The organism is Paraburkholderia caffeinilytica, from assembly GCF_003368325.1.
GTDB classification, from domain to species: Bacteria; Pseudomonadota; Gammaproteobacteria; order Burkholderiales; family Burkholderiaceae; genus Paraburkholderia; species Paraburkholderia caffeinilytica.
In genome coordinates, this window is the sequence record NZ_CP031467.1 from 864,188 (window position 1) to 1,322,981 (window position 458,794).

Annotated in this window: 410 protein-coding genes, 15 tRNA genes, 1 other RNA gene and 3 pseudogenes; 189 read left to right on the top strand and 240 right to left on the bottom strand. The window is 62.9% G+C overall.

Annotated elements, in window-relative coordinates; translation table 11 throughout:
• Positions 1-18: 18 nt before the first annotated feature.
• The 6 genes from DSC91_RS19815 to DSC91_RS19840 form a co-directional block, all read right to left on the bottom strand.
• A tRNA-Val gene (locus DSC91_RS19815) sits at positions 19-95 on the bottom strand.
• 138 nt (positions 96-233) lie between these two features.
• The gene (locus DSC91_RS19820; RefSeq protein ID WP_115780507.1) at positions 234-2,477 is read right to left on the bottom strand and encodes a RelA/SpoT family protein; all 2,244 of its coding nucleotides are present in this window, start codon (positions 2,475-2,477) and stop codon (positions 234-236) included.
• Positions 2,478-2,542: 65 nt separating this feature from the next.
• Entirely contained in the window at positions 2,543-2,896 is a 354-nt protein-coding gene (locus DSC91_RS19825) for a RidA family protein (protein ID WP_115780508.1), read from the bottom strand.
• Positions 2,897-2,990: 94 nt separating this feature from the next.
• Positions 2,991-3,902, bottom strand: a complete 912-nt coding sequence (locus tag DSC91_RS19830) for an alpha/beta fold hydrolase (protein ID WP_115780509.1) — start codon at positions 3,900-3,902, stop codon at positions 2,991-2,993.
• A gap of 356 nt (positions 3,903-4,258) precedes the next feature.
• Entirely contained in the window at positions 4,259-4,900 is a 642-nt protein-coding gene (locus tag DSC91_RS19835) for a CoA transferase subunit B (protein WP_115780510.1), read from the bottom strand.
• A gap of 2 nt (positions 4,901-4,902) precedes the next feature.
• A complete protein-coding gene (locus DSC91_RS19840; RefSeq protein ID WP_115780511.1) occupies positions 4,903-5,607 on the bottom strand; it encodes a CoA transferase subunit A in 705 nt (234 codons plus the stop codon).
• A 273-nt stretch (positions 5,608-5,880) separates the two neighbouring features.
• Between DSC91_RS19840 and DSC91_RS19845 the strand changes: the two genes are divergently transcribed.
• Complete coding sequence (locus DSC91_RS19845; protein ID WP_097389914.1) at positions 5,881-6,426, top strand: LuxR C-terminal-related transcriptional regulator; 546 nt, start codon at positions 5,881-5,883, stop codon at positions 6,424-6,426.
• Between the two features lie 100 nt (positions 6,427-6,526).
• Here the strand turns inward: DSC91_RS19845 and DSC91_RS19850 are convergent, their stop codons facing one another.
• Positions 6,527-6,958, bottom strand: a complete 432-nt coding sequence (locus tag DSC91_RS19850; RefSeq protein WP_115780512.1) for an acyl-CoA thioesterase — start codon at positions 6,956-6,958, stop codon at positions 6,527-6,529.
• 95 nt (positions 6,959-7,053) lie between these two features.
• Complete coding sequence (locus DSC91_RS19855; protein WP_115780513.1) at positions 7,054-7,830, bottom strand: SDR family oxidoreductase; 777 nt, start codon at positions 7,828-7,830, stop codon at positions 7,054-7,056.
• 191 nt (positions 7,831-8,021) lie between these two features.
• Here DSC91_RS19855 and DSC91_RS19860 point away from each other — a divergent pair, with 191 nt between their 5' ends.
• Positions 8,022-9,695: an electron transfer flavoprotein-ubiquinone oxidoreductase gene (locus DSC91_RS19860; protein ID WP_115780514.1), complete on the top strand. Its 1,674-nt coding sequence runs from the start codon at positions 8,022-8,024 to the stop codon at positions 9,693-9,695.
• A 136-nt stretch (positions 9,696-9,831) separates the two neighbouring features.
• Here DSC91_RS19860 and DSC91_RS19865 read toward each other — a convergent pair whose 3' ends face one another.
• From DSC91_RS19865 to DSC91_RS19880, 4 genes are all read right to left on the bottom strand, one after another.
• Positions 9,832-11,307, bottom strand: coding sequence for a tetratricopeptide repeat protein (locus tag DSC91_RS19865; RefSeq protein ID WP_115780515.1), 1,476 nt, complete (start codon positions 11,305-11,307; stop codon positions 9,832-9,834).
• Positions 11,308-11,352: 45 nt separating this feature from the next.
• Positions 11,353-12,453 carry a chorismate synthase gene (gene aroC / locus DSC91_RS19870; RefSeq protein WP_115780516.1) on the bottom strand — a complete coding sequence of 367 codons (1,101 nt, stop codon included), beginning with the start codon at positions 12,451-12,453 and terminating at the stop codon, positions 11,353-11,355.
• Positions 12,454-12,684: 231 nt separating this feature from the next.
• Entirely contained in the window at positions 12,685-14,622 is a 1,938-nt protein-coding gene (locus DSC91_RS19875) for an MFS transporter (RefSeq protein WP_115780517.1), read from the bottom strand.
• A gap of 141 nt (positions 14,623-14,763) precedes the next feature.
• Positions 14,764-15,228, bottom strand: a complete 465-nt coding sequence (locus DSC91_RS19880; protein WP_115780518.1) for a CBS domain-containing protein — start codon at positions 15,226-15,228, stop codon at positions 14,764-14,766.
• Between the two features lie 250 nt (positions 15,229-15,478).
• Here DSC91_RS19880 and DSC91_RS19885 point away from each other — a divergent pair, with 250 nt between their 5' ends.
• The 3 genes from DSC91_RS19885 to DSC91_RS19895 all read left to right on the top strand — a co-directional run bounded on the left by DSC91_RS19885 (position 15,479) and on the right by DSC91_RS19895 (position 18,271).
• Positions 15,479-16,909: an O-acetylhomoserine aminocarboxypropyltransferase gene (locus DSC91_RS19885; RefSeq protein WP_115780519.1), complete on the top strand. Its 1,431-nt coding sequence runs from the start codon at positions 15,479-15,481 to the stop codon at positions 16,907-16,909.
• Entirely contained in the window at positions 16,906-17,751 is an 846-nt protein-coding gene (locus DSC91_RS19890; RefSeq protein ID WP_115780520.1) for an alpha/beta fold hydrolase, read from the top strand. Before DSC91_RS19885 ends, DSC91_RS19890 begins: the two co-directional genes overlap by 4 nt.
• A gap of 199 nt (positions 17,752-17,950) precedes the next feature.
• A complete protein-coding gene (locus tag DSC91_RS19895; RefSeq protein ID WP_012433756.1) occupies positions 17,951-18,271 on the top strand; it encodes an Mpo1-like protein in 321 nt (106 codons plus the stop codon).
• A 182-nt stretch (positions 18,272-18,453) separates the two neighbouring features.
• Here the strand turns inward: DSC91_RS19895 and DSC91_RS19900 are convergent, their stop codons facing one another.
• A complete protein-coding gene (locus DSC91_RS19900) occupies positions 18,454-19,770 on the bottom strand; it encodes a YihY family inner membrane protein (RefSeq protein WP_115783361.1) in 1,317 nt (438 codons plus the stop codon).
• Positions 19,771-19,898: 128 nt separating this feature from the next.
• On the opposite strand from DSC91_RS19900, the gene wrbA reads away from it, so the two are divergent.
• From wrbA to DSC91_RS19930, 5 genes are all read left to right on the top strand, one after another.
• Entirely contained in the window at positions 19,899-20,501 is a 603-nt protein-coding gene (wrbA, locus tag DSC91_RS19905) for an NAD(P)H:quinone oxidoreductase (RefSeq protein ID WP_115780521.1), read from the top strand.
• The gene (locus DSC91_RS19910; RefSeq protein ID WP_115780522.1) at positions 20,498-20,935 is read left to right on the top strand and encodes a DUF2069 domain-containing protein; all 438 of its coding nucleotides are present in this window, start codon (positions 20,498-20,500) and stop codon (positions 20,933-20,935) included. Before wrbA ends, DSC91_RS19910 begins: the two co-directional genes overlap by 4 nt.
• Positions 20,936-21,036: 101 nt before the next feature.
• On the top strand, positions 21,037-22,455 hold the full coding sequence (locus tag DSC91_RS19915) for an FAD-binding oxidoreductase (RefSeq protein ID WP_115780523.1): 1,419 nt from the start codon (positions 21,037-21,039) through the stop codon (positions 22,453-22,455).
• A 48-nt stretch (positions 22,456-22,503) separates the two neighbouring features.
• A complete protein-coding gene (locus DSC91_RS19920; protein ID WP_115783363.1) occupies positions 22,504-23,310 on the top strand; it encodes a metallophosphoesterase in 807 nt (268 codons plus the stop codon).
• 272 nt (positions 23,311-23,582) lie between these two features.
• On the top strand, positions 23,583-24,302 hold the full coding sequence (locus tag DSC91_RS19930) for an SOS response-associated peptidase (protein ID WP_115780525.1): 720 nt from the start codon (positions 23,583-23,585) through the stop codon (positions 24,300-24,302).
• 159 nt (positions 24,303-24,461) lie between these two features.
• On the opposite strand, the gene DSC91_RS37885 is transcribed toward DSC91_RS19930, so the two are convergent.
• Positions 24,462-24,620, bottom strand: coding sequence for a hypothetical protein (locus DSC91_RS37885; protein WP_167470516.1), 159 nt, complete (start codon positions 24,618-24,620; stop codon positions 24,462-24,464).
• A gap of 219 nt (positions 24,621-24,839) precedes the next feature.
• On the bottom strand, positions 24,840-25,778 hold the full coding sequence (locus DSC91_RS19935; RefSeq protein ID WP_115780526.1) for a LysR family transcriptional regulator: 939 nt from the start codon (positions 25,776-25,778) through the stop codon (positions 24,840-24,842).
• A gap of 262 nt (positions 25,779-26,040) precedes the next feature.
• Between DSC91_RS19935 and DSC91_RS19940 the strand changes: the two genes are divergently transcribed.
• The 4 genes from DSC91_RS19940 to DSC91_RS19955 are packed head-to-tail and all read left to right on the top strand — an operon-like array spanning position 26,041 to position 31,054.
• Positions 26,041-27,768: an efflux transporter outer membrane subunit gene (locus DSC91_RS19940; protein WP_115783365.1), complete on the top strand. Its 1,728-nt coding sequence runs from the start codon at positions 26,041-26,043 to the stop codon at positions 27,766-27,768.
• Between the two features lie 11 nt (positions 27,769-27,779).
• A complete protein-coding gene (locus DSC91_RS19945) occupies positions 27,780-29,990 on the top strand; it encodes an FUSC family protein (protein ID WP_115780527.1) in 2,211 nt (736 codons plus the stop codon).
• On the top strand, positions 29,980-30,180 hold the full coding sequence (locus tag DSC91_RS19950) for a DUF1656 domain-containing protein (RefSeq protein WP_106286390.1): 201 nt from the start codon (positions 29,980-29,982) through the stop codon (positions 30,178-30,180). Before DSC91_RS19945 ends, DSC91_RS19950 begins: the two co-directional genes overlap by 11 nt.
• 13 nt (positions 30,181-30,193) lie before the next feature.
• Entirely contained in the window at positions 30,194-31,054 is an 861-nt protein-coding gene (locus DSC91_RS19955) for an efflux RND transporter periplasmic adaptor subunit (protein ID WP_115780528.1), read from the top strand.
• 358 nt (positions 31,055-31,412) lie between these two features.
• Here the strand turns inward: DSC91_RS19955 and DSC91_RS19960 are convergent, their stop codons facing one another.
• The gene (locus DSC91_RS19960; RefSeq protein WP_115780529.1) at positions 31,413-33,092 is read right to left on the bottom strand and encodes a methyl-accepting chemotaxis protein; all 1,680 of its coding nucleotides are present in this window, start codon (positions 33,090-33,092) and stop codon (positions 31,413-31,415) included.
• A 511-nt stretch (positions 33,093-33,603) separates the two neighbouring features.
• Between DSC91_RS19960 and DSC91_RS19965 the strand changes: the two genes are divergently transcribed.
• Positions 33,604-34,863, top strand: coding sequence for an MFS transporter (locus DSC91_RS19965; protein ID WP_115780530.1), 1,260 nt, complete (start codon positions 33,604-33,606; stop codon positions 34,861-34,863).
• A gap of 198 nt (positions 34,864-35,061) precedes the next feature.
• On the top strand, positions 35,062-36,966 hold the full coding sequence (locus DSC91_RS19970) for a propionate--CoA ligase (RefSeq protein WP_115780531.1): 1,905 nt from the start codon (positions 35,062-35,064) through the stop codon (positions 36,964-36,966).
• 25 nt (positions 36,967-36,991) lie between these two features.
• On the opposite strand, the gene DSC91_RS19975 is transcribed toward DSC91_RS19970, so the two are convergent.
• Positions 36,992-37,783 carry a 5'-methylthioadenosine/adenosylhomocysteine nucleosidase gene (locus DSC91_RS19975; RefSeq protein ID WP_115783366.1) on the bottom strand — a complete coding sequence of 264 codons (792 nt, stop codon included), beginning with the start codon at positions 37,781-37,783 and terminating at the stop codon, positions 36,992-36,994.
• An 11-nt stretch (positions 37,784-37,794) separates the two neighbouring features.
• Entirely contained in the window at positions 37,795-40,146 is a 2,352-nt protein-coding gene (locus tag DSC91_RS19980; protein ID WP_115783368.1) for a UvrD-helicase domain-containing protein, read from the bottom strand.
• A 1,118-nt stretch (positions 40,147-41,264) separates the two neighbouring features.
• On the opposite strand from DSC91_RS19980, the gene DSC91_RS19985 reads away from it, so the two are divergent.
• Together DSC91_RS19985 and galU are read left to right on the top strand one after the other, a co-directional pair.
• Positions 41,265-44,144: a valine--tRNA ligase gene (locus DSC91_RS19985; protein ID WP_115780532.1), complete on the top strand. Its 2,880-nt coding sequence runs from the start codon at positions 41,265-41,267 to the stop codon at positions 44,142-44,144.
• A gap of 73 nt (positions 44,145-44,217) precedes the next feature.
• On the top strand, positions 44,218-45,099 hold the full coding sequence (galU, locus tag DSC91_RS19990; protein WP_115780533.1) for a UTP--glucose-1-phosphate uridylyltransferase GalU: 882 nt from the start codon (positions 44,218-44,220) through the stop codon (positions 45,097-45,099).
• 134 nt (positions 45,100-45,233) lie between these two features.
• On the opposite strand, the gene DSC91_RS19995 is transcribed toward galU, so the two are convergent.
• The 4 genes from DSC91_RS19995 to DSC91_RS20010 all read right to left on the bottom strand — a co-directional run bounded on the left by DSC91_RS19995 (position 45,234) and on the right by DSC91_RS20010 (position 48,537).
• The gene (locus DSC91_RS19995; protein WP_025600552.1) at positions 45,234-45,461 is read right to left on the bottom strand and encodes a sulfurtransferase TusA family protein; all 228 of its coding nucleotides are present in this window, start codon (positions 45,459-45,461) and stop codon (positions 45,234-45,236) included.
• A gap of 136 nt (positions 45,462-45,597) precedes the next feature.
• Positions 45,598-46,647 carry a Gfo/Idh/MocA family oxidoreductase gene (locus DSC91_RS20000; protein ID WP_115780534.1) on the bottom strand — a complete coding sequence of 350 codons (1,050 nt, stop codon included), beginning with the start codon at positions 46,645-46,647 and terminating at the stop codon, positions 45,598-45,600.
• The gene (iolG, locus tag DSC91_RS20005) at positions 46,647-47,663 is read right to left on the bottom strand and encodes an inositol 2-dehydrogenase (RefSeq protein WP_115780535.1); all 1,017 of its coding nucleotides are present in this window, start codon (positions 47,661-47,663) and stop codon (positions 46,647-46,649) included. Before iolG ends, DSC91_RS20000 begins: the two co-directional genes overlap by 1 nt.
• A complete protein-coding gene (locus tag DSC91_RS20010) occupies positions 47,656-48,537 on the bottom strand; it encodes a MurR/RpiR family transcriptional regulator (RefSeq protein ID WP_093647639.1) in 882 nt (293 codons plus the stop codon). The genes iolG and DSC91_RS20010 overlap by 8 nt, the downstream gene beginning before the upstream one ends.
• Before the next feature lie 277 nt (positions 48,538-48,814).
• Here DSC91_RS20010 and DSC91_RS20015 point away from each other — a divergent pair, with 277 nt between their 5' ends.
• The 7 genes from DSC91_RS20015 to iolB all read left to right on the top strand — a co-directional run bounded on the left by DSC91_RS20015 (position 48,815) and on the right by iolB (position 57,855).
• Positions 48,815-49,861: a sugar ABC transporter substrate-binding protein gene (locus tag DSC91_RS20015; RefSeq protein WP_115780536.1), complete on the top strand. Its 1,047-nt coding sequence runs from the start codon at positions 48,815-48,817 to the stop codon at positions 49,859-49,861.
• Between the two features lie 179 nt (positions 49,862-50,040).
• A complete protein-coding gene (locus DSC91_RS20020) occupies positions 50,041-51,216 on the top strand; it encodes an ABC transporter permease (protein ID WP_115780537.1) in 1,176 nt (391 codons plus the stop codon).
• 13 nt (positions 51,217-51,229) lie between these two features.
• The gene (locus DSC91_RS20025; RefSeq protein WP_115780538.1) at positions 51,230-52,060 is read left to right on the top strand and encodes an ATP-binding cassette domain-containing protein; all 831 of its coding nucleotides are present in this window, start codon (positions 51,230-51,232) and stop codon (positions 52,058-52,060) included.
• Positions 52,061-52,126: 66 nt separating this feature from the next.
• On the top strand, positions 52,127-54,160 hold the full coding sequence (locus DSC91_RS20030; protein ID WP_115780539.1) for a bifunctional 5-dehydro-2-deoxygluconokinase/5-dehydro-2-deoxyphosphogluconate aldolase: 2,034 nt from the start codon (positions 52,127-52,129) through the stop codon (positions 54,158-54,160).
• On the top strand, positions 54,157-56,121 hold the full coding sequence (gene iolD / locus DSC91_RS20035; protein ID WP_115780540.1) for a 3D-(3,5/4)-trihydroxycyclohexane-1,2-dione acylhydrolase (decyclizing): 1,965 nt from the start codon (positions 54,157-54,159) through the stop codon (positions 56,119-56,121). The genes DSC91_RS20030 and iolD overlap by 4 nt, the downstream gene beginning before the upstream one ends.
• 10 nt (positions 56,122-56,131) lie before the next feature.
• Entirely contained in the window at positions 56,132-57,058 is a 927-nt protein-coding gene (iolE, locus tag DSC91_RS20040) for a myo-inosose-2 dehydratase (protein ID WP_115780541.1), read from the top strand.
• A complete protein-coding gene (iolB, locus tag DSC91_RS20045) occupies positions 57,055-57,855 on the top strand; it encodes a 5-deoxy-glucuronate isomerase (protein ID WP_115780542.1) in 801 nt (266 codons plus the stop codon). The genes iolE and iolB overlap by 4 nt, the downstream gene beginning before the upstream one ends.
• Before the next feature lie 839 nt (positions 57,856-58,694).
• Here the strand turns inward: iolB and DSC91_RS20050 are convergent.
• The 9 genes from DSC91_RS20050 to DSC91_RS20090 all read right to left on the bottom strand — a co-directional run bounded on the left by DSC91_RS20050 (position 58,695) and on the right by DSC91_RS20090 (position 69,214).
• Positions 58,695-60,977 (bottom strand): hypothetical protein, encoded by a 2,283-nt coding sequence (locus DSC91_RS20050; protein WP_115780543.1) that lies wholly within the window; start codon positions 60,975-60,977, stop codon positions 58,695-58,697.
• Between the two features lie 560 nt (positions 60,978-61,537).
• Positions 61,538-62,251 carry an ABC transporter ATP-binding protein gene (locus tag DSC91_RS20055; protein ID WP_115780544.1) on the bottom strand — a complete coding sequence of 238 codons (714 nt, stop codon included), beginning with the start codon at positions 62,249-62,251 and terminating at the stop codon, positions 61,538-61,540.
• On the bottom strand, positions 62,248-63,000 hold the full coding sequence (locus DSC91_RS20060; protein ID WP_115780545.1) for an ABC transporter ATP-binding protein: 753 nt from the start codon (positions 62,998-63,000) through the stop codon (positions 62,248-62,250). The genes DSC91_RS20055 and DSC91_RS20060 overlap by 4 nt, the downstream gene beginning before the upstream one ends.
• Positions 62,997-64,286 carry a branched-chain amino acid ABC transporter permease gene (locus DSC91_RS20065; RefSeq protein ID WP_115780546.1) on the bottom strand — a complete coding sequence of 430 codons (1,290 nt, stop codon included), beginning with the start codon at positions 64,284-64,286 and terminating at the stop codon, positions 62,997-62,999. The genes DSC91_RS20060 and DSC91_RS20065 overlap by 4 nt, the downstream gene beginning before the upstream one ends.
• Positions 64,279-65,217, bottom strand: a complete 939-nt coding sequence (locus tag DSC91_RS20070; RefSeq protein ID WP_115780547.1) for a branched-chain amino acid ABC transporter permease — start codon at positions 65,215-65,217, stop codon at positions 64,279-64,281. Before DSC91_RS20070 ends, DSC91_RS20065 begins: the two co-directional genes overlap by 8 nt.
• Positions 65,218-65,221: 4 nt before the next feature.
• Positions 65,222-65,671, bottom strand: a complete 450-nt coding sequence (locus tag DSC91_RS20075) for an acyl-CoA thioesterase (RefSeq protein ID WP_115780548.1) — start codon at positions 65,669-65,671, stop codon at positions 65,222-65,224.
• 3 nt (positions 65,672-65,674) lie between these two features.
• Entirely contained in the window at positions 65,675-66,205 is a 531-nt protein-coding gene (locus DSC91_RS20080) for an NUDIX domain-containing protein (RefSeq protein WP_115780549.1), read from the bottom strand.
• Between the two features lie 282 nt (positions 66,206-66,487).
• Positions 66,488-67,519 carry a threonine aldolase family protein gene (locus tag DSC91_RS20085; RefSeq protein WP_115783370.1) on the bottom strand — a complete coding sequence of 344 codons (1,032 nt, stop codon included), beginning with the start codon at positions 67,517-67,519 and terminating at the stop codon, positions 66,488-66,490.
• A 234-nt stretch (positions 67,520-67,753) separates the two neighbouring features.
• A complete protein-coding gene (locus tag DSC91_RS20090; protein WP_115780550.1) occupies positions 67,754-69,214 on the bottom strand; it encodes a YbfB/YjiJ family MFS transporter in 1,461 nt (486 codons plus the stop codon).
• A 118-nt stretch (positions 69,215-69,332) separates the two neighbouring features.
• On the opposite strand from DSC91_RS20090, the gene DSC91_RS20095 reads away from it, so the two are divergent.
• Positions 69,333-70,244 (top strand): LysR family transcriptional regulator, encoded by a 912-nt coding sequence (locus tag DSC91_RS20095; RefSeq protein ID WP_115780551.1) that lies wholly within the window; start codon positions 69,333-69,335, stop codon positions 70,242-70,244.
• 239 nt (positions 70,245-70,483) lie between these two features.
• Here DSC91_RS20095 and alaS read toward each other — a convergent pair whose 3' ends face one another.
• Positions 70,484-73,108: an alanine--tRNA ligase gene (gene alaS / locus DSC91_RS20100; RefSeq protein ID WP_115780552.1), complete on the bottom strand. Its 2,625-nt coding sequence runs from the start codon at positions 73,106-73,108 to the stop codon at positions 70,484-70,486.
• A 556-nt stretch (positions 73,109-73,664) separates the two neighbouring features.
• Between alaS and DSC91_RS20110 the strand changes: the two genes are divergently transcribed.
• Complete coding sequence (locus tag DSC91_RS20110) at positions 73,665-74,885, top strand: CaiB/BaiF CoA transferase family protein (protein ID WP_115780553.1); 1,221 nt, start codon at positions 73,665-73,667, stop codon at positions 74,883-74,885.
• Between the two features lie 198 nt (positions 74,886-75,083).
• On the opposite strand, the gene DSC91_RS20115 is transcribed toward DSC91_RS20110, so the two are convergent.
• Entirely contained in the window at positions 75,084-75,644 is a 561-nt protein-coding gene (locus DSC91_RS20115) for an RBBP9/YdeN family alpha/beta hydrolase (protein ID WP_115783373.1), read from the bottom strand.
• Between the two features lie 170 nt (positions 75,645-75,814).
• Complete coding sequence (gene ggt, locus DSC91_RS20120) at positions 75,815-77,569, bottom strand: gamma-glutamyltransferase (RefSeq protein ID WP_115780554.1); 1,755 nt, start codon at positions 77,567-77,569, stop codon at positions 75,815-75,817.
• Positions 77,570-78,064: 495 nt separating this feature from the next.
• Here ggt and DSC91_RS20125 point away from each other — a divergent pair, with 495 nt between their 5' ends.
• Entirely contained in the window at positions 78,065-79,774 is a 1,710-nt protein-coding gene (locus DSC91_RS20125) for a glutamine--tRNA ligase/YqeY domain fusion protein (RefSeq protein ID WP_115780555.1), read from the top strand.
• 267 nt (positions 79,775-80,041) lie between these two features.
• Complete coding sequence (locus DSC91_RS20130; RefSeq protein WP_115780556.1) at positions 80,042-80,935, top strand: transporter substrate-binding domain-containing protein; 894 nt, start codon at positions 80,042-80,044, stop codon at positions 80,933-80,935.
• A gap of 75 nt (positions 80,936-81,010) precedes the next feature.
• Here DSC91_RS20130 and DSC91_RS20135 read toward each other — a convergent pair whose 3' ends face one another.
• Positions 81,011-81,460: an NUDIX hydrolase gene (locus DSC91_RS20135; RefSeq protein ID WP_115780557.1), complete on the bottom strand. Its 450-nt coding sequence runs from the start codon at positions 81,458-81,460 to the stop codon at positions 81,011-81,013.
• Positions 81,461-81,542: 82 nt separating this feature from the next.
• On the bottom strand, positions 81,543-81,932 hold the full coding sequence (locus DSC91_RS20140) for a hypothetical protein (protein WP_115780558.1): 390 nt from the start codon (positions 81,930-81,932) through the stop codon (positions 81,543-81,545).
• A 279-nt stretch (positions 81,933-82,211) separates the two neighbouring features.
• Here DSC91_RS20140 and DSC91_RS20145 point away from each other — a divergent pair, with 279 nt between their 5' ends.
• Positions 82,212-82,451, top strand: coding sequence for a hypothetical protein (locus DSC91_RS20145; RefSeq protein ID WP_115780559.1), 240 nt, complete (start codon positions 82,212-82,214; stop codon positions 82,449-82,451).
• A gap of 54 nt (positions 82,452-82,505) precedes the next feature.
• On the opposite strand, the gene DSC91_RS20150 is transcribed toward DSC91_RS20145, so the two are convergent.
• Positions 82,506-83,801, bottom strand: coding sequence for a cytochrome-c peroxidase (locus tag DSC91_RS20150; RefSeq protein WP_229758047.1), 1,296 nt, complete (start codon positions 83,799-83,801; stop codon positions 82,506-82,508).
• A 321-nt stretch (positions 83,802-84,122) separates the two neighbouring features.
• Here DSC91_RS20150 and DSC91_RS20155 point away from each other — a divergent pair, with 321 nt between their 5' ends.
• From DSC91_RS20155 to DSC91_RS20205, 11 genes are all read left to right on the top strand, one after another.
• A complete protein-coding gene (locus DSC91_RS20155) occupies positions 84,123-85,703 on the top strand; it encodes an acid phosphatase (RefSeq protein WP_115780561.1) in 1,581 nt (526 codons plus the stop codon).
• Positions 85,704-86,088: 385 nt separating this feature from the next.
• A complete protein-coding gene (locus DSC91_RS20160) occupies positions 86,089-86,472 on the top strand; it encodes a DUF427 domain-containing protein (RefSeq protein ID WP_115780562.1) in 384 nt (127 codons plus the stop codon).
• Between the two features lie 287 nt (positions 86,473-86,759).
• Complete coding sequence (locus DSC91_RS20165; protein WP_115780563.1) at positions 86,760-88,172, top strand: tyrosine-type recombinase/integrase; 1,413 nt, start codon at positions 86,760-86,762, stop codon at positions 88,170-88,172.
• Positions 88,173-88,318: 146 nt separating this feature from the next.
• Positions 88,319-89,161: a hypothetical protein gene (locus DSC91_RS37555; protein ID WP_162831442.1), complete on the top strand. Its 843-nt coding sequence runs from the start codon at positions 88,319-88,321 to the stop codon at positions 89,159-89,161.
• A 199-nt stretch (positions 89,162-89,360) separates the two neighbouring features.
• Entirely contained in the window at positions 89,361-89,570 is a 210-nt protein-coding gene (locus tag DSC91_RS20175; protein ID WP_115780565.1) for a DNA-binding protein, read from the top strand.
• Positions 89,570-90,034 (top strand): hypothetical protein, encoded by a 465-nt coding sequence (locus tag DSC91_RS20180; RefSeq protein ID WP_115780566.1) that lies wholly within the window; start codon positions 89,570-89,572, stop codon positions 90,032-90,034. Before DSC91_RS20175 ends, DSC91_RS20180 begins: the two co-directional genes overlap by 1 nt.
• 206 nt (positions 90,035-90,240) lie before the next feature.
• The gene (locus DSC91_RS38265; RefSeq protein WP_425272046.1) at positions 90,241-90,840 is read left to right on the top strand and encodes a DUF7146 domain-containing protein; all 600 of its coding nucleotides are present in this window, start codon (positions 90,241-90,243) and stop codon (positions 90,838-90,840) included.
• Positions 90,830-91,945, top strand: coding sequence for a helicase RepA family protein (locus DSC91_RS20190; RefSeq protein WP_115780568.1), 1,116 nt, complete (start codon positions 90,830-90,832; stop codon positions 91,943-91,945). The genes DSC91_RS38265 and DSC91_RS20190 overlap by 11 nt, the downstream gene beginning before the upstream one ends.
• A 158-nt stretch (positions 91,946-92,103) precedes the next feature.
• Positions 92,104-92,508: a single stranded DNA-binding domain-containing protein gene (locus DSC91_RS20195; RefSeq protein WP_115780569.1), complete on the top strand. Its 405-nt coding sequence runs from the start codon at positions 92,104-92,106 to the stop codon at positions 92,506-92,508.
• A 265-nt stretch (positions 92,509-92,773) separates the two neighbouring features.
• Entirely contained in the window at positions 92,774-93,475 is a 702-nt protein-coding gene (locus DSC91_RS20200; protein ID WP_115780570.1) for a hypothetical protein, read from the top strand.
• Between the two features lie 313 nt (positions 93,476-93,788).
• Positions 93,789-94,244: a phage terminase small subunit P27 family gene (locus DSC91_RS20205; RefSeq protein ID WP_115780571.1), complete on the top strand. Its 456-nt coding sequence runs from the start codon at positions 93,789-93,791 to the stop codon at positions 94,242-94,244.
• Positions 94,245-94,619: 375 nt separating this feature from the next.
• On the opposite strand, the gene DSC91_RS37560 is transcribed toward DSC91_RS20205, so the two are convergent.
• The 5 genes from DSC91_RS37560 to DSC91_RS20225 all read right to left on the bottom strand — a co-directional run bounded on the left by DSC91_RS37560 (position 94,620) and on the right by DSC91_RS20225 (position 99,961).
• The gene (locus tag DSC91_RS37560) at positions 94,620-95,222 is read right to left on the bottom strand and encodes a hypothetical protein (protein ID WP_162831443.1); all 603 of its coding nucleotides are present in this window, start codon (positions 95,220-95,222) and stop codon (positions 94,620-94,622) included.
• A gap of 603 nt (positions 95,223-95,825) precedes the next feature.
• Entirely contained in the window at positions 95,826-96,920 is a 1,095-nt protein-coding gene (leuB, locus tag DSC91_RS20210; protein WP_115780572.1) for a 3-isopropylmalate dehydrogenase, read from the bottom strand.
• Between the two features lie 232 nt (positions 96,921-97,152).
• Complete coding sequence (locus tag DSC91_RS20215; RefSeq protein ID WP_115780573.1) at positions 97,153-97,737, bottom strand: hypothetical protein; 585 nt, start codon at positions 97,735-97,737, stop codon at positions 97,153-97,155.
• A gap of 267 nt (positions 97,738-98,004) precedes the next feature.
• On the bottom strand, positions 98,005-98,880 hold the full coding sequence (locus DSC91_RS20220; RefSeq protein WP_162831444.1) for a hypothetical protein: 876 nt from the start codon (positions 98,878-98,880) through the stop codon (positions 98,005-98,007).
• Between the two features lie 253 nt (positions 98,881-99,133).
• A complete protein-coding gene (locus DSC91_RS20225; protein ID WP_115780575.1) occupies positions 99,134-99,961 on the bottom strand; it encodes a hypothetical protein in 828 nt (275 codons plus the stop codon).
• A 340-nt stretch (positions 99,962-100,301) separates the two neighbouring features.
• Here DSC91_RS20225 and DSC91_RS20230 point away from each other — a divergent pair, with 340 nt between their 5' ends.
• From DSC91_RS20230 to DSC91_RS20240, 3 genes are all read left to right on the top strand, one after another.
• Positions 100,302-100,904 carry a hypothetical protein gene (locus tag DSC91_RS20230; RefSeq protein WP_115780576.1) on the top strand — a complete coding sequence of 201 codons (603 nt, stop codon included), beginning with the start codon at positions 100,302-100,304 and terminating at the stop codon, positions 100,902-100,904.
• A 6-nt stretch (positions 100,905-100,910) separates the two neighbouring features.
• Positions 100,911-101,789 (top strand): RES domain-containing protein, encoded by an 879-nt coding sequence (locus tag DSC91_RS20235; protein WP_115780577.1) that lies wholly within the window; start codon positions 100,911-100,913, stop codon positions 101,787-101,789.
• Positions 101,790-101,941: 152 nt separating this feature from the next.
• Entirely contained in the window at positions 101,942-102,439 is a 498-nt protein-coding gene (locus DSC91_RS20240; RefSeq protein WP_115780578.1) for a hypothetical protein, read from the top strand.
• A 1,081-nt stretch (positions 102,440-103,520) separates the two neighbouring features.
• On the opposite strand, the gene DSC91_RS20250 is transcribed toward DSC91_RS20240, so the two are convergent.
• The 3 genes from DSC91_RS20250 to DSC91_RS37565 form a co-directional block, all read right to left on the bottom strand.
• A tRNA-Arg gene (locus tag DSC91_RS20250) sits at positions 103,521-103,597 on the bottom strand.
• Between the two features lie 310 nt (positions 103,598-103,907).
• Complete coding sequence (locus DSC91_RS20255; protein WP_115780580.1) at positions 103,908-104,738, bottom strand: undecaprenyl-diphosphate phosphatase; 831 nt, start codon at positions 104,736-104,738, stop codon at positions 103,908-103,910.
• Between the two features lie 298 nt (positions 104,739-105,036).
• The gene (locus DSC91_RS37565) at positions 105,037-105,438 is read right to left on the bottom strand and encodes a hypothetical protein (RefSeq protein ID WP_162831419.1); all 402 of its coding nucleotides are present in this window, start codon (positions 105,436-105,438) and stop codon (positions 105,037-105,039) included.
• On the opposite strand from DSC91_RS37565, the gene DSC91_RS20260 reads away from it, so the two are divergent.
• The 3 genes from DSC91_RS20260 to DSC91_RS20270 all read left to right on the top strand — a co-directional run bounded on the left by DSC91_RS20260 (position 105,437) and on the right by DSC91_RS20270 (position 107,708).
• Positions 105,437-106,345 carry an aldose epimerase family protein gene (locus DSC91_RS20260; protein WP_115780581.1) on the top strand — a complete coding sequence of 303 codons (909 nt, stop codon included), beginning with the start codon at positions 105,437-105,439 and terminating at the stop codon, positions 106,343-106,345. The genes DSC91_RS37565 and DSC91_RS20260 overlap by 2 nt on opposite strands.
• Before the next feature lie 183 nt (positions 106,346-106,528).
• Entirely contained in the window at positions 106,529-107,254 is a 726-nt protein-coding gene (locus DSC91_RS20265; protein WP_115780582.1) for a peptidoglycan DD-metalloendopeptidase family protein, read from the top strand.
• 127 nt (positions 107,255-107,381) lie between these two features.
• Positions 107,382-107,708, top strand: coding sequence for a hypothetical protein (locus DSC91_RS20270; RefSeq protein WP_115780583.1), 327 nt, complete (start codon positions 107,382-107,384; stop codon positions 107,706-107,708).
• A 728-nt stretch (positions 107,709-108,436) separates the two neighbouring features.
• On the opposite strand, the gene DSC91_RS20275 is transcribed toward DSC91_RS20270, so the two are convergent.
• Positions 108,437-109,165: a pentapeptide repeat-containing protein gene (locus DSC91_RS20275; RefSeq protein WP_115780584.1), complete on the bottom strand. Its 729-nt coding sequence runs from the start codon at positions 109,163-109,165 to the stop codon at positions 108,437-108,439.
• 112 nt (positions 109,166-109,277) lie between these two features.
• Here DSC91_RS20275 and DSC91_RS20280 point away from each other — a divergent pair, with 112 nt between their 5' ends.
• Together DSC91_RS20280 and DSC91_RS20285 are read left to right on the top strand one after the other, a co-directional pair.
• Positions 109,278-109,586 carry a DUF2288 domain-containing protein gene (locus DSC91_RS20280; RefSeq protein WP_115780585.1) on the top strand — a complete coding sequence of 103 codons (309 nt, stop codon included), beginning with the start codon at positions 109,278-109,280 and terminating at the stop codon, positions 109,584-109,586.
• Between the two features lie 32 nt (positions 109,587-109,618).
• Positions 109,619-110,974 carry an MATE family efflux transporter gene (locus DSC91_RS20285; RefSeq protein WP_115783375.1) on the top strand — a complete coding sequence of 452 codons (1,356 nt, stop codon included), beginning with the start codon at positions 109,619-109,621 and terminating at the stop codon, positions 110,972-110,974.
• Between the two features lie 221 nt (positions 110,975-111,195).
• On the opposite strand, the gene DSC91_RS37570 is transcribed toward DSC91_RS20285, so the two are convergent.
• Positions 111,196-111,525 carry a hypothetical protein gene (locus DSC91_RS37570; RefSeq protein ID WP_162831420.1) on the bottom strand — a complete coding sequence of 110 codons (330 nt, stop codon included), beginning with the start codon at positions 111,523-111,525 and terminating at the stop codon, positions 111,196-111,198.
• Here DSC91_RS37570 and DSC91_RS37890 point away from each other — a divergent pair.
• The 4 genes from DSC91_RS37890 to DSC91_RS20300 all read left to right on the top strand — a co-directional run bounded on the left by DSC91_RS37890 (position 111,524) and on the right by DSC91_RS20300 (position 113,873).
• The gene (locus tag DSC91_RS37890) at positions 111,524-111,697 is read left to right on the top strand and encodes a hypothetical protein (RefSeq protein WP_167470517.1); all 174 of its coding nucleotides are present in this window, start codon (positions 111,524-111,526) and stop codon (positions 111,695-111,697) included. The genes DSC91_RS37570 and DSC91_RS37890 overlap by 2 nt on opposite strands.
• A gap of 227 nt (positions 111,698-111,924) precedes the next feature.
• Positions 111,925-112,001: transfer RNA gene (locus tag DSC91_RS20290), tRNA-Pro, on the top strand.
• 348 nt (positions 112,002-112,349) lie between these two features.
• Complete coding sequence (gene sixA / locus DSC91_RS20295; RefSeq protein ID WP_115780586.1) at positions 112,350-112,808, top strand: phosphohistidine phosphatase SixA; 459 nt, start codon at positions 112,350-112,352, stop codon at positions 112,806-112,808.
• A 252-nt stretch (positions 112,809-113,060) separates the two neighbouring features.
• The gene (locus tag DSC91_RS20300) at positions 113,061-113,873 is read left to right on the top strand and encodes a GNAT family N-acetyltransferase (protein ID WP_115780587.1); all 813 of its coding nucleotides are present in this window, start codon (positions 113,061-113,063) and stop codon (positions 113,871-113,873) included.
• Between the two features lie 99 nt (positions 113,874-113,972).
• On the opposite strand, the gene ppx is transcribed toward DSC91_RS20300, so the two are convergent.
• On the bottom strand, positions 113,973-115,598 hold the full coding sequence (gene ppx, locus DSC91_RS20305) for an exopolyphosphatase (RefSeq protein WP_115780588.1): 1,626 nt from the start codon (positions 115,596-115,598) through the stop codon (positions 113,973-113,975).
• A 203-nt stretch (positions 115,599-115,801) separates the two neighbouring features.
• Here ppx and ppk1 point away from each other — a divergent pair, with 203 nt between their 5' ends.
• Positions 115,802-117,865 carry a polyphosphate kinase 1 gene (gene ppk1 / locus DSC91_RS20310; RefSeq protein WP_115780589.1) on the top strand — a complete coding sequence of 688 codons (2,064 nt, stop codon included), beginning with the start codon at positions 115,802-115,804 and terminating at the stop codon, positions 117,863-117,865.
• A 98-nt stretch (positions 117,866-117,963) separates the two neighbouring features.
• Here the strand turns inward: ppk1 and phoR are convergent, their stop codons facing one another.
• The 11 genes from phoR to DSC91_RS20370 all read right to left on the bottom strand — a co-directional run bounded on the left by phoR (position 117,964) and on the right by DSC91_RS20370 (position 130,287).
• Positions 117,964-119,277 (bottom strand): phosphate regulon sensor histidine kinase PhoR, encoded by a 1,314-nt coding sequence (phoR, locus tag DSC91_RS20315; RefSeq protein ID WP_115780590.1) that lies wholly within the window; start codon positions 119,275-119,277, stop codon positions 117,964-117,966.
• Positions 119,278-119,426: 149 nt separating this feature from the next.
• Positions 119,427-120,128, bottom strand: coding sequence for a phosphate regulon transcriptional regulator PhoB (gene phoB / locus DSC91_RS20320; protein WP_028199153.1), 702 nt, complete (start codon positions 120,126-120,128; stop codon positions 119,427-119,429).
• A gap of 26 nt (positions 120,129-120,154) precedes the next feature.
• Complete coding sequence (gene phoU, locus DSC91_RS20325; protein ID WP_054036271.1) at positions 120,155-120,859, bottom strand: phosphate signaling complex protein PhoU; 705 nt, start codon at positions 120,857-120,859, stop codon at positions 120,155-120,157.
• Positions 120,860-120,887: 28 nt separating this feature from the next.
• Entirely contained in the window at positions 120,888-121,736 is an 849-nt protein-coding gene (gene pstB, locus DSC91_RS20330) for a phosphate ABC transporter ATP-binding protein PstB (protein ID WP_054036269.1), read from the bottom strand.
• A 17-nt stretch (positions 121,737-121,753) separates the two neighbouring features.
• Positions 121,754-122,650 carry a phosphate ABC transporter permease PstA gene (pstA, locus tag DSC91_RS20335; RefSeq protein WP_115780591.1) on the bottom strand — a complete coding sequence of 299 codons (897 nt, stop codon included), beginning with the start codon at positions 122,648-122,650 and terminating at the stop codon, positions 121,754-121,756.
• Positions 122,647-123,648 (bottom strand): phosphate ABC transporter permease PstC, encoded by a 1,002-nt coding sequence (gene pstC, locus DSC91_RS20340; protein ID WP_115780592.1) that lies wholly within the window; start codon positions 123,646-123,648, stop codon positions 122,647-122,649. Before pstC ends, pstA begins: the two co-directional genes overlap by 4 nt.
• Positions 123,649-123,807: 159 nt before the next feature.
• Positions 123,808-124,839, bottom strand: a complete 1,032-nt coding sequence (pstS, locus tag DSC91_RS20345) for a phosphate ABC transporter substrate-binding protein PstS (RefSeq protein ID WP_115780593.1) — start codon at positions 124,837-124,839, stop codon at positions 123,808-123,810.
• Between the two features lie 337 nt (positions 124,840-125,176).
• Positions 125,177-126,535, bottom strand: coding sequence for a phosphoglucosamine mutase (glmM, locus tag DSC91_RS20355; protein ID WP_115780594.1), 1,359 nt, complete (start codon positions 126,533-126,535; stop codon positions 125,177-125,179).
• Between the two features lie 28 nt (positions 126,536-126,563).
• Positions 126,564-127,463 carry a dihydropteroate synthase gene (gene folP, locus DSC91_RS20360; RefSeq protein ID WP_115783377.1) on the bottom strand — a complete coding sequence of 300 codons (900 nt, stop codon included), beginning with the start codon at positions 127,461-127,463 and terminating at the stop codon, positions 126,564-126,566.
• An 83-nt stretch (positions 127,464-127,546) separates the two neighbouring features.
• Positions 127,547-129,436 (bottom strand): ATP-dependent zinc metalloprotease FtsH, encoded by a 1,890-nt coding sequence (gene ftsH, locus DSC91_RS20365; protein ID WP_115780595.1) that lies wholly within the window; start codon positions 129,434-129,436, stop codon positions 127,547-127,549.
• 188 nt (positions 129,437-129,624) lie between these two features.
• Positions 129,625-130,287, bottom strand: coding sequence for an RlmE family RNA methyltransferase (locus tag DSC91_RS20370; RefSeq protein ID WP_115780596.1), 663 nt, complete (start codon positions 130,285-130,287; stop codon positions 129,625-129,627).
• Positions 130,288-130,469: 182 nt separating this feature from the next.
• On the opposite strand from DSC91_RS20370, the gene DSC91_RS20375 reads away from it, so the two are divergent.
• Positions 130,470-131,000, top strand: a complete 531-nt coding sequence (locus DSC91_RS20375; RefSeq protein ID WP_115780597.1) for a YhbY family RNA-binding protein — start codon at positions 130,470-130,472, stop codon at positions 130,998-131,000.
• A 177-nt stretch (positions 131,001-131,177) separates the two neighbouring features.
• On the opposite strand, the gene DSC91_RS20380 is transcribed toward DSC91_RS20375, so the two are convergent.
• From DSC91_RS20380 to gloB, 7 genes are all read right to left on the bottom strand, one after another.
• A complete protein-coding gene (locus DSC91_RS20380) occupies positions 131,178-131,687 on the bottom strand; it encodes a DUF4149 domain-containing protein (RefSeq protein WP_115780598.1) in 510 nt (169 codons plus the stop codon).
• 20 nt (positions 131,688-131,707) lie between these two features.
• On the bottom strand, positions 131,708-132,184 hold the full coding sequence (gene greA, locus DSC91_RS20385) for a transcription elongation factor GreA (protein ID WP_115780599.1): 477 nt from the start codon (positions 132,182-132,184) through the stop codon (positions 131,708-131,710).
• A 150-nt stretch (positions 132,185-132,334) separates the two neighbouring features.
• Complete coding sequence (gene carB / locus DSC91_RS20390; protein ID WP_115780600.1) at positions 132,335-135,589, bottom strand: carbamoyl-phosphate synthase large subunit; 3,255 nt, start codon at positions 135,587-135,589, stop codon at positions 132,335-132,337.
• 188 nt (positions 135,590-135,777) lie between these two features.
• Positions 135,778-136,932: a glutamine-hydrolyzing carbamoyl-phosphate synthase small subunit gene (carA, locus tag DSC91_RS20395; protein ID WP_115780601.1), complete on the bottom strand. Its 1,155-nt coding sequence runs from the start codon at positions 136,930-136,932 to the stop codon at positions 135,778-135,780.
• Positions 136,933-137,360: 428 nt separating this feature from the next.
• Positions 137,361-138,602: an MFS transporter gene (locus DSC91_RS20400; RefSeq protein WP_115783384.1), complete on the bottom strand. Its 1,242-nt coding sequence runs from the start codon at positions 138,600-138,602 to the stop codon at positions 137,361-137,363.
• Positions 138,603-138,803: 201 nt separating this feature from the next.
• Positions 138,804-140,498, bottom strand: a complete 1,695-nt coding sequence (locus DSC91_RS20405; protein ID WP_115780602.1) for a transglycosylase SLT domain-containing protein — start codon at positions 140,496-140,498, stop codon at positions 138,804-138,806.
• Positions 140,499-140,654: 156 nt separating this feature from the next.
• Positions 140,655-141,446 (bottom strand): hydroxyacylglutathione hydrolase, encoded by a 792-nt coding sequence (gene gloB, locus DSC91_RS20410; protein ID WP_115780603.1) that lies wholly within the window; start codon positions 141,444-141,446, stop codon positions 140,655-140,657.
• Positions 141,447-141,465: 19 nt separating this feature from the next.
• Between gloB and DSC91_RS20415 the strand changes: the two genes are divergently transcribed.
• The 5 genes from DSC91_RS20415 to DSC91_RS20435 all read left to right on the top strand — a co-directional run bounded on the left by DSC91_RS20415 (position 141,466) and on the right by DSC91_RS20435 (position 146,097).
• Positions 141,466-142,329, top strand: coding sequence for a class I SAM-dependent methyltransferase (locus DSC91_RS20415; protein WP_115780604.1), 864 nt, complete (start codon positions 141,466-141,468; stop codon positions 142,327-142,329).
• Positions 142,326-142,772: a ribonuclease HI gene (gene rnhA, locus DSC91_RS20420; protein WP_115780605.1), complete on the top strand. Its 447-nt coding sequence runs from the start codon at positions 142,326-142,328 to the stop codon at positions 142,770-142,772. Before DSC91_RS20415 ends, rnhA begins: the two co-directional genes overlap by 4 nt.
• Before the next feature lie 62 nt (positions 142,773-142,834).
• Entirely contained in the window at positions 142,835-143,569 is a 735-nt protein-coding gene (gene dnaQ / locus DSC91_RS20425) for a DNA polymerase III subunit epsilon (protein WP_115780606.1), read from the top strand.
• Between the two features lie 48 nt (positions 143,570-143,617).
• A tRNA-Val gene (locus DSC91_RS20430) sits at positions 143,618-143,692 on the top strand.
• Between the two features lie 527 nt (positions 143,693-144,219).
• Entirely contained in the window at positions 144,220-146,097 is a 1,878-nt protein-coding gene (locus DSC91_RS20435) for an ABC transporter ATP-binding protein (protein WP_115780607.1), read from the top strand.
• A gap of 193 nt (positions 146,098-146,290) precedes the next feature.
• On the opposite strand, the gene DSC91_RS20440 is transcribed toward DSC91_RS20435, so the two are convergent.
• The 3 genes from DSC91_RS20440 to DSC91_RS20450 all read right to left on the bottom strand — a co-directional run bounded on the left by DSC91_RS20440 (position 146,291) and on the right by DSC91_RS20450 (position 149,120).
• On the bottom strand, positions 146,291-146,755 hold the full coding sequence (locus DSC91_RS20440) for a DUF2214 family protein (RefSeq protein ID WP_115780608.1): 465 nt from the start codon (positions 146,753-146,755) through the stop codon (positions 146,291-146,293).
• A gap of 159 nt (positions 146,756-146,914) precedes the next feature.
• On the bottom strand, positions 146,915-147,769 hold the full coding sequence (locus DSC91_RS20445) for a hypothetical protein (RefSeq protein ID WP_115783386.1): 855 nt from the start codon (positions 147,767-147,769) through the stop codon (positions 146,915-146,917).
• A gap of 286 nt (positions 147,770-148,055) precedes the next feature.
• Entirely contained in the window at positions 148,056-149,120 is a 1,065-nt protein-coding gene (locus DSC91_RS20450; protein WP_115780609.1) for a glycosyltransferase family 4 protein, read from the bottom strand.
• A gap of 692 nt (positions 149,121-149,812) precedes the next feature.
• Between DSC91_RS20450 and DSC91_RS20455 the strand changes: the two genes are divergently transcribed.
• Positions 149,813-151,648: an ABC transporter ATP-binding protein gene (locus DSC91_RS20455; protein ID WP_115783388.1), complete on the top strand. Its 1,836-nt coding sequence runs from the start codon at positions 149,813-149,815 to the stop codon at positions 151,646-151,648.
• A gap of 161 nt (positions 151,649-151,809) precedes the next feature.
• On the opposite strand, the gene otsA is transcribed toward DSC91_RS20455, so the two are convergent.
• From otsA to DSC91_RS20470, 3 genes are all read right to left on the bottom strand, one after another.
• On the bottom strand, positions 151,810-153,270 hold the full coding sequence (gene otsA / locus DSC91_RS20460) for an alpha,alpha-trehalose-phosphate synthase (UDP-forming) (protein WP_115783389.1): 1,461 nt from the start codon (positions 153,268-153,270) through the stop codon (positions 151,810-151,812).
• A gap of 67 nt (positions 153,271-153,337) precedes the next feature.
• Complete coding sequence (gene otsB / locus DSC91_RS20465) at positions 153,338-154,087, bottom strand: trehalose-phosphatase (protein ID WP_115780610.1); 750 nt, start codon at positions 154,085-154,087, stop codon at positions 153,338-153,340.
• 108 nt (positions 154,088-154,195) lie between these two features.
• Positions 154,196-154,486 (bottom strand): hypothetical protein, encoded by a 291-nt coding sequence (locus DSC91_RS20470; RefSeq protein ID WP_162831445.1) that lies wholly within the window; start codon positions 154,484-154,486, stop codon positions 154,196-154,198.
• 28 nt (positions 154,487-154,514) lie between these two features.
• Between DSC91_RS20470 and DSC91_RS20475 the strand changes: the two genes are divergently transcribed.
• Genes DSC91_RS20475 through DSC91_RS20485 form a run of 3 tightly spaced genes read left to right on the top strand, consistent with a single transcriptional unit; the run spans position 154,515 to position 156,506 of the window.
• A complete protein-coding gene (locus DSC91_RS20475) occupies positions 154,515-155,132 on the top strand; it encodes an SCO family protein (protein WP_373291783.1) in 618 nt (205 codons plus the stop codon).
• Positions 155,133-155,150: 18 nt separating this feature from the next.
• Complete coding sequence (locus tag DSC91_RS20480; protein WP_115780612.1) at positions 155,151-155,612, top strand: copper chaperone PCu(A)C; 462 nt, start codon at positions 155,151-155,153, stop codon at positions 155,610-155,612.
• A gap of 9 nt (positions 155,613-155,621) precedes the next feature.
• Positions 155,622-156,506 (top strand): cytochrome c oxidase assembly protein, encoded by an 885-nt coding sequence (locus DSC91_RS20485; protein WP_115780613.1) that lies wholly within the window; start codon positions 155,622-155,624, stop codon positions 156,504-156,506.
• A 159-nt stretch (positions 156,507-156,665) separates the two neighbouring features.
• On the opposite strand, the gene DSC91_RS20490 is transcribed toward DSC91_RS20485, so the two are convergent.
• The 8 genes from DSC91_RS20490 to uvrC all read right to left on the bottom strand — a co-directional run bounded on the left by DSC91_RS20490 (position 156,666) and on the right by uvrC (position 162,442).
• On the bottom strand, positions 156,666-157,160 hold the full coding sequence (locus DSC91_RS20490; protein WP_115780614.1) for a GNAT family N-acetyltransferase: 495 nt from the start codon (positions 157,158-157,160) through the stop codon (positions 156,666-156,668).
• A 228-nt stretch (positions 157,161-157,388) separates the two neighbouring features.
• Positions 157,389-158,147: a TraB/GumN family protein gene (locus tag DSC91_RS20495; protein WP_115780615.1), complete on the bottom strand. Its 759-nt coding sequence runs from the start codon at positions 158,145-158,147 to the stop codon at positions 157,389-157,391.
• A gap of 94 nt (positions 158,148-158,241) precedes the next feature.
• A complete protein-coding gene (locus DSC91_RS38270; protein WP_244218033.1) occupies positions 158,242-158,595 on the bottom strand; it encodes a hypothetical protein in 354 nt (117 codons plus the stop codon).
• Positions 158,596-158,776: 181 nt separating this feature from the next.
• Positions 158,777-158,850: transfer RNA gene (locus DSC91_RS20505), tRNA-Cys, on the bottom strand.
• Between the two features lie 104 nt (positions 158,851-158,954).
• A tRNA-Gly gene (locus tag DSC91_RS20510) sits at positions 158,955-159,030 on the bottom strand.
• A 62-nt stretch (positions 159,031-159,092) separates the two neighbouring features.
• Positions 159,093-159,168: transfer RNA gene (locus tag DSC91_RS20515), tRNA-Gly, on the bottom strand.
• A gap of 227 nt (positions 159,169-159,395) precedes the next feature.
• A complete protein-coding gene (pgsA, locus tag DSC91_RS20520; protein WP_028199185.1) occupies positions 159,396-159,989 on the bottom strand; it encodes a CDP-diacylglycerol--glycerol-3-phosphate 3-phosphatidyltransferase in 594 nt (197 codons plus the stop codon).
• A 254-nt stretch (positions 159,990-160,243) separates the two neighbouring features.
• The gene (gene uvrC, locus DSC91_RS20525) at positions 160,244-162,442 is read right to left on the bottom strand and encodes an excinuclease ABC subunit UvrC (protein ID WP_115780616.1); all 2,199 of its coding nucleotides are present in this window, start codon (positions 162,440-162,442) and stop codon (positions 160,244-160,246) included.
• Between the two features lie 267 nt (positions 162,443-162,709).
• Between uvrC and earP the strand changes: the two genes are divergently transcribed.
• The 4 genes and pseudogenes from earP (at position 162,710) to DSC91_RS20550 (ending at position 166,893) form a co-directional block, all read left to right on the top strand.
• Complete coding sequence (earP, locus tag DSC91_RS20530) at positions 162,710-163,903, top strand: elongation factor P maturation arginine rhamnosyltransferase EarP (protein ID WP_115780617.1); 1,194 nt, start codon at positions 162,710-162,712, stop codon at positions 163,901-163,903.
• 253 nt (positions 163,904-164,156) lie between these two features.
• A complete protein-coding gene (gene efp, locus DSC91_RS20535) occupies positions 164,157-164,714 on the top strand; it encodes an elongation factor P (RefSeq protein ID WP_054036233.1) in 558 nt (185 codons plus the stop codon).
• Between the two features lie 281 nt (positions 164,715-164,995).
• A pseudogene (locus DSC91_RS20540) lies at positions 164,996-165,202 on the top strand (CsbD family protein).
• A gap of 308 nt (positions 165,203-165,510) precedes the next feature.
• On the top strand, positions 165,511-166,893 hold the full coding sequence (locus DSC91_RS20550) for a sigma-54-dependent transcriptional regulator (protein WP_115780619.1): 1,383 nt from the start codon (positions 165,511-165,513) through the stop codon (positions 166,891-166,893).
• A gap of 150 nt (positions 166,894-167,043) precedes the next feature.
• On the opposite strand, the gene nagZ is transcribed toward DSC91_RS20550, so the two are convergent.
• From nagZ to DSC91_RS20665, 22 genes are all read right to left on the bottom strand, one after another.
• Positions 167,044-168,072 carry a beta-N-acetylhexosaminidase gene (nagZ, locus tag DSC91_RS20555; RefSeq protein WP_115780620.1) on the bottom strand — a complete coding sequence of 343 codons (1,029 nt, stop codon included), beginning with the start codon at positions 168,070-168,072 and terminating at the stop codon, positions 167,044-167,046.
• A gap of 70 nt (positions 168,073-168,142) precedes the next feature.
• A complete protein-coding gene (gene acpS, locus DSC91_RS20560) occupies positions 168,143-168,586 on the bottom strand; it encodes a holo-ACP synthase (RefSeq protein WP_115780621.1) in 444 nt (147 codons plus the stop codon).
• 16 nt (positions 168,587-168,602) lie between these two features.
• Positions 168,603-169,367: a pyridoxine 5'-phosphate synthase gene (gene pdxJ, locus DSC91_RS20565; RefSeq protein ID WP_115780622.1), complete on the bottom strand. Its 765-nt coding sequence runs from the start codon at positions 169,365-169,367 to the stop codon at positions 168,603-168,605.
• Positions 169,364-170,296, bottom strand: coding sequence for a DNA repair protein RecO (recO, locus tag DSC91_RS20570; protein ID WP_115780623.1), 933 nt, complete (start codon positions 170,294-170,296; stop codon positions 169,364-169,366). The genes pdxJ and recO overlap by 4 nt, the downstream gene beginning before the upstream one ends.
• On the bottom strand, positions 170,283-171,182 hold the full coding sequence (gene era / locus DSC91_RS20575; RefSeq protein ID WP_115780624.1) for a GTPase Era: 900 nt from the start codon (positions 171,180-171,182) through the stop codon (positions 170,283-170,285). Before era ends, recO begins: the two co-directional genes overlap by 14 nt.
• 55 nt (positions 171,183-171,237) lie before the next feature.
• Positions 171,238-172,539, bottom strand: a complete 1,302-nt coding sequence (gene rnc, locus DSC91_RS20580) for a ribonuclease III (protein WP_115780625.1) — start codon at positions 172,537-172,539, stop codon at positions 171,238-171,240.
• Positions 172,540-172,713: 174 nt separating this feature from the next.
• On the bottom strand, positions 172,714-173,607 hold the full coding sequence (lepB, locus tag DSC91_RS20585; RefSeq protein WP_115780626.1) for a signal peptidase I: 894 nt from the start codon (positions 173,605-173,607) through the stop codon (positions 172,714-172,716).
• Positions 173,608-173,625: 18 nt separating this feature from the next.
• Positions 173,626-175,419, bottom strand: a complete 1,794-nt coding sequence (lepA, locus tag DSC91_RS20590) for a translation elongation factor 4 (RefSeq protein WP_115780627.1) — start codon at positions 175,417-175,419, stop codon at positions 173,626-173,628.
• Positions 175,420-175,670: 251 nt separating this feature from the next.
• Positions 175,671-175,946 carry a glutaredoxin family protein gene (locus DSC91_RS20595; protein ID WP_115780628.1) on the bottom strand — a complete coding sequence of 92 codons (276 nt, stop codon included), beginning with the start codon at positions 175,944-175,946 and terminating at the stop codon, positions 175,671-175,673.
• Complete coding sequence (locus DSC91_RS20600; protein ID WP_115780629.1) at positions 175,943-177,460, bottom strand: DegQ family serine endoprotease; 1,518 nt, start codon at positions 177,458-177,460, stop codon at positions 175,943-175,945. Before DSC91_RS20600 ends, DSC91_RS20595 begins: the two co-directional genes overlap by 4 nt.
• A 37-nt stretch (positions 177,461-177,497) precedes the next feature.
• A complete protein-coding gene (locus DSC91_RS20605) occupies positions 177,498-178,541 on the bottom strand; it encodes a MucB/RseB C-terminal domain-containing protein (protein ID WP_115783393.1) in 1,044 nt (347 codons plus the stop codon).
• Between the two features lie 4 nt (positions 178,542-178,545).
• On the bottom strand, positions 178,546-179,172 hold the full coding sequence (locus DSC91_RS20610) for a sigma-E factor negative regulatory protein (protein ID WP_115783395.1): 627 nt from the start codon (positions 179,170-179,172) through the stop codon (positions 178,546-178,548).
• A gap of 82 nt (positions 179,173-179,254) precedes the next feature.
• Positions 179,255-179,854: an RNA polymerase sigma factor RpoE gene (rpoE, locus tag DSC91_RS20615; RefSeq protein WP_006051939.1), complete on the bottom strand. Its 600-nt coding sequence runs from the start codon at positions 179,852-179,854 to the stop codon at positions 179,255-179,257.
• A 101-nt stretch (positions 179,855-179,955) separates the two neighbouring features.
• Positions 179,956-180,339, bottom strand: a complete 384-nt coding sequence (locus DSC91_RS20620) for a protein YgfX (RefSeq protein WP_115783397.1) — start codon at positions 180,337-180,339, stop codon at positions 179,956-179,958.
• 117 nt (positions 180,340-180,456) lie between these two features.
• Positions 180,457-181,695: a beta-ketoacyl-ACP synthase II gene (gene fabF, locus DSC91_RS20625; RefSeq protein WP_115780630.1), complete on the bottom strand. Its 1,239-nt coding sequence runs from the start codon at positions 181,693-181,695 to the stop codon at positions 180,457-180,459.
• Positions 181,696-182,024: 329 nt separating this feature from the next.
• Entirely contained in the window at positions 182,025-182,264 is a 240-nt protein-coding gene (gene acpP / locus DSC91_RS20630) for an acyl carrier protein (RefSeq protein ID WP_004197638.1), read from the bottom strand.
• A 151-nt stretch (positions 182,265-182,415) separates the two neighbouring features.
• On the bottom strand, positions 182,416-183,165 hold the full coding sequence (gene fabG, locus DSC91_RS20635; protein WP_115780631.1) for a 3-oxoacyl-ACP reductase FabG: 750 nt from the start codon (positions 183,163-183,165) through the stop codon (positions 182,416-182,418).
• A gap of 84 nt (positions 183,166-183,249) precedes the next feature.
• On the bottom strand, positions 183,250-184,185 hold the full coding sequence (fabD, locus tag DSC91_RS20640) for an ACP S-malonyltransferase (protein WP_115780632.1): 936 nt from the start codon (positions 184,183-184,185) through the stop codon (positions 183,250-183,252).
• Between the two features lie 111 nt (positions 184,186-184,296).
• Positions 184,297-185,286, bottom strand: coding sequence for a beta-ketoacyl-ACP synthase III (locus DSC91_RS20645; protein WP_115780633.1), 990 nt, complete (start codon positions 185,284-185,286; stop codon positions 184,297-184,299).
• The gene (gene plsX / locus DSC91_RS20650; protein ID WP_115780634.1) at positions 185,286-186,392 is read right to left on the bottom strand and encodes a phosphate acyltransferase PlsX; all 1,107 of its coding nucleotides are present in this window, start codon (positions 186,390-186,392) and stop codon (positions 185,286-185,288) included. Before plsX ends, DSC91_RS20645 begins: the two co-directional genes overlap by 1 nt.
• Before the next feature lie 172 nt (positions 186,393-186,564).
• A complete protein-coding gene (rpmF, locus tag DSC91_RS20660; RefSeq protein WP_006051932.1) occupies positions 186,565-186,744 on the bottom strand; it encodes a 50S ribosomal protein L32 in 180 nt (59 codons plus the stop codon).
• A gap of 101 nt (positions 186,745-186,845) precedes the next feature.
• Positions 186,846-187,490, bottom strand: coding sequence for a DUF177 domain-containing protein (locus DSC91_RS20665; RefSeq protein WP_115780636.1), 645 nt, complete (start codon positions 187,488-187,490; stop codon positions 186,846-186,848).
• A 333-nt stretch (positions 187,491-187,823) separates the two neighbouring features.
• On the opposite strand from DSC91_RS20665, the gene DSC91_RS20670 reads away from it, so the two are divergent.
• Together DSC91_RS20670 and DSC91_RS20675 are read left to right on the top strand one after the other, a co-directional pair.
• The gene (locus DSC91_RS20670; protein ID WP_115780637.1) at positions 187,824-188,441 is read left to right on the top strand and encodes a Maf-like protein; all 618 of its coding nucleotides are present in this window, start codon (positions 187,824-187,826) and stop codon (positions 188,439-188,441) included.
• Positions 188,438-189,157: an SAM-dependent methyltransferase gene (locus DSC91_RS20675; RefSeq protein ID WP_115780638.1), complete on the top strand. Its 720-nt coding sequence runs from the start codon at positions 188,438-188,440 to the stop codon at positions 189,155-189,157. Before DSC91_RS20670 ends, DSC91_RS20675 begins: the two co-directional genes overlap by 4 nt.
• A 121-nt stretch (positions 189,158-189,278) precedes the next feature.
• On the opposite strand, the gene DSC91_RS20680 is transcribed toward DSC91_RS20675, so the two are convergent.
• Genes DSC91_RS20680 through DSC91_RS20695 form a run of 4 tightly spaced genes read right to left on the bottom strand, consistent with a single transcriptional unit; the run spans position 189,279 to position 192,404 of the window.
• Positions 189,279-190,283 (bottom strand): S49 family peptidase, encoded by a 1,005-nt coding sequence (locus tag DSC91_RS20680; RefSeq protein ID WP_115780639.1) that lies wholly within the window; start codon positions 190,281-190,283, stop codon positions 189,279-189,281.
• Between the two features lie 33 nt (positions 190,284-190,316).
• The gene (locus DSC91_RS20685; protein ID WP_115780640.1) at positions 190,317-190,721 is read right to left on the bottom strand and encodes a Rieske (2Fe-2S) protein; all 405 of its coding nucleotides are present in this window, start codon (positions 190,719-190,721) and stop codon (positions 190,317-190,319) included.
• Positions 190,718-191,377, bottom strand: coding sequence for an HAD-IA family hydrolase (locus DSC91_RS20690; protein WP_115780641.1), 660 nt, complete (start codon positions 191,375-191,377; stop codon positions 190,718-190,720). The genes DSC91_RS20685 and DSC91_RS20690 overlap by 4 nt, the downstream gene beginning before the upstream one ends.
• A complete protein-coding gene (locus DSC91_RS20695) occupies positions 191,370-192,404 on the bottom strand; it encodes an RluA family pseudouridine synthase (protein WP_115780642.1) in 1,035 nt (344 codons plus the stop codon). Before DSC91_RS20695 ends, DSC91_RS20690 begins: the two co-directional genes overlap by 8 nt.
• A gap of 731 nt (positions 192,405-193,135) precedes the next feature.
• On the opposite strand from DSC91_RS20695, the gene DSC91_RS20700 reads away from it, so the two are divergent.
• The 5 genes from DSC91_RS20700 to DSC91_RS20720 all read left to right on the top strand — a co-directional run bounded on the left by DSC91_RS20700 (position 193,136) and on the right by DSC91_RS20720 (position 200,270).
• Positions 193,136-196,462 (top strand): Rne/Rng family ribonuclease, encoded by a 3,327-nt coding sequence (locus DSC91_RS20700; protein WP_115780643.1) that lies wholly within the window; start codon positions 193,136-193,138, stop codon positions 196,460-196,462.
• A gap of 309 nt (positions 196,463-196,771) precedes the next feature.
• Positions 196,772-197,881, top strand: a complete 1,110-nt coding sequence (gene moaA, locus DSC91_RS20705) for a GTP 3',8-cyclase MoaA (RefSeq protein WP_115780644.1) — start codon at positions 196,772-196,774, stop codon at positions 197,879-197,881.
• A gap of 12 nt (positions 197,882-197,893) precedes the next feature.
• Positions 197,894-198,508 carry a molybdenum cofactor guanylyltransferase MobA gene (mobA, locus tag DSC91_RS20710; protein WP_115780645.1) on the top strand — a complete coding sequence of 205 codons (615 nt, stop codon included), beginning with the start codon at positions 197,894-197,896 and terminating at the stop codon, positions 198,506-198,508.
• Between the two features lie 73 nt (positions 198,509-198,581).
• A complete protein-coding gene (gene moeA / locus DSC91_RS20715) occupies positions 198,582-199,883 on the top strand; it encodes a molybdopterin molybdotransferase MoeA (protein ID WP_115780646.1) in 1,302 nt (433 codons plus the stop codon).
• A gap of 111 nt (positions 199,884-199,994) precedes the next feature.
• Positions 199,995-200,270, top strand: coding sequence for a hypothetical protein (locus DSC91_RS20720; RefSeq protein WP_054036190.1), 276 nt, complete (start codon positions 199,995-199,997; stop codon positions 200,268-200,270).
• 235 nt (positions 200,271-200,505) lie between these two features.
• Here the strand turns inward: DSC91_RS20720 and DSC91_RS20730 are convergent, their stop codons facing one another.
• From DSC91_RS20730 to pncB, 5 genes are all read right to left on the bottom strand, one after another.
• Positions 200,506-201,948: a DNA recombination protein RmuC gene (locus tag DSC91_RS20730; protein ID WP_115780647.1), complete on the bottom strand. Its 1,443-nt coding sequence runs from the start codon at positions 201,946-201,948 to the stop codon at positions 200,506-200,508.
• Positions 201,945-202,934, bottom strand: coding sequence for a 2-hydroxyacid dehydrogenase (locus tag DSC91_RS20735; RefSeq protein ID WP_115780648.1), 990 nt, complete (start codon positions 202,932-202,934; stop codon positions 201,945-201,947). The genes DSC91_RS20730 and DSC91_RS20735 overlap by 4 nt, the downstream gene beginning before the upstream one ends.
• Before the next feature lie 66 nt (positions 202,935-203,000).
• Entirely contained in the window at positions 203,001-204,428 is a 1,428-nt protein-coding gene (locus DSC91_RS20740; protein WP_115783399.1) for a sodium:proton antiporter, read from the bottom strand.
• Positions 204,429-204,495: 67 nt separating this feature from the next.
• The gene (locus DSC91_RS20745) at positions 204,496-205,158 is read right to left on the bottom strand and encodes a LutC/YkgG family protein (RefSeq protein ID WP_115780649.1); all 663 of its coding nucleotides are present in this window, start codon (positions 205,156-205,158) and stop codon (positions 204,496-204,498) included.
• Positions 205,159-205,362: 204 nt separating this feature from the next.
• The gene (gene pncB / locus DSC91_RS20750) at positions 205,363-206,562 is read right to left on the bottom strand and encodes a nicotinate phosphoribosyltransferase (protein WP_115780650.1); all 1,200 of its coding nucleotides are present in this window, start codon (positions 206,560-206,562) and stop codon (positions 205,363-205,365) included.
• A 281-nt stretch (positions 206,563-206,843) separates the two neighbouring features.
• Between pncB and fdxA the strand changes: the two genes are divergently transcribed.
• The 8 genes and pseudogenes from fdxA (at position 206,844) to DSC91_RS20795 (ending at position 211,699) form a co-directional block, all read left to right on the top strand.
• Positions 206,844-207,167: a ferredoxin FdxA gene (gene fdxA, locus DSC91_RS20760; protein WP_020069367.1), complete on the top strand. Its 324-nt coding sequence runs from the start codon at positions 206,844-206,846 to the stop codon at positions 207,165-207,167.
• Positions 207,168-207,282: 115 nt separating this feature from the next.
• A tRNA-Asn gene (locus DSC91_RS20765) sits at positions 207,283-207,358 on the top strand.
• 62 nt (positions 207,359-207,420) lie between these two features.
• Positions 207,421-207,496 (top strand) — tRNA-Asn (locus DSC91_RS20770).
• Positions 207,497-207,734: 238 nt separating this feature from the next.
• Positions 207,735-208,211, top strand: a complete 477-nt coding sequence (locus DSC91_RS20775) for a CreA family protein (protein ID WP_115780651.1) — start codon at positions 207,735-207,737, stop codon at positions 208,209-208,211.
• Positions 208,212-208,345: 134 nt separating this feature from the next.
• Positions 208,346-209,173 (top strand): helix-turn-helix transcriptional regulator, encoded by an 828-nt coding sequence (locus DSC91_RS20780; RefSeq protein ID WP_115780652.1) that lies wholly within the window; start codon positions 208,346-208,348, stop codon positions 209,171-209,173.
• Positions 209,174-209,346: 173 nt separating this feature from the next.
• Positions 209,347-210,102: pseudogene (locus tag DSC91_RS20785) on the top strand (AzlC family ABC transporter permease); the annotation flags it as partial.
• A gap of 164 nt (positions 210,103-210,266) precedes the next feature.
• Positions 210,267-210,590, top strand: coding sequence for an AzlD domain-containing protein (locus DSC91_RS20790; RefSeq protein ID WP_115780653.1), 324 nt, complete (start codon positions 210,267-210,269; stop codon positions 210,588-210,590).
• Positions 210,591-210,931: 341 nt separating this feature from the next.
• Positions 210,932-211,699 carry a DUF4088 family protein gene (locus DSC91_RS20795; protein ID WP_115780654.1) on the top strand — a complete coding sequence of 256 codons (768 nt, stop codon included), beginning with the start codon at positions 210,932-210,934 and terminating at the stop codon, positions 211,697-211,699.
• A 7-nt stretch (positions 211,700-211,706) separates the two neighbouring features.
• Here the strand turns inward: DSC91_RS20795 and DSC91_RS20800 are convergent, their stop codons facing one another.
• Positions 211,707-213,911: an ATP-dependent helicase gene (locus tag DSC91_RS20800; RefSeq protein WP_115780655.1), complete on the bottom strand. Its 2,205-nt coding sequence runs from the start codon at positions 213,909-213,911 to the stop codon at positions 211,707-211,709.
• A 142-nt stretch (positions 213,912-214,053) separates the two neighbouring features.
• Between DSC91_RS20800 and DSC91_RS20805 the strand changes: the two genes are divergently transcribed.
• The 4 genes from DSC91_RS20805 to fumC all read left to right on the top strand — a co-directional run bounded on the left by DSC91_RS20805 (position 214,054) and on the right by fumC (position 219,469).
• Positions 214,054-214,272, top strand: coding sequence for an RNA-binding S4 domain-containing protein (locus DSC91_RS20805; protein WP_011489423.1), 219 nt, complete (start codon positions 214,054-214,056; stop codon positions 214,270-214,272).
• A gap of 361 nt (positions 214,273-214,633) precedes the next feature.
• A complete protein-coding gene (locus DSC91_RS20810) occupies positions 214,634-216,046 on the top strand; it encodes an MATE family efflux transporter (protein ID WP_115780656.1) in 1,413 nt (470 codons plus the stop codon).
• A 431-nt stretch (positions 216,047-216,477) separates the two neighbouring features.
• On the top strand, positions 216,478-218,052 hold the full coding sequence (locus DSC91_RS20815) for a phospholipase D family protein (protein WP_115783400.1): 1,575 nt from the start codon (positions 216,478-216,480) through the stop codon (positions 218,050-218,052).
• Positions 218,053-218,068: 16 nt separating this feature from the next.
• Positions 218,069-219,469 carry a class II fumarate hydratase gene (gene fumC / locus DSC91_RS20820; protein ID WP_115780657.1) on the top strand — a complete coding sequence of 467 codons (1,401 nt, stop codon included), beginning with the start codon at positions 218,069-218,071 and terminating at the stop codon, positions 219,467-219,469.
• Positions 219,470-219,651: 182 nt separating this feature from the next.
• On the opposite strand, the gene DSC91_RS20825 is transcribed toward fumC, so the two are convergent.
• The 4 genes from DSC91_RS20825 to DSC91_RS37895 all read right to left on the bottom strand — a co-directional run bounded on the left by DSC91_RS20825 (position 219,652) and on the right by DSC91_RS37895 (position 223,113).
• Entirely contained in the window at positions 219,652-220,158 is a 507-nt protein-coding gene (locus DSC91_RS20825) for an acyl-CoA thioesterase (protein ID WP_097390047.1), read from the bottom strand.
• A 239-nt stretch (positions 220,159-220,397) separates the two neighbouring features.
• Positions 220,398-221,540 carry a GlxA family transcriptional regulator gene (locus tag DSC91_RS20830; protein WP_115780658.1) on the bottom strand — a complete coding sequence of 381 codons (1,143 nt, stop codon included), beginning with the start codon at positions 221,538-221,540 and terminating at the stop codon, positions 220,398-220,400.
• Positions 221,540-222,832 carry an MFS transporter gene (locus tag DSC91_RS20835; RefSeq protein WP_115780659.1) on the bottom strand — a complete coding sequence of 431 codons (1,293 nt, stop codon included), beginning with the start codon at positions 222,830-222,832 and terminating at the stop codon, positions 221,540-221,542. Before DSC91_RS20835 ends, DSC91_RS20830 begins: the two co-directional genes overlap by 1 nt.
• Positions 222,833-222,969: 137 nt before the next feature.
• Entirely contained in the window at positions 222,970-223,113 is a 144-nt protein-coding gene (locus DSC91_RS37895) for a hypothetical protein (RefSeq protein ID WP_167470518.1), read from the bottom strand.
• A 257-nt stretch (positions 223,114-223,370) separates the two neighbouring features.
• Between DSC91_RS37895 and DSC91_RS20840 the strand changes: the two genes are divergently transcribed.
• Positions 223,371-224,084, top strand: coding sequence for an ArsR/SmtB family transcription factor (locus DSC91_RS20840; RefSeq protein ID WP_115780660.1), 714 nt, complete (start codon positions 223,371-223,373; stop codon positions 224,082-224,084).
• 194 nt (positions 224,085-224,278) lie between these two features.
• Entirely contained in the window at positions 224,279-226,939 is a 2,661-nt protein-coding gene (locus DSC91_RS20845) for a DUF6600 domain-containing protein (RefSeq protein WP_115780661.1), read from the top strand.
• Between the two features lie 141 nt (positions 226,940-227,080).
• Here the strand turns inward: DSC91_RS20845 and DSC91_RS20850 are convergent, their stop codons facing one another.
• Positions 227,081-228,052 carry a thymidylate synthase gene (locus tag DSC91_RS20850; RefSeq protein ID WP_115780662.1) on the bottom strand — a complete coding sequence of 324 codons (972 nt, stop codon included), beginning with the start codon at positions 228,050-228,052 and terminating at the stop codon, positions 227,081-227,083.
• Between the two features lie 141 nt (positions 228,053-228,193).
• A complete protein-coding gene (locus DSC91_RS20855) occupies positions 228,194-229,588 on the bottom strand; it encodes a sigma-54 dependent transcriptional regulator (protein ID WP_115780663.1) in 1,395 nt (464 codons plus the stop codon).
• A gap of 536 nt (positions 229,589-230,124) precedes the next feature.
• Between DSC91_RS20855 and DSC91_RS20860 the strand changes: the two genes are divergently transcribed.
• The 9 genes from DSC91_RS20860 (at position 230,125) to DSC91_RS20900 (ending at position 238,762) form a co-directional block, all read left to right on the top strand.
• A complete protein-coding gene (locus DSC91_RS20860) occupies positions 230,125-230,694 on the top strand; it encodes a hypothetical protein (protein WP_115780664.1) in 570 nt (189 codons plus the stop codon).
• Positions 230,695-230,756: 62 nt separating this feature from the next.
• A complete protein-coding gene (locus DSC91_RS20865) occupies positions 230,757-231,245 on the top strand; it encodes a hypothetical protein (protein ID WP_115780665.1) in 489 nt (162 codons plus the stop codon).
• A complete protein-coding gene (locus DSC91_RS20870; RefSeq protein ID WP_115780666.1) occupies positions 231,242-231,889 on the top strand; it encodes a hypothetical protein in 648 nt (215 codons plus the stop codon). The genes DSC91_RS20865 and DSC91_RS20870 overlap by 4 nt, the downstream gene beginning before the upstream one ends.
• 29 nt (positions 231,890-231,918) lie before the next feature.
• Positions 231,919-233,322 carry a hypothetical protein gene (locus DSC91_RS20875; protein WP_115780667.1) on the top strand — a complete coding sequence of 468 codons (1,404 nt, stop codon included), beginning with the start codon at positions 231,919-231,921 and terminating at the stop codon, positions 233,320-233,322.
• Between the two features lie 74 nt (positions 233,323-233,396).
• On the top strand, positions 233,397-234,107 hold the full coding sequence (locus DSC91_RS20880) for a C39 family peptidase (RefSeq protein WP_115780668.1): 711 nt from the start codon (positions 233,397-233,399) through the stop codon (positions 234,105-234,107).
• 6 nt (positions 234,108-234,113) lie between these two features.
• Positions 234,114-234,914, top strand: a complete 801-nt coding sequence (locus DSC91_RS20885; protein ID WP_115780669.1) for a peptidase C39 — start codon at positions 234,114-234,116, stop codon at positions 234,912-234,914.
• A 102-nt stretch (positions 234,915-235,016) separates the two neighbouring features.
• Positions 235,017-236,456 carry a hypothetical protein gene (locus DSC91_RS20890; protein WP_115780670.1) on the top strand — a complete coding sequence of 480 codons (1,440 nt, stop codon included), beginning with the start codon at positions 235,017-235,019 and terminating at the stop codon, positions 236,454-236,456.
• Between the two features lie 24 nt (positions 236,457-236,480).
• Positions 236,481-238,088: a sigma-54 dependent transcriptional regulator gene (locus DSC91_RS20895; RefSeq protein WP_229758042.1), complete on the top strand. Its 1,608-nt coding sequence runs from the start codon at positions 236,481-236,483 to the stop codon at positions 238,086-238,088.
• A 173-nt stretch (positions 238,089-238,261) separates the two neighbouring features.
• Positions 238,262-238,762: a dihydrofolate reductase gene (locus DSC91_RS20900; protein WP_115780671.1), complete on the top strand. Its 501-nt coding sequence runs from the start codon at positions 238,262-238,264 to the stop codon at positions 238,760-238,762.
• A gap of 234 nt (positions 238,763-238,996) precedes the next feature.
• Here DSC91_RS20900 and pmbA read toward each other — a convergent pair whose 3' ends face one another.
• Positions 238,997-240,367, bottom strand: coding sequence for a metalloprotease PmbA (gene pmbA / locus DSC91_RS20905; protein ID WP_115780672.1), 1,371 nt, complete (start codon positions 240,365-240,367; stop codon positions 238,997-238,999).
• 343 nt (positions 240,368-240,710) lie between these two features.
• Here pmbA and yjgA point away from each other — a divergent pair, with 343 nt between their 5' ends.
• The gene (yjgA, locus tag DSC91_RS20910; RefSeq protein WP_115783404.1) at positions 240,711-241,322 is read left to right on the top strand and encodes a ribosome biogenesis factor YjgA; all 612 of its coding nucleotides are present in this window, start codon (positions 240,711-240,713) and stop codon (positions 241,320-241,322) included.
• A complete protein-coding gene (gene mog, locus DSC91_RS20915; RefSeq protein ID WP_115780673.1) occupies positions 241,303-241,947 on the top strand; it encodes a molybdopterin adenylyltransferase in 645 nt (214 codons plus the stop codon). The genes yjgA and mog overlap by 20 nt, the downstream gene beginning before the upstream one ends.
• A 103-nt stretch (positions 241,948-242,050) precedes the next feature.
• On the opposite strand, the gene orn is transcribed toward mog, so the two are convergent.
• Complete coding sequence (gene orn / locus DSC91_RS20920; protein ID WP_115780674.1) at positions 242,051-242,665, bottom strand: oligoribonuclease; 615 nt, start codon at positions 242,663-242,665, stop codon at positions 242,051-242,053.
• 190 nt (positions 242,666-242,855) lie between these two features.
• On the opposite strand from orn, the gene DSC91_RS20925 reads away from it, so the two are divergent.
• Genes DSC91_RS20925 through DSC91_RS20935 form a run of 3 tightly spaced genes read left to right on the top strand, consistent with a single transcriptional unit; the run spans position 242,856 to position 245,404 of the window.
• A complete protein-coding gene (locus DSC91_RS20925; protein ID WP_115780675.1) occupies positions 242,856-244,115 on the top strand; it encodes a M48 family metallopeptidase in 1,260 nt (419 codons plus the stop codon).
• Positions 244,112-245,053 carry a ribosome small subunit-dependent GTPase A gene (gene rsgA / locus DSC91_RS20930; protein ID WP_115780676.1) on the top strand — a complete coding sequence of 314 codons (942 nt, stop codon included), beginning with the start codon at positions 244,112-244,114 and terminating at the stop codon, positions 245,051-245,053. Before DSC91_RS20925 ends, rsgA begins: the two co-directional genes overlap by 4 nt.
• A 30-nt stretch (positions 245,054-245,083) precedes the next feature.
• Positions 245,084-245,404: a putative signal transducing protein gene (locus tag DSC91_RS20935; protein WP_115780677.1), complete on the top strand. Its 321-nt coding sequence runs from the start codon at positions 245,084-245,086 to the stop codon at positions 245,402-245,404.
• A 180-nt stretch (positions 245,405-245,584) separates the two neighbouring features.
• On the opposite strand, the gene DSC91_RS20940 is transcribed toward DSC91_RS20935, so the two are convergent.
• The 6 genes from DSC91_RS20940 to rpsP all read right to left on the bottom strand — a co-directional run bounded on the left by DSC91_RS20940 (position 245,585) and on the right by rpsP (position 249,881).
• Complete coding sequence (locus tag DSC91_RS20940) at positions 245,585-246,523, bottom strand: CobD/CbiB family protein (protein ID WP_115780678.1); 939 nt, start codon at positions 246,521-246,523, stop codon at positions 245,585-245,587.
• Positions 246,524-246,638: 115 nt separating this feature from the next.
• Entirely contained in the window at positions 246,639-247,355 is a 717-nt protein-coding gene (locus tag DSC91_RS20945; protein ID WP_115780679.1) for a CoA pyrophosphatase, read from the bottom strand.
• Between the two features lie 93 nt (positions 247,356-247,448).
• On the bottom strand, positions 247,449-247,838 hold the full coding sequence (rplS, locus tag DSC91_RS20950) for a 50S ribosomal protein L19 (protein ID WP_012433948.1): 390 nt from the start codon (positions 247,836-247,838) through the stop codon (positions 247,449-247,451).
• 144 nt (positions 247,839-247,982) lie between these two features.
• Positions 247,983-248,750, bottom strand: a complete 768-nt coding sequence (gene trmD, locus DSC91_RS20955) for a tRNA (guanosine(37)-N1)-methyltransferase TrmD (RefSeq protein ID WP_115780680.1) — start codon at positions 248,748-248,750, stop codon at positions 247,983-247,985.
• A gap of 24 nt (positions 248,751-248,774) precedes the next feature.
• Positions 248,775-249,509 carry a ribosome maturation factor RimM gene (gene rimM, locus DSC91_RS20960; RefSeq protein WP_115780681.1) on the bottom strand — a complete coding sequence of 245 codons (735 nt, stop codon included), beginning with the start codon at positions 249,507-249,509 and terminating at the stop codon, positions 248,775-248,777.
• A gap of 117 nt (positions 249,510-249,626) precedes the next feature.
• Positions 249,627-249,881, bottom strand: coding sequence for a 30S ribosomal protein S16 (rpsP, locus tag DSC91_RS20965; protein WP_006476550.1), 255 nt, complete (start codon positions 249,879-249,881; stop codon positions 249,627-249,629).
• 247 nt (positions 249,882-250,128) lie between these two features.
• On the opposite strand from rpsP, the gene DSC91_RS20970 reads away from it, so the two are divergent.
• Positions 250,129-251,256 carry a PQQ-dependent sugar dehydrogenase gene (locus DSC91_RS20970; protein WP_425272057.1) on the top strand — a complete coding sequence of 376 codons (1,128 nt, stop codon included), beginning with the start codon at positions 250,129-250,131 and terminating at the stop codon, positions 251,254-251,256.
• Positions 251,257-251,552: 296 nt separating this feature from the next.
• Complete coding sequence (locus DSC91_RS20975; RefSeq protein ID WP_115780683.1) at positions 251,553-252,020, top strand: NINE protein; 468 nt, start codon at positions 251,553-251,555, stop codon at positions 252,018-252,020.
• A gap of 16 nt (positions 252,021-252,036) precedes the next feature.
• Here DSC91_RS20975 and DSC91_RS20980 read toward each other — a convergent pair whose 3' ends face one another.
• Positions 252,037-253,182, bottom strand: a complete 1,146-nt coding sequence (locus DSC91_RS20980) for a PA0069 family radical SAM protein (RefSeq protein WP_115780684.1) — start codon at positions 253,180-253,182, stop codon at positions 252,037-252,039.
• A 108-nt stretch (positions 253,183-253,290) separates the two neighbouring features.
• Positions 253,291-253,779 carry an Lrp/AsnC ligand binding domain-containing protein gene (locus DSC91_RS20985; protein WP_054036112.1) on the bottom strand — a complete coding sequence of 163 codons (489 nt, stop codon included), beginning with the start codon at positions 253,777-253,779 and terminating at the stop codon, positions 253,291-253,293.
• A gap of 169 nt (positions 253,780-253,948) precedes the next feature.
• On the opposite strand from DSC91_RS20985, the gene DSC91_RS20990 reads away from it, so the two are divergent.
• A complete protein-coding gene (locus DSC91_RS20990) occupies positions 253,949-255,235 on the top strand; it encodes a D-amino acid dehydrogenase (protein WP_115780685.1) in 1,287 nt (428 codons plus the stop codon).
• Between the two features lie 169 nt (positions 255,236-255,404).
• Here DSC91_RS20990 and DSC91_RS20995 read toward each other — a convergent pair whose 3' ends face one another.
• The 6 genes from DSC91_RS20995 to DSC91_RS21020 all read right to left on the bottom strand — a co-directional run bounded on the left by DSC91_RS20995 (position 255,405) and on the right by DSC91_RS21020 (position 261,793).
• Complete coding sequence (locus DSC91_RS20995) at positions 255,405-257,195, bottom strand: acyl-CoA dehydrogenase (RefSeq protein ID WP_115780686.1); 1,791 nt, start codon at positions 257,193-257,195, stop codon at positions 255,405-255,407.
• A 105-nt stretch (positions 257,196-257,300) separates the two neighbouring features.
• Positions 257,301-258,236 carry an electron transfer flavoprotein subunit alpha/FixB family protein gene (locus DSC91_RS21000; RefSeq protein WP_115783406.1) on the bottom strand — a complete coding sequence of 312 codons (936 nt, stop codon included), beginning with the start codon at positions 258,234-258,236 and terminating at the stop codon, positions 257,301-257,303.
• 31 nt (positions 258,237-258,267) lie between these two features.
• Positions 258,268-259,017 (bottom strand): electron transfer flavoprotein subunit beta/FixA family protein, encoded by a 750-nt coding sequence (locus DSC91_RS21005; protein WP_115780687.1) that lies wholly within the window; start codon positions 259,015-259,017, stop codon positions 258,268-258,270.
• Positions 259,018-259,267: 250 nt separating this feature from the next.
• Complete coding sequence (locus DSC91_RS21010; protein WP_115780688.1) at positions 259,268-260,068, bottom strand: MetQ/NlpA family ABC transporter substrate-binding protein; 801 nt, start codon at positions 260,066-260,068, stop codon at positions 259,268-259,270.
• Between the two features lie 47 nt (positions 260,069-260,115).
• Positions 260,116-260,769, bottom strand: a complete 654-nt coding sequence (locus DSC91_RS21015) for a methionine ABC transporter permease (protein WP_054037200.1) — start codon at positions 260,767-260,769, stop codon at positions 260,116-260,118.
• Positions 260,759-261,793, bottom strand: a complete 1,035-nt coding sequence (locus DSC91_RS21020) for a methionine ABC transporter ATP-binding protein (protein ID WP_115780689.1) — start codon at positions 261,791-261,793, stop codon at positions 260,759-260,761. The genes DSC91_RS21015 and DSC91_RS21020 overlap by 11 nt, the downstream gene beginning before the upstream one ends.
• Before the next feature lie 251 nt (positions 261,794-262,044).
• Here DSC91_RS21020 and DSC91_RS21025 point away from each other — a divergent pair, with 251 nt between their 5' ends.
• Complete coding sequence (locus DSC91_RS21025; protein ID WP_115780690.1) at positions 262,045-262,959, top strand: alpha/beta hydrolase; 915 nt, start codon at positions 262,045-262,047, stop codon at positions 262,957-262,959.
• A gap of 147 nt (positions 262,960-263,106) precedes the next feature.
• Here the strand turns inward: DSC91_RS21025 and DSC91_RS21030 are convergent, their stop codons facing one another.
• Both DSC91_RS21030 and DSC91_RS21035 read right to left on the bottom strand, forming a co-directional pair.
• Positions 263,107-263,907: an enoyl-CoA hydratase gene (locus tag DSC91_RS21030; RefSeq protein WP_115780691.1), complete on the bottom strand. Its 801-nt coding sequence runs from the start codon at positions 263,905-263,907 to the stop codon at positions 263,107-263,109.
• 63 nt (positions 263,908-263,970) lie between these two features.
• Entirely contained in the window at positions 263,971-264,894 is a 924-nt protein-coding gene (locus tag DSC91_RS21035; RefSeq protein ID WP_115780692.1) for a histone deacetylase family protein, read from the bottom strand.
• A 243-nt stretch (positions 264,895-265,137) separates the two neighbouring features.
• On the opposite strand from DSC91_RS21035, the gene mltB reads away from it, so the two are divergent.
• Positions 265,138-266,322, top strand: coding sequence for a lytic murein transglycosylase B (mltB, locus tag DSC91_RS21040; protein WP_229758040.1), 1,185 nt, complete (start codon positions 265,138-265,140; stop codon positions 266,320-266,322).
• Between the two features lie 146 nt (positions 266,323-266,468).
• Here mltB and cysM read toward each other — a convergent pair whose 3' ends face one another.
• From cysM to gyrA, 17 genes are all read right to left on the bottom strand, one after another.
• Positions 266,469-267,371, bottom strand: coding sequence for a cysteine synthase CysM (cysM, locus tag DSC91_RS21045; protein ID WP_007180896.1), 903 nt, complete (start codon positions 267,369-267,371; stop codon positions 266,469-266,471).
• A 335-nt stretch (positions 267,372-267,706) separates the two neighbouring features.
• Positions 267,707-268,090: a ComEA family DNA-binding protein gene (locus DSC91_RS21050; RefSeq protein ID WP_115780694.1), complete on the bottom strand. Its 384-nt coding sequence runs from the start codon at positions 268,088-268,090 to the stop codon at positions 267,707-267,709.
• Positions 268,091-268,167: 77 nt separating this feature from the next.
• Positions 268,168-269,160 (bottom strand): ADP-glyceromanno-heptose 6-epimerase, encoded by a 993-nt coding sequence (rfaD, locus tag DSC91_RS21055; RefSeq protein ID WP_115780695.1) that lies wholly within the window; start codon positions 269,158-269,160, stop codon positions 268,168-268,170.
• Between the two features lie 98 nt (positions 269,161-269,258).
• On the bottom strand, positions 269,259-270,266 hold the full coding sequence (rfaE1, locus tag DSC91_RS21060) for a D-glycero-beta-D-manno-heptose-7-phosphate kinase (protein WP_115780696.1): 1,008 nt from the start codon (positions 270,264-270,266) through the stop codon (positions 269,259-269,261).
• Positions 270,220-271,635: a UDP-glucose dehydrogenase family protein gene (locus tag DSC91_RS21065; protein WP_115780697.1), complete on the bottom strand. Its 1,416-nt coding sequence runs from the start codon at positions 271,633-271,635 to the stop codon at positions 270,220-270,222. Before DSC91_RS21065 ends, rfaE1 begins: the two co-directional genes overlap by 47 nt.
• A 126-nt stretch (positions 271,636-271,761) precedes the next feature.
• Positions 271,762-272,937, bottom strand: a complete 1,176-nt coding sequence (gene lapB / locus DSC91_RS21070; protein WP_115780698.1) for a lipopolysaccharide assembly protein LapB — start codon at positions 272,935-272,937, stop codon at positions 271,762-271,764.
• Positions 272,938-273,006: 69 nt separating this feature from the next.
• The gene (locus tag DSC91_RS21075) at positions 273,007-273,300 is read right to left on the bottom strand and encodes a LapA family protein (RefSeq protein ID WP_115780699.1); all 294 of its coding nucleotides are present in this window, start codon (positions 273,298-273,300) and stop codon (positions 273,007-273,009) included.
• A 277-nt stretch (positions 273,301-273,577) separates the two neighbouring features.
• Entirely contained in the window at positions 273,578-273,904 is a 327-nt protein-coding gene (locus tag DSC91_RS21080; RefSeq protein ID WP_028200079.1) for an integration host factor subunit beta, read from the bottom strand.
• A 22-nt stretch (positions 273,905-273,926) separates the two neighbouring features.
• Positions 273,927-275,660 carry a 30S ribosomal protein S1 gene (rpsA, locus tag DSC91_RS21085; RefSeq protein ID WP_028200080.1) on the bottom strand — a complete coding sequence of 578 codons (1,734 nt, stop codon included), beginning with the start codon at positions 275,658-275,660 and terminating at the stop codon, positions 273,927-273,929.
• 148 nt (positions 275,661-275,808) lie between these two features.
• Complete coding sequence (gene cmk, locus DSC91_RS21090; protein ID WP_115780700.1) at positions 275,809-276,495, bottom strand: (d)CMP kinase; 687 nt, start codon at positions 276,493-276,495, stop codon at positions 275,809-275,811.
• Positions 276,496-276,530: 35 nt separating this feature from the next.
• The gene (gene aroA / locus DSC91_RS21095) at positions 276,531-277,835 is read right to left on the bottom strand and encodes a 3-phosphoshikimate 1-carboxyvinyltransferase (protein ID WP_115780701.1); all 1,305 of its coding nucleotides are present in this window, start codon (positions 277,833-277,835) and stop codon (positions 276,531-276,533) included.
• An 18-nt stretch (positions 277,836-277,853) separates the two neighbouring features.
• Complete coding sequence (locus DSC91_RS21100) at positions 277,854-278,804, bottom strand: prephenate dehydrogenase (RefSeq protein WP_115780702.1); 951 nt, start codon at positions 278,802-278,804, stop codon at positions 277,854-277,856.
• A gap of 51 nt (positions 278,805-278,855) precedes the next feature.
• Complete coding sequence (gene hisC, locus DSC91_RS21105; RefSeq protein ID WP_115780703.1) at positions 278,856-279,968, bottom strand: histidinol-phosphate transaminase; 1,113 nt, start codon at positions 279,966-279,968, stop codon at positions 278,856-278,858.
• Between the two features lie 81 nt (positions 279,969-280,049).
• Positions 280,050-281,132, bottom strand: coding sequence for a prephenate dehydratase (gene pheA, locus DSC91_RS21110; RefSeq protein WP_115780704.1), 1,083 nt, complete (start codon positions 281,130-281,132; stop codon positions 280,050-280,052).
• A 78-nt stretch (positions 281,133-281,210) separates the two neighbouring features.
• Complete coding sequence (gene serC, locus DSC91_RS21115; protein WP_115780705.1) at positions 281,211-282,293, bottom strand: 3-phosphoserine/phosphohydroxythreonine transaminase; 1,083 nt, start codon at positions 282,291-282,293, stop codon at positions 281,211-281,213.
• Positions 282,294-282,634: 341 nt separating this feature from the next.
• Positions 282,635-283,243: a DUF2059 domain-containing protein gene (locus DSC91_RS21120; RefSeq protein WP_115780706.1), complete on the bottom strand. Its 609-nt coding sequence runs from the start codon at positions 283,241-283,243 to the stop codon at positions 282,635-282,637.
• A gap of 123 nt (positions 283,244-283,366) precedes the next feature.
• The gene (gene gyrA, locus DSC91_RS21125) at positions 283,367-286,003 is read right to left on the bottom strand and encodes a DNA gyrase subunit A (RefSeq protein ID WP_115780707.1); all 2,637 of its coding nucleotides are present in this window, start codon (positions 286,001-286,003) and stop codon (positions 283,367-283,369) included.
• 498 nt (positions 286,004-286,501) lie between these two features.
• On the opposite strand from gyrA, the gene ompA reads away from it, so the two are divergent.
• The 5 genes from ompA to DSC91_RS21150 all read left to right on the top strand — a co-directional run bounded on the left by ompA (position 286,502) and on the right by DSC91_RS21150 (position 289,992).
• On the top strand, positions 286,502-287,152 hold the full coding sequence (gene ompA, locus DSC91_RS21130; RefSeq protein WP_115780708.1) for an outer membrane protein OmpA: 651 nt from the start codon (positions 286,502-286,504) through the stop codon (positions 287,150-287,152).
• A 219-nt stretch (positions 287,153-287,371) separates the two neighbouring features.
• Positions 287,372-288,070 (top strand): bifunctional 2-polyprenyl-6-hydroxyphenol methylase/3-demethylubiquinol 3-O-methyltransferase UbiG, encoded by a 699-nt coding sequence (ubiG, locus tag DSC91_RS21135; protein ID WP_115780709.1) that lies wholly within the window; start codon positions 287,372-287,374, stop codon positions 288,068-288,070.
• A gap of 32 nt (positions 288,071-288,102) precedes the next feature.
• Positions 288,103-288,816 carry an HAD-IA family hydrolase gene (locus tag DSC91_RS21140; protein ID WP_115780710.1) on the top strand — a complete coding sequence of 238 codons (714 nt, stop codon included), beginning with the start codon at positions 288,103-288,105 and terminating at the stop codon, positions 288,814-288,816.
• 207 nt (positions 288,817-289,023) lie between these two features.
• Positions 289,024-289,393: a transfer-messenger RNA gene (gene ssrA / locus DSC91_RS21145) on the top strand.
• Between the two features lie 230 nt (positions 289,394-289,623).
• Complete coding sequence (locus tag DSC91_RS21150; RefSeq protein ID WP_115780711.1) at positions 289,624-289,992, top strand: COG4315 family predicted lipoprotein; 369 nt, start codon at positions 289,624-289,626, stop codon at positions 289,990-289,992.
• Between the two features lie 120 nt (positions 289,993-290,112).
• Here the strand turns inward: DSC91_RS21150 and DSC91_RS21155 are convergent, their stop codons facing one another.
• Entirely contained in the window at positions 290,113-290,379 is a 267-nt protein-coding gene (locus tag DSC91_RS21155) for a hypothetical protein (RefSeq protein ID WP_115783407.1), read from the bottom strand.
• A gap of 109 nt (positions 290,380-290,488) precedes the next feature.
• On the bottom strand, positions 290,489-291,568 hold the full coding sequence (locus DSC91_RS21160; protein WP_115780712.1) for a substrate-binding domain-containing protein: 1,080 nt from the start codon (positions 291,566-291,568) through the stop codon (positions 290,489-290,491).
• A 134-nt stretch (positions 291,569-291,702) separates the two neighbouring features.
• Between DSC91_RS21160 and DSC91_RS21165 the strand changes: the two genes are divergently transcribed.
• From DSC91_RS21165 to DSC91_RS21180, 4 genes are read left to right on the top strand one after another with little or no spacing between them, the layout of a single operon-like run.
• Entirely contained in the window at positions 291,703-292,188 is a 486-nt protein-coding gene (locus DSC91_RS21165; protein ID WP_115780713.1) for an NAD(P)H-dependent oxidoreductase subunit E, read from the top strand.
• On the top strand, positions 292,185-293,756 hold the full coding sequence (locus tag DSC91_RS21170; RefSeq protein WP_115780714.1) for a formate dehydrogenase beta subunit: 1,572 nt from the start codon (positions 292,185-292,187) through the stop codon (positions 293,754-293,756). Before DSC91_RS21165 ends, DSC91_RS21170 begins: the two co-directional genes overlap by 4 nt.
• Before the next feature lie 14 nt (positions 293,757-293,770).
• Entirely contained in the window at positions 293,771-296,743 is a 2,973-nt protein-coding gene (fdhF, locus tag DSC91_RS21175) for a formate dehydrogenase subunit alpha (RefSeq protein ID WP_115780715.1), read from the top strand.
• An 8-nt stretch (positions 296,744-296,751) separates the two neighbouring features.
• Entirely contained in the window at positions 296,752-297,003 is a 252-nt protein-coding gene (locus DSC91_RS21180) for a formate dehydrogenase subunit delta (protein WP_115780716.1), read from the top strand.
• 49 nt (positions 297,004-297,052) lie between these two features.
• On the opposite strand, the gene DSC91_RS21185 is transcribed toward DSC91_RS21180, so the two are convergent.
• The 3 genes from DSC91_RS21185 to DSC91_RS21195 form a co-directional block, all read right to left on the bottom strand.
• Complete coding sequence (locus DSC91_RS21185) at positions 297,053-298,777, bottom strand: FAD-dependent monooxygenase (RefSeq protein ID WP_115780717.1); 1,725 nt, start codon at positions 298,775-298,777, stop codon at positions 297,053-297,055.
• Positions 298,778-298,845: 68 nt separating this feature from the next.
• Positions 298,846-300,063 (bottom strand): cation diffusion facilitator family transporter, encoded by a 1,218-nt coding sequence (locus DSC91_RS21190; RefSeq protein ID WP_229758039.1) that lies wholly within the window; start codon positions 300,061-300,063, stop codon positions 298,846-298,848.
• Entirely contained in the window at positions 300,060-300,407 is a 348-nt protein-coding gene (locus DSC91_RS21195; RefSeq protein ID WP_115780718.1) for an ArsR/SmtB family transcription factor, read from the bottom strand. The genes DSC91_RS21190 and DSC91_RS21195 overlap by 4 nt, the downstream gene beginning before the upstream one ends.
• 138 nt (positions 300,408-300,545) lie before the next feature.
• On the opposite strand from DSC91_RS21195, the gene DSC91_RS21200 reads away from it, so the two are divergent.
• Positions 300,546-302,393 carry a tetratricopeptide repeat protein gene (locus DSC91_RS21200; protein ID WP_115780719.1) on the top strand — a complete coding sequence of 616 codons (1,848 nt, stop codon included), beginning with the start codon at positions 300,546-300,548 and terminating at the stop codon, positions 302,391-302,393.
• Positions 302,394-302,552: 159 nt separating this feature from the next.
• Here the strand turns inward: DSC91_RS21200 and tcuC are convergent, their stop codons facing one another.
• Complete coding sequence (gene tcuC / locus DSC91_RS21205) at positions 302,553-303,854, bottom strand: MFS transporter (protein WP_115780720.1); 1,302 nt, start codon at positions 303,852-303,854, stop codon at positions 302,553-302,555.
• Positions 303,855-304,161: 307 nt separating this feature from the next.
• Between tcuC and DSC91_RS21210 the strand changes: the two genes are divergently transcribed.
• On the top strand, positions 304,162-304,686 hold the full coding sequence (locus tag DSC91_RS21210) for a GNAT family N-acetyltransferase (protein ID WP_115780721.1): 525 nt from the start codon (positions 304,162-304,164) through the stop codon (positions 304,684-304,686).
• 926 nt (positions 304,687-305,612) lie between these two features.
• Here DSC91_RS21210 and DSC91_RS21220 read toward each other — a convergent pair.
• The 4 genes from DSC91_RS21220 to DSC91_RS21235 all read right to left on the bottom strand — a co-directional run bounded on the left by DSC91_RS21220 (position 305,613) and on the right by DSC91_RS21235 (position 311,034).
• Positions 305,613-306,158 (bottom strand): hypothetical protein, encoded by a 546-nt coding sequence (locus tag DSC91_RS21220; protein ID WP_162831446.1) that lies wholly within the window; start codon positions 306,156-306,158, stop codon positions 305,613-305,615.
• A gap of 205 nt (positions 306,159-306,363) precedes the next feature.
• Positions 306,364-307,080, bottom strand: a complete 717-nt coding sequence (locus DSC91_RS21225) for a DUF2968 domain-containing protein (RefSeq protein WP_115780723.1) — start codon at positions 307,078-307,080, stop codon at positions 306,364-306,366.
• A gap of 533 nt (positions 307,081-307,613) precedes the next feature.
• The gene (locus tag DSC91_RS21230) at positions 307,614-309,149 is read right to left on the bottom strand and encodes a gamma-glutamyl-gamma-aminobutyrate hydrolase family protein (RefSeq protein WP_115780724.1); all 1,536 of its coding nucleotides are present in this window, start codon (positions 309,147-309,149) and stop codon (positions 307,614-307,616) included.
• A 127-nt stretch (positions 309,150-309,276) separates the two neighbouring features.
• Complete coding sequence (locus tag DSC91_RS21235) at positions 309,277-311,034, bottom strand: cation:proton antiporter (RefSeq protein WP_115780725.1); 1,758 nt, start codon at positions 311,032-311,034, stop codon at positions 309,277-309,279.
• A gap of 209 nt (positions 311,035-311,243) precedes the next feature.
• Between DSC91_RS21235 and DSC91_RS21240 the strand changes: the two genes are divergently transcribed.
• From DSC91_RS21240 to guaD, 10 genes are all read left to right on the top strand, one after another.
• Positions 311,244-311,933, top strand: a complete 690-nt coding sequence (locus DSC91_RS21240) for a DUF2848 domain-containing protein (RefSeq protein ID WP_115780726.1) — start codon at positions 311,244-311,246, stop codon at positions 311,931-311,933.
• 7 nt (positions 311,934-311,940) lie between these two features.
• Entirely contained in the window at positions 311,941-313,293 is a 1,353-nt protein-coding gene (locus DSC91_RS21245) for an MFS transporter (protein WP_115780727.1), read from the top strand.
• 139 nt (positions 313,294-313,432) lie between these two features.
• Positions 313,433-314,113, top strand: a complete 681-nt coding sequence (locus tag DSC91_RS21250; RefSeq protein ID WP_115780728.1) for a GntR family transcriptional regulator — start codon at positions 313,433-313,435, stop codon at positions 314,111-314,113.
• A 102-nt stretch (positions 314,114-314,215) separates the two neighbouring features.
• Positions 314,216-315,595 (top strand): amidase, encoded by a 1,380-nt coding sequence (locus DSC91_RS21255; RefSeq protein ID WP_115780729.1) that lies wholly within the window; start codon positions 314,216-314,218, stop codon positions 315,593-315,595.
• Positions 315,596-315,759: 164 nt separating this feature from the next.
• Positions 315,760-316,269 carry a disulfide bond formation protein B gene (locus DSC91_RS21260; RefSeq protein WP_115780730.1) on the top strand — a complete coding sequence of 170 codons (510 nt, stop codon included), beginning with the start codon at positions 315,760-315,762 and terminating at the stop codon, positions 316,267-316,269.
• A 412-nt stretch (positions 316,270-316,681) separates the two neighbouring features.
• A complete protein-coding gene (gene xdhA / locus DSC91_RS21265; protein WP_175172035.1) occupies positions 316,682-318,229 on the top strand; it encodes a xanthine dehydrogenase small subunit in 1,548 nt (515 codons plus the stop codon).
• Positions 318,229-320,676, top strand: a complete 2,448-nt coding sequence (xdhB, locus tag DSC91_RS21270; protein WP_115780732.1) for a xanthine dehydrogenase molybdopterin binding subunit — start codon at positions 318,229-318,231, stop codon at positions 320,674-320,676. Before xdhA ends, xdhB begins: the two co-directional genes overlap by 1 nt.
• Before the next feature lie 127 nt (positions 320,677-320,803).
• Entirely contained in the window at positions 320,804-321,817 is a 1,014-nt protein-coding gene (gene xdhC, locus DSC91_RS21275) for a xanthine dehydrogenase accessory protein XdhC (RefSeq protein WP_115780733.1), read from the top strand.
• Positions 321,818-321,913: 96 nt separating this feature from the next.
• Positions 321,914-322,966: an adenosine deaminase gene (locus DSC91_RS21280; RefSeq protein ID WP_115780734.1), complete on the top strand. Its 1,053-nt coding sequence runs from the start codon at positions 321,914-321,916 to the stop codon at positions 322,964-322,966.
• A gap of 101 nt (positions 322,967-323,067) precedes the next feature.
• Positions 323,068-324,414 (top strand): guanine deaminase, encoded by a 1,347-nt coding sequence (gene guaD, locus DSC91_RS21285; RefSeq protein WP_115780735.1) that lies wholly within the window; start codon positions 323,068-323,070, stop codon positions 324,412-324,414.
• Position 324,415: 1 nt separating this feature from the next.
• Here guaD and DSC91_RS21290 read toward each other — a convergent pair whose 3' ends face one another.
• Positions 324,416-325,669: an NAD(P)/FAD-dependent oxidoreductase gene (locus DSC91_RS21290; protein ID WP_115783409.1), complete on the bottom strand. Its 1,254-nt coding sequence runs from the start codon at positions 325,667-325,669 to the stop codon at positions 324,416-324,418.
• A gap of 106 nt (positions 325,670-325,775) precedes the next feature.
• On the opposite strand from DSC91_RS21290, the gene DSC91_RS21295 reads away from it, so the two are divergent.
• Positions 325,776-326,504 carry a class I SAM-dependent methyltransferase gene (locus tag DSC91_RS21295; protein ID WP_115780736.1) on the top strand — a complete coding sequence of 243 codons (729 nt, stop codon included), beginning with the start codon at positions 325,776-325,778 and terminating at the stop codon, positions 326,502-326,504.
• Positions 326,505-326,609: 105 nt separating this feature from the next.
• Here the strand turns inward: DSC91_RS21295 and DSC91_RS21300 are convergent, their stop codons facing one another.
• The 19 genes from DSC91_RS21300 to DSC91_RS21390 all read right to left on the bottom strand — a co-directional run bounded on the left by DSC91_RS21300 (position 326,610) and on the right by DSC91_RS21390 (position 345,501).
• Entirely contained in the window at positions 326,610-327,053 is a 444-nt protein-coding gene (locus tag DSC91_RS21300; RefSeq protein WP_115780737.1) for an excinuclease ABC subunit A, read from the bottom strand.
• Between the two features lie 63 nt (positions 327,054-327,116).
• Positions 327,117-327,539: a signal peptidase gene (locus DSC91_RS21305; protein WP_115780738.1), complete on the bottom strand. Its 423-nt coding sequence runs from the start codon at positions 327,537-327,539 to the stop codon at positions 327,117-327,119.
• Between the two features lie 36 nt (positions 327,540-327,575).
• Positions 327,576-328,829 (bottom strand): beta-ketoacyl-[acyl-carrier-protein] synthase family protein, encoded by a 1,254-nt coding sequence (locus DSC91_RS21310; RefSeq protein ID WP_115780739.1) that lies wholly within the window; start codon positions 328,827-328,829, stop codon positions 327,576-327,578.
• A complete protein-coding gene (locus DSC91_RS21315) occupies positions 328,826-330,052 on the bottom strand; it encodes a beta-ketoacyl-ACP synthase (RefSeq protein WP_115780740.1) in 1,227 nt (408 codons plus the stop codon). Before DSC91_RS21315 ends, DSC91_RS21310 begins: the two co-directional genes overlap by 4 nt.
• Positions 330,052-330,777, bottom strand: coding sequence for a 3-ketoacyl-ACP reductase FabG2 (locus tag DSC91_RS21320; RefSeq protein ID WP_115780741.1), 726 nt, complete (start codon positions 330,775-330,777; stop codon positions 330,052-330,054). The genes DSC91_RS21315 and DSC91_RS21320 overlap by 1 nt, the downstream gene beginning before the upstream one ends.
• The gene (locus DSC91_RS21325) at positions 330,774-331,259 is read right to left on the bottom strand and encodes a hotdog family protein (protein WP_115783411.1); all 486 of its coding nucleotides are present in this window, start codon (positions 331,257-331,259) and stop codon (positions 330,774-330,776) included. The genes DSC91_RS21320 and DSC91_RS21325 overlap by 4 nt, the downstream gene beginning before the upstream one ends.
• An 8-nt stretch (positions 331,260-331,267) precedes the next feature.
• Positions 331,268-332,452, bottom strand: coding sequence for a beta-ketoacyl-[acyl-carrier-protein] synthase family protein (locus tag DSC91_RS21330; RefSeq protein WP_115780742.1), 1,185 nt, complete (start codon positions 332,450-332,452; stop codon positions 331,268-331,270).
• Positions 332,449-335,133 carry an MMPL family transporter gene (locus DSC91_RS21335; RefSeq protein WP_115780743.1) on the bottom strand — a complete coding sequence of 895 codons (2,685 nt, stop codon included), beginning with the start codon at positions 335,131-335,133 and terminating at the stop codon, positions 332,449-332,451. Before DSC91_RS21335 ends, DSC91_RS21330 begins: the two co-directional genes overlap by 4 nt.
• Positions 335,133-335,825 (bottom strand): LolA family protein, encoded by a 693-nt coding sequence (locus DSC91_RS21340; RefSeq protein ID WP_115780744.1) that lies wholly within the window; start codon positions 335,823-335,825, stop codon positions 335,133-335,135. Before DSC91_RS21340 ends, DSC91_RS21335 begins: the two co-directional genes overlap by 1 nt.
• Positions 335,813-336,244, bottom strand: a complete 432-nt coding sequence (locus tag DSC91_RS21345) for an acyl-CoA thioesterase (RefSeq protein ID WP_115780745.1) — start codon at positions 336,242-336,244, stop codon at positions 335,813-335,815. Before DSC91_RS21345 ends, DSC91_RS21340 begins: the two co-directional genes overlap by 13 nt.
• Positions 336,241-337,848, bottom strand: coding sequence for an HAL/PAL/TAL family ammonia-lyase (locus tag DSC91_RS21350; protein ID WP_115780746.1), 1,608 nt, complete (start codon positions 337,846-337,848; stop codon positions 336,241-336,243). Before DSC91_RS21350 ends, DSC91_RS21345 begins: the two co-directional genes overlap by 4 nt.
• Entirely contained in the window at positions 337,835-339,649 is a 1,815-nt protein-coding gene (locus DSC91_RS21355; protein ID WP_115780747.1) for a glycosyltransferase family 2 protein, read from the bottom strand. The genes DSC91_RS21350 and DSC91_RS21355 overlap by 14 nt, the downstream gene beginning before the upstream one ends.
• Positions 339,649-341,355: an ApeI family dehydratase gene (locus tag DSC91_RS21360; protein WP_115780748.1), complete on the bottom strand. Its 1,707-nt coding sequence runs from the start codon at positions 341,353-341,355 to the stop codon at positions 339,649-339,651. The genes DSC91_RS21355 and DSC91_RS21360 overlap by 1 nt, the downstream gene beginning before the upstream one ends.
• The gene (locus DSC91_RS21365; protein WP_115780749.1) at positions 341,352-342,014 is read right to left on the bottom strand and encodes a COG4648 family protein; all 663 of its coding nucleotides are present in this window, start codon (positions 342,012-342,014) and stop codon (positions 341,352-341,354) included. The genes DSC91_RS21360 and DSC91_RS21365 overlap by 4 nt, the downstream gene beginning before the upstream one ends.
• Complete coding sequence (locus tag DSC91_RS21370; protein WP_020069032.1) at positions 342,014-342,265, bottom strand: acyl carrier protein; 252 nt, start codon at positions 342,263-342,265, stop codon at positions 342,014-342,016. The genes DSC91_RS21365 and DSC91_RS21370 overlap by 1 nt, the downstream gene beginning before the upstream one ends.
• Before the next feature lie 2 nt (positions 342,266-342,267).
• A complete protein-coding gene (locus DSC91_RS21375; protein ID WP_054037294.1) occupies positions 342,268-342,567 on the bottom strand; it encodes a phosphopantetheine-binding protein in 300 nt (99 codons plus the stop codon).
• Positions 342,542-343,336 (bottom strand): lysophospholipid acyltransferase family protein, encoded by a 795-nt coding sequence (locus tag DSC91_RS21380; RefSeq protein WP_115780750.1) that lies wholly within the window; start codon positions 343,334-343,336, stop codon positions 342,542-342,544. Before DSC91_RS21380 ends, DSC91_RS21375 begins: the two co-directional genes overlap by 26 nt.
• A complete protein-coding gene (locus tag DSC91_RS21385; RefSeq protein ID WP_115780751.1) occupies positions 343,320-344,075 on the bottom strand; it encodes a beta-ketoacyl synthase chain length factor in 756 nt (251 codons plus the stop codon). The genes DSC91_RS21380 and DSC91_RS21385 overlap by 17 nt, the downstream gene beginning before the upstream one ends.
• A 721-nt stretch (positions 344,076-344,796) precedes the next feature.
• A complete protein-coding gene (locus DSC91_RS21390) occupies positions 344,797-345,501 on the bottom strand; it encodes a DUF4136 domain-containing protein (RefSeq protein WP_115780752.1) in 705 nt (234 codons plus the stop codon).
• Between DSC91_RS21390 and DSC91_RS37575 the strand changes: the two genes are divergently transcribed.
• From DSC91_RS37575 to DSC91_RS21420, 6 genes are all read left to right on the top strand, one after another.
• Positions 345,500-345,688, top strand: a complete 189-nt coding sequence (locus DSC91_RS37575; RefSeq protein WP_162831447.1) for a hypothetical protein — start codon at positions 345,500-345,502, stop codon at positions 345,686-345,688. The genes DSC91_RS21390 and DSC91_RS37575 overlap by 2 nt on opposite strands.
• A gap of 29 nt (positions 345,689-345,717) precedes the next feature.
• Positions 345,718-348,414 (top strand): aminopeptidase N, encoded by a 2,697-nt coding sequence (gene pepN, locus DSC91_RS21400; protein WP_115780754.1) that lies wholly within the window; start codon positions 345,718-345,720, stop codon positions 348,412-348,414.
• Between the two features lie 195 nt (positions 348,415-348,609).
• On the top strand, positions 348,610-348,891 hold the full coding sequence (locus DSC91_RS21405) for a type II toxin-antitoxin system RelE/ParE family toxin (RefSeq protein ID WP_115780755.1): 282 nt from the start codon (positions 348,610-348,612) through the stop codon (positions 348,889-348,891).
• 16 nt (positions 348,892-348,907) lie between these two features.
• Positions 348,908-349,363 carry a HigA family addiction module antitoxin gene (locus DSC91_RS21410; protein ID WP_115780756.1) on the top strand — a complete coding sequence of 152 codons (456 nt, stop codon included), beginning with the start codon at positions 348,908-348,910 and terminating at the stop codon, positions 349,361-349,363.
• A 122-nt stretch (positions 349,364-349,485) separates the two neighbouring features.
• Positions 349,486-350,502 carry a class 1 fructose-bisphosphatase gene (locus DSC91_RS21415; protein ID WP_115780757.1) on the top strand — a complete coding sequence of 339 codons (1,017 nt, stop codon included), beginning with the start codon at positions 349,486-349,488 and terminating at the stop codon, positions 350,500-350,502.
• 55 nt (positions 350,503-350,557) lie between these two features.
• Positions 350,558-350,633 (top strand) — tRNA-Thr (locus DSC91_RS21420).
• A gap of 187 nt (positions 350,634-350,820) precedes the next feature.
• On the opposite strand, the gene DSC91_RS21425 is transcribed toward DSC91_RS21420, so the two are convergent.
• Positions 350,821-351,021, bottom strand: a complete 201-nt coding sequence (locus tag DSC91_RS21425; protein ID WP_115780758.1) for a hypothetical protein — start codon at positions 351,019-351,021, stop codon at positions 350,821-350,823.
• 312 nt (positions 351,022-351,333) lie between these two features.
• Positions 351,334-352,245, bottom strand: coding sequence for a LysR family transcriptional regulator (locus tag DSC91_RS21430; protein ID WP_175172033.1), 912 nt, complete (start codon positions 352,243-352,245; stop codon positions 351,334-351,336).
• A 128-nt stretch (positions 352,246-352,373) separates the two neighbouring features.
• On the opposite strand from DSC91_RS21430, the gene DSC91_RS21435 reads away from it, so the two are divergent.
• From DSC91_RS21435 to DSC91_RS21440, 3 genes are all read left to right on the top strand, one after another.
• The gene (locus tag DSC91_RS21435; RefSeq protein WP_115780759.1) at positions 352,374-353,489 is read left to right on the top strand and encodes an aldo/keto reductase; all 1,116 of its coding nucleotides are present in this window, start codon (positions 352,374-352,376) and stop codon (positions 353,487-353,489) included.
• 513 nt (positions 353,490-354,002) lie between these two features.
• Entirely contained in the window at positions 354,003-354,152 is a 150-nt protein-coding gene (locus DSC91_RS37900) for a hypothetical protein (RefSeq protein ID WP_167470519.1), read from the top strand.
• 285 nt (positions 354,153-354,437) lie between these two features.
• On the top strand, positions 354,438-355,034 hold the full coding sequence (locus tag DSC91_RS21440; RefSeq protein ID WP_115780760.1) for a chorismate mutase: 597 nt from the start codon (positions 354,438-354,440) through the stop codon (positions 355,032-355,034).
• A 108-nt stretch (positions 355,035-355,142) separates the two neighbouring features.
• On the opposite strand, the gene DSC91_RS21445 is transcribed toward DSC91_RS21440, so the two are convergent.
• On the bottom strand, positions 355,143-356,297 hold the full coding sequence (locus DSC91_RS21445) for an exonuclease domain-containing protein (RefSeq protein ID WP_115780761.1): 1,155 nt from the start codon (positions 356,295-356,297) through the stop codon (positions 355,143-355,145).
• 363 nt (positions 356,298-356,660) lie between these two features.
• A complete protein-coding gene (locus tag DSC91_RS21450; protein ID WP_115780762.1) occupies positions 356,661-356,864 on the bottom strand; it encodes a cold-shock protein in 204 nt (67 codons plus the stop codon).
• A 444-nt stretch (positions 356,865-357,308) separates the two neighbouring features.
• Here DSC91_RS21450 and DSC91_RS21455 point away from each other — a divergent pair, with 444 nt between their 5' ends.
• A complete protein-coding gene (locus DSC91_RS21455; RefSeq protein ID WP_115780763.1) occupies positions 357,309-357,557 on the top strand; it encodes a hypothetical protein in 249 nt (82 codons plus the stop codon).
• Positions 357,558-358,086: 529 nt separating this feature from the next.
• Positions 358,087-359,217, top strand: coding sequence for a porin (locus DSC91_RS21460; protein WP_115780764.1), 1,131 nt, complete (start codon positions 358,087-358,089; stop codon positions 359,215-359,217).
• Between the two features lie 51 nt (positions 359,218-359,268).
• Here the strand turns inward: DSC91_RS21460 and greB are convergent, their stop codons facing one another.
• Positions 359,269-359,847 (bottom strand): transcription elongation factor GreB, encoded by a 579-nt coding sequence (greB, locus tag DSC91_RS21465; protein ID WP_115780765.1) that lies wholly within the window; start codon positions 359,845-359,847, stop codon positions 359,269-359,271.
• A 120-nt stretch (positions 359,848-359,967) separates the two neighbouring features.
• On the opposite strand from greB, the gene DSC91_RS21470 reads away from it, so the two are divergent.
• Positions 359,968-360,044: transfer RNA gene (locus DSC91_RS21470), tRNA-Arg, on the top strand.
• A gap of 89 nt (positions 360,045-360,133) precedes the next feature.
• Positions 360,134-360,210 (top strand) — tRNA-Arg (locus DSC91_RS21475).
• Positions 360,211-360,332: 122 nt separating this feature from the next.
• On the opposite strand, the gene DSC91_RS21480 is transcribed toward DSC91_RS21475, so the two are convergent.
• The 5 genes from DSC91_RS21480 to DSC91_RS21500 form a co-directional block, all read right to left on the bottom strand.
• Entirely contained in the window at positions 360,333-360,821 is a 489-nt protein-coding gene (locus tag DSC91_RS21480) for a phage protein NinX family protein (RefSeq protein WP_115780766.1), read from the bottom strand.
• A 134-nt stretch (positions 360,822-360,955) separates the two neighbouring features.
• Entirely contained in the window at positions 360,956-363,310 is a 2,355-nt protein-coding gene (locus tag DSC91_RS21485; protein ID WP_115780767.1) for a RelA/SpoT family protein, read from the bottom strand.
• Positions 363,311-363,445: 135 nt separating this feature from the next.
• Positions 363,446-363,649, bottom strand: coding sequence for a DNA-directed RNA polymerase subunit omega (gene rpoZ, locus DSC91_RS21490; protein ID WP_006025620.1), 204 nt, complete (start codon positions 363,647-363,649; stop codon positions 363,446-363,448).
• Between the two features lie 141 nt (positions 363,650-363,790).
• Positions 363,791-364,471, bottom strand: coding sequence for a guanylate kinase (gmk, locus tag DSC91_RS21495; RefSeq protein WP_115780768.1), 681 nt, complete (start codon positions 364,469-364,471; stop codon positions 363,791-363,793).
• A gap of 18 nt (positions 364,472-364,489) precedes the next feature.
• Entirely contained in the window at positions 364,490-365,413 is a 924-nt protein-coding gene (locus DSC91_RS21500; RefSeq protein WP_115780769.1) for a YicC/YloC family endoribonuclease, read from the bottom strand.
• 269 nt (positions 365,414-365,682) lie between these two features.
• Between DSC91_RS21500 and rph the strand changes: the two genes are divergently transcribed.
• From rph to DSC91_RS21530, 6 genes are all read left to right on the top strand, one after another.
• Complete coding sequence (rph, locus tag DSC91_RS21505; protein ID WP_115783414.1) at positions 365,683-366,423, top strand: ribonuclease PH; 741 nt, start codon at positions 365,683-365,685, stop codon at positions 366,421-366,423.
• Positions 366,416-367,063 carry an RdgB/HAM1 family non-canonical purine NTP pyrophosphatase gene (gene rdgB / locus DSC91_RS21510; protein ID WP_115780770.1) on the top strand — a complete coding sequence of 216 codons (648 nt, stop codon included), beginning with the start codon at positions 366,416-366,418 and terminating at the stop codon, positions 367,061-367,063. Before rph ends, rdgB begins: the two co-directional genes overlap by 8 nt.
• Entirely contained in the window at positions 367,060-368,289 is a 1,230-nt protein-coding gene (gene hemW / locus DSC91_RS21515; RefSeq protein WP_115780771.1) for a radical SAM family heme chaperone HemW, read from the top strand. Before rdgB ends, hemW begins: the two co-directional genes overlap by 4 nt.
• Positions 368,290-368,344: 55 nt before the next feature.
• A tRNA-Ser gene (locus DSC91_RS21520) sits at positions 368,345-368,434 on the top strand.
• 203 nt (positions 368,435-368,637) lie between these two features.
• On the top strand, positions 368,638-368,817 hold the full coding sequence (locus tag DSC91_RS38280; RefSeq protein WP_115783415.1) for a hypothetical protein: 180 nt from the start codon (positions 368,638-368,640) through the stop codon (positions 368,815-368,817).
• A gap of 145 nt (positions 368,818-368,962) precedes the next feature.
• Positions 368,963-369,427 carry a hypothetical protein gene (locus DSC91_RS21530; RefSeq protein WP_115780772.1) on the top strand — a complete coding sequence of 155 codons (465 nt, stop codon included), beginning with the start codon at positions 368,963-368,965 and terminating at the stop codon, positions 369,425-369,427.
• Positions 369,428-369,451: 24 nt separating this feature from the next.
• On the opposite strand, the gene DSC91_RS21535 is transcribed toward DSC91_RS21530, so the two are convergent.
• From DSC91_RS21535 to DSC91_RS21545, 3 genes are all read right to left on the bottom strand, one after another.
• Positions 369,452-369,856 carry a RidA family protein gene (locus DSC91_RS21535; protein ID WP_115780773.1) on the bottom strand — a complete coding sequence of 135 codons (405 nt, stop codon included), beginning with the start codon at positions 369,854-369,856 and terminating at the stop codon, positions 369,452-369,454.
• Positions 369,857-369,946: 90 nt separating this feature from the next.
• Positions 369,947-370,177 (bottom strand): hypothetical protein, encoded by a 231-nt coding sequence (locus tag DSC91_RS21540; protein WP_054037416.1) that lies wholly within the window; start codon positions 370,175-370,177, stop codon positions 369,947-369,949.
• A gap of 199 nt (positions 370,178-370,376) precedes the next feature.
• Complete coding sequence (locus tag DSC91_RS21545) at positions 370,377-371,597, bottom strand: Bcr/CflA family multidrug efflux MFS transporter (RefSeq protein WP_115780774.1); 1,221 nt, start codon at positions 371,595-371,597, stop codon at positions 370,377-370,379.
• A 247-nt stretch (positions 371,598-371,844) separates the two neighbouring features.
• Here DSC91_RS21545 and DSC91_RS21550 point away from each other — a divergent pair, with 247 nt between their 5' ends.
• From DSC91_RS21550 to DSC91_RS21580, 7 genes are all read left to right on the top strand, one after another.
• On the top strand, positions 371,845-372,336 hold the full coding sequence (locus DSC91_RS21550) for a hypothetical protein (RefSeq protein WP_115780775.1): 492 nt from the start codon (positions 371,845-371,847) through the stop codon (positions 372,334-372,336).
• 98 nt (positions 372,337-372,434) lie between these two features.
• On the top strand, positions 372,435-373,718 hold the full coding sequence (gene hemL / locus DSC91_RS21555; RefSeq protein WP_115780776.1) for a glutamate-1-semialdehyde 2,1-aminomutase: 1,284 nt from the start codon (positions 372,435-372,437) through the stop codon (positions 373,716-373,718).
• 73 nt (positions 373,719-373,791) lie between these two features.
• The gene (ribD, locus tag DSC91_RS21560; protein ID WP_115780777.1) at positions 373,792-374,961 is read left to right on the top strand and encodes a bifunctional diaminohydroxyphosphoribosylaminopyrimidine deaminase/5-amino-6-(5-phosphoribosylamino)uracil reductase RibD; all 1,170 of its coding nucleotides are present in this window, start codon (positions 373,792-373,794) and stop codon (positions 374,959-374,961) included.
• A gap of 15 nt (positions 374,962-374,976) precedes the next feature.
• A complete protein-coding gene (locus DSC91_RS21565) occupies positions 374,977-375,612 on the top strand; it encodes a riboflavin synthase (protein ID WP_115780778.1) in 636 nt (211 codons plus the stop codon).
• 265 nt (positions 375,613-375,877) lie between these two features.
• Positions 375,878-376,321, top strand: a complete 444-nt coding sequence (locus DSC91_RS21570; RefSeq protein WP_115780779.1) for an Rrf2 family transcriptional regulator — start codon at positions 375,878-375,880, stop codon at positions 376,319-376,321.
• Positions 376,322-376,472: 151 nt separating this feature from the next.
• Positions 376,473-377,120, top strand: a complete 648-nt coding sequence (locus DSC91_RS21575; protein WP_115780780.1) for an NADPH-dependent F420 reductase — start codon at positions 376,473-376,475, stop codon at positions 377,118-377,120.
• 345 nt (positions 377,121-377,465) lie between these two features.
• Positions 377,466-378,227 carry a bestrophin-like domain gene (locus DSC91_RS21580; RefSeq protein WP_115780781.1) on the top strand — a complete coding sequence of 254 codons (762 nt, stop codon included), beginning with the start codon at positions 377,466-377,468 and terminating at the stop codon, positions 378,225-378,227.
• Positions 378,228-378,353: 126 nt separating this feature from the next.
• Here DSC91_RS21580 and DSC91_RS21585 read toward each other — a convergent pair whose 3' ends face one another.
• Together DSC91_RS21585 and DSC91_RS21590 are read right to left on the bottom strand one after the other, a co-directional pair.
• A complete protein-coding gene (locus tag DSC91_RS21585; protein WP_115780782.1) occupies positions 378,354-378,926 on the bottom strand; it encodes a nuclear transport factor 2 family protein in 573 nt (190 codons plus the stop codon).
• 91 nt (positions 378,927-379,017) lie between these two features.
• On the bottom strand, positions 379,018-379,887 hold the full coding sequence (locus DSC91_RS21590; protein WP_115780783.1) for an SDR family NAD(P)-dependent oxidoreductase: 870 nt from the start codon (positions 379,885-379,887) through the stop codon (positions 379,018-379,020).
• 110 nt (positions 379,888-379,997) lie between these two features.
• Here DSC91_RS21590 and DSC91_RS21595 point away from each other — a divergent pair, with 110 nt between their 5' ends.
• Complete coding sequence (locus DSC91_RS21595; RefSeq protein ID WP_115783417.1) at positions 379,998-380,861, top strand: LysR family transcriptional regulator; 864 nt, start codon at positions 379,998-380,000, stop codon at positions 380,859-380,861.
• Positions 380,862-381,289: 428 nt separating this feature from the next.
• Here the strand turns inward: DSC91_RS21595 and ilvD are convergent, their stop codons facing one another.
• Positions 381,290-383,152 (bottom strand): dihydroxy-acid dehydratase, encoded by a 1,863-nt coding sequence (gene ilvD / locus DSC91_RS21600; RefSeq protein ID WP_115780784.1) that lies wholly within the window; start codon positions 383,150-383,152, stop codon positions 381,290-381,292.
• A 202-nt stretch (positions 383,153-383,354) separates the two neighbouring features.
• On the opposite strand from ilvD, the gene ribBA reads away from it, so the two are divergent.
• The 4 genes from ribBA to DSC91_RS21620 all read left to right on the top strand — a co-directional run bounded on the left by ribBA (position 383,355) and on the right by DSC91_RS21620 (position 386,941).
• On the top strand, positions 383,355-384,491 hold the full coding sequence (ribBA, locus tag DSC91_RS21605) for a bifunctional 3,4-dihydroxy-2-butanone-4-phosphate synthase/GTP cyclohydrolase II (protein ID WP_115780785.1): 1,137 nt from the start codon (positions 383,355-383,357) through the stop codon (positions 384,489-384,491).
• A gap of 51 nt (positions 384,492-384,542) precedes the next feature.
• Complete coding sequence (gene ribH / locus DSC91_RS21610) at positions 384,543-385,049, top strand: 6,7-dimethyl-8-ribityllumazine synthase (RefSeq protein WP_006050161.1); 507 nt, start codon at positions 384,543-384,545, stop codon at positions 385,047-385,049.
• On the top strand, positions 385,046-385,480 hold the full coding sequence (gene nusB / locus DSC91_RS21615) for a transcription antitermination factor NusB (protein ID WP_115780786.1): 435 nt from the start codon (positions 385,046-385,048) through the stop codon (positions 385,478-385,480). The genes ribH and nusB overlap by 4 nt, the downstream gene beginning before the upstream one ends.
• Before the next feature lie 264 nt (positions 385,481-385,744).
• Positions 385,745-386,941 carry a pyridoxal phosphate-dependent aminotransferase gene (locus DSC91_RS21620; RefSeq protein ID WP_115780787.1) on the top strand — a complete coding sequence of 399 codons (1,197 nt, stop codon included), beginning with the start codon at positions 385,745-385,747 and terminating at the stop codon, positions 386,939-386,941.
• Positions 386,942-387,149: 208 nt separating this feature from the next.
• Here DSC91_RS21620 and DSC91_RS21625 read toward each other — a convergent pair whose 3' ends face one another.
• On the bottom strand, positions 387,150-388,325 hold the full coding sequence (locus DSC91_RS21625) for a lytic transglycosylase domain-containing protein (RefSeq protein WP_115780788.1): 1,176 nt from the start codon (positions 388,323-388,325) through the stop codon (positions 387,150-387,152).
• Between the two features lie 605 nt (positions 388,326-388,930).
• On the opposite strand from DSC91_RS21625, the gene DSC91_RS21630 reads away from it, so the two are divergent.
• Both DSC91_RS21630 and DSC91_RS21635 read left to right on the top strand, forming a co-directional pair.
• Complete coding sequence (locus DSC91_RS21630) at positions 388,931-390,499, top strand: UbiD family decarboxylase (protein WP_115780789.1); 1,569 nt, start codon at positions 388,931-388,933, stop codon at positions 390,497-390,499.
• Between the two features lie 125 nt (positions 390,500-390,624).
• A complete protein-coding gene (locus DSC91_RS21635) occupies positions 390,625-391,302 on the top strand; it encodes a LysE family translocator (protein ID WP_115780790.1) in 678 nt (225 codons plus the stop codon).
• Positions 391,303-391,383: 81 nt separating this feature from the next.
• Here the strand turns inward: DSC91_RS21635 and DSC91_RS21640 are convergent, their stop codons facing one another.
• From DSC91_RS21640 to DSC91_RS37905, 3 genes are all read right to left on the bottom strand, one after another.
• Positions 391,384-392,349 (bottom strand): threo-3-hydroxy-L-aspartate ammonia-lyase, encoded by a 966-nt coding sequence (locus DSC91_RS21640; protein WP_115780791.1) that lies wholly within the window; start codon positions 392,347-392,349, stop codon positions 391,384-391,386.
• A 157-nt stretch (positions 392,350-392,506) separates the two neighbouring features.
• Positions 392,507-392,803 carry a hypothetical protein gene (locus tag DSC91_RS21645; protein ID WP_115780792.1) on the bottom strand — a complete coding sequence of 99 codons (297 nt, stop codon included), beginning with the start codon at positions 392,801-392,803 and terminating at the stop codon, positions 392,507-392,509.
• Between the two features lie 363 nt (positions 392,804-393,166).
• Positions 393,167-393,328, bottom strand: coding sequence for a hypothetical protein (locus DSC91_RS37905; RefSeq protein ID WP_167470520.1), 162 nt, complete (start codon positions 393,326-393,328; stop codon positions 393,167-393,169).
• A 242-nt stretch (positions 393,329-393,570) separates the two neighbouring features.
• On the opposite strand from DSC91_RS37905, the gene DSC91_RS21650 reads away from it, so the two are divergent.
• The 5 genes from DSC91_RS21650 to trmB all read left to right on the top strand — a co-directional run bounded on the left by DSC91_RS21650 (position 393,571) and on the right by trmB (position 396,844).
• Positions 393,571-394,509, top strand: coding sequence for a Rossmann-like and DUF2520 domain-containing protein (locus DSC91_RS21650; RefSeq protein WP_115780793.1), 939 nt, complete (start codon positions 393,571-393,573; stop codon positions 394,507-394,509).
• Between the two features lie 77 nt (positions 394,510-394,586).
• The gene (locus DSC91_RS21655) at positions 394,587-394,907 is read left to right on the top strand and encodes an EthD family reductase (RefSeq protein ID WP_115780794.1); all 321 of its coding nucleotides are present in this window, start codon (positions 394,587-394,589) and stop codon (positions 394,905-394,907) included.
• A 219-nt stretch (positions 394,908-395,126) separates the two neighbouring features.
• Entirely contained in the window at positions 395,127-395,690 is a 564-nt protein-coding gene (locus tag DSC91_RS21660; RefSeq protein WP_115780795.1) for a YggT family protein, read from the top strand.
• Positions 395,691-395,775: 85 nt separating this feature from the next.
• Positions 395,776-395,849, top strand: a tRNA-Gly gene (locus DSC91_RS21665).
• A 200-nt stretch (positions 395,850-396,049) separates the two neighbouring features.
• A complete protein-coding gene (gene trmB / locus DSC91_RS21670) occupies positions 396,050-396,844 on the top strand; it encodes a tRNA (guanosine(46)-N7)-methyltransferase TrmB (RefSeq protein ID WP_115780796.1) in 795 nt (264 codons plus the stop codon).
• Positions 396,845-396,928: 84 nt separating this feature from the next.
• On the opposite strand, the gene DSC91_RS21675 is transcribed toward trmB, so the two are convergent.
• The 3 genes from DSC91_RS21675 to DSC91_RS21685 form a co-directional block, all read right to left on the bottom strand.
• A complete protein-coding gene (locus tag DSC91_RS21675) occupies positions 396,929-397,765 on the bottom strand; it encodes an undecaprenyl-diphosphate phosphatase (protein WP_115780797.1) in 837 nt (278 codons plus the stop codon).
• 81 nt (positions 397,766-397,846) lie between these two features.
• Entirely contained in the window at positions 397,847-398,440 is a 594-nt protein-coding gene (locus tag DSC91_RS21680) for a DUF1439 domain-containing protein (protein WP_115780798.1), read from the bottom strand.
• A gap of 89 nt (positions 398,441-398,529) precedes the next feature.
• Positions 398,530-398,859 (bottom strand): YkgJ family cysteine cluster protein, encoded by a 330-nt coding sequence (locus tag DSC91_RS21685; RefSeq protein WP_115780799.1) that lies wholly within the window; start codon positions 398,857-398,859, stop codon positions 398,530-398,532.
• Positions 398,860-399,091: 232 nt separating this feature from the next.
• Here DSC91_RS21685 and hemN point away from each other — a divergent pair, with 232 nt between their 5' ends.
• Together hemN and DSC91_RS21695 are read left to right on the top strand one after the other, a co-directional pair.
• Positions 399,092-400,477: an oxygen-independent coproporphyrinogen III oxidase gene (hemN, locus tag DSC91_RS21690; RefSeq protein WP_115780800.1), complete on the top strand. Its 1,386-nt coding sequence runs from the start codon at positions 399,092-399,094 to the stop codon at positions 400,475-400,477.
• 106 nt (positions 400,478-400,583) lie between these two features.
• Positions 400,584-400,668: transfer RNA gene (locus tag DSC91_RS21695), tRNA-Leu, on the top strand.
• 333 nt (positions 400,669-401,001) lie between these two features.
• Here DSC91_RS21695 and DSC91_RS21705 read toward each other — a convergent pair.
• Together DSC91_RS21705 and DSC91_RS21710 are read right to left on the bottom strand one after the other, a co-directional pair.
• A complete protein-coding gene (locus DSC91_RS21705) occupies positions 401,002-401,502 on the bottom strand; it encodes a DUF2244 domain-containing protein (protein ID WP_115780801.1) in 501 nt (166 codons plus the stop codon).
• Between the two features lie 112 nt (positions 401,503-401,614).
• The gene (locus tag DSC91_RS21710; protein ID WP_208645769.1) at positions 401,615-402,136 is read right to left on the bottom strand and encodes a hypothetical protein; all 522 of its coding nucleotides are present in this window, start codon (positions 402,134-402,136) and stop codon (positions 401,615-401,617) included.
• Positions 402,137-402,811: 675 nt separating this feature from the next.
• Here DSC91_RS21710 and DSC91_RS21715 point away from each other — a divergent pair.
• Positions 402,812-403,369, top strand: a complete 558-nt coding sequence (locus DSC91_RS21715) for a glycine zipper domain-containing protein (RefSeq protein WP_115780803.1) — start codon at positions 402,812-402,814, stop codon at positions 403,367-403,369.
• A gap of 130 nt (positions 403,370-403,499) precedes the next feature.
• On the opposite strand, the gene DSC91_RS21720 is transcribed toward DSC91_RS21715, so the two are convergent.
• The 6 genes from DSC91_RS21720 to DSC91_RS21745 form a co-directional block, all read right to left on the bottom strand.
• Entirely contained in the window at positions 403,500-403,841 is a 342-nt protein-coding gene (locus DSC91_RS21720) for a cytochrome C oxidase subunit IV family protein (protein ID WP_115780804.1), read from the bottom strand.
• Positions 403,842-403,849: 8 nt separating this feature from the next.
• Positions 403,850-404,557 (bottom strand): heme-copper oxidase subunit III family protein, encoded by a 708-nt coding sequence (locus tag DSC91_RS21725; RefSeq protein ID WP_115780805.1) that lies wholly within the window; start codon positions 404,555-404,557, stop codon positions 403,850-403,852.
• Entirely contained in the window at positions 404,554-405,165 is a 612-nt protein-coding gene (locus DSC91_RS21730; protein ID WP_115780806.1) for a cytochrome c oxidase subunit 3, read from the bottom strand. The genes DSC91_RS21725 and DSC91_RS21730 overlap by 4 nt, the downstream gene beginning before the upstream one ends.
• On the bottom strand, positions 405,162-406,919 hold the full coding sequence (ctaD, locus tag DSC91_RS21735) for a cytochrome c oxidase subunit I (RefSeq protein ID WP_115780807.1): 1,758 nt from the start codon (positions 406,917-406,919) through the stop codon (positions 405,162-405,164). The genes DSC91_RS21730 and ctaD overlap by 4 nt, the downstream gene beginning before the upstream one ends.
• 13 nt (positions 406,920-406,932) lie before the next feature.
• A complete protein-coding gene (locus tag DSC91_RS21740; protein WP_115780808.1) occupies positions 406,933-408,081 on the bottom strand; it encodes a c-type cytochrome in 1,149 nt (382 codons plus the stop codon).
• Positions 408,082-408,593: 512 nt separating this feature from the next.
• Positions 408,594-409,979 carry an amino acid permease gene (locus DSC91_RS21745; protein ID WP_115783419.1) on the bottom strand — a complete coding sequence of 462 codons (1,386 nt, stop codon included), beginning with the start codon at positions 409,977-409,979 and terminating at the stop codon, positions 408,594-408,596.
• 214 nt (positions 409,980-410,193) lie between these two features.
• Between DSC91_RS21745 and DSC91_RS21750 the strand changes: the two genes are divergently transcribed.
• Positions 410,194-411,159: an alpha/beta fold hydrolase gene (locus tag DSC91_RS21750; protein WP_115780809.1), complete on the top strand. Its 966-nt coding sequence runs from the start codon at positions 410,194-410,196 to the stop codon at positions 411,157-411,159.
• Positions 411,160-411,343: 184 nt separating this feature from the next.
• Here the strand turns inward: DSC91_RS21750 and DSC91_RS21760 are convergent, their stop codons facing one another.
• From DSC91_RS21760 to DSC91_RS21795, 8 genes are all read right to left on the bottom strand, one after another.
• Positions 411,344-412,177 (bottom strand): M55 family metallopeptidase, encoded by an 834-nt coding sequence (locus DSC91_RS21760; RefSeq protein WP_115780811.1) that lies wholly within the window; start codon positions 412,175-412,177, stop codon positions 411,344-411,346.
• Positions 412,177-413,340, bottom strand: coding sequence for a DmpA family aminopeptidase (locus DSC91_RS21765; RefSeq protein ID WP_115780812.1), 1,164 nt, complete (start codon positions 413,338-413,340; stop codon positions 412,177-412,179). Before DSC91_RS21765 ends, DSC91_RS21760 begins: the two co-directional genes overlap by 1 nt.
• Complete coding sequence (gsiD, locus tag DSC91_RS21770) at positions 413,337-414,242, bottom strand: glutathione ABC transporter permease GsiD (protein ID WP_115780813.1); 906 nt, start codon at positions 414,240-414,242, stop codon at positions 413,337-413,339. The genes DSC91_RS21765 and gsiD overlap by 4 nt, the downstream gene beginning before the upstream one ends.
• Positions 414,243-414,249: 7 nt before the next feature.
• Positions 414,250-415,170 carry a glutathione ABC transporter permease GsiC gene (gene gsiC / locus DSC91_RS21775; protein WP_115780814.1) on the bottom strand — a complete coding sequence of 307 codons (921 nt, stop codon included), beginning with the start codon at positions 415,168-415,170 and terminating at the stop codon, positions 414,250-414,252.
• 108 nt (positions 415,171-415,278) lie between these two features.
• Complete coding sequence (gene gsiB / locus DSC91_RS21780) at positions 415,279-416,841, bottom strand: glutathione ABC transporter substrate-binding protein GsiB (RefSeq protein WP_115780815.1); 1,563 nt, start codon at positions 416,839-416,841, stop codon at positions 415,279-415,281.
• A gap of 121 nt (positions 416,842-416,962) precedes the next feature.
• A complete protein-coding gene (locus DSC91_RS21785) occupies positions 416,963-418,885 on the bottom strand; it encodes a dipeptide ABC transporter ATP-binding protein (RefSeq protein WP_115780816.1) in 1,923 nt (640 codons plus the stop codon).
• Positions 418,886-418,984: 99 nt separating this feature from the next.
• Positions 418,985-419,977 carry an isoaspartyl peptidase/L-asparaginase family protein gene (locus DSC91_RS21790; protein WP_115780817.1) on the bottom strand — a complete coding sequence of 331 codons (993 nt, stop codon included), beginning with the start codon at positions 419,975-419,977 and terminating at the stop codon, positions 418,985-418,987.
• Positions 419,974-420,939, bottom strand: coding sequence for a MurR/RpiR family transcriptional regulator (locus tag DSC91_RS21795; protein WP_373291772.1), 966 nt, complete (start codon positions 420,937-420,939; stop codon positions 419,974-419,976). The genes DSC91_RS21790 and DSC91_RS21795 overlap by 4 nt, the downstream gene beginning before the upstream one ends.
• A gap of 156 nt (positions 420,940-421,095) precedes the next feature.
• On the opposite strand from DSC91_RS21795, the gene DSC91_RS21800 reads away from it, so the two are divergent.
• Both DSC91_RS21800 and DSC91_RS21805 read left to right on the top strand, forming a co-directional pair.
• The gene (locus DSC91_RS21800) at positions 421,096-421,806 is read left to right on the top strand and encodes a pseudouridine synthase (protein WP_115780818.1); all 711 of its coding nucleotides are present in this window, start codon (positions 421,096-421,098) and stop codon (positions 421,804-421,806) included.
• A gap of 168 nt (positions 421,807-421,974) precedes the next feature.
• Positions 421,975-422,163 carry a hypothetical protein gene (locus tag DSC91_RS21805; RefSeq protein WP_115780819.1) on the top strand — a complete coding sequence of 63 codons (189 nt, stop codon included), beginning with the start codon at positions 421,975-421,977 and terminating at the stop codon, positions 422,161-422,163.
• Positions 422,164-422,290: 127 nt separating this feature from the next.
• On the opposite strand, the gene DSC91_RS21810 is transcribed toward DSC91_RS21805, so the two are convergent.
• Entirely contained in the window at positions 422,291-423,367 is a 1,077-nt protein-coding gene (locus DSC91_RS21810) for a Rossmann-fold NAD(P)-binding domain-containing protein (protein ID WP_115780820.1), read from the bottom strand.
• Between the two features lie 94 nt (positions 423,368-423,461).
• Between DSC91_RS21810 and DSC91_RS21815 the strand changes: the two genes are divergently transcribed.
• The gene (locus DSC91_RS21815; protein WP_115780821.1) at positions 423,462-424,493 is read left to right on the top strand and encodes a CDP-6-deoxy-delta-3,4-glucoseen reductase; all 1,032 of its coding nucleotides are present in this window, start codon (positions 423,462-423,464) and stop codon (positions 424,491-424,493) included.
• On the opposite strand, the gene DSC91_RS21820 is transcribed toward DSC91_RS21815, so the two are convergent.
• A complete protein-coding gene (locus DSC91_RS21820) occupies positions 424,459-425,235 on the bottom strand; it encodes a hypothetical protein (protein WP_175172031.1) in 777 nt (258 codons plus the stop codon). The two genes, DSC91_RS21815 and DSC91_RS21820, sit on opposite strands and share 35 nt — an antisense overlap.
• Before the next feature lie 459 nt (positions 425,236-425,694).
• Here DSC91_RS21820 and DSC91_RS21825 point away from each other — a divergent pair.
• A pseudogene (locus DSC91_RS21825) lies at positions 425,695-427,124 on the top strand (acetylornithine transaminase).
• Positions 427,125-427,142: 18 nt separating this feature from the next.
• Positions 427,143-427,607: a GNAT family acetyltransferase gene (locus DSC91_RS21830; RefSeq protein ID WP_115780823.1), complete on the top strand. Its 465-nt coding sequence runs from the start codon at positions 427,143-427,145 to the stop codon at positions 427,605-427,607.
• A 127-nt stretch (positions 427,608-427,734) separates the two neighbouring features.
• On the opposite strand, the gene DSC91_RS21835 is transcribed toward DSC91_RS21830, so the two are convergent.
• From DSC91_RS21835 to DSC91_RS21865, 7 genes are all read right to left on the bottom strand, one after another.
• Positions 427,735-428,439 (bottom strand): ABC transporter ATP-binding protein, encoded by a 705-nt coding sequence (locus DSC91_RS21835; RefSeq protein ID WP_115783422.1) that lies wholly within the window; start codon positions 428,437-428,439, stop codon positions 427,735-427,737.
• 17 nt (positions 428,440-428,456) lie between these two features.
• Complete coding sequence (locus DSC91_RS21840) at positions 428,457-429,230, bottom strand: ABC transporter ATP-binding protein (protein WP_115780824.1); 774 nt, start codon at positions 429,228-429,230, stop codon at positions 428,457-428,459.
• A 79-nt stretch (positions 429,231-429,309) separates the two neighbouring features.
• Positions 429,310-430,479 carry an ABC transporter permease subunit gene (locus DSC91_RS21845; RefSeq protein ID WP_115780825.1) on the bottom strand — a complete coding sequence of 390 codons (1,170 nt, stop codon included), beginning with the start codon at positions 430,477-430,479 and terminating at the stop codon, positions 429,310-429,312.
• A 26-nt stretch (positions 430,480-430,505) separates the two neighbouring features.
• Complete coding sequence (locus DSC91_RS21850) at positions 430,506-431,456, bottom strand: branched-chain amino acid ABC transporter permease (RefSeq protein ID WP_115780826.1); 951 nt, start codon at positions 431,454-431,456, stop codon at positions 430,506-430,508.
• A 227-nt stretch (positions 431,457-431,683) separates the two neighbouring features.
• Positions 431,684-432,883, bottom strand: a complete 1,200-nt coding sequence (locus DSC91_RS21855; RefSeq protein WP_115780827.1) for a branched-chain amino acid ABC transporter substrate-binding protein — start codon at positions 432,881-432,883, stop codon at positions 431,684-431,686.
• Between the two features lie 541 nt (positions 432,884-433,424).
• Positions 433,425-434,384: a 4-hydroxy-3-methylbut-2-enyl diphosphate reductase gene (gene ispH / locus DSC91_RS21860; RefSeq protein ID WP_115780828.1), complete on the bottom strand. Its 960-nt coding sequence runs from the start codon at positions 434,382-434,384 to the stop codon at positions 433,425-433,427.
• A gap of 2 nt (positions 434,385-434,386) precedes the next feature.
• On the bottom strand, positions 434,387-434,842 hold the full coding sequence (locus DSC91_RS21865; RefSeq protein ID WP_042321518.1) for an FKBP-type peptidyl-prolyl cis-trans isomerase: 456 nt from the start codon (positions 434,840-434,842) through the stop codon (positions 434,387-434,389).
• A 219-nt stretch (positions 434,843-435,061) separates the two neighbouring features.
• On the opposite strand from DSC91_RS21865, the gene radC reads away from it, so the two are divergent.
• From radC to nadB, 4 genes are all read left to right on the top strand, one after another.
• Complete coding sequence (radC, locus tag DSC91_RS21870) at positions 435,062-435,925, top strand: RadC family protein (RefSeq protein WP_229758071.1); 864 nt, start codon at positions 435,062-435,064, stop codon at positions 435,923-435,925.
• Between the two features lie 242 nt (positions 435,926-436,167).
• Positions 436,168-436,401, top strand: coding sequence for a 50S ribosomal protein L28 (rpmB, locus tag DSC91_RS21875; RefSeq protein WP_007180631.1), 234 nt, complete (start codon positions 436,168-436,170; stop codon positions 436,399-436,401).
• Positions 436,402-436,411: 10 nt separating this feature from the next.
• Positions 436,412-436,579 (top strand): 50S ribosomal protein L33, encoded by a 168-nt coding sequence (gene rpmG / locus DSC91_RS21880; protein WP_007180630.1) that lies wholly within the window; start codon positions 436,412-436,414, stop codon positions 436,577-436,579.
• 238 nt (positions 436,580-436,817) lie between these two features.
• Entirely contained in the window at positions 436,818-438,416 is a 1,599-nt protein-coding gene (gene nadB / locus DSC91_RS21885) for an L-aspartate oxidase (RefSeq protein WP_115783426.1), read from the top strand.
• Positions 438,417-438,506: 90 nt separating this feature from the next.
• Here the strand turns inward: nadB and nadC are convergent, their stop codons facing one another.
• The 6 genes from nadC to purN form a co-directional block, all read right to left on the bottom strand.
• Positions 438,507-439,406, bottom strand: coding sequence for a carboxylating nicotinate-nucleotide diphosphorylase (gene nadC, locus DSC91_RS21890; protein WP_115780829.1), 900 nt, complete (start codon positions 439,404-439,406; stop codon positions 438,507-438,509).
• The gene (gene nadA / locus DSC91_RS21895) at positions 439,406-440,545 is read right to left on the bottom strand and encodes a quinolinate synthase NadA (RefSeq protein WP_115780830.1); all 1,140 of its coding nucleotides are present in this window, start codon (positions 440,543-440,545) and stop codon (positions 439,406-439,408) included. Before nadA ends, nadC begins: the two co-directional genes overlap by 1 nt.
• A 142-nt stretch (positions 440,546-440,687) precedes the next feature.
• Entirely contained in the window at positions 440,688-441,884 is a 1,197-nt protein-coding gene (locus DSC91_RS21900) for a DesA family fatty acid desaturase (protein WP_115780831.1), read from the bottom strand.
• A gap of 203 nt (positions 441,885-442,087) precedes the next feature.
• Positions 442,088-443,443: a mechanosensitive ion channel family protein gene (locus DSC91_RS21905; RefSeq protein ID WP_115780832.1), complete on the bottom strand. Its 1,356-nt coding sequence runs from the start codon at positions 443,441-443,443 to the stop codon at positions 442,088-442,090.
• A 73-nt stretch (positions 443,444-443,516) separates the two neighbouring features.
• Positions 443,517-444,776 carry an RsmB/NOP family class I SAM-dependent RNA methyltransferase gene (locus tag DSC91_RS21910; RefSeq protein ID WP_115780833.1) on the bottom strand — a complete coding sequence of 420 codons (1,260 nt, stop codon included), beginning with the start codon at positions 444,774-444,776 and terminating at the stop codon, positions 443,517-443,519.
• On the bottom strand, positions 444,773-445,426 hold the full coding sequence (gene purN / locus DSC91_RS21915) for a phosphoribosylglycinamide formyltransferase (RefSeq protein ID WP_115780834.1): 654 nt from the start codon (positions 445,424-445,426) through the stop codon (positions 444,773-444,775). Before purN ends, DSC91_RS21910 begins: the two co-directional genes overlap by 4 nt.
• A 118-nt stretch (positions 445,427-445,544) precedes the next feature.
• Between purN and DSC91_RS21920 the strand changes: the two genes are divergently transcribed.
• The 6 genes from DSC91_RS21920 to dut all read left to right on the top strand — a co-directional run bounded on the left by DSC91_RS21920 (position 445,545) and on the right by dut (position 452,861).
• A complete protein-coding gene (locus tag DSC91_RS21920; protein WP_115780835.1) occupies positions 445,545-446,540 on the top strand; it encodes a bifunctional riboflavin kinase/FAD synthetase in 996 nt (331 codons plus the stop codon).
• A 169-nt stretch (positions 446,541-446,709) separates the two neighbouring features.
• A complete protein-coding gene (gene ileS, locus DSC91_RS21925; RefSeq protein ID WP_115780836.1) occupies positions 446,710-449,547 on the top strand; it encodes an isoleucine--tRNA ligase in 2,838 nt (945 codons plus the stop codon).
• Positions 449,547-450,053: a signal peptidase II gene (gene lspA / locus DSC91_RS21930; RefSeq protein ID WP_115780837.1), complete on the top strand. Its 507-nt coding sequence runs from the start codon at positions 449,547-449,549 to the stop codon at positions 450,051-450,053. The genes ileS and lspA overlap by 1 nt, the downstream gene beginning before the upstream one ends.
• A gap of 37 nt (positions 450,054-450,090) precedes the next feature.
• Positions 450,091-451,305: a bifunctional phosphopantothenoylcysteine decarboxylase/phosphopantothenate--cysteine ligase CoaBC gene (gene coaBC / locus DSC91_RS21935; protein WP_115780838.1), complete on the top strand. Its 1,215-nt coding sequence runs from the start codon at positions 450,091-450,093 to the stop codon at positions 451,303-451,305.
• Between the two features lie 75 nt (positions 451,306-451,380).
• Positions 451,381-452,400, top strand: coding sequence for an LLM class flavin-dependent oxidoreductase (locus DSC91_RS21940; protein ID WP_115783427.1), 1,020 nt, complete (start codon positions 451,381-451,383; stop codon positions 452,398-452,400).
• Positions 452,401-452,414: 14 nt separating this feature from the next.
• The gene (gene dut, locus DSC91_RS21945; RefSeq protein ID WP_115780839.1) at positions 452,415-452,861 is read left to right on the top strand and encodes a dUTP diphosphatase; all 447 of its coding nucleotides are present in this window, start codon (positions 452,415-452,417) and stop codon (positions 452,859-452,861) included.
• 137 nt (positions 452,862-452,998) lie between these two features.
• Here the strand turns inward: dut and clpA are convergent, their stop codons facing one another.
• Entirely contained in the window at positions 452,999-455,296 is a 2,298-nt protein-coding gene (clpA, locus tag DSC91_RS21950; RefSeq protein WP_074765373.1) for an ATP-dependent Clp protease ATP-binding subunit ClpA, read from the bottom strand.
• A complete protein-coding gene (gene clpS / locus DSC91_RS21955) occupies positions 455,293-455,607 on the bottom strand; it encodes an ATP-dependent Clp protease adapter ClpS (RefSeq protein ID WP_006050100.1) in 315 nt (104 codons plus the stop codon). Before clpS ends, clpA begins: the two co-directional genes overlap by 4 nt.
• 554 nt (positions 455,608-456,161) lie before the next feature.
• On the opposite strand from clpS, the gene DSC91_RS21960 reads away from it, so the two are divergent.
• Complete coding sequence (locus DSC91_RS21960) at positions 456,162-456,368, top strand: cold-shock protein (protein WP_007180614.1); 207 nt, start codon at positions 456,162-456,164, stop codon at positions 456,366-456,368.
• A 257-nt stretch (positions 456,369-456,625) separates the two neighbouring features.
• On the opposite strand, the gene icd is transcribed toward DSC91_RS21960, so the two are convergent.
• Entirely contained in the window at positions 456,626-457,882 is a 1,257-nt protein-coding gene (gene icd, locus DSC91_RS21965; protein ID WP_115780840.1) for an NADP-dependent isocitrate dehydrogenase, read from the bottom strand.
• 333 nt (positions 457,883-458,215) lie between these two features.
• Between icd and DSC91_RS21970 the strand changes: the two genes are divergently transcribed.
• Positions 458,216-458,785, top strand: coding sequence for a pseudouridine synthase (locus DSC91_RS21970; protein ID WP_115780841.1), 570 nt, complete (start codon positions 458,216-458,218; stop codon positions 458,783-458,785).
• The last annotated feature ends 9 nt before the right edge of the window (positions 458,786-458,794 follow it).

Below are 458,794 nucleotides of genomic sequence, written 5' to 3' on the forward strand. Positions count from 1 at the left end.
CCGGAATTTCTCTTTCGTTGGTAGGCTCGATTGGACTCGAACCAACGACCCCCACCATGTCAAGGTGGTGCTCTAACCAGCTGAGCTACGAGCCTGAAGAAACGAGATTATATGGAGCGCCACACCGCTTGGCAAGTACTTTTATGCACCGACTTTAAATTTCTACTCGCATGCTCGAGCGCATCGAAGCGATGCCCGCGACGCCCGCCGGCGCCGGCCAACTCGCCCGTGCGTCAATTCTTGCGTGAAGCGCGCATCACGCCCGTTACTTCGCCGAGCAGCGTGCAGGCGCGCTGAATCTGCGCGGCGTTCGACACCTCGACCGTGAATTGCATGAACGCGGCGTTACGACGCGACTGCGTCTTCACGCCGATCACATTCATCTTCTCGCGCGCGAAAACCTCGGAGATATCGCGCAGCAGACCTTGCCGATCCGTGGCCTCGATGCTGAGGTCGACCGGATAGACCGATTGTCCGCGGCCGCTCATGACATCCGCCGACCATGCCGTTTGCAACACGCGCTCAGGCGCGCGATCGGCCATGCGCAGGAAGGTCGGGCAATCGCTGCGGTGAATCGACATGCCCTTGCCGCGCGTGACGAAGCCGCTGATGTCGTCCGGCGGCGCGGGACGGCAACAGCGCGCGAGTTGCGTGAGCAAGGCATCGACGCCGACCACCAGCACACCCGTGGAGGCCCCACGCGCGACGCTCGCGCCGCTGCTGCGCTTCTCGAACTGTTCCGGCGCTTCGACGACGGGCTCGGGCGGCGGCGCATCGTGCAACGCCTGCTCGACAAGCCGCAGGCTGAATTCTTCCTTGCCGACCACCGAGAACAGATCGTCAGTGGTCTTGAAGCCGAGCTTGGCGGCGAGCTGATCGAGATTGACCGACGTCTTGCCCTCGCGCTGCAGGGTTTTTTCGACCATCGCGCGACCGCTCGCGATGTGCTCCTGCACCTCGACCGCGTTGAACCACGCACGCACTTTCTGCCGTGCCCGATGGCTCTGCAGATACCCGAGTTGCGGGTTGAGCCAGTCACGCGACGGACCGCCCTCTTTCACCGCGACAATCTCGACGGTCTGACCGTTCTGCAGTGGCGTGTTCAACGGCACCATCGCGCCATCGACGCGCGCGCCGCGGCAGCGATGCCCCAGTTCGCTATGCAGGTGATACGCGAAGTCAACCGGTGTCGCGCCGTGCGGCAGCGGAATCACGCGTGCTTGCGGCGTGAGCACATAGATGTGATCGTCGTCGAGCGTGGCCTGGCGCAGTTGCTCCCACGGCTGCGCGGCGCGCTTCTCGCCGTGCTCGCCTTCGGAGACTTCGTCTTTCCACGCGAGCAGTTGCCGCAACCACGCAATCTTCTCGTCGTATTTCTCGTTGGCGCTGAACTGGCCGCCGTAACCCCGCGTACCCGCTTCCTTGTAGCGCCAATGCGCGGCCACGCCGTACTCGGCGAACTGATGCATTTCCTGCGTGCGGATCTGCACCTCGAACGCGCGGCCGTCGTCGCCGATTACGACCGTATGCAACGATTTATAGCCGTTTGGCTTGGGTCGCGAGATGTAATCGTCGAACTCTTTCGGCACCGGCTGCCACAGGTTGTGCACGATGCCGAGCACGGTATAGCAATCCTTGATGTCCGGCACGATCACACGAAACGCGCGCACGTCGTACAGTTCGGCGAAATCGAGCTCCTTGCCGCGCATCTTGCGCCAGATGCTGTAGATGTGTTTCGGCCGCCCGCTGACTTCGGCCTGCACTTGCGCCGCGGCCAGTTCCCGCTGCAGGCGTTCGATTGCCTGCGCAACATAGCTCTCGCGCTCAACGCGCTTCTCGTCGAGCAGCTTGGCGATGCGCTTGTACGTGACCGGCTCTTCGAAGCGAAGCGCGAGATCCTCGAGCTCCCACTTCAGTTGCCAGATGCCGAGGCGGTTGGCGAGCGGCGCGTAAATATCGAGCGTTTCACGCGCGACGTCGGGCGACGGCGTGATTTTCGCCGCCGCGTAATAACGCAGCGATTGCAAGCGCGACGCGAGCCGTATCAGCACGACGCGAATGTCCTGTGCGAAAGCAAGCAGCATCTTGCGCAGCGCCTCGACCTGCGCGCGGCGCGCGGCCTGCGCATCGCGCCCGGCTTCGGGCATCGCATTCTGCGCAGCGCGCAAGCTCACCGTACCGAGGCGCAGCAGCTTGCGCACGTCGCCGACCAGTTGCGCGACTTCTTCGCCGAAGTTATCGGCGATCACGCGCTCCGGGTCTTGCAAATGCGGCGTCAGCGCAAACAAGGCCGCCGCCAGGACCGCCGGCGGATCGACGTTGAGCCTGCGCATGATCGACGCCGTACCCGCCGCATGTTCCGCCAGCAACTCGCCCGATGAGAGCCGCACTTCGCCCGCATGTTCGCGCACGAACGCCATCGCTTCGTCGAAGGAAGGGGTAGGTGTAGGCGTGCTCGTAACGATTTCGGTAGTCATGGTGCGACGGCCCAACGGGTCAGACGGATCAACGGAATTTCAACGACAACTGTGCGGCCGGGGCGTTAAGCGCGCTGCGCCGCGACCACGACGATTTCGACGAGGCACTTCGGGTTCGCGAGCCTGGCTTCGACGGTGGCGCGCGGCGGCGTGTCGCCTTGTGCGACCCACTCGTCCCACACCGCGTTCATGCCGGCGAAGTGCACCATATCCGAGATGTAGATCTGCACGGACAGCAACTGCGACTTGTCGCTATTCACTTCGCCCAGCAGACGGTCGATATGGCCCAGCACTTCGCGCGTCTGACCCGTGATGTCCTGATCATCGTCTTCGGCAATCTGGCCCGCGAGGTACACGGTGCCGTTGTGCACGGCGATTTCCGAGAGGCGCTTGCCGACGTGGTGACGAATGACTGCCATGAAAAGTCCTGAGGTTGGTTGAAAATCGATCGAAGATGCGTTCCGCATTGCGCCTGCTCGATCAAGGATTAAGGACGCCGCGCGGAACTCTATATTATGACGCGTCAGCGGCCGGCCCGATAAAGAACTGCTTCGCGAGGCCGATCTGATCGGCCGACAGAAACGCCGGCGCATGCCCAACGCCCGCGATTTCCGCACTCGACACAGCCCGCCCGGTCTCGACCATCTTCGCGACGGTCTCACGCGAGAGCAGATCCGATTGCTCGCCACGCACCACCAGCACCGGCCCCTGGAACGCAGCCAGCGAATGCCACAGCGCGGCCTCGCCGAGCTTGGCCGCCTCTTCGGTCGTGGCGGTAAACGGCTGTGCGATGCGCGGGTCGTAGCGAAGCAACCATGCGCCGTCCTGCTCGTGCAAAAGCGGCGTATTGATTTCGCGCCACTCCTCTGGCGTGAGCGGACCGAAGGTTTGCGCAAGCAACGCGGCGTAATCGACGCCCTGCTGGAGCGTGTCGAAACGCACGGGCTTGCCGAGGTAATCGCCGATGCGCTGCACGGCCACCGGCTCCAGATGCGGCCCGACGTCGTTCAACAGCATTTTACGAATCGGCGTTTCCGGCAGGCCGGCCAGCGCGAGCCCGATCAGACCGCCCATCGACGTACCGAACCAGTCGACCGTTTCGACGTTCAGGCGCGCGATCAGCGTGACCATGTCGGCAACGTACTGCGGCACGCCATAGAAGTTGGGGTTCGCGAGCCACGAAGACAAGCCCCGCCCCGCTACATCCGGACACACCACGCGGTAAGTGCCGGCAAATTCCGCCGCGAGGCGGTCGAAATCGCGCCCTGAGCGCGTCAACCCGTGCACACACAACAGCACGCGTGGATTGGCGGGGTCGCCCCACTCGGTGTAGGCGATCCGGTGCAGGCCACCGGGGCTCGCGCATTGCACATAACGTTGGCGCGGCGCGGGCCGCCCGGCGGAGGAAGCGGACGTCTCGGTCATCTGGGTTCCTTGCAAAAGCGCCATGGGCTCGGCACGGACCAAGCGGCGGAAAATGAACGTCGAATCTTCAAACGATTGTAAACCGCTTTGCCGCGCGGCAAGGATCGACCAAACGGCCTAAGACTGACTAGGATGCGCCTGGGCAGAAGCCGCAGTGCAGGCACCCCGACGCGGGCAGTACAAACGGCGCAAGAAGACGGCACCAAAAAGAAAGCGGGCGAGACTCGCGCCTCGCCCGCTCATAACTCGCTTCAACTTACTTCGACTCACTTCGCAAGCCGCCCGCGCCCCACAAGGCGACCTGCGCTACCGCCAGCCGCCGTCAGATAGATCGAGGCAGCGGCTCACAAGACCATTCAGTTCACCGCGCTGACATCCAGCGGCGCACCCGTCTTCGCCTTGATTTCCTCGACGCTGACGCCCGGCGCCAACTCAGTGACCTTCAGGCCGTCTTCCGTCACTTCGATCACGCCGAGATCGGTAATGATCTGATCGACCACGCCCACGCCCGTCAGCGGCAACGTGCATTCTTCGAGGATCTTGTGCTGGTCGCCCTTCGCAACGTGTTCCATCAGCACGACCACGCGCTTGACGCCCGCGACGAGATCCATCGCGCCGCCCATGCCCTTGATCATCTTGCCGGGGATCATCCAGTTGGCCAGATCGCCCTTCTTGCTGATCTGCATCGCACCCAGAATCGCCAGGTTGATGTGGCCGCCGCGAATCATCGCGAACGAATCGGCCGAAGAGAAAATCGACGAACCCGGCAACGTGGTCACCGTCTGCTTACCGGCGTTGATCAGGTCGGCATCCACTTCCTCTTCGGTCGGCGACGGGCCGATGCCGAGCAGGCCGTTCTCCGACTGCAGCCACACTTCGACGCCCGCCGGCACGTGGTTCGCCACCAGCGTGGGCAAACCGATGCCGAGGTTCACGTAGAAACCGTCCTGCAATTCCTTCGCCGCGCGTGCGGCCATTTCGTCACGAGTCCATGCCATGATCAGTCTCCTTTCGCGCGGACGACGCGTTGTTCAATGCGTTTTTCCGGATTCGCATTGAGCACAATGCGCTGCACGAAAATGCCCGGCGTGTGGATCGCGTCTGGATCGAGTTCGCCCACTTCAACGATTTCCTCGACTTCCGCGACCGTGATCCTACCGGCCATCGCGCACATCGGGTTGAAGTTGCGCGCGGTGCGGCGATAGATCAGGTTGCCCGATTTGTCGGCCTTCCATGCCTTGACCAACGCGACGTCGGCCGTCAGCGAATGTTCGAGCACGTAATGGTTTTCGCCGAACTGGCGGGTTTCCTTGCCTTCGGCGATCAGCGTGCCGTAGCCGGTGTTCGTGAAGAAGGCGGGAATGCCCGAGCCGCCGGCACGCAGCTTCTCGGCGAGTGTGCCTTGCGGCGTGAATTCGAGCTCGAGTTCGCCGGCCAGATACTGGCGCTCGAACTCCTTGTTCTCGCCCACGTACGACGAAATCATCTTCTTGATCTGGCGCGTTTCGAGCAACAAGCCAAGGCCGAAACCGTCGACGCCCGCATTGTTGCTGATGCAGGTAATGCCCTGCACCTTCGAATCGCGCAACGCCGCGATCAGCGCCTCGGGAATGCCGCACAGCCCGAAGCCGCCGACGGCAAACGTCTGCCCGTCCTTGACGATGTCTTTCAGCGCCTCGGCGGCGCCTGGATAGACCTTGTTCATCAGTATGTCCCTTCCTTTATGGAAACCCGAAACCGGTGCGCCGGCCGCCGGTACGCCGGCTGGCGAATCGTTGCGACTTCGACAAGACGTTCGGCAGGCAAACGCCCGACACGTCATTCTAGTCATCCGCGGGCGGCTTTGCGCTCAGGGCGCCCTGCCTCGCGCCAAAGCACGCCGCGGACACTTCGCCGCTTTGTCATGTGCCCGAAAGATTACGCTGGGCGCGCCATACGGCACAATACGCAAAAATACATAAGTACTTGCCGCCAGCCCATGCCCGCACTGGATTACCAAACCGCGTTCCACCTCGCCCCGATCGGACTCGTGCTGTCGCGCGAGCGGATCATCGAAGACTGCAACGACGAACTGGCGTCGATATTCGGCTGCACGCGCGAGGCGCTGCTCGGCCAGTCGTTCCAGGTGCTGTATCCGTCGACGGACGAATTCGAGCGGATCGGCGCACGGATCCCGCCGATCATGACTGCCCAAGGCAGTTACGCGGACGACCGGATCATGAAGCGGGCCAACGGGGAATTGTTCTGGTGCCACGTGACAGGCCGCGCGCAGCAACGCACGGACCCGCACGCGGCCGGTGTGTGGACTTTCGAGGACTTGAGCGCGACGCGGCGCGTGGCGGTCGAATTGACCCCGCGCGAGCGGGAAATCGCCGCGCAACTGGTGACCGGAAAAACCAGCAAGCAGATCGGACGGGCGCTGGATATCAGCCCGCGCACGGTCGATGTCTACCGCGCGCGCCTGATGCGCAAATACGATACGGGAAATGCGACCGAGCTATTGCAGCGCTTGCTTGGGCATTGAGGGCAGCGAGCGTTGAAAACCGGGTGATAAGCGCTTGCGCTTTGCACGCACGGACAGCTCACGCCGCCGGTTCGGCGGGACAACCGGCGAAAACCAGCGATCAAGCCGCCTTGACCAGCGCCGCGCTCTCGATGGTCGCGCGCAGCCTATCCGGAACCGGCACTGACTTGCCCGCGGCGTAGTCGATCCACACGCAGCGCGCGGCGCCGCGCGCATAGACCGTGTCCGGATCGTCGCCACGCACGAGCTCGAACCCCGTGTCAAAGCTGCTGCGGCCCGGCGTGGCCACGGACATCCGGCCGATCACGTCGCCGGGATAGTGCAACTGCCTGAGAAACTCCATCGATGCGTTGACGATCACCGGCCCCTGCCCGTCTGCGTTGCTGCCGGCCAAACCCATCTGTTCGAACCAGGAAATCCGCACCTGCTCCATGTAACGGAAATAGACCGTGTTGTTCACATGGCCGAATGCGTCCATGTCGCCCCAACGGATCGGCATCGACATTTCAAAAACTGCGTGAAAATCACTCATCGTACTTCCGTACTTCTTTAACGGGTTGAAACGAGGGCAAAACCGGCGCGTGGGCCGGCGCAAACAGGACAAAAAACCGCAGCCGGTAGACGCGTTCAGGCGAGCCCGAACCCATCGTCGGCGGCAATCACCGAGCCGTTGATGAACTGCGATTCGTCGGCCGCCAGCAGCAGCAACAGCCCGTCAAGATCCTCCGGCTTGCCGACACGATGACGCGGCAGCATCGACACCAGCTTCTGCCCCTGCTCGGTCGACCAGTGATGATGGTTGATCTCGGTATCGATATAGCCCGGGCAGATGGCGTTGACGTTGATGCCGTGCTTGCCCCACTCCAGCGCCATGGCCTTCGTCATATGGACGACGGCTGCCTTGCTCATCGAATACAGGCCGATCTGCGGCAGCACCCGCAAACCCGCCATCGACGCGATATTGATGATCCGGTATGACGGTTTCTGCGCGCCGTTGCCGCGCATGATCATGCGTTTGGCGACTTCCTGGGCGACAAAGAAAGCACCGCGCGTGTTAGTGTCGAACACGTATTCGAAGTCGGCCGGCGTGACCTCCGAAAGCTTCTGCGTGGTCGACACGCCGGAGTTGTTCACCAGAATGTCGATCGTGCCCGCCTCGGTTTCCGCGTGGGCGACGGCCGACTTGATGCTCTGATAGTCCGTGACGTCGAGCGAAACAACGTGCGCCGCGCCGCCCGAGGCTTCGATCTCGGCGCGCAACTCCTTCAGGCGCTCGGTGCGTCGGCTCGCCAGCACGACCTTGGCGCCCGCCTGCGACAATACTTGAGCAAAGCGCTTCCCCAACCCGCTCGAGGCGCCGGTGATCAGCGCGACCTTGCCTTCCAGATTGATCGAACGGCCCATTGTCGTTCCCTTGTTCGGTTGTTGTTGCAGACGCGGTTGACGGGTGCGGTAAGCCCGTCGTTGCGGGTCATACCGTATCACAGAAATAGAACGATCGTGCTAATCTACACTCATCGGGTTGCAGTGGCGCAGACCATCGCCCACAATACGATCCCGAAAAAAGCATTCTAACGGTAACAAGAGGAGCATCAATGACCCCCGCAAGTCTCATTGAGCAATACGGTCCACGCGAGTCGATGGAATACGACGTCGTGATCGTCGGCGGCGGCCCGGCTGGCCTGTCCGCGGCGATCCGCCTGAAGCAGCTGGCGGCTGAGAAAGGCGTCGAGATTGGCGTGTGCGTACTGGAGAAAGGCTCGGAGATCGGGGCTCATATCCTGTCGGGCGCGGTGATGGATCCGCGCGCCATCACCGAACTGATTCCGGACTGGAAGGAAAAAGGCGCGCCGCTGACGGTGGACGTGACCGAAGACAAATTCCTGTTCCTGACGGAAACCGGCTCGAAGAGCGTGCCGGTCTGGGCGCTGCCGGACAACTTCAAGAACCACGGCAACTACGTGATCAGCCTCGCGAACGTCACGCGCTGGCTGGGTCAGCAGGCCGAAGCGCTGGGCGTCGAGATCTTCCCGGGCTTTCCGGCTGCCGAAATCCTGTACAACGACGACGGATCGGTCAAAGGCGTGGCCACCGGCAATCTCGGCATCGGCAAGGACGGCGAGCCGACCGAGAACTTCCAGCTCGGCATGGAATTGCACGCGAAGTACACGCTGTTCTGCGAGGGCGCGCGCGGGCACCTCGGCCGCCAGCTGAACGACAGGTTCAAGCTGCGCGAAGGCGTCGATCCGCAGGTCTACGGGATCGGCATCAAGGAGCTGTGGGAAATCGACCCGTCGAAACACAAGCCGGGTCTGGTGATGCACACGGCCGGCTGGCCGCTGGAAAACGACACCTACGGCGGCTCGTTCCTCTATCACATGGACAACAACCAGGTGGTGGTGGGCTTCGTGGTCGGCCTCGGCTATACGAACCCATATCTGTCGCCGTTCGAGGAATTCCAGCGCTACAAGACGCATCCGGCGATCCGCGCGGTGCTCGAAGGCGGCAAGCGCGTGTCGTACGGCGCGCGGGCGATCACCGCGGGCGGCCTGCTGTCGCTGCCGAAGCTGGTGTTCCCGGGCGGCGCGCTGGTGGGCGACGATGCCGGCTTCCTGAATGCATCGCGGATCAAGGGCAGCCACGCGGCGATCAAGACCGGCATGCTCGCGGCTGACGCGGCATTCGATGCGGTGCAGGCCGGCCGTCAGTCGGACGAACTCACCGCTTATCCGGAGAGCTTCAAGACGTCATGGCTGCACACGGAGTTGCATCGGGCGCGCAACTTCAAGCAATGGATGAGCAAGGGCCTGTACCTCGGCACGCTGATGGTGGGTCTCGAGCAGAAGGTGCTCGGCGGCAACGTGCCGTGGACGCTGCATCACCAGCATTCGGATCACGAGATGCTGAAACCTGCGTCGCAGTGCAAGCCGATTGTCTATCCGAAGCCGGATGGGAAACTGACATTCGACCGGCTGTCTTCCGTGTTCATCTCGAACACCAATCATGAAGAGAATCAGCCGGCTCACCTGACGCTGAAAGATCCTTCGGTGCCGGTCAATGTGAACTGGCAGACGTATGCCGGTCCGGAGTCACGCTACTGCCCGGCCGCGGTGTACGAGTTCGTGAAGAACGACGACGGCAACGAGCGGCTCGTGATCAACGCGCAGAACTGCGTGCACTGCAAGACCTGCGACATCAAGGACCCGACGCAGAATATCGTGTGGGTGACGCCTGAAGGTGGCGGCGGGCCTAACTATCCGAACATGTGATTCGGTGTTTGTTTGCCGTGCGCGGAGCCTGTTCGTCTCTCCGCGTGCGGCACGCAGACAATCGCGCCGTGCAGGAAAAAGATAAACAGGCATCTGCCGCAGGCGTAGTGCCAACGCTGCCGCAAAGCAAAAAAGCTCAAGCGCCCCGCATCATTTCAATCCGCTCTCGCACGCTAGCCAGCACCGGCGCCCACGCACCAATCTCAGGCTGCCGAAAGAGCTCGATCGAATCGTACCAGGCCGTGGTACGCGACTCGTCGCCCCAAAACCACGCCGACACATGATCGATCATCAAGCACGTCGGCACGCCCAGCGCTCCCGCCAGATGCGCAGGTCCGCTGTCGATCGTAACGACCAGATCGAGATTCGCCAGCAACGCAGCGACATCGTCGAATCCGGACTGGAAATGGTGCGTCAGGTCCACAACATCGAGACCCTCGGCCCGCCACTGCGCGACAGTCTCGCTGCGCCCAGGCGACAACGCAAACCAGGTCACGCCCGGCACGCTCAATAGCGGCTCGAGTTGCCCGACAGGCACCGACCGCCGCATATCGCGGATATGCTCAGGATTCCCGTTCCACACCAAACCGACGTTGCGACTACCCGGCTTGCCAGCCGTGTGCGCATGGACCCGCTCGCGCCATGCGTGCACACGCGCGGACTCGGCGCTCAGATACGGCGCACCCCACCCGTTTGCATCGACGACGCCAAGCCGCAACGGCAAGCTCATCAGCCCGCAATGAAAGTCAGGCTGCGTTTCAAGGTTCGTTTCGAGCGGCAAGTCGGCGGGCAGCATCCGTTCGAATAGATGCCGCAACGGCCCGTCGTGACCGAAGATCACCCGGCCACCTTCGCGGCGCGCCCGCTCGGCCAGCAGCGGCAGAAAGCGCACCGCCCAAAGACAATCGCCATTGCCCTGCTCGCCGTACACGATCAGCGTCTTGCCTTCCAGCGATTCGCCCTGCCAAGGTGCGCTGATTGCAGCGAGCGCATGCTGCGCGTTATTCAAATCGTCGCCGAACGCGACGCGTGATTCGTAGTGCGCCCAGCCTTCGGCGAAACGTCCCGTGCGGATTTCGAGCTCCGACAGATCGAACAGTGCGTGCGCGTTGTTCGGCGACAGCACGAGCACTTGCCTGAGCAATGCTTCCGCTTCGGCAAAACGTGCCTGCTCCTTGATGCACAACGCGAGCTTGTGAAGCGCCACCGGATTGGCGGGCACGACGCGCACCGCTTCGCACAGCAGCCGCTCGGCGGTGTCGAAATCGTTGCGCTGCTGGACAGCGGCGGCACGCCAGATCAGCGCGTTGGCGTCTTCGCCGTTCCGTTCGAGAAGCAGCGTAGTGGAGGATTCGACAAGCGCCCAGTCGCGCACGATGAAGGCCGTCTGCGCAATCGTGTGAAGCAGTGTGGGTTCGCAGGCGGAATCGAGTTGCCAGGCGCGCAGCAGCGCGGCAAGCGCTTCGCGCCGGCGGGTTATGTCGCGCCCGGCTCGTTGCAGCAGCGTTTGCCCGAACGCGAGGCAATCGGCCGCGCGGGCATGCGGCGCGGTGGCGCGCGCACGCAGGTCCGCGAGTTGGTTGTCTGCCGGCCCGGTGTTCGTATCGGTCATTGAAACGACGCTGCGCGCGGTAGGAGAACGCTCAGAGAGCGTCCTTTACGGCGCGCTCGCGGCGATCTTCGGCGTGCTCACAGCGACGTCGCCGCATTGCGCACGGTGGCGCAGCGCGTGATCGATCAGCACCAGCGCGAGCATGGACTCGGCGATCGGCGTGGCACGGATGCCGACGCACGGGTCATGGCGCCCAAACGTTTCGACGATGGCCGGCTGCCCCGCCTTGTCGATCGAGCGGCGCGGCGTGCGAATGCTCGACGTCGGCTTGATCGCGATCGACACGGTGATGTCCTGTCCGGTCGAAATACCGCCGAGCACACCACCCGCGTGATTGCCGACGAAGCCTTCCGGCGTCAATTCGTCGCCGTGCACCGAACCGCGTTGCGCGACGCTGGCGAAACCCGCGCCGATTTCCACGCCCTTCACCGCGTTGATGCCCATCATGGCGTGCGCGATATCCGCATCGAGGCGATCGAACAGTGGTTCGCCGAGTCCGACCGGCACACCGGAAGCCACGACGTTGATGCGCGCGCCGATCGAGTCGCCGTCTTTACGCAACGCGTCCATATACGCTTCCAGCTCCGGCACGATCTCGGCATTCGGAACGAAGAACGGATTTTCACGCACATGCGCCCAGTCGACGAACGGCACGTCGATCTCGCCCAGCGCCGCCATGTAGCCGCGAATTTCAGTGCCGAACTTTTCGCGCAGCCATTTCTTCGCGACTGCACCGGCCGCGACGGTCGGTGCAGTCAGACGGGCCGACGAGCGGCCGCCGCCGCGATAGTCGCGAATGCCGTATTTCTGCCAGTAGGTGTAGTCGGCGTGACCGGGACGGAAGGTGTCCGCGATATTGCCGTAGTCCTTGCTGCGCTGGTCGGTGTTGCGGATCAGGAGCGCGATCGGCGCGCCGGTGGTCTGGCCTTCGAACACGCCCGACAGGATCTCGACCTTGTCTTCTTCCTGGCGCTGCGTGACGTGGCGCGACGTGCCGGGTTTGCGGCGGTCGAGTTCAAGCTGGATGTCGGCTTCGCCAAGCGCCATGCCCGGCGGGCAGCCGTCGATCACGCAGCCGATAGCGGGGCCGTGCGATTCGCCGAAGGTCGTGACAGTGAAAAGCGTACCGAGCGTGTTGCCGGACATGGGCGTCGTCCAAAGAAATGCGGGGAAAGCACCATTATGCCAGCCTGGCAGGGGCCAGGGCCGGGTTGCTTGCCGGTCTATGACTTCTGGACAAGTCGTGGGGGAGCGGAAGTACGGTGCGGCAGTACACGTCGGCGCGCACGACGCCGGTCGCCGCCGGCTGCGCCCGCGAACGCCGTCGCGCCTGGGTTTGCAGCACGAGTCCGGCCGACGGCCAGGTATCCGGACGCGCTACTTCCGTGCCCCGCGCAACTCGGTGACGATCTGCTGCAGCACTTCAGGCGTCGCGTGCGCGGGATCGATCGGCTCGCCCACCGCCAGCGTCAGCCGGCTCATCACGCCCTTCTGGACCGGCCGCGGCCAGTGCGCGTCGTTGGCGCGCGAAAACACGCTACCCCACAGCCCGCGCAGCGCCATCGGTATCACCGGCGCCGGTGCCCGGCGGACGATCTCGGTCACGCCGTGGCGGAACGGATTCATCTCGCCTGTCTTCGTCAACTTGCCCTCCGGAAAGATGCAGACCAGATCGCCCTCGACGAGCGCCTCGGCGCAGCGCTCATAGGCGCGCGTCAGCAATTCCGGATCCTGATGGGCAGGTGCGATCGGAATTGCCTTCGCATGGCGGAACACCCAGCCGGCGAAGGGCGATTTGAAGATCTGATGATCCATTACGAAGCGGATTGGCCGTGGGCTCTCGGCCATGATGACGATCGCGTCGACAAAGCTCACGTGGTTGCACACCAGCACAGCCGCGCCCTCTTCCGGAATCCGCTCGGCATGCACCAGGCGAATCCGGTAGAACGTATGCACCAGCACCCAGGCGACAAAGCGCAGCAAAAACTCGGGCACGAGCGAATAAATGTATGTCGCGACGACAATATTCAGCAGCGCGGTGACGAGGAAAATCGCCGGGATACTGAAGCCCGCCGCGGTCAATCCCATCGCCATCAACGCCGAGACGATCATGAACAGCGAATTCAGGATATTGTTCGCGGCGATGATGCGCGCGCGGTGGCTCGGCTGGCTGCGGCTCTGGATCAGCGCATAGAGCGGCACGCTGTAAAGGCCGCCGAACATGGCCAGCAGAAACAGATCGGCCAGCACGCGCCAATGGGCCGGCCGCACGAGGAATTCGCCGACGCTCAGCAGATGCCCGGCGGCTGGCAACGCATGACTCGCGAAGAACAGATCGATCGCGAACACGCTCATGCCGATCGAGCCGAGCGGCACGAGGCCGATTTCGATGCGCCGCTTCGAGAGCCTTTCGCACATCAGCGAACCGAGGCCGATGCCGATCGAAAACGTGCCGAGCAGCACGGTCACGACGTCCGGATCGGCGGACAGCACGTTTTTCGCGAAACTGAAAAACGAGGACAGAAAAGTGGCGCCGACGAACCACAGCCAGGAGATCCCCAGGAGGCTCAGAAACACCGTCCGGTTTTCGCGCGCGAGTTTCAGGTTGCGCCACGTCTCGCTGACCGGATTCCAGTTGATGCGCAGATCGGGTTGCGGCGCCGCCGTGACTGGCACGAAGTTCGACACGAGCCGCCCCACCAGCGCAATCCCGACACAGGCGCAGGCCAGCACCACCGCGCCATGCTCGACAAATCCCGCACCCACGCCGCCGACAATTGTGCCGATCAGGATCGCGACGAAAGTGCCCATTTCGACCATCCCGTTACCGCCGACCAGTTCCGACTTCGACAGATGCTGCGGCAGATACGAATACTTGACTGGTCCGAACACGGTCGAATGGACGCCCATCAGAAACGTGCACAGATACAGCAACGGCGCGCTATGCAGCCAGAAACCCGCGCCGCCGATCAGCATCACGACGATCTCGAAGCTCTTGACGAAGCGCGTGAGCATCGCCTTGTCGTATTTGTCCGCGATCTGGCCCGAGGTGGCCGACAGCAGCACGAACGGCAGAATGAAGATCGCCGAAATCAGGAACGCCGCGGTTTTCGGATCGACACCGGAAAAGCGCGCCGCCTGATACGTGACGAGCGACGTGAAGCCGATCTTGAACACGTTGTCGTTCATCGCGCCGAGAAACTGGGTCCAGAAAAACGGTGCGAAGCGGCGCTGGCCAAGCAGGCGGAACTGGGACTCGTGCGTCTCGTGGGAGCGGGAGGCACGGCGGGCAGCAGGTAACGGACGATCGCTCATGAGGTTCGGAAAACGGGCTAAAAGAGCAGCAAAGGGAAAAGCGCCGGGCACAAAAAAAGCGCACGCTTTCGCGCGCGCCTTGACCGCTTCTTCACACTCACGGCAACGGCGCGAACGCCGCTGTGAGCCACCGCGCGTGAGTTAGCGCGGCGCCGGTTGCTGTTCCTGCGGTTCTTCCGGCCAGTCGCGGATGTAGGCCTTGAGCATGCGGTTTTCGAAACCCTGCTCTTCGACCACCGCCTTCGCGACGTCGTAGAACGAGATCACGCCCATCAGCGTGCGGCTTTCCAGCACCGGCAAATAGCGCACGTGATGCTCGAGCATCATGCGGCGCACCTCGTTGACGTCCGTTTCGGGCGTGCAGGTGAGCGGATGGTCGTCCATCAACTTGCGGATCGTGGAGGTGCCGAGGCTGCCGCCGTGCTTGCTCAAGGTCAGAATGATTTCGCGAAACGTCAGCATGCCGACGAGGTCGCCGTATTCCATCACGACCAGCGAGCCGATATCGTGCTCGGCCATCGTATTGACTGCGTCGTGCAGCGTGGTATCCGGCGTAACCGTGAAAAGGGTGTTGCCTTTGACTTTAAGAATGTCGCTGACTCGCATGATTTGTCTCCGTGATACTCGCTAAGCCGATATTGCCTGAATGACTTTCGATCCTAGCGGAAAGGTCCATAAAAGGAAAGCGGCCCGCCCACCAAGGCGCCACGGGCGTTTGCAAGGTCGGCCCGGGGTCGTTGAGCGTGCCCACATTGGCCAACCCGCGGGAAAACCGCGCTTGAAGCGATCCGTGCCGGTGATAGGATGGCCGCCACTTTCACCTTTCGCGAGGCCGTCCGTGGCCTCGCCGCCCAGCATGTCCGCCAACCGTTTCGATACGCTTGCGCTGCACGCCGGCGCCGCGCCCGACCCGACCACCGGCGCGCGCGCCACGCCTATTTACCAGACTACCTCGTTTTCGTTCCGCGACTCGGACCACGCCGCGGCGCTCTTCAATATGGAACGCGCCGGCCACGTCTACTCGCGCATCTCGAATCCGACCGTGGCCGTGTTCGAGGAGCGCGTGGCCGCGCTGGAAAACGGCGCGGGCGCGATCGGCACCGCCAGCGGCCAGGCCGCGCTGCATCTGGCGATCGCCACGTTGATGGGCGCCGGCTGCCATATCGTCGCCTCCAGCGCGCTGTACGGCGGCTCGCATAACCTGCTGCACTACACGCTGCGGCGCTTCGGCATCGAAACGACCTTCGTCAAACCGGGCGACCTCGACGCGTGGCGCGCCGCACTGCGCCCGAACACGCGCCTGCTGTTTGGCGAGACGCTCGGCAATCCGGGCCTCGACGTGCTCGATATCGCCGCGGTGGCGCAGCTCGCGCATGAGCACCGCGTGCCGCTGCTGGTCGATTCGACCTTCACCACGCCCTATCTGCTCAAGCCGTTCGAGCATGGCGCCGACTTCGTCTATCACTCGGCGACCAAATTCCTCGGCGGCCACGGCACCACGATCGGCGGCGTACTCGTGGACGGCGGCACGTTCGACTTCGACGCGTCTGGCCGTTTCCCCGAATTTACCGAACCGTACGAAGGATTTCACGGCATGGTGTTCGCCGAGGAAAGCACGGTCGCGCCGTTCCTCCTGCGCGCGCGCCGCGAGGGCTTGCGCGACTTCGGCGCGTGCCTGCACCCTCAGGCCGCCTGGCAACTGCTGCAAGGCATCGAGACGCTGCCGCTACGCATGGAACGGCACGTCGCGAATACGCGCAAGGTGGTCGAGTTCCTGTGCGCGCACCCTGCCGTCGAAGCCGTCGCCTACCCCGAACTGGCGTCGCATCCGGACCATGCGCTCGCGAAGCGTTTGCTGCCACGCGGCGCGGGCGCGGTGTTCAGCTTCAATCTGCGCGGCGACCGCGCTGCCGGGCGCAGCTTCATTGAGGCGCTTTCGCTGTTCTCGCATCTCGCCAACGTTGGCGACGCGCGCTCACTGGTCATCCATCCCGCATCGACAACGCACTTCCGCATGGACGCTGCCGCGCTCGCCGCAGCCGGCATCGCGGAAGGCACGATCCGCCTGTCGATCGGTCTTGAGGACCCCGACGATCTGATCGACGACCTCAAACGCGCGCTGAAAGCCGCGCAGAAAGCGAGCGGGACAACTGCGCCGGGGAGTGGACCATCCGGTCCGTCCAACACGGTAAAAGACAGCCATTCCGGCTCGCCCGCTGCTTCGGCAAACGGCAGCCCATCCGCCCCGCCCGCCGATACCGACGGATCTCGCCCGGAGTCCGCATGATCCTCACCGTTCAAGGCAAGCCCGCCTACGCGTACACCGGCGGCAAGCCATTCGACCCCAGCCGGCCAACCGCCGTGTTCATTCACGGCGCCGAACATGACCATAGCGTGTGGGCATTGCAAACGCGGTACTTCGCGCATCACGGCTTCGGCGTGCTGGCGGTCGATCTGCCCGGACACTGCCGCAGCGCCGGCCCCGCGCTCACCACCGTGACGGCAATGGCCGACTGGCTGGCCGCCCTGCTCGATGCCGCCGGCGTGCAGCGCGCCTTCGTGGCCGGCCATAGCATGGGCTCGCTGATCGCCCTCGACTTCGCCGGCCGCTATCCGCAGCGCGTGACGCATCTGGCGCTGCTCGCCACCGCCGTGCCGATGGCCGTCTCCGACACCTTGCTCGACGCCGCCCTGCATCGCGAGTCCGATGCAATCGACATGGTCAATCAATGGTCGCACTCGACACTCGCCGCCAAGCCCTCGTGCCCCGGCCCGGGCTTCTGGCTGCACGGCATGAACCAGCGATTGATGGAACGTGTCTCGGCAAGCGGCGAGACGCATCTGTTCCACACCGACTTCACCGCCTGCAATAGCTACGCGGACGGTCTCACACGCGCCACGGAGGTGCGGTGCCCAACGCGCCTGATCGTGGGCCGGCGCGATGCGATGACACCGCCCCGTGCTGCCAAAGCGCTCGCCGCCGCACTCTCCCAAGCCGGCGTACCGGCCGACACGGTCACGCTCGAGGCCGGCCATGCGTTGATGACCGAGCAGCCCGATGCCACACTCGACGCGCTGTTCAGCTTCGCCTCGAAAGCCGCGGGCGCCGTTCCAACCGGCGTTCGATAGTTGCTGCGAGTCGTCACGATAACCGGGCATGTGGAGGCGCGCCATCGGCCGAATGGCCAGGTTGCGCGCATCGCCCGATAGCCGCACAATGGGTCAAGCCTGTCCTGTTTCGAGCACGCTCCGAGCAGATCGGTGCGCCGCGAAGCAACCTGGGAGCGACGGGCACGGAATCGAGTAGCGTCGACATTCGGAGGCCATCATGGCTCAAACCGCGCACACCGATCACTTCGCGAGTTTCGCGGAGTTTTATCCGTACTACCTGAGCGAGCATCGCAACACGGTATCGCGGCGGCTGCATTTCGTGGGTTCGCTCGGCGTGATCGGCTGCCTTGCCATGGCGCTCGCCACCGGCGACTGGCTATGGCTGCCGGCCGCTGTGATCTGCGGATATGGCTTTGCCTGGGTCGGGCATTTCTTCTTCGAGAAGAACCGGCCGGCTACCTTCCGGCATCCGCTGTATAGCCTGATGGGCGATTGGGTGATGTTCAAGGACATCTGCGTCGGCAAGATTTCGCTGTAGGTTTGGCGTCCTGTGCCTTCGGCCAGGGTTTCGCCGTGAGTTTAGCCTGCCTGATGCGGCCACTCAGGCATCCGTGAATTGCCGCAGCTTCGGGCAGCCTGATGTGGCATTCAGGCATCCACGATTGCCGCAGCTTCAGGCAGCCTGATGTGGCATTCAGGCATCCATGATTTGCTGCGGCTTCAGGCAGCCTGATGTGGCATTGAAGAAGTGCCCTGCTCGCTTTCCTGGGCGCGCGCTGCTCGCGCGGCAGCACGAGCAGCCAGCAGCGTAGCGAGCGTCACTTTCAGCTTGTCGTTTTCCAGCGCCGCCAGCAGCGTCTGGCCGTCCACGCGTGTAGAAGCAAGTTCAAGCTGATAATCCAGCTCCGCGCGGTCGATCACGAACAGGCCGAACAGGCGCTCGACCGTGATCTGCGCAGGATTCGCCAGCAGCAGGAAGTGCTCGCGCGTGTCGTCGTCCTGCAAGCGCGCGATCCATTCGATCTCCTCGAGCTTTTGCAGCAGCTTGAGCGTGGTATCCATCTCGCGGCGAAGCATACGCGAGAGTTCCGGCACCGTGTGGCCACGCTTGCCCGAATCGCGCGCTTCCGAGAGCCGCGCGAGGAGCTCAAGCGAATCGAACAGATCGCTGCCCTCGAAAGTCGGCCGGTGAAACTGGCCAATGCGGATCGCCGGCAACGCCGAGGCGATCATCGCGCCGGCCAGCGCGATGAACCAGCATAGATACATCCACAGCAGAAACAGCGGCACGGCGGCAAATGCGCCGTACACCGTCGTGTAGGTGGGAATGCGGCGCACGTAATAGCCAAAGCCGCGCTTGGCGAGTTCGAAGGCGACCGCGGCAGCCACCCCGCCGATCACGGCATCGCGCCACTCCACCCGGCAGTTCGGCAGAAACACGTACAGCATCGTGAAGGCGAGCGCCGTCAACGGCAGCGCAGCACTGGTCAGCGCCCAATCGATCACCGGCGGAATATGTTGAACGGCCGTAGTAAGCGCCATGGAGCGCGTGAACAGATAGGAGGAAATCGACAGGCTCACGCCGATCAGAATCGGGCCGAGCGTGATGATTGCCCAGTAGACCAGGATGCGCTGCGCGATTGGCCGCGCCTTGCGCACCCGCCAGATCACGTTGAAAGCGGATTCCACGGTCATCATCGTCATCACGGCGGTGACGAACAGAAAAATCATGCCGATGGTCGTGAGGCCCTTGGCCTTCGACGCGAACTGATTCAGATAGTCGAAAATCTGACTGTTGAGTTGCGCGGGCATCAGATGGTCGGCGAGAAATATCTGCAGCGACATCTGAAACGAACTGAAAAGCGGAAACGCGGTGAACAGCGCGAACGCGACCGTGGCGAGCGGCACGAGCGCGAGCATGGTAGTGAACGTGAGGCTGCCGGCCACCTGCGGAATGCGGTCTTCGCTACTGCGCTTTGCCGCAAACTGCGCGAGCCGTTTGAGCGTGTCGAGATCGAAACGCACCCTGGACAACAAACCCACCTCCCTACCTCCCTGCTTCGTAAAACGGTGTTTCAGGACCTTGCGCGAGGCCTGGCCGAATGGCTATGGATGGCCTGTGCAGCGGACCCAGCCCCTATAATACCCGTTCACCAATGAGGCCTATGAAAGACATTCTCGTGCTCTATTACAGCCGTCACGGCGCCACGCGCGAGCTTGCGCTGGCGATCGCGCACGGCGTCGACAGCGTCCCCGGCATGCAGGCGCGCGTGCGCACCGTACCGGCGGTTTCCACCGTCTGCGAAGCAACCCAGCCCGATATCCCCGCTGAAGGGCCGCCCTACGTCGAACTGCGCGACCTCGAGGAATGCGCCGGTCTCGCGCTCGGTTCGCCTACCCGCTTCGGCAACATGGCCGCGTCGCTGAAATACTTTCTCGACGGCACCACGCCGCAGTGGCTTTCGGGCGCGCTGTCCGGCAAACCGGCCTGCGTGTTCACCTCCACCGGCAGCTTGCACGGCGGCCAGGAGTCGACGCTGCTGTCGATGATGCTGCCGCTTCTGCATCACGGCATGCTGATCGTCGGCATTCCATACACCGAGAGCGCGCTCTCCACCACGCAAACCGGCGGCACACCCTATGGCGCGTCGCATTTCGCACGCGCGGGCACGGCCGAACAGGGTATCTCCGCCGACGAAAAGACGCTCGCGATTGCCCTCGGCGCCCGCGTTGCCCGCACGGCGGCGTCCATGAGCGAACGGCCGTGAGCGCAACCGCCTTGCCCGTGCAGCAAAACCGCGCTGCCGCGCTCGGTGCCAGCACCGCCTTGCTCGCGCTGATCGTCTTGTCCGTCGCGTGGGAATGGTGGCTCGCGCCGCTGCGTCCGGGCGGTTCGGCGCTGGTGCTCAAAGCCGTGCCGCTACTGCTCGCCCTGCCCGGCGTGTGGCGGCGCCGGCTTTACACGCTGCAATGGGCGTCGATGCTGATCCTGCTGTATTTTGCCGAGGGCATCGTGCGCGGCTGGAGCGACCCCGGCCTGAGCGCCCGCCTCGGCTGGCTCGAAGCCGCCCTCGCCGTGGTTTTTTTCATCTGCACGCTCGCGTACGTCGCGCCGTTCAAGCGCGCGGCAAAACGGGTGGCCAGGCAGGCAGCACAAGAGAACGCACAGCAAAACGCCGGGCAGGCCGAGGAAAGCACATGATGAGAGCAGCGCTTTTCGCGTCGCTTTTTGTGCCGCCTTTTGCGCCGCCTCTCGCGTCACTTCCCGCGCAACCTGTCCGCCGAACATCCTGACCGACCAACATGACCCAAGCCGCATTCCTCTCCGCTTGCCGCGACGCCATCGGCGCCGCCCAGGTGCTCACCGACCCGCACGACACCGCCCCCTACCTCACCGACTGGCGCCGCCGCTACACCGGCGCGGCCTGCGCGGTGCTCTGCCCGGCCACGCCTGACGAAGTCGCGGCGCTCGTCAAACTCGCCGTCGAACATCGCATCGCGCTGGTGCCGCAAGGCGGCAACACCGGTCTGGCCGGCGGCGCCACGCCGGATGCAAGCGGTGCGCAGGCGGTCATCAGTCTGCGGCGTCTGAATCGCGTGCGCGACATCGATCCGCACAACAACACGATCACCGTCGAAGCCGGCGTGATCCTCGCCGAAGTCCAGAAGCACGCCGAGGAAGCGGGCCGCCTGTTCCCCCTGAGCCTTGCCGCGGAAGGCAGCTGCACGATCGGCGGCAATCTCGCCACCAACGCGGGCGGCACCGGCGTACTGCGCTACGGCAACACGCGCGAGCTGTGTCTCGGCCTGGAAGTGGTCACGCCGCAAGGCGAACTGTGGGACGGCCTGCGCGGACTGCGCAAGGACAATACCGGCTACGACCTGCGCGATCTGTTCATCGGCGCGGAAGGCACGCTCGGCATCATCACCGCCGCCGTGCTCAAGCTGCATCCGCAGCCGGCCGCACGCGTCACGGCGCTCGCCGCCCTCGCGTCGCCACATGCGGCGCTCGATTTCCTGTCGCTCACGCAACGCGTCGCCGGGCCGCTTCTGACCGGTTTCGAACTGATGTCGGATTTCTGCCTTCGGCTGGTGGGCCGGCATTTCGAGCAGATGCGCTACCCGTTCGCCGATCCACATGCGCAAATCGTGCTATTGGAACTGTCGGACAGCGAAAGCGAGGCGCACGCGCGCGGACTGTTCGAACGTCTGATGGAAACCGCGCTCGAAGAAGGTCTGGTCGAAGACGCGGTGGTCGCGGAAAGTCTCGCGCAGTCACGGGCATTCTGGAATTTGCGCGAACACATCCCACTCGCGCAGGCCGAGGAAGGGTTGAACATCAAACACGATATCGCGGTGCCGATTTCACGCATCGGCCACTTTATCGAGGAAACCGACGCGGCAATCGCGCAAGCCGTGCCGGGCGTGCGCATGGTCACGTTCGGGCATCTCGGCGACGGCAATCTGCATTACAACGTGCAGGCGCCCGAGGGCGTCGACGCAAAAGCATTCCTCAGGACCTGGCAAAGCCCGATCAACCAGATCGTCTACGACAGCGTGCACCGGCATCGTGGCAGCATCAGCGCGGAACACGGCCTCGGCCAGCTGAAAATCGACGAAGCGATGCACTACAAGCAGGATGTCGAGGTGCAGTTGATGCGCGCCGTCAAACGCGCGCTGGATCCGCAGAACCTGATGAATCCGGGCAAAGTGCTACGCTAGGGATTGGAGCCTTCACCTTCTGGTGCGAGGCTCATGGGAGGAGTCGTCGTGAAGATTCGCGTGCTGTCCGATCTGCATCTGGAATACGACGAGCCCGAGCTGATTCCGCATGCGCACGCGGATCTGATCGTGCTGGCCGGCGACATCCACAATCACGCGGCCGGCCCGCGCTGGGCCGCGCAGACTTTCGACGGCGCCGTGCCGGTGATCTACGTGCCTGGCAATCACGAGTACTACGACGGCGAATTCGGCGCGCTCGAAACCGCTCTCTACGACGCAGCCGCGCAGGTCGACAACGTCCACGTGCTCAATAACGCCGCGCTGATCGACCCGCAAGGCCGCTGGCGCGTGCTCGGCGCCACCTTGTGGACCGACTTCGCGTTATACGGCGCGGACCCTGACACGCTCACGGAGTCCATCGACGCATCGCGCCGGGTGATGCTCGACTTCCGCGGCCTGATCCAGATGAACTGGCCGCACGACACCCAGGACTCGCCGCGCGACTTCACTCCTGACGATTCTCTCGCGCTGCACCGGCGGGCGCGTGCCTGGCTCGAAAGCGAGCTGGCGAAGCCGTTCGGCGGCAAGACGATCGTCGTCACGCATCACGCGCCGCATCGGCAGAGCCTGGCCGAGCGCTATGCCGAAGACCGCGCGTCGGCCGGTTTCGTCAATCATTTGCCGGACCTGGTGCGCTCGCCCGTCGCGCTGTGGATTCACGGGCATACGCATACGTCATTCGATTACACCGTGAACGGCACGCGCGTGGTCTGCAATCCGCGCGGCTATCTCGACCGGCGCACCCGTCAGCCGGAAAATCCGCAGTTCACGTGGGATAAAGTCGTCGAGATATAGCGTCGGCTTGGGGCCGATCTGGGTAGCGCGGCCAGACGCCACGCACTACGCTGTGGTTGTCGTTGGATTCGGGTCGGGCCGGCTCGTGGTCAACGTCTCGGCGTTTCGGCGTTTCGGCGTTTCGGCGTCTCGGCGTCTCGGCGTCTCGGCGTCTCGGCGTCTCGGCGTTTCGGGCTCAGCTTCGGCCGCTTCGGCGCCAGGCCAAATCGCCTGAATGGCTCGGATAGCTCGAGTCGGCCAAACCCGCCAGCAGTGATCTCAGGAGGTCGCTCATGTGTGGTCGAATCAGCCAATACCGCGATCCGTATCTGTACGCACAGCAGCTCGGCCTCGCCGATCCGCTCATGCTGTTCGACGACGCCGACCGCCGTCCCGGCTACAACCTCGCGCCTGGCACTCATCCGCTCGCGATTTACCCGGACCAAACGCTGCACGCGATCCATTGGGGCTACTGCCCGGATTGGGCACGCGAACAGCATCTGCCGCAGACGATCAACGCGCGCGCCGAAACCGCGCCGCACACGCGCTACTTCAAGGACCTGTGGAAAACCGGGCGGGTTATTGTGCCGGCAGACGGCTGGTTCGAATGGCGCATGGAAGCGGCGCCCGGAACGTCGCACGAGGATAACGCAGCGCAAGTCGAGGCAACGGTCCGCCAGCCCTACTTCGTGCACCTGAAAAGCGACGCGCCGATGTACCTCGCGGCCCTATCGAGCGTACGCGGCACGGAACCGCAAACGGAAGGCATGGGGCTGGTGATCGTAACAGCCACCGCCGACGCGGGCCTAATCGACGTACACGGCCGCCGCCCGCTGGTGTTCGCGCCGGAGGCGGCGCGCCGCTGGCTGGATCCGGCCCTGCAGTTCGACGAACTCGAAGAACTCGCGCGCAGCGCCTGCCTACCCGCCGCGCGATTCCGCTGGCACCGGGTGAGCCCAGAGGTGGACCGCACACTCAATGACGAGCCGGATCTGATCAAAGCGCTGCACTGAACGTGCGGAGCGCGGATCGAAACAGTTCGAAGCGGTTCGAAAGGGTTCGGCACCCCGACCGCACCGGCGCGGCAACCCGCAAGACGCACCGAAAAAATGCAACAACAAGCTCAATTGCCGCGCGCCCAGTGACCCAGCGGCCTAACGCGCCGGCCAGCCTCAACGATCGCGCCGCGGTTCCTGCCGATCGGGACGCTCGACCTTGATCGGCACCAGTTGCGGCTGCTGGTCACGCAGGCGGCGCAGCAGATCGCGCGATGCGGCGATTCCGATCAGTCCCAGCATGACGGCCACGCCGATCATCAGATGCGTATCCATGAATCCCTCTTCCTTCAATGGTTGCGGTTGTTGCGATTTGCCGAACGGCGGCTAATTGAACGCGTCCGGCTGAATGCGGCAGCGCATGAACCACACGTTAGCAAATCGACCGCGGCCCAGAAGTAAGGAAATGTTGCGGCGCGGCACTTATGTAACAGACGGTCACGCCATCTCCGCGTGAAACCGTCAACAATGGTCAACCGCCCGCGCGGCACTGCTTCAGGTGCGCGCGAACTGGCGCAACTCTTCCTGATCGACGGCCAGCGTGGCGGGCAGCTCGTCGCGCAGAAATTCGACCCAGGTGCGAATTTTTGCGTCCAGATACTGCCGGGACGGATACAGCGCGTACAGATTCATTTCCTGCGAGGTGTATTCCGGCAACAGCCACACGAGATTCCCGCTACGCAAACCGCTGATCGCGGAGTAGATCGGAATCAGGCCAACCCCCATGCCGCTGCTTACCGCAACCGCCATGGCTTCGGCGACGTTCACCTGAAAGGTGGCCGGGCCGAGGGCAATGGTTTCCTCGCCGTTCGGGCCGTCGAAGATCCATTTCTCGGTCGGGAATATCGGCGTCACCATTTGCAGGCAGGTATGGCGCGCGAGGTCCGAGGGTGTTTGCGGCACGCCGTGCCGCTCCAGATAAGCCGGCGACGCGCACGCAATGCTGAACGCGCTGCCCAGCCGCTGCGACACCAGCCCCGAATCCGGCAGCCCGGTTGCCAGCGTCAGCGAGACGTCGAAGCCTTCGTCGAGCAGATCGGGCATACGCTGCGCGAGCGTCAGTTCGATATGCACATCCGGATAGCGCTCCTGATAGCGGCCCACCGCCGGCACCACATAGTGTTGGCCGAAGCTCGTCATGGCGTGGACCTTGAGCTTGCCGGACGGGCGGGCGTGGGCGTCGCTGGCCTCCGCTTCCGCCTGATCCACGTAAGCGAGGATCTGCTCGCAGCGCTGCAGATAGCGCTCCCCCGCCTCGGTCAACGCAATACGGCGCGTGGTGCGGTTCAACAGACGCGTGCGCAGGTGCGCTTCCAGGTCGGAAACCGCGCGCGACGCGTACGCCGTGGTCGTGTTCAGGTGCTGCGCTGCCCCCGTGAAACTGCCCGCCTCGACGACCCGGACAAATACGCGCATGTTTTGAAGCGTATCCATACTTTTCCCTGTCGATCCGGAGTTAGCGCATCCGCGCTTATATCGACCCTGAGCCGGTGCTTCAGCACCTGCTCCGGCCCCACGCACAGTGCTCCGGTCCCGTGCAACGTGGTTGCCGTTGATCGGTAGCGATTGTTACACGATTCGCAAAGGCGATTATCTCATATCGCGTAAAAATCCCTTGCATCTTTACCCGTTATTCCCCAATCAATCAAAAAATATAATGACGCACATGCTTCTATAGCCAAATTTGGAGGAAATCGTGCAGTCTCCGGTACAGAAAGGGGTCGCCGCAGCCGCGGTTCTTACGATCCTATTAACAATCGCCGGCTGTGCCAGTACCGGAGGCATCGCGCCGCAGGACCGCGGAATCGAGCCCTCTTCGCTCGACGCAGGCAACGCCATCCGGGCCGCCAATGCGGACGCCCAATGGCCGGCCGCCGACTGGTGGCGTGCCTATAACGACCCGCAACTCGATGCGTGGATCGAAGCCGCGCAGGCGGGCAATCCGAGTCTCGCGATCGCCCAGGCGCGCGTGCGCGAAGCCGTCTCGATGGCGGGCGTTGCCCGTTCGGCGCTGTCGCCGCAAGTAAACGGCAGCCTGTCGATCCAGCGGCAGAAATGGGCCGACAACCTCTATTACGGCCCCGGCCCGCTGGCGGGCGAGCAGTCGTGGAACAACACCGGCACGCTGGGCCTGTCGTACAACCTCGACCTCTGGGGCAAGGACAAGAACGCCGCCGAGCGCGCGCTCGACGCCGCCCATGCAAGCGCGGCGGATTTCCGCGCCGCCCAGCTCGAACTGGAAGGCAACGTGGTGCGCACGTACATCGAGCTGTCGATGAACTACGCGCTGCTCGATATCGCCAAATCCACCCTGCAGCAACAGCAGCAGATCGTCGACCTGGCGAACCGGCGGCTGAAAGGCGGCATCGGCACCCAGCTCGAAGTGAGCCAGGCCGAAACGCCGATGCCGGAATACGAACGCCAGATCGATGCGCTCGAGGAAAAAATCGCCTTGGGCCGCAATCAATTGGCGGCACTGGCCGGCAAGGGTCCGGGCGCGGGCGATGCGATCCAGCGTCCGACGCTCTCGCTCGACAACGCGCCCGCCAGTCTGCCGGGCGCGCTGCCGGCGGATCTGATCGGCCATCGGCCGGACGTGGTGGCGGCGCGCTGGACGGTCGCGGCGCAAGCGCGCGGCATCGACGTCGCCAAGGCCAGCTTCTATCCGGACATCAACCTGCTGGCGTCGATTGGCGGATACGCCGCAATGGGGCCGCTGTTCCAGTTCCTGAAGGACCCGTCGCATAGCTGGAGCGCGGGTCCGGCGCTGTCGCTGCCGATCTTCGACGGCGGGCGTCTGCGCTCGCAACTCGGCGCAGCGTCGGCAGGCTACGACGAGGCGGTCGATCGCTATAACCAGTCGATCGTCGGCGCGCTGAAGGACATCTCCGACCAGGTGATCCGGATCCGTTCGCTCGCGACCCAGGCGCAGGACACCGACCGTTCGGTCGCGGCGGCGCGCAAGAACTACGACCTCGCGCGGGAAGGCTATCGGCGCGGTTTGACCGACTATCTGAACGTGCTGGTCGCGCAAAACCAGTTGCTGCGCGCGCAGGAAGGCGTCGCGAAGATTCAGGCCGAGCGCCTCGCCGCGCACGCGTCGCTGGTCACGGCCCTGGGTGGCGGACTCGACGAACCGGGCAACGGTCCGCAGGCGAACGAGACGTTGCCGGCGCATGGGAAGGGCAAAGCGGTGGCGACGAAGGCGATCTCCGCGACCAGGCTTTCGGACGCACCGACGCAGACCGATTCGGCGAGCCACGTGGATAACACAGCGTCCGCTGCCGCCACAGCACACGCGCAAAGCCCGGCCTCCTCTGCGGCAAAGCCGTTTCCCGCAACTGCAAGACGTGCGAACGGAACCGGCATGAGCGCCGCGGCGACTGCAGCCCCTCCGTCCGCCGACGCGGCCACGGCTGAATAAGGAATCCGGCCATGTCAGCCTCGCCCTCTCCCGCCTCGCGCCCTGCTTCGTTCGCCGCGCTCTGCTCGGCCGCCGCCGACTGGGCGCGCACCGACGGCCTCACGTGGGTCTATCTGTTCAAAGCGCTCGCCGCCTGCTTCCTCGCGCTCGGCATCGCCATGAAACTCGACCTGCCGCAGCCGCGCACCGCGATGACCACCGTGTTCATCGTGATGCAGCCGCAAAGCGGAATGGTGTTCGCCAAGAGCTTCTACCGGATCTGCGGCACGCTGGTCGGCCTCGTCGTGATGCTCGCGTTGATCGGCCTGTTCGCGCAGCAGCCGGAACTGTTCCTCGTCACGACCGCGATCTGGGTCGGCATCTGCACTGCCGGCGCCGCGCGCAATCGCAACTTCAAGTCGTACGGTTTCGTGCTGGCCGGCTATACCGCCGCGCTGATCGGCATTCCCGCTTCGCAGCATCCGGACGGCGCGTTTCTCAGCGCGCTCACGCGGGTGGCCGAAGTGGTGGTCGGCATCGTCTGCGCGGGCGCGGTCAGCGGGCTGGTGTTTCCGCAGTTCGCCGGCCTGCAGATGCGCGGCACCGTGCGGGCGCGTTTCTCGGCGTTCGTCGAGTACGTGTCGGCCTCGTTGGCCGGCCGCAACGACCGCGCGCAGATCGAGGCGACCAATGCGCGCTTCGTCGCCGACATCGTCGGTTTCGAAGCCGAGCGCAGTGTCGCCGTGTTCGAGGGACCCGATTCGCGGATGCGTGGCGGCCGTCTCGCCCGTCTGAACAGCGAGTTCATGACCGCCTCGACGCGCTTTCACGCGCTGCATCAGTTGATGAACCGGCTGCGCGATGCGCACACGAGTGGCGCCATGGTCGCGGTCGAAGCCCTCGAACCGTACTTCAAGGAAATCGCCCCGCTGCTCGCGAAATCCGGCGAACCGGTGTTGAGCGCCGCGGACGCCGCCCACGCCGCCGCGCAACTCGACGCGTACAAAGCAGCGCTGCCCAAGCGGGTGCGCGCGACACGCGCCGCACTGGAACCGCAGCCCGACGCACCGCTGCTCGACTTCGACACCGGCGCCGAATTGCTGTACCGCTTCATCGACGATCTGCACGCGTACGCGGCCACCTATGCATCGCTTGCCGTCGACACGCACGAACGCGAGCGCTGGATCGAGCGTTACGAACCGAAGACGAATGGCATTGCGGCGGGCGTCGCCGGCTTGCGCGCGGCCATCGTCATGGCGGTGCTCGGCGCGTTCTGGATCGCGACCGCGTGGCCGAGCGGCTCGACCTTGACGCTGAACGCGGCGGCGGTGTGCGCGCTGGCGTCGTCGTCGCCGAATCCGAAGCGCACGGCGTTCCAGATGGCCGGCGGCACGCTGGTCGCTTCGGTGATGGGGATGATCGCTGTGTACGGCGTGTATCCGCACATCGACGGCTTTCCGCTGCTGTGCGCCACGCTCACGCCGTTCCTGCTGCTCGGCGTGTTCATGACGACGCGGCCCGCGCTGGCCGGCTACGGTGTCGGCTACTGCATCTTCTTCTGTTTCCTCGCCGGTCCAGACAACCTGATTCATTACGACCCGAGCGGCACCATCAACGATGCGATTGCGCTGGTGCTGTCGATGCTGGTGTGCGCGATTGCCTTTGCCGTGCTGCTGCCGCCCTCGACGCCGTGGCTGCGCAACCGCCTGCTGGTCGACCTGCGCCGTCAGGTGGCGCTGGCGAGCCGTGCGGGCATGCGCCGGGTGCGTTCGCGCTTCGAGAGCGGCGCCCGCGATCTGATGTTCCAGATCAACGCGCTCGCGCCGAACGAACCCGAGCTCAAACGCGACACCTTGCGCTGGCTCTTCTCGGTGCTCGAAGTGGGCAACGCAATGATCGACTTGCGCCGCGAAGTCGCGACGCTGCCCCGCGACGCACGCTACGCGCAGACGATGCCGTGGCGCGTCACATTGCGCGCGATGCGCGATGCGGTGACCGCGCTGTTCGAGCGGCCGCGCTCGGACCGCTTCGACCGCGCGCTGGCGGCGACCACCGACGCCATCGCCGCGGTTCAGCTGATGCTGGCCACCTTCACGCCGCCGCGCGAGGAACGGCATCAGCTGCAACGCATTCTGAGTCAACTGCATTTCATTCGTACCGCGCTGCTCGATCCGCAATCGCCGCTTGAACCGCTGATGAGCGGACGTGCCGGTGCGTCAGAAGGAGTTCGTCATGCCACGTGATATCGCTGTTTTCGACGCCTACGTGCCGGCCATTGTGCTGCTGTTTATCGCGGGCGCCGCGCTTACCTGGATGTTGGACCGCGTGATTGCCTATACGGGCCTGTATCGCGTGGTATGGCATCCGTCCTTGTTCCGGGCCAGCTTGCTCGTGTGTGTGTGCGGCGTGCTGGGTCTCGCCGTTTATCGTTGATCAGAGTCGAAACATGACCATTCGAAATATCGTTGGCTTCGTCGCGACAGCCATTATCTTTGTCGTCGCGATTTTGATTGGGCGCGTGTTGTGGGTTCATTACATGGATGAACCGTGGACACGTGACGGGCGCGTGCGCGCCGAGATTGTGAATGTGGCGCCTGATGTTTCCGGTGCGGTTGTGGATTTGCCTGTTAAGGACAATCAACTGGTGAAGAAGGGCGATCTGTTGATGCAGATCGATCCTTCGCACTATCAGATTGCTGTTGAGCAGGCTCAGGCTGCTGTTGCCGCGCGTAAGGCTGAGCTGCAGATGAAGCGGGACGATGCCGAGCGGCGCGCGGATATGGATGCCTTGGTGGTGTCCAAGGAGAGCCGCGAAAATGCGACTCATACTGCGTCGGCTGCTGAGGCTTCGTATCAGCAGGCGCTGGCTGCGCTCGATGCCGCGAAGTTGAATCTCGAACGCACTCGGGTTGTGGCGCCGGTGGATGGGTATGTCACTAACCTCAATGTGTTTCGCGGCGATTATGCGACTGCTGGCTCAGCCAAGCTCGCTATTGTCGATAGCCATTCGTTCTGGGTCTATGGGTATTTTGAGGAGACCAAGCTGCCTCATGTTCGGGTCGGCGATAAAGCCGAAGTTCGGTTGATGAGTGGCGGTACGCTTCAGGGGCATGTCGAGAGCATTTCTCGAGGGATTTATGATCGGGATAATCCGGAAAGCCGTGAGCTGCTGGCTGATGTGAATCCTACTTTTAATTGGGTTCGGTTGGCGCAGCGTGTGCCTGTGAGGGTTAGGATTGATTCTGTGCCTGAGGGGGTTGTGCTTGCTGCTGGGATTACTTGTACTGTTGTTGTTCAGCCAAGCTGAGGTGGTTGCCTTCGCGGCGCTTTTTGGTCGTGTTTCTGGGTTTGGTGGCCTTTCCTTGAATCGCTAGTGGTCTATTAGCGTTCGCCCCTGTGCGGGGCAGGCACTTACTTTCTTTGCCGCCGCAAAGAAAGATAAGCAAAGAAAGCGGCTCACACCGATCTTGCTAAGTGGGAACCGTAGTTTGCACAGGGTAGTGGTGCATCTGGAATCCGTGCTCGCGCTCCTGCATGCGCTTGTGACAAAGGCGTCATTAGCTCCCACTCCGCACTACGTGCGTCGCGGACGGGTCTGCCTGGGAAACCAAGGGTTTCGTTTCCAGGGTTTCGTACCCGAGGCATCGGGTACGAAACCTGCCGCTTTATAGCCTGAACTTTCCAACCATCTGTTTCAGGCCGCGGGCCTGGTCGTCCAGGGAGCGGGCGGCGGCTGTTGCCTGTTCCACCAACGCCGCGTTCTGCTGCGTGCCGGAATCCATCTGCGTCACCGCAAGATTGATCTCCTCGATCCCCGCGCTCTGCTCGGACGACGCGGCCGAAATCTCGCCCATGATGTCGGTCACGCGCTTCACCGCCTTCACCACTTCATCCATCGTCTGGCCAGCATCCTGGGCCAACGTCGAGCCGTTGCTCACGCGCTCCACCGAGGTACTGATCAACCCCTTGATCTCCTTCGCGGCAGCCGCGCTGCGCTGGGCGAGATTGCGCACTTCCGCGGCGACCACCGAGAAACCGCGCCCTTCCTCGCCGGCTCGTGCGGCTTCCACCGCCGCGTTCAGCGCCAGAATGTTGGTCTGGAATGCAATCCCTTCGATCACGCCAATGATGTCGCCAATGCTCCGCGCGCTGTCGTTGATCTCGTTCATCGTCGCGACCACGCGGCTCACCACGTCGCCGCCCTTCTCGGCAATCTCCGATGCATTGTTGGCCAGCGTGCTCGCCTGCTTCGCGTTGTCGGCGTTCTGCCGAACCGTCGAGGTCAACTGCTCCATGCTGCTCGCGGTACGCTCGAGCGCCATCGCCTGTTGCTCGGTGCGCTGCGACAGATCGAGGTTGCCCATCGAAATTTCGCCCGACGCCGTCGCAATCGCGTCCGCGCTGGACGCAATGTCGGAGACCGTCGTCGCAAGGCCGCTTTGCATGTCGTGCAGCGCGTACAGCATGCTCGACTTGTCCTTGCGGCCCAACGCGATCTGATTCGACAGATCGCCCGCCGCAATCCGGCTGGCAATCTCCTTTGCGTACGCCGGTTCGCCGCCGAGCTGGCCGGCGAGGCGCCGCACCACCCATTCGCTGATGCCGAACGCCAACGCGATCAGCCCGACCGTCATCACGGCGATCATCACGAACGACGAATGGAAGATGAAACCCGATGCCTCGATGGTCGCCTTCGCGGCTGTGCCGCGCTGCGCGACGAGTTCGTCGACGAGCTTTTCGAGCTTGCCGGTCTCGACCAGCAACGAAACGTCCTGGGTGCCGACCTGCCAGTTCATCTGCGAAAGATCGAGCGGCTGTGCTTTCACGAGAGTCACGAAGTCACGCAGGTGAGCGCTCCACACCGCGACGGCAGCGGCGAATTTCTTCTGCTGGTCGACCGCCTTCGCGTCGGATGTGTCGACGTACTGTTGCAGCGTGCCGAGTTCCCTGGCGAGACCGTTCAGCCCCTTGTCGATGTCGCCGCCGAGATCGTCGCGCTCCTTGGCCGTAGTCGCGGTCAGCAGCATCTTTTGCGCTCGGCTTGCGCGCAGCATGTGGCCGCGCGCCTCTTCGGCAGCGCGGCTCGCCACGTGGCCCTGGTCGTAGATCGATTGTGCGGAGGTGTTGAGGCGGCTGATCTGGGTCAGCGAAAACACGCCGATCACGAGCGTGCCGATCAGCAGCACGGCAAACGCGAGCCGCAACGTCGCCTTCACCGACAAGCCCTTGAGCCGCACGGCACGCGAGCGGCTTCCCGGTCCACGCGACGGCGACGGCTTGCCCGCCGCTTCCCCATCCGGTACGAACCCCGCGCCCGTCTGGCCACCCAGCGAAACTGCTTTCATATTCCTCGTCCCCACGTGTCGAACTGCCGGAAAGGTCGGTTCCGGCATTAATACTTATCTCTCCGGGTCTACGGCATAAGCGTCCGCGATCTTTAACGCCGCTCGCCTGATGCCGATTGTCGCGCCCGGTCCTTGACGCGCCGCTTTGTAAGCTTCGCGCCCGCGACCGTTTTATACATGGCCAAAAATCCCCGAACCGCATTTATCAGACGACGTGCCGGCGGCGCACGGACATGTGCAACACGCTTGACACGAGCACCGCCGCGGTGCATATCGCACCGGATCTCCGCCCATTCATGAGGCATGGAAAGCACCATGCGTGTCCGATTCTCGACAAAACTTGTCCTTACAATTCGTGCGAGCCACATTAAACTTCGACAAATAGCTGACAACGCCCGGCGCAGCGTCGAAATGCCACACCAGTCGGAACAGCACGTGAACCTGAAGAACGACGACGCGCCGGCAGCCTGAAATCGTGACCTTTCACCCCATCTCCTCTCTCATCTAGCGTATGGAAACGAGCCTCGACAAAAGCGCCCTCGCCGGCGCCTCAGCCTCTCCCGCCAGTCCCGCCACAGCCGCACAGCCGGCCGCCAAGGTTCAGCGCACGGTCTACTCCGTGCTGGGTGCGATCAGCTTTTCGCATCTGCTCAACGACATGATCCAGTCGTTGATCCTGGCGATCTACCCGATGCTGAAAGACAATTTTTCGTTGTCGTTCGGACAGATCGGCCTGATTACGCTGACCTACCAGATCACCGCGTCGCTGCTGCAACCGCTCGTCGGCAGCTATACCGACAAGCATCCGAAGCCGTATTCGCTGCCCGTCGGCATGGGCTTCACGCTCGCCGGCCTGCTGCTGATGTCGGTGGCGCCGAGTTTCGGCGTGCTGCTGGTCGCGGCGGCGCTGGTCGGCTGTGGCTCGTCGGTGTTCCATCCGGAATCGTCGCGGGTGGCGCGCATGGCCTCGGGCGGCCGGCATGGCCTCGCGCAATCGCTGTTCCAGGTGGGCGGCAATGCGGGTTCGTCGCTCGGGCCGCTGCTCGCGGCGTTGATCGTGATTCCGCACGGCCAGCGCAGCATCGCGTGGTTCTCGGTGGCGGCGCTGGTTGCGATCGTCGTGCTCACGCAAATCGGCCGCTGGTACAAGCAGCATCCCGCCGTGAAGAAGGCGCGCAGCCAGGCCGGTCACGCGACCCTGTCGAGCAGGCAGGTCATGTTCGCGATGGGCGTGCTGATGCTGCTGGTGTTCTCGAAGTACTTCTACCTCGCCAGCATCAACAGCTACTTCACGTTCTATCTGATCGACAAGTTCCACCTGCCCGTGCAAGCCGCGCAGGTCCACCTGTTCGTGTTCCTCGCGGCGGTCGCGGCAGGCACGGTGATCGGCGGCCCGATCGGCGACCGGATCGGCCGCAAGTATGTGATCTGGGTGTCGATCCTCGGCGTCGCGCCGTTCACGCTGCTGCTGCCGTACGCCAACCTGTTCTGGACCGGCGTGCTGACGGTGATCATCGGCATCGTGCTGGCTTCGGCGTTCTCGGCGATCCTCGTCTATGCGCAGGAACTGATCCCCGGCAAGGTGGGGATGATCGCGGGCCTCTTCTTCGGTCTCGCGTTCGGGATGGGCGGGATCGGCGCCGCCGTGCTCGGACAGTTGGCCGACGCCACCAGCATCGCCTATGTGTACAAGGTCTGCTCGTTCCTGCCGCTGATCGGCCTGTTGACAGTGTTTCTGCCGGATGTCGAAGGCAAGCGCGCGAAAGCGTGATGCGCGGCTCCAGATGCGAATGAGGAAAAGGGCGCCGCGGCGCCTTTTTTCTTGCGCCCCCGCTCATGGTGAACCCGCGTTGTCCGCGCAGCCACGCCTGCACTATGCTTGTGCGGACGTACGTGCTGTTCTCTCGCCACGCCCGACAGCCGCACGACTCGCCTTCCGTTCACTCCCGCAGCAGAAGGATCGCCGCCGATGACCACCTACCGCGACTTCCACCGCCGTTCCATCGAGCAACCCGAAGCGTTCTGGCGTGACGAGGCGCAGCGGATTCATTGGCAAACGCCGTTCGATACCGTGCTCGACCGCTCGAATCCGCCGTTCGCGCGCTGGTTCGTCGGCGGCCGCACGAATCTTTGCCACAACGCGGTGGACCGGCATCTGGCCGAGCGTGCGCAGCAGAACGCGCTGGTGTACGTATCGACGGAAACCGGCATCGAGCGGCGCTACACCTACGCCGAGCTGTACGCGGAAATCAACCGCATGGCCGCGGTGATGCGCTCGCTCGGCGTCAAGCGCGGCGACGTCGTGCTGCTCTATCTGCCGATGATCCCGGAAGCGCTGTTCGCGATGCTCGCTTGCGCGCGGCTCGGCGCGATTCACTCGGTGGTGTTCGGCGGCTTCGCGGCCCCCAACCTGGCGGCTCGCATCGACGATGCCAAACCCGTGCTGATCGTCACCGCCGACGCCGGCGCGCGCGGCGGCAAAGTAATCGACTACACCCCGCTGGTGGACGAAGCGCTCGCACGCGCGACCCACAAGACGCCGCACGTGCTGTTGATCGACCGGCAACTCGCCCCCGAGCGCCTGAACGCGAGCTACCTCGTCGCCTACGAGCCGTTGCGCGAACAGTTTTTCGATGCGCATGTGCCGTGCGAATGGCTCGAATCGAACGAACCTTCGTATGTGCTGTACACGTCGGGCACCACCGGCAAGCCGAAGGGCGTGCAACGCGACGTCGGCGGCTATGCGGTGGCGCTGGCGGCATCGATGGAACATATCTTTCAGGGCAAGGCCGGCGACACGATGTTCACCGCGTCGGACGTCGGCTGGGTGGTCGGCCACAGCTACATCGTCTATGCGCCGCTGATCGCAGGACTCACGACCGTGATGTATGAAGGCACGCCGATTCGTCCGGACGGCGGCATCTGGTGGCGTCTCGTCGAACAGCACAAGATCAATCTGATGTTCACCGCGCCGACCGCCTTGCGCGTGCTGAAAAAGCAGGACCCGGCGCTGCTGAAGAAAGCGGATCTGTCGAGCCTGCGCGCGCTGTTCCTCGCCGGCGAGCCGCTCGACGAACCGACCGCCACATGGATCGCCGACGCGCTCGGCAAACCCGTGATCGACAACTACTGGCAAACCGAAACCGGCTGGCCGATGCTGGCGATTCCGCGCGGCGTCGACGCGCTGCCCACCAAGCTCGGCTCGCCGGGCGTGCCGTCGGCCGGCTTCAATCTGACCTTGCGCAACGAACTGACGGGCGAGCCCTGCCCGCCGGGAGAAAAAGGCGTGCTCACGCTGGGTTATCCGCTGCCGCCGGGCTGCATGTCGACGGTGTGGGGCGACGACAAGCGTTTTGTCAGCACGTACTGGTCGAGCATTCCGAACCAGCAGGCCTACTCGACTTTCGACTGGGGCATTCAGGATGAAGACGGCTACGTAACGATCCTCGGGCGTACCGACGACGTGATCAACGTGGCCGGCCATCGGCTCGGCACGCGCGAGATAGAGGAAGCGTTGTCGAGCCACGCGGCGGTCGCGGAAGTCGCGGTGGTCGGCGTAACGGATGCGCTGAAGGGGCAGACGGCAATGGCATTCGTGGTGCTGCGCGACGCGCAGGCCTACGCGGACGACAAGGCGCGGGCGAAGCTGGAGGCCGAACTCACCACGACGGTCGACCGCCAGCTCGGCGCGATTGCGCGGCCGGCGCGCGTGGTGGTCGTGTCGATGCTGCCGAAGACCCGCTCCGGCAAGCTGCTGCGCCGCGCGATCGCGGCGCTGGCCGAGGGACGCGAACCGGGCGATCTGCCGACGATCGAGGACCCGGCGGCTTTGCAGCAAGTGCGGGAGGCGCTGGGGGATTCCGGGAAGGGATAGCGGCCGATTCACCGGTCAGCGCAATTCAACCCGCGCTACGCGCCTCTAAAAACCGCTTCAGGACCGCGTTCGAATATGTCCCCGCGATCTCCGTCAGAAAGGAGGCGAAGGACGCGGGCGCGTGGTCATCCGCCGTATCCGAAATGGTCCGCACGACGGCGCACGGCACGCCATACTCGTAACAGACCTGCGCGATCGCCGCCCCTTCCATCTCCACCGCGAGCGCATCCGGCAGCGCGTCGCGCAGAGCCTTGACGCCCGTCGCACTCGCCACGAACTGATCGCCGCTGATGATCAGGCCGCGATGGACACGCGGCTCGCGCGTGCCGAAGCGCGCCGCCGACGCCACGCCCTCTTCAGCGACAAAACGCTCGCACGCGGCGGCGAGTTGATCGGCGAGCGCCGCATCCGCGGTGAAACGCGAGACGCCGAGCAACGGCACCTCGAAGCGCGGAAAGAGCGGCGACGCGTCGAGATCGTGCTGCATCAGCGCGTTGGCGACGACGATATCGCCGACCCGCACTTCCGCCCCCACGCCACCGGCGACACCCGTGAATACGACCGCTTCGACATCGAACGCATGGATCAGGGCGCTGACAGTGGCGGACGCCGCGACCTTGCCGACGCGCGCCAGCGTCACGACGCAAGGTGCGCCGTGCACGGTGCCGAGATGATAGTCACGCTGACCATGCGTGACCGTGCGCACGCCGGATTCGGCGCGCATCGCTTCGATCAGATCGCCGAGCTCTTGCGGCAAGGCCGCCAGAATGCCAAGCGGACGACGCGCGAGCGGCGCGCCGCCGGAGTTTGGATTCATGCCGTTCGTGCTCATTCGACCGCCTGTAGTTTGGCGACCGCAAGCGCGAGCCATTTCTCGCCGTGCCGCTTGAATTTGACCTGGGCCTTGGCATCCGTGCCGCCGCCTTCCAGCGCCGTGATCGTGCCTTCCCCGAACTTGGTGTGGAACACCTGCTGGCCGACGCGAAAACCCGTTTCAGCCGCGCGCTGTTCGTTCGCGAAGGCCGGCAACGGCGCCGGCGTGGACGACGAAGCGCCCGTGTAGCCAGGCCGCGCGAACCAGTCGCGACCGTAGCCCGCGTTGTCGGAGCGGCCGCCCCACCGCGCGCCCGCCTCCACCTTCGGCGTGAGCCACTTGAGCGTTTCCTGCGGCAGTTCGTCGAAGAAACGCGAGCGGATGTTGTAGCGCGTCTGGCCGTGCAGCATCCGGCTCTGCGCAAACGACAGATACAAACGCTCCTTGGCCCGCGTGATCGCCACGTACATCAGGCGCCGCTCCTCTTCCAGGCCATCCGACTCCATCGCGCTGTTTTCATGCGGAAACAGCCCTTCTTCGAGTCCGGTGATGAACACCGCCGTGAACTCGAGGCCCTTGGCCGCGTGCACCGTCATCAGTTGCACGGCTTCCTGGCCGGCTTGCGCCTGGTTGTCGCCCGCTTCCAGCGAGGCGTGCGACAGGAAACCGGCGAGCGGCGTCATCGTGTCCGGGTTTTGCGCCGGATCGGCGATGCCGGGCGCGTCCAGCACGACGGTATTCGGATCGTCGGTGGCGACCGCCAGCTCGGGCGCCGTGGTCGCACCCGGGCGCAGCGGAATCGAGCGCGCCGGCGTATCCATGCCGTAGCCTTCCTCGCTGACGAAAGCAGCGGCCGCGTTGACCAGTTCCTGCAAGTTCTCCAGCCGGTCCTGGCCCTCGCGTTCGTTCTGATAGAACTCCGTGAGGCCGCTCGTGCGGACCACGTATTCGACTGTTTCCGGCAGGCTCATCTGCTGCGTTTCCGCGCGCATCCTGCCGATCAGGTTCGCGAAACTCGCGAGGCTCGACCCTGCCTTACCGGCGACATACGGAATCGCCGCGGCCATCGAGCAGTTGTACAGACGCGCCGCGTCCGCGAGTTGTTCGATCGAGCGCGCGCCGATGCCGCGCGTGGGGAAATTGACGACGCGGGCGAATGCGGTGTCGTCGTTCGGATTGTCGATCAGGCGCAGATAGGCGAGCGCGTGCTTGACTTCCTGACGCTCGAAAAAGCGCAGACCGCCGTACACGCGGTACGCGATGCCCGCATTGACCAGCGTGTGTTCGATCGTGCGCGACTGCGCGTTGCTGCGATACAGGATCGCGACTTCGCTGCGCGACGTGCCGGTGCTGATCAGCGCCTTGATTTCCTCGACGATCCAGCCGGCTTCCTGCGTATCCGTGGCGGACTCGTAGACGCGCACCGGTTCGCCGTGCCCCGCGTCGGTCCGCAGATTCTTGCCCAGACGCCGCGAGTTGTTGGCGATCAGCTGATTGGCCGCGTCGAGAATATGGCCATGCGAACGATAGTTCTGCTCGAGCTTGATCATGTGCCGGACATTGAACTCGTGTTCGAAGTCGCGCATGTTGCCGACGTTCGCCCCCCGGAACGCGTAGATCGACTGGTCGTCGTCGCCGACCGCGAAGATCGAGTTAGTCTGACCGGCCAGCAATTTCAGCCACGCGTATTGCAGCTTGTTGGTGTCCTGAAACTCGTCGACGAGGATATGCCTGAAGCGCGCCTGATAGTGGGCGCGCAGCGGCGGGTTGTGCGCGAGCAATTCGAAACAGCGCAGCAGCAGCTCCGGAAAATCGACGACGCCTTCGCGCTGGCACTGCTGTTCGTAGGCTTCGTAGAGCTCCACGAACTTGCGGTTGAAGTTGTCGGTGGCGTCGACGTCTTTCGGGCGCAGGCCCTGTTCCTTGGAATTGTTGATGAAGTACTGGAGATTTTTCGCCGGGTACTTTTCGTCGTCTATGTTAAGGCCCTTCATCAGACGCTTGATCGCGGAGAGCTGGTCCGCGGTATCGAGGATCTGGAAGGTGGCCGGCAGACCGGCATCGCGATGATGCGCGCGCAGCATGCGGTTGCACAGGCCGTGGAAGGTGCCGATCCACATGCCACGCGTGTCGATGGGCAGGAGCGCCTGCAGGCGCGCCATCATTTCGCGGGCGGCTTTGTTGGTGAAGGTCACGGCCAGGACCGTGGCGGGCGACGCCAGACCATGCTGGATGAGCCATGCGATCCGCGTGATGAGGACGCGGGTTTTGCCGCTGCCCGCGCCGGCAAGGATGAGCGCAGGCTCGTTGGGGAGCGTGACGGCGGCGTGTTGTTCGGGGTTTAGATTGGCTAGCAGATCGGGCATTTTTTGGGAGGCGGCAAGTGCGTTCGACATTATATGCCCCTCCGGGGTTGGGGTTTTTTGCCTGCGGGGCGGTTGTTGTCTGTTTGCCTGCGGCGGTGGGCTTTCCTTGCTTTGTTTGCCCGCGTAGCGCTTTTTGTCAGTGTTCTTATGGCTTTGGCCTTTCCTTGAATTGTTAGTGGTCTATTAGCGTCGCCCCTGTGCGGGGCAGGCACTTACTTCTCTTTGCCGCCGCAAAGAGAAGTAAGCAAGAGAAAGCGGCTCAAACCGCTAATGCTAAGTGGGCACCGTGGCCTGCAAGTGGTAGTGGCTCCGTGGAATCCGGGCCCTCGCACCCTCAGGCGTTAGTGACAAAGGGCTCATCAGCTCCCACTCCGCACTGCGTGCGTCGCGGACGGGGCCGCATGGGAAACCACGGGCTTCGGTTAGGCGCTGGGGAGGCCGTCGGCTTCGCCTCGGCGACGCGCCCTCGCACTCGCCCCGGAACCCCTCTTCATATGAAATGTCGGTGTGCCGCAATCAAGGGCACAGTGACAACTGCGGTTGCGGTTGCGGTTGCGGTTGCGGTTGCGGTTGCGGTTGCGGTTGCGGTTGCGGTTGCGGTTGCGGTTGCGGTGCAATGACGAGCTACGATCTGGGGTGGTGAGACGCGAGTGCTGAAACGTAGCGGGTGGTTCTATGAAGCACTCTTCGGCGCGCGCAGCGCCGCCGGAAATATGACGCCCTTGTCACTAGCGCATGCAGGGGCACGAACCCGGATTCCAGATGTACCACTACCCGCGGCAAACCACGGACCCCACTTAGCATTAGCGGTTTGAGCCGCTTTCTCTTGCTTACTTCTCTTTGCGGCGGCAAAGAGAAGTAAGTGCCTGCCCCGCACAGGGGCGACGCTAATAGACCACTAACAATTCAAGGAAAGACCAAAGCAATAAGAACACTGACAAAAGCGCCGCGCGGGCAAACAATTCAAGAAAGGGCACCAAACCCAGACCAAGGAAAGCCCACCGCCGCAGGCACACAACCAACCGAAGCGCCGCAGGCAAAAACCCACCCCAAAGCCCCCCACCCGCAGCGCCGCTTATAATCGAACATTCTTTGCATCCACCAGCAGACGGATAGAAATGAGCGAGACCCCGAGCGACCCGACCTCCACGCTTGCCAAAAGCTTCGAGCCCCACACCATCGAGGCCCACTGGGGCCCGGAATGGGAAAAGCGCGCCTACGCGGCAGCCACCTTCGACGAGAACAGGAAAGACTTCTCGATCCAGTTGCCGCCGCCGAACGTCACGGGCACCCTGCACATGGGCCACGCGTTCAACCAGACGATCATGGACGGCCTCGCACGCTATCACCGCATGCTCGGCGAAAACACCCTCTGGGTGCCGGGCACGGACCACGCGGGCATCGCCACGCAAATCGTCGTCGAACGGCAACTGGATGCGAAAGGCATCTCCCGTCATGACCTCGGCCGCGAAAAATTCACCGAGCGCGTCTGGGAATGGAAGCAGGAATCCGGCTCGACCATCACGAATCAGGTGCGCCGCCTGGGCGCGTCGATCGACTGGTCGCGCGAGTACTTCACGATGGACGACAAAATGTCGGCCGCCGTGCGCGACGTGTTCGTACGCCTGTATGAACAAGGCCTGATCTACCGCGGCAAGCGCCTCGTGAACTGGGATCCGGTGCTGCTCACCGCCGTCTCCGATCTCGAAGTGGTCAGCGAAGAAGAAAACGGCCACCTCTGGCACATCCAGTATCCGCTCACGGACGGCTCGGGCCATCTGACGGTCGCCACGACTCGCCCGGAAACCATGCTCGGCGACACCGCGGTGATGGTCCATCCGGAAGACGAACGCTATGCGCACCTGATCGGCAAGACGGTCACGCTGCCGCTCTCCGGCCGCGAAGTCCCGATCATCGCCGACGACTACGTCGACCGCGAATTCGGCACCGGCGTGGTCAAGGTCACGCCCGCGCACGATTTCAACGATTATCAGGTCGGCCTGCGCCACAAGCTGCCGATGATCGAAATCCTCACGCTGAACGCGAAAATCAACGACAACGCGCCCGAGAATTATCGCGGTCTCGATCGCTTCGAAGCGCGCAAGCAGGTCGTGCTCGACCTCGAGGCGCTCGGCGCGCTCGAATCGGTCAAGCCGCACAAGCTGATGGTGCCGCGCGGCGACCGCACGGGCGTCGTCATCGAGCCGATGCTGACGGACCAATGGTTCGTCGCGATGAGCAAGCCGGCGCCGGAAGGCACCTTCAATCCGGGCAAGTCGATCGCGGAAACGGCGCTCGACGTGGTTCGCAGCGGCGAAATCAGATTCGTGCCGGAAAACTGGAGCACCACGTATTACCAGTGGCTCGAAAACATCCAGGACTGGTGTATTTCGCGCCAACTCTGGTGGGGCCATCAGATCCCGGCGTGGTACGGCGAAAACGGCGAAATCTTCGTCGCCAAGACGGAAGAAAGCGCGCGCGAGAAGGCCGCCGAGGCCGGTTACACGGGCCCGCTCAAGCGCGACGAAGACGTGCTCGACACCTGGTTCTCGTCGGCGCTGGTGCCGTTCTCGTCGCTCGGCTGGCCTGCCGAAACGCCGGAGCTGAAGCACTTCATGCCTTCGTCGGTGCTGGTCACCGGCTTCGACATCATCTTCTTCTGGGTCGCGCGCATGGTCATGATGACCACGCACTTCACGGGCAAAGTGCCGTTCGACACGGTCTACGTGCACGGTCTCGTGCGCGACGCCGAAGGCCAGAAGATGTCGAAGAGCAAGGGCAACACGCTCGACCCGATCGACATCGTCGACGGCATCGCGCTCGACGCGCTGGTCGCCAAGCGCACCACCGGCCTGATGAATCCGAAGCAGGCTGCGTCGATCGAAAAGAAAACCCGCAAGGAATTCCCGGACGGCATTCCGGCCTTCGGCACGGACGCGCTGCGCTTCACGATGGCGTCGATGGCCACGCTGGGCCGCAACGTCAACTTCGATCTGGCGCGCTGCGAAGGCTATCGCAACTTCTGCAACAAGCTGTGGAATGCCACCCGTTTCGTGCTGATGAACTGCGAAGGTCACGATTGCGGGTTCGGCAAGCCCGAGCAATGCGGCGAGTGCGGCCCGGACGGCCACCTGAATTTCTCGGCAGCCGACCGCTGGATCGTTTCGCGCCTGCAGCGCGTGGAAGCGGAAATCGCCAAGGGCTTCGCCGACTATCGTTTTGACAATGTGGCCAACGCCCTATACAAGTTCGTATGGGACGAATACTGTGACTGGTATCTCGAACTCGCCAAGGTTCAGATCCAGACGGGTCAGCCGAACCAGCAGCGCGCAACGCGCCGCACGCTGCTGCGCGTGCTCGAGACGGTGTTGCGCCTCGCGCATCCGGTGATTCCGTTCATCACCGAAGCGCTGTGGCAAAAAGTTGCACCATTGGCTGAGCGTTATCCCGCAGGCAAAGCCGAGGGCGAAGCGTCCATCATGGTGCAGCCTTACCCCGTTGCAGAACCGTCGAAGATCGACGAAGACGCGGAGCAATGGGCAGCCGACCTGAAAGCCGTGATCGATGCGTGCCGGAATCTGCGTGGCGAAATGAATCTGTCGCCGGCGGTCAAGGTGCCGTTGCTCGCGACCGGCAACGCGGAGCGCCTCTCCACCTTCGCGCCGTATGCTCAGGCATTGGCTCGTTTGTCGGAGGTGCAGATCATTGCCGACGAGGCAACGCTGGATGCGCAGGCGGATGGCGCGCCAATTGCTATCGTAGGAACAGACAAGCTTGTGCTGAAGGTGGAAATCGATGTCGCTGTGGAACGCGAGCGTCTGTCGAAGGAAATCGCGCGGCTTGCCACCGAAGTCACCAAATGCAATGCAAAATTGCAAAACGAAAGTTTTGTTGCAAAGGCACCACCCGCAGTCGTTGAGCAGGAGCAGAAAAGGCTGGCAGAATTCGAAACCACTATCGGCAAGCTGAAAGCCCAACTGGCCCGTTTGCCGGCCTGATCGACGTTCCGTGTCCGCCCCATGGCGGGCCGACACGGCGCAAAAGCTAAACCAGAGGATTCAGGGTAATCACATGCTAAAAGTTACAAAAGCGGTTTTTCCGGTAGCAGGTCTTGGCACCCGGTTCCTCCCTGCCACGAAGGCGAGCCCGAAGGAGATGCTGCCGATCGTCGACAAGCCGCTGATTCAATACGCGGTGGAAGAGGCCATGGCAGCCGGCATCACCGAAATGATCTTCGTCACGGGCCGCAGCAAGCGCGCGATCGAGGACCATTTCGATAAGTCGTATGAAATCGAGGCGGAACTCGAGGCGCGCGGCAAGGACAAGCTGCTGGAACTGGTGCGCAGCATCAAGCCGAGCCATGTCGACTGCTTCTACGTGCGTCAGCCGGAAGCGCTGGGCCTCGGTCACGCGGTGATGTGCGCCGAAAAACTGGTGGGCGACAACCCGTTTGCCGTCATCCTCGCGGACGACTTGCTGTACGGCAAGCCGCCCGTGATGACGCAGATGATCGAGGTGTTCGACCACTATCACAGCTCGGTGATCGGCGTCGAAGAGATTCCCGCTCAGGAAACCAAGTCGTACGGCATCGTCGACGGCAAGGAGTGGGAAGACTCGATCATCAAGATGTCGGGCATCGTCGAGAAGCCGGAGCCGAGCGTGGCGCCGTCGAATCTCGGCGTGGTGGGCCGCTACGTGCTGAAGCCGCGGATCTTCGAACATCTGCGCGCGCTAAAGCCGGGCGCGGGCGGCGAATTGCAGCTGACGGACGCAATTCAGTCGCTGCTGGCCGATGAACAGGTGCTGGCGTACAAGTACCACGGCACGCGTTTCGACTGCGGCAGCAAGCTGGGTTATCTGAAGGCGACGGTCGAGTTCGCGCTGCGTCACCCGGAAGTGGCCGCCGATTTCGAAGAATATCTGCGTACCCGTTCGCCGGTGCTGGAAGGCTGAGCAACTGGACAGCCGCGCAGAATCCCTTGCGCTGTTAGCCTCTCGCAATAGGCATCAGTCAGACATAAAAAAGGCGCTGTGTCCCGCATTCGCGGGCACAGCGCCTTTTTGTTCGTGCTTCAGCGGTTTGTGCCTCAACGGCGCTTCATCAAAAAGGTAAAGACCTTGTCATGCGCCGAGCTTTCGACGATTTCGTTGCCGGTTTGCTTGGCGAACGCGGCGAAATCGCGCTGCGAGCCCGGATCGGTAGCCAACACCTTGAGAATCTGGCCGCTTTCCATGTCGGCAAGCGCCTTCTTGGCGCGCAAAATGGGCAGCGGGCACATCAGTCCGCGCGCATCGACTTCCTTGTGAACCTGAATTTGCATCGACGATGACCTTCGGGATGAGGCGTCGTACGCGACGCCGGACAGAGGGTCAAATTCTACCGCAGACGTCGTTTAGCCGCCGGACGTGACGCTGTCATGTCGCTTATCGCAATCCGGCGGCGTCCTGGCACTACAACGTGACGGCCTCTCCCGTCTGTAGCGACTGCCGCAACGCCATGCCGATCCGCGTCGCCTCGAGCGCATCGGCCAGCGTGGCGCCTGCTTGCGCGTTCGATGCCGCGCCGCCCTGCACCGCTGCAACGAAGGCGCGCGCCTCGTGCAAAAACGCATCCTCGAACCGATCGAAGAAGGTCGGCGTGCATTCGTTGCGGATGCCCGTGGCATCGTAGATCTCGACGCGATTCGCCCGCGGATTGTGGCCAATCGCCAGCGCGCCGGCGGTGCCGATCACTTCGCTGTGCGTGTCGTTGCCATGTGCCTGCGTGCGCGATGCATAGAACATCGCGAGCTTGCCATCCTCGAATTCGCAGATCGCCACACCGTTGTCGACGTCGCCGAACTCCCGCAGCCCTTCGTGCAGCGCGACCGCGCCCGCCGCAAACACGCGTTTGGCGCGCGGCTTGCCGAGCAGCCAGCGCGCGACGTCGATGTCGTGCACCGTGCAGTCGAGAAAGATGCCGCCGGAGGTCGCCGCGAAACGCACGAAGAAGCCGTCGGTGTCGTTCTGATCGGTGGTTTGCGAGCGCACCAGAAACGGTCGGCCGATCTTGCCGGCTTCGATCTTGTCGAACGCATCCTTGTAGCTCGGATCGAAACGCCGCATGAAGCCGATGGTGGCCTGCAGATGCGGATAACGCGCGGCCTCGGCCAGTACGCGCTCGCATTCGGCGAGGTCCAGCGACAGCGGCTTCTCGCAAAACACATGTTTGCCGGCGCGCAATGCATCGACAATCTGCTGCGCATGCAAGGACGACGGCGTGACGAGCCACACCGCGTCAACGTCGCGATCGGCGAGCAGGTCCGCATAGTTGTCGTAAAGACGCGGTTCGGGCAACGCCTCGCGCGCCCATGCCCGTTCCTCTTCCAACGGACTGCAAGCAGCCACGAGCGACGCCCCCGGCACGCGATACGCCAGATTCTCCGCGTGCCGCTTGCCCAGCCGCCCCAGGCCGACGACACCCAGACGGAGCCGCCCACCCCCAGACGAAGTCGCCGTCATCACGAAGCCTCCCCGAGTTTGACCGCGCGACCCTCACGCCACGAACGCGTGGCCGCTTCGGCGAGTTCGAGCGCTTTCAGGCCGTCCGCCACGGTGGTTCGCACACGCTTGCCATGGATGACCGCATCGAAGAAATGGGCGATTTCCAGTGCGTACGCCGCGCGATACCGTTCGAGGAAAAACGCCTCGGGCACGTCGCTCGACACTTCGGTTTTCGAATACGCGGTGACCTCGGTGGGCCGCACGTTGCCGGCTTGCAGCATGCCGGTGCTGCCGAGCACTTCGAAACGCTGGTCGTACCCATAGGCCGCACGCCGCGCGGTGTTGATCTGGCACAGGCGGCCCTGCTTCGTGCGGATCGTGACCGCGGTCGAATCGATATCGCCCGCTTCGGCAATCGCGGGATCCGCAAGACAACTCCCCGTGGCGTGCAGCGTGTCGGCTTCGTCGTCGAGAATCCAGCGGAAGATGTCGAAGTCGTGAATCAGCATGTCCTTGAAGATGCCGCCCGAATGCTTGATGTACTCGACCGGCGGTGCGCCCGGATCGCGGCTCGTCACCACCAGCATTTCCGGCGTGCCGATTTCGCCCGCGTCGATGCGCGCTTTCAGCGCGGAAAAGGTCGGGTCGAAGCGGCGCTGAAAGCCGATCATGCACACCACACCCGCGTGCTCCACCGCTTCGGCGCAGGCCCGCGCGCGCTCCAAAGTCAGATCGACCGGCTTCTCGCAAAACACATGTTTCTTCTGCGCGGCCGATTTCATGATCAGATCCGCGTGCGTGTCCGTGCTCGAACAGATCACTGTCGCGCCGATCGACGCATCGCCCATCGCACCGTCGATATCCGCAACCTGCGCGCCGTGCTCGGCGGCGAGCGCCGCGGCCGCCTCGCGATTCACATCGACCACGTATTTGAGCCGCACGCCCGGCTGCCGCGCCAGATTCGCGGCGTGAATCTTGCCGATACGTCCCGCGCCGAATACCGCTACGTCGATCGTCTTTACCGCCTCAGTCATCGTATCCTCCAGTCTCTTTGGATTCTTCTACGTTCAGTTCAAGCTTGTACGCGAGCGCGATGAACAACGCCTGGCACAAACAGATCGTGCTGGTCAGCGAGCGGAACGCGAACGCGCTGCCCTCTTTCACATACAGTTGGGTGGTGGCGTAGCGCGCCAGCGGAGATAGTTGGCTATCCGTAATAACCAGTGTCTTTGCCTGATGATGGTGCGCCACGCGCAGGCAGTACTGCGTTTCCTTGCCATACGGCGCGAAGCTGATCGCGATCACCACGTCGCTCTTCTTCACGCTGCGAATCTGCTCGCGGTACATGCCGCCGAAACCGGACACCAGATGCACGCGCTTGGGGGTGTGCTGCAACGCGTAGACGATATAGCTCGCCACGGGAAACGAGCGCCGCACGCCGATCACATAGATGTTGTCGGCCTGCTGCAGCATCTTCACGGCGGCGTCGAACTGCTGGTCGTCGAGGCCGGCTTCGAGTTCTTCGAGACCGCCGCGCGAGGCCGCGATAAATTCGCGCGCCACCGAGCCGCCTGACAACGCACCGGGCTTCTCGTCGATCAGCTTGCGAATCCGCTGCTGATAGCTCGGCGAGGACGTGCCCTGCCCCGTGTACGCCTGACGAAACACCGCCTGCAGATCGGAGAATCCGGAAAAACCGAAACGCTGCGCAAAGCGCACCACCGCCGACGGATGCACGCCGCAGCTCGCGGCGATATCGCTCGTGCGATCCACCATCACGCTCGAGCGATGCTGCTCGATATAGGTCGCGACATTCTTCAATTGACGCGGCAACGCCTCGTAGTTTTCCGCGATGCGCTGCATCAATTCTTCGACGCTCGGCAAATCTTCGGTGCTCTCTTCTGCCATGGCTCTCTCTTCGTCGCTTTATTGCAGTGCAGAAGGCGCTTGCGGCACGCCACGCACGTCATCCTGACGCTGCCGATTATAGGCAGCCGCCCCATCAAATGGAATGTATTTTCCATTTTTATTTGTCATGAAATTTTCATTGCAACGCTTCGGAAGATCGCCTAATCTTGATCGTGAGCGATGGTGCATCGGCCGACGTCTGCCGCAACGCACGCAATCGGAAGGCCGCCCGCCAGACGCTCCCTTCAATAACGACAGACTGAGAAAGGTGGAGACAATGGGACTTTGCAAGAGCAAGGCTACGCTCAGGATTCTGGTGACGGCATTGACGTTGGCGACGGGATTCGGTGCGGCATCGGCCGCCCGCGCGGCTGACGCTCACTTCGTGCTGATCAGCCACGCGCCGGATTCGGATTCGTGGTGGAACACCATCAAGAACGCCATCAAACAGGCCGACGAGGATTTCAACGTCGAGACCGACTACCGCAATCCGCCGAACGGCGACATCGCCGACATGGCGCGTCTGGTCGAACAGGCCGCCGCGCGCAACTACGACGGCGTGATCGTCTCGATCGCCGACTTCGACGTGCTCAAGAGCGCGATCGCCAAGGTCACCGAGAAACACATCCCGCTCGTTACGATCAATTCCGGCACCGAGGAGCAAAGCTCGCAGCTTGGCGCGCTCATGCACGTCGGCCAGCCTGAATACGCGGCGGGCAAAGCGGCGGGCCAAAAAGCGAAGGCAGCGGGCATCAAGTCGTTCCTGTGCGTCAACCACTACGCGACCAACCCGGCTTCGTTCGAACGCTGCCGGGGCTTTGCCGAGGCAATCGGCGTCGACTTCAAGTCTTCCACGCTCGACGCCGGCCAGGACCCGACCGGCGTGCAATCGAAAGTGAGCGCGTATCTGCGCAATCATCCGAACACCCAGGCGGTGCTCACCCTCGGTCCGCTCTCGGCCGCGCCGACGATGAAGGCGCTGCAGCAGATGGGCCTCGCCGGCAAGGTCTGGTTCGCGACATTCGACTTCGACAGTGACATCGCGAAGGGCATCCAGGACGGCACGATCCAGTTCGCGATCGACCAGCAACCCTACCTGCAAGGCTATATCCCGGTCGCCGTACTCGCCATCGTGAAAAAGGAGCACACCACCGATCCGGCGAAGATCCGCCAGATCCTGCAGGCGAATCCGAAGTTCCAGCAACGCCTCACCGAATACGGCCTGCAGCCTGCCTATGGGCCGCGCAACATTGGTTCCGGTCCGGGCTTCATTACCAAGGCCAATATCGACAAGGTCGTGAAGTACGCCGGGCAGTACCGCTAACGCATTTCGCAGGAAGTGCGGACACGGGAGAACCGTTCCGGCAGGTATGAAGAAGGTGGAGGCGGCCGGCCGCGACCGGTCCGGCCGCCCCACGCCTGCGTTCGCCACGTTTTACGTGCACCACGCGCCACGCGGCCCGCCAACGGCCGCAACCCACCGGCGCATCAAGGAGAGCTTCAATGGGCGTAGCCAACCCCTTCCACCCCCATCCGCGCAAGCAGCCCCCTTCGAGCACCGCGACGACGTCGACGTCCGGCGGTGCGCCCGCAGCGGCCGATGAGCGCGTGCGCCAGGAATCATGGTTCCGGCATCTGCTGAACCGTCCGGAATTCGCCGCGCTCGCCGGCACCGTGATGGTGTTCCTCGTGTTTGGGATTGCAGCCGGTAACTCCGGCATGTTCAACCTCGACGGCGTGATGAACTGGTCGCAAGTGGCCGCGTATCTCGGCCTGATCGCGGTCGGCGCGTGCCTCCTGATGATTGCCGGCGAATTCGATCTGTCGATCGGTTCGATGATCGGCTTTTCGGGGATGATGGTCGCGCTGCCCACGATGTACTTCCATTGGCCGATTGCCTTGTCGATCGTGTTCGCGTTCGCCGGATCGATGCTGCTCGGCGCCCTCAACGGCTATCTGGTGATGCGCACGCGGCTGCCGTCGTTCATCGTGACGCTGGCGTTCCTGTTCATTTTGCGCGGCCTCACGCTGGCCCTTTCGGTCATGTTCGCCGACCGCACGATCATCTCCGGCGTGGGCGACGTCGCCGCTCACGACTGGCTCGCCCATACCCTGTTCCAGGGTGTCGCTTTCAAGAGCCTGTTCGTCTGGCTCGGCCACATCGGTATCGTGAAGATGCTCGACAACGGCAATCCGCTCGTGCCGGGCATTCCGAAAGTGCTGCTCTGGTGGTTCGCGCTTGCCGCGGTCTGCGCGTTCACCCTCGCCAAGACCCGCTTCGGCAACTGGATTTTCGCGGTTGGCGGCGACGCCAACGCGGCGAAGAACGTCGGCGTGCCGGTGCGGCGCGTGAAGATTTCGCTGTTCGTGCTGACCGCGTTCTGCGCCTGCCTGTTCGCCGTGCTGCAAGTGTGCGACATCGGCTCGGCCGCGGCCGACCGCGGTCTGCAGGCCGAATTCGAAGCCATCATCGCGGCGGTGATCGGCGGCACGCTGCTGACCGGCGGCTATGGCTCGGTGATCGGCGCCTGCTTCGGCGCGCTGATCTTCGGCGTCGTGCAGATCGGCATTACCTACACGAATGTCGACTCCGACTGGTTCCGCGTGTTCCTCGGCGTGATGCTGCTGATCGCCGTGCTGTTCAATCACTACGTGCGCCGCCGCGTCGCGCAGTCGTAACGAGGAGACGACCATGTCCGATACGAATACCGTCAGCCACCCGAGCACGAGCGAGCCGCAGGACGACGTGATCCTCGCGCTCGAAGACGTCAGCAAGTACTTCGGCCAGGTCATCGCACTGAGTGGCGTGACCTTGCGTCTGAAGCGCGGCGAAGTGCATTGCCTGCTCGGCGACAACGGCGCGGGCAAATCGACCCTGATCAAGACGCTCGCCGGCGTGCATCGGCCCTCCTCCGGCCAATATCTGGTGGACGGCAAACCAGTGCAATTCGAGTCGCCGAAAGACGCGCTCGACCTCGGCATCGCCACCGTCTATCAGGATCTTGCGCTGGTGCCATTGCTGTCGGTGGCGCGCAACTTCTTCATGGGCCGCGAGCCGCAGAAAAAACTGTTCGGCTTCCTGAACGTGATGGACCTCGAAACCAGCGCCACCACCGCACGCGACAAGCTCGCCGAAATGGGCATCAACGTGCGCGATCCGCATCAACCGATCGGAACGATGTCCGGTGGCGAAAAACAGTGCCTCGCCATCGCGCGGGCGATTCACTTCGGCGCGCGCGTGCTGATCCTCGACGAGCCGACTGCCGCACTCGGCGTCAAGCAGAGCTTCAACGTGCTGAAGCTGATCCACACGGCGCGCGCCAAAGGCATCTCGGTGATCTTCATCACGCACAACGTGCATCACGCGTATCCGATCGGCGATTCGTTCACGCTGCTCAATCGCGGCAGATCGCTCGGCACGTTCACGAAGGACACCATCAGCAAGGACGAAGTACTCGACATGATGGCCGGCGGCGCCGAAATGCAGAAAATGATCGGCGAACTCGACGGCGCGACGATCTGATTCATTCACGCGGGTTTCCGGCGCTTGCCGCGCCTCACGCCCGCGTTCAGCTATTCAGGAATATTCATGGATCACTCCAGCACATCCAGCGGAACCGGAATCGCGAACGGCAGCCGTTTCGCGCCGGACCGCAGTCGCGACATCGTCTGCCTTGGCCGCCTTGCCGTCGATCTGTACGCGCAGCAGGTCGGCGCGCGGCTCGAAGACGTGTCGAGCTTCGCGAAGTACCTCGGCGGTTCGTCGGCGAATATCGCGTTCGGTTGCGCGCGGCTCGGACTTGCATCAGCGATGCTGGCGCGGGTCGGCAACGATCATATGGGCCGCTTTCTCACCGAGACTTTGACAAAAGAAGGCTGCGACGTCAGTCGTGTCCGCATCGATCAGGAGCGCCTGACCGCGCTCGTTCTGCTGGGACTGAAAGACCGCGATACGTTTCCGCTGATCTTCTATCGCGAGAACTGCGCGGATATGGCGGTGGATGAAGCGGATTTCGACGAGGCGTATATTGCGTCGTCGAAAGCGCTGCTGATTACCGGCACGCACTTTTCGACCGAACAGGTGAATCGCACCAGCCGCCGCGCACTCGACTATGCACGGCGCAATAACGTGCGCACCGTACTCGATATCGACTATCGCCCGGTGTTGTGGGGCCTGACAGGCAAGGCGGACGGCGAAACCCGCTTTGTCGCCAGCGAAGGCGTGACCGCGCACTTGCAGCGCATCCTGCCTTTGTTCGACCTCGTGATCGGCACCGAGGAGGAGTTCCGCATCGCCGGCGGCAAGACCGAACTCGTCGACGCGCTCGCGATGGTGCGCGCCGTGACGCCGGCCACGCTGGTTCTGAAGCGCGGGCCGATGGGCTGCCAGATCATCGACGGCACCGTGCCCGCCACGCTCGACGACTTGCCGATTCACGGCGGCGTGGAAGTCGAAGTGCTCAACGTACTCGGCGCGGGCGACGCATTCGCCTCGGGCTTTCTCTCCGGATGGCTGCGCGATCAACCGCTCGAAGCGTGCGCGCGGGCGGCCAACGCCAGCGGCGCGCTGGTCGTCTCGCGTCACGGCTGTGCGCCCGCGATGCCGACACCCGCCGAACTCGACTACTTCCTGCGCGAAGCCAAGGCCGATCCGCAACGCATGCGCCGCCCCGACCGCGATGCGACGCTCGCACGCCTGCATCGCGTCTCCCCTGCCCGCAAACAATGGGACGAAGTACTCGGCTTCGCGTTCGACCACCGCAACCAGTTCTTCGAACTCGCCCAGCAGACCGGCGCCGGCGAGGCGCGCATCGTGCAATTGAAGGGCTTGTTCGTCGACGCCGTCGCGCAGACGGAAGCCGCCTTGGGCTTGCAAGGCCGCATCGGCATCTTGAGCGACGACCGCTACGGTCAGGACGCATTGAACGCCGCCACCGGACGCGGCTGGTGGATCGGCCGGCCGGTTGAACTGCCCGGCTCCGTGCCGCTCGTGTTCGACCACGGCCGCTCGATCGGCACGACGCTGATCGCGTGGCCGCAGGAACACATCGCCAAGTGCCTCGTGCAATTTCATCCCGACGAACCCGTCGAACAACGCCTCGAACAGGAAGCGCAACTGCGTGCGCTTTACGACGCGACGCAAGCGAGCGGCCACGAATTGCTGCTGGAAGTGATTCCGCCGAAACACGCGCATTTGCCGCAAGCGCCGGACATTGTTTATCGCGCGCTGAAGCGGCTGTACAACATCGGGATCTATCCGGAATGGTGGAAGCTCGAACCGATGGACGCCACGCAATGGCAAGCCGTCGACGCGCTGATCGCCGAGCGCGATCCGTACTGCCGGGGCGTGGTGCTGCTCGGTTTGTCGGCGGGCGTCGAGCAATTGAACGAGGGCTTTCGGGCGGCGGCGCAATCGGCAACGTGCCGTGGCTTTACCGTGGGCCGCACGATTTTTCACGAGCCGAGCCATGCGTGGCTCGCCGGTGAGATCGGCGACGACGAGCTGATCGCCCGGGTGCGCCGCACGTTCGAAACACTGATTGCGTCGTGGCGTGCGGCGCGTGGAACGGCAAGCACGCAGCCCGCCGCGGCGAGCCACACACATCAGGAGCAGGCCGCATGAATCAGCGCGTATTGCATCACGATGCGGCGTCCGCCAACGACGCCACCCAGGCCCGCGCGCCATCGGACGGCACCGTCCGCCTGACGACTGCCCAGGCGCTGGTTCGCTACCTCGCCGCGCAGCGCGTCGCGACCGAAGACGGCAGCAGCACCGAACCGCTCTTCGGCGGCGTGTTCGCGATCTTCGGGCACGGCAACGTAGCGGGAATCGGCGAAGCCTTGTATCAGCACCGCGAAGCGTTGCCCACGCTGCGCGCTCACAACGAACAGGCGATGGCGCACAGCGCGATCGCCTATGCGAAGGCGCACTTCCGCCGCCGCATGATGGCCGTCACGACGTCGATCGGACCCGGCGCGACCAATCTGATCACCGCGGCCGCGCTCGCGCATGTGAACCGTCTGCCTGTGCTGCTGTTACCCGGCGATGTGTTTATCTCCCGCGCGCCCGATCCGGTGTTGCAGCAGGTCGAGGATTTCCATGATGGCGGCGTCTCCGCCAACGATGCGTTCAAGCCGGTGTCGCGCTACTTCGACCGCATCGTGCATCCGGCGCAGTTGCTCAATGCGTTGCCGCGCGCCATGCGCGTGCTCACCGATGCGGCGTTGTGCGGCCCCGTCACGCTCGCTTTGCCGCAGGATGTGCAAGCACAGGCGTGGGATTTCCCGGCCGACTTCTTTGCGCCACGCGTCGTCACATTCCATTCCCCCGCGCCACGCGTGGAAGACATCGAAGCGGCAGTTGCCCGTCTGCGCCGCGCCGAACGCCCACTGATCGTCGCGGGCGGCGGTGTGCTTTATGGCCACGCGACCGATGCGCTGCACCGCTTCGCCGCCGCGCACGGCATTCCGGTGGCGGAAACGCAAGCCGGCAAGGGATCGCTTGCGTGGAACGATCCGTTGAACGCCGGCGCGTTGGGCGTGACCGGTTCGCCCGCCGCCAATGCGCTCGCCCACGACGCCGATTGCGTGCTGGCGATCGGCACGCGCTTGCAGGACTTCACGACCGGCTCGAACACATTGTTCACTCAGGCCGACGTGATCGGCATCAACGCAAATCCGTTCGACGGCCTCAAGCATCGCGCGCTGGTGGTCGAAGCCGACGCACGTCTCGCGCTGGATGCGCTCGCCGAACCCCTGCAAGGCTGGCACGCGGACCGCACATGGACCGCGCGCGCGCACAAACTCGCGGCGGGCTGGCGCGATACCGTGAGCACGCTCACACATGCGCCGCAACGCGACACCGTGCTGCCGTACGAGGGCGACGTGATCGGCGCGGTGCAGCGTTCGAGTGCGCGTTCCGCGACGGACGACATCGTCGTGTGCGCCGCGGGAACCTTGCCGGCCGAATTGCACAAGCTCTGGCGCGCCGGCAAACCAGGCGCGTATCACGTCGAATACGGCTACTCGTGCATGGGCTACGAAATCGCCGGCGGACTCGGCGTGAAACTCGCACGGCCCGCGCGTGAAGTGATCGTGATGGTCGGCGACGGCAGCTATCTGATGATGAACAGCGAGATCGCGACCTCGGTGATGATCGGCGCGAAGCTGATCGTGGTGGTGCTCGACAATCGCGGCTACGGCTGCATCAACCGCTTGCAGCAGGCCTGCGGCGGCGCGCCGTTCAACAACCTGCTCGACGACTGCATGCAGGGCCCGCTCGGCGCACCGAAGATCGACTTCGCCGCGCATGCACGCTCGCTCGGCGCGCAGGCCGAGCACGTCGCGAACATCGGCGAACTTGAAAACGCACTGCAACGTGCGCGCGCCGCCGATCGCACCTACGTGATAAGCATCGACACCGATCCGGCCCGTACCACGGCCGACGGCGGCTGGTGGTGGGAAGTCGCGGTGCCCGAGGTATCGGCGCGCGACACCGTGCGTGCCGCGCGATCGCAATACGACGCGCAACTCGCCGCACGCGCCGCGCCCAGCGACCGCCCCGGCCGCATCGACAACGAATGAGGACGCCCGCATGACTGCTTTCGACGTACGTATCGGCATCAATCCCTTATCGTGGATGAACGACGACTTGCCATCGCTTGGTGGCGAAACGCCGCTCGAAGTCGCGTTGACCGAAGGACGCCAGATCGGCTACCAGGGGTTCGAACTCGGCAACAAGTTTCCGCGCGAGCCGCAGGCGTTAAAGACGCTGCTCGCCCAATACGATCTGGCCTTGGTATCCGGCTGGTACTCCGGACGACTCGCGCGGCGCAGCGTGGAAGAGGAAATCGCCTCCGTCGGCCCGCATCTCGACCTGCTCGCACAGAACGGCGCGACCGCGATGGTCTACGGCGAAGTCGCCGATTCGATCCAGGGCGCACCGCAGCCGCTGTACCAGCGCCCGCGTTTTTTCAGCGAAGCGCAATGGGCAGCGTATGCGACGCGCGTCGATGAATTCGCGCGCTACACGCTAAGCCGCGGCGTGCGGCTGGCGTACCATCATCACATGGGCGCGTATGTCGAAACGCCGGCTGACGTCGATCAACTGATGTCGCGCACGAGCGACGCCGTCGGCCTGCTATTCGACGCCGGGCACATCACGTTTGCCGGAGGCGATCCGCTCGCGGTGCTCGACAAACACATCGGGCGCGTGTGTCACGTACACTGCAAGGACGTTCGACCCGCGGTGATGAAACTGGCGCGCAATCGCAACTGGAGCTTTCTCGATGCCGTGATCGCCGGAGCGTTCACGGTACCGGGCGATGGTGCGGTGAACTTCCCGGCGCTCGTCGATCGATTGAAGCGGCATGGTTATCGCGGCTGGCTGGTGGTTGAAGCGGAACAGGACCCGGTGGTGGCGCCATCGTACGAATACGCGCAGAAAGGATTCAGGACCTTGCGAGCGCTGGTGGATGCGCCACTCGACGCCGGTGACAAGATTGGGCAGGAGGCAGCATGAGTTTATTGGTGAAGGCTCAGCGCGAGGGCCAGACGATCGCGCGGGTGACGCCTGAGTCGGCGTGCTGGCGGTATGTGGGATTTGCCGCGTACCGGTTGGGCGCGGATGAAGTCGTGCATGTGTTTGAGCCGTCGCGAGAGGTGTGCATCGTCGTGCTCACCGGCGCGGTGGATATTGAAACCGGCGATGCCAAATGGAGTTCGCTGGGGTCGCGCGACAGCGTGTTCGAGGATTCCGCGCCGTATGCGGTGTATTTGCCGCCAGGCGTGCGGACGACGGTTCGCGCCTGTCGCGATGCCGAGGTTGGCGTGGCGAGTGCGCCTGGCAAGGGTTTGTATCCCGCGAGGTTGATCGAACCTTCCACGATGAAGCGCTCCACGCGTGGGAAGGGGCTGAATACGCGCTACGTATGCGATATTCTTCCGCAGACCGAGCTTGCGGAGTCTTTACTTGTGGTTGAAGTTCGGACGCCCGGCGGGCATGCGTCGAGCTATCCGCCGCATAAGCACGATACCGATAATGTGCCTCATGAGAGTTCGCTCGAAGAGACTTACTATCATCGGCTCGATCCGCCGCAAGGGTTTGCCTTTCAGCGTGTGTATACCGATATGCGCGATATCGATGAGTCGATGGCGGTTGAGAATCACGACGTCGTGATGGTGCCGCGTGGGTATCATCCGGTTGTGGTTCCCTATGGGTATGATTCTTATTATTTGAATGTGATGGCAGGCGGGCAGCGTGTGTGGCATTTTCATAATGATCCTGCGCATGAGTGGATTATTAATAAGGATGGCTGATTTTTGTTTCTCCTGCGGAGCGAGGGGTTGGTTGCCTGCGGCGGTTGGGGGTTTCTTGATTTTGTTGCCTGTTTTGGGGGCTTTTTCTGTGTGCCTGCGGTGTTGGCCTTTCCTTGAATTGCTAGTGGTCTATTAGCGTTCGCCCCTGTGCGGGGCAGGCACTCACTTCTCTTTGCCGCCGCAAAGAGAAGTAAGCAAGAGAAAGCGGCTCACACCGATCATGCTAAGCGGGTCCCGCAGCTCGCACACGGTAGTGGTGCATCTGGAATCCGTGCCCTCGCACCTTCAGGCGTTAGTGACAAGGGGCTCATCAGCTCCCACTCCGCACTGCGTGCGTCGCGGACGGGTCTGCTTGGGAAACCAGCGGCTTCGTTTGGGTTCGGTGGGAGCCATCGGCTTCGCCTCGGCGACGCACCAACGCGACAGAGGTGAAACACCACGCCACTGCGCCGAAGGAGGCGTGAGCGCTAAAACGCAGCGATCGGTTTTCGGAAGTACGCTTCGGCGCGCGTAGCGCCGCCGGAAGTATGACGCCCTTGTCACACGCATAGGCAGGGGCACGAACACAGATTCCAGATGCACCACTACCCGTTGCGAGCTGCGGGACCCGCTTAGCAGGATCGGTGTGAGCCGCTTTCTCTTGCTTACTTCTCTTTGCGGCGGCAAAGAGAAGTAAGTGCCTGCCCCGCACAGGGGCGAACGCTAATAGACCACTAGCAATTCAAGGAAAGGCAACACCGCAGGCAGACTGACAAGAAGCACAAAACAGAAAAACAGATCAAGGAAAGCCCACCGCCACAGGCAAACAAACAACAACCGCCGAACAGGCAAAAAAACCACTATCTCCTAGCCGCAACATCAACCTCCAGCCCCCCATCCTCCCCCATCCTCACAGTCCCGCGGGAAACATCCCTCCGATACCCATAAAGATCAAACCTCATCACCCCAGGATTGGAACTATCCTTAATAAAAGTCCTGCCATTCGTGACCAACGAATTAAACATCTTCACATCACCCGATTCGATCCAGACAAAACTCTTCGCCGCACCGGCAGGCGGCCTGGCGACAGCAACAGAACCATCGCGCTTGAATTTCAACACCAGACCTTCATCAGTCACCGTGGCGCTCGCCAGCCGCCCCTGCAAAACCGGCGGCGGAAACACGGTGTACTGATCGAACACCAGTTCGTTACGCTTCAATGCAACACCCTTGCGCGCAAACGGTGTCAACGACGCCAGCGGAATATCCAGTGCCCGCAACAACCCCGCCTGCGGCACCCCCAATACCTTCACCGAGGTCGGCTCGTAGACAAGATGCCGCTCGTCCCGGGCCACGATCGTGCCGCTCATCGTCGTCGGCAGCCACACGCCAGGAAAGTGATTCCACAACTTGATGCCGCCCGTCACTTGCAACTTGCCGTCCACCGGCTTCAACTGCAAATCGTTCAGCGAACGCGGCTCATAGTCGAGCAGATAGTCGTTGAACAACGCCGCCATCGCGGGCCAAGGTTCGACCACCTCGCCGCCGATGATGCGAATGTCGTACTGGTCGGGATCGTCGAGATCGACCGGTTGGCCCGGTTTCTTCGGCACCATCTGCGCATCCAGCGAACGCACATGAAAACCGACTCGGCCCGAAACGTAGAAGTCGACATTCTCGACGTGAATCAGCGGCGCCGATCCGGACGAGTGCCGCTCGTCGCCGAGCGCGGCGCCGGGCGCAGCCATGCTCTGGCCGGAAAACGCCGCACGCGTGCCGACCGGCATCGCGCGTGCAATCGACGCCGTCCGCAACGTCTGCGGCACGTGTCGCCACACGAGGCGCGCCTGTGCGAGCGACACCTGTTGTGCGCGAATGAAGCTGTCGTTAAAGCGCGCGCGCGCACTGCCTATCTGCGTCGACCCTTCCTTCACCGCGCTGGCTAGCATCGGATATGACGGCAAGTGCACGTCCAGCGCGCCAGCTTCGTCGAAGGTGAAGTAGCCGGCCGCCATCTGCTCGCGGTAGTGGTACAGGTCGAGCACGAACGGCGCGTTCGTATCGAGCGGGGTCAGCGCCATGTCGATGTTCATCGGCATCGAACGCATGAACTTCACGTCGCCGCCCTGCACCAGCATGCCGCGCGGCGGCATCGTCGCAGGCCAGTCGATCTTCTGCACGGTGTGGTCGTCGAGCGTGAAGCGCACGCCTGCGGCGCTGGCGTCGATCTGCGTGATCGTCATGCGCAACGCGGGCGGCGGTGTGAGTCTGGCCACCTGCATCACCACGTCGTCGCCGTCGAGACGCGCGATCGGCGTGTCCACCTTCAACAGGTCGGCCATCTTCACGTGCGCGGCCTGCATCAGTTTGTCGGCGCCGACACCGGCCACTTCGACGTGACTGGCATGGAACACGAGGTCGTCGGCGTTGCGCATCGACAGCGAGCCGGTCAGCACGATCGGCACCCATGTGTCGCGATGCATCTCGCCCGTAATACGCAAGGTGCCGCCGTCTTGCGGCACCACGCGCATATTGCGCAATGGCGAGCCCTGATACTGGAACAGGTAGCGGTCGAAAATCGCCGTGAGCCTGGCGCTGTCGAGCGTGACCTCGCCGCGGTGGACGTTGATCGTCACGCTGGTCGGATCGTCGAACACGATCGGCTGGCCGGCGTGCGCAGGAGTCAGCGTCGCCGCCATATCGTGGATCATGAAGCCGATGTCGCCGGTCACGCGAAAGTCGACGTCGCGCGCGAACATCAACGAACCGTCGATGCCGGAATCGCGCAGCGTCAACGGACGGCTGCGCTTCTCGGTCATGCCGCTCGCAGCGGGCACACGTGCGGCGACGCGCTGTTCGGCAGCGAGCTGTTTGGCCTTGGCCAGTTCGAGTGCGGGACGCGATGCGGAGGCGGGTTGATCCGCGCTCGCAACGGCGGCACCGTTCGTCGCGTTGGCGGCGAGTCCCTCATCCGGCCGAGATCTGGCGGTCCGCGGACTGTCGTTGTCGCTCACGGCGTTCGCTGTCGCGTTCGTTTGTGTCGACGATGCCGATGCAGCATCGCCCGTCGTGGAACTCGCGTCTGCGCACGCCGACATCAGCAGCGCAGCCGTCACCAGCGCGGCACCGGCGCCGGCACGCATGCGCCACGTTTCTCCAAGCGGCGTTCGCACCGCTCGGCGCGACAACCTCCTTTGAAGCGACCGGAGCGCGGGCTCGGCCCGCACACTGTCAGCCGATGCTTCGCGCAACGCGTCTGTCTGTTTCACGATGTCTCCTCCTGAAGCCGCTGCGCGTCTTTCGCGCGCCCGGCACGGCATGGTCGGTCGCACATACGCCGGCTTTAAACACCGCGTCGCCGTTGCGCGCCTTTGACCTGATTGTCTTGATTTGTCGGCGCGCTGCCGACAAGATTTCTGGAGGACGCTCACCAAACGATCAAGCGTTTGAATCGTTAGAACAAGTCGTTGGGAAGCCCCACGCGTCGGCCTTGAGCGACCTGTACGCAAACGGGATTCAAACGGCATCCTGGGCGGGACTCGAGCGCGGAATGAGGGGCGCGTGCATAGCGCAGTGCGTGACGCGCACGTCAGGACAGCAAAATGGTCGCAATCTTGAATGCGGCGCTGCAATAAGGCCATAGCAAGACACCCGCCATGGACGCTGCGGTTCGGCCTTGCGAAACCGGGCTTGGGCATCGCCCCTACCCCACGCCCAGCCATTCCTGCATGACGTCCGGGCGCGTCACAAGCGACGCGAGCGCATCATCGAAGACAATTTCGCCGTGCCCCATCACCGCAACCCGGCTGGCGATGTCTTGCGCAATGACGAGCCGTTGTTCGATCAGCAGCATCGCCACGCCGCGATCACGCAGCATCCGCAGACAGTGCGCGACCTGCCCCATCACCTGGCTGGCCAACCCCTCGCCGGGTTCGTCGATAACCAGCAGATCGGGGTCGCCGAGCAAGGCCCGGGCGAGCGTGAGCATCTGTTGTTCACCGCCCGATAACACGCCGGCCCGCGTGCGCTTTCGTTCGCGCAGGACAGGGAACAGTTCGTACGCGTCGTCGAGGGCAAAGCGCGGTATGCGGCCGCGAGCGCGCGGCACCACACCGAGTTGCAGATTCTCATGGACGCTCAGCGTCGGAAAAATGTCGCGATGCTCAGGCACGTAAGCGAGCCCCAGGCGAGCGATCTCGAAGGTGCGCAGGCCGCCGAGTGCATAGCCGGCAAACCGCAACTCGCCCTCGCTGCGCACGAGGCCCATGATGGCGCGCGCCAGCGTCGAGCGTCCGGAGCCGTTGCGCCCGACCAGGGCGACGACTTCGCCGGCGTCGATCCGCAAATTGACGCCGTGCAGGGCCTGACTCGCGCCGTACCAGGCGTTCAGGTGCTGGATGTCGAGCAAGGCGGTCATGTGCGGACGTTGTCGCCGAGATAGGCGGCGCGCACCGCCGCATCCGCGCGAATCGCCGCCGGCGTGCCGGTCGCGATGATGCGGCCTTGCACCAGCACCGACACGCGGTCGGCGATCGCAAACACGGCATCCATGTCGTGCTCGACCATCAGCAGCGTACGGCCGGCGGTGGTCGCGCGAATCAGTTCGATGGCGCGCGCCGCTTCGGCGCGGTTCATGCCGGCGGTGGGCTCATCGAGCAGCAAGGTGTGCGCGCCGCCTGCAAGCGCCAGACCGAGGTCGAGCGCACGTTGTTCGGCATAGCTGAGTGTGCCGGCCTGGATATGTCTGCGCGCACTCAGTCCCACGGCTTCGAGCACCTGGTCGGCGCGGGCATCGACCGTGCGTGAGCCGCTGAAACGCTGCCACCAGCGCGTGCGGTCGCGCTCGGCCAGCATCGCCGCGCAGCGCAGGTTGTCGAACACGCTGAGGCGAGCGAACACGCTGGTGGTCTGGAAGCTGCGCGCGAGGCCGCGGCGCGTGATCGCGGCCGGCGCAAGACGCGTGATCTCCGCGCCGAACAGATCGATGCGCCCGGCATTCGGCCGCGCGCCGCCGGCGATCAGATTGAAAAGCGTCGACTTGCCCGCGCCGTTCGGACCAATCAATGCGTGGCGCTCACCGGGCTCGATAGCAAGATCGACGCCGCGCAGAATCTGCGTGGCGCCGAAGCGCTTTTCGACGCCGTAGACGGCGAGAGCCGGGATCATCGCGCATCTCCGGTAAGCGGCGTGGCGCTGGCGTGAACGGCAAGACGCGCTCGCGCGCGAACCGCGTAGTGCGCCGCGAGTGCGCCTGGCGCGGCCAGCATGAACACCGCGACGCCGAGCCAAAGATGCGGCGAGGCCGTCTCCAGCGGCACGCCAAAGACGCTGAAAGCCGCGCCGTCGCCCGCACTGAATTGCACGGCATAAGCCCATTGCACCGCGAGCACGACGGCCAGCGTCCATAGCACCGCTGAGGCCGCGCCCCATAAATACGCCTTGCCGCACACGCGCCAACCGTAGGCGGCGACGCGCGCCGTGTGCCGCTGCGCGAAGCCCGCCAATCCATCCGGCGACGCCACCACGATCACGACAAAGAACAGCCCCAGATAGAACAGCCAGGCCCGCGTCACGCTCGCCACCGCGACGCTGAAAAACGTCAGGACGATCGCACCCGCGACCGGTCCGAAAAACGCCGCCGTGCCGCCGATCACCGTCGCGATCAGCACGGCGCCCGAGCGCATCGTGCCGACGCTTTCCGTCGACACCAGTTCGACATTGATCAGCCCCAGGGTGCCGGCAATGCCCGCAAAAAACGCCGACATCACCACCACGCCATAGCGGATGCGGCGTGGATAGCAACCGATCGCGGCAGCGCGCGCCGGATTGTCGCGCACGGCATTGGCGAGCCGCATGAACGGTGTGCGCGACAACGCGAACATGGCTGCGCACGCCAGCACGCACCACAACGCGATCAGCGCGTACGCCTCGCGCGCCGGGCCGAAGCTCCAGCTTGCGAGCATCGGCCCGCTCGCGCGATCGATCGGCACGCCGGCCTCGCCGCCGAACCAGTCGGGCAGCGTCCATGCAGCCGCCGCGACGAGTTCGCCGATGCCGAGCGTGATCATCGCGAAGGCCGTCCCGGCACGCCGTGTCGACACAAAACCGAACAACGCCCCGCACAATGCGCCGCCCATGCCGCCGATCAATGGCAGCAGCATCAACGGCACGCCGATGCGATTGAACACTTGCGCCGCGATAAGCGCGCCGAGGCCGGAATAAGCGGCATGTCCGAACGACAGCAAACCCGTTTCGCCGAGCAGCAAGTTGTACGAGAGCGCGAATACGATCATCGTCGCGGTCTGTGCGAGATAGGCGAGGAGCCAGCTTTGCGGCCAGACAAAAGGCGGCACAGAGAGGAACAGGACGAGCGCGAGCCATGGCGCGAACCTGCGCAACGCCGAGCGCGACGCGGTTGCCGGCACCGCGAAGTTGTCGGGCGGCTCACGCATGATCGTCACGCCGTCCGAACAGTCCGCGCGGGCGCAGCGCGAGCATGGCGACAAGCAGCAGATAGGGAATCAACGGGGCGAGCTGCGCCAGCGTCAGCGCGTCCCATGCGGCCGGCAGCGCGCCCCCGAATACTGCCGTGAGATCGCCCAACGACACGTCGCTCGCCACCGCGAAAGTTTGCAGGCACCCGACGATCAGCGACGCCGCCAATGCCCCGCTCAACGAGCCCAGTCCGCCGATCACGACCACCACGAATACGATCGAGCCGAGCGACTCCGCCATCGACGGTTCGATCACGAAGAGCGGCGCGCCGATCACGCCGGCCAACGCGGCCAGCGCCGTGCCCGCCGCGAACACGCCGGTGAACACGCGCGGCACGTTGTGGCCGAGCGCCTCGACAGCGCTCGCATGCGTGAGCGCGGCGCGTACGATCAGCCCTGCCTTCGACACGCGCAGCACCGCGTAGAGCACGGCCAGCATCGCCAGCGACACCGCCATCATGAAGGCGCGATAGCGTGCGAAGGCCGCGCCGTAGACGGTGAACAACGGTCCTTCGAGCGCGGCGGGAACCGTCGCGCCAAGCGGACTCAGGCCCCAGCCGAGCTTGACCAGCTCGCCGAGCAGATACGCGGCGCCGAAAGTCAGCAGCAGCTCGGGGAGATGACCGTGCACACGCACGCGGCGCAGCAGCCAGCGCTCCAGCCCCGCGCCGATCAAGCCGACGATCAGCGGCGCGATCACGAGCGCCCCCCAGAAACCCGCATGCACCGCCACTGAAAAGCCGACGTACGCGCCGAGCATGTAGAAGCTCGCGTGCGCGAAATTCAGCACGCCGAGCATGCTGAAAATCAGTGTCAGGCCCGCTGACAGCATGAACAGCAGCAGGCCGTAACTGAGGCCGTTGAGCAGATTGATGACGAACGACTGCACGCGCCTATTCCGCCTGCACAGCGACGGTCAGCGGCTCGAGCGCCACGCGCAGGTCGGCGGGCAAGGTCACCGGGCGACGCGTGACGCGATCCACATACACGTGCACGAAATGGCCCTGTGCGGCGGGTCGATCGTCGCCCTCCTTGAAGAGGCCCACTTCATAACGCACACTCGATGTGCCGAGCCGCACGACCCGCAAGCCTGCTTCGACGCGCTCGGGAAACACCAGCGGTGCGAAGTAACTGCAATGCGTCTCGACCACGAGGCCGATCGTCGCGCCATGCTCGAAATCGAGCACGCCGGCGCGGATCAGATACTCGTTCACCACCGTGTCGAAGTAGCTGTAGTAGACGACATTGTTGACGTGGCCGTAGACGTCGTTGTCCATCCAGCGTGTGGTGATCGGCAGGAAATGCGGATAGGCGCTGCGCGCGGCGGCTGTGGGCTTGTTCATCGTTTATTGCCCCGGCTTTTCGACGAACTCGAACGGCAAGCCACGCCGCCGCATCCATTCGCCGAGCGCCTGACCGGTGCCCGCGCGCCACGGCCGCAGTTTGGCCGGCTCGACCAGCCGGTACTCGAGCAATTCCGGCGACAGCGCGACTGTCCCGTACGCCTTCACGTGATACGCGATGATCAGTTCGTTTTTGCGGATGAATTCGTACACGCCGATCAGCTCGACCGTCTCCGCGTGCAGCGAGGTCTCTTCGAGCACTTCGCGGGCAATGCCTTCTTCCGGGGTCTCGCCGTTTTCCAGAAAGCCGGTGATCAGCGCGAACATGCCTTCCGGCCATGCCGCATTGCGCGCGAGCAGGATCTTGCCCTCGTACTCGACGATCGCGGCCACCACCGGCAGCGGATTGTTCCAGTGGACGTAGCCGCATTCCGTATCGGGACAGCTCTGGCGGATCCGGCCGCCTTCGTGTTCGGCATCGACGCGCTCGATCAAAGGCGTGGCGCAGCGCGGACAAAATCGGTATTCGGTCATGGCGAGTGGGTCGTCTCTTATGGTTTGCGTACGGCGTTGTTCAGTGTCGAATGGGGTGCCGCTGGTTCAGCGCGTGGTGCGCGGTCCTGTTTGCACGCCTGGCTCCAGCTTTCGGCTCAAGCTTCGGGTTCAAGCTTCGGGCTCTCGCTTCTGGGGCCAGCTTTCGGCTCAAACTTCGAGCTCAAACTTCGAGTTCAAGCTTCCGGCTCAAGCTTTCGGGTTCAACCTTCCGGCTCAAGCTCGCGGTCCCAACCAGATCGAAGACGCGCAGCCCATGCTGCTTCAGACCAGGCACAGCTCGCGCACTTCCGCGGCGAAACGCTCGACGGTTTCCGGCTGCGTGTCCCAGGCGCACATCAGCCGGCAGCCGCCCGCGCCGATGAACTCGTAGAACTTCCAGCCGCGCGCGCGCATTGCCTTGGCGGCTTGCGCGGGCAATTGCGCAAAGACCGCGTTCGATTCTCGCGGAAACATGATGCTCACGCCTGGAATTTCCTGCAACCGCGTTTGCAGCAGCTCCGCCATCGCATTCGCGTGACGCCCATTGCGCAGCCAGACGTCGTTGTCCAGCAGTCCGAGCCACGGCGCCGAGATGAAGCGCATTTTCGAGGCAAGCTGGCCGGCCTGCTTCAGACGGTAGGCGAAATCGTCGGCGAGCGACCGGTCGAAGAACACCACCGCCTCACCGACCGGCAAACCGTTCTTGGTCCCGCCGAAACACAACACGTCGACGCCCGCGCGCCACGTGATCTCGGACGGATGCACGTCGAGCGCCGCGACCGCATTCGCAAAACGCGCGCCGTCCATGTGCACTTTCAGATGACGCCGCTTGGCGATCGCCGCGATCGCGCGCACTTCCTCGACGGTGTAGACGGTGCCCACTTCCGTCGATTGGGTCAGCGTGACGACCTTTGGCTTCGGGTAATGAATATCGGCGCGGCGCGTGACGACCGCTTCGATCGCATCCGGCGTGAGCTTGCCGCCGACACCCGGGGCGGTCAGCAGCTTTGAGCCGCCGGAGAAGAATTCCGGGCCGCCGCATTCATCGGTTTCGATGTGCGCGAGTTCGTGGCAGATCACCGAGTGATACGACTGGCATAACGATGCCAGCGCCAGCGAATTGGCGGCCGTGCCGTTGAACACGAAAAACACTTCGCAATCGGTCTGGAACAGCTCCCGCAGGCGGTCGCAAACCTGGTTGGTCCAGGAGTCGTCGCCGTAAGCGGGTTCGTGACCGCTGTGGTTGGCGGCGATCAGCGCGTTGAGCGCTTCGGGACAGATGCCGGCGTAGTTGTCGGACGCGAAATGTTGCATGGCTGGCGGCGCGCCCGGCGACAGGCGCACTGAGATGACGGGAAAGCGGTCATTTTAGTGCGCCGGTGAGTTATTTGTTTTTCGGCCTGGCATTTGCGTCGCGGGCAGATTGACGAGCCCAGACTTTCGTCGCAAGGTGGCGGACAAGCTTGCCGTGCCGGCACGTGCCCTTGCGACATCGGTTGACGCCGGGCACCACGCCGCCCGATAAACCGCCGACAAGACCTCGATACGTTAGTTGCAGCCACAATCGGGCGCGCGGCCACGGCCTCGCGGCATGCGCGCCACGATGATCAGGCCGACCGCGCCGAGCAGCAGTGCCCCCGCCGCCAGCCACAAGGCCGGCGAAAAAGACCCCGTGTGTTCGGCAATCGGAGCGGCCACCAGCGGGCCGACGATCTGACCGACGCCGTAGGCCGCGGTCGCATAGCCCATCAGGCCGGCGGCTTCGTCGCCACGCAGACGCCGCGCTTCACGCATCGCAAACAGGGTGATGGCCGTAAATGGCAGACCGATCAGGATGCTGCCGAACGAGAAGCCGCCTGCCGTGGGCCAGACGATGCCGAGCGCAATACCGGCGGCTTGCAGCACGTAGCAACCGGCGAGCAGCGTGCGGTTGTCCCAATGCACTGGCAGGCGTGCCGCGAGCAGCGCACCGACGACCAGCGCCACACCGAACATCGGCCAGAACAGATCGGGCCAGGACGAACCCGGCAGCGCGTGGCGCGCGATCACCGGCAGGAACGTCGCGGTGATGATGTAGCCGAATCCGGGCACGCCGTAGAGCAGGATCAGCCAGAAGGCGTCAGCGCGGTGCGGGGCATGGTTCGGGGAGGAAAGGTGGGTTGCGGCGGCGCTTGGGTTTGGGGCAGGATTTTGGGTCGCGGCGCGGCCTTGGGTTGCGGCAAGGCTTTGGGTTGCGGCGAGGTTTTGGCTCGCGACAGAGAGATTGCTTGCGGCACGTTGGTTCGCAGCGTACCGGCCGGGGTTTTGCGGCACGGCGTAGTGCTGCCCGGCCGCGCGTTGACTTGCATGAGCGGCGGTCGGCGCCCCGTTCGCGGCATGCCTCGCGCCTCTTGAGGCCGTGTCGGTCACAGTCCCGAATACGGGCCAAACCGCAATAGAAAGGACCGCCGCGATGAGCCCGAAGCCGATCCATCCGGCCGTCGCGCCGTAACCACCTGCAGCGCTGACCAGCAAACCCGTTCCGACGATACCTACGCCAGGGCCCGTATAGATCACCCCGCTCCACCCGTGCGCACCGAGTTCGGCAAGCCGCCGCAAGCCCCACTGCGACGCGAATACAAAGGTCCACGCGCTGACCGCGCCGGCGACGAAGCGTACGACCGCCCACAGCCAGAATTGGCTTGTTGTGCCCATCGCCAACGTCAGCAGGACCGTCGCGACAAGCCCGGCGCGCACCATGCGCGCTGGCGCGACCCGCAGCGCCGCGCAGGTGACCGCACCGGCGAAATAGCCGGCGTAGTTGAACGACGCGAGCCATCCGCCGCGCTGGATATCGATCTGCGGCTGGCCGAAGGCGCTGCCGTGAAGCATCAGCGGCAAGAGCGGCGTGAACGCAAAACGCCCGATACCGAGCACCACGGCCAAGGTGACCATGCAGGCAAGCGCCGCGCGGCGGGCGGCGTGACGTTCAGCAGGGATGTCGTGCGCGCTGGAAGCGAGATCGTTCATAAGCAGACGGTAAAAGGATTCTGGCCGGCAGTCGCCGGTTTGTTCGATCCATAGTAGCTTGACCTTCGAATCACAAAAAATGAATAATTAGGATATAAGCCATCGCCGGGAGAGAACCATGGATTTGGCCGCCTTGACCATTTTTCGCGCTGTCGTACGGGAAAACGGCGTGACGCGCGCCGCCGCCAAGCTCAATCGCGTGCAGTCGAACGTCACGACGCGCATCAAGCAGCTCGAGGAGCAACTCGGCACCGACCTGTTCATCCGCGACGGCCGGCGCCTTGTTTTGACGCCGGCCGGCGAGACGCTGCTGCCCTACGCGGAGCGTTTGCTCGCGCTCGCCGATGAAGCGCGTCACGCCGTGCGCGAGGATCGTCCGAGCGGACGCTTGCGTTTGGGCACGATGGAAAGCGTCGCGGCGACGCGTCTGCCCGGATTGCTCGCGCATTATCACCAGCGCTGGCCGGATGTCGCGCTGGAACTCGAAACCGGCACGACCGGCAAGCTGATCGAGCGGGTTCGCGAATTCGAAGTGGATGCGGCGCTGGTCGCCACGCCGCCGGATCCCGCCGTGCTCGGCGAATTGTTCGAGACCGTGCCGGTTTTTCGCGAAGAACTGGTGATGCTGTCGCCGCGAGGCCATCGGTCGATTCGCGAAGTACGGGACATTGCTTTATCGACGCTGATCGCGTTCGAGCGCGGCTGTGCTTACCGGGCGTACATCGAGAAGTGGTATCTGGAGCATGGCGTGAGGCCGGCTCGCGTTCTGGAGCTCGGCTCGTATCATGCGATCGTGGCTTGCGTCGCCGCCGGTGCGGGAGTGGCCGTGGCGCCGCGATCCGTGCTCGATCTGCAAACCGATGCGAGCAATATCGCCGTTCACGAACTCCCCGATATCGGCGTGATCGAGACGCTGCTTGTCTGGCGACGAGGGCATTTTTCGTCGGCGCTCAATGCGCTGCGGCAAACGCTTGTGTCGGGAGGGGATGCGGTGGAACTGCCTGCGGCTGTACCGGTAGGCGCTGCTTGAGGCTTGAGGCTTTGCCTGCGTATTGGAGAACGCTAACCGTCACCGCACCCGGCCTGTTCGCCGCGAATCCTGCAATGGTCACCTACTCCTGATGCAGTTGGAGGCAGGCATCGCAAAGAACGGCCACTTGCGCCACCCGGCCGGGTTAATGCACAGCCGGCACGAGGCGGCCCGAAACAACTTGGGCCATGCGGAGCGCAAAAACCAGCAGCGCCCCGCATGGCCCAATCAAACCCGAATCAAAGCTGGGCTTCGACCCAACCCTTCACGCCGGCCAGTGCCGCCGGCAGATTTGCCGGTTCGGTGCCGCCGGCTTGCGCCATGTCCGGCCGCCCACCGCCCTTACCGCCGACTTGCTGCGCAACGAAGTTGACCAGTTCGCCGGCCTTGACCTTCTTGCTGGCGTCCGCCGTCACACCGGCGATCAAACTCACCTTGCCGCCCTCGACCGAGGCCAGCACGATCGCCGCGCTCTTCAGCTTGTCCTTCAGCTTGTCGACCGTCTCGCGCAGCGTTTTCACGTCTGCGCCCTCGAGCGTTGCAGCCAGCACATGCACGCCGGCCACTTCGATCGCCTGACCGGCAAGTTCGTCGCCCTGACTCGAAGCCATCTTCGACTTCAGTGCGCTCAGTTCCTTCTCCAGCGACTTCACCTGGTCCTGCACCTGCGCGATGCGCTGTGTCAGTTCCGACGGCTGCGCCTTCAACACGGCCGCTGCCGCATTGATCCGGGCGTCGAGATCCTGCACGAAGCGCACGGCGTTGTCGCCCGTGATCGCCTCCACACGACGGATACCGGCAGCCACGCCGCCTTCCATCACGATCTTGAAGAGTCCGATGTCGCCCGTGCGATGCACGTGCGTGCCGCCGCACAACTCACGCGAGAAACCGAGGTCGAGCACGCGCACTTCGTCGCCGTATTTTTCGCCGAACAGTGCCATTGCGCCGCCCTTCACCGCTTCGTCGAACGGCATGACGCGCACGATGCCCGGCGCGTTGGCCAGCACTTCCGCGTTGACGATCGATTCGACCTGACGGATCTGCTCGTCGGTCATCGGCGCGTTGTGCGCGAAGTCGAAACGTGTCTTGTCCGCGTCGACCAGCGAGCCCTTCTGCTGCACGTGCGAGCCGAGCACTTCGCGCAGCGCCTTGTGCATCAGGTGGGTGGCCGAGTGATTGCGCTCGGTGCGGGCACGGCGCACCGCGTCGATTTCCGCCTTCACGACGTCGCCGACCTTCAACGTGCCCTGCTCCAGCGTGCCGTGATGGCCGACCACGTCCGCCTGCACCTTGAGCGTATCGGTCACCGCGAAGCGCACGCTCGCGTTCGCCAGCACGCCCTGGTCACCGACCTGACCGCCCGACTCCGCGTAGAACGGCGTGTGGTCGAGCACGACGACCGCTTGTTGGCCGTGATTCACTTCCTTCACCGACGCGCCGTCGACATACAGCGCGATCACTTTCGCGTCGTCGAAGATGATTTCTTCGTAGCCGTGGAACGTGGTCTTCGCGCCCGAGTATTCAAGGCCCTGCGCCATCTTGAACTTGCCTGCCGCGCGAGCCTGTTCGCGCTGACGCGCCATGGCTTCGTCGAAAGCGGCTTCGTCGACCGTCACTTCGCGCTCGCGGCACACGTCGGCCGTCAGATCGAGCGGGAAGCCGTAGGTGTCGTGCAGCTTGAATGCGAGTTCGCCGTCGAGCGTCTTGCCGCCCTTGGCTTCCAGATCGGCCAGCGCGCTTTCGAGAATCGACATGCCGTGCTCGATGGTTTCGAAGAAGCGTTCTTCTTCCTGGCGCAGCACGTCGGTCACACGTTGCTCAGCGTCCTTCAGTTCCGGATAGGCGCCTCCCATTTGCGCGACGAGGTCCGGCACCATGCGGTGGAAGAACGAACCCTTCTTGCCCAGCTTGTAGCCGTGGCGGATCGCGCGGCGCACGATGCGGCGCAGCACATAGCCGCGGCCTTCATTGCCCGGAATCACACCGTCGACGATCAGGAACGAGCAGGCGCGGATGTGGTCGGCGATCACCTTCAGCGAGTTGTTCGTCAGATCGGTCACGCCGGTTTCGCGGCCCGCCGCCTTGATGAGCGCCTGGAACAGGTCGATCTCATAGTTGCTGTGCACGTGCTGCAGAACCGCGGCGATACGCTCCAGACCCATGCCGGTGTCGACGCACTGCTTGGGCAGCGGCGTCATGTTGCCTTGGGCGTCGCGGCTGAATTGCATGAACACGAGATTCCAGATCTCGATGTAGCGGTCGCCGTCTTCTTCAGGAGACCCCGGCGGGCCGCCCCAGACTTCCGGGCCGTGGTCGTAGAAGATTTCCGAGCACGGACCGCAGGGACCGACGTCGGCCATCTGCCAGAAGTTGTCCGACGCGTAGCGCGCACCCTTGTTGTCGCCGATGCGGATGATCCGCTCGACCGGCACGCCCACTTCTTTCGCCCAGATGTCGTGCGCTTCGTCGTCTTCGTGATAGACGGTGACCCACAGCTTGTCTTTCGGGAGCTGGTACACGCCGGTGAGCAATTCCCACGCGTAGTGGATCGCGTCGCGCTTGAAGTAGTCGCCGAACGAGAAGTTGCCCAGCATTTCGAAGAACGTGTGGTGACGCGCGGTGTAGCCGACGTTTTCCAGATCGTTGTGCTTGCCGCCGGCGCGCACGCTGCGCTGCGCGGTCGTGGCGCGCGCATACGGACGCGATTCCGCGCCGAGGAACACATCTTTGAACTGCACCATTCCCGAATTGGTGAAGAGCAGTGTCGGGTCGTTGCCGGGCACAAGGCTCGACGAGCGAACGATCGTATGGCCCTTCGATTCGAAGAACTTGAGGAATTTCTCGCGGATTTCGGCGGCTTTCATAGCGTGCGGGGGACGGGTTTGCCAGTTCCCTGGCTGTTACCGGCGGCATCATGGAGATGCGCCAACTGTTTGTTTCTTAAACGACTGATTATACGGGATCGGCGCCCGTGCGCGGCGGCTGCCCTGTCCCGTTAGCCATTCGGCCAGGATTGGCTGCGTTTGGTTGCTTGGCAAGTGACACGGCAAGGCCCGTCGCGCGCCCTATGCCGTTCGGCTGACTGCGCCTACGTGCGGGAATCGCTTAAGATTGCCCACATTCGCGGCGACATGTGCGCCGCGCCACCACCCGCAAATCGTGCATGGGACCGGAGTAAGCGCTAAAGCGCCAACAGCTTTGCATGGGATCTGAGTAAGCGCTGAAGCGCCAACTCAGATCGACATCTGGTCGACCGCTTTGCATGGGACCAGAGTAAGCGCTAAAGCGCCAACTCTGGTCGACCGCTTTGCATGGGACCAGAGTAAGCGCTAAAGCGCCAACTCTGGTCGACCGCTTTGCATGGGACCAGAGTAAGCGCTAAAGCGCCAACTCTGGTCGACACAGGAGACATTGAAGAATATGGGCGCTCTCAGTCATATCCGCGTGCTGGACCTCACACGCGTGCTCGCCGGCCCCTGGTGCGCACAGACGCTCGCCGATTTCGGCGCCGACGTCATCAAGATCGAACGGCCTGAAGTCGGCGACGATACCCGCCACTGGGGGCCGCCGTACCTGAAAACGCCGGACGGCGCCGACACCCCCGAAGCCGCTTATTACCTCGCGGCGAACCGCAACAAGCGCTCGGTCACCGTCGATATCGCTTCGCCCGAAGGCCAGCGGATCATCCGCGAACTGGCCGCGCAAAGCGACGTGGTGCTGGAGAACTACAAGGTCGGGCAGTTGAAGAAGTACGGGCTCGATTACGCGTCCCTGAAAGAGGTGAAGCCCGATCTGATCTACTGCTCGGTGACCGGCTTCGGGCAAACCGGACCGTATGCGCAGCGCGCCGGTTACGACTTCATCGTGCAGGGCATCGGCGGCTTCATGAGCATTACCGGCGAGCGCGACGGTCAGCCGGGCGGCGGTCCGCAAAAGGCCGGCGTTGCGATTGCCGATCTGATGACCGGCATGTATTCGACCATCGCCGTGCTCACGGCGCTCACACATCGCGACCGAACGGGCGAAGGCCAATACATCGACATGGCGTTGCTCGACGTACAGGTGGCCATGCTGGCCAACATGAATTCGAACTACCTGGCGAGCGGCCAGCCGCCCGTGCGCTGGGGCAATGCGCATCCGAACATCGTGCCCTACCAGACCTTCCAGACGAGCGACGGCTGGATCATCGTCGCGGTCGGCAACGACGGCCAGTTCCGCAAGTTCGTCGAGGCGGGCGGGCGCCCCGAACTCGCCGGCGACGAGCGATTCGCGACCAACCCGGCTCGCGTGCGCCACCGCGATATCCTCGTGCCGATCCTTGCCGACATGGTTCGTCTGCAGGGCAAGCAGCAATGGATCGCGGCACTGGAAGCGGCCGGCGTGCCGTGCGGGCCGATCAACGATCTGGGCGAAGTGTTCGAAAACGAGCAGGTGGTGGCGCGCGGCCTGCAGGTCGATCTGCCGCATCCGTCGGGCGGCACGGTCAAGCTGGTGCGCAATCCGATCAACATGACCGGCACGCCGCCCGAAGCGTTGTCCCATCCGCCGACGCTCGGCGAGCACACCGACAGCATCCTGCGCGATGTGCTCGGCTATGACGAGGCACGAATCGCGGCGCTGCGGGACCAGTCAGTGATTTGAGGCCGGTTGGCGGTTGGCGGTTGGCGGTTGGCGGTTGGCGATTGAGACGGTTGACGGTTGAGCCGGTTGGCGCGGTTGAGGCCAGTTGAGGCGGTTCCGGCTTCCAGCGAGGCTGGCGACGGTGCCTGCTCACTCACCGCCTGGCCGCGCGAACGACGGCATCGCCGCTACGCCCAACAAAGCCAGCAAACAACTGCATCACCGCTCTTCGCCCAACGAAGCCAGCCAGCGCCGGCCCTCGTCCCAATCGCCGAGGCCGCTGTCGGCGTTGATATGGCCGCGCGGTCCGATATCGATCCAGCGGCTGCCCCACGCGCTCGCACAGGTCCGCGAAAACGGCCCACCGCCGTAGGGATCGTCGCTGCTCGACACGACGATGCTCGCGAACGGCAGACACGCAAGCGGCACCGGTCCAAAGCCGCTGGCGTCCCGCGGAAAATGTGGCTCGGACGGGTCCGGCACGGCCACCAGCAATGCACCGGCCACCTTCGCCAACTGCCCGGCGCTCGCGTACTGCGACGCCCAGAAGGCGATCGTGAGGCAGCCAAGGCTGTGTGCGGCAAACACGACTGCAGAGTCGGCTGCGGCCACCGCGGCGTCGAGCGTGCGGCACCACGCGTCGCGCTCCGGGTAATCCCAGTCGGGCATCTGCACGCGCACAAACGTGGGATCGAGCGCTTCCCAAACCGTCTGCCAGTGACCCGCGCCGGAGTTCTGGTAGCCCGGCAGTACGAGTACGTTTAGTTTTTGCCCGCTCATTGCATTCCCCGTCGCATTTGGTTTCTCAAGTTCGCTTTCGCGATTCGCGTCTGCAACTGTTTCAGCGGTACGCTTCGGCAGCCCATATCCGCCGTCCGTTTCCGAAGCTCGTTTCCGCAACCCGCGCCCGCTTTCGCAATTTTCCGCCTCCACCCGGCCGAAACCGCGCTTCAACGCATCACGCGACCCACGCCCACGCCGCGCGGATCGGCGGCCGGTTCAGGTGTCGTCCCTTCAACGCGGATCATCTGCACATCGCCGTTGAACGACTGCCCTTCCAGCGCGTAACCCTTGGCTTTCAACTGGTCGGCCAATTCGCCCGTGATCGGATGGTACGGCTCGAAATAGATCGTCTTCGGCGGCAGCAACTGATGATGGAATCGCATCGCGGCCAACGCGTCGGCAGGCGTCATATTGAAATCGTACAGGTTGGTCATGACCTGGAAGATCGACGTGAGGATTCGCGAACCGCCAGGCGTGCCGATCACGAGCGACACCTTGTTGTCCTTCAACAGGATGGTCGGCGTCATCGACGAAAGCGGACGGCGTCCCGGCGCCACCGTGTTCAGTTCGTCAGCCGTTGCGCCGGACGCGCCGGCGGCACCCGGTTTGGTGACGAAGTCGTCCATCGCATCGTTGAGCAGGAAGCCGCCGCCGTCCACCACCACGCCGGAACCGAATGACCCGTTCAGCGTGTAGGTGTTCGACACGGCGTTACCCCACTTGTCGACCACCGAGAAATGCGTGGTTTGCGCCTTCTCCGGCATCGCGTCGCCGAGGCCGCCTTTGACGGGCGTGGCGCCCGGCACTTCGTCGGGTTTCACTTCGTCGGCGCGCTGCGCGAGATAGGCGTCGCCGGTCAGTTTGTCGACCGGCACCTTGTACGAATCGGGGTCGCCTATGTACTGCTGACGATCGGCGAACACGCGGTCTTCGATCTGTGCGATCAGGTGGATATACGGCGCGGAATTCAGTTCGAGGCCATCGAACGCGGGCTTCAGATCGGCCTTCATCTTCAGCATCTGGATCAGCCCGATGCCGCCCGAACTTGGCGGCGGCGCGGTCACGACCTGGTAGCCGTTCCACGCGGCGGTGAGCGGCTGGCGCCAGACCGCCTTGTATTGAATGAGGTCCTGCTTCGTGACCAGACCGTGGCCGTACATCTGCTGGGCGATCAGATCCGCGGTGCGGCCTTCGTAGAACTCGCGGCCGCCGTCGCTGGCGATGCGCGAGAGGGTTTGCGCGAGTTCAGGCTGCCGGTACATCGCGCCTGCCTTCAGGTTCGAGAAGTAGGCGTCGAAATTGGTCTTGCCGGCGAAACTCTTCGCTGCCGCTTCGTGACGCTGCTGCAACCCCTGGTCGACCTGGAAGCCGTCGGTGGCGTAACGGATCGCGGGCGCCAGCACCTGTTTCCATTTCAGCTTGCCGAAGCGCTGCTGCGCTTCCCACATGCCCTCGACAGTGCCCGGCACGCCCACCGCGCGATGGCCGACGAGGCTCATACCTGGCACGAGGTTGCCTTTATCGTCGAGGTACATGTCGCGGGTCGCCTGTTGCGGCGCTCGCTCGCGGTAGTCGAGAAAGTACGGCTTGCCGTCCATGAACACGGTCATGAACCCGCCGCCGCCGATATTCCCCGCGTCCGGGCAGGTCACGGCCAGCGTGAAGGCGATCGCCACCGCGGCATCCACTGCATTGCCGCCCGCGGCGAAGATCTGCTGCGCGGTGTCGGCGCCGTAGCGATCCGGCACGGCCACCGCCGACGCGTCCAGCACGGCCTTTGGCGGCGGTGTTTTCGCGAGCGCGGGGGCCGGCGCGACGAAGCCGCCGGCGAGCGCGGCGAACACGGCCGTAGCCGTCACGATCCGTGCGAAAGACAAAGAGGCGAAAGGCGCGCGAGGCGCGTCATGTGTCGGGACGGACATCCGAGAAACTCCGGGAACTAGGAGCGCCATGTTGCACGAGCGGAAAGCGCCCGTGCCAAAGCGGCCCAATAGGGTGGGCGGCCTGCGCGCCCGGCAGCACCACGGTCAGCGCTGCGCGACAGGGCGCAGGCAGCGCCATCCGAAACAGGTTGAGCGGGGCGCGGGTGTGCGGCGAGGCTGCCTGACTTGCGCCGGACGGGCACAAAGCGGCGCCAGGGAAAAAATCCCCGGGCGAACATGTCGCCCGTGCACGGCGCGCGGAGAGCGTGCCGCCCGCATCGTAAGTCGCCATGGACCGCGCCAACAAAACGTTTTACCTCCTGTTACAGCACATTAAACGCAGCTTGCGGGATCTCATCCTGCCCCCAAAAACCGCCCGAAACCGCTCGATCGTTGGCTGCGCGCCGCACTCGCCTGCCGCAGGCGAACGCGTCAGGTAGAATTGACAGATAAGTGGGCGCATTGCGCGCCCCCGACAGACTTTCACCTTCTCGCATGAATACCGAACGCAACGACGCGCCAGCGGCATCCAATTTCATCCGCAACATCATTGACGAAGACAACCGCACCGGCAAGTGGAGCCAGCGCGTCGAAACGCGCTTTCCGCCCGAACCGAACGGCTACCTGCACATCGGTCACGCCAAGAGCATCTGCCTGAACTTCGGCGTGGCGCGCAGCTATGGCGGCGTGTGCCATCTGCGTTTCGACGACACGAACCCGGAAAAGGAAAGCGTCGAGTATGTCGATTCGATCATCGACGCCGTGCGCTGGCTCGGTTTCGAGTGGGAAAAGGGCGGCGAGGAGCAGCTCTACTTCGCGAGCGATTACTACGACAAGCTGTACGAATTCGCCGAACTGCTGATCGAACGCGGCAAGGCGTATGTAGACAGCCAGTCGGCCGAAGAAATGCGCGCGAACCGCGGCTCGGCCACCGAAGTCGGCACGCCGTCGCGTTTCCGCGACCGCTCGGTGCAGGAAAACCTCGACCTGTTCCGCCGCATGAAAGCCGGCGAGTTCAAGGAAGGCGAGCACGTGCTGCGCGCGAAGATCGACATGTCGTCGCCAAACTTCAACATGCGCGATCCAGTGATCTACCGGATCCGCTTCGCGCATCACTACCGCACCGGCGACACATGGTGCGTGTACCCGATGTACGACTACACGCACTGCATCTCGGACGCGCTGGAAAACATCACGCATTCGTTGTGCACGCTCGAATTCGAAGACCACCGTCCGCTGTACGACTGGATTCTGAACGAGCTGGCCGAAGCCGGCATCTTCACGCGCCCGCTGCCGCAACAAATCGAGTTTTCGCGCCTGAACCTGACCTATGCGATCACCAGCAAGCGCAAACTGCTGCAACTCGTGAACGAAGGCCATGTGGACGGCTGGGACGATCCGCGCATGCCGACCATTGTCGGCGTGCGCCGGCGCGGCTTCACGCCGGAAGCGATCCAGTTGTTCTGCGAGCGCATCGGTGTCACCAAGGTCGATTCGTGGATCGACATGAGCGTGTTCGAAGGCGCACTGCGCGACGATCTGGACGACAAGGCTCCGCGCACCGCCGCCGTGCTCGATCCGGTCAAGCTGATTATCGACAACTTCCCGGAAGGCGTGAGCGAGCCGTGCAATGCGCCGGTCCACCCGCATCATCCGGAAATGGGTGTTCGGGAGTTCCCGATCTCGCGCGAACTGTGGATCGAACGCGAAGACTTCAACGAAACGCCGCCGAAGGGCTACTTCCGCCTGTTCCCGGGCAACAAGGTGCGTCTGCGCTACGGCTATGTGATCGAGTGCACCGGCGCGGACAAGGACGAGAACGGCAACATTGTCGCAGTCCACTGCAACTACTTCCCGGACAGCAAATCGGGCACGGAAGGTGCGAACACGTATAAGGTCAAGGGCAACATTCACTGGGTCAGCGCGGCAGCCGCGGTCCCGGCCGAAGTGCGCATCTACGACCGTCTGTTCAAGGAACCGCAACCGGACGCCGGCGGCCGCGACTTCCTCGAAGCATTGAATCCGGACTCGAAGCGCGTGGTCAACGCCTACCTCGAGCCGGGTGCGCGCGACGCACTGCCGGAACAGCGCTATCAGTTCGAGCGCCACGGCTATTTCGTCGCCGACCGGGTCGATTCGAAACCGGGCAAACCCGTATTCAATCGCATCGTCAGCTTGCGCGACAGTTGGGGCAAGCCGGCGTAAGCTGGAGCCGCTACGGCGCGAAGCGCATCTGACGTTGCTTATCCGACGTTAAATACGGCGTGCATTTCGTGAACGGGATGCACGCCGTTTCGTTGCATCACGTTCCATCGACAGTGACAGTGACAGCGCGGCATGCGTGCACGCGCGAGTCCGGGAGGCCCGATGAAAGTTGCAGCCCGTCGCGGGGCGAGCGCATGGGACACGGCACCATGCGCGGGTCGTACGCGTACCGTTCCTGCTACGCCCATAAGCCGCGCCGCGCAAAGCATGCGTTGCGCACTCGTTGCGCTGATCGCGTTCGGCGTGGCGTCGCTCGTGCGCCCCGCTCACGCGGATGAACTCACCGGCACGTTAAAGAAAATCCACGACGACGGCGTGGTCGTGCTCGGCGTGCGAGAAGCGTCGATCCCGTTCTCATACTTCGATGGCAAGCGAACGGTCGGCTACTCGCAAACCATCGCGCTGCAGATCGTCGACGAAATCAAGAAAACGCTCGGCCTGCCGCAACTGAAAGTGCACGAAGTCACGGTGACCTCGTCGAACCGCACGCCGATGTTGCTGAACAACCAGATCGACCTGGAGTGCGGCTCGACCACGCATACGGTGGAACGCGAAAACGTCGCCGCGTTCTCGAACAGCTTCTTCCAGTACGCAGTGCGCATGATCGCGCACAAGAGCAGCGGCATCGCCGATTTTCCGGACCTTGCCGGCAAGACGGTCGTGACGACCGCGGGCACCTCCGACGAGCGCCTGCTGCGCCGCCTGAACACCGACAAGCATCTGAACATGCGCATCACGAGCGCGCGCGATCATCTGGAAGCATTCACCGCGCTCAAGGAAGACCGGGCCGTGGCCTTCGTGATGGACGAGCCGATTGTGTACGGTTTCAAATCGACCGATCCACGCCCCGAAGACTTCGTGGTAACCGGCACGCCGCTCGGCTACGAGGTCTACGCCTGCATGTTCCGCAAGGGTGACGAGCCGTTGCGCACGCTCGTCAACGGAGTGATTGCGCGCGGCCAGCTTGGCGGCGACGCGGAACGTCTGTACAACCAGTGGTTCACACAGCCGATTCCGCCGCGCGGCATCAATCTGAATTTTCCGCTGTCGGAACAGAACCGCTCGCTATTCGCGCATCCGAACGACCACGCGCTCGACTGAGCGCGTCGGCAGCGCATGTCGCACGCGGCGGGTGCGGGTGCAGCCGGCGCTACACCCCGGTCAACTCATCCACCGCTATAGCGTTCGATGCAGTTCCGCGAGCGAAAGCGTGGTCTGGAAAAGACGTGTGAGACTGCGGCTCGCGTACCGCTCGACTTCGTCCGGCTCGGCCCAGCGGTATGCGTCCATTTCGGGGATCAGCGTGCCGTCGGAGCGGCGTGGAAACAGCGATGTGCAGGTGCACGAAGACAGATCGAGTTCGTCGTCCGTCGCGCGCGCCGCGAACAGATGCAAATCCTTATCGCGGCGGTAGACGAACAGTCCGAGATCCTTCAACCGCTCGGGCGCAATCACGATACCGGTCTCCTCGACCATCTCGCGCAACGCCGTGACGTGTGGCGCCTCGCCCTCTTCGCCATGCCCTTTCGGAATGTCCCAGTGAGACGTTTCGGTGGCGTGGGCGAGCAGCACCCGGCCGTCCGGGTCGAGCAGCACGACGCCGCACGAGACGACCCGCGCGCTCATCGATGCAGCGCGTCGCAACGACGCACAGAGTCAGGCCGCGCCGGCCGCAAGCCAGCGCGCTTTGTCATACCGGCCCGCACGCTTAGTGCTTTTTCTGCAATTGCCAGTTGCTGCTGCCCTGCTTGCAGAACAGCGGACGCAGGCTCATCGACTGCCCTTTCGCATTCAGCACGACGCCGACGTCGCGGCAGGTACGCTCGCCATCTTTCGCTGTGCTGGCAACGGTGATCGTCGCATCGATCTTCACGCTGTTGCCGGTGCCTTCGTTGACCCAGTTCACGCTTTCGCCGTCCTGCTTGTCGTTCAAGGCAGCGAACACCGCACCCTTGATCGAGTCGACGTCGCGTTGCTTCATGTAACTGATCGGCGTGTCGTTCAGAAAACCGAGGTTCGCCGCTTGCGCCCCGAGGGCGCCACCGAGCAGCAGGCCACCGACGGTCAGGTGAAACAGGACACGGGTTCGCATCGACATGAAGGGTTCTCCTCGAAGAGTAGTTCGGCGGTCTCGAGCGCGCTCACGCAACTCGTGATCTGGACCCCAAAAGCATAGCATGCCGCCCTCCAGGCGACCGCCCGGATGGCGCCTCGCAACGACCCACGGCGGCCTGCACCATTCGATTGCCGGCTGGCTGGAACGAATTGGCGCGACGCTCGCTCAGAATTTTAGGATGAGTCTCATATCTTCTTATGAAACGTCTTCTTAAGATAGGCCTGTTGCGCTGCAGCGCCGATCAGACTTCCAGGCGGTCTTATGAACATCTCATTTGCTCTCGAAACCTTCGCCGTCGCGCTGGCGCTCTTTTGCGTGGCGCTCGTGCCCTTCGCCATCGCCCACGATCCCGGTCTTGCGCGGCGCATGGTGCAAATGGACAATCTCCCTCGCACGCGCTGGCCCAATCTGCTGACACGCGCCGGCATTGGGTGTCTCCTGATGTCGTTCGCACTGCTGCTGGTCGGCTGCTATTACATGCTTGCCGGCGCAGGCCACTGACCACGCCCTCGTGCACGTGCCGACCCGACCGGTAGCACGGCCTTCGCCCAGCGATCAATTCGCGGCCGCTTTATTGCCTGATTTATCCCCCGCCTTATATCCATCCGTGAGCGTATTCAAAAACGCCACCACGTCCTTGATTTCAGCCTCGTCGAGTACCGGCTTGTCACCGCGCTTGCGATCGAACGGCGGCTCCGTGTTCAGATTGGCCCAGTAGCGCTGCGGCAAATCGTCGAACTTCTGCACCTTGCCCTTCGAAACCGGATAGAACTTTTCCGGATTCGTGTCGCGCTCCGCATAAAAGCGCACCACCTGATCCAGCGAGTGATAAATGCCGTTGTGGAAGAAGCTTTTCTTCAACGCGACGTTGCGCAGCGTCGGCGTGCGGAAGATGCCGCAAAACTCGGCGCGACCCTTCAGATCGGTACGCTCCGGCCCGCACGCGCCGAGGTCGTAGAAATGCGGATCCTGATTCACCCGCAGCGCGCGGTTGCGCGGCACGCCGATCGCAATCAGACCGAAGTCGCTGAACTGCGGCGGCGCGCCGTCCATGGTGCGCTGGCTGATGTGGCAGCTCGCGCAATTGCCCTTCTTTTCGTCGTTGAAGAGTTGCAGGCCGCGTAGTTCGGCCTGGGTCAGTTGGGTTTTGCCCGCCAGGTACGCGTCGTACTTGCTGCTGTACGGATAGAAAAGCTCGGGCGTCTGCTCGAAGGTTTCCAATGCTTGCAGCACGGCGCTGAAGGTGGCGTCGTCGCTATCGAAAATATGCTCGCCAAATGCCGTGCGGAAAGCGTCGGCATAGGGTGCTGCCTTCACCGCTGCCGTGACCTTCGCCGGCGTGCTGCCCATTTCGAACGACGACAACAGCGGAATGCGCGCCTGGTCGGAGCCGCGGTCGACCCGGCCGTCCCACGTCAAGCCGCCGGTCGGCCCGGCATCCACGCTTTCGTCGCCTTCGTCGTCCGACTCGTGATAGTGCTCGGCGAACGCCGGCACCGATTGCAGATACTTGAGCGTCGGCGCGGCGCGCATGCCGGTGCGATGCATGTCGTTGCCACCCAGTTGCACCGACAGTGAATTCGCCGGCGAAAAGGCGTGATCGGGACTGTGGCACGACGCGCAGGCCAGCTTGCCCGAGCCGGACAGCGACGCGTCGAAAAACAGTTGCTTGCCGAGCGCCGTCATCCGCCGCACGGATTCGTAGACTTGCGCGCGGGTCTGGCCGGCGTCATGAGCCGCCACGTTCGCGGCAGACGCTGCCGTAGACGTGGACGCCGGCGCAGCGCTCGCCTCTGCCTTCGCGCCCGCGGCCTGCGAGCCCGCATCGCACGCCGCCAGGGTCATAACCATAGCCGCCAGCGTCATCGTCAGCAGCGCGCCAATGCCTGTCGACCCCGCGCTCCGCCGCGCCTGCGCCCGAACTGTCCTTTTCCGAATCCCCGCGAAACCAGGCCGCATATGAATGATGTGAGTTTGCGATATTGAAGTCCGCGAGCGTATTTCATCGACATGTCGTTTAAATGACATAAAGCCGACGAAAATGACGAGACAAAAGCCATTCGTAATTAGCTACATGTTTCTGTCAAATTCCTTGTTCAGACTTTCGTCCGCGGCCATCCGTGTAAGCAACGCACGCGGCCCGTCCCCAACGCGAGAGAGAACACATACCAAATGAACAAAAAACTGATCTGCGCGGCGCCTATCGCGATCGCAGCGGCGTTAAGTCTGTATGCGTGCGGCGGCGGCAGCGTCACCACGCCACCGGACATCACGTCGATCAAGACGGTCGTGGTGATCTATGCGGAGAATCGCAGCTTCGACAATCTGTACGGCAACTTTCCGGGCGCCAACGGTCTGCAGAACGTGACGGCGGCGAGCGCCGCGCAGGTCGACCGCAACGGCACGGCGCTCGCGACGCTGCCGCAAGTGTGGAACGGTCTGACGCAAACCGGCGTGACGCCGGTGGTGACGCAAGCGATGACGGCCAACCTGCCGAACAGCCCGTTCGCGATCGACGACCCGAACGGCTTCAATACGCCGATCACGGCCACGACGCGCGACCTGTATCACCGCTTCTATGAAAACCAGATGCAGATCAACGGCGGCAAGAACGACAAGTTCGCCGCGTGGGCGGATTCCGGCGGCCTCGTCATGGGCCACTACACGCTCAATGCCGACAAGCTGCCGCTGTGGAAAATCGCCCAGCAATACACGCTGGCCGACAATTTCTTCATGGGCGCATTCGGCGGCTCGTTCCTGAACCACCAGTGGCTGGTTTGCGCGTGCACGCCGACTTACCCGAATGCGGACAAGAGCCCGGCGGCGGGTTCGATCTCGTCGGTCGAAAGCGACGGCGTCACCTTGAAGCTTGCGGCCAACTCGCCGGCGTCCGCGCTGAGCGGGCCGCCGAAATACGTGCTCTCGGGCAACCTCACGCCTGATTTCTACGCGATCAACACGATGCAGCCGCCGTATCAGCCGAGCGGCAACAAGGCGGCTTCGGGCGGCGACGCCAACCTGGCCGACCCGACGGCCGCCACCACGCTGCCGGCGCAAACGCAGCAGCACATCGGCGATCTGCTGAACAACGCGAAGGTGTCGTGGGCGTGGTACGGCGGCGCGTGGGGCGCGGCGGTGTCGGCGGCGCAAAACGGCACGTCGAACGTGATCTACGGCGCGAACCTGACGGCGCCGAACTTCCAGCCGCATCACCAGCCGTTCAACTACTTCGCCGATCTGGCACCTGGCTCCGCGAACCGTTCGCAGCATTTGCTCGACGGCGGCCTGGCAGGCTCCGAGTTCATCAAGGCGATCGACAGCGGCACGCTGCCGCAAGTGTCGTTCTACAAGCCGCAGGGCAACCTGAACGAGCACGCGGGTTACACCGACGTCGCCTCGGGAGACCAGCACATCGCAGACGTGATCTCGCATCTGCAGAAAAGCCCGCAGTGGAACAACATGCTGGTGGTCGTGACGTACGACGAAAACGGTGGCTTCTGGGACCACGTGGCGCCGCCGAAGGCCGACCGCTGGGGTCCGGGCACGCGGATTCCGGCGCTGATCATCTCGCCGTACGCGAAGAAGGGATTCGTCGATCACACGCAGTACGACACAACGTCGATTCTGCGCTTCATCACACACCGCTTCTCGCTGCCGACGCTGCCGGGCATCGCCGCGCGTGATGCCGCGCTGGTCAGCAACGGCGGCAAGCCGATGGGCGATCTGACGGGTGCGTTGAACATCAGGCAGTAATCCGATGGCAACGCGTGACCGGCGATAAGCGAGGCAACGCGCGGACTGCCGCAGGCGCTCAGCATGTGAGCGACCTGCGTTGGTCCGCCTTGGTCTGCCTTGGTCTACGTTAAGCAGTCCGCGATTCGCGGACCTACAAAGTCAGTCAGCGACAGTCCGCCTGATGGTGGCATTTCGACGGGGCAGCTTCGGCTGCCCTCTTTTGTTTTTGTCGCGCGGACAAGCGAACGGCGCATGCACCGCGTCACACGCGCAAACGACGACACAACGTGTTTGCACGACCGGCGTATGCTTCGACGCAGGACGCGATCATTCCGGCCGATAGCGGCTCAAAACCCATAGCAACGTGTTGCAGGCTTGCCAACCTATTCAGGAGCGCGACAGCATGACTGAAAAATCCATCAAGGTACCCGGTCCCGATCATCCGATCACGATCGAGCCGGACAAAGTCCACGTGGTGGTCACGATAGCCGGCCGCGTGATCGCGGATACTCGCAATGCGCTCGTGCTGCGCGAGGCGTCGTATCCACCGGTGTATTACATTCCACGCAATGACGTCGAGATGACGCTGCTGGAACGCACCGATCACGCGACCTACTGCCCGTACAAAGGCGATTGCGCGTACTACAGCATTCCGATTGGCGGCGAGCGGGCAGTGAATGCGGTCTGGACCTACGAAGCGCCCTACGCGCCCGTGAAGGAGATCGCCCAGCATCTGGCGTTCTATCCGAACCGGGTCGATTCCATCGACGTGCAGCCGGCAGAGTAAACAGCCACGCGAACGGCCACGCGCGCATCGCAGCGCAGAGGCTTCGATGCGATGCGCCAGGCATTTGAAGTACGGCAGGAGGGACTCGAACCCCCCACCCTCGGCTTAGAAGGCCGAACAAAGTGCCATTTATCGGCGTTGATCCGTTTTCATGAAAATCCCCAAAAACCCCGACAGATAAGGCTTAAAGGCAAACACTGGCATCCTGACGCGTTGATAAAAATTGATTGATTGCCGTATGATTTGCCTACACAGTGCCTACACGGCACGCCCATGTAGGAAATCTGATGAAAAAAGAGAACTTCACGCCTGAGCGGGTGGCGGGCCACCAGTGCGATCCGGGGCGACAACAAACCATCTTTTGGGACCGGAAGCAACAAGGGCTAGGGCTTCGCGTGACGGCATCCGGACGAAAGGCGTACGTCTATGAGGGCCGCTTGTTCGGCAAGACGTTGCGCATCACGATTGGCGCGCCCGATGCGTGGCCGCTTGAGTCGTACGTCACGACCGACCCGACCGGCAAGAAGATAGAGCGCCTCGGCGCGCGGCAAGAGGCTGCGCGGCTCAAGGCGCTTCTGGACCGGGACATAGACCCACGCGAAGAAAAGGCAGAGCAGCGCGCCGCCCATGAAGCCCGCAAGCTCGAATCGCGCCGTCAGGACGCGACTGTAGGCGAAGCATGGCGAGCATATCTTGACGCGAGCCGGGCCAAGTGGAGCGAACGCCACCATAAAGATCATGAAAATCTGGCTCACGCTGGCGGCGCGAAGAAACTACGTGGGACCGGGTTGACGGTGCCGGGGCCGCTTGCGCCACTTATGCCGTTGAAGCTATCGAACCTGACCGCCGAAACGATAGCGGCATGGCTTGAAGCCGAGGCGCAAAACCGCCCGACCAACGCCGAACAGTCTTACCGCAAGCTGCGGGCGTTCATTCGCTGGTGTGACGACCGACCAGAGTATTCCGGCATTGCCGCGCAGAACGTCTATAACGCGCGCTCAGTCCGTGACGCCGTGCCACGCACCAACGCAAAGGACGACTGTTTGCAGCGCGAGCAGCTAACGGCGTGGTTTGATGCAGTGCGTAAGATCCAGAACCCGGTTATCAGTGCGTACCTGCAAGGGCTTTTGATTACCGGCGCACGCCGCGAAGAACTAGCCGCGCTGAAGTGGGACGACGTGGACTTTCGCTGGCGCAGTCTGCACATTTCCGACAAGGTGGAAACCGAGAGCGGCCGGACGATTCCGCTTCCGCCTTTTCTGGCGTCCCTGCTACTGGACCTGAAGCGTATCAACGATACGCCGCCCAATATCCGCCAACTTCGCCGCCTTAAACAGCGCGGAGAAGAATGGCAGCCGTCGCCTTGGGTGTTCGCCAGCAAAACCGCCGCTGACGGCAAGATTGCCGAGCCGCGATATGCACACAATCAGGCACTCGCTGATGCGGGCCTGCCTCATGTGAGCTTGCACGGCTTGCGCCGCTCGTTCGGCACGCTGACCGAATGGGTGGAATGCCCTGTTGGCGTCGTTGCTCAGATTCAAGGCCACAAACCAAGCGCCATTGCCGAAAAGCATTACCGCCGACGGCCGCTCGATCTTTTGCGCATGTGGCACGACCGAATCGAGGTGTGGATGCTTGAGCAGGCGGGAATTGAATTCGACGCGAGCGCCGCTCGAACGGGGATGCATGCCGTCAAGTAGTTCGTCATCGACGCCGGGCGTGCAACGCGTTCGCGTACCGTTACACTATCCTCGCCCCTGCCCGCTCGACGGAGCGCAAAGCCGGACACCTTCACCGGCCCGGCGGGGGCACGCTAAGTGAAGGCGGCGCACGAAGGGCGCGAGCAATGGAAAAAGAACCGCACTGGATAGGCCACCGGACGGCGGAACGCCGCCAAACGGAAAATGGCTATTTGTACCGCGACCCAGACAACCAAAGCCTTGCCATCATGGTTGTACCCGGTTTTCATGGGGGCACCAGAATTTTCTCCGGTGCGAACCTTTGGGAGGTAGACCGGTTTGTCGAAGGATTAGAGGCTAACGCTGACCCGGCAGCGGAAAAATTTCGCGAAGCGCTCAACGCCGTTCGGGAACTCTTCAAGAGCGCGGACGTGGTTGGGAAAATCGGAAACAACAGGAACTGGAAATCATTGCGCGCCCATGCCGAAATGATCAATGTCGAGATGCGGGCGCAGGCGCAGTTAGAGGGCGGGCATCGGCGTCGTGAGGCGCTTGAGATTGCCTGCGCGCTATCTGCCGAATCAGCCGATACCGGCGAGGCGAAACAGTCGGAAGCCGCCGCGAGCGATAGTGCAACGAAAGCAGTACCCGCGCCGCTTTCGGCGCCGACGATTGCCGCAGCCCTCGGGCTTGAAACGTCGGAGGTCGCGCGGTTGTTTGACGGACTTAACTCATGGGATGAAACGCGCTGGAAGAAGCGTCTGGGCGAACTGCCTGCATGGGCATTACCCGCTCTCACTCAGCGCGGCGGTCGCGGGCAAGGCGCGCACCGCTGGAATCCATCGATGCTGGCTCAGCGCTTACTCGATAAGGCGCTGGACAAGGACGCAACCCGCCGCAAATTTCGTGCGCTGTTCAAGGCGAAGCCGCTGCTCTGGCCTTGGTCGGATGAGTGGCGCGATTTCGAAAGCGCCCTCGACTGGTATGCGGCCGGCAAACCCGGTCAATAAACCCGCTTTTTTCCAGAACGCGCCCCCGCCCCTAATAAATACGCGCTTCTTAATCCCGTGAGCATATCCGCGTACGGAGCGGGTTTGCAGGCTATCCCCTAGCGATTCGCAATGATTCGCGGGGCGTAGCAGTTATTCGGTAGCACGGCCCCGAGTCGTTCGACGCGAAACCCTGTTTCGTGACTTGGGAGCCAAACGAATGACGACAGCTCAACTTGCGGCGCTTGCGGCGCATCGCTCGCTTCTCTCGACCGAAGAACTTGCAGCGCAACTCACGCTGCGCCCGCAGTCCATCCGCAAGCGCTACAGCCAGACTGGCGCTTACTTCTGCCTGCGCCCGGTGAAGATGCCGAACGGCCGCTTGATGTGGCCCGCCGATGCGCTCGAACAACTGGCGGGCGGTAAATAATGAAAAACGCCCGCCCCCAACAAGTAGAGACGAGCGCCCAAGACACGTTCAATTCTACCGCAGGCATCTTTCCCAAGCGCCCCGAAACCGTTCTTGCTGGCGTGCTGGCCAAACTGCTCGAAGGCCACACGTTGACCAGTATGGATGCGGTTTTCAAGCAGTATGCGAACCGCGCGGAGACCGTGATTCATTGCCTGGAAGCACGCTACGCGTGGAACATCGAGCGCCGCGACATCGCAACGGCAACGGGCGATGGGCGCGTCGTGTGGGTGACAGCGTACTGGATGACCATCCATGTGCGTGAGGCCGCGTTCAAGGCGGGTGCGCGCGCATGGATTCCGGAAACCGAGTTGACCGCAAAAAAGCGCCGCAAGTCCGCAAATCAGGGCAAGTCGCGCGCCGCGACGCGTAACCCGCTGCGCACCGATCCGCGCCAACTCGACCTGTTCGATGGGCTGATGTAATGATCCATTGGCCCAATTACGAACCCGGGGGGCATCGCATCCAGTGCCCCGCTTGCGGGCGCGGCGACCGTGACAAGACACTTGGCCTCAGCATTGAGGTCAACGGCTCAGGCGTTGCACATTGCTTTCGCTGCGACCTCGTTGAGAACTATCGCCCCAAACAGAGCGCGTGCGTTGTTATGTCGGCGCAGCCGTGCATCAAGTGCATGCCTTCGGCTGCGAAGCGCGAGAGATTGGCCGGCTATGCGCGCCAATTGTGGGCGGCAAGCAAGCCGCTCGGTGGTGTCGGCGTCGCGTATCTTGAAGCCCGCCGCTGCCGTGTTCCGCCGCGTGACGCGGACCTTCGCTGGCACCCGTCCCTGCGTCATCCGTGTGGCTATGAAGGTCCGGCCATGGTCGCGCTCGTCACAGACGCTATGACCGCTAAGCCGATTAGCTTGCATCGTACGTGGATTCGGGATGATGGTCGCAAGGCCGATCTCGAATATCCGCGTTTGCTTCTGGGTGATGGGCACCGCAAGCAAGGCGGCGTGATCCGTTTGTGGCCGGACGACGCGGTAACAACCGGGCTTGGCATTGCCGAAGGCATTGAGACGGCTCTGTCTCTCGCGCACGGCTTCACGCCGGTTTGGGCACTCATTGACGCGGGTAACCTCGCGGCGTTCCCGCACTTTCCCGGCATTGAAACGCTGATGATCGGCGCGGATAACGACCCGGCCGGTAGCAAGGCTGCGTATACGTGCGCGGAGCAGTGGGCGCTCGCTGATCGAGAAGTTACGCTTGTGGAGGTAGGCCATGGGGCGTGATTTGAACGATGTGGCGGCTGAGGGCGGCGCGGATGCGGTGCGCTTTGTCGTTGCGAACGGCAAACGCATCCTGAAGCATTCTGAGCGTGAGGCGATTTCGGGGAATGATGAATTGCCTCTCAAAATCGCCTTTGCGGATGAATTGCCGGAAGCCTTCACGCCGCCCGATGAGTTGGTGCAGGGCATCCTCACGACCGGTGATAGCAGCGTGCTCTACGGGGACACCAACAGCGGCAAGACGTTCCTTGTAATCGACATAGCCGCCGCCGTGGCGCGTGGCGTTGACTGGATGGGCAGACGGACGGAACCGGGGATGGTGGTCTATCTGGCTGCTGAATCGCCTGCATCTGTGCGTAGCCGCTTGCAGGCATACCAGAAGCATCACGGCGTTCGCGTGCCCAACTTCGCCATCGTGCAGAACCCGGTCAACCTGTTCGATGGCGACCGCGACACCGAGGCCATCATCAAGACGGTGCGCCAGCTCGAAGCGCAACGCGGCCAGAAGGTGCGTCTGATTATCGGCGACACGCTCGCACGCCTGAGCGCTGGTGCGAACGAGAACGCCGGCCAGGATATGGGCCTTGTCATTGCGCGCATCGACCGAATCCGCACCGAGTGCGACGCGCATTTCATGCTCGTCCACCACAGCGGCAAGAATGCCGCCGCCGGTTCGCGTGGCTGGTCGGGAGTACGCGGTGCAGTCGATTCCGAAATCGAGGTGACAGACCTGCCTACTGGCCGCTGCGCCGAAATCACGAAAGTGCGCGACCTCGGTACGAAAGGCGAGCGTATCGGCTTCAGGCTCGACGTGGTGGAACTTGGCGTGACGAAGTGGGGAGCGCCAGCGACGACCTGCGTTGTCGTGCCCACCAATGCACCCGACAAACCGAAGAGCAGCAAAGGCAAAGGCACGGGCGAGATTCAGGGTGCAGTCATCGAATTTCTGGCGTCCCACAAGGTCGGCATCAAAAAAAGCGTCGTGGTCGCGCACTTCGCGGGCCGGTACGACAAGGGGCCGATCTATCGCGCCATCAAAACGCTTGTTGCTGCATCGGCCATTCATGAAACCGCTGGCATGGTGTGCATCACGGAGGTCGCCACGTGAAGCAGGTACGCGAAGGTACGTTTAGGTACGTGTACGCGTCGAGTACCTGGCCCCAAAAGGTACGTTTAGGTACACCACCCTTTAGGGGTGTACCTCGCGTACCTGGCGTACCGGTTGACTGTTGAGCGATGGAAATTCTTGTTGAAGCGAGGTGCGAAATGATTGATGGCCTGATTGGCGGCAAGGTGTACGGTAAGCCGACCGAGCGCGTCGGCGGGAGCGGCAAGCGGTTCGTGACCGCGAAGGTGCGCGCCGCAAGCGGCGGCGAATCGCTGTTCGTGAACGTCATTGCGTTCGATGACGGTGCGAAAGCCGCATTGCTGGCGCTCGATGACGGCGACCCCGTGGCGCTGGTCGGCGCGTTCACGCCGAAGGCGTGGGTCGATAAGAACGGTGACGCAAAGCCGGCGCTCGATATGGTTGCGCACGGTGTGCTGTCGGCGTACCAAGTGAAGCATAAGCGGCAGGCTGCACAGTTGACCGAGCAGGGCGAGGCAGCCATGAGCGGCGCGAGGCAGGCGAAGTACGGCGGCGACTATTCCGAGATGAACGACCAACTGTAGGAGGGCGGCCCGAAATCAGCGTAGACATGAGGAAGCGGTGGTTTATTTATTCAATGGAGGACTCCTAAAGTGACAACCGTAACAATACCCAAATCCCTGCTTGCGAAATTTCATTGGGACGAGCGCAGGCGGGAGTATGTCGCCTTGATTCTGAAGGACCACCGCGACGGGGCCGCAAGCTATGCCCGCTTTCGCGTCGAAGTCCGGCAAGGTTTTGTCGTGTTGAGCCCGCAGTAACCATCATCAATTTGAAAAGGACTGAACCATGAAACAGCAGAACAACCCGCTGCCCGAACGCCTGGCAGCACTTGAATTGCTCGTAAACGACACGGGTCTCGTGGACGAACTCAAAGCCCGCCAACGTGCGGAAGCCGACAAGCGCCGCGCCGCGCTTGCTGCTGAATTGAAGGCGTTGCCGAACCGCGAGCGCGAACTGGCCGCTCTCGCAAAAGATGCCGCTCACGAGCACGCCGCTCTCGAAAAGGCTGCGACGCAATATCGCGAAGCCGAACGCCGCGACAAAGAGGCAACTGCGCGTGCTGTCATCGCGGCGTTGACGGATGAGGGCGCGCGTCAGGCAATCCTGACAAAACTGGAGCGTAGCGCGCCGCCCGAACTCGCGGACGCGCTGGACGACCTGAGTTTCGCCGATGGCCTGCTGCGAAACGCCGTTCGCACTGATGAAACGGCGAACCGCAGTTGGACCGGGGTGCAGGTAAAGGCCGTAACGTCAAACATCGACGCTATCGGCGCGGCCCGCGCGCAGCTTGCCGAAGCGCAAGGGGCAATCCGCGAACTGGCACGCGATGGCCTGATGCCTAGCGAAGCGATGGTGACGCGCTGTGCGGAAATTGTGGCTGCCGCGATGGAGCCCGCATTCGCGTTCATTCCGCGCAAGCTGTGGGACCTTCGCCACGACAAGCCCGCTTCTGACATCGTGGCCGAAGTCAGGGGCTACGTTCAGTAAGCACTTTGGCGGTGCGCGACGGCAGCGGTTCGCCGTCGTGCCAGTCGCCGCAATCGCGGCGATTGGAGCGGTCGGCGCGCACAGCTAAGCGAGGCATTAACCGGCATCGACGGGCGGCGTGGCGGTGCCTCGTACGGTGCTTCACGGCCCCCTAGGGGGCTGTCAATCCCTAGTATCGAACCGCTTGTGACCGTGGCGATGCGCATTTTTTTACGGCCGCGAAATTACGGTTTTTAATTGAAGCGCACAGAGCGTGAACCGGTGGCCTGTCTTGTGATGCAGGGTGCCGCGTGGATCAAGGAGTACGTCGAAAATGCGTGGCCGAAAACCCGTTCCGACTGCGTTGAAGCTGGTGCGGGGTAATCCCGGCAAGCGCCCGCTTCCGGACGCCGAGCCGCGTCCAGGTCTTGAAGTTGCTATCCCTGACTGGCTGTCGCCGGCCGCACGCAAGCACTGGCCGACTATCGCCGACCCGTTGTACGCAGCCGGTTTGTTGACGGCGCTCGACGCGACCGCACTCGGTTTGTATTGCGAGGCATTCGCGCGCTGGCAATATGCGAACGAGCAAATCGTCAAGCTTGGTCCGGTGGCGGTGGGCGCTGCGGGTTATCCCGTCAAGTCCCCGTTCGTGACAATTGCGAACACGGCATACGATCAGTTGAGCCGCATGTTGGTGGAGTTCGGCATGACGCCCTCGAGCCGGTCGCGGGTGACGGCAACGAAGCCGGACGATACGAGTCCCTATGCACAGTTTGTGAAAAAGACGTAACTATGACAGCACCGTCGCACTGGCAGTGCTTATACGCCGCCCAGAGGTGCTTTTAGGCCGCAAATGCCTGGCGCGACCGGCCTAGGCCGACCCACAAAAGACCTTCGCACATCTTGGAAGCGAACATTCGCTACGCTCTCAAGATCCTAACCGGTTTTGGATGGCAAATCATGCCACGCTATCCTAATTGAATTTGTGCGCCGCGTTGATGGCATTCATCACAGTCACGATCAAGGACGAGGTGACAATTACCGATATCTGAGTAAGCGGCAATGCGGAGCACTCTGCTGAAAAAGGAAAACGGTATAGACGACTTCCTCCCGCGATCAAAGTAATGGCAATGTCGGCCGGGCCGACAGCATAAAAGTGCGCCAATTAAGGATTGTTAATCTGAAAAGCCCAGCCGTCCTCTGTTCGATAAGAGCGCTGCCAGTTGTATGAATTCTTATTGTCTACTTCCATTTCTGAGAATGGTCCTGAACAGTCGTTGCCGTGGGAACACAGGGGCTGGATCCAAGACGGTGGCGGGACTCCATCAGCATAGGTGAAGCTCCATCCGTCACTAGACAGGGTATAGGCGTAGAATTGCCCATTATACCAATCGCTGCCAGACAACTCGCGATGCGTCACACCTAACCAGCCAGTCCATAAATTGGGGTCATCGTCGAATCGGAACGAGAACCCTGCGAATTTGTCGCGGTTTGTGCAATTCCAACTACCCCAGTCGTTCGTGTCGTGCCATTTGATGGTGGCACGGCTGCCAGCGTTGATGAACTCCGGAGCATCAATTTCTGTTACGCACCGACCTACCGTACCGACGATATTTATCCCGCGCGATGAATTGTTGATTACGTCGAACTGATGCCATTGCTCGGCCCATGCCGGAGAGACGCCCATTAACAGGCAACATAAGCCAATGGCTGCAAGGCTAATTCGACAGAGAATTGTCATTCGATTCTGAAAAACTTTATTGAACATTTTCATCCTCCGGTGACGCCATGCTTGTTTTCGTAGCACCTTGAGCCTGACACAGCGGAATGTGTCTATCTCTCACAATTAGCTTGGTAAACGCGATTGATCATACGATATGAGCTGCAACATAAGTGAGGGTGGCTGCGACTGTCAAGAGAATTAGCGCGCCAGGCCACGCCAAGGGTTTTAGCGTGAAGTAAATATGCCTATTGAATGGCTACAACGCATTCAAATCGTTTACGTATATGCGGGATGGGCATTAATCGCACCGAGCACCAAAATCCGAGCGCGCTTTTACGAATTTGAGAAATCACACACGTTTCATCGCGCTCGTCAGGACTATCGGTTAATTCGATACGCATACTAGAGTTACAGAAGAGCGTAGGTCTTCATCGTCAACAATCTGTCCGGTGACTTCCATCGACCGTTTATGGCCGAACCCGGAAATTCGGCCAGCGCCCGCCAGTCACCAGCTCGGCCTCGCCGCGAATTTCCCTTGTCGACCCACAAGAGACGTCGAGGTTTCTCAATTACGGACATTCATCCTGCACTCGTCAAACCGGCTGCGGCATGATTGAGCCGAACACCTCACGGCCGACACAGCAGCCTTTACGAAACTGCCTCACGCGTCATGAGGGCGGCCGCGACCGCGTTGCCCATCTCGTTGGTTCCGACCTTGCGCGTGCCGGCTTCCCATATGTCGGCCGTGCGCAGCCCTTGCGCGAGCACCCGCCTGACCGCCGTCTCGATGCGCTCAGCCTCATCAGGCAGGTTCAGCGAATGGCGAAGCATCATTGCCGCAGACAGGATGGTCGCGAGAGGATTCGCGATGTCCTTGCCAGCAATGTCTGGCGCCGAACCGTGCGAGGGCTCATACAAGCCCTTGCCGTTCGCGTCGAGGGATGCTGAGGGCAACATGCCAATCGACCCGGTCAGCATCGCCGCTTCGTCCGACAGGATATCGCCGAACAGGTTGCCAGTGACGATCACGTCGAACGTCTTCGGCGCGCGCACCAGTTGCATGGCGGCGTTGTCGATGTACATATGCGAGAGCTCGACGTCGGGATATTCGCTGGCCACCTTGATCATCGTGTCGCGCCAGAATTGCGAGGTCTCCAGCACATTGGCCTTGTCGACGCTGCACAGACGCTTGCTGCGCTTTTGCGCGGCGCGAAAGGCGACATGGGCCACGCGAACGATTTCCGGCGCGCTGTAGCGCATGGTGTCAAACCCTTCGTCGTGACCCTGGAACGGTCCGTCGGGCGCGAAACGCGTGCCGCGCGGCTCGCCGAAATACACATCACCGGTCAGATCGCGGATGATCAGGATGTCGAGGCCGGCAACGACTTCCGGCTTGAGCGTCGACGCGGCTGACAGTTCCGGATACAGCATCGCCGGGCGCAGGTTGGCGAACAACGCCAGGTGCTTGCGCAGGCCGAGGATGGCCTGTTCCGGTCGCAGCGACCGTTCGAGCCTGTCGTATTGCCAGTCGCCGACGGCACCGAGGAGAATCGCATCGGCTGATTTTGCCAGCCGCAGCGTACGCTCGGGCAAGGGATGGCCGTAGATAGCGTAGCCAGTTCCGCCCACCGGCGCTTCTTCCAGCTCGAAGGGACAACCGAGCGCGTTGAGTACCTTGACGGCCTGCGCCGTGATTTCAGGACCGATACCGTCACCGGGTAAAACAGCAATTCTGGGATTCATGCGAGTTAGGTTTCTGTCGATTGAGGGATTTCAGAGTAATCGACAGGCCCCCACGGAAAAAGATGACCATTTATCCCGGTACAGGTCATGCCACGCTGTCCGAATCGCTTCAACCCGGCAGACGTGATCTGCGGGGGTCCCCGAACGACCGGTTGTGGCCGACTACCGCCTGACGCCGAAACGTAACCGGCTCATTGCTGCCAGTCATCCGTGTCGATTGACCTGTTGGCCGTCACCGTATTTCGTATCTAAAGCTGTTTCCGTAGCGCCCCATCATGGTTCCCCTAAAATGCTGGTCGCCGACGTTGAGTAGCCGCGGCAGTTGGAGAAGCTCGCCGTTGCGTCCTAGCTCTTCGTAGAGGTGCAACACTGCGACAAAGAGCGCGGCAACCGAGTTGAGGCAGTTCTTTAGGTTCGCTTTTGAAAAGTGTTCATCGCGGTGGTGTTTGACCTTGTTATGGTCTTGCCACCAAATCGGCGGCCTCCCTTCCCCCCAATCGCTCCAAGGGTGAAGAGTCAGGCCATATCGGGGAATTTGAACTTCAAATCCAATGAAATTCGGACACGCCTCGGAGACTGCCCCGAAGTAGGCGTTAATGGTTGCTGCGGTTGATTCTGAATTGTGCTTCCGGCAGAGCTGCTTGAGCACCACATCGACCTCTGAACTCGCGCCGAGAAACAGGCGCGCAATCTCAATCGAATAGGTCGCGTCATTGCCTCCTGCGAAGTCCACATATCGAGAAAGGCGATCCAAATCCTCTTCAAGTGCGAGGAAGTAGTTCCAGTGGACATATGAGTGAGATCTAAGTATCGCCACGATGTTTCCCTTGGCTATCGTCCGAGTTATATGGGTTTTCTGGGTAATTTTCAGTCACCACACGCCCGTTTTCTTTGCTATGCGGAACGACCGATTGTCACCGATCCAAGCATTGACGTCGACCGTCCGGTTGTGGCCGAACTGAGCCGGTCGCGATGGACACCGCGTGTGATACGAGGTGATTCTTCCCGTTCGCATAGAAGCAAATTAGTGGTGAGCGGATGCCCCGACATCGCGTCGGGGTCGCTTGGCGTTTTCATTTGCCCTTTAGCTGGTCCGATGCTGCCGCATATCATCGCTCTTGTTCCCGCCGGGCGCGGCGGCTTTTTGTGCTGCTTTGGCGCCCTCAATGACATGCTTGACTGCGTTGTCAACGTTTTCAACGAAGTTGAGCACGTCGTCCAGTGTCGAAACAACGAGGGCGGTTGGCAGATCAATCACGTTACCTGAGTTGTCTTTCCCGTTACGGTGGACAATGTCGTGGCGTGTGAGGACTGCTTTAAACAAACGGTCTTTCTGCGCTTGGTCGGGAAGGATATCGACGCCTAGGGCAAGCTTGTACAGCACACCGATTTTTGCGAGATTGTGATACAGCAGCCCAGCGAGGTATTGCCGGGTTTTATCGACGACCACGTTCGGATTTGCAAGAATCTCGTTGAGGGAGATGGCCATTTCCTTCAGTTCTTTATCGCCTTTCAGCAGTCGCTTCAGAATCGTCTCATCGGAAAGCACCGAATTGACTAAAAGGTCCCCCAAGAATGCCTCCATCGCGCCGATAGTACTCGCGAAGACCATTCGATTGATAACGTCGTCGGAATGTGGAAGTGAACCGCGCCCACCCGTCCCATACTCGGCAACGATATCGCCGAGCCGATAATATGAATCTTTGAAGACCTCAAACGGTTCGTCTGGCGGATATTCGTTTAGCCATTGATCTTCGTCAGCCGGGTCCGGAGCTGTGAAGGGCGCGTCGTCGGCGGAAACCTCCACGTCAGGGTGCTCCGACAGTTCGACTGCGCAGTGCGATGGACTGTTCTGGACATGCGCGCCAAATGAGGCACCGCAATGTGGACACTCGATATCTATGTCGTCTTCTGAGAGAGAATCGGAGAGGCGATCGTAGTTGTAGTCGACTTCGGGCACTTCGACTTCTGTATCGACCTGTTTGTTGCATGCTGGGCATTTGAACCTGACGCTGGTTGAAACGTAGTGAGGCTGCATCCTTTGTCTCTCTCTGTTGTGATGCTCTGTGCGATTTTCGATCGTCGGAAGGCGAATCCATTGTCCCGCAAGCCAATAGCGACCGCGTCGATACCGCTAATCATCAAATACGCGCACCGCTCGCGACCGGTCGGCCAAAATGGTCACTGTTACTGGACCGGCATGGCGCCAAAGGCTAGTGACCGTACTGGCGAGCCAGCCACGCGCCGACATCGTTGATTCGTCGGTGCTTCGCATAGAACTTCCACTCATCATGTATTGGCTTCACCGCTGCAAGGAATGCTCGCCGGTCCGTGTCTTTCCAACCGGGGGCGTTAGCAACGGAATTTTCGAGCAGAGTGCCCAATGTGAAGGGGTCAGCATTTTCAAACTCTTGCCGCGTTTTCTGCGCGAACTGCCGTATAACTTCCCACTCATCCTGAAGTGCGCGATGTTGTTCATCGTCGGATGCGATGGGCACACCCGTCCGCGCTTGTTCGTCCGCCGCCCGGCGCCCCATTGCATCGTTGACTAGCGCAATACGCCTGTCTAGTTCGGCGAAGAATGCGTTAAAGCAGGATGTCGCAAGATCGCGAAGCGTGATCCGGTGAAAGGGATCGAGGCTTTTGTCGATGTCGCCGCTCTTTACGTCGAGGGATTCCAAGAGTCCTTGAATCCGTGTGACGAGGTCCTGTGTTTCAGGTTTGGGAATCGGCCCAGCCCATCGGCCTGCTCGGGACATCAGCTGAACCGAGATGTCGGCGAACAACTGGCTCGCCAGCCGCAGCTTCGATAGAAGCCGGTCGGCCTCCTCGATTTTTTCGTCCAGTTTTTTTGTCTTGGCCTCAAAACCGAATCCCTTGATGAACTCGAAGTGGTTGATATTCGCGAGCAGCAAGATCAGGATGCCTGCCGACAGACAGGCTGTTGCGGCAGCAACGTGGTCAGCAATCGCGATCCACAGACCTGTAGCAACTGCTGCGGCGCCGAGCAGGTTGCCCACGATAGTTCTGGTTTTTTCCATGAATTAGTTATCCCCTGTCCGATAGGCAGGATTGTCGTTGGTGCGAAGGGTATCCGGCCACCATCGCTCAAAACTAGCTTTGCTTTTTTTGCAGTCGCCTCCCCGCCTGCGCGCGTCACTTAACTCATAATGTTTGATGCAAGCAGCTCTTGGCAAGGCTCGGCCGCCTAGTTTGGGTTCGGGAGCTGATATCGGGACACAAAAACGTTGCATTTTGATGCACACAGAGGCGCATTCATGCCTGGACACCGATTACGCATTCCTCCCACTCTCCTTCGGGTACAAACGGGCTGCAACGTTTTTGAGATCGAGGGTAAGGGGAGCAGGCGTTGTTCCTATAATGAGCGTCGCCGTTGCCAACTTTTGGCAATGCTGCTTGCGCGAATTCATTTTCAGCCGGGGTGCGGGGATGGGATTTCAACTAGCAACAGTAAAGGCATGGGCTGACCTCGCATTGACGTGCGCGTCGTTGATTGCCTTGCCGGTGGCCGGATTTTGGGCGTACAACAACTTTGCGGCAGAAGACACGCACACATTAAACCCGAACATCACGGTTTCAGCCGATTTGCTGCCATACAGCCAAGACTTCGAACTTTTGGTTGTGCATGCGAAACCGAAAAATATCGGTAAAGTTCCGGTCATACTGCGAGGGAAAGCAAACGGCGACATCGACATCTCGGTAAAGTCGATTTCAGAAGGTTTGACGCCACCCGCAAGTAAGCTGGCTGTGGCGGTCAATGAAGCGAAACTAGATACCGTAGCAGAGAATAAAAACATTACGTCTGAATACGCCGACGGATATTATATGGAGCCGGGAATCGAATACGATGAGGTGCGCAGTTTCGTTGTTCGCAAAAATGCAACCTATCTTGTCCGCGTAGAAATTCATGATTTCGAGAAGGATAATTTCGTTGATGCGTCATGTATTGTACGAGCCCAATAACTCACAATGAACAATAATCCGACTCTGCGTTACCTCCAGAACAAGAGGCTGATTGGAGCGCTTGAGCGGCTTTCCAATCAACGGGCCGAACCGTCGAAATTCATGCCACTTATTAGCGACCTCTTTAACGGTACAAGTTTGCATGCGATGCACGTCGAAAATGGCGTTATTTACAGGGGGCGACATAATGAAGGCGGCCGCTTGTTTTCAACTGTGGAGGAGCTTTCTTACCCGAGGCCAGAATATGTTAGGGCAAAGGGCCGCCTTAATGACGTGCGTCAAAGCGTCCTCTACGCGGCACTGTGCGAGCTGGGTACGATTATAGAGATGGCTGTTTCGCTCCACGCGACGTTCACGATCTCAAAAATTCAAAGGCGAAGCGACTCAAGTATGTTTTTCTTTCCCTTGGGGCTCAAGTCGCCACCCGAGTTTACGGCTCAATGCAAGGCTGACGCTCTTGTGCGCGATTTCCTGAAGGGACAAATTACAAGGCAAAGAGTCGAGTTCGACGACTACAACTGCACGATCGCACTTGGCGATATGTTACTGCGAAAACCTATAGCTAACTACAGCGCATCTCCTTATTCGGGCGTAGCATATCCGAGCGTCAGATCAGCGATTTCATCCAATACGACGACATATAATTTGGCAATGACACCGGAAGTCTTTGATAAAAATTATATGATTGTTGAGTGTTCCGTGTATGTTCTGACTCATGATGTCGATCATTATCAGCTAAACGAAGTAAATAGAGGAAAGGTACTCTCGGATGGGAAAATAGATTGGTTGTTTGGGCATGCCGAGATGACTAATCGAACGGCGCGCGGTTTGTGGGCAGACGGATACGTGAATCCAAATCTCGCGCTGTCAGCGCCCGACATATGATTTGGCCTTGACAATGCAAAGACGCTGCAACAGCTTCGCCAGTGCCGTGCGTGACAACAAGCCATCCTACTAGATGACGAAGGGCTAATTAAGTTGCGTTTAGATTAACGCGGATTGACCTATAGTTACAGGGTCTTGCAACCACGACGCCAATGCTCACTCTTCTGACTTACCAGCAGGACTTTCTCAGAGCGCTTAACGCTGCGCGGGTAGAGTATTTGGTGATTGGCGGTAAGGCGATGCAAGCCCATCGCCTTGGCCGCACAAGCTTCGATCTCGATATTTGGGTATCAAATAACATCGCAAACGCGCGGCGTCTTAACCCCGTGTTGACGGCACGGACCAAATTTCCCATTGGGCATAGGCCGTCTGATCTCACAGTACCCGGCAGGATGGTCCAGATCAGGAATCAGCACGATCAACATGTTATCGACGTGCTAACGTCACTTGGTGATCTCGACTTTGCGACGGTCGACGCCCGTAAGTTGCGACTGTTGGTCTACAGAATGTTCGTGCCGGTGGCGTCTATCCCGGACCTCATCAACATGAAAGAGATATCTCAGGCGACGACCGAAGACCCTAGGCTGGCAGAGCGCGACGGTCGAGACATTGAGCTAATGCGTGAACACCTTGCTGCGCGCCCGAGCTGAGATTCTCGAAGTATCTGAGTGACGCGCAACATACTTCTACTGGCATGTTGCGTCTGTTGGGGTGCAGCTAAATTGCGCTAGAACGAACCAGATTGATCCTTATCGAACTCGTGCAGCCTTGATTTTGCAGTTTGCAAATTGCGCAAGGCATTGATTTATAAAGGTATGTGGTGCACGGGTAAAACTCCGAAGGCGGCACTCGACCCAAAGGGTTGCGCGTCGTCGCGGACCCTCACCGTCGCTTAGAATTGAACCTCGGCGTTCGGGCGGAAAAGCGGACCAATGGAGAACAGTTTCGGACGTACGGGGACGATGCGCTGCGCGAGTTTGCTGACGACTTCATCTAGCGTCGCAACGCCGCCCACCATTATTTCGTCTGTTGCGACCTAAGCCCCGAGGATGCGACCTTGACCCATGCCGTTGCGCACCCTCACGACATCGACGCCCCGATTACGCGACACGGCGCCCGCGAAACGGTCATAGTCGTCGTTGACGCGCGCCTGTAGGTGTGCTGTCGCGCGGTGGGCGAAAGCGGCGCAACGGGACTGCGTTCCGTCTTGTAGCGGCCCACGCTGATGAGTGGAGAACACGCCAATCGACCCGATCCCGCCGCCCGGCATGATGTAGAACTCACTGGCCACGCTTGCGAACCAAAACGCCGCTCCGGCTGCGATGTAGTTTGCGACGGCGGCGACCGGCTACGCTGCGCGCGTGGCGCATCGGGTAGGTCGAGGAGACGTCGGCCCCACGCTGTGGGCTCGCGACGAAGGATGCATATTCCGGGCGGATTGACCCATATGGCGCGGCGTGCACAGACCATCCTTTCGGGGTTCTCATTGGTCTCATGCTAACGGGCGCCAAGCGACGCAGTTGCCTTGACTACCGCTGGTGATAGCACCAGACGATACATCCATGCGGCCACTTCAGAATGGGCACGCGAGATCGCGAAAGGCGAACTGCATTGTGCGTACGGCTCGCGCAAACCCCGCCGCGTTGGCCGGAAATGCCTACACGGTGCCTACATGGATTCAAGAAAACAAAAAGCCCGATCCTGTGAATCGGGCCAAGCACTTGATTTGATTGGTACGGCAGGAGGGACTCGAACCCCCCACCCTCGGCTTAGAAGGCCGATGCTCTATCCAGCTGAGCTACTGCCGTAATGATGTGAGGCGATGCAACACGAACGTGTACAACCTGCATCGCCCGCAATGAGAACCCGTAACGGGCATTGGAACCTGTGCGCAATGACTGGCACAGGGTTCGTGGGATACCGAAATTCTAACCGACCAGGCCGGGGACTGTGGAAATCCAATCCGGCGCACGGCAACCCTGACCGGCGGCCGCCATACGGCATCACAAAACAAACGGGCCCGACGTGTCGAGCCGGGCCCGGATTATAACCGATCGCTTCTTACCCGCCAGAGGCACGCCAGCGCTCACCGCGCTGCAGCGGGCATCTCGAACGCAATCAGACCGGCTGCGGATGCAGCATGAACCAGCCGAGGAACACGATCCCCGCGATCACGCAGTACACGCCGAACGAAGCCAGACGTCCGCGGCCTTCGAAATAGCGCATCAGGAAACGCACGCTGAGATACGCGGCGATAGCGGTCAGCACGCCGCCGAGCAATGCGTCGGCGAGTTGGCCCGGCGCATGGAACAGTTTCGGCAACTCGAGCACGCCGGCCGCGAAGATGATCGGCGTACCGAGCAGGAACGAGAACTCAGCGGCCTTCTCCGTCGTCAGGCCGGCCGCATTGCCGGCGATCATCGTCAGACCGCTGCGCGAGAAACCCGGGATCAACGCGCCAATCTGCGCGAGTCCGACGAAAAACGCCTGGCGAAAGGTCAGCTTCTCCGGCGCCTGATGCGCGCGCGAGCGTTGTAGACGATCGCCGAACCACAGCAGCACGCCATTCACGATCAGCGCGATGGCGACAATGCGCAAATCGTGAAAAATCCGCTCGAGACGTTTCTCGAGGATCAGCCCGACGAGGCCCGCCGGAATCGTGCCGATGATGAGCGCCCACATCATGTGCGCGTTGTCGTTGCGACGGCCGCCGAACGAAGCGAAGAAGCCGCGCACCAGTTCACACCAGCGCTTGCGGAAGTACCACAGCAGTGCGAACGCCGTACCGAGGTGCAACGCGACGAGGAACGGCAGCAATTGCGGCGCATGCTTGTCGATGTGCATGCCGAACAAGCCCGGCACGAGCAACGTGTGGCCGAGGCTGCTGACCGGGAACAGTTCAGTGACGCCTTGCAGCACGCTCAGGAAAATCAGAAACGACAGGTTCACGCGGCGGTCCTTGTAAGGAAAATGTCGGGGAACAGCGCACCGCAAAAGGAAATAGCCGGCGCGTCAAAAGCGCACCGATTATGCCTGGCTGCAAAGTCAGCGCCAAGCGTTTGAACCGCATTCGGGTAAATATTGACGCGCTGCGTCACAACTGGAAACCGTTGTTACGCCGCAGCAAAAGAAACAGAGCGCCGCCGGTGGCCGCTCTGCGATCTTGAGAAATTCGATGTACCGAAGGCGCGAGGCTAGTGCCAGGCTCGCGTTGACGACCCGGCAGAAGGCGAAGCAGATTGGTGGATCAGCGCTCGAGCTTGTAGAAAAAGTAGACGGTGCTTGCAGCGAACATGCCGAACAACGCCACACCCATTGCCATTGCGAGATCCATAGAGCCTCCTGAGCCGATCTCGCCCGGTCGTTGAAGTGGCCGGGCAGTGGGTGGATTATCAACAAGGATCGTGCTTCTCCGACACCCGCAATTTCCCGAGAAGGGTTTCCCCGTAGCGTAAAGCAGCGCAAAATCGTTCTCTTGCAAACAGCCATGCGGCGCCGTTCGAACGTTCTCAACCCGCGTTCGAGCCACGTTCAACTCACATTTGAACGGCACGCCGGCCGCACTCGAAGCACGCTCAACCCTCGCACTCAACCCTTTCGCACTTAACCCTTTCGCACTCAACCCTTTATCAACCAGCCCATCGACCATGCCCCTCTCCCCGCAACAGGACATTCTCGAGATCGCCCAGGACGCCTCCGTGCTCCGTTTTTCGCCGCAAGCCGGCGGCCGCCTTTTGTCGTGGATCATCGACGGCGAAGAGGTGATTCATTGGCCCGAGAATGCCGACTGGAGCCAGCCCGCCAGAATTCGCGGCGGCAACCCGCTGCTGTTTCCGTTTCTGGGCCGGCATCGCGTCGACGGCAAGATCGGCTTCTGGCGTGACGCACAAGGCACGGTGCGCGAATTGCCGATGCATGGCTTTGCCCGCGACCTGCCCTTCGAAGCCCACGCCGACGTGCACGGCGCCGGCTTGCGCATGACCCTCACCGACAGCGACGCGACACGCGGTGGCTATCCGTTCGGCTTCCGTTTCGAAGCGACGTACCAGCTCGTCGATACACATACGCTGGAAGTCACGCTAAGCACCACCAATACCGGCCACACGCGGCTACCCTACTACGCCGGCCATCACTTCTATTTCACGCTGCCGCACACGCAGCGCGCCGAGACCTCGCTGGAACTGCCGCGCACCGAACGGTGCTATCAGCAAAGCGACGGTTCGATCAGCCCGGCAGAACCGGGCGCGGCGCGCTACACGCTCGACGAGGCGCGCATTCACGACCGCTTCCATCGTCTCGTCGGCGCGCCGGACCAACCGGTGCGTCTCGTCGCGCCCGGCCTGAACCGGCTCATCACGATCGACCTGCAACGGCCGGACTCGGTGCCCTGGTACGCGGTCACGACATGGACCGAGGCCGCGGAGTCGGACTTCTACTGCGTCGAACCCTGGCTGGGTCTGCCCGACGCAATCCACAACGGCATGGGACTGCGCTGGCTCGAGCCGGGGCAAACCGAGAAGGCCGCTCTGCGCATCAGTGTCGGCAAGCTGCGCTGATGGCAGGTTTTCCGCTCATCGCAAGGTGACGGGTTGCGCGGCGTTTCGCCACGCAACCCCCGCGCGCGCTTGCCTGTGCATCCGTTTTTCGGATGCTGCAGCGCAAAACCGTTAGAATCGGACGCTTTGCATCTACCTGCCGCGTGATCGGGATCGGCGCGTGGCAGCGCTTTGCGAGGTCCAATGCGTAACACAACAAGAATGATGAAACGGCTCGCCTGCGCGTCGTTGCTGGCGGTGCTTGCCGCCTGCGGGTCCGCTCCGGTGGGGCCAGGCTTTTACCGCGTCGAACGGGGCGATACGCTGTCGAAGATCGCGCGCAGCAACCGGCAGTCGGTGCAAAGCATCGTGCGCTGGAACAACCTGACCAATGCGGACAGCATCGAGGTCGGACAGGTGCTGCGCGTCGCGCCACCGGGCAATGGCGCCGCGGCGGCGTCCACAGGCGGCGCAACACGCAGCAGCGGTGCAGGGAGTGCGAGCGCTTCGGCTGCGCCGCGCCCGGCACCCGCCGATAGCGCGCCGACGTCCGCGCCGGCTTCGACGATCTCGCTGGTGTGGCCGGCTGACGGCACGGTGATCCGGCGCTTCGACGGTGCCAATTCGAAGGGCATCGATATTTCGGCGGCGGCGGGCACCCCGGTCGTTGCCGCGGCGCCCGGCACGGTGGTCTATGCCGGTAACGGCCTGCGCGGTTACGGCAATCTGCTGATCCTCAAGCACAACGCCGACTATCTGACCGCCTACGCGCACAACCGCGCGCTGCTGGTGAAGGAAGGTCAGTCGGTCGCTCGCGGCGAGAAAATCGCCGAAATGGGCGACACCGACACCGATCGCGTCATGCTGCACTTCGAACTGCGCTATCAGGGCCGTTCGATCGACCCGTCGCGGGCGCTGCCGGCGCGTTAGCCGCCCGGCTTCAAGCACGCGCCCAGCATCGGCAACCGAGGGAACCGCGCGTGCTATAAAACGCCCAATCTTATGCATGACGCAGTTTCGCGCTGCGTCTTCCCCTGTCATTTGTAAGGAACCTGCAATGAAGAGCGCACTTGCGTCCTTAACAACAGCCGCGGCGATCGGCCTCGGCCTGCTGACGCTCGGCAGCCTCGGCGGCTGTTCCAGCACCACCACCATGACTTATCTGCCAAGCGGCGATACGGGGTTCGCCATCAACTGCAGCGGCAGTGACGCGAGCTCCAGTTGGGCCGAGTGCTACAAACGCGCGGGCGAGGTCTGCGGCAACTACGGCTACGACGTCGTTTCGAAGGACGTCGACAACGGCGCCACCGCGGGCGGCTCGGTCGGCGGGATTTTCGGCGCGAACGTCAAGAACCGGTCGATGGTGATCCGCTGCAAGCAGTAAAGACAACTCAATAACGCAGGCACAGCGCCGCTCAAGCGAGCGGCGCCGCCAGCGGCCGGAACGCGGGTCGATGCGTGCGGCGAACCCGAACAACATGCCGAGCAATCGGCCAGAAAAAAAGCCCGGCACGAGGCCGGGCTAACGGGGGTTCGGCGCATATCGGCAAAGGACCGGTTCACCATGCGCCAGGAGGAAATCTAACAACCCGCCTTTACAAGCGCAATCTATTAATTGCGCAGGTAATGTGACGCGGCGTACGGAGTCCGCATTACGTGAACGAAAAATGCCGGAAATAAGCGGGGTAAATACCCCCAACCAACCGGTGCGAAACACCACAAAAGCGGCAGATCAAAATCCCGCGAGTTGTCCACCAGCCCTTATAAATCAAGCACCTATCCGCACGTTATCGGAAAAGCCCGACGAAAGCCCTTGACCGATTCGCGCCACCCCCGCCCAGCTTGATCCGGCCGCTTTATGTAACGCGAACCTTTAGTGCGCCAACGCACCATATTGATGTATTAGCGGATATTGTGCGGCGCAAATAAGCAATCGCACCTCTTCACAATAAATTCGCGAATAGCGAATAGATTAAAAATCTTCAAATCCACTGACAAATTGCGAAGTTTAAATCCGGCTGTTTTTAATGAGTCGATAAATCAGATGTTAAGCACACGCCGTCATTCGTTCAAGCTGGCCGAATGGCTAAAATCGGCCGGCTTGAAACGCGATCACATGACTCGCAAACCCAGTTCGGTCACGAGCACCGCCGCTTGCTGATGCGAGATCGTCGCGCCCTTGAAGAGCGCCGCGTCGACGAGCCGCACGCCGCTCAGATCCGCCTCGCGCAGGTCCGCGCCGTCAAAGCGCGCGCCTTTCAGATTGGCATCCTTCAGACTGCCGCCATCGAAGATCGCATCGCGGAAATCGACGCCGGCCAGATCGGCCTCGGAGAAATCGAGTTGCTGGAGCGTGGCCTTGCGAAACGACAGCCCGCGCAAATGCGCACCCACCAGCAAAGTCTCGACGAAGCTCAAACCGAGCGCCGCACAGTCTTCGAAATTGGCGCCCGTCAGCTTGCAGCTGTGAAACGACGCCGAGGCAAGCTTGGCGCGCCGCCAGCTGGTGTTGTTCAGATCGCTCGACTGGAAGGCTGCATCGACCAGATCGGCCGACGCGAAATCCGCCTGACGGCCGCGGCAACGGACCCAACGCGTGTGCGACAACGTCGCGCCGAAAAACGATGTCTCGATGATCGTGCAGCGATGAAACTCGGCGCCGCGCAAATCGAGTCGCGACAGATCGGCGCCTTCGAAATCGCAATCGGTGAAATGGAGCGGCTCTTTATGCCCCGCCGTGCTGGCTGCGATAAGGCGCTCCACGTCGGTGCGCGAGAGCGTGGCGTTGGCTACTGCGTGAACTTGCGCGCCCGGAGCGCTTGCCGTTGAATCCAGTGACATGAAGGTTCAGAATGATTTTCGTCGAAAGACCCTAAGCGTACCGGAACGCGCGCCGCCCTGGCGATCCGCGCCGATGGTTTATAGTAACGGCCCCCGCCAGGACCCGCTTACGATGACTTCCAACGACGCCACTCATAGCCCGCTGTACGCCAAGCTGCTCGCCGAAACCGCCAAAATCGGCTGGACCGAACTCGAACGCTTTTTCGCACGCGGCATGCTGCTGCGCGTTGCGCGCGACATCGATCTGGTGAGCGTCGCCGAAGCCATCGCCAGCGACGACACCGCGCAGGTCACGCAATGGCTGTCTTCCGGCCTCGTCGAACGCGTGCAGGCGGAGACCGCAGCCGATTTCGCCGCACGCGATCCCGATCTGTGGGCGGTAGTCGTCTCGCCATGGGTGTGCGTGCAGGAACGTAGTTGAACGACCCCGCGCGCGCCCCAGACGACGTTCCCCTGGAAGCCGCCCGGGGAGAAGCGCCCCTCAAGGGCGGCGCGGCCGTGCCGGTGCATTGGCACCGCCGGGTGCTGACGCTGGCGTTTCCAATCGTCCTCGCCAATCTCACCCAGCCGATTCTCGGCGCGGTCGACACCGCCGTCGCCGGCCATCTCGACGGTGCGTCCTATCTCGGCGGCGTGGCGCTCGGCGGCCTGTTCTTCAACTTCGTGTTCTGGGGCTTCGGCTTCCTGCGCATGGGCACCACGGGCCTCGTCGCGCAAGCGCACGGCGCAGGGAATCACGCCGAGTTGCGCAACAACGTCGTGCGTGCGCTGTTGCTCGCGGCGGCGATCGGCGCAGCGGTGCTTGCGCTGCAAGTGCCCCTGATCGACTACGCGTTGCGTGTGATCGGCGGCAGCGACGCGGTGCAGCACCGCGCGCAGGTTTATTGCCACGCACGCATCTGGGCCGCGCCGCTCGCACTGGGCAATTACGTGGTGCTCGGCTGGCTACTGGGCACGCAAAGCGTGCGGCTTGCGCTGCTTTCACAAGTGTTCATCAATAGCGTGAACATCGCGGCGGTGCTGTTGTACGTGTACGTATTCGATTGGGGCGTGGCCGGCATCGGTGCGGCCACGGCCACCGCCGACGCGCTCGGCTTCGTGCTCGGCGCGGCATTGTTGTGGCACGGCAGGCCGCGCGGTTTGCCTGCGCTCAACCGCGCCGCGCTCTTCGACGCTGCCGCGCTCAAACGTCTGGTGGTGCTGAATCGCGACATCTTCGTGCGCACGCTCTGCCTGCTGTCGTCGTTCGGCTGGTTCGCGCATCTCGGCGCGAGGCAAGGTGACGCCATGCTTGCCGCCAACGCGCTGCTGCTCAATTTTCAGACCTTCATGGCGTATGGACTCGACGGCTTCGCTCACGCTGCCGAAGCGCTGGTTGGCGCGGCGATCGGCGCGCGTGACCGGCACGCTTTCGCGCAGGCCATCAAGGTAACGGCGCTATGGTCCGCGCTCGGCGCGCTGGGTTTCTCGCTGGTGTACTGGGGCGCGGGCTCGTGGATCATCGAGGGTCTGACGAATCAGGCCGTGGTGCGCGCCACCGCCGAAACTTATCTGCCATGGGCCGCGCTCTTGCCGGTGATTTCCGTGTGGGGCTTTCTGCTCGACGGCGTGTTCATCGGCGCGACGCGCACGCGCGAGTTGATGAAGTCGATGGTCGTGTCGTTCGCGGTCTTTGTGGCGGCCTCGTGGGCCTTGCTGGCGCTGTACGGCAATCACGGTTTGTGGGCCGCGATGCTGATCTTCATGGCCGCGCGCGGCGTCACGCTCGCGCGCTTTTTGCCCGCTGTCGCACGCGGCATGGCGGCCTAGCTTTTGCTTTGCCGGCGGCGTGCGCGGCATGCATTTTTGCCGCTGCGCCTCTCACGGCAAAGCCGCATACGGTTACGGCTTGAAACAAGCGCACACATATCACACGGGCGCCTCGCCCTAAAATAGTTGCAGCCCGCGCGGTCCGCGCAAAACAGTTTGCGCGGGTTAGAAGCACCGGCGTGCCCGCGCCGGCGCTTCGCTTTCATTCCCCATGCAGACGCTCAGGGTGCGGGCACCATGACGGGCGGACGGTCGTCGGTGGGCACACCGTGGTAGTCGGCGGGATCTTTCGGCGGCGGGCCGCCATGATGGCCGGAAGGATCGTTGGCACGATCGTTGGCACAACCGGCGAGCCCGGCAGCCAGCATCAACACAATCAGCAAAACGCGGTTCATAGACTCTCGAAACAGGATGACAATAACGGCAACGAAGCGCCGAGAGTCTACCCGCAATTCGCATTCGACGATGGCGCGGCAGGCCGTGCGCCCCTGCCATTTTTTTACGCGTGTCCTACTATAAAGGCACGGTTGCATGTCATAGGAGACTGCCATGGACGCTGAATCGATCGCAGGTCTGATCGGACTTGCAATAGGTCTGCTCGTGCTGCTGGCCCTGTCGATTTTCGAATCGAGAACCTACAAGCGCGAACACGACGGCGAAGGCATGCTGCACCACTGGATCACGCACCAGCACATGCCGCACTGGATGCGTCGCCGGCACTGAGGGAACCGACCGGCACGTTCCGGCCCCGCTGCAGGAAGAGGACGCGCCGACCCGTCCACGGTGCGATTGTCGCGATTGTCGCGACAATCGCGCTTGCCGCGCGGGTTGATCGCCGCATGATCGCCGCAACGATCTTGTCGCGGCCGGCTGTCTGGCACCCTTTTTTCATCCCGACGCAATTCGTGATTGACTCTGGCACCCAATGCCACGTAGAATCTCGGATTCGTCGGAGCGTAGCGCAGCCTGGTAGCGCATCTGATTTGGGATCAGAGGGTCGAAGGTTCGAATCCTTTCGCTCCGACCACGAAAAGCAATACGAAACCCGCGTCGCCTTCGGCTTCGCGGGTTTTTGCTTTTTTGGCATCAAGCGCTCATGGCTCATGCCGGGTCACGCAAACGCAAACCCAAACCCCAACTCAGGCCCGGAGAGTTTCATGCCGATTACACGTCGGCTTAATGAACGTTGCATGAGCGTCCGATACGCTACGCCTCGACGTATGCGCCGGGACACGCGCCGGCCTGCGCCCAGCATACGCCGGCGCTTATACATTCTGCCTGCGCCACTACCTTGCACCCTCACACGCTCGCATGCGACAGTGATTGAAAACCCGGCGCTGTTACCTACGCCGCAACCAGAGTCAAGGAGACACGCATGAATCTGATTCTCTGGCGTCACGCCGAAGCCGAAGATTTCGCCGCGAGCGATCTCGCCCGGGCGCTCACCACGCGAGGCCGCAAACAGGCGCAAAACGTCGCCAAGTGGCTGCGCACCCGCCTGCCCGAAGACGCCGTGGTTCTCGCGAGTCCTGCGGTGCGCACCATCCAGACCGCCGAGACCTTGAGCGACCAGTACCGCGTGGTGCGCGAACTCGCGCCCAACGCCAGTGCGAACGACGTGCTCGAAGCCGCCGGCTGGTCGAAAGGCATCGCACCGACTGTCGTGATCGTCGGCCATCAGCCGACGCTGGGCCATGTTGCGGCGCGTCTGCTCGGCAACAGCGGGGCGAGTTGGCCGCTGAAGAAAGCCGGTCTGTGGTGGATCGAAAGCCGTGAGCGCGATGGCGAGGACCAGGCCGTGCTGCGCGCGGCAATGAGCCCCGATCTCATCTGAGCTGATCTGGACTAAACCGAACTGAACTGATCCGGCTGCGCAGCCAGGTCCTCAAAGAAGCCCAACTGCGCCAGCCCGACCCACTGGTCGCGCGGAAACAACACATGACTCGCCCGGCCCACGACATTACAAGCCGTGGGCACGGAGCTTACGGGCAGTCATCCAATCGTCACAGCTTTGCCATGCGAGCGTCACCAGGCGTTACTACATTGGCGAAAAAAGTAATCTCCCTTTTTTCGACCAGGACGCCACATGCGAGAACTGCCGACGCCCACCCTGCCCCTGGCTTCGATCTTCGAAACGCGTCGCCTGCCGCGCGCCGAAGAGACAGTCACCGCCCAGCATCGCCTGCAAGTGACGTGGGCACGCACCGACGAACAACTGCGCGAAGCCCAGCGTCTGCGCTACCGTGTGTTCGCGGATGAAATGGGCGCCCGTCTGACGGGTCCGGCCGGCCTCGACGTCGATCCGTTCGATTCGTACTGCGATCACCTGTTGGTGCGCGATCTCGACACGCTGAAGGTGGTCGGCACCTATCGCGCGCTGCCGCCGCATCAGGCCGCCCGTATCGGACGCCTGTATGCCGAAAGCGAATTCGATGTGTCGCGTCTCACGCACCTGCGCGCGAAAATGGTCGAAGTGGGCCGCTCATGCGTGCACCCCGACTATCGCAGCGGCTCGGTGATCATGTCCTTGTGGGCAGGGCTCGCCGCATACATGAAACACAACGGCTACGAGACGATGCTGGGCTGCGCGAGCGTCGCGATGGTCGACGGCGGCCACTACGCGGCGAACCTTTACTGCTCGCTGCGCGACAACGCGCTGACGGCGCCGGAATATCGCGCGTTCCCGCACACACCGCTGCCGGTCGAGGAATTGCAGAACGGCGCCGACGTCGCACCGCCGCCGCTGGTGAAGGGCTATCTGCGACTCGGTGCGAAGATTTGCGGCGCACCGGCCTGGGACCCCGACTTCAACACCGCCGATTTTCTGACGCTGTTGCGTCTGACGGATATCAACGCGCGCTACGCACGGCACTTCCTCGGCGACGCAACGCCGCGCTGAGCGGCGCGCACGCCACCCAGCTCTTTGCGCAGACAATCGATGCGCATAAAAAAGCCCGGCTAAAATCCGCCGGGCTTTTTCACATGCGACGCATGACGCTCAATCGTCCGTGTAGACCACGCGATAGGGAATGCCAACCTTCTCCCACTCCGCGGCTTCCTGGATCAGGCTGTAATCGGTCAGCGGATTGTTCGCCACCCACTCGTTCGGCAAACGCACTTCATAACCACCGTTGACCTGCGCGACCGCAATACCCGGCAAGCCGACATCCGCACGCCGGCGGCACAGCAGCGCCGCGAGCCGCAGACAGAACAGCAGCGGCCATTCCACTTCGCGTGTTTGCGACAGCTTGCCGAGTTTCCCCGCGTGGCCGAGCACCAGCGCGGCAAGCCGCGCCTGATCCGTACGCGAAAAACCTGGCATGTCGGCGTTGCTGGCGATATAGGCCGAATGCTTGTGATAGGCGCTATGCGAAATCGACAGCCCGATTTCGTGCAAGGCCGCAGCCCAGCTGAGGAACATGCGGTTCTCGGCGCGGCGCTCCTCGTCCGGCTCGGCAAACTGATCGTAAAAACGCACCGCGAGTTCGCCGATACGCCCGGCCTGCGCGCGGTCCACGCCGTAACGGCGCATGAAACCTTCCACCGTCACCGTGCGCATGTCCTCGTGCTGCGAACGGCCCAGCAGGTCGTACAGCACGCCGAGGCGCAGTGCACCGTCTGTCGTATCGACGTAATCGACGCCGAGTTCGTCGAACACCGCGATCATGATCGAGAGGCCGCCGGCCAGCACCGGAATGCGGTCGGCCTTCAACGCGACCAGCTTCAGACGATTGACGTTCTCCGCCTTGATCAGCGCGCGCTTGAGGCGTTCGAGCCCGCCGCGCGAGATGCCGTGCGTGACACCCGGATCGTTGAAGCCATTGGCCTCGACCAGTTCGGCGAGCGCCCGTGCGGTACCGGACGAGCCGATGGCCTGTTCCCAACCGGTCTTCTTGTACTCGGCGGAAATGATCTGAATTTCGCGGCTCGCGGCAAGCTCGGCCTGGCGCATCGTGTATTCGTCGACATTGCCGGCCGGGAAGAATGCGCGGCTATGGCTCACGCAGCCGATATACAGGCTCTCCATCTTGATCGGCGTGTAATGCGACCCGATGATGAATTCCGTCGAGCCGCCGCCGATATCCACCACGAGACGCTTGCCCGCGCTCGCGGGCACGGAGTGTGCAGCCCCTGCATAAATCAGACGCGCTTCTTCACGCCCGGCGATCACTTCGATCGGGAAGCCGAGCGCGGCTTGCGCCTCGCCGAGAAACTCGCCCGCGTTCTTGGCGATGCGCAGCGTGTTGGTGGCGACGGCGCGAACGTGGTCGGGATGAAAGTCGCGCAGCCGTTCGCCGAAGCGCTTGAGCGCATCCCAGCCGCGCACTTGCGAGGCACGGTCGAGCATCTTGTCGCGCGACAGGCCGGCGGCAAGGCGCACCGGCTCGCGCAGTGCGTCGACCTGGTAGATCTGGCTGCCCGCATCGGTTTCCTCGACCCGGCCCACGATCAGCCGGAAGCTGTTCGAGCCGAGGTCGACGGCAGCGAGGAGTTGTGGCGTAGTGACCATCGAGTAAGCGGACTCCATGCGCGCGTGCGCGGCGGCGTTGGATGCCGAAGGGGCCGGATACCCACCGGATGCCTTGGGCGCCTTATGGCCGGCCGCGCTGTTCAAAGACGCCATTCTAAGCGTACCGGACCTCACGATGTCGCCTCGCAGTAATGGGGGTGCCCTATGGTCCCATATACACTGCGTCACAATTACGACACGCATCGAATACGGCGTAGAATTTATAACATTCAAGAATGTCACAACAACGTCATCATACTGTGAGAATTTCCGAGCGACTTATTGCCTCCATTCCTGACATTCCATTCTCGCTGCCGATGTCCATCCGCTACCCCTTATTGAATCGCGAGCTGGGCATTCTGGGTTTCAACGAGCGTGTGTTGGCGCAAGCTGCCGACCCTGCCGTCCCTTTGCTCGAACGCCTGCGCTTCATCTGCATCACCAGTAGCAATCTCGACGAATTCTTCGAAGTCCGCATGGCCGGACTGCAGGAACAGATGCGCGACAACCCGGGCGGGTTGTCGCCGGACGGCATGTCGCTGCAGCATGTATACGACCTCGTGGTCGAGCGCGCGCAGAGGCTCGTGCATCGTCAGTACGCCATGCTGCACGACACGGTGCTCACCGCGCTCGAAGCAGAAGGCATCTATTTTCACGGCACCGAAGCGTGGAACGAAGCGCAGACCGAATGGGCGCGCAATTACTTCTTCGACGAACTGCTGCCGGTGCTCACGCCGATCGGCCTCGATCCGGCTCACCCGTTTCCGCGCGTGCTCAACAAGAGCCTGAACTTCGTCGTCGAACTCGAAGGCAAGGATGCGTTCGGCCGCCAGGCGATGATGGGCATCGTCCAGGCGCCGCGTGCGTTGCCGCGGCTCGTGCGCATGCCGCTGGAACTGTCGGGCTATCCGCATGGTTTCGTGCTGCTGAGCTCGCTGCTGCAGCGCTTCGTGGGCGAGCTGTTCCCGAATCTGGTGGTGCGCACCTGCAATCAGTTTCGCATCACGCGCAATAGCGAGCTGTTCGTCGACGAAGACGAAATCACCAATCTGCGTGTCGCGTTGCAGGGCGAACTGCCGGCGCGGCATCTGGGCAATGCGGTGCGGCTCGAAGTGTCGGCGGAGACGCCCCAGCACGTCGTGCGGCGCCTGCTCGACGAAAGCGGCCTGAGCACCAAGGATTGCTATTTCGCCGACGGCCCGGTCAATCTGGTGCGGCTCATGCAACTGCCGGAGATGGTGGACCGGCCCGACCTGAAATTCGTGCCGCATATTCCGGCGATTCCGTCGCAGATCGCCAACAGCACGAACATGTTCGACGTGATCGATCAGGGCGACGTGCTGCTGCATCATCCGTACGAGAGCTTTCAACCGGTGCTCGAGTTGCTGCTGCAGGCGGCCAAAGACCCGAACGTGGTGGCCATCAAGCAGACCATCTATCGCACCGGCACCGACTCCCCGCTGATGGACGCGCTGATGCAAGCGGCGCGCAACGGCAAGGAAGTGACCGTGGTGGTCGAACTGCTCGCGCGCTTCGACGAAGAAACCAACATCAACTGGGCGTCGCAGCTTGAGGCGGTGGGCGCGCACGTCGTGTACGGCGTGGTGGGTCACAAGTGTCACGCGAAGATGATGCTGATCGTGCGGCGTGTGTCGTCGGGCGGCAAGACCTCGCTCAAGCGTTACGTGCACCTGGGAACCGGCAACTATCACCCGCGCACCGCGCGCCTTTATACCGACTTCGCCCTGATGACCGCGGATCAGAAGATCTGCGAGGACGTGCACCACGTGTTCCAGCAACTGACCGGCATCGGCGGTGAACTGACGCTGCATGAGTTGTGGCAGTCGCCGTTCACGCTGCATCCGAAACTGGTTGAAGCGATTCGTGCGGAAGCCGAGCATGCCCGTGCCGGCAAGAAGGCGCGCATCGTCGCGAAGATGAACGCGCTGCTCGAACCAACCGTGATTGCCGAGCTCTACGAAGCGTCGCAGGCGGGCGTGAAGATCGATCTGATCGTGCGCGGTGTCTGTTCGTTGCAACCGGGCGTGCCGGGCTTGTCGGAGAACATCACGGTGCGCTCGATCGTCGGGCGCTTTCTCGAACATCATCGCATCTTCTACTTCTACGACGACGGCAAGGAACAAGTGTATCTGTCGAGCGCCGACTGGATGGACCGCAATTTCTTCCGGCGTGTGGAAGTGGCGTTTCCGATCAACAGCCGTCGCCTGAAGCGGCGTGTGATTGCCGAAGGCCTGTCGGCGTTTCTCGGCGACAACCAGTCCGCGTGGCTGATGCAAAGCGACGGCCACTATCGGCGCCGGCGGCCGGGCAAATCCTCGCGCAACGCGCAGATGAGCCTGCTGGGGAAATTCTGCCCGTGAGTTCATGAGGGTCGCGCGCCCCTGAAGCAAGCGGCGCTGCGCATGAAAAAAAGCCCGCCTGGTTTGCTCCAGGCGGGCTTTTTTTCAGACCGGCGATTTCAGACCGGCGCCGGTTGCCGGCGCGCCGTGCGAAACACCGGGAAACGCACGGTGAAGGTGCTGCCGCGTCCCTCTTCGCTCTTCACGTCCAGTTGGGCATCGTGCCGTTGCAGCACATGCTTGACGATAGCGAGACCGAGGCCCGTCCCGCCCGTATCGCGCGAGCGGCTGCGATCGACGCGATAGAAGCGCTCGGTCAGACGTGGAATGTCCGCAGCCGGAATCCCCAAGCCGCTGTCCGTGACCGAAAAAACCGCACTGCCGCCGCTGGCCTGCCAGCTCACCTTGATTGCACCGCCGTCCGGCGTATAACGGATCGCATTGGTCACGAGGTTGCCAAGCGCACTGAGTATTTCCGTTTCCACGCCGGTGACCGTGAGCCCTTCGTCGGCGTCGAACACGATCCTGTGGTGGTCGCTCGACAGGTTTTCCGCGTCGTCCTTCAGATGCCGCAGCACCGCGCGCATATCGATCATCTGATCGCTCGGCGGCTTGTTGTCGCCTTCAAGCTTCGCCAGCACCAGCAGGTCGTTGACGATGTGACGCATGCGCGAAGCCTGCTGTTCCATCAATTCGAGGTAGCGCGCGCGCTCGGCTTCACCGAGCGGAAGTTCCCGCATCGTTTCGAGAAAACCCGACAACACGGTCAACGGCGTCTTCAATTCGTGCGACACGTTGGCGACGAAGTCGCGCCGCATCGCGTCGGTACGCTCCAGCTCGGTGATGTCCTGCGACAGCACCAGCTTGCGATTCTCGCCGTAGGGAAACACCTGCACCGACAGCACGTTCTGGCGCTTGTCGCCCATGCCGCGCATGATCAGCATCTCTTCGTAGCGATGCGAATTCAGATAGCGCACGAAATCCGGCTGACGCACCAGATGCGTGATGTGCTGACGCAGATCGCGTTTCGCATCGAGTCCGAAATGAAGTTCGGAGATCGCGTTGCACCACTCGATCTGATCGTGATCGTCGAGCATCGCCACGCCGTTCGGCGACGCCTGGATCGCCTGGATGAAACGCGAATGCTGTTGCTCGACCTGACGCACCTGCGCATGCCAGCGCTTCGCAAGCTTGTGCAGACGGTAGTAAATTTCGCCCCAGATGCCGGGAGCGCTCGGCACTTCGCCGTAGACCGGCGCGTCGAGCAGGCGCCACAAACGCTGCTTGTGGAAGGTGCTGAAGAGGCTCTGCGCGAGCAGCATGACGATCGCGAGGACCAGCCCTGCCTTGACGTTCACGAGTGCGCCGACCACCACGCACAGAACAGCCAGCAGCACGACCGACACGATGGAGCGCGCCCAGATGATGTTCATGTTCTAGCGATCGAAGAGAAAACCGTCCACGCCGGTATCTGAAAACGCGGCGCCGCTTAACGTACCGATGTAACCGACGTGATCTGTGCGGCGTATGCGGCATCTATGGCGCGCGTGGCTATAGCCCCGCCATTCGCGCTACCGCAAAGTCAGGCGCTCTTCGCGAGCCGGTAGCCACTGCCGCGCACCGTCTCAATCATAGCATCGCACCCAGCCGGCTTGAGCGCCGCGCGCAGACGCTTGATGTGCACGTCCACCGTGCGCTCTTCGACGAACACGTGGTCGCCCCACACCTGATCGAGCAGTTGCGTGCGGCTGTGCACGCGCTCCGGGTGCGTCATGAAGAAATGCAGCAGGCGGAATTCGGTCGGACCGAGATCGAGCTTGATCTCGCTGCCTTCCGCATGCGCGGCGACGCGGTGCGTGGCCGGATCGAGCTTCAGGCCGTTGATCGCGACCAGGTCCTCGGTCAACTGCGGCGCGCGGCGGCGCAACACCGCCTTGATACGCGCCATCAGTTCCTTCGGCGAAAACGGCTTGGTGACGTAGTCGTCGGCGCCGATCTCGAGGCCGAGCACCTTGTCCTGCTCATCGCCACGCGCGGTCAGCATGATGATCGGAATGTGCTTGGTGCGCTCGTTGTTGCGCAGATCGCGAGCGAACGCGATGCCCGACTTACCCGGCAACATCCAGTCGAGCAGCACGAGATCGGGCAGTACGTCGCTGATCAGGTTCTGCGCCTGCTCCGCGTTATACGCGCGAATCGGGCAGTGGCCGGCGTGCTGAAGATTGACCGAAATCAGCTCGGAAATGGCGGGCTCATCTTCAATGACGAGAATGCTGCTGGGCATCGGCACCTCTGGTCCTTATATCTGGATTAACTGAGTGCTTCGCGTTCGAGCGCGTCGCGCGACTTGTGCCGCACGTCGGTGCCCTTGACGATGTAGATGATGAATTCAGCGATGTTCTTCGCGTGGTCGCCGATCCGTTCGATCGCCTTGGCGATGAACAGAAAATCGAGGCCCACCGAAATCGAACGCGGATCTTCAGTCATGTACGAAATCAGCTTGCGAACGAAAGCGCGGAATTCTTCGTCGATCGCCTTGTCGTCGCGCATGATCTGCGCGGCGGCGACCGTGTCGAGACGCGCGAATGCGTCCAGCGCGCGGCGCAGGATCGACACCGCCATTTCGCCCGACAATTTGATCTCGGCGATATTGATGCTGCGCGAGGCGCCGTCTTCCATCAGGCGCTTGGTGCGCTTGGCGATTTTTTCGGCTTCGTCGCCGGCGCGCTCGAGATTCGTGATGGTCTTCGAAATCGCGATCAGGAGGCGCAAGTCGCGCGCGGCCGGCTGACGGCGCGCGATGATGTTGCTGCACTCTTCGTCGATCTCGACTTCCATCGTGTTCAGGCGGTCTTCAGCGGCGATCACCTGCTCGCACACATCGAGATCGAAGTTGTTGAGCGCGATCATCGCGTTGACGATCTGCGACTCGACCAGGCCGCCCATTTCGAGCACCTTCGACGAAACGAGGTTCAGATCGGCGTCGAACTGGCTGGACAGATGTTTATCGGACATGTCGTACTCCGTTGTTTTGCGCGGCGGCTTAGCCGAAGCGGCCAGTGATGTAGTCCTCGGTTTCCTTGCGGACCGGTTTGATGAAGATCTTTTCGGTGTCGCCGAATTCGATCAGTTCACCGAGGTACATGTAGGCAGTGTAGTCCGAACAGCGCGCGGCCTGTTGCATGTTGTGCGTCACGATCACAACCGTGTAATCGCTCTTCAGTTCGGCGATCAGTTCTTCGATGCGGCCCGTGGAAATCGGGTCGAGCGCGGAACACGGTTCGTCGAGCAGCAGCACTTCGGGACGGATCGCGATACCGCGTGCGATACACAGGCGCTGCTGCTGGCCGCCGGACAAACCGTAGCCGCTCTGGCCCAATTTATCCTTTACCTCGTTCCACAGCGCGGCCTTGGTCAGCGCCCATTCCACGCGGTCGTCCATTTCCGAACGCGGCAGCGTTTCGAACATCTTCACGCCGAACGCGATGTTGTCGTAGATCGACATCGGAAACGGCGTCGGCTTCTGGAACACCATGCCGATCCGCGCGCGCAGCAGCGAAATATCGCGCTTGGAGGTCAGCAGGTTTTCGCCGTCCATCAGAATCTCGCCTTCGGCGCGTTGCTCCGGATAGAGCGCGTACATCTTGTTGAGCGTGCGCAGCAAGGTGGACTTGCCGCAACCCGACGGGCCGATGAAGGCGGTCACCTTGCCTTCGGGAATCCGCAGATTGATGTTCTTCAGCGCGTGATACTTGCCGTAGAAGAAGTTCAGGTCGTTGATCTCGATCTTCGGACGCGACTGGGCTTGCGCCTGGCCGCTTTGGGCGGGATCGAAACCGGCGGGCGCCGTCGGACGCGTGCCCGGATTGAGTTGAGTTTCTGCCATATTCATCGGATTACACTCCGCCCTTACTTATTCGAAAAGATCGTGCGCGCGAGGATGTTCAATCCCAGCACCGCGAGCGTGATCAGGAAGACGCCGGCCCACGCGAGCGATTGCCACTGCGCAAACGGGCTCATCGCGAACTTGTAGATCGTGACCGGCAGGTTCGCGACCGGCTGGTCCATGTTCAACGAGAAGAACTGGTTCGACAACGCCGTGAACAGCAGCGGCGCCGTTTCACCGGCAATGCGTGCAACGCCGAGCAGCACACCCGTGACGATGCCGGCGATCGACGCCTTCAGCGTGATCGACAGTATCATCTTCCACTTCGGCGTGCCGAGTGCGAAAGCGGCTTCGCGCAGCGCATTCGGCACCAGCTTCAGCATGTTCTCGGTGGTGCGGATCACGATCGGAATCTGCAGCAGCGCGAGCGCGAACACGCCGGCCCACCCGCTGAAGTGGCCCATTTTCGCCACGACGAGCGCGTAGACGAACAGACCCACCACGATCGACGGCGCCGACAACAGAATGTCGTTGATGAACCGCGTGACACTCGCAAGCCAGCCCTTCTGACCGTACTCGGCGAGATAGACGCCCGCCAGAATACCGATTGGCGTGCCGACGAACGTTGCGAGCGCAACCAGCATCACGCTGCCGACGATCGCGTTGGCGAGACCGCCGCCATCGGTGTTTGGCGCCGGCGTGGATTGCGTGAACAATTCGACCGACAGGCCGCCGATGCCGAGACGCAGCGTCGTATAAAGAATCCACACCAGCCACAGCAGACCGAACGCCATCGCCGCGAGCGACAGCGTCAGCGCAACCGCATTCTTCGCGCGGCGGCGGCCTTGCAGGCGCACGCGCATTGCTTCGAGCGCGGCGGCGTCGTTCGAACCCGGCATATTCAAGGTGGGCTGGCTCATTTCGCGCCCTCCCCTTTTTCGAGGCGAAGCAACATGATCTTCGAAATCGCCAGCACGATGAAAGTAATCACAAACAGGATCAAGCCGAGTTCCATCAGCGCCGACGTATGCAGGCCCGGATCCGCTTCCGCGAATTCGTTGGCGAGCGCCGAGGTAATGCTGTTGCCCGGCGAAAACAGCGAGACGTTGTCGAGCAGATTGGTGTTGCCGATCACGAAGGTCACCGCCATCGTCTCGCCGAGTGCGCGGCCGAGACCGAGCATCACGCCGCCGATCACACCGCTCTTGGTGAAGGGCAGCACGATCTTCCACATCACTTCCCACGTCGTGCAGCCGATGCCGTACGCCGATTCCTTCAGCAGCACCGGCGTGACTTCGAACACGTCGCGCATCACCGAAGCGATATACGGAATGATCATGATCGCGAGAATCACGCCCGCGCAGAGAATGCCGATGCCGATCGGCGCACCCTTAAACAACGCGCCGACGATGGGAATGCCGCTGAGGAGCGCGCCGAGCGGCTTTTCGAACCACGTCGCGAAGATCGGCGCGAACACCAGCAAACCCCACATGCCGTAGACGATCGACGGAATCGCGGCGAGCAGTTCGATGGCGACGCCGAGCGGACGGCGCAGCCACGCGGGCGCGAGTTCGGTCAGGAAAAGCGCGATGCCGAAGCTGACGGGCACCGCGATGATGAGTGCAATGAGCGAGGTCGCGATCGTGCCGTAAATGGGCACCAGGGCGCCGAATTGCTTGCTAGGTGGATCCCAGTCGGCGGTCCATAGAAACGCGAGGCCGAATTGCTTGATCGACGGCATGGAGGCGACGATCAGCGAAACGATGATGCCGCCGAGCAGCAACAGCGTGACGACGGCGGAGAGACGGGCAAGGCCGCCGAATATAACGTCGCCGGCGCGGCTGGGCGCTTTCTGCTGCGACGTGCTGCCGGGCGGCGTCGATCTCGCCGCGCCAGGCGCTAATTGGATATCGGACATGAGAGCCTGATGGACCTGTTTCCAGTTGCCGCACGACACCTGTCGCGCGGCTGACAATGCTGGGCTAACGCCGGAGTAACGCCATTGGCCGTCCTCGAATGAGGACGGCCAATGTATTGCTGGAGACCTACTGCATGCTGCTTCGCTTAGTTACGTAGCTTATTCAGCGATCGGCTTGCCCGCAGCGTCCTTCACCTTCGACTTCCACTGCGTGCGGATTTCCGACACAACCGACTCCGGCAGCGAGATGTAGTCCAGATCGTTTGCAGCCTGCGAGCCGTTCTTGAACGCCCAGTCGAAGAACTTCAGCGTTTCCGTGCCTTGCGCCGGCTTGTCCTGCGCCGTGTGCAGCAGCACGAACGTTGCGCCGACGATCGGCCATGCGTTCTTGCCCGGCTCGTTCGTCAGGATCTGGTAGAACGACTTCGACCAGTCCGCGCCCGCTGCCGCTGCCTTGAACGTTTCCGTCTTCGGCTCGACCACCGTGCCCGACGAATTCTTCAGGCCGACGTAGACCATCTTGTTCTGCTTCGCGTACGCCCATTCCACGTAGCCGATTGCGCCCGGCAGACGTTGCACGAAGGCGGCGACGCCGTCGTTGCCCTTGCCGCCCGTACCCGTCGGCCAGTTGACCGTCGAACCCTCACCGACCTTCGACTTCCAGTCTGCGTTGACCTTCGACAGGTAGTTCGTCCAGATGAAGCTGGTGCCCGAACCGTCGGCGCGGCGAACCACGGCGATGTCGGTATCCGGCAACTTGGCCTTCGGGTTCAGTGCAACGATCGCCGGATCGTTCCACTTCTTGATCTTGCCCAGGTAGATGTCGCCGAGCACTTCGCCCGACAGCGTCAGTTCACCCGGCGTCACGCCCGGCACGTTGACGACCGGCACCACGCCGCCGACCACCGTCGGGAACTGGAACAGGCCTTCCTTCGCGAGGTCTTCGTCCTTCAGCGGAGCGTCCGAACCGGCGAAGTCCACAGTCTTCGCGACGATCTGCTTCACGCCACCCGACGAACCGATACCTTGATAATTGACCTTGCCGCCACCCGACTTCTGGTACGCGTCAGCCCACTTCGTGTAAATCGGTGCTGCGAAGGTGCTGCCCGCGCCGGTGATGTCTGCGGCTTGCGCTGCGATCGCGAAAAGCGCGCCAGCGACGCCAGCGAACACGGTTTGCATCAATTTCATGAGACCTCCAAGGGTGTGAGCGGTGTGAGCAAATAACACGAACACCGCGAAGCTTAGGGTCTCTTTATGACAGTAACGTGACTAACCGTGAAACGGATGTGACAGTGGGATTACGAAGGTGAAAGGCGCCCGCGCGGACAAATTGGCGGTTTAGCGGCGTTGCAGGCGTCGCTCTACAGATTAGGCGAAAAAAATGGGACGCGAACGTTTGCGTAGGGGTGCGGGTCGCTGAAGCAACGGTACTGGGGCCGACGCCGCCCAGAGTCCGACACGATGGAGGCGCGGGACGGCCTCGTTCCGAGCCGTCCCGCCTCGCCACCGTCGAGGCATGCGCAGCCTAGGCCGTAGCCCGCTTCACCGCTTCGGCGATCGTTTCGGCATGGTGAACCGCGTCGTTGACTTTTTCCGCTTCCACCATCACGCGTAGAACGGGCTCGGTGCCCGAGGCCCGAATCAGCACACGGCCGCGGCCGTTCAGCGCTTCCTCGGCCTTGCTGATGGCGCGGCGGATCGCGTCGCTGCCCTTCCAGTCCGCGCCCGGCTGCATCCGCACGTTGATCAGCTTCTGCGGGAACAGCGTCACGCCGCGCAGCAACTCGGCGAGCGTTTTGTCGCTGCGCTTCATCGCGGCCAGCACCAGCAGGGCCGACACGATGCCGTCGCCGGTCGAATGGCGGTCAAGGGAGAGAATATGGCCGGACCCTTCTGCCCCTAGTTGCCAGCCGTGCTCGCGCAACTGCTCGAGCACGTAGCGGTCGCCCACCGCGGCGCGGACGAATTTCACGCCGGCTTCCTGCAACGCGACTTCGACCGCCATGTTGGTCATCAAGGTACCGACCGCGCCTTCCACTTTGCCGTCGGTCGCCATCCGGTCCTTGACCAGCACGTACAGCAGTTCGTCGCCGTTATACAGGCGGCCTGCCGCGTCCACGACCTGTAGCCGGTCGGCGTCGCCGTCCAGTGCGATGCCGAGGTCCGCGTGGTTGGCGCGCACCGCGCGCACCAGCGCGTCCGGAGCGGTCGCGCCGACGCCGTCATTGATGTTGAAACCGTTCGGCGCGACGCCGATCGGAATCACATCGGCGCCGAGTTCGTGGAACACGTGCGGCGCGACGTCGTACGCCGCGCCGTGCGCACAGTCGACCACCAGCTTCAGGCCGCGCAAGTCGAACGCTGCCGGGAAAGTGCTCTTGCAGAACTCGATGTAGCGGCCGGCTGCGTCGTCGAGGCGCCGCGCCTTGCCGAGTTGCTCGGAAGCCGCGCACGCGAGCGGCAGGTCGAGTTGCTCTTCGATCTGCAGTTCCACTTCGTCGGGCAGCTTGTTGCCGTCGGCGGAGAAAAATTTGATGCCGTTGTCGTAGTAGGGGTTGTGCGAGGCGCTGATCACGACGCCTGCGGCGAGCCGCAGCGCGCGCGTCAGATAGGCGATGCCCGGGGTCGGCATCGGCCCGGCCAGCATGACGTCGACGCCTGCCGCGGAAAAACCCGCTTCGAGCGCGGCTTCGAGCATATAGCCCGACACGCGTGTGTCCTTACCGATCAGCACAGTAGGCCGTGCGCCCGTCTTCGCCCAGCGGTCCGCACCGGCGAGCACCTTGCCGGCAGCGTAGCCAAGCCGCAATACAAATTCCGGCGTAATCGGCCCTTCGCCGACCTTGCCCCGAATCCCATCCGTTCCGAAATAACGACGTGCCATGTTTTATGTTCCTCCTTGGCTTGTGGGCTCAACCACGCACGCGGCTGTAGTTCGCCGCGTCACGCATGGCTGCCCATACTTTCAATGCATCGACTGTTTGCGCGACGTCGTGCACGCGCAGAATGGCCGCACCGCGCCCGGCGGCACACACCGCTGCGGCGACGCTGCCCGCGACGCGCTCCGGCGCCGGGCGTCCGACGATCGCGCCGACCATCGACTTGCGCGACATGCCGGCGAGAATGGGGTACGGCGGCTCGGCCTGCGGCGCCGTGTCCGGCAGATGCGCGAGCAGTGCGTAATTGTGTTCGACCACCGCCTTGCCGAAACCAAATCCCGGGTCCACGCTAATGCGCGCACGGGCGATGCCCGCCTGCCTCAGGGTTGTCACCCGTTCTTCGAGAAACTGCCGAACCTCGCTCACCACGTCGCCATAGACGGGCTCGCCGAGCTGCATGGTCTGCGGCTCGCCGAGCATGTGCATCACGCACAGACCACATTCGCTGTCGCGTACGGCGTCGACCGCACCGGGCATCCGGAAACCCCAGATGTCGTTGATCAGGTCGGCGCCCGCGGCCAGTGCGTGACGCATCACTTCCGGCTTGTACGTATCGACCGACAGCGGAACGTTCGCGCCGCGCAGTTGTTCGACCAGCGGGATCACCCGCTCCAGTTCTTCGTCGAGCGGCACGGGCGGCGCACCCGGACGCGTCGACTCGCCGCCGATGTCGATGATGTCCGCGCCGTCGAGCAGCATGCGCTCGGCCTGGCGCAGCGCATCGCCGTGCATCGCGTACAGACCGCCATCGGAAAACGAATCGGGTGTGACGTTCAGGATGCCCATGATCAACGGGCGGTCAAAGGTCAGCTTGAAGCGGCCGCACTGGAGCGGTTCGGGGATGGGAAGAGAAGGAAATTCGACTTTCGACACGTAGCGGTCAATCACATAAAACGAATAAATGCAAAACGGGCCGGTGTGAAACACACCGGCCCGCACTTTCTACTGGTCGCCTATCAGGCCGGCGCGGTCGCGCTGCCCGGCTTGACCTCGGTGCCCGGGCTGCCGCCTGACGAGGCGTCGCTTGCCGACGGCGGCGAGCTCTTCGGCGAACGCGGCGGACGGCCTGCCATGATGTCGTTGATCTGATCGGCGTCGATCGTTTCCCACTCCATCAGTGCGGCGGTCATCGCTTCGACCTTGTCGCGGTTCTCGTCCAGCAGGCGCTTGGCGAGCGTGTACTGCTCGTCCAGCACGCGGCGGATTTCCGCGTCGACCTTCTGTTGCGTCGCTTCCGAAATGGTGCGCGTGAAGCCCCGGCCAAACGGCGTTGCGTCGTTTTCGTCGTCGACGTAGACCATCGGTCCGAGCGCGTCCGTCATGCCGAAGCGAGCCACCATGGCGCGGGCCGTGGCCGTTGCCTTGTTGAAGTCGTCCGACGCGCCGGTGCTGATCAGGTTCAGGAACAGCTCTTCCGCAACACGGCCACCGAACAGGATCGCGAGGCGGTCCAGCAGGTAGTCCTTCGAATACGTTTCGTTGTCATGCTCCGGCAACTGCCACGTCACGCCCAGCGCACGGCCGCGCGGGATGATCGTGACCTTGTGCACCGGATCGGCCTTCGGCAGCAGCTTGGCAATCACCGCGTGACCCGATTCGTGATACGCCGTGGCACGCTTCGATTCTTCGCGAATCACGGCCGACTTGCGCTCCGGACCCATGAAGATCTTGTCTTTCGCGTCTTCGAAGTCCGTCATTTCGACGATACGCTTGCCGCGGCGCGCCGCGAACAAGGCCGCTTCGTTGACCAGGTTCGCCAGATCGGCGCCCGAGAAGCCCGGCGTGCCGCGCGCGATCACCGCTGCGTCGACGTCGTTCGAGATCGGCACCTTGCGCAGGTGAACCTTCATGATGTGTTCGCGGCCGCGGATGTCCGGCAGACCGACGTACACCTGACGGTCGAAACGGCCCGGACGCAGCAGCGCCTTGTCGAGCACGTCCGAACGGTTCGTTGCGGCGATTACGATCACGCCGGAATTCGCTTCGAAGCCGTCCATCTCGACCAGCATCTGGTTCAAGGTCTGTTCGCGCTCGTCGTTGCCACCGCCCATGCCGGCGCCACGATGACGGCCGACCGCGTCGATTTCGTCGATGAACACGATACACGGCGCATGCTTCTTGGCCTGCTCGAACATGTCGCGCACGCGAGCCGCGCCGACACCCACGAACATTTCCACGAAGTCCGAACCCGAGATGCTGAAGAACGGCACCTTCGCTTCACCGGCGATTGCGCGCGCCAGCAACGTCTTACCGGTTCCCGGCGGGCCGACCAGCAGCACGCCGCGCGGAATGCGCCCGCCCAGCTTCTGGAATTTCTGCGGGTCGCGCAGGAAGTCGACCAGTTCCGAGACTTCTTCCTTGGCTTCGTCGCAACCGGCGACGTCGGTGAAATTGATTGCGTTATTGTTTTCGTCGATCAGACGCGCACGGGATTTACCGAACGAGAACGCACCGCCTTTCCCGCCTCCCTGCATCTGTCGCATCATGTAAAACCAGAAGCCGATGATCAGGATCGTCGGTCCGAGGTAGTACAGCGCGGACACCAGCGCATTCGGTTCGTCATCAGCCTTGCCGCTCACCTGAACGCCATACTTCATCAGATCGCCGACCATCCAGATGTCGCCGGGCGACACGATCTGGTACTTCTGGCCGTCTGCTGGAGTGACCGTGAGGTTCCGCCCCTGGACAATGACGTTCTTGACTTTGCCGTTCTTCGCGTCGTCCATGAACTGCGAATAGGAAACGCCTTCCTGGACACGGGGCTTGTCGAACTGCTTGAACACCGTAAACAGCACCAGTGCGATAACCAGCCACACTGCTGCTTTCGAAAACATATTGTTGTTCAAAGCACCACTCCTTCACTTAGACGGGCGCCTACATTTGCCTTGCGGCACCACGAAAGCATTCTAATCCAGTCCGCAGACCCCTGCCATAAGGTTTCACTACCACACAAATAGCGCAGCGTGCCATCGCAACGCCAATTTCCAGTGTGTCAGCACATTATCGGCAGATGCGGAACCTTCCTGCAGCACATCTATGCGGACCGCTTCAGATGCTTACCCAAAATAAACGTTTCTGACGATTTGTCCCGCGAGGCTTTCGGCTTGCGGGCCGCCACCACCTTGAACTGGCGCTTGAACTTTTCGACAATCTGGCTGTAACCGCTGCCATGAAAACATTTGACTAAAAGGGCGCCATCCGGCTTCAGGTGGTTTTGTGCGAATTCCAACGCGATATCGCACAGATGCTCGATTCGCGCGGCATCCGCCACCGCCACTCCCGACAGGTTGGGCGCCATATCCGAAATTACAAGATCAACCTGGCGCTCTCCAACCAATTCTTCCAACTGGTGGAGAACCGAGTCCTCGCGGAAGTCGCCCTGAATGAAATGCACGTCGGCGATCGGCTCCATCGGCAGGATGTCCAGCGCGATGATCGTGCCGTCGATGCCGCCCTCGCGCTCGGCGTCGCGCTGTGTGCCCTTGGCCAGCTTGTTACGGGCGTATTGGCTCCAGCTGCCAGGCGTGGAGCCGAGGTCGACGATCACCTGGCCCGGCCGGATGAGCTTGTCCAGCTCGTCGATTTCCTTCAGCTTGTAGGCAGCGCGGGCGCGGTAACCCTCCCGCTGCGCCATTTTTACGTACGGGTCGTTGATGTGATCATGCAACCACGCCGTGTTGAACTTGTTTTTTGCCATTAAAGGTGAACTCTTGCTGCGAAATGTGGCGCTTTAGGGGATAATACGCGGTTAATTCGCGCGGCCACCGCCAAAACTGGCAGTCATCCGCGATTCTGTTGTTCTGACGCGCCGCCCTGCGCTATTGGCCGAATCTCTCGGAAATGCAGGTGCCGCCATTTTAGTCGAGTCTCCCACTTTCCATGCCAGCCCTTAAAGTCTCTTCCGACCAACGCGCCGAGTTGCGCTCCCAGGCACATGCGCTCAAACCGGTCGTGCTCGTCGGCGCCGAAGGCTTGACCGACGCTGTGCTGTCGGAAATCAAGGTCCACCTTGGCGCGCATCAACTGATCAAGATCCGCGTGTTCGGCGACGAACGCGAGGAGCGCATTGCCATCTACGAACAGATCTGCGACACGCTGAACGCCGCGCCGATCCAGCATATCGGCAAGCTGCTGGTGATCTGGAAGCCGGAAGCAGCTGTGCAGCCGGCGGCCAAGGCCAAGCGCGGCGCCCTGCCGAGCGCCCGCGAGGCCGCTGTCGAAGCCAAACCGGGTAAAGGCCGTGCACCACGCGTAGTCACGGTGGTGAAGCCCAGCGAAATCCCGATGCGCAAGCCGAAGGCAAAGGCGGTCGTGGTGCGCGGCAATGAACGCGTCACGCAAGGCGGCAATATCAAGCGCGCCAAGAAGCGCCAGGCTAGCGCGAAGCGCGCGTATCAGTCGTCGAAGTAAGCCAACGATGAGGGTGCGGGCAGTGTCCGCACCTTGGGAGAACTGCTCAGGCTGGCTGGTTGAGGCTGGTCCGGCGGATTGAGGCGGGTTGAGGCTGCTTGGGTCGCGCCGCTCGGGTAACGCGGCTCGTGTAGCACTACAGGCAAACCCCGCTCAAGCAGGCCGAAGCCTTGCCACTCAACTGACTACTTTCCCCGCAGTGCTGCGAGCACCCTGCTCAGCGGTCAAGACGCCGACGCTCGCCGGCAGCTTCCACACCAGCGCCACACCCAGCAGGCTTTCGATCAGATAAAACAGGCTCGACACGCCGTGCAGAATGCCGAAGCGCGTCGCATACGCCGAATGCCCGACATCACTCCCCGCTTCCAGCGCGGCTATGCGCATGGCATTCATGAACGGCTGCAACGCAAAGTAGCCCACCAGCACGCACACCAGCATACCGGCGATCAACCAGCGCAAACGACGATAAGCGTCGCTGCCGCGGCGAACCAGCAGGTTCGCCAGACCCAGCAGCAAAATGCCGCACACCGCCCCCAGCACGCCCTCAATGCGAAACAGTTGCGCCGCCACGGCGCCCGCCGTCATGCGATCAAGCGAGGTGAACAACACCGGCGCGACGGCATAGCCGATGGTCAACAGACTACCGACCCACACCACAGTCAGCAGACGGAACAGTCGATGCGGCATCAAGGACACCGGAGCCGCCTTCAAACGTAGCTGACTGCGATGATTTCGTACTCGCGCACGCCGCCCGGCGCCTGCACCGATGCAACGTCGCCTTCCGACTTGCCGATCAACGCACGCGCAATCGGCGAGCTGATCGAGATCAGACCGTGGTCGATGTCCGCTTCGTCGTCGCCGACGATCTGATATTTCACGGGCGCGCCCGAATCCAGGTCTTCCAGTTCCACCGTCGCGCCGAACACCACGCGGCCATCCGCTTCCACCGCCGCCGGGTCGATCACCTGCGCACCGGCCAGCTTCGATTCGATTTCGGCAATACGGCCTTCGATGAAGCCCTGCTTTTCTTTCGCCGCGTCGTATTCCGCGTTCTCCGACAGATCGCCCTGGGCACGCGCTTCCGCGATCGAATTGATCACCGAGGGACGCTCAACCGATTTCAGGCGCTGCAATTCATCGCGCAACATTTCCGCGCCGCGCTTCGTCAATGGAACAGTGCTCATAAACAACTCTATGCAAAAAACAGCCGTAAAAAAAATCACCGCGGTTAAGTGCATTCCGTGGGGCTGACGCTCCGGGTAAAACCCGGACCACAGCACCTGCGGAACGCCGCTTAACCGCGGCACTTACATCTTGGACAGGTATTCGAAGCCTTAGTTTAGGCGAGCGTGGAGGCCTTGTAAATCATAGACTTCCAGGTTCTTCAAATAGCGCAAACCTTCAACTGCAGCCCGCGCGCCGGACATCGTCGTGTAGTACGTGACCTTGTTCGCCTGTGCGCTCATGCGGATGGAACGCGAGTCGGCGATCGCGGCACGGGTTTCGTCGACGGTGGTGAAGACCAGCGCGATTTCGCCGTTCTTGATCATGTCGACGATGTGCGGACGGCCGTCCTTCACCTTGTTGACGACCTTGACCGGTACGCCCGCCGCTTCGATCGCGGCAGCCGTGCCCTTGGTCGCGACGATCGGGTAGCCGAGTTCGTGCAGCATGCGCGCGACTTCGACGGCCTTCGGCTTGTCGGCGTCCATCACGGTCAGCAGCACCGTGCCCGACTCCGGCAGACGCGAACCCGCCGCGAGTTGCGACTTGAACAGCGCTTCGCCGAACGTCTGACCGACGCCCATCACTTCACCGGTGGAGCGCATTTCCGGTCCGAGCACCGGGTCGACTGCCGGGAACTTGACGAACGGGAACACGGCTTCCTTCACGCTGAAGTAAGGCGGATCGATTTCCTTCGTCACGCCTTGCTGCGCGAGCGTCTGGCCGACCATCGCACGCGCGGCGATCTTGGCGAGCGGCAGGCTGGTCGCCTTCGAGACATACGGCACGGTACGCGAGGCACGCGGGTTCACTTCGAGCACGTAGATCACGTCCTCTTTCGAACCATCCGCCTTCGGCACCTGCTGGATCGCGAACTGCACGTTCATCAGGCCGACCACATTCAGCGCCTTGGCCATTGCGCCGGTCTGGCGCTTCAGTTCGGCAATGGTTTCTTTCGACAGCGAGTACGGCGGCAGCGAGCAAGCCGAGTCGCCCGAGTGCACGCCTGCCTGCTCGATGTGCTCCATCACGCCGCCGATGAACACACCCTCGCCATCGGAGATGCAATCCACGTCGCATTCGATCGCGTCGTTCAGGAAGCGGTCGAGCAGCACCGGCGAATCGTTCGACACCTTCACGGCCTCGCGCATGTAGCGCTCGAGGTCACGCGGCTCGTGGACGATTTCCATCGCGCGACCACCCAGCACGTACGAAGGACGCACCACCAGCGGATAGCCGATTTCCTCGGCGAGCTTGAGCGCTTCGTCTTCGGCACGCGCGGTGCGGTTCGGCGGCTGGCGCAGGCCGAGGTCCTGCAGCAGCTTCTGGAAACGCTCGCGGTCTTCCGCGGCGTCGATCATGTCCGGCGACGTGCCGACGATCGGCACACCGTTCGCTTCGAGATCGAGTGCGAGCTTCAGCGGCGTTTGACCGCCGTATTGCACGATCACGCCGACCGGCTTTTCCTTGTCGACGATTTCGAGCACGTCTTCGAGCGTCAGCGATTCGAAGTACAGACGATCGGACGTGTCGTAGTCGGTCGAAACGGTTTCAGGGTTGCAGTTGACCATGATCGTTTCGTAGCCGTCTTCGCGCATGGCGAGCGCGGCGTGCACGCAGCAGTAGTCGAACTCGATACCCTGGCCGATCCGGTTCGGGCCGCCGCCCAGCACCATGATCTTCTTGTTGTTCGTGGGGTTCGCTTCGCACTCTTCCTCATAGGTCGAGTACATGTAGGCGGTTTTCGTGGCGAACTCGGCCGCGCACGTGTCGACGCGCTTGTACACGGGGCGCACGTTCAACTCGATACGGCGCTGACGCACCTCGGCCGGCTTCGCGCCGAGCAGCTTCGCCAAGCGGCGGTCCGAGAAACCGCTTTGCTTCAGATACTTGAGTTCTTCCTTCGACAGGCTCGCCAGCGTACGGCCCGCCAGCGCCTTTTCCTTCAGGATGATCTGTTCGATCTGCGCGAGGAACCACGGGTCGATCGAGGTCTCCTCGAAGATCTCTTCGGCCGTCATGCCGACACGGAATGCGTCGCCGACATACCAGATGCGATCCGGGCCGGCTTCGCCGATCTCGCGGATGATCTCGTCGCGGTTGGCGGTCTTTTCGTCCAGACCGTCGACGCCGACTTCGAGACCGCGCAACGCCTTCTGGAACGATTCCTGGAAGGTGCGGCCAATCGCCATCACTTCGCCGACCGACTTCATCTGCGTAGTCAGGCGCGCATCGGCTTCGCGGAATTTCTCGAACGCGAAACGCGGAATCTTGGTGACGACGTAGTCGATCGTCGGTTCGAACGAGGCCGGGGTCTGGCCGCCGGTGATTTCGTTCTTCAACTCGTCGAGCGTGTAGCCGACGGCCAGCTTCGCCGCGACCTTGGCGATCGGGAAGCCGGTGGCCTTCGACGCCAATGCCGACGAACGCGACACGCGCGGATTCATTTCGATCACGATCATCCGGCCGTCTTTCGGGTTGATCGAGAACTGCACGTTCGAGCCGCCCGTGTCCACACCGATCTCGCGCAGCACGGCGAGCGAAGCGTTACGCAGGATCTGGTATTCCTTGTCGGTCAGCGTTTGCGCCGGTGCGACGGTGATCGAGTCGCCCGTGTGGATGCCCATCGGGTCCAGGTTTTCGATCGAGCAGACGATGATGCAGTTGTCCTTCTTGTCGCGGACCACTTCCATCTCGTACTCTTTCCAGCCGAGCAGCGATTCTTCGATCAGCAGCTCGCGCGTGGGCGACAGGTCGAGACCGCGCTTGCAGATCTCTTCGAATTCGTCGCGGTTGTACGCGATGCCGCCGCCCGAGCCGCCCAGCGTGAACGACGGACGGATCACGACCGGATAGCCGCCGCTGCCCGTTTCGCCTGCGATCCTGGCCTGCACCTGCAGCGCTTCTTCCATGGAATGCGCGGTGCCCGACTTGGCCGAACCGAGGCCGATCTTGGTCATCGCGTCTTTGAACTTCTGGCGGTCTTCCGCCTTGTCGATCGCTTCCGGCGAGGCGCCGATCAGCTCGACCTTGTACTTGTCCAGCACGCCGTGCGCGTGGAGATCCAGCGCGCAGTTCAATGCGGTCTGGCCGCCCATCGTCGGCAGGATCGCGTCCGGGCGCTCCTTGGCGATGATGCGCTCCACCACTTCCCACGTGATCGGCTCGATGTAGGTCACGTCGGCCGTGTTCGGGTCGGTCATGATCGTCGCCGGATTGCTGTTGACGAGAATGACCTTGTAGCCTTCCTCACGCAGCGCCTTGCATGCCTGTGCGCCCGAGTAGTCGAACTCGCACGCCTGGCCGATGATGATCGGACCCGCGCCGATGATGAGGATGCTCTTGATGTCTGTCCGCTTGGGCATAACGCTCTCGCTAATGTATTCCTGAATTCTTTCCGTCGGCGCGCGTCGTTACTGCGTTGCGCGCGCTCTGCTTTGCTCTGTTCCGTGCGGCTCGTCCTGCATGCGCCGAGGGCGCTGATCGCGTGGCGAGCCGCGCGCCGCCGGGCCGCTCCAAGGCAGGCCCACGGCGCCGAGCCGCTGTGCCAGCCTTACGCCGCCGCGCTTTTGCCGGCCTTCTTCGTATCCATCAACGCGGTGAAGCGGTCGAACAGATAAGCGATGTCGTGCGGACCAGGCGACGCTTCCGGGTGGCCCTGGAAGCAGAACGCCGGCTTGTCGGTCAGCGCGAAACCCTGCAGCGTGCCGTCGAACAACGAGATGTGCGTGACCTTGGCATTGGCCGGCAGCGTGTCGGCGTCGACCGCGAAGCCGTGGTTCTGCGACGTGATCACCACGCGGCCGTCGCCCAGATCCTTCACCGGATGGTTCGCGCCGTGATGGCCGGTCTTCATCTTCATGGTCTTCGCGCCGACGGCGAGGCCCATGATCTGGTGGCCAAGGCAGATGCCGAAGGTCGGAATGCCGCGCTCGATCAGTTCTTTGGTGGCGCGAATCGCGTAGTCGCACGGTTCCGGATCGCCGGGACCGTTCGACAGGAAAATGCCGTCCGGGTCGAGCGCCAGCGCGTCGGCCGCGGAAGCCTCTGCCGGCAGCACCGTGACGTGGCAGCCGCGCTCAGCCAGCATGCGCAGAATGTTGTACTTCACGCCGTAGTCGAACGCGACCACGCGGTACTTCGGCGCGTTCTGCGTGCCGTAGCCGGTGCCCAGACGCCATTCGGTCTGGGTCCATTCGTAGCGCTCCTTCGTCGACACGACCTTCGCGAGGTCCATGCCCGACAAACCCGGGAACGAACGCGCGAGTTCGATTGCCTTCGCTTCGTCATCCGAACCGGCGAGAATCGCGCCGTTCTGCGCACCCTTGTCGCGCAGCACGCGAGTCAGCATGCGGGTGTCGAGACCGGCGATGGCGACCACGCCTTCGTCCTTCAGGTATTGCGGGAGCGTGCGCTCCAGACGGAAATTCGACGCGAGAACCGGCAGGTCGCGGATGATCAGGCCGGCGGCATGGACTTTCGTGGCTTCGACGTCTTCGGCATTCACGCCGACGTTGCCGATGTGCGGATACGTGAGGGTCACGATCTGGCGCGCGTAGCTCGGGTCGGTCAGGATTTCCTGATAGCCGGTGATAGCGGTGTTGAACACGACTTCGCCGATCGTATGCCCGGGGGCGCCGATCGAGTAACCACGAAAGACCGTGCCGTCGGCGAGTGCGAGCAAAGCGGGAGAAAATGACGGCAACACGGGAGACTCCTTGGGGAACACCCTGTTGCCGACCTGTCTATCCGACTGCGAGCCGCAGCGAAACGCATCGGCAGGATGCGCGCGCAGACTCGCTCGCGTACTGCCGATGACGTCGCAAGGGGCGCGATGAGTCCATTGTGTGGACGGATCGGCTGGGGTGCGGAGCGTCAAAAGCGCGCGGCGGATGAACGGTATGGGAGAGGTAGGCGCTAGGGTGCGGGTTGATAAGCTCAAACCTTGAAATTATAGCGTGAAACTACCCTTCCCTCCAAATCCGAGATGAGAAGCCGACCTGGCCGAGCACGCGCCAAAACCGCTTGAAGCCTTGCGGCACAAGGCTCAGAAGTCGCCAGACATAATTTGCATGGGACAGAATCGGGATAGAGCCGGTAAATATGACGCCGCCCGGCAAACCCTGTGCGACGGCCTTAAATTTGCTGTTCGCCGTGCAGGTGCGCCGGCTGAAGCCGTGTGCCGCTGGGCAATACGTACCAGATCGCGCTCAGCACTTGCAGCACCATCAGAATGCCCCAGGCGCTCAGATGGGCGGCAGCCGGATAATGTCCGCCACTGGCCGGCCAGTGCGACAGCACTGCCCCGACGCCGATCTGGAAGCCAAAAATCAGCAGAAAGATAATCAGCGTCAGCGTCGTATTCACCCGGCCGATCATCTGCGCCGGGAAGTGCCGCGCCATCACCGCATAGCTGAGAATCCCAGTACCGCCGAAGATCCCGTACGCCGCCCACAGCAGGCTCGCGGGCAGCGGCGCATTGAACATGATCAGCAGCTGGGTGACGACGAACAGCGCCATGCCGATGCCGCAAAACACATGCAGCGAGACGCCGCGCCGCTCCAGGCCGCGTGCCGCCGCACCGAAGCTCACGCAGCCGGCCATCATCGCGAAGCCGAGAATCGACACCAGCGCAGCGGCTTCACGCGGCGCGAAGCCCTGCACGTCGCGCAACCAGGCGCCGACCCACAACGACTGCATCGCATAGAACACGCCTTGTGTCACGACCGAAAACGAGGCGATCTTCCAGAACGCCGCGCTCCTCAAGATATGCAACGTGCCCTTGAACTGGGCACCGAGACTGGCCTGGCGATGGGTTTCCTCCGCGTCCGGCACGAGGGTCCACTGCGCCACGGCCACCAGGACCGTCAGCAGGCCCAAACCGACGCAAACCCCGCGCCAACTGACGAAGCTCAGCACCCACGTGAGCGGCGAACCGACCATCACGCCACCGAAACCGCCGATCGCCATCACCAGCCCGTTCATCAGCGGCAGCCGCGCCGACGGGAAATGCTGCGCCAGCGCCTTGAAGGCGGCGCCGAGACACACGGACACGCCGACGCCGATCAGCAGGCGCCCGGCCATCATCGCGCCCACGCTGTGCGCCGCACCAAACACCCAGATTCCCAGCGCGGCACATAGCAAGGTGAGTGCCGTCACCCGGCGTGCGCCAAAGTGATCGAGCAATACGCCAGCCGGAATCTGCGCGCCCGCGAAGCCGAGAAAATACAGACTGGTCAGCAAGCCGAGATCCGTGGCCGACAAGCCGAGGTCATGCGTGATGAAGGGCGCAAAGCCCAGATTGACGCCACGAAACACGTACGAAACGAAATAACCGGCGGAAAACAGGAGAAAAACGCGCAACTGGGTCGACGACATGAGCGTTGAGATGAGCGGCCGGCACGGCCCGAGCACGAACGATAAATGAAATGCGCGATATTCGCCCGAATTGATCTGCAGAATGAAAAACGCCGTCACCCTAAGGTGACGGCGTCGGAATAACACGGTGCGTGATCGGAGCGCAATTCATGCGCTGCCCCCGCAACGCATGTGGTCACTACCGTGGAGCCGCTTTTTGGTCTACTTACCCTTCTTCGCGTTGGCCGCGGTCTTCTGGCGGCTATCTGCCGCAGCCTTCGACGCCTTGCTGGACGTGGAAGCCGACACTTTCGCCACCTTGCCCTTGCTGACGGCGGACGCTGTCGGCTTGCTCGCTTTACCCACCGGCTCAGACACCTTTACCACGGCGGAGTGACCACGACCCTTCTTCTTATCGTAGCGCGAATCGTTCTTCGTGTCTGCGACGCGGGTGCCGATCTTCTCGACGCCGCCACCCTGCACGTCGGTCGCGATGCGCTCCGGACCCGGTTCGCTCGGCATTGCCTTGCCGACCGGCACGTGCAGCACGATTACCTGGCCACGCGAAACCTGATCGCGATGCGTGCGATTCCATGCTTTCAACTGACCGATCGAGACGCCGTAACGCACTGCGATGGCGGCCATGGACTGATTTCGACGCACGCGGATCAGCATCTTGCGGGTGTCGGGAACGTCGGGCTCCATGGCGAGCACGGCGCTTTCGGCAACGTCGGCGCTGATGTCTTCGTCGTCGTCCGAGGCACGCGGCACCACGATCGTCGAGCCCGGTTTCAAACGCATGCCCGCCGGAATCTTGTTCACTTCCATCAGTGTGTCCGCGTCGACGCCGATCTTTTGCGCGATCGCCGCCGGCGCCGAACGCTCCGTGACCGTGTACGTGGTCCAGGACGACAGCGAACCGGAATAGGTTTTCAGATTGCGTTCGAAGGCGCTGGCGTTGTCGAACGGCAGCAGGATCTGCGGCTGCGTGGTGCCGAGAATCACCGGCTTCCTGAACGATGGATTCAGCGAGCGGAATTCGTCCAGCGACAGGTTCGCGAGTTTCGCGGCCATATCCACGTCGATGTCGTGCGAGGTCGTGACCGTCACGAAATACGGATGGTTCGGAATCGACGGCAGCGTGAGCCCGTACATCTGCGGGTTCGTCACGATGTTCTTCACCGCTTGCAGCTTGGGCACGTAGTTGCGCGTCTCGTTCGGCATGCGCAGGCTGAGATAGTCGGTAGGCAGCCCCGCCGCTTCGTTGCGCGCGATCGCGCGCTGCACGTTACCCTCGCCCCAGTTGTAGGCGGCGAGCGCCAGTTGCCAGTCGCCGAACATGTCATGCAGACGCGAGAGGTAGTCGAGCGCGGCGCTGGTCGAGGCCAGCACGTCGCGGCGCTCGTCCTGCCACATGTTCTGCTTGAGGTTGTAGGTGCGGCCCGTGCCCGGCATGAACTGCCACATGCCGGCCGCCTTCGCCACCGACAAGGCCTGCGGGCTGTACGCGGACTCGATGAACGGCAGCAAGGCGAGCTCGGTCGGCATATGGCGCGCCTCGAGCTCTTCGACGATGTGGTACAGGTACTTCTGCGAGCGCTCGGTCATGCGCTGAACGTAGTCCGGGCGTTGCGCATACCAGTTGACCTGCATATCGACCAGGTCGGTCTGCAGATCCGGCATCTGGAAACCACGGCGAATGCGGCCCCACAGGTCGGCGTCAGCGCTCGTCAGTTGAGTGACCGAGCCTTGGTCGACGTTGATCGTCTCTTTGGCGGTGGCTGTCTTGCGAAGGGCGTCGGCTACGGCTTCCTGACTGGCGGGGTTTGTTGCGGTGGTGGAACTATTCGTCGCAGGTCCCTGACTCGCGCAAGCGGCGAGTGTCAGGACCAACAACGCACTAAAGATAAATCGCATGAACGTCTCGGCTTCCACAAGGGCTGGAATTTGCAGCCGATAGTACGAAACGGCAACGTTTACGTCAATCGGAAATTACGAAAAATATCAAGGAAATCTTGGGCTTGGCGAATTTTTTCGATTCTTCGCTTGAGGAATCCCCTGATGCCGCACAGGTCAACGGAAACGGTTTTTCCACTCCCGCATCAGCGTAAATGCTGCTAAACGATCGGACACTTTTTCGTGTAACTGCTCCTGCAGGGTGGCTCGAATCTCCGGACTGTCGGCGCGCAAAAATGGATTCACGGCACGTTCATGAGCGATGGTGGTGGGCAGCGTCGGCACATGGCGCGCACGCAACCCGCTCGCCGTATCACGCCAGGCTTGCAGTTCGGCGTTGCCCGGCTCGCAGGCGAGCGCGAAGCGGATGTTCGACAACGTGTACTCGTGCGCGCAATGCACCTCAGTCGCGCCGGGCAGCGCGGCCAACGAATCCAGCGACGCCAGCATCTGTGTGGGCGTGCCCTCGAACAAGCGGCCGCAGCCGCATGCGAACAACGTGTCGCCACAAAACACGTGCGGCGTGCCGCGCGGGTCGGCCGCCTGAAAATAGGCAATATGACCGCTCGTATGACCGGGCACGTCGAGCACGCTGAACTCGAGCGCGGGTGCTGCAATCGTCACGTGATCGCCGTTTTTGAGACGATGGGTGAGATGCTGGATCGCCTCACCGGCGGGGCCGTACACGGGAACGGCCTGGCCGTTCAGCAGATCGGCCACCCCACCGACATGGTCTTGGTGATGGTGCGTGAGTAAAATAGCGCTCAGCCGCCAACCCCGTTTCGCGAGATACGCGCGCACGGGGGCGGCCTCACCCGGATCGACGACCACCGCGTGATGCCCGTCGGAAACGACCCAGATGTAGTTGTCTTCAAACGCCGGGACCGGAACGTACTCGAGCGCATTCATAGGCGAAGCATTCTCTGATATGACTGATCGATCGATTATAGACTGGCCTGCCTGGACCGATTCGCCACCCGGCCGCTACGTACTCGAGTGGGAACAGACCCAGCTCGATCGCGTGGTGTCCGACGTGTTCGGTTACCATGCGCTGCAGCTCGGCCTGCCGCAGCTCGACGCCTTGCGCGAAAACCGCATGCCGTGCCGCGGACTCGTGCTCGACGCAGCAAGCGGCGCGAGCGCGCCCTACACTTTTCCGCGCGACCTGGGGCGCGCGGGGAATGGCTCGGGCAAAGGCATGGGCAACGGCGCCGTGCAAGGTTTGCCGGCGGGTCTGCCCGCGCCCGCCGGGCGCAGCGCAGTCTGGTGCGATCTGCTCGACTTGCCGTTCGAAGCGCAAAGCGTCGACCTGATCGTAATGCCGCATACACTGGAATTCACGAGCGACCCGCACCGGCTGCTGCGCGAAGCCGAGCGCGTGCTGATGCCCGAAGGCCAGTTGATCATTCTCGGCTTCAATTCGCTGTCGCTGTGGGGCGCGCGCCAATCGGTCGGCAAGATGACCGGCCGGCCGTTCGTGCCCGCGGCAGTCGACCTGATCGCCTTCACCCGCCTGAAAGACTGGATCAAATTGCTGGGTTTCGACCTTGAACGCGGGCGCTTCGGCTGCTATCGTCCGCCGCTCGGCAGCGAGCAATGGCTGTCCCGCTATGGCTTCATGGAGGCCGCCGGCGACCGCTGGTGGCCGATTTTCGGCGCCACCTACATGATCAAGGCGATCAAGCGCGTGCGTGGCATGCGCCTCGTCGGCCCGCTGAAAGTGAAGAAACCCGTCCTCGCCGCGGGCCTCGCGCCCGCCGCCACTCCGAACACACGCAACCACACTCAATGACTTCCGACATCATCAATATTTATACCGACGGCGCCTGCAAGGGCAACCCCGGCCGCGGCGGCTGGGGCGCGCTGCTGCGCTTCGGCGACCAGGAAAAAGAATTGTTCGGCGGTGAACCCAACACCACCAACAACCGCATGGAACTGATGGGCGTGATTGCCGCGCTCGAGGCGCTCAAGCGCCCCTGCAAGGCCGTGGTGCACACCGACTCGCAGTACGTGCAGAAAGGCATCAGCGAATGGATTCACGGCTGGAAGAAAAAAGGCTGGATCACCGCCGCGAAGCAACCGGTGAAGAACGCCGATCTCTGGAAACGGCTCGATGCGCTCGTCGCGCAGCACGAGATCGAATGGCGCTGGGTGCGCGGTCACAACGGCCATCCGGAAAACGAACGCGCGGATCAACTGGCCAATCGCGGTGTCGCATCGCTCGCGGAAATGTGATGCGTGCCGTAATGCGCGCGCCCTTCTTTTTTGCTGATTTTCTTAGAGCAGGCTAATCCGACATGCGTCAACTCATCCTCGATACCGAAACCACCGGCCTGAATGCACGAACCGGCGACCGGATCCTCGAACTCGGTTGCGTCGAAATGGTGAACCGCCGGCTCACGGGCAACAACCTGCATTTCTACATCAATCCGGAACGCGACAGCGACCCGGGCGCACTGGCGGTTCACGGGCTGACCACCGAGTTCCTGAGCGACAAGCCGAAGTTCGCCGAGATCGCCGATCAATTTCGCGACTTCATTCAGGACGCGGAACTGATCATTCACAACGCGCCGTTCGACATCGGCTTTCTCGATGCCGAATTTGCATTGCTGGGTTTGCCGCCGGTGAAAACCTACTGCGGCGAGATCATCGATACGCTCGCGCGCGCCAAGCAGATGTTCCCGGGAAAACGCAATTCGCTCGACGCGCTGTGCGACCGCTTCGGCATCAGCAACGCACACCGCACCTTGCACGGCGCACTGCTCGACTCGGAACTGCTTGCCGAGGTCTATCTGGCGATGACGCGCGGCCAGGAAAGCCTCGTCATCGACATGCTCGGCGATTCGCACGGTGGCGGCGATACGCACGCACCGCGCATCGCGATCGATTCGCTGAATCTGGTCGTGATCGCCGCAAGCGACGATGAACTCGCCGAACATCAGGCCGTGCTCGACGGTCTCGACAAAGCGGTCAAAGGCACGAGTGTGTGGCGCCTCGAACCGGCTCCGGCCCCGGATGAGCAAACTACTTAAAAAATACTGGACGAGTCGAGAAATCCCTGACATAATTCGGCTCTCTTCGGGTGGTTAGCTCAGCGGTAGAGCACTGCCTTCACACGGCAGGGGTCACAGGTTCAATCCCTGTACCACCCACCAGATTCGCTGGTTTCCGAAGAACCGCAAAAGAAAGCCCTCGAACGAAAGTCGAGGGCTTTTTTGTTTGTGCTTCTTTCTGCTGGATTGCGTTTGATTCTGTTTGGCATGCGCACGCCGGGTTTGATCACGTGCACGCCCGTTGAAACTCATCCGAGCCTGCTCTTACTCGAAGTCAACACCGAACTTTCGTACGATTGCGGCCGCCAAACACTGCTGATATAGTCAGTTTTCGGGCACCTGCCCCGTCCACTTTATTCACTTCACTTCATTCGACTACAGGGAGGCGTCACATGTTCGCAGTGCATATCGCTCTCCCTGGGATGGTCTCACGACCGTTCTCGCGACCTTAAGTTTGTCGCGTTGTCGCTCACGCGGTTCTGCCTGAACAGGCGTCCCGCGCAATTTCCAGACAGTCCGTAGTCTTATTGCCGGCATCGTTGTCAACCTGGCCCGGCTCGCTTGACTGTCTCGTCCTTTCGCTTCTGACTGGAACCCCGGTGCGCTCGCGCGCCACCGGGTTGTGACAAATGACCAGAAAAAAAATCGACTTTCGTGGACAAGCCTTCAAGGGCGTCCTCGGCTTCACCTTCCGTCACTGGGCCAAACAGCCCTGGCGCATCGTCGTCATTGCGGCGCTGGTGCTGCTCTCGGCATTGGCCGACGTACTCACGCCGATGTTCGCGGGACGGCTCGTCGACGCGATCGCTTCCGGCTCCGCCGGCGACGCCGTCGTGTGGCACGCGGCGATTACCGCCTTCTGCGTGCTGGGCGCGCTCGGGCTCGGCGCCCAGTTGCTTCGCCAAGGCGTGTTCTTCAACCTCATCAGGCTGACGCTCAAGATGATGAGCGAGATCGCCGCGAACGCGTTTCATCGCGTGCAACGCTTTTCGACCGACTGGCACGCCAACAGCTTCGCCGGTTCCACAGTGCGCAAGATCACGCGCGGCATGTGGGCGCTCGATCTGCTCAACGATACGTTGCTGGTCGCGCTGTTGCCCTCGCTGGTCATGCTGGTCGGCGCGACGGCCCTGCTCGGCTGGCGCTGGCCGATGATGGGCGCGGTCGTCGGTATTGGTTCGGTGCTCTATATCGCGGTGACCGTGGCCATGTCGCTCGGCTTCGTCGCGCCCGCCGCACGCCTCGCCAACGCGTGGGACACACGCATGGGCGGCGCCCTCGCCGACGCAGTCAGCTGCAATGGCGTGGTGAAAGCGTTCGGCGCCGAAGCGCGCGAAGAAGCCCTGCTCGAGCGCGTGATCGTCAAGTGGCGTCATCGCACGCGCCGCACGTGGATACGCGGCACGATCAATGGCGGCGTGCAGGGCGGCATGCTGGTGGCGATCCAGGCCGCCATTCTCGGTGTCGCGTTGCTGTTGTGGGTGCGCGGCGAAGCAAGCGTCGGCGACATCACCTTCGCGCTGACGATGTTCTTCATGCTGCAAGGCTATCTGCGCGACGTAGGCATGCACATCCGCAACCTGCAGCGTTCGGTCAACGACATGGAAGAACTGGTGTCGCTGGAGAGCCAGCCGCTGGGTATCGAAGACCGTCCTGGCGCAGGACCGATCGCGATCGGCAAAGGCGAAATTCGCTTCGAGCACGTCACCTTCCACTACGGTGCGAAAGCGACGCCGCTCTACGACAACTTCTCCGTACGCATCGCGCCAGGAGAGCGCGTCGGGCTGGTCGGGCATTCGGGTTCCGGGAAGACGACTTTCATCAAGCTGATCCAGCGGCTATACGATATTTCGGAAGGCCGGATCACGATCGACGGCCAGGACATCGCCCGTGTGCGTCAGGCGTCGTTGCGCAGCCAGATCGCGATCGTTCAGCAGGAGCCCGTGCTGTTTCACCGCTCGCTGGCGGAGAACATCGCCTATGCACGGCCAGGCGCAAGCCGCGCTGAAATCGAACGCGCCGCGAAGCTCGCCAGTGCGCACGACTTTATCGCGGCGCTGCCGCAAGGTTATGACACGCTGGTGGGCGAACGCGGTATCAAGCTCTCGGGCGGCGAACGTCAGCGCGTAGCGATCGCGCGGGCGTTTCTCGCCGACGCGCCGATCCTGATTCTGGACGAGGCGACCTCGAGCCTGGACAGCGAAAGCGAAGTGCTGATCCAGCACGCCATGGAGCGGCTGATGATGGGTCGCACGACGCTGGTGGTGGCACATCGCCTGTCCACCGTGCGAGCGCTTGACAGGCTGCTGGTGCTCGACAAGGGCAAGGTCATCGAGGAAGGCAGTCACGAGGCGCTGATCAGACTCGAGAACGGCCTGTACCGACGGCTGTTCGAGCGCCAGGCGCTGGCGTTGATCGAGGGCTTGGGCGATTCGGAGGTCATGCACAAGACCGATGGCGCAAAGGCCGATCGGCACGATGACTCAAGCCTCGTGGTCGAGAAGTAAATTGTTGGGAAGCGTGCGGGACGTCTGCAGAAGCCGCCGGTAAAGGGCGTTTTCTGCTGGCTTCACGCACGCCCCTCTTCGTTCGTCCACGCGAGCTTGCGCGCGACGTTTCTCGCCTGAGCGCTCGACGTCGCTCTATGCGCGCGACGTGTCGCGAATCAGGGCGACGAACCGGACAACGCCCAACGCGCGGCTAAACCACGCCCGCAGGCAGCCCGATACCGCGCGCCATGCCGGTCGCCGCGAACACCATCAACACCAGCAGCACGGTCTGGATCACGCTGAAACGCGCATACCTGCGCGCATTTCGCAAGTCAGGCGGCTCGCCTTTTCTGATACTGGCGCGCCAGCGCATCAGGCCGAGCATCGTCGGGACTTCGAGGATGAGTATCAGCACGAGCAGCGTCATCTTGACGTGGAAAAGCGGCTCATGCAGGTAATAGCCGGCGCCCTTTTCGAAACCGCCGAAGGCGCGCATCAGACCGGTGACGATCAGCACCAACGCCGAAATGCCCCACCGCGCATCGGAGCGGAATACGGATCGCAACGCAGCGGGCACGCTGGCTCGCCGCAATGACCAGGTGCGCCGAAGAATCGACGCAAGGGCAAAGCCATACGCAAGCAGATGAAGGGCGGCAAGCAACCAGCGAACCAGCATAGCGACTCCTGCAAACGACGCAATACGATCGATGTATGTCTCACTCGCCCATTGAAACGCCGGGCGGCACTTTTCTTACGCTTCTTATTATCAACTACCGTTCACTTTACGACGTCTGCTTCGCGCGCGTGATGTGGCCGACTGCACGCAGTGACAGTTTCAGACTTGCCGCAACGATGTGTCGAGCGCACGGGCGGCGACCCGATCGCCCTCGCTAGTCAGCGCGGTGCGAAACACGGTCTGCCGGTTGTGGCCCGCCGCAGCCGGCGAATCCCACAGCAATTCGATTTTCGGACGCCGGCCGAAGCCGCCGCGCACCAGCGCAGGCGCGCCGACCGAGCCGCGCGGCGCAGCAGGCCCGCCCGGCTCTCCGGCAACGCCGAACGCCACCGCGGGCGTAGGCGCCGGCGGCGCGTTTGCGCCTGGCGCCGCCGCCCAGCGCACGGACAATTCGCGGGCGTCGTACTGCCCCACCTTGCGACGCTCGGCCCAGACGACCACGGTACGCGTAGCCGGATCGAGCGCGACCGCATAGCGGCCGATCGCAAAGCGCCGCGCGGCGATATTGGTCCGCCACAGCGCGCGCGGCCGGCAAATCCACACCACCGCCGCGTACAACGCCGGCGCCGCCAACAGCCAGCCATTGGTAGCCGCCACCGCCTGCGCGGCGCGCCGCCAACCGGCGCTCGCCGCAAACGCGCCGACCGACCAGACCGCAAACAGGAATCCGAGGAAAGCAAACAGACGCACCGCTTGCCGCAACCATTGCGGCAGCGGATGCAACGGACGCTCGGCCACGGCGCGGGCGCCCGGCAGGAAGATCAGCAGGAACAGGAACACCAGATTGATGCACGCCCACGGTGAGGACACCATCGCCGACAACGACGCGCCCAGGTCCATCTGCGCCATCGAAAAAAGCCAGCGAGCGAGGAGCACGAGACCGATGGCGCGCAGCGCGAAAATCGTTCCGGCGCCGGGCGCCGCGTTCGCACGCGTCTCTTTCGTTCTCGCCAAGGCATCCTCCTGTCGTCTGCGGCGCCGCAGCCAGATTTGCGGCACGGCCATTATAGGGATATTACCGAGACAGGCTCATGCTTGCCGGTCCCAAAACCGTACTTTTTGCCGCACACGCGCAAAATCGCGGCGCGCATGCAACAACGCCCCGCAGGCGAGATGCACGCGGGGCGTTGCTGGGGCAGCCGGACCATCTGAGCGCTGGGGGGCGCCTAGCCGGGGGCGCCGAGCTCGTGGCGCCGAAAGTGCGCCGGCAAGCCGGCCTGACTGCCTTTGAGTACCGTACTTAGCCGGCGTTGACTTCGCGCAGCACCGTGCGGTGCTTCTGACGCAGCAGTTCTTCGTAGGTGGCGACGTAGTTCTGCGCCATCACCCTCGACGAGAAACGCGATTCGAACGCCGCACGCACCTTGGCGCGCGGCAGCGTGTGCAGACGCTTCACAGCGGCAACCGCACTGATTTCGTCTTCGACGACAAAACCCGACACGCCGTTTTCGATCACTTCCGGCACCGAACCGCGATTGAACGCGACGACCGGCGTACCGCACGCCATGGCTTCGATCATCACCAGGCCGAACGGCTCCGGCCAGTCGATCGGGAACACCAGTGCATGCGCATTGCCGAGAAACTCACGCTTTTCGGCTTCGCCGATTTCGCCGATGTATTCGACGTGCGGGAGCGCCATCAGCGGCTTGATCACTTCTTCGTAATAGGCACGGTCGGCCTTGTCGATCTTGGCGGCGACCTTGAGCTTCATACCTGCCTGGCCGGCGATGCGGATCGCGCGGTCAAGCCCCTTCTCCGGCGAGACGCGGCCGAGGAATGCGAGGTAGCCCGGCTCGACGTCCTTGATCGGCGTAAGCACGTTTTCCGGCAGACCGTGATAAACGGTTTGCAGCCAGTTCGCCTGTTGCAGCGGAATGCGCTGGTTGTCCGAAATCGACACCACCGGCACGTCGCTGAACGTGTTGAAGATCGGTTGCAGTTCCGGCAGATCGAGACGGCCGTGCAGCGTCGTCACAAACGGCACCGGCTGGCGGGCAAACAGCGAGAACGGGTAGTAATCGATGTGGAAATGCAGCACGTCGAATTCGTCCGCGCGGCGGCGCACTTCTTCGAGCAGCAGCATGTGCGGCGCCATCACGTCGCGGATGGTCGGGTCGAGGCGCAGCGCCTGCGGCCAGAATGCTTCGAGCTTTGCCGAGGTTTGCGAATCGCCGCTTGCGAAAAGCGTGACGTCATGACCCTGCTCAACCAGCGCTTCGGTCAGGTAGGACACCACGCGTTCCGTCCCGCCGTAAAGCTTGGGAGGAACTGCCTCGTGCAAGGGAGCGATTTGAGCGATTCGCATAATGAAGAACTCCTCGTAAAAAATCAGGCAAAAGTACTGCGTTTGGTAAAAGCGACTCGCTTGCTCGCCAGGGCAGTCTGGCCGGATATGCCGGCGCGGGCCTGATTCTTTCGAGAAATCCTGCGATGGATCGCTTGGGTAGTGAGCCCAGATCAGCAGTTCGCTGTCTGCACATGTGCCGGTAAACGCACACATGGCTGCTACGTTGACAAACTGTCAGATATTTCGGTGGGCCAGCAGAGCATGCATTATCAATGCCGGGGATCTCGCTGCACCACAACATTTCAAAGTCTTTACGTTGTTACAAAGGCGAAACACTTTACAAACCCTTGTTTTATAAGACAGTTCTACAGTAGCCACTGGCCTGCAACGCTGACCCGAAGACGGCAGCCGTAAGGTCCTGTGTCAACTTTGCCGGCAGGTATTGAAGAAATACCGCACCGCAGTTGAATGCAATTTGTAATTATATCCCGAAATATTCCGCAGCCTGCGTGAACCACCGCGCCATCGGCGGGTCGAGCAACAGTAGGTCGCGGTCGTCTATCGCGAAATCAGTCGCGCCGTCGCCCGGATACACAGGGCGCAATCGCTTTTGCATGTTTACAATGCGAAGCATCGGCTTCGCGGCGAACGCTTTTGCCGTGGCCCATGCCTTGCATGCAAAACCTGAAACACACCGACCTCACGATCAATTGGAACACTTAACCATCGCCCAGCGTAATGCCCAGAACGCAAAGCTTGCGAGCTATGCGCACCGGCCGCTTGCGTTTCTTTTCCGCTTTATCCGCCGCCATCCGCTCGCGCATGCGACCGTCCTGTGCAGCGTGTTCGCGGCCGTGGGCTGTGCGCTCGCTTCGCAATACGCGATCAAGCATCTGATCGACGTGCTGGGCGAAGGCAGGCATCACCCCGGTCCGCTGTGGGGCGCGTTCGCCATCCTGGTCGGCCTGATCGCCGCTGACAACCTGCTGTGGCGGGTCGGCGGATGGGTGGCCGCGCATACTTTCGTGGCTGTGACCGGCGACTTGCGGCGCGACCTGTTCCAGTATTTGAGCGGCCACTCGCCGACTTACTACTCGGAGAAGCAGCCGGGCATGCTGGCGAGCCGCATCACGGCAACCTCGAACGCGGTCTACACCGCCGAGAACACTACCGCCTGGAACGTGCTGCCGCCGTGCATCGCCGTGCTCGGCGCGATCGTCATGATCACCGCCGTGAATCCGCTGATGGCGGGCGGCCTGATGCTGTGCTCGGCCATTCTGTCGGTCGTGCTTTACAAACTTGCCGGGCGCGGCTCCGCGCGGCATCACCATTTCGCGACGAAAGCGGCGTCGGTGGACGGCGAGCTGGTCGACGTAATCAGCAACATGGGCCTCGTGCGCGCCTTCGGCATGACGTTTCGCGAGCAACAACGTTTCGGCGCGACCGTCAAAGCGGAAATGGAAGCGCGCCAGCAGAGCCTGCTGTATCTGGAAAAGCTGCGCCTGCTGCATGCGGTGATCACCGCGCTGCTGTCGGCGGGCTTGCTGGGCTGGGCGCTGTGGCTGTGGGATCAAGGCAGGGCGACCTCGGGCGACATCGTGCTGGTCAGCTCGCTCGGCTTCACGATTCTGCACGGCACACGCGATCTGGCCGTGGCGCTGGTCGACGTCACACAGCACGTCGCGCGGCTCGCGGAAGCCGTTCGCACCCTGCTCGAGCCGCACGGCATGCCGGACCGCGACGGCGCCACCGAACTCATCCCGCAAGGCGGCCGCGTCGATTTCGAAGGGGTGACGTTCGCCTACCCGCGCCGCCGGCCGATTCTCGATCACTTCGACCTGCATATCGAGCCGGGCCAGCGGGTCGGTCTGATCGGCAAGTCGGGCGCGGGCAAATCCACCGTGCTGGCGTTGCTGCAGCGTTTCTATGAAACGCAGGGCGGCGCCATCAAGATCGACGGCCAGGACATCGCCGCGATCACCCAGGACAGCCTGCGCCACACAATCGCGCTGGTGCCGCAGGATATTTCCCTGTTCCATCGCACGGTGTACGAAAACATCGCCTACGGCCGCCCTGAAGCGACCCGGGAAGAAGTGGTCGCTGCCGCGCGCGAAGCCCGCTGCAGCGATTTCATTGAAGCCATGCCGGAAGGGTTCGACACGATCGTCGGCGACCGTGGCGTGAAGCTCTCCGGCGGACAGCGTCAGCGCATCGCGATTGCGCGTGCGATCCTGAAGAACGCGCCGATCCTGCTGCTCGACGAGGCCACTTCGGCGCTCGACAGCGCATCGGAAGAAGCGATCCAGAAGGCGCTCGACCGGTTGATGGTAGGCCGCACGGTAATCGCGATCGCCCACCGGTTGTCGACGCTGAACAACTTCGACCGGATCATCGTGATGAGTGCCGGCAAGGTGATCGACGACGGCAGCCCGGAAGAGTTGCGTCAGCGGCCGGGCCTGTACCGCGATCTGCTGTCGAAGCAGTACGGCAAGGGCACCACGCTGCATGTCGGCGGTAAGAAGGTGGACGAGCAGCACGTGGTTTAAGCAACGCATCGCCGCGCTTCATCAGCAAACAGAAAAGCCGCTCGAGAGCGGCTTTTCTGTTTGCTGACCAACCCCGCGTTTTTCGGAGCATGGGGTTTTGTTTTTCAGGCCAGGGTTTTGCGGGGCAGGTTCAGGCAGCCGGATAACCGCCTTTCAGCCCTCTATCCGGCCAACGTTTCGCGCCCCGCTTTCCTACCCGATCCAGCACGCACCTTCACGGTTCTGGCGCTCTTCGCCCCGTCCACGTTCTGAAGGTCGCGCATGAAGTTGTCGCGCCACACCGACACATTGTTCTCGCGCAGCTGCACCATCATGTCGCGATAACGCGCCTGACGCTCCGCAAGCGGCATCTCCAGCGCCTTGGCGAGCGCCTCGGCCATCCCGTCGATATCGACCGGGTTCACAATCAACGCGCCATCCAGTTCCTGCGCGGCGCCGGCAAAGCGTGACAGCACGAGCACGCCCGGATTGTCCGGATCCTGCGCCGACACATATTCCTTGGCGACGAGGTTCATGCCGTCGCGCAACGGCGTGACGTAGCCGACATGCGCCGTGCGAAACAGCGCGGCCAGCACCGAACGCTCGTACTGCTTGTGGATGTACAGGATCGGCGTCCAGTCCAGTTCGGCGAAGCGGCCGTTGATGCGCCCAGACTCCCCTTCGAGCTGCAGGCGGATGTCCTGATACGCGTGCATGTCCGCACGCGTCGGCGGCGCGATTTGCAGGAACGACACCTTGTTGCGTTGCGCGGTGAAGTGCTCCAGCAGGCGCTCGAACGCACGGAAACGTTCGACCAGTCCCTTCGAATAGTCGAGCCGGTCCACGCTCATGATCAGCTTGCGCGAATGGAGCGCCGTCTTCATCGTGCGCACCGGCTTGCCGCGGTCACCCGCCTTCGCGAGCTCGGCGATTTCGTCCGGATAGACACCGATCGGATAAGCCGCCGCCCGCAAGGTGCGGCCGTACGCATGGACGGTCAGCGGGCCGCTCGCGGACACGTCGACCGTGCCGTTCGCCTCGTTGACGATGTAGTCGCAGAACGCCCGCAAATCCGGCGCCGTCTGGAAACCGAGCAGATCGAACGAGCACAGCGCTTCGACCAGCTCGCGATGCGGCGGCACCGCCAGCAGAACCTGCGACGCCGGAAACGGAATATGCAGAAAGAAGCCGATGCGATTTTTCACGCCGGCCGCGCGCAACGCCTGGGCAAACGGAATCAGGTGATAGTCGTGGACCCAGATCACGTCGTCTTCACGCAATAGCGGGACGAGTTGCTGGGCGAGCCACGCATTGACGCGGCAGTAGCCTTCGAAGTCGTGCCGGTCGTACTGCAGCAGATCGGCGCGATAGTGGAAGGCGGGCCACAGCGTGGCGTTCGAAAAACCGCGGTAGTACTGGTCGTAGTCGCGGCGCATCAGCGCGATGGTCGCGAAGGTCACCGGCCCGCGCTCTTCCACCTTGATCTGCGGCTGGCCCGAGCTCAGCACGTCGCCGCTCCAGCCGAACCACATGCCGCCGGTTTCCTTCAGCGCGTCGTACACGCCGACCGCCAGGCCGCCCGCCGCCGGGCCGCCCTCCGAGATCGGTGCCACCCGGTTCGATACGATGATCAGTCGGCTCATGAAGCGCGATTCCCGATGCAGTAAGTCATGGTCGTTGGGCGATACGGCATTACCGGCGGCGTCACCATCACGCTCCGCGTGCGGTCGCGACAATCGATTCCAGCCAGTCGAGCAGCGCGGTGACCGACTCGATGCGCGTATGCGCCATCGTGTCCCCCGCGCCCACCTTGATCGACAGGCCGCCGCGCTCGTTGACGACGGCGAAGCCCTTCTCGTCGGTCAGATCGTCGCCGGCAAACACCGGCTTGCGGCCGACGAACGGCGGCTCTTCCAGGAACGCGCGCATCGCGCGTCCCTTGTCGACGTCCTTCGGCTTGATTTCATAGACCATCTTGCCCGGCTGCAACACATACGAGCCGGGATAGTCGGCAACCAGCCGCTCGGTCGCCTCGCGCGCCACCGGCTCGCGGTCCGGCGCGTTGCGGTAGTGCAGCGCCAGCGCCGCGCCTTTGATTTCGAGCAGCATGCCGGGATGTTCGTTGACGACCTGCGCAAGCACCTGCTCCATGCGCAACAGGCGCTCGTCGTGAAAACCGATGCGCTGCGTGTCGCCGTTCGCGTCGCGCCGCTCGGCGCCGTGCAGGCCGGCGATCGGCAGATCGGCCATGCCGAGAAAACCGTCGATGCTGTCGATACCGCGGCCCGACACGATCGCGACTGCGCCGTTCGTGAGGCTGCGCAACTCGCTCAGCAAGCCGATCACGCGCGGTTGCACGAACACGCCGTCCGGCGTGGGCGCGAGCTCGACGAGCGTGCCGTCGAAGTCGAAGAAAAATGCCGTCTCACCAGGAGACAGAACAGCTGGAAGTGCTTGCATCGGTTAATTTTGCCTTTCAGCCTTCTGCGGCCGGAAAAGTGTGCGCATCTTACCGCGCATCCGTCAATTTTTCGAGAAAGTAAGCCGGGACACAAGCCCGGCCGGGCATCACAGCCGATGCCGTTCACGATTGCGTTCAAAACGAGAACCATCCGGCTTCACCGAGCTTTCAGCCGCCTGCGTCAAATTGCCTCGCAAACCGCTCGCCCGCGGGTGCTGCGCGACGTCATCGGAGATTTTGCGATACAGTCGCTGCCACGCAGACCATTGCAGCGACGACCCTATTTGCACACCATGGCGGGCCGCGCGTTGTGCTTGAACCACGCCGTGTCCGTTCATGGGCGGCGTCACGCGCCGCTCTTCAATCGAGTAATTGAACCCTGCTTTGTTCCCCATCATCTCGTCCCGCCACCGACAGCTGAACCGCTTGGCGTCACGCCAAGCGTGGCCCGGGCGCCTGCTCGCGCTGACTGTCGCGGCGGGCGCGCTCGGTGTGCTGGCGGGCTGCACGCACCGCACCGAACCGTTCCAGCTGACCAATGTGACCGGCCACCTGCCGGATCTCGATTTCACGCTAACCGGCGACGACGGCCGCGCCGTAACCGGTGATTCGTTCAAGGGCCGCACGTCGCTCGTCTACTTTGGTTATACGCATTGTCCGGACGTCTGCCCAGAAACGATGGGGCGTCTGATGCAAGTGCTCGGCGACCTCGGCCCGGACGCGCAAAAAGTGCGCATCCTGTTCATCACCGTCGACCCGGCACGCGACACGCCCAAAGCTTTGCATGATTACGTCGGCGCGTTCGACTCGCAGCACGCCGAAGGCCTGACCGGCACTGACTGGCAGATCGAGTCGCTCGCCAAGCGTTACCGGGTCGCCTATCAGATGGAAAAACGCGACCCCAGTGGCAACTACGAAGTCACCCATAGCTCGGCCGTCTATGTGTTCGACCGGCAAGGCCGTGCACGCCTGCTCGCCACCGATCACGATACGCCCGATGCGATCGCGCAAGACCTGCGCCGCATTATTGATGACCGTTCCTGACCTTTCCCGAATTCACCCATGTCGATCAAGATCAAAACGTTAGCCGCACTGAGCTGCACCTTCGCCTTCTCATTCGGATTCGCTTCCGCCGCGCATGCCGCCGGCGCCAATGCGATCAGTGTCAAGGACGCGTGGGTGCGCTGGCTGCCGAACAACCTTCCCGCCGCCGGCTACGCAACATTGGTGAACGCGAGCGACAAGCCGGTCGACCTCGTCGACATTTCCAGCAACGACTACGGCGACGCGATGCTGCATCAAACCGTGTCGAACGGCTCGACGCAAAAAATGGTGATGGTCGACAAGTTGACGGTGCCCGCGCACGGCCAGGTGGCGATCGCCCCGGGCGGCTATCACGTGATGCTCGAAGACGCGAAGCACAAGGTCGCGCCGGGCGACACCGTGCATCTGACACTGAAGTTCTCCGACGGCGAAACGCTCGATACGCCGTTCGCCGTCAAGTCGCCCGCACAGACCAAGTAACGCCTTGCGATGAACCTGCTCTACTGGCTCGATCCCTGGGAGTTTTCGCCGACGGTCGTCATCGCCTTGCTGGTGCCCGCGATTCTTTTCGTGCGTGGCGCACACAAGGCGAAGGTGTCGATTCTCCGGCGCATTTCCTTCTGGTTCGGACTGGTCGCGTTGTATGTCGCGCTGCATACGCGGCTCGACTATTTCTTCGAGCATGAGTTCTTCATGCATCGCGCGCAGCACCTGGTGTTGCATCACCTCGGGCCGTTCTTTATCGCCCTCTCCTATCCGGGCGCTGCATTGCGCGCGGGCATTCCATTCAGCTGGCGGCAACGCTTCGTGCGGCCCGCACTGGCGACTCCGGTCGTACGCAAACTGCTCGATGTGGTGATGCATCCCGTGGTCGCCGTCACGTTGTTCGTCGGGTTGATCTACTTCTGGCTGATGTCGCCGGTCCATTTCGTCGCGATGCTCGACTGGCGGCTCTATCGCGTGATGAACTGGAGCATGGTGATCGACGGCCTGCTGTTCTGGTGGCTCGTGCTCGATCCGCGTCCGGCGCCGCCGGCGCGTTTGTCGCCCGGCAAGCGCGTATTGGTGGTGATCGCCGCGATTCCGCCGCAGATCATGCTCGGCGCGTTTATCTTCTTTACGCCGCGCGAGTTGTATCCGATCTACTCGATCTGCGGGCGCGCCTTCACGTGGCTGAGCCCGCTGCGCGATCAGCAGATCGGCGGACTGTTGCTGTGGATTCCCGGCTCGATGATGAGCGTGATCGGCGCGCTGGTGGCGTTGCGTCACTGGATGCGCTTGTCGGCGCGCGGACGGCTGCGCGGCGAGCGGCGCGTGAAGGCGGCGCAAGACCTGGCGCAGCCCGTGTCAGCTGCTGCGAGCAGCCGTCGCTGAAATTTCGGTTCTTTTGAAGTCGCGGCATTTGAAGCCGCTCGGCGCGCGCCGGGCTGAGCTGGGTTGAGCCGGGCGGGGTTGACCTGGGCCGAGCCGAGCCGAGCCGAGCCGAGCCGAGCCGAGCCGAGCCGAGCCGAGCCGAGCCTGTAGCAGTTTGGATCAGGCCGAACGCATCCACACGTGTGGGATGCCGTCCTCCTCGTGAATCTCCGACACCGGCGTAAAGCCGAACGCGCCGTAAAAACCTTGCAGATGCGCCTGCGCATGCAAACGGATCGGCGTACCGGGCCACTGCGCCCGAATATGCGCGAGCGAACGTTCGAGCATTGCGTTGCCGAGGCCGATGCCGCGGAAATCCGCCGTGGTCAGTACCCGGCCGATGCGGATATCGGCGTCGGCCGCATCCGGCAGCAGCACGCGCAGATAGCCCGCGAGCGGCGGCCTCTTTTCACCGACGCCAAAGGCAAACAGGTGCCAGGCATCTGAATCGAGTCCGTCGATATCGCCATACAGGCAGTTTTGCTCGACAACGAAGACTGCGCTGCGCGCGGCCAGCATCGCATAGACCTCCACGGCCGTGAGATCTTCGAACGCTTTCCAGCGCCATTCGAGTTGTGCCAGTCGCGTGGCGGCGGCTTGCTGCGATTCAGTCATGGAAAGGCTTCAAAAAGAGGTCAGCCTGCAGGGAGCGGCAATGCGAAATTATGCCGCGCGTGGCAATCTTAGGCTATGCCGCGCCGCTATGGGCGAGTCCGGCGGCGACCCACACGCATGCAGCATTCAGCCGGCATGCGCCCGATCGCACCGCCACCACGTCACACATTCGGGGCGAGGACGCTTCGCGGTGAACGGCACCGATGCGCCCGCCAGCCGCAACCCTGCTTAGGCGCTTGCAAAAACCGGCTCGACCGGCTGCGCGAGACAATCGATCAGGTTACCGGACCCGCACAAATGCAGCGCGCCCACCACCACCAAGGTCCGCTCCGGCCGCCCGAGCAACGCCGTCACGCGCGCCGCCCACGCGCGATTGCGCGCATCGAGAATGGCGTGCCGGATGCCGGGCAGATTGAACATCGGCGATTCGACGGCGATCTGGTGGACGGCCTGCAAATCGCCATGCAGCCAGGCGGCGTGCATCCGCTCGAGTGTGCGCTGCGGTTCGTCGAGATCGGACATCAGCATGCCGAGCGCGGTGCCGACTGCTTCGAGCGAAATCGATTCGAGCGATGCCGCTACTTCCTGCGCCGTCTCGAGATACCGGTACGGTTTGGCTTGCGTCTGCGCCGAGCGCAGCATGCGCGGCTCGACACCTTCGACGACTTGCTGAAACAGCGTCGGTGCGACGATCAGCGCAGCCCACGGATGCAAATCGACGAGCGGCGCCAGCGGACCCTCGACCGGCCATACAGCCTGGAGTTGCTTCCAGGCATCGACGGACAGCAAGGGCTGCAGTTGATCGGCGCCGCCCTGTGGCGGAGCCTTCAGAAACGGCAGGATCGTCGGCGGATCGGATTCGAAGACCAGCGATTCGGCCCAGTCATACGCTTCGGCGATCCATGGCGGCGTTCTGCGGCTCGTTGCCGGAAACAGATGCATCGAGCCGAGCAAACGGACATTGGTGCCGGTGAGTTGTAGGTACATGCAGCCTCGTGTGGACAGGCAATTGCGCAAAGAGGCAATCGGGCAATTCAATCGACGGCACGCAGCGCGGCGGGCCGGCGCGCGCGCGTTCCAATCATTCCGTGCTTCTTTTGAACGACTCCGGTTCAGCCGTATAGCGCTCGTTTCGCACGCCATTGCTGCCGTAATATTCTTCCACTGATTCCACCCAGCGGCCAATCTCAAACACATACCAGAACGCTTTATAGGTGTGTCCTGTCACCTGGGCAGGACCTGTTTTCCGTGCTTGAGTGATCATGGCGAAGGAACGGAATTGAGAGTACCTGAGAAGCCGTTGGTAAATCGACATTTCATGCTGGCGACAAGCGCGGCATTTTCCCACCACGGCGTAGCGCAATCCGGCACCGTGCTCCGCGACGATTTCGATACTTGAAAATTTCTTTTCCGACGCGAGCACGATGGATCGCAAGACCCACGAGATCGGTGACAGATTGTCATGCAGGCAGGAATGCGCGCATGGGCCGGCGCGAGAGGGACGGCGCACTGGAACACGCCTCCCCGCAGTGATCCGCCCCGAGTTGATATCAACGACAACGCCGCCGAAAAAAGAAAAGCCCCGACAAGTCGGGGCTTTTCTTTACATCAACTACTGGAGGCGCGAGCCGGAGTCGAACCGGCCTAAACGGCTTTGCAGGCCGCTGCATAACCGCTTTGCTATCGCGCCGCAAGCGGACTGGAACCTAGCTGCAGATTCTCAGATTTGCCTGGTGGGCAACCGGAAGGACCGGCCCACCAAACAAAAAGGGAAGCGTTGCTTCCCCTTATGTATGGAGCGGGAGACGAGGCTCGAACTCGCGACCTCAACCTTGGCAAGGTTGCGCTCTACCAACTGAGCTACTCCCGCATTGCCCTACTTCACAACGCCTTGCACTTTTACTTCGCCAAACAACGCGCTGCTTCAAAATTTGGAGCGGGAGACGAGGCTCGAACTCGCGACCTCAACCTTGGCAAGGTTGCGCTCTACCAACTGAGCTACTCCCGCATTGTGCTGCTTTTACCCTACTAACTTCTGCGTAGTTACTGCAACTACGCTCTTACTGCCACCGACGTTTCGAACTGCGTGCATCGGAGAAACGAGATTATGGAGAAACGACTGAAACGTGTCAACCCCTTTTGCGAATGTCTTTAACGGAAAAGATTTCACTCATGCTTCGGGGACGTTCGGACACGCTTTAGTCGCCTTCGCGTCACGCTCCGGTCGTTCTCCAGTCAGGCAACGCCCCCCCGCTCGCGGATCTGCGGCCACGCGAGTTTCATGTAGTAGAGCATCGACCAGATCGTCAGGAACGCGGCCAGATAGATCAGCCACAGGCCCCACACACGCGTATCCACGGAAACACCGCCACCGAACGGCAACGGCCCGTAGAACAGCAGCATCGGAATCGCGACCATCTGGCACACGGTCTTGAACTTGCCGAGCGAATTCACCGCGACGCTCTTCGATGCGCCGATCTGCGCCATCCATTCACGCAGCGCCGAGATGGCGATCTCGCGCCCGACGATCACGAGCGCGATCGCCGAATCGATCCGTGCCAATTGCACGAGCACCAGCAACGCGGCCGTCACCATCAGCTTGTCGGCGACCGGATCGAGAAACGCGCCGAACGCCGAGGTCTGATTCCATTTGCGGGCCAGAAAGCCGTCGAACCAGTCGGTGAGCGCCGCCAGAATGAAGATCGTCGCGGCCGCCAGATTGCGGTGTGCCGGGCTCATCATCATGTCGGGCAAATAGAACACGCCGACGACGAGCGGAATCAGGACGATCCGCAGCCAAGTCAGGAAAATCGGGAAATTAAACGGCATGGGCAGGCGCAGCGTCTGACAAGGGAGATGCAATTGTGCCGTGTCACAGGGCCTGCCACAAGCAAAGCGGCGCGCAGGACCGGGCACACGCGATGCCGGGGTGCCGCTTGTCAGTCGTCTGCTGGCCGCTTTTGCGGCGCCTCTCAAGCGCCTGCCAATCGCCTGCCAACCGCCTGTCAACCGCTTGCCGGGCGCCTCCCAGTCGCTTCTTGACGGGTGACTTGCCGCTCCCTATGCAGCGTGGCGTACCGAGATCAGTGCAACTGCCGGTAGATCTGCTCGGCAAGCGCCTGCGAAATCCCTTCGACGCTCGCCAGATCCTCGACGCTTGCCGCGACCACCCCACGCAGACCGCCGAAGCGCGCCAACAGTCGCTGACGCCGCTTCGCGCCCACCCCTTCGAGCTCTTCGAGCCGCGAGGTCTGGCGTGTCTTGCCGCGCTTCGCGCGCATGCCCGTGATCGCAAAACGGTGCGCCTCGTCACGGATTTGCGCGACCAGCATCAGCGCCGCGCTTTCCTTGCCGAGTTCGAGCGGCGCGCGGCCGTCGGCGAAAATCAAGGTTTCGAGACCGACCTTGCGCCCCTCGCCCTTCGCGACACCAACCAGCATGCCGGTATCGAGACCCAGTTCGGTGAACACCTGGCGTGCGATTTCGACCTGCCCCTTACCGCCGTCGATCAACACGATAGTCGGCAGGATGCCGCCGGCCGCCGCCGGTTCCGCTGCATCCGGCGCGAGCGACGGATCCGCGGCCGCGTCTGTTTGCAATTCAGCGGCCTCGTCCGCGGCGTTCGCAGCCGCCTGCGCGACCATCTTCTCGTAGCGGCGCGTGAGCACCTGGCGCATCGCCGCGTAGTCGTCGCCCGGTGTGATGCCGGTGATGTTGTAGCGCCGGTATTCGGACGATTGCATCTTGTGATGGTGATACACCACGCACGACGCCTGGGTCGCCTCGCCCATCGTATGGCTGATGTCGAAGCACTCGATACGCAGATGCGCGAGGTCGTCATACTCCATGCCGAGCGTGTCGGTGAGCGCGCGCGTGCGGGCCTGCTGCGAGCCTTGTTCCGAGAGCAGGCGCGCAAGCGCGAGCCGCGCGTTCTGCTCGGCCATTGCGAGCCAGGCGCGCCGTTGACCTTGCGGCTGGCGCAGCACCGTCACTTTGTGGCCGGCCTGCTCGATCAGCACATCGACCAGTTCGCGCGTGGCCGGCGCGTGGCTGACCACGAGCACCGGCGGGACGCGATTGCCGAGGTAGTGTTGCGCGATGAACGCCTCAAGGACTTCGGATTCGATGCCGCCGACAGTTGCACGGCCTTTGCGTCGCGCCGAAGGCTCGACTTCGGAGTCGGACGTATCCTCTTCCTCACCTTCAGCCTCGACAGCAGCATCTCGCTCGCCCTCCTTCTCTTCGGACGGCATCTCCCCGGCTAGTGCAAGCGCATCAGCAGCATCGGACGAAGCGTTCGCTCCGGTTGCGGCCTCGCCGGACAGCGAGGCGGCGCTCACGGCATCGACCAACAGCTCGTGGTCGCCCTCTTCCAGCCCGCCCTCGCCAACCGTCAATGCGCTTTCCACATGCGCCGGGAAATACGCCTTGTCTCCCAGATGCCGTCCGCCGCGCACCATCGCGAGATTCACGCACACGCGCCCGCCGAGCGCGACCACCGCGAGAATATCCACATCGCTATCGCCACCGACTTCGATCGCCTGCTGATGCAGCACCGTCGACAGCGAACTCATCTGATTGCGCACCGCCGCAGCCTGCTCGAACTTCAGCTCGCTCGCGAACGCATGCATTTTCTGCTCGAGCTCCTTCATCACCTCGCCCTGCCGGCCGAGCAGAAAGCGCGATGCGTTGGCGACGTCGCGCGCGTAGTCCTCTTCGCTGATCGCCGCGACGCACGGCGCCGTACAGCGGCCGATCTGATGCAGCAAACACGGCCGCGTGCGGTTGTTGAACACGGAGTCCTCGCATGTGCGCAACTGGAAGACGCGCTGCAGGATCTGGATGCTCTCGCGCACTGCCCACGCACTCGGGAACGGACCGAAGTACTGGTTCTTGCGGTCCACCGAGCCGCGGTAATACGCCATGCGCGGAAACTTGTGGCCGGTGAGCTTGAGGTAGGGATACGACTTGTCGTCGCGAAACAGGATGTTGTAACGCGGCGCCAACGCCTTGATCAGGTTGTTTTCGAGCAGCAGCGCTTCGGCCTCGGAGCGCGTGACGGTCGTCTCGACGCGCGCAATGCGCGTCACCATCATCGCGATGCGCGGCGACAGGAGCGTCTTCGTGAAGTAGCTCGACACGCGCTTCTTGAGATCTCGCGCCTTGCCGACGTAAAGCACCGTGCCCTGCGCATCGTAATAGCGATAGACGCCGGGCAGATGCGGCAATTGGGCGAGCACTTTTTTCGGCTCGAAAACGTCAGTTGCTTCGGGTTCGGTCATGCAGAATCGATTGGCTGGGACAGTGTCGCGAAGCCTCTGCCCACGGGCTGCGCGCCGAGAAGTCACTTAGGTGCGAAACCGCGAACGAGTGCTTTAGAATCGCCAGTTTAGAGCATTCCGCGTGCGTTCGAACCTGTCGTATCGAATGGCATCGAATCAGGCGATGCAGCGGAGGAAGCCAGCGGCCGAACCTGATTGCGTCACCCGTCAGCCAGGCACTGTCGAACCCAACCACGCCACCCGCTCAACTCCGCGACCTTCGCCACCATGTCCTCCGCTACGCCACCTTCCGAACAATCCGCTGCCGCACCCACAGCCATCGCCTGCGATATTTTTTGCGCGGTGATCGACAATTTCGGCGATATCGGCGTGTGCTGGCGTCTCGCTCGCCAGCTGGCAAGCGAACACGGCTGGCAGGTGCGCGTGTTCGTCGACGATCTGCATGCGTTCCAGAAACTGTGCCCGTCGCTGGCGCTGGATCGCGCCCGCCAGGTGGTTGGCGGTATCGTCATCGAACACTGGCACGAGCCGGCCCACGCGGGCGATACGCTCGAACTGGCTGACGTTGTGATCGAAGCATTCGCCTGCGAGTTGCCGCCGATCTACGTCGCCGCGATGGCGCGGCGCGAGCGCGCGCCGGTCTGGTTCAACCTCGAGTATCTGAGCGCTGAAGACTGGGTCGCGGATTTCCATTTGCGGCCATCGCCGCATCCGCGCTACCCGCTGACCAAGACCTTCTTTTTCCCGGGGCTCGGCCCCGGCACCGGCGGCGTGCTGAAGGAACGGCATCTCGACACCGCACGCACGGCCTTCGAAGCATCGCAAACGGCGCGCGAGGCGTGGTGGCTGCAGACCACCGGCCGCGCGCCGCCACCGGCTACGGCCACGGTCGTCTCGCTGTTCGCCTACGAAAACCCCGCTGTCGACAGTCTGCTCGAGCAGTGGCGCGACAGCGCCGAACCGGTCGTTCTGCTCGTGCCGGAAGGCCGCATTTCGGGTGCGGTCGCGCGCTTTTTCGGGCTGCCTGCGCTCGCCGCCGGTTCGCACGCCGAGCGCGGCGGCCTGAGGGCCCACGCGCTCGCCTTCACCGAGCAACCGGGGTACGACACGCTGCTATGGGCCAGCGACGTCAATTTCGTGCGCGGCGAAGATTCGTTCGTGCGCGCTCAATGGGCCGCCAAACCCTTTATCTGGCACATCTACCCCCAAGCGGACGACGCCCATCTGCCAAAGCTCGATGCCGCACTCGCCCACTACGCCCGCACGCTGCCCGCCGACGCGCGGGACGCCCTCGCGCGCTTCTGGCACGCATGGAACGGCGCGGGCCGGCCCGACTGGGCGGAATTCCAGCGCCACCGCGCGGCGCTGAAGCAGCGGGCGGCCGAATGGGCCGGCGAACTGGCCCAAGTGGGCGACCTCGCCGGAAATCTGGCCTTGTTCGCAAAAACTCAGTTAAAATAAGCGGTTATCCAACGGTCGACAACGCAAGCGCGGCCTGATCGTGGCGACTTGGGGTTTGGCAGATGGGTTTGGCAAATTCGACAGATTCGTCTTGCAAAATTCGCCAGGCCAAGAGGCAAGGCTGAAGGACCAAACTAAGGGGCCAGACTCACGGGCCAGACCAATTCGCAAGGCAAACCCAGCAGGCCGACCCGCTTGCGCCGTATGCCGTTGAGCAAAAGTTGAAGCTACTTATTTCGTACAGGACAGTTTTATGAAGACCGCACAGGAACTCCGCACCGGTAACGTCGTGATGATCGGCAGCGACGCAATGGTCGTGCAAAAGGCCGAATACAACAAGTCGGGCCGCAACTCCGCCGTCGTGAAGATGAAGTTCAAGAACCTGCTGACCGGCGCAGGCATGGAAAGCGTGTACAAGGCAGACGACAAGTTCGACGTCGTCGTGCTGGAGCGCAAGGAAGTCACGTACTCGTACTTCGCTGATCCGATGTACGTGTTCATGGACGCCGACTACAACCAGTTCGAAGTCGAAGGCGAAATGATGGGCGACGCCCTCCATTACCTCGAAGACGGCATGGCTTGCGAAGTCGTCTTCTACAACGAGAAAGCCATCTCGGTCGAACTGCCGACCACGCTGGTCCGTGAAATCATCTACACGGAACCGGCAGTCAAGGGTGATACGTCGTCGGGCAAGGTGTTGAAGAACGCCAAGCTGACCACCGGTTTCGAACTGCAAGTGCCGCTCTTCTGCAACATCGGCGACAAGATCGAAATCGACACGCGTACGCACGAGTACCGCAGCCGCGCCTAAGCGCCTGCAGCCTGAATCGCGCGCTGGAGCAAGTCCGGCGCAGCGAAAAATAAACGGCAAAAAAAGCGCCCGCTTTGGGCGCTTTTTCTTTTTTGCGCCACCGTGTATGGTTGTGGAAATCTTTACCGGCCGCTTCTCAAAAATGCCTGTCCGTTCCTCCTCTTTGCCTGTCTTGGGTCTAACAAACCATTGATAAGCTTAAGTAATTGGCTTGGGCACAGTCCATGCTTCTACTGGATACAGGCTGATAAGGCTTTATTTCCCAACTCCGGAGATGCGGCATGAATAACGACATCGCTGAAGGCAAGTGGAAGCAAATGCTCGGCAAGGCCAAGACAGCATGGGGAGAATTGACGGACGACGAGCTGACCCAGGCGGAAGGCCGCGTCGTCTAACTGACCGGGCTGATCCGGGAGCGGTACGGCAAGACCCGCGAGCAAGCGGAGCTTGAGGCACAACGCTTCTTCGACAGTAATCGCCATTTCTGACCGGTCGAATGAAGGAATTGCAGGTGTCCTGCCCACATGCCACGTGGCGTCTGGGCGGGCATCCACTGAAAAGCAAAGGACCAGAACGCCGTGAGTCGAATCACCCCAACTCCGCTTGCAGGCGGTGCTCCACGCCCTGCGCCGCGTCCATGCCAATCGGCCCGCGGTTGTCCAGCGGCCTGGCAGACGCCGCCCACGCGGTGCGGCATTCGACCGGCGGTACCGGCCAGCCATCGCGCCCGTGTCGCGCGCCGAAGTACCGGCGCGACGTATCGGGTATTCCGTCCATCTAAAAAATAGCGCTCGCCATGCCACATGCCCTGATTGTTGAAGACGATCCCAATAGCCTGTCAGGCCTGTCCGCCATCCTCGCCGCCGACGGCTTCTCCGTCGACACCGCGACCACCATCGCCGAGGCCCGGGCGGCGCTGACACGCTTCATCCCCGACGTCGTGCTGGTCGACCTGAATCTGCCGGACGGCAGCGGGCTCGACGTGTTGCAGCATCTGCCGGCGCATCCGCCCGGCGGTGCCTTGCCCGTGATCGTGATGACCGGCAATGCGACGGTCGAGAGCGCGATCGAGGGCCTGCGGCACGGCATCTGGGACTACCTGCTCAAACCGGTCAACATCCCGCGCCTGCGCAGTCTGCTCGCCCGGATCCCGCGTCCATACGAGCTGACCGAAGAAGTCCAGACATTGCGCACGTCGCTGCGCCGCCTCGGCCGTTTCGGCGCGTTACTGGGCCGCAGCGGTGCGATCCAGCATGTGTACGACACGATCGAACATATCGCGCCGACCGAAGCCGCGGTGCTGATTTCAGGCGAAGCCGGCACGGGCAAGCAGATCGCCGCGCGCACGCTGCACGACATGAGCCGGCGCCGCAAAGGACCGTTCATCACGTTCGACTGCCGGACGGCAGCCAGCGCCTCTGCGCACCGCTCGCTCGACAGCATGCTGTTCGGCCACGAGCGCGGCGCGTTCAGTGGCGCCGAACAACGCGAGCCGGGCCTGTTCGAGCAGGCCAGCGGCGGCACGCTGTTCATCGACGAAATCGCCGAACTGCCACGCGCCCAGCAGGAAGCGCTGCTGCGCGCCCTCGATTCGCAGGCTTTCATGCGGGTCGGCGGCACGAATCAGGTGGCGACCGACTTCCGGCTGATCGCCTCGACGCGCAAAAACCCGCGCGCGGCAGTCGCGGACGGCAGCCTGCACGAAGACCTCGCGCTGCGTCTCGAAGCCGCCGCCCTATCACTGCCGCCGTTGCGCGAGCGCGGCGACGATCCAACGCTGATCGCGCAAGCCGTCGTCGACGAGTTGAATCACGAAGCGGCCACGCGCGGCACCCCGGAAGCGGCCAAGCAGGTCGGGCCGAACTTCCTGCGCGAGTGCCTCGCGTACGAGTGGCCGGGCAATGTGCGCGAGTTGCAGCAACGCGTGCGCCGCGCGTATCACGCGTCGGGCGACGTGCTGGAATCGTTGCGTGCTGACGAAGCGGGCTCGGTGAACGGACTCGATCTGAACGGCAGCCGCGTGCAGGTCACCGTCGGCACCCCGCTCGCGGACGTCGAGGAGATGCTGATTCGCGCCACGCTCGATGCGGTCGGCGGCACGCGCCATCGCGCAGCGTCACTGCTGGGGATCAGTCCGAAGACGCTGTACAACAAGTTGCAGCGGATGCGCTTGAACTGACGGGATGAGACCGGCTTTACAGCGGGCCGGGCTTGAATAGAAAACGGCGCCTTTGTGAAAAAGGCGCCGTTTTTTTTCGATGCAAATGCTTGAGTTGCCGATCCGCGATCTATCGATTGCTATCGATTGCGATCGGTCGCTACCGCTCGCTCACGCAAACGCACTCCGCAACAAGGCCTGCGCCTGCAGATACTGCGGCTCGGCGACGAGCTTGCTCCACTTCAGCGCCTTGCCGCGCGGCCGCATGCGCTTGAGCCGCTGCTGCGACTCCTTCGACGGCGTGAAGCGCAGCGCATCCAGCACCTTCTCCGCTTCGTCCGGCTGATTGCAGATCAGCACCATGTCGCAACCGGCCTGCAGCGCGGCGGTCGCCCCCTCCGTCAGCGTGCCGCCCTGGCGCGCGGCTTCCATCGAAAGATCGTCGCTGAAGACCGCGCCTTCGAAGCGCAATTTTTTGCGCAGAATGTCCTGCAGCCAGACACGCGAGAAGCCCGCGGGCTTCGAGTCGACCCGCGGATAAACCACATGGGCGGGCAGTACGGCCCCAAGCGACACATCGAGCCAGTCGTACGGCGCCACGTCGTTGCGCAGGATCTCGTCGAGCGAACGGTCGTCGACCGGCATCGCGACGTGGGAATCCGCGTGCGCGAAGCCGTGCCCTGGAAAATGTTTGCCGCAATTGCTCATGCCGGCCAATGCGAGGCCGTGGTTGAGACTTTTCGCCAGCAAGGTCACGACGCGCGGATCGCGGTGGAACGAGCGGTCGCCGATCACCTGCGACTGGCCGTAATTCAGATCGAGCACCGGCGTAAAACTCATATCGATGCCGCACGCGCGCAACTCGGCCGCGAGGATATAGCCAACCGCGGTCGTCACTTTGGTGGCGTGCAACACGTCGCTGTCCCAGAGCGTGCCGAGCTTGCCCATCGCCGGCAAGACCGTGAAGCCGTCGCTGCGAAAGCGCTGCACGCGGCCACCCTCGTGATCGACGGCAATCAGCAGGTCGTCGCGGATCGCGCGGATCGAATCGGTCAGCGCGATCAATTGCGCACGGCTCTCGTAGTGGCGCGCGAACAGGATCACGCCGCCAGTCATCGGATGGACAAGGCGGCGTTTATCGTCGTCGTTCAGCGTTTTGCCGACGACGTCGAGCATGACCGGCCCAGGAGTGGTTTTCATCGAATTCCGCTAGAAAGAAGCTTGAGACAAAGAGAGACACGGCCGACGTGCACCGTGTTCAGAATATTTTTTATTCGTCGTTGGCGGGTGCGTGCGGGGAGTCCGGCCCTCGCGCCACTTCCCCGGTTTCCGCAATCACGAATGACACCGCGTAGTCGCGTTCGTCGCTAATCGTCACGCGCGCCGTGATGCCGCGCGCGTCGAGCCATTCGGCCAGCTCGCCCGATGCGACCACCATCGGTTCGCCGCTCGGTTTATTGAGCGTTTGCAGCGCGCGCCAGGTCATCGGCCAGCGCATGCCGAGGCCGATCGCTTTCGAGAAGGCTTCTTTGGCCGAAAACCGCGTGGCGAGAAATGCCAGACCGCGCGCCGCCGAACGCGCGTTGCGCGCGTGATACACGCGCAGCTCGTCCGGGCCGAGCACCTTCTCGGCGAAGCGGCCGTTGGTGCGGGTCATCACCGCGGCCACGCGGCTGACCTGAACGATGTCCGTACCGATGCCGTGGATCGCCATGGGCGCCGCCGCGGCTTTAAGCGCTTGCGCCGAGACGGGCGGCGACCATGATCGCCTTCATCTCGCGCACAGCGTTGTCCCAGCCGGCGAAGATCGCATGCGCGACGATCGCGTGGCCGATATTCAGCTCGACGATGCCTTCGATCGCAGCGATCTGCTGAACGTTGGTGTAGTGCAGGCCATGCCCCGCATTGACCTTGATGCCAAGCGTCGCACCGAACTCGACGGCACGCACCACGCGCTCATATTCGCGCTGCTGTTCGGCAGGATCGTGCGCTTCAGCATAGCGGCCCGTGTGCAGTTCGATCACCGGTGCGCCCGCTTCGTGCGCCGCGCGGATTTGCGTTTCGTCCGGATCGATGAAGAGCGACACGCGCGAGTTCGCGTCGGCGAGCTGCTTGCATGCGGCGCGCACGGCTTCGAACTGGCCGGCGACGTCGAGACCGCCTTCAGTGGTCAGTTCCTGGCGCTTTTCCGGCACGAGGCAAACGTCGTGCGGCTGCACTTCACACGCGATGTCCAGCATCTCCTGCGTGACCGCGCATTCCAGATTCATGCGCGTTTTCAACAGCGGCCGCAGCTTGCGCACGTCGGCGTCGACGATATGGCGGCGGTCTTCCCTCAGATGCAGCGTGATCACGTCGGCGCCGGCCTCTTCCGCCATCAGCGCGGCGCGGATCGGATCGGGGTAGGACGTGCCGCGCGCGTTGCGCAGCGTGGCGACGTGATCGATGTTCACGCCCAGGTCAATCACATTCGGCGACGTAAGAAAGAAGCTCATAAGTTCTGCAAGTCGATCAGTATCTGGCGTGTCGCGAGCGGCGTGCCGCCAAGATACGTGTTGAGTAGAAAACGCATCAGCGTTTTGCTTTGCGCCACAGTCTGCGCTCGATGGTAATCGTCCTTTTCCATATCGAGCAAGGTCTGGCCTGCGATCACCGGCCATTGCGCGGGCAGATCGTCGGATGCTTCGCGCACGCCGCGCTCGGGGTCGAACACGTAGCGGCCGTCGGCCTGCACGGCTTTGCGCGCGACGGTGCGATCGAGCGCCATGGCATAGCCGGTCTCGCGCAGCAGCACGCGTTCGAACGAACGCAGCACCTGCACGGGCGGTTCGTCATGCGCGAGGCGCGTCATCGTCACGACGTAGTGATGGAACAGTTGCGGATGCGGATCTTCGCGCGCGCAGAATTTGACCAACAGTTCGTTGACGTAGAAACCGCAGAGCAGCGCGTCGCCCGCCAAAGGCAACATGCCGCCGACCCATTCGGCGCCGGTCAGCGTGCGCACTTCGGATTTGCCGGACCACGACAAGGCGAGCGGCTGGAACGTCTGCAGCACGCCGCGCAAAGCGGAGTGCGGACGTTTGGCGCCCTTCGCGACGAGCGCGAGACGGCCGTGATCGCGCGACAGCACGTCGATGATCAGGCTGGTCTCGCGGTACGGATAGCTGTGCAGGACAAAGGCGGGTTGCTCCGCGATCCGGTAATCGGAAGCAGAAGTGCGAGGCGCCCGCCGCGCCGGCGCTTTGCGCGGCTCGCCTTCGGCGCTTTGAGCACCGCTTTGAGCAGCCTGAGCGCTTTTGCCACTCGATGAGGCTTTTTTGCTACTGCGAGCAGGTTTGGACGGCTCGCGTGCCGGCTCAGCCGGCGCCGAGTCGTCCGGGTCAGCGTCGGAATTCAGCGTCATCCACGCGTCATTCGTACCCATACGCGCGGAGTCCGGCTTCGTTGTCAGCCCAGCCGCTCTTCACCTTGATGAAGGTTTCCAGATACACCGGGCCGTCGAACAGCTTTTCCATGTCAAGGCGCGCTTCGGTGCTGATCTGCTTCAGCTTGGCGCCCTTCTGACCAATGATCATCGCTTTGTGCATATCGCGATCGACCATGATGGTCGCAAAAATACGGCGCAGACGGCCTTCGGTTTCGAACTTGTCGATCAGCACGGTGCTCGTGTACGGCAGTTCGTCCCCGGTCCAGCGGAACACTTTTTCGCGCAGGATTTCGGCGGCGAGAAAACGCTCGCTGCGATCGGTCAGATCGTCTTCCCCGTAGATCGGCGCACCTTCCGGCAGGAACGGCTTGACCGTCTCCATCAACCGCTTGATGTCGTCCTGATTCTTCGCCGAAAGCGGCACGATCTCATTGAACTGGCGCAACGCCGCTACCTGCTGCATGAACGGAAACAGCGAATCCTTATCCGAGACGCGATCGAGCTTGTTCGCGATCAGCAGCGTCGGCACCGACGGCGGGATCAGATCGAGCACCTTCTGGTCATCCGGGCCGAAGCGGCCGGCTTCGATCACAAACAGGATCGCATCGACCGAAGTCAGCGTGGACGTGACGGCACGGTTGAGCGAACGGTTCAGCGCGCCGCTGTGCCTGGTCTGGAAACCCGGCGTGTCGACGAAGATGTACTGCGCGTCCTCAAGCGTGTGAATGCCGGTGATGCGGTGGCGCGTGGTCTGCGCCTTGCGCGACGTGATACTGACTTTCTGGCCGACCAGCGCATTCATCAGCGTGGACTTGCCGACGTTCGGACGGCCGACGATCGCGACCATGCCGCAGCGAAAACCAGTGGGAGTGGGAGCGTTCATATTCGGGCTACGGCAGGTTCAGATCGACGCGCGAGGAATGGCGCGCCGATGGCAATCAATGGCCCGCATCGGCGACGCGGGTTTGCACCGCGTCGCCGACGCCGGGTTCGTGTTCGATCGGTGCCGGCACGCCAGGCGCGGGCACGGCTGCGCCGGGTGTGGTTTCACGGCTGCGGTGTTTGTCGGCGCTGCGGACGGTGGCTTCCGGCTTGGCTTCGGCGGCCTTTGCGTCCGAGGGTTTTGCGTCCGAGGGTTTTGCGTCTGCAGGCTTCGTGATTTCGGCAGATTTGGCGTCCAGCTTGTCGGCTGGCTTGTCCGCGGCCTGCTTGTCCGCGGCGGGCTTGTCCGTGCCAGCCGCAGATCTGTCGCTCGCGTGGGGAGCAGACCTGTCAGCTCTCTCAACGCGCTCCGGCTTGTCCTGCCCGCTGTATTCCACGTGCGCGGCGCGAATCACAGCCAGCGGCGCAGAGGTCGCGGCCAGGGCCGGCCGTTCGGCTGAGGACTCTGCTGCCGGCACGGTGCCGGTGCGGGTTTCACCTCGCCCGGCCCCACGCTCACCTTTGCGATCCGGGCTGCGTAAATCGAGCGCGGCCTGCACACCGGTCACGCCGGGCACGATCTCCTGCTCGGCATTCTTCGCCGCGCGGGCACCCTTTGAACGCTTGGGCTTGGCGACCACGGCGGGCGCGGCGGCCATGACTTCGTCGAGCGCCTTCTTGGCCGCGGCCTGCTCGGCCGCACGACGGCTCGCGCCGGAGCCGGACACCTTGACGTCCAGCTTCGGCACCGTGCATTCGACTTCAAATTGCTGATTGTGCGCCGCACCATGCGTTGCGACGACCGTGTACGTCGGTAACGCGATCTTGTGGCCTTGCAGATACTCCTGCAGCAGCGTCTTCGCGTCTTTGCCGAGCGTGCGCGGGTCGATGTGATCGAGAATCGGCACGTAAAGGCGCTTGATGACCGTCTGGGCGGCATCGAACCCGCCGTCGAGGAACACCGCGCCCAGCACGGCTTCGAGCGTGTCAGCGAGGATCGACGGACGGCGGAAGCCGCCGCTGCGCAATTCACCCTCACCGAGGCGCAGGCCCTCGGAGATATTCAGGGCCTGAGCGATTTCGTAAAGCGACTGCTGCTTGACCAGATTGGCACGGACGCGCGACAGGTCGCCTTCGTCCAGTTTGCCGAAACGTTGGAACAAAAGCGCAGCCACCGCGCAATTCAGAACGGAGTCGCCGAGAAACTCGAGCCGTTCGTTGTGCGTGGAGCTATGACTGCGGTGCGTTAAAGCCTGGCGCAACAATTCCGCATTGCGAAATTCGTAGCGCAGACGGCTTTCCAACGGAGATAGGGGCATGGGCAGAGTATAACGCGGGCGCCTGCCCCGGCGAAAACGCGGGACGGCCAGCGGAAAAAGCGTGGTGAAGCGACGTTACCGCGGATTCTTAAAGTAGCGTGATAACACGCCGCGACCGATGTGACTCAAGTGTGGCCACCCGCGCGGCGTGTTGTGCAATCAAGGCATGCGTGCTCAGTGGAATGAGCCGATGCGCTTCAGATCGCTGAAGTTCATCCAGATAAAAAACGCGCGGCCGACGATATTCTTATCCGGTGCAAAACCCCAGTAACGGCTATCCGCACTGTTATCGCGGTTGTCGCCCATCATGAAGTAATTGCCCGGCGGCACTTTGCAGATCACGCCGCGTGCGTTGTACGTGCAGTTATCGCGATACGGATAATCTTCCGCACCGACGATGAACGGCGGCACGGCCGGGTTGTTCAGAATCGCGTTCTTGCGGCCGTTGATATTTTCTTCGAATTGCTTCGCGTAGCCGAGGCGCTCTTCGTCGAGATAGTCGGGCAGCGGCGTTTCCGGCACCGGCTTGCCGTTGATGGTCAGTTGCTTGTCCTGATAGGCAACCGTGTCGCCCGGCAGGCCGATCACGCGCTTGATGTAGTCGACCGATTCGTCTTTCGGGTAGCGGAACACCACCACGTCGCCGCGTTCGAGCGGACGGCCTTCGGTGATCTTCGTGTTGGTGATCGGCAGGCGGATGCCGTAGTCGAATTTATTGACGAGGATGAAATCGCCCACCAGCAGCGTCGGCACCATCGAACCCGACGGAATCTTGAACGGCTCGACCACGAACGAGCGCACCACGAACACCACCAGAATCACCGGGAAAAAGCTCGCCGAATACTCGAGCCACCACGGTTGACGCAGCTTGTCGTCACGCAGACGAGCGCGCGTTTGCGCCGCGTTTTCGTCGGCGAAACGCTCGCCGACACGTGCCTGCTGGCGGTCGAACTCAGCGACCACGGCTTCCGCCGCGCGCCGCCGTTGCGGCATGAAAACCAGTTTATCTGCGACCCATGCGACGCCCGTCAAAATGACGAGCACAAAAAGAATCAGCGCAAAATTCATAGGGTTCCGTTGTTCGTCTTATTTGTCTTCGACACGCAGAATCGCGAGGAAAGCCTCTTGCGGAATCTCGACGGACCCGACCTGCTTCATTCGCTTCTTGCCTGCCTTTTGTTTCTCGAGCAATTTCTTCTTACGGGAAATGTCGCCGCCGTAGCATTTTGCCAGCACGTTCTTACGCAATGCTTTAATGTTCTCGCGCGCAATAATGTTCGAACCGATGGTGGCTTGAATCGCCACGTCGTACATCTGGCGCGGAATCAGTTCACGCATTTTCGCCGCGACTTCGCGACCGCGATACTGGCTTTGCGAACGGTGCACGATCACCGACAGCGCATCGACCTTGTCGCCGTTGATCAGCATGTCGACCTTCACGACGTCGGCCGCCCGATATTCCTTGAACTCGTAATCCATCGACGCGTAGCCGCGCGAGATCGACTTCAGACGATCGAAGAAATCGAGCACGACTTCGCCCATCGGGATTTCATAGGTCAACTGCACCTGACGGCCGTGATACTGCATGTTGATCTGGTTGCCGCGCTTTTGCGTGCACAGCGTGATCACCGAGCCGACGTAGTCTTGCGGCATGTACAGATTCACGGTGACGATCGGCTCGCGCACCTCTTCGATCTTCGAGGGCTCCGGCATCTTGGCCGGATTTTCGACCATGAGGACCGTGCCGTCGCGCTGCAGAACTTCGTACACCACGGTCGGCGCCGTGGTGATCAGGTCCATGTCGAACTCGCGCTCCAGACGTTCCTGCACGATCTCCATGTGCAGCAGACCGAGGAAGCCGCAGCGGAAACCGAAACCGAGCGCCTGCGACACTTCCGGCTCGTACATCAGCGAGGCGTCGTTCAGCTTCAGCTTTTCCAGCGAGTCGCGCAGCGCGTCGTACTGGTTCGCCTCAACCGGATAGAGACCGGCGAACACCTGCGGCTTCACTTCCTTGAAGCCCGGCAGCGGTTCGGCAGCAGGACGATTCACCAGCGTGACGGTGTCGCCCACTTTCGCCGCAGCCAGTTCCTTGATGCCGGCGATGATGAAGCCCACCTGCCCCGCGGATAGCGATTCGAGGTTCTTCGACTTCGGCGTGAACACACCGATATGCTCGACCGGATACTGCGCGCCGGTCGCCATCATGCGGATCTTGTCTTTCGGGCGCAGCGTGCCGTTGACGATACGCACCAGCATCACGACGCCCACGTAGTTGTCGAACCACGAGTCGATGATCAGCGCCTGCAGCGGTGCTTCCGGGTCGCCCTTGGGCGGCGGCACCTTGGCGATCAGCGCTTCGAGCACGTCTTCCACGCCGAGGCCGGTCTTCGCGCTGCAATGCGTCGCGTCGGTTGCGTCAATGCCGATGACGTCTTCGATTTCCGCGATCGCGTTCTCGGGATTCGCGGCCGGCAGGTCGATCTTGTTGAGCACCGGAATCACGTCGACACCAAGCTCGATCGCCGTGTAGCAATTGGCGACGGTTTGCGCTTCCACGCCCTGGCTTGCGTCGACGACCAGCAACGCGCCTTCACACGCGGACAGCGAGCGGCTGACTTCATAAGAGAAGTCGACGTGGCCCGGCGTGTCGATCATGTTCAGGTTGTAGATCTGCCCGTCACGGGCCTTGTACGTCAGTGCGGCCGTTTGTGCCTTGATGGTGATACCGCGCTCACGCTCGAGATCCATCGAGTCGAGCACTTGAGATTCCATCTCGCGGTCGGACAACCCACCGCAGATCTGGATGATGCGATCGGCGAGCGTCGACTTGCCATGGTCGATGTGCGCAATGATCGAGAAGTTACGAATATGATCCATTCAGTGCCGATCAAGCGAAAAAGGCGCGCTCGGACAATAGCGGAGCACGCCTTGTAAGTAGGTGAAAAACCTATCTATTTTAGCCGAAAAGGCTATCGCCCGGCGCATCTTGCAAGGCTCGGGCGGAAAAAGACGGCTCAGCAAGCATCTTTGCATGGGACCGGAGTAAGGCGCCAAAGCGCCAACTCTGGTCGACAGGAGAGGCGTGAAACGGGGTGTGAACAGCGCACGTTCACGGCTGGTTTGGACCCTTAACGGGATTCCAAATGGGTCACTGCAGCGCGTGCTGCGAGCGCGGCGCGAACCCGCGCCGCGTCAAGATGATAGTGACACAGTTCGATGCCGTCACAGACCAGAACCGGAACCAGTTCGTTATAACGGGCTTCCAGCAAGGGATCCGTGTCGACGTCGATCACGACGACTTGCGCGGCGAATTCGGCCAGCAACGGCTCGAGGGCGGCGCGCATGTCGTCGCACAAGTGGCACCACGCGCGCCCGTAGAGCGTGAGCAGCGCCATCGACTTCATTTTGGGGCGCTACGCGGGCGAATCGGCACGAACTGCGTGTTCTCGCCACGACGGACCAGCAACGCAACCATCTTCTGCGAGTCGAGGTGTGCGGTCAGATCGTCGAACTGTTTCGCGCTCGTGATATCGGTATCGCCCACCCGCAGGACGATGTCGCCCTTCTGCAGCCCGACGCGCACGGCCGGGCCGTCTACCGCGTCGATCTGCACACCGTTGTGCAGCTTCAGCGCCTTCATCTGGTCAGCCGGGATATCGCTAACGGCAAGGCCCAACACATTCGTGGCGCGCTGCTTCGGCGCCGGCGGCTTTTTATCGTCTGCCTTGGCGGTCTTGTCCGGCTGCATCTCGGCAATCGTGACCGGCAGCTCGCGCGTTTGACCCTTGCGCCAGATCGTGATGGTCGACTTGGTGCCCGGCTTCGTATCGCCAACCATACGCGGCAGATCCGTTGCCGTATCGACCGAATGGCCGTTGAACTTCAGGATGATGTCGCCCGGCTGCACGCCGGCTTTGTCTGCCGGGCCGCCCGGCTCAACGCTGCTAACCAGCGCGCCCTGTGCCTTCGGCAGACCGAGCGAATCGGCCACGTCTTTCGTTACTTCGCCGATCGCCACCGCGATGCGGCCGCGCACGACCTTGCCCGATGCCTTCAGCTGGTCGGCCACGCGCATCGCCTCGTCGATCGGAATCGCGAACGAGATGCCCATGAAGCCGCCCGTGCGACTGTAGATCTGCGAATTGATGCCGATCACTTCGCCTTGCATGTTGATCAGCGGACCGCCTGAATTACCCGGATTGACGGCCACGTCGGTCTGGATGAACGGCAGATAATCGCCCGTATCGCGCCCCTTTGCGCTGACGATACCGGCCGTCACCGTGTTCTCGAGACCGAACGGCGAACCAATCGCGACCACCCACTCGCCCACCCGCACCTTGTTCGAGTCGCCAATCGTGATGGTCGGCAAATTGGCCGCGCTGATCTTCACGACGGCAACATCGGTCCGATCATCCACGCCGATCAGTTTGGCCTTGAACTCGCGTTTGTCGGTGAGGGTGACGTAGATGGTATCGGCGTCGTCCACGACGTGCGCATTGGTCATCACGTAGCCGTCGGCCGACAGGATGAAGCCTGAGCCGACGCCGCTGTTCTGTTCGGCGTCGCTGTTATCAGGCGAATCCTGGCTGCCGCCGCTCCCGCCGCTGCCACCGTTATCGCCACCGCGTGGCACACCAGGCGATTGCGGCGACTGCGGCAACGGGATGCCGAAGAAGCGCCGGAAAAACTCCGACATGTCGCCATCGTCCATGCCTGGCGGCAATCCGCCACGGGCACCGCTGTTCGACACGCGCGTGGTCGTGCGAATGTTGACGACTGCCGGGCCGACCTTGTCGACGAGGTCAGTAAAGTCGGGCAGATTGGCTGCGGGAGCCGCCGACGCCATGTGCGGCACGAGCGGCAAACACGCCGCTACCACCGCGGCCGCGAGGAATTTGCGCACCGAGAAAGTCGTCATATCGTAGCTAGCCGAGGGATTCGAGTGATTCGGAGGATTACTTCGGAGCTTTATATTCTATGGCAGACGCAAATTGCTGCAATGTGGTCTGGGGCACTTCACCAAGCAGGGTAATCCAGAAGTCGCCGCGCCGCTTGACCAGCACGTGCGTGGCGCCGCTACTGCCCGCGCCCTCCTTGCGAGTATTGTTCTCGACCGGCTCGACGAACACCGAAATGGCCGCGAGGCCATCGGAGAATACTGCCTGATCGACCGCAATGGTCGGCTGGCCCGCGTCACGCGCGGCCATGGGGCGGCGAAGCTCGCGAATCCTGCGGAATCCCGGTACCGTCGGCGTGATCTGCCAGCCTTGCGCAGCCATGTCGACCGGTTCGACCGGCGGACGCACGACCGTCCAACCTGTCGTATTACGAATGCCGTTGACGATGGCGGCCTTGTCGGCCGCCACGCCGATGCGAATCTGCGAAAACGACAACTGCTCGAGCACCTGGCCGTTCGGGTCAAGCGTCTGCGCACGCAGCAGCAGGCCGGTCTTCTTGTCGGCCCACAGCTTGTAGGCAAAGCGGTATGCGTCTTTCGGGTCGAGTTCGATCACCTGACTGTCGACACCCGCGACGCGGTCGTCGCCGAGCAGCTTCGGCTCGTACACCGACAGCACCTGCTCGCCGCTTACAGCCAGCAGTGCAGGAAACGAATCTTTGTTCTGGCGCTTCTCGACCACGCACAGATGCCGCTCAGGCACGAACGTGTAGAGATCGTCGTTGTGGCGAAGCATTTTGCGCGGCTTGCCGTCGAGGCTTTCGAGTTGCTCGAATTCGCCATCGGTGCGGGTCGCGTAGTGCGCGATCCGCGACGTCTGAACGAAATTGCCGCGCTGATAGACGAACGCGCCCTCGTAGTTCTGCAACTGGGCGGCCTGATGAATTCGATCGAGCAGCTCCGCGGCCGTGCGACGGACGACGAGTGGATCGTCGGTTTGTGCAAAGACCCGCGGCGTGGCGGACAACAATACGGCTGCGCAGAACAGAAATGCCGGCAGCCGCCCCCAGATAGTCGTTTTATTCAACCGCGGAGTCTGCATCAAACTATTGGCCTTGCGTAGAAACGGCGGCAGCGCGAATCAGCGGCATCGAGCCCGGCATGACCGGTTGCTGCGCGAATTGCTGGTGAGCTTCCAGATACTGATCGAGACTGGCGTCACGAATGATGTTGGCGTCTTGCGCGACCGGCTGGAGCGTAGCGGCCGGCATCGACGCCATGGCCACACGCTGCAGCGAATCGCCATGCGACTGGATCGACGCGACTTGCGCCACACCTGGGCTGCCCGGCACGCCTTGCAATTGCGGCACGACGATCCACGTCAGCGTGGCAGCGGCGGCTGCGACAGCAAACGCGGGCACGACGCGCCGGCGCAACGCCAGCAAACGCCGCGCGACCGGCATTGCGGCAGGTGCGAGCACGTGCGGCTCGTTGTCGAAACGCGCGGCAAAACCGCTCAGGAACGCACTGCTCGCCGCCGGGCTGACCGCCAGATCGTCGGAACGCAGCGCGTCGCCGATCAGGTGATAGCACGACCAGGCGGCACGATCTTCACCGTCCAGTTCGGCAACAAACGCGTTCAGATGCTCTTCGCCGAACAGCTCACCGTCGACAAAAGCGGACAGACGCTCGCCGCGCGAGCTGGCGTGCGATTGCATCGAGACCGACCCCATGATGCTCCCCATCTTACAAATACCCCGTAGTGACACCACTAATCCAGATATTGCATCCGTGCCCCGTCCGGCGGGCCGGTGTTTACCAGCGCTTGCCTTCAGGTGTGTCGAGCAACGGACGCAATTTTGCCGCAATGGCTTCGCGAGCGCGGAAAATTCGTGATCTGACTGTGCCAATTGGGCAACCCATCATCTCAGCGATTTCCTCGTAACTCAAACCTTCAATTTCACGAAGAGTAATGGCGGTGCGCAACTCTTCCGGTAAAACCGCCATCGCAGCATTGACCGTCTCAGCGATCTGCTTGCTCATCAACATCGACTCAGGCGTGTTGATATCCCTTAGTTGGTCGGCGTCCGAGAAAGTTTCAGCTTCTTCAGCATCTGCTTCGGTCGACGTCGGGGCGCGCCGCCCTTGGGTCGCAAGGTAGTTCTTTGCCGTATTGACCGCAATCCGGTACAACCACGTATAAAAAGCCGATTCCCCGCGAAACTGCGGCAAAGCCCGGTACGCCTTGATAAAGGCGTCCTGGGCGACGTCTTCCACTTCGGCCGGGTCGCGCACGAGGCGCGAGATCAGCCGGAGAATCTTGCGGTGGTATTTGGAGACCAGAAGCTCGAACGCGGCCTTGTCGCCCTTCTGGACGCGCTCGACCAGCACCTGATCAATTTCTTTTTCGCTCACCTGATAAATCCGTTAACTATAGGGCGCATGGCGGGGGACCATTGTAGCGTCCCCATCATCGCGGCACGTTACTCCGGTAACAGCGGTTACAGTCGTTACAGTCAGGCGCCGGCGCCACGCCGGCCCAGCACGGCCAGCTCCCGGAAAACGGACGCTGGAAGCGCGTCAGCAGCAAGAAGTAGCGTGCGGGTGCGCCCATGTTCCGGCGCCAGCGCCAGAACGAGCAGGCGACCGCTCCATTGCGAACAGCCGGCAATGCGGCCCTGCGCCAGCAAACTGCCGGCCCGGTTCCAGGCGGACAGTCCGTCCGGGCCGATTTTCAGCGCGACGGGCTGCGCATGCTCATGCTTTATCGCACAGAGCGTTAGCAGCGCCCACACGGCGAGCGTCAACGGAGCCGCCTGCCAGGCGCCCAGATGCGACGCGAAACAGGTATAGACGGCCAGCGTCGCAATCAGGATGAAGACCCCCAAAGCGGCGCGCATGGCGACGGAGCGCAGCAACGTAATCCATTGCTGCGCTCCGTCGGACGTTGCCGATTCGAGGGAAACCACCGGGCAACCCGGCGTTTTCGAGTGGCTTGTCACCAAACGATCAGGCGATCAGGCGCGCTTGAAGACCAGCGTGCCGTTCGTGCCGCCGAACCCGAACGAGTTCTTCAGCGCGACGTCGATCTTCATCTCCCGCGCGGTGTTGGCGCAGTAATCGAGATCGCAGGCCGGATCCTGATTGAAGATGTTGATCGTCGGGGGCGACACCTGGTGATGCACGGCGAGCACGGTGAACACGGATTCCAGACCGCCGGCGCCGCCCAACAGGTGACCTGTCATCGACTTGGTCGAATTCACGACCATGTCTTTGGCGTGATCGCCGAATGCGCGCTTGATGCCTGTGGTTTCAGCCAGATCGCCCAGCGGCGTGGACGTGCCGTGCGCGTTCAGGTAATTCACCTGATCCGAATTGATGCCCGCGTTTTTCAAGGCGGCCAGCATGCAGCGGCGCGCGCCGTCGCCATCTTCCAGCGGAGCGGTCATGTGATAGGCGTCGCCGCTCATCCCGTAGCCGCTGATTTCGGCGTAAATCTTCGCGCCGCGCGCCTTCGCATGTTCGTACTCTTCGAGCACCATCACGCCGGCGCCCTCGCCTAGTACGAAACCGTCGCGGTCCTTGTCCCACGGACGGCTCGCCGTTGCCGGATCGTCATTGCGTTGCGACAGCGCTTTCGCCGCCGCAAAGCCACCGATCCCGAGCGGCGACACCGTCGCTTCCGCGCCGCCGGCGACCATCACGTCCGCGTCACCGTACTCGATCAGGCGCGAAGCCTCGCCGATGCAATGCAACCCAGTGGTACATGCAGTAACGATCGCGAGGTTCGGGCCTTTGAGGCCAAACTTGATCGATAGATGGCCGGAGATCATGTTGATGATCGACGCCGGCACAAAGAACGGCGAAATCCGGCGAGGACCACGATTCAGCAATTCGGTCTGCGTTTCTTCGATCATCGGCAGACCGCCAATGCCCGAACCGACCACCACGCCGATGCGCTCAGCGTTCTCATCGGTCACTTCGAGACCGCTGTCCTGCATCGCCTGGATGCCGGCGGCAACGCCGTAATGGATGAATGTATCCATCTTGCGAGCATCCTTACCGGGGATGTAGTCCTCGATATTGAAGCCCTTCACCTCGCCGGCGAAGCGAGTCGAAAAGTTCGACGCATCGAACTTCGTAATATTGGCAATACCCGACTTGCCAGCGACCAGATTGGCCCAGCCGTCGGCAACATTATTGCCAACAGGCGAAATCAGCCCCAGGCCTGTAACAACAACACGACGGCGGCTCACGGTAACCCCTTTTTCATAGATGACAAAAGCACAAAAGCCACAGCGGCCACAGGAACCTGCCCTGTGTGCCCTGTGGCTGTTAGCCGCCCCCACCCCTGGCGCTTCGCACCAGGTCCCCCCGAGGGGGACAATCCCCCAAGGGGACTTCCTTCGGGGCGGAAAACGCGGGGCGGCCCGGCGTTTTCTTGAAAGTCGGCAATCGCGCGGAAAACTGCGCTGTCAACATCGCTGGCTCCTGCACGGCAAAAAGCGCCAGCCCTGCTGGCGTCGGAAACCGACACGGCAGGGCGTCATACGCCGCCAACGCAGAAACGCAGGCGCGAATGACTTTAGGCCTTGACGTTCGCGCGAGCGTAGTCGATCGCTTGCTGAACGGTGGTGATCTTCTCGGCTTCTTCATCCGGAATTTCCATGCCGAATTCGTCTTCGAGGGCCATCACGAGTTCAACGGTGTCGAGCGAGTCGGCGCCGAGGTCGTTCACGAACGAAGCTTCGTTCTTGATCTCAGCTTCTGCAACGCCCAGTTGTTCTGCGACGATCTTCTTGACGCGCTGTTCGATATTGTCCATTACCCCTCCAAGGGAAAAGAAGTTCAAAAATACAGGTGCGCGCATTTTATCAGGTTTGACCCGGCAAAAAAGCGGCGCATCGGGTTCCTGTCAAGGCATGCGCCTTACGCTTTTGCAAACGCATCAAGGCGCGGATAGTAACCGAATTTGGTTACGACATGTACATTCCGCCGTTCACATGCAGTGTCGTGCCGGTGATATAACCCGCTTGCGGCGACGCGAGGAACGCCACGGCATGCGCGATATCGTCCGGGCTGCCAAGGCGGCCGAGCGGAATCTGCGTCTTCAGCGCGGTTTGCTGCTCTTCCGGCAGGGTCTTGGTCATGTCGGTATCGATGAAGCCCGGTGCAACGCAATTGACGGTAATGCCGCGGCTGCCGATCTCGCGCGCAAGCGCACGCGTCATGCCTGCCACGCCCGCTTTCGCGGCCGCATAGTTGACCTGCCCCGGGTTGCCGGCCGAGCCGACCACCGACGTGATGTTGATGATGCGGCCGCCCTTCGCCTTCATCATCGGACGCAGCACGGCACGCGACAGACGGAAGACCGACTTGAGATTGGTGTCGATCACCGCGTCCCAGTCATCGTCCTTCATGCGCATTGCGAGTTGGTCTTGCGTGATGCCGGCGTTGTTCACCAGCACGTGCAGCGCGCCGAATTCCTTCACGGTGCCGTCGATCAGCGCTTCGGCTGCGGCTGCGTCGTTCACGTTGAGCACCGCGCCGCGGCCGCTTACGCCTGCCGCGTTAAAGGCTTCGCTGATCGCAGCCGCGCCGCTTTCGCTGGTTGCCGTGCCGATCACCGTCGCACCCTGGCGCGCCAGTTCCATCGCGATCGCACGGCCGATGCCGCGCGACGCGCCCGTCACAATTGCAATCTGCTTGTCGAGAGTCTTTTCCATCTGTCAGTCCGGATGCCCTTTCGGAGGGCTGATTGATTCTTGATGTCGGGCTTGGCGCCCTGCTTGCGCACTATGAAGCTGCGTTCAGCCCGCCGTCACCAGCTTGAGCGTTTCTTCGAGCGAGGCCGGATCGAACACCGAAGCGCCGACCAGATTGCCGTCGATGCGCTTCGTCAAACCCGCGAGCACCTTGCCAGGGCCGCATTCGATCACATGCGTGACGCCTTGCGCCGCCATCGCCTGCACGCTTTCGACCCAACGCACGGGACCGGCCGCCTGGCGCACCAACGCGTCCTTGATCTTTGCCGGCTCGTTGACCACGGCGACGTCGACGTTGTTGATCACCGGAATCGACGGCACCTGCACGTCGACGCTGGCCAGATACTCGCGCAACTGATCCGACGCCGGCTTTAGCAGCGACGAGTGGAACGGCGCCGACACCGGCAGCGGCAACGCACGCTTCGCGCCCTTCGCCTTTGCGACTTCGCAAGCCTTTTCGACCGCGGCCTTGTGACCGGCGATCACGACTTGTGCCGGCGCGTTGAAATTCACCGCTTCGACAACCCCCGCGACGGACGCTTCGGCGCAAACCGCGCGCACCGTGTCGTCATCGAGACCGAGAATCGCAGCCATGCCGCCGACGCCGACCGGCACCGCCGTTTGCATGGCTTGCGCGCGAAAACGCACGAGCGGCACGGCATCGCGAAACGCGATCGCGCCCGCCGCGACCAGCGCGGTGTATTCGCCGAGGCTATGGCCAGCGACGATGGCCGGCTTCGGGCCGCCCGCCTGCAGCCACGCGCGATAAATCGCATACGCGGCGGTGAGCATGACAGGCTGGGTATTGGTGGTGAGGTTCAGATCGTCGGCGGGACCTTCTGCGATCAGCTTGCCGAGATCCTGATTGAGCGCGTCGGACGCTTCCTGAACCGTCTCACGCACGACCGCGTGATCGGCGAATGCGTTGAGCATGCCGACCGACTGCGAACCTTGCCCAGGAAAAACAAACGCAAATTTCATAACGTCCCCAAAATCGATGTTGTCAGATGTGGGTGGCGCGCCCGGTTAACGGCAAGCGCGCTCAGGCGAAGTGGTATGCCGCGAAAAGCGCTCGCCACCACGTCGCCGCTATCAGTAGCGGATAACCGACGCGCCCCACGTGAAGCCGCCGCCGACACCTTCGATCAGCACGTTCTGGCCACGCTTGATGCGGCCGTCGCGCACCGCGACGTCGAATGCGAGCGGAATGGACGCCGCCGACGTATTGCCGTGTTCGCCCACCGTGACGACCATGCGTTCCTGCGGCAAGCCGAGCTTGCGGCAGGTGCTTTGCATGATGCGGATATTGGCCTGATGCGGAATCAGCCAGTCGATCTGATCAGCCGACAGATTGGCCTTGGCCAACGCCTCGACTGCGACCTTTTCGAGCACGTTGACCGCAAGCTTGAACACAGCCTGCCCGTCCATATGCAGGAACGCGCTGCCTTCGATCACGCCGCCATTCACGTTGCCCGGCGTGCAGAGAATGTTCGAATGGCTGCCGTCGGCATGCAAAGCGCTCGCCAGCACGCCCGGTTCTTCGGACGCCTGCAGGATCACCGCGCCCGCGCCGTCGCCGAACAGCACGCAGGTGGTGCGGTCCTTGAAATCGAGAATGCGCGAGAAGGTTTCCGCGCCGATCACGAGCGCCGTGCGATGCTGGCCGCCGCGAATCAGACTGTCTGCCATCGCTACCGCGTAGGCGAAGCCCGAACAGACGGCCTGCACGTCGAACGCCGCGCCGTGGTTCTTGATACCGAGCTTGTTTTGCAACAGGCACGCCGTACTCGGAAACACGAAGTCGGGCGTGGAGGTTGCAACGATGATCAGATCGATGGATTGCGGATCGATATCGGCCGCTTCGATCGCGCGCTGGGAGGCGATCAGCGCGAGATCGCTGGTGGTGACATCGGGTTCCGCGAAGTGGCGCGCATGGATGCCCGTGCGGGCAACGATCCATTCGTCGCTCGTCTCGATGCCTTGCCTGGCGAGACGTTCGGCCAGATCCTGATTGGTGACGCGCCCGGGCGGCAGGTAGCTGCCGGTGCCCAGCACGCGGGAATAAATTGTCGATTGAGCCATTATGCCTTCGAGGATTGCGCAGCGTAGGGCTCGGCTGGCTGGCCTGCGATCGGGCTTGCGTGACCCGCACCGCTTGCGTCGCGCGCCGCCTGTTCGAGAGAACTCGCATTCTCTTCCATTGCTCGCGCAAGGCGTTCCAGCACGCCGTTTTTGACGGCATCATACCCGCGTTTGATAGCCCACTCAAACGCGTAGGCATCCGCCGAACCGTGGCTTTTGATCACCAGCCCACGCAAGCCCAGCAACGCAGCGCCATTGTATTGCCGATGATCGACGCGTTTCTTGAAGCGCATCAATACCGGCAGGGCGAGCACCGCCATCACCTTGGTGAGCCATGAGCGGCCGAACTCTTCCTTGATGATGTTGGAGAGCATCTGCGCGAGGCCTTCCGACGTTTTCAGCGCGACATTGCCGACAAAACCGTCGCAGACGATCACGTCGACCGTGCCCTTGAAAATGTCGTTGCCTTCAACGTTGCCGTGAAAGTTAAGTGTACTCGCGCGCAGCAGTTCGCCGGCACGTTTGATGGTGTCGTTGCCCTTGATGACTTCTTCGCCGATGTTGAGCAGCCCAATGGTGGGCCGGTCGCGACCTTCGAGCGCGGACACGAGCGCGTGCCCCATCTCGGCGAACTGCAGCAGATGCTGCGGCTCGCAATCGACGTTGGCGCCCAGGTCGAGCATCATCGTGTAGCCGTTGGGATTGGGCAGTGCCGACGCGATCGCCGGACGTTCGATGCCCGGCAGCGTCTTCAGCACATAACGCGAAACCGCCATCAAAGCGCCGGTATTGCCGGCGGAAATGCAGGCTTGCGCCTCGCTTTCCTTGACGCGATTCAGCGCCACGCGCATGGATGAGTCTTTTTTCTTGCGCAGCGCGACTTCAACCGGATCGTCCATTGCGACGATCTCGGAAGCAGGCACGACGGTCAGCGCCGGCAGGTCCTGAGCCTTCAACTTCTTCAGCTGCGCACGAATCGCGCTTTCAATGCCGACGAGCAGCAGCTCAGCATCGGGATGCGAACGAACGAAGTTGACGGCAGCGGGAACGGTCACGGACGGGCCGTGGTCGCCTCCCATGCAATCTATCGTGAGCTTTACTGTCATGGAGTGCGACGAATTTCAGGCGCCCTGCATGGGACCGCAGCAAACACTAGCGTGCCAACTGCGATCGACACAAAAAAGCGGCAATTGAATGCCGCCTTTTTGCCGAGCCGGGAAAATGTCAAGCGAGTTGATCGCCACGCGAAACGCCAAGGGGCGCAACGCAGTGAAACGATTAGTCGTTCTTCGTCTTGACGACTTTCTTGCCGCGATAGTAGCCGTTCGGGCTAACGTGGTGACGCAGATGCACTTCGCCCGTGCTCGGTTCCACGGCCAGCGGCGCTGCCGTCAGGAAATCGTGCGAACGGTGCATGCCGCGCTTCGACGGCGACTTCTTATTTTGTTGAACTGCCATGACTAACTCCTAAAAATTTTCCGAATTCTAACACAGCCCGACCCGGTCTCCGCCACCGGCCGAATGGCCAGTGCGCCCGCATCGCGCTCCCATGCAACTGTTCAGTGCTTCTTGTCGCCCGGCTCACCGCGCTTGAGACTTTCGAGCGCCGCAAACGGATTGGGCCGCTCGGACTCACCGCCCTCGTCAGCTTCATCCGGTGCGCCGTCGTCGCCCTCGCCTTCTGTACCGGCCACACCAGAGACGAGGCTCTCGTGCACTTCGGGACACACTTCGTGCTTGGGCACGAGCGGCAAGGAAAGCAGCAACTCTTCTTCGATCAAGTCGATGAGATCGAACTGGCGCGAGCCCACGATCACTTCGACTTCATCCTCGTCGAGCGGAAACTCCTCGGCTTCCGCCTCGGTGTTGACGATCCGGTAAGTTGCATCGACATTGAACGGCTGCAGATACGGTGTCATACACCGTTGACATTCGAGCCATGCCGCACCGTGGATCGCCAACCTCAGATAAGGCTGCGGACCCTCGGTGCCGTCGTCCTGCAATTCCGGCTGCGTCGCCCCTTCGGCTTGCCAGGTGAACGCGGTATCGCGGTCTGGCGCTTCTGCCGGGACTTCGTTTAACATGCGCGGCAGTTGCGAGACGCGCACGACACCCGCGGCCTGACGCCCACTCCGCGCAAATTCGAACAGATCGATATCGTGCGGGTCGGACAGACCAGCAGGGTTGCCAGGATGTTGAGTCATGTGCGCTCCTGCGTCGGCAAGGATTTCGCCGGGGGTAAATCGGTTTGCAAGCATCGGTTTGCAAAGCAGCCCACAGAACTCGGGTTGCCGGTGCTGGCCTTCGCAGGCTTGCCCATCAGGTCGGCTGCCGGTTTGCAAACCGGGTTTCGCCGGACCAAGCTTCGCCAACTTTTGCCAACCGGGCTTTGCCAGCATGCCCGCCTGTGCAATAGCATACCGATGAAAAGCCCTAAATCATATCCGTTTTGTCTTTTCGAGTCAAACACTTAAGCCCGTACACGTGCGACACCCGCACAACCCCGTACGACCCGCCTCTCTAGCCGTTGGTTGCACATGCCAGATTCCCTCAACCGCCCGCCACGCCTGATTCTGGCGTCGAGTTCACCCTATCGTCGCGAGTTGCTCGAGCGCCTGCGCATTCCGTTCGACGTCGTGGTTCCGGCGATCGACGAAACGCCGCTCGCCGGCGAAACGCCCGAAGCGACAGCCCTGCGCCTCGCCGAGGCAAAAGCCCGCGCGGCGGCAAACAACCTCGGCGTCGGCGAAGCCGCGCTCGTCATCGGCTCGGATCAGGTCGCCACCTATGACAGTCTGCAGATCGGCAAGCCCGGCACGCACGACAAGGCACTCGCGCAACTGCAGGCAATGCGCGGCCGCGACGTGTTGTTTCATAGTGCACTGTGCCTGTTCGACACTCGTTCGGGGGCGGCGCAAACCGCCGACGTCATCACCCGCGTGCAATTCCGCAACCTGCCGGATGCCGCGCTGGACGCCTATCTGCGCGCCGAAACGCCATATGATGTCGCGGGCAGCGCCAAATCCGAAGGCCTCGGCATCGCGCTGCTCGAAGCCATTCACTCGGACGACCCGACCGCGCTGGTCGGCCTGCCGCTGATCGCACTGTCGCGCATGTTGCTCGCAGTGGGTTATCCGCTTCTGGGGGCGCAATGAGCGGCACCTTATATCTGATCCCGAACACACTCGGCGAAGGCGATGCCGAGGCGCTCGATGCGGTCCTGCCCGCGCCGGTGCGCGCCCGCGCGGCGTCGCTCGGCTATTACATCGGCGAGAACGCGAAAACCACCCGTGCTTTCCTGAAGAAAGTCGGCACCGAAAAGCCGATCCAGGAAATCGAGATTCGCGAACTGAACATCAACACGCCGGCCGGTGAGATCGACAAACTGCTCGCGCCTTTGCTGGCGGGGACGGATGCCGGTTTGGTGTCCGAAGCCGGCTGTCCGGCGGTCGCCGATCCGGGCGCTTTGCTGGTGCGTCGCGCGCATGAGCGCGGCGTGAAGGTCGTGCCGTTTGTCGGACCGAGTTCGATTCTGCTGGCGTTGATGGCTTCGGGCCTGAATGGTCAGAGTTTTGCGTTCCACGGCTATCTGCCGGTCGACGCTACCGAACGGGCCAAGCGCCTGCGCGACCTGGAGCAGCAGTCGCGCAAGGGTAAGCAGACGCAGATCTTCATCGAAACGCCCTATCGGAATAAGCCGCTGCTGGACACGTTGCTGGCGACGTGCGCGCCGTCCACGCTGGTCTGCGTCGCCGTCGACCTGACGCTGGAAACGGAAACCATCGCCAGCCGCACGGTGGCCGACTGGAAGAAGAAGCCCGCAATCGATCTGCACAAACGGCCGGCAATTTTCCTGATCCTCGCCGTCTGATCGTTGCCGCTGCGGCTCGAGCCGGTCAGCTTGCCGATCGGTCGCGGTTTAACTGACGCCTGAAAACAAAAAAGCCCCGTGCGATCCACATTCGATCGCACGGGGCTTTTTTCGTATTGAATCACCGCAGGCTCATCTTCCCGCCGAGCGCCATCGCATGAACGGCGCCACTGCCGACTGCAGCGCCGAACTTGCGCGCCACGCGGTCCGTAATGCTTTCCTTGACCGTGTAGTCGACGATATCCGGCGCCTTGAAGAGGTCGCGCGCGACGTAATCCGCGTCGCCGAAACCGTCGGCCAATCCCAGTTCGACGCTCTTCTGCCCCGTCCAGAACAACCCCGAGAACATATCCGGCGTTTCGTGCAGGCGCTTGCCACGGCCTTCACGCACGGCGTCGATGAACTGCGCGTGGATCTGATCGAGCATGTCCTGCGCATGTTCGTCCATCTTCGGCGTTTCCGGTGAGAACGGGTCGAAAAAGCCCTTGTTCTCACCGGAAGTGTGCAGCCGGCGCTGGATTCCCAGCTTGTCCATCAAGCCGGTAAAGCCGAAGCTATCCATCAGCACGCCGATCGAACCGACGATGCTTGCCTTGTCCACGTAAATCTTGTCGGCCGCCGCAGCGGCGTAGTAGCCGCCCGACGCGCACATGTCGCCGACCACGACATACAACGGAATCGACGGATACTTGGCGCGCAACCGGCGAATCTCGTTGTAGATAATGCCCGCCTGCACCGGGCTGCCGCCCGGACTGTTACACCGCAGGATCACACCTGCCGTACCGGCGTCGTCAAACGCACTTTCCAGCGCTGTGTTGACATCTTCCGCGTTTGCATTCGTATCAGCGGAGATTTCACCGTCAAGCGTCACCATCGCCGTATGCCGGCCGGTGGTCGAAACCTTGTCGCCGGAGAAGTCCAGCACGCCCCATATCGCCAGCAGCAAGACGATCAGGAACACAAAGCGGAAAAAGATCTTCCAGCGGCGTGCCGCGCGCTGCTCGGTAATTGCCGCAAGCGCGATGCGCTCGAGCGCGGCGCGCTCCCAGCCCGGCTCATCGGCAGGCATGCGGGGGCGGCCTGTCAGGGATGGTTCCTTCGGTTCGGGAGTCAAATTGTCGGACATGCGATGCAGTGGAAAGATCGAAGAGGGGAAAAATCAGGGGGTGACCGGGCGCAGTTCGCCGTCCGGCAGCCAGAACACGGCACGGCCTTCAGGTGTGTCCCGCTCGTCAACCTGGACGGGACGCAACCGGCCGCCGCGGCACGGGCCACCGACGCATTTGCCCGTATCTGGCGCGTAAATCGCGCCATGTGTGGCGCACATCAAGTATAAACCGGACGATTCGAAGAACTGCCCTTCGGCCCAGTCGAGCTCCATCGGCACGTGGGCGCAGCGATTCAAATAGCCGTATGCGCGGCCATCATAGCGAACAAAAAATACTACGACGTCGCCACCGCCGAGCGTGGCCGCACGCCGCACGCCGGCTCCGCCGTCGACCAGTTCGTCGGACGCGCAGATGCGAACCGCTTCCGCCATCGTCTCGGTCGTGCCCGTACTCATGCGTTCTCTCGCAGCCAGCCGGACAGGACGCTCACGCTGGAAGCGACGAATTTCGGCGACAAAGCGGTCAGCGAGCCAGCAGGATGCGCGCCGTATGTGACACCGATACCCGCGACGCCCGCATTGATCGCCATCTGCAGATCGTGCGTCGTATCCCCCACCATCACCGTGCGCGCCGGATCCTGCCCCAGTTCGCGAGTCAGCTCGTGCAGCATGGCGGGATGCGGCTTCGAGAAGGTTTCATCCGCACAGCGGGTGCCGTCGAACAGGCTCGTCAGACGCGACTGGTCGAGCGCGCGGTTCAGCCCGACGCGGCTCTTGCCGGTCGCCACCGCCAGCAGATAACCCAGTTCGCGCAATTCCTGCAGCATCTCGCGCACGCCGACGAACAGTTCGGTGGTCTGATCCTTCACCAGATAATGGAAGCGGTAGCGCTCCGCCAGACGCGGGTAATCGGCCGGAGCAAGCGTAGGCGCGGCGATTTGCAGCGCGTCGCGCAGGCCGAGGCCGATCACGTAGCTGGCGGCCTCGTCGGCGGGAACTGGCAGACCGAGATCGCGGCATGCCGCCTGGATACTGCGCGTGATGTGCGCGGTCGAATCCATCAGCGTGCCGTCCCAGTCGAAGACGATCAGATCAAATTGCTCTCTAGCCATGCGGTGTCGTCTCCGGGTTTGACCCATTTTGTGATTCACGTAATTCATTGAGCTGCGCAACGAAACTGCGGCATTCGGCCGGCAGCGGCGCCTCGAACTGCACCGGTGCGCCGGTCGCCGGGTGCGTCAGCTTAAGGCGGTATGCGTGCAGAAACATGCGTTTCAGGCCAGGTTTGGCGTTGGCGCGGGCCAGCGCTTTGTTGAGCGCGAAGTCGCCGTATTTGGCATCGCCGACGATCGGCAGCTCCAGATGCTGCAAATGGACGCGAATCTGATGCGTGCGACCGGTCTTCAGTTCCGCCTCGAGCAGCGCGTACCCCGGCCAGCGATCGATCAGATTGAAGACCGTGTGCGACGCGAGGCCGTCTGCCTGGACGCGCACGCGCCTCTCGCCGTCCGCGGTCAAATACTTGTGCAGCGGCTCCTTGACCGCGCGGCGGCGGCCCCAATCGCTCGCCCATTCGCCGTGGACGCACGCATAGTAGCGCTTATCCATCTTGTTCTCGCGAATCTGGTCGTGCAGATTGACCAACGCGGAGCGCTTCTTGGCGAGCATCAGGATACCGGACGTCTCGCGGTCCAGCCGATGCACCAATTCGAGGAATTTCGCCTGCGGCCGCGCTTCGCGCATCTGTTCGATCACGCCGAACGCGACGCCGCTGCCGCCGTGGACCGCCACGCCGGCCGGCTTGTCGATCACGAGCATGTGATCGTCTTCAAAAATAATCTTGAAATCGGCGCTCGGCACGACCGCCTGGGCGATCGCCTCGTTTGGTTGAGCGACACGAATGGGCGGCACGCGCACCAGATCGCCCAGTTCGAGGCGGTACTGCGCGTCTATCCGGCCCTTATTGACGCGCACTTCCCCGCTACGCAGGATGCGGTAAATATGGCTTTTCGGCACGCCCTTACAGACGCGCAAGAGGAAGTTATCAATGCGCTGTCCGGCCGCACTGTCGTCGATCTCGATCATCGAGACCTGGTCGCTTGCGACCGATTTCTGGGATATTTTGCCTAACTCTTTCATTATGAATATAATTTGCCCAGCAGTCTGCGGCGGCCGGCGCAGTGTCCGGAATTCGGGCGGATTGCGCAGGCGCAAGCGATAAACCGTTATTTTACTTGCGCCGGGGTCTGGCTGCTCACCCTGAAAATGAGATGCAGCATGTTGCACGCACGAAGTCAGTACCCGGCAGGGACGGCGCCCACAGGCGCGTTCGGTCAAGGTCGGCTTCGACGGTAACGGAATTTTGGTAAAAAAGAATTTAACTTTCAGCTTCGGTATCGGGCGGTCTGACGCCCTGCTGTATGAAGCTGCGAGTTGCGAAAATACGGCGTGCGCCCAAGGCGTCTTGTAGAAAATACAAGACATGGCGACGTCAAAATGAGGCGAGACACCCCCAGCGAGAAAAGACGCGCCGACTGCGCGAACTTCCCGCTGCGGCATGACCGCAGCCTCCGGCCCTCCGGTCACGCGCCCAGTTGGCGCACCGGCGCGAGTGGACGAAAGGCTGATGAAGGTCTGCCGGCAGAACCCGCGGCGTGTCGGGTCGTTATTTGAAGCCGTGTTCGCATGTGCCCTGCGGCACCGCGCCCATTTTTCGATGGGCCGGGCCCTCTCAGGCAATTCTCCCGCCATTTTTCCCGCTCCAGCGTGCTTGTGAAAACACAATAAGGCGCGGCATGCCGCTGCCCTCCTGGCTCTCGCGACTGACAACCGCGCAGCTGAGGGCTAGCTAAGCCGCCTGGAGCAGTTCAATGAAACGAATGTTGTTCAACGCGACGCAGCAGGAAGAACTGCGCGTCGCCATCGTCGATGGGCAAAAACTCATCGATATCGACATCGAAACCGCCGGGCGCGAACAGCGCAAAGGCAATATTTACAAAGGCATCATCACCCGCATCGAGCCATCGCTCGAAGCCTGTTTCGTCAACTACGGCGAAGACCGCCACGGCTTTTTGCCGTTCAAGGAAGTCGCCCGCCAGTATTTCCGCGACGGCGTCGACATGCGCTCGGCGCGCATCCAGGACGCCCTCCGTGAAGGCCAGGAACTGATCGTTCAGGTCGAAAAGGAAGAGCGTGGCAACAAGGGCGCGGCCCTCACCACCTTTATCTCGCTTGCCGGCCGGTATCTGGTTCTGATGCCGAACAACCCGCGCGGCGGCGGCGTGTCGCGCCGGATCGAAGGCGACGACCGGCAGGAACTGCGCGAAACCATGGCGCAACTGCAATTGCCGGAAGGCATGAGCATCATCGCGCGCACGGCCGGCATCGGCCGTTCGGCCGAAGAGCTGCAGTGGGACCTGAACTACCTGATGCAACTGTGGCGCGCCATCGAGGCCGCGTCGCAAAGCGGTTCGAGTGGCCAGCCGATGCTGATCTATCTCGAATCGAGCCTCGTGATTCGCGCGATTCGTGACTATTTCCAGCCGGATATCGGCGAAATCCTGATCGACACCACGGAAATCCATGACCAGGCCCGCGCCTTCATGGATATCGTGATGCCGGATAATGTCAGCAAAGTGAAGCGCTATCACGACGACGTGCCGCTCTTCTCGCGCTTCCAGATCGAACACCAGATCGAAACCGCGTACTCGCGCACGGTGCCGCTGCCTTCGGGCGGTGCAATCGTGATCGATCACACGGAAGCCCTGGTCGCGATCGACGTGAATTCGGCGCGCGCCACCAAGGGCGCCGACATCGAGGAAACGGCTGCACGCACCAACCTCGAAGCCGCCGACGAAGTGGCCCGCCAGTTGCGTCTGCGCGATCTGGGCGGTCTGATCGTGATCGACTTCATCGACATGGAATCGGCCAAGAGCCAGCGTGAAGTCGAGCAACGCCTGAAAGACGCGTTGAAGCACGACCGTGCGCGCGTCCAGATGGGCAAGATCTCGCGTTTCGGCCTGATGGAGCTGTCGCGTCAGCGTCTGCGCCCGGCTTTGTCGGAAGGCAGCCATGTGACGTGCCCGCGCTGTAACGGCACGGGCCACATCCGCGATACCGAATCGTCCGCGCTGCAAGTGCTGCGGATCATTCAGGAAGAAGCGATGAAGGAAAACACCGCGGCAATCCATTGCCAGGTGCCGGTGGAAGTAACCGCTTTCCTGCTGAACGAAAAGCGCGCCGAAATCAACAAGATCGAGTCGCGTTTCAAGGTCAATGTCGTTCTGATCCCGAACAAGCACCTCGACACGCCGCACTACAAGCTCGAGCGCCTGCGTCACGACGATGCACGCCTCGACGAGCCGCGCGCCTCGTGGAAGATGGCTGAGGAAGCAGCTCGCGAGCTGGAATCGGAAACCGGTTACAGCAAGCGCACCGAGGAAGCCAAGCCGAAGCAGGAAGCCGCGGTCAAGGGCATCACGCCCGAGAAGCCGGCCCCGAGCGCGCCGGTCCGTCCGGCGGCAACCCCGGCGCCAGTGGCTGTCACGCCGGCCACCGGCGGCTTTATCGGCTGGTTGAAGAATCTGTTCGGCATGCAGCCGGCCACGCCGGCGCCTGTCGCACCGGCTACGACCGAAAAGCAGACGCGTCCGCAACGCGGCGAACGCACGGAGCGCGGTGAGCGCACCGGCGAACGCGGCGGCGATCGCAACCGCAATCGCCGTGGCGGCGCAGGCGGCCGCGATGCGGCGGGCCGTGCCGAAGGCACGACCGGCGGCCGTCAGGCTCAAGGTCAGCAGCCGTCGCGTCGCGAGGAACGCGAACCGCGCGAAGGACGTGAGGCGCGCGAAGGTCGTGAACCGCGTGAAGCCCGCGAATCGCGTGAGCCGCGTGCCAACCGTGAGCCGCGTGAACCGCGTGAACCGCGTGAGGCCCGTGAAGGCCGCGAACCGCGCGAAACTCGTGAGCCGCGTGAAGGCCGCGAGGGTCGCGAAAACCGTGACCGCGACAATCGCGGCGCCGACCGTGCGGAAACCGTCGACGGCGTACCGCGTGGCGAACGTGGCGAGCGTCAGGAACGCGGCGAACGCCGTGAGCGTGGCGAGCGCGCTGAACGTGGCGAACGCCGCAAGCAGCAGCCGGAAGCCGCAGAAGCACTGACGCAGAACGACGCGCAAACGGCGGAAGAACTGGCGCAAAGTCAGGCCGCCGCAGGCGAAAACGGCATGCCGGTCGATCAGGAGGCGGTGGCGCGTGACGGTGAAGAGCGCCGTCGTCGCCGTCGCGGCCGCCGTGGTGGTCGTCGTGAGCGTGAAGAAGACGTCAACAGCAACCTGGCTGCGGACGTCGCGGAAGGTGAAGGCGACACGGTCAGCGTGACCGACGAAGCACCGGTGCGTACCGCGCATCAGCCGGTCGAGCACAAGGCCGAAGTCAACGAAGTGACCGCGGTCAAGCCAGTGGAAGCGGTGGTCGCCGCTGTCGCGACGGAAACCGTTGTCGTCAGCGAACTGCACGCTGCAACCGAAACGCCGGTTCTGGCCGCCGAGAAGGCTGCGACGACGGAAACAGTTGTGCCGGCCGCAGAAGCGCCGGCGGCACCGGTTGCGGTCGAGCAAGCTGTGGAAGCGCCGGTGGCGCAAGCCGCTGCCGCACCCGCCGAAGCTGCGCAAGCGGCCCCGGTCGCCAGCGAGACGGTTTCGCTGGTCGAACCGGTCGCTCGCTTCGAAGCGCCGGTTGAAGTTCGCGCTGAAGCCCCTGTCGAAGCGCGGGTCGAAACGCCGGCAGTTGCCCCGGTCGTTGAAGCGCATGCCGCACCGACCCCGGTGGAAACCACGGCGCCGGTAGCAGTGATCGAAGCACCGGCCGCCCAGCCGGCACGGCAAGCCGATATCTTCGAAGCGCAAGCGGTCGTTGCAGAGGTCGCTCCGGCAGTTGAAGCGGTGGTCGAGCCGGCGCCCGTCGCCGCTACGCCGCAAGCATCGCGTAACGCCGGTGTGTCGGCAGAAGCCCTGAAGCCGGTGCTGGAACAAGCCGGTCTCGTCTGGGTGAATACCGACGCCGACAAGCTGCGGGCCGCACAGGAAGCTGCCGCGCAAGCGGCCAAGCCGGTTCGCGTGGGTCGCGAGCGTAAGGTGTTGCCGCCGGTCGAAACCGCGCCGATGCAAATGGTGGAAACCGGTAAGCATCCGCAGTAAGCGAACCGCCGCCAGGCAAAAAGCCCGCCCTCACCGGCGGGCTTTTTGTTTTATGGGGTCGCGCGCCCGTCCGATCGCCGGTTTTATGCCACTCCCCGTATACCCGGACGGCGTCCGGAGGCAGGCAGCCGCCGGATGCATTTCCGCTAGAATGAATATCTGGGTTCCAATCGCAGCGCCAGCCGTGGCACTCAAGCGGCGCTAATCGCAGCGCTTGAACAACCCCAATCGCAGCGCCCGAGCAGAACCGATCGAAGCACCTGAGCAGCACCTAAGCAGCCCGAAACGAAGCATCAAGCGAAGCAATCCATGTCCCGACGCATCATCCCTGTTGCCGATCTCAGCGCGGTGCCGGTCATTTCCGGCCCCGTGCAGGCGCCCAGCGGCGCGCTGCACGACGCGCTGGCGCGCCCGTTGCGCGATCTGCGCATCTCGGTGACGGATCGCTGCAATTTCCGCTGCGTCTACTGCATGCCGCGCGCGGTGTTCGACAAGGATTACGCGTTCTTGCCGCATAGCGCACTGCTCAGCTTCGAGGAAATCGAACGGCTGGCGCGGCTCTTCGTCGCGCATGGCGTCGAGAAAATCCGTCTTACGGGTGGCGAGCCGCTCCTGCGCAAGAATCTGGAATTCCTGATCGACCGGCTCGCGCAACTCACCACGCCGGAAGGCCGTCCACTCGATCTGACGTTGACCACCAACGGCTCGCTGCTCGAGCGCAAGGCGCGCAGCCTGAAAGATGCCGGCCTGACCCGTGTGACGGTCAGCCTCGACGCGCTCGACGACACGCTGTTCCGCCGCATGAACGACGCCGACTTCGCGGTCGCCGACGTGCTGGACGGGATCGCCGCGGCGCAAGCGGCGGGACTCGCTCCGGTCAAGGTCAATATGGTCGTCAAGCGTGGTACGAACGACAGCGAAATCGTGCCGATGGCACGTCATTTCAAAGACTCGGGCGCGGTGCTGCGCTTCATCGAGTACATGGACGTGGGCACGTCGAACGGCTGGAACATGACCGAAGTGCTGCCTTCCGCCGATGTCGTGACGCGCATCGCCGAGCATTTCCCGCTCATGCCGCTCGAAGCGCACAGCGCGGCCGAAACAGCCCAGCGCTGGGGTTACGCGGACGGTAGCGGCGAGATCGGGGTGATTTCGAGCGTGACACGCGCGTTTTGCGGCAGTTGTACGCGAGCGCGCCTGTCGACCGAGGGCAAGTTGTACCTGTGCCTGTTCGCGTCGTCCGGTCACGATCTGCGCGCGTTGCTGCGCGGCGGTGCAAGCGACGCCGATATCGCCACCGCCGTCGCCGAAATCTGGCAAGGCCGCAGCGACCGCTATTCGCAATTGCGCGGCAGCAGCGCAGCCGCGTCGCGCACGCAAGACGCCCGCCGCGTGGAAATGTCGTACATCGGCGGCTAGGCGGCCGAGCCCATGAACCCTGCACGCGAACACATCACCGGCCTGGTCCTCGCAGGCGGACGCGGCATGCGTATGGGCGGTGTCGACAAGGGACTGCAAACGCTGCACGGCGAACCGCTCGCCGCTCATGTGCTGAAGCGACTCGCACCGCAAACCGGCGCCCTGCTGATCAGCGCCAATCGTCACCCTGATATCTACGCAGCTTTGGGCGCGCCGTTCGGCGCCAAGGTGCTTGCCGATACCCTGCCCGGCTTTCCCGGCCCGCTGGCGGGCCTGCTTGCCGGAATGCGTGCGGCCGGCACCACGTACTTGCTGAGCGCGCCTTGCGACACGCCCGGCCTGCCCGCCGGACTCGCCAGCCGCCTCACCCAGGCACTCGACTCCAATCACGCCGATATCGCCACCGTCACGACCGCCGACGCCGACGGCCACGTCTCGCTGCATCCCGTGTTCGCGTTGCTGCGCACGAGTCTCGCAGACGACCTGGCGGCCTTTCTCGACACCGGCGAGCGCAAGGTCCGCGCGTGGTACGCGCGCCACAAGACGGTCGAAGTCGCCTTTGCCGACGAGCGCGCGTTTTACAATATCAATTCGTTACAAGAACTCGCCGACCTCGAGCGTAGTTGAGGCCCCGGTTGAAATCCCGCTCCGGCGCACGGCAACAGCCGCTCCCGCCTCCGGTCGCGACGTCCAGCCCTCCATGACCACGCTTAACGAATTTTCCCGCTGCGTCGCGCAGTACGACCCTCACGCGCTACCCGTTCCGGCTGCCCAGGCGATCGTCCGCCAGTGGGCAACGCCCGTCACGGCGGTCGAACGCGTGCCCTTGCGGGATGCGCTCGGCCGCGTGCTGGCGGCCGACATCGTCTCGCCGATCGACGTCCCGTCGCACGACAACTCGGCCATGGACGGCTACGCGTTCAACGGTGCGGCATTGGCGACGAATCAATCCACGGTCGATTTGACGATCGTCGGCAAAGCGCTGGCCGGTCATCCATTCCCGGGCCGCGTGGACACGACGCAATGTGTGCGCGTCATGACGGGCGCCTGCATGCCGGCCAACTGCGACACCGTCGTGCCGCAGGAACTTGTCGAGCGCAGCGCCGATTCCACCTCGATCCGTTTCGCGGTCAAGGCCTTGCGAAGCGGCGCCAACCGGCGCCTCGCCGGCGAAGACCTTGCCAGCGGCCATGCCGCGCTGCACGCCGGCCGCGTCGTGCGCGCCTCGGACCTCGGTTTGCTGGCTTCGCTCGGCATTGGCGAGGTCAACGTGCGGCGGCGCTTGCGCGTGGCGTTTTTCTCCACCGGCGACGAATTGCGCTCGCTCGGCGAGCCGCTCGACCCGGGCTCGGTGTACGACAGCAATCGCTACACGCTGTTTGCGATGCTCCGGCGCCTGAACATGGATACGCTCGATCTGGGCGTGGTGCGCGACGAACCGGCAGCGCTCGAAGCCGCGTTGCGCAGCGCCGCAGCTAGTGCCGACGTGGTGTTGACGTCGGGCGGCGTCTCGGTCGGCGAGGCGGATTTCACCAAGCAACTGCTGCAGACGTTCGGCGACGTCGCTTTCTGGAGCCTCGCCATGCGTCCGGGCCGCCCACTCGCTTTTGGCCGCGTCTGGTCCGGCAACCGTCCGGGTCTCGGGCTGCCCGCGCTATTCTTCGGCTTGCCCGGCAATCCGGTGGCGGTGATGGTGACGTTCTACCAGATCGTGCGCGAGGTGCTGCTGCTGATGTCCGGCGCGACGCCTCAGGCACTGCCGGTCCTGCGCGCCGCCAGCCGCCAGACCATCCGCAAGCGCGCCGGCCGCACCGAGTTCCAGCGCGGCGTCGCCGGACGGGATGCACACGGCCAATGGCATGTCGCGCCGACCGGTTCGCAAAGCTCCGGCGTGCTGAGTTCGATGAGCGAAGCAAATTGTTTCATCGTTCTCGGGCACGATGAAGCCGATATTGCCGAGGGCGAGCACGTCGATATCATGTTGTTCGACGGACTCATCTGACGCCTGGCTGAACGCTTCCATGGCAGTTTTTTGCGGCCTCGCCGGCAGCGACATTGGCAGCCGCGTTTGCAGCTTCCCCCATTACCACTACGACATACGGGTTTGACTTACATGAAAAAACAGATCTCGTTCATTGCACCGGGACAAACGGCCAAAGCGCTTATCCTCGTGTACCTGACGTTCTCGGTGCCGATCGTGCTGCTCGGCGTACTGGTGGCGTTCATCCGCTATGGCTCGGTCGAGCTGAGCACCGTGTTCAGCGCACTGCTGCTGAACGCGATTCTCGGCTTCATCCTGCTGTGGATTGCGTGCCACGCCTACAACTGGGTGGCGTCGCGCTTTGGCGGCATCGAAATCCAGCTGACCGACGCGCCGGAAGAGGCTTAATGAGCGCGACGGTGCTGCCGGATTGGCGTGTCGTTCGTCTGACGCGTGATGCGCTCGAACAGTTGGCCGCGGGAGCCGCTTCCTGAATGTGAGCCGAATTGGCCACCGGAGCCGCTTCCTGAGTGTCAGCCGTCTCGGTATCCGGGTTTGTGCTCTGGTTCACCCGACCCGGCGTCCCGTGAGCCCAATCAGCAGCGTCGCGAAAATTCAGCCCGGACAACCGTGCCCGGTACTCTTACTCGTCAGCATCCGCGCCCGTTAGCACGTCGCCGAGCAAGCCACTTGCCTCGTCACCCGGCAACGCCTCGACGTCACGCAACTTGCGGTTCATGACGCGAGTGCGGGTTTCCGCGGCTTCGATCGAACGCGTCACGGTTTCAAGCTGCGCCTTGGTCTTTGCCAGCACGTCGCCGAATTTGCCGAACTCCGTTTTCACCGCGCCGAGCACTTGCCACACTTCGCTCGAGCGCTTCTCGATCGCCAGCGTGCGGAACCCCATCTGCAAACTATTGAGCAAGGCGGTCAGCGTGGTCGGGCCGGCAATCGTCACGCGGTAGTCGCGCTGCAACAGGTCCGTCAGACCCGGCCGACGCAGGACTTCCGCGTACAGGCCTTCGGTCGGCAGAAATAACAGCGCGAAATCCGTGGTGTACGGCGGCGACACGTACTTCTCCGCGATCGTGCGCGCCTCGGCGCGAATCCGCGCTTCGAGCGCGCGCGACGCCTCCTCCACCGCAACCGGATCGGCGCGCTCCTGAGCCTCGATCAGCCGCTCGTAGTCTTCGCGCGGGAACTTGGCGTCGATCGGCAGCCAGACCGGCGTGGCCGGACCACCCGTCTCCGCGTGGCCCGGCAGTTTGATTGCGAATTCGACGCGCTCCGCACTCTTCGGCACCGTCGCGACGTTCTTTGCGTATTGATCCGCCGTGAGCAGTTGTTCGAGCAATGCTTCGAGTTGCACTTCGCCCCACGTGCCGCGCGTTTTGACGTTGGTCAGGACCTTCTTCAGATCGCCGACGCCCGCAGCCAACGTCTGCATTTCGCCGAGACCACGATGCACCTGCTCCAGCCGGTCGGATACCAGCTTGAACGATTCGCCCAGGCGTTGTTCGAGCGTGGCGTGCAGTTTTTCGTCGACGGTGCGGCGCATCTCGTCAAGCTTGGTCGAGTTGTTCGCCTCGATGTCTTTCAGACGCTGCTCGATGGTCGCACGCACTTCGGCAAAGCGGCGATCGTTCGCCTCGGTGAGCTGGCCCAGCTGCAGGGTCAGCGTTTCGCCGAACTGCTTGAGCGTGCGCCCTTGCTCGTCGCGTGCCTGCTGCGCCTGCTGCTGCAGGCTGTGACGCACGGCGTCGAGTTGCTGCGCAAAGCCATCGATCTTGCCGCCCTGCACCGTCGTCATACTGCTGAACTGCGATGCCAGCGTTTGCTGAAAGTGCGCGAACCCGCTGCTCTGCTCGGTACGCGAGACGCGCGCCGTTTCGGTGATGTCATTGCGCAATTGCCGCTCGAGCCGCTCGTAAGCATGCAACTGCGCGTCTGCCGCTGCGTCGATACGTTCGCTGAGCATCTCGACCTGCTCGCTTCCGTCAGCGCGACTGCCGCGCATCAGCAATGCCAACGCGATCACCAAGGCGACCGCCAGCACGGCGACGGCCGCCACCAGAATCATTGTCATGAACGCGCCTTGCCGATGACCTCGGGGTTGATCGGATTCGGCGGCCGGCCGGCGCGCGGGCCTTCACCCAGCGCCGCGATCAGATTGTCCGCGGCGAGGTTCGCCATGGCGCGGCGCGTTGACTCGGTCGCACTGGCGATGTGCGGCGTCAGCACGACATTCGGCACGGTCAGCAGCGCCGGGTTCAGCTTCGGCTCGCCCTCGTAAACATCCAGACCGGCGGCGGCAATCTGTTTCGTACGCAGCGCTTCGACCAGCGCCGCATCGTCGACGATGCCGCCGCGTGCGATGTTGGTGAGCGTTGCGGTCGGCTTCATCAGCGCGAGTTCGGCCGCGCCGATCGTGTGGTGGTTTTCCTTCGCGTACGGCAAGACGAGCACCACGTGATCAGCACGCTGCAGCAGGTCCTGTTTGGACGCGTATTCCGCGTTCAGCTCCGCCTCGATCTCCGGCGCGACGCGCGAACGGTTGTGATAGATCACCTGCATGTTGAAGCCCTTCGCGCGACGCGCCAGCGCCTGCCCGATCCGGCCCATGCCGATCACGCCGAGCGTCGAGCCGTAAATGTCGGTGCCGAGAAAACCGTCATAGGCCCACTTCTCCCATTTGCCCGCGCGCAGCCAGTGTTCCGATTCGGCGATGCGGCGCGCCGCGGCCATCATCAGCGCCCAGCCGAAATCGGCGGTCGATTCGTTCAGCACGTCCGGCGTGTTGGTGCCGAGCACGTTCGCCGCGTTGAACGCGGCCATGTCGAAGTTGTTGTAGCCCACGGCCATGTTCGACACCACGCGCAGACGCGGCGCCGCTGCGAGCGCCGCCGCGCCGACCGGATCGCCCGCGGTCAGCGCGCCGTCTTTATCCGCGAGACGTCGCGTCAACTCGTCGGCGGGCAAGACGTCGCCCTGGTGCCAGTCGACGTCGAAATACTGTTTGAGCCGTTCGATCACATCGGGAAAGATTGGACGGGCAACGAGGATCTTCTGCATTGCAATTCTCCGGATAGCGCGTCGAGTTCAATTGCCTCGGCGTCGGGATAAGCGTGAAATCAGGCGTCAAAAAAACAGCCAGCCGGTGAGGACGAACAGTGGCATCAGCACGACAACCGACCAGCCCAGATACGCGAAAAAGCTCGGCATGCGAACGCCGCGCGACTCCGCGATCGCTTTCACCATGAAGTTCGGCGCATTGCCGATGTACGTGTTGGCGCCCATGAATACCGCGCCGGCCGAGATCGCCGCGAGCGTGGTGGCGCCGGTGGTCATCAACGTCTGCGCGTCGCCGCCGGCCAGGTTGAAGAACACCAGGTAGGTCGGCGCATTGTCGAGAAACGACGATAGCAGGCCGGTCGCCCAGAAGTACATCAGGTCGTGCGGCTGGCCGGACGGGTTGACCAGGTGCACGATGCCGGCGAACGCGCCCGCCTCGCCCGCACGCAGGATCGTGATGACCGGCGCGATCGTCACGAAAATGCCGGCAAACAGTTTGGCGACCTCTTCGATCGGTGCCCAATTGAAGTCATTGCCCGCGCGTGCCGCACGCGGCGTCAACGCCAGCGAGAGCAAGGTGACGCCGATCAGCGCAACATCGCGCACCGCATTTTGCAATGCGACGTGCGTGCCGAATACGTCGAACATCACGTCCGACTTCCAGAGTCCGCTCATCAGGACCAGCGCAATCACGGCGGCGAGAAGCACGAAGTTGATCTTGCCGTCGACGCCCAGTCGCGGCGAATCCGGCGTCGGATCGAGAAAGCGCGAACGCTCTTCTTCACGCCGATGGAAATAGTACGAGTCCAATGCATGGAACGCGCCCAGCAGCACGACGCAGACGAACAGCATCGGCCACGCCAGATGCGTGGTGGTCCAGAAGAAACCGACGCCCTGCAGGAAGCCGAGAAAAAGCGGCGGGTCGCCGAGCGGCGACAACGAGCCGCCCGCGTTCGCCACCAGGAAGATGAAGAACACCACCACATGAACGACGTGCTTGCGGTTGTCGTTGGCGCGCAGCAAGGGGCGAATCAGCAGCATCGCCGCACCGGTCGTGCCCATGATGCTGGCCAACAGCGTGCCCAGCGCAAGAATTGCGGTATTCAGGCGCGGCGAGCCATGCAGATTGCCGCGCACGCAGATGCCGCCCGCGACCGTATACAGCGCCGCCAGCAACACGATGAACGGAATGTATTCTTCGAGCACCGCATGTACCAGCGTACCGAGCGCCATACCTGCGCCGAAGGTAAGCGCGAACGGCACCAGGAACAACAGAGCCCAGGCTGCCGCGATCTTGCCGAAATGGTGATGCCAGAATGCCGGCGCGACCAACGGGAACACCGCGATCGACAGGAGCACGCCCGCAAAGGGCAAGCCCCACAACGCCGACAGGCTCGCGCCGTCGAGCGTGGCCGCCGACGCCAGTTGAGGCCAGCCGGCCAGCGTCAATGCAGCGGCGAGCACCATGCTCGACCATACGGCATGTCGTTTCATATCTTTGAAGTCCTTGTTGCCGCGGACAGCCGTGCGCGCCGCGACGAGACGCCGACGCTCGCCGCGCTCACGCGCCACGTACGACGATCACATGCACCCGATACGGCCCATGTGCGCCAAGCACGATTGTCTGTTCGATATCGCCGGTGCGCGAAGGCCCGGAGACGAAATTGACCGCACGCGGAAGCTCGCCGCGTTCGCTGCGGATCAGCTCGAACGCCTCTTCATGTCCTGCGACGACGCGCGAAGCCGGCACGATCGCGATATGCGTTTCCGGCAGCAGACTGGCCGACGCGTAGGTTTCCGGACCGGACAACAGAACGAGCGTGCCCGTCTCCGCAGTCGCGCAGAAACAGCCGGTGAAACCGACCACATCGCCGTCACCCGGCTTGCGAAATTCGACGTTGAGACCGGCTTCGGCCCATGGCAGATCTTGCAGGGTTTGCCATGCGATTGCCTGCAGCGGCAAAGCGTGTTCAGTGAGGTAGCGATGCGCGGCGCCAGGCACCTCGCGCAGTGTCTCGACCGTATCGACCGTGGTTGCCATTTTCTGCGCTTCTTCGATGAAGCGCGTGGTCAGATCGGCCGGCATCTCCGGACGCGGACCTTGGGGATGCCGTGCCAGATAATCTGCAGCCGCGTCACGCTCGGAAGCGGACGGCTCAGGCTCGCGCCCCTGCGCAGCACGGATGCGCGCCAGGATATTACGGCGGGCAATCGATGTATCCATATGCGAAATCCTCGTGTCGACAGCCGTGCGAAGTAACGAGGATTATACCGGCCACCCCGCGCGCAAACACCCTGGCCGAACGGTCTGGCGCCGTGTATTGGTCAAGCGGTCGGCCACGCGGCGAACACGATTTCCGTGAAGTATCGGCAGCTTAGGTGCACATGAGTCGCACCTAAGACGCACATGAGCCGCGCGGGTGCGGAATTACTTCGCAGCAGCGTCTTCCTCGGGCTGCGCAATGCCGAACACCTGCCGCAGATACGCGAGATAAGCCTTGTCTTCGCACATGTTCTTGCCCGGCGAATCCGACAGCTTCGCCACCGGCTGACCGTTGCAGCGAACCATCTTGATGACGATCTGCAACGGGTTGTAGCCCAGGTCGTTTGTCAGATTGGTTCCTACGCCGAATGCCAGCTTGCAGCGGCCACGGAAACGCTCGTACAGTTGCAGCACCTTCGGAATGTCGAGCGCGTCGGAGAACACGAGGATCTTGGTGCGCGGATCGCAGCGGTTCGCCTCGTAGTGCTTGAGCAAGCGCTCGCCCCAGTCGAACGGATCGCCGGAATCGTGGCGCGCGCCGTCGAACAGTTTGCAGAAATACATGTCGAAGTCGCGCAGGAAGGCCTCCATGCCGTACACGTCCGACAATGCGATGCCCAGGTCGCCGCGATACTCTTTCGCCCACATTTCGAAGCCGAATATCTGCGAATCGCGCAGCCGCGGGCCGAGCGCCTGACAAGCCTGCAGGTATTCGTGCGCCATCGTGCCGAGCGGCGTGAGGCTGTGCTTCATTGCGTAGAAGACATTGCTGGTGCCGGCGAATTGCTCGCCGAGGCCGTCTTTCAGCGTGAGGATCACTTCTTCGTGCCATTGCTTCGAGAAGCGGCGGCGCGTGCCGTAGTCGGCGATCTTGCAGTCGGCGAATTCCGGGCGCGCGCCCAGCAGTTTGATCTTCTCGACGAGACGGCCGCGCCCTTCGCTGTAGTCAGGCTTCTGCTGGGTGTTGCGGAAGTAGACCTCGTTGACGATCGCGAGCATCGGGATCTCGAACAGGATCGTGTGCAGCCACGGTCCCTTGATCTCGATGTCGATTTCGCCATTGCCCTTCGGCGACGGTTTGATCGAAATGTATTTCTCGTTCAGATGGAACAGCGCGAGAAACTCGATGAAGTCGCCCTTGATGAAGCGCATGCGCCGCAGATAGTCGAGTTCGTCGTCGGTGAAGCGCAGATCGCAGAGCTTGCGCACTTCATCGCGAATCTCGCCGATGTACGGCACGAGGTCGACATTCGGCGTGCGGCAGCGAAACTTGTACTCGACATTCGCCGCGGGAAAGTGATGCAACACCACTTGCATCATCGTGAACTTGTACAGATCGGTGTCGAGCAGCGAAGTAATAATCATGATGGTGCGAACTGGACTGCGGGAAAAACGGAAAGCTTGGCTCGACCAGACACGTCAACCCATGCGCGTGCGGCGCGCCCCGTGCGCACCGGTCTGACGGCATGTTACCCGAATGCGCCCGAATTCAGCGCGCCGGCAGGCGGCTCTCGCCGGACGCTATAAACTAATCACGAAAACATATAAAAGGCGTTGTGCGATGCCGTATGCGCCACTTGACGTTACGTTACAATAGCGCTTTTGGCGTTTCGCCTCCCCTGATTCCGCATGCAGGAGCTGCCTGAATGACTCACGTTGTGACCGAAAGCTGCATCAAGTGCCGCTATACCGACTGCGTCGATGTGTGCCCGGTGGACTGCTTTCGCGAAGGTCCCAACTTCCTCGCGATCGACCCCGATGAATGCATCGACTGCGCCGTGTGCGTGGCCGAGTGCCCGGTGAACGCCATTTATGCCGAAGAAGACGTGCCGGGCGACCAGCAGAACTTCATCGAGCTGAATGCCGATCTGGCGAAGAACTGGCCGAGCATCACCAAGACCAAAGCGCCGCTGCCGGAAGCCGACGAATTCAAGGACGTGAAGGAAAAGCTGGCCCTGCTCGCACGCTGAGCGGCGCGGCCCGTGCCCCGCTGTTGCATTCGAATCAAATCGAGATGAATGCGGGGTATTGACAGGCGCCTGGTCACCTCCTACAATTTCGCTTCTCTGCTGTTTGTTGTTCTGTTCCTCGATAGCTCAGTCGGTAGAGCGCCGGACTGTTAATCCGTAGGTCCCTGGTTCGAGCCCAGGTCGAGGAGCCAAGAATTGCAAAAGCCCGTTAACCAATACGGGCTTTTTTATGTAGATCAAGTTGTACTGCCGTTCCTCGATAGCTCAGTCGGTAGAGCGCCGGACTGTTAATCCGTAGGTCCCTGGTTCGAGCCCAGGTCGAGGAGCCAAAAATTTAGAAGGCCCGCATTCGTGCGGGCCTTTTTGTTTTGGTTCGGCCTGTGTTCGGCATATTTCAACGCTGGATCAGGTGGCATCGGCTGGCGAACGGCCGTCTGCTCCGGCCGGAAAGCAACACATGACCCGGGGCGTTTGCACTGACCCTCTGACGGACGCGCCGTTATACGATGGCGTTTCATCGACGCAGATCCCTCGCGCCCAACCCAAGCACTCACTCCCATCCCTCCTATGAAACCCACCGTGCTGCGCATCGCGCTTGCAGTCATTGCCGCCCTGCTGCTGTCTCCGGCCCAGAGCGAAGAAGTCGCCAGCGTCAATACCAATTTCCGCATTACCGGTTCCGACCGCGTGGTCGTCGAAGCCTACGATGATCCGCTGGTCCAAGGCGTGACCTGCTACGTTTCACGGGCGCGCACGGGTGGCGTCAAGGGCACGCTGGGCATCGCCGAAGATCCGACCGAAGCGTCGATCGCTTGCCGGCAAGTGGGTGCGATTCACTTCACCGGTCCGGTTAAACAACAATCCGATGTGTTCTCGGTCAGCATGTCGCTGATCTTCAAATCGCTGCATGTCGTGCGGGTGGTCGACGCGAAGCGCAACACGCTCGTGTACATGACCTACAGCGACCGCATCGTCAGCGGCAGCGCGAAAAACAGCGTGACCGCCGTGCCGATGCCGGCCGGTACGACGATTCCGGTCAAGTAGCCGCCGCCACGCGGCCAGGTTCGCTGCGCAAGGACCTACATGCATGAGCCACCGCAACGGCCACGTCGCGCTACACTGACAGGTCACGCCGGATCGTCGCCACTGCCGGACCGCAGGATCGCCAGACTTTCACCATGACCGCCCATCGCTTTCAGGATTCCGCCCGCTACTGGCGCACGCCGCTTCTGCCCGGCGCGGACCTGCTCACGGCCGAATATCACGATCACGAGTTCACGCCGCATTGGCACGATGCGTACACGATTCCGGTGATCGTCGCGGGCGCCGAGGGCTATCGGTATCGCGGTTCGGACTATGTGGCCGAAGCAGGCAGCGTGCCGATCATCAATCCCGGCGAGTTGCACACAGGTTCGAAGGCGGTCGAGGCAGGCTGGCGCTATCGCGTGATCTATGCGCCGGTGGAGTTCATTCACGAGCTTGCCAATGAAGTCGCCGGCAAGCCGCAAGCATTGCCGTGGTTCGCGCCGGGCGTCATCCGCGATCCCGATCTGGCGCAGCGGCTGGCGCGTGCGCACCGTCTGCTGGAGGCCGGCGACGATCCGCTCGCCGCCGAAGCCGCGATGCTCGACGCGCTGTCCACCTTGCTGGTCCGCTACGCGCAAACGCAACCGGAAAACTCGCGCCTCGCCACCGACGACGCCCGCGTCGCGACGATGCAGGAGCGCCTGACCGGCGACCTCGCCGAAGCGGTCACGCTGGCCGAGGTCGCGCGGGCGGCAGGCCTGTCGCCCTTTCACGCCGCCCGCCTTTTCACGCAGACCACCGGATTGCCGCCGCACGCGTGGCGCAACCAGGTGCGCTTGCAGCGTGCGCTCGCGCCATTGCGAGCGGGCGTTTCGGTGACCGACGTCGCCGCGGCAAGTGGCTTCACGGATCAGAGCCATTTCACGCGCCATTTCCGGCGCATGTTCGGCGTGCCGCCGGGGCGCTGGCAAGGCAACTGACGCGGGACGCGCGGGACGATTGGCCCCGCCCGGCACCGCCCGCCATCCGCCTCGGGCACGAGCACAACCGGTCAACCAGGCATTGCTGCGGCGGCATCCGCGCGCCCACCGCAAGAACGTACAAGCCCCCGCCCAGCCTCGCCCGCTATCCTTCGCGCATCAAGGAGGCAAGATTGACCCATTCCACCCCAGGCCAGCCCTTAAGCACAGGCCACTTAAAAGAATTCACCGCCGGCGCGCGCGACATCATCCCGATGATGGTCGGCGCGGCGCCCTTCGGCGTGATCTTCGGCACCCTGGTCGCGTCCGGCCCGCTGCATCTGTGGCACGGGCAGTTGATGTCGCTCGTCGTGTTCGCCGGCTCCGCGCAATTCATCGCGCTGGGGCTGATCGCCGGCCACGCGAGTTTTGCGGTGATCTGGGCGACCACGCTCGTCGTCAACCTGCGTCATGTGCTGTATAGCGCGACGCTCGCACCGCACGTCGCGCACCTGTCCCCTCGCTGGCGCTGGGCGCTCGGCGCGCTGCTCACCGACGAAGTCTTCGCGGTCGCGTGGGAACACTACCGGCATCGGGAGCCCGGCACGGTCGGCCCGCACTACTTCTTTGGCGCCGGTCTGGCCATGTACCTGAACTGGCAGCTCTGGACCGTTGCCGGCCTGCTGTTCGGCGCGGCCTTTCCGGGCCTGCAGTCGCTCGGGCTCGATTTCGCGATGGTCGCCACGTTCATCGCGATCGTCGTGCCGCAGCTCGTCGCGCTGCGCTATATCGCGGCGGCCGTGACTGCGGGCACGCTGGCCTTCTTCTGGCAGGCGTGGCCGTACAAGCTCGGCCTGCTCGGCGCCGTGTTCGCGGGCGTGGCGATCGGCGTCCTGCTGTCGGCGCCCCGATTTGGGCGAGGCGCGCGGGGACATCGCGAATCCCCGCGAGGCCGCCTGCGGGAAGCCCCGCGCGAAACCTCGCAAGGCCCATTGCGGGAAGCCCCGCACGAAACCTCGCAAGACCCTCTGCAGGAAGTCCAGCGAAAAACCTCGCAAGCCCCGCTCCGGGAAGTCTCGCGAAAGACCTCGGCGGAAACCATGGAGGCGTCGCGATGAACTACGTCGTTCTGATCCTCGGCATGGCTGCCATCACGTGGGTGATCCGCGCCGCCGTCTTCGTGCTCGGCGACCGGCTGGTGTTTCCGCCGCTCGTGCGCACCGCGCTCGGCTTCGTGCCCGTTACCGTGCTGACCGCGATCATCGTGCCGATGGCCGTCTCGCCGCACGGCACCAGTGCCGAATTGACCTGGCGCAATCCGCAACTGGTCGGCGCGCTCGCCGCCATCGTCGTCAGCGCCCTGACGCGGCGGCCCCTCCTGACCATCGCGGTCGGCCTGACGGTCTTTTTTGTCTGGCAAGGCGTCGTGCTTAAATAGGCGCAGTTTGAAGTGCGGTTCGAAGCCAGAATCGCGCGTAACCGGCGCCCACGCCGCCACAGGCGCGAGGCGTGGCTTGTCCGGCACGGGGCTGCGCCGGCCGCGCACGGCCGTCACAGGCAACGCCTCCCTCTAAAGCCGCCGCCGACACGTCGCGCACCCTTAAGTTTTCCCTGAATCAGCCGATATGAAGTCGAGGTCCGCTCTTCGGGATACGTCCCGCTGGTTACGCGGCACAAGGCAGGAATCAACCGCGCCGGCACAGGCGTCGCGTCTCACGGGGTCCGTGCGCGAAGCGCCGACATGACGATGCAGCGCGGCAGGACCAAACGGGATAACACATGGGTCAAATCACCCTCACGCTCAAAGACGAGACCCTTGCGACGCTGCGCAAGGATTTCGACGCTTTTCTGCGGGTTTCGCTGAAGCTCGATCCGCAGTTCGCGACGCCGTCGTTCGAGGACTTTTTGCGCGCCAAGCTGCTCGACAACATGGTGCCGTTGACCGAGCACGCGGTTCAGCGGATGTTGCAAGGTGGCCAGTACGCATGGGCGAAACGCACGCTGGACAAGGAATTCCCGGACGTCGTCGCAATTCTGATGAGGCAGGCGGGAGAATTCGGCTTCGGCTTTGCGGCACGCTCTGAATGGACGCCGGAAGAGCTCGCCAAGCAGTGCCGCGACTGGGCGGCGGCCATCGTCAAGGAAGCGGAAGGCGACGCGGCGCTGATCGACCCGCTCGCGGCGCAGATCAAGAGCGCCGTGCAGGACATCCAGGCGCTCGAGGAAGTCATGCAGACGCCGGCCTGGCGTCTGGTGGAATCGCTGCGGCAGCGCGTCTACGAAGCCAAAGTGGCGTGCGAAACGAGCGTGGGCAGCACTGCACGCGAAAAGCTCGGCGAACTGCGCGGACTGCTGCGCCTGGGCATTTCACACGGCTCGTTCCAGAAGCAGGAAGCGCAGCAGATCATGGAATACCTGCGCCTGCTGAAGCCGGAGATTTTCGTCGAAGAGCCGTATGACGTGTTCTCACGCCTCGCCGCCTGGCTGCGCAATTTCTTTGTGCCGCCACGTCCGGCGCCGCAACAGCAACAACGTCAGTCACGGTAAAGCAGGCTCAGTCCCACATCTTCCTGAGCCTGGCCCCGATCTCGATCTTCGCCTGCGCGGCCGCGGCCAGGCCCGCCGCTGTCGGCGCGCTCGGCACCGGCACGCGCGGCCAGGCGTAGGCGTCGAACAAGGGCATCAGATGCGCCGGAATGAACCGCGTGCGCGACGCCCACACATGACGGTCGCCCATATGGGTCTGGTTGTGCACGTAAAAACGCTGCGGCACGACGATATGCAGGTCTTCCTTCGCGCGCGTCATCGCCACATATAACAGGCGCCGTTCCTCGTCGATGTCCTCTTCGCTGCCGGTGCCGAGATCGGACGGGATACAACCGTCGACGCCGTTCAGCACGAACACGTTGCGCCACTCCTGCCCTTTCGCCGAATGAATCGTGGACAGGATCAGGTAGTCCTCGTCGATCAGCGGCACGCCGGATTCGTCGCTGGTGGCGTCGGGCGGATCGAGCGTCAGCTCGGTCAGGAAGCGTTCGCGCGACGCGTAGGTGCCCGCGATGCTTTCCATCTGCAGCACATCCGCGTGACGGATCGCCGCGTCCTCATGATTGCGCTCGAGATGCGGCTCGTACCAGCGCCGCACCATTTCGAACTCCGCCGGCCACGGCGTCTGCCGCCCGTACACGCTCGACATCAGCTTGACGAATGGATGCCAGTCCGCCTGCGCACGAGGGGGCGGCGCAAAGGCGGCCAGCGCGCCTCCGGCGCTACGGGGGAAATCGGCCGGATTGCCGGTGCCGGCCCGGGCCACGACGTCGTCCAGCACCTTCGCGGCGGTGGCGGGACCAATCCCCGGCAGCAATTGCACGACGCGAAAACCCGCGACACGGTCGCGCGGATTCTCCGCCCAGCGCAACACGGCGAGCACATCCTTGACGTGCACCGAGTCGAGAAACTTCAAACCGCCGAACTTCACGAACGGAATGTTGCGCCGGGTCAGTTCGATCTCGAGCGCGGCGCTGTGATGCGCGGCGCGAAACAGCACCGCCTGTGACTTGAGCTTGATGCCCTGCTCGCGCGCTTCGAGCACCTGTTCGACGATATAGCGCGCCTGATCCGCCTCGTCGGCGACCGTCACCAGACGCGGCCGCTGCGCCGAGGCGTTGTCGGTCCACAGATTCTTCGTGTAACGCTCGCTGGCAAGCTCGATCACCGCATTCGACGCCGCCAGGATCGGCCCGGTCGAGCGGTAATTGCGCTCGAGCGTGATCTGTCTCGCGGGCGGATCGAAATGTGTCGGGAAATCGAGAATGTTGCGCACGGTCGCGCCGCGAAACGAATAGATCGACTGCGCGTCGTCGCCGACCACGGTCAGGCCGCGGCCGTCCGGTTTCAGCGCGAGCAGGATCGATGCCTGCAGGCGGTTGGTGTCCTGATACTCGTCGACCAGCACGTGATCGAAGCGCGCCGACAGATCGGCCGCGATCGCCGGCTCCGCGGCCATATGCGACCAGTAGAGCAGCAGGTCGTCGTAGTCGAGCACGCTCTGCTTCTGCTTGGCTTCGACGTATGCGGCGAACAACATGCGCAGATCGGCTTCCCACTCGCGGCACCAGGGAAACGCGCTGTTGAGCACGTCGGCGAGCGACGCGCCGGTGTTCACGACGCGCGAGTAGATCGCAAAGCAGGCGCCCTTGGCCGGAAAGCGCCGCTCTTTCGCCGACAAGCCGAGCTCGTGGCGCACAAGATTCATCAGGTCGGCGGAATCCTCGCGGTCGTTGATCGTGAAGGCCGGCGCGAGGCCGATCAGATCCGCGTATTCGCGCAATAGCCGCGCACCCACGCTATGGAAAGTCCCGGACCAGGTCAGCCCTTGCGCGAGCGCGGCGCGCGCACCGAGCGCCGCACCGGCGATGCGCGTGACGCGGCGAATCATGTCGAGCGCGGCGCGGCGGGAGAAGGTCAGCAGCAGGATGCGGCGCGGATCGGCGCCCTTCACCACCAGATTGGCAACCCGGTGCGCCAGCGTGTTGGTCTTGCCGGAGCCGGCTCCCGCGATCACCAGCAGCGCGCCCGGCGGCGCGTTGGGACTGTCGGCGCCGTACTCGACGGCTTCGCGTTGCGCCTCGTTGAGCTTTGCCAGCCAGGCGGCGCAGTCGGTCCCGGTATCGGACGGTGGCGGAGATTCGGCGACGGAGAGCACAGTGGATTCGGGCCTGAGGTGGAATTGACGCGGCGACGCATACTGTATATCCATACAAGTATCGGAGACAAGCGACCCTTTTTTCCATTTCGCGCCCCAAAAAATGGTCCGCTCAAAATCCGGCAGCACGAGGACTTCCATTCAGGGCAAGCTTCTGGCTTATCATGCGAACCCTTTGCTTCAAGGTGCGAACGCCATGCCCAACCTCGATTTCACGCTGACCGGCGACTACGTCGAACTGCACAATCTTCTGAAGATAACGGGACTCGCCGACAGCGGCGGGTCGGCAAAAATGATGGTCGCGGACGGTGCGGTGACCGTCGACGGCCGGGTCGAAACGCGTAAGACCTGCAAAATCCGCGCGGGCCAGGTCGTGCTGCTTGGCGATACGCGCATCGCTGTGCACGAGGCCTGACACACTGCCGTGCCTCGCCTTGCCTCGCCGGTCCCGGACACGCTCGCTGCCGGAAACGCCGAGCCGGGGGCTGGCTATCGTGAACGCGAAGTCGACGACGGGCGGCCGACAGCCCGTCATCCAGGACATCGAGTCCGAAAACTCGGACGACCGCGCGCACCAAAATCGTGCCTCCTCCATCGACATCCCGGCGCCTAAGCAATAAGCTGTCAGTTTCGACAGACAAACAATCGGCTGACAGCCGCCCTACGCTCCCGGTAAGCCTCCGCATTCGCTACCTCACCGGCAGCGCGCAAGCCCCGCCAACCGGCCGGCCTGCGCCCTCCGCCACGCTGTCGCCCCTTCCGCTTCCAAGCGCTCCATGACTCAATCCGGCTTCACCCGGGTGGCCGCCCGGCCGCCGACCCTGACCCGCCACGCCGCCGACACCGCCCGGCTCGCCGCGCCGCTCGCCATCGCGCAACTGTCGCAAATGGCGATGGGCGTCACCGACACGATCCTGCTCGGCTCGCTCGGCCCCGACGCGCTCGCCGCCGGCGGCCTCGGCGCCAACCTGTTCTTCGTCGTGGTCACGCTGCTGCAGGGCGTGCTCACCTCCGTCAGCGTAAGCGTGTCGCACGCGCGCGGCGCGCAGGACGAAGGCCGCGTGCCGCATATCTACTGGACCGGTCTCGTGTTGTCGGTGCTGCTGTCGGTACCCGCGTTCTTCCTGCTGTCGTTCGCCACGCCGATCCTGCTGGCCTTCGGCGAACCCGCGCTGCTCGCGCACAACGTCGGCGAATACGCGGCGGTGCTGCGCTGGGGCTCGCTCGGCAGCCTGATCGGCGTCGGCCTGATGCGCTCGTTCCTGCCGGCCATCGGCGCGGCCAAGCGGCTCCTGTGGGTGTCGCTCGTCAGCGTGTTCGTCAACGGTTTTCTCAACTACGGGCTGATTCACGGCGTCTATGGACTGCCTCGCCTGGGCTTTCTCGGGTCGGCGGCGGCCACCTCGATCACCGTCTGGCTGAGCGCGCTCGTCCTGATGGCTTTGCTGCATCTGCGGCCGCGCTATAAACACTTCGTCGTCGCGACGCGGCCGAACGTGCCGTTGATGGGCGAATTGTTCGGCATCGGCTGGCCGGTCGCGATCACCTACGGCGTCGAATCGACGCTGTTCCTCGCCACCGGCCTGATGGTCGGCCTGCTCGGCGAATCGCAACTGGCCGCGCATCAGATCGCCTTGAACGTCGCCTCGGTGGCCTTCATGGTGCCGCTCGCGATCGGCCAGGCAGCCAATGTGCGGGTCGGCTACTGGTCCGGCGCCGGCCAGCCGCTCGCGGCGCGCCATGCCGGTTTCGTCGCGCTCGCGCTCGGCGTCAGCTTCATGACGCTGTCGGGCATCGTGCTGATCGCCGCGCCGCACTGGATCGTCGGCTTGTATCTGCATCTCGACGATCCGGCTAACAGCGCCACGGTGACGTTGGCGAGTTCGCTGCTCGGCGTGGCCGCGATCTTCCAGATCGTGGACGGCATGCAGACGGTTGGCTCAGGCTGCCTGCGCGGCCTGAAGGACACGCGCGTGCCGATGATCGCTGCGACGTTCGGATACTGGGTCATCGGATTTCCGACCGGTTACGTGCTGGCATTTCACTTCGGGCTGGGCGCTCGCGGTTTGTGGTGGGGACTCGCGGCCGGCCTCGCGAGCGTCGCGCTGCTGATGACGCTGCGCTTTCACAAACTGAGCCTGCGGCGCGTGCCGGTCACGCCCGGCGCGCCGCCTGCCCCGTTGGTCTGAGGTCGACCCGAGATCGGCCTGAACCAGGCAACTCGCGGATGGTTGCACCCGCAACCATCGTTTCCCGGCAATCGGGCAGCGGCGCTTTGGCAAAAAGCACGCGCATCCGCGCGAGCCCACTCGCGCGCCTCGCGAAGGCACGCGGCGCATCCGGATCATACGGACGTACGGAAACTCACACGCGTGATTCCCCTTAGAATGGATTTCCAGACAGCGTGAGCACGCCACCCGCGCTGCCGCCATGAGAGGCGTGCAATCAAGGGAGACACAGCGTGTCGTGGCATCAACATCAAGATCAGGCCGCACCGCACCGCACGTGCGTGTTCAGCGCGGCGCGCTGGAAATCCTCCGCCCCGAAGAACGTCACGCGCTCCGAAGGAGGTCCCACGCCCCACTGGAAATCCGCGTGGGAGAAGACGAGACATTTCTTCCTGCTGTTCTGCGCAACGGCATTTCTGACCGCTTGCGCGACCAGGCCGCCCGCCACCGCGTTCGACCGTCCGGTCACCCACGCACTGCCTGTCACCGAAACAACGCCGCTTCACACGGCGCTCGCACCGCTCGAAGCCGCGCATCCGAACGAGTCCGGCTTCCGGGTACTGTCGAGCGGCACCGACGCCTTGCAGATGCGCATCGCGCTCGCCCGCGCGGCGACGAAAACCCTCGATATGCAGTACTACATCGCCAACGAGGACACCACCGGCAAGCTGCTGCTCGGCGCGGCGCTTTACGCAGCCGACCACGGTGTGAAAGTGCGCATGCTGGTCGACGATCTGAACTTCAAGGACATCGACCGTACGATGGCGGGTCTGAACTCGCACGACAACATCGATATCCGCGTTTTCAATCCGTTCGGCAGCGCGCAGGAAGGCATGTTCGAACGCACTACGAACCTGTTCACGCAGATCGGCCATTTCACGCGCCGCATGCACAACAAGTCGATGATCGCCGACAACCAGTTGGCCATCGTCGGCGGCCGCAACCTCGGCGACGAGTATTTCAGCGCCAGCGAAACGCTGCAGTTCCGCGACCTCGACGTGCTGGCCGCCGGACCGATTACCGCCGACGTCTCCGCCAGTTTCGACGACTACTGGAACAGCAGCATTGCCTACCCGTTGCGAGTTCTGAACAAACAGAAGTTCGAGGCGAAAGAACTCGACCAGACCCGCGACGAGTTACGCCGGCACTGGCGCACCAACGCCGATCCGTACAACGCGAAGCCGCTGAACGCTACGCCGCTCGCCTCGCAGATTGCCCAGGACCAGCTCGGCCTGACGTGGGCGCCGGCCGAATTCAAGGCAGACCTGCCGGAGAAAATCGAACATCCTTCGCCGAACTACGTTAGCCCTCCGATGCAGCGATTGGCCGAACTGATGCACGACGCGCAGAAAGATTTCCTGATCATTTCGCCCTACTTCGTCCTGCACGAGGCCGGCGTCAAAGCAGCCGGCGAACTGACGCATCGTGGCGTCCGCATTGCCGTGCTGACCAACTCTCTCGCCGCGACCGACGCGGTGGCGGTGCAAGCCGGCTATAGCCCCTTCCGCGTGCCGCTGTTGCAGCAGGGCGTGGAACTCTATGAATTCAAACCGCAGCAGGACACACCGCGCACCGATCTCAACGGTTCGCGCTCGCGAGCCAGCCTGCACGCAAAAACCTATGTCATCGATCATAAGATTCTGGTGGTCGGCTCGATGAATCTCGATCCGCGCTCGGCCAATCTGAACACCGAGCAGACGCTGGTCATCCATAGTCCGCCGCTCGCCGAACAGGTCGCGCAGATGTTCGCACACGCCATCGCACCCGAAGCAAGCTATCGCGTCACGCTCGCTGACGCAGCGCAACTCGCCTATCTGCGCTCGATCGGCGCGCCCCTCTCGCCGCTCGTCTGGACCGACGTCGAAGATGGCGCGCGCCGCACCTATATCTTCGACCCACAAGCCGGTTTTTACCGGAACGCGCTAACGGGTCTATTCTCCTTATTGCCTGTCAACGCAGAACTTTGAAAAGCGGAGTTGAACCATGACCGAAGACGTACGAATGGAGCGTGACACATTCGGTGAAATCGCCGTGCCGAACGCTCGTCTATGGGGCGCGCAGACCCAGCGCTCGCTGCAGAATTTCCGCATTTCGTCCGAAAAGCAATCGCCCGAACTGATCACCGCGCTGGCCGTCATCAAGCGCGCCGCCGCCGAGGTCAACCAGGGTCTGGGCGTGCTCGACGAGAGCAAGGCGATGGCAATCATGCAGGCGGCCGACGAGATCATCGACGGCAAGCACCCGGACGAGTTTCCACTCGCGGTCTGGCAAACCGGCTCCGGCACGCAGACCAACATGAACCTCAACGAAGTGATCGCGAATCGGGCAAGCGAGCTGCTCGGCGGCGAGCGCGGCGAAGCGCGCAAGGTGCATCCGAACGACGACGTCAATCGCGGCCAGTCGTCGAACGACGTGTTTCCGACGGCGATGCACGTGGCCGCCGCCTATGCGATCGTCAAGCATCTGCTGCCCGCGCTGAAGACACTGCGCGCGACGCTCGACGGCAAGGCGAAAGCCTTCGCCGGCGTCGTCAAGATTGGCCGCACGCATCTGCAGGACGCCACGCCGCTGACGCTCGGCCAGGAGTTCTCCGGCTACGTCGCGCAGCTCGATCAAGGCATCCGTCATGTGGAATCGGCGTTGCCGCATCTGTATGAACTCGCGCAGGGCGGCACGGCGGTCGGCACGGGGTTGAACGCGCATCCGCAATTCGCGGACAAGGTGGCGGCCGCGATCGGCCAGCTGACCGGCTTGCCGTTCGTCTCGGCGCCGAACAAATTCGAAGTGATGGCCGCGGCCGATGCGCTGGTGTTCGCGCACGGCGCGTTGAAGACGGTGGCGGCGAGCATGAACAAGATTGCCAACGACATCCGCTGGCTCGCGAGCGGTCCGCGCTGCGGTCTCGGCGAACTGTCGATTCCGGAAAACGAACCGGGCAGCTCGATCATGCCGGGCAAGGTCAATCCGACCCAATCCGAAGCGTTGACGATGCTGTGCGCACAAGTATTCGGCAACGACGTCGCGGTGAATATCGGCGGCGCGAGCGGCAACTTCGAGTTGAACGTGTTCCGGCCGATGATCGCGCACAACGTGCTGCAATCGGTCCGCCTGCTCGCCGACGGCGCGCACAGTTTCAACGACAACTGCGCGGTGGGCATCGAGCCGAATCGCGAGCGCATCGATACGCTGCTCAACGAATCGCTGATGCTGGTGACGGCGCTCAATCCGCACATCGGCTACGACAAGGCTGCGCAGATTGCGAAAAAAGCCCACAAGGAAGGCACGACGCTGAAGGCGTCAGCGCTCGCGCTCGGCTATGTCACCGAGCAGCAGTTCGACGAATGGGTGCAGCCGAAGGATATGGTCGGGCATTCGGCGGGGTGATCGCCGATGGGATCGGCCGGGGATCGGCCGGGGGTTGGCCGGGGGTTGGCCGGTCCGGCAGATTGGCCGGCGTGATTGCAAATAGCAGGACGCGCGGACGCGATGTTCGCGCGTCCTGTGCATGCCTCCGGCAAGCGGCGGCACATCCCCGCAGAGCGGGCCGCCGCCTCGCGAGGCGCCGCTTAAACCTTCCCCTGCGCCACTTCCTCCGGCTTCAGTTCGACAATCGCGTCGAGCGCGTCCTTTACGTCCATCGCGTACTTGGCGAGACGCTTCTGTTCGTCCGTTTCCGGCACGAATGCGGGCACGGGCACCGGGTGGCCGTTCTCGTTGACGGCCACCATCACCACCAGGCAGTCCGTGGTTTGCAGCAGCTCGCCGCCTTTGGGATCGCCTGCCTGCACCGACACATGGATGTGCATGCTGGTACGGCCCGTCGCCACGACCCGCGCACGTAATTCAACCAGGTTGCCGACCAGAATCGGCCGGCGGAAGCGAATATTGCCGACGCTGACCGTCACGCAATAGCGCCCCGACCATACCGCCGAGCACGCGTACGCGGTTTCGTCGATCCATTTCATCAACGCGCCGCCATGCACCTTACCGCCGAAGTTGACCGAGCTGGGCTCGGCCAGAAAGCGGAAGGTCGTTTCGGAACGGTCCAGGGGCGCTAAGGCAGGGGTGCTCATCTTGACTCCGGTCGATCGGACGCATTTAAAGGAGGCGATTATACGAGCGCAATATTGACTCCGTCGTGGATCGGCCGGGGTGATGCTGCCGAATTTCGGCCCGGACGAGCGCCGCGCTTTCGTTTCGCTGTCGACCGACAGCCCTCCCGGTCGCTTTGGAATGCTGGGCGCCTCTGTCAGTTGCTCTCGGTCGCCGACGGCTACCCAGCTTGCTACGCTCTCCCGGCTAACCGTGCCATTTAGCTCGCCTCGGCAACCGAAGGAACCGTCGCTCGCCGCGGCACGACCGCCGACTCGAAGCGCTCCCGATACTCCAGCGGCAATACCCCGAAGCGTCGCACAAAGGCGCGCCGCAAGTTCTGCTCGCTGCCGAAGCCACAATCGAGCGCGATCCGCTTGAGCGGCCGACGCGATTCCGCCAGCACCCGCGCGGCCGCCTCCAGACGCAGTGCCGACACCGTTTTAGCCGGCGTGCGGCCAACTTCGTCGACGTAGCGACGCGCGAAAGTCCGCGGACTCATCTGTGCGCGCTCGGCCAGCCGCTCGACCGACAGGTCGTCGCGCAAATGGGCCGTCATCCAGCTATGCAACGCTTCGAACGGCCCGCCCGCCGAAGCCTGCGCTGCCAGTGCCGCGCTGAATTGCGACTGGCCGCCGGGCCGCTTCATGAACACCACCAATCGCCGCGCCGCCTGCATCGCGACCGCGTGGCCGACATCTTCTTCGATCAGCGCCAGCGCCAGATCGATGCCCGCCGTCACACCTGCGGATGTCCAGACGGCGCGGTCTCCGCCACCATGGCCCGCGTCGCGGATGAAGATGGGATCGGCATCCACCTGCACGTTGGGAAAACGGCGTGCGAGATGCGGCGCATCGCGCCAATGGGTGGTCGCGCGGCGGCCGTCGAGCAGGCCTGCCGCCGCCAGATAGAAGGCGCCCGTGCAAACTGAGCATATGCGCCGTGCCTGCGGCGCACGACGCTTGATCCACGCGACGAGTTCCGGCTGCAACGTGCAGTGTTCGTCGATCGGGACGCCGGGGACGATCAGCGTGTCGATCGGCTGATCGTCGAGCGAATCCAGCCGTTGCGTGACGACCGGCAGACCCGGGAAGGTCTGCAACACGCCGCCGTCGATCGACGCGACGGTCGTGCGATAGGCGACAGGCTCGGCGGCGTTGCCGTTTGAGTCGGCTGATCCGCCTGATCCGCCTGATCCGCCTGATCCGCCTGATCCGCTCGGTCCGTCCGGACCGTTGGCCCGGCCGACACCGGCCGCGGCCGCCATAGTCAACTCAGCGCGCCAGAACGCCTCGAGCGGCCCGCACGCATCCAGCAGCACAAGATCAGGAGCGACCGCGAAAACGATATGACGTGCAGCCATCAGGAAACCCCTTCCGCGAATTGCCGCTTTCTCGACCACGCATACGCGAGCGTAGCCAACGCCGCCATCCCGAGCAGCGGAAAAATCGCGGCATTGATCGTCGCCCAACCGAAGCGCGCCAGCAATTGCCCGGCGAACAGCGAGCCCAGCGCGGAAAATGCAAAGGTCGTGAATTCGCTGGTCGCCTGCGTCTTGGCCCGCTCAGAGGGCCGGTACGATTGCGCGAGCAGCGTCGATCCGCCGACGAACATGAAATTCCACCCCACGCCGAGACATGCCAGCGCTGCGTAGAAGTGCGGCAGATCGGTCGAGCGCAGCGCCAACACACCGCACAGCGCCGACAGCGCGATCCCCGCGCCGATCACCGGCAACACGCCGAAACGCCTGATCAGCCGCGCGGAAAACAGCGACGGCGCGAACATGCCGACGAGGTGCCATTGGATGATCGCCGCACCGTCGCCGATCGTGTGGCCGCATGCGACCGCCGCAATCGGCGTCGCGGTCATCACGAACATCATCACCGCGTAGCCGAGCGCATTGTTGGCGAGCGCCGCGGCAAAGATCGGCTGCCGTACGATTTCGCCGAGCGGCCGCGCCGGTTCGTGCGTCGCGGCCGCGCCCGCGAACGGTGCGGCGTCGCGATAGAGCAGCGCCAGCATGGCAATCGACGCGAGCCCGAAACCGGTGACAAGCGCATAGGAACCGGCGAACGCAACCGGCGCGAGCCAGTCCTTGCTCCAGGCGGCGAGAAGCGGACCGCAAACGGCCGCCACCACGCCGCCGGTGAGCACCGTCGAAATCGCGCGGCTTTTGCCTTCGATTCCGACAGCATCCGCAGCCGCCAGCCGGTAGTACTGCGCGAACGCCTGGAACACACCGACGGTCGCCGTGCCGGCGCAGAACGCCCAGAAGCTGTGATGAAAGATCGCCCATACGGAGACAGCCCCGCCCAGCGCGCCGACGCCCGCGCCGAGCACGAAGCCCGCGCGCCGGCCGATGCGCGCCATCAGGAACGACGCGAAGATGGTGGTGAGTGCGGCGGCGACGGTAATCAGCGAAAACGGCAGTGTCGCGAGCGCCTTGTCGTCGGCAAGCGTGTAGCCGACCAGACCGGTCAGGGTCAGATCGATCGAGACGGAAGAGGTATAGAGCGCCTGGCAGACTGCCAGCACGCGCGCGGCGCGTCGGCCATGCGGATCGGCGTGGCCGGCGCCGGGTTGAGCGGCGGCAAACGAGGAAGCAGCGGAGGAAGCAGCGGAGGAAACGGGGGAAGAAGCAGTGGGTGGCGGCATCGGCAGGCCTCGGACGGTAGGAGTAGCGATGCTCAGATCGTCACATGGCTGAAGGTGGCAGGAATGACAATGATGCATCAATTCCAGCCAGACGCCACGCTCGCCCATCTGACAAGGTAGCCGCGCTCGCCTCGCGCTTACTTGCGGACCGTAACGCCTTCGTCAATCGTGCCGTACATCGTGATGCTGCCCGTGCCCGCACCCGAACTCGAGCCGGAACCGCTCTGCGCGCACGCGCTGAACAGCAAAACCGCGGCAGCGGCGGCAAAAAGACATTTCATGACAACGTGTTCCCGCAAAGACAGGGTTCGATTCTAGCCTGGCGGGTCAGCACAACGCCAAAGCGGCTCCGTGGCGACATCGAAACACCGAAATACCGACCGGCCAAAGCACCGACGCCCGCACAAGCCCTCGCTGCCTGCCGGATTTTCGTAGCCACCGCATTCGACGATTCACGCTAAGCTGAAACATCGAATACGACAGCCAGATACAGTGGACTGCATGGCGCCCTGCCCGCGCCACCAACCGGAGACGCCTCATGCCCACCGCCTTCACGGACGAACAGAACCACTTCCCCGGCTTGAGCCGAATTGGCGCGCTGCTCGCCGACCCCGGCCGCGCCGCGATGCTGTGGTCGCTGATGGACGGCAGCGCCCGCCCGGCGGGTGAGCTGACAATGATCGCCGGACTCTCGCCGTCGGCGGCCAGCGCGCATCTGGCGCGTCTGACTGACGGCGGTTTGCTCGCGCTCGAAGTACGCGGCCGGCATCGCTATTTCCGGATCGCCTCGCCGGATATCGCCGCGTCCATCGAAGCGCTCGCCAACGTCGCGCAGGTCAGCGCGCCGCAACGAGCCGTGCCGCGTCCGGTACGCACTGTGCCGGTCGACATGCGCTACGCCCGCACCTGCTACGACCATATGGCCGGCGAACTGTCGGTGCGGGTGTTCGAGCGGCTGGTTGGGCGCGGCCTGCTGACGCTGCACGGCTCGTCGCTCGAAGCCACTGCCGACGGAGCCGCCCGTTTCGCCGAGTGGGGCATCGACCTGTCCGCCCAGAAGAGCCGCCGGCGCCGCTTCGCCTGCACCTGTCCCGACTGGAGCGAGCGGCGTCCGCACCTGGGCGGCGCGCTCGGGGCCGCGCTGCTCGAGTCGTGGTCGGCGCATGGCTGGGTCGAGCGCACCGAGCGACCCCGGATCTTGCGCATCACCCCGGCAGGCCACCGCCATTTCGACACGTTTCTGGCTGCTTGAGCCACTCCTAACTGATTGACGCGATTACAGAATTTGCGCAATCAGCTTACGAAAAGCCTTATCGAGACCCGTATCGAGACCTTTTGTTACACGCTCGTGAGGGAGCCTTACAAAAGTGCGGGCCTTGAAACAAAGCGTACGGGTAGAGTGACTCTCACGGATGCAGCACAATGCGCGTCCGTCGGAGATAAATCATGAGAACAGTGGCCACACCCCAACAATCGAAACGCCGGATCACCGGCTACACGCTGATCGCCGCCGCGGCTTTCCTGTTCGCGGCGCAAGCCACCTTTGCACAGGAAGCCGAACAGGCGCCGCCGGGGGCTGCGTCGCAGAGCGCCGATCCACCCGGGCGTGTTGCGCGTCTGAACTACACGGCCGGCGCCGTGACCACCGAGCCGGCCGGCGCAACCGACTGGTCGTACGCACAGATCAATCGCCCGCTCACCACCGGCGATCAGTTGTGGAACGATCAGAATGCGCGCTCCGAACTTCACATCGGGTCGACGGCAGTGCGCCTCGGCCAGTCCACCAGCCTCGACATCCTCAATCTCGACGACAACAGCGCGCAACTGAAGGTCGCGCAGGGCACGTTGTCGGCACGCGTGCGCGAACTGGCGCCGGGCTCGTCCTATGAAATCGACACGCCGAATCTGGCGCTCGGCCTGAACGGCCCCGGAGACTATCGCGTCGACGTCGCGCCGGACGGCAGCAGCACCACCGTCACCGTGCGCAGCGGCAGTGCAACCGTGTACGGCGACAGCGGCCAGGTGCCGGTCGCGGCCGGCCAGCAGATCCGCTTTGCCGGCACCAACCTGCAACAGGTCGCCGACAACGGCACGCCCGGCCTCGATGGCTTCGATCAATGGGCGGCGAGCCGCGACGCCGCGGAAGACCGCTCGGTGTCGGCGCGCTATGTGTCGCGCGACATCCCCGGCTATCAGGACCTCGACGCCAACGGTACGTGGCGCAGCAGCCCGCAGTACGGTGAAGTGTGGGTGCCGCGCGCGACCCCGGCCGGCTGGGCGCCTTACCACGACGGTCACTGGGTATGGCAAGCGCCGTGGGGCTGGACGTGGGTCGACGACGCGCCGTGGGGCTTCGCGCCTTACCACTACGGCCGCTGGGCTTACGTCGACGACTCGTGGGCGTGGGTGCCGGGACCGGTCGTGGTCAGCGAGCCGCCCGTCTATGCGCCCGCGCTGGTTGCCTTCGTGGGCGGTGGTGGCGGCGGGGTCGATTGGGGGGTGAGTCTGGCGATCGGCGGCGCAGTCGCGGCCGGCGTCGCGTGGTTCCCGCTGGGCCCGGGCGAACCATGGCACCCGCACTGGGGCGACCACGATCATTGGAGTCCGGGTTACTACAACCGCGTCAACAACACGACGGTCGTCAACAACTACAACCGTAACGTGACGAATGTGAATGTGACCAACATTCACAATACGTACATCAACTATCGCGCGCCAGGCGGCGTGACCGCGGTGCCGGCGACGGCCTTCGTGCATGGTCAGTCGGTCGGTCGCTTCGCGCAGAAGGTCGATCCGCAGCAATGGCGCAACGCGCAGATCAATCCGGGCGGTCCGGGAATCGCGCCGGTCAAGGAAAGCTTCGGTCCGGGCCTGCGTAACGCGAACTACCGTCCGCCGGCCGGCGTGATGGCGCGTCCGGTGGTCGCGACGCGCAGTCCGGCTGTGCCGGCGGCCTACCACGACAGTCTCGCGCAACGCTTCGCGCAGAGCGGCGGACGGGTGCCGGGCGCGGGCGAGCCAATCGTGCGAACCTCGGTGCCGGCTCACATGACGAGCGCTCCGGGGGCGATGCCGGCGCAGAACGTTCGGGTCGTGCAGTCGCATATGGCCGGACGGACGCCGGGCGCGGCGCCGGGTGCGCCGGGAATGCCGGGTGGGCCTAATGGCATGCAGCAGGCGGGGCAGCGGCCGGGCGAAGCGCCGGTCAACGGTCAATCGCAGCGTGGCGGCGAACCGCAAGCGCGGCCAGGCATGCCGCCGCAAATGGCCAACGTGCGCCCGCAGCCCAGCGGGGCAGATCATCCGTCGAATGGCGTGCCGCGTCCGCCGCAAGCGAACGGCGGCAATCCGAACGCTTACGCGCAGCAGCACGGCGCGCCGGCCCAAGGGGGCCAGCAACCGGGCGCGGAAGGACGGCACGAGCCTGCATGGACGCAACCGCACACGCCGATGGCCCAGCAGGCACAGCAACGTGGCGCCCCGCAGGAACAGGTTCGTCCAGGGGTTCGTCCGGAGCAGCAACAACAGGCTCAGCGCCAGCCTGAAGCGCAGCCGCAGCGCACGCCTGAAGTACGGGGACAGTCGCAGGAACCCCGTCCGCAGGCGGCGCAGGAGGCGCAGCAGCAACCGCGTCAGGAGTTCCGTCCGCAGCCGCAACAGGAGCAACAGCCACGTCCTCAACCGCAACCTCAGCAGGTGCAGCAGCCGCGCCCTCAACCGCAACCTCAGCAGGTGCAGCAGCCGCGCCCTCAACCGCAACCGCAGCAGGTGCAGCAGCCGCGTCCTCAACCGCAACCTCAGCAGGTGCAGCAGCCGCGCCCTCAACCGCAACCTCAGCAGGTGCAGCAGCCGCGCCCGGAACCGCGTCCGCAGCAGGTACAGCAGCCACGCCCTGAACCGCGTCCGCAGCAGGTACAGCAACCGCGTCCTCAACCGCAACCTCAGCAGGCGCAGCAACCGCGTCCTCAACCGCAACCTCAGCAGGCGCAGCAACCGCGTCCTCAACCGCAACCGCAGCGTGCGGAACAGCCGCGTCCCCAGCCGCAACCGCAGCACGCCGAGCAGCATTCGGGCGGCGGCAATCGTGACGAGCATCACAAAAGCTGAAGCTGACGCACCCAGCTGGATTAGCTGACAACCTGACGGTCAGACGCCGGCAAGAAAAAACCCCCGCGATGCGAATCGCGGGGGTTTTTCTTTGAGCATTCGAGCGTCTGGGCAGGCTGCAAGCAGACGCTCAGACCGCCTTCAGACCGCCATCGGCGCTGTGAGCGGCTCGTGATGCCGGTAGCCGACCAGCGAGAAATCAGACGGCTCGATCTTCTCGAGCCATTCCGGCTCGTACACCCCGGTTTTCGCATAGTCCGGCACACGGTCCGAGATCGCGAAGGCGGGGCTTTCGTACGGTTCGCGCGTGAGCTGTTGCTGCAGCATGTCGAGCTGGTTCTCGTAGATGTGCGCGTCGCCGATAAAGTAGGTGAACCAGCGCGGTGTATAACCCGTCAGCCGGCCGACCAGATGCAGCAACGCCGCGCCTTCGGTCAGATTGAACGGCGTGCCAAGGCCGACATCGTTGCTGCGAATGTACAAACAGAGCGAAATTTCACGGCGCGCGACATTCGGCAGGAACTGATAAAGCAGGTGGCAAGCCGGCAGTGCGATCTGGTCCAGCACGGCGGGGTTCCAGGCATGAAACAAAATTCGCCGGTCGGCAGGGTTCTGCATGATCGTGTCGAGACACTGCCGCAACTGGTCGATCGCTTTATACAGCAGCACTTTGCGGCTGCCCTCTTCCTCGAATTCCGTCACCACCCGGAAACCACGCGCCGTGGCGTCGGCCAGTTGCGCGCCGGCGTCCGCGTCCAGCACCTTATAGGCCGGCCACTGGCGCCACTGCACGCCGTACACGTCGCCGAGGTCGTCGGGACCCTGACGATACGGATTGGCGAGCCATTGCGGATTCTGATTGGCGTTCGCGTCCCACACCTTGCAGCCGAGATCGCGAAAATCCGCGGCGCTGCGCGAAGCGCGCAGAAAGCCGACCAGCTCGCCCACCGCCGACTTGAACGCCAGTTTTTTCGTGGTAACTGCGGGAAAGCCCTGCTGGAGGTCGAAGCGCAACATCGCGCCGGGCATGCTGATCGTGCGGATGCCGGTGCGGTTCTCCTGCCACGTGCCGGTGTCGAGAATCGTGCGGACGAGGTCGAGGTATTGTTTCATGCGGGTTCCTTCGACGCGGCGCGCCCCTGGGAAAGGGGCATGCGCCACGGAGATTGAGCGGAAAACCCGATTTTAACAAGCGTAGCCGGGCGACGCCCGGTCGAGGCGCGCCCGCGGAGAAAATATCGGTGCGAAAGCCCGTCAGAGATGCGGCACCGAGGCCGGCAACTCGCCGTGCGGCGCGACCAGCGGTTCGCCTTCCATATGGCGCATACCGTGTGAGCACAGCAGGCGATACAGCGTCACGCGCGAAATGCCGAGTTCCTGGGCGGCGTCGCCGAGACGGCCGCGATGACGCAGCAGCGCGAGTTCGATAGCCTGGCGTTCGGCCGCTTCGCGCGCCTGCGCGAGCGAGACCGGCACGATCTCCACATACTCGGCCAACTCGAGGTCACGGGCCGTGATCGCGCGCCCTTCCGACATCACGATGGCGCGCCGCACGCGATTGATCAACTCGCGCACGTTGCCCGGCCAGCCGTAGTTATGCAGCGCCGCGATGGCGTCGGGCGCGAAACCGCGCAGACGGCGGCTTGCATCTTTCTTGAAACGTTCCAGCATGTGCCGCGCAAGCAGTTCGATATCCTTACCACGTGCGCGCAACGGCGGTTCGTCGATTTGCAGCACGCACAGACGGTGATACAGGTCGGAGCGGAACCGCCCTTCGATCATCGCAGCGGTCATGTCCACGTGCGTTGCCGAGATGATGCGCACGTCGACGTCGACCGAACCGTGACCGCCGAGCCGCTCCACCTTGCGTTCCTGCAGGAAGCGCAGCAGGCTCGCCTGGCTTTCGAGCGGCAGATCGCCGATTTCGTCGAGAAACAGCGTGCCGCCGTTGGCCGCCTCCACGCGGCCGATCTTGCGCTGATTGGCGCCGGTAAACGCACCGCGCTCATAGCCGAACAGTTCGGATTGCAGCAAATGCGGGGGAATCGCACCGCAGTTGATCGGCACAAAAGGCGCATTGCGGCGTGCTGAGCGTTCGTGGATCGCGACCGCGGTCAGTTCCTTGCCGGTGCCCGATTCGCCTGAAATAAACACCGGCGCGTCGGTCATCGCCACTTTGCGGATCGAACGGAACAGCGCGAGCATCGCGTCGCACGAACCGACCATTTCGCCTTCGGCGCCTTGCGAACCGTCGTTCGATGCCGGCTCGCCGAGCGAGATCATGCCGTAGGCGTGACCGACCGAATCGACGATCCTGTCGCCCGAGGAAGGCACCGTTACATAGTCGAAACAATAGTCCCGCACGAGCCGGCGCAGGGCCGCGTCCTGCAATTGTCCGGGGGTGGTCGCCGCGACCCAGCCGACGTTCGGCATGGTCAGGCAAGACTCGAAGGCGGCAATTTCGTGCGGCTGAAAATCACTGGACAAATCAAGCAGGCCGCCCGCCGCCATTCCGGCGCGAACGGCACGGCGAACATCGCGCGCCGATCCCACGACCTCGACATGCCAGCCGCGCTGATGGAAACGCGTATTCAGTTCCGCGCTCGGATCGCGTGAAACGTAAATCAGTTGCCGCGTTGCGGGTTCCATTATTCAGATCCTCTCGTCAACGAACGTTAAGGATGACGCACGCACCTGAACTGCGGTTCAGACACGCTGACTCGTTCGGGATTCGCGATTTAGCAAAAACCGAACGGCCATTCCATTCCGTGCGGACAGCTGATCCCCAAGAAAGCGGCGTGTGTGTTTGAGACGGCCCGTTAGCGGGCTTTTTTAAATCTGAAGCTGTTTTCGAGAGCTTACTATACGCGCGCCACTTGGAAAACAATTATGCGAATTTAATCGGAGACTCCTTGCCCAGCAAGGCCAAGCGGGCAATAGAGAGTTATTCAGCTTATGAATAAAAGCATTGTGGAAGCGCTTTTCCTGGCGTTCACCCCAAGGTACCCCATACCGTCCGATTTAACGAATTACAGGTATTTTATGCCTGCCGTTTCAGCGCTGAAACGTTTTTGTACGATTTCTTACCTGTTACTCCTCGGTATGCGGGTCACATCCAGATGCACCAATGGATTGCGACTCATGGCACACGTTTCGCTAAATGCTGTGCACCAAGGAGACACATCATGCGACTCGTTTTCCGCATCGACCTGAGCAGCATTGCACCTTGCGCCGCACTATGCGCCGCCGCGGTGACCTTGACCGTGCTGTCCGCTGGCGTCAATGCACAGGAATCCGCACTCCCTCAGTCCGCCACGATGGCCGAAACCGCCGATGCCGGTTCCGCCACCCTCGCGAGCTCGACGCTCGCAGCGGTGGCCTCGCCGACTACGACGGTCACGACGGCCACCCCGGCCACAGATACGGCGAACGTCGCCACGATGGACAACACCGCCGCCCGCACGGACGACAGCACCACGTCGCACAGCGATCTGGCCGGCAACGCGCTGAGCATTCCCGCCGAGACCGCGTCCGTGAACGATCTCGTGCTGGACGACCAGGCGCTGTCCCGTCAGCGCGGCGGCTTCGGCGGCATGTTGATGGTCTCCACCACGCCGCAGCTGATGCGCGGCTTCAACAACGGCGGCAACGGCGTGACGCTGTGGGACGAAATCGCCCCGCCGTCGCAGTTGCCGGTCCCCGTCGACGTCGCCCGCTCCGCGCAAGGCAATGTCACGAGCTACCAGAGAAATTAGCACGACGACCTGCTCGCTGCTCAAGACCGCACCGACCGATCGTTCGCCCGCAAGGAACTGACATGAACGCCTCAACCCAGAAGCCGAGTGGCCGCCGCCCGTGCGCGGCCCTGCTGTCCGCGCTGCTCGGCGTGCTCGCTGCCGGCGCCGTGACGAGTGCCGCCGCGCAGCAGTTGACCCAGCCGGGCAACCTGGTCGTCGAGCGTGACATCACGCCGCGCGATGCGTTCGTGCCGGTGCCGAAGAGCCAGGACCCGATCGCCGTCCAGGTTCAAACCTTCCCGAGGCAGACCTTCGATGCCGCGATCGGCACGATGGCAAGCGATCTCGACCTGAATGGCGCACACGGCACCACCGGCATCTCCAGCAACGGCTTCATGCCGTCCCTGGTCGGCGCCAACGGCATCGAACACATGCTGGCGGGCAACAACAACGTCCCGGTCGGCGCGGTCGCCAGCTTCGGCGGCGCAGGTGGAATCGGCAGCTCGGTCGCCCAGTCGGTCAGCAGTGCACTCGCCCCCTTGGGCGCCGCTCTAGGAGCTATGAAATGACAACCTCACGCGCACCGGCCAGGCGCTTTCCGTCACGCAAACAGTCGCGCTGGCCCCTGCTCGCCTGGGCATTGCTCGGCTGTGCGAGCTTCGCAGTCCATGCCCAGACGCTACCGGCCCAGATCGACGCGGAGTCGCTGATCGGCAAAGGCGCGGTCAACGGCGCCGCGGGGGTCATCTCCATCAACGAGACCTCCGGCCTCGATAACGCACAAGCGAATCAAGGCGTGTTCACCAACGGATCCACGCCTATCAACCTGATCGGCAGCTTGCAGAGCGCGGACACGAACGCCCGGACGGCGGGCGCGAAGAGCACGATCGGCAGCAATGCATTTTCAAACACCTCTGGCCTTATCGAAGTGAATCAGTCGGCGGGTGTAGGGAATCTCCAGCGGAACAGCGCCTTGATCGGCTCTGGACCGGTTGGAGCGGAGATCGTAGCGGATGGGGTGCTATCCGCTACGACCGCCAAGGGCGGAGGTCTGGGAAGGTCTGGCGACAACCACGACGCACGCGAGGTGTCCATCGGTCAGGACGCGCTCAAGAACGTCAGTGGAATCGTCCAGATCAACCAGACAGCCGGCTCAGGTAACGTCAGTTCAAACAGTTTTGTGCTCCGTCCCCCGGCGGGCACCTTTTTCTAACGAGCCACACTCTTTTTCGGAGCGTCATCATGAAGCGCACTCTCATTGCAGCGGCTGTCCTTTCGACGATGGCAGCAACTTCGGCTTACGCGGAAGGATGCACGGCCGGCTGCGACCCAGCTGAGCTCTTTACGGCAACGAACGTCTACACCGACATCGGCGAATTCGGCTTCATTACGCTGCGCGGACACGTCGACGTGTCGAGCAGTTCCGGCGCCACGGTCAACAACACGCAGAACGTCAACATCGGTGGCGTCGACATGAAGACCCCGCCGCAGAGCTACACCAGCGGCAAGGTGACCACGACGATCGATACGACCAAGTCCTGGTTCAACGGCAGCGGCGGCGGCTCGAACTTCGCTGTTCATGCGTCGTACAGTGCGGGCTCGTTTGCTGAAGGCTCGCAAGAGCAATCGGCTGCGGCTTATGCACAAGGCCAGAGCTTCAGCGAAAGCAGTGGCTTCAAGCAAGGCTATCAAGCCTCGTATGCCGGCGGCAATCACCTCAACACCCACAACAGTGCGAACGGCTATCTGGCAGCCGGCTTCATCGCCGGCATCGGCGGCGGCAATGGCGTGATCTTCGGCGGGGTCGCGGCAGGTTTCGCCGCTGCGCTGAACACGCATTCCTCGGATAACTACGGCGGCTACTTCGCCGAGCAGTCTTCGGGCCACCAGTCCGCATGGGGACAAGAACATTCGTCCGGCTACTTCGCCCAGGCCGCGGAACAAAGCGCCTCCGGCTACTACAAGGCCAGCCACGTCTCCGCGAGCGCCAACGCATGGGGCTGGAGCGCGCATGACAGCATCAGCGCGGGCACCGTGAACGTCTACGGCAGCATCACCGAGCACATCAACACCGAAAAACCGACGGTGATGTCTGCCTCGATCGGCGACGGCGCACTGAAAGGCGCAAACGGCAACATCGGCGTCAACATGGCCACTGGTGTCGACAACGCGCAATCCAATGACGCCGCTCTGTCCAACATGGACGTCGGCCCCGTATTCGGCACTGCGCAGATCTACTCGACGCAGGCGTCGACGGGCAAGGCGAAGATCGGCGACTTCAACTTTACCGCCAGCGTCGGCGCAGACGTGCTGAAGGGCGCGATGGGCAACATCGGGGTGAACGTGGCGTCGGGTGTCGGCAACGTGCAAAACAACAGCCTCGCCGCCTCGGCCACCACGGATAGCAGCAGCGGCGGCATGGGCTGGGGTCATAACAAAGGCGGGAAGGACGGCGGCGAAGTCATCGCCACCGACCAGAACTGCCAAACCGCAGATGCAGGCGTCAAAGGCAACTTCACCGGCTCGTCGATGCTCGGCAGCGGCGCTCTCGCCGGCGCCAACGGCAACATCGGTGTGAACATCGCTTCGGGTGTAGGCAACCTGCAACACAACGGCCTTGCAGTCGCCAGCGTGTCGCATCAGTAACTAAAGCAGCTGCATCACAGGAAGACACCGGTCAGCCTTTGCTGGCCGGCCGTCTCCGCAGGGGGGACACAACCATGTTCGGGGTGAGCAGGGTAACGCGTGGTTTTTTTCCGGCACTCTTCGCCGGACTCGTGCTATCGCAGACGGGTCATGCGCAGAGTGCCCTTTCCATGAACGCTGCTGCGGGCGTGCCGTTCGACATGAACGTGCGCTCGATCCGCGAGCTTCGCTACAACCACATCGTTTCGCAGCGTTACGACTACAGCTGCGGCTCGGCCGCTCTCGCCACGTTGCTGAAGTACGGCTACGGCATCGACATTCCCGAAACCGAAATGATCCAACGCATGATGGTGTTTTCGACACCAGAGGTGGTGGTCAAGAACGGTTTCTCGATGCTCGACATGAAGAAGTTCGTCGAAACGATCGGCCTGCGCGGCCGTGGTTTTCGCGTCACCTCTGAAGCGCTCTATCACCTGCAGATTCCTGTGCTCGTGCTGATGAACAGCGACGGCTACGAGCACTTCGTGATCGTCAAGCATGCGGAAGACAGCCGCGTCTTCATTGCGGATCCCGCACTCGGCAACCGCATCGTCATGGAAGACGACTTCGTCAAGAAATGGAACGGTCTCGTATTCGCGGTCGTCGGCAAGCCATTCATGGAGGATTCTCCGCTCTTGCAAGGCAACGAGTCGCTCGCACTAAAGCTGCGCGAACGTGCGCTGGAAAACGGTACGGCTGCGACTCCCTTTGTTGAATACGGTTTGATCAAGGCAGAGTTGTTCTGACTCATCATGGACCGAAATTTACTCACCATAGGCTGTGCGTTGTGTTTCACAACGTGCGGCCTTGCATCAGCCGCGCACGCTGCCGAGCAGACTTCGACAGCGTTTGAGGACGTCGGCGCCCTCAAGATTCAACCTGTCGACGACGCCATCCTCGCCAACCAGACCGGCAAAGGCCTTGCCGGGGACATCATTTCGGGCGTCGTCGTCGATCTGCTGTCGCAATGGCAGTTGCCCAACGGCGCAACCGCGGTCGCCTCGGGCGCGCTCTCCGTCGTCACCAACAAGCTAAACCAGGCGAGCGTCCAGTTCAATTCGTCGGCCGCTGTGACCGACCCGACCGGCAACTCGGGCAGCGGCGCCAACCGCAACGCCAGCGCGAGCGGCGGGCAGAACGTCAACGTCAATGGCGTCTCGCAGATCACTCAGGTGGCCGGCAACGGCAACCTCGGCACCAACCAGGCGGTGATCGATTTCAACGCCTCGCCTGCCAGTCTGACGGGCGGGTCCTATAACAACGCAACCTCGGCCGCCGCAAGCAATGCGAACGGCTCGGTGAAAGCCTCCGTCAGTCTCGCCAACGGCGGAATTTCGGTTTCGCTGCAAACGCCGAGCGGTATCGCCACCCAAACCGTCGCGCCGTCCAGTGCGCAACAGGCCGGCATGATCGCCCAACTCTTACAGATCGCAGGCAATAACCAGCAAGTCGCCAATCAGTTGCAACTGCATTTGCAGACGCAGCAGATGTCGGCCTCGATGCTGCGCCAGATTGGCGTCCTACAAGCCCTGCAGAACAGCGTAAGGAGATAACACGGGCCGCCACCCGGCTGGAAAGGAGACCGAAGTACCAAAACGACCGCGCGATGCACAAAGAGACATGCGACGCGCAGTCAGAATACCGGGGGAACAAAAATGATCAGATTCTCAAAGACCGGTGCACCGCACATAGCGTTGGCGGCTATTCCAGCCGCCGTCATGCTGTTTGCGCTATCGCAGGGGGCCAGCGCACAGGCGCTCGCCGATCAATCGGTTGAAGAACGGCTGAACACGCTCATGCGCGTCGTCAGCGAGCAGCAAAAGCAGATCATCTCACTCGAACGGCAGGTCACGAATCTCGAGATGGCGCAGCGCGGCCGCGGCGCGCCGGGTTACGGTGAGCCGGCCGGCAACGCCGCGGTTGCCGAGCAACCCGGCGCGGACGGCCTGCCTGTGCCGTTGCCGCCGCTTGCTCAGGTTAATCCGGGCACACCCGCGCCGGGCGGCGCCACGGGCACCGCGACCGGCGTGCCGGTCACACCGCCGGTACCTGAAGGCAGCAGCGGGGGCGGCCTGCCGGCAGCGACCGACGGCAGCGGCGCGGTCGGCCAGACGCAGAAGGCCGCGCAACCGGTGCGCACCCAATCGGAAGACGCCGTGGTGCAAAGCCAGCAGCACACGCCGCTGTTCGAGCACAAGCTGACCATGGATTGGGGCATCAACGATACCTACTACGACCGCCGTCAGTTGCAGCTGTCCGGCTTCCTCGCACTCGATGCGATTTTCCTCGGCAACATCAACCTCGGCGAAACCAAGTCGCACCAGGTGATGGCCGACCTCGACACGCGCTACGGTCTGACCGACCGCATCAGCGTCGACGTCGACGTGCCCTACATCTACCGGCATAGCAACTTCATCGTCGGCGGAGCCGGCGGAGCGGCGAATTCGGTTTCGGATGCCTCGGCGAATTCGAGCGACATCGGCGACGTCAACTTCGGGATCTACTACCAGTTCCTGAAGGAAACCAACAATCTGCCGGACCTGGTCGGCAGCCTGCGCATCAAGGCGCCGACCGGCTCGTCGCCGTTCGGCATCAAGCTGGCGCAGGTCGACGCCAACAACACCAACCTCGTCGCCCCCACCAAGCTGCCCACCGGCACCGGCTTCTGGAACATCACGGCGGGCCTGTCGGTGTTGAAGACCTACGATCCGGTCGTGCTGTTCGGCAGCGTGTCGTACACCTACAACATCGCCCGCTCGTTCTCGGACATCTCGTCGGTCATCGGCCAGACCGAACCGGCGACGGTCAAGATCGGCGACGTCGTGCAGTTCGGCGGCGGCGTGGCACTGGCGTTTTCCGACAAGGACTCGGCCAGCATCTCATACACCATGGCGCTGGAACCCGAGTCGCAGACCAAGGCGCCAGGCGGGACTTATTCGAAGGTGCCGGGCAGCGAGACCACCGCCGCTGCACTGACCTTCGGCTTGAATCACGTAGTGAACAAGCACTTGACGATCAACGGTTCGGTATCGGTCGGCCTCACGCCCGACACGCCGAACTTCGTGATCGGCGTGCGCTTTCCCTACACTTTTTGACGTGCCAACGATACGAGGTTGATCGTGCGCGAATCACCCCATCTGAGCAGCGTTACACCGCCCTCCGGCGCTCATCTGTCGATTGCCCGTGCGCCGGATATTCCTGTGACACGCGCAACGGACGTCCTCGTGGGACGGCCGCCGGAAGTCTCCCTGGCGCGTCCACACGAGGCTGCGACGGGATGCCTGCACACGCCCTCCGGCGCCGCGAAAGAGACCGGTCTGCCTCGCGCGAGGGCCGAACGGGTGCTGCTGTACGTCGCGCGCACGCCGGACGAGACGCTGACGGCCCATCTGAAGAGCCGCGGCTGGCACGTGCTGGTAGCCCGCTCGGCGCATGAGGTCGCGCGCCTGCTCAAGCCCGACGTGGTATGCGCCGGCATCGTCGACCTGGCCAGCTTCTCGTCGCGCGATCTTGGCGGCCTCGAGGCAAGCCTGCGGCAACAGCAGATCGGCTGGATTGCGCTCGCCACTGCGGAACGTCTCACCGACGCCAACGTGCGGCGCCTGATCCGTCACTACTGCTTCGACTACGTCAAGACGCCGGTGGCCAACGCCACGATCGACTACCTCGCGAGTCATGCATTCGGTATGGTGACGTTGTGCGATGCCGATGAGATCCCGCTTGCCGCGCCCGCAGCCGACGACGAAGAAGAGATGGTCGGCACCTGCGAAGCGATGCAGCAGCTTTTCCGCACCATCCGCAAAGTCGCCAATACCGACGCCAGCGTGTTCATCTCGGGTGAATCCGGCACCGGCAAGGAACTCACCGCGCTGGCGATCCACGAACGCTCGGCGCGCCGCAAGGCACCGTTCGTCGCCATCAACTGCGGCGCGATTCCGCATCATCTGTTGCAATCCGAACTATTCGGTTACGAACGCGGCGCGTTTACCGGCGCGAACCAGCGCAAGATCGGCCGGGTCGAGGCCGCGGACGGCGGCACCCTGCTGCTCGACGAAATCGGCGACCTGCCGATGGAAAGCCAGGCAAGCCTCCTGCGCTTTTTGCAGGAAGGCAAGATCGACCGGCTCGGCGGCCGCGAATCGATCCCGGTGGATGTGCGAATCATCTCGGCGACCCACGTGGATCTCGAGATCGCGATGCGCGACGGACGGTTCCGCGCCGACCTGTTCCACCGCCTGTGCGTGCTGCGCGTCGACGAGCCGCCGCTGCGCGCTCGCGGCAAGGACATCGAGATTCTCGCGCATCACATCATGCACAAGTTCAAGACCGACAGCGCGCGCAAGATCCGCGGCTTTACGCCGTCGGCGATCGAGGCAATGTACAACTACAACTGGCCCGGCAATGTGCGCGAGCTGATCAACCGGGTGCGCCGCGCGATCGTGATGGCGGAAAACAAGCTGATTTCCGCCGAGGACCTCGACCTCGCGCAATTCACCGAGCAGGAGACCATGAGCCTCTCGCAGGCGCGCGACGCCGCCGAGAAGCGCGCGATCGAAGCGGCGCTGCTGCGGCATCGTCATCGGCTGAACGAGGCAGCGATCGATCTGAATATTTCGCGCGTCACGTTGTACCGGCTGATGGGTCAGCACGGGCTGCGGGATCTGAGCGCGGCCGACGAGAAGGCGTCGTTTGAACCCGGCACCGCAGACGAGCCGGCGCACGAATGACGGGCGCGAGGCGCTCCGCCATGCTGGCGCCACTGCTCCGCCACAAAGAAAGCGTGAACCGGCCGGGCTCGCGCCAGCGGAGCCGCACGCCCGGACTCCGAGCCGGCTTGCGTAGCGATGCCGTCTTGCGCCTCAGGTAGAATCGTCCTGGTTACGTTCCCCCTTTCCATTCGATGACGACGCTCACCCTGATCGTCGCTCGCGCCAATAACGGCGTGATCGGCCGCGACAACCAGTTGCCCTGGCGACTTCCCGAAGACCTCGCGTTCTTCAAGCGCACCACGATGGGCGCACCCATCATCATGGGCCGCAAGACGCACGAATCGATCGGCCGGCCGTTGCCGGGACGCCGCAACATTGTCGTGACACGGGATGCGGCACGGCGCTTTCAGGGCTGCGACGCGGCCACCACGCTCGAGGACGCGCTCAAGCTCGCCGCGCAGGATCAGGCGCCGGAAGCGTTTCTGATCGGCGGCGCGCAGTTGTATGCCGAAGGTTTGCGTCAGGCCGACAAGCTGATCGTCACCGAGATTTCCGCCGACTTCGAAGGCGATGCCACGTTCCCCGAACTCGATGAAAACGAGTGGGAGGAAGTCGCGCATGAAACGCATCGCGCGCACGCGCCGAATGACTTCGATTATGCGTTTGTAACGTATAAACGTAAGAGCATTTGAAGGTGGTGCACTGCGCCTGACTGGCAGTTCGCGCTTCTCTGACCCGGCTTCGCGCTTTCGTCAATCGCCGCCAGTCGACACGCACATAAAAAAACGCCACGCAGTCGCCTGCGTGGCGTTTCTGTTTGCAGCCCGGTGGTGCAGCTGGATTGTTCAGCCGGGTTGTACCTCAGGGTTGTGCAGCCGGCCGGCGAACGATCCGCTGCCGCTTTGGGTGTCGCTTGACCGAGCCGCTTACTGCCCCGCGATGGTCATCCGTTCGATCAGCACCGAGCCCGTTTCCTTCGTACCGCGCGTAATCGTATCCGCGCCGATCGCGACGATATGGCGGAACATCTCCTGCAAGGTGCTCGCCACGGTGATTTCCTCGACCGGATACTGGATCTTGCCGTTCTCGACCCAGAAGCCCGACGCGCCGCGCGAATAGTCGCCGGTCACGTAGTTGACGCCCTGCCCCATCAGTTCGGTCAGCAACAGGCCCGTGCCGAGCTTCTTCAGCATTGCCTCGAAGTCGTCTTCCGGACGCGTCTTCGAGCTGCGCAGCGACAGATTGTGCGAGCCGCCCGCGTTGCCGGTGGTCTGCATGCCGAGCTTGCGCGCCGAGTAGGTGGACAGGAAATAGCCTTCCACCACGCCGTCCTTCACCACCGAACGTTGTTTCGTGCGCACGCCTTCTTCGTCGAACGGCGCGCTGCCCATGGCACGCGCGACGTGCGGATCTTCGACCACCTGGACGTGCGGCGCGAACACCGGCTTGCCGAGGCTGTCGACGAGGAACGAGGTCTTGCGGTACAGCGCGCCGCCGCTCGTGGCCTGAACGAACGCACCGAGAATGCCGGCGGCGAGCGGCGCTTCGAACAGCACCGGCACCTTGCGCGTGTCGAGCCCGCGTGCGCCGATGCGCGACAGCGCCCGTTGCGCGGCGTAGCGGCCCACCGCTTCCGGATCGGCGAGGTCTGCCGCGCTGCGGGTCGACGTGTACCAGTCGTCGCGCTGCATGTTGCGCGCGCTGCCGGCGATCGGCGCGCAGGCGATGTAGTGACGCGAGTACGGATAGCCGGCGAGGAAGCCGCGCGAGGTGGCCAGCACGAATTGCGAGTGCTGCGCCGAGACGCTCGCGCCTTCCGAGTTCTTGATCTGCGGATCGGTGGCGAACGCGGCGTCTTCCGAGCGGCGGGCGATTTCCACCGCTTCGTCGGCCGACAGATTCCACGGGTGATACAGATCGAGATCGCGCGGGGCGGTTTCGAGCAATTCTGCTTCGGCGAGACCCGCGCAGTCGTCTTCGGCCGTGAAACGGGCGATGTTGTACGCCGCCGCGACCGTGTCCTTCAAAGCCTGCGACGAAAAATCCGAGGTGCTCGCGTTGCCGCGCTTGTTACCGATGAACACCGTCACGCCGACCATCTTGTCGCGGTTGTGTTCGATCGTCTCGACTTCGCCGCGCCGCACGGAAACGGACAGGCCGTCGCCTTCGGAGATTTCGGTCGCCGCGTCGGTGCCGCCGAGCGACTTCGCGTGACGAAGGATGTCCGAGGCGATTTCCTTCAGTTCATCCTGGGTATGCGGAAAAAAGCGCTGCTTGACGTCCATGTCTGCTGCCATTGTCGTTGCCGTCCTGTTCGGGGCCGAGCGGCCCTGTGTGTTCGCCCATGCCACGCACCTGCGCTTGCAATTTACGCGCGCCATTTGCGTGCTCATCCGCGTGCTTGTTTGCGTGCTTATTTGCGTGGTCACGCATCCCGCGATCATAGCAAGGTAAGCGAAGCTGCACCTGGCATTCGCTGCGCCCGCCCGATGAGCCTGTTGGCCGAATATATTGCCGCCTCGGCAATGCCTGCCTCCGCGGCCGCCCCGACCGGCATCGCTGCGCCCGCCAAAGCCGGCGAGCGCACTTGTGCGCAGCAGCACGGCGGGTTCAGTGTGCGCGGCACGCTACAATATCGGTATGACACGCAAAACCCGCATTCAACCCATCGAATCCGCCGAGCCGGAAGTCGACGAGAACGGCTACGACCGTCCCAGCAAGTCCCAGCTCAAGCGCGAAATGCACGAGCTGCAGGAACTGGGCTCGGCGCTGATCGCCCTGCCGAAAGACGCGCTCAAGCGCATGCCGATGCCCGAAAAGCTCGACGACGCCGTGCGCGAAGCCCGCCGCATCACCGATCACGAAGGCAAGCGCCGCCAGGTGCAGTATGTCGGACGCGTGATGCGCTCGCTGCTGGACGAGGAAACCGCCGCCCTGCGCACCGCGCTCGACACCTACAACGGCGTCAACAAGGCGGAAACGGCCAAGCTGCACTGGATCGAGCGCACCCGCGAGAAACTGCTCGCCGACGACGCCGCGCTGACCGAATTCATCCGCCAGCACCCGAACGCCGACCCGCAGCAGGGCCGCACGCTGATTCGCAATGCCCGCAAGGAAGCGCAGCAAAACAAGCCGCCGCGCTATTTCCGCGAGCTGTTCCAGTGGATCAAGAACGCCGACGGCCCGTCCGCTGCCACAGATGCCGATGCAGAAGACAGCCAGGAAGACGACGATGACGACCGCGACGCGTAATCTGGCGCGGGCGCATCCGGACGAGATCGTGATCGGCCTCGTGTCGATCAGCGATCGCGCGTCCAGTGGCGTGTATGAGGACAAAGGCATTCCGGCGCTGCAGGCATGGCTCGGCGACGCCCTGACTTCGCCGTTTCAAGTGGTTACGCGCCTGATTCAGGACGACGCGCCCACCATTTCCGCCACGCTGATCGAACTGGTCGACGAAGTGGGTTGCGATCTGGTGCTGACCACCGGCGGCACTGGCCCAGCGCGCCGCGACGTGACGCCGGAAGCGACTTTGGCGGTGGCAACGAAGGAAATGCCAGGTTTCGGCGAGCAGATGCGGCAGATCAGCTTGAATTTCGTGCCGACCGCGATTCTGTCGCGCCAGGTGGCGGTGGTCCGCGAAACCGCGGGGCACGCGGCGTTGATCATCAACCTGCCCGGGCAGCCGAAGTCGATCAAGGAAACGCTGGAAGGTTTGCGTGACGCAGACGCCGGCGGCGCGGTCAAGGTGCCGGGGATATTCGCCGCGGTGCCTTACTGCATCGATCTGATCGGCGGCCCGTATGTGGAAACGAACGCCCAGGTGGTGAAGGCGTTCCGGCCGAAGAACGCGCAGCGCGCGCCTCGGCAGGGTTGAGGTCGAAGCTGACGCGGCGCTGTGTTATTGCATCGTCAGTCAGCATCGCCGAAGCCGCGGCAGCGTGACCTCCATCGCCGCAGTCCCCGGAGCCGCGGCGGTTTTACTCCGCAGGCGCTTCCGGCACCTGCGAGGCCGCCGGAATCAGGAAGTGCTCACGGTAATACTTCAGCTCGTCGATCGATTCATGGATGTCGGCCAGCGCCGTGTGCATGGCGCGTTTCTGGAAACCCTTGTAGATCGCCGGCTGCCAGCGGCGGCACAGCTCCTTCAGCGTGCTGACGTCGAGATTGCGGTAGTGAAAGAAGCGCTCCAGATCCGGCATCCAGCGCGCCATGAAGCGGCGGTCCTGGCAGATCGAGTTGCCGCACATCGGCGATTTGCCCGGCGGGACATAAGCGCTGAGAAAGTCGCGAATCTGTTCCGTGGCGTCGGCTTCGCTCACCGTCGACGCCTTCACGCGGTCGATCAAGCCCGAGCGCCCATGCGTGTTCTGGTTCCACTGGTCCATTTTGGCGAGCGTCTCGTCGCTCTGATGAATCGCCAGCACCGGCCCTTCCACCAGACGGTCAAGCGTCGAATTCGTCACCACCACCGCGATTTCGATGATGCGGTCGGTGTCCGGCTCGAGCCCGGTCATTTCCATGTCCAGCCAGACGAGATTCATGTCGCTGCGCACGAGCGTCGGCTCTTCGGAGGGGGCGAGGATGTCAGTCATGAAGGCAACCCTGATGGCCGGGCAGACGGCTTCTCCGGAAGCACGCCTGGCGCGGCGATTGTTCGTATGAGATTGATTTGGGCCGGCTCGCGCCAGCCTGGTCCCGGTTTGAGCCGGGTTTGAGCTTGTCTTCCCGCCGCCAGGCGGGAAGAAACATATAATTCTCGCATAGATACCACGGAATCCCCGGATGCCCACCCTGTACTTCACCGTTCTGTTCGTCGTCGCCGTCGTGGCGATGGTCGGCACCAAGCTGTGGCTCGCGTCGCGCCAGATCCGCTTCGTCGCCGGCCATCGCGGGCAGGTGCCGAGCCAGTTTGCCGCTACCATCGCGCTCACCGCGCACCAGCGCGCCGCGGACTACACCGTCGAACGCACACGCCTCACCATGATCGAGATCGTCGTCGGCGCGGCCGTGCTGATTGGGCTGACGCTGCTGGGCGGTGTGCAGACGCTCGATCTGGCCATCTCCGACTGGCTCGGCCGCGGCTACGCCGGCCAGATCGCGCTGGTCGCGGCCGTGATCGCGATCACCGGCGTGATCGATCTGCCGTTCGAGTACTACCGGCAATTCGTGGTCGAGCAGCGCTTCGGCTTCAACCGCATGAGCAAGGGCATTTTCTTTCTCGACCGTCTCAAGGGCGTCCTGCTGGGCGCGGCGTTCGGCCTGCCGCTGCTGTTCGTCGTGCTGTGGCTGATGAACCAGGCGGGCAGCCTGTGGTGGCTGTGGGCATGGGTCGTCTGGGTCGCGTTCCAGTTGCTCGTGCTGATTCTGTATCCGTCGTTTATCGCGCCGCTCTTCAACAAGTTCGAGCCGCTCAAGGACGAAGCGCTGAAAAGCCGCATCGAAGCATTGATGCAGCGCTGCGGTTTCGCCGCCAAGGGCTTGTTCGTCATGGACGGCAGCCGCCGTTCGGCGCACGGCAACGCGTATTTCACCGGCTTCGGCGCCGCCAAGCGGATCGTGTTCTTCGACACGCTGCTTGCACGCCTGTCCGGCAACGAGATCGAAGCGGTGCTCGCGCACGAACTCGGCCACTTCAAGCGCCGTCACGTGATCAAGCGGATGGTCGTCATGTTCGCGATCAGCCTCGTGATGCTCGCCCTGCTCGGCTGGCTGACGCAATGTGTGTGGTTCTACGAAGGACTGGGCGTGCGGCCCTCGCTGATCGGCGGCAATAGCGGCCTCGCGCTGGTGCTGTTCTTCCTCGCGCTGCCGGTGTTCCTGTTCTTCGTCACGCCGCTCGGCAGCCTCAGTTCGCGCAAGCATGAGTTCGAGGCCGACGCCTTCGCCGCGACGCAAACCGATGCGCAAGACCTCGTCAACGCGCTCGTCAAGCTGTATGAGGACAATGCATCGACCCTGACGCCCGATCCGCTCTACACCGCGTTCTATTACTCGCATCCGCCGGCGTCGCAGCGGATCGACCGCCTGCTGCGGCACGCATGAGCGGCCGCTCCCCGAAGGCGCCGCGCGCGCTGTCGAGCGCGCGCGTAGGCGGCCTGGTGATCGCCGCCCATGGGCGGCACTACCTGGTCGCGCCGGAAGACGGCAGCCCGATGCTTCAGTGCTTCCCGCGCGGCAAGCGCAGCGAAGTGGCGGTCGGTGATCGCGTCATCTACGAACCGACTTCGGCGGATCAGGGCGTGATCGTCGAGATCGGCGAGCGGCGCAATCTGCTATATCGCTCGGATCAGTACAAGTCGAAACTCTTTGCCGCGAACCTCGATCAGTTACTGATCGTGCTCGCCACCGAACCGCATTTCAGCGAAGACCTGCTCGGCCGCGCGCTGGTCGCCGCCGAGGCAAACGAGCTGAAACCGCTGATCGTGCTGAACAAGATCGACGTGACCGGCGCGCTGGCAGGTGCGCGCAAACGGCTCGAATCGTATCGCGCGCTCGGCTACACCGTGGTCGAAGTGTCGATCAAGACGCAGCCTGACGCCGCGCGTGCCGCTCTGATCGAGCATCTGCAAGGTCATTCGACGCTGCTGCTCGGCCAGTCGGGCATGGGGAAGTCGACGTTGGTCAATCTGCTGATTCCGAATGCCGAGGTCGCGACGCGCGAGATCTCGACCGCGTTGAACAGCGGCCGGCATACCACCACGTTCACGCGGCTCTACCCTTTGCCTGGTGCCGACGGCGGCGCGTTGATCGATTCGCCGGGCTTCCAGGAATTCGGCCTGCATCACCTGACCGAAGGCCGGCTCGAACGCGCGTTCCCCGAGTTCCGGCCGTTGCTGCCGAACTGCCGCTTCTACAACTGTCATCACTTGCAGGAGCCGGGCTGCGCGATTCTCGAAGCGGTCGCCGACGGCGGCGTCCGGCGCGAACGGCATGCCCTGTATGCGCAACTGGTGCACGAGGCCAGCCAGATCGTGCGCTGACGCGGGTCATCCTTCACAGACGGATTCACGATGAAATTGATGCGCGCGCCGAATCTGATCATCGGACAGCATTGGGTCAATGTGCTGGAGACGGCGGGCATCGCTTGCGAGTTGCATAACCGCTATCTGAACGGCGCGCTCGGGGACATTCCGGCGGATCAGTGCGCGCCGGAGCTGTGGCTTGTGGATGAGCGCGACGAAGCGATGGCACGGCGCCTGATCGATGCGGCGTCGCACGGACCACCGGCGGGCGCGCCTTCGTGGCAATGCCGCCAGTGCGGGGAGACGCTCGAGGCACAGTTCACGGTGTGCTGGCAGTGTGGAACGGCGCGGGATCCGAGGGATGGGTGAAGCGGTTGTTGCGTAGGCAAACGGCGAGGCTATCGGGCGCGGGTGACAAACGGCGAAGCGGCTCGGATTCAGTTACCAAGCGGTAAGGCCACCATCGCGTCACTCGTGAAAAAAAAGCCGGGTTTATGACCCGGCTTTCCTCTGCATGCGTTAGTTGCGCGCTGGCCCAAGCAAGCCGCATCAGGCAAGCCACACCGCGATCGTCAGCATCAACAGCAGGATCATCCACAGCACCACCGCGCGCCACACCAGGCCCACCGCCGATTGCAGCGTGCGTGGCGTGCAGTCGTCACCGACCTGCATCGGGCCGCCGTCGCCGGTGGCGAGGGCGTCGAGACTCGACGGCTCCGCGAGCGGCCCACTCAGACGCGCACCGAGCGCCCCGCTGCCTGCGGCCAGCAACACGCCGTCGTTCGCATCCGGCCACTGACGCGCATGGTTGCGCCATGCATAAATCGCGTCTTCGAAATTACCGACAATCGCGAAGCCCAGAGACGTGAGCCGTGCCGGCACCCAGTCGATCACGAAGAAGGCGCGCTGCGCGAAGCTCGAAAACGCCGCGGTGCGATCGTCGGCCGGCAAGGCCCATGCACGCGACAGATATTCGGCAATCCGATACAGCACCGCGCCCGCCGGCCCGACCGGAATCAGAAACCAGAAGAACACCCCGAACACATGCCGATGCGAGGCCACCACCGCGTGAATCAGCGTATGACGCACGATCTCGCTGACGGGCATGTCGACGGTGTCGAGTCCGGTCCATTCATTCAGGATTTCACGCGCGCGCGGCACGTCGTCGTTATTCAACGCGAGGTGGATATCGGTGAAGTAATGACTGAACTGCCGGAAACCAAGCGTGAAGTACAGCACCGCGACGTTCCACAGGAACGCCAGCGCGAAGTGAATGTGATACAGCACGTAATAGATGAGCGCGACGGCCAGCGTCCAGGGCACCACCACCACGAGCCACGCAAGCAGGCCGTGCTTCGGCTTGCCGGCATCGAATCCGTGCGCCGCCGACTCCGCATGGTATTGAAGCAATGCCGCCGCCGGATTGTTCAGCGACAGCGCGCGGACCTGTTCGATAATCAGAGCCAGCAATACGGAGAAAAAAGTCATGCGATGCGCCGTGCTTTTCGAGTTTTTACGATTGTTTTATAACGATAGCACAGGGTCGGATGCCACTGAGCACGGACGTTGACAAACACCCAACAAGTGCACAACCCATGGCGACTCAAGCCGCGAGAAAGCGATAGAAGTTGCGCAGCATCGCCGCCGTCGCGCCCCAGATGAAATAGTGACCGCCCACCTGCCCCTCGCGATCTGCCGCTTGCGCCGACGCGGCCCGCGGATAGGGCATCGCGAAGAAACGGCGCTCGCCGCCTTCGTAACGAAACACGCGCTCTTCGTGATGCGCGGGGTCCATCAGAAAAGCAAGCGGCACTTCGAAGACTTCGGCTACTTCGAATGCATCCGCTTTCAATGTGAATGGCGGATGCACCAAACCGATCACGGGCGTGACACGAAAACCGGTGCCCGTCAGATAGTCGGGCAACGCACCGAGAACCTCAACGCGCGACGGATCGAGGCCGACCTCTTCCTGCGCCTCGCGCAATGCCGTAGCGGTCGCATCCGCGTCGAACGGTTCATGACGGCCGCCGGGAAAGCTCACCTGGCCGGCGTGGTCGTTCAGATGATCGGCACGTTGAGTCAGCAGCACAGTCAGGCCGTTGTCGCGCACGACCAATGGCACCAGCACGGCGGCAACCCGCGGATCGACGTGCGTATCGCGCCAGGGCGCTTCGATAATCGGCTCAGGCGTCCAACTCAAACGCTGCTCGAAGCGCGCACGCAGACCGTCCGGCGTCAGGCGTCCGGCAACCACCGGTGACAGATCGGCACCCGTCGCTTCGACAGGCAGAGTTTCGGGCTCAAAGGCGGGGCGGATCAACGGGTCTCTCGTAATGAGCGGATAGGGAACATACCGCTATTTTGACCTGGCAAACAAAAAAGCACCCGCGAGGGGTGCTTTTTCTTACAGCTTTTACGCTTCCGGAGCAGCGCGGTCTTTCTTCGCGACCAGCTTTTCCTTGATCCGGGCCGACTTGCCCGAACGGTCGCGCAGGTAGTACAGCTTCGCACGACGCACATCGCCACGACGCTTCACGACGATGCTTGCCAGCAGCGGCGAATACGTCTGGAACGTACGCTCGACGCCTTCGCCCGACGAAATCTTGCGGACGATGAACGACGAATTCAGACCACGGTTACGTTTGGCGATCACGACGCCTTCGTAAGCCTGGACACGCTTACGCGTACCTTCAACCACGTTCACGCTGACGATCACCGTATCGCCGGGGGCGAATTCGGGGATGGTCTTCTCGCCGAGGGCGCGGCCGATTTCTTCCTGCTCGAGTATTGCAATCAGATTCATCACTGACTCCTATGTCCATCTTGTCGGCGTTCGTACCTGCCTCGCAGAAAACTGCCCGGCTACGGCCCCGATAGAGGATGGGTTCACATCTGGCGCCGTACACGCATGTGCGGCACCGCCTATGTCCGCTCGAAAGACCGAGGCTTACGCCTTCGACGCTTCCTTCGCGAGACTCGTAAGCCATGCCTCGTCGGCACGGCTCAACATCTTGTTCTTTCTGGCCTTCACGATCAGATCGGGCCGTTTGTTCAACGTATTGCGCAAGGCTTCGCGCCGACGCCATGCTTCGATTTCCGCATGATGGCCGCCTAGCAGCACATCAGGCACACGCACGCCGTTGTATTCCTCCGGACGCGTGTAATGCGGACAATCCAACAGCACGTCGACGAAACTGTCCTGCACCGCCGATTGCGAGTCGTTGAGCACCCCGGGTAACTGACGCACCACGGCATCCATCAACGCCATTGCCGGCAATTCGCCACCCGACAGCACGAAGTCGCCGAGACTGACCTCTTCGTCGACGACACGGTCGAGCAAACGCTGATCGATCGCTTCATAGCGACCGCACAACAGGATCAGACCGGGCTCGGCCGCGAACTGCATGACACGCTCATGATTCAGCGTGGCGCCTTGCGGCGACATCATCACGACGCGCGACGCGCCGATGCCCTGCTCCGCCTGCGCCGCTTTCGCCGCACCGATCGCGTCTTCCAGAGGCTTGGCCAGCATGACCATGCCGGGGCCGCCGCCGTAGGGACGATCGTCGATTGTGCGGTAGTTGTCCGTAGTGAAATCGCGTGGATTCCACGTGCGCAACCCGTAGCGCTCCTGCTTCGCCGCACGGCTGGTGATACCCCAGTCGGTCAGCGCACGAAACATGTCAGGAAAGAGCGTCACGACATCGAACTGCATCGCCCTCTCCAGTCAGCGAATTATTTAGTAATCGGTTTCCCAGTCGACAATGATCTGCTTCGCCGCCTGATCCACCGTTTTGACAAAGACGCCGACGAACGGGATCAAGCGCTCGCCGGTGACCGGCTTACCGTTCTTGTCGGTATCCGGGTATTCGATGCGCAGCACCGAGTGCGCACCGTTGTCGATCATGTCTGCAACCTTGCCGAGGTTGACCCCGGCAACGTTCACCACGTCCAGGCCGAGCAGGTCGACCCAGTAGAATTCATCGGCCCCGAGGGCCGGAAATTCACTGCGGCTGATATAGACGCGCGTGCCGCGCAGCGCCAAGGCCACATCGCGGTCGCTAACGCCGCCCAGATGGGCAACGATACTGTCGCTATGCGTTTTTGCCTGTAGTGACGGCGCCGACTTGCGCTCATGGCCTTTCAGCAACCACCAGCGCTTCGCGCTTAGCAATGCGTCTCCGCCGTGCCCGGCATCCGCATGGGCTGCGACCTTGACCCAGCCTTTGAGGCCGTAAGCGTCGACGATTGCACCGACCTCGACCGCATCGGCCGGCCAGCTTTCCACCGTTTCCGCCCGCATTTCTGCCGCACTGGAACCGGCGCTTGCAACTTTGGCTTTCGCCCGGCCCTCGGCCCCTTCGACCGGCTTGCGGACGAATGCACCGAACGGCGCCTGACCAGACGTCTTCGCGCGCGGGGCTGCCGCATTTGCCTTCACGCGACCTGAATTGCCGGAATCACGTTCAGACATAAGAGAACCTCGCTGCCAACTTCGACGTCTGCCTCAGCAAAACTCGCGCATCGGACTGCTCACGCAAGCTGCGCGAGCCGCCGGCCAAACCGACGACGATACGCATGCCAGCTACCATTAAGCAGCCGGTTGCGCCTTTTGCGCTTCCTTCACGAGACGCTGAACGGTCGGCGACAGTTGCGCGCCAACACCTTGCCAGTACGTCAGGCGGTCTTGAGCGATACGCAGCGACTCACCCTTCGTAGCGACCGGGTTGTAGAAGCCAACGCGTTCGATGAAGCGGCCGTCACGACGGTTACGCGAATCGGTTGCGACGATGTTGTAGAACGGGCGCTTCTTGGAGCCGCCACGAGCCAAGCGGATGATGACCATACTAGAATCCTTGAAAACCGGGGTTCGGAACGACTGAAACACGCGATTATAGCGGGAAACCGACGCCATAACAAACACTTACCGGGATAAACTGCACGACGGGGTTGTGCCGGCCATTCGGGCGGAGGCCTCGAACCACGCCGAAACGCCCGAATTACCTGACGGAGCGCCCGTGAAACTCCTGCCGCCGCCTGCGTTTTTTTTCGCTTCGTGCGCCGTCTTTCCGCGAATTGCCGGCTTTTCGCCGATGGCCGGCTTTTGGCGCGCCGTCTGCGTTCAAGGCCTGCGAGCGGGCGCTGCGATGCTACTCGTCGCCACGGCCCTGCCGGTGCTGGCCGCGCTGCCGGTCGAGCGCATCGCACTGCCGCCCGGCTTCCACATCGAGGTCCTGTCGGACGCCGTACCGAGCGCCCGGGGGATGGCGCTCTCGCCAAAGGGCATTCTTTATATAGGCAGCCTTGACGGCCACGTCTACGCGCTCGAATTGCAAAGTGGGCGCGTGACGGCTCGCCACGTGATCGCCTCCGGATTGGAAACGCCGGCTGGCGTGGCGTGGCGGGATGGCGCGCTGTACGTGTCCGCAGTGTCGAAAATTCTACGCCTGGACGCGATCGACGCCCATCTGAACGACCCGCCCAAGCCGGTCGTGGTCACCGACACATTGCCGGCAGAAACTCATCATGGCTGGAAATTCATCGCTTTCGGGCCGGATGGCAAGTTTTACGTGCCGCAAGGCGCGCCCTGCAACGTCTGCCTGAAAGACCGCGCCCGCTTTGGGTTGATCGGCCGCATGGACCCGGACGGCAGCCATTATGAAGTCGTGGCGCGTGGCGTTCGCAACTCCGTCGGCTTCGCGTGGCACCCGGTGACGCATGAGTTGTGGTTCACCGACAACGGCCGCGACCTGATGGGCGACGACGTACCGGACGACAAGCTCAACCGTGCGCCACGCATCGGCATGGATTTCGGTTTTCCGTACTGCCATGGCGGCGACACGCCCGACCCCGAATTCGGCAAAGACCATCCATGCAACACCTTCACGCCGCCGGCTGTCAAACTCGGCGCGCACGTCGCCTCGCTCGGCATGCGCTTTTACAGCGGCTCAATGTTTCCGGCGGCTTATCGCGACAATATTTTCATCGCTGAACACGGCTCGTGGAATCGCAGCAAGAAGGTCGGTTACCGCGTCGTGCGAGTGATCACCAACCCGGACGGCAGCAACGCGCGCCAGGAAGTCTTTGCCGAAGGCTGGCTCCAGCCGGGTGAATCCGTATGGGGCCGCCCAGCCGATGTGCAGCCGATGCCAGACGGCTCCCTGCTAATCAGCGACGACTACGCCGGCGCCGTCTATCGCGTAACTTATTCCGCGCCCTAGGCCAAACCGCAGCGCAATAACGCGCACAGACCGCCCGCGCAGCCAAACCTGCGGCACCGGCGGCCACCCGCACAACGATGCCCACACAGACGTGACACCCGGCAACGCATACAGAATCGCTCAGGCCCCCGACGTTGCCCGCCCGCGGCGAATCCACGGCGAACACACGCAACCGCGGCCTCCATGCGCTCTCACACTACGTGACCGGCACCGCGCGGCGTGGCGTAGAATGCGCGTCGGCCCACGCCCACCGGCGCCCGCTCCTTTCGACCGCCTGTCACTCTCCTCTCGCCTACATGTCCACCCTTGCTCCGGCTTCCTCGTATTTCAGATCCAAGACGATTACCGCTGCGCTGGCATTCTTCTTCGGCAGCCTCGGTGCCCACCGCTTCTATCTGTACGGCATGCGCGACATTTACGGCTGGGCCCATCTGCTCGGCACGCTGATCGGGATTCCGGGCGCCATGCTGGTGGTGGCAAGCGAGCGGGCCTCGATGCTCGGCTGGGTGCTCGCGTTTTTCGGCGCTGTTTCGCTGCTCTCCGCCTTTCTGGCAGCGATCGTCTACGGCCTGCGCCTGGACGACAAATGGGACGCGCAGTTCAACGCACAAACCCAGCGCAAAAGCCGCTCTGGCTGGACTGTCATTTTCATCGTGATCTTTTCGCTGTTGATCGGCGCGTTCCTGCTGATGACGGGCCTCGCGATCTCGTTCCAGACTTACTTCGAAAGCCAGGTGCAGGCCGCCAAAGCGCTGTCGCAATGACCTGCCGCGCACCGCGCTAAAAAAGCCTCAATTGCGGATTGTCGCGTAGCAACGGTTCAGCCGGCGCCGGCTCGATCCGGCGAAAGTGCGACATATCCAGAATGCCGCGATCACGCCGGTTTAGCCCGAGCCGGCGCACGGCCTTATGGAAGCGCTGCTTCAGCAAGTCCGCCCATAGGCCTTCTCCCTTCATTCGGGTGGAGAAGGACGAGTCGTAGTCCTTTCCGCCCCGCATATCGCGCACGCGGCTCATCACCCGGTCGGCCCGATCAGGAAAATGCGCCGCGAGCCAATCCTTGAATAGCGGCGCGACTTCCCATGGCAAGCGCAGCACGATGTAGCTCGCATTGCTCGCGCCGGCTTCGGCACAGGCTTCCAGCACGCGCTCCATGTCCGGCTCGGTGACGAACGGAATCACCGGCGCGATGCTGACGCCAACAGGTATGCCCGCCTCGCTCAACGTACGGATGGTGCGCAACCGGCGCGACGGCGTGGCCGCACGCGGCTCGAGCGTGCGTGCGATATCCGCATCCAGCGTGGTGATCGTGATAGCCGCCATGAACTGCCCGCGCGCCGCCATGGGCGCAAGCAAATCAATATCCCGCTCGATGAGCGACGATTTGGTGATCGCCGCGAACGGATGGCCGCGCTCGCTGAGCACTTCGATCACCCGCCGCGTGAGGCGCAAATCCCGCTCGACGGGCTGCCAGGCGTCTGTATTGACGCCGAGCGCGATCGGCTCCGGCACATAGGACTTCTTTGACAACTCGCGCCCGAGCAACTCCGGCGCGTTGACCTTCGCGTAGATGCGGCTTTCGAAGTCGAGGCCCGGCGACAGCCCAAGATAACTATGCGTGGGCCGCGCGAAGCAGTAGATGCAGCCATGTTCGCAACCCCGATAAGGATTCAGCGACACGCCGAACGGAATATCCGGCGACGCGTTGCGCGTGAGAATGGTTTTGGCACGCTCTTCGAAAACCTGCGTGCGCAAGACCTTGGGCTCGCCGTCCTCCTCTAATGACGAAAGCCAGCCGTCGTCCACCACCTCGCGCTGATCGACTTCGTAACGGCCTTGCAGGTTCGTCACCGCGCCACGCCCCTTGCGAGGCGTGGGCGGAGCAATCGGAAATTCGTTGGCGGAGTGGGGGTCGGAATCGGTCACGGCTGGAACACGCAAGAAAGCAAAACGGCGCAAAACACCTGTATAAATATACAGTGTTTACGCCGTTTGTCGAGCCCGACTATTTGTATTATTCAGCCCCCGTGCGAGCTAATCGCCAACCGCAATCGTCAGCGTTTCCTTGATCTCTTCCATCACCACGTAGCTCTTCGACTGCACCGCGCCGGGCAATTGCAGCAGGATATCCCCTAGCAGCTTGCGGTAGTCGGCCATTTCACCGATGCGCGCCTTGATCAGATAGTCGAAGTCGCCCGAAACGAGATGGCATTCCAGCACCTCGGGGATCTTCTGCACCTCGCGGCGGAACTGGTCGAACATGTTGCCGCTTTTGTGATCGAGCGTGATCTCGACAAATACCAGCAGCGCCGCGCCCAGCTCAGCCGGGTTCACCCTCGCGTGGTAGCCGGTGATCACGCCGTCGCGCTCCATCCGCTTGACGCGCTCGATGCACGGCGTGACCGACAGCCCGACCTGTTCGGCGAGGTCTTTCATCGCCATCCGGCCGTCCTGCTGCAGGAGCCGCAGGATCTTGTGATCGAGTTTGTCGAGGGCCCGGATCGGTTGGCGCTGTGTTCGCATGGTCTTTTTGCTGAAAATCTTGAAAATACAATAACAAAACCTACCTGACTGTTAATAGTATAGCGGTTATCACTGGGCGATCTGCGTTACACCTCGTTAATCGAACGAATTCAAACGAATCCACGAGCGCACCGCCCTCAGACCTCTTACTGGATATCCTGGAGCAGCTATGCGAGTCGTCGTCTTGGGCAGTGGCGTTGTCGGAGTGACAAGTGCTTATTACCTGGCGCGCGCCGGTCATGAAGTGACCGTCATCGATCGCGAGGCCGGCCCGGCGCTCGAAACCAGCTTTGCCAATGCCGGCCAGATCTCGCCGGGCTACGCGTCGCCGTGGGCCGCGCCGGGCGTGCCGCTGAAGGCTGTCAAATGGATGTTCCAGAAGCATGCGCCGCTGGCGATCCGCCTCGACGGCACGCAATTCCAGCTGCAATGGATGTGGCAGATGCTGCAGAACTGCACGTCGTCGCGTTATGCGGTGAACAAGGGCCGCATGGTTCGCCTCGCCGAATACAGCCGCGACTGTTTGCAAGCGCTGCGCGCCGAAACCGGCATCCAGTACGAAGGCCGCACCGGCGGCACGCTGCAGGTATTCCGCACGCAACAGCAGTTCGACGGCGCCGCAAAAGACATCGCCGTGCTGCGAGAAGCCAACGTGCCGTATGAACTGCTGTCGCCGGCCGAACTCGCGCAAGCCGAACCGGCGCTCGCCGCCGTCTCGCACAAGCTGACGGGCGGTCTGCGCCTGCCGGGCGACGAAACCGGCGACTGCCAGATGTTCACCACGCATCTTGCCGCGCTGGCCGAGCAACTGGGCGTCAAGTTCCGCTACAACACGCCGATCGACGCACTCGCCATGGCCGGCGACCGTATTGCCGGCGTCCAATGCGGCGATGAACTGGTGCGCGCGGATTCGTTTGTCGTCGCGCTCGGTTCCTACTCGACGAAATTCCTGTCCGGTCTCGTGAAGATTCCGGTCTACCCGCTCAAGGGTTATTCGATCACCGCGCCGATCGTCAACGAAGCGGCTGCGCCGATTTCCACCGTGCTCGACGAGACCTACAAGATCGCGATCACGCGCTTCGACAACCGGATTCGCGTCGGCGGCATGGCCGAGATCGTCGGCTTCGACAAGTCGTTGCGTGAGGCGCGCCGCGAAACGCTGGAACTGTGCGTGAACGATCTGTTCCCTGGCGGCGGCGATACGTCGAAGGCCACGTTCTGGACCGGCCTGCGCCCGATGACGCCGGACGGCACGCCGATCGTCGGCCGCACCCCCGTGCCGAACCTGTTCCTGAACACGGGCCACGGCACGCTAGGCTGGACGATGTCGTGCGGCTCGGGTCAACTGCTGGCCGACGTCATGTCGGGCAAGCAGCCGGCAATCAAGGCGGATGATCTGTCGGTGCATCGCTATCTCGGCGAGGTCGGCGGTGCGCATCGTCCGGCATATGCTTAACGTGCTGATGCGTAAGATCTAACGTTTCAACGCTTCGCGAGCGGTTGCGCCGGTTCGTCACCGCATCATCACGGACAGACCGGCCTGACAAAGACAAACGGCGCCTCACAGGGCGCCGTTTGTCGTTTACGCACGAGCTTTCGCTACATGGCTCGAAAGAAGCACGACATCAGAACTGATCTTCCGACAACGCCAGCACGCTCTCGCCACCCTTCGCGCTGACAATCGACGCTTCGAACGCCGAAGCCAGCGGCAGCACATGCTCCGCATAGAACTGTGCGGTCGCGATCTTCGCGCCGTAGAACGAGGGATCCTCAGCGCGCTTCTCGGCCGCCACGAGCAACGCACGCGCCATCTGCCAGCCGCCCAGGACGACGCCGGCCAGCTTCAGATACGGCACGCTGCCGGCGAACACCGCGTTCGGATCGCCCTTTGTGTTGGTGACAACGAAATCGACCGCCGCGCTCAGCGAGCGATGGCCTTGCGTCAGATACGTCTTCATCGAATCGAACGCTGCGCCTTGTTGCGCGCCAAGTGCCCCGATCGTTTCGGCTACACCGGCCAGCAACGACTTCGCGACCTTGCCGCCGTCGCGCACGGTCTTGCGGCCGATCAGATCGTTGGCCTGGATCGCGGTCGTTCCTTCGTAGATCGGCAGAATGCGCGCGTCGCGGTAGTACTGCGCGGCGCCGGTTTCTTCGATAAAGCCCATGCCGCCGTGCACCTGCACGCCGAGGCTCGTCACGTCGATCGACAGCTCCGTGCTCCAGCCCTTCACGATCGGCACGAGGTATTCGTAGATCGCCTGGTGCCCGGCACGTTTTGCTTCATCCGGATGACGATGCGCGATGTCGCAGTGCGCCGCGGCGACATAAGCCAATGCGCGCGACGCTTCGGTGAGGCCGCGCATCGTCGACAGCATGCGGCGCACGTCCGGGTGCTGAATGATGGCGACCGACTGCTTCGCGGAACCGTCCACGGGCCGGCTTTGCACGCGATCCTTCGCGTACGCGACAGCCTTCTGATATGCGCGATCCGACACGCCGACGCCTTGCATCCCTACCGCGAAACGCGCCGCGTTCATCATGATGAACATATATTCGAGGCCGCGATTTTCCTCGCCGATCAGATGACCGATCGCGCCGCCGTGGTCGCCGAATTGCAGCACCGCGGTCGGGCTCGCCTTGATGCCAAGCTTGTGCTCGATCGACACGCAATGCACATCGTTGCGCTCACCGAGCGAGCCGTCTTCGTTGACGAGAAACTTCGGCACGATGAAGAGCGAAATGCCCTTCACGCCCTCCGGTGCATCTGGCGTGCGCGCCAGCACGAGATGGGCGATGTTCTTCGCCATGTCGTGCTCGCCCCACGTGATGAAAATCTTGGTGCCGAACAGCTTGAACGAACCATCGCCTTGCGGCTCGGCGCGCGTGCGCACCAGCGCGAGATCGGAGCCGGCCTGCGGCTCGGTCAGGTTCATCGTGCCGGTCCACTCGCCGGAAATCAGCTTGGGCACGTAGATTTGCTTCTGCTCTTCGCTGCCCGCCGTGAGCAGCGCCTCGATGGCGCCATCGGTGAGCAGCGGACACAGCGCGAACGACAGGTTCGACGCGTTCAGCATCTCGATACAGGCTGTGGCGATCAACTTGGGCAGCCCTTGGCCTTCGTAGTCGACCGGATGTTGCACGCCTTGCCAGCCGCCTTCGGCGAACTGCCGGAATGCGTCCTTGAAACCGGGCGTTGCGGTGACCACGCCGTCTTTCCAACTGCTTGGATTGCGATCGCCTTCGACGTTCAGCGGCGCGAGCACTTCGCCGCACAATTTCGCCGATTCTTCGAGCACGGCCTGAGCCGTGTCGAGGTTTGCGTCTTCGAAGCCCGGCAGCGTTGCGATGTCTTCGAGACCGGCCAGTTCTTTCATCACGAACAGCATGTCCTTGATGGGCGCCGTATAGCTCATTTCAGTTCTCCTCCTGCCTGTCGATATAAAAAGGGCGCTGGACTTGATCGGTCCCGCGCCCTTTGTTTGCTGCCAGACGCCTTTTACAACATGGCGCTGCGGCTGTTAGCCGAGCTCGCTAACCAGCTCCGGCACAAGCGTGAACAGATCGCCCACCAGACCATAATCCGCGACGCTGAAAATCGGCGCTTCCGGGTCCTTGTTGATCGCGACAATCACCTTGCTGTCCTTCATGCCGGCCAGATGCTGGATCGCGCCCGAAATGCCGACTGCCACGTACAGTTGCGGCGCGACGATCTTGCCGGTCTGGCCAACCTGATAGTCGTTCGGCACGAAGCCCGCATCGACCGCTGCACGCGATGCGCCCAGCGCTGCGTTCAGCTTGTCCGCCAGCGGTTCCAGCACCTGCGTGTAGTTCTCGCCGTTGCCCAGACCGCGGCCGCCGGAAACGATGATCTTCGCCGAGGTCAGCTCCGGACGGTCCAGCTTCGTCACTTCACGGCTCACGAACTGCGAGAGACCCGTGTCGGCTGCCGCTTCGATCTTTTCGACCGTTGCGCTGCCGCCAACGGCTGCGACTGCATCGAAACCGGTCGTGCGGACTGTGATGACCTTGATCGGGTCAGCCGATTGAACCGTTGCTATCGCGTTGCCCGCGTAGATCGGGCGCTCGAACGTATCTGCGCTGTCCACTGCGGTGATGTCGCTGATCTGCGCGACGTCGAGCTTCGCGGCGATACGCGGCGCGATGTTCTTGCCGTAAGCGGTCGCCGGCGCGAGGATGTGCGTGTAGTCCTTTGCGATGTTGAGCACCGTCGCTTCGACGTTTTCTGCGAGGCCGGCCGCGAGTTGCGGCGCATCGGCGAGCAGCACCTTCGCAACACCTGCAATCTTCGCTGCCGCGTCCGCTGCGGCCTGTGCGTTGTGACCTGCCACCAGCACGTGAATATCGCCACCGATCTTCTGCGCGGCTGCAATCGTGTTCAGCGTCGCGGCCTTGATCGACGCGTTGTCGTGTTCTGCTATTACCAGATTAACCAGATTCGTCATTTCGTCCGTCTCCGCGTTTTACTTAAAGCACCTTGGCTTCGGTCTTCAGCTTCTCGACCAGCGTCTTCACATCCGGCACCATCACACCGGCGGAGCGCTTCGGCGGCTCGGCGACTTTCAGCGTCTTCAGGCGCGGCGTCACATCAACGCCGAGGTCTTCCGGCTTGACGACTTCCAGCGGCTTCTTCTTCGCCTTCATGATGTTCGGCAGCGTCACGTAGCGCGGCTCGTTCAGGCGCAGATCGGTGGTGACCACAGCGGGCAGGCTCAGCGACAGCGTTTCCGCGCCGCCGTCCACTTCGCGCGACACCGTCGCCTTGCCGTCCGCGACAACAACCTTCGAGGCGAACGTGGCTTGCGGCAGGTTGGCCAGCGCAGCCAGCATCTGGCCGGTCTGGTTCGAATCGTCGTCGATGGCCTGCTTGCCGAGAATGATCAGCGAAGGCTGTTCCTTGTCGACGAGTGCCTTCAGCAGCTTGGCAACCGCCAGCGGCTGCAGGTCTTCGCCCGACTCGATCAGGATCGCGCGGTCCGCGCCGATCGCGAGCGCCGTGCGCAGCGTTTCCTGCGCTTGCGTCACACCGGCGGACACGGCGATCACTTCGGTCGCCACGCCCGCTTCCCGCAGACGAACAGCCTCTTCAACCGCGATTTCGTCGAACGGATTCATCGACATCTTCACGTTCGCGATGTCGACGCCCGTGCCGTCCGACTTGACCCGGACCTTCACGTTGTAATCGACCACTCTCTTGACTGGCACCAGGATTTTCATGCACACGCTCCAAAGTTACGAATACGTCAACCCAACGGACATTATAGCGACTGCCCTCACGGCAGCCTTGTCGCGGGCGCTCTAGCAGAAGGATATCGCTCCTCAGCGGCGTGACGGCAATATCGAACGATCGTTCTATTTTAATCTCGAAAAAACCCGGGAGACAACCCCGGGTTCAGACTTACGACTCTAATTTTGCATTGCCGTCGTGTTTTGCTATGTGAAACGATCAAAAAAGGCGGCCGTCAGATCACCAGGCGGTAATCACCGCCCCACCAAACTTGCTCTCGACGAACTGCTTCACTTCCGGCGAATGGTATGCCGCAACCAGCTTCGCAACCCACGGCTTGCTCTTGTCAGCTTCGCGGATTGCGATGATGTTCACGTACGGACCCTTCGGATCTTCGATCGCGATGGCGTCCTGCTTGGGCTTCAAACCCGCCTCCATCGCAAAGTTCGTATTGATCGCGGCGGCGTCCACGTCGTTCAGCGAACGCGGGATCTGCGCGGCGTCGAGTTCGACGATCTTCAGCTTCTTCGGGTTGTCGGTGATATCGAGCGGCGTCGCCTTGAGACCTGCGTCCGCACGCAGCTTCAGCAGGCCCTGCTTCTGCAGCAACAGGAGCGCCCGGCCGCCATTGGTCGGATCGTTCGGCACCGCGATCTTCGCGCCCGGCTGCAACTCAGCCAGCGTCTTCACTTTCTTCGAATAGATGCCCATCGGGTACGTGACCGTATCGGCGACACGGATCAGCTTGTAGCCCCGGTCCTTCACCTGCGCTTGCAAGTACGGGTCATGCTGGTAGCTGTTCGCATCCAGATCGCCGCCGGCAAGCGCCGCGTTCGGCTGCACGTAGTCGGAGAACTCGACGATCTTGATGTTCAGACCGTTCTTCGCCGCGACCGTCTTCACGACTTCCATGATCTGCGCGTGCGGGCCGCCGGTGACGCCGACCTTGATCGTGTCTTCGGCGTGAGCCGCCGTGGCGGCAGCGAACAGCGACGCGGCGCCGAGCGTGGCGGCCAGCTTGAGAATAAAACGACGTTGCATGATGGACCTTTTTTCGATTCTGCCTGGCGGGTTCCGATGACCCTTGTTTATTTATGGCTCAAACGACGCACGAGCCAATCCCCGAACGACTGCACCAGTTGCACGAAGACGATCAGGATCACCACGACCGTCACCATCACTTCCGGCAAGAAACGCTGATACCCGTAACGAATGCCCAGATCGCCGAGCCCGCCACCGCCGATCGCGCCGGCCATCGCCGAATAGCCGACCAGCGACACGAAGGTAATCGTCAACCCGGCGACCACGCCCGGCAGCGACTCCGGCAGCAACACCTTGAAGACGATCTGGCTGGTGGTTGCGCCCATCGCCTGCGCGGCTTCGATCAGACCGCGATCGACCTCACGCAAAGCCGTTTCGACAAGACGCGCGATGAACGGCGCCGCGGCGATTGTCAGCGGCACCACGGCCGCAGCCGTGCCGATCGACGAACCCACCACGAGGCGAGTGAACGGAATCACCGCGACCAGCAAGATGATGAACGGTGTGGAACGCACCGCGTTGACGATCACGCCCATCACGCGATTCACGGCGATGTTCTGCAGCACGCCCTGACGGTCCGTCAGATACAGCAGCACGCCGAGCGGCAAACCGACCGCTGCGCCGACCAGTCCGGAGATGCCCACCATCACGAGCGTCTCCCAGAACGACTGGACGAACATATCGAACATTTCACTCAACATACGACAGCTCCTCAACTACCACGCCCTGTTCGCGCAGATACGTCAGCGCTCCTGCCACCTTCGCCGGTTCGCCGCCCGCGAGCACCGCGAGCGAGCCGAATGCCTGCCCCTGAATCTCGTCGATCTGGCCGTGGAGGATGTTGAAGTCGAGTTCGTAGCGTCGAATCGTTTCCGACAGGATCGGTTGATCGACCCCCGAACCGGTGAACGCGAGACGCAGCAAATGGCCGCGGCCCGTCTTCAGGCGTTCGGCCACGCGTGCCTTCATCGCGGGCGGCAGCTCCTGCGCGATCACGTCGCCGATCAGCGCGCGCGTCACTTCGTGATGCGGCTGCAGGAACACGTCGATGACCTTGCCCTCTTCGACCACACGGCCGGCATCCAGCACCGCGACGCGGTCGCAGACCTGCTTGATCACGTCCATCTGATGCGTGATCAGCACGATCGTCAGGTTGAGTTCGCGATTGATGCGCTTGAGCAGATCGAGGATCGCGCGCGTGGTTTCGGGATCGAGTGCCGAAGTCGCTTCGTCGGAGAGCAGCACCTTCGGCTTGCTTGCCAGCGCACGCGCGATGCCCACACGCTGCTTCTGTCCGCCGCTGATCTGCGCCGGATAGCGATCCTTCTGCGCCGACAGGCCGACCAGTTCAAGCAGCGGCAGCACATTCGCCTCGATCTCGTCGCGCTTCATGCCGGCGAGTTCAAGCGGCAACGCCACGTTCTCGTACACCGTGCGCGACGACAGCAGGTTGAAGTGCTGGAAGATCATGCCGATTTCGCGACGCGCCTCGCGCAATTGTGCGGCGGGCAGCGTCGTCAGATCGCGGCCGTTGACGACGATGTTGCCTTCGCTCGGACGCGTCAACAGGTTGATCGTGCGCACGAGCGTGCTCTTGCCCGCGCCGCTGCGGCCGATGATGCCGAACACCTCGCCCGCCGGAATCGACAGATTGACGTTGTGCAGCGCCTCGACCCAGCCCCGGGGTCCGGCGAAGCGCTGAGAGATATTGCGTATTTCGATCATGGAAAAACGAAACGGCGGAGGTTGCCAACGAGCGTTGTGCGCTCCCGACAAGCGGCCGCCGTTGCTTTTATTGGGATTTGAGGCCGCAATTCTACCGCAGCGTCGTCATTCCCTTTAATAATCAATTACGATCTTTTCATAACCATAGAGCATTAGAGGCGCGCCCGGTGCGAGATGCTCGCGTGCGCTCGCCCGCAGCGACTATGATCGGGCGATTCAGAATCAGGACACGTTCAGGACAAACAACCGCCATGGAAACAACTCGATCCGGCAATGTGCGTTCCGCATCGGCCTTCCCTGCGGACGCCCCGAAAGGCGGCGCCGCGCTGCGCTCGACGGTCACGACGGGCGACGGCGTCGAGCTGCCGTTGTATCGCTGGCCCGCCACGGCGCCACGGCGCGGCACGGTCGCGCTGGTGCACGGGCTCGCGGAGCACGCCGGCCGCTACGCGGCACTGGCGGATCGGCTGAACCCGGCCGGTATTGAACTCGTTGCCATCGATTTGCGCGGACACGGGCAGGCGCCAGGCAAACGCGTGTGGGTCAACCGGTTCGACGACTACCTGCTCGACGCCCAAGCCTTGCTCGACGAAGCGGCAACCAGCTGTGCACCGCTGTTTCTAATGGGCCACAGCATGGGCGGCGCGGTCGCGGCGCTTTACGCGATCGAACGGCTCGAGGCAAGTGGGCATCGGCTAAGCGGCCTGATCCTGTCGAGTCCCGCACTCGCGCCGGGCCGCGATGTGCCGCGCTGGATGCTCAAGGTGAGCCAGGTGATCAGCCGCATCTGGCCGACCTTCCCGGCAATGAAAATCGACGCGGCTTTACTGTCGAGGCTTCAGTCCGTGGTGAACGCCAATCGCAACGATCCGCTGGTCCATCACGGCGCGATTCCGGCGCGTACCGGCGCTGAGTTGTTGCTGGCGATGGCCCGCATCGAACGCGGCCGTGCGGGGCTGCGCGTGCCGCTGCTGGTGTATCACGGCACCGCCGACAAGCTCACCGAACCCGAAGGCAGCCGTGATTTCGGCGCGCACGCGGGTTCGCCGGACAAGACGCTCACGATGCACGAGGACAGTTATCACGAGACGATGAACGATCTCGACCGGGATCGGGTAATCGGCGCGCTGATCGACTGGATCGAGAAACGGCTGCCCACAGCCTGAGCGGCGGGCGGCATTTCGAAACAAACAAGGCATCGAGTGGGTTGACGCGCGGACGCCCCGGATTTCGGCATTGCGGGGCATGCAGGCACTCGGGCGTCCGGACGGGTGGGTGCGGAGGCGGGCTCCGGCAAGAACGGTCCGGCCCGCCTAGCGCTTCCAGTCGGGCGCGCGTTTGTCGATGAAGGCCTGCACGCCTTCGAGCGCGGAGTCGTCCATCATGTTGCAGGCCATGGTCTGACCGGCCAACTGATACGCCGCTTCGATGCCCATTTCGAGCTGGCGGTAAAAGAGGCCTTTGCCCGCGCTGACGGCTTCGACCGGTTTCGCACAAATGCTTTTCGCGAGCCGCGCGACCTCCATGTCGAGCGCGTCCGCCGGAACCACGCGATTCACGAGGCCTTGCTGTTTTGCCTGCGCGGCGTCGATGAAATCGCCGGTGAGCAGCATTTCGAGCGCCGCCTTGCGCGACAGATTGCGCGACAGCGGCACCGAAGGCGTCGCGCAGAAAAGACCCAGGTTGACACCCGAGACGGCAAAGCGTGCGGTATCGGCCGCGACTGCCAGATCGCACATCGCGACCAGCTGACAGCCTGCTGCCGTGGCGATGCCGTGCACGCGCGCGATCACCGGTTGCGGCAAGCGCTGGATCGTCAACATCAGTTTCGTACAACGCGCGAACAACGCCTGGTAGTAAGTCAGCGACGGCGCCGCGCGCATTTCCTTCAGATCGTGTCCCGCGCAGAACGCGCGGCCCGCACCGGCGATCACCACCACCCGCGCGTTGGACTCCGCCAGCGCTGTCAGCGTCGACTGCAATTCGTCGAGCAGGGCTTCGGAGAGCGCGTTGAAGGCATCGGGCCGGTTCATCGTCAATCGGACGACGCCCGCCACGCCGTACGCGTCGTGTTCGATTTCGACCAGCGACGCACTGCGGACCTCGGCATTCATGGCTCGCTCCTCGTTGAATTCATGCGGTTCGCGACGTTCGCGCAACGCCTGTGGCGCGCCAGCTCAGATTCCGGCTAGCGAGCGCACGTGCGCGACCACGCTGCGCCCCAGCGCCGACAGGTTGTACCCGCCTTCGAGACAGCTGACGATCCGCCCCCGCGCATGGCGCTTCGCGATCTCGCGCACCTGATCGGTGATCCACGCGTAGTCGTCCTCGACGAGACCCATGTTGCCGAGGTCGTCCTCGCGATGCGCGTCGAAGCCGGCCGAGATAAAGATCATCTCCGGCTTGAATTCATTCAGGCGCGGCAGCCAGAGCATATCGACCACCTCGCGCACCGCCATGCCTTTCGAGCGCGCCGGCATCGGCACGTTGCACATGTTGGGCGCCTGATTGTCTGCGCCGGTGAACGGATAGAACGGATGCTGGAAGATGCTGCACATCAGCACACGCGAATCGCCCGAAAAAGCCGCTTCAGTACCGTTCCCGTGATGGACGTCGAAGTCGACGATCGCCACACGCTGCATGCCGTGCACCTCGAGCGCATGACGCGCGGCGATCGCCACGTTGTTGAAAAAGCAGAAGCCCATCGCGCGTGCCGGCTCGGCATGGTGGCCGGGCGGGCGCACACTGCAGAACGCGTTGTCGTGGCGGCCTTCGATCACGGCGTCGGTCGCGGCCACCGCGGCGCCGGCCGCGCGCAACGCGGCCTGCAAGGTGTGCGGATTCATCGACGTGTCGGGATCGATTTCGGCCAGGCCCTCCGCGGGCGACCGGCTGCGGATGTAATCGACGTGAGCTTGCGTATGCACGCGCAACAGCGCGGCATCATCGGCGAGCGGCGGCGATTCGCGCTCGATCAGCGAGTCGATGCGGCTCGCGATCAATTGATCTTCGATTGCCTGCAGGCGCGCCGGGCATTCGGGATGCCATTGCCCCATATCGTGCAGCAAACAATCGGCGTGGGAATAAAAGCCTGTTGCCATGATTCTCATCTGCGGCGCGGCGCTTCTTCAGCCCGCGCGGCGTGTCTCCGTCCATGGGCGCGCGCACTGGGCGCGCCAACATTTGCCAAGTTACCACACCATGCGACTGTGACGCGCCGGGCACAGATTTGCAGAGGGCGTCGGGTATACTGCCCCGATCCGTTTTCCCCTGTCTCTTTCGCACTGCGCCCCCAGCTCACTATGACCGTCAAGCTTGCTCTGTCTGCACGAAACCGGCTACGCATGAAGACCGCAACCGCCGCACTGTCCGTCGCATCGTGCATGTTCATGGCAACCAGTCCGGCGATGGCGCAAAGCGCCGCGAAGCCGCCAGTACTGCTCGCGCAAGGCCAGCCACAACCGGCGGTGCCACAAGGGCAGACCTTCGAAGAAGAGATCATTCCGCAGCGCTACGCGAATAACCCGAATGTCGACGCGTTCATCGCCGACATGTCCGCGCGCTATGACTTCGACGAGGCCGCCTTGCACGCCCTCTTCGCGCGCGTGAGCTATTCGGCTACCGCGGTCAAGCTCGTCACGCCGTCGCCCTCGCCGTCGATCAAGAACTGGCGCGTGTATCAATCGCGCTTTCTCGACCCGGTGCGCATCAACGCCGGCGTGCGCTTCTGGCGCGCCAACCAGGCCACGCTGCAACGTGCTTATGAAGAGTTCGGCGTGCCGCCGGAAGTGATCGTGGGCATCATCGGCGTGGAGACGATCTATGGGCGCTTCATGGGCAACTTCCGCGTGCTCGACGCGCTGACCACGCTCAGCTTCGACTACCCGAACACCGCCAATCGCGCGGATCGCCAGGCAACCTTCCGCAAGAATCTCGAAGACTACCTGGTGTGGACGCGCGATTCGCAGATCGATCCGACCACCGTGCTCGGTTCCTACACCGGCGCGATCGGCATTCCGCAGTTCCTGCCAAGCAGCATCGTGCAATACGCGGTGAGCTATGACGGCAACAAGCAGATCGATCTGCGCACGAGCCAGGCGGATGCGATCGGCAGCGTGGCGAACTATCTGCGCCAGAACGGCTGGGAAAACGGCCGGCCGGTGGTATGGAAGATCGGCACGGACGCCGGCAGCCTGGGCGTGGCGCAAGCGGCGGCCGACGGCAAGCCGGAACCGCATTGGCCGCTGGATCAATTGCTCCGTGCCGGACTGCTGCTGAGCGAACCGGGCGTCGATATCGCGTCGGAAGCCGGCACGCCTGTGACGGTGGTGGATCTGCCGTCGCCGGGACGTGGCACCGAGTACATGCTGGGCCTGAAGAACTTCTATGTGCTGACGCGCTATAACCGCAGTTTCTTCTACGCCCTGGCGGTTTATCAACTGGGCCAGCGGGTCAAGGCGCAGATGGAAGCGAGCGACGCGGCGAACGCCAGCAGCAATGCGGCGGCGCCGGGTGCGGCTTCGCAATAGGCCGAGCGGCAGTTGTCAGGCACCCGATTGCCGGACACTCGCCGCGTCACGAACGGGTTGCAAGCGACACAAAAAAGCGCCGGTTTAACCGGCGCTTTTTCATTGGTCAACTCGATCCGAGGGCCACTCAATGCGCCGCAGCGCAATCAAGCCGGGAACACACCCGTCGACAGATACCGGTCACCCCGATCGCAGACGATAAACACGATCGTCGCATTCTCGACCTGGCGCGCGACGCGCAGCGCCACCTCGCAAGCCCCGCCCGATGAAATACCGGCGAAGATCCCTTCGACCGAGGCCATGCGCCGCGCCATCGCCTCGGCCGCGGCCTGGCTCACGTTCTCGACGCGGTCCACGCGGCTACGATCGAAAATCTTCGGCAAATAGGCTTCCGGCCATTTGCGGATGCCCGGAATGCGCGAACCCTCTTCCGGCTGCGCGCCGATGATCTCGATTGCCTGGTTCTGTTCCTTCAGATAGGTGGACACGCCCATGATCGTGCCGGTCGTGCCCATCGACGAGACGAAGTGCGTGATGCGCCCTTCGGTGTCGCGCCAGATTTCCGGGCCAGTGCCTTCGACGTGCGCGGCCGGATTGTCCGGATTCGCGAACTGATCGAGGATGATGCCCTTGCCTTCGCGCTGCATCTGTTCGGCCAGATCGCGTGCGTATTCCATTCCGCCCGTCACCGGCGTCAGCACAATTTGCGCGCCATAGGCGGCCATGCTCTGACGGCGCTCCACCGACAGGTCTTCCGGCATGATCAGCACCATCTTGTAGCCGCGGATGGCAGCGGCCATGGCCAATGCGATACCGGTGTTGCCGCTGGTCGATTCGATCAGCGTGTCGCCCGGCTTGATACGCCCGCGTGCTTCAGCTTTCTTGATCATCGACAGCGCCGGGCGGTCCTTCACCGAACCCGCAGGATTGTTGCCCTCGAGCTTCGCGAGGATCACATTGTTGCGGCTGCGGATCTCGTCGTCAGGGAGGCGGACGAGTTGCACGAGCGGCGTATTGCCGATCGTGTCTTCAATCGTTTTGTAAGCCATATCGGGTCTGGTGCTGTCGATGCGCGGAGTCTTCAATCTATCGATTCTAAACCACCGTGCGCGCGGCTGCCGTTCGGCCCTGCTCACCGCATGGATGCAAGCGCTGACCGACAGGCGCACATGGTGCCCATTCGCAACGCGAAAGGCCGTACAGAAAGCCGGGCACAACCCGCATCGAGGCAACGCAAAAAGCCCGCGGCTGAGAACCGCGGGAGCCAGTCATCCGCATGACAGCTGAAGGAGTGTTCTGAACCACTCCGACCATGAAGGGGAAAGACGGTGACGGACCGGGCGCGAAAGAGGTGACCCGCCTCGCGCGCACGGCCCGCGTCAGGTTATTTCTTCACCGCCACCGTGGCATTGCTCTTTTGGGTAGCGGCCGCGTTGGCGCCATTGCCCGCAGCGGGCGTGCCCTTGGTCTGTGCAGACGCCGCAGCCTGCGTGTTAGCAGCCGCGCCAGCCGGACCGACAGCGAGACCCTCCGCCTGCAGGCGCTCGACGGTATGCCCGCCCATGCCTTTGACGCGCTTGCCGAGATCGGCCGGGTCCTTGAACGGACCATGCGCTGAACGCTCTTCGAGAATGGCTTTCGCTTTGGCAGGACCGATGCCCTTGATGCCACGCAGCGCATCCTCGTTAGCCGTGTTAACGTCGACCGCCGCATACGCGTGGCCGAAAGCGGCGAGCATCGCCGCGGTAACCAGAATTTTTCGAAACATATGGAATCTCCCTCGTACAACCGGTTGGCGACCATCACCAACCGGGAGATTCCAGTTTAAAGAGGTATCCGAAAGATTTACACCTGGCCGAATAGCCAACGTACGTAGCGGTCGACACCTTCCTGCACGCTCAGGAACGGCGCGTCGTAACCTGCGGCACGCAGCTTCGTCTGGTCGGCTTGCGTGAAGCACTGGTATTTGCCGCGCAAGGCATCGGGGAACGGAACGTATTCGATCAGCCCGCGCTGCACCTGATCCGCGAGTGACAACGGCGGCTCGTTGTTCAACGTGCGCAGCGTGTTGACCACCGTGCTCGCGATGTCGTTGAACGGCTGCGCGCGGCCACTGCCCAGATTGAAGATGCCCGACTTGCCCGGATTGTCGAAGAAGAACAGATTCACCTTGACCACGTCTTCGACGGAGACGAAGTCACGTGTCTGCTCGCCGGCGGCGTAACCGTTGTATTCGCCGAACAGCTTGACTTTGCCTTCCGCGCGGAACTGGTTGAAGTTGTGAAACGCCACCGACGCCATGCGCGCCTTGTGCGTCTCACGCGGCCCGTACACGTTGAAATAACGGAAGCCGGCAATCTGGCTCTTCGCGGTGGGCAGCACGCGGCGAATCACCTGGTCGAACAGGAACTTCGAATAGCCGTACACGTTCAGCGGTTGCTCGACTTCGCGCTCTTCGACAAAACGGCTCGAGCCGCCATACGTGGCCGCCGAGGACGCATACAGAAACTGGATGTTCTGCGCGAGACAGACGTCGAGCACTTCACGGCTAAAGCGGAAGTTGTTGTCCATCATGTAGCGGCCATCGGTTTCCATCGTGTCCGAGCAGGCGCCTTCGTGGAAAATCGCGCGCACTTTGCCGAAGTCGCCCCGCTTGAAGCGTTCGACGAATTCGGTCTTGTCGAGATAGTCGTCGATCTCGCAGTCGACCAGATTCTTGAACTTGTCCGCGCGCGTGAGATTGTCGACCGCGATGATGCGTTGTTCACCGCGCTCATTGAGCGCCTTCACGAGATTGCTGCCGATGAAACCGGCTGCGCCGGTGACGATGAGGGTCATGATGATCCTGCGGTAAAGAGCTCAGTTGAGGCCTCGCGGGTTGCTCTCGTGTGCGGCTGAAACTGAAGCGCACAAAACAGGGAACCCGGCGGGCCGCATTAAAGAAAGAGTTCGTCGTAGGTGACGGTGGCGGTGCCGAGCTTGCCGACCACGATGCCGGCCGCGCGATTCGCGAGCCCGACCGCCTCGACCAGCGTAAGACCCGCGCCGAGCATGGCGGCGAGCGTGGCGATCACGGTGTCGCCCGCGCCCGACACATCATACACTTCACGCGCGACGGCCGAAGTATGCAGGATGCCGTCGTCGGCGAAGAGCGTCATGCCCTCTTCCGAACGCGTCAGCAGCAGCGCCCTGAACTCGAGATCGGTGCGCAGTTTCGTCACGCGCGCGATCAGATCCTCTTCGGATTTCCACTGTCCGACCACCTCGCGCAACTCGGCTCGATTCGGCGTGATCAGCGTGGCGCCGCGATAGCGCTCCCAGTCGTCGCCCTTCGGATCGACCAGCACCGGCTTGCCCGCCGCATGCGCCTTGGCGATCATCTGCGTGACGTGCGTGAGGCCACCCTTCGCGTAATCGGACATCAGGATCACGTCGTGCGACGGCAGCAGGTCGTCGAAACGCGCGAGACCCGCGAGCAGCACTTCGTGCGCCGGCGAGTTTTCGAAGTCGACGCGCAACAGCTGCTGCTGACGCGACAGCACACGCAGCTTGATGGTGGTGAGCAAATCCGGATCGCGCTCCAGATGCGGCGCCACGCCGCTTTCTGCGAGCAGTTGCACGATGCGCTCGCCGGGTTCGTCATGACCGACCACGCACAGCAAACCCGCCTGCGCACCGAGCGCAACCGCGTTGCGCGCCACGTTCGCCGCGCCGCCGAGACGGTCTTCCTGGCGCTGCACGTGTACGACCGGCACCGGCGCTTCCGGCGAAATGCGGTTCACGTCGCCGAACCAGTAGCGATCGAGCATCACGTCGCCGACCACCAGCACGCGCGCCGCACCGAGACGTTCGCGCGGCACCTCGGTAAGGGCCGACGCGGGCGTGGATTGCGCGGCCTCAGGCATTGCTGGAGACATCGGCCGGAAATTCAGAGGGCTGGGCATAAGGTCGTCCGATCGAGTGATAGTCGATGCCGAGTTCGGTCATCGCGTCCGGCTCGTACAGATTGCGGCCGTCGAAAATCAGCGGTGACTTCAACACCGATTTCAGGTGCAGGAAGTCCGGGCTCTTGAATTCCTTCCATTCGGTGACGACGACCAGCGCATCGGCCCCGGTGAGCGTTTCGTCCTGGGTGCTTGTGAACGTGAGGCGCGCGAGCTGGTCCGGTACGTCGTGCAGATCGATGGCGAACACGCGGCGCGCTTCGGCCACCGCGACCGGATCGTACGCGCGAACCTGGGCGCCACGTGCCAGCAATTCGGCGATCACGCGACGGCTCGGCGCCTCGCGCATGTCGTCGGTATTCGGCTTGAATGCCAGACCCCACACGGCGAACGTGCGGCCGCTCAGATCTTCACCGAGCTTGTTCGTGATTTTGTGCACCAGCACGTCTTTCTGCTTGTAGTTCACTTCCTCGACGGCTTCGAGGATGCGCAGATTGTGGCCGGTTTCGGCCGCGGTGCGGATCAGCGCCTGCACGTCCTTCGGGAAGCACGAGCCGCCGTAGCCAGCGCCGGCATACAGGAAGTGATAGCCGATGCGCGGGTCCGAACCGATGCCGCGACGCACCGCTTCGATATCCGCGCCGACCCGGTCCGCCAGATTCGACATCTCGTTCATGAACGAGATGCGCGTGGCGAGCATCGCATTGGCAGCGTATTTCGTGAACTCGGCCGAGCGCACATCCATGTACAGCGTGCGCTCGTGATTGCGGTTGAACGGCGCGTAGAGACGCTTCATCAGCTCGCGCGCGCGCAGGCCGGCTTCGTCTTCGTCGCTGCCGAGCACGATGCGATCGGGACGCATGAAGTCGTCGACCGCCGCGCCTTCCTTCAGGAACTCAGGGTTCGACACCACCGAGAAACGGTGCTGTTCGCTATTGGCGAGACCGCGTTTGGCCAGTTCCTCTTCGACCACCGCGCGCACACGTTGCGCTGTGCCGACCGGCACCGTCGACTTGTCGACGATCACCTTGAAGCCGTTCATCGTACGGCCGATGTTGCGCGCCGCTTCAAGCACGTATTGCAGATCGGCGGAGCCGTCTTCGTCGGGCGGCGTGCCGACCGCGATAAACTGCACCTCGCCGTGCGCCACGCTCGCTTCGATATCCGTCGAAAACGTGATGCGGCGAGCCGCACGCGTACGGTTGATGATCTCCAGCAAACCCGGCTCGTGGATCGGCACGCCGCCGTTGTTGAGGATTTCGATCTTGCGCGGATCAACGTCGAGACAGAAGACGTCGTGGCCGATTTCGGCGAGGCACGCGCCGGTGACGAGGCCAACATAGCCCGTGCCGATAATGGTGATTTTCATACGCTTTCCGGTAGAGGGTTCCGGTGAGGGTTTCTCGTAGTGAACAAGGCCGTCATGTTCCCGCCCGGCCTAATCCGCCTGACGGGCCGCCGTTGTTGCGGCGCGGCTATGGGATTGCATTCGCTATCAGCTCGACGCCGTGATCGGTTCGACGCGACGCGGCGCATAGGTTTCCCAACCGCTGCAACCCGGGCACTGCCAGTAGAACAGCCGCGCCCTGAAGCCACAATTCTGGCACGTATACCGTGGCAGATTTTTGGTGCGCTGGCGAATCAGCGTACGCATCAGTTCGAGCTCGCTCTTCCGCGGCTCTTCCGCGACGGCTTGCTGCGCTTCCAGGAGACGCGTCATGCCCGCCAGATTCGGCGACTTCTGCATCTGCGAGCGCGCCAGCGCATGCGCGGCGTTGGGCCCACGCACCGCCGCAATGTGCTGATAGGTCACGTCGAGCAGATCGTTCGACGGATAGCGGTCTACCCACGTGATGAGCAGGTCGGCGCCATCCTGCGGACGGCCGAGCGCCTCATAGGCCTTCATCAGCTTTTCAGCGACGAGCGGCAGATAGGCGGAATTCTGCTCCTCGACACGCCGCCATTGCGCGATGGCCGCCTCGTGCGAGCCGGCCGTCGCGTCAACGTCGCCGAACAGGATCGTGGCGCGCACGTTGGTTGGGTTAGCCTTTAACGCAAAACCCAGCTGGCGGCGCGCCTCATCCGCGTTTTTCTGCTGAAGCGCTTCCTGAGCGAGCTCGCAATGAAACTGCGCGATTTCCTTGTCGAGCGATTCGGCGCCCATTGTTTCCAGATGGCGCGCGATATCGATCGACTTAACCCAGTCTTTCTCGATCTGATAGATGGTGAGCAGCGCGCGCTGCGCGCCCAACGCGTAATTGCCGGTTTCGAGCAGGCGGAAGGTTTCCTCGGCGCGATCGAGCAAACCGGCCTTCAGAAAGTCCTGGCCCAGTTCGAACAGCGCGTGATCGCGCTCGGTGACGGGCAGATCGGTACGGCCCAGCAGGTTCTGGTGGACGCGAATCGCGCGGTCCGTCTCACCGCGGCGGCGGAACAGATTACCCAGCGCGAAGTGCAATTCGACCGTTTCCGGGTCGAGTTTGACGACTTCGATAAACGCGTCGATCGCCTGGTCGGGCTGCTCATTGAGCAGGAAATTCAGGCCGCGGAAATACGAACGCGGCAGGTTGGCGCTTTCGGACAGCAGCGTCTTGAGGTCGTAGCGCGCGGCCATCCAGCCGAACGCAAAAGCGACGGGTATGACAAGCAGCCACCAGAAGTCTAGATCCATGCGATTAATGCAAATGTGCGGGAAAACGGAAGCGGGAAGCCGCGCTTCAGAAGCGCGGCAGAAGACAACTTAGATCAGCGGCGGCATGGGCGGTTGTTCGACCACCACAGGGGTTTCGCGCGCCGCACGCAACTCGCGCTTGAGCCGGCCATTCTCCATGCGCAGGCGCACCATGCCCGGCATCGACGACACCAACCCGGCCAGCAGCCCCACCACGAAGAACGCTAGGCCGATCAGAATCAAAGGCGCCGACCACGCGTAGCCAGCGAGGAAATTCAGCGTAGCAGGTTGTGTATTGGAAAGTGCGAGCACCAGTAGGAGCACGAACACCAGCACACGGATCAGCCAGACGATAAATTTCATGAATAGGTCTCTTGACGGCAGTTGCGGGGTGACGCCGGCTTGATGACGCGTCGCGCCACGGTGTTGCCCGCGCCGAAGTGACCCGTATTGTAATGGATGCCCTCGCGGCTGGGCAGGAACTGGCTGATAGCGGACTTACGCACGGTTTATCTTGCCGCGAGCGGACGCGTGCGCCGGACGAAAAAAAAGCGCCCGAAGGCGCTTTTTCTGGTCTTTTGCCGTCTGGCTTTGGCCGCTGACGCTACCAATGCCACGCTGCGAACTCACAGCGAAGCATTTACAGGTCGTCGTCATCCGGCTCATCGGCCTTCAGCGGTTCGCCCGAACGTCGGTCTACCCGCTCGCGCAACTCCTTGCCAGGCTTGAAGTGCGGCACGTACTTCTCAGGTACCAGCACCTTCTCGCCCGACTTCGGATTACGCCCGACGCGGGAGGGACGACGATTAAGGCCGAAGCTGCCGAAGCCGCGAATTTCAATGCGATGACCGTTGGCAAGCGCCTCCGACATCGCATCGAGCATCGTCTTCACCGCGAAATCCGCATCTTTAAGTACAAGCTGCGGAAATCGCGTAGCCAGCTGGGCGACCAATTCCGATTTGGTCATACTGCAGCAGACCTCTCAGGCTTTACTGGTTCTGGCCGTCAAGCTTGGCTTTCAGCAGCGCGCCAAGGTTCGTCGTGCCGGTGGCAGCCGAGCTCGAATCCGACGAAGCCAGGCCGCGGATCGCTTCCTGTTGCTCAGCCGAATCCTTGGCCTTGACCGACAGGTTGATACCACGCGACTTGCGATCGATGTTGATGATCATCGCGTTGACCTTGTCGCCTTCCTTCAGCACGTTGCGAGCATCTTCCACGCGGTCTTGTGCGATTTCCGAAGCACGCAGGTAGCCTTCGACTTCCGCCGACAGCTGAACCACAGCGCCCTTCGCGTCTACCGTCTTGACCACGCCGTCGACGATCGAACCCTTGTCGTTCATTGCAACGAAGTTGCTGAACGGGTCGCCTTCGAGCTGCTTGATACCCAGCGAAATGCGTTCCTTCTCGACGTCGATGCCGAGAACGATGGCTTCCACTTCATCGCCCTTCTTGTACTTGCGAACCGCTTCTTCGCCCGTTTCGCTCCACGACAGGTCCGACAGGTGAACCAGACCGTCGATGCCGCCCGGCAGACCGATAAAGACGCCGAAGTCGGTGATCGACTTGATTGCGCCTTGCAGCTTGTCGCCCTTCTTGAAGTTGCGGCTGAAGTCGTCCCACGGGTTCGGCTTGCATTGCTTCATGCCGAGGCTGATACGGCGGCGGTCTTCGTCGATTTCGAGAACCATGACTTCGACTTCGTCGCCCAGCTGAACAACCTTCGACGGTGCAACGTTCTTGTTCGTCCAGTCCATTTCCGACACGTGAACCAGGCCTTCGATGCCCGATTCGACTTCGACGAATGCGCCGTAGTCGGTGATGTTGGTGACCTTACCGAACAGGCGCGTGCCCGACGGGTAACGGCGCGAGATGCCTTCCCACGGATCGTCGCCCAGTTGCTTGATGCCCAGCGAAACGCGGTTCTTCTCTTGATCGAACTTGAGGATCTTCGCGGTGACTTCCTGGCCAACCGACAGCACTTCGCTCGGGTGACGCACACGACGCCATGCGATGTCGGTGATGTGCAGCAGGCCGTCGATGCCGCCGAGGTCCACGAACGCGCCGTAATCCGTGATGTTCTTCACCACGCCTTCCACGATCGCGCCTTCCTTCAGCGTTTCGAGCAGCTTTGCGCGCTCTTCGCCCTGGGTCGCTTCGATCACGGCACGGCGCGACAACACGACGTTGTTACGCTTGCGGTCGAGCTTGATGACGCGGAATTCCAGCGTCTTGCCTTCGTACGGGGTCGTGTCCTTGACCGGACGCGTGTCAACCAGCGAACCCGGCAGGAACGCGCGGATGCCGTTGACCATGACGGTCATGCCGCCCTTGACCTTGCCCGTGATCGTGCCGGTCACGAGTTCGTTGTTGTCGAGAGCCTTTTCCAGCGACAGCCACGAAGCCAGACGCTTCGCCTTGTCGCGCGACAGGATCGTGTCGCCATAGCCGTTTTCCAGCGCGTCGATCGCGACGGAAACGAAGTCGCCCGCCTGCACTTCTACCTCGCCCGCGTCGTTCAGGAACTCTTCGAGCGGGATGTAGGCTTCGGACTTGAGACCAGCGTTGACGACCACGAAGTTGTGGTCAACACGCACGACTTCGGCGGAAATCACTTCGCCGGCGCGCATGTCTTGCTTGGTCAGCGACTCTTCGAACAGAGCCGCAAAAGATTCGGTATTCGGGTTGGAAGTTTGCAGGTCGGACATAAAAATCAAAATTTGCATGGTTCTCACGGTGCCCGGCTGGCCGGATGGTCAGCAACTTCGGCAAGAGTGCGAATGCCATGCGGGGTTAAGGGGTTAATACACGCTCCACGACACACGCGGAGCACCTACTGACAACACTACTTCTACTGCGCCCACGGCCTGAACATCAGGCATGCGGGACCCATGCTCCATACCACTGCACCACCTGTTCGACCGCCTGGTCGACCGACAATGCGGAAGTATCGAGCAGCTTTGCATCCGCTGCGGGCCTGAGCGGCGCGGCCGCGCGCTGACTGTCACGCTCGTCGCGCTCACGCAAATCCCGGAGCAAGTCATCTATATTAGCAGAAAATCCTTTTTGGATCAATTGCTTATGCCGACGCGCCGCGCGGGCCTCGACACTGGCGGTCATGAACACCTTCAGTACGGCATCCTGGAAGATCACCGTGCCCATATCGCGGCCGTCGGCGACCAGCCCCGGCTCCTTGCGGAAAGCCCGCTGACGGGCCACCAGCGCGGCTCGCACGGGCGCGTGCACGGCAATCGCCGAGGCACGGCTGCCGACTTCCTCGGCACGAATGTCGGCGGATACATCGGCGCCGTCGAGCTGCGCCAGCCCCTCGCGAAAGGTGATGTGCAGGTCGTCGATCAGTTTTACAAGCGCGTCGACGTCATCCGCCACGATGTTGTAGCGCATGCTGGCGAGTGCGGCGAGGCGGTACAGCGCGCCACTGTCCAGCAAATGGAAGCCGAGATTCGCGGCAACCAGCGCAGCCACCGTGCCCTTGCCGGAGGCGCTGGGGCCGTCGATCGTAATGACGGGCGTTTGGTGAAAGGGACGGATCGGTTTCATCGAAAAAGTCGCACGTCAGTCGATTCGTGAGCGAATCAGGGTTGAGCGAGCGCGGTGAAGCGCTCGAAATAGTCAGGGAACGTCTTGCCGACGCACTTCGGGTCGTTGATCCGGATCGGCACGCCGCCCAGGCTCACGAGCGAGAAACACATCGCCATGCGGTGATCGTCGTAGGTGTCGATCGAGGCATTCGGAATCAGTTTTTCAGGCGGAGTCACGACGAGGAAATCCTCGCCCTCCTGCACCTTCGCGCCGACCTTGCGCAGCTCGGCGGCCATCGCGGCGATCCGGTCGGTTTCCTTGACGCGCCAGCTGGCGATGTTGCGCAGCGTGGTCGTGCCGTCCGCGAATAGCGCGGCGACGGCGATCGTCATCGCCGCGTCGGGAATCAGGTTGAAGTCCATGTCGATCGGATCGAGCTTGCCGTGGTCGTTGCCGACCCCGCGCACTTCGATCCAGTCGTCGCCCATCTGCAGGTTCGCGCCCATCTTGATGAGTGCATCGGCGAAGCCGACGTCACCCTGGATGCTGGAGCGGCCCACGCCTTCCACCCGCAACGGGCCGCCGCCGAGCGCGCCGGCCGCGAGGAAATACGACGCCGAGGACGCGTCGCCTTCCACCATGATGGTGCCCGGCGATTGATAGCGCTGCCCCGCCGGCACGACGAACCGGTGCCATTCATGGCGTTCGACCTTGATGCCGAAGCGCTCCATCAGCTTGATCGTGATCTCGATGTACGGCTTCGAGATCAGCTCGCCGTCCACCTGCACGATGCTCACGCCGCTTCCCGTGCGCAACAGCGGCAACGTCATCAGCAGCGAAGTCAGGAACTGGCTCGACACGTCGCCACGCACGCGGATCGGCGCTTCAGCCGTGATTTGCGCCGGGCGAATCCGCAGCGGCGGATAGCCTTCATTCTCTTCGTAGTCGACTTTCGCGCCAATTTGCCGCAAGCCGTCGACCAGGTCGCCGATCGGCCGCTCGTGCATGCGGGGCACGCCGTGAATACGATAGTTGCCGCCGTTCACCGCGAGCGCCGCGGTCAGCGGACGCACCGCCGTGCCGGCGTTGCCGAGGAACAGGTCGGCTGTGCGTGCCGTGAATGCGCCGCGCGTGCCGGTCACGACACAGGTGTCGCCCTCGCGCTTCAGCCGCACACCGAGCTTTTCGAGCGCGTCGAGCATCACGCGGGTGTCGTCGGAGTCGAGCAGGTTCGTGATCGTCGTTTCGCCTTCGGCGAGCGCCGCGAGCAGCAGCACGCGATTCGAAATGCTTTTCGAGCCAGGCAAACGAACCGTGCCGGACGCACGAGAAAATGGTCCGAGATCGAGGAATTCCATGGTTGAGTCCAGTTCCGGTTATTTCGAGGCGTCGCCGAGGGCGGCCCCTGCAGTGCGCTGTTCCTGCCATTCGCTGCGCGCCACGCGCGAGCGCGTGAACACGGCTTCGAGCGCGGCGCCGTCGCCGGCTTCGATCGCCGCACGCAAACGCGCGAGCACCGCCGTGTAGGCGTCCAGTTCGTCGAGCAGCGCCGCACGATTCGCCACGCACACGTCGCGCCACATTTCCGGGCTCGACGCGGCGATGCGCGTGAAGTCGCGGAAGCCGCCGGCGGCGAACGAGAATTTCAGCGCGGCGTCGGGCGAACTGAGAATCTGCTCGACCAGCGCGAACGACAGAACGTGCGGCAAATGGCTGACCGATGCGAGCACGCGGTCATGCTGCTCAGGCGTCATTTCCCGCACACAGGCGCCGGTGGCACGCCACATCGCGGCAACCCGTTCGACGGCTTCCGGTGCATTCTCTGGCAGCGGACACAGCACGACGTTGCGGTTCACGTACAGATCGGGCAACGCCGCATCCGGGCCGCTCGCCTCACGACCGGCGATCGGATGCCCCGGCACGAACTGACCGATGCGCGCGCCGAGCGCCGCGCGCGCGGAAGCCACCACGTCGGACTTGGTGCTGCCGGCATCGGTGACGATCGTGCCTGCGTCGAGAAAGGGTGCGATGCGTTCGAGCAACGGCTGTGTCTGCGCGACCGGCGCGGCAAGCAGCACGAAATCGGCGCCGGACAGCGCAGCACGCAACGCGACGTCGTCACCCAACGCCGCGGTTTCATCGACCACGCCCAACTCAAGCGCGCGCGCCATCGACGCAGACGAACGCCCGACGCCAACCACGGTTCGCACGCCTGTCGCCTCACCTCGCTCGCCCCGTTCACGCAACGCGCGAGCGAGCGATCCGCCGATCAGGCCGACACCGAAAATCACCAGCTTGTTAAATGAAAACGCGGCCACGTCGGTCACAGAAAAAGCGCGCCTTTCATGACGTGAGGCGCGCGGGTCAAGGTCAACCGCTTACGCGGCAGCGAGCGTCTTTTCGAGCGCCGCGAGGAACGCTTCGTTTTCTTCCGGCAGGCCGATCGTGATGCGCAGCCATTGCGGCAAACCGTAGTTGCCGACCGGACGAACGATCACACCCTGCTTCAGCAAAGCAAGATTGACGCGGTTGCCGGCTGCGTCGTCGTTGCCGACGCGTACCAGCACGAAATTGCCGTCCGACGGTACGTACTCGAGGCCGAGCCTGTCGAACGCTTCGGTCAAAAGACGATAGCCTTGGGCATTCAGGGCCGCGCTCTTTTCCAGAAACGCCTTGTCATTCAGCGCCGCGATCGCCGCGGCTTGTGCCAGCGTATTCACGTTGAACGGCTGACGCAGACGGTTCAGCAGATCGGTCAACTCAGGCTGCGCGATCGCGAAGCCGACACGCAGGCCAGCCAGGCCAAACGCCTTCGAGAATGTGCGCGAGACCAGCAGATTCGGATAACGACGCACCCACGCGATCGAATCGTAGCGCTTTTCTTCCGGCAGATATTCCGTGTAAGCCTCGTCGAGCACGACGACCACGGTGCGCGGCACCTTGTCGAGAAACGCTTCGAGCTTCGCGCCTTCGATGAACGTGCCGGTCGGATTATTCGGGTTCGCGACGAAGATCAGGCGGGTGTCGTCCGTGATCGCGGCGAGCATCGCGTCGAGGTCATGGCCGTACTTGACGGCCGGTACGACGATCGAACGAGCACCCACGCCTTGCGTGGCGAGCGCGTAGACCGCGAACGAGTACTGCGCGTAGACGATCGACTGGCCCTTCTCGACGAACGCATGCGCGGCAATTTCGAGAATGTCGTTACTGCCGTTGCCAAGCGTGACCCAGTCGGCCGGCACGCCATAGCGTTCGCTCAGCGCCGCCTTCAGTTCGAATGCATTCGCGTCCGGATAACGACCGAGTTCGCTGGCCGCTTGCGCCATCGCGCGTTGCGCCGATTCCGGCATGCCGAGCGGATTTTCGTTCGACGCGAGCTTCACGATGGTCGCTTCGTCGAGACCGAACTCGCGGGCCACTTCCGAAATCGGCTTGCCGGCGATGTAAGGCGCGATCGCGCGCACATAGGAAGGACCGAAGGACGTTGTCATGAAAATCTCCGAACGACTAATTAGTAGTGAGTGAATACGCAACAGGCGCGTTCGCACGGCACGAGCGCGTCTCGACGGACCTTAGCGGGCGCGCGGATACGAGCCGAGTATCTTCAGGAACGCGGCCTTCTGGCCGAGTTCGGCGAGTGCGGCGGCAACCGCAGGATCGTCGCGATGGCCTTCGATATCGATGTAAAAGTAGTACTCCCACGTGCCAACGCGCGCCGGGCGCGATTCGAAACGGGTCATCGAGACGCTATGGCGCGCGAGCGGTTCCAACAGCTTGACCATCGCACCCGGTTCGTTCACCACGGAGACGATCAGCGAAGTCTGGTCGTAGCCGCTCGGGCCAGCCGGCTGTTTGCCGATCATCACGAAACGCGTGCGGTTATGCGGATCGTCCTGGATCAGAGCGTACGCGACCTGCAGACCGTAGTGTGTGGCGGCGCGGTCGCCGGCGATGGCCGCGACTGTCGGATCTTCCGCCGCCATGCGCGCGGCTTCGGCGTTGCTCGACACCGCCTGGCGCTCGAGATGCGGCGCGTTGGTCGCGAGCCAGCGCTGGCACTGGGCGAGCGCCTGCGCGTGCGCGCACACCCGCGTCACGCCGGTGAGGCCGCCGTTCAGCGTCAGGAGATTATGGTGAATCGGTAAAGCCAGTTCGCCGCCGATCGTGAGCTGGGTTTGCAACAGCAGATCGAGCGTGCGCGATACCGCGCCTTCAGTCGAATTCTCGACCGGCACGACGCCGAATTCGGCTGCACCCGCTTCGACCGAGCGAAATACTTCGTCGATCGACGGGCACGGCAAACCTTCGATCGACTGACCGAAGTACTCGTGCATGGCCTGTTCGCTATATGTTCCAACCGGGCCTAGATACGCGGCCTTGATGGTCTTCTCGAGCGCACGGCTCGCGGCCATGATCTCGCGCCAGATCGCGCTGATATGTTCGCTGGCCAGCGGGCCCTCGCTCATATCCTGCAGGCGCGCGATCACCTGCTGCTCGCGCTCGGGGCGGAACACCGGTGCATTGAAATGCTTCTTGACCTCGCCCACTTCGAGCGCCACCGCGGCGCGCTGGTTGAGAAGCGCGATCAGTTGCGCGTCGAGCGCGTCGATGCGTTCGCGAAGGGGTTTGAGTCGGGTATTGAGTTCGTCGTCCATGCGTGAAAACGGCCCTGCCGGTAGCTGCTGCACAAATGCGTGCTGGAAAGAATACGCGCGCCTGAATGTCTGGAACGATCAGGCGCTGCGCTGTTCGAATTCCTTCATGTATTCGACAAGCGCTTTGACGCCTTCGAGCGGGACAGCGTTATAAATCGACGCCCGCATGCCGCCGACGGACTTGTGGCCCTTTAGCTGCACCATTCCCCGCGCTTTCGCGCCGGCCAGGAAATCTTCGTTGCGCGACTCGTCGGCGAGGAAAAACGGTACGTTCATCCGCGAGCGCGAGCCACGCTCGACCTTGTTCAGATAGAAGCTGCTCGAATCGATCGCGTCGTACAACAGCTTCGATTTTTCGAGATTACGCGCTTCCATCGCGGCGAGGCCACCCTGCTTCTTCAACCACTTGAACACCAGCCCTGCGATGTAGATCGCGTACGTAGGCGGCGTGTTGTACATCGAATTGTTCTCGGCGACGGTTCGCCATTCGAACGCCGACGGGCAGACCGGCTGCGCACGATCCAGCATGTCTTCGCGCACGATCACGACCGTCACACCCGCCATGCCGATGTTCTTCTGCGCGCCGCCGAACAGCACGCCATATTTGGCGATGTCCATCGGGCGCGACAGGATGTGCGACGAGGCGTCCGCCACTAGCGGAATATCGCCGAGGTCGGGAATCTCGAACGTCTCGACGCCGTGGATGGTTTCGTTGGTGCACAGATGCACGTACGCCGGATCGTCCGACAGCCGCCATTCCGAGCGAGCCGGCGCGCGCGTGAAGCCGTCGTCCGTCTGACCGCTGGCCGCGAGGTGCGCCGTGCCGTACTTTTGCGCTTCCTTGAACGACTTCTGCGACCACGAACCGGTCACAACGAAGTCCGCACGCGGTTTTGCGCCCATCAGATTCATCGGCACGATCGCGTTCTCGCCCAGGCCACCGCCTTGCAGGAACAAAATCCGATGGCTGGCCGGCACCTCGAGCAACTCGCGCAGATCGAGGAGCGCTTCCTCGTGGATCGACATGAATTCTTTGCCGCGATGGCTCATTTCCATCACGCTCATGCCACTGCCCCGCCAATCGAGCATCTCGTCGGCTGCTTGACGCAGCACTTCTTCGGGCATGGCAGCCGGGCCGGCGGAGAAATTAAAGACGCGCATCGTGAGATCCTGGAAGCTGGCGCAAAAAAACGAACAGATCGCGCAATATCGGCGAAGTTGGCAACCACGAAGGCAGCCGCTGCAAAGCTAACGACGCGAACTCGACAACGCGAGTTGAACGACACGCGTTTGACAACACGCGTTTGACAACAATTTCGCGCCCAAAAAGAAAATGGCCGTCTGCGCGTGTGCGCAAACGGCCATTATCGCATTGTCACCGCTAACCCGCCAAACCCGGCAAGCCATATGGCTTGCCGAGCGGCAGCCAACGCGATGTCAGCGTGGCCTTTCGACCTTTTGGCTCAACTCGCTGGCCTACTTAGCCAACTCATTTAACCAGCTTACTTGGCCGGCTTGACCGAAGCGACTTCCTTGTCAGCCTGGTCGCGCGTTGCCTTGATCGATTGCGGCATGTACTTTTGCATCAAGCCATTCACGACGTCGCGGCCAACCTGGTCTTGCACCTGGATGAACTTGCGGCCGGTCGGGCTCTTGTAGAACGCGGTCAGATCCTTGATTTCCGACGTGCTGTAGTACTTCGCGTAAGCGTCGTACTGAGCTTGCATTGCGTCCTGGCGGAAGCTGTCCGTTGCGAACACCTGGCCTGCGCCGTCAACCAGCTTCGGCACTGCGTTCTTTTGCAGCGTCGGGACGGAAGCCTGCTTCTGCTTGTCCGTCATCGTCTTGTTTTCGCTCAGGGCGTCCGACAGGATAGCCGGAACCAGCTGCTTGGCTTGCATCTGGGCGCTGTTGCCGATCGCGCCGACGAGCTTCTGCGCGTCGATTGCGTCCAGCAGGTCCTTGATTGCAGCCTGCTTGGCCGGATCAACCGGTGCAGCGGCAGCAGCCGGAGCCGGAGCCGCCGGGGCCGAGCTCTGAAGCGCTTGAGCCATAGCGAAGGTCGGCACGAGAGCAGCCAGCAACATCAGTTGTTTGAATCGTTTTTGCATCATTACTCCCTAAGAGAAATTAACTTGAACTGCAAGCTGCGCGGGATGCGTATCGGCCCGACACGCCATGGTTCCCTGCGCAGCTTTCAACCAATAACTGAGACTGAAAGCCGCCGACGCGAATCAGGCAGCGCCACCGTCTTCACCGCCGTTGTTGCCTTCGGCAGGACCCTCGGTGTCGCCTTCCGCATCGATATCTGCTTCCGCCTCAGCAACCTGTTGCAGACCTGAAAGCTTGGTCCCTTCGTCAAGGCTGATGAGTGTAACACCTTGGGTTGCGCGCCCCATTTCCCGAATTTCCGATACGCGGGTACGGATCAGCACGCCCGTATTGGTGATCAGCATGATCTGCGCTTCCTGATCCACCAGCGTGGCCGCGACGACCTTGCCGTTACGCTCCGACGTCTGGATCGCGATCATCCCCTTCGTGCCGCGCCCGTGACGCGTGTACTCGGTGATCAGCGTGCGCTTGCCGTAGCCGTTTTCGGTTGCGGTCAGCACCGACTGCTGCTCGTCGCCCGCCACCAGCAGCGCGATCACGCTCTGGCCGTCTTCGAGTTGCATGCCGCGCACACCACGTGCCTCACGGCCCATGGGACGGACGTCGTTCTCGTCGAAGCGCACTGCCTTGCCCGAATCCGAGAACAGCATCACGTCATGCTGGCCGTCTGTAATCGCGGCACCGATCAGGTAGTCGCCGTCATCCAGACCGACCGCAATAATACCCTTGCGCAACACGCGGCCGAAGGCTTCCAACGGCGTCTTTTTTACGGTCCCTAACGCGGTGCCCATAAAGACGAATTTGTCAGCCGAGAATTCCTTGACCGGCAAGACAACCGTAATCTTCTCGCCGTCCTGAAGCGGGAAGATATTGACGATCGGACGGCCGCGCGAGTTCCGCGAACCTTGCGGCACTTCGTAGACCTTCACGCTATAGACGCGACCGCGATTCGAGAAGCACAGAATGTGATCGTGCGTGTTCGCGATGAACAACGTGTCGATCCAGTCGTCTTCTTTCATCGCCGTGGCCTGTTTGCCGCGACCACCCCGTTTCTGCGCACTATATTCGGACAGCGGCTGCGATTTCACGTAGCCGGCGTGCGACATGGTCACGACCATTTCCTGCGGCGTGATCAGATCTTCGGTGTTCAGCTCGGTTGCGTTCAGCTCGATCTTCGAGCGGCGCGCGTCGCCGAATTCGGCCTTGATCGACGTCAGTTCGTCGACGATGATCGCCGTAATGCGTTCCGGGCGAGCCAGAATGTCCAGCAGGTCGGCGATTTGCGCCATCACTTCGCGGTACTCGCCGATGATCTTGTCCTGCTCGAGACCCGTCAGGCGTTGCAGACGCATCTGCAGGATTTCCTGAGCCTGGGTGTCGGACAAGCGATAGAGGCCGTCGGACTGCATACCGAAGGACGGGTTCAACCCCTCCGGACGATACGCCTCGCGGCCACCGGCCGACGCGTTTTCCGTCTCGGCGCGCGACAACATTTCGCGCACCAGCGACGAATCCCACGGACGCGCCATCAATTCCTGCTTGGCGATCGGCGGAGTCGGCGCGGCCTTGATGATCGCGATGAACTCGTCGATGTTGGCGAGCGCGACCGCCAGGCCTTCGAGCACGTGACCGCGTTCGCGGGCCTTGCGCAGTTCGTATACAGTGCGCCGCGTCAGCACTTCCCGGCGATGCGACAGGAAGCACGACAGCATTTCCTTCAGGTTCAGCAACTTCGGCTGGCCGTCGACAAGCGCGACCATGTTCATGCCGAAGGTGTCCTGAAGCTGGGTCGCCTTATACAGATTGTTGAGCACCACTTCCGGCACTTCGCCGCGCTTCAGCTCGATCACGACGCGCATGCCGCTCTTGTCGGATTCGTCGCGGATGTCGGAGATGCCTTCGAGCTTCTTTTCGTTGACCAGCTCGGCGATGCGCTCCAGAAGTGAGCGCTTGTTCACCTGGTACGGCAATTCGTCGACGATGATCGACATGCGCTGGCCGCGGTCGATTTCCTCGAAGTGCGTGAGCGCGCGCATCACCACCCGGCCGCGGCCGGTGCGATAACCGTCGCGAACGCCGGCCACGCCGTAGATGATGCCGGCGGTGGGGAAATCAGGCGCCGGGATGATCTCGATCAGCTCCTCGATCGTGGCTTCCGGATTTTTCAGCAGGTGCTGACATGCGTCGACAACCTCGTTGAGGTTGTGCGGCGGGATGTTGGTCGCCATGCCGACCGCAATACCGGACGAGCCATTGATCAGCAGATTGGGAATGCGCGCCGGCAGGATGGCCGGCTCGTTTTCGCTGCCGTCGTAGTTCGGCGTGAAGTCGACGGTTTCCTTGTCGATGTCGGCCAGCAGTTCGTGGCCGATCTTCGCCATGCGGATTTCGGTGTACCGCATCGCCGCGGCGTTGTCGCCGTCGACCGAACCGAAGTTGCCCTGACCGTCCACCAGCATGTAGCGCAGCGAGAAATCCTGCGCCATCCGGACAATCGTGTCGTAGACAGCCGTGTCGCCGTGCGGGTGATATTTACCGATGACGTCGCCGACAATACGCGCCGACTTCTTGTAAGCCCGGTTCCAGTCGTTATTCAGTTCGTGCATCGCGTACAGCACACGCCGGTGCACCGGCTTCAGGCCATCGCGAACATCGGGAAGCGCACGCCCCACGATCACGCTCATCGCGTAATCGAGATACGAACGGCGCATTTCCTCCTCTAGGGAGATTGGCAGAGTCTCTTTGGCGAATTGATCCATTATCCGTATCTTTTACGTGCCAAGGCGACGGCGTGAAGCTCGCTTGAAGCCCAACTCGCCGCGCCTTCGCGTAAGCATTGCAGGCGCAACGCATCACGCGATTCTAACATGCCGTGCATCCGCCCCCGACTGGGGTACGTATACCTATTAGCAGGCAACCGGGAACGGCGCCTGAACGCCCCATCGCCGAGTCGGGGCAGGCTCGATTCGTGCGTGGGGCAATCCGCCGCTCAGCCATGACTGGCGGTGCCTGCAGCCGATTGCTTCTGTTGCGCATGCACCACAATTGGAGGGTGATTTGATCGGGGGCAGATTTTTTTATCGTTGGAAGGGAACGATATGGCAAAATGCCAACGCACAAAGAGTTAGACACTGCTCGAAGTCTACACAGCACGTTTTTTGTTCTACACCGATGTTATACTTCGAGCAATGTATGACTTGTCTTCGTCAACAGGCTCGCAGTAAACCTGCGGTAATCTCAATTTCGAGAGGAGAAATATGAATAAACTTTCAAAGCTCGCGTTCATTGCAGCTACCGCAGTTATGGCTGCATCCGCCATGGCGCAATCGGTGCCGGCGTCGCGACAAGCCACGAACGACAACTGGGTGAATGGTACCGGCGAATACGTGTGGATGAACGGCACGAACGAGCTTTGCTGGCGCGATGCATTCTGGACGCCGGCAACGGCCAATGCTAAGTGCGATGGCGCCCTGGTTGCCCAGGCTCCGACCCCGCCGGCTCCGGTCGCACCTGCTGCACCGGCTATCACGAGCCAAAAGATTACGTATCAAGCTGACGCTCTGTTCGACTTCGACAAGGCTATCCTGAAGCCGGCTGGCAAGGAAAAGCTGGACGATCTGGCATCGAAGGTCGGTTCGCTGAACCTGGAAGTCATCGTTGCAACGGGTTACACGGACCGTATCGGTTCGGACAAGTACAACGACCGTCTGTCGCTGCGCCGCGCTCAAGCTGTCAAGGCATACCTGGTGAGCAAGGGCATCGAATCCAACCGTATCTATACGGAAGGCAAGGGCAAGCGCAACCCGGTCACGACCGGTTGCAACCAGAAGAACCACAAGCAACTCGTCGCCTGCCTCGCACCGGATCGCCGCGTGGAAGTCGAAGTTGTCGGTACTTCGAAGCAGTAAGCTACAAATTACCGCAGTATCAAAGCCCCGCTTCGGCGGGGCTTTTTTTATGCCGCTGCCGCGGGCGTCGCTCGCCCTCTCCTCCGGGTACGCGCCCGATCTGCCGGAACAGGACACGCAAGGCACTGAGCGGCATTTTGCCGCTCCGTCGCTCGACCTATATACTCAGGGTTTATCCTCGAGCGCCCGCTCAACGCCCTCATCGAGGCAGCTTCCGCTATGACCAACGCCGATCCCCACGAACTGCAGAAATTTAGCGACCTCGCGCATCGTTGGTGGGACCCGAACGCCGAATTCAAACCACTGCATGAACTCAACCCGATTCGTCTGAGCTGGATCGACTCACACGCGCATCTCGCCGGCAAAACCGTGTTGGATATCGGCTGCGGCGGAGGCATTCTGTCGGAGTCGATGGCCGGATTGGGAGCGCATGTGAAGGGAATCGACCTGTCGAGCCAGGCGCTCGGCGTGGCGGATCTTCACAGCCTTGAAAGTGGTGTAACCGTCAGTTACGAAGAAATCGCCGCCGAAGCACTGGCCGCCCGCGAACCGGGCACTTACGACGTCGTCACCTGCATGGAAATGCTCGAGCACGTGCCCGAACCGGCCGCCATCGTCGAGGCATGCAAGACCCTGGTGAAACCGGGCGGCTGGGTGTTCTTCTCCACGCTGAACCGCAATGTGAAGTCGTATCTATTCGCGGTGATCGGCGCCGAATATATCGCGCGGATGCTGCCCAAGGGTACGCACGACTACGCACGCTTCATCCGCCCGTCTGAATTGGCGAGCTTCGTGCGCGCCGCCGGCCTGCGTACGGCAGACATCAAAGGTATCGTTTATAACCCGCTCAGCAAGCATTTCACCTTGTCCGCCGACACGAGCGTGAACTACATGCTCGCCTGCCGCCGCGACGTCTGATCCGCCCCGACCTGCCGGACTCAATTCAATCAATGAGCGATCCCACACCCCTGCCCCAACGCGAAGACACCGACGACGCGCTCGGCCTTTGCCAGGCGGTCCTGTTCGACCTCGACGGCACGCTGGCCGACACCGCGCCCGACCTGGCGGCGGCCGTCAACAAAATGCGCCACGATCGCAGCCTCGATATGGTGCCGCTCGAAGACCTGCGGCCGCTCGCGTCCGCTGGCGCGCGCGGGCTGATCGGCGGGGCCTTCGGCATCGGCCCTGAACACCACGAGTTCGCGTCGATGCGCGAAGAGTTTCTGGCCAACTACGAAGCAGACTTGTGCATCGAGACCACGCTGTTTCCCGGCATCCCCGAATTGCTCGACGATCTCGACGCACGGGGCGTGCGCTGGGGCATCGTGACGAACAAGGTGGCAAGGCTCACCGAGCCGCTGATCGCGCAACTCGGCCTCGAGGAGCGCGCCGGCTGCGTGGTGAGCGGCGACACGACCCCGCATTCGAAGCCGCACCCCGCGCCCTTGTTGCACGCCGCACGCGAGCTGGACGTGGTGCCGGACCGCATCGTCTACGTCGGCGACGACCTGCGCGATGTGCAGGCGGGTTTCGCGGCCGGCATGAAGACCATTGCGGCTGCCTACGGTTACTGCGGCAACGACATTCCACCGACGCAATGGCACGCGCAGCATGTCGTGCAATCGCCCGCGGAGTTGCGGAAGCTGCTGCGCGACATCGGCTGAAGGACTGAGCGCATACGGCGAACACACACGGCGGATACAGCGCTCGCAACGTGTCCCCGCGCTTTGCGGCTTTGCGGCTTTGCGGCCTTGCCGCTTCACTGCGTCAATGCAAGCAGCACATCGAGACAACAAGGCAATCAGCCAGGACGCGGCCGTCAAACTATTGTAAAATCTACGTTGGCCCTGACGTTTGGGGCAACGAACCGCGGGGGCGACCTGGTTTCGACAGGGGTTGCGAAGCGGCTAGGGCATACCGAGGACCCGTCACCTCGTTAATCAATGGGAAAAACGTAACTGCAAACGACGATACGTTCGCACTGGCAGCCTAAGGGCCGCCGTCCTCTGCCTAGTTCACTGACGGGCTAGTGTCGCAAGACCGGTAGCAATACCGACAGAGGTCATATACGTCAGTTAAGTCTTGGCGGCGTCACGACGCCAAGGTCGAAAATCTAGTGAATCGCCGTCACGCAGCGTGTTCGTCCGCGTCGTGGCGGTTAAATCAAATGACAGAACTAAGTATGTAGAACTGGTCGTAGAGTGCTTCTGGACGCGGGTTCGATTCCCGCCGCCTCCACCAGAACACCGTTTCAAGCTGGACTCAAAACCCGTAAGCGGCCTGCTGCTTGCGGGTTTTTTGCTGGCTGCGATAAAACAGAAGGCCCGCTCATCGAGCGGGCCTTTTTGCTGGCGGTATCGAGGCCGCGCGAAGCCATGGGAATAAACGCATCCATTCAATCGTTTATTCCGCACGCGCGATCGCACGCGGCGTTCCGCGCGAGACCAACACCAAAATCAGGAGCCGACATCATGCGCAAAACTCTCTTCTGCCTCTCCACGCTGACCCTCCTCGCACTGCAACAAACTGCTTTTGCCGAAGCCCCGAAGATCGTCGACGGCCGTTTCGTCACGGCGGACGGCATGACGCTCTATACCTTCGATAAAGACACCACGCCCGGCATGAGCGCCTGCACCGGCGGCTGCATGAGCAACTGGCCGGCGGCGATGGCGAGCCCGTCGGACAAGCCTTCAGGCGACTGGACCGTGATTCCGTCGGCCGACGGCAAACAGCAATGGGCGTATAAAGGCCATCCGCTATATCGCTACGCGGCCGACAAGCAAGCAGGAGACATGAAGGGGGACGGCTTCAAGGACATGTGGCACACGGCAAAGCCGTGACCGCTCGCCACAGAACGGCCGGCCAGAGCCGGAAGACTTGATAAGACACGGAATGAAAAACGCCGGCAGCATGCCGGCGTTTCACAAACGAACACGGACGCGCCGGTCCGCGCGCTTCGCTTATTCGTCTTTAGGACACTGCAAATTACACCCGTTCGGATCGCCGTTGTCGCCGCGCTTGCGCATGGCTGACTTCTTGCTGGTCTGATATTTGTCCGAGGGCGCGGACGCCGCAAACGGCATTTGCGGATGTTCAGCAAGCCGGAACTGATCTTGCAAGATACCGCCCGGCACACCTGGCGAATTCTGTGCGAAGGCAACCGAAGCCGTGGCGAGCAGCGCACCGGCCGTCGCTACCGCAGCACATGCGTGAAAAAGAGCTTTCATATCGATTCGGCGCGGCATAGCGCGCGGTTAAGGCGTAAGCGGAAGGCTAGAGATTATCCCAAACAAACGCCTCACGCAGCGGCGACCGAACCAATTTGTTTACAGTCGCTTACGCCGCCGTCGGGCCAAGCCCCGCATCGAGATCGAGCTGCTTGCCGCAGTCGCGCGGATCGTAACCTTCGAGCTGTTCGACGCCGTGCCGAAACGCGGCGCCGCGCAGCAAGCCGATCACCGTTGCAAGCGGCGCGCGCTCCAGCCGGGCGCGGTCGCAGGCGAAGTAATAGTCTTCGTCGACGATCGGAATGAAGTCGAGCCCAAAGTGATGCGCCGCCGGCTCAACGCCGAAACCCACATCCGCCATGCCGCTCGCGACAAAAGCCGCGATCGCCGAATGCGTGAGTTCCGCCGACGCATACCCATTGACCCGGTCCGGATCGACCCCGACTTTTCGTAGCGCGAGATCGAGCAGCATGCGCGTGCCAGAACCGGGTTGACGATTGACGAAGCGAATGTCGTCGCGCGCGAGATCGCTCAGGCCGTCGATTCCCTTCGGATTGCCCTTGCCGAGAAAAAGGCCCTGCTTGCGCTTCGTCAGATGCACGAGCACGTGACGCTGAGGATCGAGCCAGCGCCGATAGGTATCCGCGCAGGCCGCGCGAAACTCGCCCAGCGGCAAGTGAAAGCCGGCCAGGTCACATTCGCCACGGGCAAGCGCGCTAACCGCGTCCGCGCTGTCGCGGTATTTGATGTCGACCGGCAGATCGTTCGCGACCAACGCCGTCACCAGCGCCGCCACCGCGTAACCGTGGGACGCGTAAATCCGCACGTCGTCAGCGGCCGGCGCGAGCCAGCGGTTCAGGTCGCTGGCGACTTCGCTCGCGAGCGCCTGCATGTTGCCGTCGAGCCGCTCCCCGCACAGACGCTGCGCGCGCAACACGGCCTGCCCGAGCTCGGACAGCACCGAGCCGCGCCCGCGCTCCTTGGCGATCAGCGGACCACCCAGATGCGCCTCGATGCTGCGCAACAAACCCCACGCATGACGGTAGGACAAACCCTTAAGCGTCGCCGCCTGCGCGATGCTGCCGGACTCATCCACCAGCGCGAGCAGCGGCACCACGTCCGACAGGCTTGCCTCGCGGCCATCCGGACCCTTCACAACCAGCTGCGCCTGGCACTCGATCCTGATCATATATGCTCAACTCTTTCCTATTGCACGAGGCGTATCACCCGCCTATTGTTCGGCTATCCCATATCGAATATACGAAGCATATGTGTGCACATTATGAATGACAAGTGCATATATGACTTTGGAGGAGCCCCCACTTGGACGATTCCATCGCCGTCGCGCCGGAGCAGCTCGTGCAGCGTCACGCACAGCTGGGCAGGTCGTTGCTAGCGGTACTGCACGCCATTCAGGACGAACTGGGCTACGTGCCGCCCGACACGGTCGCGCCTCTCGCCCGCGCCATGAACCTGTCGCGCGCGGAAGTGCACGGCGTCATCACCTACTACCACCACTTCCGCACGCAGCCCGCGGCGCCCGTCACGGTGCAACTGTGCCGCGCCGAAGCATGCCGCAGCATGGGCACCGAGGCGCTCGCGCAGCATATCGAGGCGCACACCGGCTGCCGTTTCGATGCGGAACATCGGCATGGTGCGACGGTTGAGCTGGAATCGGTCTATTGCCTCGGCCAATGCGCACTGTCGCCGGCGATGATGGTCAACGGCACCTTGCACGCCAAGGTCACGCCGCAAAAGTTCGATGCGTTGTTTGCCGCCGCGAGCAAATGCGTGGAGGCCGTAGCATGAAGCGCATCTACGTTCCCCGTGATTCGTCAGCATTGGCACTCGGCGCCGACGCACTGGCTCAGGCAATCGAGGCGGAAGCCGCACGCCGCGGCATCGCAATCGAACTGGTTCGCAACGGTTCGCGCGGTTTGCTGTGGCTTGAACCGCTTGTCGAAGTGGCGACGGCTGAAGGCCGGGTCGGCTATGCGAACGTCGAGGAGACCGACGTTGCCGCGCTGTTCGACGCCGGCTTTGTCGACGGCGGCGAGCACGCCCGCCGTGTCGGTGTCGTCGATGAGATACCGTATCTGAAGAAGCAGCAGCGCCTGACCTTCACGCGCATCGGCATCACCGATCCGCTTTCCGTCGACGACTACGTCGCCCACGGCGGTCTCGAAGGTCTCAAGCACGCCTTGCAAACCGACGGCGACGCCGCCTGCGAAGCGCTGATCGAGTCCGGCCTGCGCGGTCGCGGCGGCGCGGCCTTCCCGGCCGGCATCAAATGGCGCACGGTGCGTGGCGCCAAAGCGGCGCAGAAATACATCGTCTGCAATGCGGACGAAGGCGACTCCGGCACCTTCTCCGACCGCCTCGTGATGGAAAGCGACCCGTACGTGCTGATCGAAGGGATGATCATCGCGGGCGTCGTGACCGGCGCGACGGTCGGCTATATCTACGTACGCAGCGAATATCCGCATTCGATCGCGACGCTCGAAGCCGCGATCGCCAAAGCACGCGCCGCCGGCTGGCTCGGCGACAGCGTGCTCGGCTCGGCGGCGCATCGCTTCGAACTGTTCGTGGCGAAGGGCGCGGGCGCTTACGTCTGCGGCGAGGAAACCGCGCTGCTCGAATCGCTCGAAGGCAAACGCGGCATCGTCCGCGCGAAGCCGCCAGTGCCGGCGCTGGTCGGCCTGTTCGGCCAGCCGACCGTGATCAACAACGTCATCACACTCGCCACGGTGCCGATCATCTTCGCCCGCGGCGCGGCGTTCTATAAAGACTTCGGCATGGGCCGCTCGCGCGGCACGCTGCCGTTCCAGCTCGCCGGCAATGTTAAGCAAGGCGGTCTGGTGGAGCTGGCATTCGGCGTCACGCTGCGCGAACTGCTCTACGACTACGGCGGCGGCACGGCAAGCGGACGCCCGGCACGCGCCGTGCAAGTCGGCGGCCCGCTCGGTACGTATTTGCCGGAAAGCCAGTGGGACATCCCCATGGACTACGAAGCGTACGCGGCCGTTGGCGCGGTGGTCGGCCACGGCGGCATCGTCGTGCATGACGACACGTCGAATCTCGCCGAACTCGCCCAGTACGCCATGCATTTCTGCGCGCTCGAATCGTGCGGCAAATGCACGCCGTGCCGGATCGGCTCGACGCGCGGCGTCGAAGTAATCGGACGGATCCGCAACGGCGATACGTCCACGCGGCAGGTGCAATTGCTGCGCGATCTGTGCGACACGATGGTATCCGGTTCGCTCTGCGCGATGGGCGGCATGACGCCGTTCCCGGTGCTGTCCGCGCTCAACCATTTTCCCGAAGACTTCGGTCTCGATAACGTGCACGACCACGCGCCCAAAGCGGCTGCGGCCTGACCCAGGAGCCTCACATGTCCGACGTGCTCAACTCCCCTGCCGGCGCCCCGCAGGAAGTCCCCCTGGCGGGCGGCTGCGGCTCCGGCAACTGCGCGTGCAAATCGCAAGCGCAACAGCGCGCCACGCGTTCGCCCTTTGACGACACCGACTACGGCACGCCGCTGAGTCATGCCGACGTCGACGTCACGCTGGAAATCGACGGCCAGGCCGTGACCGTTCCGGCCGGCACTTCCGTGATGCGCGCCGCCATCGAAGCCGGCGTCAACGTACCCAAGCTCTGCGCGACCGATTCGCTCGAACCGTTCGGCTCCTGCCGTTTGTGCCTGGTCGAGATCGAAGGCAAGCGCGGCTACCCCGCTTCGTGCACGACGCCCGTCGAAGCCGGCATGAAAGTTCGCACGCAAACCGATCGTCTGCAGTCGCTGCGCCGTAACGTGATGGAGTTGTACATCTCCGATCACCCGCTCGATTGCCTGACCTGTCCCGCCAACGGCGACTGCGAATTGCAGGACATGGCAGGCGTCACCGGATTGCGCGAAGTGCGCTACGGCTTCGACGGCGCGAACCATCTGAAGGACAAGAAGGACGAATCGAATCCGTACTTCACTTACGACCCATCGAAGTGCATCGTCTGCAATCGCTGCGTGCGCGCATGCGAAGAAACGCAAGGCACATTCGCGCTGACCATCGCCGGGCGCGGTTTCGAATCGCGCGTGGCCGCGAGCGAAAACAAGCCGTTCATGGAATCGGAATGCGTGTCCTGCGGCGCGTGCGTCGCCGCATGCCCGACCGCGACCTTGCAGGAAAAGACCGTCGTCATGCTCGGCCAGGCCGAGCATTCGGTGGTCACCACGTGCGCGTATTGCGGCGTCGGCTGCTCGTTCAAGGCCGAGATGAAGGGCAACCAGGTCGTGCGGATGGTGCCGCACAAGAACGGCCAGGCCAACGAAGGCCACGCGTGCGTGAAGGGCCGTTTCGCCTGGGGCTACGCGACGCACAAGGACCGCATCACCAAGCCGATGATCCGCGCGAAGATCACGGATCCGTGGCGCGAAGTCAGCTGGGAAGAAGCGCTCACCTACGCGGCGTCGGAATTCCGCCGCATTCAGGCAAAGCACGGTCGCGATTCGATCGGCGGCATTACGTCGTCGCGTTGCACGAACGAAGAAACGTATCTCGTTCAAAAGCTCGTGCGCGCCGCGTTCGGCAACAACAACGTCGACACCTGTGCGCGCGTATGCCACTCGCCGACCGGCTACGGTCTGAAGACCACGCTCGGCGAATCGGCCGGCACGCAGACCTTCGCCTCGGTCGATAAGGCCGACGTGATCATGGTGATCGGCGCGAATCCGACCGACGGCCACCCGGTGTTCGGCTCGCGCATGAAGCGCCGCATCCGCGAAGGCGCGAAGCTGATCGTCGTCGATCCGCGCCGCATCGATATCGTCGATACGCCGCACGTGAAGGCGTCGCATCATTTGCAGTTGCGTCCGGGCACCAACGTCGCGGTGGTCAATGCGCTCGCGCATGTGATCGTGACCGAAGGCCTGCTGAACGAAGCGTTCATCGCCGAGCGCTGCGAAACGCGCGCGTTCGAGCAATGGCGCGCGTTCGTCGCCCTGCCCGAAAATGCGCCGGAAGCGACCGAGGAACTCACCGGCGTGCCCGCCGCATCCGTCCGCGAAGCCGCCCGCATCTATGCCACCGGCGGCAACGCCGCGATCTATTACGGCCTCGGCGTCACCGAACACGCGCAAGGTTCGACGATGGTCATGGGCATCGCGAATCTGGCGATGGCGACAGGCAACATCGGCCGCGAAGGCGTCGGCGTGAATCCGTTGCGCGGCCAGAACAATGTGCAGGGTTCGTGCGACATGGGCTCGTTCCCGCATGAACTGCCGGGCTATCGCCATATCAGCGATTCGATCACGCGCGCGTTGTTCGAGGAAGCATGGAACGTCACGCTGCAGCCCGAACCGGGCCTGCGCATTCCGAACATGTTCGACGCGGCCGTGCACGGCACCTTCAAGGGCCTGTACTGCCAGGGCGAAGACATCGTGCAATCCGATCCGAACACGCATCACGTGTCGGCGGCATTGTCGTCGATGGAATGCATCGTCGTGCAGGACATTTTCCTCAACGAGACCGCGAAATACGCGCACGTGCTGCTGCCGGGTTCGTCGTTCCTCGAAAAGGACGGCACCTTCACCAACGCGGAGCGCCGCATCTCGCGCGTGCGCAAGGTGATGCCGCCGGTGCCGGGTTACGCCGACTGGGAAGTCACGGTGATGCTCGCGCGGGCGCTCGGTTATGAAATGGACTACACGCATCCGTCACAGATCATGGACGAGATCGCACGTCTCACGCCGACCTTCCACGGCGTGTCGTACAGGAAGCTCGACGAACTCGGCAGCATCCAGTGGCCGTGCAACGAGAACGCGCCCAATGGTACGCCGACCATGCACATCGACACCTTCGTGCGCGGCAAGGGCAAGTTCGTGATTACGAAGTTCATCGCAACGCCGGAAAAGGTCACGCGCAAGTTCCCGCTGCTACTCACCACGGGCCGCATCCTGTCGCAGTACAACGTCGGCGCGCAAACGCGCCGCACCGAGAATTCGCGCTGGCATGACGAAGACCGGCTGGAACTGCATCCGCACGATGCGGAGGAACGCGGCATCAAGACCGACGATTGGGTCGGTATCGAATCGCGCGCCGGGCAAACCGTGTTGCGCGCCAAGGTGACCGAACGGATGCAGCCGGGCGTCGTCTACACGACGTTCCACTTCCCCGAATCGGGCGCGAACGTGATCACCACCGACAGCTCGGACTGGGCCACCAACTGTCCCGAGTACAAGGTGACCGCGGTGCAGGTGATGCCGGTCGAACAGCCGTCGCAATGGCAGCAGGACTACTCGCGCTTCAACACCGAGCAGCTCGATCTGCTGAAGCAGCGCGAGCTGGCCAACGCCACATCGGGTAAGTGAGGCAAGCCATGGACAATCAGAATCTGATCGACATGGCGAACCGGATCGGCGACTTTTTCGATTCAATGCCGGATCGCGAGGAAGCGCTCGCCGGCATCGCCGATCATATCCGCCGCTTCTGGGAGCCGCGCATGCGGCGCGCTTTGCTGGCGGAGCTCGATGAGCCGGACGCGAGCGGTATCGAGATGTCGGGCATCGTCAGGGAAGCGCTCGTCAAGCATCGCGACGGGCTGACGCCGGCAGTGACGGCTCCGGTGTAAGCGAAGTACTTTACAGGCTCGCTTTACGGGCCCGCTTTACAGGCCTGCTTCACAGCGAAGCCTGCTCCGGTATCACCCCACCTACCGCGAACCACGCTTCGCAATGCCGCAGCAGGCCGTGCAGGTCGGACCCTGTACGCCCGCGCGCGCAGATATAGCCGTCCGGCCGCACCAGATAGAACGACGGCCGCGTGCGTCCATACGATTCGGACAGTGCCGGGCCGCCCTCGCCGTTCGTATCCGTCACGCGCCAGATACGCACCGCGCCTGGCAGCAATCTCTCGACTTCCGCAACTAGCCGCTCCAGTTCCGGTTCCGGCGGCGGCGCGTGTTTCGCAGCCGGATCGAGCGGCGTTTCGTCGACGGCGAGCGGCGGAACCAGCAGGAACAACGAGAAGAACGCCGGATCGTGCAGATCGAAAATGCAACCGACTCCGGGCGCGCGGCCGAGCGGCCCGTCCACCACGTGGACCAGCGCATCCGGCGCGCGCTCGCCGGCACGCGGGCCGCCGTCGAGCAGGCGTTCGAGCGTCAGCGGACTGCGTCGGTACTGGACCGACAACTCGCTGATAGTCATACGCGCCGCATCGCGCAGCGGACCGAGCGCGGCCAGCACCGGCATCACGCGCTCGCGCAGCAGCTTCAGCGGTCCGTGATCGGCCTCGGCCATATGCGTGATGAAACCCGTTTGCCGCAATACGTCACGCTCGATCGGATGCCGTTCATGGTGATACGTATCGAGCAGGCGGTCAGGCGCCGCGCCATTCAGAACGCGCGCGATCTTCCAGCCGAGATTGAACGCTTCCTGAATTCCCGTGTTCATCCCTTGCGCGCCGGCCGGGCTGTGTACGTGAGCCGCGTCCCCCGCGAGGAAGATGCGGCCGACGCGCAGCCGCTCCACCATTCTGCTGTTCAGATGAAAATACGACGACCATGCCAGGTCCGACACGTCGACCCGCTCCCGCACGCGCCGGGCGATCAGCGCCTTGCACTCGGCGAGCGACGGCGGCAAGACCTGGTTGAGCGGCGGTTCGCCGAGCACCGCGGGCGTGGCCGGCGCCGGGACCGTGGCCGGTTCGACCGGATGGTCCGCAACCAGACGATGACGGCCGTGGCCCATCGGAAACAGCGCGACGAGGCCCTCGCTCGAAGCAAAGATGTGGAATTCGTCTTCGGGCCAGTCGGTTTCAGCGTGCACATCGGCCAGCAGGAACGTCTGCTCGAAAGTGCTTCCCGCAAAGTTCAGGCCGAGCCGGTGACGGATCGTGCTGTGCGCACCGTCGGCGGCGATCACGTAGGACGGACGCAGCGTCTCGGTATGGCCGTCCGCGCGACGCAACGTCGCCTGAATGCTGGCGGAACCCTGAACGAACATCGTCAGCTCGACGCCGCGTTCGACCGTCACGCCGAGCGTCGCGAGATGCTCCGTCAGCAAACGTTCGGTCACGGATTGATCGAGAAACAGCAGATAGGGGTAGCGCGTGCGCAGCGGATCGAAATCGAGCCGCGCGAGACGCATGCCGTTGGAAAAAAGATTGGCGATGCGCGCACGATGGCCGAGCTCGAGAAACGGCTCGATCAAGCGGTGCTGCTCAAACAGTTCGAGCGTGCGCGCCTGAATGCCGATGGCCCGCGAATACGGGTTCGGCTGCAGCGCCTTGTCGATCAGACGCACGGGGATGTGGGCACGCGCCAGACTCATTGCCGCGGCGAGCCCGGTCGGACCCGCCCCGACGATCAACACCGGCGACGCATCGTGTGCGGCAGCGTCCATACGGGACTCCGGAGGCAACAGATCGTTCTAGTGTACGCCGCCGATAAGCCGCTCAACGGTGCGCTGCATCAATCGCCGGGATGATCCATCGCGCATCGATGCTCGGTGGTGCCGAGATCGACTTGCAGCGTGGCGTGCTGCATCGAGAAGCGCTCGCGCAGTGTGACGACGATGGCGTCGATCGACTCGTCGCCGGGATGGCCCGCCGGCATCACCAGATGCGCGCTGAGCGCGTTGCCGGTGGTCGACAACGCCCAGACGTGCAGGTCGTGCACGTCGGTGACGCCGGGCTGTCCGGCGAGATAGTCACGGATGCGCTGCAGGTCAATGCCGGGTGGCACGGCGTCGAGCGCCATGCGCACCGAATCGCGCAACAGACCCCACGTGCCGACCACCACCACCGCGACCACGAGTAGGCTCATCACCGGATCGAGCCACGTCCATCGGGTGTAGAGAATCACGAGGCCGCTGATCGCGACCGCGGCCGAGATGGCGGCGTCCGAGGCCATATGCAGGAACGCGCCGCGAATGTTCAGGTCATCCTTCTGGCCGCGCATGAAGAGCCACGCCGAGAAGCCGTTCACGACCACGCCAACCGTCGCGACGACGAACACCACCAGTCCCGCGACGGGTGCCGGGTTCATCAGGCGCCCGATTGCCTCGGCGACGATCACGCCGCACGCGAACAGCAACAGCCCCGCGTTGGCGAGCGACGCCAGAATCGACGAACTGCCATAGCCGAAGGTATAGCGTGCCGACGGACGACGCGCGGCGAGCCAGGTTGCGCCCCAGGCGAGCAGCAAACCGAGCACGTCGGAGAGATTGTGGCCGGCGTCGGCGAGCAGCGCGGTGGAATGCGCGATCACGCCGTAGACGGCCTGAACCACCACGATCGCGACGTTCAGCGCGACGGCGAGTGCGAAGGCGCGGCCGTGGCCTGCGACGGGAGCGTGGGCGTGGCTGTGCCCGCTGTGACCGTGGCCGGGGTCGGCATCGGCATCGGCGTCTTGCGAACCTCGCTCGTGTGAACCGTGGTCGTGCGTGCCCAACGCGCTTGCGGTGTGCTCATGCGCTCCGTGGCCCTGCGTGCCGTGCTCATTCGCGCCGTAGGGATTCGGACGAGCCGCGCCGTCACGAGGCTCGGCCTGATCGCGAGCGGCCCCCTCCTTCCCCTCGACCGGCGCGTCTTCGCCATCCATCCCGTCGAATTCCCCCTCGAGCCATACCGGCGCGTGGTCGTCCTCGCGCTCTTCGGCGGGCCGGTTCGGAGCGGTGGTTTTTTTCATGACGGGTCCAGAGGAAATTCGCCGGCCGGCTCGGCGACATGCTCGAGCATGCCGGCCAGCATCGCGCTGATGTGACGGTCAGCCGCAAGATAGAAGACCTGCTTGCCCCGCCGCTCCGCGCGCACGATCCGCGCCGCGCGCAACAGCCGCAAATGATGGCTCACCAGCGACGGCGACAAGCCCAGCCCCTCTGCGATCGCACCAACCGCGCGCCGCTCGTCGACACAGGCGAGCACGATGCGCAAGCGGGTCGGATCGCCGAGCAGGCGAAACAGGTCGGCCAGCGGCACGATCGTCTCCACCGGGCGGTCTTCGACACTGACAGGCGAGTTAGCGGAAACCATGGCGAGCGGCATTGTCGACATACATATGAACAGGTATTCACATGTTATAGATAACGAGACAACCGGTCAATTTGGAGGGCGGCCCGGCGAGTGTGGGAAAATGCGGGCTCTGCCTCACCCGAACGCCATCCCTCCGTCATGGAACAAGTATTTGACCGCGCTTTCGCGGCGCATCGTGACGGCCGCCTCGACGACGCCGAACGCGGCTACCGCGCGACGCTCGACAGCAATCCCGCGCACGTCGATGCGTTGCACCTGCTGGGCGTTCTGCGCCACCAGCAGGGCCAGCACGCCGAAGCCGCCGAGCTCGTGCGGCGCGCGGTGAACCTGCGCCCGGAAGATGCCGCGCTGCAGTTGAACCTCGGCAACGCGCTGAAGGCGCTCGGCCAGATCGACGAAGCCATCGAACAGTTCCGCAATGCGCTCACGCTGGCGCCGTCTTTCCCGATGGCGCACTACAACCTCGGCAATGCGTACGCGTCGGTGGGCCGCCACGCAGATGCCGCCGACGCCTTCGAGAAATCGCTGCGTCTGCAGCCGAACGACGCTTCGTCGCATAACAATCTCGGCAATGCATTGCACGCGCTCGGTCGTCATGCCGAAGCGATCGCGTCGTTCCAGCGTGCGCTCGAGTTGCGCCCCGGACATGCAGGCGCGCTCAACAATATGGGCATGTCGCTGAACGCACTCGACCGCGCGGACGAGGCGATCCCGCGCTTTGAGGCGGCGCTGGCAACCGAACCGCGTTTCGTCGCCGCGCACTTCAATCTCGCCAATACGCTCGACGCCACCGGCCGCCACGAAGAAGCGGTCGCCTCGTTCCAGGCGGCGCTCGCCTTGCAGCCGAACCTGCCACCCACCATCTTCGGGCTTGGCAACGCGCTCGCAGCGCTGGGACGCCATGCGCAGGCACTACCGTATCTCGAACGCGCGGTCGGCCTCGATCCGCAATTCGCGCTCGCATGGCTGAGCCTCGGCACAGCACATCAGGCACTGGGCGCGCACGCCGCGGCGGTGCGAGCGTTCGATCAGGCACTGCGCTTGCGCCCCGATCTCGCGTCCGCACATATGAACCGCGCACTGGCCTGGCTCGCGTTGCGCGATTTCGCTCGCGGACTGCCGGAATACGAATGGCGGCTGCAGACCACCGCGCAACCGGTCATCCAGACGTTGCCGCGCTGGCACGGCGAACCGATTGAACAACGTACGCTCTTCGTCCATGCCGAGCAGGGTTTCGGCGATACGCTGCAATTCGTGCGCTTCGTGCCACTGGCCGCGCAGCGTGCGGCGCGCGTTGTGCTCGAAGTACAGCCGCAGTTGCTGCCGCTGCTTGCACCGGCCGCGCAAGCCTGGCGCGTGACGCTGATCGCCCAGGGCGCACCGCGTCCAGCGGCGGATCTGCAATGCCCGCTGCTGAGCTTGCCGCTCGCGCTCGGCACAACCTACGACACGATTCCCGCCCGCGCGCCCTACCTCAGCGCACCGCCGGTTTACCGCCGCAAGTGGCGCGGCTCGCTCGGCGGTCACGCGAAGCGCAAGATCGGCATCGCGTGGTCAGGACGCATCCAGCAGAACGAAAACCGTTCGATGCCGCTGGCCGCGCTCGCTCCGCTATTCGCGCTCGAAGGGATCGACTGGATCGTGCTGCAACCCGATCTGAGCGCCGAGGAACGCGCGGCGCTCGACGCGCATCCGCACGCGGCTGCGATTCATCGACTGGATAAACGGGTCGGCGATTTTGCGGACACCGCCGCAATCGTCGAACGGCTCGACGCGGTCGTGTCGATCGATACGTCGATCGCTCACCTAGCCGGCGCACTGAAAAAGCCGCTGTGGCTGATGCTGCCGTTCGCCGCGGATTGGCGCTGGTTCGTCGGCGAGACGCGCAGTCCCTGGTATCCGGGTGCAACGCTGCTGCGCCAGCTACAACCCGGCGTGTGGAGCGACGTGGTGGAGGCCGTGGCGAACGAATTGCGCCACGGTTAACTGGAGCAGACTCTGCGAAGTCGGCCGCCGATGCCTTGCCCATGATGGATCCGACCCGGCCAAATCGGCCTTCGATGCGGCGCCCAAGAAAAAACCCCGCGCTCTCACGAGCGCGGGGTTTTTGTTTGTCCCGATGAACGGTGAACCTTAAGCTTACCCTTACGCGGTTCGATACTGATCGCGCGACTCCGGCGTGCGATACAGCACGAGCGTCGCGATCAGCCCGCAAATCGCCGCCACGCCCAGGAACAGGCCAGGCGCGGCCTTGTTGCCGGTGGTGTGAATCAGCAACGTGGAGATGGCCGGCGTGAAGCCGCCAATCGTCGTAGCGAGGCTATAAGCGAGCGAGAAACCGGCGGTCCGCACTTCGACCGGCATCACTTCGGTGAGCGCCACCACCATCGCACCGTTGTAGCTGCCGTACAGGAACGACAACCACAGCTCCACGGCCAGAAGACGGGCGAACGACGGGTCGGCGACCAGCCATTGCAGCGCCGGATACGCGGTGACGATCGTCAGGACCGTGAAGGCGATCAGCACCGGACGGCGGCCGATGCGATCCGACAACGCACCCGAGAGCGGCAGCCAGATCAGGTTCGACAAACCGATACAAACCGTGACGACGAGCGTATCGATCGCCGACAGCTTCAGCACTTCCTTGCCGAAGGTCGGCGTGTAGGCCGTGATCATGTAGAACGATACGGTGGTCATGATGACCATGCCCATACCGCCCAGCACGATGCCCCAGTTGGCGGCCATCGTCTTCATGATCTCGCCCATGCTCGGACGGTGCTTGCGCGCCTTGAACTCCTCGGTTTCCTGCAACGAGCGGCGGATCAGGAACAGGAACGGCACGATCAGGCAGCCGATCAGGAACGGCACGCGCCAGCCCCAGGCGGTCATCTGGTCAGCCGGCAACAGCTTGTTGAGCACCACGCCGATCAGCGCGGCGAACACCACGGCAACCTGCTGGCTGCCCGATTGCCACGCGCAGTAGAAGCCCTTGTTGCCCTTGGTGGCGATCTCCGACAGATAGACCGACACGCCGCCCAGTTCGACCCCGGCGGAGAAGCCTTGCAGCAGCCGGCCGCCCAGCACGAGTACGGGCGCGAGCACGCCGATGGTCGCGTAGCCTGGTATCGACGCAACCGTGAGCGTACCGAGCGCCATCAGGCCGAGCGTGAGAATCAGGCCTTTGCGCCGGCCGTGATGGTCGATGTAGGCACCCAGCACGATTGCGCCCAGCGGGCGCATCAGGAAGCCCGCGCCGAATACCGACAGCGACAGCATCAGTGAGGCGAATTCGTTGCCGCTCGGGAAATAGGTCTTGGCAATCGCGGCTGCGTAATAGCCGTAGACCATGAAGTCGTACATCTCAAGAAAGTTACCGCTGACCACGCGGAAAACTGTTTTGAACTTGGATTCCTGCGATGAGGAAGTAGCGTGTGACGCAGTAGACATGACATTCTCTGATAAGCCTGTCGCCACGCAGGCAGGCGGCGCTCAGGCAGTTGAAACGATCCACTGCGTTCGGCGAGCGGATGCCGCGGACGACTCGATTAGAACGCGCCGGGGGCGCTGCATTTTCATGCTGAACACATTCGTGCGGTATCAGGGTAAACGTTGTGAAATACCCGAAACCCGCAACACGTAATGTTACCGTTCCTGGCGCTGTCGCGCATTCCATACAGTTTCATTACAGACAACACCCGTTCGTCCTTGCGGTAAACTTTTCGCAGACAGGCCATTCCCGCTGACCACCATCCCGATGCAAACCTCCCGCGCACTTTCGCTGCGTCCTGCGACCCTCGCGGATGCCGCGCTGATCGCCTCGATTCACAGCGCCAGCTGGCAAGCTACCTATCGCGGCCTGTTGCCGGACGCGTTCCTCGACGGCGAGGTGACGCGGGAACGCGCCGCCTATTGGGAAGCGCGCCTGCGCGCACCGGGCGGCGAGCGCCGCATCGTCCTGATCGCCGAGATCGAGGGCGAGCCGATCGGTTTCGTCTGCGTCGAACGGCAGCCGGAATCCGCCTGGGGCGTCCTGCTCGACAACCTGCATGCGCTGCCGGGGCATCAGGGCATCGGCGCAGGCAAGCTGTTGATGCGTGCTGCCGAAGACTGGGCGCGCGCGCAAGGAGAGACACAGTTGTATCTCTACGTGCTCGAAGGCAACACACCGGCGATTGGCTTTTATGAAAAGCTGGGGTGGCAGTTCGTCGGCGCCGAACCGGATCATATGGGCGGCGTGGACATTACTGCGTTGCGCTACGTGTACCGGCTGGATCGATAAGACAGATGCACCGCGTTTGATCGTCGTCCAGATCAGGTCCGACTCAGGACTGAACGGCGCGTCGTTTTCGGAACAATCCGATCGTTAGCTCAGCGCCATCCGGGCATCATCTTGCGCATCCCGATGGCTTCACAGTGACCCGTTCATGCAGCGGCGTGCTCGACCTGAGTACGGCGCTTCCGTATGGCGTAGTGACCGCGTGTCACGCGCACCGCTCCGAAGCCAGAGCCCCTGAGCCGCCAGTCCGCGGCCCCTTTTCGAGGCGCTGCGAAAAAAACGATGTCGACCACCATCCCCCTCACGTTGATCGAAGGCTCCATGGCGCTGCCGCGCGTGTCGCCGTTCGGTCGTCAACTGCCCGCGCCTTTCGGCCGGGATTGGGCACTGCTGCCGCCGGGACGTAGTCTGCGGGCGGAACTCAAAGCGCTGTATGCCGCCATGCTGCGTACCTTTTGCGTCAGCGAACGGACTATCCATTCGTTCTGCAACTGGGAGCCGTTGAGCGAGTGGACTTCGGCGAGGGCTGGGGTCGCTGGGGTCGCTGGAGTCGCTGGGGTCGCTGGGGTCGCTGGGGTCGCTGGAGTCGCTGGAGTCGCTGGGGTCGCTGGGGTCGCTGGGGTCGCTGGGGCGGCAACAGTGTCAGGCGCGCCGCTCGATGAAGCCGCACAAACGTCCGCCGAAGCCGCAGCTTTCACGCCGATCAGCGCGCCTGCGTTTGAGACAGCGCCAAGCGGCACGCCGATACATTGGGGAACACTGGCAGGCGGCGCCTGCGCATTCGGCGGCGCCGCAATACTTGCCTGGATCGCGTTCGGTCATCTGACACAGCATCACACGACTAGCGATGTCGAAACAACGGCCAAGTCCGCGATCCGCCAGGAGACGCCGTTGGCGAATCGTCACTCGCCCGACGACGCTGTCACACCCTACGCAACTGCTAACAAACGTGTAGCGGCGCTTGCACCGAGCGCCGCATCGTCGCACGCACATGTGGCGGGCGCATCTGGATCGGTACCCGCATCGCCCCAGATTTTACCGAACGCACTTGCCGCGACTCCGTTGCGCGATTTCCCGGCAAGTTCTGCTGCGAAAATCGTCGCGCCGGTCACGGCGACGCCAGCACGCACCATGGCCGGCAGCAGCGTATCGCGTCGCGGCGATAAGCAACGCAAAGGCGCCGTTACCCCGCACGAAAGAAGAAGCGGCGGCAATTCGCGCGTCGCCATCTCGACGCAGTTGTCACCGCGGTTGCCACCACGGTTGTCACACATCAAGTCAACGCACCACGAAGTGCCGCCGATTACGGGGTCGGCAAATACGCAACGAACGTCATCGAAGCCATCGTCGGCGGGTCCGTACTCGCCGCTCGCGCCATCCCAACTCGGCACTGGCGAATACACGTCGATCACCCTGTCAGCCCGCACGCATCTGCCCAATATTGCGCCGCCATCGCGCCCTGCTTCGCCGATCAATCCGTCCGCAATTGGCGCGACAGAATGGATCAACCACATGTCGCAGCGTCGCGTAACCGAGACACCCGATCAGTTCACGAAGTAAGCGCATCGCCACCGAGAAATCGAGCCGCACAAAAACAAAAACCCGCGCTCCGAAAAACGCGGGGTTGATCAGCGATCCGAGCCCGGCCATTCATGGCCGGGCTTTTTCACGCTTGTATACTTACTTCTGTGTCGGCAATCCGGACTCGGTCTGCCGCTGCAACTGCATCACTTCGCCCTGCACCTGACGCAACTGCGCCTGCGCCTTTTCCTTTTCCGCGTGCAGCGCTGCTGTCTCGCCTTGCGCCTGCCGCTGGTAGTCGTTGACCTTGGCCTGCTGCGTGCGCGCGACATCGAGATCGGCCTGCAGCCGCTTCGCGCGATCTTCCGATAACGCGATGATGTCTTCGATATACGCCTTCTGCGCCTGCAACTGTGTGCGGCGAATCTCGACATCCGCGAGTTGCGCCGTCTGCTGGACGAACCCTGCATAGACCGCTTCGGCACGGCCCAGGTCCTCCGACTTGATTACGCGCCAGAAATGCTTGTCCTGAAAGAGCGCGACGTAGTACGTCATTTCCTGCGGATAGAAAAACAGACTCGCGCCGTAGCTGCCGTTATACGTGGTGCGCAATTCGCTCAGCTTCGCTTCGTGAATCATCTGCATCAGTTCGGCGACGTTGCCTCGCGCATCGCCGGCGGTAACCGGCGTGGCTGATGCCGCACCGGTTACCGCCGCGGCAACCGGTTGTGGCGTAAGCGTGTTCATGGCCGGCCGTGTGCCGACCCGGGGCGCGGTCTCGACGCTTTGCGCCGCCAGTACGAAACCACCATGCTGCAGCAGCGCACACGAGGCCGCGAGCAGCATGGCGCGCCGTACAATTAAGGGGTACTTCATACGTCCATGCTCCATGCAAATCTAAAACAGCCTTAGATTATCGCGCGGATTAGCCGTTAAGCGAAGCATTCAAGCGTATCGCTGACGGACTTTAAATCGAGATAAATCGATAACGAATGATTTGGCTGGATCGATGCGCCCGTCGCGGAATAAAACATTTCAGATAAGACAAAAGCGCAACAATTTGACTCGTCTATGACTCGTGCGGACGTTTCCCAATCTGCATGGCGTTCGCGCGAATCCAACATCAAGCGGAGGGACAATATGGAGATAGGTAACCCGATAAACAGATCGCTCGATCTGCGCGTCACGGTCGACAATCGCTCGCCATCCTGACTATCTCGACAACGCGCCGCCGATAACCGACGCACAGTCAGCGGCCACCCTGATAGCGAAGCGAAAACGAAGGGAAAGCCGGAGCGGGAAAACAGCCGCACAAGACGCCGCCGCCAGACATGGCGGCGGCGGCGTCGTGAGAATCGCGCTTGAAAGTCCGGACTGGCAATTCGAAAGCGCGGCTTAAAGGCGCTGCCTTAAAACCGCGTTTCGCGCGCCACCCGCAGGAAGGTATCGAGCAGCGGCGTGCAATCGAGCAACTCCGGACCGCCCGCGCGATGAAACTCCGGGTGCCACTGCACGCCCATCACGAACGGCGCGCGCCGATAGCGCACGGCCTCGATGATGCCGTCCGACGCCGACACTGCCTCGATATTCAGATCGCGGCCAAGCGTCTTGACCGCCTGATGGTGAATCGAGTTGACGATCGCCTCGCGCCGGCCCGGAAACATATTGGCCAGCGTCGAGCCGTCCGGAAAATGAATGCTGTGCCGATGCTGATCGTAGTTCTCGTTGACGTGCGCGCCGGCGGTCGGCACGTCGGTGGCGATGTCCTGGTACAAGGTGCCGCCGAACGCCACATTGATCAACTGGCAACCGCGGCACACGCCGAGCACCGGTTTGCCCGACTCGATGAACTCATGCAGCAGTTCGAGTTCGTACATGTCGCGCACGCGGTCGCCGGGCCACTCGGGACTCGTCGCCTGTTCCGCGTACGACTGCGGCGAGACGTCCGCGCCGCCTTGCAGCAGCAGGCCGTCGAGATGCTTCGCATAGTCGCGCAAACGGATATTGCTCGGGTGCAGCATGCCCTGATGGCCGACGGTCGGAATCATGAACACCAGCACGTCGCGCGACATCACCCAGTGCGCAATCGATTCCTCGAGGTATTGCAGCGTCTTGCCCCGCAGCCCCTTCGCGCCCGGCTCCGGATGAAAGATGCGCGCCGACACGCCGATGCGCAGCGTGCGCTGCGTGATTCGTTGGCCGGCGCGATCGAACAGCTGGCGCGCCCGTGCCGCGATGATGCGGCCGAACACGGTCCATGCCGAATCGCTTTGCTTCAGATAGCGCGGCGGAGACGGCGGCAACGCGTTCGGCGGCGGCGGGTTCGTCGCGCTGAAGTCAGGCGCGGCGCCGAAACCCGGCGGCGGCGAGCCGGCCCGGCGGCCGGTAGTAGCGGCTTCTTCCACTTTCTCCGCGAGGGCTGCCTCGTCAACCGGCCCGCTCAATTCGCCGGCAAGCGGTTCGCTGCTCTCGAGCGTAGCGGGACGTGGAGCGGGACTTGATGCGGGAGGTGAAGCGGGACTTCTGTAGGTCTGTCCCGCCTTGCGTGCCGCGCGCTCGCGAACCTCAGCCTCCTGCTGTGCGGTCGACGCAGCCGCCGAACTGCGCGCTTCCGCGGCGTCGCGTTGCTGAGCGGTTTGCGGATCGGTGGAGGTGACGGTGGACGCGCTGCCAGGGTCGTCGGTGGACGACCTCGCCGCGGCCTCCTCGGCGGCCGGCGATGCAGCCGACGGCGCTACCACGTCCTTGATCGGGGACTGAATGGAATCTTCATGGGAGAGCGGTAGCGAGGCCGCCGGCTCGGGCGGCAAGATGTCGGGTTTCGGCGCGCCGGCGCCTGCACCGGGCGGCATGGACGGCATGGACGGCGTTGAGGACGCCGGCGCCCCCGAAGACGACGATGGGCTGCCGGGCTGGCCGGCGTTTTCAGGTTTGTTTTCGCTCATGACAGTCAGACAGGCGCCTTCCACGCGAACGAATGAATATGCCCTGATTATCCGCTAGCCCGGCTAGCCCGGCAAACCCACACACAATTGCTCACATTGTTGCAGGCCACGGCGCAAGCCGTTTAACTCAGGGATCCGGCTGTTCTTCGAACGTTTCGCGCAGGGCGATCTGCATCGCCGCATGGATTTTCACGCACCAGCGCCACACCAGCGCCAGCAGCAAGGCGGCGCAGACCAGCACCGCGATCAGAAGGCCCGTCGGCGGCAAGATGCTGCTGGAGAGCGCCGCGACCAGCAAAAACACGCCGACCATCGAGACCACCGGCACCAGGTCGGAGATCGCATAACGGATCGCACGGGTGAAGCGCCCCGCTGTCGCCGGCTGCACGCTCACCTCGGCGAGCAATAGCGCGAGCGACTTGGCCTTGCGATAGACCGCCACCAGAAACGGCATCGACAGCACCAGCGCGATGCTCCACAGCACCACGCGCTGCATCGGCTCGGAACTCATCCAGTGTCCGAGCAAGCTGCCGGTGTAAGGCGCGCTATACGACACGATCAGGAAGATCGCCGCGACCAGCGCGAGATTGACCGCGATCTGCAAAATGATTCGCCGCGTCATGCTGAATAACGTCGGATCGCCGGTTCCGGTGCTCAAACTCCGCAGCCACTGCCCGTACATGCCGAACACGTTGGCGAGTGTGCGCGGCATCGCCTGCCCGAGGCGCTGCGTCAGCGGATCCGCCGCACGAATCAGGTAAGGCGTGAATAGCGTGGTCAAGGCGGAAACAGCCACCGCGATCGGATACAGAAACGCGCTCGTCACCTTCAAGGTCAGACCGAGCGACGCGATGATGAACGAGAACTCGCCGATCTGCGAGACGGTCATGCCGACCCGCATCGCCGTGCGCCCGTCCTTGCCCGCGAGAAACGTGCCGAGTCCGCACGACACGATCTTGCCGACGATCACCGCCGCCGTAATCACCGCAATCGGCCAGGCATAGTCGATCAGCACGGCCGGGTTCAGCATCAGGCCGATCGTCACGAAGAAGATCGCGGAGAAAGCGTCGCGCAGCGGCGCGATCAGATGCTCGATGCGGTGCAGATGGCGCGACTCGGCCATGATCGCGCCGATCAGGAAGGCGCCGAGCGCGATGCTGTAATCGAGCTTCACCACCAGCAGACAGAAGCCGAAGCAGAAACCCAGTACCGACACCAGCAGCATTTCGTCGCTTTTGGCGCGCGCCACGTAGTTCAATGCGCGCGGCACGACCAGAATGCCGACCACCAGCGACACCGTCATGAAGAGCAGCAGCTTGCCGAGCGTCACGACGGCGACACCCGCGCTCAGCTCCCCTGTCTGCGCAATGCCGGAAAGCAGCACCAGCATCGCGATGGCGAGAATATCCTCGACGATCAGAATCCCGAACACCAGTTGCGCGAAGCTCTCGCGCTTCAGGCCCAGCTCGGAGAGCGCCTTGACGATGATGGTCGTCGAGGAGATCGCGAGGATCGCGCCGAGGAACAGCGAGTCCATCGAACTCCAACCGAATGCGCTGCCGATCTCATAACCGATCCACAGCATCAGCACGATCTCGGACAGCGCCGCGACGATCGCCGTCGCACCCACCTTGAACAGCTTGCGCAGACTGAATTCCAGCCCGAGCGAAAACATCAGGAATACCACGCCTAACTCGCCGAGCGTCTGGATGGTCTGCTCGTCATGAATCAACTGGAACGGCGGCGTGTACGGCCCGATGATCACGCCCGCAGCGATGTAGCCCAGCACCACCGGCTGCTTCAGGCGATGGAACAGCACGGTGACGACGCCGGCGAGCGCCATCACGACCGCCAGATCCTGAATGAAGCCGATGCCATGGTGCATAAAGGCGTTCCTTACAAAAAGTAATGTCTCAAAAAACGCAGTGTAACGCACACGTGAGGCGCGTCGAATCGCGCAAACGTCGAAGGCCGTGGGATTGGTCAGATCACGAGCCTCACTGTGGGACCCTCGACCCGAAACTTTTTTGACATGCTGGACACCTGTGAAATATCACAATAATATTTGCCGCATATTTTCTTTGGAGTCACGTGATGCAGCAGGTGTCCTTCAGTGTTGTAGATCGTTCCGGCGACAGTCGCGCCGATACTGTCGAGGTCAATCGTCTGACGATCGCCGGCTGGGCCGGACGCGATCGGGCGGCGATTGAGCACCACATCGCCGAACTGGCTGAACTCGGCGTGAAGCGGCCGTCGACCACGCCCTGCTTCTACCGCCTCGGCGCCGAGCTGCTGACGCAAGCCGAACAGATCGACGTGGTCGGCGCAAAGTCCAGCGGTGAAGCCGAGTGCGTGCTGGTGCACTCGGCGGCGGGGCTGCTCGTCACCGTCGGCTCCGACCATACCGACCGCGAAGTCGAGGCCTACGGCGTCACCGTCTCCAAACAGGTCTGCCCGAAACCGGTCGCACGCGACGCATGGAGCTTCGACGATGTGGCCGGTCACTGGGATCAGCTCGAACTGCGCGCCTTCGCCGTGACAAGGAGCGGCGAGCGGCGCGTCTACCAGCACGGCACCGTCGCGTCGCTGCTGCCGGCCTCCGACCTGCTGGAACGCGCGCCCGTCGCAGTGGGCGCCGCGATGTTCTGCGGCACGCTGGCTGTACAGGGCGGCATCGTCGGGATGGCCGACGGCGATGCGCTCGAACTCGAACTGCACGACCCCATCCTGAGCCGCACGCTGCGCCACGCCTACCGCGTGCACACGCTACCTATCGTCGAATGAGGCGCCCATGAATCCCCCTTCGCTTTCCGCCCACGCCGACGTGTCTTCCGACGCCTGGCTCGAAGCCGCCGCCCTGCGCAAGATCACCTGGCGCATCATGCCGTTCCTGTTTCTCGTCTACGTGCTGTCGTACCTGGACCGCGTCAACATCGGTTATGCGAAGCTGCAATTCACCGGCGACCTTGGCCTGTCGAACGCGGCCTACGGACTCGGCGCGGGGATCTTTTTCTTCGGCTATTTCGTCTTCGAAGTGCCGAGCAATCTGCTGCTGAAAAAGTTCGGCGCGCGCGCCACCATCGCCCGCATTACGATGCTGTGGGGGCTGCTCTCGTGTCTGATGATGTTCGTACGTTCGGAAACGATGTTCTACGTGCTGCGCTTTTTCCTCGGCGTCGCCGAGGCCGGGCTGGTGCCGGGCGTGGTGCTGTATCTGACCTTCTGGTTTCCATCCGACCGGCGCGCGCGGATGGTCGCCGTGTTCATGGCGGCGATTCCAGTGGCGGGGATCATCGGCGCGCCGTTGTCGGGCTTTCTCATGTCGGCGTTGCATGACGCGCACGGCTTGCGCGGCTGGCAGTGGATGTTCCTGATCGAAGGTATTCCGTCGATCCTCGCCGGCTTCTGGGCGCTCGCCGTGCTGCGCAACACGCCCGCCGAAGCCGCCTGGCTCACCGACGACGAAAAACGCGTGGTCCTCACCCGCCTTTCGCGCGAAAACACGGCCGCCGCGGCGGCCGGCGCCGAGCACAGTCTGGCGGTGGCCTTGCGCTCGGGCCGCTTCTGGCTGCTGACGCTGATCTACTTCTGTCTCGTCACCGGCAATGCGGGTTTCTCGTTCTGGCTGCCGCAGATCGTCAAGGATCTCGGCGTCACGAATCTCGTGACAAACGGCTTCGTCACCGCGATTCCCTATCTTTCGGCGGGCATCGGCATGATCCTGATCGGCCGCTCGTCGGACATCACGGGCGAACGGCGCTGGCACTACGCTGTGTGCTGCTTCATCGGCGCGGCGGGCCTGCTCGGCAGCGCCTCGGTAACCAATTCGATTCCGCTCGCCGTGACCGGCCTGTCGATTGCCTATATCGGCATTCTGGCGGGCTTCGGCATCTTCTGGTCGATGTCCACCACGTTCCTGCAAGGCACGGCGGCGGTTGCCGGCATCGCCGTGATCAACTCCATCGCGAATCTGGCCGGCTACGTGAGCCCGTATGTGCTCGGCATCGTCAAGGACGCGACGCATAGCGTGACCTTCGGACTGGTGCTGATCGCGGGGGCATTGATTGTCGGCGGGCTGGTCACGTTGATGATGCCGCGCGTCAAGGTGCAACACGCCGCCGCCGTAACACCTAGGAGCGCCTGACACGCCGCGATGGCCATAGTCTCTGTGACGCGAGACCGACGCGTCATGCGCGCACGGCGTCGGTGAGCAGGCGCCCAACCGGCGCCGTACGCGCAAAACCTTGTTCTACAATGCGGACCACCGCCCGCTTCCTTTTCACATGACGCTTTTGCAGACCGCCCGCCGCTCCAGTGCCCCTCGCGAGACCGCCACGGCCAGCCTCGCCGAACAGGCTTATGCCTTCGTCAAGCGCGAGATCATCACCATGCGTTTGCGGCCGAGCGAGGTGCTCAACGAAGCGGAATTGATGGCGCTGACCGGCATCGGCAGAACGCCGGTGCATCAGGCGCTGCACCGGCTGGTGCACGAGGGCATGCTCACCATCATGCCGAGAAAGGGCATCATGGTCCGCCCGGTTTCGCTCGACGACGTGCTGGCGATCATCGACGTGCGGCTCGTCAATGAAAGCTACTGCGTCGAACTGGCCGCGCGCCACGCGCAACAGCACGATTTCGACGTGATGCAGGCCTTGCTCGAACGCTCCACGATTTGTGTCGCCGCGCACGATATCGAAGGCATGATGGATATCGACCGCGAGTTCCATCTGGCGATTTCGGCGGCGTCGCGCAATCCGGTGCTGGCCGACATTCTGCGCGGGCTGCACGAACGCTCGCTGCGTTTCTGGTTCATTTCGCTGTCCGAGCCGCATCATCTCGAAGACGTCCATGAAGAACATCTGGAGCTGTTTCGCCTGCTGCGCGAGCGCGATGCCGAAGGCGCCCGCCAATCGGTGCAAAAGCATATCGAAGCGTTCCGCGCGACGCTTTTCACCCGCATCTGACCGGGCGCTTCCGATCGACCGACTCTTTCGACCGATCTCAGCCACCACTCCCCATCCACCTCAACCGGCTTCGCCCGGTTCAACCGGATTCTTCCCGACACCATGGCCACTGAATTCACGCCCTTCCCGCCGCTAGCCCAGCTTGCTGCCGATCTCGCCGCCGGCCGCACCACGAGCCGCACGCTCGTTGAAACCGCGCTCGAACGGATCGCCGATCCGGCCGGCCAGGGTGCGATCGCCTTCATGCATGTCGATGCCGACAGCGCCCGCGCCGCCGCCGATGCGCACGACCGTCTGCGCGCCGCCGGCACCGTCCTTTCGCCGCTCGCCGGGATTCCGGTGTCGGTCAAAGACCTGTTCGATATCGAAGGTCAAACGACGCGCGCAGGTTCCCTGGCGCTGGCCGATGCGCCCGCCGCCAAAGCGGATGCGGTCGCCGTCGCGCGCCTGAAACGGGCGGGCGCGGTAATCGTCGGGCGCACCAATATGAGCGAGTTCGCGTTTTCCGGCCTCGGCCTGAATCCGCACTACGGGCATCCGCTGTCGCCGTATCGGCGCGGCGTGAAGGGCGACGAGCGGATCTCCGGCGGTTCGTCGTCGGGCGCGGCGGCGTCGGTCGCGGACGGCATGGCGGCGATCGCGCTCGGCACCGACACCGGCGGTTCCATCCGCATCCCGGCGGCGCTGTGCGGCCTGACCGGCTTCAAGCCGACTGCCGGGCGCATCCCGAAACAGGGCGGCGTGCCGCTCTCTCCGACGCTCGATTCGTTCGGGCCGATCGGCGTCTCGGTGGCGTGCTGCGCGTTGGTCGACCGGATGCTGGCCGGGCTGGAGCCGCGCATCCCGGCGGCCCGGCCGCTCGAAGGCGTGCGCCTCGGCGTGTTGACCCATTTCGTGACCGACGGCGTCGAACCGGCGGTGGCCGCCGCGATCGACACCGCCCTCAAGCATCTGGAAGCCGCCGGCGCGATCGTCACCGAAGTGCGCTTCGCGCCGCTCGACCGTCTGCCCGAGATCAACCGCTTCGGTTTTTCGCCGATCGAAGCCTATGCCTGGCATCGTCCGCTGCTGGAAACGCACCGCGAGCAGTACGACCCGCGCGTGCTGGTGCGCATTCTGAAAGGCCAACCCGCCAGCGCCGCCGACTATCTGGATCTGCTCGCCGAGCGCCAGGCCATGCTCGACGAAGCCGCGCGCACGCTCTGGCAGCGTTTCGACGCGGTCGTCGCGCCGACCGTGCCGGTGGTGCCGCCGCGCGTGGCCGATCTGATCGACGACGACGACGCGTTCGGCCGCACTAACGCGCTGATCCTGCGCAACCCGAGCGTGTTCAATTTCCTCGACGCCTGCGCGCTGTCGCTGCCTTGTCATCTGCGCGGCGACGCGCCGGTCGGCCTGATGCTGGCAAGCGCGCCGCACGCCGACGACGCCTTGCTGGCCATCGGCCGCGGCGCCGAAGCGGTGCTCAACGCGATTCGCTGAGCGGACTTGGACCGCACCTGAGCGTGACCTGAGCGGTAGCCGCGCCGCACCTGAGCGGCACCTGCGCGGGATGGCGACACAAAAGTGCGATAAGCGTTTGGGCGGGGGTTCGCGCTAGAATCGCGGGCACCCGCCCTTTCCGTTTCCAGACAGCCACACGACCCATGAACAACGACAACGCGATGCTGCGCCGCGAGCGCTCCCTGCTGGTTCTGCTTGGCCTGATCTGCGTCGGCCTCGTCGCCGGCGCGCTGTATCTGCAGTACGGTTTGCACGAAGACCCGTGCCCGCTGTGCATCATCCAGCGCTATTTCTTCCTGCTGATCGCGATTTTTGCGTTCCTCGGCGCGCGCTTCAACAGCTGGCGCGGCGTGCGGCTGCTGGAAGTGCTCGCGGCCCTGTCAGCCTTGGGCGGCATCGTGACCGCCGCGCGGCACGTGTATGTTCAGGCCAATCCGGGCTTCAGCTGCGGTTTCGACGCGCTGCAGCCGGTGGTCGACAGCTTGCCGCCCGCGCACTGGCTGCCGGGCGTCTTCAAGGTTGCCGGCCTCTGCGAAACGGCCTATCCGCCGATTCTGGGCCTGTCGCTGCCCACCTGGTCGCTGGTAGCTTTCGTCGTCGCTTTCGTGCCGCTGGCGCTGAGCCTGGTCAGGAATCGCCGCCGGATCGCCTGATCCGGCTATTCCGGCCGCTCCGATCGGAATAGCCGGCCTCACGCCGGCCTTTGCCCCGCCTGCCAGGGCGGTTCGAAGGCCGGCGTTTTCACATCCGCTCCGGCCCCGTAAATTCGGCCAGTCCCTCTTTCCGGCCGCCCGCAAGTCAGCACCCGGCCTCCGTCATTCCCCGCGCTACCCCACCCTGCCTGGTTTTCCCCGATCCGCCACGCTTCAAGCAACTTCCCGCCGCAGCGCGAATCGTATTAATTACATGACAGCTTCCGAATAAGCTTCATGCGAGTTGGGAAATCTTTTCGGGACAAGGTAATGCTATCTTCGGAACTGGATGGCGATCTACGTGCGCGAGGCCGGCTTCGGCGCGACCCCATGCGTAACGCGCGCCCGGTCCGCACTGTCTTTCGGATTCGCCATGACAACGCAAACCATCCGCTTTTATCACCAGGGGTCCGTCCGTGAGGTCGCGGGCGTTCCGGCGACGCGCACCGTGCTTCAGCACCTGCGCGAGGATTTGCATTGCACGGGCACCAAGGAAGGCTGCGCGGAAGGCGACTGCGGCGCCTGCACGGTCGTCGTCGGCGAACTGGATGCGCAAGGCGGCATCGCGCTGAAGGCCGTCAACGCCTGCATCCAGTTCCTGCCGACGCTGGACGGCAAAGCCCTCTTCACCGTCGAAGACCTGCGCGGCGCCGACGGCGCCCTGCACCCCGTCCAGCAGGCCATGGTCGATTGCCACGGCTCGCAGTGCGGCTTCTGCACGCCCGGCTTCGTGATGTCGATGTGGGCGTTGTACGAAAACCAGCCGGCCGCCGCCGGCCTGCCCACTCGCGACGAAATCAACACCGCGCTGTCCGGCAATCTGTGCCGCTGCACCGGCTACCGGCCGATTGTCGACGCGTCGCAAAAGATGTTCGACTACCAGCAATACCCACGTGTGACGTTGGACCGCAAAGCGATCGCCGATACACTGCGCGAAATCCAACGCCGCGACACCTTCGAATACAGCGCACCCGACACGCGCGGCGCCGGATTCGGTTCGCCCACCTTCCATGCACCGGTTTCGCTCGACGCGTTCGCCAAACTGCGCGCGGCGCATCCTCAAGCGCGCCTGCTCGCCGGCAGCACCGACGTCGGCCTGTGGGTCACCAAGCAGTTTCGCGATCTCGGCGACATCCTGTACATCGGCAACGTCGCGGAATTGAAGACGATCGAGCGCGATGCGCAGACGCTGACGATCGGCGCCGCCGTCACGCTCGAAGACGCCTATGCGGCGCTCGCCGCCGATTACCCCGAACTGGCCGAACTGTGGACGCGTTTCGCGTCGCTGCCGATCCGCAATGCCGGCACGCTCGGCGGCAATGTCGCGAACGGCTCGCCGATCGGCGATTCGATGCCGGCGCTGCTCGCGCTCGGCGCCGAAGTCGTGCTGCGCCACGGCGCCAGAACCCGCACGCTGACGCTCGACGCCTTCTACCTCGGCTATCAGAAGACCGCGCTCGCGGCCGGCGAATTCGTCGCCGCGCTGCGTGTGCCGCGTCCAGCGCGCGATCTGCGCTTCCGCACGTACAAGGTGTCGAAGCGTTACGATCAGGATATCTCCGCGGTGTGCGCGGCATTTGCGCTGCACATCGGCGAAAACGGCGCGATCAGGGACGCCCGCATCGCGTTCGGCGGCATGGCCGCGACGCCGAATCGCGCCGCGCAAACCGAGGCCGCGCTGAACGGCGCGACATGGAACGAAAGCACCGCGCGGCAAGCGATGAACGCACTCGTCGCCGATTACCAGCCGCTCACCGACATGCGCGCCTCGAGCGCCTATCGACTGAAGGTGGCGCGCAATCTGCTGTGGCGCTTCCACCTGGAAACGCGCGATGACGCGCCGCTCGCCCTCTTCGACGTGAATGCGTTCGCGTACGAAGCCGGCGCGCCGGACGCGGCCGTTGCGAAGGAGTCGTCGTGATGAACCGGACCGATGCTTTCGTCGAACCTGCTGCGCACCCGGCCGCCAGGCACGCCACCGCTCAGGAGAGCGAGGCGGCGATCGGCGCCTCCTTGCCGCATGAATCGGCCGCGCTGCACGTGAGCGGCGAAGCCACCTACACCGACGACGTCCCCGAATTGCAAGGCACGCTGCACGCGGCCCTTGGGCTGTCGCGGCACGCGCACGCGCGGATCGTGTCGCTCGATCTGGACGCGGTGAGAAAAGCACCTGGCGTAATCGCCGTGCTGACCGCGGAAGACATCCCCGGCGAGAACAACTGCGGCCCGGTGCTGCACGACGATCCGATTCTCGCTGTAGACGAAGTGCTGTATCTCGGCCAACCGGTGTTCGCGGTGATCGCCGAAAGTCATGACCTCGCGCGGCGTGCCGCGGCGCTGGCCAAAAGCGACGACGTCGTGCGATATGAACCGCTCGAGATCGTCCTCACGCCAGCCGAAGCAAAAGCCAACAAGCAGTTCGTCCTGCCGCCGCTGCATCTGAGGCGCGGCGAGCCGGACGCAAAGATAGCCGCCGCGCCGCATAAGATCCGCGGCACGTTCGAAGTCGGCGGGCAGGAACAGTTTTATCTCGAAGGCCAGATCGCGTACGCCGTGCCGAAGGAAATGGACGGCATGCTCGTCTACAGCTCGACGCAGCATCCGAGCGAAATGCAGCAGGTCGTCGCGCATATGCTCGGCTGGCCGGCGCACAACGTCGTGTGCGAATGCCGGCGAATGGGCGGCGGCTTCGGCGGCAAGGAATCGCAATCGGCGGTGTTCGCGTGCGTCGCATCGCTGGCGGCGAAACTGCTGCGCCGCCCGGTCAAACTGCGCGCCGACCGTGACGACGATTTCATGATCACCGGCAAGCGCCACGACGCGGTCTACGAGTACGAAGCGGGCTTCGACGATAGCGGCCGCATCCTCGGCGCGCGCGTCGAAATCGCCTTGAGAGCCGGCTATTCCGCCGACTTGTCCGGTGCGGTTGCGACACGCGCCGTCTGCCACTTCGACAACGCGTACTACCTGTCCGACGTCGACATCGTCGCGCTGTGCTGCAAGACCAACACGCAATCGAACACCGCGTTCCGCGGCTTCGGCGGCCCGCAAGGCGCGCTGGTGATGGAGGTCATGCTCGACAGCATCGCGCGTCAATTGAACTGCGATCCGCTCGACGTGCGGCTCGCCAACTACTACGGCATCGGCGAACGCGACACGACACCCTATGGACAACGCGTCGAAGACAACATCATCGCGCCGCTAACCGATGACTTGCTTGCAACCAGCGACTACCGCGCGCGCCGCGAAGCGATCGCCGCGTTCAATGCAAAAAGTCCGGTGCTCAAACGCGGCCTCGCATTTTCGCCGGTGAAGTTCGGCATTTCGTTCAACGTGCCGTTTCTGAATCAGGCCGGCGCGCTGGTGCATGTGTACAAAGACGGTTCGGTGCTCGTCAATCATGGCGGCACCGAAATGGGCCAGGGTCTGAATACGAAGGTCGCGCAAGTCGTCGCGAATCAGTTCGGCTTGCCGCTTTCGCGCGTGCGCGTGACGGCGACCGATACGTCGAAGATCGCCAACACTTCGGCGACCGCCGCGTCCACCGGCAGCGATCTGAACGGCAAAGCCGCCGAAGCCGCCGCACGAACCATTCGCGACAGACTCGCCAGACTCGCGGCGAAGCAACTCGGCGGCACGGCCGACGCGGTGGAATTCGCCAACGGTGAAGTGTCGGTGAACGGCGGAGCGATGCCGTTCGAGCAACTGGTCGGCGCCGCGTACCTGGCGCGCGTGCAGTTGTGGTCGGACGGTTTCTATACGACGCCGAAAGTGCACTGGGATGCGAAAACGCTGACCGGTCACCCGTTTTATTACTTTGCGTACGGCGCGGCAGTATCGGAAGTGGTGATCGACACGCTAACCGGCGAATGGAAACTGGTGCGCGCGGACGCGTTGCACGACGCCGGCCAGTCGATCAATCCGGCGATCGATCTCGGCCAGGTGGAAGGCGGCTTTATTCAAGGCATGGGCTGGCTCACCACCGAAGAATTGTGGTGGAACCGCGATGGCCGCCTGATGACGCACGCGCCCTCGACGTACAAGATTCCCGCCGTCAGCGATACGCCCGCGGCGTTCAATGTGCGGCTTTATCAGAACCACAACGTCGAGCCGACCGTGTTCCATTCGAAGGCAGTAGGCGAACCGCCTCTGCTGTTGCCCTTCTCGGTGTTCCTCGCGATTCGCGACGCGATCGCGGCTGCGGTGCCGGACGCGAAAAACGCGCCGCCGTTGCGCGCGCCGGCGACGCCCGAAGCGATTCTCGATGCGCTGGACGCGTTGCAATCGCCCGGGACGGCGACACAGCCCGCTACAGGACAACCCGCGCAAGCGGCAGTTACGCCGGCAACCGCCACCACGCCGGTTTAGCAATTAGACGAAACGTTGAACACCGTTAAGCAACTTTAGACAAGGGCCCGACGCGACACAAACGCGTCCCGCCACACTCAACCGGCCGCACGGACACCCCGCGCGGCCATGTATGGAGAACCGCCGGATGCAAGCCTGGCTACCTGACCTGCAACAACTGCTCGCGCACGGCGACGCCGCCGTGCTGGTGACGGTCGCACGCGTCGAAGGTTCGGCGCCCCGCGAAGCCGGCACCAAGATGATCGTCACGCGCGATTCGGCCAGGCACACGATCGGCGGCGGACATCTCGAATGGAAAGCCATCGAGACCGCGCGCCAGGTGCTGCGCGACGGCATGCGCTCGCCGCATATGCGCCGCCTCGAACGTTTCGCGCTTGGACCCAGTCTCGGCCAATGCTGCGGCGGCGCCGTGATTCTCGCCTTCGAGCGCCTCGACATCGGCGACCTCGGCTGGATCACCTCGCTCGCGAAACGCGTGGCCGCGGGCCAATCGACGGTGCGTAGCGTATCATTCGGCCCCGCACCGGATGCGGTGATGCTGTCCGACCCCGAGCCGGGCGTCGACGCCTCGGACTGTCTGCTGTGGGACGGCGCCGGTTTCGACGACAGCGGCGCGCTGCTCACCGAAACCATTGCGCCAGGCGACTTCCAGGTCGTGCTGTTCGGCGCCGGTCACGTGGGCGCGGCACTGGTTCGCGTGCTGGCCACGCTGCCCTGCGTCGTGCGCTGGGTCGACGAGCGCGACGCGCAGTTTCCGCCGGCGGAAACGCTGCATGCGCCGAACGTGAAGATCGATCCGAACGACGCGCCCGACGAAGCCGTCGACCAGGCCGCGCCGCACACGTACTTCATCGTGATGACGCACAACCATGCGCTCGATCTCGAGTTGGCCGAGCGCATTCTGCGGCGCGGCGATTTCGCGTTCTTCGGCATGATCGGCTCGCACAGCAAGCGCAAGCAGTTCGAACATCGGCTGGCGGCGCGTGGCATCGATCCTTCGCAGATTGCGCGGATGAAGTGCCCACTAGGCGTCGACGGTATCGTCGACAAGTCGCCGGAGATCATCGCGATCTCGGCGGCAGCCCAGGTGTTGCAAGCCGTGGAGGCGAATGCGGGCGCGCATGCGGCGCAGACGGTCTGATTTACCGCACAATCGACCTGCCGCCCCAAAGCGATTGCATCCTGTCCCGCATCCCGCATCCGGCGCGAACCGACTCCAACGAACTCCTGACCGACCATGACTACAACGACCGCTACCCCTATGTCACTCGCCGAGAAAGCCGCCCGCGCACCGAAGGCCGAGTTGCACATTCATATCGAAGGCTCGCTCGAACCCGAACTGATCTTCGCGCTCGCCGAACGCAACGGCGTGAAACTGGCATACGACTCGATCGAAGCCTTGCGCGCCGCCTACGCGTTCACCGATCTGCAATCGTTCCTCGACATCTACTACGCCGGCGCGAGCGTGCTGCTGCACGAGCAGGACTTCTACGACATGACGACGGCGTACGTGGAACGCTGCCTCGCCGACAACGTGATCCACAGCGAAATCTTCTTCGATCCGCAGACACATACGGAACGTGGCGTGCCGATCGCCACGGTGGTGGCCGGCATCGAACGGGCGCTCGCCGATGCGGAAAAGCGCGGCATGACGAGCAAGCTGATTCTGTGTTTCCTGCGCCATCTATCGGAAGAAGACGCGCTCGCCACGTTTGAAGAAGCCCGGCCGCTGTTCGAGCAATACAAGCATCGCCTGATCGGCGTGGGCCTCGATTCGTCGGAGCGCGGCCATCCGCCTTCGAAGTTCGAACGCGTCTTCGCCAAGGCACGCGCGCTCGGCCTGAAGCTGGTCGCGCATGCGGGCGAAGAAGGCCCGCCGTCGTACATCTACGAAGCGCTCGATCTGCTGAAAGTGGATCGCGTCGACCACGGCGTGCGCAGCATCGAAGATCCGGCGCTCGTCACGCGCCTCGCCGATACGCGCGTCGCGCTGACCGTGTGCCCGCTGTCGAACCTGAAGCTCTGTGTGTTCGACGACATGACCAAGCACACGCTGAAGGACCTGCTCGATCGCGGCGTCGCCGTCACGGTGAATTCCGACGATCCGGCCTATTTCGGCGGTTACGTGAACGCCAACTATTTCGCCACCATCGACGCGTTGAAGCTCAACGATGCCGAGGTCTACACGATCATCCGCAACAGCTTCGAAGCGTCGTTCGTCACGCCCGAGCAACGCAGCGAACTGATCGCGAAGCTCGACGCGCACTGGCACCCAGCCGGCCCCCACTGACGGGCCAATGAATGGCAGCCGGCGGCGGCACGGGTCCGTTTCGGAACCTCAGGCCGTTGTCCGCGCTGTTTAGCTCCCCACAAATACGGAGACGGTTTTTCATGACTCAATCGGCACAATCAGCATTCCGGGCGCAACTGCTGACCTTCAATGGCGATCCTGCGCAATCGTCCAACGCGGCGGTCTTCCACGAGGACGGTTTGCTGATCGTCGAAGACGGCCATGTCGCCGCAGCGGGCGCGTATGCCGCACTCGCGTCGCAACTCGCACCGGGCACCCAGGTGCAGGAGATGCGCGACAAGCTGATCGTGCCGGGTTTCATCGATACGCACATTCACTATCCGCAGACCGACATGATCGCGTCGCCGGCGCCGGGCTTGCTGCCGTGGCTCGACACGTACACGTTCCCGACCGAGCGCCGCTTCACCGATCCGGCGTATGCGCGCGACACGGCGAGCTTCTTCGTCGAAGAACTGCTGGCTTGCGGCACGACCACGGCGCTCGTGTATTGCACGGTCCACAAGGAATCGGCCGACGCCCTCTTCACCGAGAGCGAGGCGCGCAATCTGCGCATGGTGGCCGGCAAGGTGCTGATGGATCGCAACTGCCCCGAATTCCTGCGCGACACCGCGCAATCCGGTTACGACGACAGCGCCGAGTTGATCGGCCGCTGGCACAATCGCGGCCGTCAGATGTACGCGCTCACGCCGCGTTTCGCGCCGACCTCGACCGAGGCGCAACTCGAAGCGTGCGGCGTGCTGGCGGGCAAGCATCCGGACATCTTCATCCAGAGCCACGTCGCCGAGAATACCGACGAAGTGAAATGGGTCGCCGGTCTGTTCCCGGGCCACCGCAGCTATCTGGACATCTACGATCATTACGGCCTGCTGCGCCGCCGGGCCGTGTACGGCCATTGCATCTACCTCGACGAGGAGGACCGCAAGCGCATGGCGCAAACCGGCACGGTCGCCTCGCACTGCCCGACCTCGAACCTGTTCCTCGGCAGCGGCCTGTTCGACTTCGACAAGGCCGACGAAGCCGGCATGCCGATCGCGCTGGCGACGGACGTCGGCGGCGGAACCTCGTTCTCCATGCTGCAAACCATGAACGAAGCGCACAAGGTCGCACGTCTGACGGGACATCATCTGACCGCCACGCGGATGTTCTATCTCGCCACTGCGGGCGCGGCCGAAGCACTCGATCTGGCCGACAAGGTCGGCACGTTGAAGCCGAAGTCGGAAGCCGACTTCGTCGTGCTCGATCCGCAAGCCACGCCGCTGCTCGCGCGCCGCACCGCACGCACGGAATCGCTCGAAGAACTGCTGTTCGCGTTCGCGCTGCTCGGCGACGACCGCGCGATCTACGAGACGTATGCCGCGGGCAAGCGCGTGCATCGTCGCGACGACGTGCGGCAACATGCGCCGCGCGTGGCGAAGATTGCGGCCTGATTCATCGGTAGGTACACACGTCGTGCAACGCATTCAGACGCCGCACCGGATCGGCGACATACGGGTTCGATTCGTCCCACGCGTAACCCGCCAGCACCGCGCTGATCATGCGACGGATCGACGGCGTCTGATCCGGGTAGAAAATGATGTCCTGCAACTCGCCCGTGTACCAGCGTTCGACAAACGCCCGGAACGTATCGATCCCCTTGCGCAACGGCACGTCGTAAGCCGCCGACCAGTCGACCTGCTCGCCATTTAGTTGCCGGTTCAACGTCTGCACCGCGAGATGCGCCGAGCGCAGCGCAATCGTCACGCCGGACGAGAACACCGGATCGAGAAATTCGCCCGCATTGCCGAGCAACGCATAGCCCGGTCCATGCAAGCGCTCGACATTCGCCGCGTAGCCGCCGATATGACGCACCGGCATCAGAAACGGCGCGTTGCCGATCAACGGGCCGAGTGTCGGCTCCTGCTGGATCAACTCGCGCAGTTTCGCGTCGCGCCCGGCTTCCGGCACATCGAGGAAACTGGCCTCGGCAACGCAACCCACCGACGACCGCCCGCCCGCCAGCGGAATCATCCAGAACCACACGTCGCGGCGCTCCGGATGCGTCGCCACGCAGATCTTGCTGCGGTCGGTCGCGCCGACCGGGATGCCATCGCGCACGTGCGTGAAGATCGCGGCGCGTGTCGGCATGCGCGTGGGCGCTTCGAGGTTCAGCAGGCGTGGCAGCACACGGCCGAAGCCGCTCGCGTCGAACACGAAGCGTGCCTCCACTTCATATGCGTTATCCCCATCGTCGATTACGTCGAGCACCGGATTGTTGCCGCTCTCGCCAGGATGCATCGCGCGGACCGCGTGGCCAAAGCGCACATCGGCGCCCTGTTCCGCCGCGCAGCGAATCAGAATATCGTCGAACACCGCGCGCTCCACCTGGTACGTGGTGCCCCACCCCGGCGAATGCTTGTCGCGGAAGTCAAACGCCGACGACTGGTCGCGGTAGACGAAATGCGCACCGTTCTTGTACTGGAAACCGGCTTCGACCACTGCTTGCAGCATGCCGGCCTCTTCGAGGTAAGCCATGCTTTGCGGCAGCAGACTCTCACCGATCGAGAAACGCGGAAAATGCTGACGCTCCAGCACCAGCACCGAACGGCCTGACCGGCGCAAGAGCGCCGCTGCGACTGCGCCTGCAGGCCCCGCACCGATGATCGCTACGTCGACGGTGATGCGCTTTGACGAATGTGTACTCAAGGTTGCCTCAATCGTTTGCTTGCACGGAACAGCGTTACGCTGCATCCTTACTTTTCGTTACAATTACGCTTCACAGCAAGAACAATATTTCGTCGCGGAGCCCAGCGTGTCGCCATCCGAAACATCCAGCGTGCCTTTCGTGCCGGAAACGGCCTTCGGGATCTGGTTCCTGCGTACCTATACATGGGAACATCATGTGCTGCGGGTCGCGATCAACGACCTCAAACGCCTGATCGACGTACCCATACCTGCTGCGCCGGTCATCGTCGACGTCGGCTGCGGGCAAGGCATTTCGTTCCGCCTGCTTGCCGACGCGTTCAAGCCGCGCCGCCTTGTGGGCGTCGATTTTCACGAACCGTCGCTGACGCTTGCCGCCAATGCGGCCCACGCCTGTCGCGACAAGCTCGCCGATATCGAACTGCTGCACGGCGACTGCGCGCAATTGCCGCTGCCCGACGCCAGCGCCGATATCGTGTTCTGCCATCAAACCTTCCACCACCTCGTCGAGCAGGACCGCGCGCTCGCCGAATTCCGCCGCGTGCTCAAACCGGGCGGCATCCTGCTGTTCGCCGAATCCACCGACGCGTACATCAAGTCGTGGGTGATCCGGCTGCTGTTCCGCCATCCCATGCACGTGCAAAAAAGCGCCGACGGCTATCTCGACATGATCCGCCGCGGCGGTTTCCGCTTCGATCAGCGCAACGTCTCGCTGCCATACCTCTGGTGGAGCCGCGCGAAAGACTTCGGCCTGCTCGAGCGCCTTGGCCTGACCCGTCCGCAGCCTGGCAAGCGTCGCGAAACGCTGGTCAATGTCGCGGCGGTCAAGACAGATTGAATCTCGCCAGTGCGGCGGCGCGCCACCGCACTGGTAAGCATCACGGTGGGTCTATTTGCGTGCTTGATTGCGCGCTTATTTGCATCCTCGACACCACTTCGGTGATCATTTGCCGCGCAGCGTCACCACATCGCCCTTCAGCGCCACACCAGCAATTACCGCGCCCGCGCCACACGTGAACTCCGTTGCGCTCTCACGCACTTCGTTCTTGTAGTTGCTCTTGATGTTGATCACCGCATTACCGCCTTCCTTGCGCGCACGATCCTGCAACTCGATCACCGCCGACAGGAACACGTGCTGGCACGCCTCCAGGTCGCTCTTGCCGAAGGCGTTGGTCTTCTTGTTGGTCGCGAATTCGCCCATCGTCTTGACCACAGCCGGATGGCGCTGGCCCGCGAAATACAACGCGATGTCGGTACCGACCTTGCCAGGTTCGCTCTGCAGCGCCGGTGCAACCGGATAGTTGTCAACCGTGTCGCGGGCAAAAGCCTGAGTCGCGCTCAACATGACGAGCGATGCCAACAACGCAAACAGCACATTGCGTTTCATTGAAACCCCTTGGTGGTTCTTCTTGCTCTATCGAGATGTATTGAGTCGTATCGACGATCAGGCCTAGTTCGCTTCAAGCACGACAAGCTGGCCGCTCACGGCAATGGCGGCCGCGCTGGGGCTCACGCCGCACGTGAAGTCGGTCGACGACTTGCTTTCGGTGCTATGAAAGCGGGTCGATACGTCGATCACGGCGTTGGCGTTGCGTTCATGGGCCGCCGCGCGCAGCTTCCGCACGGCTTCGGCAAGCGCTTGATGGCAGGCGTCGTCGGGATTCGCCACCTTGCGCGCGATCCGCACCGAGTAGGACACGTCGCCCAACCTGGCCGTCACGGCCGGGTGGCTCTGCTGGCCGAAATACACCGGCACGCCGTCGCGAGACTGAGCGCCGGCCGCCTCGAACGGCACCGACTTCACGTCCGTGGCACACCCCGCCTGCGTCAGCACCACCGCTGCCAGCGCACCCAGTACAAAAACTTTTTTCATTTTTATCACCCTCGTTTTTTAAAAATCGCGGCCGGTTCAACCGCCTTGCCACGCTTCAAATATCAGGCTTGCGCAACTGCCGCCGAACCCGAATGAAATCGACATCGCCGAGCCGATGCGGGCGTCGCGCGTCGTGCGCACGAGCGGCATGCCGTCGACGCCCGGCTCCGGCGTCTCGATGCCCGCCGTACCCGCGATGAAACCGTCGCGCATCATCAGCAACGTGTAGATCGCCTCATGCGCGCCGCATGCGCCGAGCGGATGCCCGGTCATGCCTTTGGTCGACGAAAAGGCGGGAATCTCACCGCCGCCGATGCCGCCTGCCTGGTCGCCAAATACGTCGATCAAGGCACGCAATTCCTCGACGTCGCCAAGCGGTGTCGACGGAGCGTGTGTGTTGACATAGTCGGGGCGCTTGCCCGCTTCGCTCAACGCGCCGCGCATCGCCCGTGCGATGCCTGCCGCATGCGGCGTGACCATGCCCGCCGGGTCCGTGCAGTCGCCGAAACCGGTTAGCTCGGCGTAAATGCGAGCCCCACGCGCCAACGCGTGATCGAGCGCTTCGAGCACCAGCACGCCGCCGCCCGAAGCGATCACAAAGCCGTCGCGCGCCGTGTCGTAGGGACGCGAAGCACGCTGCGGCGTGTCGTTGAAGCCGCGCGACAGCGCCCCCATTGCGTCGAACATCAGCGTCATGTTGTCGTGCAACGACTCGCTGCCGCCGGCCAGCACGATGTGCTGGCGGCCGGTCTGGATCAGCTGCATCGCCTGGCCGATGGCGAGCGCCGACGTCGTGCAGGCCGACGACGGCGAATAGCTCACGCCCTCGAATCCGAATACCTGCGCGACGTTGGCCGACGCGGTGCTGCTCATTGCATGCGGAACCGTATACGGCGGCACTTTGTCCACGCCGCGCGTATTCGCGATCGACATCGACGCGTCGTAACTCGATATCGTGCCGACACCCGAGCCGATCACCGTGCCGGCGCGCGGCGAACGCAGTGCGGCGGGATCGAGCCCGGCATCGTCGATCGCCTTGCGCGCGGCGTGGCACGCAAAGCGCGCGGTGTCGCCCATGAAGCGTTCGAACTTGCGCTCGAATGGCAGCTCCTGCGCGACCGATGCAACGCCCGCCACCTGCGAAGCGAAACCGCGCTCGCGCCACGCGTCGATCAGCTCGATGCGCGAACGGCCCGCGCGCAACGCGGCGGACACGTCGTCGAGCGTATTGCCGAGGCACGACACGATCCCCATGCCGGTGACAACCACGCGTTGCAGCGGCACGCTCATCGAACGCGCCTGAAAATCAGCGACGTGTTGATGCCGCCGAATGCAAAGTTATTGCTCATCACATGTTCGGCGTCGATCTCACGGCCGGCGCCGACGATGTAATCGAGCGGCGCGCAAGCCGGATCGACGTTCTCCAGATTCAAGGTCGGGGCATACCAGTTGCGCTTCATCATCTCGATGGTCCACCACGCCTCCAGCGCACCGCATGCACCGAGCGTATGACCGACATAGCTCTTGAGCGAACTGATCGGCATGCGCGCGCCGAAGGTCTGCTCGGTCGCCTGGCTTTCGGCGATGTCGCCACGGTCCGTGGAGGTGCCGTGCGCGTTCACATAAGCGATCGCCTCGGGCGGCAGTTGCGCGTCTTTCAAGGCGAGCTGCATGGCCAGCGCCATGGTTTCGGCGGTCGGCTGGGTCATGTGCGCGCCATCCGAATTGCAGCCGAAGCCGACGATCTCCGCATGAATCCGCGCGCCGCGCGCCACTGCGTGTTCGTATTCCTCGAGCACCAGCGTTGCCGCGCCTTCGCCAACCACGAGGCCGTCACGCGCGGCATCGAACGGACGCGGCGTGAGATGCGGCTCGTCGTTGCGCGTGCTGGTGGCGTACAGCGTGTCGAATACCGCGACCGCCGGACCCGACATTTCTTCCGCGCCGCCCGCCAGCATCAGCGTCTGCTTGCCGGTCTGGATCGCTTCATACGCATAGCCGATCGCCTGACTGCCCGATGCGCACGCGCACGAGGTCGGAATGATCCGCCCTTTCAGATCCCAGAACAGGCTGACGTTGACGGCCGTGGTGTGCGGCATCATCTGCACGTAGCTGTTCGACGTGACGTCGCTCATCGAGCCGGTTTCGAGCATCGTGCCGAACGCGCGAATCGGCTGCACCGAGCCCGACGACGAGCCGTAGGCGACGCCCATGCGGCCGTCCTTGATGGATACGTCGTCGGCGAGACCCGCGTCGGCGAGCGCCAGTTCGCTCGCGCGCACCGAGTACATCGACACCGGCCCCATCGAGCGGGTTTTCTTGCGCGGATAATGCGCAGGCACTGAGAAGCCCGGCAACGGACACGCGAGCCGCGTATGCAGCGACTCGAAGTAATCCCACTCGGGCATCCGGCGCACCGCGTTCACGCCGCTCTTCAGGCGCGCTTCGATGGCATCCCAGTCGTCGCCGAACGCCGTGACGCCCCCCATGCCGGTAATGACGACGCGTTTCATTACACCATCCCACCATTGACGCCGATCACCTGACGCGTGACATACGAAGCCGCATCCGACATCAGGAAGCTGACCACGGACGCCACTTCGGCAGGCTGGCCGACGCGGTTCATCGGCACCGTCTTCAAGGCGTGCTCGAGCGGCACTTCGTCGAGCATGCCGGTGTCGATCAAACCCGGCGCGACGCAATTGACGGTGATGTTGCGCGTCGCCAGTTCGACGGCGAGCGCCTTGGTCGCGCCGATCAGGCCGGCCTTCGCCGCGCTGTAGTTGACCTGGCCGCGATTGCCCATCACGCCGGAGACCGAAGCGATCGTGACGATGCGCCCCCCCTTCTTCGCCCGCACCATCGGCATGGTCAGCGGATGGACGACGTTGTAGAACGAGTCGAGACCGGTCTCGATGACGATGTCCCAGTCCTCCTCGGTGAGCGCGGGGAATGCGGCGTCGCGCGTCACGCCCGCGCTGCATACGATGCCGTAGTAGGCGCCGTGCGTCACGGCATCCACTTCGAGTATTTCGCGGCACGCGGCGCGATCGCGCACGTCGAATTGCAGCACGCGCGCCGTACCGCCTTGCGCGGCAATGCCCGTTGCCACGGCTTCGGCTTCGGTGCGGCCCGTGCGGCAATGCACCGACACCGCGAAGCCGTCGGCGGCCAACTTGTACGCAATCGCACGGCCGATGCCGCGGCTTGCGCCGGTAACGAGAACACGCCGGCTCATGAACTGAAACTCCCTTCAATGAATGACTGAAAATCGCGCGGCTGAAAGACCTTGATGACCGCCTCGGCGCAACACACGTCGCCATGGTGGATCGTGCATTCGTAGGCGCCGTGGCCTTCTTCGCTGCGCAGCAATTCTGTTGCGCGGATCAGTAACCTGGAACCGCCGGCGAACGACGGTTGCAAGGCGCGATAGCTGCGCGAGCCGAGCAGCACACCGGGACGCGCCTGGCCACCGCCACGCATGGCCAGCAGCGCGACGTGCGCCGCAACGGCCTGCGCCATCAACTCGATGCCGATCCATGCGGGCATCGCGCCGTCGGCATCGGCATACCAGGCGTCGGCATGGACGGTGGCACGCGCACTCAGCGCGTCCTCGCTGAAGGTGTCGACGGCATCGATCAGCAGCATGGTGCCGCGATGCGGGATGATTGTTTCGATCGGTTGCAGGACGAGATCCTGAATGGAGAGCGTCTGGGTCATCGCGCGCGTCACCGTTCAAGGATCAGGCTGACATTGCTGCCGCCGAACGCGAAAGAATTGCTCATCACGTACTGCGGTCCGGCGCCGCGCGGCAGAAAGCGCTCGCTTTCGACCAGATCCAGCACCGGCAAAGCAGGATCGGCGTCGCCGTCCCACAGATGACGCGGCAGCGGCACGTCCTCTCGCGCCAGCGTGAGCCAAGCGAAAGCGAGCTCAGTCGCGCCCGCTGCGCCGAGTTGGTGGCCCGTCAGCGGCTTGGTGCCGCTCGTCGCCACGCCCTTGGGGAAGACACGCGCCATCAGCTTCGCTTCCATGTCGTCGTTCTTGCGGGTAGCGGTGGCATGCAGATTCACATAGCCGATTGCCGACGGCGCGACGCCCGCATCGGCCAACGCCGCTCGCAGCGCGAGTTCGCCGCCCACACCGCGGGGGTCCGGCGAAGAAATATGATGTGCGTCGCTCGATTCGCCGACGCCCGCGAGTCTTACCGCGGCTTCGTCGCGGCTCATCAGGAACACGGCGGCGCCTTCGCCGACATTGATCCCGCAGCGATTGCGGCTCATCGGATTGGCGCGCACGCCGCTGGTCGATTCGAGCGAGGCGAAACCCTGCACGGTCAACTCGCACAGCGAATCGACGCCTCCGACCACCACCGCGTCGCACAGCCGTAATTGCAGCAAGCGGCGCGCGGACGCAAAGGCCTTCGCGCTCGACGTGCAAGCAGTCGAGATCGTGAACGCCGGGCCCTGCACGCCGAGCGCGGCGGCGGCAAATGGCGCGGCGGTACCGATCTCCATCTGCCGGTAATTGAAATTGGCGGGCAGGCCGCCCGCTTGCGCCTGATAGACGAACGCGGCTTCGGCCGCTTCGATACCCGACGTGCTGGTGCCGAGCACCACGCCGATCCGGTGCGCGCCGTAACGCTCGCGCGCCGCGTCGACCGTGGGTGCGATCTGCGTCAATGCGGCCAGCAGCAAGCGGTTATTGCGGCAGTCGTAACGCGCGAGCGCGGCCGGCGGCGCAAGATCGAGCGGCGCGAGCACGCTGCCGACAAAGGCTTCGCCGATGCCCGTATGTGCGTTCGCCATGCCGGGTGCGTGACCGGCGGCAAGCGCCGGGACGATTGCGTCGAGGTCGCCGCCGAGCGCATTGATCATGCCGAGCGCGTGCAAATAAACTGATGGCGCCTTCATGCGTCCCTCCTTGATTCCGATGGCATGCCGATCGGCGCGAGCAACACCGATACCGCAATGCCGAGCGCGAGCGTGGCGCCGAAACTCTTCAGCGCCGGCATCGCGCTCATGCCGAGCATGCCGAACGACAGCAGCGTGGTGGCCGCCGAGAGCAGCACGCCGGTCCACACCGCGCCGAGATCGGCGTCCGCGCGCAAGCAGCCTTCGCGCAGAAACACTGCATAGTTTGCGCCTACGCCGAGTACCAGCATCAGCGCAAGCCAGTTGAAAAGATTGAGCGGCACACGAGCGTAGCCGAACACGGCAAGCGTGACGCCGACCGCGAGCAGCACCGGCAGCGTCACGGCGATGCCGCCGCGCACACGGCCTCCCAAGGAGACGTTCCGTGGGGCGCCCATCCATCCCCCGATCCTCCCGTCCCCCAATCTGCCGAGGGAACTTCCGTCGGGGTGGATGACTTCCTTCGAAGCAGGGGACTTCCTTTGGGGCGTGGGATTTCCTTCGGACCGAGGACCTTTATGGGAAGCGTAGCGCAGCATCAGCACGGCGAGCACGAGTGCAAGCGCACCGCTGAGCCACCAGCCGCTATCCACACGATACGCGCCAAACAGCTTCGAAACGCTCGCCGCCTTGTCGACGAATACGACGCCGGGCAGCGCCTGCGCGGTGGCGATGAGCGCGGGTTCGTTCTGTGGCGTCACGCCTTGTGGAATGACGACTGCCGCATACGCTTTGGCGGCCGAATCGACTTCGCCCAGCCACAGATGCCTGTAGGGTTGCGACCACGGTGCGGCGAGCCAGGTGTCGACCGTGAGCAGCGGCTGCGGTTTCGCATACGCGGCGAGCCAGGCATCGGCGACTTCGTCTTTAAAGCCCGCCTGCAGCAGCGTCTCACGCAATGCTGCAGGATCGTTGAATACGTGCAGCGTGAGCAAGGCACGGTCTTCGTTTTGCTGTTTCGCGGACGGCACGAATTGCGCCACCGACTGATAGCTGCCGACCTTGTTCGCGGTACCGTTCAACCCGTCGAGTTTCACGCCCAGCGCTTCGGCGCGTTGCAGCACGATCTCCGGCGTCTCGCCACGCACCACAAAAAACTGTGCGCTGTTATCGACACCGACCGCCGCGCGCACCTTGTCTTCCTGCGCGACCAGCGAAGGATCGCGCTGAATCAGCAGATGGATATCGTCGTCGCTCGTCAGACGCAACCAGCCGGGAATGGCCACGATCAGCAACAGCGCCGCAACCCGCCATGCACGCTTGCCGCCGATCGTGCGATGCCAGACCGTCAGCCCACGCGCGGCGCCGGCGAACAGGCGCTGCGGGCCGCGTTTCGGCGGGCGCGTAAGCAGCGCGGGCAACAACCACAGCACGGAGGCATACGCCGTCACAATGCCCGCCATCGCGAAGCATGCAATCTGCTTGAGTGCGGGAAACGGCACCCACGTGAGGATCGCGTAGCCGAGCAGGCTGGTGGCAAGCGCAACCGTCAAGGCCGGGCGCACGGCGCGCGCGCCGCGGCGCGAATCCCAATCGCGCCCTGCGCCGAGATAGACCACGAAATACTGAATCGAATAGTCGACCGCTTCGCCGATCAGGCTTGCGCCGAACACCAGCGTCAACAGATGCAATTGACCGAACACCAGCATCGTCACCGCGAGCGCGCAGACGATGCCGAGCGCCGTCGAAACGAAACCGAGCAGCAACAGACGCGGCGAACGGAACACCCACATCATCAACAACGCAATCCCGCACAGCGACGCGACGCCGATCAGATGCACCTCGTGTTCCGATGCGCTGCGTGCCGACTCCGCGTAGAACACCGCACCGGTTCTCGCCACCGACACGTCGGGGAACGCCTGCTTCAACGCGCTTTCGCCTTGCGTGAGCGCGGCGAGCACGGCGTGCTGCGTCTTCGATTCGTAGGCCGAGCCAGGCAGCGTGGCGACGATCAGCACGCTTGTCGCGGTGCCGCGATGCGACACCAGCATGTTGTCTTCGAGTTCGAGATTCGACGTGGCGAGCGGCAAGCCGCCGAGCCAGTGTTCGAGCCAGCCGAACGGATCGTCGGCGAGCGGCGTGGTCAGGCCACCGCGCAACGGGCTGTAGATGCGCTGCGCGAGCGCGTCCCTCAATCCCCCAAGGGGACTTCCTTCCGGGCCGGCGACTTCATTCGCGGCGGGCGACTTCATTCGCGGCGGGCGACTTCCGTTGGAGCGGGCAACTTCCGTCGGGGCTTCGTGTACCGTAGGGTTTGCAGCACTGCTCTGCGCGAGTGCCGCGCGGTCAACAGGCGTCAGCAAACCGAAGCGATACGGCATGTACAACGCCGCGATCTGCGACAGATCGAACGGCGGCAATTCCGCCGTCACCGAGCCGAACGCCCCGCTCTTCTGCAACGATGCGCCCAATTGTTTCGCTGCCGCTTTCGCGTGCGCGTCGTCGTTGGCGGTCACCAGAAACACCGTGCGATCGCCCAGCGCGCTCGCCAGTGTATCGACCGCCTTTTCGGCGACCGGATCCGCCTCGGTGGCAGGCAGCAACGCCAATAGATTGGTCTGCAACGGCGACGGTCCCGCGAAACGCCAGCCGCAATACAGCGCCGCGGCGAGCGCGAGCAGCAGCCACGCGGCGCGCATGCTCCACGCCTGTTTCGCAGACCGCTGTTGCAGCACGTGCATTACGGCGCTCCGAGCAAGCTGCGCTCAGCCGGTGTCAGTTCGGTCACCGCCGCGCTTTTCGCAAATTCGAGCCTGGTGACGTCGCCGTTCGCGAGCGTGATACGCAAGGTTTGGAGATAGTCGCCGCCATTCATCTGCAAACCTTTGATCGATTGTGCAATCTGCGGCTGGTTCGGCGTAAGTTGCATGCGCCACTGTGCGGCGCTGCCTTCTGCCTGCACGTCGAATTGCGAATACAGCGCCGACAGATCGCCGCCGAGCATCGCGCGCATCATCTTCGAAACCTGCGCGACACCGCGTGTGCCCTGGGCACTGTGAGCCGTCACGCGCCGGCCGTTGGCGTCGACTTCCGCGACACCCGCGTCGGTGATGACGTAGATGGCTTTATACGGCGTGTCGATCTGCCAGATCACGCCACGCTCGCGGAAGAACAGCAGCGAACCCGTGCTGACGAGCGGCTGCTTCATCGCGGCGAGCGTTTGAGTCTGCGTGAATTGCGCGCGCACGCCCTTGGCCTGGGCGAGATGGGAGGCGATCTGCGAGACGAGTGCGGGGTTGCCGGCGGACTGCGTGGTTTCCGCCGCCGACGCCGGAGTCGGCCATGCCGCGAGGCCCGATACGCTCAATACGCTCAGCGTGCCTAGCGCGAGCAACCCGCCCGCCGCCGCACCGCGCAGGGTCATCGTCCCCATACTCGCTCCAGCTTTTCGAATACGACGGGCGGTGACACGAACTGCAATTCCTGCGTCGCGGCATCGACCGCGACCTGGATCGTGTAGCCTTTCGTCAATCGCGTGCCGGACGCGCAATCGACAATTTCATAGCCTATTTTCAGGCGGTTTTCGTGTTCGAGCAGTTGCGTGCGCACTTCGAGCGTCTGGCCGTAGGTGGCCGGGCGCACATACTTCAGATGCGCCTCGACGATCGGCCAGACGTAACCCGAGGCCTGCATCTCGCGGTAGTCGTAATCGAAGCTGCGCAGCAGCGCCGCGCGGCCGATCTCGAAGTACTTCAGATAGTGGCCATGCCAGCACACGTTCATCGCATCGACGTCGTGAAACGGCACTTCGACCATCGCGCTGGCGGTCAGCACTTTAGGGGAGCCGGTCATGCGTTCGGGCCTCCGCGATAGCCGCTCAGCAAATCGCACGCGGCGATGCGCGCGGTCAGTGCACGCAGATCGCTTTCCAGCGCGCGGTCTTCGTCGACGAACGGCGACTGCGCCGTCACGCTATCCATGAAGGCTTGCAGCGGCGCGGGAACCGGCGTGGCGCTGTCGATTCTCAAACGCAAACGCGCGGCTTGCACCGTCGCGAGCGTATGCGCGGCGGCAACCTGCTCGGTCAATTCCAGCACGCGCAAACAATCGCGCGCGGCGATCGTGCCCATGCTGACCTTGTCCTGATTGTGCGCTTCGGTCGAACGCGAGAAGACGCTCGCGGGCATGGTGTTCTTCAGCGCTTCGGCCGTCCATGCGGACGACGAAATCTGCACCGCCTTGAAACCATGATTGATCGCGGCACGCGCGGGGGCCGCCCCCGACAGATTACGCGGCAAGCCGTTGTTGAAATTCACGTCGACCAGCAGCGCGAGCTGCCGGTCCATCAGATCGGCGAGATTGGCGACCGCGACTTTCAGCGAATCCATCGCAAAGGCGATATGGCCGCCGTAGAAGTTGCCGCCGTGCAGCACGCGCTCGTTGTCGGGATCGATCAACGGGTTGTCGTTCGCGCTGTTCAGTTCGTTCTCTACGTCGCGGCGCACCCACGACAAGGCATCGCGCGCCACGCCGATCACATGCGGCGCACAACGAATCGAATAGCGGTCCTGCAGACGATGCCCCGGCGTATCGTCGCGCCCGGTCAGATCGTCGCGAATCCACGCTGCGGCTTCGGCCTGCCCTGCGTGCGGTTTCACTTCGAACAGCATGGCGTCGAAGTGCGCGGCGCGGCCGTCGAGTGCAATGGTGGAGAGCGCCGTGAGACGCGCGGTGAGGCGCGTCAGATGATCGGCACGCGCAAACGCGAGACAGGCAAGACCCGTCATGACCGCGGTGCCGTTCATCAGCGCGAGGCCTTCTTTTGGCGCGAGCGTCAATGGCTCGTGGCCCAGTTCGGTCCAGACCTCGCACACGTTGCGCAGACTGCCTTCGAACATCACATCGCGTTCGCCGGCAAGCGCGGCGGCTACATACGAGAGCGGCGTCAGATCGCCGCTTGCACCGACCGAGCCTTCCGACGGAATGCGCGGCAACACGCGGTGATTGATCAGATCGGCAAGGCGTGCGAGCAACACGGGGCGCACGCCGGAAAAACCGTAGGCCAGCGAATTGAGTCGCGCGGCGATCACCGCGAGCGTTTGCGCGTCGTCGAGATGCTGACCCATCCCGCAGCCGTGGTAACGCGTCAATTGCAACGGCAAGGCTTCGACGAGTTCCATCGGCACGTCGACCACGCACGCATCGCCATAGCCGGTGTTGACGCCATACACGGTCGCGCCCGATGCCAGATGCCGGCGCAGAAAATCCGCGCCGCGCTGAATCCGCGCATGCCATGCCGGATCGGCGCTCAGCGCGACCGGTGCGCGATGCTGCGCGATCGCGACGACCTCTTCGATCGTCAGCTTGCGCCCGCCGATCGTCACCGCCGCCGCGTTCGCGACCGCGTTCTCATGCGCGCTGGCGATCGGCGCCTCGATCAGATCATGTTCGGCCATGTGTGCCTCGCTTGGGGCTGGCCCAGAAATCGAAGAAATTGAACCATTGATAAGGTGCCTTGCGGCAATAGTGTTCGAGGCGCGCGGCGTAACGCTGCGCCCACGCGGCAAGATGCTGCGCGCGTTCGCGGCGCGGCAACTCGATGCGCTCGGCGAACGGTTCGAAATAGAGACGGTAGCCGTCGCGCTCTTTCAGGCAGAAGAACAGATAGACAGGGCAGCCCAATGCGTGCGCCAGCACGTAGGGACCTTGCGCGAACGGCGCGGTCGAGCCGAGAAATTGCGCTTCGGTCGTGCGGCCCGCTTCGTGGGCCGGCACGCGGTCGCCGACGATCACCAGCAACTCGCCGGCATCGACGCGCTCCTGCATCATCACCGCGGTCTCGGGTCCGAAATCGCTGACTTCGAGCAGATGCCGCGCGAACTGGCTATTCGCCGACGCCAGCACGCTGTTGAAGCGCCGTGCATGCTCGGTGTAGACCACAGCGGTAACTTTGGCGTACGCGCCCTGCGCGGCGAGCGCGCGGGTCATTTCCAGATTGCCGAGATGCGCGCCGATCACGAGCGCGCCCTTGCCGCTCGCCACCAGTGCTTCGAATGCGGATGGGTCTTCGAATTTGACGTCGGCGTTGTTGACGCGGCCGGACCATGCCGCGAGCTTGTCGAAGCCCGATTGCGCGAATGCGAGCATGTGGCGATAGGCGGATAGCCAACCCGGACGCGGCGTATCGCCGTCCGGTGCGGCCTGGCCGAGACGCGTGAAGTAGTTGCTCGACGCCTCGCGCGCGGCGCGGCCCGTCAGCAGAAAATACGCGACGATCGGATGCAGCCAGAGCGCGGTGAAACGGCGGCCGAACAGCTTGCAACTGAGCGCGAGCAACGACATGCCCAGATGACTGCCGCGTTCGGCGATGCGCCACCAGTCCTGCGAGCTCTGTTCGTGTCGTTCCGCGTGCTTGCCCGGTTCGCTCAGGCTGCTTGCCTCGCCCGGTTTGTCTTGCTTATCCTGGCTGTCCCGTTCGCCCTGGTTGAGCGCCTCGCTCGCGATGACCACGCGCCGTGGCATCGCTTTGTGCGCGAGCAGCATCGGCAGACGCCACAGCATGCCGAACACGAGCCGCGTATGGCTGCGGCTGATGCGCACGTTGTCCCACAGCACGTCGAAATGCGAGACGCCATCGGTTGCATAGGTGACGCGCGTCGGAATCGAGCGGAACGCGGCGCGGCGCCAGTAGAGACGCACGAGAATTTCGATGTCGAAGTCCATGCGCGTCGGCAATGGCACGCTGTCGATCAGCCCGCAGGCGAGCGCAAGCGGATACAGACGGAAGCCGCACATCGAGTCGCGGATCGTCAATGAGAGCGTTTCGATCCACACCCACACGTGCGTCAGATAGCGGCCGTAGAGGCGCGATTTCGGCACGCTCTCGTCGTAGACCGGGCGGCCGAGAATCACCGCACCGGGTTCGGCACGCGCGGCTTCGATGAAGCGCGGCACGTCCGTCGCGTCGTGCTGGCCGTCGGCATCGATCTGCAGCGCGTGGGTGTAACCCGCGGCGCGCGCGGCGCGCAGTCCCGCCATCACCGCCGCGCCCTTGCCGCCGTTGACCGGCAAACGCAGCAGCGTGAGCTGCCCCGCGTACTGTTGCGCGAGCGAGGCGAGCACCTGCTGGGTCGCCTCATCGCTGCCGTCGTCGACGACAAAGACCGGCAAGCCGTGCACCGCGAGATGGGCAACGGTCGCGCCAATCGCGTCCTTGTGGTTGTAAATCGGAATGACGATGCACGGAGCGAAACGCATCATGCAGTCCCCCGATACACGATCACGCCCGATGCACATTCACGCCCGCTCAGCCGGTACGCGAACTGCACGCGCCCACGCGCGGCGTCGTGTGCGAGCGTGAGATTCAGCACGGCTCCCGGCGGCACCGGCGCCATGAACTTGAGACGGTCGACCGATGCCAGCGCGCGCACGGCGGGCACGTGTTCGGCGGCCAGACGCATCGCCCAGTGCACCTGAACGACGCCCGGCAGAATCGGGAAGCCGGGGAAGTGGCCGGCGAACTGCGCGAGCGTCGGCGGCACGCGCAGTTCGTAGTGCAACGTGTCGGCGCTGCGGGCTTCGGCGAGCACTTCCACACCGTCCGCTCGCGGCTCGAAAGCCGCCGCGACGGCGGCCACCGGCAGTTTGCCGCGCGCGTCGAACGGCAAGGTGAGGCGAAAACGCCAATGACGCGGCAGCACCACGACATCGAAATATTCGGCGAGATGCCGGCGCAGGGTTTTCGCGAGTTGCACGCGGCCTTCCTCGCGCAATGCCTCGCAGCCGGCTTCAGTCAGCGCCACGACGGCGCCGACACGCTCGCGCGACGCGCCTTCCAGCGGCACGATCGCGGCTTGCGCGACATACGGATGCAGCGCGAGACGCGCTTCGAGTTCCGGCAGCGACACGCGCTTGCCGTCCAGCTTGAGCACGCGATCGAGCCGGCCTTGCAGGCGGAAGCGGCCATCGGCGTCGAACGCGATCTGGTCGTCCGTGCGATGCCAGCCGGTGTGATCGAGATGCGGCGAGCGAACGTTCAGCGCGCCGTCCTCGTCGCGGCGCACTTCAATGCCGACAACCGGTTGCCATGCATCGCTCTGATCCTGACGGCACCACGCGATGCCGCCGGTCTCCGTACTGCCGTAAATTTCGAGCGGCGCAGCGCCGTAAGCGGCGGCGTATTCCCGCGCGGCTTCGAGAGCGAGCGGACCGCCCGAAGAAAAGAACGCGCGCGGCGCCGGCGTCAACGCGGCGAAGCCGGGCAACGCCGGCCAACGCGACAATTGCGCGGGTGTCGAGACGACGACCGTCGCGCCGCATTGCTCGATCTGCGTTTGCAGATGCAACGGCTCGATGCTGATCGCGCGGTTGAACGCGCGGCCCGCCGCGAGCGGCCACAGCACGCGAAACAGCAAACCGTAGATATGATGATGCGGCACGCTTGCGAGCATCGTCGCATCGCCGATCAAGGCGCCCCATTGCTTTTCGAGCGTGTGCACTTCGGCGTTGAATTGCGCGAGGGTCTTGCGGATCGGCTTGGGGGTTCCGCTGCTGCCGGAGGTGTAGAGCGTCAACGGCGCTTGCGGATCGATCGTGTGCGAGGTGCCTGGCGTGTGCGTGGCATCGACATCGGCGTCCGCCACGCCATGCGGCAGGCCCGCATCGGTCAGCACGGCGTCGTACGCATCGGCAAGATCGGCGAGATAGCCCGGCGTCGCGTTGGCCGGAATGACCGGTTCCTTGCCGCAGGCGAACAACGCAAACAGCGCGCAGGCGAAATCGAACGGGTCGTCGATGCATAACGCGTAGCGGCGCGCCTCTTGCGTTTGCATGAGCTCGACCAGAGTCGAGACGCGCGCGCGAAACGCAACGCGGTCGAGCACCGTAGCGCCGTCGCGGCATACCGGTGCATTCGCGACGGCGGCCTCATGGGCCGCCGACAACAGATCGTGCAGCGCAATCATGCCGCCTCCGAACGCGCGGCTCGCGGCAGCACCACCAGATAACGCCAGACGACCTCGGCCACCAGCAGCACGCCGACCAATCCATAAGCGATCGCGCCGTTATAAAGCGACCAGCTTGCACGGCTCCAGTAGAGCGCCGTATAAGCGGAGAACGCGCCGTTCAGCGCGAAGAAGACGCACCATACCTGGGTCACGCGCCACGTATGGCGCACGGCGCCCGGCGGCAGATCCGGATTGCCCAGCCGCGCGAATTTCTCGATCATCGACGGCCCGCGCACGAGCGTCGCGCCGAACGCGATCAATAGACCCAGATTGACGAGCGACGGATAGAGGCGCAACAGCAGCTCGCTATTGGTGAACACGATTGCCGCCGAGGCGCAGCTCAGCAGGCCGACCACCGTCCAGTCGATCGTGGAGAGCCGGCGCAGCGAGGTCGCAACCGGACCGCTGCCCGCCCAGCGTTGCAGCCACAGAATCGCAAACAGCATGCAACCGACATAGCGCGGCGTGTCCCAGCGCCATGCACACAGAATCAACGCGGGATACGCGAGTTTCAGCAGGACCTGCACCACCGTCTTGGCCCAGTGGCGCCCAGTGCCGGGCGATGCCTCGGCGGGCTGGCTCGCCGCCGCTTGCATTCGCGAACGCACGGATGGCATCAGCCTTGTGCCGCCAACAGGGATTCGACCGCACCGATCACATCGCCGACCGTGCGCACCGACTTGAATTCTTCCGGCTTGATGCGGCGGCCGGTCATTTCCTGCAGTTTGATCGCGAGGTCGACAGCGTCGATGCTGTCGAGATCGAGATCTTCGAAGAGATGTGCGTCGGGCGTCACGCGCTCCGGCTCGATCGCGAAGTTCTCTTTGAAGATGGCGCGGATGCGTTCAAGAATCTCTGCCTCGGACACGATTAATCCCCTTTTCTTGTGGTTTCGTTCACAGCATGCGCCGTTTCGCGCTGACTCGCGACCAGCGCGGCCAGCGTGCTGATCGAGCGGAAGTGCTCGCGGGTGCGTTCGTCGTTCGCTGCGATGGTCAGTTGGTATTGTTTGCGCAGCACGATGCCGATCTCGAGCGCGTCGATCGAGTCGAGACCGATGCCGTCGGTATCGAACAACGGGGCGTCGTCGTCGATATCGGCCGGGCTCAGGTCTTCCAGATCGAGGGCTTCGATCAGAAGCTGTTTAATTTCCAGTTTTAAAGAATCCATAATCGAACAGGTGCTGAGTAATGTGGGCTTCGATGGCGCTGGTCACGCTGCGCGCCGCGAGAGACGGTGATGCATCGTGGTCCGCGAGTTGCTCGACGCCAAGCGGCTCAAGCACGTTCACGCGCATCCGGAAGGCGCGCGCCGGCACGTCGTACCAGCGCATCTGCTTGGTGAACGCCGGCGGATCGCAGTCCATCAGCACCGGCACGATCGGCGCGCCGACCTTCAACGCCATGTGCGCGAACCCGCGTGAGAACGCATGCAGCCGGTTCGGCGCGGGGCTGCGCGTGCCCTCGGGAAAAATAATCATCGTGTAGCCCGCTGCCAGCTGCCGCGCGCCGGCTTCGACGAGCTCCGCGGGATCGGCGTTGCTCACGTATTCCGCCGCGCGCACGATCCCCCAGAAACACGGGTTGCCCCAATGCGCGTTTTTCACCACGCAACAGGCGCGCGGCGTGAGCGACAACAACACCATGACGTCCAGATACGTCGGGTGATTGGCGACCACGATCGCCGGGCCGCCGGCGCGCAATCCCTGTACGCCCGACAGCTCGAGCTCCATCACGCCGATGCGCTGCAACACCGCGACCAGCGCGCGGAAAAACCAGTGAATCACGGTCGTCACCGCGCGCTGGCGCGACGCCCGATGCGGCCACAGCCACGCGAGCGGGAACACCAGCACCGAAAACAGCACGCCGCAGACGCCGAACACCACGAAGGCCATGCCGGTCGCGCAGAACCGCCAGCCGTAGTCAAGCCGCGCTTTCATGCCACCTCCAATGCCAGGCTGCGCCGGCGCCTTGCCAGACGGCGGGCCTGCCCGTTTCCAGGCAGTGTTGCAGCGCCTGGCTCTGGGTCGCGAAGCTTTCTTCCGTGCTTGCCTGGGCGCTTGCCACACTATCCGCGCCTGAGCGACGGGTCTCGTGCGCGACCTCCGCTGCCTCCAACTCACCCGCGCCGGACAACGTGCAGACCAGCTGCCCCGCCTCCGCTTCGCCGTTCAGCAGGATCGCGATCGCGCCGCCCTGCACTTCGTCTTCAATCGTGCCGTACGCCGGATCGGCCGGTTCGTCGGCGTACACTAGCAACACCGGTGAGCCGGGCTGCGTTGCGTATTGCGCGTACGCTTCCAGCAGCGCATAGCCGAGCGTCTCCGCGCCAGCCGAAATCGCGCTGGCGGCGGATCGGTCGCCACGCGCGATGCCGAACACGCCGGTCATGGCGTTCAGCACCGACAGGCTGAAGGCGGTGGGCGAGACCGGTTCGCCCGCGCTGATGGTGCGCAGGATGTCCGTGGTGCGCCGCAATTCGCCGTGGCGCGATGCGAACACGACCCTGACCTCGTTTTGCGCAACGCAGTCGTGCGCGACCTTCAGTGCGACTCTGGACAGCGTGCTCAGGCGACGCCGCACGATCGGCTCGATAAAGCCGATGTCGGGTGCGGCAGATGCGGCAGCAGGCCAGCTAGACCAGCGAGCGACCGGAATGGTCCAGTGCAGATCGGGCATATCGGTGTTCGCGCGTAGAAGCGAGGAGAGGCTGAGGGCGCCTGACGGAATACGCAGCCGTCACAGCGTATGCGCGCCGCGCGGAACGACAATCTTCAGCCGGGGGTCAATCCAATCGTCTTATATAGGGTTCAGCGATTTAACGGCACTTGGCCCCGATTATTTAGGCGCCTTTGCCAATTTGTCTGATTGATTGACTCAGGCTCCCTATGGTCGCCGGAATCATACTGAATATTCTGGATTAAATCAGCCACAAAAGACGTATCCATCTGTATCCGTATCGCTGGTGCGACGGATGCCTGGACAATGTCAAAATCCAGGCGTGGCGGCCCTTGCGCTCACGTCAGCAGCCCGCAAAGCCGCTTGCGGCGAGCTTCGCGGCCCAGACGGGCATTGTCGCATCCACAAATAGACACAGAAACTTTCATTTAACTTTCTAAACGAGTGTTTCGTTTCGGAACACTTCAATGCCGCGGCCTCGATCTGCTGAGTCAGACGCCACGCATCGCTTAAATTTCGCGCGCGACTTACGGGCGCTTACCGCAGCGCCATTTTCGCCATATCGCGGTCGAGTCATCGGCTTTCGGCCAAAAGCATGCTTCGCGCAGGTTGCAAAGCGAAACGGCCCGGCAGGATGACCTGCCGGGCCGTTTCTGTTGCGCCGCAGCGTATGCTGTTTGCCGCGCCGGTGCCGTGCTTGCTGCACTGCCTATTGCATTGCTTATTGCACGACCTTCGCGCCCGGCGCCGGAGCCGGAGCCGCCGCACCGGCGGGCGCGGCGCCCGTCGTCGCGACTTCGTTCGAGGCCCCGCCGTTCTTGTCGACGGGAATCCTCACGGTGTGGACCACGCCGTTGCCGAGCGGGAAATCGGCCAGCGCGCTGCGCGCCAGATACGGCATGGCCCTCACCAGCGACGATTCTTCGTCCGAGTTGCGCGCCGTCACGTTATAGACCTCTTTGCCGCTGGCGCGCTCAGTGATCCGCACGCCGAGCAGGTGCGTGAAGATCGGGTAGCTCTGGTTCACATACGCGGTCGGAAACGCACCCCACGGGCCCCACGGATCGAACGGCCGGCCCCAGTACGGCGCCGGCCACGGGTTGTAATACACCGGCTGCGCGACCGTCACCATGTCCGAGCGAATCCCATACGACAGCCCGACCAGATAACGCGCCTGGGACGTGTCGACCTGCCGGAACGCGTGCGTGGCAAGTTCGTTGCCGACGAGGCGCTCGTAGGTGGTGAGCTCGAGATTGTTCTGCTGATCCGCCGCCCGCGTGAAGGCATAGGTACGGGTGGCGTCATTGCCGCTCCAGTCGGAAAACGCCGTGACCTGGGAGGTCACGTAGCTCGTGCAGCCGGACAGCAGCACCGTTAGCCCGGCCAGCAGCAGCGCGGCGCGGCGGGTCAATCGATCGAATTTCATGGTCTACCTCGTGATGCCTGTTGTCGCCATTCTCCAGCGGGTCGGCTCGTGCGCACGCTTTGCCGCGCAGAGCGGCCCCGATAATACGCTGACCAGCCGAATCGGTAAAAAGTTCGACCCGCACGATCCGCCGAGCCTTTGTACAATGGCTCGACAAGCCCGGCTCGCGCGCCATAAGCACGCGTGACGGCTCGAGTCCCATCACTACAGAACGCCATGGCCGATACCGCAACGCCCAATGTGATCCGCCGCGCCGATTACGCGCCGCCTGCCTTCCTGATCGACACCGTCGCACTGGAGTTCGATCTGATCCCCGAACGCACCGTCGTCAGGAACACGATGCGGGTGCGCCGCAACCCGGACGCGTCCCACGCCGCGAATCTCGAACTGATGGGCGAACAACTCGAGTTCGTCGGCGCCGCGATCGACGGCGCCCCGTTCGCCCACGCGCATGCGCACGAACACGGCCTCACGCTCGACAACGTGCCGGATCACTTCGAACTCACGCTCACCAGCCTCTGCAATCCGGCGGAGAACACCACGCTGTCGGGCCTGTATGTGTCGGGCGGCAACTTCTTCACGCAGTGCGAGGCCGAGGGCTTTCGCCGCATCACCTATTTCCTCGACCGCCCTGACGTGATGGCGACCTACACGGTTACGCTGCGCGCCAGCAAGGCCGACTATCCCGTGCTGCTGTCGAACGGCAATCTGCTCGAACAAGGCGATCTGCCGGACGGCCGCCATTTCGCCCGCTGGGAAGATCCGTTCAGGAAACCGAGCTATCTGTTCGCGCTGGTCGCGGGCAAGCTGGTCGCGCTCGAAGAGCGCGTGAAAAGCGGTTCGGGCAAGGAAAAGCTGCTGCAGGTATGGGTCGAACCGCACGATCTGGACAAGACCCGTCACGCCATGGATTCGCTGATCAACTCGATCCGCTGGGACGAGTCGCGCTTCGGGCTGGAACTGGATCTGGACCGCTTCATGATCGTCGCGGTGAGCGACTTCAACATGGGCGCGATGGAGAACAAGGGGCTCAACATCTTCAACACGAAGTACGTGCTGGCGAACCCCGAAACAGCCACGGACACCGATTTCGCCAACATCGAGGCGGTGGTCGGCCACGAATACTTCCACAACTGGACCGGCAACCGCGTGACGTGCCGCGACTGGTTCCAGCTGAGCCTGAAAGAAGGCCTGACGGTGTTCCGCGATCAGGAATTCTCGGCCGACATGGCGGGCGGTGCGACCGATGAAGCCTCGCGCGCCACCAAACGCATCGAAGACGTGCGCGTGCTGCGCCAGATGCAATTCGCCGAAGATGCCGGTCCGATGGCGCACCCGGTGCGCCCGGAAAGCTATGTCGAGATCAACAACTTCTACACGATGACGGTCTACGAAAAAGGCTCCGAAGTCGTGCGGATGTATCAGACGCTGTTCGGCCGCGACGGCTTCCGCAAGGGCATGGACCTGTACTTCAAGCGTCATGACGGCCAGGCGGTGACCTGCGACGATTTCCGTCACGCGCTCGCCGATGCGAACGGCCGCGATCTCGCGCAATTCGAGCGCTGGTACAGCCAGGCCGGCACGCCGCGCGTCTCGGTACGCACCGCGTACGACACCGCGCAACAGCGCTACAGCGTGACGCTCACACAAGGTTATGGCGATGCCGCACCGGCCGCGCGTGAAACGCAAAAAGGCCCGCTGCTGATCCCGTTCGCGATCGGTTTGATCGGCAAGGAGGGCCACGACCTGCCGCTGCAACTGGATGGCGAGACCCGGCCTTCGGACGCCACCACGCGCGTGCTGGAATTCACGCAGACCGAACAGACCTTCACCTTCGTCAACGTTGCGCAGGAACCGCTGCCCTCGCTGCTGCGCAATTTCTCGGCGCCGGTGGTCGTCGAATACGATTACTCGCCTGACGAGCTCGCGTTCCTGCTCGCGCACGACAGTGACCCGTTCAACCGCTGGGAAGCCGGCCAACGGCTCGCCACGCGCGAGCTGCTGACGCTCGCCGGGCGCGCCGCGACGGGCGTGCCGCTGCAACTCGACGACTCGGTCGTCGCCGCGTTCGCGCGCGTGCTGACCGACGAAACGCTCTCGCCTTCGTTCCGCGAACTGGCGTTGATGCTGCCGTCGGAAGCCTATCTGGCCGAGCAGATGGCCGAATCGAATCCGGCCGCCGTACACGCCGCGCGGCAGTTCGTGCGTAAGCGCCTCGCGAATGCGCTCAGGAAAGACTGGCTCGCCGTGTACGAAAAGCACCGCACGCCGGGGGCCTATGAAGCGACGCCGGAGGCTTCCGGCCATCGCGCGTTGAAGAATCTCGCGCTGTCGTATCTCGCGGAACTGGACGATCCGTCGGAAGCCGTGCGGCTCGCGTCCGCACAATACGACGCCGCCAACAACATGACCGACCGCTCAGCGGCGCTCTCGGCGTTGCTCAATGCAGCGGCGGCGAATGGCGGCAGCATTGAGGCACAGCAAGCGCTGGAAGACTTCTACCGGCGTTTCGAAAAGGAACCGCTTGTCATCGACAAATGGTTTGCCCTGCAAGCCACGCAACGTGGCAGCGCGCAGCGTCCGGTGATCGAGATCGTGCGCAAACTGATGGCGCACCCGGCGTTCAACCTGAAAAATCCGAACCGGGCGCGCTCGCTGATTTTCAGCTTCTGTGCGGCGAACCCCGCGCAGTTCCATGCCGAAGACGGTTCCGGCTATGCGTTCTGGGCCGACCAGGTGATCGCGCTCGATGCCATCAATCCGCAAGTGGCCGCCCGCCTCGCCCGCTCGCTGGAACTATGGCGCCGCTTTACACCGACGCTGCGTGACGGTATGCGCGCGGCGCTGGAGAAAGTCGCGTCGCAGGTGAAATCGCGCGACGTGCGCGAGATCGTGGAGAAAGCGTTGGCGTGACGTTCGTCTGAAGGCGCTTCCTGCATCGAAAAGCCGGCACGTGCTGCCGGCTTTTTTTCGTCCTGGATTTCGCCATGGGCAGTGTGTGCGCCTCAACGTTAGCCATCTGGACGACTGTTCGTATCGGCTCGGCAGGGTGAAAGTAAACGCATTCATTTAACGGTTTACGTTTAACGCAATGCGTTATATCATCCCATGATCACGACATTCGGCGACAAGGCTACCGCGGCAATCTTTCAGGGCAAGTTCGTGCATTCACTGCCGCTTCACATGCAGGCGCTCGCACGCCGTAAGCTGCTCATGATCGATGCAGCCGCGTCCATCCGCAACCTGCATGCGCCACCGGGCAACCGGCTCGAAGCCTTGCAGGGCCGGCGCAGCGGGCAGTGGAGCATTCGCGTCAACGCGCAGTGGCGCATCTGTTTTTATTTTGTCGACGGGGAGGCGTTGAATGTCGAAATTGTCGACTATCACTGATTATTGGGAGACCGGCATGGTCATCAAACGCTCCGATCTGGGCAGCATCGATTTCTCCGACATCGCCACCGGCGACAGCATCCCGGAAATCCATCCCGGCGAGATTCTGCGGTGCGAGTTCCTCGAGCCGCTCGGTATGTCCGTCAATGCGCTCGCACTTGCGTTGCGCGTACCGGCACCGCGCATCAATGACATCGTGCGCGGCAAACGCGCCATCTCGGCTGACACCGCGCTGCGGCTCGAACGCTATTTCGGCGCGAGCGCGCAATTCTGGTTGAATCTGCAAATCGCCTATGATCTGCGCGTCGCCACCGCGGCGGCCGGCGAACAGATCGAACGCGAGATCGAGCCGATGCCCAAGGCGAACCGCCCCAAAATGCCGAAGATCCCGGCCGAACACGCCCGTGCCGCGGCGCTTGCCACCCACCTGGCCGGCCATGTCACGGCCATCAAGGCTCGCCGCAAAGCCTGAGTTTCACGGGCCTTTGCAGCGCTCAGCAACACGAACGCACGCCCTCGCATCTCAAAAGCACGGAACCGACACAGCGAGCGGTTAAAATCGAGACATTCCCCAAGCCTTCCCGGAGTACAGCAATGGCTTTGCAACGTCGTACCACTCTCACGAAGTACCTGATCGAGCAGCAGCGCGAAACCAACAACCTGCCAGCCGACCTGCGCCTTTTGATCGAAGTCGTCGCGCGCGCGTGCAAGGCGATCAGCTACCACGTCAGCAAGGGCGCGCTGGGCGACGCGCTCGGCACGGCGGGCAGCGAGAATGTCCAGGGCGAAGTGCAGAAGAAGCTCGACATCCTGTCGAACGAAATCCTGCTCGAAGCGAATGAATGGGGCGGCAACCTGGCGGGCATGGCGTCCGAGGAAATGGAGCAGTTCTTCCCGATCCCGGCCAACTACCCGAAGGGTGAATACCTGCTGGTGTTCGATCCGCTCGACGGCTCGTCGAACATCGACGTCAACGTGTCGATCGGCACGATCTTCTCGGTGCTGCGCTGCCCGGACGGCCAGCAACCCACCGAGCAGTCGTTCCTGCAACCCGGCACGCAGCAGGTCGCGGCAGGTTATGCGGTATACGGCCCGCAAACCGTGCTGGCGCTGACCACCGGCAACGGCGTGAACTGCTTCACGCTCGACCGAGAACTGGGTTCGTGGGTGCTCACGCAAAGCGATATGCGCATTCCGGTTGAAACGCGCGAATATGCGATCAACGCGTCGAACGAACGCCACTGGTATCCGCCGGTCGAGCAGTACATTGGCGAACTGAAGGCCGGCAAGGACGGTTCGCGTCAAAGCGACTTCAACATGCGCTGGATCGCGTCGATGGTGGCCGACGTGCACCGCATCCTGAACCGCGGCGGCATCTTCATGTATCCGGCCGACAAGCGCACGCCGGACAAGCCAGGCAAGCTCCGTCTGATGTACGAAGCGAATCCGATGGCGTTCATCGTCGAGCAGGCGGGCGGCGCCGCGACCAACGGGGAGAAGCGGATTCTGGATATCCAGCCGAAAAGTCTGCACGAACGCGTGGCGGTGTTCCTCGGCTCGAAGAACGAAGTCGACCGCGTCACCCGCTACCATCTCGAAGCAAAAAAGTGACCACAGGGGCTTGCCAAGTTCCTAAAGAAGTCCCTATAATCTCGTTTCTCCTGATGCCGGAATAGCTCAGACGGTAGAGCAGCGCATTCGTAATGCGAAGGTCGGGGGTTCGATTCCTCTTTCCGGCACCACAAGATTCAAGCAAAAAGCCCAGTCCTTGTGACTGGGCTTTTTGCTTTCTGTTGCTGCCTGCTCCCGCTATTCCCCGCGCCTGCGTTTGAAATTCGAGACGGCGCGACTTACCCCCGTCACGGCCAGCGTCGACAGCGGTTAGTTAAACATCGTCTGCCCGCACCAACCGATCACGGCAGCTTCAATTCAATCGCCAAAATTCAATCGATCGGATCGCGCGATCACGCCAAGATTGCGAACAACCGCAGCGTCTTCGACGATCGCGTTCTCGGCCGGTTTCATGCGGTACGCCAACACCGCTTCTTGCGGCGCTGACGAGAACCACAAGATCCTGCCGGCGCACTCGATTCCGACCTGGCGTCCTTTCCAGTAGACAGCGTTTTCCATGGCGAACTCTCAGAAGGGCTAAGGCAGCCATCTTCCGCGGCAGACCTGGCGCGTCCGTTACCCACCACACCATTCGCCGCAGATAGCTTCCTCAATGATAGGCAGCGGTTCGCGCGTCGACCGGCTTGTCATCAGGTGGCGATGTTTTGGCGTGAAGAGATGACCCCACGATTCATCGACGTTGGCGCTGCCCACAAGCAACCGGCTATGACGCGTTCTCCGCAGGCTGACGTTGAGCGCACCAACGAGAGCCGCATAGCACCCCATCTGAAGAAACGGCGCGCGGCATGAAGTCAAAACAACACGCGAGGCCTATCGGACTTGGCGCTTCTCCCGCAGGAAATCGATCAGCGCGCGCAACTTGAATGGCATTTGCGCGCGACTCGCGGTGTACAGATAGAAACCCGGAAAGCTCGGACACCACGCGTCCAGCACGCGGATCAACCGGCCGTCTTCGAGTTGTTCGTTCACGTAGTCGTCGATCACGTGCAGGAGCCCCACGCCCTGCTCCGCCGCTTGCACCATCGTGTGCAGATCGTTGGTGACGAGACTCCCGCGGGTCTCGACTTCGAACACGCGCGATGGATCGTCGGGCGGCGCGAACTCCCATCGATAGATGCCGCCGCTCGTCGAGAAGCGGTAGCGCAGGCAATCGTGAGCGGCGAGATCGGCCGGCGTCGCCGGCGCTGGATAGCGTTCGAAGTAGGCCGGTGAGCCGGCTACGACGATCCGGATCTCGCCGCCCAAAGGCACCGCCACCATGTCCTGCGCAACGCGTTCGCCGAGCCGGATACCGGCGTCGAAGCCTTCGCCGACCACATCGGCGAAACCATCGTCGAGCGTCAGGTCGAGACGGATCTGCGGATAGCGGCCCGTGAACTCGGCCAGATGCGGCAGCACCAGCAGTTCGCTCGCGACCCTCGGCAGATTGATGCGAAGCGTGCCCGCAGGCTGGTCACGGGTTTCCTCGAGCGCCTCGAAGGCCGCCTCCAGCTCGCCCAGCGCAGGCAGCACGCGCGCGAGAAACTGCGCGCCGGCCTCCGTCAGGGCGACACGCCGGGTGGTCCGGTTGAACAGGCGCACATTCAACTGAGTCTCCAGCGAACGAATGCTTTGCGACAACGCCGACGCCGTCACACCGGTCTCCGCAGCCGCATGCGTGAAGCTGCCGTGGCGCGCCACACATGCGAACGCCACCAACGCCGGCAACTGGGCTGGGTCCATCGCGATCCCCATTATTAAGTCAGACTTCACAATCCTTGCAGATGAGCAGCATTTTTCCAAGTAAAGAATCGGCGCACGATTGCACCATCGATTCAATTCTTCCCGCCAGACTGCTCAAGGAGACTGACATGACGATGGACCGCTACACCCTGCTCGGCCACTCGGGCCTTCGCGTGAGCCCGATCGCGCTCGGCACGATGACTTTCGGCACCGAATGGGGCTGGGGCGCCGACGAGCGATCGGCGCAACGCCTGTTCGACCTGTACGTGGATGCCGGCGGCAACTTCATCGATACCGCCGACCTGTACACCGAAGGCACCAGCGAGAAATGGCTCGGCAAATTCGTCGCGGCGCGCGGTCTGCGCGACCGGCTCGTGATCGCCACCAAGTACGGCTACAACGCCGAGACCGGCAACCCGAACGCGGGCGGCAACCATCGCAAGAATCTGCTGCGCGCGCTCGACGGCTCGCTCAAGCGCCTGGGCACCGACTACATCGACCTGTATTACCTGCACACTTGGGATCGCGTCACCCCAGTGGACGAAGTGATGCGCGCGATGGACGACGCCGTGCGCGCCGGCAAGATCCGCTACGTCGGCCTGTCGGATACGCCTGCATGGTTCGCGGGGCGGGCGCAGACGCTCGCCGACTGGCGCGGCTTCGAACCCGTCGCGGCGATGCAGCTCGAATACTCGATGATCGAGCGCAACGCCGAAAATGAATTCGCCGATCTCGCCGCCAATCTGGGCATGGGGCTCGTCCCCTGGAGTCCGCTTGGCATGGGCGTGCTGTCGGGCAAATACCGTCCTTCGCAAGGCGGCGCGGCGCGTGCTGTTTCCGGCGACGGGCGCCTCGCGAGCATGGCCAGCGCGCCGCCGCCGGGATTCGACAAGCTGACCGAGCGCAACTTTCGCATCGTTGCGGAACTGGAGGCCGTTGCAAATCTGGCGGGGCGGCCAATGGCGCAAGTCGCGCTGAACTGGTTGCATCAGAAGCGCGGCGTGTCGAGCATCATTGTTGGCGCGACCCGGCCGGAGCAACTGCAGGAGTCGCTCGGCTCGCTCGATTTCACGCTCGCCCCGGAATTGATCGCGCGGCTCGACGCTGCCTCGGAACCTGCCCGCCCCTTCCCGTACTACATGTTTGCCGACGGTCATCAGGCGCGGATTCATGGGCAGGTTGAAGTCGCCGACAAACCCGCGGCGTACTCCGCACCCGTGAAAATTCCGGCACCGAACGCATAAAGAATCGTCCACCTCGAGCGCCGCGCTTCGCCCAGAACGCGGCGCCTTTTTATTTGCAAAAAATATCCGGAAAAGTATTCCAGTTCGTCAACGAAGTCGCGCAATCGTTCGTTTACCAACAATTAGGGGGCTGAATGAACACACTGAACCAATCGGTAATTAACGAACGTTCGGCCTACCGCTGAGAAAATCCTTCCGATGCGGCAGCGCACAAAAATCGCCGTGATTTGTTCATATCAACAGCGATGAAAGCGCGATGCTGTGATGCAACAAAGATAATGCGCGGAAGGCGCGCTGAGCAAGGCTGGGAAGAAAACGGGGAAGATATCGGACTGTTTTGATTGGCCGCGGAAAATTCAGTGGTGCGCAGTCAACCTATAAATTCTATTCAAACATTCCGTTCCAATGTTGGGCTGTACCGTTAAAGCAACACAGAACATGTGAGCCGCATCAGACACTGGTGCAAAACGGGGACCGAGGCAGATAATCGGTTTGTAATAAAGGAGAAAGATCATGGATGCCAAACCACCGAAGATTCCGACCCCGGATAAAGTTTTTAGCCCGGATCCGGAACCCGCTGGCGTCGAGTTTCTGGGTGCCGAACTGCCCGAGCACGTTCGCGCATTTTTCGACGAACAACGTAAGTCGTGCGACCAGAAGTAATTGTGCAGTGGCGCGATGCAGCATCGGCGTCCGCGCGTCCGGCGCGCGGCGAAGGTTGGTACGCGCCCCTACGCTTGTCGTTTGCCGCTTTCGCTGCGCGGGTTACGCCTGCTCGAGTGCGGCGCCTGGCCCATATGGCCCGCATTGATGGCGCGCGTCGTTGACAGGCGTCTTTGAATATATCCCCGTAGTTCGCTTTTCCATCGTTTAGCGCGCCCGCTCGATCCGCGCATCGTCTATTCTTCTGGTTTTTCTTCTGCGGCCGACCGGCCACTTCAGCCTTCCATGAATCGCTCATATCGCTTTGGAGCGTCATGCGCGCTCGCGTTGTTCACCGCGCTTGCACTCGCGCCCGCCCCTGCCGTCGCGGACGGCGACGACACCGCGCTCACCAATCTGATTGCACTGGCTTCGCAGCGCCTCGCCCTCGCGGAGCCCGTTGCGCGCTGGAAGTGGGCGAACCATCAGGCGATTACGGATACGCCGCGCGAGAATGCGTTGCTTGCCGACGTCGAAAAGCGCGCCGCCGCTGCGAATGTCGATCCGGCCTTTGCGCACGCCTTCTTCCAGGATCAGATCGACGCCAGCAAGGAGGTGCAAAACGCGCTGTTTGCCACCTGGCGCAGCACGCGCCCGCCCGAAGGCCCCGCGCCCGACCTGGCCACCAGCACGAGGCCGCAGCTGGATCAGCTCACGCAATCGCTCATGGCTGGTCTCGCACGCGTACAACCGCTGCGCGCGGCGCAGGATTGTCCGTCGCGCGTGGCGCAATCGCTTGCTAACTGGAAATCGCTGACGCGCTATGACTCGACCCATTCGAGCGCGCTGACGCGCGCTCTCGGCCATGTGTGCGAAGCGGGTGGAGTGGGTGCGACCGGCTGATCGGTCTGCGCGGTCGAGCTTAGGGGCGTGGAGCCGCTCCATTGGTCCATCGCACCCAACTGGCGATTGAACCCGCCCTGACGAGCCGCTTGCAGCACAAAAACCGCGTCAAGCCAGGCTCGGCACAGGCGTGCCGCTCGAGATGCTCAAGGGCATGACGCGCAAGCCACGCGCAAGATGGCTCTGCAGAAGACGGTAAGTGGACAGCTCGAACGGTCCGTCTGCGCTCGAAGCATGCAGCGCCGCCGCCTGTTCGAGCGAGAGCGCATGCCCAAGGTAACGCCACCGGTCGACAACGTGAAAAGCGCGCGCGTGCGACGCTTCTTCGCGCTCCTCAAATACGATCGGACCTTCGAACGGCCAGGGCGCATCCACCGGATCGCCCTTCATGACGCGGGGCACCCGGTTGTGACCGGGACGCAATGTCGCGATCCATTGCGCCTCCGCGAGCATGGCGCCCAACTCGCCGCCAGTGGCGCGCCACTCGACCCGCCGCACTTGTTGTGCGAGCCGCACGTCCTTCGACGAACGCCGCTCACCCGTCAGGTGCGAGCGCAGCCGCTGGCGCACACGCACGCTTCGCCCGACATACAGCGGCAGATCGCCTTCCCCATAAAACGCATAGACACCGCAACCGGCCGGTGCGGTGTCGAGCAGATCTTCAGTGATATCCCCGGCAAGCCGGTAGCGCCGCGTCGTGCGCTCGATCTGTGCCTGCAGAACGTCCGGCGGCACGAGACCGCTATGCAGACGTTGCCAGAACTGCCAGATCAGATCGGCGTCGGCGAGCGCGCGGTGGCGGTCGGATGGGACGAGGCCATGACGCTCCACCAATGCGTCGAGTCCATGACGCTTTTCCGCCGGAAACAAAGCGCGCGACAGCCGCACGGTGCACAGCACATCCGGATCGAACGCGAGTCCGGCCCGGCGAAACTCCCCGCGCAGAAAACCGCGATCGAAACTGGCGTTGTGCGCGACGAACAGTTTGCCGTTCAGGCGCTCGAATAGTGCCGGCGCGATGACATCGAAAGTAGGCGCGCCTCGCACCATCGCGTTCGTGATGCCAGTGAGCTGCTGGATGAAGGAAGGAATCGGTTGCTGAGGATCGACCAGACTGCTCCAACGCGACACGCCGGCCGGTCCTATTTCAACCACGCCGATTTCGGTGATGCGATGCTCGCTGGTCGAGCCGCCGGTGGTTTCAAGGTCGACGAAGACGATCGGCACATCTTGGGCCGGTTCCGGCAGAAACTGTTCAGACATGGAAAGGGATACTTTGGACGCGTGGCTTTGCGGCAAGTATGCACCAGTTAGCCGGCGGGCAACCAGCCACTACTGCTTTGCCCTGGTCGTCCGTCGTCGTGCGGGACAAAAACTGCCTTCCCGCGCGGCCCGGGATTCACCCATAAAGGTGTTAATCGTTATTATTTTTTATGATGCCGATTCTGGATTCCAGGGCGCAATTTACACCTCAATGTTTCCCGGATTAATCCGAACCAGATAGTTAACGACTTCCGTCGCGATGGTAATAACGAATTACCCATAAAAAAAAGCCTTCGCGTCTGGCGAAGGCTTTTTGGCGATCAGCGGCTGCGCGGCGATATACGCGGAGCAGCGCAGTGCGGCTTATAGCGGCTGGATGTTCGCCGCTTGCTTACCCTTCGGGCCGGCCTTGACCTCGAAGGAAACGCGCTGGCTTTCCTTCAGCGACTTGAAGCCTTCGGTGCGGATCTCCGAAAAGTGCGCGAACAGGTCTTCGCCGCCCGAATCCGATGTAATGAAGCCAAAGCCCTTAGCATCGTTGAACCATTTGACGACACCAGTTTCCATATTCCAGTTTTCCTCGAGGATTTATCAAAATCGGGGCATTGCCCTCAAGCTGAATTTCATGGCCATTTCATCTGCGATCGGGCATTTGCAAAACCCTAAGCACTTGCAAATCTGGCAGTTGAAATCCAGCATCGCTGTTATACGGGGAACGAAGAATCAACGTCAAGCGAATTTTTCACATTCACTTAGCGCGCGGTGCGATAAGTCAATGTCGGACCAATCGAAATATTCTGAAGGCATATTCAGCAAAAACAGAATAACGCTTCACGTCAATATTACCTATTCAATATCGAATACAGCTGTTATCGGAAATAATTTCAGGATGCCGACGAAAATATGTAACAAGACATGTTTTTAGTAAGTGTTTGTCCGAGTTGTTGCGCCGCACTCATGCCAGCATGATGGAAATCAGTACTGGGAAGTCATGCGCGTCAGGAGATTGCCATGCTGTTCAATGAATTCCGTCGCTTCGTCGCCTGGTTCACCCAATCGCACGCAAAGACAGTTGCTGCGCAATCCGGGCCGGTCGCCACGTCAGCTTCGGCCTTCGCGGTCGATCCCATGTGGCATGGGGACCACTGGCAAAATCTGCTTTCGTCACCCATGGATGCTCGCCACTATGTCATGGAAGACTGGAGCGTTTCGGCAGCGGCCGACTGGAGTGAAGCGGAAGGTGCTGCGCCAGCGCACTGACTAGCGTCCGCGAAACCGCAACCGGAAGGCAAAAAAAAGCGCGACTGGGAAGTCGCGCCGACAAAGGTTTGGAGATCTTTTTCGTCAACGAAAAAGTCTGCTTCGGAAAGCAGTGTCTCCAGTATAACTGGCTTAGTCGATATCGATTATTAACACAATCGGCAACCATCTATTGCTATAACGACAACAATCTTTTTTACGATTTATCGCGTTGTTTTTTTGCATCGATTACTGTAGCAAATGAACAACGCGATTCAGTTGACTCGCCTCTCACTTTCACCGGAATAACGCTGCAAGCCTTTATCAGCAAGGCTTAAGCGGCATTCGTCTATCGTTTCATATCCCGTAATACTTTATTGTGAAATTCGGAACATCCGTGTTGCGGGGCGCCTCTCTACACTCTGCCTAATCGGAAACCGGCGCGTGGCATATAGCGCGCTTCTCATGCGGATTTCGCCTCTCGCAGCGCCCGCGTGAAGGTCTCCTTAAGCCTGGGTTCAACGCCCACTCTAGCTCTCGGAGTTACAAGATGAAGAAGACTCTCATGGTCGCCGCCCTCACGGGCGTTTTTGCAACGGCAGCACATGCCCAGAGCAGCGTCACGCTGTATGGCTTGATCGACGCCGGCATCACCTATACGAATAACCAGCACGGCCACAGCAACTGGCAGGAAACGAGCGGCTCGGTGAACGGCAGCCGTTGGGGCTTGCGTGGTTCGGAAGATCTCGGTGGCGGCCTGAAGGCCATCTTCACGTTGGAAAACGGCTTCGGCATCAACAACGGCACGCTGAAGCAAGGTGGCCGTGAATTCGGCCGTCAAGCGTTCGTCGGCTTGTCGAGCGACCAGTTCGGCGCCGTGACCCTCGGCCGTCAATACGACAGCATGGTGGACTTCGTCGGCCCGCTGTCCCTGACGGGCACGCAGTACGGCGGCACGCAGTTCGCCCACCCGTTCGATAACGACAACCTGAACAACTCGTTCCGCGTCAACAACTCGGTCAAGTACACCAGCGCGAACTACGGCGGCTTCAAGGGCGGCGCCATGTACGGCTTCTCGAACCAGGCTGGCGGATTTGCGAACAACCGCGCCTACAGCGTTGGTGGAACGTATAACTGGGGTGGCCTGAACGTCGCAGCGGCGTTCATGCAGTTGAACGGCAGCGGCACGGCGAATACCGGCGGCGCAGTGTCGGACGACTTCACGTTCGCGTCAAAGCGTCAGCAAACCTGGGGAGCAGGCGCGAACTACACGTTCGGCCCGGCAACGGCCGGCGTCCTCTACACGCAGACCAACCTGACGGGCCTGACAGGCCTCAGCGCGGCCGCATCGGGCTTCTCCAACGGCGTCGCGTTGCCGAGCAACAGCGCCCACTTCCAGAACTTCGAAGTGAACGGCCGTTATGCCCTCACACCGGCATTGAGCCTGGCGGGTTCGTACACCTACACGCGCGCAAGCCTCAATGGCGTGCGTCCGAACTACAACCAGTTCAACCTGCAAACGGACTACGCGCTGTCGAAGCGCACGGACGTGTACCTGCAGGGCGTGTATCAGCGCGTCAACGAAGGCTCGGGCCTGGATGCAAACATCAATGGCCTGGGCGCGGCGTCGTCGACGAACAGCCAGGTCGCAGTGACCGCAGGTCTGCGTCACCGCTTCTAAAGCAGCTGGCAACACCTGCAGTATCGAAGGCGCCGTTCGCGGCGCCTTTTTTTATGCCGCCTGGCCACCGGTATCAGGTAGCGGATACTTAACGTCCAGGATGTCGATCGGCTGGGGGCCGGCTGGCGTGTACAACGTCACCGTATCGCCGATCTTTGCCTTGAGCAACGCCCGCGCGATCGGCGAGATCCAGCTCACATGGCCGACATCGAGGTCGACCTCGTCGACGCCGACAATTGTCAGCGTATGCACCTCGCCGTCTTCCGTTGCGTATTCGACGGTCGCGCCGAAGAAAACCTGGTCGATGTTTTCCTGTTTGCTGCTGTCGACCACTTCCGCGATGTCGAGACGCTTGGTCAGAAAGCGAATCCGCCGGTCGATTTCTCGCAGGCGGCGTTTGCCATAGATGTAATCGCCGTTTTCCGAGCGGTCGCCGTTCGAGGCCGCCCACGACACGAGTCTGACCACCTCCGGCCGCTCGACATCGATGAGATGCAGCAGTTCATCGCGCATACGCCGATGACCGGCGGGCGTAATGTAGTTTTTCGTACCCGCGGGGATTTCGGGCTGGGCGACGTCGAGCTCGTCGTCATTCTCTTCGCTCGACTCTTTGACAAAGGCCTTGTTCATGATGGTCCATTAACTGCAGCAATCGACTGCCTATCAAGGGTACACGATCAGGGCAATGAGACAAATCGCAGTTACATGCTTCCCTTTTTGAAAACCTTTGCTATAATCTCGTTTCTGCGTGCGGCTGTAGCTCAGTTGGATAGAGTACTTGGCTACGAACCAAGGGGTCGTGGGTTCGAATCCTGCCAGCCGCACCACTTATTCGAGGGCCTCCCTCCGGGGAGGCCCTTACGTTTTACCCGGCTTCATTGCAGTATCATCGTATTAAGCGTCACCTGTTTAGCGTGCGGCTGTAGCTCAGTTGGATAGAGTACTTGGCTACGAACCAAGGGGTCGTGGGTTCGAATCCTGCCAGCCGCACCACCTATGAAGGGCCTTCTGATCGGAAGGCCCTTTGTTTTTGCGTGACCGGTTCCTGCTTCAACCCGTTCCTGCTTCAACCGGCCCATCCCGCCAAACCCCTGGCCTTGACGGCGCCACCGCGGCTACCGCGGTATCGACTGAATGTCACCGATCTGCCCATCGGGACTCTGCACATCCTCGAACGAACCTTCCGCTGCTTCCTCGCCGATCAACATCGCCCGCTCGCCAGTCACAGCCTGCGCCTGCTGCAACACCTCGTCCACGCTCCGGCCGAAACGGCTTTCAACAAACGCCCGCAGCAGCGCGACCCGTAACGAGTCTCCACGCCCTTCCACGGTTCGATGGCTGCCTTCGAACTCCGCGATGCAATGTGCCGCGCCATGATCGGTGCGTTCACGCACCTCCAGCCGCTGCGCGCGCTCCAGCACCACAGCGGCCGCTTCCCATGACGTGGACGGCGTAAAACGCCCATCCCACGGGCGGCCGCGGTCGATGCCGCGGATCGAGACGGTTTCGCCGCTGTCGGTAAAGTAGATTTCGCGTACGAAGTCGTGCAGGCTGCGCGCCACCCAGTAATCGAGCGCCACGCCGGCGAGGTCGGCTACGTTCATAAGCGTTCCCCCTAAGGTTCCGGTGAGACTGGCTGACAGGCGGGTACGTTCAGATTCGAACGAAGGCCGCCTGGCGCCCTCCCGAGGCGAGCAGTCGTCCATCGCCGCCGAGCAGACCCGACCCAGCCGTCAGATCAGTAATCCGCCCGCTCGCGGTCGATCCGCATCCCGCCGTCGTGACGGTGATGGCCCTCCTCGCTCGGCCGCTCACGCGCAATACGCATCACGTCCGGATTCGTACGCACGCGACGCATGACGTTGGCGAGATGGACGCGATCGCTCACCTGGATCACGAAGCGCAGCACCGTAGACTCCTGCGACAGATCTTCGTCCATCGCGATGTGGACGATGTTCGCGTCCGCCGACGTGATGTCGGCCGCCACGCGGGCGAATACGCCCTTGGTGTTCTTGACCAGCACCTTTACCGCGACGTCGAACAGACGTCCCGGCTGCGGCGCCCACGCCACGTCGATCCAGCGGCCCGGATCGCGGCGGTGAATACGCTGTGCGACGCGGCAGTCCGTGGTGTGGATCGCCATGCCGAGGCCAATACCGATGTAGCCCATGATGTCGTCGCCCGGAATCGGACGGCAGCATGCGGACAATTGCACCGACATGCCTTCGGTACCGGTGATGACGACCGGCGGCGCATGCGACGCCGTACCGTCGCGCGAGCCGTCGTCGTCGGCATCGCGGCCGCTCATCAGCACTTCGATGCGCTTGGCCATGACCGCGGCGACACGGCGGCCGAGACCGATATCCGCGAAAATTTCCTGACGGTTCTTGTTACCCGTCCACTGCACGAGCTTTTCCCACGCTTCCGGCGTGACGTCCGACAGCGCCAGCCCGTAGCCCTTCAGCGCCTGGTCGACGAGACGCTCGCCGAGCTGCACGGATTCGTTCAGACGCATGGTCTTCAGATAGTGGCGGATCGCCGAACGCGCCTTGCCGGTCCGGACAAAACCCAGCCAAGCTGGATTCGGCTTCGAATAGGGCGCCGTAATGACTTCGACGATATCGCCGCTCTTCAACTCGGTACGCAGCGGCAGCAGTTCGTTATTGATCTTCACCGCGACGCACTGGTTGCCCAGATCGCTGTGGATCGAATACGCGAAGTCGAGCGCGGTGGCGCCGCGCGGCAGCGCCATGATCTTCGACTTCGGCGTGAACACGTAGACCGCATCCGGGAACAGATCGATCTTGACGTGTTCCAGGAATTCGCTCGAGTCGCCCGCTTCGCTCTGAATGTCGAGCAGCGACTTGAGCCACTGGTGCGCGCGTTTCTGCACGTCGTTCAGATCCGCGCCGCCGTTCTTGTACAACCAGTGCGCAGCGACACCCGCTTCGGCGATTTCGTGCATCTTGCGCGTGCGCACCTGGAACTCGATCGGCGCGCCGAACGGGCCGACCAGCGTGGTGTGCAGCGACTGATAGCCGTTCACCTTCGGGATCGCGATGTAATCCTTGAACTTGCCCGGCACCGGCTTGTAGAGCGCATGCAGCGCGCCGATGCAGGTGTAGCACTCGAGCGCGCTTTCGACCACCACACGGAAGCCGTACACGTCGAGCACCTGCGAGAACGACAACTGCTTGTCGCGCATCTTCTTATAGATGCTGAAGATGGTTTTCTCGCGGCCGGTGACTTCGGCGTCGAGCTTCGCGTCGGCAATCGCGCGCTGCACCGATTCCAGAATCTTGCCGACCACTTCCCGCCGGTTGCCGCGCGCGGCCTTGACGGCTTTTTCGAGCGTGGCGTAGCGATGCGGGTTGAAGTTCGCGAAGCTCAGATCCTGCAGTTCGCGATAGGTATTGTTCAGGCCAAGCCGGTGCGCGATCGGCGCGTAGATGTCCAGCGTCTCGCGCGCCACCCGGCGGCGCTTTTCATGCGGCACCGCGCCCAGCGTGCGCATGTTGTGCAGCCGGTCGGCGAGTTTGACCAGAATCACGCGGACGTCGCGCGCCATCGCGAGCAGCATCTTGCGGAAGTTTTCCGCCTGCGCCTCTTCGCGATTGCGAAACTCCATCTTGTCCAGCTTCGACAACCCGTCGACCAGTTCCGCGACCTTCGCACCGAATCGCTCGGCGAGTTCGGCCTTGGTCACGCCCTGGTCTTCCATCACGTCATGCAGCAGCGCCGCCATGATCGACTGGTCGTCGAGATTCCAGCCGGCGCAGATTTCCGCGACGGCGACAGGATGGGTGATGTAGGGCTCGCCGCTCTGGCGATACTGGCCAAGGTGGGCTTCGTCGCTGAAATGGAACGCCGCCTTGATGTCCTTGATCTCTTCCGGCTGCAGATAGCCGGACAGAACGGATGTCAGCTTGGCGATCGAAACGACGTCATGCCGGCGCGGCTGCTCCGGCGTGGCGGTCGGCCCGAACAGATGGCGAAACGACTGTTCGAGGACCGCGTCGATGTACTTCCGTGCAGACGAGGGCGAATCGGCGTCGTGTTCCACTTCCGTGGCGGTGGGCGGGGTAGCACTCATTTTCGCCTCCGTAGCGGTTAGGGTTGGACGCCGGTCTGAACGTTGATGCAATTACGTGTGACAAACAAGACCGGACAAACGGGTCTGGCAAACTAGCCTGGCAAATACAGGCAATCGAAAACGGAACCGTGCGCCTTAAACCGGCACCTTCTTCAGCATTTCGACGCCAACCTGGCCGGCTGCGATTTCGCGCAGTGCGACGACCGTGGGCTTGTCGCGGCTTTCGATCTTCGGCGTATGACCTTGCGCGAGTTGACGCGCACGATAGGTCGCGGCAAGCGCGAGTTCGAAACGGTTCGGGATCTGTTTGAGGCAGTCTTCGACGGTAATGCGGGCCATGTTGGGTTCCTTCTTTCCAGAAAACGCTGGGCCGCCCCAAGTCTTCTTGTTGCCCTCGGGGGGCCTGGCGCAAAGCGACAGGTCTGGGGGCGTTAATTGATGTTGCTTATTCTACCTTATGTGCTCGATACACCGCCGCGTTCACGCGTGTGGCAGGTGGATGCCGAGCTGCACGAAAAGCTGCGTGTGGCGCGCGTATTGCGAGGCGAAGCGCGAACGCGTCGCCGCCACGAGGCAGCGCAGTTCGCCGAGCGCGCGATCGAAGTTGTCGTTGATCACGACGTACTCCGCTTCGGCCGCGTGCGCCATCTCGCTGCCGGCTGCCAGCAGACGGCGCGTAATCACGTTCGGCTCATCCTGGCCGCGCTTTTTCAAACGCTCTTCGAGCGCATCGAGGGACGGCGGCAAGATGAAGATTTCAACGGCGTTGTGAAACTGTTTCTTCACCTGCTGCGCGCCTTGCCAGTCGATTTCGAGCAGCACGTCATGGCCGCTTTTCATCTGCTCTTCGATCCACACGCGCGAGGTCGCGTAGTAGTTGCCGTGCACTTCCGCGCTTTCCAGAAACTCGCCGGCCGCGTGACGCGTCAGGAAATCGTCGACCGTCGTGAAGTGATAGTGCTCGCCGTCCTGCTCCTTCGGGCGCGGCGGGCGCGTCGTGTACGAAATCGACAGACGGATCGCGTCGTCGCCGGCGAGCAGCGCGTTCACGAGCGTCGACTTGCCCGCGCCCGAAGGCGCGACCACCATGAACAGGTTGCCGGGATACGCACCGGCGTAAGGGTTGCGCGGTGCGCTGTGGTCGCGTGTGTGGTCGGTCATGTTCGTTGTGCTCCAGCTTTATTCCAGATTCTGTACTTGCTCGCGCATCTGTTCGATGAGCAGCTTCAGGGTCATCGACGAATCGGCCAGTTCCTTCGCGGCCGCCTTCGAGCCGAGCGTGTTCGCTTCGCGATTGAGTTCCTGCATCATGAAGTCGAGCCGCTTGCCGACCTTGCCGCCCTTCTCGATCACGTGACGCGTTTCGTTCAGGTGAGCCGTGAGGCGCGACAGTTCTTCGGCGATGTCGATGCGGATGCCGTACATCGTCACTTCCTGGCGAATCCGCTCGTTGATTTCTTCACGCGAGACGATTGTCGCCGCCGTATCCGGCGCGGCGATGCCGAGCGCTTCCTGCAGACGTTCGACGATTTTCTGCTGATGTCTCGCGATCAGTTCCGGCACGAGCGGCGTGATCTTCGTGACGATCGCCTCCATCTCGGTGACGTTGGCGAGCAGCATCGTCGCCAGTTGCGCGCCTTCGCGGCCACGCACGTCGATCAGATCGGCAATCGCCTGTTTGCCGCACGCGAGTACCGCATCGCGCAGCACGTCGGGCGCGACGCCGGTTTCGGCCAGCACGCCGGGCCAGCGCAGAATTTCGCCGGTGCGCAGACGCCCGGCTTCCGGGAACGTCGACAACACCGTGCGCTCGAGCAGCGCCAGTTGCGTCAGCGCATCGCGATTGACCGATCCGGCGTTAGCCGACTGTTCGCTGCGTTGCAGGTTGATGCGAATGTCGACCTTGCCGCGCGAGAGCTTGTTCATCAGCATTTCGCGCAGCGTCGGTTCGCAAACGCGCACGTCTTCCGGCATCCGGAAGTTCAGATCGAGAAAGCGCGAGTTCACCGTGCGCAGTTCGACCGATACGCTCACGCCGCCCGTGCCTGAGGCCGGGACGAGTTCGCGCGTGGCGCTCGCATAGCCAGTCATGCTGTAGATCATCGTATTTCTCGCGATTGTGGCCATGCGTTTGACGATGGCCGGAAAGTCGAATCGCCCGGCATGGTCGAGACGCGGGGCGGAGAATCCGCATTATCCCATTTTTACCGGCAAGGCCGCTTCATACGGGCGCCGCCGCATACGCGGGACCACCCCGCGCAAAGCCCCTGCGCATGCGGGCCGGCGTCCGCCGGACAGGCTGCCCCGCGCCCGGCGCGATCGGCGGTAAAATTGCGGTTTCCTTCCTGCTTTTCTTCCAGACCGATCCCAACATGACCGACAACACCCAACGCCCCAGCGGCCGCCAGGCCAATCAGCTGCGCGACGTGCGCATCACGCGCCACTACACGAAGCATGCGGAGGGCTCGGTGCTGGTCGAATTCGGCGACACCAAGGTCATCTGTACGGCGAGCATCGCCGAGAGCGTGCCGTCGTTCCTGCGCGACCGCGGCCAAGGCTGGCTGACCGCCGAGTACGGCATGCTGCCGCGCGCCACGCACACCCGCAGCGACCGCGAAGCCGCACGCGGCAAGCAAACCGGCCGCACCCAGGAAATCCAGCGTCTGATCGGCCGAGCGCTGCGCTCGGTGTTCGATCTCGAGAAGCTCGGCGCGCGCACGCTGCATATCGATTGCGACGTGATTCAGGCCGACGGCGGCACGCGCACGGCCAGCATCACCGGCGCGTTCGTCGCGGCGCATGACGCGGTGACGAAACTGCTGGCCGCCGGCCGTATCGAAAGCTCGCCGATCACCGATTACGTCGCGGCGATTTCGGTCGGCGTGTACGACGGTTTGCCGGTGCTGGACCTCGACTACGACGAAGACTCGCAATGCGACACCGACATGAACGTCGTGATGACGGGCGCGGGCGGTTTCGTCGAAATTCAGGGCACGGCCGAAGGCGTGCCGTTCTCGCGCGATGAAATGAATTCACTGCTCGATCTGGCGAGCAACGGCATCAACACGCTGATCGCGAAGCAGAAAGAAGCGTTGGAGCAAAAGAGTGAGTGAGGTTCGTCAACGCAACGGCGTTGTGGCGTCCGACTCGCCGTTGAAGAAAGTCGTGCTGGCATCGAACAACGCGGGCAAGCTGCGTGAATTCGCGGCGCTGCTCGGCGCGGCCGGCATCGAGCTGATTCCGCAAGGCGAGTTGAACGTGCCGGAAGCGGACGAGCCGTATCCGACTTTCGTCGAAAACGCGCTGACCAAGGCGCGTCACGCGGCGAAGCTCACCGGCCTGCCCGCGCTCGCCGACGATTCCGGCTTGTGCGTGCGCGCGCTGCGTGGTGCACCCGGCGTTTATTCGGCGCGTTACGCGCAACTCGCCGGCGGCGAGAAAAGCGACGCCGCGAACAATGCACAGCTCGTTTCAGCCTTGCAAGGCGAAACCGACCGCCGCGCGTATTACTACTGCGTGCTGGCGCTCGTGCGTCATGCGGACGACCCCGAACCGTTGATCGCCGAAGGCCGCTGGCACGGCGAGATGCTGGATGCGCCGCGCGGCGCGCATGGCTTCGGCTATGACCCGTACTTCTTCCTGCCGTCGCTGAATGCGAGCGCCGCCGAACTCGAGCCGGCGGTGAAGAACGCCAGCAGCCATCGTGCGATCGCGTTGCGCCACCTGCTCGCGCGTTTGACGGAGGAAGCGTGATTCCGATCAAACCGGCGCCTGCCGATATCGGCAACGGCGTCATCCAGGCCTTCACGTCGCCCGGCAGCATTCGTCTGACGTCGCTGCCGCCGTTGGCCTTGTACGTGCACTTCCCGTGGTGCGTGCGCAAGTGTCCGTACTGCGATTTCAACTCGCACGAATGGAAGGGCGACACGTTCCCGGAAACGGAATATCTCGACGCGCTGCGCGCCGATCTCGAGATGGCGCTGCCGCTCGTGTGGGGGCGCCAGGTGCATACGGTGTTCATCGGCGGCGGCACGCCCAGCTTGCTGTCGGCAGCCGGACTCGACCGGATGCTGTCCGACGTGCGCGCACTGCTGCCGCTCGACGCCGATGCGGAAATCACGCTCGAAGCCAACCCGGGTACGTTCGAAGCCGCCAAGTTTGCGCAGTTTCGCGCGAGCGGCGTGAATCGCCTGTCGGTGGGCATCCAGAGTTTCAATGAAGCGCATCTGAAGGCGCTCGGCCGGATTCACGATTCGACGCAGGCACGCCATGCAGTCGAAGTGGCCGCCACCACCTTCGACAACTTCAACCTCGATCTGATGTTCGCGCTGCCGCAGCAGACGCTCGCGGAATGCCAGGCGGATGTGGAGACGGCGTTGTCGTTCGCGCCGCCGCATTTGTCGCTGTATCACCTCACGCTGGAACCGAACACGCTGTTTGCCAAATTCCCGCCTGCGCTTCCCGACGACGATGCGTCCGCCGACATGCAGGACTGGATTCACGAACGCACAACGGCAGCCGGTTATGAACGCTATGAGGTGTCCGCGTATGCGCAGCCGCATCGGCAGAGCAAGCACAACCTGAATTACTGGCGCTTCGGCGACTATCTCGGCATCGGCGCGGGCGCGCATACCAAGCTGTCGTTTCCGAACCGCGTGCTGCGTCAGGTGCGCTACAAGCATCCGGCCACCTTCATCGAGCAGGCGTTGGCCGGCACGGCCGTGCAGGAAGAGAACGAAGTCGGGCCGCGCGATCTGCCGTTCGAGTTCATGCTGAACGCGCTGCGGCTGGTGGAAGGGTTTCCTGTGCATCGCTTTATCGAGCGTACGGGGCTCTCGATGACCTCGATCGAACCGGCTTTGCAGGAGGCGGAACGGCGCAAGCTGATTACGCGCGACCACGAAAAGATTGCACCGACGCCGCTCGGGCAGGCCTTCCTGAACGATCTGCAAGCGCTGTTTCTGAAAGATCCGCACTGATTGCAGCCCCGCGGGGTGTCGCAACGAGGATTTTTCAGGTTACAATTTCGGGCTTGGAGGTGTGGCCGAGCGGTTTAAGGCACCGGTCTTGAAAACCGGCGAAGGAGTGATCCTTCCGTGAGTTCGAATCTCACCGCCTCCGCCAGACAATCAATGAATACGGGCCTATCGGCCCGTTTTTCATTTCTGACGATCAAAGAACCCGCCAATTGGCGAATGCAAATCCGTCGAACGCGTAAGCAACTGTAAATGAAGCCCAATTAAACCGCGGTTTCGTAATTTGCCGTCACAAGGCAGGCCGAACGAATGCGGCGCGCAACTCCTCCAATGCATAAAGCGGGAGGAACGATGCTCAAGTTACTGTTAGCGATAGGTTTCGCAGTAGGGCTTTCCGGATGTGTCGTCGCACCGCCATATGGCTACGCGCCGGCATATGGATATGGCTATGCGCCCGGCTACTACGCCGTCCCTAGCGTGAGCGTGGGTGTTGGCGTCGGCGGCTATTATGGCGGCCGCGGGAGATGGTAATTTCTGGCCGAACTTGTCGTGGACCAGGTTCGTATCGGTCAATTGTCCGGCACCGTCCGCATTAAGGGGAACCCCTCCCTCAACATCTCGCTCCCATGGCCGATATCAAGACTATCTGTGCCGTCAGCACGCCAGGGAGTCGCTCATGAAAGGCCATACCTTAGCCGTTGCACTAATTTGGGCTGCCGCGAGCGTGAGCGCCGGCGCATCGTCCGCGTTTGCAGGCACGTCGGCGGCGCTGTCCGACGATGACAGCGCGGCGGTGTTCGGCTCAGCTACATTATCCAATCTGCAGGACGTCGGCGGCAGCGCGAAAGCCGGCACGTCCGCAGCCACGTTGGGCGCAAATACGTTGAGCGGCGCAAGCGGCAACATCGGCGCGAATCTCTCAGCCGGTGCGCTGAACGCGCAGGCCAACCAGATCGTCCTCATCACCACACCCCAAGCCGCAATCGTCTCGCAACAGAATCTGCATACCGTCGCGCAAGTGACGGGCAGCGCCACCGCAAAACTCGGTGCCGGTTCACTGGCGGCGGTAAGCGGCAACGTCGGCGTGAATATCGCGTCCGGCGTGGGCAATGCCCAGTTCAACGGGCTCATCATTCACTGAGGCGCAACGCCTCGACACCGCAGCCTAAACCAGCGCGGTCGCCTCAACCTCGACCTTCAATCCATAGTGCAGGTGCGGAACCGGCACGACGGCCCGCGCCGGCCGTGCCTCACCTGCCCAACGCGCGTAAATCTGATTGAAGCTCGCCCAGTATTCGACATCGGCGATATAGACGCGCACCTGCACCAGTTGCGCAATGCTGCTGCCGGCGCCTTCAAGCGCAGCCTGAACATTCGCCAACACCTGCTCGGCCTGAACTTCGAACGAAGCGTCGGCAAGCTTCTCGCCCTGTGGGTTGATCGGCAACTGTCCCGAGACGAAAACAAAACCATTCGCAATCGCGACGTGACTGTAATGGCCGCCCGGCTTTGCCAACGCAGCGGGATTGTCTAAATGCGGCAGATGCGGGTCGTGCTGGCTAACAGCCATGAATGCAACTCCAAAGGGGATGGCGCCTTCGCGGCGCATGGTTGTGCGCAGGACGACGCTGCATGCCGCTCACCGCCCACGTCAGACGCGTCAAACGCTAAGCGCATCCAGCTTCTCACGCGCATCGGCGCAACGGCGATTCAGGTCGCGATGCATCAACTGGCTGTCGAGCAGCGCCGATACATCAGACAAACCGTAATCAAAGCGCAAGACGTATTCGATGTCTGTGTAATCGTGATAGGCGCCGCTGTCTGCCAGCTTCTGCGCTTCAGCGAAAGCGGCATGTTGCCGTTCGCCATTCATCAAGTCTCTGATCGCCATGATTGCCGCTCCGAGGAACAGTGACTCCATCATAGCAACGCAAATTGAAACGCACGGTAGCGCGCACGCAACACCTGGTGTTTTCCGTAGACACATTGGTCCGTGCGCGATGAAGACGCACGCTTGCCGCGCGTTTCGGCCAAGGAACAATGATCCGCCTTTAGCGACGCCCGCCCGCCTCGCACAGCTACACGCGATCTCAAACGACAGCGGCCGGCACCTTCATTCCGTGCCACTTGATCACCAGAATCCGCCCTGCATAACAGAGCACGCCCGCGACGCCCACGACGATGCCCATCCCCTTGGGCGAGCCGTCTTGCCAAAGTCCGACGGCGAGGCTCGCCAACGCACCGAGCGCCAACTGCACTGCGCCGAACACGGCGGCCGCGGCGCCGGCGTTCACCGGATAGCGATGCATCAGATCCGTCGTGCAGTTGGCGGACAGCAGACCCACGACCCCGACCACGAAGAACAAACCGAAGACGATCGACCACAGCCCGCCCCACCCCGTCAGCGAGACGAGACAGACGAACAGGGACGCGATGCAGCTCACGGTCGCGGCAAACGAAATGATCGGCAGCGAACCGAGCCGGCCGACGAGACGCGTATTCATGAAATTGCCGAACATGATGCCGACGATATTCAGCGCGAACAGAAAGCCGTAATGCTGCGCCGATACATGGAAATATTCGATGTACACGAACGGCGTCGCGGTGATGTAGGCGAACATCGACGCGAACGCCATGCCGCCGCACAGCATCAGCCCCCACGCGACCGGATCGCGCAGCAACTTGCCATAAGCGCCGAACGATTTCAGCAGCGCCGAGTGGGCGCGCTTTTCGGGCGGCCACGTTTCCGGCACCTTGAAGAACGCGGTCACCGCGCACACCGTACCGAACAGCGTCAGCGCGATAAAAACCACACGCCAGCCGCCGAGCAACAGCAACTGCCCGCCGAGCAGCGGCGCGAGCAACGGCCCGATCGACGTGACGATGGCGAGCATCGACAGCACGCGCGCGGCGTCGGTCGGTCCGTGCGCGTCGCGGGCGATCGCGCGCGCCAGCACCGAGGCCGCGCCCGCGCCGAGCGCCTGCACGAAACGGAATGTCACTAGGGAACCGATCGAAAACGATAGCGCACAAGCCACGCTTGCCAGCGCATACATGATGATGCCGCCGAGCAGCACGGGCCGGCGGCCATAGGTATCCGACAGCGGGCCATAGAGCAGCATGCCGATCGAAAAACCAAACATGAAGCTGGTGAGCGTGGTTTGGGCGGCGCCGGTGCTGATGGTGAATGCCTGCGCGATGGTCGGCAGGCTCGGCAAATACATATCGATGGAAATCGGCCCACATGCGGCAAGCGCACCGAGCAACAGAATCAGCCGGCCATCGGGCCGGCTTCGGGTGACGTGAGACATGGGAATCCAGATGAAGCGCCGCGCCCTCATTGGCAGCGAAACGCGGTGAAACAGGGAAAGCACCAGCTTGACGACCTCGATTGTACGCGACGGTTACGCCATCCACCGCGTCCAGACTCGCGCGGCCGCGGGCCATTCATGCCTCGCGACAAGCGCGCCGTCGATCGGTTAAGCTGCCGCCAGAACGCTTCGGGCATGACACAAACCTGTCTGTCACACCCTTCCACACCGTTTTCCCAACCCCGTTATGACTGCCTTCCTGTTGATCTGGAGCCCCAAGAAATGGCCATGGCCCGAGTTGCCCGACGTGGCGAAGCGAGTCGCCGCGGGCGTGGCGGTGGCCGACGTATGGGGTTGCGGATTTGCCCGCAGCATCCTGCCGGGCGACCGCGTATTCCTGCACCGCGTTGCCCAGGAACCCAAGGGTATTTTCGGTTCGGGCTATGTGACGCGCGCACCGTACGAAGTCCCCGATCCGGCGACCAGGCGCGGTTATCGCTTGTGCATCGACTTCGTGTACGACTGGGTGGTCGACGCACACGAGGGTGTGGTGATTCCACGCGAGATGTTGCGCGCGCATCCTTTTTCGGTGCAAACATGGGACGCGCAGAGTTCGGGCACCGTGATCAAGCCGATGGCGGAAGGCGCATTGGAAAAGCGCTGGGCCGAGCTCACGGGCAGGCGTAAGCCGCCAAAGCTCGACACGTCCCCCGGCGTGGGCAAGCCCAAAACCTCTTGACGCCGACTCCGGTACAATTTCCCCACCAACCTTCAGCGCCGCGCGGAGCGCAAGAAGCCGCACCCGCACCGCCGCGCAACCCAAATTCCAGCCACACCATGTCCAAAAACCAGACCCTCTTCGATCGCGCGCAGCGCACCATCCCCGGCGGCGTGAACTCGCCGGTCCGCGCATTCCGTTCGGTAGGCGGCACGCCGCGCTTTATCGAGCGCGCCGACGGGCCGTACTTCTGGGACGCGGACGGCCAACGCTATATCGACTACATCGGCTCGTGGGGCCCGATGATTCTCGGCCACGTCCACCCGGAAGTGCTGGAAGCAGTCCAGCGCGTCCTGGCTAGAGGCTTTTCCTTCGGCGCCCCGACGGAATCCGAAATCGAAATCGCCGAAGAAATCTGCAAACTGGTCCCGTCGATCGAACAGGTTCGCATGGTCTCGAGCGGCACTGAAGCGACCATGAGCGCGCTGCGTCTCGCGCGTGGCTTCACGAATCGCAGCCGCATCGTCAAGTTCGAAGGCTGCTATCACGGCCACGCGGACAGCCTGCTGGTCAAGGCCGGCTCGGGCCTGCTCACGTTCGGCAATCCAACTTCGGCGGGCGTGCCGGCCGATATCGCCAAACACACCACGGTGCTCGAGTACAACAACGTCGCGGAACTCGAAGAAGCGTTCAAGGCGTTCGGCAACGAGATCGCCTCGGTGATCGTCGAGCCGGTGGCGGGCAACATGAACCTCGTGCGCGCCACGCCCGAGTTCCTGCAAGCCTTGCGGCGCCTGTGCACCGAGTACGGCTCGGTGCTGATTTTCGACGAAGTGATGTGCGGTTTCCGCGTCGCCCTGGGTGGTGCGCAAGAGGTCTACGGCATTACGCCGGATCTGACGTGTCTGGGCAAGGTGATCGGCGGCGGCATGCCGGCGGCGGCCTTCGGCGGCCGGCGCGACATCATGGCTCATCTCGCGCCGCTCGGCGGCGTCTATCAGGCGGGCACGCTGTCGGGCAATCCGATCGCGGTCGCCGCGGGTCTGAAAACGCTGCAACTGATCCAGGCGCCGGGCTTCTACGACACGCTCGCCGCGCGCACCGCGCGTCTCGCGCAAGGTCTCGCGAAAGTCGCGCACGAAGCCAAGGTGCCGTTCGCGGCCGATTCGCTCGGCGGCATGTTCGGCCTCTACTTCACCGAGTCGGTCCCGACCAGCTTCGCCGAAGTCACGAAGAGCGACGTGCCGCGCTTCAATGCGTTCTTCCACAAGATGCTCGACGCGGGCGTGTACTTCGCGCCGTCGGCCTATGAAGCGGGCTTCGTGTCGATCGTGCACGACGACGCGATCGTCGACGCAACGATCGACGCGGCGCGCGGCGCGTTCGCCTCGCTCGCGGCCTGAAGCCCGGCGAGACACGCTAACCACCTGAACCCAGGCTCAATACTGCCTAGCCACCGTACCCGACCGGACACCGATGTTCTCGCAAACCGACTTCGTCCATATGGAACGCGCGCTCGCTCTAGCCAGGCGCGGCATGTACACGACCGACCCGAATCCGCGCGTCGGGTGCGTGCTCGTCAAGAACGGCGAGGTAATCGGCGAAGGCTTCACGCAACCGGCCGGCCAGGATCATGCCGAAGTTCGCGCGTTGAAGGACGCGCGTTCGCGCGGCCACGATCTGCGCGGCGCCACGGCCTATGTGACACTCGAACCGTGCAGCCATTTCGGTCGCACGCCGCCGTGCGCGAACGCACTGATCGAAGCGCAGGTCGAGCGCGTGGTCGCGGCGATGGAAGACCCCAATCCGCAAGTCTCCGGGCGTGGCCTCAAGATGCTGCGCGACGCAGGCATCGAAGTGCGTTGCGGGCTGCTCGCCGCCGAAGCGCACGAGCTGAACATCGGCTTTGTTTCGCGCATGACGCGCGGCCGCCCGTGGGTGCGCATGAAAGTGGCCGCGTCGCTGGACGGCCGCACCGGCTTGCCGTCGGGTGCCAGTCAATGGATTACCGGCGAAGCGGCGCGCGCGGATGGTCACGCGTGGCGCGCCCGCGCGTCGGCGATTCTGACGGGCATCGGCACCGTCAGGGAAGACAATCCGCGCATGACCGTGCGCGCCGTCGACACGCCGCGCCAGCCACACCGCGTGCTGATCGACAGCCAGCTCGACGTGCCGCCTGACGCACAGATTCTGGCCGGCGCACCCACGCTGATTTTCTGCGGCAATCTCGACGAGCGTCATACCGAGCGAGCCAGCGCACTGCGCGATCGCGGTGCGGAAATCGTGCAACTGGCGAACGCAGCCGGCAAGGTCGATTTGCCCGCCGTGCTGAAAGTACTCGGCGAGCGCAGCGTCAACGAACTGCATGTCGAGGCGGGCTACAAGCTGAACGGCTCGCTGCTGCGCGAAGGCTGCGTCGACGAACTGCTGGTTTATCTCGCGCCCAGCCTGCTCGGCGTAGACTCGATGAGCATGTTCAATCTGAACGCGCCGGAAACGCTCGACGGCCGCACACAACTGAACTTCCACGCGATCGACCGGATCGGCGACGATCTGCGGATTCTTGCGCGCTTTGTGCCCCGCGCCGTGCCGCATCCGGCACCCGAAACCGGGACTGAGCCCGCCCCCCAACCAACTTCGAATTGATCAAGGATTAGCACGATGTTTACAGGAATCGTCGCGGCGGTGGGCCGCATCGAATCAGTCAAACCCCTCGGCACGGATGGCGACGCGGGCGTGCGCCTGAGCGTAGAAGCGGGCGGCCTCGATCTCGAGGACGTCCAGCTCGGCGACAGCATCACGATTCAGGGCGCCTGCATGACGGTGGTGGAAAAAACCGCGCATTCGTTCGACGTGGACGTATCGCGCGAAAGCCTGAACTGCACGGTCGGCCTTGGCGAGCCGGGCGAAGTCAATCTCGAGAAGGCGCTGCGTGCGCACGACCGGCTCGGCGGCCATATCGTCTCCGGTCACGTGGACGGACTCGGCACGGTCACGCGTTTCGCGCCGGTCGGTGAGTCGCACGAACTGCGCGTGCTGGCGCCGCGCGAAATCGGCCGCTATCTGGCTTACAAAGGCTCGATCACGGTTAACGGCGTGAGCCTGACGGTCAACTCGGTTAAGGATCGCGACGACGGCTGCGAGTTCTCGATCAATCTGATTCCGCACACGGTGCAGGTGACGTCGCTAAGGAATTTGCGCGAGGGTTCGCAGGTGAATCTGGAGATCGACCTGATTGCGCGGTATGTGGAGCGGATGCTCAGCGCGCCTCAGGACGGCTACAAACCGTTGAAGTAGTTCCGTCATTGGCGAATCGACTGCCTACCGTCGCTTCGCCAAACCAGCTGAATCTCCGCTTTGGTGACGGTACACCGTTATTTTTTGCGGTTCGGGTTCGTTCGGGTTCGTATACCGTCACGCCTCCAGAGTCGGGCCCGCGTCTCGCGCAGCCGACCATCCCGCATCCAGCTCAGTGACCTCCCTCGCCGCAACGGCCACCCACAGACGTTGACATATCGGCACTTCTGTAATAGTGTATGTTACACACTTTCGCATCTAAACTATGCCGACTAGCACCCGATTCGCCGTGGCCATCCATACGCTCGCAGCACTTGCTGTGAGCGCCGATAAGCCGTTGCGCTCAGAGGACCTGGCCAATTCGGCGAATACCGGGCCGGTCGTCATTCGCGGTTTGCTGTCGCGACTAAGCGAGGCGGGTCTTACGAAGTCACAACTGGGCGCAGGTGGAGGCGCGTTGCTCGCCAGGCCGGCCAATGAGATCCGGCTTCTCGACGTCTATGAGGCGGTCGAGGACACAGAACTCTTTACGTTGCACCGCTCGCCGCCATGTGCGGAGTGCCCTGTCGGCGGCAACATCCAGGAGGCAATGCGCCCTGCACTGGAGCAAGCCCGGAAGGCACTCGAGACCGAGCTATCCAGGTTCACGATCGCCGATATTGCCGTCGAAGTGTCGCGACTCGGAAAATTCACGCTTCCACCCATGTGATCGTTTTTTTATCTTTAAATGTCATCACGTCATCGACACATATACATTTTGACGCGGGATCGGTGCGTGCGCAGCAGTTTTTCGTCGGCCCAACCACGGGACGGCGGTGGCCACGGCGGCCTGAGCCGAACCAACTGATATCGGAGTAAGGATGAAGAGCATTGGCATCATCGGCGCAGGCGCGCTCGGGTCAAATCTGGCGCGGGCGTTCGCCGCGGCGGGCATATCGGCCACCATTTCGAACAGCCGGGGTCCGGAATCCCTCACGGAATTAGTCGAGGAACTCGGCCCGACGATCAAGGCCGGTACGACGGAGGAAGCAGCCCACGCAGACATCGTATTCATCGCCATTCGCTGGGTGGACTTGAAGCGTGTTCTTGGCGGGCTGCCCGCATGGAACGGACGCGTTGTCGTCGACGGGACCAACCCGGTCGAATGGATCGATCCCAACTCGCCGCACGCCAATGATCCGGACAACCCGCTGGCCGCCTACGGCATCAGGGCAGTCGATCTCGGCGGACGGCACTCGAGCAGCGTCGTCGGCGAACTCGTCTCGGGCGCGCACCTCGTCAAGGCATTCAACCATCTCGACGCGAGCGCGCTGACTGAACCTGAGGTGTCCGGCGGCCGCCGCGCGATCTTCTACTCGGGCGACGACGTGGACGCCAAAACGACGGTTCGCTCGCTTATCGAACAGACCGGCTTTTTTGCAGTCGATCTCGGCGCGCTGGATGTGGGTGGCCCGCTGGCCTCGCTTCCATTCGGTACGCTGGCCGGAACCGGCTTCGTCCAGGTATGAGGCGATAACGGCATTCGGCGTGACGCACGGATGTTCAGGACCGGAAAGTGTCAACGTCATCCTCTGCGTAGCGAGAAATCAAGCGATCAGTACGGCGTTTGCGATCGGCGCGGTGTATGCCGCGCTCACGTGGCGCAACCTTCGGAGTCAAATTGACGGCCAACTGGCGAAGCCGCGCTGCGCACGGTATGGTGGGCGTTGCAGCCGGTAGCCAATCCGCGTCGGGTCAAACGCTCACCTTCCAGCACAACCGGAAAGGGTTAGGTCCGCTCGACCACCGTTGCCCGGCGTCCGTTTTGGATACCATTGGCGCAGGGCTTACGACCAGAGACGGGGGATTGAACTGTGAGCGACTTCGTTATCGCGTCGATCGTGTTTGTATGTGTATTCGGCAGCGCGCTGCTTGGCCTGTACCTGCGTACCATATTGCCGCAGCATCACCTTGGTGACGATTCAGTCGGCGTCGTAAAGCTGTCGACCGGCCTGATCGCAACGATGGCCGCGTTGGTGCTTGGCTTGCTGATCTCGTCGGCGAAAAGCTCATTCGAAACAGTGAACAGTGAGCTTGTGCACAATGCCGCCGGCGTCGTTCGTCTGGATCGCGTGCTAGCCCAATATGGACCTGAAACGCAGGAGATCCGTGGCCTGGTTAAGCAGAGCTACGGCACGTGGATCCAGACACTCGCCTCCCGCGACCCCGCAAAGGTGGCAGCACTTGGCAGCGTAGAGGCGCTAAGAGAGGTGGAAGGTCTTCAGCACAAACTGAAGGAGCTCTCGCCGCGTAACGCAGAGCAGCATGAGTTGCAGACCAACGCCATCCAGATTGCCGATGAAGTGCTGGCTGTGCGCGGACTGGCGCTGCTGCAGGCAGTGAACTCACTCCCTATACCGCTGCTGGTAGCCCTGGTGTTGTGGCTTGCCATTATTTTCGGCGCGTTTGGCATGCTCACCCCCGCCAACGCTACAGTGATTGCAGCGTTGTTTATGAGCGCGTTATCCACTTCCGTGGCAATTTTCCTGATACTGGAAATGACCAAGCCGCTCGATGGGCTGTTTACAGTCTCATTTGCCCCTCTGCGCGCCGTGCTCGCCATACTTGCTCAGTAGCGTTGCATAGCGCTCGAAGCGCGAGTCGCCGCACACGCATGCCGACCGGAGATCGGTCGATTTTCCAAGAGCTGTTGATCTACTCGCGACGTGCAGCTTAAGGCATCAGCCCGAAGAGCTCCACGTTCAGAACATCTTGTTTGAATTGGCGCGGGGGATGTTCGGCGCGACCCAAGGAGCCGAGTTTTTTGGGTCACCGACAAGCTGCAGCGCGTCCCAATGCTCGACGGCCTTTCCTTCGGCATTCATCCGGTAAATATCGACGCCGGCGACACCCTTGTCATCCGGGTCGTCCGTTAGCAGATTGAGAAAATTCACATGAGCGAACACATAGTCCCCGACAGCAATGATCTTGTGGACGACGACGTGAGCACCAGGATGCGCCGATTTTACGCCGGCGAAATATTTGCCAAGCGCCACAGAGCCGTCAGCAATCAATGGGTTGTGCTGGACATAACCGGGAACAAGAAACCTGGCTGTGCCTTCTTCCGCCTTGTTCTCATTGATCATCATTTCATAGAGAGTGAGGACGTTGTCCACATTGCGGACAGCATGTTTGTCGTGTGGATCAACCAGTACGATGTCGGCTTTCGCTTTAGCATCCTTGGCCAGTGCGGTTTGCGATGGGACAAGCACGGCGACGCTCAACGCAAAGACGGCAGCCGCAAGTCCTCTGCGCAGGGTGTTATCGAATGTCATTTGATTCTCCTGGTTTGTTTGGAAATATCCGGAACGAGTGGCGGTCGAGAAGCTTCTTCGGCCTCGTAAGACGTGGCGTTGTGGGGCGGCTCTAGCCGAGGCCAACCATCCGCAGACGCAGCGCGTCTTGTTCAGCGTCAGGCATGTCACGAGCGGCGCGCAACATTTCGGCGGCATCGTCGCCCACGGGGGCGATGCTCGGCGCCGGCACCTGTTCGGCTAGCTCAATGATTCTTTTGGCCGCCAGGACCGATTCCAGACCTGCACTCTGCATGCCGTTGAGCTTGTCGGCGAACGTCGCGAAGGATCGTCCGTACAGCTCGCGTTGTTCGGCCGTCATGCGGTCGGCGACATGCGCAAGGGCGGCGGCTGTTTTCGCCGGGCCGCCGGTTTTCATATTGCCCGCAGGAGCCACCACGACATCGATGCCAAAAGGCTTCAGCTCGGCGCGGTAGACGGCCGCAAACACCTCCATGGCCGCCTTTGAAGCGCCTGACGGCCCATTGAAGGGAAGCGGCACGCTCGCCGTCCAGGTGCTGACCTGGACGATGCGGCCACGAACCTTCCTTAGCGCCGGCAGGAATGCGTTTATGACCGAGAGCGCACCGAACACATTGACGTCAAATTCGCGTCGGATGGCATCGAGAGGCAAAAGCTCGATCGGTCCGGGCGTCAGGATGCCCGCGTTGTTAATCAGCAGATTGAGGCCGGCATCGCCGAGTGCGTCGGACACGCCGCCTGCCCAGGCTTTCACGGCCTGTTCCTTGGTCATGTCGCAAACGATCAGGCTGACGCGCCCACCGGACGCGTCCTTCAGATCCTGAACCTCGGTGACGGACATGGCCGTGCCGAAAACGATATAGCCCTTGGCGGCGAGCCCCAACGCGATTTCGCGGCCGAGGCCGCTCCCCGCGCCGGTCACGGCAGCGGAGCGGCCGGGATGCTGGAAAGTGGACGACATCACATGCCTCGTTTCAAGTGGTCTTCGGGAAGCAAGGATGCCGTTCCTATATGCGACGTGGTAGTCTCGAATTTTGCCGAACAGTGTCGCTGAAAGTGGAACGCTAAATGCTGGACATTGAAGACCTGCAAACATTTGTCGAAGTGGCCGATGCGGGTGGCGTCTCATCGGCCGCCCGGCGTCTTGGCGTCTCGAAGTCCATCGTCAGCCGGCGGCTGTGCCGGCTTGAAGCGGACCTTGGTATCCAGCTGCTCGCACGGACCACGCGCGGCGCCGCGCTGACAGAAGCCGGCGCCACGTTCCGCGACCATGCTGCCCGGGTTTGCGCCGAGATCGATATTGCGCGGGAGACGATTCTCCCTGCTGGCGACCTCCGTGGACGTCTGCGAATCGCTGCGCCGCTTTCCATCGGCCCGACGGATTTGGCGCCCGTGTTTGCAGAGCTCGCGCGGCGCCACTCGCAGCTTCACATCCACGCGTGTTACAGCGACCGCTTTGTCGACATAGTCGGAGAAGGTTTCGACTGCGCGATACGAGTCGGCTATCTTGGCGACTCGAACCTGATTGCGCGGCGCATTGGCCCCATCGGCGGAAAACTTGTCGCAAGTCCGGGCTATATCAAAACGTACGGAGCGCCAGAGCGGCCGGAAGAGCTTCTCTCCCACCAGGCGCTCATGCAAGGTACTGAAGCTTGGCAATTTACGGATGGCGACAAAACGATCTCTGTTCGTCCGCAAGGGCGCTTCAAGGCCGACAGCGGCATCGCGCTCGCCGCTGCCGCCGTCGCGGGACTAGGCATCGCCTGGCTTCCGGCGTGCCTCGTCGAGCCCTATCTGGCGTCTGGCGCCCTCGTTTCTTTGATGACTCGCTATCCTCCGCCGACGGCCGGCATGTTTGTCGTCCGGCCGCCAGGATCGCATCCTGCGCGAAAGGTTCGAGTTCTCACTGAACTGCTGATCGAGCATTTCGGGTAGTTGCCGAGGTCTCGGACAAGCCTGCAGAGGAACACTTGCCAAAAGATACGGCGCCATCGCGTACTAGTGTCTTGAGTTGAACATTCGTTGATTGATGCCGATCACGTAGCACCGTGTTCGGTGTGGCACGTGATACGCGGGGGCAACGATGGGTGGGCAGTCCAGGAGGAAATGCTTGCCGAGCGGTTCGGCGCGGCTTTTTAATCAGCACTTCGTCGTTCCGGAAAGAACGGGAAGTTGATTCAACGAACTTCTAACTCACGACGCTAGCCGCTCATTCTTCGCCGCCGCAGCTTGCGCTCCGACCCCGACCCGCCGGGCTGATATCCCGACTGTTTGAGCGACGTAAGGGCGGCGTCCATTGCGAACGCCGCCCGGCCTCTCGCCCCCTGTATCAGCGAGCCGAGCAAATACGCTTCAACGACGCCTCACTTGCGCTTCAATTGCGAGAGATCGCGCACGGCACCGCGGTCCGCGGACGTCGCCAGCGCTGCATAGGCCTGCAACGCCTGCGACACCACGCGCTCACGATTCACCGGCATCCAGGCCTGGTCACCGCGAGCCTCCATGGCTTCGCGACGGCGCGCCAGTTCCTCGTCCGACACTACCAGGTGCATCTTGCGCTTAGGAATGTCGATCTCGATCACATCGCCGTCTTCCACCAAACCGATCGTGCCGCCTTCCGCCGCTTCCGGCGACGCGTGCCCAATCACGAGCCCGGACGAACCGCCTGAGAAACGGCCGTCGGTGAACAGCGCACAGGTCTTGCCCAGCCCCTTGGATTTCAGATACGACGTGGGGTACAGCATTTCCTGCATGCCGGGGCCGCCCTTGGGGCCTTCGTAACGGATCACGACCACATCGCCCGCCACGACCTTGTCGCCCAGAATGGCGTCGACAGCATCATCCTGGCTCTCGAAGACGCGCGCGCGCCCGGAGAAAATCCATTGCGATTCGTCGACACCCGCGGTCTTGACGATGCAACCCTTCTCCGCGAGGTTGCCGTAGAGCACGGCGAGGCCGCCGTCTTTCGAATACGCGTCCTGCTTGCTGCGGATACAGCCGGTCTTACGGTCGGTATCCAGCGACGCGAATGTGGCTTCCTGGCTGAACGCGACGGTGGTCGGAATGCCGCCCGGCGCCGCGCGGAAAAACTTCTGGGCCTCCTCACCCGCGCCACCGGCGACATCCCACCTGGCGATCGCATTGCCCAGCGTGCCGCTATGCACGTTGCCGCACGAGAGGTCCAGCAGATCCGCACGCGCCAGTTCACCGAGAATGCCGAGGATGCCGCCGGCGCGGTGCACGTCTTCGATATGGTATTTGTCGGTAGCGGGCGCTGCTTTGCACAGGCACGGCACTTTGCGCGAGATGCGGTCGATGTCGGACATCGTGAAATCGACGCCCGCTTCCTGCGCGGCGGCCAGCAGGTGCAGCACGGTATTGGTCGAACCGCCCATGGCCACGTCGAGCGCCATGGCGTTCTCGAACGCCTGCTTGCTGGCGATGCTGCGCGGCAGGACCGACGCGTCTTCCTCCTGATAGTAGCGGCGGCACAGGTCCACCACCAGGCGGCCGGCCTGCTCGAACAGGCCCTTGCGCCATGCGTGCGTGGCGACGATCGTGCCGTTGCCGGGCAACGCCAGACCGATCGCCTCGGTCAGGCAATTCATCGAGTTCGCGGTGAACATACCCGAACAGGAACCGCACGTCGGGCAGGCGCTGCGCTCGACTTCGGCCACTTCAGCGTCGCTGATTTTAGGGTCAGCCGCCTTGATCATCGCGTCGATCAGGTCGATCTTGGCGATCACCTGGCCGTCCGTCGGCGATTTGACCTTGCCCGCTTCCATCGGGCCGCCGGACACGAAGACGACCGGGATGTTCAGGCGCATGGCGGCCATCAGCATGCCCGGGGTGATCTTGTCGCAATTGGAAATGCAGACCATGGCGTCGGCGCAGTGCGCGTTGACCATGTATTCCACCGAATCGGCGATCAGTTCGCGCGAGGGCAGCGAATACAGCATGCCGCCGTGGCCCATGGCAATGCCGTCGTCCACCGCGATGGTGTTGAATTCCTTGGCCACACCGCCCGCCGCTTCGATTTCCTTCGCGACCAGCGCGCCCAGGTCGCGCAGATGCACATGGCCCGGCACGAACTGGGTGAAGGAGTTCACTACCGCGATGATCGGCTTGCCGAAATCGTCGTCTTTCATTCCGGTGGCGCGCCACAAGGCGCGGGCGCCGGCCATGTTGCGGCCATGAGTCGATGTGCGTGAGCGGTAGTGCGGCATGATCTGTCTCGAACGGGTTGAGCGGGGAAGTCGTTTTCTGGAGGCGGCCCTCGCGGGCGCGACGAATTATAGCAACGCCGCTCCGCCGAACCGCCGCCGGACAGCCCAATTGCCTCGCCAAACGGCCTATGCCGTCCGGCCCAGGCGACTTGGGCGCGCGCGTGGCGTAAAATACGCGCTTTCTTCGAAAAACTCCGCCAACATGACGCTCGCCTCCACTCAAGAGATCATTGCCGAACTGAAAGCAGGCCGGATGGTGATTCTCGTCGACGAAGAAGACCGCGAAAACGAGGGCGACCTCGTGATCGCCGCCGAATTCGTCACGCCGGAAGCGATCAACTTCATGGCCCGCTACGGCCGCGGCCTGATTTGTCTGACGCTCACGCAGGAACGCTGCAAGCTGCTGAACCTGCCGCTCATGACCTATCGCAACGGCACGCAGTACGGCACGGCGTTCACCGTCAGCATCGAAGCTGCCGAGGGCGTCACCACGGGCATCTCGGCGGCCGACCGCGCCCGCACCATCGCCGTGGCAGTCGCGCCGGACACCAAGGCCGAGCACATCGTGCAGCCGGGCCACGTGTTCCCGATCATGGCGCAGCCTGGCGGCGTGCTGGTGCGCGCCGGCCACACCGAGGCCGGCTGCGACTTCACCGCGCTGGCAGGCCTCACGCCGGCGGCGGTGATCTGCGAAGTCATCAAGGACGACGGCACGATGGCGCGCCTGCCGGATCTGATGGAATTCGCCAAAGAGCACGATCTGAAGATCGGCACGATCGCGGATCTGATTCACTACCGCAGCCGCACCGAATCGATCGTCGAGCGCATTTGCGAACGCACCATGCAAACCGCGCACGGCGCGTTTCGCGCGGTGATGTATCTCGACCAGCCAAGCGGCCAGCCGCACATCGCGCTGGTGCGCGGCACGCCGAACCCGGAACACGACACACCGGTGCGCGTGCACGAGCCGCTGTCCATGCTGGATCTGCTCGAAGTCGGCAAGTCGACTCACTCGTGGACGCTGGATGCGGCAATGAAAGAGATCGCCCAGCGCGACCTCGGCGTGATCGTGCTCCTGAACTGCGGCGATTCGAAGGATCATCTGGTCGACGTTTTCAAGGCGTTCGACTCGAAAGAAAAAGCCGAGGCGCTCAAACGCCGGCCGGTCGACTTCAAGACTTACGGCATCGGCGCGCAGATCCTGCGCGAGCTGGGTGTCGGCAAGATGCAGGTGCTGTCGAACCCGCGCAAGCTGGGCAGCATGTCGGGCTACGGCCTCGAAGTCACCGGCTTCGTGCCAATGCCGGGCAGCACCGCACAGGCTCCGCAACAAGGCTGATCCGACCATTCACGCGCGTTAAGCGCCAACTCAAAACACTACGGAATTCACATGGAAATCGGACAATACCAACCGAATCTCGACGGCGACGGACTGCGTATCGGCATCGTTCAGGCGCGGTTCAACGAGCCCGTCTGCAACGGCCTCGCGGATTCGTGCATCGAAGAACTCGAACGCCTCGGCGTGACCGGCGAAGACGTGCTGCTGGTCACCGTGCCGGGCGCACTGGAAATCCCGCTGGCGCTGCAAAAGCTCGCCGAAAGCGCCCAATTCGACGCGCTGATCGCGCTGGGCGCCGTGATTCGCGGCGAGACGTATCACTTCGAACTCGTGTCGAACGAAAGCGGCGCGGGCATCACCCGCATCGGCCTCGACTTCGGCATTCCGGTCGCGAACGCCGTGCTGACCACGGAAAACGACGAACAAGCCGTCGCGCGCATGACCGAGAAGGGTCGTGACGCAGCGCGCGTTGCCGTCGAAATGGCGAACCTCGCGGTCGCGCTCGAGCAACTCGGCGGTGACGACGAGGAAGAAGACGAAGAAGAGGAAGAGGCATGAAGAGCGCACGCCGACGCTCCCGCGAACTGGCCACGCAGGGACTTTACCAGTGGCTGCTGTCGGGTTCGCCCGGCGGTGAAATCGACGCACAGCTGCGCGGCGCGCAAGGCTTCGACAAGGCTGACCACGAACATCTGAACGCCATCCTGCACGGCGTGATCCGCGATTCGGAAGCACTCTCCGCGGATATCGCACCGTGCCTCGACCGCCCGATCGACCAGCTTTCACCGGTCGAACGTGCGGTGCTGCTGGTCGCCGCCTTCGAGCTGAAGAATCACCTCGATATTCCCTATCGCGTGGTCATCAACGAAGCGGTCGAACTCGCCAAGACGTTTGGTGGCGCGGATGGCTACAAGTACGTGAACGGCGTGCTGGACAAACTGTCGGCGCAACTGCGCGCTGCTGAAACCCAAGCGGCTCGCAAGCATTGAGAACAGGGCGCATGGCCTGCTCATGCGCCTCGCGCTAAACGTTGCCCCGGCCAGCACCGCCCTACGAAGAGCGGAGCGGTGCCGCTGGAACACTCCGATCGCCTGTTTCGGCGGCGTCTAACCGGCTTTCGCATCGCTGCCCGGCTGGATGCCTGCTACATACCGCAGCCCCATACCGCCGGGTGCTTGCAAGGACGCCGCCATGCGCATGAACTCATGCTTCAGGCGCCGTCCCGCTTTTGCTTCTGAACTGGATTTGATCGTATGAACTCCGTGACCGAACCCTTGGTGCGGCTTGCTGCCCGCGTCGACGCCATCCAGCCTTTCTATGTGATGGAACTGGCCAAGGAGGCAGCGCTGCTCGAGCGCGACGGGCGCGACATCATTCATATGGGGATCGGCGAACCTGACTTCACCGCACCCGAGCCGGTCATCGAAGCGGCCGCGAGCGCCCTGCGCCGCGGCGTCACGCAATACACCAACGCCCTTGGCCTGCACGCGCTGCGTGAAGCGATCTCGGCGCACTACGCCGAGGTCTATGGCGTCAGCATCGATCCGGCGCGGATCGTCGTCACCGCCGGCGCGTCCGCCGCGCTGCTGCTGGCTTGCGCGGCGCTGGTCGATCGCGACGATGAAGTGCTGATGCCTGACCCGTGCTACCCGTGCAACCGCCACTTCGTGATCGCGGCGGAAGGCAAGCCGGTGATGGTGCCAAGCGGGCCGGCCGAACGCTTTCAGCTGACCGCCGCCGACGTCGAACGCCTGTGGAACGAGCACACCCGCGGCGTGCTGCTGGCGTCGCCGTCGAACCCGACGGGCACGTCGATCGAACCGGCCGAACTCGAACGCATCGTCAAGGCCGTACGGGCGCGTGGCGGCTTTACCATTGTCGACGAGATCTATCAGGGCCTGAGCTACGACGCGAAGCCCGTCTCGGCGCTCTCGTTCGGCGACGACGTCATCACCGTCAACAGCTTCTCGAAGTACTTCAACATGACTGGCTGGCGTTTGGGCTGGCTGGTGGTGCCGCCCGGCATGGTCGGCGCATTCGAAAAGCTCGCGCAGAACCTGTTCATCTGCGCGTCGGCGCTCGCGCAGCATGCGGCGCTGGCCTGCTTCGAACCGGAAACAATCGCCATCTACGAAGCGCGCCGCCTCGAATTCAAGCGCCGCCGCGACTTCATTGCGCCGGCGCTCGAATCGCTGGGTTTCTCGGTGCCGGTCATGCCGGACGGCGCGTTCTATGTGTACGCCGATTGCCGCACGGTCGCGCACCGGGCGGCTGGAGACAGCGCAGCGCTCACCCAAGCCATGCTGCACGACGCGGGGGTGGTGTTGGTGCCGGGCATGGACTTCGGCACGCACGCGCCGAAGGACTACATCCGGCTATCGTATGCCACCGCCCTGCCGAAGCTGGAAGAAGCGGTCGAGCGGCTGGCGAAGCTGTTCGGACGGCACTGATCGGATAGAGGCATCAGCGCGCTCTCAGCGGCTTGAGTCCTCGAGGAGGGGGACCCGGCGAGACCGGTTGCAACTAACACCTGTGACGCTCGCCTCACGGCCGAACGCGCCACCACGGATGTCAGCCACAAAACGAAAAAGGACACCGCTCGGGTGTCCTTTTTTTGTACCGGCTGCTTTCTTGCCTGACGAACTGGTTACGCCAACCTCAGGCGCCCATTTCCGGCGCCGATGCCACGTGCTTGGTCGCATTGGAACTGGCGTCGTTCTGCTCGGACACCGGCGTCTTCACCGGCGCTGCCGAACTCAGCGGATGACCGCTATCGAGCGTCATCTGCACGCGCTTGCCGTTAGCCGCAGCAGGCGTAGCCGTGTTCGACGCCGTCAGCACCGGCGCCTGCGGCGCGTTGATCGGCACCTTGCGGCCACGCGCCACATCACGCAGACGGCCACGCTCGGCCATCACCTTGGCGCCGTAGCCGCCGTCGTCCTGCGAGGTCGAGCCGACATAGAGACGCAGACCGCCCGGCAGCGAACCGCCGCGGGCGATGCAATCCTTCAGCACCAGCGCGCCCACCTTGATGTTCGCAACCGGTTCGAGCGCGGCGCTCTGGCCGCCGAAATACTGGAATTTGTCCGAGTGAACCTTCGACATCACCTGCATCAGGCCCTGCGCGCCCACGCCGCTCTCGGCGTAGGGGTTGAAGCCCGATTCGATGGCCATCACCGACAGCAGGAGAAGCGGGTCGAGACCGACTTCACGGCCGGTGTCGAACGCTGCCTTCACGAGTTCGCCAACAGGCTCCTGAGCGACACGGTAACGCCGCGCCAGATACGACGAGACCAGATCCTGCTCACGGGTCGAGACCAGCACGCGGTCGTCGCGCGCATCGGCCGAGACGCGCTGCGGCGGGATCAGCCGTGCCAGCGCGGAGACGCTCTGCATGGTGCGCGGATCGAGGCCGTTCAGCGCCGCCACGCCCATACCGGATGTGCCAGTGCCGTCGGAGGCGCTGTCGTAGCCGGTGTTGCTGGCGGTGACGCCATTGTTGCCATTGTTCGCACCGCTAGTGGCGTCGCTGCTGGTCGAATTCGCGGACAGCGAGTCGTCGGAGGACGCGCCGGGCGGCCCGAAAGCCGGCAGCGGGTGGCCCTGCAGCAGACGGGCGGGACCAGCTTGCACAGCAGCGGAAATGACCGGCATCAGCTTCGCGGCAAGGGTGCCGCGCCAGGCCGGCATCAGCCACAGCGTAAGTGCCAGCACGACAGCGATACCGCCGACGATGCTGAACAGGTGATGACTCATTCGCGTCCCGCGACGCAACGCACCACGCACAACTTGCGCAATACGCTCATCGGGACGCCACGATAACCAGGCGTTCATTCAGATCTCCCATGTTGCATGATCCGCGAACTCCGCCAGTTGAACAGGCGGTAACGCACATTCGCAGAGTCAAGACATCGCGCGCTCTGTCTGGTTAGGGCAGCAGCGACGTCGGGAAAACGGCACAGACCGTTTGTGGGGAGCCATCTTGAAAAGAGGCCCGCGGCATGCCAAAAACATGCAGGCGGAGGCTCCCACGCGAAAAACCAGCGTCAACAGGCGCTGGCGAGGACTTCAGTAAGACCGCCAAATACCGTGCAGGGGGTCGGTAAGCGGTGACGCGTTGCGTCTGAAGGGACCGGGGCGGCGGTAAAAAGGTTCACGCCCTGCAACCAATGTGGACGGATTCTATGCAGGGTTTTATAGATCGTCAACACTATAGATAGGCAAAAGTATAACTAATTGTAATAATGAACAGTGTTCAGTCCGTCAAGAACCGCGCGGTGCGCGCTTCTTGAGCTATCTCGATTAGTCCCTCCGAAGCCGGCCATTTGGCCAATCTACGTGCACCTGCCAACACAGGTAAAATCGACAATCGTTCTGGCACCGCAAAACCCTGCGGCGCCCTACCTTTTTGCCGCTTGCGCGGCGCTCTACCGCACCAGATGAAATACAAAGACCTGCGCGATTTCGTCGGCCGCCTCGAAACGATCGGCGAACTGCGCCGCATCTCGCAAAACGTCTCGCCCGTCCTGGAAATGACCGAACTGTGCGACCGCGTACTGCGCGCCGGCGGTCCGGCGATACTGTTTGAGAGCCAGCAGCAGCACGCGTTCCCGGTCCTCGGCAATCTGTTCGGCACGCCACGCCGCGTCGCGCTCGGCATGGGGATCGACGCGCAGGCCGGCGAGGGCGACGGCGCCGCGCTGGAGTCGCTGCGCGACGTCGGCCGCCTGCTCTCGGCATTGAAGGAACCCGAGCCGCCGAAAGGACTCAAGGACGCGGGCAAGCTCTTCACACTCGCGAAGGCAGTCTGGGACATGGCGCCCAAAACTGTCAGCGCGCCGCCCTGCCAGGAAATCGTCTGGGAAGGCAACGACGTCGACCTCGGAAAGCTGCCGATTCAGACCTGCTGGCCCGGCGACGCCGGGCCGCTGATCACGTGGGGCCTGACCGTCACAAAAGGCCCGAACAAGAGCCGACAAAATCTAGGCATTTATCGCCAGCAGCTGATCGGCCGTAACAAACTCATCATGCGATGGCTTGCGCATCGCGGCGGCGCACTCGATTTCCGCGAGTTCGCGCTGCAGAATCCAGGCAAGCCGTATCCCGTGGCCGTGGTGCTGGGCGCCGATCCGGCGACCATCCTCGGCGCAGTTACGCCAGTGCCCGACACGCTCTCCGAATACCAGTTCGCCGGACTGCTGCGCGGCGGCCGCACCGAACTCGCGAAGTGCATCACGCCGGGCGTCGACGGCTTGCAGGTACCCGCGCGCGCGGAGATCGTTCTGGAGGGCTTCATCTATCCGCAGGAAGGCACGCCCTCGCCTGCTCCCGCGGGCGCACCGCCGCGTCCGGCCAAAGGCGCGTCCGCCGCTTACGAACATGCGCTGGAAGGCCCTTATGGCGACCACACCGGCTACTACAACGAGCAGGAGTGGTTTCCCGTCTTCACGGTCGAGCGCATCACCATGCGGCGCGACGCGATCTATCACTCCACCTACACCGGCAAACCGCCCGATGAGCCCGCCGTACTCGGCGTCGCGCTCAACGAGGTGTTCGTGCCGCTGTTGCAGAAGCAGTTCACCGAGATCACCGATTTCTATCTGCCGCCCGAAGGATGCAGCTACCGGATGGCGATCGTGCAGATGAAGAAGAGCTACCCCGGCCACGCCAAGCGCGTGATGTTCGGCGTGTGGAGTTTCCTGCGGCAATTCATGTATACGAAGTTCATCGTCGTGGTCGACGAGGACGTGAATATCCGCGACTGGAAGGAAGTGATCTGGGCGATCACCACGCGTATCGATCCGGCGCGCGACACCGTGCTAGTCGATCGCACACCGATCGACTATCTGGATTTCGCCTCGCCGGTGGCGGGTCTCGGATCGAAGATGGGACTCGACGCGACCAACAAATGGCCCGGCGAAACCGATCGCGAATGGGGCCGCCCGATCGAGATGGACAAGGCGGTCAAACAGCGCATCGACAGCTTGTGGAATGAGTTGGGACTGTAAACGCAGGCCTCGAATCACATCGCCGAATTCCGGGGTTCTGTCGGCCTCGAAGCGAGCCATTCACCCGCCGGGTCGCTCGCGCCCGAACAAGTCTGAATAGCAAAACCGATGGAGCAGTTGCGCGGATGCATGCCTTTTCAATGATGTCGGATGGTTTTTTCCTGTCGTTGTCGTTGTGTCTGGATATCGGGCTCGTCAACGTCGCGATGATTTCGCTGACGCTGTCGCATGGCTTCAAACCCGGCTTCTGGTTGGGCTTGGGCTCCTGTTTCGGCGATCTGGTTTACGCGGCGCTCGCGCTCGCGGGAATGGCTGCGCTGCTGCAGTTCGAATCGGTACGCTGGGTCGTGTGGATCGGCGGCGCGGCGGTCCTGCTGTTTCTCACGTGGAAGATGGCGCGTGAAGCGCTGTTCCCGGCGTCGGCGCCGCCAGTTGCCGGCGAAGCGGATGCCAACGCGCCGCACCTTTCCGCGTGGCGCGGTTTCTTGCGCGGCGCGTTGCTGGCGATGTCGTCGCCGTCGGCGATTCTGTGGTTCGCCGCGGTCGGCGGCGCGTTGATTGCGAAAGCCGGCGCCACCAGCGTGACGACCGCGCCGGTATTCCTCGGCGGTTTCTTCCTGGGTGGTCTGTGCTGGACGATCTTTATCTGCGGACTCGGCAGCCATGGACGCAAACGCGCCGGCACCGGTTTGCTGCGCGCGTGCCATGTGTTGTCGGCGCTGCTGTTCGCCTACTTCTCGTATAGCGTGATCGTGAACGGGTATCGCGATCTGATCGTGCAGACCGCACAGGTGGCAAGCTAGAAAAAACGGCTCGCCTTGGCGAGCCTGGCGAGCCATCCTTCTCAAATTCACCGAGCGCCGCGCAACGCGGCGCAGAGCCTGTCAGGCAAGATACTGCGCCAGCTTGGCCAGATCGACGTTGCCGCCGCTCACCACCACGCCTACGCGCTTGCCTTTCACCGGCACGATGCCGTTGAGCACGGCAGCCGCCGCGAGGCAACCCGTCGGCTCGACCACGATCTTCATGCGCTGCGCGAAAAAACGCATGGTCTCGATCAGCTGCTCGTCGCTAACCGTTTCGATCTGCGCAACCCGCTTCTGGATGATGGCGAACGTGTAGTCGCCGAGATGCGTGGAGGCCGCGCCGTCGGCAATCGTGCGCGGCGCGTCGATATGCACGATCTCGCCGCGCGCGAGCGATTGCTGACCGTCGTTGCCCGCTTCGGGCTCGATGCCGATGACGGTGCACGCCGGACTCAATGCCGCCGCCGACAATGCACTGCCGCCGATCAGTCCACCGCCGCCGAGACAAACGAACAGCATGTCGAGCGGGCCGGTTTCCTCGATCAACTCCTTCACCGCCGTGCCCTGCCCGGCGATCACATGCGGATGGTCATACGGCGGAATCAGCGTCATGCCGCGCTCTTCAGCGAGCCGCCGGCCGATCTCTTCGCGACTCTCGGTGTAACGGTCGTAGCTGATCACTTCGCCGCCATAGCCCCTGGTTGCCGCGACTTTGGCGGCGGGCGCGTCGTGCGGCATGATGATCGTCGCGCGGATTCCGGCGAGGCGCGCCGATAGCGCGATAGCTTGCGCGTGATTACCCGACGAGTACGTCAACACACCCGCTTTACGTTGCTCCGCATCGAAATGCGAAATCGCGTTGTAGGCGCCGCGAAACTTGAAAGCGCCCATGCGCTGGAAATTTTCGCACTTGAAGAACACCGACGCGCCCGTGCGTTCATCGAACGTGCTCGACGTGAGAACGGGGGTGCGGTGAGCGACGCCTTCGAGACGCGCAGCGGCGTCGAGTACGTCGTCGAAAGTGGGAGCGGGAAGCGCTTGCATTGGCGAAACTCTCCGGAGCGGTGGCGAAACAGCCATTCTCCCAGCTTCGACAGTGCTTTGGTAAGTCGGTTGGTATGCCGCAGCGGAAACACAAACGGCGCAACCCGGCGATCAAGCCGGCGTTACGCCGTCAACATATCCCGCCCGCTTCTTGCGATTAGCGGCGATAGTAGCCGTGGCCGTAGTAACCGCGGTAGTAGCCATGGTGATAATACGGACGGCCATAGCCACCGTAATACCCACCCACCACGACTGCAGGCGGCGCGTAATAGCCCGGCGCATACACCACCGGCGGAGGCGGCTCGTAATAAACCGGCGGCGGCGCGGCATAAACCGGATACGCCGGTGCGACCGGAATGCCAATCCCGATCCCGACGGAAACGTGCGCCTCAGCAGCAGTAGCGAACCCCACGCCGAGTGCGGCAGCAACGACAAACGGAACGATCTTTTTCACTTTTATTCTCCTGGCGCGGCCCACTAAGGTCGCCGACTTTGCATGCCTTGCATGCCATGGAATCAATGTATCGAAAAAGACTCTGCATAGATGTTCGCATTTGTTGCAAATTGCAATTGGCAGCAATAGGTCGGAATGTGCGGCGGCGCGGCGGCGCCCGGACACGCTCTGTAACGGACTGAGAACTAAGGGTTTGCCAGCGCGCCGGCGGATGCGAATCCGCCGCTTTTCAGATCCCGCGGCTTCGGCCTCTCGCCGGCCGGTAATCTTTGATTACAAATTAGCTTCAATCCTGACGGCTCAAACGAAAAATGCCCGATGCGATCGCACCGGGCATTTCTTACCCATCAGCAGACGGTATTTTCAGCCCACCTTCACGTAGGCGAATTCTCGGGAGACGTTGGGCGGGACATACGCGCCGCTGATGCGCACGCGTGGCGTCAAGCGCTTCTTCTGGTCCCACCAGCGACGGCGCTGCGAGTGCGTCAAGAACCGCAAGTGCTTTCGGTAAGAAAAAATATTCATCGTTACCTCCCGAATCTGACTGCGAGACGAAAAACCCAGAACAGCAACTGCCAAACCGGCTCATGAAGAAATTGTGAGCAGTTTTCGGACCCGCGGGGCGCGTACGACCGGATGACCGACCGCACTTGCCATATCGCGGGCGCACTGATCAGAGGAATGCCCGCTCGGGGACACCCTACTGCCGGACGGATGCGCGATACTGCTGCTTTCCCGTTCAAGTGTCCCGTCTGGAGCAGGCAACCATGTCCCAGCCCTCTCTGCCGCGCCTCGGCTTCATCGGTGCGGGACGGCTCGCGCGCTGTCTCGCGCTGAGCTTTTCCCGCGCCGGCTATCCCGTCACGGCGGTGGCGAGCCGCACGGCGGCCTCGGCCAGCCGGCTCGCCGGTCAAATCGAGCATTGCGCGGCATTCGACGATCCACAGCAGGCTGTCGACGCCGCCGACATCATCTTTTTAGCCGTTCCCGACGACAGCATCGGTACGACAGCACACACACTGCGGTTCGCGGCGGACGTGGCCAGCGGCCCATACGGCAAGGCGCTCGTGCACTGCAGCGGCGCCTCGCCGGTGGAATTGCTGGCCCCGGCGCGCGACCAGGGCGCCTCGATCGGCGGCTTTCACCCACTGTACCTCTTTAGCGGCGATCTCGCCGACATCGAGCGGATCGCCGGTTGCTCGGTGACCATCGAGGCCGATGGCGCGCTCATGGATGCGCTGACGGCGCTGGCCGTCGCCCTGCGCTGTCATCCGCTGTCGATTCCGCCGGGCGGCCGCATGCTGTACCACGCCGCCGCTCATTACGCCGCCAGCTTCGCGCTGTGCAGCCTCGCCGAATGCGTCGCGCTATGGCATACGCTAGGCTTTGCCGAAGACGACGCGCTGCGCGCGCTGCTGCCGATGCTCTCCGGCACCATCGAAACCGCCCGCGACAAGGGGCTGCCCAACGCGCTCGCCGGGCCCGTCTCGCGCGGCGATACCGGCGTTGTGGAAAAGCAGTTGGCGTTGCTGGAAGGCCTCGGCGGCGATCATGCCGCACTGTACGGTTTGCTGACGCGGCGCGCGGTCGGATTGGCCGAACGCCGCGCCAAACCGCCCGCTGCGATCGAGGCGATTGCCGAGGCGGTGGAAGAATCGCTCAACCGGTCGCTGAATCAGGCCGCCGCAGGTGCAAGCGTCAAGTAAGCCGTGATAATGTGACGTCCGGCGCCGCGCGCAATCCGCCAGCGCCGCGCTTCGGGACCAACAGACGAGAACGCACAATGATCAAGGTCAGCATCCTCTATCCGTATCGGGAAAACGGCCACTTCGACGTGGATTATTACTGCGTCACGCACATGCCGCTCGCGGCCAGGTTGTTCGGGCCGTCGCTGAAAGGCTGGTCGGTCGACGTCGGCATCAACGCCGGGCCGCCGGGAACGCCGCCGCCGTATGTCGCCGCAGGTCACTTCCTGTTCGATAGCGCGGACGATTTCTACAAGGTCTTCAAGCCGGCCTCGGAGCAGCTGGTTGCCGACATTCCGAATTACACCGACGGCGGCAACGGCACGATTCTGATCAGCGAAATCAAGGTCTCCGTGTGATGTCCTACAGCCGGGTGTGGCTTGGCGGTATGCGGTTCGCCGATTAGCCCGACTCGAACATCTGGAAATTGAACCGCTGCGTCCCCATTTGTGACGCGCAACGCGCCCTCCTCCGGGAATGGCGCAGGCAATCCAAATGAACCCGCCGGCGCACCGATCGGTCAGCGCCGGCACCCTGCGGCCGACCGACGGCCGCCTTCCGAAGGATAAGGACACGAGATGTTTGGCGATATCGCCCGTTTTCTGCTCAATACCGTCTTTACGCTGTTCGGCGCCGCGTTGCTGCTGCGCGCATGGCTGCAAGTCGTGCGCATGCCGCCGTACAACCCCGTCACGAACGCCGTGCTGCAAGCCACCAACTGGATCGTGCTGCCGTTGCGGCACATTCTGCACAGCACGCGCAACATCGACTGGGCGAGTCTTGTCGCCGCGCTGCTTGCGGCAATCGTGTACGTGGTGCTGATGGTGGTGCTCACGGGCGCCGATCCGCTCACGCTCGTGCCGACGCTGCTGATCGTCGCCGTGCTGACCGTCATCAAGTGGGCACTGAATCTGATCATCTGGATGACGATCCTGATGGCGCTGCTGTCGTGGCTCAATCCGCGTTCGCCGGCCATGCCGATTCTGTATCAGCTGACCGCACCGTTCCTGAATCCGCTGCGCCGCGTGGTGCCGCAACTCGGCGGCATCGACCTCTCGCCGATTCTGCTGTTCGTAATCGTGCAGGTGCTGCTGATGGTGGTGACGCGCGCGGCCGTTCAGTTGACTTATTTCGTGATCTGACCGGCGCGGCGCGCGTCTTGCAGATCAGGGTGGCGGCAGCGCGATTTGCGCTAACCGCCTCTTCGCGAGTAGAATCGTGCGCTCTGCGGGCGTCGTATAATGGTAATACCCTAGCTTCCCAAGCTAGAGCCGTGGGTTCGATTCCCATCGCCCGCTCCACCTTCCTGCTGGACCGTCAGCAGCATCCAGCACGAGCCGCCTCCCATGAAGGCGGCTTTTTTGTGGTGGCAGCGCTCAAGGCATAGCGATTCGAGCGGACCGTGCCTGCGAGCCGCGGCCCATGCCGCGCAAGCGCAAGCGGCGCCTCGCAACACGCCATGCAAGCGGCCAGGCCCTCACCCTAGTAAGCAGTATCGACAATGATCCACGATCCAAACGACGCCGGCCTGCCCGACGAACTCCCGCCGCCTTCCGCCGACGCTGAAGGCCAACCGGCCGGCACGGAGACCGGCGCCGACACCCCGCAAGGCGAAGCCTTGCATCGACGCCGCATCCGCAGTTTTGTCACGCGTGCGGGCCGCGTATCGACCGGCCAGCGCCGCGCCATGGACGAACTCGGTCCGCATTTTGTCGTGCCCTTCACACCGCAACAACCCGACTGGACCAGCGTGTTCGGCCGCGCAGCGCCGCGTGTGCTGGAAATCGGTTTCGGGATGGGCGCGACCACGGCGGAGATCGCCTCGCACCGCCCCGGCGACGACTTTCTCGGCGTCGAAGTGCACGAGCCGGGCGTCGGCGCGCTGCTCAAGCTGATGGGCGAACAGAACCTGTCGAACATCCGCATCGTTCAGCACGACGCGGTCGAAGTCCTCGAACAGATGATCGCGCCGGACAGCCTCGACGGCGTCCATATCTTCTTTCCGGATCCGTGGCACAAGGCGCGCCACCACAAGCGCCGGCTGATCCAGCCGAAGTTCGTCGCATTGCTGGTTTCGCGTCTGAAGCCCGGTGCGTATCTGCATTGCGCGACCGACTGGCAAAACTACGCCGAGCAGATGCTCGAAGTGCTGGGCGCCGATCCGGCGCTGGAAAACACCGCCGACGGCTATGCGCCGCGTCCCGAGTATCGTCCGGTGACGAAGTTCGAGCGCCGTGGCTTACGGCTCGGGCATGGTGTATGGGATCTGGTGTTCAGGAAGCGCGGCACAGTATAAAACCGCGCTGCAGTTGTACTCGCCACACACAAAAAGGTCCGCAAACGCGGACCTTTTTTCATGACTTCAGGAAACGGCGGAAAATCAATCCGCCCAGCTCAACGCGCCGCTGTAGCCCACCAGAAGGATCAACAGCCCAAAGCCAATGCGATACCACGCGAACACCGTGAAATCGTGCGCGGCGATGTAGCGAAGCAGCCAGCGCACGCAGGCGAAGGCGCTGATGAAAGCCGCCACGAAACCGAGCGCGAAGCTGCCGAGCGCGTCGGCGGACAGCAGATGCCAGTCTTTATACAGCTCGTAAGCCGTCGCGCCGAAGATGATCGGAATCGCGAGGAAGAACGAGAACTCAGTCGCGACGCGCCGCTCAAGACCAAACAGCATCCCGCCGATGATCGTCGAACCCGAGCGCGACATGCCCGGAATCAACGCAAAACATTGAGCAAGGCCGACTTTCAAGGCATCCAGCGGGCTCAAATCGTCGACGTTCTGCACGCGTGCCGCCGCCTCACCGCGCGCACGCTGGCGCGCCTCCGCCCACAGGATCACCACCCCGCCCGCCACCAGCGCGAACGCGACCGGCACCGGCGAAAACAGCGCCGCCTTGATGGCCTTCTCGAACAGCAGACCAAGCACGATCGCCGGAATCGTCGCGATGATCACATTCAACGTAAAGCGCCTTGCGTCGGGCCGGCTGGGCAAGCCGACCACCACGCTGCCGATGCGGCGGCGAAACTCCCAGCACACCGCCAGAATCGCGCCGAGCTGGATCACGACATCGAAGGTTTTCGCATGGTCATCCGTGAAATTGAGCAGACTGCCTGCGACGATCAAATGACCGGTGCTCGATACCGGCAAAAATTCCGTCAGCCCCTCGACGACGCCCAGAATCAGCGCCTTGCACGCCATTAGCCAGTCCATCCGTGACCCTCATCGCTATAGATTGTCTAAACGAACAGGGGCGGCACGATGTGCGCGCGGCCCTGCCGGCCGCGCGCAGCGTCATTTCTCGACGATTTGCACGCGTATGCCGTTTGTAAGGATGGTGATTGTACCGGGTTCGTAATTCACGCCGGCAAATTGCAGTTGTTCGGGCTTGAAGGTGTAGATCGGATAGTTGGTCAGCAACTGCGTGGCGAGCACGGCCGCTGCGGCGTTGATCTGCTGCGTGTAGGCCTGCGCCTGGCCGCTCACGCTGACGTTGTCGACGCTCGGCGACTTCAGCACGACCGATTTGCTGGCGGCGTCGTAGGCCAGCTCGCTCGACAGCGTGAATACGCCGTTGACCGGTTGCGCCATGAACGGGCTCGCGAGCCGGGCGTCGAGCTTCACCGAGACGCGATTCGCGTCCGGCAGGAAGCCGACCACCGGATTGGTCAGCGCGACGTCGAACACTTGCGAAACCGTGCGCTGATAGGGGAATTTACGCTGCACTGCGTCCTGCACCTGCTGCTGCGAGAACGTGTAGTGCGAGGGGATGAACGGGAAGGTCGATGTCGCGCAGGCCGCGAGCGACACGGTGATGCCAAGCGCGGTGCAGCCTGTCAGCGCGGCAAGCAGGAAGCGGCGCCGGGTCGGCGCAGCGGGTCGAGTCATGCGAAATCTCCTGTGGAAGGCTTCTCGAGCATGCGGTTGTGTTGGGTTGTTTGTCCGGGCGGATGACGTGGCGCAATCGTTCACGCGCGTTATGGACGCATCGCCGGTTGCGGTTGAGTCTGCGTTTCAAGCTGGGTGAGCCACGCGAGCGCCTCGCCGCGGCTCGCGCCGCACATGTCCATCTGCGGCTGCAGACCGGAACAGCACGCCGGCCGCTCCGGTTGACCGAAAATCGCGCAGCGCAGATCGTCCCCGAGTTGCACGCAGCGCACGCCCGCCGGCTTGCCATTCGGCATGCCAGGGATCGGACTCGAAATCGACGGCGCGATACAACACGCGCCGCAATCGGGGCGGCAGGCATGACCGGCCACCCGGAACGGGAACTCGCGCTTCACAACGGTATTCGGCACATCACTCACGACATTTTTCCTGAACTCGAAAACACGCAAAACAACAGCCAACGCAACGCCAGACCCGCATTGTGCCATCGCATCGCGTGCGACCTTTTTACGCAATCCGGCAACGGGTCGCTCACGTAGACTCGATGGATACGAAAGGCCACGCTCAAGAGGCGTTTGCGCAGTTCGAACCGGTCCCGAGAATCCGCCGGCTCGCGCCTCCTCAAAGGTGGCTGTCAAACCCGAGCGCCCCATGACCACCGCCAACACGCTGTTCCGCCCCGACCTGCTCGCCAAATACAATGCGAACGGTCCACGGTATACGTCCTATCCGACCGCCTTGCAGTTCCGCGACGATTTCGATCCCGCCGACTATTTGCGCGCCGCCGCGGACCCAGGCGCTTCCGCCACCGATCTCTCGCTGTACTTCCACATTCCCTTTTGCGACACCGTGTGCTTCTACTGCGGCTGCAACAAGGTCGCCACGAAGAACCGCGCGCACGCGCGTCCCTATGTCGAGCGCCTGAAGCGCGAAATGGCCTTGCAGGCAGCGTGTTTCGACACGCGGCGCCCCGTGTCGCAATTGCATTGGGGCGGCGGCACGCCCACGTTTCTGTCGCACGATGAAATGACGGAACTGATGGCTGCGACGCGCGAATACTTCACGTTGCTGCCCGATACTGAAGGCGAATATTCGATCGAAGTCGACCCGCGCGAGGCGTCGCCCGGGACCATTGCGCATCTGCGCACGCTCGGCTTCAATCGGCTCAGTCTCGGCGTACAGGATTTCGATCCGGTGGTGCAGCAGGCGATCAATCGCATTCAGCCGCTCGAAATGACCGCCTCGGTGATGCACGCCGCACGCGATATGGGGTTCCACTCGATCGGCGTCGATCTGATTTACGGGCTGCCGCATCAAACGGTCGATAGCTTCAGCCGCACGCTCGATACGATGATCGAGCTCGCACCCGATCGTCTTTCCGTGTTCGCCTATGCGCACATGCCGCAACTCTTCAAGATGCAACGACAGATGGATCCGGCCACGCTGCCCTCTCCCGCCACGCGGCTCGCGATCCTGGAGCGGGTGATCGAGCGCTTGACGAGCACGGGTTATGTCTACATCGGCATGGACCACTTCGCGCGACCCACCGACGAACTCGCACGCGCGCAGGCGCAGCGTACATTGCATCGGAATTTTCAGGGGTACAGCACGCGGGCGGAATGCGATCTGATCGGCTTCGGTGCGTCGTCGATCGGCAAGGTCGGCGACGTGTACGCGCAGAACGTCAAGGACCTGCCCGGCTATGCCGCGGCAATCGATGCGGGCAAGCTCGCGATCACACGCGGCGTGCGCCTTACCGTGGACGACCGTCTGCGTCGCGATGTGATCACCCAATTGATGTGCAATCTGGAACTGCGCTTCGATGAATTCGAAGCCGCGTACGGCATCCGCTTCGCCGATACGTTCGAGCCGGAACTGGAGCGCCTGCGCGGCTTCGAGCAGGACGGACTGGTGTCGGTGAGCGGCAGCAAGCTCGAAGTGCGGACGGCCGGACGCATGCTGGTGCGCAACATTGCGATGGTGTTCGACCGCTATCTCGGTCAGCAGACGCTCGAACGATTTTCACGCACGGTTTGATGACGGAGCACGCGACGAAGGCAAGCGGCTTGCCCGCCGTCGAATTTTCGGCCATAATCTGCGTCTTCGCCGCGTGCCGTACTCTGACGCGTGCGCCGCAAGACCTGCCCAGGTGGTGAAATTGGTAGACGCAGGGGACTCAAAATCCCCCGCCGCAAGGCGTGCCGGTTCGATTCCGGCCCTGGGCACCATCAGCTGTTCCGGCAAAAGCCGAAGTATTCCGAGAAACCCCGCAAGATCAACGTCTTGCGGGGTTTTTTATTCCTCAGCGATCCGCTTTGACTCGTCGACACCGCGTGGGATCTGGTCGGCGCAATTCCATCGGCACAAACAACTCGCTTCGCTTCAATCACGGAGCCGTCCAAGGTCGGCGAGATGCTGCGCACGTTCGACGGTTTCGCCGGCGCATTTCGCGTGGCGCCGATCATTGGCGCGAGCATCGCGTGCGGCATCGGCATCGTCGGGGTGCTCGGCGTGTTGCTGTGAGGCCGATCAGACATGCCGTGCGATCATCGGCGGGCATGTCAACAGTCGGCCACGATAAAGCGGCGCAATTGGCGCACGAACTCCGCGCGGGCGGCGGCAGGCAGTTGCCGTCCGACGGGAACACGCTGCCAGCCATCGCAAAGGTAGACGGCGCCATCGCTGTCGCCGAGAGACACGGCCAGGCGAGCCGCATTCATCCAATACATCGTGCGGCGTCCGCACTCGTGTACTTCGACGATCACGAACGGAGGCGCGAACGTCAGCACCTCGCCGTCCGTCGCGTGCCTGGCGTAGGCGATAAAGGCGATGCCGACGGCCACGGTGCAAAGCATCGAGAACGGCAGCGTGAGCCACGCGCCGAATACGAATGCCGCTGCCACGCCGATCGCGAGGTCGAGCGCCATGAGGAACACGGTCGCGGCGAGCGACTGCCGCGGCGTGAGGGAGCAGTTGCGCTTGATGCGCCACTCGCGGCTCGGCACACCTCCCTCGCCGTCGAAAGAGCCAGGCCCGTACGACCGCCTGAAGTATGCGTACATGATCGAAAGTCCTGCGTCGCGGAGCCATTCGCGGCGCGCAAATGCGCGTGCCGCGCTGCCCCGAATGCAGCGTCCACGCCGCTTGCAATGTCACCGTTACACTTGCACCGGACTACGATGGGCCGCCCGCGTCCGCCTTGACCCCGCGGGATGTGTTGCGCTCCAGTCTCATGTACAGGTTCGCCGCCACGATACCGAAGACGATGTGAGCGAACAGGCTGGCCAAGTTGCGTGCTTCTGCGAACCACGGAAAAAACCGTGTCATGCCGTAGAAATTAATCAGGTAAACGGCTACAGCGAAAACGCCACCCGCCAGTGAAGCCATCCCCATGCTCGAGTCAAGGTTGAACGACGTCATGATCAGACCGAGAATAAGCGCGAACACGATGGCAAGGGCAAAATGCACCACAAAGGCTGCGAGCACGATGCCAATTGAGAATGTTTGCGACGATTGCAATGCGCCTCGGCCCAGCATGATCGCGGCGACCATGCGTGGGGGCTCCAGCGGACTTCCGCCCGTCGTCAGTGCCATCAGGACAACCCCTAACGCCAGGAATACAGCGCCCGCCATGACGCCTGCCAGCACGGCTGCCCGCCAGTCGAGCTGGCCGTGTGTGAAATGATGGGAATCCATGTGAAGTTGCACAATTTCTCTCCCGATCGATTCGAATAATTCATTCTAGTCCGCCAGATCGCGAGACTGATAGCGCCGCATGGCTATCGCAAACCCGACTGATGATCCTCGTTCTGGCGACGGAGCGGCGTGATGAACTGCACATGCAAGAGACCCGTGAGGCACGTCAGTTGTTGGCCGCAGCAGACCTGTCAGCGGATCGATAATTAATCTTTTAGTTCGCAGTAGAAGATCAAATGCCTGCGAAGCCACGGATCGATCGCTACGCCGCGATGGACACGGCCCAACGCAGGACGTTCCGGGACCGGCTCGGGCTACCGTCCGGCAGCGCCTTGACCAACAGTACAAGCCGCCTCGGTTAGAAGGCGACTGCTCGATCGAGCTCGACGAGGACCCGACGGATCACTGAAGACCCTGCCCGCCCGGCAAACGGCGCGTCGCTTTCCGCGCGATTTGGCGCAATCCTATCCGTTCGGTTTGAGCGGAAGCGATCGACCGGAACGGCGGCAAAGGAGTAATGTTACATAGCGGACTGTTCAGAGTGGACGGCATGGAACCCGATCGTGGCATCACGGCATGGTCGCGGTGCGTGCCACCGCATACACCGCTGTCTCGGCGCGGGTGAGGTAGGGCGGCATAGTCTGCAACCGCCAGTCAACGATGGAAGGAGGCCACATGTCACTCATCGTCGCAGCACGCTTTACGACATTCCCCGCCGCTGAAGACGCGGCGCAACGGCTCTTCAATGCAGGTTTTGTCGAGGAGGACGTCACACTGTTTTTCGTCAATCCGATCGGCCAGCACGCACGTTTTCGGCCCGGCGGCGATATCAGCGCCGACGCAAACGCGAAGGAGGCACCGAAGGGTGCCGAGATGGGTATCACGATTGGCGCAGCGGTTGGCGCCGTGGTCGGTGTCGGAATCTTCGCGGCGTTTTCGGCGCCGCTTATCATGTCGTTGATCGCGGCCGGGGTGAGTGCGTATGTCGGTTCATTGGTCGGCGCGATGATGCGCACGCGTGAAGCCAGCGACGAAGAAACCCGTGATTCCGGCGTGCTGGTGGCCGTCCACGTGTCGCCGGACAGCCAGTTGGATGCCGCACGGGTGCTGCGCGATGCGGGAGGCGCGGCGATCGAACGCGCGACCGGCCGCTGGCAACAAGGGCGGTGGGCGGACTTCGATCCGCTCAAGCAGCCTGAGCCGCTCAACGAATTCAGTGAGAAGCACGCCTGATTCGAAGGTGTTTTTCGCTGAGAGTTTCAGCGAGCCAGGAAACAAAAACGGCCCGGCATTTGTCGGGTCGTTTTGTATTCAGAGCGGTGCATTCCAGGCACTCGCCTGAGGAATGGTCGGCACAGGGATATCAGTGGAAGAAGAGTTCCCGCATGCCGAAAGTGTGATGCGCTTCGGCAGCCATCAGCACCATCAGCACCAGCAGACCCAAGGGCGGCATCAGAATGGCGTACACCAGCGCCAGCCGCTCCCACATCATGTGCATGAAAATCGACACGATCAGCCCGGCCTTGGCGATCATGAGCACGACGATCAGTGTCCAGCGCAGCACGCCCTGCACGTGAAAGTAATCCACCATGTACGACATCGTGCTCAGTACGAACAGCAGGCCCCAGATTTTCAGGTAGATGCCGATCGGATGCTGCTGGCCGTGCCCGGCGTCGGGTCGATGGGCCGAATCGATGTGGTCCATGGTCTGCCTCACCACAAATAGAACAGCGCAAAGATGAACACCCACACCAGGTCGACGAAGTGCCAGTACAAGCCGGCAATCTCCACGATCTGAAAGTTGCCGTGCTCCGTGAACCCCGGCTGCAGGATCTTGCGCGCGATCAGCAGCAGGTAGATCACACCGCAGCTCACGTGAAAGCCGTGGAACCCGGTGATCATGAAGAAGCACGCGCCAAACTGCGCAGCGCCCACCGGGTTGCCCCAGGGGCGGATACCTTCATGGACGATCAGCTTGGTCCATTCGAAGGCCTGCATCGACACGAAGGTCGCGCCCAGCAGCGCGGTCGCCAGCAACAGTACGGCAGCGCGTTTTGCGTTGCGCCGATAGCCAAAGTTGACAGCCATCGCCATGGTGCCGCTGCTGCTGATCAGGATGAACGTCATGATGGCGATCAGCAGCAAGGGCACATCCACGCCGCCCACCGTGAGCGCGAACACCTTGGACGTGTCAGGCCATGGCACCGTGGTCGACATGCGCACCGTCATGTAGCCGATCAGGAAGCTGCTGAAGATAAAGGTGTCCGAGAGCAGGAAGATCCACATCATCGCCTTGCCCCACGGCACCTTGAAGGCTTCGCGGTCGGCTGACCAGTCCGTGACGATGCCGCGCCAGCCGTCAGGCCCGGCGTCGGCGGGCGTGGTGGCGGCGGATTCGGTGGGGAGCGTGGGCGTGGTCATGGCGCGGCTCCATACAGCGGCCCGCAGATAGTGGCGACGAACCCAGGGGTGATCCACCACATCGCCGCCAGCAGCACGAGCCAGACAGACAGCAGGAAATGCCAGTAGATGGCGCAAAGCGCGATGGCGCGGTGGGCCCGGAAGGGGTCCGCTCGCCGGAGAAGCGCGATCGTCACGGCCCAGGCCACCAGCCCGCCCAGCACGTGCAACCCGTGGAGGCCGGTGAGCAGGTAGAGGAAGCTATTCGAAGGATTGACGGTGACGGTCTGCCCGGCCGCCGACAGCATGCGCCAGACGGCCAGTTGTCCGATCACGAACACGGCCGCCAGCACACCGCCGGACACCAGCCACGCCGCGCGGTGCAAGGTAATCTGCCGGGCACGCTGCATGGCAATGCTCGCCAGCACCAGCGCGCCAGTGTTCCACCACAGCAGCGCCGGATGCGGGATCGGCTGCCAGTCGGGCTCGCGCATACGCATTGCATAGGCGAGCAGCAGCAGTGAAAACAAGGTCGTTGCCACCGCCATGAAGACGATCAGGCCGATGCGGCTCGCATTCGGCAAGACAGGTGGCGCGTCGGGAACGAAGGCGCGGGGCAGTGTGGTCATTCGCGTGCCTCTCCGGGTTGAAGCGTCGGGTGGGCGGCCGGTTCAGGCGCCGTCGCGGGCGGCTGGTTTTGCGGGACGAAGTCTTCCTCCTGCCCCGTCGGACTGTACTCGTACGCCCAGCGGTAAACGATGGGCGGCGCGGCGCCCCAGTTGCCATGCACCGGCGGCGTTTGCGGCGTCTGCCATTCCAGCGTGGTGGCCCGCCAGGGGTTGCCGTCGGCACGCTTGCCGCGCGCGAGGCTCCACGCCAGGTTGTACAGGAACAGCAACTGCGCCACTGCAACGATCAGCGCGACGATGGTGATGAACGTGTTGAGCGTCTGCGCCGAAGATGGAATGAAGCTGATGCCCTCATACGCGTAATACCGTCGCGGCATGCCAAGGATGCCGAGATAGTGCATCGGGAAGTAGATCGCATAGGTGCCGAGGAAGGTAACCCAGAAGTGCACGCGCCCGAGCGTGTCGTTGAGCATGCGGCCCGTCACCTTCGGATACCAGTGGTAGATGCCGCCAAATACCACCAGGATCGGCGACACGGCCATCACCATATGGAAGTGCGCCACCACGAAATACGTGTTCGACAGCGGAATGTCCACGCTCACGTTGCCGAGATAGAGCCCGGTCAGCCCACCCAGGACGAAAGTGCTGATGAATCCGATGGCAAACAGCATCGGCACGGTCAGGTGGATATCGCCGCGCCACAGCGTCAGCACCCAGTTGTAGACCTTGAGGGCGGTCGGGATGGCGATGATGAGCGTGGTGGTGGCAAAGAAGAAGCCGAAGTACGGATTCATGCCGGCGATGAACATGTGGTGCGCCCAGACCACGAAGCTCAGCCCACCGATGACGACGATGGCCCACACCATCATCTTGTAGCCGAAGATGCTCTTGCGCGCGTGCGTGCTGATGAGGTCCGACGCAATGCCAAAGGCCGGCAGCGCGACGATGTAGACTTCCGGATGCCCGAAGAACCAGAACAGGTGCTGGAACAGCAGCGGGCTGCCGCCGGCATGCTTGAGCGTCTGCCCCATCGACACCACGGCCGGTATGAAGAAACTGGTGCCGAGTGCCCGGTCGAGGAGCATCATCACCGCCGACACGAACAGCGCCGGAAACGCCAGCAGTGCCAGGATGGTCGCGATGAAGATGCCCCACACCGTGAGCGGCATACGCATGAGCGTCATGCCGCGCGTGCGCGCCTGCAGCGTGGTGGTGACGTAATTCAGGCCGCCCATCGTTGCCGCGACAATGAAGATCGCCAGCGACACCAGCATCAACACGATGCCCCATTCCACGCCCGGCGTGCCCGGCAGGATGGCCTGGGGTGGATACAGCGTCCAGCCCGCGCCGGTCGGCCCGCCTGGCACGAAGAAGCTCGCCACCAGCACCAGCACGGCCAGCAGGTAGACCCAGTAGCTCAACATGTTGAGAAACGGGAACACCATGTCGCGCGCACCCAGCATCAGCGGGATCAGGTAATTGCCAAAGCCGCCCAGAAACAGCGCCGTCAGCAGATAGATCACCATGATCATCCCGTGCATGGTGACGAACTGGTAGTAATGGGTGGCGTCGATGAAACTGAACTTGCCCGGAAAGCCGAGCTGCAACCGCATCAGGTCCGACAACACAAGGCCGACGAGCCCGATGGCGATGGCCGTCAGCGAATACTGCACGGCGATGACCTTGTGGTCCTGGCTCCAGACATAGCGGGTCCAGAAGCTTTGCGGGCCGTGATCGGTGTGTGCGTAGGACATTGCGTGTGCTCCGCTAGGGTTTGGCTGCGCTGATGGCGGCCGGGCCGCCTTGCGATTCGATGTAGGTCACCAGCGCGGTCAGCTCCTGCTCGCTCAGGTCGAAGGTCGGCATGATGGGCGCGAAGCCCTTCACGACGCGGGACTTCGGGTTGCGGATAAAGGCGCGCAGATAGGCTTCGTCCACCTTCGCCGTACTGCCGTCGGCCATCGTTTCGGTCTTGCCGTACAGGCCCTTCCAGGTGGGGCCCACGAGCGGACTGCCATCCACGGTATGGCAGGCGATGCAGCCCTTGGCCGCTGCGAGCGCCTTGCCCTGGTCAGCAAGCACCTGAGCTCTGCCGCCCGCAGCGGCGGGTGCGGCCTGCACTCTGGCCTGCTGCCGCTGCTCGAACGTGCTCTGCTGCGCCAGCCAGCGCGCGAACGATGCCTCGTCTTCCACCACGACTACGCCGCGCATGTTGGAGTGGCCGATACCGCAAAGCTGCGCGCACAGGATGTCGTAACGGCCTGCCTTGGTCGGCGTGAACCAGAAGGTCGTCACCATGCCGGGCACCATGTTCATGCGCGCACGGAACGGCGGCACGTAGAAGTCGTGCAGCACGTCGCGCGACCGTGTCAGCACCTGGATCGGCCGGTTGAGCGGCAGGTGCACCTCGGGCGTCTCGATCAGGTAGTTGTCACGGCCGTTGGGGTCGGCGGGATTCAGGCCGAAGGGATTGTCGTTGCTGATGTAGCGCACGTCTGTCGTGCCCAGCTTGCCTCCGGGGCCGGCAAAGCGGAAGCGCCATTGCCACTGCTGGCCGAGCACTTCCATCTGCAGCACGTTGGGCGGCGGCCGTACGAAGTCCGCGTAGACGAAGAGCCCCGGTGCCAGCAACGCTGCCACGCCGACAGTGGTCAGGCCGATCAGCCACCATTCCAGCCGCTTGTTGTGCGGCTCGTAAGCTGCGCGATGCCCCCTGCGATTGCGGTAGCGCACCAGTGCGATCACGATGAACAGGTTGATCGCGATGAAGAGCACGCCGGTAATGACCAGCGTGATCGTGAGCATGTCGTCCATGCGCACCCAGTTCGAGGCGATCGGCGTGATCCACCAGGGACTGGCAAAGTGAAACCCCACCGCCAATACGATGATCAGGCTCAGGGCAATCGCAAGCGCCATAGTCCACCTCGCTGCGCGTCACTTGCTGGAGCCGCTGACAAAAAGGCTCCTGGCGTCGTTGTGCCGCCCTGCCGTACTTCGTACTGCCTGCGCCGGCACTTCTGCCAGGACCGCTTCGCTGAGCGTTGTAAGCGGCTCTAAAACAAAGGTAGTCCTCTCCTCTGCATCGTGCAAGACGGCGCCAGGGGGAAACGCGCCCCATATACGGATCGCGTGAATGGAGGCGTTATTTGCCGCGATGCAATGCAAAACGGCCGCCTCCAGCCTTGGCTGTCGGGGCGGCCGTCTCCCTGGGGCGCCGGGTGTTCAGAGTCTGTTCACGTGCGCGACGTGCGTACGACGACTACGCGAAAGACAGAATGGCCAGCCAGAAGCACGTGAATGACCTGGTCCCCACGCCCGGTGGTATTTTTGGTGGCATCCGTACCGGCAAAATTCCACGAACCCGCTCCAGCAAAGCGATAGCCGGAATTGTTCCACTCCGGCCCCGGCACCAACAGGAAATATCCGCCTTACCGCCCCGCCACCTGGGCGCCGCCATGCATCGCGGCACGCCGGCGCTTGAACACATAACCGGCCCACATCACGACCAGCCACGCGGGCACGAGCCATACTGACACCGACAGGCCCGGCGTCATCGCCAGAATCACGAGGATCAGCGCCATGAAAGCGAGGCAGATCCAGTTGCTGACCGGAAACCAGAACGACTTGAACACAAGCGTCTCGCCCGCTGCCACCATCGCCTTGCGCGACTTCAGATGCGTCAGGCTGATCAGCGCCCAGTTCAACACCAGCGCGGCGACCACCAGCGCCATCAGCAAGTCGAGCGCTTCGGCCGGAATCAGGTAGTTGACGATCACGCAGGTGAATGTGGCGAGCGCCGATAAGCCAATCGCCATATAGGGCACGCCGCGCCGATCGACCTTCATCAGCGCGCGCGGCGCATTGCCTTGTTCCGCGAGACCGTAAAGCATGCGGCTATTCGCATACACGCCGCTGTTGTACACCGACAGCGCCGCCGTCAGCACCACCACGTTGAGGATGTTTGCGGTCAACGTCGAGCCGATCTGCGAGAAGATCATCACGAACGGGCTGCCGCCTGCCGCGACCTGACTCCAGGGATACAGCGAAAGCAGCACCGCCAGCGAGCAGATATAGAAAATCAGAATCCGGTAGATCACCTGATTCACGGCCTTCGGAATGCTTTTTTGCGGATCGGCCGCTTCAGCGGCCGTAATGCCGATCAGTTCAAGGCCACCGAACGAAAACATGATGACCGCGAGCATCATGAACAGGCCGTGAAAACCGTGCGGGAAAAAGCCGCCGTCGGCCCAGAGATTGGTGATCGAGGCTTGCGGCCCACCGTGGCCGCTCATCAGCAGATAGCCGCCGAACAGGATCATGCCGATCACGGCCACCACCTTGACGATCGCAAACCAGAATTCAGTTTCGCCGTATGCTTTGACGTTGGCGAGATTGATCGCGTTGATGACGGCGAAGCACACCAGCGCCGAAACCCAAGTCGGCACGCCCGGCCACCAGTAATGCACGTAGGTGCCGACTGCGGTCAGCTCGGCCATGCTCACGAGCACATACAGCACCCAGTAGTTCCAGCCGGACAGAAAGCCGGGGAAATCGCCCCAATACTTGTACGCGAAGTGGCTGAACGAACCGGCGACCGGTTCCTGCGCGACCATTTCGCCGAGCTGGCGCATGATCATGAAGGCGATGATGCCGCCGATCGCGTAGCCGAGAATCATCGACGGGCCGGCTGCCTTCAACACGCTGGCGGAGCCGAGAAACAGGCCCGTGCCGATCGCCCCGCCCAGCGCGATCAGCTGGATGTGACGATTTTTAAGCCCGCGCTTCAGGCCGTCTTGCTGCTGTGCACTATTCAAAATTGCGCCCAAGTGTATGGATATCGATCGCCCGATCAGACTTGTGGTCCGCCCCGGCAGAACCGGAAATTTTACCGCGACCGATATTCCCTAAATACTGGGACCAACCCGCGTCTGGCTTTGCGCCGCACCTAACGGCGAGGATAGGGATTGTCACTGGCGTGGGGCTTCTGTATGTTGCCCTAGTCGAGGTTTCAGCCTTCGGAGATTCAACATGTTGCCCAAACGTTTGTTTTGCGCCGCTGCTATGTGTCTCTGTTTCGCTGCGGCGAGTGCCCTCGCGCAAACCGCGGTGCCCCCGGCAGAACCCGCCGCCGAACCGGCCGACATGCCGGGCATGCCCGGCATGGAGTCGAGCGCACCGGAAACACCGGCCCCGCCGCCCGCGGAGCCGGCTGCGGCACCCGCGACGCCGGCCGCGCCCGCTGCACCCGTTACCCAAAAAGCGGCTGCGCCCAAACCATCCGCAGCGCCGATGACCGGCCCCGTACGCAATGTCGTGCTGGTTCACGGAGCGTTCGTCGACGGGTCGAGCTGGAACGGTGTCGTCGCGAAATTGCAGCAGAAGGGTTATCACGTGAGTTCGGTGCAGAATCCGCTCACGTCCCTCGCCGACGATGTCGCCGCCACCCGCCGCGTCCTCGCACGCCAGGACGGCCCGACCATCCTCGTGGGGCATTCATGGGGCGGCGTTGTGATTACCGAAGCGGGTGCGAACGCGCCGAACGTCTCGGGCCTCGTATACATCGCGGCGATTGCGCCCGATCTCCATGAATCGACGATGGACTTGATGAAGCGCGCGGCGCCGGCGCCGGCGGGTCAAGCCATCACCGCGGATTCCACTGGCTTCCTGTGGCTCGACCGCAGCAAATATCACGCCGACTTCGCCGCCGACGTGCCCGAGAATCTGACGCGCGTGCTCTCCGCTGCGCAACAGCCGATCGCAGCAAAGGCCTTCAGCGAAACGGTGAGCCAGGTGGCATGGAGAGAAAAACCGTCGTGGTACATCGTGACGACGAAGGACCGCGCGGTGTCGCCTGAAGTCGAACAGTTCATGGCCAACCGGATGGGCGCGAAGATCGTGCCGATCTCATCGAGCCATCTTGTGCCGGTGTCGCATGCGGGCGCGGTTGCGGATGTGATCGATCGGGCCGCGCGGGAGTTGAGCCGGCAACAGTAGGGCGTAGCCGGCTTGATACGTCTGCGCGAGTTTTGCGAAGTCGCTGGCCGCGGCATCGGCGCCGCCGGCAAAGGCCGCGACCTCTTCGTTGCGCGTATGCATCCAGCAAATCGAACCGAGCCGGTGCAAGCTATCCGACAGGCCGTTCAGGCTGTGTAGCCAGTCACGCCCTCCGTCATGCGGCTCAGCGCAGCATGAACGACATCGCCGACAGGCAGTTCAGCATGCGCACCGCATGTTCCGCCGACTCCGCGCCAAAGCGCAACGTGACAGCGTCGACACGCGTGAGCGTCGGCCATTGGCAGAACAAATCCGCGAGCGCGGTGGTTTGCACACGCAACTCGCATTCGACGGGCGTCACGGCAGCCCGCGTGGCGTGCGGCGCACGGCCCGCGTCGATGTAGTGCCGGACCACTTCGCGTGCGGCCATTTCGATCGCATCGCGAGCGCTTGCCGGTGTTTGCGTGACCCCGCTCGCATGCCCCGTCGCGCTCTTGGTGACGACAAAACGCGCGCCCGGAAAACGCGGCGCGGTTTCCTCGGCGAATACGTCGTCGCCGGATAAAAGCGCGACCTGTGCGCCATATTCTTCCGCCAACGCTCCATACAATCCGGCCTCGCCGACTTCGACGCCGTTCAACGAGACACGCGCGAACGCGAAGCTGTTGATCGTATGCGAGAGAATGCCGCGCGTTTGCGATCTGGCGTGATAGCCGATCATGAACACCAGCGCCGCACCGTATTCGAGCCCGGCCATCATGCCGAGCGTACGCGGTTTGCCGAGCACCACCTGAGCACGTGCGTCGAGCAGATCGGGCAGCAGATTGCGGAAGCCGCCATGCGAATCGTTGACCCACACGTGCGTCGCGCCGCCTGCGAACGCGCCTTCGATCGCGGCGTTGGCTTCAAGGGTCATCCAGCGACGCGCGGCTTCGTATTCGCCGTTGCCCGCACGCGTTTGCTCGGGATGAAACACACCGGCTACGCCTTCGATGTCGGCGGAAATCAGGACTTTCATCAGGAGGATTGCTTGAGAAGTTGAGCGAGATCGGAGGCGGTGTCGTGCAACGACTGACGACGGTGGCCGTCGCGGCCCGTCACAGACGTGGCGCTCCATAAAGCATCGACGATCGCCTGCTCGACGCTGTCCGCGCAGGCGCGAAATAGCGGATCGAGGCGCGCGTCGGCGAGCACGGGCGGCAGCGCGACAAAATCGGATTCGTGCGAGACGGTGTAGGTCGTTGAAAACGCCAACGCGATGTCACCGCTGCCGTGGCCGTATACCGAGCCGGTTCGTGCAAGGCCGGCCGCGGCGCGCAATGATAGGCGCTTGAGCTGACGAGCGTCGAGTGGCGCGTCGGAGGCGACGATCATGATGATCGAGCCCTGCTCGGGTTTCGCAGTCGTTGCCGGGAGGGCTGGATTCGTCGAGACCGTTGGGTTCGCCGAAGCGGCCGAATTCGCCGGATGCGCGAAGGCCGCTGAGCCAGCGGCGGCAGCTTTGGCTGCGCGTTCAACCAGCACGCGACCGAGCGGCATGCCGTCGATCGTCAACATCGGCAGGCGGCCGAAGTTCGCCAGCACCAGCGCGCCCACCGTATAGCGCTGCCCTGCTACATCCACGACGCGCGATGCATTGCCGATTCCGCCTTTCAGATCGAAGCAGGACATGCCGCGGCCCGCGCCGACCGAACCGCTCGCCACGTCGACGCTTGCCACCTCGAACGCAGCGTTGTAATGCCGCTCGCTTACCGCCAGCGCCTGAACATCGTTCAGGTATCCATCATTACATTCGAACACCAACGGATTGACCGTCGACCATTCGCGTCCAATTTGCGGATTGCCCTGTATGGCCGCGCGAATCTGCGCTTGTGCGACGGCGGCGACACTGAAGGTATTGGTCAGCGCAATCGGCGTCTCCAGCACGCCGAGTTCTTCAACCTGCAAGAGTCCGATGCTTTTGCCAAAGCCGTTGATCACTGAAGCAGCCGCGGGCACTTTCGCGAGAAACGGATCGCCGGCATGCGGACGAATCACCGTCACGCCAGTTTGCACAGCGCCTTGATCCAGCGTGCAATGCCCAACCGTCACGCCTTCTACGTCGGCGATCGTGCCACGCGGGCCGTTCGGCAACAGCCCGATATGCGGTGCGCTTTTGCCTGCCGATTCAGTCAAACTCATGGCCGGTCGAGTTTCGGATCGAGCGCATCGCGCAAACCGTCGCCGAGCAGATTGAAGGCCAGCACGGTGAGGAAAATCGCCAGGCTCGGAAACAGCGCGATATGCGGCGCGGTGACCATGTCGGCGCGCGCTTCATTGAGCATCGCGCCCCACTCCGGCATGGGCGGTTGCGCGCCGAGTCCGAGAAACGACAAACTTGCCGCCGTGATGATCGACGTGCCGATCCGCATCGTGAAGTAGACCACGATCGACGAAATCGTCCCCGGCAGAATATGCCGCACGATGATGGTCCAGTCCGACGCGCCGATGCTGCGCGCCGCTTCGATATAGGTGAGTTGCTTGAGCATCAGTGTATTGCCGCGCACGAGCCGCGCAAACGCCGGGATGCTGAAAATCGCCACCGCGCAGATCACGTTGATCATGCCGTTGCCGAGAATCGCGACCACACCGATTGCCAGCAGAATGCCAGGGAAGGCGAACAGCACGTCGGCGACGCGCATGGTGATGCGGTCCCACCAGCCCTCGTAGTAACCGGCCAACAGACCGAAGAACGTGCCGATCACCGCGCCGATCGCCACCGACAGAAAGCCGGCCTCGAGCGAAATACGCGAACCCGCCAGAATGCGGCTGAAAATATCGCGGCCCAGCGAATCGACGCCGAACCAGTGCGCGGCCGACGGCCCCGCGTTCAACGCGTCGTAGTCGAAGAAATTCTCCGGATCGTACGGCACGATATGCGGCGCGAGAATCGCGACCAGGACCAGCAGCAGCACGAAAACGCCGGCGCCGAGCGCCACATGCTGCTTGCGGAACTTACGCCAGAATTCGCTCCAGGGCGTGCGGATCGCATTTTCCACGAGCGCGGCCTTGGCCGCATTCGCCTCGGTGACTGAGATGCTCATGCGGGCCTCACTTGAAACGGATGGTCGGGTTGATGACGGCGTACAGCACGTCCACCACCAGGTTGATGATGATGAATTCAAGCGAGAACAACAGCACCTCGGCCTGAATCACCGGATAGTCGCGCATCGACACGGCATCCACCAGCAGGCGTCCGAGGCCCGGCCAGTTGAACACCACTTCGACCACGATCGAGCCGCCCAGCAGAAAGCCGAATTGCAGCCCCATCATCGTGACGACGGGAATCATCGCGTTGCGCAGACAGTGTTTGACGATCACGAGCCGTTCGGGCACACCCTTGGCGCGTGCGGTGCGCACGAAATCTTCATTCAACACCTCGACGAACGACGCGCGCGTGAAGCGCGCCATCACCGCCGCCACCGCCGCGCCAAGCGTGAGCGAAGGCAGCACGTAGCTTTTCCACGACCCGTCGCCGACGATCGGCAGCCAGCCGAGCTTCACCGAAAAAATCTCCATCAGCAGCATGCCGAGCGCGAACGCGGGAAACGAAATGCCCGACACCGCGAGCGTCATGCCGAGCCGGTCCGGCCAGCGATTGCGCCATACCGCCGAGACGATGCCGATGCCCATGCCGAGCACCACCGCCCACACCATGCTCGCGAGCGTAAGCAGCAGCGTCGGCATGAAACGCTCGCCGATTTCCTGGCTGACCGGCCGCTTGCTGCGCGTGGAGGTGCCGAAATCGCCGTGCGCGATCTTCACGAAGAAGTTGGCGAATTGCCGGGGCATCGGCTTGTCGAGGCCGAGATCGGCGCGCACCAGCGCAACGGTCGCCTCGTCGGCTTCGGGACCGGCCGCAAGGCGGGCCGGATCGCCGGGCAACAGATGCACGAACAGGAACACCAGCACCGCGACGATGAAAAGCGTCGGCAGCAGGCCAAAGATACGTTTGACGAGGAAGTTCAGCATGAAACCCAATCCGGCAATGATGCGGGCAACGAAAGATCTTTCAGAGCAGTACGCGACCGTCCGGTTCGTGCGTTCGTGAAGAACACACCGCGCCGGACGGCCGGCTCATCACTTGATCGCGATCTCGTCGAAATTGAACGAGCCGTCCGGCGCGACATACGCACCCGACAAACGCTTGCTGCGCGCGTACACGACCTTTTCCTTGACGAGGAAAATCCACGGCGCGTCGGCCCAGATGCGTTTTTGCGCGTCGGTGTAGAGCGTGGCCTTCTGTGTACGGTCGGTGGTTTCGAGCGCCTGCTTCAGATCGCTGTCGACGGTGTCGTTCTTGTAGTACGCGGTGTTGACCATCTTCGGCGGGAACGAGACCGACCCGAGCAGCGGCGTAATCGCCCAATCCGCTTCACCCGTCGACGACGACCAGCCTGCGTAGTACATCCGCACCGGCGCGGTCGCCGGATCCTGCGCGCTTTCCACCCTGGCGACGCGCTGACCCGCTTCGAGTGCCTCGACCTGCGCCTTGATGCCGACTTGCGCGAGTTGCTGCTGCACGAACTGAATTACCTTCTGCGCGGTCGAGTAGTTATACGCGGACCACAGCGTCGTTTCGAAACCGTTCGGATAACCCGCTTCCTTCAGCAACTCACGCGCCTTCGCCGGATCGTACGGCCAGGGGCCGAGCTTCGTCGCGTACTCGACGCCTTGCGGCACCACGCCCTCAGCCGGCGTCGCGTACCCGGCAAACGCGACCTTGATCAGCGCGTCCTTATTGACCGCGTAGTTCAGCGCTTCGCGCACCTTCGGATTGTCGAACGGCTTCTGGTTGACGTTCATGCTGATATAGCGTTGGATGATCGACGGCGACGCGATCAGATCGACCTTCGGGCTCGACTGCAATTGCGCGGCCTGCTCGAACGGCACCTGGAACGCGAAGTCCGCTTCACCGGTGCGCATCAACGCTGCACGCGTGTTGTTGTCGACCACCGGTTTCCAGTCGATCGCATCGACCTTCGGGTAGCCCTTCTTCCAGTAGCCGGCGAACTTCTTCACCGTCAGGTCGCCTGCCGGATCCCACTTCACCAGTTCGAACGCACCGGTGCCGACAGGATGGAACGCGATGTCCTTGCCGTACTTCTTCAGCGCATCAGGCGAAATCATCACCGCCGACGGATGCGCCAGCACGTTGACGAACGCCGAGAACGGCGCCTTCAGCGTGATCTTCACGGTGTACGGATCGACCACTTCGGTCTTCTCGATACGGTTGAACATGTTGTAGCGCTTGAGCTTGTTCGCCGGATCGGTCACGCGGTCGAAGTTCGCTTTCACTGCCGCGGCGTTGAAGTCGGTGCCGTCCTGGAACTTCACGCCGTGACGCAGTTTGATCGTGTAAACCTTCGCGTCCGGACTCGCTTCGTAGCTATCGGCCAGCACATTGACCAGCTTCATGTCCTTGTCGAAACCGAACAGGCCTTGATAGAACGACTTGGCGACGGCTTGCGACAGCGTGTCGTTAGCGTCATACGGGTCGAGCGTCGTGAAGGTCGACGCAACGGCCATCACGGCCGTCGTGTCGGCGTGCGCCACATTGCCCGCGAGCATCGCGAACACCACCGCGCCGCCGCTGACCAGCGCGCGCAAACGAAACGGAGAAGACGGGACCAGCAGGTTCATGAGGTTGGCTCCAGGCTGCGAATTGAAACAGGGTTATGTGCTGCGAGAAAAAATGGCTTTGCTTCGGGTTTAGTGCTTCGTTCAGGTCCGTGTTCAGGTTTGTGTTCAAGCTTGCGCGCGTCTAGTAAGCCCCGCCGACCCGATGCTGAGCCACGAAGTGATCCGGACCCACCGCAATCAACGGCGCCACGATCGGCTCGTCGTTCAGCGCGCGGATCGGGCTCGGAATCTCATCGGCGGCGAGCATGCGTTTCGCGTGACGGCGCGCCGGATCGGCGACCGGCACCGCGCCCATCAGCTTCTTCGTGTACGGGTGCTGCGGGGCTTCGAACACCGCGCGGCGCGGTCCGATCTCGACGATCTGGCCGAGATACATCACCGCCACGCGATGGCTGATGCGCTCCACCACCGCCATGTCGTGCGAAATGAACAGATACGCAACGCCGAGTTCGCGCTGCAGATCGAGCATCAGGTTGACGATCTGCGCCTGCACGGAAACGTCCAGTGCGGAGACAGATTCATCGGCGATCACGACTTTCGGATTCAATGCCAGAGCACGCGCAATCGCAATGCGTTGCCGCTGCCCGCCAGAAAATTCGTGCGGGTAGCGTCCTGCGGCTTCGCGCGGCAGGCCGACCTTTTCGAGCAGCCACGCAACGCGTGCCTGGGCTTCCGCGCCTTGCGCGACGCCATGCACGAGCAACGGCTCCATGATCGAGAAGCCGACCGTCAAGCGTGGATTCAGCGAAGCGAACGGGTCCTGAAAAATAAACTGGATATTTCGACGCAGCACTTGTAACGCAGAGCCTGTGAGCGAGCTGATCTCCTTGCAGTCGAATTCGATCGAACCGCTCTGGCTTTCGACGAGGCGCAGCAATGAACGGCCCGTCGTCGACTTGCCGCAACCCGATTCGCCGACCAACGCGAGCGTTTCACCCGGGCGCAGATCGAAGCTGACTTTCTCGACCGCATGCACGCGCCCCGTCAGGCGTCCGAACAGACCGCTCTTGACCGGAAAGCGCGTGACCAGATCGCGTACGCGCAGAATCGGCGGCGTGCTGTCGTGGACCAATGGTTGCGATTCTGCGGCGACGGCCGTAGCGGGACACACGGCCTCATCGCTGCCATTCAAGGCCGCCTGCTCGACGGTCAGAATCGGAAACCTGGCGGGCTGATCGGTGCCCTGCATCGCGCCAAGGCGCGGGACCGCCGCGAGCAAGGCCTTCGTATAAGGATGCGACGGCGCGGCGAACAGCGTATCCGACGCACCCTCTTCCACCTTCTCGCCGCGATACATCACCAGCACGCGGTCGGCCACCTCGGCCACCACACCCATGTCGTGCGTGATGAAGATCACGCCCATGTTCATCTCGTCCTGCAGGCCGCGAATCAATTGCAGGATCTGCGCCTGGATCGTGACGTCGAGCGCCGTGGTCGGCTCGTCGGCGATCAGCAGTGCGGGCTTGCACGACAGCGCCATCGCGATCATTACGCGTTGACGCATGCCGCCGGATAGCTGATGCGGAAAACGTGCGGCCACGCGGCGCGCTTCCGGAATGCGCACGAGGTCGAGCAGGCGCAGCGTTTCGGCGCGCGCGGCGGACCGGCTCTTCCCTTGATGCAAGGCAATCGCTTCGCTGATCTGATCGCCCACCGTGAACACCGGATTGAGCGAGGTCATCGGCTCCTGGAAGATCATCGCGATGTCGGCGCCGCGAATCGAACGCATCGTGCCGGACGACGCTTTCGCGAGGTCGAGCACGCTGCCGTCGCGGCGCCGGAGTACGATGCTGCCGCCGGCAAGGCGCCCACCGCCATGCTCGATCAGCCGCATCAACGCGAGCGATGTCACCGATTTGCCCGAGCCCGATTCGCCGACGATCGCCAGCGTCTCGCCACGCTCGACGGTCAGCGAGAGATTGCGCACCGCGTTGACGGTCTTGTCGCCGCTGCGAAATGCGACCGACAGATCGTCGACCGCAAGCACGCGCTGCGGCGGCAAGGTTTCGATAAGCGGACTGACGGTGTGCGATGAAGTCGGCACGATGGTTCCTTTGGATTCGGACGCGGCTAACGGTGGCTCAGGCAAAAACTCAAACTAAGATTCAAGCAGCCGTTCAAGCGACGGCGCGGCAAGACAGCATCAGCGATAGATCGCCGTCACCGGCGACTCGCCGAGCCGCGCGAAACCGCGATACATGCCCTCGGTGTTGAACGGCAGCGTGACGTTGCCGCGTGCGTCGACGGCGATCAGGCCGCCGCGTCCGTCGATCTTCGGCAAGCGGTTCATCACCACGTCGTGCGCCGCTTCTTCGAGCGAGACGTTGCGGTACGCCATCTGCGCCGCGACGTCGTAGGCGGCCACCATGCGCATGAACATCTCGCCGGTGCCCGTGGTCGAGACCGCACAGGTTGCATCGTCCGCATAACATCCCGCGCCGATCAGCGGCGTATCGCCGACCCGGCCGACCTGCTTGTTGGTGACGCCGCCCGTCGAGGTGGCGGCCGCCACGTGGCCGTGCTGATCGAGCGCGACCGCGCCTACCGTGCCGAACTTGCGATTCGGATCGATCGGCTCGTGCGGCGTGGGATCGTCGTCGCTCGATGAGGGCGCGGACGCCAGCGTCGCGCCGTCGTGATCGAGCATCGCGCGCTGCTGGCCACGCGCGAGTTGCCATTGGCGATGACGCGCTTCGGTGTGGAAATACCCGGGCTCGACGAATTCGAGTCCTTGCGCGGCCGCGAAGGCTTCCGCGCCTTCGCCCGTGAACAGCACATGTTCGCTGCGTTCGAGTACGCGGCGCGCCGCCAGAACCGGATTGCGTACGCGCGTCACGCAGCAGATCGCGCCGGCGTCGAGCGTGCTGCCGTCCATGATGGCCGCGTCCAGTTCATGCGTGCCGGCGGCCGTGTAGACCGCACCGCGGCCTGCATTGAAAAGCGGGCAATCTTCGAGCAGACGCACCGCTTCGCTGACGGCGTCGAGCGCGCTGCCGCCGTCGGCGAGCACGCGCTGTCCGGCGCTCAGCACAGCTTGCAAGGCAGCGTGATAGTCGGCTTCGGCGCTGGACGACATCGATGCGCGCACGATCGTGCCTGCTCCACCATGAATGGCGATGACTGAGTTGGAGTTCATTTCTTGGCTTTGGTAGTGCGGGGAATACGAGTGGAAGCGCTCGCGGACTGCTCGCTTGCGCTGGCGACAACCGTTTGCGGATCGGTGAGCCAGGGCAGCACGAATTCGGTGACTTCGGCGGCGGCCTTCACCGAGCGCTTCGCCCGGTAGGCGACCGCGTCGCACAGCGCCTCGATGACGGCCAGCACGGCCGAATCGGCATTGGCTGCGAGCCGCCGCTCGGAGCGGATAAAGAGCGAGAGATCGGCGAATTGCGCGAGCGGCGAACGCGGGCCGTCAGTCAGCGCAAGCACGCGCGCCCCGCGGCTTGCCGCACGCCGCGCGAGTTCGATCGTGTCTTCGACGTAGCGCGGAAACGCGATTCCGATCACCAGATCGCCTTCGTTCGAGGCGAACAGACGCCGCGCAGCGTGCGACGGTCCGCCGATCAACGCGAGCGATTGCACATTGTCGTGATACGGCATCAAGCCGTGCTCCATCAATCCGGCGAGAAATGCGCTGGCCCCGTAGCCGAGCACGAATACACGACGCGCGGAGACGATCGCTTCAACCGCTGCTTCGGCCGCAGCGCTGTCGATCGCAGTGCGCGTTGCATGAAGATTGGCGGCCGCCTGTTCGAGCAAGGCATCGAGCAGATCGTCGCCGGAAGCGAGCGATTCCTGCGCGCTACGCAACCGCTCTACCGGCGCGAGCGTCGCTTCGAAACCGCGTACGAGCGCCTCGCGAAACTGCGGATATCCATCGAAGCCGAGTGCGCGAGCAAAGCGATTCGCCGTTGCCACCGATGCCCCGACCACGCTCGCCAGTTCGTCGATTCGCATGGTCGCGGCGCGGAACAGATTCGCCAGCACGTAGTCGCCCATGCGTCGATGGATCGGCGTGAGGGTCGGCATGGCTGCGGCGATGCGCGCGGCGATGGCCTGCTCGGCGGGGTTCGAAGCGGCTGGCGAGTGAAGGATCATGCAAGCGAGCCGACGCGGTGGCGCGACGGTGTAATCAAAATGAATGAAAGTATATTTACATGGAAATCTCGCCGAAAAAAATTCATTTTCATTTTCGAGGGTTTTCACGGACGCCCGCGGGCGTTCCGCTTCTTGCGGTGCTATTCTTCGCTCGCCATGAATCTCGAAAGCATCCTCTTCACTCAAGGTTTCGGCTCGCGCCGCCAATGCCGGGCGCTGATCGGCGACGGTCGCGTGAGCATTTGCGGCGCTGTCCGCACCGATGCCGACGCCGATTTCCCAACTCATGACAGCACGCTCTGCTTCAGCGTGGACGGGGTCGTCTGGCCGTATCGCGAGCACGCCTATCTGCTGCTGAACAAGCCTGCCGGCTACGAGTGTTCGCGCGATCCGCAGCATCACCTGAGCGTATTCAGCCTGCTGCCGCCGCAGTTCGCCGAACGCGGCGTGCAATGCGTGGGCCGCCTCGATCAGGACACGACCGGCCTCCTGCTGCTCTCCGACGACGGCAAGTTCGTGCACATGTTCACGTCGCCGAAACGCAAGGTGCCGAAGCTGTACATCGCGACCACGCGCCATCCCATCGACGACGCCCAGTTGAGCGCCTTGCGCAACGGTGTCCTGCTGCACGGCGAGCCCAGGCCGATCGTCGCCGTCGATGTGGAGGCGCGCGGTGAGCACGCGCTGGCCCTCACCGTGATGGAGGGCAAGTATCACCAGGTCAAGCGGATGATCGCGGCCGCCGGCAACCGTTGCGAAGCGCTGCATCGCGAGCGGATCGGCGGACTCGCGTTGCCCGCGACACTGGCGGTTGGCGCGTGGCAATGGCTCGACGAAACCGACCTCGGATCTTTACGGAGCGGGTAAACCGGTAGGCCCCCTTTAGAGCCTTGATGCGTCAGGAGAATCGTGTGCGCGCCCGCACATAAGCCCTGAGAGACGCCGCATTGCGCGCTGCATCGCAGCATGCCCTTCCTTACAACTCGCTCTATACTCGTTTAAACAAAGACTACAAAGGGTTCAAGGAGGGGCGCCATGGTCATCCACGACACGATTGAAATTTCATCCGCGATGATTGCTTTCACATGTCTCGGGATAGTCCTGGTCGGCGGACTGCTGGTCGTGATGCGGCTGCGGCATAAATATCATCCGAACCTGATCGGCGCGCTGATCGGCGCAATGCTTTGTTTTCTGTTGCTCGAGGCATTGCCGGCGCTGACATAAGCCACAAAGGGGGGCGCGCAGTCGGCGCAGAGGCCGGCGCGCGGAGTATCGCCGGGCGCTGCATGGCCCGGCGATTTGTTGTTTGCGGCTGAACGTGTTGAAACCCGTCGCCTGGCCGCGTGTTTTCTCAGCCGCCCGCTTTTGCTTCGCCGTGTGGCCCCGTGGCACGCCGTTCGGACAGCACGCGCAGAAAATCGTCGACGCTTGGATACCGCAGGCGCACACGCAACTCTTCTTTGAGGCGCCGGTTCACGAGCCGCCTCGATTCACGCATGAAGGACAGCAAGGTCGGCTCGATCTGCCGTTCGGCCTCCGCGCGCGGGATGCGAGGTGCGCGCTCGAGACCGAACGCATCGGCCACCGCGTCGAAGTACGCTCCCATTTTCAGCGACGTATCGTCGGACGCGTGAATCACACGCGCCGGCCGCCCGTGTGTGGCGAGGCGCACGAGGATCGCGGCGAGGTCGTCGGCATGGATATGGTTGGTGTAGACGTCGTCGGCGTCGATCAAGGCCGGGGTGCGCTTTTCCAGTCGCGCGAGCGGCAGGCGGTTGCCCGCGTAGATGCCCGGAATCCGCGCGATGCTGGCGGCGACCGCGCCTCGCGCGGTGGCGCGCCGCAGTTGCCGCTCGGCCGAGACGCGGCGTTTGGCGCGCGCATTGGCCGGCTGCGGCGCGCGCGTCTCGTCGATCCACGCACCGTCACAGTCGCCGTAGACGCCTGTCGTGCTTGCGTACACCAGCCTCACAGGCACGCGTGGAGCGGCGGTCCAGCGCACCCTGTCGGGTACAATATTGGCTGCTTCAGATTCCGCCCACGAGGCACTGAGGTTGCGCGACCCGCGACGCAGCCGCCCGACCGGTGTCATCGCACCGCGCGCCGCACGCATCGCCCGATCACGGCGCGCGCTCAACGTAGCGAGCAAGGCACGCGTGCGGCGGTCGTCGTCGCCGGTCTTTTGCGGCGGCGCGAGATGCAGCACCGTCCGAGCGAGGCCGGCGAGCCGCTTCAGACTGCGGCGCACGTCGAGGTCGCCGACCAGCGGCGTGACGCCGGCGGCGCGCAATTCGGCGCTGCGTTCGGCGTGGCTGGTGAGCGCGAAGACATGCGCGCGTGGCCGCAACAGGGGCACGCAGCGCATGCCGACGTCACCGCAGCCAACAATCAACACGCGCGGCCGGCGTAAATTTCGTGTCGCTTTCATGGTGGACGCATTGTAGCCGTCAAGCGAGGCAGGTACCGCACAGTTGCACCGCGGGTCCGATAACGATTACCGACTTTTCGATTTCGAACACTCTATGGCATTTAACGTCACGCTCCGGCAAAGCGGCCGGCAGTTTCAGGTAGAACAGGACGAACCGGTCCTGATCGCGGCTTTGCGCCAGGGCATCGGCCTGCCGTACGGCTGCAAGAACGGCGCCTGCGGCTCATGCAAAGGCACCGTGGTCAGCGGGCAGATCGAACAGCGTCAGCATTCGTCGTCGGCCTTGTCGAACGACGAAAAGACTCGCGGCATGGCGCTCTTCTGCTGCGCGACGGCATGCTCCGATCTCGAAGTGGATATCCGCGAAGTGGCCGGCGTAGGCGACGTGCAGGTCAAGAAACTGCCGTGCCGCGTGAACGCGATCGAGCGCAAGGCCGACGACGTCGTCGTGTTGAAACTGCAATTGCCCGCTAACGAGCGTCTGCAATATCTGGCCGGCCAGTACCTCGAATTCATTCTGAAAGACGGCAAGCGCCGCAGCTATTCGATGGCGAGCGCGCCTCACACCGAAGGCCCGATCGAACTGCACATCCGTCACATGCCCGGTGGCGCGTTCACCGATCACGTCTTCAATGCAATGAAGGAGCGCGACATCCTGCGCTTCGAAGCCCCGCTCGGCACCTTCTTCCTGCGTGAAGACTCGGACAAGCCGATCGTGCTGCTGGCCTCGGGCACCGGTTTCGCGCCGCTGAAGGCGATCGTCGAGCATGCGGTGTTCAAGAACCTGAATCGCCCGATGACGCTTTACTGGGGCGCGCGCCGCAAGAAGGACCTGTACCTGCTCGAACTCGCCGAGCAATGGGCTCGCGAGATTCCGAACTTCAAGTTCGTGCCGGTGTTGTCGGAACCGGACGCGGGCGATGCGTGGACGGGCCGCGTCGGCTTCGTGCATCGCGCGGTCATCGAGGACCTGCCGGATCTGTCGCCGTACCAGGTGTACGCGTGCGGCGCGCCGGTGATGGTCGAGTCGGCGCAACGCGATTTCACCCAGCACCATGGGCTGCCGGAAGACGAGTTCTACGCGGACTCGTTCACGAGCGCAGCGGATCTGGCGAACGCGGTTTGAGAGAATGCGTAGCATCGTCGCATGCGCGTCGATGCTCGCGACGCGGAGTTCTGGAAGCGCGGCTGTGCAAATGGCCGCGCTTTTCGCATGTAGGGTGTGCGCCTACGAAGGCGTCGATTCTGATCTGCAACGCGTGCGCCTGGTTTTCTAGCGCCGCATGCTCCGGCCAGAGCATTTTGTGCAAGGGCGTGCATCCATCGCTGCCGGCTGCACCCAGATGCGAAACAACAAAATCGACCGCGGTCAGCGTATCGAACAGCCTGCGGCCATATACCGGCTCATGGTGCGCGACGCGATTACGCGTCTGATAGATGTGCTCCAATTGGATGGCGACCGCCGACCGATCGACTCGCTTGTCCGGGAAAATGCGCTTGAGCGACGATTTCCATAACGTCTGTTCGTAGTCGTTGGAAAACAGCCGCTTCCAGAAGTACATAGTGAGTTGGGTGATCACTTGCCCGCTTCGAACAGAGATTGTCTTTTGCCGCGCGTCGAGTCTGAATTCCTGCCGTAACCCATGCGGCACGCCGCGACGGAACGCCACCTCATCGAGAGCGCGTTTGTCGGAAGAGTTCAACTTGGTGTAGGCGGCGCGCTGCGCACTGCGAACCGCCGCTTCGATCTTGCCACGCTCCTCGTCCTTCCACGCAAAAGGCGCCGGTGGTCGACGCAACCAACCTTCAACGCCGAAATACTCGGTCAGTCTGTCGCACACGGCGTTGCGCAGTGCGACTTCGACCACCGCGGTCACGCTCATCAGTGCGCCGGCAAGCTGCAACATCTCCTGATGAAGAGCGACTGCTGCGCGAGTGCTCCCTGCCATTGCCTGAAACGTACCGAGACGCTCGCCCGAAAGCAGTGCGGCAACTGCCGTAATTTCTTCATCTGTCAGGTGTTTCATTGACCTTTAGCTCCTGTGCTTTTAGAATTGTTGGCGATAAGTCGGGATCAGTGTCGGCAGCTATCTTCGGGTGGGCGGACCCCCGGCTTCCTGATTAAAAATGGGCGCTCTCCTGAGCGCCCATTTGCATTTCTGGCAGCCGTTTACGCCGGCCTGTTTCGCCCTACCGGACAGCGGCTCCACAACCGATGTCACATTTTAGTCAGCCACACATCTCATAATCGGCGTACAACCTGAACTTCCGCCGCGGACACAAAATATCCGTCCAATGCAAATTCATGGTTTACACCAGCGCTTTTCTTGTCGTATTCTTTCGCGCATGAACCGCATCCAGTCCGAACTTCGACGTCGCCGCTCGCCGCTCCCTTAGGGGCGCCGCTGGCTTCGTCACGGATTCGCGCCGCACAAGGGCGCAAGCAGTTCGAATCATGAAAGCCACGGCATGCCGTGGCTTTTTTATTTGCTTTTTTGTTTTCCCCCGGCCGATGTTTGTGTCGGGCCAATCGCTCACTCACCCTTCACCCCGCTGTCTGGAGCCTGCCGTTATGAATTTCAATGAGTACCCGATCGAGTCGCTGATGTACATCACGAACCGGCCCGAAATCGTTTTCACGCACGGCAAGGGCTCGTGGCTCTACGACAATAACGGCAAGCGATATCTGGACTTCATCCAGGGCTGGGCGGTCAACAGCCTCGGCCATTGCAACGACGGCATGATCGAAGCGCTGAACACGCAATCGAAGCTGCTGTTGAATCCGTCGCCGGCCTTCTACAACGAGCCGATGGCGAAGCTCGCCGGTCTGCTCACGCAGCACAGCTGTTTCGACAAGGTGTTCTTCGCGAACAGCGGCGCCGAAGCGAACGAAGGCGCCATCAAGCTCGCGCGCAAGTGGGGCAAGAAGTTCAAGGACGGCGCGTTCGAAATCATCACGTTCGATCACAGCTTTCACGGCCGTACGCTCGCCACCATGTCAGCAAGCGGCAAACCGGGCTGGGACACGATCTACGCTCCGCAAGTGCCGGGTTTCCCGAAGGCGGATCTGAACGACATCGCATCGGTCGAAAAGCTGGTCAACGCGAAGACCGTCGCGGTGATGCTCGAGCCGATTCAGGGCGAAGGCGGCGTGATTCCCGCCACGCGCGAGTTCATGCAGCAACTGCGCGAACTGACGAAGAAGCACAACCTGCTGCTGATCGTCGACGAAGTGCAAAGCGGCTGCGGCCGTGCCGGCACCTTGTTCGCGTATGAACTGTCGGGCATCGAACCGGACATCATGACGCTCGGCAAGGGCATCGGCGGCGGCGTGCCGCTCGCGGCGCTGCTCGCGAAGGCCGACATCGCCGTGTTCGAAGCGGGCGATCAGGGCGGTACGTACAACGGCAATCCGCTGATGACCGCGGTCGGCTACTCGGTGATCTCGCAACTGACCGCGCCAGGTTTCCTCAAAGGCGTGCGTGCGCGCGGCGAATATCTGCGCGCCAAATTGCTCGAACTGTCGGAAGAGCGCGGCTTCGAAGGCGAACGCGGTGAAGGTCTGCTGCGCGCCCTGTTGCTCGGCAAGGACATCGGCAACCAGATCGTCGAGAAGGCTCGCGTGATGCAACCCGACGGTCTGCTGCTGAACGCAGCACGTCCGAACCTGCTGCGCTTCATGCCGGCACTGAACGTCACGAACGAAGAAATCGACCAGATGATGGCGATGCTGCGTTCGATTCTCGACACGCTGTAATCGCACAGGAAAGCGCGTATGACGACCGAGCCGTTATCGATCCGCCGCTTCGAAGCGAGCGACACCGATGCCGTGGTCGCGCTATGGCAGGAAGCGTTCCCGGAGTATCGGGACGTGACGAGACCGCAACGCAACCCGCATCTGTCGATCGCCAACAAGCTGGCGACGCAACCGGAACTGTTTTTTGTCGCGGTGTTCGGCGAACGTATCGTCGGCACGGTGATGGGGGGTTACGACGGGCACCGAGGCTGGTTGTATTCGCTCGCGGTGGATGAATCGCTGCGTCGTCACGGTATCGGCACGCGTCTGGTCGCGCACGTCGAAAGCGCGTTGACCGAACGCGGCTGCCCGAAGCTGAATTTGCAAGTGCTGTCCGCGAAGGCCGACGTGCGCGCGTTCTATGAGGCGCTCGGTTATCGCGCGGATGCTGTGATCAGTCTCGGCAAGCGCCTCGGCGAACTGGCGGACACTCCGGCCGCTTAGGCACCAGGCAGCCGCCTGAATGGAGAAAGGCCGCATGCGCGATTGAAACGCATGCGGCCTTTTTTTACGGCTAAAGCTAACTTAGTCCGGGGTTTTCACCCACTTATTCGTCAACTTATTTACCAACTTATTCACCGAGATAAGCTGCCCGAACCTTCGGATCATCGAGCATCTGCTTCGCGTCGCCGGACATCGTCACCAGACCCGAGTCCATCACGTAACCACGGTTCGCCGCCTGCAACGCGAGACGTGCGTTCTGCTCGACCAGCAGCACCGTCATGCCTTCAGCCGAAATCGCCCGCACCACTTCGAAGATCTTCTCGACCATGATCGGCGACAGACCCATCGACGGCTCATCCAGCAACAACAGCTTCGGCTTGCTGATGATCGCGCGCGCCATCGCCAGCATCTGCTGTTCGCCGCCCGACAAAGTGCCCGCGTATTGCGTCGCGCGTTCCTTCAGGCGCGGGAAGAAGCCGAACATGCGATCCACGTCCGCCTTGATGCCGTCCGTATCCGTACGCAGATAAGCCCCCATCTGCATGTTTTCGACGATCGACATGCGCGCGAAGATACCGCGGCCTTCCGGCACCATCGCCAGCCCTTTCTTGAGCAGCAGATGCGGCGGCATGCCCTTGATCGACTCGCCCATGTACTCGATGTCGCCGATCGTGTACGGCTTCAGACCCGTGATCGCCTTCATCGTCGTGGTCTTGCCCGCGCCGTTCGCGCCGATCAGCGTGACCAGTTCGCCCTGCGCGACCTCGAGGTCGATTCCCTTGACTGCCTGGATACCGCCGTAATTGACCTGCAGGCCCTTGATTTTCAACATGGTTTGCGTTGTGGACATCAGTGGACTCCTGCACCCAGATAAGCTTCGATCACCTTCGGATCCTTCTGCACGTCTTGCGGCAGACCTTGCGCAATCACCTTGCCGTAGTCGAGCACCGTCATCTGGTTGCACAGACCCATCACGAGTTTCACGTCGTGCTCGATCAGCAGGATCGTCTTGCCGTCCGCGCGGATCTTGTCGAGCAGCTTGGTCAGCTCGACCTTTTCCGTTGCATTCATGCCGGCAGCCGGTTCGTCCAGCGCGAGCAGCTTCGGATCGGTCGCGAGAGCACGGGCAATCTCCAGACGGCGCTGGTGGCCGTACGACAGATTGCGCGACGTGTAGTCCGCGTACTGCGCAATGCCGACGTACTCCAGCAGTTCAACCGCGCGCTCCTTGATCTCGCGCTCTTCCTTGCGCTCGGCCGGCGTCTGGAACACGGCGCCCAGCAGGCCGTGCTTCGTACGCACGTGACGGCCGACCATCACGTTTTCCAGCGCGGTCATGCCGCCGAACAGACGGATGTTCTGGAACGTACGGGCAATCCCCGCCTTCGCCACCTGGTAGACGGCGGTCGGCGTGTAGTTGTCGCCGTCGAGCTTGAACTCGCCCGAATCCGGCGTGTACAGGCCCGTGATCACGTTGAAGAAGGTCGTCTTGCCGGCGCCGTTCGGGCCGATCAGGCCGTAGATCTGGCCGGATTTGATTTCCAGGCCCACGTCGGACAGCGCCTGCAGGCCGCCGAAGCGTTTGTTCACGCCCTTCACGGACAGTCGAATGTTATCGCTCATGTTTTATCTCTCTCGTGTCGACCAGAGTTGGCGCTTTAGCGCTTACTCTGGTCCCATGCAGGGCCGTAGCCCTGCGCCGTTAGGCCCGTACCGGCTTCTTGCCGCTACGCTTCGACAGTTTCGCGATCTTGTCTTCGTGCTTCGGCGACGGCCACAAGCCTTCCGAGCGGTACAGCATGATCAGCACCATCGCGAGTGCGTAGACCAGCTGACGGATCACTTCCGTGTCGACGATTTCATGACCGAACACCATGTTCTGCAGCGGACCCATCGTCGAACGCAGGAATTCCGGCAGCACCGCGAGCAGCACCGCGCCCAGAATCACGCCCGGAATGTGGCCCATGCCGCCCAGCACCACGCACGCCAGCACCACGATCGACTCCGGCAGCGTGAACGATTCCGGCGACACGAAGCCCTGGAACGAACCGAACATCGCGCCCGACAGGCCGCCGAACGACGCGCCCATCGCAAACGCCAGCAGCTTCACGTTGCGGGTGTTGATGCCCATCGCCTTGGCGGCGATTTCGTCTTCGCGGATCGCGGCCCATGCGCGGCCGATACGCGAGTGCTGCAAACGCGTACACACCCAGATCACCAGCAGCGCGGCCAGCACGAACAGGTAGTAGTACGAGTACACCGACGGGAACTGGAAGCCGAACAGCGAGTGCGTCTGCGAGAGGCTGAAGTCGCCGACATGCACCGGGTCGATCCCCGTGATCCCCTTCGGGCCGTTGGTGATGTTCACCGGACGGTCGAGATTGTTCAGGAAGATCCGCACGATTTCCCCGAAGCCCAACGTCACGATGGCGAGGTAGTCGCCACGCAGACGCAGCGTCGGTGCGCCGAGAATCACGCCGAAGAACGCGGCGATGGCCATCGCGCAGGGCACGATGATCAGGAACGGCACATGCAGCCCGCCCGGCGCGAGATGCGAGATCCACTCGAACTGCGCCGCCAGGTGCGGCGAGGAGAGCAGCGCGGATGTGTAGGCGCCGACGGCGTAGAACGCGATGTAGCCCAAATCCAGCAGGCCGGCAAAGCCGACCACCACGTTCAGGCCGAGCGCGAGCATCACGTAGAGCATCGCGAAGTCGAGCACGCGGACCCAGTAGTTGCCGCCTGCCGTACCGATGATCATCGGCGCCGCGATCACGAAGATCGCGGTGATGATGCCGACCGTCAGCGTCTTGGTCAGGTTCTTTTCAGGGATGAGCGTCGTGGACGGCTCGATCGGTTGAATTGAGGTCATGTCTGTTTACTCCTAATGGCCCAGGATCAAGCGCGATCCGCAACGCGTTCGCCGAGCAGGCCCGACGGACGGAACACCAGCACAATGATCAGCACGATGAACGCAAACACGTCCTGATAGTTACTGCCGAACACCCCTCCCGTCAGGTTGCCGATGTAGCCGGCGCCCAACTGTTCGATCAGCCCCAGGATCACGCCGCCGACCATCGCGCCGCCGAGATTGCCGATACCGCCGAGCACCGCCGCGGTAAAGGCCTTCAGGCCGGGGATGAAGCCCATGTAGAAGTGCGCGTTGCCGTATTCGGACGCGATCATCACGCCGGCCAGCGCCGCGAGTGCCGAGCCGATCATGAAGGTCGCCGAGATCACGAAGTTCGGGTTGACGCCCATCAGGCTGGCGTTGCCCGGATTCTCGGCGATCGCACGCATGGCGCGGCCGAGCTTGGTCTTGTGCACGAGCAGCAGCAGACCTGCCATCACGAGGAACGCCACCACGATGATCACGATTTCAGTCATCGAGATCACGGCGCCGGGCGTCGTGTCCGTGGCCTTGATCACGTTGAGCGGGTCGGTGGGCAGCAACTGCGGAAACGGCAGCGGGTTGCGCGACCAGATCATCATGGCCAGCGTCTGCAGCAGGATCGACACGCCGATGGCGGTGATCAGCGGCGCGAGACGCGGCGCTTTACGCAACGGCCGGTAGGCCACGCGCTCGATCGTGTAGCCGACCGCCGCGCACACAATGGCCGCGATGATCAGCGCGATGATGAGCGTCGGCACATTGCCGAGGCCGGGGAAGTGGTTCTGAAGCACGCCTATGGCTGAGAGCGCAACCATCGCGCCCACCATCAACACGTCGCCGTGAGCGAAGTTGATGATGCCCAAGATGCCGTAAACCATCGTATAGCCCAGTGCGATGATGGCGTAAACGCTGCCAAGCACCAGCCCGTTGAGGACCTGCTGGATGAAGATATCCATTTAATGCTCCTTAGCCCGTGCAACTGGATTCGCGTTCTTCATCAGCCGGTGGGCGGTGATGCGGTACGCCAATCTCAACGGCACTGCGGGTACTGATGTAAAAGACCGGTAAGGGTTATCCGCTGCCCGGTTCGTCTTATGACTGTGATGCAGTCGTGGACTCGCCGATGGCGGATGCAAAAACGGCACCGTTGGGTGGTTTCGGTGCCGTCAGGCTGAACGTCCCGTCATCGCATCTTCACGACGTCGAGAACCGCTTTCTTGCCGTCCTTGAAGTCGTAAAGCGTAATGGCGCTCTCTTTCAAATCACCCTTGTCGTCGAACGCGATGTGGCCGATTACCCCGTTGTAATCGGTCGACGGCATCGCAGCCAGCACCTTGGGCGCCTCGATCGAATTAGCGCGCTTCATTGCATCGACAATCACGTACACAGCGTCATACGTGAACGGCGCGTAAATCTGCACCGGCGTGTGGAAGCGGTCCACGTACTTCTTTTCGAAGTCCGCTCCTTTGTCCATTTTCGAAAGCGCAAGTCCTGCCTCCGAACAGACCAGGTTTTGCACGGCGGTTCCCGCCAGCTCACCCACCTTGTCGGTACACACACCGTCGCCGCCAAGGATTTTTGCCCCGATACCGAGCGCCGCCGCCTGTTTGGTAAACGGCCCGCCCGTTGCATCCATGCCGCCGAACATGATCACGTCCGGCTGAACACGCTTGATCTTTCCAAGGACGGCCTGAAACTCCGTAGCCCTGTCATTCGTGGCTTCACGCGCGACGATCTTCGCCCCGCTCGCCTGCACCGTCTTTGCGAACTCGTCGGCCAGTCCCTTGCCGTATACGGTCGAGTCGTCGACGATCGCGATGCGTTTCGCGCCAAGCACTTTCGTTGCGTAGTTGGCAAGCGCCGGCCCCTGCTGGGCGTCGGTCGCGACCACGCGATAAGTCGTCTTGAAACCTTGCTGCGTATACCCCGGGTTCGTCGACGACGGCGAGATCTGCACGATCCCCGCATCGCTATATATCTTGGACGCCGGAATCGAAACGCCCGAATTCAGGTGCCCAACCACGGCGACGACATGATCGTCGACGAATTTTTCAGCGACTGCCGTTCCCGTTTTCGGGTCCGCGGCGTCGTCCTGCGCGTCGAGCTCCAGCTGGATCTTGTGACCGTCGATGGTCAAGCCTTGTGTATTGATTTCCTCGACCGCCAGACGCGCGCCGTTTTCGTTGTCTTTACCAAGATGTGCAATGCCGCCCGTCAATGGGGCCGCATGACCGATTTTCACGACAATCGCCTCGCTAGCCGGTGCCGCCGCCATGGCAGCCGATGCACCCGCTCCCGCCTCGCTATCCTGTTTCTTGCCGCACGCGGTCAACATCGCAACCGCGGTCACGATGGACACGGTGTAAGCAAATTTGACTCGCATTAAGTAGGTCTCCCGCGCCTTGCAAAATCCATTGTTCGGGACCCGGAGGCCTTGAGAACGCGCGCATTGTAACTCCAATTATGCGACGGGCAATATTGTTGAAACGGTGGGGTTTTCCTGCATTGCAACCTTATTTTGAGAGAGAAATCCCCCGATAGGCGCAACCCGGTTGCGACTATTTTTCGTGCATCAGTTGCACCACCGTTGCGCCCAATGGCATCAAGTGTTGCAGCGATCTGGCCCGATCCCCGATTGCGCCGTGGTTCGCGTTAGGTATTACGTTTCCATTGATATCAAGATGAGCGCACCATTCTAGTGCGTCAAAAATCAAGGCAGCATGTTTGATAGGATTTAAACGGGGACATATCATCGAAAGATCAAATAAAAGCCAAATCACAATTCAAAAGAATTTGTGTGGGAGAACACTTAAAACGGCTTCTGGCGATGATCTGGCACTTTATTTCGGCGGACCGACGAATCCGCGGACGTAAAAAAAGCGCGCCCTTGGGCGCGCTTTTCTTTCAGAAACGTCGGCTGATTGTCAGGCAGGCAGACCCAGCCCGCGCGGCAGCGGAAACGCGATGTTCTCCTCGATGCCTTCGAGCGCACGCACGTTGCGCACGCCGAGCTCACGCAACCGGCCAATTACGGCCTGCGCCAGCACTTCCGGCGCTGAGGCGCCCGCCGTCACACCGATCCGGCGTTTGCCTTCGACCCACACCGGATCGATCTGATCCGGCGAGTCCACCATATAGGAAGGCACGCCAAGCTTTTCGGCCAGCTCGCGCAGCCGGTTCGAATTCGAACTATTCGGGCTGCCAACTACGATCACGACATCGCATTGCGGCGCCATGAACTTGACCGCGTCCTGACGGTTTTGCGTGGCGTAGCAGATATCCTGTTTCTTCGGTTCGCGGATCGCCGGATACTTTGCCTTCAAGGCAGCGATGATCTCGGCTGCGTCGTCGACCGACAGGGTGGTTTGCGTAACGAACGCGATCCGCTCGGGATCGGCCAGTTGCAAGGCCTGCACGTCTTCGATGTCTTCCACCAGGTGCATGCCTTCGCCCGCCTGCCCCATCGTGCCCTCGACTTCAGGGTGACCCTTGTGGCCGATCATCACGATGTCGAAGCCGTCCTGGCGCATCTTCGCGACTTCGATATGCACCTTGGTCACGAGCGGACAAGTGGCGTCGTACACCCGCAAGCCACGCGACTCGGCTTCCGAACGCACCGCTTTCGACACGCCGTGCGCGCTGAAAATGACCGTATTGCCGGCCGGCACTTCTTCCAGCTGCTCGATAAAGATTGCGCCCTTCTTGCGCAAATCCTCCACGACATAGGCGTTGTGGACGATTTCGTGGCGCACGTAAATCGGCGAGCCGTGCAGTTTGATGGCCCGCTCCACGATTTCAATGGCCCGATCGACGCCGGCGCAGAACCCACGCGGCTGCGCCAGCAGGATCTCAGTTTCGGCAAGAGTCGTATCCGTGATGCTCATGTTTACAGAATCCCGATGATTTTCACTTCAAACGCCAGCGCCTGGCCGGCAAGCGGATGGTTGAAATCGAACAACGCCGACGTCTCGCCAACTTCCTTCAGGACGCCCGCGTAGCGGCCGCCACCCGGCGCGTTGAATTCGACCAGGTCACCCGGCGAAAAATCCTCGCCGATCATGCTGTTTTCGCGCAGCGTGGCCAGCGAAACCCGTTGGATCAGCTCCGGATTGCGCGGACCGAACGCCTGACCCGGCGTTAGCTGAAAGGTCGAATGGTGGCCCACCTTCAAACCCAGCAAAATATCTTCCAACGGCGGCGCCAGTTGACCTGCGCCGAGCAGCAGCGTGGCCGGCTTGTCGGTAAACGTATTGATGACTTCGGCGCCATCGGCAAGGGAAAGCCGATAGTGAAGCGTCACGTGTGAACCGGGCTTCACTTCGGAAATGTCGATGATGCTCATGCAATGCTCGCTCAGTCGAAGCGCGCTGCACGCGTGCGCCGCGGGCGCAGTTGACGCCGCAGTTGACGCGTATGGCAACCCCTCGGGGTGCCGTGCGCAAAGCGTCTATTGTAAGCCACATAGCGGGCGGTGGCTTGGGTCCGTCGCGCGCATCGCGGCACGGCCGGGCACCGCGCACCGCGCACCGCCACAAACTGGAACTGGAGGATGCATATCGATATGGCCGACTATGCCTGCACGATAGATGAAACGACACTCGAAGCGGCTTTGCCGGCGCTTGTCGCGCCCGCCGCCGCACCCACCTCGGCGCCGCCGCCCGCCTGCGTCGCAGCGAACCACGCCGCGGTCAATCCCGGCGTCGGCACGGCCGACGCCGCCGTGAACGGAGGCCCATCCCCGGCCCGGGCGCTTGTACGCGGCAAATGGCGCAAAAACGATATGCCGCGCGAGCGGCTGATCGAGGAAGGGCCGGCTGTGCTGTCCGACGCCGAAATGATCGTGTTGGTGCTCGGCGCGGGGCTGCCGGGCCACGACGTGTTCGAAGTTGCGCGCGCCCTGCTCGACCGCTTCGGCTCGCTGCGAGCCATGCTCGATGCGACCTACTCGGACTTCGCCGGCCTGCGCGGCATTGGGCCTGCGAAAAAGGCCCAGTTGATTGCCATCATGGAAATGGCGCGGCGTTCGCTGGTCGATAAAATGCGTGGCCGATCGCTCATGAACTCGCCCGAAGCCGTGCAAGACTATCTGCGCCTGCGCATCGGCGGAAGTCCCAACGAAGTCTTCGTGTCGCTCTTTCTCGACGCCCGCCACCGGCTGATCCGCTGCGAGGAAAGCGCACGTGGCACGCTCACCCGCATGGCCGTTTATCCGCGGGAAATCGTGCGGCGAGCGCTGAGCCTGAATGCGGCCAGCCTGATCGTCGCGCATAATCACCCTTCCGGCGCCGTCCAGCCGAGCGCAAGCGACCGCCGGCTGACGCATACGCTGCGTGAAGCCCTTGCACTGATCGACGTGCAATTGATCGACCATCTGGTGATCGGCGCGGATTGCACATACTCCTTTGCCCGCGCCGGCTGGCCATGACGCGGCGCGAACCAGGGGTCCGGCAAGGTCGTGCAGAGTTCGATATCGCAAATAAGGTTTGATTTTGCGGCTTTTTTTCTGCTAGAATTCCGGTTTGCCTATTTCCAACCCCCTGTTCCGAAGCCACCAAGGCGTTCCGGAAAGGAAACGTGCCTCGAGTTTCAACAAACTCTCAAGCGCGGCTCCTTTCGGGAAACTTTCACGGCGTTCGAACTCAGAATTAGCGTATTAGGAGTGCTCTCATGGCACGCGTATGCCAAGTAACTGGGAAAGCGCCGATGAGCGGCAACAACGTTTCCCACGCGAACAACAAAACCAAGCGCCGGTTCCTGCCGAACCTGCAAAACCGCCGCATTTGGGTGGAAAGCGAAAACCGTTGGGTGCGTCTGCGCGTTTCGAACGCCGGTCTGCGCCTGATCGACAAGAACGGTATCGACGCTGTGCTCGCAGATCTGCGCGCACGCGGTGAAGCCTAAGGAGTAAATCATGGCGAAAGGCGCACGCGACAAGATCAAGCTGGAATCGACCGCAGGCACGGGTCACTTCTACACGACGACGAAGAACAAACGCAACATGCCGGAAAAGATGCTGATCAAGAAATTTGATCCGGTCGTCCGCAAGCACGTTGAGTACAAGGAAACCAAGATTAAATAAATCTTGGGTCCTGCCTGACGAAGGCAAAAAGATTTGCAAAAAAGCCTCGCATTCGTGCGAGGCTTTTTTGTTTTCAAAGTCCCGATATTGCGCTGACTAGCTCTCCGCTGCCCACCAGAACAGTCTTATCCCGTTCGGCCAGCTTTCCCTGATTCGTCGCGACGCGTATCCTTTCTCGTTTTAGCGGCATGCTCACATGCATGGCGTCATGGCAAAACGAAAGACGGAGATGCAGGCGATGGAATTCGATGTGGCGATTGTCGGTAGCGGTCTGGCAGGGTTGAGCGTCGCGCTCAACCTCGCGGAGACCCGGCGGGTTGCGGTGGTCGCCAAGCGATCGATGACCGAAGGTGCGAGCGATTGGGCGCAAGGCGGGATCGCCGCCGTACTGGATTCGGCGGACAGCATCGAAAACCACGTGCGCGACACGCTGATCGCCGGTGGCGGCCTGTGCGACGAGGCGGCGACACGCTTTATCGTCGAGCATGGGCGAGCTGCGATCGAATGGCTGATCGAGCAAGGCGTACCGTTCACCAAAGACGACGCCGCCGAACTCGGCTTTCATCTGACACGCGAAGGCGGCCATAGCCATCGCCGGATCATTCATGCCGCGGATGCAACGGGCCATGCAGTGGTCGCCACGCTCAGCGAACGTGTACGCCGCCATCCGAACATCACCCTGCTCGAAGATCACTATGCGATCGACCTGATCACGTCAGACCGTCTCGGCCTGCCAGGCCGCCGCTGCCACGGCTTGTATGCACTCGATCTGCAAAGCGGCCGCACCGTGACGATCGAAGCGCCGCATACCGTGCTCGCCACCGGCGGCGCCGGCAAGGTCTATCTGTACACCACCAACCCCGACACCGCGACAGGCGACGGTATCGCGATGGCCTGGCGCGCGGGCTGCCGCGTGTCGAACATGGAATTCATCCAGTTCCATCCGACCTGCCTGTTCCATCCTTATGCGAAGTCGTTCCTGATCTCGGAAGCAGTGCGCGGTGAAGGCGGCCTTCTGAAGCTGCCGGACGGCACGCGCTTCATGCCGAACCACGACGAACGCGCTGAACTCGCGCCGCGCGACATCGTCGCGCGCGCGATCGACTTCGAGATCAAGAAACGCGGCATCGACTGCGTCTATCTCGACATCAGCCATCAGCCGCCTCAATTCCTGCGCGAACACTTCCCGACGATTCTGGCCCGCTGCCTCGAATTCGGCATCGACATCACCAAAGAGCCGATCCCCGTCGTACCCGCCGCGCACTATACCTGCGGCGGCGTCGTAACGGACCTGGCAGGCCGGACCGATCTGGCGGGTCTCTACGCAGTCGGCGAGACGTCATGCACAGGCCTGCACGGCGCGAACCGGCTTGCCAGCAACTCCTTGCTCGAGTGTCTCGTGATCGGGCGCTCCGCAGCGCAGGCTATCGAAGAAGAAGGCTTCAGCGCCGCCGTCCATGCGCCGCTCCCGGATTGGGACGAAAGCCGCGTGTCCGATCCGGACGAAGAAGTCGTGGTTGCGCACAACTGGGATGAACTGCGCCGCCTGATGTGGAACTACGTCGGCATCGTGCGGACGGACAAGCGGCTCGCCCGAGCCAAACACCGGCTCGCCCTGCTCCGTGACGAGATTCACGAGTATTACGCGAATTTCAAGGTGAGCCGCGATTTGCTTGAACTGCGCAATCTGGTCGACGTGGCGTCGCTGATTGTCGAAGGCGCTCGCTCGCGGCGTGAAAGCCGCGGCTTGCATTTCAGCCGCGATTGGCCGGCTACATTGCCGAAGGCTTTGCCGACGGTGCTGTCGCCGGAACACGTGCGCAACCGTAACGTGTGATTTCCAGAAACGGAAATGGAAAGGCCATCGCCGGAGAACCGGCGATGGCCTTTCAACTGGTCGCGAAAGCTTAAGCCTGCCGCGCGCCGCTCAGACAACCCGCATCGAGTAATCCGTTGCGCGAACATCCTTGGTCAGCGCACCGATCGACACACGATCAACTCCGGTTTCAGCGATAGTCCGCACCGTCTCGAAGTTCACGCCGCCAGACACCTCCAGCACCGCTCGCCCCGCCGTAATACGCACCGCGTCGCGCATCGCATCGAACGAAAAGTTGTCCAGCAGGATGGATTGTGCGCGATGCGCCAGTGCAGTTTCCAATTGGACGAGCGTTTCGACTTCGATCTGGATCGACACGCCTGCATTTAGCGCGAGCGCGGCATCCATTGCCGCACCGACGCCGCCCGCTGCGGCAATGTGGTTTTCCTTGATCAGGATGCCATCGTACAAAGCGAGCCGCTGATTCGCTCCACCGCCCACGCGCACTGCGTATTTCTGCGCGAGCCGCAAACCCGGCAGTGTCTTACGCGTATCGAGGATGCGCGTTTGAGTGTGAGCAATTGCGTCGACATAGCGGCGCGTTGCGCTCGCCACACCCGACAGCAGTTGCAGGAAATTCAACGCATTGCGTTCCGCGGTCAACAGCGCGCGGACAGGACCGCGCAACTCGCACACCGGTGTATCCGCGGTCATCCGATCGCCCTCGCGATAACGCCACCGCACGTCGATACGCGGATCGACCTGGCGCATCACCCCGTTGAACCAGGGCACGCCACACAGCACGGCATCTTCGCGCACGATGATTCGTGCATCGCGCACGTCGTCTGCGGGGACAAGGCGGCCCGTCTGGTCGCCTGCGCCGACATCTTCCGCCAGCGCGTCGGCAACGTTGCGCGCCAACGCCGCATCAAATGCCGCGCCATACTGCTCATGGATCTCTGCGAACAGCGGCGACACCGCCTCGACCTGATTGCGCTCCACCGCCCCCATTACGCCGCTCCCACGTTCGAATACAGCTGTGCGTCGCGCGCCAGATCTCCGCTGGCTTGCACGCGCTTCTTGTGACGCGCCGCGAAGTCGAGCATTCGGTCGATCGGCAGGCGTGCGCGCTCGCCGATCTCCCGATCCACGAAGATTTCGTTGTGACCGCGTTCAAGCACCTCAGCCAGATTGGCGAGGCCGTTCATCGCCATCCATGGGCAATGCGCGCAGCTCTTGCAGGTCGCGCTGTTGCCGGCCGTGGGCGCGGCGATCAACGTCTTACCCGGCGCGGCAAGCTGCATCTTGTGCAGAATGCCGAGATCGGTCGCCACGATGAAATGCGTCGCATCGAGTTTTTGCGCGGCGTCGATCAACTGGGTTGTCGAACCCACCACATCCGCCTGCGCGACCACGTTAGCCGGCGACTCCGGATGCACCAGCACTTTCGCACCCGGATACTCGGCGCGCAGCAAATCGAGTTCGATGCCTTTGAATTCGTCGTGCACGAGACACGAGCCCTGCCACAGCAGCATGTCCGCGCCGGTCTTGCTCTGAATATAGCTGCCGAGGTGCCGATCCGGCGCCCAGATGATCTTTTCGCCGCGTGCGTGCAGATCGGCAACGATTTCCAGCCCGATCGACGACGTCACCATCCAGTCCGCACGCGCCTTGACGGCCGCGCTGGTGTTCGCGTACACGACCACCGTGCGATCCGGGTGCGCGTCACAGAAAGCCGAAAATTCATCGACCGGACAGCCGAGGTCGAGCGAACAGGTCGCGTCGAGATCGGGCATCAGAATGCGCTTGTCCGGACTCAGGATTTTCGCGGTCTCGCCCATGAAGCGCACGCCCGCCACCACCAGCGTTTGCGCGGCGTGATCGCGGCCGAAACGCGCCATTTCCAGCGAGTCGGCCACGCAACCGCCGGTTTCGTCGGCGAGTTCCTGCAGTTCCGCGTCGACGTAGTAGTGCGCGACAAGCACGGCTTTCTCGCGCTTGAGCAGTGCGCGGATGCGCTCTTTCAGCGCCACCTTCTGTTCCGCCGACGGCACGTCGGGCACCTTCGCCCACGCCTGCCCGATCCCGCAGGTCGTGCCCTGCGCCTGTGGCCGGTCATATTCGACGGTCCTGATCACCTGCTGATCCATGATCTCCTCTGCCTTCGCTCTGCCGCCGCGGACTGTCAATCGCGTGTCGTTGAAATTGCCGCGGCCCAAAAAGCAAAACCCCGCCAACGCGGGGTTTTGTGACGTAACGAAATTTTAATGGATTTCGCGCTCAGGCATACGATCAAGCATAACGGCGCAGACGCATCGCGAAGTCTTGCAGCGCTTTAATACCGCTCTGTTCCGCACGATGACACCAGTCTTGCAACTGAACCAGCAGTTGATCGCGCGACGCATTCGAGCGTTCCCACATCGCCGCCAGTTCGTTGCGCATGTCGATGTAGGTCTTCAGCTTCTGGCTGTTCGCGAAAATTTGCGGCAACTGGCGCTTCTGCGGCTCGTCGAGACCCGCTTCTTCCTTGTGGAACCAGCTACGCGCACCGCGCATTACCTGATACTTCTCGCGTGCGCCCACTTCCTTCAGATGCGCCAGCTCCTGGCGATATGCGCGCTTGAGCGCCTTGCCGTAACGTGCCATCACCTCATAGCGATTTGCCAGCACGGCCTGCAACGTGTCCTGATCGAGTACCAGCTTGCCAGTGGTAAGACGCGGCGTGGGCGCGATCTTCTTCACCTTGGCCAGACGGAACGCCGACATGATGCGGATGTACATCCAGCCAATGTCGAACTCGTACCATTTGTTCGACAGCTTGGCCGACGTCGCATACGTGTGGTGATTGTTGTGCAGCTCTTCACCGCCGATGATGATGCCCCACGGGAAGATGTTGGTGCTGGCATCCGACGAGTTGAAGTTGCGGTAGCCCCACCAGTGCGCGAGACCGTTCACCACGCCCGCCGCCCAGAACGGGATCCACACCATCTGCACGGCCCAGATGGTCAAGCCGACGACGCCGAACAGCGCGACGTTCAGCACCATCATCAGGCTCACACCGAGAATCGGGTACTTCGTGTAGACGTTGCGTTCGATCCAGTCATTCGGCGTGCCGTGACTGAATTTGCGCATCGTTTCTTCATTCTTGGCTTCGGAACGGTACAGTTCCGCGCCTTCGAGCAGCACCTTCCAGATGCCGCGCGTTTGCGGGCTGTGCGGATCTTCTTCCGTCTCGCACTTGGCGTGGTGCTTACGGTGAATCGCGGCCCATTGGCCGGTCAGCATGCCGGTGGTCATCCACAGCCAGAAGCGGAAAAAATGACTGGCGATCGGATGCAACTCCAGCGCGCGGTGCGCCTGGCAGCGATGCAGATAGACCGTCACGCCAATGATCGTGATGTGCGTCGCGACCAGCGTGTACAGCACAAGTTGCCACCACGAGAAGTGCAGCAGGCCGTGGGCAAGAAAATCGAGCAAGGAATTCAACAAGGCAATTTACCTGTGGAACAAGAGACGCCGGACACATGCAAAATGCGTGTGTCAAGAAAGTGAAAGCATACAGCGGGATTGGACGACATTCTACTTGAAGCGTTCCAAGTGTTTGTAACAAATAGGGATTTTTTGTGCGGTATCAACCGGATGGAACGCGCCGGTGGTCATTTTTCGGCCTGCCGGCGGGTTCGGAGCGCCCGTCAGAGGGCGTTGCCGGCTTGATTGGCCGCGGGAGCGGTCATTGTTACCGCTTGCGGCATCGCGTCGCCGACGTTGCCGACGATTCGCACCTCGCGATGCGCAAAAGGAATCGAGATGCCGTGCTCGGAGAACAAACGCCAGATGTTGCGATTGACGGCCGAGCGCACGCCCGATGTGCCGGTCGCCGCGTCTTCGATCCAGAAGCCCAGTTCGAGATTGATGCCGTCGGTGCCGAAACCAACCATATAGGGAGTCGGCGCCGGGTCCTGCAACACCCGCGTGACGCCCTGCGCGGCTTCGGCAAGCAGGGTCATTGCCTGCTCGACGTCCGACGTGTACGCGACTTGCACGGCCACCGTGGCGCGACCGCGCGTCAGATAGGACGACTGGTTCTGCACCACATCCGTAATCAGTTTTTCGTTCGGAATCAGCGTTTCGATGCCGTCCAGGCCGCGCACGACCGTATAACGCGTGCGGATCTGCGTAACCATGCCCTGGAGGCCGCTGACGTTGATCGTGTCGCCGATGCGCAGCGAACGATCGATCAGGATGATGAAGCCCGAGACGTAGTTACTGGCGATCTTCTGCAAGCCGAACCCGAGCCCCACACCCAGAGCGCCGCCGAACACGCCCAGCACCGTAATATCGATCCCGACCAGCGACAGGCTGATCAGCACCGCCGCCAGCACGAACGCCGCACGGCCGACCCGCGCCACAACCACCTTGAGGTTGGCGTCGAGGGTCGTCGAGCGAATCAGGCGGTCTTCAAACGCGGAGCCCAGCCACATCGCAACGATCATCGTCACGCAGACCCAGATCAGGCCCGTGATCAACGACAGCAACGTCAGGTGTGCATTGGCGACACGGAAATGCACGCTGCCCATCCAGGCGATCACGTCGTCCTGGATGCCCATCACGGTGAGCACCATGCCGACCCAGACGACCAGCGACACCACTTTCTCGACCAGGAACAGCCACGGATGGTTCGCGCCGTCTTGACTGAAGACCCGCCGCGCGAAGAAAAACACGATGTAAATCAGGCCGATACCGAACAGCGGCACCAGCGCCAGATCGAGCAGCGCGGTGTGCATGAACTGGCCGGTGATCGCCTGCGCAAGCCACACGAGTGCCGCGCCGATCAGCGGAAAGAACGCGCGGTTCAGGCTTTCCGCGCCGAAGCGCAGAGTCTGGTATCGCGTCTGGCGCCGCAGATCGAGCGTGCGACGCAACAGCCGTGCGAGCAGCCACGCGACGGCGAGCGTTCCCAGCAGCACGCCGACCTGCCACAGCATCACCGGCTGGCCGAAGTCGCGCGCGAGGTCGCCGAACATGTGAGGAAAAAGACGGTTTTGCATGATGTCGCCGAAATCGCCGGCGCGGCGGGTTCAGGAAAGAAACCCGGTCGCGTCGGCAAAAAACACGATGCGTTTAGCTCTGACGTTCCAGCACGGCTGCGAAGAAGCCGTCAGTGGCGTGGCGGTGCGGCCACAACGACAAGTAGTCGCCCATTTCCAGGTCGATGCGCTGCTCGGCGAGCACGTCGCGTGCCGGCACCAAGACGAAGTCCGGATGGTCGGCGAGGAACTGCTGCACGACGGCCTCGTTTTCCGCTTCCAGAATCGAGCAGGTCGCGTAGACGAGACGGCCGCCCTTCTTCACCAGACGCGACGCGCTGGCCAGAATCGACGCCTGCTTCGGCGCCAGTTCGGCGACCGATTCCGGCGACTGACGCCACTTCAGGTCCGGATTGCGGCGCAGCGTGCCCAGGCCGCTGCATGGCGCGTCCACCAGCACGCGGTCGATCTTGCCGGCCAGACGCTTGATCTTCGCATCGTGTTCGCTGTCGATCAGCACCGGATTCACGTTCGACAGCCCGCTGCGCGCGAGACGCGGCTTGAGCTTGGCCAACCGCCGCTCGGAGATGTCGAAGGCGTACAGACGCCCGGTGGAGCGCATCGCCGCGCCCAGCGCGAGCGTCTTGCCGCCCGCGCCCGCGCAGAAGTCCACGACCATTTCGCCGCGCTTGGGCGCGACCAGCGAACACAGCAACTGGCTGCCCTCGTCCTGAACTTCGACCCAGCCGTGCTGAAACGCGTCCAGCTTGGTGAGCGGCGGCTTGCCGACCACCCGCACGCCGAACGGCGCGAAAGGCGTCGCGCCGGCCTCGATGCCCGCCTTCGACAGTGCGGTCAGCACGTCGTCGCGGCTTGCCTTGATCGGGTTCGCGCGCAGGTCCAGCGGCGCCGGATAGTTCAGCGCTGCGGCCAGCTGCGCCAGTTCGTCGGCTTCAAAGCGCTTGTTCAGCGACTGGCAAATCCAGTCGGGCAGGTTCAGGCGAATCCGCAGCGGCAGGCTCGCCGGATCGATCGTCGCGACATGGTCGAGCCACTTCGACTCGGTTTCCGACACAAACGGCTTGAGCGCGCTGCGCCCCGCGGTCTGCATCAATCCCAGCAAGGCCATGCGGCGGGCCGGGCTGCCCGCCCCGCCTTCCGCCAGATGGGCGAATTCCATCCGGCGGCGCAGCACCGCGAAGACCGCCTCGGCGATCACGCCGCGCTCACCGTGCCCGAGCTTCGGGTGCGCGCGGAAAAAGCGGCTCGTCGTGGCGTCGGCCGGGCCGTTCAGCTTCAGGACTTCAGCCAGCAAAGTCTCGGTTTGTCCAATCAGAAAACCATGCAATCTCATGCGCCCTCTCCGGCGGTGTGACCGGCAAAGAGCCATTGCGGCTCCGGCGGCGTAAGCGTGACACGCAAGCCGTCGAGAGCAAGACGCCCTTCGACGAACCAGCGCACCGCGCGTGGATAGATAATGTGTTCGGTTGCCAGCACGCGCCCGGCGAGCGTGGCGGGGGTGTCGCCGGCCTCGACAGGCACGGCCGCCTGCACGACGATCGGCCCGTGATCCAGCTGCGACGTGACAAAATGCACCGACGCGCCGTGCAGACGCACGCCGGCATCAAGTGCCTGTTGGTGGGTTTTAAGGCCCGGAAAGCTCGGCAGCAGCGACGGATGCACGTTCAGCATGCGTCCGGCGTAGTGATCGACGAAACCGGCCGTAAGCACCCGCATGAAGCCGGCAAGCACGACGAGATCAGGCGCAAAGCTGTCGATTTCTCGCGCCAGCGCGGCGTCGAAGCTGTCGCGATCGGGATACTGGCGGTGGTCGACCACCGCCGTGGCAATGCCATGCGACGCCGCGAACGCGAGGCCCGCAGCGTCGGGACGGTTGGCAATCACGGCGGCGACTTGCGCCGCCCAGCCCTCGTCCGCGCAGGCGCGAACGATCGCTTCCATGTTGCTTCCCCGTCCGGAAATCAGGATGACGAGTTTTTTCATCCGCGGATTTTATCATTCGGGGGACACTGAAACGGCGACGCGCCGCCGTCTCGTGCGCCGAGCGTTTATAATCGTTTGTTTTGCGGCACCTCGGCCGCCCTACCTCAAACCCGCTATCGTGAGAGTCTTCCGCGGTCTTCCCAATGCCGAAAGCCGTGCGCCCTGCGCACTGACCATCGGCAACTTCGACGGTGTCCACCGCGGCCATCAGGCTTTGCTCGCCCATGTCCGGGCCGCAGCCGATGCACGCGGCCTGCCCGTCTGCGTGATGACCTTCGAGCCGCACCCGCGCGAGTTCTTCAACCCCGCCGGCGCGCCGCCGCGAATCGCCATGCTGCGCGACAAGCTCGAGGCGCTGCGCACCAACGGGGTCGACCGGGTCGTGGTCGAGCATTTCAATCACACCTTCGCGAGCCAGTCGCCGGATACGTTTGTCGAACGGATCATCGTCAACGGGCTGCATGCGCGCTGGGTGATGATCGGCGACGACTTCCGCTACGGCGCGAAGCGTGCAGGCGATTTCGCCTCGCTCAAGGCCGCGGGTCAGCAGTACGGTTTCGAAGTCGAGCAGATGGCAACCGTGGCGGACCCGTCCGGCGCGCGCATTTCCAGCTCGGGTGTGCGGGCGGCGCTGGTCGCGGGCGATCTCGACTCCGCGCGCGCCGCGTTGGGCCGCGATTACCTGATCAGCGGCCATGTCGTGCATGGCATGAAGCTCGGCCGGGACCTCGGTTTCCCCACGCTCAATCTGCCGATCGCGCATAAGCGCCCGGCGCTTGCCGGCATTTTCATCGTGCGTGTGCATGGCGTGGCGGACGTTCCGCTGCCCGGCGTCGCCAGCCTCGGCCTGCGCCCCACCGTCGACGATTCCGGCCGCGTGCTGCTCGAAGTGCACCTGCTCGACTGGCACGGCGACGCGTATGGCAAACTCGTGCGCGTCGAATTCCTCAAGAAGCTGCGCGACGAGGAAAAATACGTCGATCTCGAAACGCTGACCGCCGCCATCGCGCGCGACGTCGCCAATGCGCGCGCGTGGTTCGCGGCCGTCGGCGCCGGCACGCCGGGCAGCCGTTCCACCGGTTTCGCCACCTCGGCCACCGACCGAATTAGATAGCCGCCGCGGTACATGCAAGCGCGCCAAGTGCTGCATGTACCCACAGCTGCGCGCATCGAAGGGCGTCCGTGGATCACGCGACATGCCTGCCGGGCGCGCCCAACGCCCTGCGCTTAATGCGCGTACCGCAGCCTCGCTGCGCTTAGAAAGAATTCACCGCGACCTCATCATGAGCAACAAGAAAGCCGATTCGAAACCGCAGTCCCGCTACCCGGTCAACCTGCTCGACACGCCGTTCCCGATGCGTGGCGACCTGCCCAAGCGCGAGCCGCAATGGGTCAAGGACTGGCAGGAACGCAAGGTCTACGAGACGATCCGCGCGGCCAGCAAAGGCCGCAAGAAGTTCATCCTGCACGACGGCCCGCCGTATGCGAACGGCGACATCCACCTCGGCCACGCGGTCAACAAGATCCTCAAGGACATGATCGTCAAGGCGCGCAATCTGGCGGGCTTCGACGCGGTCTACGTGCCGGGTTGGGATTGCCACGGCATGCCGATCGAAATCCAGATCGAAAAGCAGTTCGGCAAGTCGCTGCCGGCCGCCGAAGTGATGCAGAAGGCGCGCGCCTACGCGACCGAGCAGATCGAGAAGCAGAAGGTCGGCTTCCGCCGTCTGGGCGTGCTCGGCGACTGGGACAACCCGTACAAGACAATGAACTTCACGAACGAGGCCGGCGAGATCCGCGCGCTCGCGAAGATCATGGAAAAGGGCTATGTATATCGCGGCCTGAAGCCGGTCAACTGGTGTTTCGACTGCGGCTCGGCGCTGGCCGAAGCGGAAGTCGAATACGCGGACAAGACCGATCCGACGATCGATGTGCTGTTCAGCTTCGCGGAGCCGGAAAAGACCGCGCAGGCGTTCGGCCTGAAGGCACTGCCGCGCAACGAGGGCGGCATCGTGATCTGGACCACCACACCGTGGACCATCCCCGCCAACCAGGCGCTGAACCTGCATCCGGAAATCGTCTACGCGCTGGTCGACACGCCGCGCGGCTTGCTGATCCTGGCAGAAGAGCGTGTCGAAGCGTGCCTGAAACAGTACGAACTGGAAGGGTCGATCATCGCGACCACGCCGGGCGCGAAACTCGTCAACCTGCGCTTCAACCATCCGCTCTCCTCCGCTCATCCGAGCTACAAGCGCACGGCGCCGGTCTATCTCGGCGACTACGTGACGACCGAATCGGGTACGGGCGTCGTCCACTCGTCACCGGCCTACGGCGTGGAAGACTTCGTGTCCTGCAAGGCGCGCGGCATGGCGGATTCCGACATCATCAACCCGGTGATGGGCGACGGCCGTTACATCGAATCGCTCGCGCTGTTCGGCGGCCTGTCGATCTGGGCGGCCAATCCGCAGATCGTCGAAGCCCTGCAGGCAGCCGGCTCGCTGCTGCGCACCGAGCACTATCGGCACAGCTACATGCACTGCTGGCGCCACAAGACGCCGATCATCTACCGCGCGACCTCGCAATGGTTCGCCGGCATGGACGTGAAGCCGAACGACTCCGCCAGGACGCTGCGCGAAACCGCGCTCGAAGGCATCGAGAACACGGCCTTCTATCCGTCGTGGGGCAAGCAGCGCCTGTTCAGCATGATCGCCAACCGCCCGGACTGGACGCTGTCGCGTCAACGTCAATGGGGCGTGCCGATGGCGTTCTTCGTGCATAAGGAAACCGGCGATCTGCATCCGCGCACGCTGGAACTGCTCGAGGAAGTCGCGCAACGCGTCGAGAAGGCCGGCATCGAAGCCTGGCAAACGCTCGACCCGCGTGAGCTGCTCGGCGACGACGCCAACATGTACGAAAAGAACCGCGACACGCTCGACGTCTGGTTCGATTCGGGCACCACGCACTGGCACGTGCTGCGCGGCTCGCACAAAGACGAACTGCAATTCCCGGCCGACCTGTATCTGGAAGGCTCGGACCAGCACCGCGGCTGGTTCCACTCGTCGCTTCTGACCGCGTCGATGCTCGACGGCCGTCCGCCCTACAACGCGCTGCTCACGCACGGCTTCACCGTCGACGGCGAAGGCCGCAAGATGAGCAAGTCGCTCGGCAACGGTATCGATCCGCATGAGGTGGCCAATCGCCTCGGCGCGGAAATCATTCGTCTGTGGATCGCGTCGACCGATTACTCGGGCGAACTGGCGATCTCGGAAGAAATCCTGAAGCGCGTGACGGAAGGCTATCGCCGCATCCGCAACACGCTGCGCTTCCTGCTCGCCAACCTGTCGGACTTCGACTTCGCGCAACACGCGCGCCCGGTCGAAGACTGGCTCGAGATCGACCGCTACGCGGTGGCGCTGTCGGCGAATCTGCAGAACGACATCCTCTCGCACTACGACAAGTACGAGTTCCACCCGGTGGTCGCGAAGCTGCAGACGTTCTGCTCGGAAGACCTGGGCGGCTTCTATCTGGATGTGCTGAAAGACCGTCTGTACACCACGGCGGCCGACTCGGTCGCGCGCCGCTCGGCTCAGACCGCGCTGTATCACATTGCACACGGCCTGCTGCGCCAGATGGCGCCCTTCCTGTCGTTCACCGCCGAAGAAGCGTGGAAGATCTTCCAGCCGAACAGCGAAACGATCTTTACCGAGACCTATCACGCCTTCCCGGCGGTACCGGAAGCCGGCGCCCTGCTCGACAAATGGACGCTGCTGCGCGCCGCGCGCAGCGACGTCACCAAGGCGCTGGAAGAAGCACGCGTCGCGAACCTGATCGGTTCGTCGCTGCAGGCGGAAGTCGAAATCCGCGCGAGCGGCGCGCGTTACGACGCGCTCACGAGCCTCGGCGACGACCTGAAGTTCGTGCTGATCACGTCGGCGGCGAACGTCGTGAAGGTCGACAGCGAAGCAGAAGAAGGCGTCGACGTGATTGCGTCGAAGTATCTGAAGTGCGAGCGCTGCTGGCACTATCGTGCGGACGTCGGCGCCAACGCCGAGCACCCCAACCTGTGCGGCCGCTGCTTCAGCAATCTGTTCGGCAACGGCGAAACACGGAGCGCGGCATAATGGCGAAAACCATGTCGAAAACGTCGGCCGGCAACGGTTCGCTGGCGCCCTGGCTCGGCGTCGCGCTGATTGTGATCCTGTTCGATCAGCTGACGAAAATCGCGGTCCAGAAGGTGTTTGCCTACGGTGTTCCGCATGAGGTCGCGCCGTTTTTCAACCTGATCCTCGTGTACAACCGTGGCGCCGCCTTCAGCTTCCTCGCGATGGCGGGCGGCTGGCAGCGCTGGGCGTTCACGGCGCTCGGCGTGGTCGCGGCGCTAGTGATCTGCTATCTGCTCAAGCGCCACGGCGGGCAAAAGATGTTCTGCACGGCGCTCGCGCTGATTCTGGGCGGCGCGCTCGGCAACGTGATCGACCGGCTCGCGTACGGCCATGTGATCGACTTTCTCGATTTCCACGTGCGCGCGTGGCACTGGCCGGCGTTCAATCTTGCTGACAGCGCGATCACGATTGGCGCGATCCTGCTCGTGCTCGACGAGTTGCGGCGCGTGCGCGGCTCGCGCTAACGAGTATAGGTAGACCACGCTTTGTCGGAGGCTTTCGTTGGCAACCGCAGAACTCGCAGGAAAACACCTCGTCCTCGGCATGACGGGCGGCATTGCCTGCTACAAGATCGCCGAACTCACGCGTCTGTTGACCAAGGCCGGCGCGACCGTCCAGGTCGTCATGACCGAAGCGGCCACCCAGTTCATCACCCCCGTCACGATGCAGGCGCTGTCCGGCCGGCCGGTCTACACGAGCCAGTGGGACGCTCGCGTGCCGAACAACATGGCGCACATCGATCTGTCGCGTGAAGCCGACGCGATCGTGATTGCGCCCGCCTCTACCGACTTCCTCGCCAAACTGGCGCACGGCATGGCCGACGATCTGCTCTCGACCCTATGCGTCGCGCGCGATTGCCCGCTGCTCGTGGTGCCGGCGATGAACCGGCAGATGTGGCAAAACCCGGCCACCCAGCGCAACGTCACGCAGTTGCGTGCGGACGGCATCGACGTGCTCGGCCCCGATTCGGGTCCGCAAGCGTGCGGCGAAGTCGGCGACGGGCGCATGCTCGAAGCGGCCGCGACTTACGAAGCAATCGCGTCATTCTTCTCACCGAAGATCCTGTCTGGCCGTCGCGTGTTGCTGACCGCCGGCCCGACTTTCGAGCCGCTCGACCCGGTGCGCGGCATCACCAACCGGTCGAGCGGCAAAATGGGCTTTGCGTTGGCGCGCGCCGCGCAACAGGCGGGCGCCGAGGTGCATCTGGTCGCCGGCCCGGTCGCGCTGGAAACGCCCTGGGGCGTGTTCCGCGAAGACGTGCAAACCGCGCAGCAAATGCACGACGCGGTAATGCGCTCGGTCGCCGACGCCGACATCTTCATCGGCGTGGCCGCGGTGGCCGACTGGCGCGCCGATCACGCCAGCGAACAGAAGATCAAGAAGACCGCCGACCGCGCACTGCCCACCTTCACGTTCGTCGAGAATCCGGACATTCTGGCTGCGGTGGCGAAGCGGCCGCATCCGCCATTCACCGTTGGGTTCGCGGCCGAAAGCGGCGATCTCGAAGTTCATGGCGAAGAAAAACGCGTGCGCAAAAACGTGCCGCTTCTGATCGGCAATCTCGGCCCGCTGACCTTTGGCCTCGACGACAACGAAGTGATCCTTTTTGAAGCAGCCGGTGCCACCAGGCTGCCGCGCGCCGACAAGCAGACGCTCGCGCGCGCCTTGATCGCAGAAATTGCGAAGCGTCTGCCCGACACAAGTCTGATCCGCTGAAGCCGCACGAGGCGGCGCATGCTGAACGCGCCGCCGGCCGCTCTGGCGTACCGAATCATCTGGAGCAGTATCGCCATGACGCTACTTTCCGTGCTCGATCAAACGCCCGTGATCGACGGGTACTCGGTGGCGGACGCAATCGCCGCCACCGTCGAACTCGCGCAACTTGCCGACGACCTCGGCTATACGCGCTACTGGTGCGCCGAACACCACGGCCTGCGCGGTGTCTCGAACCCCTGCCCCGAGGTGATGCTCGCACGCCTCGGCAGCGTGACCCAGCGCATTCGCCTCGGCTCAGGTGGCGTGATGCTGCCGTACTACAGCCCCTTCAAGGTCGCCGAGCAATTCATGATGCTCGAGGCACTGTTTCCAAACCGTATCGATCTGGGCGTGGGACGCGCGCCGGGCGGCGACATGCGGACCGCGCAGGCGGTCGCCGCCGGCGCCTACAATCGTGGCGAAATTTTTCCGCAACAGGTGAGCGATCTGATCGGCCTGATGCACGGCACGCTGCCCGAGGATCACCTGGCGCATGGCGTGCTGCTTCAACCGCAAATCGCTACACGTCCCCAATTGTGGATGCTCGGGTCGAGTGAATTCGGCGGCCTGCTGGCGGCGCAACTCGGCATCCGTTTCGCATTTGCCCATTTCATCAATGCGCATTTCGGGCAGCAGGTGGCGCTGGCTTATCGTGAACGCTTCAAAGCCAGCCCGGAAACAGAGCAGCCCTATCTGGCCGCCTCGGTGTTCGTGATTTGCGCCGACACCGAACACGAAGCCGCCGACCTGGAAAAGGCGGTCGACCTGCGCCGCGTGCAGATGGCCCTTGGCCTGAATGCGCCGATTCCGACCGTCGAACAGGGCGTCGCGCAGGAATACGGCGTACGCGAGCAACTGGTGATCGACCGCGAGAAGCCACGCAGCATCATCGGCACGCCAGAAACTGTCACTGAACGGCTGCATGCCTTGCAGGAGCAGTTCCAGGCCGACGAATTGATCGTCCTCACCGTAGCGGGCAGCTATCGCGCCCGGCTGCGCTCCTATGAACTTCTCGCCGACGCGTTCCAACTCGGGCGCCCGACCTCCACTCCCTAACCCTTCGAACCTGCATGAAACTCGACCTGAAGATTCTCGATGCGCGCATGCGCGAACAACTCCCGGCCTACGCAACCACCGGCAGCGCAGGGCTCGACCTGCGCGCCTGCCTCGACGAACCACTGACGCTGAAACCCGGCGAAACCGCACTGGTGCCGACGGGTCTGGCGATTCACGTCGGCGATCCGGGTTATGCGGCGTTGATTCTGCCGCGTTCGGGTCTGGGCCATAAGCATGGCATCGTGCTGGGTAATCTGGTCGGGCTGATCGATTCAGATTATCAAGGTCAGCTGATGATCTCGACGTGGAATCGCGGCGAAACCACGTTCGTGCTGAATCCGATGGAACGTCTCGCACAACTGGTGATCGTGCCGGTGGTGCAAGCCGAGTTCAATATCGTCGACGATTTCGAAACCAGCGAGCGTGGTGCGGGTGGGTTCGGCAGCACCGGCAAGCACTAAGCGCTATCGATAAGCATTGCCTGCTTCCGGCAGGCGCTTCACACAAAGCAAAAAGCAGAACGGCGCGGGGTTCAACCCGCGCCGTTCTGCTTTCAGATGAGACTGAAACGCTTACTCGACCGACTTACTCCGCCGGCTTACTCCACCTCAACCGCTTCCGGATTCGGATTGCGCGGCGCCGGATGTTCGTCGAAGGTCAACTGCACCTTGTCTTCCGCATCCACGTCGACCGTCACGCGGCCGCCGTTCATCAGCTTGCCGAACAGCAGCTCGTCGGCCAGCGCACGACGGATCGTGTCCTGGATCAAGCGCTGCATCGGCCGCGCGCCCATCAACGGATCGAAACCGTGCTTGGCGAGATGCTTGCGCAGCGCGTCGGTGAAGAGCGCATCGACCTTCTTCTCATGCAACTGATCTTCCAGTTGCATCAGGAACTTGTCGACCACGCGCATGATGATTTCTTCATCGAGCGAGCGGAAGCTGATCGTTGCGTCCAGACGGTTACGGAACTCCGGCGTGAACATGCGCTTGATGTCGACCATTTCGTCGCCGGTCTCCCGGCGATTCGTGAAGCCGATCACCGACTTGCCCATGGCCTCGGCGCCCGCGTTCGTCGTCATGATGATGATGACGTTGCGGAAATCCGCCTTGCGGCCGTTGTTGTCCGTCAGCGTGCCATGGTCCATCACCTGCAGCAGCACGTTGTAGATGTCCGGATGCGCCTTCTCGATTTCGTCGAGCAGCAGCACGCAATGCGGCTTCTTCGTGACGGCTTCGGTCAACAGACCGCCCTGGTCGAAACCGACATAGCCCGGCGGCGCGCCGATCAGACGGCTGACCGCATGACGCTCCATGTATTCCGACATATCGAAGCGGATCAACTCGATCCCCAGCGTGAACGCCAGTTGCTTCGCCACTTCCGTCTTGCCGACGCCCGTGGGGCCGGAGAACAGGAACGCGCCGATCGGCTTGTCCAGCTTGCCGAGGCCCGCACGCGCCATCTTGATCGCGGCCGACAGCGCGTCGATGGCCGGGTCTTGCCCGAACACCACGCTCTTCAGATCGCGATCCAGCGTTTGCAGCTTGCTGCGATCGTCTTGCGACACGCTTTGCGGCGGGACGCGGGCAATCTTCGAGATGATTTCCTCTATCTCGTTCTTGCCGATCGTCTTCTTCTGCTTCGACTTCGGCAGGATGCGTTGCGCCGCGCCGGCTTCGTCGATCACGTCGATTGCCTTGTCCGGCAAATGACGATCCGTGATGAAGCGCGCCGACAATTCAGCCGCCGCCGACAGCGCACCCGACGAGTACTTCACGCCGTGATGTTCTTCGAAGCGCGACTTCAGGCCGCGCAGGATCGCCACCGTTTGTTCGACGGTCGGCTCGGTCACGTCGACCTTCTGGAAACGGCGCGACAAAGCCGCGTCTTTTTCGAAGATGCCGCGATATTCCGTGAACGTGGTCGCGCCGATGCACTTGAGCGTGCCCGACGACAACGCCGGCTTCAGCAGATTCGATGCGTCCAGCGTGCCGCCCGACGCGGCGCCCGCGCCGATCAGCGTATGAATTTCGTCGATGAACAGGATTGCGTGCGGACGTTCCTTCAATTCCTTGAGAACCGTCTTCAGGCGTTGTTCGAAGTCGCCGCGATACTTGGTGCCGGCGAGCAGCGCGCCCATATCCAGCGAGTACACCTGCGCATCGGCCAGAATATCCGGCACTTCGCCGCGCGTAATGCGCCAGGCGAGCCCTTCGGCGATCGCGGTCTTGCCGACACCGGCCTCACCGACCAGCAGCGGATTGTTCTTGCGGCGACGGCATAGCACCTGGACCACGCGCTCGACTTCCGACTCGCGCCCGATCAGCGGATCGATGCGGCCGTCTTTCGCCATCTGGTTCAGGTTCTGCGTGAACTGGGCGAGCGGCGTTTCTTTCTGCGCGGCGGCTTCGTCGGACTCTGCATTCGCGTCGCTCGCTTTCGCGGCGTCCGTGCTGCTGGTCTTGGCAATGCCATGCGAGATGAAATTCACCACATCCAGACGCGTCACGCCCTGCTGCTGCAGATAGTACACCGCGTGCGAATCCTTCTCGCCGAAGATCGCCACCAGCACATTCGCGCCGGTCACTTCCTTCTTGCCGTTCGAGGTGGATTGCACATGCATGATCGCGCGCTGGATCACACGCTGGAAACCCAGCGTGGGCTGCGTGTCGACGTCGTCCGTGCCAGGCACGGTCGGCGTATTGTCATGAATGAAGTTGCGCAGGTTCTGGCGCAGATCCTCGATATTGGCCGCGCATGCACGCAACACCTCCGCCGCTGTTGGATTGTCCAACAGTGCCAGCAAAAGATGTTCGACCGTGATGAACTCGTGCCTTGCCTGGCGTGCTTCCATGAACGCCATGTGCAGGCTGACTTCCAGTTCCTGGGCAATCATGCTTCCTCCATCACACACTGCAGCGGATGCCCGGCCTGCCGTGCGTGGGTAACGACTTGCTCGACTTTGGTCGACGCGATGTCCCGCGTATAGACCCCACAAACTCCCCTGCCCTCGCGATGCACCTTCAACATGACCTGTGTTGCGGTTTCACGATCTTTATTGAAATATTCCTGCACGATCATCACGACAAATTCCATTGGCGTGAAGTCGTCATTCAGCAGCACTACCTTGTACATGGAAGGCGGCTTCAGCTTCTTTTCCTGCCGCTCCAGTACGGTGCCGTCCTGCTTGTCCGGGATAATCGCCATACACCCATTCTAAACAACTAGGACAGGCCCGCAATCCTGTCAAAACCCGGCCGACCGGCCGGTGAGCCCGTTCGCTCCCGCCTGGTGGGTGATTACCCCCAGAGCGGTGCGTCATTCGACGAGCCGATTGCGGAGCCGGCCCCTATCCTGTGATGCGTCGCAGGCGTGCTGCGCCGCAGTCGGATCGAGTATCGCACAACCTGCCGGCGCTGGCTGACGGCACGCGCACGGCCAGCGGACGGTGCGCGACCCGCAGAACAGCATGTGAGTCGATTATGCGACTTTTCAAGACAGCCCGCTTGGGCAACCGCACATAAGAAAACAAAAGCGGGAAAAACCCTGGAAAACACCTGTTTGCAACGCGACAACGACGTCTCAAAATTTTCTTGACACTCGAATAAAGAGCCTCAACAATCAAGCTGGCACTTTTTTCACTGCGCCATAAATCGAAAAAATGCCGATGGTGAGCTTGTGAGGAGGGAGCGGCTGCATCGCGCGGTCGTCGAGCTTTTCGAGGGCTCGTGGTAGTGACATGAGTTACAGGGGAAGTTGGAATGGCAACTGGTACGGTCAAATGGTTCAATGACGCAAAAGGTTTCGGATTCATCACGCCTGACGAAGGTGGTGAGGATCTGTTTGCACACTTCTCGGCCATCCAGATGAATGGGTTCAAGACCCTCAAGGAAGGTCAAAAAGTAACCTTCGAGGTCGTGCAAGGCCCGAAAGGCAAACAGGCATCGAACATCCAGGCACCTGCCTGACATTGTTCGTTACCCGTCCTTTGAAACCCGGCTTCATGCCGGGTTTCTTTTATTGGGCGGCACGTTCTAATTTGCGGCGAATCACGACCGCGGCCTGAGTCGTCAGTCGTCGGCAGCGCGAATGCCCAAATAGCGGACACCCGCTTCCCTTTCCGAATGCTTTCGGCGCTCACCCGCTGCCTGCCATAAGAAAAAACCCCGGCCGCCTCACGGCGCCGGGGTTTTGATTTCGAGCCGACGAAGCCGGCGCGAATCGCTTACATGTTTTCGATCAACACCTGACCGAAGCCCGAACAGGACACTTGCGTCGCGCCTTCCATCAAGCGCGCGAAGTCATACGTGACCCGCTTCTGCAGAATCGACTTTTCCATCGACTTGATGATCAGGTCGGCCGCTTCAGTCCAGCCCATGTGACGCAGCATCATTTCAGCCGAGAGAATTTCCGAACCCGGGTTGACGTAGTCTTTGCCGGCGTACTTCGGCGCCGTGCCGTGCGTGGCTTCGAACATCGCGACCGAATCCGACAGGTTCGCGCCCGGCGCGATCCCGATACCGCCGACCTGCGCGGCCAACGCGTCTGAAACGTAGTCGCCGTTCAGGTTCAGCGTGGCGATCACGTCATATTCCGCCGGGCGCAGCAGGATCTGCTGCAGGAACGCGTCGGCGATCACGTCTTTCACCACGATGTCGCCGCCCGTTTTCGGGTTCTTGATCTTCATCCACGGTCCGCCGTCGATCAGCTCCGCGGCGAATTCCTTCTGCGCCAGCGCATAACCGTAGTCGCGGAACGCGCCTTCCGTGAACTTCATGATGTTGCCCTTGTGCACCAGCGTGACCGAGCGGCGATCGTTGTCGATCGCATACTGGATGGCCTTGCGCACCAGACGCTCCGTGCCTTCGCGCGACACCGGCTTGATACCGATGCCCGACGTTTCGGGGAATCGGATCTTCTTCACACCCATTTCCTCGCGCAGGAACTTGATGACCTTCTTGGCCTGTTCCGACTCAGCCGGCCACTCGATGCCGGCGTAGATGTCTTCCGAGTTCTCGCGGAAGATCACCATATTGGTCTTTTCCGGCTCGCGCACCGGCGAAGGCACGCCTTTGAAATACTGCACCGGCCGCAGGCAGACATACAGGTCGAGTTCCTGGCGCAGCGCGACGTTCAGCGAACGGATACCGCCGCCAACCGGCGTGGTGAGCGGCCCCTTGATCGAGACGACGTATTCCTTCAGCACCTGCAGCGTTTCTTCCGGCAGCCATACGTCCGGGCCGTACACCTTGGTCGACTTCTCGCCGGCGTAGATTTCCATCCAGTGGATTTTCTTCTTGCCCGCATAAGCTTTTTCCACTGCGGCATCCACCACTTTCAACATCACCGGCGTGATGTCGAAGCCCGTTCCGTCGCCTTCGATATACGGAATGATCGGCTGGTCGGAAACGTTGAGCGAGAAATCCGCGTTGACAGTGATCTTGTCACCGCCGGTCGGAACCTTGATGTGCTGATACGGCATGATCGGACTCCAGTGAAGGCTGTGCTGAAAGCTGATGGGAGACTGCGAAAACCGGGTGCTCCTCGCTACGCAATGCCGGACGCCTGCGAGCGGCCTGGTCGCCTATTCTAGCCCACGCCGACGCAGCCACGAGGCCGTAGCGGCTCGGGGTTTTCCAACATTGTCTAAAATCAAAACCGGTAAGCCGTTTAGTCTTATGTCTTATATAAGACAGAGGACGTGCAGCGGCCCATTATGCATTACTATTGCGCCATTTACTACCGGGTCGGCGCCTCTCCAGGCCTGCGTGGCACGTCCCGCCGCCGGCGCCGCTCCACCTTCATCGATTCCTTTATGCGACTCCTCGCCCTGAACAAACCGTTCGGCACCATCTGTCAGTTTTCGCCGCACGAAACGCGGGCGTCGCTGGCCGATTGGGTAAAAGTGCCCGGCGTCTATCCGGCGGGCCGGCTCGACTCCGATAGCGAAGGGCTGCTTCTCCTCACCGACGACGGCGCGCTGCAAGCACGCATCGCCGAGCCGCATCACAAACTTGTCAAACGTTATTGGGCGCAGGTGGAAGGCGCAGTCGATGATGCCACGTTGAAGAAGCTCGCACGCGGCGTCGATCTCGGCGACTACGTGACGCGGCCCTGCCGCGCCGAGTACGTCGAGCCGAGCGACTCGCTTTGGACCCGCACGCCGCCGATCCGCTATCGCGCCGCGATTCCCACTACGTGGATCGAGTTGTCGATCACCGAAGGCAAAAACCGCCAGGTGCGACGCATGACCGCGGCGGTGGGTTTCCCCACGTTGCGCCTCGTGCGCGCCGGTATCGGCGCACTCGATATTTTTTCGTTGGGGCTGCAGCCGGGAGAAAGTGTCGAACTGCCGCTGAAAGCGCCGTGGGAAGGCATCGCCTGAACGCGTCCG

Excerpts from the sequence above, each read along its gene's own strand:
- DSC91_RS19820 (WP_115780507.1), bottom strand. The coding sequence starts at position 2,477 with ATGACTACCGAAATCGTTACGAGCACGCCTACACCTACCCCTTCCTTC.
- DSC91_RS19825 (WP_115780508.1), bottom strand. The coding sequence starts at position 2,896 with ATGGCAGTCATTCGTCACCACGTCGGCAAGCGCCTCTCGGAAATCGCC.
- DSC91_RS19830 (WP_115780509.1), bottom strand. The coding sequence starts at position 3,902 with ATGACCGAGACGTCCGCTTCCTCCGCCGGGCGGCCCGCGCCGCGCCAA.
- DSC91_RS19835 (WP_115780510.1), bottom strand. The coding sequence starts at position 4,900 with ATGGCATGGACTCGTGACGAAATGGCCGCACGCGCGGCGAAGGAATTG.
- DSC91_RS19840 (WP_115780511.1), bottom strand. The coding sequence starts at position 5,607 with ATGAACAAGGTCTATCCAGGCGCCGCCGAGGCGCTGAAAGACATCGTC.
- DSC91_RS19845 (WP_097389914.1), top strand. The coding sequence starts at position 5,881 with ATGCCCGCACTGGATTACCAAACCGCGTTCCACCTCGCCCCGATCGGA.
- DSC91_RS19850 (WP_115780512.1), bottom strand. The coding sequence starts at position 6,958 with ATGAGTGATTTTCACGCAGTTTTTGAAATGTCGATGCCGATCCGTTGG.
- DSC91_RS19855 (WP_115780513.1), bottom strand. The coding sequence starts at position 7,830 with ATGGGCCGTTCGATCAATCTGGAAGGCAAGGTCGCGCTGATCACCGGC.
- DSC91_RS19860 (WP_115780514.1), top strand. The coding sequence starts at position 8,022 with ATGACCCCCGCAAGTCTCATTGAGCAATACGGTCCACGCGAGTCGATG.
- DSC91_RS19865 (WP_115780515.1), bottom strand. The coding sequence starts at position 11,307 with ATGACCGATACGAACACCGGGCCGGCAGACAACCAACTCGCGGACCTG.
- aroC (WP_115780516.1), bottom strand. The coding sequence starts at position 12,453 with ATGTCCGGCAACACGCTCGGTACGCTTTTCACTGTCACGACCTTCGGC.
- DSC91_RS19875 (WP_115780517.1), bottom strand. The coding sequence starts at position 14,622 with ATGAGCGATCGTCCGTTACCTGCTGCCCGCCGTGCCTCCCGCTCCCAC.
- DSC91_RS19880 (WP_115780518.1), bottom strand. The coding sequence starts at position 15,228 with ATGCGAGTCAGCGACATTCTTAAAGTCAAAGGCAACACCCTTTTCACG.
- DSC91_RS19885 (WP_115780519.1), top strand. The coding sequence starts at position 15,479 with ATGTCCGCCAACCGTTTCGATACGCTTGCGCTGCACGCCGGCGCCGCG.
- DSC91_RS19890 (WP_115780520.1), top strand. The coding sequence starts at position 16,906 with ATGATCCTCACCGTTCAAGGCAAGCCCGCCTACGCGTACACCGGCGGC.
- DSC91_RS19895 (WP_012433756.1), top strand. The coding sequence starts at position 17,951 with ATGGCTCAAACCGCGCACACCGATCACTTCGCGAGTTTCGCGGAGTTT.
- wrbA (WP_115780521.1), top strand. The coding sequence starts at position 19,899 with ATGAAAGACATTCTCGTGCTCTATTACAGCCGTCACGGCGCCACGCGC.
- DSC91_RS19915 (WP_115780523.1), top strand. The coding sequence starts at position 21,037 with ATGACCCAAGCCGCATTCCTCTCCGCTTGCCGCGACGCCATCGGCGCC.
- DSC91_RS19930 (WP_115780525.1), top strand. The coding sequence starts at position 23,583 with ATGTGTGGTCGAATCAGCCAATACCGCGATCCGTATCTGTACGCACAG.
- DSC91_RS37885 (WP_167470516.1), bottom strand. The coding sequence starts at position 24,620 with ATGGATACGCATCTGATGATCGGCGTGGCCGTCATGCTGGGACTGATC.
- DSC91_RS19935 (WP_115780526.1), bottom strand. The coding sequence starts at position 25,778 with ATGGATACGCTTCAAAACATGCGCGTATTTGTCCGGGTCGTCGAGGCG.
- DSC91_RS19945 (WP_115780527.1), top strand. The coding sequence starts at position 27,780 with ATGTCAGCCTCGCCCTCTCCCGCCTCGCGCCCTGCTTCGTTCGCCGCG.
- DSC91_RS19950 (WP_106286390.1), top strand. The coding sequence starts at position 29,980 with ATGCCACGTGATATCGCTGTTTTCGACGCCTACGTGCCGGCCATTGTG.
- DSC91_RS19955 (WP_115780528.1), top strand. The coding sequence starts at position 30,194 with ATGACCATTCGAAATATCGTTGGCTTCGTCGCGACAGCCATTATCTTT.
- DSC91_RS19960 (WP_115780529.1), bottom strand. The coding sequence starts at position 33,092 with ATGAAAGCAGTTTCGCTGGGTGGCCAGACGGGCGCGGGGTTCGTACCG.
- DSC91_RS19965 (WP_115780530.1), top strand. The coding sequence starts at position 33,604 with ATGGAAACGAGCCTCGACAAAAGCGCCCTCGCCGGCGCCTCAGCCTCT.
- DSC91_RS19970 (WP_115780531.1), top strand. The coding sequence starts at position 35,062 with ATGACCACCTACCGCGACTTCCACCGCCGTTCCATCGAGCAACCCGAA.
- DSC91_RS19975 (WP_115783366.1), bottom strand. The coding sequence starts at position 37,783 with ATGAATCCAAACTCCGGCGGCGCGCCGCTCGCGCGTCGTCCGCTTGGC.
- DSC91_RS19980 (WP_115783368.1), bottom strand. The coding sequence starts at position 40,146 with ATGCCCGATCTGCTAGCCAATCTAAACCCCGAACAACACGCCGCCGTC.
- DSC91_RS19985 (WP_115780532.1), top strand. The coding sequence starts at position 41,265 with ATGAGCGAGACCCCGAGCGACCCGACCTCCACGCTTGCCAAAAGCTTC.
- galU (WP_115780533.1), top strand. The coding sequence starts at position 44,218 with ATGCTAAAAGTTACAAAAGCGGTTTTTCCGGTAGCAGGTCTTGGCACC.
- DSC91_RS20000 (WP_115780534.1), bottom strand. The coding sequence starts at position 46,647 with ATGACGGCGACTTCGTCTGGGGGTGGGCGGCTCCGTCTGGGTGTCGTC.
- iolG (WP_115780535.1), bottom strand. The coding sequence starts at position 47,663 with ATGACTGAGGCGGTAAAGACGATCGACGTAGCGGTATTCGGCGCGGGA.
- DSC91_RS20010 (WP_093647639.1), bottom strand. The coding sequence starts at position 48,537 with ATGGCAGAAGAGAGCACCGAAGATTTGCCGAGCGTCGAAGAATTGATG.
- DSC91_RS20015 (WP_115780536.1), top strand. The coding sequence starts at position 48,815 with ATGGGACTTTGCAAGAGCAAGGCTACGCTCAGGATTCTGGTGACGGCA.
- DSC91_RS20020 (WP_115780537.1), top strand. The coding sequence starts at position 50,041 with ATGGGCGTAGCCAACCCCTTCCACCCCCATCCGCGCAAGCAGCCCCCT.
- DSC91_RS20025 (WP_115780538.1), top strand. The coding sequence starts at position 51,230 with ATGTCCGATACGAATACCGTCAGCCACCCGAGCACGAGCGAGCCGCAG.
- DSC91_RS20030 (WP_115780539.1), top strand. The coding sequence starts at position 52,127 with ATGGATCACTCCAGCACATCCAGCGGAACCGGAATCGCGAACGGCAGC.
- iolD (WP_115780540.1), top strand. The coding sequence starts at position 54,157 with ATGAATCAGCGCGTATTGCATCACGATGCGGCGTCCGCCAACGACGCC.
- iolE (WP_115780541.1), top strand. The coding sequence starts at position 56,132 with ATGACTGCTTTCGACGTACGTATCGGCATCAATCCCTTATCGTGGATG.
- iolB (WP_115780542.1), top strand. The coding sequence starts at position 57,055 with ATGAGTTTATTGGTGAAGGCTCAGCGCGAGGGCCAGACGATCGCGCGG.
- DSC91_RS20050 (WP_115780543.1), bottom strand. The coding sequence starts at position 60,977 with ATGCGTGCCGGCGCCGGTGCCGCGCTGGTGACGGCTGCGCTGCTGATG.
- DSC91_RS20055 (WP_115780544.1), bottom strand. The coding sequence starts at position 62,251 with ATGACCGCCTTGCTCGACATCCAGCACCTGAACGCCTGGTACGGCGCG.
- DSC91_RS20060 (WP_115780545.1), bottom strand. The coding sequence starts at position 63,000 with ATGATCCCGGCTCTCGCCGTCTACGGCGTCGAAAAGCGCTTCGGCGCC.
- DSC91_RS20065 (WP_115780546.1), bottom strand. The coding sequence starts at position 64,286 with ATGCGTGAGCCGCCCGACAACTTCGCGGTGCCGGCAACCGCGTCGCGC.
- DSC91_RS20075 (WP_115780548.1), bottom strand. The coding sequence starts at position 65,671 with ATGAACAAGCCCACAGCCGCCGCGCGCAGCGCCTATCCGCATTTCCTG.
- DSC91_RS20080 (WP_115780549.1), bottom strand. The coding sequence starts at position 66,205 with ATGACCGAATACCGATTTTGTCCGCGCTGCGCCACGCCTTTGATCGAG.
- DSC91_RS20085 (WP_115783370.1), bottom strand. The coding sequence starts at position 67,519 with ATGCAACATTTCGCGTCCGACAACTACGCCGGCATCTGTCCCGAAGCG.
- DSC91_RS20090 (WP_115780550.1), bottom strand. The coding sequence starts at position 69,214 with ATGAACGATCTCGCTTCCAGCGCGCACGACATCCCTGCTGAACGTCAC.
- DSC91_RS20095 (WP_115780551.1), top strand. The coding sequence starts at position 69,333 with ATGGATTTGGCCGCCTTGACCATTTTTCGCGCTGTCGTACGGGAAAAC.
- alaS (WP_115780552.1), bottom strand. The coding sequence starts at position 73,108 with ATGAAAGCCGCCGAAATCCGCGAGAAATTCCTCAAGTTCTTCGAATCG.
- DSC91_RS20110 (WP_115780553.1), top strand. The coding sequence starts at position 73,665 with ATGGGCGCTCTCAGTCATATCCGCGTGCTGGACCTCACACGCGTGCTC.
- DSC91_RS20115 (WP_115783373.1), bottom strand. The coding sequence starts at position 75,644 with ATGAGCGGGCAAAAACTAAACGTACTCGTACTGCCGGGCTACCAGAAC.
- ggt (WP_115780554.1), bottom strand. The coding sequence starts at position 77,569 with ATGTCCGTCCCGACACATGACGCGCCTCGCGCGCCTTTCGCCTCTTTG.
- DSC91_RS20125 (WP_115780555.1), top strand. The coding sequence starts at position 78,065 with ATGAATACCGAACGCAACGACGCGCCAGCGGCATCCAATTTCATCCGC.
- DSC91_RS20130 (WP_115780556.1), top strand. The coding sequence starts at position 80,042 with ATGCGTTGCGCACTCGTTGCGCTGATCGCGTTCGGCGTGGCGTCGCTC.
- DSC91_RS20135 (WP_115780557.1), bottom strand. The coding sequence starts at position 81,460 with ATGAGCGCGCGGGTCGTCTCGTGCGGCGTCGTGCTGCTCGACCCGGAC.
- DSC91_RS20140 (WP_115780558.1), bottom strand. The coding sequence starts at position 81,932 with ATGTCGATGCGAACCCGTGTCCTGTTTCACCTGACCGTCGGTGGCCTG.
- DSC91_RS20145 (WP_115780559.1), top strand. The coding sequence starts at position 82,212 with ATGAACATCTCATTTGCTCTCGAAACCTTCGCCGTCGCGCTGGCGCTC.
- DSC91_RS20150 (WP_229758047.1), bottom strand. The coding sequence starts at position 83,801 with ATGGTTATGACCCTGGCGGCGTGCGATGCGGGCTCGCAGGCCGCGGGC.
- DSC91_RS20155 (WP_115780561.1), top strand. The coding sequence starts at position 84,123 with ATGAACAAAAAACTGATCTGCGCGGCGCCTATCGCGATCGCAGCGGCG.
- DSC91_RS20160 (WP_115780562.1), top strand. The coding sequence starts at position 86,089 with ATGACTGAAAAATCCATCAAGGTACCCGGTCCCGATCATCCGATCACG.
- DSC91_RS20165 (WP_115780563.1), top strand. The coding sequence starts at position 86,760 with ATGAAAAAAGAGAACTTCACGCCTGAGCGGGTGGCGGGCCACCAGTGC.
- DSC91_RS37555 (WP_162831442.1), top strand. The coding sequence starts at position 88,319 with ATGGAAAAAGAACCGCACTGGATAGGCCACCGGACGGCGGAACGCCGC.
- DSC91_RS20175 (WP_115780565.1), top strand. The coding sequence starts at position 89,361 with ATGACGACAGCTCAACTTGCGGCGCTTGCGGCGCATCGCTCGCTTCTC.
- DSC91_RS20180 (WP_115780566.1), top strand. The coding sequence starts at position 89,570 with ATGAAAAACGCCCGCCCCCAACAAGTAGAGACGAGCGCCCAAGACACG.
- DSC91_RS38265 (WP_425272046.1), top strand. The coding sequence starts at position 90,241 with ATGCCTTCGGCTGCGAAGCGCGAGAGATTGGCCGGCTATGCGCGCCAA.
- DSC91_RS20190 (WP_115780568.1), top strand. The coding sequence starts at position 90,830 with ATGGGGCGTGATTTGAACGATGTGGCGGCTGAGGGCGGCGCGGATGCG.
- DSC91_RS20195 (WP_115780569.1), top strand. The coding sequence starts at position 92,104 with ATGATTGATGGCCTGATTGGCGGCAAGGTGTACGGTAAGCCGACCGAG.
- DSC91_RS20200 (WP_115780570.1), top strand. The coding sequence starts at position 92,774 with ATGAAACAGCAGAACAACCCGCTGCCCGAACGCCTGGCAGCACTTGAA.
- DSC91_RS20205 (WP_115780571.1), top strand. The coding sequence starts at position 93,789 with ATGCGTGGCCGAAAACCCGTTCCGACTGCGTTGAAGCTGGTGCGGGGT.
- DSC91_RS37560 (WP_162831443.1), bottom strand. The coding sequence starts at position 95,222 with ATGTTCAATAAAGTTTTTCAGAATCGAATGACAATTCTCTGTCGAATT.
- leuB (WP_115780572.1), bottom strand. The coding sequence starts at position 96,920 with ATGAATCCCAGAATTGCTGTTTTACCCGGTGACGGTATCGGTCCTGAA.
- DSC91_RS20225 (WP_115780575.1), bottom strand. The coding sequence starts at position 99,961 with ATGGAAAAAACCAGAACTATCGTGGGCAACCTGCTCGGCGCCGCAGCA.
- DSC91_RS20230 (WP_115780576.1), top strand. The coding sequence starts at position 100,302 with ATGAGCGTCGCCGTTGCCAACTTTTGGCAATGCTGCTTGCGCGAATTC.
- DSC91_RS20235 (WP_115780577.1), top strand. The coding sequence starts at position 100,911 with ATGAACAATAATCCGACTCTGCGTTACCTCCAGAACAAGAGGCTGATT.
- DSC91_RS20240 (WP_115780578.1), top strand. The coding sequence starts at position 101,942 with ATGCTCACTCTTCTGACTTACCAGCAGGACTTTCTCAGAGCGCTTAAC.
- DSC91_RS20260 (WP_115780581.1), top strand. The coding sequence starts at position 105,437 with ATGCCCCTCTCCCCGCAACAGGACATTCTCGAGATCGCCCAGGACGCC.
- DSC91_RS37565 (WP_162831419.1), bottom strand. The coding sequence starts at position 105,438 with ATGGTCGATGGGCTGGTTGATAAAGGGTTGAGTGCGAAAGGGTTAAGT.
- DSC91_RS20265 (WP_115780582.1), top strand. The coding sequence starts at position 106,529 with ATGCGTAACACAACAAGAATGATGAAACGGCTCGCCTGCGCGTCGTTG.
- DSC91_RS20270 (WP_115780583.1), top strand. The coding sequence starts at position 107,382 with ATGAAGAGCGCACTTGCGTCCTTAACAACAGCCGCGGCGATCGGCCTC.
- DSC91_RS20275 (WP_115780584.1), bottom strand. The coding sequence starts at position 109,165 with ATGTCACTGGATTCAACGGCAAGCGCTCCGGGCGCGCAAGTTCACGCA.
- DSC91_RS20280 (WP_115780585.1), top strand. The coding sequence starts at position 109,278 with ATGACTTCCAACGACGCCACTCATAGCCCGCTGTACGCCAAGCTGCTC.
- DSC91_RS37890 (WP_167470517.1), top strand. The coding sequence starts at position 111,524 with ATGGACGCTGAATCGATCGCAGGTCTGATCGGACTTGCAATAGGTCTG.
- DSC91_RS37570 (WP_162831420.1), bottom strand. The coding sequence starts at position 111,525 with ATGGCAGTCTCCTATGACATGCAACCGTGCCTTTATAGTAGGACACGC.
- sixA (WP_115780586.1), top strand. The coding sequence starts at position 112,350 with ATGAATCTGATTCTCTGGCGTCACGCCGAAGCCGAAGATTTCGCCGCG.
- DSC91_RS20300 (WP_115780587.1), top strand. The coding sequence starts at position 113,061 with ATGCGAGAACTGCCGACGCCCACCCTGCCCCTGGCTTCGATCTTCGAA.
- ppx (WP_115780588.1), bottom strand. The coding sequence starts at position 115,598 with ATGGCGTCTTTGAACAGCGCGGCCGGCCATAAGGCGCCCAAGGCATCC.
- ppk1 (WP_115780589.1), top strand. The coding sequence starts at position 115,802 with ATGTCCATCCGCTACCCCTTATTGAATCGCGAGCTGGGCATTCTGGGT.
- phoR (WP_115780590.1), bottom strand. The coding sequence starts at position 119,277 with ATGAACATCATCTGGGCGCGCTCCATCGTGTCGGTCGTGCTGCTGGCT.
- phoB (WP_028199153.1), bottom strand. The coding sequence starts at position 120,128 with ATGCCCAGCAGCATTCTCGTCATTGAAGATGAGCCCGCCATTTCCGAG.
- phoU (WP_054036271.1), bottom strand. The coding sequence starts at position 120,859 with ATGTCCGATAAACATCTGTCCAGCCAGTTCGACGCCGATCTGAACCTC.
- pstB (WP_054036269.1), bottom strand. The coding sequence starts at position 121,736 with ATGAATATGGCAGAAACTCAACTCAATCCGGGCACGCGTCCGACGGCG.
- pstA (WP_115780591.1), bottom strand. The coding sequence starts at position 122,650 with ATGAGCCAGCCCACCTTGAATATGCCGGGTTCGAACGACGCCGCCGCG.
- pstC (WP_115780592.1), bottom strand. The coding sequence starts at position 123,648 with ATGTCCGATATCCAATTAGCGCCTGGCGCGGCGAGATCGACGCCGCCC.
- pstS (WP_115780593.1), bottom strand. The coding sequence starts at position 124,839 with ATGAAATTGATGCAAACCGTGTTCGCTGGCGTCGCTGGCGCGCTTTTC.
- glmM (WP_115780594.1), bottom strand. The coding sequence starts at position 126,535 with ATGGCACGTCGTTATTTCGGAACGGATGGGATTCGGGGCAAGGTCGGC.
- DSC91_RS20370 (WP_115780596.1), bottom strand. The coding sequence starts at position 130,287 with ATGGCAAAAAACAAGTTCAACACGGCGTGGTTGCATGATCACATCAAC.
- DSC91_RS20375 (WP_115780597.1), top strand. The coding sequence starts at position 130,470 with ATGCCAGCCCTTAAAGTCTCTTCCGACCAACGCGCCGAGTTGCGCTCC.
- DSC91_RS20380 (WP_115780598.1), bottom strand. The coding sequence starts at position 131,687 with ATGCCGCATCGACTGTTCCGTCTGCTGACTGTGGTGTGGGTCGGTAGT.
- greA (WP_115780599.1), bottom strand. The coding sequence starts at position 132,184 with ATGAGCACTGTTCCATTGACGAAGCGCGGCGCGGAAATGTTGCGCGAT.
- carB (WP_115780600.1), bottom strand. The coding sequence starts at position 135,589 with ATGCCCAAGCGGACAGACATCAAGAGCATCCTCATCATCGGCGCGGGT.
- DSC91_RS20400 (WP_115783384.1), bottom strand. The coding sequence starts at position 138,602 with ATGTCGTCGACCCAGTTGCGCGTTTTTCTCCTGTTTTCCGCCGGTTAT.
- DSC91_RS20405 (WP_115780602.1), bottom strand. The coding sequence starts at position 140,498 with ATGCGATTTATCTTTAGTGCGTTGTTGGTCCTGACACTCGCCGCTTGC.
- gloB (WP_115780603.1), bottom strand. The coding sequence starts at position 141,446 with ATGAATGCGCTCGAGTACGTTCCGGTCCCGGCGTTTGAAGACAACTAC.
- DSC91_RS20415 (WP_115780604.1), top strand. The coding sequence starts at position 141,466 with ATGACTGATCGATCGATTATAGACTGGCCTGCCTGGACCGATTCGCCA.
- rnhA (WP_115780605.1), top strand. The coding sequence starts at position 142,326 with ATGACTTCCGACATCATCAATATTTATACCGACGGCGCCTGCAAGGGC.
- dnaQ (WP_115780606.1), top strand. The coding sequence starts at position 142,835 with ATGCGTCAACTCATCCTCGATACCGAAACCACCGGCCTGAATGCACGA.
- DSC91_RS20435 (WP_115780607.1), top strand. The coding sequence starts at position 144,220 with ATGACCAGAAAAAAAATCGACTTTCGTGGACAAGCCTTCAAGGGCGTC.
- DSC91_RS20440 (WP_115780608.1), bottom strand. The coding sequence starts at position 146,755 with ATGCTGGTTCGCTGGTTGCTTGCCGCCCTTCATCTGCTTGCGTATGGC.
- DSC91_RS20450 (WP_115780609.1), bottom strand. The coding sequence starts at position 149,120 with ATGCGAATCGCTCAAATCGCTCCCTTGCACGAGGCAGTTCCTCCCAAG.
- otsA (WP_115783389.1), bottom strand. The coding sequence starts at position 153,270 with ATGAGCCGACTGATCATCGTATCGAACCGGGTGGCACCGATCTCGGAG.
- otsB (WP_115780610.1), bottom strand. The coding sequence starts at position 154,087 with ATGCAAGCACTTCCAGCTGTTCTGTCTCCTGGTGAGACGGCATTTTTC.
- DSC91_RS20470 (WP_162831445.1), bottom strand. The coding sequence starts at position 154,486 with ATGATGGGGAACAAAGCAGGGTTCAATTACTCGATTGAAGAGCGGCGC.
- DSC91_RS20480 (WP_115780612.1), top strand. The coding sequence starts at position 155,151 with ATGTCGATCAAGATCAAAACGTTAGCCGCACTGAGCTGCACCTTCGCC.
- DSC91_RS20485 (WP_115780613.1), top strand. The coding sequence starts at position 155,622 with ATGAACCTGCTCTACTGGCTCGATCCCTGGGAGTTTTCGCCGACGGTC.
- DSC91_RS20490 (WP_115780614.1), bottom strand. The coding sequence starts at position 157,160 with ATGACTGAATCGCAGCAAGCCGCCGCCACGCGACTGGCACAACTCGAA.
- DSC91_RS20495 (WP_115780615.1), bottom strand. The coding sequence starts at position 158,147 with ATGTACCTACAACTCACCGGCACCAATGTCCGTTTGCTCGGCTCGATG.
- pgsA (WP_028199185.1), bottom strand. The coding sequence starts at position 159,989 with ATGCCGTTTAATTTCCCGATTTTCCTGACTTGGCTGCGGATCGTCCTG.
- uvrC (WP_115780616.1), bottom strand. The coding sequence starts at position 162,442 with ATGACCGAACCCGAAGCAACTGACGTTTTCGAGCCGAAAAAAGTGCTC.
- earP (WP_115780617.1), top strand. The coding sequence starts at position 162,710 with ATGTCCTCCGCTACGCCACCTTCCGAACAATCCGCTGCCGCACCCACA.
- efp (WP_054036233.1), top strand. The coding sequence starts at position 164,157 with ATGAAGACCGCACAGGAACTCCGCACCGGTAACGTCGTGATGATCGGC.
- DSC91_RS20550 (WP_115780619.1), top strand. The coding sequence starts at position 165,511 with ATGCCACATGCCCTGATTGTTGAAGACGATCCCAATAGCCTGTCAGGC.
- nagZ (WP_115780620.1), bottom strand. The coding sequence starts at position 168,072 with ATGAAAACCACTCCTGGGCCGGTCATGCTCGACGTCGTCGGCAAAACG.
- acpS (WP_115780621.1), bottom strand. The coding sequence starts at position 168,586 with ATGGCGATCCACGGCATCGGTACGGACATCGTTCAGGTCAGCCGCGTG.
- pdxJ (WP_115780622.1), bottom strand. The coding sequence starts at position 169,367 with ATGAGCTTCTTTCTTACGTCGCCGAATGTGATTGACCTGGGCGTGAAC.
- recO (WP_115780623.1), bottom strand. The coding sequence starts at position 170,296 with ATGGGTACGAATGACGCGTGGATGACGCTGAATTCCGACGCTGACCCG.
- era (WP_115780624.1), bottom strand. The coding sequence starts at position 171,182 with ATGAACGCTCCCACTCCCACTGGTTTTCGCTGCGGCATGGTCGCGATC.
- rnc (WP_115780625.1), bottom strand. The coding sequence starts at position 172,539 with ATGCCCCTATCTCCGTTGGAAAGCCGTCTGCGCTACGAATTTCGCAAT.
- lepB (WP_115780626.1), bottom strand. The coding sequence starts at position 173,607 with ATGAATTTTGCGCTGATTCTTTTTGTGCTCGTCATTTTGACGGGCGTC.
- lepA (WP_115780627.1), bottom strand. The coding sequence starts at position 175,419 with ATGGATCATATTCGTAACTTCTCGATCATTGCGCACATCGACCATGGC.
- DSC91_RS20595 (WP_115780628.1), bottom strand. The coding sequence starts at position 175,946 with ATGAAGTCGATGGCGCTGCTCACGCTCTACGGGCGCGCGTGGTGCCAC.
- DSC91_RS20600 (WP_115780629.1), bottom strand. The coding sequence starts at position 177,460 with ATGACGACTTTCTCGGTGCGCAAATTCCTCGCGGCCGCGGTGGTAGCG.
- DSC91_RS20605 (WP_115783393.1), bottom strand. The coding sequence starts at position 178,541 with ATGCAGACTCCGCGGTTGAATAAAACGACTATCTGGGGGCGGCTGCCG.
- DSC91_RS20610 (WP_115783395.1), bottom strand. The coding sequence starts at position 179,172 with ATGGGGTCGGTCTCGATGCAATCGCACGCCAGCTCGCGCGGCGAGCGT.
- DSC91_RS20620 (WP_115783397.1), bottom strand. The coding sequence starts at position 180,339 with ATGCGCGCCGCTTTGGGGGTCTTCATCCTGATTGCGACGCTGGCCGTC.
- acpP (WP_004197638.1), bottom strand. The coding sequence starts at position 182,264 with ATGGACAATATCGAACAGCGCGTCAAGAAGATCGTCGCAGAACAACTG.
- fabG (WP_115780631.1), bottom strand. The coding sequence starts at position 183,165 with ATGGAAAAGACTCTCGACAAGCAGATTGCAATTGTGACGGGCGCGTCG.
- fabD (WP_115780632.1), bottom strand. The coding sequence starts at position 184,185 with ATGAAATTTGCGTTTGTTTTTCCTGGGCAAGGTTCGCAGTCGGTCGGC.
- DSC91_RS20645 (WP_115780633.1), bottom strand. The coding sequence starts at position 185,286 with ATGGCTCAATCGACAATTTATTCCCGCGTGCTGGGCACCGGCAGCTAC.
- plsX (WP_115780634.1), bottom strand. The coding sequence starts at position 186,392 with ATGACAGTAAAGCTCACGATAGATTGCATGGGAGGCGACCACGGCCCG.
- rpmF (WP_006051932.1), bottom strand. The coding sequence starts at position 186,744 with ATGGCAGTTCAACAAAATAAGAAGTCGCCGTCGAAGCGCGGCATGCAC.
- DSC91_RS20665 (WP_115780636.1), bottom strand. The coding sequence starts at position 187,490 with ATGACTCAACATCCTGGCAACCCTGCTGGTCTGTCCGACCCGCACGAT.
- DSC91_RS20670 (WP_115780637.1), top strand. The coding sequence starts at position 187,824 with ATGCCAGATTCCCTCAACCGCCCGCCACGCCTGATTCTGGCGTCGAGT.
- DSC91_RS20675 (WP_115780638.1), top strand. The coding sequence starts at position 188,438 with ATGAGCGGCACCTTATATCTGATCCCGAACACACTCGGCGAAGGCGAT.
- DSC91_RS20680 (WP_115780639.1), bottom strand. The coding sequence starts at position 190,283 with ATGTCCGACAATTTGACTCCCGAACCGAAGGAACCATCCCTGACAGGC.
- DSC91_RS20685 (WP_115780640.1), bottom strand. The coding sequence starts at position 190,721 with ATGAGTACGGGCACGACCGAGACGATGGCGGAAGCGGTTCGCATCTGC.
- DSC91_RS20690 (WP_115780641.1), bottom strand. The coding sequence starts at position 191,377 with ATGGCTAGAGAGCAATTTGATCTGATCGTCTTCGACTGGGACGGCACG.
- DSC91_RS20695 (WP_115780642.1), bottom strand. The coding sequence starts at position 192,404 with ATGAAAGAGTTAGGCAAAATATCCCAGAAATCGGTCGCAAGCGACCAG.
- DSC91_RS20700 (WP_115780643.1), top strand. The coding sequence starts at position 193,136 with ATGAAACGAATGTTGTTCAACGCGACGCAGCAGGAAGAACTGCGCGTC.
- moaA (WP_115780644.1), top strand. The coding sequence starts at position 196,772 with ATGTCCCGACGCATCATCCCTGTTGCCGATCTCAGCGCGGTGCCGGTC.
- mobA (WP_115780645.1), top strand. The coding sequence starts at position 197,894 with ATGAACCCTGCACGCGAACACATCACCGGCCTGGTCCTCGCAGGCGGA.
- moeA (WP_115780646.1), top strand. The coding sequence starts at position 198,582 with ATGACCACGCTTAACGAATTTTCCCGCTGCGTCGCGCAGTACGACCCT.
- DSC91_RS20720 (WP_054036190.1), top strand. The coding sequence starts at position 199,995 with ATGAAAAAACAGATCTCGTTCATTGCACCGGGACAAACGGCCAAAGCG.
- DSC91_RS20730 (WP_115780647.1), bottom strand. The coding sequence starts at position 201,948 with ATGACAATGATTCTGGTGGCGGCCGTCGCCGTGCTGGCGGTCGCCTTG.
- DSC91_RS20735 (WP_115780648.1), bottom strand. The coding sequence starts at position 202,934 with ATGCAGAAGATCCTCGTTGCCCGTCCAATCTTTCCCGATGTGATCGAA.
- DSC91_RS20740 (WP_115783399.1), bottom strand. The coding sequence starts at position 204,428 with ATGAAACGACATGCCGTATGGTCGAGCATGGTGCTCGCCGCTGCATTG.
- DSC91_RS20745 (WP_115780649.1), bottom strand. The coding sequence starts at position 205,158 with ATGGATACATCGATTGCCCGCCGTAATATCCTGGCGCGCATCCGTGCT.
- pncB (WP_115780650.1), bottom strand. The coding sequence starts at position 206,562 with ATGATTATTACTTCGCTGCTCGACACCGATCTGTACAAGTTCACGATG.
- fdxA (WP_020069367.1), top strand. The coding sequence starts at position 206,844 with ATGACTCACGTTGTGACCGAAAGCTGCATCAAGTGCCGCTATACCGAC.
- DSC91_RS20775 (WP_115780651.1), top strand. The coding sequence starts at position 207,735 with ATGAAACCCACCGTGCTGCGCATCGCGCTTGCAGTCATTGCCGCCCTG.
- DSC91_RS20780 (WP_115780652.1), top strand. The coding sequence starts at position 208,346 with ATGACCGCCCATCGCTTTCAGGATTCCGCCCGCTACTGGCGCACGCCG.
- DSC91_RS20790 (WP_115780653.1), top strand. The coding sequence starts at position 210,267 with ATGAACTACGTCGTTCTGATCCTCGGCATGGCTGCCATCACGTGGGTG.
- DSC91_RS20795 (WP_115780654.1), top strand. The coding sequence starts at position 210,932 with ATGGGTCAAATCACCCTCACGCTCAAAGACGAGACCCTTGCGACGCTG.
- DSC91_RS20800 (WP_115780655.1), bottom strand. The coding sequence starts at position 213,911 with ATGGATATACAGTATGCGTCGCCGCGTCAATTCCACCTCAGGCCCGAA.
- DSC91_RS20805 (WP_011489423.1), top strand. The coding sequence starts at position 214,054 with ATGCCCAACCTCGATTTCACGCTGACCGGCGACTACGTCGAACTGCAC.
- DSC91_RS20810 (WP_115780656.1), top strand. The coding sequence starts at position 214,634 with ATGACTCAATCCGGCTTCACCCGGGTGGCCGCCCGGCCGCCGACCCTG.
- fumC (WP_115780657.1), top strand. The coding sequence starts at position 218,069 with ATGACCGAAGACGTACGAATGGAGCGTGACACATTCGGTGAAATCGCC.
- DSC91_RS20825 (WP_097390047.1), bottom strand. The coding sequence starts at position 220,158 with ATGAGCACCCCTGCCTTAGCGCCCCTGGACCGTTCCGAAACGACCTTC.
- DSC91_RS20830 (WP_115780658.1), bottom strand. The coding sequence starts at position 221,540 with ATGGCTGCACGTCATATCGTTTTCGCGGTCGCTCCTGATCTTGTGCTG.
- DSC91_RS20835 (WP_115780659.1), bottom strand. The coding sequence starts at position 222,832 with ATGCCGCCACCCACTGCTTCTTCCCCCGTTTCCTCCGCTGCTTCCTCC.
- DSC91_RS37895 (WP_167470518.1), bottom strand. The coding sequence starts at position 223,113 with ATGAAATGTCTTTTTGCCGCCGCTGCCGCGGTTTTGCTGTTCAGCGCG.
- DSC91_RS20840 (WP_115780660.1), top strand. The coding sequence starts at position 223,371 with ATGCCCACCGCCTTCACGGACGAACAGAACCACTTCCCCGGCTTGAGC.
- DSC91_RS20845 (WP_115780661.1), top strand. The coding sequence starts at position 224,279 with ATGAGAACAGTGGCCACACCCCAACAATCGAAACGCCGGATCACCGGC.
- DSC91_RS20850 (WP_115780662.1), bottom strand. The coding sequence starts at position 228,052 with ATGAAACAATACCTCGACCTCGTCCGCACGATTCTCGACACCGGCACG.
- DSC91_RS20855 (WP_115780663.1), bottom strand. The coding sequence starts at position 229,588 with ATGGAACCCGCAACGCGGCAACTGATTTACGTTTCACGCGATCCGAGC.
- DSC91_RS20860 (WP_115780664.1), top strand. The coding sequence starts at position 230,125 with ATGCGACTCGTTTTCCGCATCGACCTGAGCAGCATTGCACCTTGCGCC.
- DSC91_RS20865 (WP_115780665.1), top strand. The coding sequence starts at position 230,757 with ATGAACGCCTCAACCCAGAAGCCGAGTGGCCGCCGCCCGTGCGCGGCC.
- DSC91_RS20870 (WP_115780666.1), top strand. The coding sequence starts at position 231,242 with ATGACAACCTCACGCGCACCGGCCAGGCGCTTTCCGTCACGCAAACAG.
- DSC91_RS20875 (WP_115780667.1), top strand. The coding sequence starts at position 231,919 with ATGAAGCGCACTCTCATTGCAGCGGCTGTCCTTTCGACGATGGCAGCA.
- DSC91_RS20880 (WP_115780668.1), top strand. The coding sequence starts at position 233,397 with ATGTTCGGGGTGAGCAGGGTAACGCGTGGTTTTTTTCCGGCACTCTTC.
- DSC91_RS20885 (WP_115780669.1), top strand. The coding sequence starts at position 234,114 with ATGGACCGAAATTTACTCACCATAGGCTGTGCGTTGTGTTTCACAACG.
- DSC91_RS20890 (WP_115780670.1), top strand. The coding sequence starts at position 235,017 with ATGATCAGATTCTCAAAGACCGGTGCACCGCACATAGCGTTGGCGGCT.
- DSC91_RS20900 (WP_115780671.1), top strand. The coding sequence starts at position 238,262 with ATGACGACGCTCACCCTGATCGTCGCTCGCGCCAATAACGGCGTGATC.
- pmbA (WP_115780672.1), bottom strand. The coding sequence starts at position 240,367 with ATGGCAGCAGACATGGACGTCAAGCAGCGCTTTTTTCCGCATACCCAG.
- yjgA (WP_115783404.1), top strand. The coding sequence starts at position 240,711 with ATGACACGCAAAACCCGCATTCAACCCATCGAATCCGCCGAGCCGGAA.
- mog (WP_115780673.1), top strand. The coding sequence starts at position 241,303 with ATGACGACCGCGACGCGTAATCTGGCGCGGGCGCATCCGGACGAGATC.
- orn (WP_115780674.1), bottom strand. The coding sequence starts at position 242,665 with ATGACTGACATCCTCGCCCCCTCCGAAGAGCCGACGCTCGTGCGCAGC.
- DSC91_RS20925 (WP_115780675.1), top strand. The coding sequence starts at position 242,856 with ATGCCCACCCTGTACTTCACCGTTCTGTTCGTCGTCGCCGTCGTGGCG.
- rsgA (WP_115780676.1), top strand. The coding sequence starts at position 244,112 with ATGAGCGGCCGCTCCCCGAAGGCGCCGCGCGCGCTGTCGAGCGCGCGC.
- DSC91_RS20935 (WP_115780677.1), top strand. The coding sequence starts at position 245,084 with ATGAAATTGATGCGCGCGCCGAATCTGATCATCGGACAGCATTGGGTC.
- DSC91_RS20940 (WP_115780678.1), bottom strand. The coding sequence starts at position 246,523 with ATGACTTTTTTCTCCGTATTGCTGGCTCTGATTATCGAACAGGTCCGC.
- rplS (WP_012433948.1), bottom strand. The coding sequence starts at position 247,838 with ATGAATCTGATTGCAATACTCGAGCAGGAAGAAATCGGCCGCGCCCTC.
- trmD (WP_115780680.1), bottom strand. The coding sequence starts at position 248,750 with ATGCAGTTCGATGTCGTGACGCTCTTTCCTGACATGTTTCGTGCGCTG.
- rimM (WP_115780681.1), bottom strand. The coding sequence starts at position 249,509 with ATGTCTGAACGTGATTCCGGCAATTCAGGTCGCGTGAAGGCAAATGCG.
- rpsP (WP_006476550.1), bottom strand. The coding sequence starts at position 249,881 with ATGGTCATCATCCGCTTGGCTCGTGGCGGCTCCAAGAAGCGCCCGTTC.
- DSC91_RS20970 (WP_425272057.1), top strand. The coding sequence starts at position 250,129 with ATGGCCGGCTTTTGGCGCGCCGTCTGCGTTCAAGGCCTGCGAGCGGGC.
- DSC91_RS20975 (WP_115780683.1), top strand. The coding sequence starts at position 251,553 with ATGTCCACCCTTGCTCCGGCTTCCTCGTATTTCAGATCCAAGACGATT.
- DSC91_RS20985 (WP_054036112.1), bottom strand. The coding sequence starts at position 253,779 with ATGCGAACACAGCGCCAACCGATCCGGGCCCTCGACAAACTCGATCAC.
- DSC91_RS20990 (WP_115780685.1), top strand. The coding sequence starts at position 253,949 with ATGCGAGTCGTCGTCTTGGGCAGTGGCGTTGTCGGAGTGACAAGTGCT.
- DSC91_RS20995 (WP_115780686.1), bottom strand. The coding sequence starts at position 257,195 with ATGAGCTATACGGCGCCCATCAAGGACATGCTGTTCGTGATGAAAGAA.
- DSC91_RS21005 (WP_115780687.1), bottom strand. The coding sequence starts at position 259,017 with ATGAAAATCCTGGTGCCAGTCAAGAGAGTGGTCGATTACAACGTGAAG.
- DSC91_RS21010 (WP_115780688.1), bottom strand. The coding sequence starts at position 260,068 with ATGCAACGTCGTTTTATTCTCAAGCTGGCCGCCACGCTCGGCGCCGCG.
- DSC91_RS21015 (WP_054037200.1), bottom strand. The coding sequence starts at position 260,769 with ATGTTGAGTGAAATGTTCGATATGTTCGTCCAGTCGTTCTGGGAGACG.
- DSC91_RS21020 (WP_115780689.1), bottom strand. The coding sequence starts at position 261,793 with ATGATCGAAATACGCAATATCTCTCAGCGCTTCGCCGGACCCCGGGGC.
- DSC91_RS21025 (WP_115780690.1), top strand. The coding sequence starts at position 262,045 with ATGGAAACAACTCGATCCGGCAATGTGCGTTCCGCATCGGCCTTCCCT.
- DSC91_RS21030 (WP_115780691.1), bottom strand. The coding sequence starts at position 263,907 with ATGAATGCCGAGGTCCGCAGTGCGTCGCTGGTCGAAATCGAACACGAC.
- DSC91_RS21035 (WP_115780692.1), bottom strand. The coding sequence starts at position 264,894 with ATGGCAACAGGCTTTTATTCCCACGCCGATTGTTTGCTGCACGATATG.
- mltB (WP_229758040.1), top strand. The coding sequence starts at position 265,138 with ATGAAGACCGCAACCGCCGCACTGTCCGTCGCATCGTGCATGTTCATG.
- cysM (WP_007180896.1), bottom strand. The coding sequence starts at position 267,371 with ATGGCTTACAAAACGATTGAAGACACGATCGGCAATACGCCGCTCGTG.
- DSC91_RS21050 (WP_115780694.1), bottom strand. The coding sequence starts at position 268,090 with ATGTTTCGAAAAATTCTGGTTACCGCGGCGATGCTCGCCGCTTTCGGC.
- rfaD (WP_115780695.1), bottom strand. The coding sequence starts at position 269,160 with ATGACCCTCATCGTCACCGGCGCAGCCGGTTTCATCGGCAGCAATCTC.
- rfaE1 (WP_115780696.1), bottom strand. The coding sequence starts at position 270,266 with ATGCCCAGCCCTCTGAATTTCCGGCCGATGTCTCCAGCAATGCCTGAG.
- DSC91_RS21065 (WP_115780697.1), bottom strand. The coding sequence starts at position 271,635 with ATGAAAATCACCATTATCGGCACGGGCTATGTTGGCCTCGTCACCGGC.
- lapB (WP_115780698.1), bottom strand. The coding sequence starts at position 272,937 with ATGGATCTAGACTTCTGGTGGCTGCTTGTCATACCCGTCGCTTTTGCG.
- DSC91_RS21075 (WP_115780699.1), bottom strand. The coding sequence starts at position 273,300 with ATGAAATTTATCGTCTGGCTGATCCGTGTGCTGGTGTTCGTGCTCCTA.
- DSC91_RS21080 (WP_028200079.1), bottom strand. The coding sequence starts at position 273,904 with ATGACCAAATCGGAATTGGTCGCCCAGCTGGCTACGCGATTTCCGCAG.
- rpsA (WP_028200080.1), bottom strand. The coding sequence starts at position 275,660 with ATGCAAATTTTGATTTTTATGTCCGACCTGCAAACTTCCAACCCGAAT.
- cmk (WP_115780700.1), bottom strand. The coding sequence starts at position 276,495 with ATGAAACCGATCCGTCCCTTTCACCAAACGCCCGTCATTACGATCGAC.
- aroA (WP_115780701.1), bottom strand. The coding sequence starts at position 277,835 with ATGGAATTCCTCGATCTCGGACCATTTTCTCGTGCGTCCGGCACGGTT.
- hisC (WP_115780703.1), bottom strand. The coding sequence starts at position 279,968 with ATGACAACGTCCTTCGGTCCTTCCTATGTGCGCGCGATCGCGCCTTAC.
- pheA (WP_115780704.1), bottom strand. The coding sequence starts at position 281,132 with ATGGACGACGAACTCAATACCCGACTCAAACCCCTTCGCGAACGCATC.
- serC (WP_115780705.1), bottom strand. The coding sequence starts at position 282,293 with ATGCGCGTCTTTAATTTCTCCGCCGGCCCGGCTGCCATGCCCGAAGAA.
- DSC91_RS21120 (WP_115780706.1), bottom strand. The coding sequence starts at position 283,243 with ATGCAAAAACGATTCAAACAACTGATGTTGCTGGCTGCTCTCGTGCCG.
- gyrA (WP_115780707.1), bottom strand. The coding sequence starts at position 286,003 with ATGGATCAATTCGCCAAAGAGACTCTGCCAATCTCCCTAGAGGAGGAA.
- ompA (WP_115780708.1), top strand. The coding sequence starts at position 286,502 with ATGAATAAACTTTCAAAGCTCGCGTTCATTGCAGCTACCGCAGTTATG.
- ubiG (WP_115780709.1), top strand. The coding sequence starts at position 287,372 with ATGACCAACGCCGATCCCCACGAACTGCAGAAATTTAGCGACCTCGCG.
- DSC91_RS21140 (WP_115780710.1), top strand. The coding sequence starts at position 288,103 with ATGAGCGATCCCACACCCCTGCCCCAACGCGAAGACACCGACGACGCG.
- DSC91_RS21150 (WP_115780711.1), top strand. The coding sequence starts at position 289,624 with ATGCGCAAAACTCTCTTCTGCCTCTCCACGCTGACCCTCCTCGCACTG.
- DSC91_RS21155 (WP_115783407.1), bottom strand. The coding sequence starts at position 290,379 with ATGAAAGCTCTTTTTCACGCATGTGCTGCGGTAGCGACGGCCGGTGCG.
- DSC91_RS21160 (WP_115780712.1), bottom strand. The coding sequence starts at position 291,568 with ATGATCAGGATCGAGTGCCAGGCGCAGCTGGTTGTGAAGGGTCCGGAT.
- DSC91_RS21170 (WP_115780714.1), top strand. The coding sequence starts at position 292,185 with ATGAAGCGCATCTACGTTCCCCGTGATTCGTCAGCATTGGCACTCGGC.
- fdhF (WP_115780715.1), top strand. The coding sequence starts at position 293,771 with ATGTCCGACGTGCTCAACTCCCCTGCCGGCGCCCCGCAGGAAGTCCCC.
- DSC91_RS21180 (WP_115780716.1), top strand. The coding sequence starts at position 296,752 with ATGGACAATCAGAATCTGATCGACATGGCGAACCGGATCGGCGACTTT.
- DSC91_RS21185 (WP_115780717.1), bottom strand. The coding sequence starts at position 298,777 with ATGGACGCTGCCGCACACGATGCGTCGCCGGTGTTGATCGTCGGGGCG.
- DSC91_RS21190 (WP_229758039.1), bottom strand. The coding sequence starts at position 300,063 with ATGAAAAAAACCACCGCTCCGAACCGGCCCGCCGAAGAGCGCGAGGAC.
- DSC91_RS21195 (WP_115780718.1), bottom strand. The coding sequence starts at position 300,407 with ATGGTTTCCGCTAACTCGCCTGTCAGTGTCGAAGACCGCCCGGTGGAG.
- DSC91_RS21200 (WP_115780719.1), top strand. The coding sequence starts at position 300,546 with ATGGAACAAGTATTTGACCGCGCTTTCGCGGCGCATCGTGACGGCCGC.
- tcuC (WP_115780720.1), bottom strand. The coding sequence starts at position 303,854 with ATGTCTACTGCGTCACACGCTACTTCCTCATCGCAGGAATCCAAGTTC.
- DSC91_RS21210 (WP_115780721.1), top strand. The coding sequence starts at position 304,162 with ATGCAAACCTCCCGCGCACTTTCGCTGCGTCCTGCGACCCTCGCGGAT.
- DSC91_RS21225 (WP_115780723.1), bottom strand. The coding sequence starts at position 307,080 with ATGAAGTACCCCTTAATTGTACGGCGCGCCATGCTGCTCGCGGCCTCG.
- DSC91_RS21230 (WP_115780724.1), bottom strand. The coding sequence starts at position 309,149 with ATGAGCGAAAACAAACCTGAAAACGCCGGCCAGCCCGGCAGCCCATCG.
- DSC91_RS21235 (WP_115780725.1), bottom strand. The coding sequence starts at position 311,034 with ATGCACCATGGCATCGGCTTCATTCAGGATCTGGCGGTCGTGATGGCG.
- DSC91_RS21240 (WP_115780726.1), top strand. The coding sequence starts at position 311,244 with ATGCAGCAGGTGTCCTTCAGTGTTGTAGATCGTTCCGGCGACAGTCGC.
- DSC91_RS21245 (WP_115780727.1), top strand. The coding sequence starts at position 311,941 with ATGAATCCCCCTTCGCTTTCCGCCCACGCCGACGTGTCTTCCGACGCC.
- DSC91_RS21250 (WP_115780728.1), top strand. The coding sequence starts at position 313,433 with ATGACGCTTTTGCAGACCGCCCGCCGCTCCAGTGCCCCTCGCGAGACC.
- DSC91_RS21255 (WP_115780729.1), top strand. The coding sequence starts at position 314,216 with ATGGCCACTGAATTCACGCCCTTCCCGCCGCTAGCCCAGCTTGCTGCC.
- DSC91_RS21260 (WP_115780730.1), top strand. The coding sequence starts at position 315,760 with ATGAACAACGACAACGCGATGCTGCGCCGCGAGCGCTCCCTGCTGGTT.
- xdhA (WP_175172035.1), top strand. The coding sequence starts at position 316,682 with ATGACAACGCAAACCATCCGCTTTTATCACCAGGGGTCCGTCCGTGAG.
- xdhB (WP_115780732.1), top strand. The coding sequence starts at position 318,229 with ATGAACCGGACCGATGCTTTCGTCGAACCTGCTGCGCACCCGGCCGCC.
- xdhC (WP_115780733.1), top strand. The coding sequence starts at position 320,804 with ATGCAAGCCTGGCTACCTGACCTGCAACAACTGCTCGCGCACGGCGAC.
- DSC91_RS21280 (WP_115780734.1), top strand. The coding sequence starts at position 321,914 with ATGACTACAACGACCGCTACCCCTATGTCACTCGCCGAGAAAGCCGCC.
- guaD (WP_115780735.1), top strand. The coding sequence starts at position 323,068 with ATGACTCAATCGGCACAATCAGCATTCCGGGCGCAACTGCTGACCTTC.
- DSC91_RS21300 (WP_115780737.1), bottom strand. The coding sequence starts at position 327,053 with ATGAAACGCAATGTGCTGTTTGCGTTGTTGGCATCGCTCGTCATGTTG.
- DSC91_RS21305 (WP_115780738.1), bottom strand. The coding sequence starts at position 327,539 with ATGAAAAAAGTTTTTGTACTGGGTGCGCTGGCAGCGGTGGTGCTGACG.
- DSC91_RS21310 (WP_115780739.1), bottom strand. The coding sequence starts at position 328,829 with ATGAGCGTGCCGCTGCAACGCGTGGTTGTCACCGGCATGGGGATCGTG.
- DSC91_RS21315 (WP_115780740.1), bottom strand. The coding sequence starts at position 330,052 with ATGAAACGCGTCGTCATTACCGGCATGGGGGGCGTCACGGCGTTCGGC.
- DSC91_RS21320 (WP_115780741.1), bottom strand. The coding sequence starts at position 330,777 with ATGAGCCGGCGTGTTCTCGTTACCGGCGCAAGCCGCGGCATCGGCCGT.
- DSC91_RS21325 (WP_115783411.1), bottom strand. The coding sequence starts at position 331,259 with ATGACCCAGACGCTCTCCATTCAGGATCTCGTCCTGCAACCGATCGAA.
- DSC91_RS21330 (WP_115780742.1), bottom strand. The coding sequence starts at position 332,452 with ATGAAGGCGCCATCAGTTTATTTGCACGCGCTCGGCATGATCAATGCG.
- DSC91_RS21335 (WP_115780743.1), bottom strand. The coding sequence starts at position 335,133 with ATGCACGTGCTGCAACAGCGGTCTGCGAAACAGGCGTGGAGCATGCGC.
- DSC91_RS21340 (WP_115780744.1), bottom strand. The coding sequence starts at position 335,825 with ATGGGGACGATGACCCTGCGCGGTGCGGCGGCGGGCGGGTTGCTCGCG.
- DSC91_RS21345 (WP_115780745.1), bottom strand. The coding sequence starts at position 336,244 with ATGACCGGCTCCCCTAAAGTGCTGACCGCCAGCGCGATGGTCGAAGTG.
- DSC91_RS21350 (WP_115780746.1), bottom strand. The coding sequence starts at position 337,848 with ATGGCCGAACATGATCTGATCGAGGCGCCGATCGCCAGCGCGCATGAG.
- DSC91_RS21355 (WP_115780747.1), bottom strand. The coding sequence starts at position 339,649 with ATGCGTTTCGCTCCGTGCATCGTCATTCCGATTTACAACCACAAGGAC.
- DSC91_RS21360 (WP_115780748.1), bottom strand. The coding sequence starts at position 341,355 with ATGATTGCGCTGCACGATCTGTTGTCGGCGGCCCATGAGGCCGCCGTC.
- DSC91_RS21365 (WP_115780749.1), bottom strand. The coding sequence starts at position 342,014 with ATGCCATCCGTGCGTTCGCGAATGCAAGCGGCGGCGAGCCAGCCCGCC.
- DSC91_RS21375 (WP_054037294.1), bottom strand. The coding sequence starts at position 342,567 with ATGGATTCTTTAAAACTGGAAATTAAACAGCTTCTGATCGAAGCCCTC.
- DSC91_RS21380 (WP_115780750.1), bottom strand. The coding sequence starts at position 343,336 with ATGAAAGCGCGGCTTGACTACGGCTGGCGGTTCTGCGCGACCGGCATG.
- DSC91_RS21385 (WP_115780751.1), bottom strand. The coding sequence starts at position 344,075 with ATGCCCGATCTGCACTGGACCATTCCGGTCGCTCGCTGGTCTAGCTGG.
- DSC91_RS37575 (WP_162831447.1), top strand. The coding sequence starts at position 345,500 with ATGGTCTACCTCGTGATGCCTGTTGTCGCCATTCTCCAGCGGGTCGGC.
- DSC91_RS21390 (WP_115780752.1), bottom strand. The coding sequence starts at position 345,501 with ATGAAATTCGATCGATTGACCCGCCGCGCCGCGCTGCTGCTGGCCGGG.
- pepN (WP_115780754.1), top strand. The coding sequence starts at position 345,718 with ATGGCCGATACCGCAACGCCCAATGTGATCCGCCGCGCCGATTACGCG.
- DSC91_RS21405 (WP_115780755.1), top strand. The coding sequence starts at position 348,610 with ATGATCACGACATTCGGCGACAAGGCTACCGCGGCAATCTTTCAGGGC.
- DSC91_RS21410 (WP_115780756.1), top strand. The coding sequence starts at position 348,908 with ATGGTCATCAAACGCTCCGATCTGGGCAGCATCGATTTCTCCGACATC.
- DSC91_RS21415 (WP_115780757.1), top strand. The coding sequence starts at position 349,486 with ATGGCTTTGCAACGTCGTACCACTCTCACGAAGTACCTGATCGAGCAG.
- DSC91_RS21425 (WP_115780758.1), bottom strand. The coding sequence starts at position 351,021 with ATGGAAAACGCTGTCTACTGGAAAGGACGCCAGGTCGGAATCGAGTGC.
- DSC91_RS21430 (WP_175172033.1), bottom strand. The coding sequence starts at position 352,245 with ATGGACCCAGCCCAGTTGCCGGCGTTGGTGGCGTTCGCATGTGTGGCG.
- DSC91_RS21435 (WP_115780759.1), top strand. The coding sequence starts at position 352,374 with ATGACGATGGACCGCTACACCCTGCTCGGCCACTCGGGCCTTCGCGTG.
- DSC91_RS37900 (WP_167470519.1), top strand. The coding sequence starts at position 354,003 with ATGGATGCCAAACCACCGAAGATTCCGACCCCGGATAAAGTTTTTAGC.
- DSC91_RS21440 (WP_115780760.1), top strand. The coding sequence starts at position 354,438 with ATGAATCGCTCATATCGCTTTGGAGCGTCATGCGCGCTCGCGTTGTTC.
- DSC91_RS21445 (WP_115780761.1), bottom strand. The coding sequence starts at position 356,297 with ATGTCTGAACAGTTTCTGCCGGAACCGGCCCAAGATGTGCCGATCGTC.
- DSC91_RS21450 (WP_115780762.1), bottom strand. The coding sequence starts at position 356,864 with ATGGAAACTGGTGTCGTCAAATGGTTCAACGATGCTAAGGGCTTTGGC.
- DSC91_RS21455 (WP_115780763.1), top strand. The coding sequence starts at position 357,309 with ATGCTGTTCAATGAATTCCGTCGCTTCGTCGCCTGGTTCACCCAATCG.
- DSC91_RS21460 (WP_115780764.1), top strand. The coding sequence starts at position 358,087 with ATGAAGAAGACTCTCATGGTCGCCGCCCTCACGGGCGTTTTTGCAACG.
- greB (WP_115780765.1), bottom strand. The coding sequence starts at position 359,847 with ATGAACAAGGCCTTTGTCAAAGAGTCGAGCGAAGAGAATGACGACGAG.
- DSC91_RS21480 (WP_115780766.1), bottom strand. The coding sequence starts at position 360,821 with ATGAACGTAGCCGACCTCGCCGGCGTGGCGCTCGATTACTGGGTGGCG.
- DSC91_RS21485 (WP_115780767.1), bottom strand. The coding sequence starts at position 363,310 with ATGAGTGCTACCCCGCCCACCGCCACGGAAGTGGAACACGACGCCGAT.
- rpoZ (WP_006025620.1), bottom strand. The coding sequence starts at position 363,649 with ATGGCCCGCATTACCGTCGAAGACTGCCTCAAACAGATCCCGAACCGT.
- gmk (WP_115780768.1), bottom strand. The coding sequence starts at position 364,471 with ATGACCGACCACACACGCGACCACAGCGCACCGCGCAACCCTTACGCC.
- DSC91_RS21500 (WP_115780769.1), bottom strand. The coding sequence starts at position 365,413 with ATGATCTACAGCATGACTGGCTATGCGAGCGCCACGCGCGAACTCGTC.
- rph (WP_115783414.1), top strand. The coding sequence starts at position 365,683 with ATGACCGACAACACCCAACGCCCCAGCGGCCGCCAGGCCAATCAGCTG.
- DSC91_RS38280 (WP_115783415.1), top strand. The coding sequence starts at position 368,638 with ATGCTCAAGTTACTGTTAGCGATAGGTTTCGCAGTAGGGCTTTCCGGA.
- DSC91_RS21530 (WP_115780772.1), top strand. The coding sequence starts at position 368,963 with ATGAAAGGCCATACCTTAGCCGTTGCACTAATTTGGGCTGCCGCGAGC.
- DSC91_RS21535 (WP_115780773.1), bottom strand. The coding sequence starts at position 369,856 with ATGGCTGTTAGCCAGCACGACCCGCATCTGCCGCATTTAGACAATCCC.
- DSC91_RS21540 (WP_054037416.1), bottom strand. The coding sequence starts at position 370,177 with ATGGCGATCAGAGACTTGATGAATGGCGAACGGCAACATGCCGCTTTC.
- DSC91_RS21545 (WP_115780774.1), bottom strand. The coding sequence starts at position 371,597 with ATGTCTCACGTCACCCGAAGCCGGCCCGATGGCCGGCTGATTCTGTTG.
- DSC91_RS21550 (WP_115780775.1), top strand. The coding sequence starts at position 371,845 with ATGACTGCCTTCCTGTTGATCTGGAGCCCCAAGAAATGGCCATGGCCC.
- hemL (WP_115780776.1), top strand. The coding sequence starts at position 372,435 with ATGTCCAAAAACCAGACCCTCTTCGATCGCGCGCAGCGCACCATCCCC.
- ribD (WP_115780777.1), top strand. The coding sequence starts at position 373,792 with ATGTTCTCGCAAACCGACTTCGTCCATATGGAACGCGCGCTCGCTCTA.
- DSC91_RS21565 (WP_115780778.1), top strand. The coding sequence starts at position 374,977 with ATGTTTACAGGAATCGTCGCGGCGGTGGGCCGCATCGAATCAGTCAAA.
- DSC91_RS21570 (WP_115780779.1), top strand. The coding sequence starts at position 375,878 with ATGCCGACTAGCACCCGATTCGCCGTGGCCATCCATACGCTCGCAGCA.
- DSC91_RS21575 (WP_115780780.1), top strand. The coding sequence starts at position 376,473 with ATGAAGAGCATTGGCATCATCGGCGCAGGCGCGCTCGGGTCAAATCTG.
- DSC91_RS21585 (WP_115780782.1), bottom strand. The coding sequence starts at position 378,926 with ATGACATTCGATAACACCCTGCGCAGAGGACTTGCGGCTGCCGTCTTT.
- DSC91_RS21590 (WP_115780783.1), bottom strand. The coding sequence starts at position 379,887 with ATGTCGTCCACTTTCCAGCATCCCGGCCGCTCCGCTGCCGTGACCGGC.
- ilvD (WP_115780784.1), bottom strand. The coding sequence starts at position 383,152 with ATGCCGCACTACCGCTCACGCACATCGACTCATGGCCGCAACATGGCC.
- ribBA (WP_115780785.1), top strand. The coding sequence starts at position 383,355 with ATGACGCTCGCCTCCACTCAAGAGATCATTGCCGAACTGAAAGCAGGC.
- ribH (WP_006050161.1), top strand. The coding sequence starts at position 384,543 with ATGGAAATCGGACAATACCAACCGAATCTCGACGGCGACGGACTGCGT.
- nusB (WP_115780786.1), top strand. The coding sequence starts at position 385,046 with ATGAAGAGCGCACGCCGACGCTCCCGCGAACTGGCCACGCAGGGACTT.
- DSC91_RS21620 (WP_115780787.1), top strand. The coding sequence starts at position 385,745 with ATGAACTCCGTGACCGAACCCTTGGTGCGGCTTGCTGCCCGCGTCGAC.
- DSC91_RS21625 (WP_115780788.1), bottom strand. The coding sequence starts at position 388,325 with ATGAACGCCTGGTTATCGTGGCGTCCCGATGAGCGTATTGCGCAAGTT.
- DSC91_RS21630 (WP_115780789.1), top strand. The coding sequence starts at position 388,931 with ATGAAATACAAAGACCTGCGCGATTTCGTCGGCCGCCTCGAAACGATC.
- DSC91_RS21635 (WP_115780790.1), top strand. The coding sequence starts at position 390,625 with ATGCATGCCTTTTCAATGATGTCGGATGGTTTTTTCCTGTCGTTGTCG.
- DSC91_RS21640 (WP_115780791.1), bottom strand. The coding sequence starts at position 392,349 with ATGCAAGCGCTTCCCGCTCCCACTTTCGACGACGTACTCGACGCCGCT.
- DSC91_RS37905 (WP_167470520.1), bottom strand. The coding sequence starts at position 393,328 with ATGAATATTTTTTCTTACCGAAAGCACTTGCGGTTCTTGACGCACTCG.
- DSC91_RS21650 (WP_115780793.1), top strand. The coding sequence starts at position 393,571 with ATGTCCCAGCCCTCTCTGCCGCGCCTCGGCTTCATCGGTGCGGGACGG.
- DSC91_RS21655 (WP_115780794.1), top strand. The coding sequence starts at position 394,587 with ATGATCAAGGTCAGCATCCTCTATCCGTATCGGGAAAACGGCCACTTC.
- DSC91_RS21660 (WP_115780795.1), top strand. The coding sequence starts at position 395,127 with ATGTTTGGCGATATCGCCCGTTTTCTGCTCAATACCGTCTTTACGCTG.
- trmB (WP_115780796.1), top strand. The coding sequence starts at position 396,050 with ATGATCCACGATCCAAACGACGCCGGCCTGCCCGACGAACTCCCGCCG.
- DSC91_RS21675 (WP_115780797.1), bottom strand. The coding sequence starts at position 397,765 with ATGGACTGGCTAATGGCGTGCAAGGCGCTGATTCTGGGCGTCGTCGAG.
- DSC91_RS21680 (WP_115780798.1), bottom strand. The coding sequence starts at position 398,440 with ATGACTCGACCCGCTGCGCCGACCCGGCGCCGCTTCCTGCTTGCCGCG.
- hemN (WP_115780800.1), top strand. The coding sequence starts at position 399,092 with ATGACCACCGCCAACACGCTGTTCCGCCCCGACCTGCTCGCCAAATAC.
- DSC91_RS21705 (WP_115780801.1), bottom strand. The coding sequence starts at position 401,502 with ATGTACGCATACTTCAGGCGGTCGTACGGGCCTGGCTCTTTCGACGGC.
- DSC91_RS21710 (WP_208645769.1), bottom strand. The coding sequence starts at position 402,136 with ATGGATTCCCATCATTTCACACACGGCCAGCTCGACTGGCGGGCAGCC.
- DSC91_RS21715 (WP_115780803.1), top strand. The coding sequence starts at position 402,812 with ATGTCACTCATCGTCGCAGCACGCTTTACGACATTCCCCGCCGCTGAA.
- DSC91_RS21720 (WP_115780804.1), bottom strand. The coding sequence starts at position 403,841 with ATGGACCACATCGATTCGGCCCATCGACCCGACGCCGGGCACGGCCAG.
- DSC91_RS21725 (WP_115780805.1), bottom strand. The coding sequence starts at position 404,557 with ATGACCACGCCCACGCTCCCCACCGAATCCGCCGCCACCACGCCCGCC.
- DSC91_RS21730 (WP_115780806.1), bottom strand. The coding sequence starts at position 405,165 with ATGACCACACTGCCCCGCGCCTTCGTTCCCGACGCGCCACCTGTCTTG.
- ctaD (WP_115780807.1), bottom strand. The coding sequence starts at position 406,919 with ATGTCCTACGCACACACCGATCACGGCCCGCAAAGCTTCTGGACCCGC.
- DSC91_RS21740 (WP_115780808.1), bottom strand. The coding sequence starts at position 408,081 with ATGGCGCTTGCGATTGCCCTGAGCCTGATCATCGTATTGGCGGTGGGG.
- DSC91_RS21750 (WP_115780809.1), top strand. The coding sequence starts at position 410,194 with ATGTTGCCCAAACGTTTGTTTTGCGCCGCTGCTATGTGTCTCTGTTTC.
- DSC91_RS21760 (WP_115780811.1), bottom strand. The coding sequence starts at position 412,177 with ATGAAAGTCCTGATTTCCGCCGACATCGAAGGCGTAGCCGGTGTGTTT.
- DSC91_RS21765 (WP_115780812.1), bottom strand. The coding sequence starts at position 413,340 with ATGAGTTTGACTGAATCGGCAGGCAAAAGCGCACCGCATATCGGGCTG.
- gsiD (WP_115780813.1), bottom strand. The coding sequence starts at position 414,242 with ATGAGCATCTCAGTCACCGAGGCGAATGCGGCCAAGGCCGCGCTCGTG.
- gsiC (WP_115780814.1), bottom strand. The coding sequence starts at position 415,170 with ATGCTGAACTTCCTCGTCAAACGTATCTTTGGCCTGCTGCCGACGCTT.
- gsiB (WP_115780815.1), bottom strand. The coding sequence starts at position 416,841 with ATGAACCTGCTGGTCCCGTCTTCTCCGTTTCGTTTGCGCGCGCTGGTC.
- DSC91_RS21790 (WP_115780817.1), bottom strand. The coding sequence starts at position 419,977 with ATGAACTCCAACTCAGTCATCGCCATTCATGGTGGAGCAGGCACGATC.
- DSC91_RS21795 (WP_373291772.1), bottom strand. The coding sequence starts at position 420,939 with ATGATCCTTCACTCGCCAGCCGCTTCGAACCCCGCCGAGCAGGCCATC.
- DSC91_RS21800 (WP_115780818.1), top strand. The coding sequence starts at position 421,096 with ATGAATCTCGAAAGCATCCTCTTCACTCAAGGTTTCGGCTCGCGCCGC.
- DSC91_RS21805 (WP_115780819.1), top strand. The coding sequence starts at position 421,975 with ATGGTCATCCACGACACGATTGAAATTTCATCCGCGATGATTGCTTTC.
- DSC91_RS21810 (WP_115780820.1), bottom strand. The coding sequence starts at position 423,367 with ATGAAAGCGACACGAAATTTACGCCGGCCGCGCGTGTTGATTGTTGGC.
- DSC91_RS21815 (WP_115780821.1), top strand. The coding sequence starts at position 423,462 with ATGGCATTTAACGTCACGCTCCGGCAAAGCGGCCGGCAGTTTCAGGTA.
- DSC91_RS21830 (WP_115780823.1), top strand. The coding sequence starts at position 427,143 with ATGACGACCGAGCCGTTATCGATCCGCCGCTTCGAAGCGAGCGACACC.
- DSC91_RS21835 (WP_115783422.1), bottom strand. The coding sequence starts at position 428,439 with ATGTTGAAAATCAAGGGCCTGCAGGTCAATTACGGCGGTATCCAGGCA.
- DSC91_RS21840 (WP_115780824.1), bottom strand. The coding sequence starts at position 429,230 with ATGAGCGATAACATTCGACTGTCCGTGAAGGGCGTGAACAAACGCTTC.
- DSC91_RS21845 (WP_115780825.1), bottom strand. The coding sequence starts at position 430,479 with ATGACCTCAATTCAACCGATCGAGCCGTCCACGACGCTCATCCCTGAA.
- DSC91_RS21850 (WP_115780826.1), bottom strand. The coding sequence starts at position 431,456 with ATGGATATCTTCATCCAGCAGGTCCTCAACGGGCTGGTGCTTGGCAGC.
- DSC91_RS21855 (WP_115780827.1), bottom strand. The coding sequence starts at position 432,883 with ATGCGAGTCAAATTTGCTTACACCGTGTCCATCGTGACCGCGGTTGCG.
- ispH (WP_115780828.1), bottom strand. The coding sequence starts at position 434,384 with ATGAGCATCACGGATACGACTCTTGCCGAAACTGAGATCCTGCTGGCG.
- DSC91_RS21865 (WP_042321518.1), bottom strand. The coding sequence starts at position 434,842 with ATGAGCATCATCGACATTTCCGAAGTGAAGCCCGGTTCACACGTGACG.
- radC (WP_229758071.1), top strand. The coding sequence starts at position 435,062 with ATGGCCGACTATGCCTGCACGATAGATGAAACGACACTCGAAGCGGCT.
- rpmB (WP_007180631.1), top strand. The coding sequence starts at position 436,168 with ATGGCACGCGTATGCCAAGTAACTGGGAAAGCGCCGATGAGCGGCAAC.
- rpmG (WP_007180630.1), top strand. The coding sequence starts at position 436,412 with ATGGCGAAAGGCGCACGCGACAAGATCAAGCTGGAATCGACCGCAGGC.
- nadB (WP_115783426.1), top strand. The coding sequence starts at position 436,818 with ATGGAATTCGATGTGGCGATTGTCGGTAGCGGTCTGGCAGGGTTGAGC.
- nadC (WP_115780829.1), bottom strand. The coding sequence starts at position 439,406 with ATGGGGGCGGTGGAGCGCAATCAGGTCGAGGCGGTGTCGCCGCTGTTC.
- nadA (WP_115780830.1), bottom strand. The coding sequence starts at position 440,545 with ATGGATCAGCAGGTGATCAGGACCGTCGAATATGACCGGCCACAGGCG.
- DSC91_RS21905 (WP_115780832.1), bottom strand. The coding sequence starts at position 443,443 with ATGCAAAACCGTCTTTTTCCTCACATGTTCGGCGACCTCGCGCGCGAC.
- DSC91_RS21910 (WP_115780833.1), bottom strand. The coding sequence starts at position 444,776 with ATGAGATTGCATGGTTTTCTGATTGGACAAACCGAGACTTTGCTGGCT.
- purN (WP_115780834.1), bottom strand. The coding sequence starts at position 445,426 with ATGAAAAAACTCGTCATCCTGATTTCCGGACGGGGAAGCAACATGGAA.
- ileS (WP_115780836.1), top strand. The coding sequence starts at position 446,710 with ATGAGCAACAAGAAAGCCGATTCGAAACCGCAGTCCCGCTACCCGGTC.
- lspA (WP_115780837.1), top strand. The coding sequence starts at position 449,547 with ATGGCGAAAACCATGTCGAAAACGTCGGCCGGCAACGGTTCGCTGGCG.
- DSC91_RS21940 (WP_115783427.1), top strand. The coding sequence starts at position 451,381 with ATGACGCTACTTTCCGTGCTCGATCAAACGCCCGTGATCGACGGGTAC.
- dut (WP_115780839.1), top strand. The coding sequence starts at position 452,415 with ATGAAACTCGACCTGAAGATTCTCGATGCGCGCATGCGCGAACAACTC.
- clpA (WP_074765373.1), bottom strand. The coding sequence starts at position 455,296 with ATGATTGCCCAGGAACTGGAAGTCAGCCTGCACATGGCGTTCATGGAA.
- clpS (WP_006050100.1), bottom strand. The coding sequence starts at position 455,607 with ATGGCGATTATCCCGGACAAGCAGGACGGCACCGTACTGGAGCGGCAG.
- DSC91_RS21960 (WP_007180614.1), top strand. The coding sequence starts at position 456,162 with ATGGCAACTGGTACGGTCAAATGGTTCAATGACGCAAAAGGTTTCGGA.
- icd (WP_115780840.1), bottom strand. The coding sequence starts at position 457,882 with ATGCCGTATCAGCACATCAAGGTTCCGACCGGCGGTGACAAGATCACT.
- DSC91_RS21970 (WP_115780841.1), top strand. The coding sequence starts at position 458,216 with ATGCGACTCCTCGCCCTGAACAAACCGTTCGGCACCATCTGTCAGTTT.